Source organism: Hyphomicrobium sulfonivorans (assembly GCF_013306565.1).
Lineage (GTDB): Bacteria > Pseudomonadota > Alphaproteobacteria > Rhizobiales > Hyphomicrobiaceae > Hyphomicrobium_A > Hyphomicrobium_A sulfonivorans.
In genome coordinates this window covers 1-459,563 of sequence record NZ_PZPO01000001.1, presented here as the reverse complement: position 1 = coordinate 459,563, position 459,563 = coordinate 1, and the positions used below count along the sequence as shown (strand labels likewise).

402 protein-coding genes, 5 tRNA genes, 1 other RNA gene, 5 pseudogenes and 2 riboswitches (1 of these 415 running past the window's edge) are annotated in these 459,563 nt (G+C 61.1%); of the genes and pseudogenes, 246 read left to right on the top strand and 167 right to left on the bottom strand.

The genetic code is table 11. The features are described from left to right. From C6Y62_RS02070 to ku, 4 genes are all read right to left on the bottom strand, one after another. A protein-coding gene (locus C6Y62_RS02070) for a hypothetical protein (protein WP_173952594.1) crosses the window boundary here: on the bottom strand, positions 1-1,114 show its 5' portion. Its footprint begins 812 nt before the window's first position; the window shows 1,114 of its 1,926 coding nt (coding positions 1-1,114); it begins with the start codon at positions 1,112-1,114; the stop codon falls past the left edge of the window. Between the two features lie 314 nt (positions 1,115-1,428). Then, positions 1,429-3,033, bottom strand: coding sequence for an EAL domain-containing protein (locus C6Y62_RS02065; protein WP_173952593.1), 1,605 nt, complete (start codon positions 3,031-3,033; stop codon positions 1,429-1,431). Positions 3,034-3,332: 299 nt separating this feature from the next. Beyond that, entirely contained in the window at positions 3,333-3,707 is a 375-nt protein-coding gene (locus C6Y62_RS02060; protein WP_068460873.1) for a septal ring lytic transglycosylase RlpA family protein, read from the bottom strand. Positions 3,708-4,032: 325 nt separating this feature from the next. Next, positions 4,033-4,938: a non-homologous end joining protein Ku gene (gene ku / locus C6Y62_RS02055; protein ID WP_173952592.1), complete on the bottom strand. Its 906-nt coding sequence runs from the start codon at positions 4,936-4,938 to the stop codon at positions 4,033-4,035. Positions 4,939-5,034: 96 nt separating this feature from the next. Between ku and C6Y62_RS02050 the strand changes: the two genes are divergently transcribed. After that, positions 5,035-5,517 (top strand): GNAT family N-acetyltransferase, encoded by a 483-nt coding sequence (locus C6Y62_RS02050; RefSeq protein ID WP_173953049.1) that lies wholly within the window; start codon positions 5,035-5,037, stop codon positions 5,515-5,517. Between the two features lie 189 nt (positions 5,518-5,706). Continuing rightward, on the top strand, positions 5,707-5,979 hold the full coding sequence (locus C6Y62_RS02045) for a hypothetical protein (protein WP_068460868.1): 273 nt from the start codon (positions 5,707-5,709) through the stop codon (positions 5,977-5,979). A 140-nt stretch (positions 5,980-6,119) separates the two neighbouring features. Here C6Y62_RS02045 and C6Y62_RS02040 read toward each other — a convergent pair whose 3' ends face one another. From C6Y62_RS02040 to C6Y62_RS02025, 4 genes are all read right to left on the bottom strand, one after another. Next, the gene (locus C6Y62_RS02040) at positions 6,120-7,472 is read right to left on the bottom strand and encodes a flavin-containing monooxygenase (protein ID WP_173952591.1); all 1,353 of its coding nucleotides are present in this window, start codon (positions 7,470-7,472) and stop codon (positions 6,120-6,122) included. A gap of 186 nt (positions 7,473-7,658) precedes the next feature. Then, complete coding sequence (locus C6Y62_RS02035) at positions 7,659-8,786, bottom strand: site-specific DNA-methyltransferase (protein ID WP_276509934.1); 1,128 nt, start codon at positions 8,784-8,786, stop codon at positions 7,659-7,661. Positions 8,787-8,948: 162 nt separating this feature from the next. After that, positions 8,949-9,605 carry a ribonuclease HII gene (locus C6Y62_RS02030; protein WP_083509545.1) on the bottom strand — a complete coding sequence of 219 codons (657 nt, stop codon included), beginning with the start codon at positions 9,603-9,605 and terminating at the stop codon, positions 8,949-8,951. A gap of 68 nt (positions 9,606-9,673) precedes the next feature. Then, complete coding sequence (locus C6Y62_RS02025) at positions 9,674-10,789, bottom strand: PA0069 family radical SAM protein (RefSeq protein WP_173952590.1); 1,116 nt, start codon at positions 10,787-10,789, stop codon at positions 9,674-9,676. A 979-nt stretch (positions 10,790-11,768) separates the two neighbouring features. Between C6Y62_RS02025 and C6Y62_RS02020 the strand changes: the two genes are divergently transcribed. Then, positions 11,769-12,518, top strand: a complete 750-nt coding sequence (locus tag C6Y62_RS02020; protein WP_173952589.1) for a hypothetical protein — start codon at positions 11,769-11,771, stop codon at positions 12,516-12,518. A gap of 55 nt (positions 12,519-12,573) precedes the next feature. Here C6Y62_RS02020 and moaB read toward each other — a convergent pair whose 3' ends face one another. Together moaB and C6Y62_RS02010 are read right to left on the bottom strand one after the other, a co-directional pair. Beyond that, on the bottom strand, positions 12,574-13,116 hold the full coding sequence (gene moaB / locus C6Y62_RS02015) for a molybdenum cofactor biosynthesis protein B (protein ID WP_173952588.1): 543 nt from the start codon (positions 13,114-13,116) through the stop codon (positions 12,574-12,576). Between the two features lie 76 nt (positions 13,117-13,192). Beyond that, positions 13,193-14,128 (bottom strand): uracil-DNA glycosylase, encoded by a 936-nt coding sequence (locus C6Y62_RS02010; protein WP_173952587.1) that lies wholly within the window; start codon positions 14,126-14,128, stop codon positions 13,193-13,195. Between the two features lie 189 nt (positions 14,129-14,317). Here C6Y62_RS02010 and C6Y62_RS02005 point away from each other — a divergent pair, with 189 nt between their 5' ends. The 3 genes from C6Y62_RS02005 to C6Y62_RS01995 all read left to right on the top strand — a co-directional run bounded on the left by C6Y62_RS02005 (position 14,318) and on the right by C6Y62_RS01995 (position 19,158). Next, complete coding sequence (locus C6Y62_RS02005; RefSeq protein ID WP_173952586.1) at positions 14,318-15,997, top strand: electron transfer flavoprotein-ubiquinone oxidoreductase; 1,680 nt, start codon at positions 14,318-14,320, stop codon at positions 15,995-15,997. A gap of 279 nt (positions 15,998-16,276) precedes the next feature. Further along, the gene (locus C6Y62_RS02000; RefSeq protein ID WP_173952585.1) at positions 16,277-18,073 is read left to right on the top strand and encodes a tetratricopeptide repeat protein; all 1,797 of its coding nucleotides are present in this window, start codon (positions 16,277-16,279) and stop codon (positions 18,071-18,073) included. 221 nt (positions 18,074-18,294) lie between these two features. After that, entirely contained in the window at positions 18,295-19,158 is an 864-nt protein-coding gene (locus C6Y62_RS01995; protein WP_173952584.1) for a 4-(cytidine 5'-diphospho)-2-C-methyl-D-erythritol kinase, read from the top strand. Between the two features lie 58 nt (positions 19,159-19,216). On the opposite strand, the gene C6Y62_RS01990 is transcribed toward C6Y62_RS01995, so the two are convergent. Together C6Y62_RS01990 and C6Y62_RS01985 are read right to left on the bottom strand one after the other, a co-directional pair. Continuing rightward, positions 19,217-19,747 carry a hypothetical protein gene (locus C6Y62_RS01990; RefSeq protein WP_173952583.1) on the bottom strand — a complete coding sequence of 177 codons (531 nt, stop codon included), beginning with the start codon at positions 19,745-19,747 and terminating at the stop codon, positions 19,217-19,219. 92 nt (positions 19,748-19,839) lie between these two features. Further along, entirely contained in the window at positions 19,840-20,856 is a 1,017-nt protein-coding gene (locus C6Y62_RS01985) for a polyprenyl synthetase family protein (RefSeq protein WP_173952582.1), read from the bottom strand. A gap of 62 nt (positions 20,857-20,918) precedes the next feature. Here C6Y62_RS01985 and C6Y62_RS01980 point away from each other — a divergent pair, with 62 nt between their 5' ends. The 5 genes from C6Y62_RS01980 (at position 20,919) to C6Y62_RS01960 (ending at position 23,824) form a co-directional block, all read left to right on the top strand. Beyond that, positions 20,919-21,185 (top strand): putative signal transducing protein, encoded by a 267-nt coding sequence (locus tag C6Y62_RS01980; RefSeq protein WP_245281846.1) that lies wholly within the window; start codon positions 20,919-20,921, stop codon positions 21,183-21,185. Positions 21,186-21,318: 133 nt separating this feature from the next. Then, positions 21,319-22,158: a tRNA1(Val) (adenine(37)-N6)-methyltransferase gene (locus tag C6Y62_RS01975; RefSeq protein ID WP_173952581.1), complete on the top strand. Its 840-nt coding sequence runs from the start codon at positions 21,319-21,321 to the stop codon at positions 22,156-22,158. 246 nt (positions 22,159-22,404) lie between these two features. Further along, positions 22,405-23,247 (top strand): S49 family peptidase, encoded by an 843-nt coding sequence (locus C6Y62_RS01970; RefSeq protein WP_173952580.1) that lies wholly within the window; start codon positions 22,405-22,407, stop codon positions 23,245-23,247. A gap of 37 nt (positions 23,248-23,284) precedes the next feature. After that, the gene (locus C6Y62_RS01965) at positions 23,285-23,509 is read left to right on the top strand and encodes a hypothetical protein (RefSeq protein WP_173952579.1); all 225 of its coding nucleotides are present in this window, start codon (positions 23,285-23,287) and stop codon (positions 23,507-23,509) included. A 114-nt stretch (positions 23,510-23,623) separates the two neighbouring features. Further along, the gene (locus tag C6Y62_RS01960; RefSeq protein WP_068460841.1) at positions 23,624-23,824 is read left to right on the top strand and encodes a hypothetical protein; all 201 of its coding nucleotides are present in this window, start codon (positions 23,624-23,626) and stop codon (positions 23,822-23,824) included. 56 nt (positions 23,825-23,880) lie between these two features. Here the strand turns inward: C6Y62_RS01960 and sugE are convergent, their stop codons facing one another. From sugE to C6Y62_RS01945, 3 genes are all read right to left on the bottom strand, one after another. Further along, positions 23,881-24,201, bottom strand: coding sequence for a quaternary ammonium compound efflux SMR transporter SugE (gene sugE / locus C6Y62_RS01955; protein WP_173952578.1), 321 nt, complete (start codon positions 24,199-24,201; stop codon positions 23,881-23,883). Positions 24,202-24,401: 200 nt separating this feature from the next. After that, positions 24,402-24,986, bottom strand: a complete 585-nt coding sequence (locus C6Y62_RS01950) for a glyoxalase superfamily protein (RefSeq protein ID WP_173952577.1) — start codon at positions 24,984-24,986, stop codon at positions 24,402-24,404. 193 nt (positions 24,987-25,179) lie between these two features. Further along, positions 25,180-26,178, bottom strand: coding sequence for an MBL fold metallo-hydrolase (locus C6Y62_RS01945; RefSeq protein WP_173952576.1), 999 nt, complete (start codon positions 26,176-26,178; stop codon positions 25,180-25,182). Positions 26,179-26,307: 129 nt separating this feature from the next. On the opposite strand from C6Y62_RS01945, the gene C6Y62_RS01940 reads away from it, so the two are divergent. From C6Y62_RS01940 to C6Y62_RS01905, 8 genes are all read left to right on the top strand, one after another. Then, positions 26,308-27,096, top strand: coding sequence for a helix-turn-helix domain-containing protein (locus tag C6Y62_RS01940; protein WP_173952575.1), 789 nt, complete (start codon positions 26,308-26,310; stop codon positions 27,094-27,096). A 394-nt stretch (positions 27,097-27,490) separates the two neighbouring features. Then, positions 27,491-28,888, top strand: coding sequence for an autotransporter domain-containing protein (locus C6Y62_RS16700; protein WP_173952574.1), 1,398 nt, complete (start codon positions 27,491-27,493; stop codon positions 28,886-28,888). 159 nt (positions 28,889-29,047) lie between these two features. Beyond that, on the top strand, positions 29,048-29,707 hold the full coding sequence (locus tag C6Y62_RS01930; RefSeq protein WP_173952573.1) for a GNAT family N-acetyltransferase: 660 nt from the start codon (positions 29,048-29,050) through the stop codon (positions 29,705-29,707). Between the two features lie 71 nt (positions 29,708-29,778). Continuing rightward, positions 29,779-30,741 carry a glycine--tRNA ligase subunit alpha gene (locus C6Y62_RS01925; RefSeq protein WP_173952572.1) on the top strand — a complete coding sequence of 321 codons (963 nt, stop codon included), beginning with the start codon at positions 29,779-29,781 and terminating at the stop codon, positions 30,739-30,741. Further along, on the top strand, positions 30,738-30,971 hold the full coding sequence (locus C6Y62_RS01920) for a hypothetical protein (protein ID WP_068460830.1): 234 nt from the start codon (positions 30,738-30,740) through the stop codon (positions 30,969-30,971). Before C6Y62_RS01925 ends, C6Y62_RS01920 begins: the two co-directional genes overlap by 4 nt. Positions 30,972-31,006: 35 nt before the next feature. After that, on the top strand, positions 31,007-31,489 hold the full coding sequence (locus C6Y62_RS01915; RefSeq protein ID WP_173952571.1) for a hypothetical protein: 483 nt from the start codon (positions 31,007-31,009) through the stop codon (positions 31,487-31,489). Between the two features lie 135 nt (positions 31,490-31,624). Next, positions 31,625-33,865 (top strand): glycine--tRNA ligase subunit beta, encoded by a 2,241-nt coding sequence (glyS, locus tag C6Y62_RS01910; protein WP_173952570.1) that lies wholly within the window; start codon positions 31,625-31,627, stop codon positions 33,863-33,865. A 97-nt stretch (positions 33,866-33,962) separates the two neighbouring features. After that, positions 33,963-34,403: a gamma-glutamylcyclotransferase family protein gene (locus tag C6Y62_RS01905; protein WP_173952569.1), complete on the top strand. Its 441-nt coding sequence runs from the start codon at positions 33,963-33,965 to the stop codon at positions 34,401-34,403. A 409-nt stretch (positions 34,404-34,812) separates the two neighbouring features. Here C6Y62_RS01905 and C6Y62_RS01900 read toward each other — a convergent pair whose 3' ends face one another. Continuing rightward, positions 34,813-36,732 carry an ABC-F family ATP-binding cassette domain-containing protein gene (locus tag C6Y62_RS01900; protein WP_173952568.1) on the bottom strand — a complete coding sequence of 640 codons (1,920 nt, stop codon included), beginning with the start codon at positions 36,730-36,732 and terminating at the stop codon, positions 34,813-34,815. Between the two features lie 160 nt (positions 36,733-36,892). Then, on the bottom strand, positions 36,893-38,152 hold the full coding sequence (locus C6Y62_RS01895) for a DUF4339 domain-containing protein (RefSeq protein WP_173952567.1): 1,260 nt from the start codon (positions 38,150-38,152) through the stop codon (positions 36,893-36,895). A gap of 237 nt (positions 38,153-38,389) precedes the next feature. On the opposite strand from C6Y62_RS01895, the gene ndk reads away from it, so the two are divergent. Further along, positions 38,390-38,812 carry a nucleoside-diphosphate kinase gene (gene ndk / locus C6Y62_RS01890; RefSeq protein WP_068460818.1) on the top strand — a complete coding sequence of 141 codons (423 nt, stop codon included), beginning with the start codon at positions 38,390-38,392 and terminating at the stop codon, positions 38,810-38,812. Between the two features lie 286 nt (positions 38,813-39,098). After that, positions 39,099-39,635, top strand: coding sequence for a dihydrofolate reductase family protein (locus C6Y62_RS01885; RefSeq protein ID WP_068460817.1), 537 nt, complete (start codon positions 39,099-39,101; stop codon positions 39,633-39,635). 57 nt (positions 39,636-39,692) lie between these two features. Here the strand turns inward: C6Y62_RS01885 and C6Y62_RS01880 are convergent, their stop codons facing one another. After that, positions 39,693-40,049 carry a c-type cytochrome gene (locus tag C6Y62_RS01880; RefSeq protein ID WP_173952566.1) on the bottom strand — a complete coding sequence of 119 codons (357 nt, stop codon included), beginning with the start codon at positions 40,047-40,049 and terminating at the stop codon, positions 39,693-39,695. Positions 40,050-40,161: 112 nt separating this feature from the next. Here C6Y62_RS01880 and C6Y62_RS01875 point away from each other — a divergent pair, with 112 nt between their 5' ends. Further along, positions 40,162-40,740 carry a hypothetical protein gene (locus tag C6Y62_RS01875; RefSeq protein WP_173952565.1) on the top strand — a complete coding sequence of 193 codons (579 nt, stop codon included), beginning with the start codon at positions 40,162-40,164 and terminating at the stop codon, positions 40,738-40,740. A 230-nt stretch (positions 40,741-40,970) separates the two neighbouring features. On the opposite strand, the gene C6Y62_RS01870 is transcribed toward C6Y62_RS01875, so the two are convergent. The 4 genes from C6Y62_RS01870 to purM all read right to left on the bottom strand — a co-directional run bounded on the left by C6Y62_RS01870 (position 40,971) and on the right by purM (position 45,089). After that, entirely contained in the window at positions 40,971-42,368 is a 1,398-nt protein-coding gene (locus tag C6Y62_RS01870; RefSeq protein WP_173952564.1) for a cytochrome P450, read from the bottom strand. 230 nt (positions 42,369-42,598) lie between these two features. Then, complete coding sequence (gene purN / locus C6Y62_RS01865; protein ID WP_173952563.1) at positions 42,599-43,258, bottom strand: phosphoribosylglycinamide formyltransferase; 660 nt, start codon at positions 43,256-43,258, stop codon at positions 42,599-42,601. 66 nt (positions 43,259-43,324) lie between these two features. Continuing rightward, positions 43,325-43,639, bottom strand: coding sequence for a hypothetical protein (locus C6Y62_RS01860; RefSeq protein ID WP_173952562.1), 315 nt, complete (start codon positions 43,637-43,639; stop codon positions 43,325-43,327). Between the two features lie 325 nt (positions 43,640-43,964). Then, a complete protein-coding gene (gene purM / locus C6Y62_RS01855; protein ID WP_173952561.1) occupies positions 43,965-45,089 on the bottom strand; it encodes a phosphoribosylformylglycinamidine cyclo-ligase in 1,125 nt (374 codons plus the stop codon). A 138-nt stretch (positions 45,090-45,227) separates the two neighbouring features. Here purM and C6Y62_RS01850 point away from each other — a divergent pair, with 138 nt between their 5' ends. From C6Y62_RS01850 to C6Y62_RS01820, 7 genes are all read left to right on the top strand, one after another. After that, positions 45,228-46,376, top strand: a complete 1,149-nt coding sequence (locus tag C6Y62_RS01850) for a DUF2066 domain-containing protein (protein WP_173952560.1) — start codon at positions 45,228-45,230, stop codon at positions 46,374-46,376. 134 nt (positions 46,377-46,510) lie between these two features. Continuing rightward, on the top strand, positions 46,511-47,095 hold the full coding sequence (locus C6Y62_RS01845; protein ID WP_173952559.1) for a CDP-alcohol phosphatidyltransferase family protein: 585 nt from the start codon (positions 46,511-46,513) through the stop codon (positions 47,093-47,095). A gap of 112 nt (positions 47,096-47,207) precedes the next feature. After that, on the top strand, positions 47,208-48,347 hold the full coding sequence (locus C6Y62_RS01840) for an AI-2E family transporter (RefSeq protein WP_173952558.1): 1,140 nt from the start codon (positions 47,208-47,210) through the stop codon (positions 48,345-48,347). A gap of 22 nt (positions 48,348-48,369) precedes the next feature. Further along, positions 48,370-49,056, top strand: a complete 687-nt coding sequence (locus C6Y62_RS01835) for an HdaA/DnaA family protein (protein WP_068460766.1) — start codon at positions 48,370-48,372, stop codon at positions 49,054-49,056. An 87-nt stretch (positions 49,057-49,143) separates the two neighbouring features. After that, the gene (locus tag C6Y62_RS01830) at positions 49,144-51,336 is read left to right on the top strand and encodes an RNA degradosome polyphosphate kinase (RefSeq protein ID WP_173952557.1); all 2,193 of its coding nucleotides are present in this window, start codon (positions 49,144-49,146) and stop codon (positions 51,334-51,336) included. Positions 51,337-51,356: 20 nt separating this feature from the next. Continuing rightward, positions 51,357-52,892, top strand: a complete 1,536-nt coding sequence (locus tag C6Y62_RS01825; protein ID WP_246274227.1) for a Ppx/GppA phosphatase family protein — start codon at positions 51,357-51,359, stop codon at positions 52,890-52,892. A 206-nt stretch (positions 52,893-53,098) separates the two neighbouring features. Continuing rightward, entirely contained in the window at positions 53,099-54,010 is a 912-nt protein-coding gene (locus tag C6Y62_RS01820; protein WP_173952556.1) for a DnaJ C-terminal domain-containing protein, read from the top strand. A 296-nt stretch (positions 54,011-54,306) separates the two neighbouring features. Here C6Y62_RS01820 and rnd read toward each other — a convergent pair whose 3' ends face one another. Beyond that, positions 54,307-55,464, bottom strand: coding sequence for a ribonuclease D (gene rnd / locus C6Y62_RS01815; protein WP_420844144.1), 1,158 nt, complete (start codon positions 55,462-55,464; stop codon positions 54,307-54,309). A 116-nt stretch (positions 55,465-55,580) separates the two neighbouring features. On the opposite strand from rnd, the gene C6Y62_RS01810 reads away from it, so the two are divergent. The 4 genes from C6Y62_RS01810 to C6Y62_RS01795 all read left to right on the top strand — a co-directional run bounded on the left by C6Y62_RS01810 (position 55,581) and on the right by C6Y62_RS01795 (position 59,426). Then, positions 55,581-55,889 (top strand): hypothetical protein, encoded by a 309-nt coding sequence (locus tag C6Y62_RS01810; RefSeq protein WP_173952555.1) that lies wholly within the window; start codon positions 55,581-55,583, stop codon positions 55,887-55,889. A gap of 9 nt (positions 55,890-55,898) precedes the next feature. After that, positions 55,899-57,563, top strand: coding sequence for an OmpA family protein (locus C6Y62_RS01805; RefSeq protein WP_173952554.1), 1,665 nt, complete (start codon positions 55,899-55,901; stop codon positions 57,561-57,563). A 229-nt stretch (positions 57,564-57,792) separates the two neighbouring features. Then, entirely contained in the window at positions 57,793-58,896 is a 1,104-nt protein-coding gene (locus tag C6Y62_RS16695) for a TonB family protein (RefSeq protein WP_173952553.1), read from the top strand. 146 nt (positions 58,897-59,042) lie between these two features. Further along, positions 59,043-59,426, top strand: a complete 384-nt coding sequence (locus tag C6Y62_RS01795; RefSeq protein ID WP_173952552.1) for a DoxX family membrane protein — start codon at positions 59,043-59,045, stop codon at positions 59,424-59,426. Positions 59,427-59,491: 65 nt separating this feature from the next. Here the strand turns inward: C6Y62_RS01795 and C6Y62_RS01790 are convergent, their stop codons facing one another. Continuing rightward, a complete protein-coding gene (locus C6Y62_RS01790) occupies positions 59,492-59,950 on the bottom strand; it encodes a hypothetical protein (protein WP_173952551.1) in 459 nt (152 codons plus the stop codon). Between the two features lie 257 nt (positions 59,951-60,207). Between C6Y62_RS01790 and C6Y62_RS01785 the strand changes: the two genes are divergently transcribed. The 6 genes from C6Y62_RS01785 (at position 60,208) to C6Y62_RS01760 (ending at position 65,737) form a co-directional block, all read left to right on the top strand. Next, the gene (locus C6Y62_RS01785) at positions 60,208-60,570 is read left to right on the top strand and encodes a hypothetical protein (protein WP_157066647.1); all 363 of its coding nucleotides are present in this window, start codon (positions 60,208-60,210) and stop codon (positions 60,568-60,570) included. A gap of 295 nt (positions 60,571-60,865) precedes the next feature. Further along, the gene (locus C6Y62_RS01780; protein WP_173952550.1) at positions 60,866-61,981 is read left to right on the top strand and encodes a linear amide C-N hydrolase; all 1,116 of its coding nucleotides are present in this window, start codon (positions 60,866-60,868) and stop codon (positions 61,979-61,981) included. Positions 61,982-62,300: 319 nt separating this feature from the next. Further along, the gene (gene aspS / locus C6Y62_RS01775) at positions 62,301-64,106 is read left to right on the top strand and encodes an aspartate--tRNA ligase (protein ID WP_173953045.1); all 1,806 of its coding nucleotides are present in this window, start codon (positions 62,301-62,303) and stop codon (positions 64,104-64,106) included. A 43-nt stretch (positions 64,107-64,149) separates the two neighbouring features. Next, positions 64,150-64,779 carry an SIMPL domain-containing protein gene (locus C6Y62_RS01770; protein WP_173952549.1) on the top strand — a complete coding sequence of 210 codons (630 nt, stop codon included), beginning with the start codon at positions 64,150-64,152 and terminating at the stop codon, positions 64,777-64,779. A gap of 38 nt (positions 64,780-64,817) precedes the next feature. Further along, entirely contained in the window at positions 64,818-65,585 is a 768-nt protein-coding gene (locus C6Y62_RS01765; RefSeq protein ID WP_246274225.1) for a ceramidase domain-containing protein, read from the top strand. Between the two features lie 65 nt (positions 65,586-65,650). Beyond that, positions 65,651-65,737 (top strand) — tRNA-Leu (locus C6Y62_RS01760). 128 nt (positions 65,738-65,865) lie between these two features. Here C6Y62_RS01760 and C6Y62_RS01755 read toward each other — a convergent pair. Beyond that, positions 65,866-68,133: a TonB-dependent siderophore receptor gene (locus tag C6Y62_RS01755; RefSeq protein ID WP_173952548.1), complete on the bottom strand. Its 2,268-nt coding sequence runs from the start codon at positions 68,131-68,133 to the stop codon at positions 65,866-65,868. 386 nt (positions 68,134-68,519) lie between these two features. Between C6Y62_RS01755 and nhaA the strand changes: the two genes are divergently transcribed. From nhaA to C6Y62_RS01735, 4 genes are all read left to right on the top strand, one after another. Then, positions 68,520-69,905 (top strand): Na+/H+ antiporter NhaA, encoded by a 1,386-nt coding sequence (gene nhaA, locus C6Y62_RS01750; protein ID WP_173952547.1) that lies wholly within the window; start codon positions 68,520-68,522, stop codon positions 69,903-69,905. Positions 69,906-70,363: 458 nt separating this feature from the next. After that, positions 70,364-70,699 (top strand): hypothetical protein, encoded by a 336-nt coding sequence (locus tag C6Y62_RS01745; protein ID WP_068460736.1) that lies wholly within the window; start codon positions 70,364-70,366, stop codon positions 70,697-70,699. Between the two features lie 75 nt (positions 70,700-70,774). Next, positions 70,775-71,488 (top strand): Crp/Fnr family transcriptional regulator, encoded by a 714-nt coding sequence (locus C6Y62_RS01740; RefSeq protein WP_173952546.1) that lies wholly within the window; start codon positions 70,775-70,777, stop codon positions 71,486-71,488. Positions 71,489-71,761: 273 nt separating this feature from the next. Then, a complete protein-coding gene (locus C6Y62_RS01735) occupies positions 71,762-72,982 on the top strand; it encodes a cytochrome-c peroxidase (protein ID WP_198491318.1) in 1,221 nt (406 codons plus the stop codon). A gap of 61 nt (positions 72,983-73,043) precedes the next feature. Here C6Y62_RS01735 and C6Y62_RS01730 read toward each other — a convergent pair whose 3' ends face one another. Both C6Y62_RS01730 and C6Y62_RS01720 read right to left on the bottom strand, forming a co-directional pair. Beyond that, positions 73,044-74,504 (bottom strand): OprD family outer membrane porin, encoded by a 1,461-nt coding sequence (locus C6Y62_RS01730; RefSeq protein ID WP_210257967.1) that lies wholly within the window; start codon positions 74,502-74,504, stop codon positions 73,044-73,046. Positions 74,505-74,677: 173 nt separating this feature from the next. Further along, positions 74,678-75,826, bottom strand: a complete 1,149-nt coding sequence (locus C6Y62_RS01720; RefSeq protein WP_173952543.1) for a cupin domain-containing protein — start codon at positions 75,824-75,826, stop codon at positions 74,678-74,680. Between the two features lie 272 nt (positions 75,827-76,098). Here C6Y62_RS01720 and C6Y62_RS01715 point away from each other — a divergent pair, with 272 nt between their 5' ends. Both C6Y62_RS01715 and C6Y62_RS01710 read left to right on the top strand, forming a co-directional pair. Next, positions 76,099-77,022, top strand: coding sequence for an AEC family transporter (locus tag C6Y62_RS01715; protein WP_173952542.1), 924 nt, complete (start codon positions 76,099-76,101; stop codon positions 77,020-77,022). Between the two features lie 333 nt (positions 77,023-77,355). Then, the gene (locus C6Y62_RS01710; RefSeq protein WP_173952541.1) at positions 77,356-78,606 is read left to right on the top strand and encodes a DNA recombination protein RmuC; all 1,251 of its coding nucleotides are present in this window, start codon (positions 77,356-77,358) and stop codon (positions 78,604-78,606) included. A gap of 60 nt (positions 78,607-78,666) precedes the next feature. Here C6Y62_RS01710 and C6Y62_RS16285 read toward each other — a convergent pair whose 3' ends face one another. Next, entirely contained in the window at positions 78,667-79,311 is a 645-nt protein-coding gene (locus C6Y62_RS16285) for a phosphatase PAP2 family protein (RefSeq protein ID WP_173952540.1), read from the bottom strand. A gap of 140 nt (positions 79,312-79,451) precedes the next feature. Continuing rightward, positions 79,452-79,955 (bottom strand): CreA family protein, encoded by a 504-nt coding sequence (locus tag C6Y62_RS01700; RefSeq protein ID WP_173952539.1) that lies wholly within the window; start codon positions 79,953-79,955, stop codon positions 79,452-79,454. A gap of 152 nt (positions 79,956-80,107) precedes the next feature. On the opposite strand from C6Y62_RS01700, the gene C6Y62_RS01695 reads away from it, so the two are divergent. From C6Y62_RS01695 to C6Y62_RS01685, 3 genes are all read left to right on the top strand, one after another. Beyond that, on the top strand, positions 80,108-80,575 hold the full coding sequence (locus C6Y62_RS01695) for a hypothetical protein (protein WP_173952538.1): 468 nt from the start codon (positions 80,108-80,110) through the stop codon (positions 80,573-80,575). Between the two features lie 60 nt (positions 80,576-80,635). Beyond that, positions 80,636-81,097: a YcgN family cysteine cluster protein gene (locus C6Y62_RS01690; RefSeq protein ID WP_173953042.1), complete on the top strand. Its 462-nt coding sequence runs from the start codon at positions 80,636-80,638 to the stop codon at positions 81,095-81,097. Between the two features lie 158 nt (positions 81,098-81,255). Next, positions 81,256-83,094: an ABC-F family ATP-binding cassette domain-containing protein gene (locus C6Y62_RS01685; protein WP_173952537.1), complete on the top strand. Its 1,839-nt coding sequence runs from the start codon at positions 81,256-81,258 to the stop codon at positions 83,092-83,094. Positions 83,095-83,128: 34 nt separating this feature from the next. On the opposite strand, the gene C6Y62_RS01680 is transcribed toward C6Y62_RS01685, so the two are convergent. Further along, positions 83,129-84,385, bottom strand: coding sequence for a BaiN/RdsA family NAD(P)/FAD-dependent oxidoreductase (locus tag C6Y62_RS01680; protein ID WP_338074311.1), 1,257 nt, complete (start codon positions 84,383-84,385; stop codon positions 83,129-83,131). A 314-nt stretch (positions 84,386-84,699) separates the two neighbouring features. On the opposite strand from C6Y62_RS01680, the gene C6Y62_RS01675 reads away from it, so the two are divergent. After that, positions 84,700-85,311 carry a response regulator gene (locus C6Y62_RS01675; protein ID WP_173952536.1) on the top strand — a complete coding sequence of 204 codons (612 nt, stop codon included), beginning with the start codon at positions 84,700-84,702 and terminating at the stop codon, positions 85,309-85,311. 184 nt (positions 85,312-85,495) lie between these two features. Beyond that, positions 85,496-86,227, top strand: a complete 732-nt coding sequence (locus tag C6Y62_RS01670; protein WP_173952535.1) for a type 1 glutamine amidotransferase — start codon at positions 85,496-85,498, stop codon at positions 86,225-86,227. On the opposite strand, the gene C6Y62_RS01665 is transcribed toward C6Y62_RS01670, so the two are convergent. Together C6Y62_RS01665 and C6Y62_RS01660 are read right to left on the bottom strand one after the other, a co-directional pair. Beyond that, positions 86,224-87,423, bottom strand: coding sequence for an FAD-dependent monooxygenase (locus C6Y62_RS01665; RefSeq protein WP_173952534.1), 1,200 nt, complete (start codon positions 87,421-87,423; stop codon positions 86,224-86,226). The two genes, C6Y62_RS01670 and C6Y62_RS01665, sit on opposite strands and share 4 nt — an antisense overlap. A gap of 66 nt (positions 87,424-87,489) precedes the next feature. Continuing rightward, positions 87,490-87,741 (bottom strand): zinc-finger domain-containing protein, encoded by a 252-nt coding sequence (locus C6Y62_RS01660; protein WP_173952533.1) that lies wholly within the window; start codon positions 87,739-87,741, stop codon positions 87,490-87,492. Between the two features lie 58 nt (positions 87,742-87,799). Here C6Y62_RS01660 and C6Y62_RS01655 point away from each other — a divergent pair, with 58 nt between their 5' ends. Continuing rightward, positions 87,800-88,621 (top strand): alpha/beta fold hydrolase, encoded by an 822-nt coding sequence (locus tag C6Y62_RS01655; RefSeq protein WP_198491319.1) that lies wholly within the window; start codon positions 87,800-87,802, stop codon positions 88,619-88,621. A 454-nt stretch (positions 88,622-89,075) separates the two neighbouring features. Continuing rightward, positions 89,076-89,753, top strand: coding sequence for an extensin-like domain-containing protein (locus C6Y62_RS01650; protein ID WP_173952531.1), 678 nt, complete (start codon positions 89,076-89,078; stop codon positions 89,751-89,753). 408 nt (positions 89,754-90,161) lie between these two features. Here the strand turns inward: C6Y62_RS01650 and C6Y62_RS01645 are convergent, their stop codons facing one another. Next, positions 90,162-90,809: a hypothetical protein gene (locus C6Y62_RS01645; RefSeq protein ID WP_173952530.1), complete on the bottom strand. Its 648-nt coding sequence runs from the start codon at positions 90,807-90,809 to the stop codon at positions 90,162-90,164. Between the two features lie 37 nt (positions 90,810-90,846). Beyond that, complete coding sequence (locus tag C6Y62_RS01640; protein WP_173952529.1) at positions 90,847-91,041, bottom strand: hypothetical protein; 195 nt, start codon at positions 91,039-91,041, stop codon at positions 90,847-90,849. Positions 91,042-91,308: 267 nt separating this feature from the next. Between C6Y62_RS01640 and egtB the strand changes: the two genes are divergently transcribed. From egtB to C6Y62_RS01615, 5 genes are all read left to right on the top strand, one after another. Next, positions 91,309-92,625, top strand: coding sequence for an ergothioneine biosynthesis protein EgtB (gene egtB / locus C6Y62_RS01635; protein WP_173952528.1), 1,317 nt, complete (start codon positions 91,309-91,311; stop codon positions 92,623-92,625). Further along, the gene (gene egtD, locus C6Y62_RS01630) at positions 92,583-93,764 is read left to right on the top strand and encodes an L-histidine N(alpha)-methyltransferase (protein WP_338074472.1); all 1,182 of its coding nucleotides are present in this window, start codon (positions 92,583-92,585) and stop codon (positions 93,762-93,764) included. Before egtB ends, egtD begins: the two co-directional genes overlap by 43 nt. Before the next feature lie 40 nt (positions 93,765-93,804). After that, on the top strand, positions 93,805-94,446 hold the full coding sequence (locus C6Y62_RS01625; protein WP_068460789.1) for a TetR/AcrR family transcriptional regulator: 642 nt from the start codon (positions 93,805-93,807) through the stop codon (positions 94,444-94,446). Positions 94,447-94,620: 174 nt separating this feature from the next. Then, positions 94,621-94,920, top strand: a complete 300-nt coding sequence (locus tag C6Y62_RS01620) for a histone H1 (protein ID WP_173952527.1) — start codon at positions 94,621-94,623, stop codon at positions 94,918-94,920. Between the two features lie 664 nt (positions 94,921-95,584). Then, positions 95,585-96,019, top strand: coding sequence for a DUF2852 domain-containing protein (locus tag C6Y62_RS01615; RefSeq protein ID WP_173952526.1), 435 nt, complete (start codon positions 95,585-95,587; stop codon positions 96,017-96,019). A 113-nt stretch (positions 96,020-96,132) separates the two neighbouring features. Here C6Y62_RS01615 and C6Y62_RS01610 read toward each other — a convergent pair whose 3' ends face one another. Then, on the bottom strand, positions 96,133-99,780 hold the full coding sequence (locus C6Y62_RS01610; RefSeq protein WP_173952525.1) for a hydantoinase B/oxoprolinase family protein: 3,648 nt from the start codon (positions 99,778-99,780) through the stop codon (positions 96,133-96,135). A 182-nt stretch (positions 99,781-99,962) separates the two neighbouring features. On the opposite strand from C6Y62_RS01610, the gene C6Y62_RS01605 reads away from it, so the two are divergent. The 3 genes from C6Y62_RS01605 (at position 99,963) to C6Y62_RS01595 (ending at position 102,040) form a co-directional block, all read left to right on the top strand. Further along, positions 99,963-100,706, top strand: coding sequence for a J domain-containing protein (locus C6Y62_RS01605; protein ID WP_068460691.1), 744 nt, complete (start codon positions 99,963-99,965; stop codon positions 100,704-100,706). Further along, positions 100,696-101,466, top strand: coding sequence for an N-acetylmuramoyl-L-alanine amidase (locus tag C6Y62_RS01600; RefSeq protein WP_173952524.1), 771 nt, complete (start codon positions 100,696-100,698; stop codon positions 101,464-101,466). Before C6Y62_RS01605 ends, C6Y62_RS01600 begins: the two co-directional genes overlap by 11 nt. A gap of 310 nt (positions 101,467-101,776) precedes the next feature. Then, the gene (locus C6Y62_RS01595) at positions 101,777-102,040 is read left to right on the top strand and encodes a glycosyl hydrolase family 5 (RefSeq protein WP_173952523.1); all 264 of its coding nucleotides are present in this window, start codon (positions 101,777-101,779) and stop codon (positions 102,038-102,040) included. 157 nt (positions 102,041-102,197) lie between these two features. Here the strand turns inward: C6Y62_RS01595 and mntR are convergent, their stop codons facing one another. Next, positions 102,198-102,635 carry a manganese-binding transcriptional regulator MntR gene (gene mntR / locus C6Y62_RS01590; protein WP_173952522.1) on the bottom strand — a complete coding sequence of 146 codons (438 nt, stop codon included), beginning with the start codon at positions 102,633-102,635 and terminating at the stop codon, positions 102,198-102,200. Positions 102,636-102,796: 161 nt separating this feature from the next. On the opposite strand from mntR, the gene C6Y62_RS01585 reads away from it, so the two are divergent. Beyond that, a complete protein-coding gene (locus tag C6Y62_RS01585; protein WP_173952521.1) occupies positions 102,797-103,660 on the top strand; it encodes a transporter in 864 nt (287 codons plus the stop codon). 159 nt (positions 103,661-103,819) lie between these two features. On the opposite strand, the gene C6Y62_RS01580 is transcribed toward C6Y62_RS01585, so the two are convergent. The 3 genes from C6Y62_RS01580 to C6Y62_RS01570 all read right to left on the bottom strand — a co-directional run bounded on the left by C6Y62_RS01580 (position 103,820) and on the right by C6Y62_RS01570 (position 106,317). Beyond that, on the bottom strand, positions 103,820-105,385 hold the full coding sequence (locus C6Y62_RS01580; RefSeq protein ID WP_198491321.1) for a TerC family protein: 1,566 nt from the start codon (positions 105,383-105,385) through the stop codon (positions 103,820-103,822). Positions 105,386-105,726: 341 nt separating this feature from the next. Next, positions 105,727-105,802, bottom strand: a tRNA-Ala gene (locus tag C6Y62_RS01575). Between the two features lie 149 nt (positions 105,803-105,951). Continuing rightward, entirely contained in the window at positions 105,952-106,317 is a 366-nt protein-coding gene (locus C6Y62_RS01570) for a TIGR02300 family protein (protein ID WP_068460681.1), read from the bottom strand. 171 nt (positions 106,318-106,488) lie between these two features. Between C6Y62_RS01570 and aroA the strand changes: the two genes are divergently transcribed. The 12 genes from aroA (at position 106,489) to map (ending at position 119,444) form a co-directional block, all read left to right on the top strand. Further along, positions 106,489-107,838 (top strand): 3-phosphoshikimate 1-carboxyvinyltransferase, encoded by a 1,350-nt coding sequence (gene aroA / locus C6Y62_RS01565; RefSeq protein WP_173952520.1) that lies wholly within the window; start codon positions 106,489-106,491, stop codon positions 107,836-107,838. Beyond that, a complete protein-coding gene (gene cmk / locus C6Y62_RS01560) occupies positions 107,838-108,473 on the top strand; it encodes a (d)CMP kinase (protein WP_173952519.1) in 636 nt (211 codons plus the stop codon). Before aroA ends, cmk begins: the two co-directional genes overlap by 1 nt. A 182-nt stretch (positions 108,474-108,655) precedes the next feature. Continuing rightward, the gene (rpsA, locus tag C6Y62_RS01555; protein WP_068460676.1) at positions 108,656-110,389 is read left to right on the top strand and encodes a 30S ribosomal protein S1; all 1,734 of its coding nucleotides are present in this window, start codon (positions 108,656-108,658) and stop codon (positions 110,387-110,389) included. 198 nt (positions 110,390-110,587) lie between these two features. After that, complete coding sequence (gene sppA, locus C6Y62_RS01550; protein ID WP_068460673.1) at positions 110,588-111,550, top strand: signal peptide peptidase SppA; 963 nt, start codon at positions 110,588-110,590, stop codon at positions 111,548-111,550. A 27-nt stretch (positions 111,551-111,577) separates the two neighbouring features. Beyond that, positions 111,578-111,871, top strand: a complete 294-nt coding sequence (gene ihfB / locus C6Y62_RS01545) for an integration host factor subunit beta (RefSeq protein WP_068460785.1) — start codon at positions 111,578-111,580, stop codon at positions 111,869-111,871. 132 nt (positions 111,872-112,003) lie between these two features. Continuing rightward, on the top strand, positions 112,004-112,369 hold the full coding sequence (locus C6Y62_RS01540) for a hypothetical protein (RefSeq protein WP_068460783.1): 366 nt from the start codon (positions 112,004-112,006) through the stop codon (positions 112,367-112,369). Between the two features lie 444 nt (positions 112,370-112,813). After that, entirely contained in the window at positions 112,814-113,488 is a 675-nt protein-coding gene (locus C6Y62_RS01535) for a phosphoribosylanthranilate isomerase (protein WP_173952518.1), read from the top strand. Positions 113,489-113,546: 58 nt separating this feature from the next. Next, entirely contained in the window at positions 113,547-114,818 is a 1,272-nt protein-coding gene (gene trpB / locus C6Y62_RS01530) for a tryptophan synthase subunit beta (protein ID WP_173952517.1), read from the top strand. 79 nt (positions 114,819-114,897) lie between these two features. After that, on the top strand, positions 114,898-115,725 hold the full coding sequence (gene trpA, locus C6Y62_RS01525; protein ID WP_068460667.1) for a tryptophan synthase subunit alpha: 828 nt from the start codon (positions 114,898-114,900) through the stop codon (positions 115,723-115,725). Positions 115,726-115,911: 186 nt separating this feature from the next. Then, positions 115,912-116,982 (top strand): acetyl-CoA carboxylase, carboxyltransferase subunit beta, encoded by a 1,071-nt coding sequence (gene accD / locus C6Y62_RS01520; protein WP_068460665.1) that lies wholly within the window; start codon positions 115,912-115,914, stop codon positions 116,980-116,982. A 113-nt stretch (positions 116,983-117,095) separates the two neighbouring features. Then, a complete protein-coding gene (locus C6Y62_RS01515; RefSeq protein WP_173952516.1) occupies positions 117,096-118,439 on the top strand; it encodes a bifunctional folylpolyglutamate synthase/dihydrofolate synthase in 1,344 nt (447 codons plus the stop codon). A gap of 246 nt (positions 118,440-118,685) precedes the next feature. Then, positions 118,686-119,444, top strand: a complete 759-nt coding sequence (map, locus tag C6Y62_RS01510) for a type I methionyl aminopeptidase (RefSeq protein ID WP_173952515.1) — start codon at positions 118,686-118,688, stop codon at positions 119,442-119,444. Here map and C6Y62_RS01505 read toward each other — a convergent pair. Then, positions 119,441-120,178: an Abi-alpha family protein gene (locus C6Y62_RS01505; protein WP_173952514.1), complete on the bottom strand. Its 738-nt coding sequence runs from the start codon at positions 120,176-120,178 to the stop codon at positions 119,441-119,443. The genes map and C6Y62_RS01505 overlap by 4 nt on opposite strands. 20 nt (positions 120,179-120,198) lie before the next feature. Then, entirely contained in the window at positions 120,199-122,823 is a 2,625-nt protein-coding gene (locus tag C6Y62_RS01500) for an ATP-dependent helicase (protein ID WP_173952513.1), read from the bottom strand. Between the two features lie 394 nt (positions 122,824-123,217). Between C6Y62_RS01500 and C6Y62_RS01495 the strand changes: the two genes are divergently transcribed. Beyond that, positions 123,218-127,276: an AsmA family protein gene (locus C6Y62_RS01495; protein WP_173952512.1), complete on the top strand. Its 4,059-nt coding sequence runs from the start codon at positions 123,218-123,220 to the stop codon at positions 127,274-127,276. A gap of 77 nt (positions 127,277-127,353) precedes the next feature. Here C6Y62_RS01495 and C6Y62_RS16155 read toward each other — a convergent pair whose 3' ends face one another. Genes C6Y62_RS16155 through fumC form a run of 5 tightly spaced genes read right to left on the bottom strand, consistent with a single transcriptional unit; the run spans position 127,354 to position 130,014 of the window. After that, positions 127,354-127,677 carry a ribbon-helix-helix domain-containing protein gene (locus tag C6Y62_RS16155; RefSeq protein ID WP_338074312.1) on the bottom strand — a complete coding sequence of 108 codons (324 nt, stop codon included), beginning with the start codon at positions 127,675-127,677 and terminating at the stop codon, positions 127,354-127,356. Further along, positions 127,674-128,054 carry a DUF4169 family protein gene (locus C6Y62_RS01485; protein ID WP_338074313.1) on the bottom strand — a complete coding sequence of 127 codons (381 nt, stop codon included), beginning with the start codon at positions 128,052-128,054 and terminating at the stop codon, positions 127,674-127,676. Before C6Y62_RS01485 ends, C6Y62_RS16155 begins: the two co-directional genes overlap by 4 nt. Continuing rightward, entirely contained in the window at positions 127,945-128,256 is a 312-nt protein-coding gene (locus tag C6Y62_RS16800) for a CcdB family protein (RefSeq protein WP_173952510.1), read from the bottom strand. Before C6Y62_RS16800 ends, C6Y62_RS01485 begins: the two co-directional genes overlap by 110 nt. Next, positions 128,257-128,586 carry a type II toxin-antitoxin system CcdA family antitoxin gene (locus tag C6Y62_RS01475; RefSeq protein WP_173952509.1) on the bottom strand — a complete coding sequence of 110 codons (330 nt, stop codon included), beginning with the start codon at positions 128,584-128,586 and terminating at the stop codon, positions 128,257-128,259. It abuts the gene before it with no gap. A 24-nt stretch (positions 128,587-128,610) separates the two neighbouring features. After that, the gene (fumC, locus tag C6Y62_RS01470) at positions 128,611-130,014 is read right to left on the bottom strand and encodes a class II fumarate hydratase (protein ID WP_173952508.1); all 1,404 of its coding nucleotides are present in this window, start codon (positions 130,012-130,014) and stop codon (positions 128,611-128,613) included. A gap of 563 nt (positions 130,015-130,577) precedes the next feature. Between fumC and C6Y62_RS01465 the strand changes: the two genes are divergently transcribed. Then, positions 130,578-131,930, top strand: a complete 1,353-nt coding sequence (locus C6Y62_RS01465) for a UDP-glucose dehydrogenase family protein (RefSeq protein WP_068460647.1) — start codon at positions 130,578-130,580, stop codon at positions 131,928-131,930. Between the two features lie 1,419 nt (positions 131,931-133,349). Here the strand turns inward: C6Y62_RS01465 and C6Y62_RS01460 are convergent. The 4 genes from C6Y62_RS01460 to ssrA all read right to left on the bottom strand — a co-directional run bounded on the left by C6Y62_RS01460 (position 133,350) and on the right by ssrA (position 135,907). Then, the gene (locus tag C6Y62_RS01460) at positions 133,350-134,123 is read right to left on the bottom strand and encodes an RES family NAD+ phosphorylase (RefSeq protein WP_173952507.1); all 774 of its coding nucleotides are present in this window, start codon (positions 134,121-134,123) and stop codon (positions 133,350-133,352) included. Continuing rightward, on the bottom strand, positions 134,083-134,466 hold the full coding sequence (locus tag C6Y62_RS01455; RefSeq protein ID WP_173952506.1) for an antitoxin Xre-like helix-turn-helix domain-containing protein: 384 nt from the start codon (positions 134,464-134,466) through the stop codon (positions 134,083-134,085). Before C6Y62_RS01455 ends, C6Y62_RS01460 begins: the two co-directional genes overlap by 41 nt. A 253-nt stretch (positions 134,467-134,719) precedes the next feature. Then, complete coding sequence (locus tag C6Y62_RS01450) at positions 134,720-135,433, bottom strand: SspB family protein (RefSeq protein WP_173952505.1); 714 nt, start codon at positions 135,431-135,433, stop codon at positions 134,720-134,722. Positions 135,434-135,507: 74 nt separating this feature from the next. After that, positions 135,508-135,907, bottom strand: a transfer-messenger RNA (tmRNA) gene (gene ssrA, locus C6Y62_RS01445). A 232-nt stretch (positions 135,908-136,139) separates the two neighbouring features. On the opposite strand from ssrA, the gene C6Y62_RS01440 reads away from it, so the two are divergent. From C6Y62_RS01440 to pssA, 9 genes are all read left to right on the top strand, one after another. Continuing rightward, a complete protein-coding gene (locus tag C6Y62_RS01440) occupies positions 136,140-136,838 on the top strand; it encodes a CPBP family intramembrane glutamic endopeptidase (protein ID WP_157066643.1) in 699 nt (232 codons plus the stop codon). 79 nt (positions 136,839-136,917) lie between these two features. Next, the gene (locus C6Y62_RS01435) at positions 136,918-137,769 is read left to right on the top strand and encodes a thymidylate synthase (RefSeq protein ID WP_173952504.1); all 852 of its coding nucleotides are present in this window, start codon (positions 136,918-136,920) and stop codon (positions 137,767-137,769) included. Between the two features lie 15 nt (positions 137,770-137,784). Next, positions 137,785-138,294, top strand: coding sequence for a dihydrofolate reductase (locus C6Y62_RS01430; RefSeq protein WP_173952503.1), 510 nt, complete (start codon positions 137,785-137,787; stop codon positions 138,292-138,294). A 231-nt stretch (positions 138,295-138,525) separates the two neighbouring features. Beyond that, entirely contained in the window at positions 138,526-139,680 is a 1,155-nt protein-coding gene (gene hflK, locus C6Y62_RS01425) for an FtsH protease activity modulator HflK (RefSeq protein WP_173952502.1), read from the top strand. A gap of 2 nt (positions 139,681-139,682) precedes the next feature. Next, positions 139,683-140,570 (top strand): protease modulator HflC, encoded by an 888-nt coding sequence (gene hflC, locus C6Y62_RS01420; protein ID WP_173952501.1) that lies wholly within the window; start codon positions 139,683-139,685, stop codon positions 140,568-140,570. A 19-nt stretch (positions 140,571-140,589) separates the two neighbouring features. Further along, positions 140,590-140,775, top strand: a complete 186-nt coding sequence (locus tag C6Y62_RS01415; RefSeq protein ID WP_068460629.1) for a DUF2065 domain-containing protein — start codon at positions 140,590-140,592, stop codon at positions 140,773-140,775. A 448-nt stretch (positions 140,776-141,223) separates the two neighbouring features. Further along, positions 141,224-142,684 carry a Do family serine endopeptidase gene (locus C6Y62_RS01410; RefSeq protein ID WP_173953037.1) on the top strand — a complete coding sequence of 487 codons (1,461 nt, stop codon included), beginning with the start codon at positions 141,224-141,226 and terminating at the stop codon, positions 142,682-142,684. 87 nt (positions 142,685-142,771) lie between these two features. After that, entirely contained in the window at positions 142,772-143,485 is a 714-nt protein-coding gene (locus tag C6Y62_RS01405; RefSeq protein ID WP_173952500.1) for a phosphatidylserine decarboxylase, read from the top strand. A 92-nt stretch (positions 143,486-143,577) separates the two neighbouring features. After that, positions 143,578-144,465, top strand: coding sequence for a CDP-diacylglycerol--serine O-phosphatidyltransferase (gene pssA, locus C6Y62_RS01400; protein WP_420844143.1), 888 nt, complete (start codon positions 143,578-143,580; stop codon positions 144,463-144,465). Positions 144,466-144,506: 41 nt separating this feature from the next. Here the strand turns inward: pssA and C6Y62_RS01395 are convergent, their stop codons facing one another. The 4 genes from C6Y62_RS01395 to C6Y62_RS01380 form a co-directional block, all read right to left on the bottom strand. Beyond that, on the bottom strand, positions 144,507-146,675 hold the full coding sequence (locus C6Y62_RS01395; protein ID WP_173952499.1) for an ATP-binding protein: 2,169 nt from the start codon (positions 146,673-146,675) through the stop codon (positions 144,507-144,509). A gap of 47 nt (positions 146,676-146,722) precedes the next feature. Continuing rightward, positions 146,723-147,574 carry a sensor histidine kinase gene (locus C6Y62_RS01390; protein ID WP_173952498.1) on the bottom strand — a complete coding sequence of 284 codons (852 nt, stop codon included), beginning with the start codon at positions 147,572-147,574 and terminating at the stop codon, positions 146,723-146,725. A 215-nt stretch (positions 147,575-147,789) separates the two neighbouring features. Beyond that, positions 147,790-148,218 carry a hypothetical protein gene (locus C6Y62_RS01385; RefSeq protein WP_246274220.1) on the bottom strand — a complete coding sequence of 143 codons (429 nt, stop codon included), beginning with the start codon at positions 148,216-148,218 and terminating at the stop codon, positions 147,790-147,792. Positions 148,219-148,786: 568 nt separating this feature from the next. Further along, positions 148,787-149,155: a hypothetical protein gene (locus C6Y62_RS01380; RefSeq protein WP_068460617.1), complete on the bottom strand. Its 369-nt coding sequence runs from the start codon at positions 149,153-149,155 to the stop codon at positions 148,787-148,789. A gap of 225 nt (positions 149,156-149,380) precedes the next feature. Between C6Y62_RS01380 and C6Y62_RS01375 the strand changes: the two genes are divergently transcribed. From C6Y62_RS01375 to C6Y62_RS01365, 3 genes are all read left to right on the top strand, one after another. Then, positions 149,381-150,349: a 2-hydroxyacid dehydrogenase gene (locus C6Y62_RS01375; protein WP_173952497.1), complete on the top strand. Its 969-nt coding sequence runs from the start codon at positions 149,381-149,383 to the stop codon at positions 150,347-150,349. A 15-nt stretch (positions 150,350-150,364) separates the two neighbouring features. Then, positions 150,365-150,751 carry a VOC family protein gene (locus C6Y62_RS01370; protein WP_173952496.1) on the top strand — a complete coding sequence of 129 codons (387 nt, stop codon included), beginning with the start codon at positions 150,365-150,367 and terminating at the stop codon, positions 150,749-150,751. Positions 150,752-150,865: 114 nt separating this feature from the next. Next, positions 150,866-151,213, top strand: a complete 348-nt coding sequence (locus C6Y62_RS01365) for a DUF4389 domain-containing protein (RefSeq protein WP_068460612.1) — start codon at positions 150,866-150,868, stop codon at positions 151,211-151,213. 126 nt (positions 151,214-151,339) lie between these two features. Here C6Y62_RS01365 and C6Y62_RS01360 read toward each other — a convergent pair whose 3' ends face one another. Beyond that, entirely contained in the window at positions 151,340-152,197 is an 858-nt protein-coding gene (locus tag C6Y62_RS01360) for a DsbA family protein (protein WP_068460610.1), read from the bottom strand. 68 nt (positions 152,198-152,265) lie between these two features. Beyond that, positions 152,266-153,651 (bottom strand): M48 family metalloprotease, encoded by a 1,386-nt coding sequence (locus C6Y62_RS01355; RefSeq protein ID WP_068460607.1) that lies wholly within the window; start codon positions 153,649-153,651, stop codon positions 152,266-152,268. Between the two features lie 259 nt (positions 153,652-153,910). Here C6Y62_RS01355 and C6Y62_RS01350 point away from each other — a divergent pair, with 259 nt between their 5' ends. After that, complete coding sequence (locus C6Y62_RS01350; RefSeq protein ID WP_173952495.1) at positions 153,911-155,158, top strand: pyridoxal phosphate-dependent aminotransferase; 1,248 nt, start codon at positions 153,911-153,913, stop codon at positions 155,156-155,158. A gap of 114 nt (positions 155,159-155,272) precedes the next feature. After that, positions 155,273-155,989, top strand: a complete 717-nt coding sequence (locus C6Y62_RS01345; RefSeq protein WP_173952494.1) for a Spy/CpxP family protein refolding chaperone — start codon at positions 155,273-155,275, stop codon at positions 155,987-155,989. 391 nt (positions 155,990-156,380) lie between these two features. On the opposite strand, the gene C6Y62_RS01340 is transcribed toward C6Y62_RS01345, so the two are convergent. Next, positions 156,381-159,635 carry an Rne/Rng family ribonuclease gene (locus C6Y62_RS01340; RefSeq protein ID WP_173952493.1) on the bottom strand — a complete coding sequence of 1,085 codons (3,255 nt, stop codon included), beginning with the start codon at positions 159,633-159,635 and terminating at the stop codon, positions 156,381-156,383. Positions 159,636-160,566: 931 nt separating this feature from the next. On the opposite strand from C6Y62_RS01340, the gene C6Y62_RS01335 reads away from it, so the two are divergent. The 3 genes from C6Y62_RS01335 (at position 160,567) to prfB (ending at position 165,915) form a co-directional block, all read left to right on the top strand. Continuing rightward, positions 160,567-161,853 (top strand): N-acetylmuramoyl-L-alanine amidase, encoded by a 1,287-nt coding sequence (locus C6Y62_RS01335; RefSeq protein ID WP_173952492.1) that lies wholly within the window; start codon positions 160,567-160,569, stop codon positions 161,851-161,853. Between the two features lie 280 nt (positions 161,854-162,133). After that, positions 162,134-164,635 carry a penicillin-binding protein 1A gene (locus C6Y62_RS01330; RefSeq protein WP_245281844.1) on the top strand — a complete coding sequence of 834 codons (2,502 nt, stop codon included), beginning with the start codon at positions 162,134-162,136 and terminating at the stop codon, positions 164,633-164,635. A gap of 148 nt (positions 164,636-164,783) precedes the next feature. Further along, positions 164,784-165,915 (top strand): peptide chain release factor 2 gene (gene prfB / locus C6Y62_RS01325; protein WP_157066641.1). Its coding sequence is split into 2 segments (ribosomal slippage): positions 164,784-164,852 and positions 164,854-165,915, totalling 1,131 coding nucleotides; the frame shifts between segments, so codons are not numbered across the junction. Positions 165,916-166,078: 163 nt separating this feature from the next. On the opposite strand, the gene C6Y62_RS01320 is transcribed toward prfB, so the two are convergent. Continuing rightward, positions 166,079-166,291, bottom strand: a complete 213-nt coding sequence (locus tag C6Y62_RS01320; RefSeq protein ID WP_173952491.1) for a hypothetical protein — start codon at positions 166,289-166,291, stop codon at positions 166,079-166,081. 160 nt (positions 166,292-166,451) lie between these two features. On the opposite strand from C6Y62_RS01320, the gene C6Y62_RS01315 reads away from it, so the two are divergent. From C6Y62_RS01315 to C6Y62_RS01300, 4 genes are all read left to right on the top strand, one after another. Then, positions 166,452-167,390 carry an RsmD family RNA methyltransferase gene (locus C6Y62_RS01315; protein ID WP_173952490.1) on the top strand — a complete coding sequence of 313 codons (939 nt, stop codon included), beginning with the start codon at positions 166,452-166,454 and terminating at the stop codon, positions 167,388-167,390. Continuing rightward, on the top strand, positions 167,383-168,195 hold the full coding sequence (locus C6Y62_RS01310) for a TrmH family RNA methyltransferase (RefSeq protein ID WP_173952489.1): 813 nt from the start codon (positions 167,383-167,385) through the stop codon (positions 168,193-168,195). Before C6Y62_RS01315 ends, C6Y62_RS01310 begins: the two co-directional genes overlap by 8 nt. A 1-nt stretch (position 168,196) precedes the next feature. Further along, entirely contained in the window at positions 168,197-169,117 is a 921-nt protein-coding gene (locus tag C6Y62_RS01305; protein WP_173952488.1) for a 50S ribosomal protein L11 methyltransferase, read from the top strand. A 71-nt stretch (positions 169,118-169,188) separates the two neighbouring features. Then, the gene (locus C6Y62_RS01300) at positions 169,189-169,770 is read left to right on the top strand and encodes an NnrU family protein (RefSeq protein ID WP_173952487.1); all 582 of its coding nucleotides are present in this window, start codon (positions 169,189-169,191) and stop codon (positions 169,768-169,770) included. Between the two features lie 127 nt (positions 169,771-169,897). Here the strand turns inward: C6Y62_RS01300 and C6Y62_RS01295 are convergent, their stop codons facing one another. Then, positions 169,898-171,631: a L,D-transpeptidase family protein gene (locus tag C6Y62_RS01295; protein ID WP_173952486.1), complete on the bottom strand. Its 1,734-nt coding sequence runs from the start codon at positions 171,629-171,631 to the stop codon at positions 169,898-169,900. Between the two features lie 316 nt (positions 171,632-171,947). Between C6Y62_RS01295 and panB the strand changes: the two are divergent. From panB to C6Y62_RS01240, 11 genes and pseudogenes are all read left to right on the top strand, one after another. Further along, positions 171,948-172,760 (top strand): annotated as a pseudogene (panB, locus tag C6Y62_RS01290) (3-methyl-2-oxobutanoate hydroxymethyltransferase); the annotation flags it as partial. Positions 172,761-173,089: 329 nt separating this feature from the next. Beyond that, complete coding sequence (locus C6Y62_RS01285; protein WP_173952484.1) at positions 173,090-173,938, top strand: tetratricopeptide repeat protein; 849 nt, start codon at positions 173,090-173,092, stop codon at positions 173,936-173,938. Between the two features lie 76 nt (positions 173,939-174,014). After that, positions 174,015-175,340 carry an outer membrane protein assembly factor BamB family protein gene (locus tag C6Y62_RS01280; RefSeq protein ID WP_338074314.1) on the top strand — a complete coding sequence of 442 codons (1,326 nt, stop codon included), beginning with the start codon at positions 174,015-174,017 and terminating at the stop codon, positions 175,338-175,340. Between the two features lie 278 nt (positions 175,341-175,618). Beyond that, a complete protein-coding gene (gene der / locus C6Y62_RS01275) occupies positions 175,619-176,980 on the top strand; it encodes a ribosome biogenesis GTPase Der (protein ID WP_173952482.1) in 1,362 nt (453 codons plus the stop codon). A gap of 147 nt (positions 176,981-177,127) precedes the next feature. Beyond that, entirely contained in the window at positions 177,128-177,412 is a 285-nt protein-coding gene (locus C6Y62_RS01270; protein WP_173952481.1) for a hypothetical protein, read from the top strand. A 561-nt stretch (positions 177,413-177,973) separates the two neighbouring features. Continuing rightward, positions 177,974-178,456 (top strand): DNA polymerase III subunit chi, encoded by a 483-nt coding sequence (locus C6Y62_RS01265; RefSeq protein WP_068460575.1) that lies wholly within the window; start codon positions 177,974-177,976, stop codon positions 178,454-178,456. A gap of 282 nt (positions 178,457-178,738) precedes the next feature. After that, positions 178,739-179,608 carry a 23S rRNA (adenine(2030)-N(6))-methyltransferase RlmJ gene (locus C6Y62_RS01260; RefSeq protein ID WP_173952480.1) on the top strand — a complete coding sequence of 290 codons (870 nt, stop codon included), beginning with the start codon at positions 178,739-178,741 and terminating at the stop codon, positions 179,606-179,608. Between the two features lie 221 nt (positions 179,609-179,829). Further along, complete coding sequence (locus C6Y62_RS01255) at positions 179,830-180,042, top strand: cold-shock protein (RefSeq protein WP_068460571.1); 213 nt, start codon at positions 179,830-179,832, stop codon at positions 180,040-180,042. 167 nt (positions 180,043-180,209) lie between these two features. Continuing rightward, positions 180,210-180,509 carry a hypothetical protein gene (locus tag C6Y62_RS01250; protein ID WP_173952479.1) on the top strand — a complete coding sequence of 100 codons (300 nt, stop codon included), beginning with the start codon at positions 180,210-180,212 and terminating at the stop codon, positions 180,507-180,509. A 279-nt stretch (positions 180,510-180,788) separates the two neighbouring features. Further along, complete coding sequence (locus tag C6Y62_RS01245) at positions 180,789-181,121, top strand: hypothetical protein (RefSeq protein ID WP_068460567.1); 333 nt, start codon at positions 180,789-180,791, stop codon at positions 181,119-181,121. Positions 181,122-181,259: 138 nt separating this feature from the next. After that, positions 181,260-182,285 carry a prolipoprotein diacylglyceryl transferase gene (locus tag C6Y62_RS01240; RefSeq protein ID WP_173952478.1) on the top strand — a complete coding sequence of 342 codons (1,026 nt, stop codon included), beginning with the start codon at positions 181,260-181,262 and terminating at the stop codon, positions 182,283-182,285. A gap of 560 nt (positions 182,286-182,845) precedes the next feature. Here the strand turns inward: C6Y62_RS01240 and chpT are convergent. Next, on the bottom strand, positions 182,846-183,487 hold the full coding sequence (gene chpT, locus C6Y62_RS01235; protein WP_173952477.1) for a histidine phosphotransferase ChpT: 642 nt from the start codon (positions 183,485-183,487) through the stop codon (positions 182,846-182,848). Between the two features lie 307 nt (positions 183,488-183,794). Here chpT and cysQ point away from each other — a divergent pair, with 307 nt between their 5' ends. From cysQ to C6Y62_RS01220, 3 genes are all read left to right on the top strand, one after another. Continuing rightward, positions 183,795-184,622 carry a 3'(2'),5'-bisphosphate nucleotidase CysQ gene (gene cysQ, locus C6Y62_RS01230; RefSeq protein ID WP_068460561.1) on the top strand — a complete coding sequence of 276 codons (828 nt, stop codon included), beginning with the start codon at positions 183,795-183,797 and terminating at the stop codon, positions 184,620-184,622. A 157-nt stretch (positions 184,623-184,779) separates the two neighbouring features. Then, the gene (locus C6Y62_RS16690) at positions 184,780-185,733 is read left to right on the top strand and encodes an EipA family protein (protein WP_173952476.1); all 954 of its coding nucleotides are present in this window, start codon (positions 184,780-184,782) and stop codon (positions 185,731-185,733) included. A gap of 194 nt (positions 185,734-185,927) precedes the next feature. Beyond that, positions 185,928-187,415: a coiled-coil domain-containing protein gene (locus C6Y62_RS01220; protein WP_173952475.1), complete on the top strand. Its 1,488-nt coding sequence runs from the start codon at positions 185,928-185,930 to the stop codon at positions 187,413-187,415. Positions 187,416-187,764: 349 nt separating this feature from the next. Here C6Y62_RS01220 and C6Y62_RS01215 read toward each other — a convergent pair whose 3' ends face one another. Beyond that, positions 187,765-188,280: a bactofilin family protein gene (locus tag C6Y62_RS01215; protein ID WP_068460557.1), complete on the bottom strand. Its 516-nt coding sequence runs from the start codon at positions 188,278-188,280 to the stop codon at positions 187,765-187,767. A 464-nt stretch (positions 188,281-188,744) separates the two neighbouring features. On the opposite strand from C6Y62_RS01215, the gene C6Y62_RS01210 reads away from it, so the two are divergent. The 3 genes from C6Y62_RS01210 (at position 188,745) to C6Y62_RS01200 (ending at position 196,015) form a co-directional block, all read left to right on the top strand. Further along, positions 188,745-190,688 carry a metallophosphoesterase family protein gene (locus C6Y62_RS01210; RefSeq protein ID WP_173952474.1) on the top strand — a complete coding sequence of 648 codons (1,944 nt, stop codon included), beginning with the start codon at positions 188,745-188,747 and terminating at the stop codon, positions 190,686-190,688. Positions 190,689-190,754: 66 nt separating this feature from the next. Then, positions 190,755-192,578 (top strand): GMC family oxidoreductase N-terminal domain-containing protein, encoded by a 1,824-nt coding sequence (locus C6Y62_RS01205; RefSeq protein ID WP_173952473.1) that lies wholly within the window; start codon positions 190,755-190,757, stop codon positions 192,576-192,578. 2 nt (positions 192,579-192,580) lie between these two features. Then, positions 192,581-196,015: an alpha/beta fold hydrolase gene (locus C6Y62_RS01200; RefSeq protein WP_173952472.1), complete on the top strand. Its 3,435-nt coding sequence runs from the start codon at positions 192,581-192,583 to the stop codon at positions 196,013-196,015. A 195-nt stretch (positions 196,016-196,210) separates the two neighbouring features. Here C6Y62_RS01200 and C6Y62_RS01195 read toward each other — a convergent pair whose 3' ends face one another. The 7 genes from C6Y62_RS01195 to C6Y62_RS01165 form a co-directional block, all read right to left on the bottom strand. Beyond that, entirely contained in the window at positions 196,211-196,675 is a 465-nt protein-coding gene (locus tag C6Y62_RS01195) for an aminoacyl-tRNA deacylase (RefSeq protein ID WP_068460551.1), read from the bottom strand. Positions 196,676-196,988: 313 nt separating this feature from the next. Continuing rightward, a complete protein-coding gene (locus C6Y62_RS01190; RefSeq protein WP_068460549.1) occupies positions 196,989-197,195 on the bottom strand; it encodes a formate dehydrogenase subunit delta in 207 nt (68 codons plus the stop codon). A 22-nt stretch (positions 197,196-197,217) separates the two neighbouring features. Beyond that, positions 197,218-198,129, bottom strand: a complete 912-nt coding sequence (fdhD, locus tag C6Y62_RS01185) for a formate dehydrogenase accessory sulfurtransferase FdhD (RefSeq protein ID WP_246274218.1) — start codon at positions 198,127-198,129, stop codon at positions 197,218-197,220. 149 nt (positions 198,130-198,278) lie between these two features. Continuing rightward, positions 198,279-201,164 (bottom strand): formate dehydrogenase subunit alpha, encoded by a 2,886-nt coding sequence (fdhF, locus tag C6Y62_RS01180; protein ID WP_198491329.1) that lies wholly within the window; start codon positions 201,162-201,164, stop codon positions 198,279-198,281. Positions 201,165-201,205: 41 nt separating this feature from the next. Continuing rightward, complete coding sequence (locus C6Y62_RS01175) at positions 201,206-202,777, bottom strand: formate dehydrogenase beta subunit (RefSeq protein ID WP_173952470.1); 1,572 nt, start codon at positions 202,775-202,777, stop codon at positions 201,206-201,208. After that, positions 202,774-203,283, bottom strand: a complete 510-nt coding sequence (locus C6Y62_RS01170; RefSeq protein ID WP_173952469.1) for an NADH-quinone oxidoreductase subunit NuoE family protein — start codon at positions 203,281-203,283, stop codon at positions 202,774-202,776. Before C6Y62_RS01170 ends, C6Y62_RS01175 begins: the two co-directional genes overlap by 4 nt. 178 nt (positions 203,284-203,461) lie before the next feature. After that, positions 203,462-204,382 (bottom strand): LysR family transcriptional regulator, encoded by a 921-nt coding sequence (locus tag C6Y62_RS01165; protein WP_068460540.1) that lies wholly within the window; start codon positions 204,380-204,382, stop codon positions 203,462-203,464. 417 nt (positions 204,383-204,799) lie between these two features. On the opposite strand from C6Y62_RS01165, the gene C6Y62_RS01160 reads away from it, so the two are divergent. Next, positions 204,800-205,780 (top strand): hypothetical protein, encoded by a 981-nt coding sequence (locus tag C6Y62_RS01160; RefSeq protein ID WP_173952468.1) that lies wholly within the window; start codon positions 204,800-204,802, stop codon positions 205,778-205,780. A 224-nt stretch (positions 205,781-206,004) separates the two neighbouring features. Here C6Y62_RS01160 and C6Y62_RS01155 read toward each other — a convergent pair whose 3' ends face one another. The 3 genes from C6Y62_RS01155 to C6Y62_RS01145 form a co-directional block, all read right to left on the bottom strand. Continuing rightward, positions 206,005-206,670, bottom strand: coding sequence for a histidine phosphatase family protein (locus tag C6Y62_RS01155; protein WP_173952467.1), 666 nt, complete (start codon positions 206,668-206,670; stop codon positions 206,005-206,007). Between the two features lie 121 nt (positions 206,671-206,791). Further along, complete coding sequence (gene groL, locus C6Y62_RS01150) at positions 206,792-208,438, bottom strand: chaperonin GroEL (protein ID WP_173952466.1); 1,647 nt, start codon at positions 208,436-208,438, stop codon at positions 206,792-206,794. A 150-nt stretch (positions 208,439-208,588) separates the two neighbouring features. Continuing rightward, positions 208,589-208,876: a co-chaperone GroES gene (locus tag C6Y62_RS01145; protein WP_068461804.1), complete on the bottom strand. Its 288-nt coding sequence runs from the start codon at positions 208,874-208,876 to the stop codon at positions 208,589-208,591. Positions 208,877-209,149: 273 nt separating this feature from the next. Between C6Y62_RS01145 and C6Y62_RS01140 the strand changes: the two genes are divergently transcribed. Continuing rightward, complete coding sequence (locus C6Y62_RS01140; protein WP_173952465.1) at positions 209,150-210,301, top strand: FUSC family protein; 1,152 nt, start codon at positions 209,150-209,152, stop codon at positions 210,299-210,301. A gap of 93 nt (positions 210,302-210,394) precedes the next feature. Further along, entirely contained in the window at positions 210,395-211,405 is a 1,011-nt protein-coding gene (locus C6Y62_RS01135) for a GSU2403 family nucleotidyltransferase fold protein (RefSeq protein ID WP_173952464.1), read from the top strand. Between the two features lie 64 nt (positions 211,406-211,469). On the opposite strand, the gene C6Y62_RS01130 is transcribed toward C6Y62_RS01135, so the two are convergent. Continuing rightward, entirely contained in the window at positions 211,470-212,222 is a 753-nt protein-coding gene (locus C6Y62_RS01130) for an SDR family oxidoreductase (RefSeq protein ID WP_246274216.1), read from the bottom strand. A 556-nt stretch (positions 212,223-212,778) separates the two neighbouring features. Between C6Y62_RS01130 and C6Y62_RS01125 the strand changes: the two genes are divergently transcribed. From C6Y62_RS01125 to uvrC, 3 genes are all read left to right on the top strand, one after another. Further along, a complete protein-coding gene (locus C6Y62_RS01125; protein ID WP_173952463.1) occupies positions 212,779-214,746 on the top strand; it encodes an EAL domain-containing protein in 1,968 nt (655 codons plus the stop codon). A 355-nt stretch (positions 214,747-215,101) separates the two neighbouring features. Beyond that, positions 215,102-215,974 carry a TIGR01459 family HAD-type hydrolase gene (locus C6Y62_RS01120; protein ID WP_173952462.1) on the top strand — a complete coding sequence of 291 codons (873 nt, stop codon included), beginning with the start codon at positions 215,102-215,104 and terminating at the stop codon, positions 215,972-215,974. Between the two features lie 66 nt (positions 215,975-216,040). Then, positions 216,041-218,278, top strand: coding sequence for an excinuclease ABC subunit UvrC (gene uvrC / locus C6Y62_RS01115; protein ID WP_173952461.1), 2,238 nt, complete (start codon positions 216,041-216,043; stop codon positions 218,276-218,278). Between the two features lie 398 nt (positions 218,279-218,676). Here uvrC and C6Y62_RS01110 read toward each other — a convergent pair whose 3' ends face one another. Both C6Y62_RS01110 and C6Y62_RS01105 read right to left on the bottom strand, forming a co-directional pair. Further along, on the bottom strand, positions 218,677-218,925 hold the full coding sequence (locus tag C6Y62_RS01110) for a hypothetical protein (RefSeq protein ID WP_173952460.1): 249 nt from the start codon (positions 218,923-218,925) through the stop codon (positions 218,677-218,679). Positions 218,926-219,212: 287 nt separating this feature from the next. Beyond that, positions 219,213-219,452 (bottom strand): hypothetical protein, encoded by a 240-nt coding sequence (locus C6Y62_RS01105; RefSeq protein ID WP_173952459.1) that lies wholly within the window; start codon positions 219,450-219,452, stop codon positions 219,213-219,215. 67 nt (positions 219,453-219,519) lie between these two features. Here C6Y62_RS01105 and C6Y62_RS01100 point away from each other — a divergent pair, with 67 nt between their 5' ends. From C6Y62_RS01100 to C6Y62_RS01075, 6 genes are all read left to right on the top strand, one after another. Next, a complete protein-coding gene (locus C6Y62_RS01100; protein ID WP_173952458.1) occupies positions 219,520-220,773 on the top strand; it encodes an extensin-like domain-containing protein in 1,254 nt (417 codons plus the stop codon). A 110-nt stretch (positions 220,774-220,883) separates the two neighbouring features. After that, on the top strand, positions 220,884-221,447 hold the full coding sequence (pgsA, locus tag C6Y62_RS01095) for a CDP-diacylglycerol--glycerol-3-phosphate 3-phosphatidyltransferase (protein ID WP_083509865.1): 564 nt from the start codon (positions 220,884-220,886) through the stop codon (positions 221,445-221,447). A gap of 111 nt (positions 221,448-221,558) precedes the next feature. Then, the gene (moaD, locus tag C6Y62_RS01090; RefSeq protein WP_068464714.1) at positions 221,559-221,810 is read left to right on the top strand and encodes a molybdopterin converting factor subunit 1; all 252 of its coding nucleotides are present in this window, start codon (positions 221,559-221,561) and stop codon (positions 221,808-221,810) included. Positions 221,811-221,814: 4 nt separating this feature from the next. Next, a complete protein-coding gene (locus tag C6Y62_RS01085; protein WP_173952457.1) occupies positions 221,815-222,267 on the top strand; it encodes a molybdenum cofactor biosynthesis protein MoaE in 453 nt (150 codons plus the stop codon). 271 nt (positions 222,268-222,538) lie between these two features. Further along, positions 222,539-223,918 (top strand): N-acetylmuramoyl-L-alanine amidase, encoded by a 1,380-nt coding sequence (locus tag C6Y62_RS01080; protein ID WP_068464694.1) that lies wholly within the window; start codon positions 222,539-222,541, stop codon positions 223,916-223,918. An 820-nt stretch (positions 223,919-224,738) separates the two neighbouring features. After that, entirely contained in the window at positions 224,739-226,040 is a 1,302-nt protein-coding gene (locus tag C6Y62_RS01075; RefSeq protein WP_173952456.1) for a hypothetical protein, read from the top strand. 125 nt (positions 226,041-226,165) lie between these two features. Here the strand turns inward: C6Y62_RS01075 and rpoH are convergent, their stop codons facing one another. Continuing rightward, positions 226,166-227,062 carry an RNA polymerase sigma factor RpoH gene (gene rpoH, locus C6Y62_RS01070; RefSeq protein ID WP_068464685.1) on the bottom strand — a complete coding sequence of 299 codons (897 nt, stop codon included), beginning with the start codon at positions 227,060-227,062 and terminating at the stop codon, positions 226,166-226,168. 511 nt (positions 227,063-227,573) lie between these two features. Between rpoH and C6Y62_RS01065 the strand changes: the two genes are divergently transcribed. Together C6Y62_RS01065 and C6Y62_RS01060 are read left to right on the top strand one after the other, a co-directional pair. Then, on the top strand, positions 227,574-228,041 hold the full coding sequence (locus C6Y62_RS01065; RefSeq protein ID WP_173952455.1) for a hypothetical protein: 468 nt from the start codon (positions 227,574-227,576) through the stop codon (positions 228,039-228,041). Then, positions 228,019-228,792 (top strand): DUF3800 domain-containing protein, encoded by a 774-nt coding sequence (locus tag C6Y62_RS01060; RefSeq protein WP_173952454.1) that lies wholly within the window; start codon positions 228,019-228,021, stop codon positions 228,790-228,792. Before C6Y62_RS01065 ends, C6Y62_RS01060 begins: the two co-directional genes overlap by 23 nt. A 125-nt stretch (positions 228,793-228,917) precedes the next feature. On the opposite strand, the gene C6Y62_RS01055 is transcribed toward C6Y62_RS01060, so the two are convergent. Next, entirely contained in the window at positions 228,918-229,946 is a 1,029-nt protein-coding gene (locus C6Y62_RS01055) for an RluA family pseudouridine synthase (RefSeq protein ID WP_173952453.1), read from the bottom strand. Between the two features lie 49 nt (positions 229,947-229,995). Here C6Y62_RS01055 and C6Y62_RS01050 point away from each other — a divergent pair, with 49 nt between their 5' ends. From C6Y62_RS01050 to C6Y62_RS01020, 7 genes are all read left to right on the top strand, one after another. Beyond that, on the top strand, positions 229,996-230,595 hold the full coding sequence (locus C6Y62_RS01050) for a hypothetical protein (protein ID WP_173952452.1): 600 nt from the start codon (positions 229,996-229,998) through the stop codon (positions 230,593-230,595). A gap of 84 nt (positions 230,596-230,679) precedes the next feature. After that, positions 230,680-230,755: transfer RNA gene (locus tag C6Y62_RS01045), tRNA-Glu, on the top strand. Between the two features lie 98 nt (positions 230,756-230,853). After that, on the top strand, positions 230,854-232,179 hold the full coding sequence (locus tag C6Y62_RS01040) for a site-specific integrase (protein WP_173952451.1): 1,326 nt from the start codon (positions 230,854-230,856) through the stop codon (positions 232,177-232,179). 173 nt (positions 232,180-232,352) lie between these two features. Then, positions 232,353-233,345 carry a phenylacetaldoxime dehydratase family protein gene (locus C6Y62_RS01035; protein ID WP_246274214.1) on the top strand — a complete coding sequence of 331 codons (993 nt, stop codon included), beginning with the start codon at positions 232,353-232,355 and terminating at the stop codon, positions 233,343-233,345. Positions 233,346-233,433: 88 nt separating this feature from the next. Continuing rightward, on the top strand, positions 233,434-234,180 hold the full coding sequence (locus C6Y62_RS01030; protein ID WP_173952450.1) for an SDR family NAD(P)-dependent oxidoreductase: 747 nt from the start codon (positions 233,434-233,436) through the stop codon (positions 234,178-234,180). 243 nt (positions 234,181-234,423) lie between these two features. Further along, a complete protein-coding gene (locus C6Y62_RS01025) occupies positions 234,424-235,143 on the top strand; it encodes a Crp/Fnr family transcriptional regulator (RefSeq protein ID WP_173952449.1) in 720 nt (239 codons plus the stop codon). A gap of 82 nt (positions 235,144-235,225) precedes the next feature. Continuing rightward, positions 235,226-235,441 (top strand): hypothetical protein, encoded by a 216-nt coding sequence (locus C6Y62_RS01020; protein ID WP_173952448.1) that lies wholly within the window; start codon positions 235,226-235,228, stop codon positions 235,439-235,441. Between the two features lie 99 nt (positions 235,442-235,540). On the opposite strand, the gene C6Y62_RS01015 is transcribed toward C6Y62_RS01020, so the two are convergent. From C6Y62_RS01015 to C6Y62_RS00985, 7 genes are all read right to left on the bottom strand, one after another. Further along, positions 235,541-236,041 (bottom strand): YciE/YciF ferroxidase family protein, encoded by a 501-nt coding sequence (locus tag C6Y62_RS01015; RefSeq protein ID WP_173952447.1) that lies wholly within the window; start codon positions 236,039-236,041, stop codon positions 235,541-235,543. Positions 236,042-236,316: 275 nt separating this feature from the next. Then, positions 236,317-236,679: a PRC-barrel domain-containing protein gene (locus tag C6Y62_RS01010; RefSeq protein WP_173953031.1), complete on the bottom strand. Its 363-nt coding sequence runs from the start codon at positions 236,677-236,679 to the stop codon at positions 236,317-236,319. 198 nt (positions 236,680-236,877) lie between these two features. Further along, on the bottom strand, positions 236,878-237,996 hold the full coding sequence (locus C6Y62_RS01005; protein WP_173952446.1) for a helix-turn-helix transcriptional regulator: 1,119 nt from the start codon (positions 237,994-237,996) through the stop codon (positions 236,878-236,880). A gap of 297 nt (positions 237,997-238,293) precedes the next feature. Then, complete coding sequence (locus C6Y62_RS01000; RefSeq protein WP_173952445.1) at positions 238,294-238,752, bottom strand: hypothetical protein; 459 nt, start codon at positions 238,750-238,752, stop codon at positions 238,294-238,296. A gap of 37 nt (positions 238,753-238,789) precedes the next feature. After that, positions 238,790-239,347, bottom strand: a complete 558-nt coding sequence (locus tag C6Y62_RS00995; protein WP_173952444.1) for a DUF1523 family protein — start codon at positions 239,345-239,347, stop codon at positions 238,790-238,792. A 197-nt stretch (positions 239,348-239,544) separates the two neighbouring features. Continuing rightward, positions 239,545-245,637 carry a DUF11 domain-containing protein gene (locus tag C6Y62_RS00990; RefSeq protein WP_173952443.1) on the bottom strand — a complete coding sequence of 2,031 codons (6,093 nt, stop codon included), beginning with the start codon at positions 245,635-245,637 and terminating at the stop codon, positions 239,545-239,547. 605 nt (positions 245,638-246,242) lie between these two features. Continuing rightward, positions 246,243-246,542, bottom strand: coding sequence for a hypothetical protein (locus tag C6Y62_RS00985; RefSeq protein ID WP_173952442.1), 300 nt, complete (start codon positions 246,540-246,542; stop codon positions 246,243-246,245). Between the two features lie 460 nt (positions 246,543-247,002). Between C6Y62_RS00985 and C6Y62_RS00980 the strand changes: the two genes are divergently transcribed. The 3 genes from C6Y62_RS00980 to C6Y62_RS00965 all read left to right on the top strand — a co-directional run bounded on the left by C6Y62_RS00980 (position 247,003) and on the right by C6Y62_RS00965 (position 249,053). Continuing rightward, positions 247,003-247,359: a DUF6481 family protein gene (locus C6Y62_RS00980; RefSeq protein ID WP_068461519.1), complete on the top strand. Its 357-nt coding sequence runs from the start codon at positions 247,003-247,005 to the stop codon at positions 247,357-247,359. A gap of 328 nt (positions 247,360-247,687) precedes the next feature. Then, entirely contained in the window at positions 247,688-247,861 is a 174-nt protein-coding gene (locus C6Y62_RS00970; RefSeq protein WP_173952440.1) for a hypothetical protein, read from the top strand. Positions 247,862-247,979: 118 nt separating this feature from the next. Further along, the gene (locus tag C6Y62_RS00965; RefSeq protein ID WP_173952439.1) at positions 247,980-249,053 is read left to right on the top strand and encodes a patatin-like phospholipase family protein; all 1,074 of its coding nucleotides are present in this window, start codon (positions 247,980-247,982) and stop codon (positions 249,051-249,053) included. A 220-nt stretch (positions 249,054-249,273) separates the two neighbouring features. Here the strand turns inward: C6Y62_RS00965 and cueR are convergent. Then, positions 249,274-249,654 (bottom strand): annotated as a pseudogene (gene cueR, locus C6Y62_RS00960) (Cu(I)-responsive transcriptional regulator); the annotation flags it as partial. After that, positions 249,651-252,161 (bottom strand): heavy metal translocating P-type ATPase, encoded by a 2,511-nt coding sequence (locus tag C6Y62_RS00955; protein WP_338074315.1) that lies wholly within the window; start codon positions 252,159-252,161, stop codon positions 249,651-249,653. The gene C6Y62_RS00955 and the pseudogene cueR, both read right to left, overlap by 4 nt. A 158-nt stretch (positions 252,162-252,319) precedes the next feature. Here C6Y62_RS00955 and C6Y62_RS00950 point away from each other — a divergent pair, with 158 nt between their 5' ends. Beyond that, positions 252,320-252,514 carry a heavy-metal-associated domain-containing protein gene (locus tag C6Y62_RS00950; RefSeq protein ID WP_068461569.1) on the top strand — a complete coding sequence of 65 codons (195 nt, stop codon included), beginning with the start codon at positions 252,320-252,322 and terminating at the stop codon, positions 252,512-252,514. Between the two features lie 15 nt (positions 252,515-252,529). Then, positions 252,530-252,982 (top strand): CopM family metallochaperone, encoded by a 453-nt coding sequence (gene copM / locus C6Y62_RS00945; RefSeq protein WP_173952437.1) that lies wholly within the window; start codon positions 252,530-252,532, stop codon positions 252,980-252,982. A 100-nt stretch (positions 252,983-253,082) separates the two neighbouring features. Here the strand turns inward: copM and C6Y62_RS00940 are convergent, their stop codons facing one another. Beyond that, positions 253,083-253,607 (bottom strand): hypothetical protein, encoded by a 525-nt coding sequence (locus tag C6Y62_RS00940; protein WP_173952436.1) that lies wholly within the window; start codon positions 253,605-253,607, stop codon positions 253,083-253,085. A gap of 533 nt (positions 253,608-254,140) precedes the next feature. Here C6Y62_RS00940 and C6Y62_RS00935 point away from each other — a divergent pair. From C6Y62_RS00935 to C6Y62_RS00900, 8 genes are all read left to right on the top strand, one after another. Next, a complete protein-coding gene (locus C6Y62_RS00935; RefSeq protein WP_420844135.1) occupies positions 254,141-254,986 on the top strand; it encodes an ABC transporter ATP-binding protein in 846 nt (281 codons plus the stop codon). Further along, positions 254,986-255,882, top strand: a complete 897-nt coding sequence (locus C6Y62_RS00930; RefSeq protein WP_173952435.1) for a branched-chain amino acid ABC transporter permease — start codon at positions 254,986-254,988, stop codon at positions 255,880-255,882. The genes C6Y62_RS00935 and C6Y62_RS00930 overlap by 1 nt, the downstream gene beginning before the upstream one ends. A 3-nt stretch (positions 255,883-255,885) precedes the next feature. Further along, entirely contained in the window at positions 255,886-256,929 is a 1,044-nt protein-coding gene (locus C6Y62_RS00925; RefSeq protein WP_173952434.1) for a branched-chain amino acid ABC transporter permease, read from the top strand. 36 nt (positions 256,930-256,965) lie between these two features. Next, positions 256,966-258,336, top strand: coding sequence for an ABC transporter substrate-binding protein (locus C6Y62_RS00920; protein ID WP_173952433.1), 1,371 nt, complete (start codon positions 256,966-256,968; stop codon positions 258,334-258,336). Between the two features lie 64 nt (positions 258,337-258,400). Then, on the top strand, positions 258,401-259,213 hold the full coding sequence (locus C6Y62_RS00915; RefSeq protein WP_173952432.1) for an ABC transporter ATP-binding protein: 813 nt from the start codon (positions 258,401-258,403) through the stop codon (positions 259,211-259,213). A gap of 239 nt (positions 259,214-259,452) precedes the next feature. Next, a complete protein-coding gene (locus tag C6Y62_RS00910; protein WP_173952431.1) occupies positions 259,453-260,556 on the top strand; it encodes a hypothetical protein in 1,104 nt (367 codons plus the stop codon). Positions 260,557-260,566: 10 nt separating this feature from the next. Further along, positions 260,567-261,121, top strand: coding sequence for a carboxymuconolactone decarboxylase family protein (locus C6Y62_RS00905; protein WP_173952430.1), 555 nt, complete (start codon positions 260,567-260,569; stop codon positions 261,119-261,121). Then, positions 261,111-262,430, top strand: coding sequence for a hypothetical protein (locus C6Y62_RS00900; RefSeq protein ID WP_173952429.1), 1,320 nt, complete (start codon positions 261,111-261,113; stop codon positions 262,428-262,430). The genes C6Y62_RS00905 and C6Y62_RS00900 overlap by 11 nt, the downstream gene beginning before the upstream one ends. Positions 262,431-262,553: 123 nt before the next feature. Here C6Y62_RS00900 and C6Y62_RS00895 read toward each other — a convergent pair whose 3' ends face one another. From C6Y62_RS00895 to msuE, 3 genes are read right to left on the bottom strand one after another with little or no spacing between them, the layout of a single operon-like run. Beyond that, complete coding sequence (locus tag C6Y62_RS00895) at positions 262,554-263,810, bottom strand: SfnB family sulfur acquisition oxidoreductase (protein WP_173952428.1); 1,257 nt, start codon at positions 263,808-263,810, stop codon at positions 262,554-262,556. Positions 263,811-263,845: 35 nt separating this feature from the next. Continuing rightward, entirely contained in the window at positions 263,846-264,961 is a 1,116-nt protein-coding gene (gene sfnG, locus C6Y62_RS00890) for a dimethylsulfone monooxygenase SfnG (protein WP_173952427.1), read from the bottom strand. 30 nt (positions 264,962-264,991) lie between these two features. Next, positions 264,992-265,576: an FMN reductase gene (gene msuE / locus C6Y62_RS00885; protein ID WP_173952426.1), complete on the bottom strand. Its 585-nt coding sequence runs from the start codon at positions 265,574-265,576 to the stop codon at positions 264,992-264,994. Between the two features lie 535 nt (positions 265,577-266,111). Between msuE and C6Y62_RS00880 the strand changes: the two genes are divergently transcribed. From C6Y62_RS00880 to C6Y62_RS00855, 7 genes and pseudogenes are all read left to right on the top strand, one after another. Further along, positions 266,112-266,891, top strand: coding sequence for a cysteine hydrolase family protein (locus tag C6Y62_RS00880; protein ID WP_338074468.1), 780 nt, complete (start codon positions 266,112-266,114; stop codon positions 266,889-266,891). Between the two features lie 157 nt (positions 266,892-267,048). Continuing rightward, positions 267,049-268,008: an aliphatic sulfonate ABC transporter substrate-binding protein gene (locus tag C6Y62_RS00875; protein ID WP_338074471.1), complete on the top strand. Its 960-nt coding sequence runs from the start codon at positions 267,049-267,051 to the stop codon at positions 268,006-268,008. 2 nt (positions 268,009-268,010) lie between these two features. Next, positions 268,011-268,835, top strand: a complete 825-nt coding sequence (locus C6Y62_RS00870) for an ABC transporter permease (protein WP_173952424.1) — start codon at positions 268,011-268,013, stop codon at positions 268,833-268,835. A gap of 8 nt (positions 268,836-268,843) precedes the next feature. Next, positions 268,844-269,608, top strand: a complete 765-nt coding sequence (locus C6Y62_RS00865; RefSeq protein ID WP_173952423.1) for an ATP-binding cassette domain-containing protein — start codon at positions 268,844-268,846, stop codon at positions 269,606-269,608. A gap of 142 nt (positions 269,609-269,750) precedes the next feature. Beyond that, positions 269,751-269,927: pseudogene (locus tag C6Y62_RS16275) on the top strand (LysR family transcriptional regulator); the annotation flags it as partial. Positions 269,928-269,966: 39 nt separating this feature from the next. Further along, positions 269,967-270,695 (top strand): LysR substrate-binding domain-containing protein, encoded by a 729-nt coding sequence (locus C6Y62_RS00860; RefSeq protein WP_338074323.1) that lies wholly within the window; start codon positions 269,967-269,969, stop codon positions 270,693-270,695. A 184-nt stretch (positions 270,696-270,879) separates the two neighbouring features. Next, positions 270,880-272,217 (top strand): porin, encoded by a 1,338-nt coding sequence (locus C6Y62_RS00855; protein WP_476729751.1) that lies wholly within the window; start codon positions 270,880-270,882, stop codon positions 272,215-272,217. An 81-nt stretch (positions 272,218-272,298) separates the two neighbouring features. On the opposite strand, the gene C6Y62_RS00850 is transcribed toward C6Y62_RS00855, so the two are convergent. From C6Y62_RS00850 to ssuD, 3 genes are all read right to left on the bottom strand, one after another. Then, complete coding sequence (locus C6Y62_RS00850; RefSeq protein WP_173952420.1) at positions 272,299-273,153, bottom strand: amidohydrolase family protein; 855 nt, start codon at positions 273,151-273,153, stop codon at positions 272,299-272,301. Between the two features lie 88 nt (positions 273,154-273,241). Then, on the bottom strand, positions 273,242-274,687 hold the full coding sequence (locus C6Y62_RS00845) for an FAD/NAD(P)-binding protein (RefSeq protein ID WP_173952419.1): 1,446 nt from the start codon (positions 274,685-274,687) through the stop codon (positions 273,242-273,244). Beyond that, on the bottom strand, positions 274,684-275,871 hold the full coding sequence (ssuD, locus tag C6Y62_RS00840) for an FMNH2-dependent alkanesulfonate monooxygenase (RefSeq protein WP_173952418.1): 1,188 nt from the start codon (positions 275,869-275,871) through the stop codon (positions 274,684-274,686). Before ssuD ends, C6Y62_RS00845 begins: the two co-directional genes overlap by 4 nt. A gap of 1,460 nt (positions 275,872-277,331) precedes the next feature. Here ssuD and C6Y62_RS16795 point away from each other — a divergent pair. Continuing rightward, a complete protein-coding gene (locus tag C6Y62_RS16795) occupies positions 277,332-277,748 on the top strand; it encodes an autotransporter domain-containing protein (RefSeq protein WP_420844142.1) in 417 nt (138 codons plus the stop codon). Here C6Y62_RS16795 and C6Y62_RS16790 read toward each other — a convergent pair. Both C6Y62_RS16790 and C6Y62_RS00825 read right to left on the bottom strand, forming a co-directional pair. Continuing rightward, a pseudogene (locus tag C6Y62_RS16790) lies at positions 277,743-278,132 on the bottom strand (LLM class flavin-dependent oxidoreductase); the annotation flags it as partial. The gene C6Y62_RS16795 and the pseudogene C6Y62_RS16790 sit on opposite strands and share 6 nt — an antisense overlap. Next, positions 278,122-278,823 (bottom strand): class I SAM-dependent methyltransferase, encoded by a 702-nt coding sequence (locus tag C6Y62_RS00825; RefSeq protein ID WP_173952417.1) that lies wholly within the window; start codon positions 278,821-278,823, stop codon positions 278,122-278,124. The pseudogene C6Y62_RS16790 and the gene C6Y62_RS00825, both read right to left, overlap by 11 nt. A 169-nt stretch (positions 278,824-278,992) precedes the next feature. Beyond that, a riboswitch (cobalamin riboswitch) is annotated at positions 278,993-279,194 on the top strand. Between the two features lie 415 nt (positions 279,195-279,609). Between C6Y62_RS00825 and C6Y62_RS00820 the strand changes: the two genes are divergently transcribed. From C6Y62_RS00820 to C6Y62_RS00805, 4 genes are all read left to right on the top strand, one after another. Then, positions 279,610-281,916: a TonB-dependent receptor gene (locus C6Y62_RS00820; RefSeq protein ID WP_173952416.1), complete on the top strand. Its 2,307-nt coding sequence runs from the start codon at positions 279,610-279,612 to the stop codon at positions 281,914-281,916. A gap of 128 nt (positions 281,917-282,044) precedes the next feature. Then, complete coding sequence (locus tag C6Y62_RS00815; RefSeq protein WP_338074316.1) at positions 282,045-282,803, top strand: ABC transporter substrate-binding protein; 759 nt, start codon at positions 282,045-282,047, stop codon at positions 282,801-282,803. A 5-nt stretch (positions 282,804-282,808) separates the two neighbouring features. Continuing rightward, positions 282,809-283,792 carry a FecCD family ABC transporter permease gene (locus C6Y62_RS00810; protein WP_173952414.1) on the top strand — a complete coding sequence of 328 codons (984 nt, stop codon included), beginning with the start codon at positions 282,809-282,811 and terminating at the stop codon, positions 283,790-283,792. Beyond that, the gene (locus C6Y62_RS00805; RefSeq protein ID WP_173952413.1) at positions 283,786-284,547 is read left to right on the top strand and encodes an ABC transporter ATP-binding protein; all 762 of its coding nucleotides are present in this window, start codon (positions 283,786-283,788) and stop codon (positions 284,545-284,547) included. Before C6Y62_RS00810 ends, C6Y62_RS00805 begins: the two co-directional genes overlap by 7 nt. 353 nt (positions 284,548-284,900) lie before the next feature. Here the strand turns inward: C6Y62_RS00805 and C6Y62_RS00800 are convergent. Then, a tRNA-Leu gene (locus tag C6Y62_RS00800) sits at positions 284,901-284,987 on the bottom strand. A gap of 138 nt (positions 284,988-285,125) precedes the next feature. On the opposite strand from C6Y62_RS00800, the gene C6Y62_RS00795 reads away from it, so the two are divergent. Beyond that, positions 285,126-286,109, top strand: coding sequence for a complex I NDUFA9 subunit family protein (locus C6Y62_RS00795; RefSeq protein ID WP_173952412.1), 984 nt, complete (start codon positions 285,126-285,128; stop codon positions 286,107-286,109). Positions 286,110-286,260: 151 nt separating this feature from the next. Here the strand turns inward: C6Y62_RS00795 and C6Y62_RS00790 are convergent, their stop codons facing one another. Continuing rightward, positions 286,261-286,536 (bottom strand): BQ00720 family protein, encoded by a 276-nt coding sequence (locus C6Y62_RS00790; protein ID WP_068463631.1) that lies wholly within the window; start codon positions 286,534-286,536, stop codon positions 286,261-286,263. Between the two features lie 121 nt (positions 286,537-286,657). Continuing rightward, positions 286,658-287,086 (bottom strand): Hsp20 family protein, encoded by a 429-nt coding sequence (locus C6Y62_RS00785; RefSeq protein WP_068463633.1) that lies wholly within the window; start codon positions 287,084-287,086, stop codon positions 286,658-286,660. Positions 287,087-287,407: 321 nt separating this feature from the next. Here C6Y62_RS00785 and C6Y62_RS00780 point away from each other — a divergent pair, with 321 nt between their 5' ends. Together C6Y62_RS00780 and C6Y62_RS00775 are read left to right on the top strand one after the other, a co-directional pair. Next, a complete protein-coding gene (locus C6Y62_RS00780; protein WP_173952411.1) occupies positions 287,408-288,814 on the top strand; it encodes a M16 family metallopeptidase in 1,407 nt (468 codons plus the stop codon). A gap of 203 nt (positions 288,815-289,017) precedes the next feature. Further along, a complete protein-coding gene (locus tag C6Y62_RS00775) occupies positions 289,018-290,280 on the top strand; it encodes a M16 family metallopeptidase (RefSeq protein WP_245281948.1) in 1,263 nt (420 codons plus the stop codon). A gap of 112 nt (positions 290,281-290,392) precedes the next feature. Here C6Y62_RS00775 and ppa read toward each other — a convergent pair whose 3' ends face one another. Next, a complete protein-coding gene (gene ppa / locus C6Y62_RS00770; protein ID WP_173952410.1) occupies positions 290,393-290,932 on the bottom strand; it encodes an inorganic diphosphatase in 540 nt (179 codons plus the stop codon). Between the two features lie 323 nt (positions 290,933-291,255). Between ppa and mutL the strand changes: the two genes are divergently transcribed. Then, a complete protein-coding gene (gene mutL, locus C6Y62_RS00765; protein ID WP_173952409.1) occupies positions 291,256-293,118 on the top strand; it encodes a DNA mismatch repair endonuclease MutL in 1,863 nt (620 codons plus the stop codon). A 36-nt stretch (positions 293,119-293,154) separates the two neighbouring features. Here mutL and C6Y62_RS16265 read toward each other — a convergent pair whose 3' ends face one another. The 4 genes from C6Y62_RS16265 to adh form a co-directional block, all read right to left on the bottom strand. After that, positions 293,155-293,766, bottom strand: a complete 612-nt coding sequence (locus C6Y62_RS16265; protein WP_246274208.1) for a hypothetical protein — start codon at positions 293,764-293,766, stop codon at positions 293,155-293,157. A gap of 152 nt (positions 293,767-293,918) precedes the next feature. Further along, the gene (locus C6Y62_RS00755) at positions 293,919-294,326 is read right to left on the bottom strand and encodes a DUF779 domain-containing protein (protein ID WP_173952408.1); all 408 of its coding nucleotides are present in this window, start codon (positions 294,324-294,326) and stop codon (positions 293,919-293,921) included. A 144-nt stretch (positions 294,327-294,470) separates the two neighbouring features. Then, complete coding sequence (locus tag C6Y62_RS00750) at positions 294,471-295,073, bottom strand: cysteine hydrolase family protein (RefSeq protein WP_173952407.1); 603 nt, start codon at positions 295,071-295,073, stop codon at positions 294,471-294,473. Between the two features lie 120 nt (positions 295,074-295,193). Further along, a complete protein-coding gene (adh, locus tag C6Y62_RS00745; protein WP_420844141.1) occupies positions 295,194-296,726 on the bottom strand; it encodes an aldehyde dehydrogenase in 1,533 nt (510 codons plus the stop codon). Between the two features lie 265 nt (positions 296,727-296,991). Between adh and recR the strand changes: the two genes are divergently transcribed. The 4 genes from recR (at position 296,992) to C6Y62_RS00725 (ending at position 301,307) form a co-directional block, all read left to right on the top strand. Continuing rightward, on the top strand, positions 296,992-297,597 hold the full coding sequence (recR, locus tag C6Y62_RS00740; RefSeq protein ID WP_068463647.1) for a recombination mediator RecR: 606 nt from the start codon (positions 296,992-296,994) through the stop codon (positions 297,595-297,597). 251 nt (positions 297,598-297,848) lie between these two features. Continuing rightward, positions 297,849-299,762, top strand: a complete 1,914-nt coding sequence (locus tag C6Y62_RS00735; protein ID WP_198491323.1) for a polysaccharide biosynthesis protein — start codon at positions 297,849-297,851, stop codon at positions 299,760-299,762. An 18-nt stretch (positions 299,763-299,780) separates the two neighbouring features. Next, positions 299,781-300,917 carry a glycosyltransferase gene (locus C6Y62_RS00730; RefSeq protein WP_173952404.1) on the top strand — a complete coding sequence of 379 codons (1,137 nt, stop codon included), beginning with the start codon at positions 299,781-299,783 and terminating at the stop codon, positions 300,915-300,917. A gap of 129 nt (positions 300,918-301,046) precedes the next feature. Beyond that, a complete protein-coding gene (locus C6Y62_RS00725; protein WP_173952403.1) occupies positions 301,047-301,307 on the top strand; it encodes a hypothetical protein in 261 nt (86 codons plus the stop codon). A gap of 51 nt (positions 301,308-301,358) precedes the next feature. On the opposite strand, the gene C6Y62_RS00720 is transcribed toward C6Y62_RS00725, so the two are convergent. Both C6Y62_RS00720 and C6Y62_RS00715 read right to left on the bottom strand, forming a co-directional pair. After that, complete coding sequence (locus tag C6Y62_RS00720) at positions 301,359-303,548, bottom strand: sensor domain-containing phosphodiesterase (RefSeq protein ID WP_173952402.1); 2,190 nt, start codon at positions 303,546-303,548, stop codon at positions 301,359-301,361. 409 nt (positions 303,549-303,957) lie between these two features. Beyond that, positions 303,958-304,167 carry a DUF6494 family protein gene (locus C6Y62_RS00715; protein WP_173953024.1) on the bottom strand — a complete coding sequence of 70 codons (210 nt, stop codon included), beginning with the start codon at positions 304,165-304,167 and terminating at the stop codon, positions 303,958-303,960. Positions 304,168-304,395: 228 nt separating this feature from the next. Here C6Y62_RS00715 and C6Y62_RS00710 point away from each other — a divergent pair, with 228 nt between their 5' ends. The 4 genes from C6Y62_RS00710 to C6Y62_RS00695 all read left to right on the top strand — a co-directional run bounded on the left by C6Y62_RS00710 (position 304,396) and on the right by C6Y62_RS00695 (position 307,236). Continuing rightward, positions 304,396-304,836 carry a DUF2948 family protein gene (locus C6Y62_RS00710; protein ID WP_173952401.1) on the top strand — a complete coding sequence of 147 codons (441 nt, stop codon included), beginning with the start codon at positions 304,396-304,398 and terminating at the stop codon, positions 304,834-304,836. 51 nt (positions 304,837-304,887) lie between these two features. Then, the gene (gene hisD / locus C6Y62_RS00705; protein WP_173952400.1) at positions 304,888-306,213 is read left to right on the top strand and encodes a histidinol dehydrogenase; all 1,326 of its coding nucleotides are present in this window, start codon (positions 304,888-304,890) and stop codon (positions 306,211-306,213) included. Beyond that, entirely contained in the window at positions 306,210-306,707 is a 498-nt protein-coding gene (locus tag C6Y62_RS00700; protein WP_173952399.1) for a UPF0262 family protein, read from the top strand. Before hisD ends, C6Y62_RS00700 begins: the two co-directional genes overlap by 4 nt. A 73-nt stretch (positions 306,708-306,780) precedes the next feature. Then, positions 306,781-307,236 (top strand): arsenate-mycothiol transferase ArsC, encoded by a 456-nt coding sequence (locus tag C6Y62_RS00695; RefSeq protein WP_068463663.1) that lies wholly within the window; start codon positions 306,781-306,783, stop codon positions 307,234-307,236. Positions 307,237-307,417: 181 nt separating this feature from the next. Here the strand turns inward: C6Y62_RS00695 and C6Y62_RS00690 are convergent, their stop codons facing one another. After that, positions 307,418-308,695 (bottom strand): adenylate/guanylate cyclase domain-containing protein, encoded by a 1,278-nt coding sequence (locus tag C6Y62_RS00690; RefSeq protein ID WP_173952398.1) that lies wholly within the window; start codon positions 308,693-308,695, stop codon positions 307,418-307,420. Between the two features lie 2 nt (positions 308,696-308,697). After that, on the bottom strand, positions 308,698-309,396 hold the full coding sequence (locus C6Y62_RS00685; protein WP_173952397.1) for a Crp/Fnr family transcriptional regulator: 699 nt from the start codon (positions 309,394-309,396) through the stop codon (positions 308,698-308,700). 295 nt (positions 309,397-309,691) lie between these two features. Between C6Y62_RS00685 and C6Y62_RS00680 the strand changes: the two genes are divergently transcribed. Together C6Y62_RS00680 and C6Y62_RS00675 are read left to right on the top strand one after the other, a co-directional pair. Continuing rightward, on the top strand, positions 309,692-310,438 hold the full coding sequence (locus C6Y62_RS00680) for a Maf family nucleotide pyrophosphatase (protein ID WP_173952396.1): 747 nt from the start codon (positions 309,692-309,694) through the stop codon (positions 310,436-310,438). A gap of 35 nt (positions 310,439-310,473) precedes the next feature. After that, positions 310,474-310,719, top strand: a complete 246-nt coding sequence (locus C6Y62_RS00675) for a DNA gyrase inhibitor YacG (protein ID WP_173952395.1) — start codon at positions 310,474-310,476, stop codon at positions 310,717-310,719. Between the two features lie 171 nt (positions 310,720-310,890). On the opposite strand, the gene C6Y62_RS00670 is transcribed toward C6Y62_RS00675, so the two are convergent. Next, positions 310,891-310,966 (bottom strand) — tRNA-Phe (locus C6Y62_RS00670). A 451-nt stretch (positions 310,967-311,417) separates the two neighbouring features. Here C6Y62_RS00670 and C6Y62_RS00665 point away from each other — a divergent pair. From C6Y62_RS00665 to C6Y62_RS00655, 3 genes are read left to right on the top strand one after another with little or no spacing between them, the layout of a single operon-like run. After that, positions 311,418-311,678, top strand: a complete 261-nt coding sequence (locus C6Y62_RS00665) for a hypothetical protein (RefSeq protein WP_210257965.1) — start codon at positions 311,418-311,420, stop codon at positions 311,676-311,678. Further along, positions 311,675-313,303 (top strand): PepSY domain-containing protein, encoded by a 1,629-nt coding sequence (locus C6Y62_RS00660; protein WP_173952393.1) that lies wholly within the window; start codon positions 311,675-311,677, stop codon positions 313,301-313,303. The genes C6Y62_RS00665 and C6Y62_RS00660 overlap by 4 nt, the downstream gene beginning before the upstream one ends. Then, the gene (locus tag C6Y62_RS00655; RefSeq protein ID WP_173952392.1) at positions 313,300-313,623 is read left to right on the top strand and encodes a DUF3325 domain-containing protein; all 324 of its coding nucleotides are present in this window, start codon (positions 313,300-313,302) and stop codon (positions 313,621-313,623) included. The genes C6Y62_RS00660 and C6Y62_RS00655 overlap by 4 nt, the downstream gene beginning before the upstream one ends. Before the next feature lie 145 nt (positions 313,624-313,768). On the opposite strand, the gene C6Y62_RS00650 is transcribed toward C6Y62_RS00655, so the two are convergent. From C6Y62_RS00650 to C6Y62_RS00640, 3 genes are all read right to left on the bottom strand, one after another. Next, positions 313,769-316,135 carry a TonB-dependent receptor domain-containing protein gene (locus tag C6Y62_RS00650; protein ID WP_173952391.1) on the bottom strand — a complete coding sequence of 789 codons (2,367 nt, stop codon included), beginning with the start codon at positions 316,133-316,135 and terminating at the stop codon, positions 313,769-313,771. A 164-nt stretch (positions 316,136-316,299) separates the two neighbouring features. Next, positions 316,300-316,653 carry a YbaN family protein gene (locus C6Y62_RS00645; RefSeq protein ID WP_068463714.1) on the bottom strand — a complete coding sequence of 118 codons (354 nt, stop codon included), beginning with the start codon at positions 316,651-316,653 and terminating at the stop codon, positions 316,300-316,302. 12 nt (positions 316,654-316,665) lie between these two features. After that, complete coding sequence (locus tag C6Y62_RS00640; protein ID WP_173952390.1) at positions 316,666-317,874, bottom strand: FAD-dependent oxidoreductase; 1,209 nt, start codon at positions 317,872-317,874, stop codon at positions 316,666-316,668. A gap of 281 nt (positions 317,875-318,155) precedes the next feature. On the opposite strand from C6Y62_RS00640, the gene C6Y62_RS00635 reads away from it, so the two are divergent. Beyond that, entirely contained in the window at positions 318,156-318,389 is a 234-nt protein-coding gene (locus C6Y62_RS00635) for a hypothetical protein (protein ID WP_173952389.1), read from the top strand. 83 nt (positions 318,390-318,472) lie between these two features. Here the strand turns inward: C6Y62_RS00635 and C6Y62_RS00630 are convergent, their stop codons facing one another. Together C6Y62_RS00630 and C6Y62_RS00625 are read right to left on the bottom strand one after the other, a co-directional pair. Continuing rightward, a complete protein-coding gene (locus tag C6Y62_RS00630; protein WP_173952388.1) occupies positions 318,473-318,676 on the bottom strand; it encodes a hypothetical protein in 204 nt (67 codons plus the stop codon). Positions 318,677-318,875: 199 nt separating this feature from the next. Then, entirely contained in the window at positions 318,876-319,421 is a 546-nt protein-coding gene (locus tag C6Y62_RS00625; protein ID WP_173952387.1) for a Fur family transcriptional regulator, read from the bottom strand. Here C6Y62_RS00625 and zigA point away from each other — a divergent pair. The 7 genes from zigA to C6Y62_RS00590 all read left to right on the top strand — a co-directional run bounded on the left by zigA (position 319,420) and on the right by C6Y62_RS00590 (position 325,280). Continuing rightward, entirely contained in the window at positions 319,420-320,679 is a 1,260-nt protein-coding gene (gene zigA / locus C6Y62_RS00620; RefSeq protein ID WP_173952386.1) for a zinc metallochaperone GTPase ZigA, read from the top strand. The genes C6Y62_RS00625 and zigA overlap by 2 nt on opposite strands. Then, the gene (locus C6Y62_RS00615) at positions 320,676-321,353 is read left to right on the top strand and encodes a DUF1826 domain-containing protein (protein ID WP_173952385.1); all 678 of its coding nucleotides are present in this window, start codon (positions 320,676-320,678) and stop codon (positions 321,351-321,353) included. Before zigA ends, C6Y62_RS00615 begins: the two co-directional genes overlap by 4 nt. Positions 321,354-321,415: 62 nt before the next feature. After that, on the top strand, positions 321,416-322,042 hold the full coding sequence (folE, locus tag C6Y62_RS00610) for a GTP cyclohydrolase I FolE (protein ID WP_173952384.1): 627 nt from the start codon (positions 321,416-321,418) through the stop codon (positions 322,040-322,042). 199 nt (positions 322,043-322,241) lie between these two features. Beyond that, positions 322,242-323,300 carry a nicotinate-nucleotide--dimethylbenzimidazole phosphoribosyltransferase gene (gene cobT, locus C6Y62_RS00605; protein ID WP_173952383.1) on the top strand — a complete coding sequence of 353 codons (1,059 nt, stop codon included), beginning with the start codon at positions 322,242-322,244 and terminating at the stop codon, positions 323,298-323,300. After that, a complete protein-coding gene (locus tag C6Y62_RS00600; RefSeq protein ID WP_210257964.1) occupies positions 323,297-323,935 on the top strand; it encodes a histidine phosphatase family protein in 639 nt (212 codons plus the stop codon). The genes cobT and C6Y62_RS00600 overlap by 4 nt, the downstream gene beginning before the upstream one ends. Further along, entirely contained in the window at positions 323,932-324,669 is a 738-nt protein-coding gene (gene cobS, locus C6Y62_RS00595) for an adenosylcobinamide-GDP ribazoletransferase (protein ID WP_173952382.1), read from the top strand. The genes C6Y62_RS00600 and cobS overlap by 4 nt, the downstream gene beginning before the upstream one ends. A gap of 74 nt (positions 324,670-324,743) precedes the next feature. Continuing rightward, complete coding sequence (locus C6Y62_RS00590; protein ID WP_173952381.1) at positions 324,744-325,280, top strand: hypothetical protein; 537 nt, start codon at positions 324,744-324,746, stop codon at positions 325,278-325,280. 22 nt (positions 325,281-325,302) lie between these two features. Here the strand turns inward: C6Y62_RS00590 and cobU are convergent, their stop codons facing one another. Beyond that, positions 325,303-325,821: a bifunctional adenosylcobinamide kinase/adenosylcobinamide-phosphate guanylyltransferase gene (gene cobU, locus C6Y62_RS00585; protein ID WP_068463758.1), complete on the bottom strand. Its 519-nt coding sequence runs from the start codon at positions 325,819-325,821 to the stop codon at positions 325,303-325,305. A 126-nt stretch (positions 325,822-325,947) separates the two neighbouring features. Here cobU and bluB point away from each other — a divergent pair, with 126 nt between their 5' ends. Next, on the top strand, positions 325,948-326,604 hold the full coding sequence (gene bluB / locus C6Y62_RS00580) for a 5,6-dimethylbenzimidazole synthase (protein ID WP_173952380.1): 657 nt from the start codon (positions 325,948-325,950) through the stop codon (positions 326,602-326,604). Positions 326,605-326,646: 42 nt separating this feature from the next. Here the strand turns inward: bluB and C6Y62_RS00575 are convergent, their stop codons facing one another. The 8 genes from C6Y62_RS00575 to C6Y62_RS00540 all read right to left on the bottom strand — a co-directional run bounded on the left by C6Y62_RS00575 (position 326,647) and on the right by C6Y62_RS00540 (position 340,918). Continuing rightward, positions 326,647-329,811, bottom strand: a complete 3,165-nt coding sequence (locus C6Y62_RS00575) for an efflux RND transporter permease subunit (protein ID WP_173952379.1) — start codon at positions 329,809-329,811, stop codon at positions 326,647-326,649. Positions 329,812-329,816: 5 nt separating this feature from the next. Then, positions 329,817-331,142 (bottom strand): efflux RND transporter periplasmic adaptor subunit, encoded by a 1,326-nt coding sequence (locus C6Y62_RS00570; RefSeq protein WP_173952378.1) that lies wholly within the window; start codon positions 331,140-331,142, stop codon positions 329,817-329,819. 220 nt (positions 331,143-331,362) lie between these two features. Next, entirely contained in the window at positions 331,363-331,761 is a 399-nt protein-coding gene (locus C6Y62_RS00565) for a DoxX family protein (protein WP_068463769.1), read from the bottom strand. Positions 331,762-331,843: 82 nt separating this feature from the next. After that, complete coding sequence (locus C6Y62_RS00560; RefSeq protein ID WP_173952377.1) at positions 331,844-332,482, bottom strand: NrsF family protein; 639 nt, start codon at positions 332,480-332,482, stop codon at positions 331,844-331,846. After that, entirely contained in the window at positions 332,479-333,051 is a 573-nt protein-coding gene (locus tag C6Y62_RS00555; protein ID WP_210257963.1) for a sigma-70 family RNA polymerase sigma factor, read from the bottom strand. The genes C6Y62_RS00560 and C6Y62_RS00555 overlap by 4 nt, the downstream gene beginning before the upstream one ends. Positions 333,052-333,205: 154 nt before the next feature. Continuing rightward, positions 333,206-336,388 (bottom strand): efflux RND transporter permease subunit, encoded by a 3,183-nt coding sequence (locus C6Y62_RS00550; RefSeq protein WP_173952375.1) that lies wholly within the window; start codon positions 336,386-336,388, stop codon positions 333,206-333,208. A gap of 13 nt (positions 336,389-336,401) precedes the next feature. Then, entirely contained in the window at positions 336,402-339,536 is a 3,135-nt protein-coding gene (locus C6Y62_RS00545; RefSeq protein WP_173952374.1) for an efflux RND transporter permease subunit, read from the bottom strand. Continuing rightward, a complete protein-coding gene (locus tag C6Y62_RS00540; protein WP_338074317.1) occupies positions 339,533-340,918 on the bottom strand; it encodes an efflux RND transporter periplasmic adaptor subunit in 1,386 nt (461 codons plus the stop codon). Before C6Y62_RS00540 ends, C6Y62_RS00545 begins: the two co-directional genes overlap by 4 nt. 436 nt (positions 340,919-341,354) lie before the next feature. Here C6Y62_RS00540 and C6Y62_RS00535 point away from each other — a divergent pair, with 436 nt between their 5' ends. Then, positions 341,355-341,720, top strand: coding sequence for a hypothetical protein (locus tag C6Y62_RS00535; RefSeq protein WP_173952373.1), 366 nt, complete (start codon positions 341,355-341,357; stop codon positions 341,718-341,720). 209 nt (positions 341,721-341,929) lie between these two features. Beyond that, entirely contained in the window at positions 341,930-343,330 is a 1,401-nt protein-coding gene (locus C6Y62_RS00530) for a hypothetical protein (protein ID WP_173952372.1), read from the top strand. Between the two features lie 35 nt (positions 343,331-343,365). On the opposite strand, the gene C6Y62_RS00525 is transcribed toward C6Y62_RS00530, so the two are convergent. From C6Y62_RS00525 to C6Y62_RS00515, 3 genes are all read right to left on the bottom strand, one after another. Next, positions 343,366-344,655 carry a solute carrier family 23 protein gene (locus C6Y62_RS00525; protein WP_173952371.1) on the bottom strand — a complete coding sequence of 430 codons (1,290 nt, stop codon included), beginning with the start codon at positions 344,653-344,655 and terminating at the stop codon, positions 343,366-343,368. Between the two features lie 124 nt (positions 344,656-344,779). Then, the gene (locus C6Y62_RS00520) at positions 344,780-345,136 is read right to left on the bottom strand and encodes a hypothetical protein (protein WP_173952370.1); all 357 of its coding nucleotides are present in this window, start codon (positions 345,134-345,136) and stop codon (positions 344,780-344,782) included. A 223-nt stretch (positions 345,137-345,359) separates the two neighbouring features. After that, positions 345,360-346,610 (bottom strand): GGDEF domain-containing protein, encoded by a 1,251-nt coding sequence (locus C6Y62_RS00515; protein WP_173952369.1) that lies wholly within the window; start codon positions 346,608-346,610, stop codon positions 345,360-345,362. Between the two features lie 729 nt (positions 346,611-347,339). Here C6Y62_RS00515 and C6Y62_RS00510 point away from each other — a divergent pair. From C6Y62_RS00510 to C6Y62_RS00500, 3 genes and pseudogenes are all read left to right on the top strand, one after another. Continuing rightward, the gene (locus C6Y62_RS00510; protein ID WP_173952368.1) at positions 347,340-349,214 is read left to right on the top strand and encodes an autotransporter assembly complex protein TamA; all 1,875 of its coding nucleotides are present in this window, start codon (positions 347,340-347,342) and stop codon (positions 349,212-349,214) included. Further along, positions 349,214-353,671 (top strand): translocation/assembly module TamB domain-containing protein, encoded by a 4,458-nt coding sequence (locus tag C6Y62_RS00505; RefSeq protein WP_173952367.1) that lies wholly within the window; start codon positions 349,214-349,216, stop codon positions 353,669-353,671. Before C6Y62_RS00510 ends, C6Y62_RS00505 begins: the two co-directional genes overlap by 1 nt. Before the next feature lie 317 nt (positions 353,672-353,988). Further along, positions 353,989-355,701 (top strand): annotated as a pseudogene (locus tag C6Y62_RS00500) (DEAD/DEAH box helicase); the annotation flags it as partial. A gap of 910 nt (positions 355,702-356,611) precedes the next feature. On the opposite strand, the gene C6Y62_RS00495 reads toward C6Y62_RS00500, so the two are convergent. Beyond that, positions 356,612-357,652 carry an AI-2E family transporter gene (locus C6Y62_RS00495; protein WP_173952365.1) on the bottom strand — a complete coding sequence of 347 codons (1,041 nt, stop codon included), beginning with the start codon at positions 357,650-357,652 and terminating at the stop codon, positions 356,612-356,614. A 12-nt stretch (positions 357,653-357,664) separates the two neighbouring features. After that, entirely contained in the window at positions 357,665-359,443 is a 1,779-nt protein-coding gene (locus C6Y62_RS00490) for a metallophosphoesterase (RefSeq protein ID WP_173952364.1), read from the bottom strand. A gap of 175 nt (positions 359,444-359,618) precedes the next feature. After that, positions 359,619-359,811, top strand: a riboswitch (cobalamin riboswitch). A gap of 369 nt (positions 359,812-360,180) precedes the next feature. Here C6Y62_RS00490 and C6Y62_RS00485 point away from each other — a divergent pair. The 4 genes from C6Y62_RS00485 to C6Y62_RS00470 are packed head-to-tail and all read left to right on the top strand — an operon-like array spanning position 360,181 to position 363,700. After that, the gene (locus C6Y62_RS00485) at positions 360,181-361,017 is read left to right on the top strand and encodes an ABC transporter substrate-binding protein (RefSeq protein ID WP_173953021.1); all 837 of its coding nucleotides are present in this window, start codon (positions 360,181-360,183) and stop codon (positions 361,015-361,017) included. Beyond that, positions 361,014-362,003 carry a FecCD family ABC transporter permease gene (locus C6Y62_RS00480; protein WP_173952363.1) on the top strand — a complete coding sequence of 330 codons (990 nt, stop codon included), beginning with the start codon at positions 361,014-361,016 and terminating at the stop codon, positions 362,001-362,003. The genes C6Y62_RS00485 and C6Y62_RS00480 overlap by 4 nt, the downstream gene beginning before the upstream one ends. Further along, on the top strand, positions 362,000-362,773 hold the full coding sequence (locus C6Y62_RS00475) for an ABC transporter ATP-binding protein (RefSeq protein WP_173952362.1): 774 nt from the start codon (positions 362,000-362,002) through the stop codon (positions 362,771-362,773). Before C6Y62_RS00480 ends, C6Y62_RS00475 begins: the two co-directional genes overlap by 4 nt. Positions 362,774-362,806: 33 nt before the next feature. Continuing rightward, positions 362,807-363,700: a DUF1289 domain-containing protein gene (locus C6Y62_RS00470; RefSeq protein WP_173952361.1), complete on the top strand. Its 894-nt coding sequence runs from the start codon at positions 362,807-362,809 to the stop codon at positions 363,698-363,700. Between the two features lie 33 nt (positions 363,701-363,733). Here C6Y62_RS00470 and C6Y62_RS00465 read toward each other — a convergent pair whose 3' ends face one another. After that, on the bottom strand, positions 363,734-365,014 hold the full coding sequence (locus C6Y62_RS00465; RefSeq protein WP_173952360.1) for a serine hydrolase domain-containing protein: 1,281 nt from the start codon (positions 365,012-365,014) through the stop codon (positions 363,734-363,736). Between the two features lie 406 nt (positions 365,015-365,420). Here C6Y62_RS00465 and C6Y62_RS00460 point away from each other — a divergent pair, with 406 nt between their 5' ends. Continuing rightward, positions 365,421-366,998: a DUF6513 domain-containing protein gene (locus C6Y62_RS00460; protein ID WP_246274201.1), complete on the top strand. Its 1,578-nt coding sequence runs from the start codon at positions 365,421-365,423 to the stop codon at positions 366,996-366,998. A 386-nt stretch (positions 366,999-367,384) separates the two neighbouring features. Here C6Y62_RS00460 and idi read toward each other — a convergent pair whose 3' ends face one another. From idi to C6Y62_RS00440, 4 genes are all read right to left on the bottom strand, one after another. Next, positions 367,385-367,912, bottom strand: coding sequence for an isopentenyl-diphosphate Delta-isomerase (idi, locus tag C6Y62_RS00455; RefSeq protein WP_173952359.1), 528 nt, complete (start codon positions 367,910-367,912; stop codon positions 367,385-367,387). Beyond that, positions 367,912-369,330 carry an alkaline phosphatase family protein gene (locus C6Y62_RS00450; RefSeq protein ID WP_173952358.1) on the bottom strand — a complete coding sequence of 473 codons (1,419 nt, stop codon included), beginning with the start codon at positions 369,328-369,330 and terminating at the stop codon, positions 367,912-367,914. Before C6Y62_RS00450 ends, idi begins: the two co-directional genes overlap by 1 nt. A gap of 28 nt (positions 369,331-369,358) precedes the next feature. Then, complete coding sequence (locus C6Y62_RS00445) at positions 369,359-369,811, bottom strand: c-type cytochrome (RefSeq protein WP_068463833.1); 453 nt, start codon at positions 369,809-369,811, stop codon at positions 369,359-369,361. Positions 369,812-370,113: 302 nt separating this feature from the next. Beyond that, entirely contained in the window at positions 370,114-371,532 is a 1,419-nt protein-coding gene (locus tag C6Y62_RS00440; RefSeq protein ID WP_246274200.1) for a PQQ-dependent sugar dehydrogenase, read from the bottom strand. 502 nt (positions 371,533-372,034) lie between these two features. On the opposite strand from C6Y62_RS00440, the gene C6Y62_RS00430 reads away from it, so the two are divergent. The 6 genes from C6Y62_RS00430 (at position 372,035) to C6Y62_RS00405 (ending at position 378,050) form a co-directional block, all read left to right on the top strand. Further along, positions 372,035-373,249: a 3-dehydroquinate synthase gene (locus C6Y62_RS00430; RefSeq protein WP_338074318.1), complete on the top strand. Its 1,215-nt coding sequence runs from the start codon at positions 372,035-372,037 to the stop codon at positions 373,247-373,249. Beyond that, the gene (eboE, locus tag C6Y62_RS00425; RefSeq protein WP_246274199.1) at positions 373,222-374,451 is read left to right on the top strand and encodes a metabolite traffic protein EboE; all 1,230 of its coding nucleotides are present in this window, start codon (positions 373,222-373,224) and stop codon (positions 374,449-374,451) included. Before C6Y62_RS00430 ends, eboE begins: the two co-directional genes overlap by 28 nt. Further along, positions 374,424-375,296 (top strand): UbiA family prenyltransferase, encoded by an 873-nt coding sequence (locus C6Y62_RS00420; RefSeq protein WP_173952355.1) that lies wholly within the window; start codon positions 374,424-374,426, stop codon positions 375,294-375,296. Before eboE ends, C6Y62_RS00420 begins: the two co-directional genes overlap by 28 nt. A gap of 124 nt (positions 375,297-375,420) precedes the next feature. Then, positions 375,421-376,344, top strand: a complete 924-nt coding sequence (locus tag C6Y62_RS00415) for an EboA domain-containing protein (protein WP_173952354.1) — start codon at positions 375,421-375,423, stop codon at positions 376,342-376,344. 92 nt (positions 376,345-376,436) lie between these two features. Next, positions 376,437-377,327, top strand: a complete 891-nt coding sequence (locus C6Y62_RS00410) for a TatD family hydrolase (protein ID WP_173952353.1) — start codon at positions 376,437-376,439, stop codon at positions 377,325-377,327. A 207-nt stretch (positions 377,328-377,534) separates the two neighbouring features. Beyond that, positions 377,535-378,050, top strand: a complete 516-nt coding sequence (locus C6Y62_RS00405) for a DUF3617 domain-containing protein (RefSeq protein WP_068463851.1) — start codon at positions 377,535-377,537, stop codon at positions 378,048-378,050. A 106-nt stretch (positions 378,051-378,156) separates the two neighbouring features. Here C6Y62_RS00405 and C6Y62_RS00400 read toward each other — a convergent pair whose 3' ends face one another. Further along, entirely contained in the window at positions 378,157-378,804 is a 648-nt protein-coding gene (locus tag C6Y62_RS00400) for a response regulator transcription factor (protein ID WP_068463854.1), read from the bottom strand. A 204-nt stretch (positions 378,805-379,008) separates the two neighbouring features. Next, positions 379,009-379,545, bottom strand: a complete 537-nt coding sequence (locus tag C6Y62_RS00395) for a hypothetical protein (RefSeq protein ID WP_173952352.1) — start codon at positions 379,543-379,545, stop codon at positions 379,009-379,011. A gap of 396 nt (positions 379,546-379,941) precedes the next feature. Between C6Y62_RS00395 and C6Y62_RS00390 the strand changes: the two genes are divergently transcribed. The 13 genes from C6Y62_RS00390 (at position 379,942) to C6Y62_RS00330 (ending at position 391,949) form a co-directional block, all read left to right on the top strand. Beyond that, a complete protein-coding gene (locus C6Y62_RS00390; protein ID WP_083509814.1) occupies positions 379,942-381,831 on the top strand; it encodes a methanol/ethanol family PQQ-dependent dehydrogenase in 1,890 nt (629 codons plus the stop codon). A 199-nt stretch (positions 381,832-382,030) separates the two neighbouring features. Then, positions 382,031-382,933: a methanol oxidation system protein MoxJ gene (gene moxJ / locus C6Y62_RS00385; protein WP_173952351.1), complete on the top strand. Its 903-nt coding sequence runs from the start codon at positions 382,031-382,033 to the stop codon at positions 382,931-382,933. Continuing rightward, on the top strand, positions 382,930-383,514 hold the full coding sequence (gene moxG, locus C6Y62_RS00380; protein WP_068463863.1) for a cytochrome c(L), periplasmic: 585 nt from the start codon (positions 382,930-382,932) through the stop codon (positions 383,512-383,514). Before moxJ ends, moxG begins: the two co-directional genes overlap by 4 nt. Positions 383,515-383,601: 87 nt before the next feature. After that, a complete protein-coding gene (locus C6Y62_RS00375) occupies positions 383,602-383,889 on the top strand; it encodes a methanol dehydrogenase (protein WP_068463866.1) in 288 nt (95 codons plus the stop codon). A 160-nt stretch (positions 383,890-384,049) separates the two neighbouring features. Next, on the top strand, positions 384,050-385,099 hold the full coding sequence (locus C6Y62_RS00370; RefSeq protein ID WP_246274198.1) for an AAA family ATPase: 1,050 nt from the start codon (positions 384,050-384,052) through the stop codon (positions 385,097-385,099). Continuing rightward, positions 385,096-385,977: a DUF58 domain-containing protein gene (locus C6Y62_RS00365; protein WP_068463872.1), complete on the top strand. Its 882-nt coding sequence runs from the start codon at positions 385,096-385,098 to the stop codon at positions 385,975-385,977. The genes C6Y62_RS00370 and C6Y62_RS00365 overlap by 4 nt, the downstream gene beginning before the upstream one ends. After that, complete coding sequence (locus C6Y62_RS00360; RefSeq protein WP_173952350.1) at positions 385,974-386,897, top strand: nonribosomal peptide synthetase MxaA; 924 nt, start codon at positions 385,974-385,976, stop codon at positions 386,895-386,897. Before C6Y62_RS00365 ends, C6Y62_RS00360 begins: the two co-directional genes overlap by 4 nt. Next, positions 386,894-387,973 (top strand): vWA domain-containing protein, encoded by a 1,080-nt coding sequence (locus C6Y62_RS00355; protein WP_173952349.1) that lies wholly within the window; start codon positions 386,894-386,896, stop codon positions 387,971-387,973. Before C6Y62_RS00360 ends, C6Y62_RS00355 begins: the two co-directional genes overlap by 4 nt. A gap of 2 nt (positions 387,974-387,975) precedes the next feature. Further along, positions 387,976-388,566 (top strand): hypothetical protein, encoded by a 591-nt coding sequence (locus tag C6Y62_RS00350; RefSeq protein WP_068463879.1) that lies wholly within the window; start codon positions 387,976-387,978, stop codon positions 388,564-388,566. Continuing rightward, positions 388,563-389,543, top strand: a complete 981-nt coding sequence (locus C6Y62_RS00345; RefSeq protein WP_173952348.1) for a vWA domain-containing protein — start codon at positions 388,563-388,565, stop codon at positions 389,541-389,543. The genes C6Y62_RS00350 and C6Y62_RS00345 overlap by 4 nt, the downstream gene beginning before the upstream one ends. A gap of 25 nt (positions 389,544-389,568) precedes the next feature. Next, positions 389,569-390,096: an SRPBCC family protein gene (locus C6Y62_RS00340; protein ID WP_417999887.1), complete on the top strand. Its 528-nt coding sequence runs from the start codon at positions 389,569-389,571 to the stop codon at positions 390,094-390,096. A 9-nt stretch (positions 390,097-390,105) separates the two neighbouring features. Then, positions 390,106-391,116 carry a YVTN family beta-propeller repeat protein gene (locus C6Y62_RS00335; protein ID WP_173952347.1) on the top strand — a complete coding sequence of 337 codons (1,011 nt, stop codon included), beginning with the start codon at positions 390,106-390,108 and terminating at the stop codon, positions 391,114-391,116. Then, a complete protein-coding gene (locus C6Y62_RS00330) occupies positions 391,113-391,949 on the top strand; it encodes a VWA domain-containing protein (protein WP_173952346.1) in 837 nt (278 codons plus the stop codon). Before C6Y62_RS00335 ends, C6Y62_RS00330 begins: the two co-directional genes overlap by 4 nt. 278 nt (positions 391,950-392,227) lie before the next feature. Here C6Y62_RS00330 and C6Y62_RS00325 read toward each other — a convergent pair whose 3' ends face one another. The 8 genes from C6Y62_RS00325 to C6Y62_RS00290 form a co-directional block, all read right to left on the bottom strand. Continuing rightward, on the bottom strand, positions 392,228-392,848 hold the full coding sequence (locus C6Y62_RS00325) for a hypothetical protein (RefSeq protein WP_068463891.1): 621 nt from the start codon (positions 392,846-392,848) through the stop codon (positions 392,228-392,230). 223 nt (positions 392,849-393,071) lie between these two features. After that, complete coding sequence (locus C6Y62_RS00320; protein ID WP_068463894.1) at positions 393,072-393,854, bottom strand: sulfite exporter TauE/SafE family protein; 783 nt, start codon at positions 393,852-393,854, stop codon at positions 393,072-393,074. Further along, entirely contained in the window at positions 393,854-395,518 is a 1,665-nt protein-coding gene (locus C6Y62_RS00315; RefSeq protein WP_173952345.1) for a bifunctional protein tyrosine phosphatase family protein/NAD(P)/FAD-dependent oxidoreductase, read from the bottom strand. Before C6Y62_RS00315 ends, C6Y62_RS00320 begins: the two co-directional genes overlap by 1 nt. A gap of 33 nt (positions 395,519-395,551) precedes the next feature. Next, on the bottom strand, positions 395,552-396,442 hold the full coding sequence (locus tag C6Y62_RS00310) for an MBL fold metallo-hydrolase (protein ID WP_173952344.1): 891 nt from the start codon (positions 396,440-396,442) through the stop codon (positions 395,552-395,554). Positions 396,443-396,453: 11 nt separating this feature from the next. Further along, positions 396,454-396,894 (bottom strand): DUF6691 family protein, encoded by a 441-nt coding sequence (locus C6Y62_RS00305; RefSeq protein ID WP_173952343.1) that lies wholly within the window; start codon positions 396,892-396,894, stop codon positions 396,454-396,456. Positions 396,895-396,896: 2 nt separating this feature from the next. Then, entirely contained in the window at positions 396,897-397,337 is a 441-nt protein-coding gene (locus C6Y62_RS00300; protein ID WP_173952342.1) for a YeeE/YedE family protein, read from the bottom strand. Between the two features lie 42 nt (positions 397,338-397,379). Further along, a complete protein-coding gene (locus C6Y62_RS00295) occupies positions 397,380-397,586 on the bottom strand; it encodes a YgaP family membrane protein (protein WP_173952341.1) in 207 nt (68 codons plus the stop codon). A 99-nt stretch (positions 397,587-397,685) separates the two neighbouring features. After that, positions 397,686-398,351 (bottom strand): Crp/Fnr family transcriptional regulator, encoded by a 666-nt coding sequence (locus C6Y62_RS00290; protein ID WP_173952340.1) that lies wholly within the window; start codon positions 398,349-398,351, stop codon positions 397,686-397,688. 164 nt (positions 398,352-398,515) lie between these two features. On the opposite strand from C6Y62_RS00290, the gene C6Y62_RS00285 reads away from it, so the two are divergent. After that, positions 398,516-399,634: an alpha-hydroxy acid oxidase gene (locus tag C6Y62_RS00285; RefSeq protein ID WP_246274196.1), complete on the top strand. Its 1,119-nt coding sequence runs from the start codon at positions 398,516-398,518 to the stop codon at positions 399,632-399,634. 142 nt (positions 399,635-399,776) lie between these two features. Here C6Y62_RS00285 and C6Y62_RS00280 read toward each other — a convergent pair whose 3' ends face one another. From C6Y62_RS00280 to cbiB, 5 genes are all read right to left on the bottom strand, one after another. After that, a complete protein-coding gene (locus C6Y62_RS00280) occupies positions 399,777-400,586 on the bottom strand; it encodes a tetratricopeptide repeat protein (protein WP_173952339.1) in 810 nt (269 codons plus the stop codon). Positions 400,587-400,613: 27 nt separating this feature from the next. Further along, positions 400,614-401,297, bottom strand: a complete 684-nt coding sequence (locus C6Y62_RS00275) for a Fe2+-dependent dioxygenase (RefSeq protein ID WP_173952338.1) — start codon at positions 401,295-401,297, stop codon at positions 400,614-400,616. A gap of 118 nt (positions 401,298-401,415) precedes the next feature. Next, a complete protein-coding gene (locus tag C6Y62_RS00270; RefSeq protein WP_173952337.1) occupies positions 401,416-403,911 on the bottom strand; it encodes a TonB-dependent receptor in 2,496 nt (831 codons plus the stop codon). 397 nt (positions 403,912-404,308) lie between these two features. Next, a complete protein-coding gene (locus C6Y62_RS00265) occupies positions 404,309-404,992 on the bottom strand; it encodes an adenosylcobinamide amidohydrolase (RefSeq protein WP_173952336.1) in 684 nt (227 codons plus the stop codon). A 12-nt stretch (positions 404,993-405,004) separates the two neighbouring features. Further along, positions 405,005-405,976 carry an adenosylcobinamide-phosphate synthase CbiB gene (cbiB, locus tag C6Y62_RS00260; RefSeq protein ID WP_173952335.1) on the bottom strand — a complete coding sequence of 324 codons (972 nt, stop codon included), beginning with the start codon at positions 405,974-405,976 and terminating at the stop codon, positions 405,005-405,007. A 41-nt stretch (positions 405,977-406,017) separates the two neighbouring features. On the opposite strand from cbiB, the gene cobD reads away from it, so the two are divergent. Continuing rightward, positions 406,018-407,037 carry a threonine-phosphate decarboxylase CobD gene (gene cobD / locus C6Y62_RS00255; protein WP_173952334.1) on the top strand — a complete coding sequence of 340 codons (1,020 nt, stop codon included), beginning with the start codon at positions 406,018-406,020 and terminating at the stop codon, positions 407,035-407,037. A gap of 6 nt (positions 407,038-407,043) precedes the next feature. On the opposite strand, the gene C6Y62_RS00250 is transcribed toward cobD, so the two are convergent. The 4 genes from C6Y62_RS00250 to C6Y62_RS00235 form a co-directional block, all read right to left on the bottom strand. Beyond that, positions 407,044-407,307 (bottom strand): hypothetical protein, encoded by a 264-nt coding sequence (locus C6Y62_RS00250; protein ID WP_173952333.1) that lies wholly within the window; start codon positions 407,305-407,307, stop codon positions 407,044-407,046. A 56-nt stretch (positions 407,308-407,363) separates the two neighbouring features. Then, a complete protein-coding gene (gene hemN, locus C6Y62_RS00245; protein ID WP_173952332.1) occupies positions 407,364-408,698 on the bottom strand; it encodes an oxygen-independent coproporphyrinogen III oxidase in 1,335 nt (444 codons plus the stop codon). Between the two features lie 351 nt (positions 408,699-409,049). Then, positions 409,050-409,793: a sulfite exporter TauE/SafE family protein gene (locus C6Y62_RS00240; RefSeq protein WP_173952331.1), complete on the bottom strand. Its 744-nt coding sequence runs from the start codon at positions 409,791-409,793 to the stop codon at positions 409,050-409,052. Positions 409,794-409,817: 24 nt separating this feature from the next. Further along, positions 409,818-410,459 carry a hypothetical protein gene (locus tag C6Y62_RS00235; protein ID WP_173952330.1) on the bottom strand — a complete coding sequence of 214 codons (642 nt, stop codon included), beginning with the start codon at positions 410,457-410,459 and terminating at the stop codon, positions 409,818-409,820. 159 nt (positions 410,460-410,618) lie between these two features. On the opposite strand from C6Y62_RS00235, the gene C6Y62_RS00230 reads away from it, so the two are divergent. Further along, a complete protein-coding gene (locus C6Y62_RS00230) occupies positions 410,619-411,311 on the top strand; it encodes a helix-turn-helix domain-containing protein (protein WP_173952329.1) in 693 nt (230 codons plus the stop codon). A 103-nt stretch (positions 411,312-411,414) separates the two neighbouring features. Here C6Y62_RS00230 and pqqC read toward each other — a convergent pair whose 3' ends face one another. Continuing rightward, entirely contained in the window at positions 411,415-412,176 is a 762-nt protein-coding gene (pqqC, locus tag C6Y62_RS00225; RefSeq protein ID WP_173952328.1) for a pyrroloquinoline-quinone synthase PqqC, read from the bottom strand. Between the two features lie 219 nt (positions 412,177-412,395). Between pqqC and ccoN the strand changes: the two genes are divergently transcribed. Genes ccoN through ccoS form a run of 8 tightly spaced genes read left to right on the top strand, consistent with a single transcriptional unit; the run spans position 412,396 to position 420,338 of the window. Beyond that, complete coding sequence (ccoN, locus tag C6Y62_RS00220) at positions 412,396-414,060, top strand: cytochrome-c oxidase, cbb3-type subunit I (RefSeq protein WP_173952327.1); 1,665 nt, start codon at positions 412,396-412,398, stop codon at positions 414,058-414,060. 8 nt (positions 414,061-414,068) lie between these two features. Continuing rightward, positions 414,069-414,797 carry a cytochrome-c oxidase, cbb3-type subunit II gene (gene ccoO / locus C6Y62_RS00215; protein WP_068463950.1) on the top strand — a complete coding sequence of 243 codons (729 nt, stop codon included), beginning with the start codon at positions 414,069-414,071 and terminating at the stop codon, positions 414,795-414,797. Positions 414,798-414,807: 10 nt separating this feature from the next. After that, positions 414,808-414,981 (top strand): cbb3-type cytochrome oxidase subunit 3, encoded by a 174-nt coding sequence (locus tag C6Y62_RS00210; protein ID WP_083509819.1) that lies wholly within the window; start codon positions 414,808-414,810, stop codon positions 414,979-414,981. Beyond that, positions 414,981-415,853, top strand: coding sequence for a cytochrome-c oxidase, cbb3-type subunit III (gene ccoP / locus C6Y62_RS00205; RefSeq protein WP_173952326.1), 873 nt, complete (start codon positions 414,981-414,983; stop codon positions 415,851-415,853). The genes C6Y62_RS00210 and ccoP overlap by 1 nt, the downstream gene beginning before the upstream one ends. A 45-nt stretch (positions 415,854-415,898) precedes the next feature. Then, on the top strand, positions 415,899-417,344 hold the full coding sequence (ccoG, locus tag C6Y62_RS00200) for a cytochrome c oxidase accessory protein CcoG (RefSeq protein WP_173952325.1): 1,446 nt from the start codon (positions 415,899-415,901) through the stop codon (positions 417,342-417,344). Beyond that, entirely contained in the window at positions 417,341-417,859 is a 519-nt protein-coding gene (locus C6Y62_RS00195; RefSeq protein WP_173952324.1) for a FixH family protein, read from the top strand. Before ccoG ends, C6Y62_RS00195 begins: the two co-directional genes overlap by 4 nt. Beyond that, positions 417,844-420,126 carry a heavy metal translocating P-type ATPase gene (locus tag C6Y62_RS00190; RefSeq protein ID WP_246274194.1) on the top strand — a complete coding sequence of 761 codons (2,283 nt, stop codon included), beginning with the start codon at positions 417,844-417,846 and terminating at the stop codon, positions 420,124-420,126. The genes C6Y62_RS00195 and C6Y62_RS00190 overlap by 16 nt, the downstream gene beginning before the upstream one ends. After that, positions 420,123-420,338, top strand: a complete 216-nt coding sequence (ccoS, locus tag C6Y62_RS00185; protein ID WP_173952323.1) for a cbb3-type cytochrome oxidase assembly protein CcoS — start codon at positions 420,123-420,125, stop codon at positions 420,336-420,338. The genes C6Y62_RS00190 and ccoS overlap by 4 nt, the downstream gene beginning before the upstream one ends. A 39-nt stretch (positions 420,339-420,377) precedes the next feature. On the opposite strand, the gene C6Y62_RS00180 is transcribed toward ccoS, so the two are convergent. After that, positions 420,378-420,761, bottom strand: a complete 384-nt coding sequence (locus tag C6Y62_RS00180) for a hypothetical protein (protein WP_157066824.1) — start codon at positions 420,759-420,761, stop codon at positions 420,378-420,380. Between the two features lie 132 nt (positions 420,762-420,893). Here C6Y62_RS00180 and C6Y62_RS00175 point away from each other — a divergent pair, with 132 nt between their 5' ends. Both C6Y62_RS00175 and C6Y62_RS00170 read left to right on the top strand, forming a co-directional pair. Beyond that, on the top strand, positions 420,894-421,631 hold the full coding sequence (locus C6Y62_RS00175; RefSeq protein ID WP_068463968.1) for a response regulator: 738 nt from the start codon (positions 420,894-420,896) through the stop codon (positions 421,629-421,631). 319 nt (positions 421,632-421,950) lie between these two features. Next, positions 421,951-422,244 carry a hypothetical protein gene (locus C6Y62_RS00170; protein WP_173952322.1) on the top strand — a complete coding sequence of 98 codons (294 nt, stop codon included), beginning with the start codon at positions 421,951-421,953 and terminating at the stop codon, positions 422,242-422,244. 45 nt (positions 422,245-422,289) lie between these two features. On the opposite strand, the gene C6Y62_RS00165 is transcribed toward C6Y62_RS00170, so the two are convergent. Further along, entirely contained in the window at positions 422,290-423,954 is a 1,665-nt protein-coding gene (locus C6Y62_RS00165) for a PAS domain S-box protein (protein ID WP_173952321.1), read from the bottom strand. Between the two features lie 119 nt (positions 423,955-424,073). Then, positions 424,074-425,759 (bottom strand): sensor histidine kinase, encoded by a 1,686-nt coding sequence (locus C6Y62_RS00160; RefSeq protein WP_173952320.1) that lies wholly within the window; start codon positions 425,757-425,759, stop codon positions 424,074-424,076. Between the two features lie 52 nt (positions 425,760-425,811). On the opposite strand from C6Y62_RS00160, the gene C6Y62_RS00155 reads away from it, so the two are divergent. From C6Y62_RS00155 to C6Y62_RS00145, 3 genes are all read left to right on the top strand, one after another. Next, positions 425,812-426,036, top strand: a complete 225-nt coding sequence (locus tag C6Y62_RS00155) for a hypothetical protein (protein ID WP_173952319.1) — start codon at positions 425,812-425,814, stop codon at positions 426,034-426,036. A gap of 105 nt (positions 426,037-426,141) precedes the next feature. After that, on the top strand, positions 426,142-426,315 hold the full coding sequence (locus tag C6Y62_RS00150; RefSeq protein WP_083509821.1) for a DUF1328 domain-containing protein: 174 nt from the start codon (positions 426,142-426,144) through the stop codon (positions 426,313-426,315). A gap of 261 nt (positions 426,316-426,576) precedes the next feature. Beyond that, on the top strand, positions 426,577-427,395 hold the full coding sequence (locus C6Y62_RS00145) for a response regulator (RefSeq protein ID WP_173952318.1): 819 nt from the start codon (positions 426,577-426,579) through the stop codon (positions 427,393-427,395). 187 nt (positions 427,396-427,582) lie between these two features. On the opposite strand, the gene C6Y62_RS00140 is transcribed toward C6Y62_RS00145, so the two are convergent. From C6Y62_RS00140 to C6Y62_RS00130, 3 genes are all read right to left on the bottom strand, one after another. Next, positions 427,583-428,182 carry a sigma-70 family RNA polymerase sigma factor gene (locus C6Y62_RS00140; RefSeq protein ID WP_276509933.1) on the bottom strand — a complete coding sequence of 200 codons (600 nt, stop codon included), beginning with the start codon at positions 428,180-428,182 and terminating at the stop codon, positions 427,583-427,585. Next, complete coding sequence (locus C6Y62_RS16260; protein WP_246274192.1) at positions 428,179-428,616, bottom strand: NepR family anti-sigma factor; 438 nt, start codon at positions 428,614-428,616, stop codon at positions 428,179-428,181. The genes C6Y62_RS00140 and C6Y62_RS16260 overlap by 4 nt, the downstream gene beginning before the upstream one ends. 236 nt (positions 428,617-428,852) lie before the next feature. After that, on the bottom strand, positions 428,853-429,050 hold the full coding sequence (locus C6Y62_RS00130; protein WP_068463986.1) for a CsbD family protein: 198 nt from the start codon (positions 429,048-429,050) through the stop codon (positions 428,853-428,855). A 275-nt stretch (positions 429,051-429,325) separates the two neighbouring features. On the opposite strand from C6Y62_RS00130, the gene C6Y62_RS16585 reads away from it, so the two are divergent. Next, complete coding sequence (locus tag C6Y62_RS16585; RefSeq protein WP_276509932.1) at positions 429,326-429,454, top strand: hypothetical protein; 129 nt, start codon at positions 429,326-429,328, stop codon at positions 429,452-429,454. A 509-nt stretch (positions 429,455-429,963) separates the two neighbouring features. Here C6Y62_RS16585 and C6Y62_RS00125 read toward each other — a convergent pair. Further along, positions 429,964-430,629, bottom strand: coding sequence for a Crp/Fnr family transcriptional regulator (locus C6Y62_RS00125; protein WP_173952317.1), 666 nt, complete (start codon positions 430,627-430,629; stop codon positions 429,964-429,966). Positions 430,630-432,089: 1,460 nt separating this feature from the next. Between C6Y62_RS00125 and C6Y62_RS00120 the strand changes: the two genes are divergently transcribed. The 3 genes from C6Y62_RS00120 to rimO all read left to right on the top strand — a co-directional run bounded on the left by C6Y62_RS00120 (position 432,090) and on the right by rimO (position 436,603). Further along, positions 432,090-432,506 (top strand): Hsp20/alpha crystallin family protein, encoded by a 417-nt coding sequence (locus C6Y62_RS00120; RefSeq protein ID WP_068463999.1) that lies wholly within the window; start codon positions 432,090-432,092, stop codon positions 432,504-432,506. A 1-nt stretch (position 432,507) separates the two neighbouring features. Further along, positions 432,508-434,940 carry an endopeptidase La gene (gene lon, locus C6Y62_RS00115; protein WP_420844140.1) on the top strand — a complete coding sequence of 811 codons (2,433 nt, stop codon included), beginning with the start codon at positions 432,508-432,510 and terminating at the stop codon, positions 434,938-434,940. A gap of 307 nt (positions 434,941-435,247) precedes the next feature. Next, complete coding sequence (rimO, locus tag C6Y62_RS00110; RefSeq protein ID WP_173952315.1) at positions 435,248-436,603, top strand: 30S ribosomal protein S12 methylthiotransferase RimO; 1,356 nt, start codon at positions 435,248-435,250, stop codon at positions 436,601-436,603. 120 nt (positions 436,604-436,723) lie between these two features. Here the strand turns inward: rimO and C6Y62_RS00105 are convergent, their stop codons facing one another. From C6Y62_RS00105 to C6Y62_RS00085, 5 genes are all read right to left on the bottom strand, one after another. Then, the gene (locus tag C6Y62_RS00105; RefSeq protein ID WP_173952314.1) at positions 436,724-437,230 is read right to left on the bottom strand and encodes a hypothetical protein; all 507 of its coding nucleotides are present in this window, start codon (positions 437,228-437,230) and stop codon (positions 436,724-436,726) included. A gap of 372 nt (positions 437,231-437,602) precedes the next feature. Further along, positions 437,603-438,688: a chorismate synthase gene (aroC, locus tag C6Y62_RS00100; RefSeq protein ID WP_068464007.1), complete on the bottom strand. Its 1,086-nt coding sequence runs from the start codon at positions 438,686-438,688 to the stop codon at positions 437,603-437,605. Positions 438,689-439,365: 677 nt separating this feature from the next. Continuing rightward, entirely contained in the window at positions 439,366-439,953 is a 588-nt protein-coding gene (locus tag C6Y62_RS00095; protein ID WP_173952313.1) for a histidine phosphatase family protein, read from the bottom strand. A 27-nt stretch (positions 439,954-439,980) separates the two neighbouring features. After that, on the bottom strand, positions 439,981-440,832 hold the full coding sequence (gene fabI / locus C6Y62_RS00090; protein WP_068464013.1) for an enoyl-ACP reductase FabI: 852 nt from the start codon (positions 440,830-440,832) through the stop codon (positions 439,981-439,983). 167 nt (positions 440,833-440,999) lie between these two features. Beyond that, entirely contained in the window at positions 441,000-441,413 is a 414-nt protein-coding gene (locus tag C6Y62_RS00085) for a hypothetical protein (protein ID WP_157066828.1), read from the bottom strand. A 211-nt stretch (positions 441,414-441,624) separates the two neighbouring features. On the opposite strand from C6Y62_RS00085, the gene pdxH reads away from it, so the two are divergent. The 3 genes from pdxH (at position 441,625) to C6Y62_RS00070 (ending at position 444,277) form a co-directional block, all read left to right on the top strand. Further along, positions 441,625-442,278, top strand: a complete 654-nt coding sequence (gene pdxH / locus C6Y62_RS00080; protein WP_173952312.1) for a pyridoxamine 5'-phosphate oxidase — start codon at positions 441,625-441,627, stop codon at positions 442,276-442,278. A 166-nt stretch (positions 442,279-442,444) separates the two neighbouring features. Beyond that, a complete protein-coding gene (locus C6Y62_RS00075; RefSeq protein WP_173952311.1) occupies positions 442,445-443,203 on the top strand; it encodes an SDR family NAD(P)-dependent oxidoreductase in 759 nt (252 codons plus the stop codon). A 225-nt stretch (positions 443,204-443,428) separates the two neighbouring features. Further along, the gene (locus C6Y62_RS00070; protein ID WP_173952310.1) at positions 443,429-444,277 is read left to right on the top strand and encodes a DUF1499 domain-containing protein; all 849 of its coding nucleotides are present in this window, start codon (positions 443,429-443,431) and stop codon (positions 444,275-444,277) included. Here C6Y62_RS00070 and C6Y62_RS00065 read toward each other — a convergent pair. Both C6Y62_RS00065 and C6Y62_RS00060 read right to left on the bottom strand, forming a co-directional pair. Beyond that, positions 444,231-445,130: an MBL fold metallo-hydrolase gene (locus C6Y62_RS00065; protein ID WP_173952309.1), complete on the bottom strand. Its 900-nt coding sequence runs from the start codon at positions 445,128-445,130 to the stop codon at positions 444,231-444,233. The two genes, C6Y62_RS00070 and C6Y62_RS00065, sit on opposite strands and share 47 nt — an antisense overlap. Before the next feature lie 278 nt (positions 445,131-445,408). Continuing rightward, positions 445,409-446,287 carry a pirin family protein gene (locus C6Y62_RS00060; protein WP_068464027.1) on the bottom strand — a complete coding sequence of 293 codons (879 nt, stop codon included), beginning with the start codon at positions 446,285-446,287 and terminating at the stop codon, positions 445,409-445,411. 133 nt (positions 446,288-446,420) lie between these two features. Between C6Y62_RS00060 and C6Y62_RS00055 the strand changes: the two genes are divergently transcribed. The 3 genes from C6Y62_RS00055 to C6Y62_RS00045 all read left to right on the top strand — a co-directional run bounded on the left by C6Y62_RS00055 (position 446,421) and on the right by C6Y62_RS00045 (position 448,726). Further along, positions 446,421-447,347, top strand: coding sequence for a LysR substrate-binding domain-containing protein (locus C6Y62_RS00055; protein ID WP_173952308.1), 927 nt, complete (start codon positions 446,421-446,423; stop codon positions 447,345-447,347). A 162-nt stretch (positions 447,348-447,509) separates the two neighbouring features. After that, positions 447,510-448,310: a YggS family pyridoxal phosphate-dependent enzyme gene (locus C6Y62_RS00050; protein WP_173952307.1), complete on the top strand. Its 801-nt coding sequence runs from the start codon at positions 447,510-447,512 to the stop codon at positions 448,308-448,310. A gap of 68 nt (positions 448,311-448,378) precedes the next feature. Then, a complete protein-coding gene (locus C6Y62_RS00045) occupies positions 448,379-448,726 on the top strand; it encodes a hypothetical protein (protein ID WP_173952306.1) in 348 nt (115 codons plus the stop codon). 17 nt (positions 448,727-448,743) lie between these two features. Here the strand turns inward: C6Y62_RS00045 and C6Y62_RS00040 are convergent, their stop codons facing one another. Together C6Y62_RS00040 and C6Y62_RS00035 are read right to left on the bottom strand one after the other, a co-directional pair. Beyond that, positions 448,744-450,135 carry an ATP-binding protein gene (locus tag C6Y62_RS00040; protein ID WP_173952305.1) on the bottom strand — a complete coding sequence of 464 codons (1,392 nt, stop codon included), beginning with the start codon at positions 450,133-450,135 and terminating at the stop codon, positions 448,744-448,746. Then, entirely contained in the window at positions 450,135-450,806 is a 672-nt protein-coding gene (locus C6Y62_RS00035; protein ID WP_173952304.1) for a response regulator, read from the bottom strand. The genes C6Y62_RS00040 and C6Y62_RS00035 overlap by 1 nt, the downstream gene beginning before the upstream one ends. A 218-nt stretch (positions 450,807-451,024) precedes the next feature. Between C6Y62_RS00035 and C6Y62_RS00030 the strand changes: the two genes are divergently transcribed. The 6 genes from C6Y62_RS00030 to C6Y62_RS16575 form a co-directional block, all read left to right on the top strand. Next, a complete protein-coding gene (locus tag C6Y62_RS00030) occupies positions 451,025-452,125 on the top strand; it encodes an efflux RND transporter periplasmic adaptor subunit (RefSeq protein WP_173952303.1) in 1,101 nt (366 codons plus the stop codon). A gap of 9 nt (positions 452,126-452,134) precedes the next feature. Beyond that, positions 452,135-455,224 carry an efflux RND transporter permease subunit gene (locus C6Y62_RS00025; protein ID WP_173952302.1) on the top strand — a complete coding sequence of 1,030 codons (3,090 nt, stop codon included), beginning with the start codon at positions 452,135-452,137 and terminating at the stop codon, positions 455,222-455,224. Continuing rightward, a complete protein-coding gene (locus C6Y62_RS00020; RefSeq protein ID WP_173952301.1) occupies positions 455,221-456,465 on the top strand; it encodes a TolC family protein in 1,245 nt (414 codons plus the stop codon). Before C6Y62_RS00025 ends, C6Y62_RS00020 begins: the two co-directional genes overlap by 4 nt. A gap of 144 nt (positions 456,466-456,609) precedes the next feature. Then, on the top strand, positions 456,610-457,293 hold the full coding sequence (locus tag C6Y62_RS00015) for a response regulator (protein WP_173952300.1): 684 nt from the start codon (positions 456,610-456,612) through the stop codon (positions 457,291-457,293). 557 nt (positions 457,294-457,850) lie between these two features. Continuing rightward, positions 457,851-459,230, top strand: coding sequence for an autotransporter outer membrane beta-barrel domain-containing protein (locus tag C6Y62_RS16580; protein ID WP_173952299.1), 1,380 nt, complete (start codon positions 457,851-457,853; stop codon positions 459,228-459,230). Further along, the coding region (locus C6Y62_RS16575; RefSeq protein ID WP_338074319.1) for an autotransporter outer membrane beta-barrel domain-containing protein at positions 459,227-459,563 on the top strand (337 nt) is incomplete at its 3' end. The genes C6Y62_RS16580 and C6Y62_RS16575, both read left to right, overlap by 4 nt.

Sequence of the window (459,563 nt, the reverse complement as noted above, 5' to 3'; positions counted from 1 at the left end):
GCGCAATGGTTCCGTCCGGCTGGCCGTCTACTGCCAGGAACACACCCGCGCCGTCTTCGGTTTGCGGCACGCGCTTGGTGATGACGAGCAGATGTCCGTATGGGTCGGCGTAAACCGTGCCGGGACGCAGCGTGTCTTCCTTCAGGGGCACCGGATAGTAATCGGTGCGGTCGTCGGTGTTCGCTGTGCGGCCGGAGCCGGAATGAACGCCGTTGGCGACGGTTGTGCGCAGATAGTAGCCGAACGACGGTACCAGCCCCGGTGGACGCAGTGATTGCTTCACTTGCTCAGGCTTTTTCGGCGTCGATCCGGTGAACAGCGAGAAGAAGTCGGCTGCAGGCGGCGGAGTTTTCGGTGCGGGCGGCTCCGGCGGCGGTTCTTCGTTCTTGATGTTCCACCACGCGTGGCATTGCGGTGCCTTGCCGCCACCACCGCGATTGCATTTTGCATAGCCGAATGGCAGACCAAGCTTGAAAGCAAAGTAGGCGCGCAGGAAGTAGGGCAGGTCGGCGCAATCGGGGCGGATGAAAAGCTTCTGCTGGTCTTCGCGCAGGCCGAGATGGTCGAACAACACGTTGCGCTGGCGGTCGCGCAGCACGTCATGCAGCGCCTTCCACGACGGCTGCTCGTCGAGCGGCGCATCGAACAGCTTCTCGATCCAGGCGGAATAGAGGTTTTCGGTCGGACGATCCCATGCGGCGCGGATAGGCCAGACGCTGTCCTGTGTCTGGCGTGGTGACGCGCTGGCCTTGGCCCGCACGGTGATCGGATGAATGATGGTCGAACAGTCGCCCTCGACGTTGGTGCGCAGCAGCTTTGCTTTCCATTCGCCTGCCGCCGGAGCGGGGACCTCAGCAAACCAGACGTATGGCGGGCCACCGAGGCGTGCGTCGGATTTCGCGGCCACCTTGCCATTGGGGGCGATGAGCGACAGCTCGCCCTGCAGCGGCGCTTCAGTGGAGAACAGGACGCGGAGTGGAGCGCCTTTCCATGGCGCGTGCGGTGACGCCAGCACGGCGACGCCTACATCTTCGCAATGGCCGTTCGCAGTTTCCGCTGTCGCTGGGACAGCGGCTAGCAGAGTGGCGATTGCGAATGACAACGTCGCGATCACACTGGCCCTGCTCGGATTATGTGGAGCGGAGCGATAACGCGACCGTTGGCACCAAACCTGGAGCTGGCGCAAAGCCTGAATCTGGCACCGACCCTGAAACTTGAAAGCCATTTCAGCCTCCCCCGCAATCTTCCGATGGCTGTCCATCGGCCATAGTGGCGAAAGTTTGGCTGAAATAAAGGCGCAGCCTTGAGCTGAGGCGCGGAGCAGGTGGGTTATCCGCTTTAATCAAGCGTCAGTGCGGTGCGCCGTTCCTGAAATGGCTGATATGCGGGAAATGTGCTTGTCGGGTGCCGGTAGCTGGGGCGGAGCTGTCAGGCCGCCCGTGCTTTCCGTTTCCAGATTGGATTGTCGTCGGCCAGCAGCTTGCGCATGGCAGCGATGTTGACCGGCGGCGAGATGCCGTAACCCTGGACGAATTCAACCATTCCCGTTGAGCGCAGCAGTTCCAGCCTTGCCTGGGTTTCGACGCCTTCAACGATGATCGAGCGGTCGGAGAGCTTCACCATCTCGATCACCTGCACCAGCATGCGCCCCATGATGCTGTCGGGCGGTGACATGGCGAACGAGCGGTCAAGCTTCACGCCATCAACGGCAAGCCGCGCCACCCTTTCAATGCTGGAATAACCGGTGCCGAAGTCATCGATGTAGGTTCTTACACCGTGAGCGGAGAGTGCCTCGATAGTGGCCTGAGCCTTGTCGAAATCGATCTCGTGGAACTCGATCAGTTCGATGGCGAGGCAGAAACGGTCGGATTGCTCAAGAAACTTGCTGAAGATCTTCAATATGCGTTGGCAATCGAAGTCGCAGGCGAAAACGTTGAAGTTGATCTCCAGCACATCGTCGCTCAACGGCTCGCGCATGAGTTCGTCAAAGGCGCGGTCCGCGATCAGTTGCGTGAATTCTGCGGTGCGGCCTGATTTGGCAACGATGTCGATGAACTTCGCCGGGCTGACAAGCGTGTCATCGACGTCCTTCCAGCGGGCCAGAACTTCAATTGCGGTGATCTTGTCGGACTTCAGATCGATGATCGGCTGGTATAGAGCGGCGATCGTTTCAGCATTCAGGCAGCGCAGAAAGCGCGCTTCGAACGACCAGTAGTTACGCAGCCAGGAAAGAATATTGTTCGCCAGTATCCATGCGAACAGCGCCGTCAGGACCACGGTGGAAGCGAGAATGGTGATGGCGCTGTTGGCCCAACCGAACAGGTCTGCCTTCGAGGCCACGCAATGCAGTCCGTATTCGTCGCAGGTTTCGGACGACAGCGTACTCAGGCGGGCGTTCCAGGTCTGCGGTTTTGGATCTTTGAAGCCGGCGTAAAGACCCCGCTTGCCGGCCAGGTGCCAACTTTTATCTGCGGAGACAGCCACAAGTTCCGATTTCAGCCAGGGCAGATCCTGAGCCTTTTTCGCATAGGGTGGGATGGCTACGGCGTAGTTGCCGAGTTGAGCGATGCTTCCGATCGCGCCTGATAGCCCTATCGGTTCCAGGTTTCGTTGAATGCGCCAGCTTATATGGTTGGGGCCGGGAATAACGACATCGGTCTGTCCCAGGGAGATTGGCGGATTGAAAGCAATCTGGCTGGTTGAACACTGAACGCGCCCATCGGGCGCATAGAGGAATTCATTCAGGCCATCCGGCAGGAATGCAACGCGCAGCATTTGCATGCGGAATTGCTGCGAACACGGAATGCCGGTCACGTTGTCGTTCAGCAAACGCAATGTGCGTATCGCGTTTTGGTGCACCGCCGACGTGCGCTGTAACTCTTCCTGCTGCCGCTGGTGCATCAGGCTCGACACCTGCCACAGGATAAAACCATAACCGACCAGCAGCATGGCACCGAAGATGCCACACCACAGCAGAAAGCGGAGCAGTCGTTGATGGTGCCCGGAAACGAGGGCGCGTGCGATCGCAGACATGGCGGCTTGTTTTTGTTTGTTGCAGCGCAGCGGGTTGAGCCGTCATAGTGCCTGATAAACTGTGAATATTATGTATGGCTGTCAAAACTATTTCGCCGGTTGCGCAGGTAATCCAATTGTTCGTCGTCTGACCGCTAAAACATGCTTCAAAATGAAAACGCCCTCCGGCGGGGGAAGCCGAAGGGCGTTGCTCGGTCAAGGGCATCTGTCTCAGCAAATGCGCTGTGTCGGGTTGATGATCGCGATCACGGCCCGGGCATTTGCTGAAGGGCACGCGTTGCGCGCGGCCAGACAGAAGCTTAGTGGCGAACGCCGCGGCGTCCGTCGCCCTTCTTGACAACCGAGAGGTGGACCTTCTGCAGGCCCGAGAAGCCAAGCGCGTTAGCAGCGCCCTTGGAGAGATCGATGATGCGACCCTTGATGAACGGGCCACGGTCCACGATGGTCACGACCACGGAACGGCCGTTGCGGACATTCTTCACGCGCAGCTTGGTGCCAAACGGCAGGCTGCGGTGTGCAGCGACCATATCACCGGCGCTGTAGGAGCGACCGCTCGCGGTCACTTTCAGGTTGGAATAGTGTGATGCGATGCCGGTCTGCGCGTTGGCGTTCGAGGCCGGCAGCAGGGCGACGGCTGTAGCAATTGCAATCAATCCAGAAAATAGAGCTTGCATGGGACCTCCCGGGGTTGCTTCGACGGGAGGCTCTTTTGCATGAACAACTGGGCAGGGGAATGGTTGCGCCAATCAAAGAAATGCAACTTGCTGCAATATACTTTTCATTAAACCTCTAGTTGCCCGTATTACATGTAAGCTTTCAATTTTACGCGGTGATCAGCGGATGCGTTTTGTCGCGACGTATTAACTCTCTTGGCGAAGCAATTTTCGGCTTTCACCCGATTTGAGCACTGTTCCGACGCGCGTTTGAAGCTGCGCTTCGCGGGATCGAACACGGCGGATTGCTCCGTGCGATTGAATGCGATCCGAGCGCTGCAGAGGCTCAGGCTCGCTTTTTGGTCGTGCGTTTGGTGGTAGTCGATGCAGCACGCCGGGCCGGCGTCGATCGGGCCGATGTCTTGGCTTTCGGCGAACTTTCACCACCACCGCCGCGGCCTTTGGCAGAGCCGCCCTCGCCGATTGATTTGCGCAGCGCCGACATCAGATCGATGACCTTCGCGCTGCCAGGCGGCGGCTCCTCATGCGGGGCCACGATCTTCTGGCCTTTGAGCTTTTTGTTGATCAACTCACGCAGGGCCGCCGCGTAATGGTTTTCAAATTCCTTGGGTTTGAACGTGCCGGATTTACGGCCGATGAGTTCAATCGCCAGGTCGATCATTTCCTTGTCAGGCTTGATGTCGGGCACTTCGGCGAAAAACTGGGGCGCCTCTTTTAACTCATCTGCATAGCGCAGCATTTCCATCAGCAGCCCGTCTTCCAGCGCCGAGATAGCCACGAGCCATTCGCGCCCGCCGATGGTGAGCTGAGCCAGGCCGGTCTTTTCGGTCTTCCGCAGCGCATCTCGAATGACGACATAGCCTTCGGCGGCATGCTGATCAGCGGGGGCGATGTAATATGGCCGCTCAAAAAAGCGCGGGTCGATTTCTGAACTGTCGACGAATTTGACGAGGTCTATCGTCTTTTTGCTTTCAAGTTTTACGGCGTCGATCTCGTCCGGATCGAGCACGACGTAAGTATCCGCGTCGACCTCATAGCCTTTCACGATGTCGGCGTTCTGGATTTCGCCAACGCCCTGCACCGTCTTGGTGTAATTGACGCGCTTGCCGGAGGGCTTGTGGATTTGCCGGAACGAGATCTCGGATTTGCTCTCGACCGCGTTGTAAATTTCAACGGCTATCGACACCAGCGATAGCCGCAGGAAGCCCTTCCAATATGCACGCGCGGCCATCGTCTACTCCGCAAACTCAAGGTGGTGGCCTCCACCTTATGACGTCAATGATGAGAAAAAGGTTCCGTCCCGATCGATGCCGTGCAGCGCCCTGATCTGTTGATCCGCCCCTTCGTCGAAGGGGATGCGCCGGGGGCGTGGCGTGTTCTGGAGCCGATCATCCGCGCGGGCGAGACCTACGCGCTGCCTCGCGACATGCCGGAGCGGGAGGCTCTGGCCTATTGGACCGGCGCCGATCGTCGGACGTTCGTGGTCGAGAAGGACGGTGAGATCGTCGGCACCTATTATCTGCGCGCCAACCAGGCGGGCGGCGGCGCGCACGTGGCCAATTGCGGCTATGCAACCTCAGGGGCGCACCGAGGCCAGGGGATTGCGCGGAAAATGGCCGAGCATTCTTTGGATGCTGCCCGCGCCGGGGGCTTCAGGGCGGTTCAGTTCAATTTCGTCGTTGAGGCCAATGCGCCAGCCGTCCATCTCTGGCGTTCGCTGGGCATTCTGGAGGTTGGCCGGTTGCCGGAGGCGTTTCACCATCCGGCCGCGGGCTATGTCGATGCATTGGTGATGTTCCGGTGGCTTTAAATGCCGGCGGTTCTGCGGTGGCGGGCGTAGGCTCAGCCTGGAAAGCGCCAAATGCGACGGCCGATCCGATTCGCATTGATCGGCGGGCGTTGCATTGCAGTCACCCTTAGTTAAGCAAGGGTTGTTACTTTCCCAAAATGAGGCGCGGGGGGAGGTTGTGTTCCGTAGTCCTCTATTGCTGATACGAGGATGACCATGCGGATCACGTTCGCTCTCGCTCTGGCGGCATTCGCCGCTTTGGCCGTTTTCACGGTCCCCCAGTCGGATGCTCGCGCCGAATTTTACCGGACCCCGTCCGGTGAGGTGAAATGGCGCCGCCTGCCCCAGGATTACCAGGGCCCCTATTTCTTCTACTACAAGGGCTATGCTTATCCGTACTATCCGGGCCTCGCCTACCGCGAGCGTACCGGTGAGGTGCGCCCCTCGGATGCACCCTATCGTGAGCGCGTCCGTCGCCAGTAGGCTGCGCTACGCCTTAGCTGCATAGAATTATCGAGGCCGGTCCGTTTCGCGCGGGCCGGCTCTTGCTGTTCCAGGTTGGCGTCGCGTAAGGCGGCTGGCTGCGGTGAGCCCAGCCAATGGCTGCGAGTGGCCAGCAACGCCTATTGGTTCACGGCGACGGGGCCGTTTTCGTCCCCCACAAACTCATACAACGACGGATCGAACGGTGGCCGGGGCTTAGTCTCGGCGATTTTTTGCGCCTGCTTCTTGAACATCCAGAGCGTCCAGTTGGCCAGATGGATTTCGCGTCGTGCCGCGCCCGGATCGATCAGCGGCGTGGTCGGCAGGCGCATGCCCTGCTCCTTCAGGACGTAACCGATCGGCAGCTCGATCTCGTCTTGCATCTCGATCAGTTCGGCGAACAGCTTTGCGGCCGGCGCGACAAGGCTTCCGAAGCCGTTACGCGGCTGGGCCGCGCCGATGACGTAGAGGTTTTTGACCGCGTGGGAGAAGGCGCCGCCGTAAAGCTGCGGGACGTTATTTTCCATGGCGACCAGCCCCTTCGGCAGGAACGGGATGGAATTGTTGAAGCCGGTGGCGGCGACGACGAGATCATATTCGCCCACGCTGCCATCGGTGAAATGCACGCGCGTGCCGGAAAACCGCGCAATATCTGCGCGCGGGCGAATGCGGCCCTGGCGCAGATAGTTCAACACATCGGTGCCGAAAGCCGGGTGACGTTCGAACAGCTTGTGGTCGGGCTTCTGCAATCCGTAACGACGATAGTCGCCGATGAAGACAGAGATGAGCGCGCGCAGGATGATGCGCTGCATCAAGACCGGCAGGTTCCAGATCGGCAGATCGGTCAGCGGGCGCCCGAATGCGGTTTTGGGCAGGAACCAATAGCCCGAGCGCAGGCTCCAGTCGCATGAAGCGCCGACGCGAGCGGCTTCGCACGCAATATCGCAGCCGGAGTTGCCGCCGCCGATCGCCAGCACGCGTTGGCCCTGAAGCTGTTTGGGTTCGCGGTAATCAGCGGAATGGATGAACCCACCGGTGAAGCGGCCCGGGTAACGCGGCATGCGCCGATCCCAGTGGTGGCCGTTGCACACGACGATGCCGCGATAGGTGCGTTCCTCGCCGTCATCAAAACGTACCTGCCAGCTTTCGTCGGCGAGCGGCTGGGCGCGCACCACCTTGCGCTGCAATTCAATGTGTGGGCCGAGATCGCGATCGTGCGCAAAGTTTTCCAGATAGCGCAGAACCTGCGTGCTGCTGGGAAAATCCGGATAATGCGCCGGCATCGGATAGTGCGTGTACGCGGTCGATTTTTTTGATGAAACGATGTGTACGCCTTGATAGACGCCGTGGCGCCATAGGCCACCGACGCCGTCGCTGGCGTCAATCAGGTCGAAGGCAACGCCGCGCTGCTTCAGCGCATCCGCCATCGCCAGACCTACCGGGCCTGCACCGATGACAAGCAGGCGATCGGTTCTCAGCGAAATACGACGCATTCACCCGCCCCATTCATTCATAACGATATGAACAGAACTGGATTAGACCCGTGCAGCGCAGTCGTCTACTGCGGCGAGATTCAACTAACATCTCGGCAGTTGACAACATCCGGCAACTGCGGCCTGCGCTATGCGCCGGGAGGTCTGCCCCGGCGCAATTGTCGCAAGAATGGTACGTTTGCTGACTTACTCGGCAGCAACCAGGGTGGGAGTGCTGCTAAGCCCAAGCTGGCGCTTTGCTTCTTCGCGCAGAAGATCGATCGGCTTCAACTTGCCTTCCGCTTCGAAGTGCCAGTAAGTCCAGCCATTGCAAGCACTTTTGCCCTGCGCAATGGCGCCAAGACGGTGAATCGAGCCCTGATTGCCGCCCCAGGCGAGCGTGCCGTCGGCCTTCACCTCAGCCTTGATGCGCTTGCGCGAGTCGAGCAGCGTTGCGCCCGGCGTTAGCAGTTTCATTTCTACGATCTGACCAAAAGGCACGCGCGGTTCAGCGCGCTTGCTGCGCACCGTTTCCAGCGCGGTCAGAGGCAGAGGCGTGACGCGGGCAATGCGCTCTTCGGCGGCCTTGGCATAATCGGGGTCGCGCTCGATGCCGATGAAGCTGCGGCCAAGCTGCTTTGCCACCGCGCCGGTTGTGCCGGTGCCGAAGAACGGATCAAGCACCACGTCGCCCGGCTTGCTCGTTGCCAGCAGCACGCGCTGCAGCAGCGCCTCCGGCTTCTGCGTCGGGTGCGCCTTGCGGCCGCCGTCGTCCTTCAGCCGCTCCGGTCCGGAGCAGATGGGGATGAGCCAGTCGGAGCGCATCTGCAGGTCGTCGTTCAGCGCCTTCAGGCTTTCATAGTTGAATGTCGCGCGCGAACGCTGGTCGCGCGTGGCCCAGATGAGCGTCTCGTGCGCGTTGGTGAAGCGCTTGCCGCGGAAATTCGGCATCGGGTTCACCTTGCGCCAGATCACGTCGTTCTGAATCCAGAAGCCGAGATCCTGCAGGCTGACGCCGAGGCGGAAGATGTTGTGATAGGAGCCGATCACCCAGATTGCGCCGTCGGGCTTCAGCACGCGGCGGCACTCGGCCAGCCAGGCATTCGAGAAGCGATCGTAAACGGCGAAGCTGTCGAACTTGTCCCACTCGTTATCGACGCCATCGACGCGCGTATTGTTCGGGCGCATCAGATCGCTGGCGAGCTGCAGATTGTAGGGTGGGTCGGCGAAGACGAGGTCGACGGAAGCGTCGGGAAGCTTCTTCAGGGCAGCAATGCAATCACCGACGATGATGCGATTGGCCGAAGCGGCCTTGGACGAACGACGCATAACCATGAAACGCAACTCTCACGTAAGGGGAACAGCACACCCGGCAGCGGCCGGAACTGGCTGGATTCTAACTGTGGAAAGTTGCGCTTGGCCAGCAATTTATCTGTTGCCGATGCAGGCGAAATGGTGAAGGCGAGTCGGATCAAGCGCTTGGAGTCGTTTCGGAATCTATACAACTTCCTCGTCTTCCAGCAGGCCGAGCGCGAGTTGCACTGTGCGGAACGAGCGGCGGTGATGGATGGTGACGCCAAGACGCTTGATGGCATCCTGATGCTCGGCGGTGCCGTAGCCCTTGTGACGCTCGAAGCCGTAGCCCGGATGTTGTGACGCGAGCTGCACCATCAATCGATCGCGCGTGACCTTGGCGACGATCGAGGCAGCCGCAATCGACAGGCATCGCGCATCGCCCTTTACAACGGTGCGAGACTGGCAGTTGAGCGTCGGCGCGCGATTGCCGTCGATCACCGCAAGCTTTGGCCGTTGCGGAAGCTGCTTCACCGCCTGTGCCATCGCCCACATGGTGGCGTGCAGAATGTTGAGCTTGTCGATCTGCTCAACGGTGGCGATGCCAACGCCGACGATTGCAGTGGCGTGGATACGGCCATAGAGGAATTCGCGCGTATCGGGATCGAGCACCTTGGAATCGTTGATGCCGTCAGGGATGCGCTCGGGATCGAGAATTACCGCAGCGGCGACCACAGGCCCCGCCAGCGGACCACGTCCGGCCTCGTCAACCCCGGCCACCGGACCGCCATGTAATTGCAGCTCCGCAGCTTCCAGCTCGAAGGTCGGGCGCAGTTTTGGCTCGGCGGCAGTGTTCCCCATGGGGAGGGAAGTTCGGCCCACCAGCTTGCAGAGTCAAAGCACATCCGCTCATAGCCTGAGGAAAACACTCAGAATAGCGCCATTTGTTGCCCTTTGAGCACGGGGTGGCGAAACAGGTCAGTGCGCAGCTGCTTGCGTTCGGCATTAAGGCCGAGGCGTCGCACCGCCAGACGGAAGCGGGCCGCGATCTGATCGGCATAGGGGCCGGTGCCGCGCTGGCGGATGCTGAATTCGGCGGTGTAATCGCGGCCGCCGTGCATCGATTGCAGCAGATGCATGACCCGGTCGGCGCGGTTAGGGAATTCCGACGCCAGCCATTCGCGGAACAGCGTGCTGATTTCCAGCGGCAGCCGCAGCATGACGTATCCGGCCTGCGTTGCTCCGGCCTCGTGCGCGGCTTCCAGAATGCTTTCTATCTCCGGATCGGTGAGGCCGGGAATGATCGGCGCGACCATCACCGTTGTGGGAATACCTGCGGCAGCGAGCTGCTTCACGGCTTCCAGCCGCCGGCGCGGCGTCGGGGCGCGGGGCTCCATCGCGCGCGCAATCTTGGGATCGAGCGTCGTTATAGATAGCGCCGCCCGCGCCAGGCCGCGCTCCGCCATGCGGGCGAGGATATCGATGTCGCGCGTGATGAGCGCCGACTTGGTGACGATGCCGACCGGATGGTTGGTGCGCTCCAGCACTTCCAGCACCGAACGCATTATGCGCCGTTCGCGCTCGATCGGCTGATAGGGATCTGTGTTGGTGCCGATCGCCATGCAGGCGGGCTGATAGCGCGGGTTGGAGAGTTCTCGCTCGAGCAGTTGCGCTGCGTTGGTGCGCGCATAGAGCTTGGTTTCAAAATCGAGCCCGGCTGAATGGCCGAGATAGCAGTGGGTTGGCCGGGCGAAGCAATAGATGCAGCCGTGCTCGCAACCGCGATAGGGGTTGATGGAGCGATCGAATGAAATGTCCGGGCTGTCGTTGCGGGTGATGATGGTGCGCGCGGGATCGTCAAAAACGGTTGTCTTGAAGGCGTCCAGCTCCGCAAGGCCATCCCAGCCGTCATCAAACGTCTCGCGCCGTTCGGTTTCGAAGCGGCCGGTGTGATTGGACTGCGCGCCGCGTCCGCGCCTGCGTTCCTCATCAACGAGGCCACCGGGCGATGCTTCCGGCTTTGGCTGGCGGCGAAACTGTTGCACGCAAATGCTCCGAGTTCAGGCTGGACGGTGCCCTCTGCTGCCGCTGTATTGGGCGCAAACGGCCGCCACCCGGAAGGTATGGTAGCGACTCATACAAAGCAAGAACAAAAATGGAACAATTCGGATTGAGTTCGCGGCGGCGGTGAGCAAATTACGGGGCCGGGATGCCAGAGCCCTCGAATTAATGGCGGCGGTTGGATTTCGCTAACGAGCATAGCTGAATGGCAGGCCCGGATCGGCTGCTCGGCTTGGCCGCGGCTCCGCACCACTCCGTCGCAGGCCTAGCGGCGAAGCTCAGCCACGAAGAGATGAGTGGTGCGACCTACAGTAATCTGGCTGATCTGCAATTCGGAGGGCTCCGGTGAGAGCTGAAGCTGCGCCCCAATATCCGGGGCCAATGCGGCCATCTAAGCCAATCCAGCGTGCGGCGGTGCGTGTGCTTCTGACAATCGTAGCGGCTGCTTGATGCGGCTTCGCTTGGGCGCCACATATGCGCGCGATCACATTGCGTGCGCGGCTCGGTCGCGGAGCGTCGAGGCGCACGGCGCATGCCGCTGCTGACGTGCCCAGCGTGTGCCGGACGGACCGCGCGCATTGGCGGTTGAAATCCTTTGTTGGTCCTAATTTCGCCGCGAGATTTCGATGCTCTGATGGCGGATCAGCGCTTCGGGGTGAAGCGGCCAACATGCACAGCCGTCGCAAATCTTACGTTGCAGCGATGCCGCGCATGGAGTTCGCAAGGCGTCACCCGTGCGTTGTGGTGCTGTGTGATCGACGCCTGAATCTGATGCGCAGCGTCGAGATCGGTCGCTGCAAAGCTTAGAAGAATTTCAAGTAACGCAGCCGGATCGTGCTGCATGCAACGGCGTTAGTTACGTTTGTCGGTTTCCGGAATTGCGCGCGCTGGGTGGGCGGACAATTCTGGTTGACAGTGGTAGTGGTGCATCGCGTGTGAGTTTAGTGTCGAGGGGGAACGGTGATGGCGCAGACACAAGTGCAATTCACCTCCGTACAGGTTTTGCAGGCTGCGAAGCGTGCCGAAGCCGAGGGCAAGATGGACTATGCCCTCCAGTTCTATCGTCATCTTGTTGAGCAGCACGGCAACACGCCTGAAGCGCAGGAAGCGCGTGAAGGATTGTTTCGCATCGCTGAATGGCGTTGGGGCGAAGCGCGCGTTACGCATGGCCGCGACGGTGGCGGCGAAAGTGCAAGCGCTCAATCCGGTGACGCCGCGCCTGCAAGCGAACATGGACACAACCAGCGCAGCGAGCGCGCTCAGACGCCGCCTGCTCCGCCGCCGGTTCGTCAGCATGGGCACAATAATCGCGCCAATCCCGCTAACGACACATCTGCAGACTTTCGCTCTGAAGCTGCCGCCGCTACGTTGCCGCAGATTGTTTCGCGCCGCCGCAACGAGGCTGAGGGCGAGGTGGATTATTTTGAAGAGCGTTTCAGGCTTGCACGGATCGTTGCGCACACGCTGAGCGCTGTCGGCTGGATGATGATCGCCGCAGGCGTTGTAGGTTTTGTTGGCGGCGTAGCCGATCTCGTCGCTGAGCTTGCCATGCCGGCGCTATTGGGCCTGCCGATTGGCGTTCTTGTGGGTGTGCCCACGGCCGTGTTCGGGCTGTGCTTTGTCGTGGCTGGGCAGATTGCGGTGGCAATTTTCGATAGCACTAACGCTGCGCTTGAAACCGCAGCGATGGAGCGCGCGCCGAAGGGCTACTGAGCTACCGCCCCTTTAAGTGAGCCGGCAGGCGGGCTCGACCAAAAGCAGCAGCTTGTCAGCCCTTTCGCTCCGTCAGGCGGGGCTGGATGTCGGCCAGATTGCAGGGCTTGTGGCGGCTGTCGAGCTGCCATTTCAAAATTCCGTTCCAGGCATCCTTGCAGGCGCCAGGGGAGCCCGGCAGGCAGAAGATATAGGTGCCATTCGCCGTGCCGCCGCAGGCGCGGGACTGAATGGTCGAAGTGCCCACGCTCTGGAACGAGAGCATGTGGAACACCACCGAAAATCCTTCGATTTCCTTTTCGAACAGCGGCTTCACCGCGTCGGGGGTGATGTCGCGTCCGGTGAAGCCGGTGCCGCCGGTGGTCAGGATGACATCAACGGCCGGGTCGGCGATCCACGCTTCGACCTGAGCGCGAATAGCGGTGATGTCGTCGGTGACGATTTCGCGCCGGCCAAGGTGATGGCCTGCTTCCGTGATCAGAGCTTCCAGCGTGTCGCCGGAGCGGTCGGTTGACCGGTCCCGGGTGTCGGAAACAGTGAGCACCGCTATCCGCAACGGCCGGAAGGCAAGGCTTTCGTCGATTTTGGAAATGGACATTCGGCGGCATCCGATCTTGGGCGGCTGGATGTTGGTGGGCGTGGGACGCGCGATGGAGCTTGCGCTGGCCCGAGGTTCAGCTTTTCAACGCAGCTTTCACATTCAGCAAATCGCGCCAGGCCATGTTTTTTGCAGCCGGAGTGCGCAGCAGATAGGCTGGATGCAGTGTTGCCATGGATTTGTATTCCTGGCCGCTGACAGCGAACGGTCGCCACTTGCCGCGCAGGCGCATGATGCCGTCAGCAACATCAAACAGCTGCTTGGCTGCGGCGCCTCCGAGGGCGAGCACGATCCTGGGAGCCACGAGCGCAATCTGCTTTTCGAGGAACGGGCGGCAGGCAATGGCCTCTTGCGGTGTCGGTGTGCGGTTGCCCGGCGGGCGCCAATAGACGATGTTGGTGATGTGGACGTTTGTTTCGTCGACGTCGATGGCGGCCAGCATGCGGTCGAGCAACTGGCCTGCTCGGCCGACGAACGGCTTGCCGGCCAGATCTTCATCGCGGCCCGGCGCTTCACCGATGATCATCAGCGGCGCGCGCTCTGCTCCGCGATAGAAGCACAGGTTCTTGGCGGTCGCCTTTAATCCACAGCCGTCGAACGATGCGAGGGCGCTGCCCAGATCGGCCAGCGTGTTGATATTCGCAAGATCGACAAACGGAGCGACGTCAGCGGGTGCGGCTGCTGGGCGCACCGAGAACTGGCGCGCAGGCTGTGCCGGGGCGGCAGCTCCGGCATAGGGCGGGCGCTGCGGCACTCCGGTAGGCAACGGCCGCGCGGGTGCACCCGGCCCCCGGGCAGCAATGTTCCCTTGGGAAAAAGCCTGTGCGCCTTGAGGCGCTTGGCCAGCGTCGGCGAGCAGCCTAAATCCTTGTCCTGGGGCCTGTTCACCCCGCGCCAGCCAGTCGACAGTGGTGTCAGAAATTGCTGCGTCGACGCCCATGGCCGCATACCACGCAAGGATGCGTCCGGCGGCGCGCTGGGCCTCAATGTCGCGATTGCTGTCAGAGCTCATGGGGCTACCTTATCGCGGTGCAGCGTGCTCTCCTAGCGTTGTAGCTTTTCCCTCGCAGCCGCGTGTTGTGAAAATTGCGGCCCCGGGGCGCTTGACGCTGCGGGGCAGAGGGACCTACGACCACCTTAGAGACATTAGAAGTTTGCAGAAGTTTGCAGACGCTTGCCGCCACGCGAGGTGATACCGAATATGGCCGAGACCGCTCCCGAGCTGCCGCCCAGAGAAGGGATGGAATTCGACGTCGTTATCGTCGGAGCTGGTCCTGCCGGGCTCAGTGCCGCCATTCGACTGAAGCAGCTCGCCGCAGAGGCCGAAACCGAGCTGTCAGTGGTCGTGGTCGAGAAGGGTTCGGAGGTTGGCGCTCATATTCTTTCCGGCGCTGTGATCGATCCCAAGGGTATCAACCGCCTCATTCCGGACTGGAAGGAGAAGGGCGCACCGATCGATACTGAAGTGAAGGACGACCGCTTCTACTTCCTGACGGCGACCAAGTCGCTGCGGCTGCCCAACTTCTTGATGCCGCCGCTGATGAACAATCACGGCAATTATATCGTCAGCCTCGGCGCGCTGTGTGCATGGCTGGGCGAGCAGGCGACGGAGCTGGGCGTCGAGATCTATCCGGGCTTTGCGGCCAGCGAGGTTCTCTACGACGAGAACGGCGCCGTTGTCGGCATCGCGACCGGTGACATGGGCATCGGCCGCGACGGCCAGCCCACCGACAACTTCGTGCGCGGCATGGAACTGCGCGGCAAATACACGTTCTTTGCCGAGGGCGCCCGCGGCTCGCTGAGCAAGCAGCTGATTGAGCAGTTCAAGCTGACGGAAGGCCGTGAAGGCCAGAAATTCGGTATTGGCCTCAAGGAGTTGTGGCGGATCGCGCCGGAGAAGCACAAGCCCGGTCTGGTGCAGCACTCATTTGGCTGGCCGCTGGACAGCCGCACCGGCGGTGGCTCGTTCCTTTATCACTACGGCGACAACCTCGTTTCGGTCGGCTTCGTGCTGCACCTGAACTACGAAAATCCGTATCTTTCGCCGTACGAGGAGTTCCAGCGCTTCAAGACCCACCCCGCCATTCGCGACACCTTCGAGGGCGGCAAGCGCATGGGCTACGGCGCGCGCGCGCTGACCGAGGGTGGCTGGCAGTCGGTGCCGAAGCTCACATTCCCCGGTGGCGCGCTGCTCGGGTGCTCGGCTGGCTTCATGAATCTGCCGCGCATCAAGGGCAGCCACAACGCCATGCTTTCCGGTATGGCAGCGGCGGAAGCGGCGTTCGCCGCCATGGCCGAGGGCCGGCAGCAGGATGAGCTGACCGCTTATTCCGAAGCGGTTGAAAACGGAGATATCGCCAAGGATCTGAAGCCGGTACGCAACGTAAAGCCGCTGTGGTCGCGCTTTGGCACCTTCATTGGCTTCCCGTTCGCCGGCCTCGATATGTGGCTGAACACGCTGATCCCGGGCGGGCTGCGCTTCACGCTCAGCCACCGCAAGCCGGACTATGCAACGCTGAAGCGGGCTGAGAAGGCCAAGCCGATCGACTATCCCAAGCCCGACGGCGTGCTGACCTTCGACCGCCTGACGAACGTGTCGTTCTCGGGCACCAATCACGAGGAAGAGCAGCCGGTTCACCTCAAGCTGACCGATCCGGCCGTGCCAGTTTCTATTAACCTGCCGGAATTTGCCGAGCCGGCGCAGCGTTATTGCCCGGCTGGCGTCTATGAGATCGTGGTTGAAGCCGACGGCGAGCCGCGCTTCCAGATCAACGCGCAGAACTGCGTCCACTGCAAAACCTGCGATATCAAGGATCCGAGCCAAAACATCACCTGGGTGTGCCCGGAGGGTGGCGGAGGCCCGAACTACGCGGGTATGTGACGCCGCGTTGAGGCCCAGAAGCCAAGCAGTAAAACCTGCTTCGGCATATTTCGGCATTTGCCGGCCACAATTGAGTCGGCAAATGCCCCCGGTGCCATCGCAGGACCGCAATTCACCTCAACTGTGGAAGGCTGGCCCTAAACGCATGAGGGGTGTGGGCTTTTCCCGTAAGATTTGCAGATTCAACGTTACTCAAGCCCGGTGTCGCCAAATCATCGGGTTGTTTGCTAGTCTGTCATCTGCGGGAATCGGCCCACAGCCTCCAAAGGATGAGTTTGAATGCCGTCCAGCCTTCGCAAGCTGTTGCACGCCACGACCTTTGCCGGTTGTGCGTTTGTCGTAACCCTCAGCGCCGCGCAGGCCGCGACCGGGTTCTCTACGAAAGTCACTTCGCACTCGCTGCTGGGCAGCTATCTGGCCGCCAACATGGCCAGGAATGCCAACGAAACTTCCAATGCCGCGAGCTTTTATCAGAGCGCCCTGGCGCTCGATCCCAACAATCCTGTCCTGATCGAGCAGGCGTTCCAGATCGAGACCGCCGCAGGCAATTGGGAGCGTGCGGCGCCGCTGGCGCGCAAGCTGCTGGAGAAGGACGAAGACAATCGCATGGCCCATCTGCTGCTGGGCATCGATAGCTTCAAGCGCGGCGACTACAAGAAGGCCGATGTGTCGTTGCTCCGGGCCAGCGATGGGCCGATTGGTGAACTGACAAGCACGCTGGCGCGCGCATGGGCTGCTGCCGCCTCTGGCAATGAGCAGCGCGCCATCAAGCTGCTGTCGAAGCCGCGTCAGGCTGAGTGGGCGCAGTTCTATCTGAATTATCACAAGGCACTGATCGCCGATGTGCTTGGCGATACGAAAGAAGCTGCCACCGCCTACGAGCATTCAGTGCGCCAGGACGCGAGCACGCTGCGCATCGCATTGGCCTACGCCCGCCACGCTGCACACCACGGCGATGTGAAGCGCGCCAACGAGATCCTCGATACCTATGCCGATCGTGGCCAGCCGGAACCGCACATTCTGGTGCGTGAGCTGCGCGACGAACTGAAGAACGACAAGGCCAAGGTGCCGCTGATTGCGAGCACCGCCAACGAAGGCATGGCTGAGGTATTCTATGGTTTGGGTGAAGCGCTGACGAGCGAAGGCGGCGTCGGCATGGGCATTCTGTATTTGCAGCTTGCGCTCTATGCCGACCCCAACCACGCGTTTGCGCTTGCTGCACTGGCTAGCGCCTACGAGAACGCGCAGCGCTATCAGGACGCCATCGACGCCTACGATCGCATTCCGCAGAACACCGCGTTGCAGAGCGCTATCGATATCCGCAAGGCGTTCGATCTCAATTCGCTGGAGCGGCCAGACGAAGCCATTGCGATTCTTGAGAAGCTTTCCGCAAAGTATCCCGATGACCTCAAGCCGCTCGATGCGCTGGGCAGCATTCTGCGCGCGCGCAAACGTTACGATGAAGCCGCGGAAGTTTATACGCGCGCCATCAAGCTCATTCCCGAGCCGGACCGGCGCCACTGGAACATCTTCTATGCCCGCGGCACCTGCTACGAGCGCTTGAAGAAGTGGTCGCAGGCCGAAGTCGATCTCAAGAAGGCGCTCGAGCTTTATCCCGATCAGCCGCTGACGCTGAACTATCTCGGCTATAGCTGGATCGACCAGAACATGAACCTCAAGGAGGGCATGGATCTGATCGAGAAGGCCGTCGCGCTGAAGCCGGATGATGGCTACATCGTCGATAGTCTCGGCTGGGCGCATTACAAGCTGGGCAACTTCGCTGAGGCGGTACGCTTCCTTGAGCGCGCGGTTGAGCTGAAGCCGCAGGACCCGGTGCTCAATGATCATCTGGGCGATGCGCTTTGGCAGGTTGGCCGCGAGCGCGAGGCTCGCTTCCAGTGGGATCAGGCGCTGACGCTTGAGCCGGAGCCGGAAGAGATCGACAAGATCAAGAAGAAGCTGGCGGAAGGTATGCCCGCCAGCGTGCAGCTTGGTGTTGGTCAGCGCGAGACCAAAAAGAAGGACAGCGCTGACCCGCAGAAGCAGACCAAGCTCAGCCCGGGCATGGTGGAGTGATCCGGCGCGGTTGCGGGTTGTTGCGATCCCTCGTCACGCACTGAAATGCAAAGAGCCTCCGATCAGATCGGGGGCTCTTTGCATTTCGGCGTTCGCCGCCTATGCAGGCAGGCATCCGGCCGGTGGCTGGTTGTTAAAGGCCGATGGATGCAAGTTGCAAACAGAGGCTGCGAGCTGGCCTCAGCTTCGACAGCCACGGCGGCAACGATGGGTGATCCGACATGACCATCACGGAACGCGCTCGCGCCAAGATCAACCTGACGCTGCGGGTTCTGGGGCGCCGTGCGGATGGCTATCACACGCTGGAAAGCCTGATCGTGTTCGCCGACGTGGGCGATGACGTGCGCTTTCATTCGGGCGAACCGACAGCAGTGCGTATGCACGGGGCGTTTGCCGAAGCGATAGCGGGTGGCAACCTGATCGACACGACATTGGCGCGCCTTGCCGCTGCCGATCCGGGGCTGACGCTGGGCAGTGTTGAGGTTGAAAAGCTGTTGCCGATTGCGGCCGGCATCGGTGGCGGTTCGGCCGATGCCGCCGCGGTGCTGCGCGCGGTCCGGTGCGTCAATCCCGCGAGCGCGGCGCCTTGGGATGATATCGCCGCGTGCCTCGGTGCCGATGTCACCGTTTGTCTGGCAAACCGCTCTTCATTCGTGTGGGGTGTGGGCGAGCATATCGCTTCGGTGTCAGGCCTTCCGCTTTTGCACGCGGTGTTGGTGTGCCCGATGGGGGCTGCGCCAATGGGCAAGACGCGCGCGGTGTTCGCTCAGCTTTCGCTGCCGCCTTCCGGGCCGACTGTTGATCCCGCGCCGCTGCCGCCATTCGCCGATGTGGCGGAGCTGCTGGAATATATGCGTTCTGTCGGCAACGATCTGAATGCGCCAGCGCTTGCGGTGATGCCTGTGTGTGCTGAGGTTGAAGCCGCGCTCACTGCGGTGACAGGTTGTCTTTATGTGGCGCTGTCGGGCGCCGGGCCGACCAGCTTCGGCATATTCGCCGATGCAGATAGCGCACGGGCGGCTGCCGCGTCGCTGCAGGCGCAGCATCCCGAATGGTGGGTTGCGCCGGTGATATTGGGTGAGTGATCAGCGCTGCAGGATTGGTCAATGCCGCTCCCCGCCAGCTAAAACGTTTTTACTCCGATCAGCAGAAGAAGCAGTTGCGGCAGGCGGTGGCAGCTTCGTTGATCTGGCCGCTCATGATCTTGGAGTATTCGGTCAGCTTCGTTTTGAAGCGATCACAGATCGTTTTCTTGGCTTCTTCCTCGCCGTGCAGCGTTTGCCACTGCTTCAGGTATTCGCCCTTCTTGGAGCGGAACTTGGAGAATACCTTTTTCAGCGACGCCGCTTCGACACACGAGCCGACGGCGTTCAGGGCCCGCCGCTGCAGGTTCAGCTTGATGCCGCAAAATTCCTGCAAGGCATCGACGGTCGCGTATTCATCCACCAGCTTCCAGAGATTGGCCTGCTCCTTGGCGCTCATGTCGCCGATGCCAAGCTTGGCCAGCGTGAAAAGCGGCGTCTGAGCCGATGCAATCTGGCGCGGCGCCAGCAGCGCGCCGGGAGAAGACACCGCCTTGGCTGCGGCCGCGCCTGCCACTGCGAAGCAGATCAAGGCCAACAGCCAGCCGCCTGGTTTGAGCATGCGCGCAACGTGGTGCTGAAGCGACGACACAGCCATTTTCCTCACGAATTCTCCGAAAGCGGATCGACTCTAGGATGCCGCCGCAGGGTGAGCAATATCGGCCCGGCCGGTCGGATGATTTTTCAGTGCGAGCGATGCAGACAGAACGCGATGACTTCCTGCATGGCTGCTTTCTCCAGACGGTCGGAAAAAATGCCAAGAGCGTCATGCGCAATGGCGCCATAGGAACGGGCGCGCTCCATCGTGGCTTCCAGCGCCTTGTGCTGCTTCATCAGCCCGATGGCGTGCTCAAGGTCGCCGTCCTTGATCTGGCCTTCAGCTATGGTGCGCTTCCAGAACTGGCGCTCTTCCTCGTTGCCACGGCGGAACGACAGGATGACCGGCAGTGTGATCTTGCCTTCGCGGAAATCGTCGCCGGTTGACTTGCCCAGATTGGCGCTGTCGCCGGAATAGTCGAGCGCGTCGTCGACAAGCTGGAATGCAAGGCCAAGGTTGCGGCCATAGGCGCGCAGGGCCATCTGCTCGGCTACCGGGCGGCTCGAAATTGCAGCGCCCACTTCGGCGGCGGCTGAGAACAGAGCGGCCGTCTTGGCATTGATGATCGCGAGGTATTCGTCCTCGGTGGTGGCGGTGTTGTTGGCGGCGGCGAGCTGCATAACCTCGCCTTCAGCAATCACGGCGGCGGCGTTGGAGAGAATTTTCAGCACCGGCAGCGAGCCGACATCGACCAGCATGCGGAAAGCCTGGCCGAGCAGGAAATCGCCCACCAGCACGCTGGCCTGATTGCCCCACAGCATGCGCGCGGTCTTCTTGCCCCGGCGCAGGCCGCTTTCATCGACGACATCGTCGTGCAGCAACGTGGCCGTGTGCATGAACTCGATAGCACTCGCAACGCGAACATGCCCGGCACCGTCGTAGTCGCAGAGCTTGCAGGCAGCCAGCGCCAGCATCGGCCGCAGCCGCTTGCCACCGGAATCGATGAGATGGTGGGCCAGCTCAGGTATCAGCTCGACGTCTGAAACCTGTTTGTCCAGAATGATGCGGTTGATGGCCTCCATGTCGCTGGCCACCAGGTCGAACAGCGGTTGCAAGCTGGCCGGTGGGGTGCGAGCGGCATCGAGGGGAATGATCTGTGCCAAGGGCCTGTTTCCGAGCAGGTTTTATTGCAGTTGGTATAGCGTCTGGCAGCCCGCAAGCACACATGAAGTTTGCCGCAAGGCGCAGTTGGTTTTATCTTACCCCAATGCGCGATCTCGTGGCGACTAACGACCCCATACTTTTGAGTTACCTGTTGGCGATATTACGCGAAGCCGGCATTGATGCCTTTGTTTTTGACCGCAACATGAGCTCCGTCCAGGGCAGCCTTGGCGCAGTTACGCAGCGGGTTTCGGTCCCCGAGGACCACTGGGAAGCAGCAAAAAGGCTGCTGATCGAGGCGGATCTCGGCCAATGGATACTCGAAACCTGACGTAACGCCTTGGCCGGCGGGGGTGTGGGAAACTTGGCGCAGGGCGGCCGGTTGCCCATTTCGGCGTGACAATACGCATCAATGGCTGGCGGGCGCGGCCTGGCGGCGAATAGCGGGTTTCGAGGATCGCGGGATGGCAATTGAAGTCAGCGATGGCGAAGCGGCGTCTCGCCTGAGCGGGGCGGCAGATGCTCCGGAGTTCGACCGGGATCTGACCGACGACGCTTTTCTCGGCGGCGCGCTCAACCTCCTGCAAATGCGCTCTGGCTACCGGGCCGGACTGGACGCGGTGATGCTAGCGGCGGGGGTTGCGCCTGCGGGCGACGGTGCGTTGCGCGTTCTGGATGTCGGCGCCGGTGTTGGCACGGCCGGGCTGTGTGTGGCGCGGCGTCTGCCCATGGCGGAAGTCGCGTTGCTGGAGCGCGAGCCTGAACTCGCTGAACTGGCTGCGCGCAATATCGAACGCAATGATTTGGGGCGGCGGGTTCGTGCCATGGCCGGATCGGTGGGGGCAGCGGTGGCGGACCTGCGCGCGCTCGGCCTTCAGGACGAGAGCTTTTCGCATGTCATTGCCAACCCGCCCTATTACGACGTCAGCGCTGGCACCCTCGCTCCCGACAGGCTTAAAGCCGGGGCGCATGCCATGGACGGCGACGGATTGGAGCGTTGGGCGCGTTTTATGGCTCGGATGGCGCGTCCATTGGGGGTCGCTCTTGTGGTGCACCGGGCGGATGCGCTGCCGCAGTTGTTGCAGGCGTTTGGGCAGCGTTTCGGCGCGCTCACGCTCCTGCCGCTGCATCCGCGAGAGGGCGAACCGGCCAGTCGGGTGCTGATGCGCGGCGTGAAGGGCAGCCGCGCGCCGCTGCGCATATTGCCGGGCTTTGTCCTGCATGGAGAGGGAAACGCATTTACGCCTGAAGCTCAGGAAATACTCCGCAACGGCGGCCCTCTGTTGCCGCTGATGGGGAAGTGATCGGCCAACCGGGAGCGACTGCCTTGCGTGTCGCGCAGCGCGCATGCTGGAGCTGCAACTCAAATTCGATAACGGTTCTTTCGGTGCGCGCGCCTCAGAGTGCTTCCGGAAAAGTGGGAACCGGTTTTCCGACAAGAAGCACGGCACAACAGACATCTAGAAGCCTTTCCGTGATTCAACGAAATGCTGAAAGATTCTAGATCTTTGCGCGCACCCAGTTTCAAACATGCCAGGAGGCAGCAAGGGATGTGGTTTCTTCGCCAGAATACAGTTGTTCCGGTGCTGCGGTTTTCAGGCCCAATCGGAATGGCGACACCGCTGCGTCCGGGGCTATCCATCGGCACGGCGGCATCGGCGATTGAAAAGGCGTTCGAGCTGTCGAAGTGCCCCGCGGTTGCGATTGTCATCAATTCGCCGGGCGGCTCGGCGGTGCAGTCGAGCCTGATCTTCAAGCGCATCCGCCAGCTCGCCGACGAGAAGAAGAAAACCGTCTACGTGTTCTGCGAAGATGCGGCCGCGTCAGGTGGCTATTATCTCGCTGTTGCGGGCGATGAGATCTATGCCGACGCGTCATCCATCGTCGGTTCTATCGGCGTGATTTCGGCCGGCTTCGGTTTCGAAAAGGCGATTGAGAAACTCGGCATCGAGCGGCGCGTATATACCGCTGGCGAGATGAAGGACACGCTTGATCCGTTCCTGCCCGAGCGCGCGCAGGATGTGGCGCGCATCAAGGCGCTGCAGCAGGATGTGCACGATGCTTTCATTGGCGTGGTGAAGCAGCGCCGCGCCGGCAAGTTAAAGGCGGAGGATGGCGAGCTGTTCACCGGAGCGTTCTGGTCGGGGCAGAAGGCCGTTGACCTTGGGCTCATCGACGGCATTGCCGACGTTCGTTCAAAGATGCGTGAGCTTTACGGTGAAAAGGTTCGATTGAAACCAGTTCCGCTGGATCGTGGTGGTCTTTTGTCAAGGCTGCGGCGATCTCCCGCTGCCACAGGTTACGGGGAATTAACTGGCGGGCGGTTTGCTTTTGCCGACGATATAATTTCCGCCATTGAGGCTCGCGGCTTGTGGGCGCGCTTCGGCCTCTAGGTGGACGTCCGATCGCTCTGTTGAGGGAGTTCAGCCAATGCCGCATTTGATCGCTGTTGTGCTCATTGGCGCCGGTATCGTGGCTGGCGTTAAATGGATTGCGCGTGAAGTCGCTCGCGCCACCGGAGTCGATGCTTCGCAGGAAGAAATGGTGAGTAATGATCCGCTCGCCACCGTTCCGAAGGATCTTGGTGCGCTGGTATGGGATGCCGACGCCGGCGTTTATCGCCCTGCGGTCCGTCGCACCGGTCCATTCGCCTGAGCTGCGCGCGCGCTATGCGCTTAACGTTGCTTAACACTGTCGCCGTACATTCATCTGCGCGCAGACTTGTCGGCTGCGCGCGCTGCTGCAGTCTAAAGCTTCGCGAGGTTTTCAATGGCTGATGTCGATCCTGATGTGCTGGCCGATATCGACGGCCGCATTGCCATCATCCGCGATAACCTGCGTGAGCTGGTGGAGCAGGCCGCAGGATATTCCGGCGCCGCGAATGAAGAGCTGACGGCCGACCGCATTTCCGATCAGCAGGCCAAGCTTGATGCGCTGCTTGCCGAGCGAGACCGTCTGACCGCAGGTTAAGGCGGCCAGTTCGGCCGTCGCACGTCGCATCGCGTTTGCGATCTGCGCGCTCAGCTTTATGCGTTGGATGAATACTTCATCAGCACGATGCCACTGACGATAAGACCGGCGGCCAGCATGCGCATGGCGCTGGCGTCCTCGCCCAGCACGACAATGCCGACGATGAACGCACCTACCGCGCCGATGCCGGTCCAGACCGTATAGGCTGTGCCAAGCGGCAGCAGGCGCATGGCGTATGCCAGCAAGGCAAACGACGCGAACATTGCAATAAAGGTGATGATTGACGGCGTAAGCCGGGTGAAGCCGTCCGACTGCTTCATGAAGAAGGCCCAGACGACCTCCAGTACGCCGGCGATGAAAAGCGAAATCCAGGCCATGATCGGCCCTCCTCTTTTGAGAGCCGGGCCGTCCCGACGTGGAAACCCGTAAACGCTTGTTTGCGGGGCGAGGACGTTGCCTCACGCATAAATCTAGCGCGGTTGTCGGGCGGGTCAATCGGGCGCCAACGCGCAGCGGCCAGATGTCTCCAGCCGCTGCGCCGTTGCATGGTAATCGCAGGGTTAAGCGCGCGGCAGCATCAGGCGCGTGGATCGTCCGGGCTGTTAGGCTCGCTGAAACGCAGCCTGTTGCCGAACGGGTCGGACACTTGCATCATTTGCGCGTCCCATACCGCCTCTTCGAGCCCCGGCCGATAGTATTTGTAGTTCTTGCCGAGCAGCTCCTGATGATAGGCGGCGATGCCGCGCATCCAGATGAACACGGTTGAACCGGGGCTGGCGTCGCCGTGATGCTCGGAAAGATGCAGCTTTATGCCAGCACGCGAGACTTGCGCGTAGAGCGGGAAGTTGTCGCCGAACCGGTGCTCCCAATCGATCATGAAGCCGAGAAAATCGACATAGAACTCCATCGCCTTCTCGACCGAGAAGATGCGCAGGATTGGGATTGTCGAGCTGAACCGTATTGTGCTTGCGGACGCAGCGGTGACGGAAGCTGTGTGCTCCGCCGCTGCAATCTTAGCCGCCAGCACGTTCCAGTCCGGCAAGCCGAACTGTCTGGCGACGATCTCCAGGCATTCGCTGTGGGTTAGGTCGGCGGTCTGGCGATCTGCCATCGCATCGCGCAGAGCGCGCGCCATGGCTTTGGCGTCCATGAAAGTACGCATCGTTGATCCTTTCGCGTTGCGTGCGAACGGAAGCGATCAGCGCCTGCATTGCCGATCCGTTCGCAGCAAAAGCCGAATGGATCATTGCCGTATCTCGATGCTTTCACCGTACCCTTGCGGGTGCAGGCGGCAGGCTGCATCGGCCCACCGCCAGCTAATCCAACGCATAGGTGCTCGTCAATCGCCCGCGCGATCAAGGCGTGTTGAGCTGATAGGTATGCGCCAACCAGCGGTAGCCGCCAGCCGGATCGCGAACAACATATCCAACCGACGGGAACGGCATGTGATAACCGGCGACGGCGATTTTCTCCGTCGCGGCCATGTCGAACACGCGCTTGCGTGTCTTGGCTGCCTGTTCGCGATCGGCGTCGAACACGCAGTGCCAGTCCGGGCGAGCGAGGGATGCCACCTGATGGTGCGCACAGTCGCCCCACAGCAGCAGGCGATTGCCGTTGCTCTCGATATGGAAGGCCAGATGGCCCGGCGTGTGGCCATAGGCTTCGATAGCGCGAACGCCGGCAACAACATCATCGCCGGGCTTGATGAAGCTGATGCGCTCGGCCAGCGGAACGACGTTGGAGCGGAACACGGCGGCCATCGTTTCTGCATCGCCGGAGTGCTTTCCGGCCGGTGCCCAGAAATCATATTCGGTTGCCGACATGACGTAACGCGCGTTCGGGAACGCCGGTTTGCCGTTTTCCAGCAGGCCGCCGACATGGTCGGAATGGCCGTGCGTGAGGACAACCACGTCGATCTGTTCGGGCTTGTATCCGGCCGCCGCCAGATTGTTCGCCATCCAGCCGCCGTTGGGCCGCGCCACGAAGCCGTTGCCGCCATTGCCGGCGTCGAACAGCACCAGTTCCTTGCCGGTGTTGAGCAGCGTTGGCGTGAAACCGGGCTGATACTTGTTGGGCGGCAGCAGATTGTCGCCCATCAGCTTGGCGACCTCATCAGCGGTCGCGTTGCCGCCGATCAGCGGAAACGGTCCGTCGATGAAGATGTCGCTGTCGGCCAGCGTGGTGAATTCGAACGCGCCGAGCTTGAAGCGGGCCCAGTCGGGCTTGCGCAGTCCGAGGTGCGGGGCAGCGGCATGGGCGGCGCTGGAGAGCAGGCCGCCCAGCGGCATGGCGCCAGCAACCAGCGGCAGCGCGCAGGCGCCCGCCCCGGTCAGCAAGCCCCTTCGGCTGACCATTCCGGAATTTTCTTTATTATCAATCGTTGCCACGCTGTTCGTCCTCTGCAACCTTGCGGGTGTTTGGGCCGCACAATAGGAAAGGCGGGCAGTTTGCGCTTGAACAAACGTGCTGCGGAGCAATGGCCGATGGATCGTGTTTCAAAGGGGCTGGGGAGCAATTCGGCCGGTGTCCGTGTGGGTCGTTCCGATGCGTTGTGGCATGTCGATGATGGCTGGGCGATGTTCGCCGGTCCGCTCAATCGCAATGCGCCGCACGTGCACTCGACAGCGGTTTATCTGGCGGGTCTTTACGGCACCTTCCGGCTGCGCATTGGTGGCGGTGAATGGTTCTCCTGCCGCAGCGCCGTCATCCGCCCCGGCACCATTTACGAGTTCGATGTCGGCGGCGATCCGCTGGGCGTGATGTATCTGGAGCCCAATCTCGCCGGGCCTGATGCGCTGGCCGCTTTCAGCAAAACGGGCCACGAAATCGGTGGCGCGCTTGTCGGTCGGATCGACCATTCGATCATGCGCCCGTGCTTTGAGGCACGGCGAACTACACCGGAAGTGGCCTCCAGCGTCAGTGATCTGGTTCGGCATGCCGAGGGGCGGGCCTATCGCCGGATGGATGATCGGATCGTCCGCGCTGTCGCCGCATTGCAGTTCGATCTCGCGGCCGCGCCTTCAGTCTCGATAGCGGCTGCGGCTGCCGGGATTTCAGCCACGCGGTTCCAGCATCTCTTTACCCGCGAAGTGGGGGTTCCATTCCGGCGTTACCGGCAATGGCAACGACTGCGCATGGCGATCCGCTCCGCTGCGGCTGGCGCGAGCTTAACCGATGCCGCCCACACCGCAGGCTTTGCCGATCAGGCGCATTTTTCGCGGGTGTTCAAGGCAACGTTCGGTGCGCCACCCTCGCGAGGGGGCTCTAGCTGATACAGGACTGTGTGTAACTTGTGCGCAACACGTGCATAACCTGTGCGGAGCAATTCGTTTGAAAACGGATGTTCAGGTGCCGCGAATCAATTGATTAACGAATCCTTAACAGGGCCGATCGCTGATTTCGTGTGCTGACCGCGAAGGCTTTGTCGATAGACAAAAGCTTTTTTGAGGTCATTTCATGCACTGCATTTCCGGGAGCCGCCGGGCTCCGCTTGTGATAGCGGCTTTGGCCGCCGTCTTTGCCGCCAGTTTCACACCGGCCGCGCATGCAGCCCCTCCGTCTAACGGGGGCTGTGCTGACGTCAATTCTGGCCTCTTCAACCTGAACGCTTACACGCCTGGCGGTTCAGGAATTCTTGCTACGATTGCGGGGTTTCAGGTCGGCGATGTGATCACTTTCAGCGTCTCCGGCTTGCCGGGGAGTAGCTTTGAACTCATCAATGGCGCCTTGAACACGGTGTTGCTGTCCAGTCAGCTCACGCCTGGCCCGGCAACCGTCAACTACACCGTCACTGGCGCAAACGACGACACCACACTCAACACCTACATGCTCGTTCAAGCGATTCCGTATGAGATCACGATCGCGGCAACCTGCGTGGGATCGCCTTCACCGCCCGGTCCGAGCGGATCGAATCCCGCTTCCGCACTGGTGACAGGATTTCTGTCTTCGCGCATCAACGGCACCCTGATGAGTGCCCCGACTGGTGCCAGCATCATGAACCGCGGCGTGCAGTCTGGCCCGATTGGCGGCGGGACTACGAACGTCGCGTCTGTTCCTGGCTTTGCGCCGCCGATGGCGCTGGGCGCCGGAGCGGGATCGAACGCTGCAATCGGACGTGGTGCCAGCCGCTTTGACGATGCCGACGAAAGCACGCTCGGCAGCAGGAACGTCCAGTTCCGCAATTCGCTGTCGCAGATGCGGCGTGATGCAAGCGCGGCGCAGATGGAAAAGCACCGCATGGCGCTCGGTGCCGGTGATGGTGGCGCGCTGCCGCTGGCCTATGAAACAGCTTCGCCGTGGGACATCTGGGTCGAGGGCCGTTACTCCGCTTTCGACGATGATACCGCCAACTTCAACCGCAGCGGTCATGTCGGTCTGCTCTATGTCGGCGGCGACTATCGCGTGACCGAGAACATGATCGTCGGTGTGCTGGCGCAGTTCGACTGGGCGAAGGACGATATCGGTGCTTTGCAGTCGAAGATCGACGGCAACGGCTGGATGATCGGTCCTTACATGTCGGCACGTGTGCACCAGAACATCTATCTCGATGTCCGTGCCGCCTGGGGTCGTTCATCGAACGACCTTGCTCTGGCCGGTGCCACCGGCGCGTTCGACACCTCGCGCTGGCTAGTTCAGGGCACGCTGGCGGGTAACTGGGAATATGACGCCTGGCGCATCACGCCATCGGCCGATCTGGCCTACGCCTCTGAAAACGCCGATGGCTTCACGGACTCAACGGGCACGTTCATTGCGGGCCAGAAGGTGTCGCTGGGGCGGCTGCAGTTCGGCCCTGAGATCGGCTATCGTATCCGTAAGACCGCCGACGCCTTCATCGAGCCGTTCGCCGCCATCAAGGGCGTGTGGGACTTCGACTATACGCGGGCTGCATTCGTCAACGGCGTTGTTGTCGGCCCGGGCGAGTTCTGGGGACGCTTGCAGGGCGGTCTCAATGTCGTGACGGCCGGCGGCGTTTACGTGCGCGGCATGGCGTCGTGGGATGGCATGGGCGCTGGCGACTACAACGGCTACACGCTGCAGGGCACGGTCAACGTGCCGCTGAACTGACCGAGCCGAGATTTGGGATGCTGGATGCGCGGGTTCCGGAAGGGCCCGCGCATTTTGCTTTCCCGTGCCTTCCGACGCGCGGCCATTTCGCCCGTGGGATAGCCCGCGAAGTGTTCCTATATCAGCGGCAACGCTTTTGAATTTTCGTCAGGTTCCGCCGTGTCGCCCACGTTCACCGTTCTCACATCAGGCAACGATCCGCGCTTCGATGCCGCCATGCGCATCTACCGCGAGGCCATCGACCCGTCAGAGCAGAAGCCGGAGGAGCGTCTGCGGACGCTGGTGAGCAATAGTCGTTACAGCTTTCTGATCGCGGAAATCGCTGGTGAAGTCGTCGGTTTCGCCAGCGTTTACATCCCGCCGACGCGTGAGTTCTGGCTGTTGGAATATCTGGCCGTTGATGCGGGGCTACGTTCGTCCGGGCTTGGGTCGAAGCTGTTCGCGACGACAATTGCGTTTGCCGACGAGCGCACGGGCGATGCCCCTGGCATCCTCGAAGTGGAGAAGCCCGGTGCGGGTATCGGCGCTGATGATCCGATGCTGCGTCGGCTCGCGTTCTACAATCGCACCGGCTGCCGCCTGATGACCGGGCTCGACTACATTTTGCCGCCGCAGCAGGGGGAAATACCGCCGCCGATGCTGCTCTTGGTCCACGGCGCGCCGCAACTGGCCACCGTTGAACGATCTGCTCTGCACCGCTGGCTGATCGCCATTTATGGCGATGTCTATGAACTGCCGCCCGAGGATGCTCGCATAGCACGGATGCTGGCGGCGCTGCCGGAGCGGGTTCCGCTTGTTGGCTTGGCGGCATTACTTTAGTCGCGCTCGGTCCAGGCGTGACAGCGCGCCCGTGGTGCGTATAGTGCGGCCAACTCAGCCAGGGCCACATCATGCCGAACAGCCAGTCTACCCCTGCCGTCGATAGCGCGCCCGGCCTTCCGGTTGCGCCGCTGCATCCGGCTAACTCCTTTCAAGATCTGATTTTTGCGCTCCAGCGTTTCTGGGCGGAGCAGGGATGCGTGATCCTGCAGCCGTACGACATGGAAGTAGGCGCGGGCACGTTCCATCCGGCCACCACACTGCGCACGCTCGGTCCCAAGCCGTGGAACGCCTGCTATGTGCAGCCCTCGCGCCGCCCCAAGGATGGCCGCTACGGCGAGAACCCCAATCGCTTGCAGCACTATTATCAGTTGCAGGCGATCATGAAGCCGGCGCCCGACAACATCCAGGAACTCTACCTTGAGAGCCTGCGTCGCATCGGGCTGGTGCCGGAACTGCACGACATCCGTTTCGTCGAGGACGACTGGGAAAGCCCGACGCTGGGTGCCTGGGGGCTCGGCTGGGAGGTCTGGTGCGACGGCATGGAGGTGACACAGTTCACCTATTTCCAGCAGGTCGGCGGATTTGACTGCGAAGTAGTCGCTGCTGAAATCACCTATGGTCTGGAGCGGCTTGCCATGTACGTGCAGGGCGTTGACCGCGTGTTCGACCTCTCCTTCAACGGTCGCACCGATGCGCGCGCGCTGTCCTATGGCGATGTGTTCCTGCAAGCGGAGCAGGAATTTTCGCGCTTCAATTTCGAGCACGCCGACACCGCGCTGCTCTTGCAGCACTTCAACGACGCCGAGCGCGAGTGCAAGTCATTGCTGCAAAAGGGCGAGACGCCCGAGGGGCGGCATCTGATGGCGCTGCCGGCCTATGATCAGTGCATCAAGGCCTCGCACGTTTTCAATCTGCTGGATGCACGCGGGGTTATTTCCGTCACCGAACGGCAGAGCTATATTCTTCGCGTTCGCGAGCTGGCGAAGGCCTGCTGCGCGGCATGGCTCAAGACCGCTGGAGGTGGTGCATGATCCCGTCGGCTGTACTCGGTGCTCTCATTCTGGGTGTGCCCGCGACACTGATTGCTTACTGGGCGCTTTATCGGCAGCCGCGTGGGATTTTCTGGTTTGCCTTCGCGCTCATTCTGGTTGGGCTCGGCTATCTAGGTGGCACGGGCGCGCTGTCGGACATCGCCAATACGGTGGCAGGTGAGACCGGGTTGGCCGTGGCGCCGGGCGAGCCTTCCATCATCGAGCCTTAGATCCCGACGCGCGCAACTGGCGGGTGGAGCCTCCGATGACGCTGGTGCCCTATGCTGGATCGAGCGCTCCGGCGAGCGCTTCAGTCGCGGAGCTCCGGCCGCGTCCGAAATCGTATGTTTCCCGTATCTGGCGGCATGGCCCGAATGACGGCGTGCCGCTGTTCCGGATCGATGCTGCGATTGATCCGGCGACGATAGAGGATCGCGCGCTCAGCGCTGCGCTCGCGCCATTCGCCGCGCAACTGCAGGATCTGTCGATCTATGTACTGCACGCCGAGGAAGTGAAACCGTTGGCGCCGTGGGCCGTCGGGCGTCTGGATGTGGACGAAAAGAGCGCCCACGTCTTTCTGCACGACTACCTTGCCGCTCCCAACGGTATGCTGATGCTCAATCTGTTTCAGGCTCCGGGCGCTGTCGCCGATATTGTCATGGGGGTTGCGCCTATGGTGGTCGAGCCGCGACGCATCCATTTTGCCATCACCGATTACGACATCGGCATACGGGCCTCGATCGGCTGACAGCGGCCGGTGGCGAAATGTAAGCTTCAACAGCGGGCCTGGCCTGACGCATGTGCCCATGCGGGATGACAGCACTGCGCCGATCACGTATGAGTGCGGCAAGCCATTTACCGCCAAAAATATCCGGAAAAACCAATGTCTGAGCTGCTGCTTGAGCTGTTCTGTGAAGAGATCCCCGCCCGCTTGCAGGTTCGCGCGGCGGATGATCTGCGCCGGCTCGTGGTCGATGGCCTGAAGGCGCGCGGTCTGGATGTGGGCGCGGCGCGCAGCTACGTGACGCCCCGTCGGATGACACTTGTCATCGCCGACGTGCCGGAGATGTCGCCGGCCATTTCCGATGAGCGCAAGGGGCCGCGCGTCGATGCACCGGAAAAGGCGCTGCAAGGCTTTCTGAAGGCGGCCGGGTTGGCGTCTGTCGATGAAGCGGAAGTCGTCAAGGACGAGAAAAAGGGCGACTACTATGTCGCGCGCATCGAGAAGCCTGGCCGTCCGGCGGCTGAGATCATCGCCGAGGCGCTGCGCGAAACGATCCTGAATTTCCCGTGGCCCAAGGCCATGCGCTTCAACGCCAAACTGGCCGGCGGTGGCGAGCTGCGCTGGATCCGTCCGCTGCACTCCGTCGTACTGCTGCTCGACGGCGCAGTGGTTCCGTTCGAGATCGCAGGCATTGCAAGCGGCAACGTCACGCGCGGCCATCGCTTCATGGGTGGCGAGCCGTTCACGGTCACGGGCTTTGACGATTACGTCGCCAAGCTGCGCGACCGTAAGGTCATCCTTGATTTCGCCGAGCGCGTTGCTGTCATCAACGAAGGTGCCAATGCTCTCGCCAAGGATGCAAAGCTGTCGCTGGTCGAGGATGAAGGGCTAGCCGCGGAGAATGCGGGCCTGACCGAGTGGCCGACGGTGCTGATGGGCACGTTCGACAAGTCGTTTCTAGATGTGCCGGCCGAGTGTCTGACCAGTGCCATGCGCATGCATCAGAAATGCTTCTCGCTGCGTCATGGCAAGAAGCTCGCCAACCGTTTTCTGCTGGTGACGAACCTTGAGGCCGAGGATGGTGGCAAGGTCATCGTCGCGGGTAATGAGAAGGTGATCGCCGCGCGCCTTTCGGATGCGAAGTTCTTCTGGGAGACCGATCTCAAGAAGACGCTGGACGACATGCGCGACGAGCTGAAGGGCATCACCTTCCACGAAAAGCTCGGCACGCAGTTCGAGCGCACTGAGCGCATCAAGGAGCTGGCCGACACCATAGCCGAGGAGCAGGAGCTGTGCGAGGCGGCGTTGGCGCTGCGCGCGGGCGAGCTTTCGAAGGCCGATCTTGTCTCCGGCATGGTGGGTGAGTTCCCCGAATTGCAGGGCCTGATGGGGCGCTATTACGCTGAAGCGGAGCGCATGAATCCTGAGATCGCGCGCGCCATCGAGCTGCATTACAAGCCGAAGGGGCCGACGGATTCTGTGCCGCTGGAAAGCGAGGGCGATGGCGCCGCTGTTGCCGTGGCGCTGGCCGACAAGCTCGACATGCTGGTCGGTTTCTGGACCATCGGTGAAAAGCCGACCGGTTCGGGCGATCCCTATCAGCTTCGCCGCGCGGCGCTGGGCGTGATCCGGCTCGTGCTTGAGAACGATCTGCGCTTGCCGCTGTTGCGCTACACGGTGCCTGCGCTTGCGTTCATGCATGGCAACATCGGCGGACGTAACGCTTCGAAGGAACGCGCCGACATTCAGGAACAGTTGCTTGCTTCGCCGGTGTCGATCGCCACCAAGCTGCAGGTGGTCAGCGAGTTGGGACAGATGAATGCGCCATCGCAGAGCGTTGTCGAGCAGATCGTTTATGAGGCGCACACAAAGGCCGTCGACCTTCTCAGCTTCTTCGCCGACCGGCTGAAAGTTTATCTGCGCGACAAGGGTGCGCGGCACGATCTTATCGACGCGATCTTCTCGCTGCCGGGGCAGGATGATCTGGCGCTGATCGTGAAGCGTGTCGAGGCGTTGAGCGAACTGCTGGCGACGGACGACGGTGTCAATCTGCTGGCGGGCGTCAAGCGCGCGCAGAACATTCTCTCCATCGAGGAGAAGAAGGACAAGACCAGCCACGCGGGCGACTATGACGCTGCGTTGCTGCAGGCGGATGAAGAGAAGGTGCTCGCTGCAGCCATCGACAAGGTGAAGGACGACACCGCGGCGGCACTTGGTGTTGAGAATTTCGCCGGAGCGATGCGTGCACTGGCGGAGCTGCGGGCGCCGGTCGATGCGTTCTTCGACAAGGTGACAGTGAACGCCGACGATCCGGCGCTGCGCCAGAACCGGCTGCATCTGCTGTCGCAGATCCGCGCTGCAACTCTGAACGTCGCCGACTTCAGCAAGATTGGTTCTTGATTTGCTGCGCCTTGCGACTCCGCTACGCGGAGCCGGCCGGCAGACGCGAGAACGTGCGCTGACGAAACGCTAACCGGGTTGTGTTAGACCGGAGCGCATGAGCGCACCCGATACCCGCTATCTGTTTGTCTATGGCACGCTAATGAGTGGCGCACGCACGCGCCTCGGAGCGGCTGAACGTCTGCGTCTCGCCGAGCAGTCCGACAGCCTCGGTCCCGCATCGCTACCGCACGCGAAACTCTATGATCTTGGCCGCTATCCCGGCATCGATTGCACCGGCGGACTGGATGACATCGTGCATGGCGAAGCGGTATTGCTCGCCGACGCTGCAGCAACATTCGCTTGGCTCGATGTCTATGAAGACTGCGCGCCCGTAGGCCAAAGCTCGGAGACAAGCGCCGCGGTGTACGAGCGCGTTGTGCAGCAGGTTCGGCTTGCCGGTGGCGAGACGTTCGATGCGTGGGTTTATGTGTTGTGTCGTGTGCCGAAAGATGCGCGCCGCATCGACAGTGGGCGCTGGAACGACGGCACCGCCTGAGCAGACAGCGCACGCAAGAGCGCAATCATGCAACGTGCAAACTGCATCGCGCTCAGCATCAAATTGAAATGTGATGTATGTTGAGAGCTGGCTCGCGACCCTGCTTGGCCCTCACCTCGCAGGCACAGTTCCCGCTAAAGACTGTGGCGGCCAGCTCCCAGACACCTGTTCATACACCGGCCACGCTTCGACCACTATTAGGGCAGTCGAAAACAATTTTAATGTGCATATCGCGTCGATTTAAGTTGATGCGCAATCGCTGCGTGATTGCAGGGCTTTAGCAGGAACTATGCATTGCACATCGTTTTTTGTGTGCAGCGCGAAGCAAAATAAATTTCTTGCATCAGTTCTAAGCTTGCGCATCGCGCACATTAGATGCGTGCGCAGCGTGATGCAGAACGTGCATCACTCATGCTTCCGCTTCGTCTTCTGCTGCTGCGCTTGCTGTTTCGTAAGCTTCACTCGCAAGCAGCCATTCTTCTTCCGCTTCCGCGAGACGCTTCGCGCACAAGCCGCGCTCAATCGATGCATTCTGTGCAGCTTGCGGATCGCGCGTATAGATTTCCGTGTCTTCGAGCAGCTTGTCGAGGCGCGCTATATCCGCACTTATCTTGTCAACTTTTCGTTCCGCAACCTGCATCGCCTTTTTCAACGGAGCCAATGCTGCGCGTCGATCAGCTGCTGCGCGGCGTTGATCTGCGCGCGCGGCGCGTGGTGCTTCCGTCTTTGCGATTGCAGCGGCTTTCGCGCGCACACTTGCACCGCGTTCTGCGAGCAGATCAGCGCGATAGGAATCCATATCGCCGTCATAGGATTTGACCGTGCCACCGCGCACGATCCAAAGCCGGTCGGCGCACGCTTCAATCAGATGGCGATCATGGCTGATGAGGATCACCGCGCCTTCAAACTCTGCCAGCGCCTGCACCAACGCCTGCCGACTGTCGATGTCGAGATGGTTCGTCGGCTCGTCGAGTATGAGAAGATGCGGCGCATGAAACGCAGCAAGCGCCAGCAGCAGACGCGCCTTCTCGCCGCCGGAAAGGTTATCGCATTTGGTATCGGCCTTGTCGGCCGAGAACCCATAGGTGCCGAGGCGCGTGCGGCGCTGCGCTTCGGTCGCGTCGGGCATCAGATCGTGGATGTGGTCGTAAGGCGATTTGCCGGATGCAAGCTCGTCAAGCTGATGCTGTGCGAAGTAGCCCACGTCGACTTTCTTGGCGCCGGCCACGTTGCCCGTCAGCGGCGCCAGTTTGCCGGCGATGAGCTTTGCAAACGTCGATTTGCCGTTGCCGTTCTGGCCTAGCAGCGCGATGCGGTCATCCTGATCGATACGCAGGTTCAGGCCGGTCAGCACCGGAGTGTCGGGCGCGTATCCGATCGAGACATTTTCAAATCGCATCAGCGGTGATGCCAGCGCCTTCTGCGGGTTGGGCAAGTGGAATGGGCTCACCCGGTCATCGAGTTGCGCGGCGATCGGTTTCATCTTGGCCAGCGCCTTGACGCGGCTCTGTGCCTGCTTGGCCTTGGTGGCCTTGGCCTTGAAGCGATCGATAAACGCCTGGATGCGTCGGCGCTCGTCGTCCTGCTTTTTCTTCAGCTTCAGTTCGAGCTGTTGCTTCTCGCGCCGTGTGTCCTCGAAATCGTCATAGCCACCGGAATAGAAAACCAGCCTGCCGCGGTCGAGATGCAGGATCGCCGTTACTGCCCGATTGAGCAGGTCGCGATCGTGACTGACGATGATGACCGTGTGCGGATAGCTGCGCAGATAGTTCTCAAGCCACAGTGCGCCTTCGAGATCGAGGTAGTTCGTCGGCTCGTCGAGCAGCAGTATTTCCGGTTCGAGAAACAGTACTGCCGCCAACGCAACACGCATGCGCCAGCCGCCAGACAGCGATCCGCATGGGCGCTGCCGTGCATCCTCATCGAAGCCGAGGCCGGAAAGAATTTGTGCCGCGCGGGCGGGCGCCGAATGGGCGTTGATGTCGGCCAGGCGTTCGTGAATCTCGCCGATGCGGTGCGGGTCGGTTGCCGTTTCGGCTTCGGCCAGCAGTTGCGCGCGTTCGGTATCGGCGGCCAGAACCCAGTCGACAATGGATTCCTTGCCGCCAGGCGCTTCCTGCGCGACATGGCCGATCCGGGCCGTGCGCGGCATTGTGATCGTGCCCATGTCCGGAGCAAGTTCGCCGGAGAGGATCTTCAGCAGTGTGGTTTTGCCCGCACCGTTGCGGCCGACCAGGCCAACCTTGTGGCCGGTGGGAATGGCGGCGGTTGCGCCCTCGAATATCGGGCGTCCCTCGATGCGATAGCTCAGGTCATTGATGTGCAGCATGACGTCAGCACATAGCTGCTTGCAGGCACGCTGTCACCGGCCGCGATGGTGGGCCCGCGAGGGGGGGGCATTTCAACTTCCCCTCAAAGCCAACGGGCAGGCCGCGTTTTGCAGCCTGCCCGATACTTGCATCGTTAAGCTTGAACCGACGGGACGTCGATCAGCCGGAAACCACGGGCTTCAGGGTTTCGACCAGCAGCCGTTCCTGAACTGCCGCGTCGGGCACGGACAGATGCGCCAGGAACCAGTCCTGCACCATCTGGCAGACCCGCTGCGGCGGCTCCTTGCCCAGCAGCGAAGGATTGGAGAACACCTGCAGGTCGTTGGGCTGCCAGCCCAGCTTGGTCAGCTCCTGCACCAGCACGTCGTAGTCTTCCTTGACGGCCTTGTCGTGCGCGGTCGGCGAGCGGCGGCCATCGGCAATCGCCTCGAAGATGGAGGCAACCTGCGCCTGCACCGGCGCGCCCGCCTCCGGCGACTGCAACACTTCCAGCACTGCAGCCGATGTTTCACCCTGCGATATGAAGCTGTAGCAGGCGTCCATGCTCTTTTCGGACAGTGCCTTCAGGTTCTGCAGGAATGCCGTTGCAACCTGCTTCAGATGCGGCGTGCTTGAGGCCAGAGCATCGTTGGCGTGTTCGCGACGCAACGCCACCAGCGATTCAGCGAAGAACTGATCGATCTCGGCTTCGGTCTTGTTCTCGGCCTTCAGATTGGCGGCTTCATTGAGCTTCTGCGCATACCAGTCAGGGAACTCGCGCTTCACGACAACCCAGGCGGCCAACTGTCCGATTTTTGCGTCGAGTTCCTGCGCGCTGGCGTTCAGCTCAGCAGCGGGTGCTGCGTTCTGGGCCGACAGCGGAGTGTCTGGAGTTGAGGCGTCCGGTGCGTGGACTGTTGGAACTTCGCCATCTGCGGAAGAGATGCTGTCCTGCAGTGAGCTGACGGCGCCGCTATGCCAGAAGTACCAGCCACCGCCGCCGAGCAGCGCAATCAAGGTCAGCGCGCCGACGATGCGGCGCAGATTGGAGCCGCGTCCTTCGTCGAAGCCATCCGTTGTCCGGATGCGTTCAGGGTCGAACGATGGCTGGCTGTCGCCACCATAGGATTCGCCCATGCCGCCCTGGTGGCCACCAGCGCCGCCGTAGTTCTGCGCATGCTGAGATGGACCCGATTCGGGCCAGCGTGCAGCCGGGGCAGCAGGCGCGGCCGGTGGAGGTGGCGGCGCCGCATCGGGCTGCGGAAATGGAAACACTGCCGGCGCTGGTCGCCAGTCGGCAAACCCTGCGCGCCAGATAAGATCGGTGGGCTTCAGGTGTCCCTGCGCCACGAAGGTGCGCATCTCCGCATCGGAGAGAGGACCGTGCTGTTTGCCCTCACGGGCGATATACCACTGAATATCAGCCTGCTGGCCAGTCATATAGAGGTCTCATGTCGTTGTAGGGCGACGAACCGGAATTGGGATGGCATAGCCGTAAGACTGGCCGTTTTGCGTGGCGCCAATGTGGTTCTCCGTGCCGTCACTCGTCAATTGGCCGCACTATCGCATGTGTAGATAGTCCACCGTACGCACTTGTTTTCTTGCTGCGCCTACGTTGCCCCGCTATGAAGGCGCGGAAATCCATACAATTCCTATCCGAGATTCAGAGATCTAGGTATGACCATCGAGAGAACTTTCTCCATTATCAAACCGGATGCAACCGCACGCAACCTCACCGGCGCAATCAATACCCTGATTGAGAACGCTGGCCTGCGTATTGTTGCACAGAAGCGCGTGCGCTGGACCAAGACCCAGGCCCGCGAATTCTATGCCGAGCACAAGGCGCGTCCTTTTTTCGCTGAGCTTGTCGAGACCATGACGTCCGGTCCGATCGTTGTTCAGGTGCTTGAGGGCGAAGATGCGATCGCGAGCTATCGTGCTCTGATGGGCGCGACTGACCCGGCAGAAGCAAAGCGCGGCACGCTGCGCAAGCGTTTCGCTGAATCCAAGGGCCAGAACTCGGTTCACGGTTCGGACAGCGCCGCTTCGGCCAAGCGCGAAATTGCGCTGAACTTCACGACCAAGGAAATCGTGGGCTGATCTTCCAGTCCACCTGAGCGCCGCCCTTAACCGGGCGTGCGCTTTCGGTGGTGAGCCGTGTCCAGAACCCGCTCACCACATCTAAAGAATGCGCTCTTCCAGAGCCGCTCGCCCCAAATACTCCCACCTCCCTCACTCTGCATCGCCAACCCTGCGGACATGCGCCCCCGGCGTAGTGCCGGCTGCTGGGCGATGGCGTTCACCATTTTCGCGCGCCGTAGCGGCCGGGTTCGGGCATACTGTCCGACGGTTTCTACTTGCGGGGCTGGGACTGGGGGGCGAGGGGATGTCGCGCGTCAGGCTTTATGTTGCCACCAGCATCGATGGCTTCATCGCTGATCGCGACGGCAGCGTGGACTGGCTCGCGCCCTTTGATGCCCGCCAATACGGCTACGGCAATTTCATTTCGCAGATTGGCGCGCTCATCATGGGGCGGCGCACCTTTGACGCTATCGACGCACTTGGCGATGGATGGCCGTATGCGGGCAAGCATGTCTTCGTACTGTCGTCCACATCGCCCGGAGATGTTCCGAACGGCGTCGCCATCGTGCCGCGCGGGCTGGAGGCTGCGCTCGAACGGGCGCGCCACGCGGTTTTGAGCACGTCTCATAAGGATATCTGGATCGTCGGCGGAGCCGTTACGGCGCAATCGGCGCTTGAAGCAGGTGTCGTCGATCTGATCGAAGTGTTTCTGGTGCCGGTGCTGCTGGGCTCGGGATTGAACCTGCTCAACGATTTGCGCGCCCACCAGAACCTTACGCTGGAAGGTGCTGAGACCTATCCCGATGGCGTGGTGCGGCTGCAGTATTTGGTTCAGCGCTAGTGGATGCCCGGCTGCCGAGGCCGGGATGGGAGGCTGCAGGCCAGCGTTTGGGGATCCTTAGCGCCGGTTCTTGAGCGACATGATGTAGGCCGCGACGTTGTTCACCTCCTCGCGCGAGAGGTTGGTGTTCGGCATCGGCGGATGCGGAATGAGGATGGCGCCAACAACAGTATCGGCGGTCTGCCCGGGGCGATTGGCGATGGTCTGAAACGCCGGAATGTCCGCTGATACAGTGGAGTTCGGCGGGTTCGGCATCACGATGTGGCAACCGACGCAGAGCTTCTCAGCGACCTGACGGCCTGCTTTGACGTTGGGCGGCATCTGGGCAGAGGCCGGCGCAAGCGAGGCGGCTGCGATAACGGATGCGGTTGCGAGCATCAGACAGATCGAACGGCTGGATGGCATCAGCGGCATCGGCGGTCTCCATGGCACCCGCAGAGTAGAACCGATAAAAAGTATACCGACTTTGCGCGTGGTCAACGGCGTGCAATTTTTCAAACAGCGCATTTGCGGATGAGATCTGGCGGTGGAGCAGCTTTATAAAAATTATTGGGCCGATGAGACGTGCCTTAGTTCAGCACTGCAGGTGATGGGCCTTTCCGCGTTGATTTTCGCCGCTGTGCTGGGCCTGCTCGGGGTGCTGAGCTGGCTCATGGTGCGGCGTCAGACGGAGGCGGAGCGGCGTGCAACGGTGCGCGTGCTGCAGCTGGTGGCGGCTGGAACGATACCATTGCTACTGGCGGCTGCCGCCTACGCCACCTTCTTCACCACGTCGCTACGCAGCATCCATATCGCGGATGGTGGCTTCATTGTCCGCATGTGCCAGGGGCCGCGTGAAGTGGCGCTGGATCTTGCTTCGATCGATGTCACGGGCATCGATTACCGCTGGCGCCGGGCGGGCGGCAAAAGCAATGAACCGGTCGATGAGATGGTGATCTCGCGCATCGGTGGCGAGCCAATTGTGATGCCGCTGTCGACCGATCCGCAGGCGCTGAACTTTCCGTTGCTGAAGAAGGCCGTGCCGCACCGGGTTATTGCGCAGTGGATCGCGGAGCGCCGCAAGCGCGGATGGAACATCCCGCCCGAACTCGCCGCAATCGAATAGAAGCTGGTTCCCACGCGCTCGGCCGCCTGCGCCTTGCGGCCAGCTCCGCGCAGCGGAGTCGCAAGGCGCCACAAAAAAGCTCGGCGGCCGGCTCCCTGAAAGGGCGCCCCGGGACGCAACCAAGAAACTTCTCGCGTCTGGCGGCCGGCTGCTCGTAAGAGCAGTCGCCAGACGCAACTAAAACTGCTCGGCGGCCGGCTCCCCGAAAGGGGAGTCGCCGAGCAGAATTATCAAGACAATTCTCTGATCTTGAAGTGCAGGCCGCCCTTTGGCGTCAGCGTCACGGTGGCGTTGATGCCAGCGGGATCGGAGCCAACGTATTCCGGACGGAAGCGGCGCAGCAACAGCGAAAGCGCCAGCGTGTTCTCGACCTGGCTCATGGCGCCGCCGATGCACGAACGCTTGCCACCGCCAAACGGCAGGTAGGAATACTTGACCTGCTTCTTGGCGGCACCCGCCATCCAGCGTTCGGGGCGGAACTCTTCCGGGGCTTCCCAGAAGCGCGGATTGTGATGCGCGCCATAGGAGAAGATGACGACGCGGTCGCCGGGACGAATAGCCTTGCCAGCGATCTCGTCGTGCTCGGTGGCAACGCGGATGAGGCCCCAGACCGGCGGATAGAGACGCATCGTCTCCTGAATGATGGCGCGGGTGTAGGCCAGCGCCGAATAATCGGCGGCGGTCGGCTCGCGATCACCATAGACGGCTTCGCCTTCCTTGCGGATGCGCTCGGCAGCTTCGGGATTGCGGGCAGTTTCATACAGCGCCCAGGCCAGCGTCAGTGCGGTCGTCTCGGTGCCGGCCCACAGATACTGCTTGATCTCGTCAATCGCCTGCTGCTGGTCGAACTCCGGCATGTTGGGATCGGCAACGGCTGCTTCGATCATCTTCAGCAGCGTGCGCTCACGTTCCTCACGCGGGTTGGCGGCCATGACGAGCGGGGGAACCGAAGCCCATGCTTCCATGGCCTTCGCGGGATCTTCCTCCGAGACCTCAAAGAGCTCACCGGCCTGCTTCTTGAGGCGGATCTCCTTGTGGTTCATCACGTCGGTGTAGGTCTTCACGCACTTGAAAACGAAGTGCGGATTGAACGGCATGTCGCGATCGAACAGCGCCTTGCAGATCATGTCGGCGGCCAGCGTCCAGGTCTGCTCGACCATCTCGACGCTTTCGCCCGACTTCGCGATGTCGGACCAGATGTCCATCTTGGTGCGGATCGCGGCCAGGAAGTACGGGATGTATTCGGCGAACATATCCGGGTGGAACGCCGGCTGTTGCGGCATCCGGATCTTCTGCCAGAGCGCGCCGTCGTTGGTGATCATCGACTTGCCGAAGATCGGCTTCAGGCCGTCGAAATACTTAATGTAGGAATCGGCCTTGTTGACGAGCACATATTTAAAGTGCTCCGGCTCGGACAGCAGCACGATGCGCTGATTGGCAAGATTGATAGGAATGACCGGGCCGTAGCGTTCCGCCATCTCCATCAGAAGATGCATCGGGTTATCGCGCTTGCCTTTCAGCAGCGGCGATAGCTGGAACCAGATGCTGGATTCATCGCCTAGCCCCTGAGCGTGGGCTGGCGCTTCCACTTCCGAAGTTGGCGTGGGCTGTTTTGCCGTCGCGGTCATGACGTCTCTCCCGGCGAGAAGGCCGTTGGAAAAGCACTTCTAAGCCTAATCGGGCCAACGGGTTGTAAACTGGGCGCGAGACTAGCCCGCGTATGCTTCTGTCCGGCCAAGCCAGACAGCCCCCTTAAGCCGCAGAATGAGTACCACCCGTTAATCGCAAGTGTCCATGCGACCACGCGTTTCCGCTTCATTTTGGCGCCCGGCCGCTGATCCGCGGCAACGGTTGGCACCTAATCAAGCGGCGGCCAGAACAATGGATCGGCCGGGTTAACTAAGCCTTGATCCGCCTCAACCCGCTCGCCGGAAATGACTGCGCCGCCCGAAGCGAACAGTTTGAGGGCGTGCGGGTAGAGCCGATGCTCAGCAGCTAACACCCTGGCAGCCAAAGATTCTTCCGTATCGCCATCCAGCACCGGCACCGCTGCCTGGGCAACGATCGGCCCAGAGTCCAGCTCCGGTCGAACAACGTGCACAGTGCATCCTGCAACCTTCACCCCGACCGCCAATGCGCGGGCATGTGTATCCAGTCCCTTGAACGAAGGTAGAAGGGAAGGATGGATATTCAACATGGCGTCGCGCCAGCTTTCCACGAAGCCAGCCGTCATTTTGCGCATGAAGCCGGCGCAGACAACGAGCTCAACGCCCGCCCCGCGTAACGCAGCGTCCAACTCGGCCTCGAAGGCTTCGCGGCTGGGAAACAGCTTGTGATCGATGGCGATGGCGGGAATGCCCTCGGCGCGCGCGCGGTCCAGCCCCGCCGCATCCGGCCGGTTGGAAACCACGCAAGCGATCTCAACCGGATAGTCAGGGAGGCGAGCAGCCTCGATCAGCGACACCATATTGGAGCCGCGGCCCGAGATAAGAATGCCTATGCGTTTTTTCGCTGCCATGATTTGGGGTGATCCGCGCGCCGTTGCTGCTGCCTGTGCCTGCAATACATAGGCGCTTCCTTCGCTTCAATGGCTGTCGAGATTGAAAGAGCGGGCTGAAGCTGTCGCCAACGTGAAGGTTAGTTTGTGGCGGTTCATCTCAAAGCGCGTTAAGCTTTTCAGCGTCGATAATAACAACGCCGCAGATCGTCTGCTCCGCAGCGCGCTTTGCCGGGAAGCTGGAGGCCACCAATGTCCGGATGCTCTCATCCCCATCATGCCAACCATTCTCACCAGCATGGACCTCAATGCGGTCACACGGCGGTTCGCCATGGCGACCATGTCGACTATCTGCACGATGGTCATCTGCATCACCCGCATGGCGACCACGTCGATGAGCATGTGATTGAGGTGTCAGAGAAGAACCCGAGCGCCTGCACGCCTGCGCACAAGTGCACCGGGCATGAGCCGGGCCACGTTCACGGTCCCGGATGCGGCCATGAAGCCGTGCCCCACGGTGACCACGTGGATTATCTGGTGGACGGCCATCTGCATCACCCGCACGGTGACCATTGCGATGACCATGGACCGATTGAATTGGTTTCAGCCGGAGAGCGGTAAGCGCCGATAAGCGTTTGCCGGTCCGTCGAATACAAAAGCGGCGCCTGACGTTTCCGTCGGCGCCGTTTTTTATTGCCTGCGAACGTGGCTCGAAGGCAGCGTCTTCTTAATAGGTCAGCGCGCCGGTGTACTGGACGGCCCAGGCGTTGCCGCGCCCCTTGGCTTCCGAACGCTCGCCGCCCGGCGGTATAACTTCGCCGATGCGGGTTGGGTGTTCGCCAGCAGCTTCGAGCGCAGCCGTCACCGCATCAGCATCCGCCGCCGCGACGACAATCACCATGCCGACGCCGCAGTTGAAGGTTTTCAGCATCTCGGCGTCGTCGAGGCGGCCAATATTCGCCATCCAGCCAAATACGGGGGGCACGGAAATGGCGCTGAGGTCGATGCGGGCAGCGACGTTTTCCGGCAGCACGCGGGGTACGTTTTCAGACAGGCCACCGCCGGTAATGTGCGACAGCGCCTTGATCGCACCGTCCTTGGCGCCGCCGGTCGCGCGGATGGCAGCCAGCAGCGGCTTCACATAAATGCGGGTCGGCGCCAGCAAAGCTTCGGCCAATGTCTTGCCCGGAGCGAACGGCGCGGGTGCTTCCCACGAAAGGCCGCTTTCCTTCACCAGGCGGCGCACCAGCGAATAGCCGTTGGAGTGCACGCCCGAGGAACTCAGGCCGATCAGCACGTCGCCCACGGCGATATCGCCACGCGGCAGGATCTGCCCACGCTCGGCCGCGCCGACCGAGAAGCCGGCCAGATCGTAGTCGCCGGGCTGATACATCCCAGGCATCTCGGCGGTTTCGCCGCCGATCAGGGCGCAGCCAGCCTGCTTGCAGCCGTCGGCGATGCCGCCGACGACCGCTTCGGCGGTGTCGACCTCAAGCTTCCCGCAGGCGAAATAATCAAGGAAAAACAGTGGTTCAGCGCCCTGCACGATCAGGTCGTTGACGCACATGGCGACGAGGTCGATGCCGATGGTGCTGTGCAGCCCGGTATCGATGGCGATTTTGAGCTTGGTGCCCACGCCATCGGTGGCTGACACCAGCACGGGATCGTTGAACCCCGCGCCCTTGAGATCGAATAGACCACCGAACCCGCCAAGATCACTATACGCGCCCGCACGCCGGGTTGCGCGGGCCAAAGGCTTGATCCGCTCAACGAGGCGATTTCCCGCGTCGATGTCGACGCCGGCGTCGCGATAGGTGATGGCCGGGTTGCGTTCGCGATCAGGCTCTGTCATTTGACCTTGGAACCCAACTTCTGCCTGTTTGAATGAAAAAGATGGCGCGTCCCTAGCAGCTTATGCAGGTGATGGGCAACTCGCGGTTTCACCGCGCCCTGGACAAAACCCGGGGAATCCGGGGGTAGGAGAATGCGCGTGCGGCTGTTTGGACGGGAATTTTCAGGTTTTCTGGGGCGCTGCCTCGCCGTTACGGCCGCGCTGGTCATGGTTGCCGGAGCGGCCTCCGCAGCCAATGACGGGGTTTTCACCATCGGCAATTATCCCGTCGATGCAACGGCCGAAAACGCTGTAACCGCTAAACAAAAGGCTATGGCGGACGGGCAGGAGGCAGCGCTGAAATCGCTGCTTAAGCGTCTGGTGTCCGTCAACGATTATGGCCGCCTCAAGCGTCTCTCGGGGCTAAAGGCTTCGGATTTTCTCGAGGGCGTTTCGGTCCGGTCGGAGCGCAACTCCAGAACCCGCTATATCGCCAGCCTCGATTTTTCCTTCCGTCCCGAAAGCGTGCGCTCGGTGCTGCAGCAGGAAGGCATCCCCTTCGTCGAGGATCAGGCGCGGGAAATCATCGTGGTCCCGGTGGTGCGCAAGCCGGATGGCTCGCTTGAAAAGGGCACTGCCGCCAAGGTGTGGTCGGACACCTGGAAAAGCCTTGATCTTGAACATTCGCTGACGCCGTTCTCCGTGCAACCGCTTAAGGAGGCGATCCCCGCCGATGCGGTGACGCGCGCAGCCGAAGGCGGCAGCGGCGCGGAGCGGGTGCTGGCGGGCGAATATGGTTCTCCCTACGTCGTGCTCGCTATCGCCGAGCCGGATCAGACCGCGAAGAAGCTGGGCGTGACGCTCGCCGGCATCGATGCCGTCGGCGACATCAGCCTGAAGCGCAGCTACAAGGTTTTCGACGGCGACATGGCCTACTCGCTGGAGCTGGCGGCGGTCATCGGGCTGGGCGTGCTGGAAGGCCGCTGGAAGGCGCGCAAACTGCCTGCTCGCGGTGGTGGCAGCTCGGTCTATGCAGCGCCGGCCTACGCCACCACGTCGTCCGGCATGGGCACGCCGGTGGCGCTGCGGGCGCAATACGGCAGCCTTGGCGAATGGACCGAGATGCGGCGCCAGCTGCTCAGCCTGCCGGGTGTTGAAAACCTGCAGATCGAGGCCGAGTCGGCACGCGGAGCTGATCTCAGCATGAGTTATCCGGGGGGAGCGGAGGCTCTGTCCAGCGCGCTCTATGGCCGGGGTCTCATGCTGGAAAGCGGTGGAAACCGGCTGATTTTGCGCTCGGGCAATTAGCCGTTATTGAATGACGCCCGCCCCAGGCGCACGCTTGGGCACGGCCCAGCTTTTCTTCGGGCTGGTGCAGCAGATCCGTGCCAGATCAAATACGGCATGACAGAAAATGGCCGTCGCCCGAAACGCGGCGCCGGATGGGAACACGCTTGGACCGCGCTTTAAACCTCCCCAACCTGATTACGCTGATGCGGGTGATCCTCGTGCCGGTGGTCTTCTGGTTGCTGATTACCGACGAAACCCAGATCGCTTTCATGCTGTTCATCGTTGCCGGTGTATCCGACGCGGTAGACGGCTATCTGGCCAAAACCTTTGGCTGGCAGACCGAGCTTGGCGCCTATCTCGATCCGTTGGCCGACAAGCTTTTGATTGTCAGTATTTTTCTGGCGCTGGGCGTCGATGGCAAGCTGCCGCTCTGGCTGGTGGTTGCGGTGGTCTCACGCGATATTCTCATCATCATGGCGGTGATGCTGTCGTGGGTGCTTAGCAATCCCGTGCGCATCAAGCCGCTGGTCGTATCCAAGGCCAACACCGTGGCACAGATCGTGCTGGCGGCCACCGTGCTGGCCGACGAAGGGTTCGGGCTGGGGCTTGGCTGGGCGCGGTTCGCGCTGATCTGGATAACCGGTGCGCTAACCGTCGCGTCGCTGGCTGCCTACCTGCACAGTTGGCTGCAACATATGTCCGGCCACGATATTTCAGGTCAGGACAGCAGCGCCTGAACCGTTCTTGAGCGTTTTGACTGGTCGCATTTTCTTGCGACGAACCGGTGCCCACTTCGTCGGAAAATGCTCTAGCATGGCGGACCATTGATGCAGCCGGGGGGCTTGAAGCATGCGCGTCGAACGTCAGGTGTTGTTCTGGCTCGCTGCGGCCATCGTTCTGATACTGCTGATCGCGCTGTTGCGCGGCGTCATCCTGCCGTTCGTTGCTGGCATCGTGATCGCCTACTTTCTCAATCCGCTGGCGGATCGGCTCACCCAGTGGGGGCTGCCGCGTGGAATAGCAGCAACGCTGATCGTCGCCGCCTTTGCCTGCGTGCTTGTCGCCGCCATCATCTTTCTGGTGCCGCTGCTGGTCAGCCAGGCGCAGCAGTTTGCGGCGGCGTTGCCCGATGAGATTCGCCGCCTGCGCGCCCTGATCGAAACCTGGGCGCGGGAGCAGCTTGGCTCCAGCTATCCGGAATTCGAGGCCGGCATGGATCGCTCCGCGCAGGCGCTGACGGAAAACATGTCCAGCTTTGCGGGCTACATCGCGTCGTCGCTGTGGAGCCAGGGCCGGGCGCTGTTCGATTTCCTCTCGCTGCTGCTGGTGACGCCGCTGGTGGTTTTCTATGTGCTGATCGACTGGCATCCGATGCTGGCAAAGCTCGATTCCTGGCTGCCGCGCGCCCATGCGTCCACCATTCGCAAGCTCGCCAGTGAAGTGAACGGGGCCGTTTCCGCTTTCATTCGCGGCCAAGGCACCGTTTGTCTCGTGCTGGCGGTCTATTATGCGGTGGCGCTGGCCGGCATGGGGCTGCGCTACGGTTTGCTGGTTGGTCTCGTCACCGGTCTGATGAGCTTTGTGCCGTTCGTCGGCTGGGCGCTGGGCCTCATCACCGCGACAACGATCGCGTTCGTGCAGTTCTGGCCGGAGACGGTGCCGATCCTCACCGTGGTGGCGATCTTCGGTTTCGCCCAGGTGCTGGATGCCGGGTTTCTGGGGCCGAAGATCGTTGGCTCCAAGATTGGCCTGCATCCGGTCTGGCTGATCTTCTCGCTGTTTGTGTTCAGCTATCTGTTTGGCTTCGTTGGTGTGTTGGTCGCGGTGCCAATCGCCGCAGCGACGGGTGTGCTGGTGCGTTTTGCGCTGCAGCTTTACCTCGCCAGCCCTGTGTATAGCGGGGTTGATTCCCCGGCCCCACTTGCGGGCAGCGGCGCTATCCCGGCATCTGCACAACAAGCTTCTGTGTCGAAAACAGTTTCGCCGTAATCATCCGCAATCACACGCCGGTATGAACGCCTATCCAAGTCAGCTCGTATTCGATCTTTCGCACCGGCAGGCGCTGGGCGCGGAGGATTTTCTTGTCAGTCGCTCCAACGAGGCTGCGGTCGAAACCATCGATCGCTGGCCCGACTGGCCGCATCCAGCTTCACTGGTTGTTGGGCCGGAGGGGGCGGGAAAAAGCCATCTCGCCAACGTGTGGCGGCTGCGTTCGGGCGCATCTGTCATCGCTGCGGCGGAACTGCACGATGACGCCGTAGCGGCGCTGCCGGACGGCGGAGCAATCGTCGTTGAGGACATCGATCGCGGCATTGCGGATGAAAAGGCATTTTTCCATCTGCTCAATCGCGCTCGCGAAAGCAAACTGGCGGTGCTGATCACGTCGCGGAAAGCGCCGGGCGAGCTGGAATTCAGCGTGCCGGATCTCAGGTCGCGCCTGCGCGCGCTGCCGATGGCTGAGCTGCAACCGCCGGATGAAGCGCTACTGAAGGCTGTGCTTGTAAAGCTGTTCTCCGATCGCCAACTCAACGTCGAGCCGCCGGTTATTGATTACCTGAGCGTTCGGATGGAGCGATCCATGGCTGCGGCAAATGCGATTGTTGCTGCCGTTGATCGTCTGGCGCTTGCGAAGCACCGTAAGGTTACCAGGCCCCTGGCAGCCGAGGTGCTGGTCGGTTTCGGCGAAAGCCATGAGTAATTTCGTTTCCGTTTCGAAGCGTTTCCAGCGTGTCACATTTGTGACGTAGGGTGTCGTGCGGCGGGTGCGCGACGGAGAAGGACTGATATGGCGAGCGCGAGAAACAGGGTGCGCGAGAAGGCTGTTGCAGAGGAACAGACGGATATGTCGCCGCCGGTGGGACCGGATCGGTTCTATAATCGCGAATTGTCGTGGCTGCAGTTCAATCGCCGCGTTTTGGAAGAAGCGCGCAACGAGAACCATCCGTTGCTGGAGCGGCTCCGCTTCCTGTCGATTTCGGCATCGAACCTCGATGAATTTTACATGGTGCGCGTCGCCGGCATTTACGGCCAGGTAGCCGCGCGCGTGCAGACCCTTTCACAGGATGGCGCCACGCCCGGGCAGCAGCTTCGCGCGATCAATCGCTTTGTGGCCGGCCTGGTCGAAGAGAAGCAGGCCATCTGGCGCACGCTCAAGGATGAGATGGCGGCTGCTGGCATCCATATATTGGGCGGGAGCGATCTTACCGCTGCCGACAAGACGTGGCTGCAGCGCCTGTTCCTGACGCATATCTTCCCCATCCTGACGCCGATAGCGGCCGATCCTGCGCATCCGTTTCCGTTCATCCTCAACAAGGGCCTCACCATCGCCGTTGAGATGCAGCGCGAGAGCGATCAGAAGGCGATGAACGGCCTCATCCCCATTCCGGGCCAGCTCGAGCGTTTCATCAGGCTCAGCGCGCAAAGCTCCGATGAAAAGGAACAGCGCTTCATCCGGCTGGAAACGGTGATCGGCCTCTTTATATCGGAGCTGTTCCCCGGTTTTCAGATCAACGCGCATGGCGCTTTCCGCGTGCTGCGCGACAGCGACATCGAAATCCAGGAAGAGGCTGAAGATCTCGTCCGGTCATATGAAACGGCGCTGAAGAAGCGTCGTCGCGGCCATGTGATCCGGCTTGAGCTTGAAGCGGCGATGCCGAACCGGCTGAAGAAGTTCGTCATCGAAGAGCTTGAGGTGGGCGAAGACTCCGTCTTCATCAAGGATGGTGTGCTGGCGCTGGCCGATACATCGCAGCTGATCAACAACGACCGGCCCGATCTGCTTTTCAAGCCGTTCAACGGGCGCTTCCCTGAGCGCATCCGCGAATTCAGCGGCGACTGTTTTGCAGCGATCCGCAAGAAGGATCTGGTGGTTCATCACCCGTATGAATCCTTCGACGTGGTGGTGAAGTTCCTGCGTCAGGCTGTGGCCGATCCCAATGTGATGGCGATCAAGTGGACGCTGTATCGCACCTCGCGTGACAGCCCGATCGTGCAGGCGCTGAAAGAGGCCGTTGAAGCGGGCAAGTCCGTCACCGCTGTCGTCGAGCTCAAGGCGCGTTTCGATGAAGCTGCCAACATTCGCTGGGCGCGCGATCTGGAAAACGCCGGCGTGCATGTCGTCTATGGCTTCATCGAGCTGAAGACGCACGCCAAGCTCGGCATGGTCGTGCGCCGTGAAGGCAGCGAGCTGACCAGCTACTGCCATATCGGCACCGGCAACTATCATCCGCAGACCGCGCGCGTTTACACCGACCTGTCGCTGTTCACGACCGATCCGGCGATCGCCCGCGATGTGACGCGCATCATGAATTTCGTCACCGGCTACGGCGAGCCTGCCGAGCTGGAGGCGATGGCGGCCAGCCCGCATGGCATCCGCCAGCGAATCGTTGCGCACATCCGCGAGGAGATGGAGCACGTGAAGGCGGGTCGCCCCGGCGCCATCTGGATGAAGATGAACGCCCTTGTGGATGGCCCGATCATCGAGGCGCTTTACGAGGCCAGCCAGGCAGGCGTCCAGATTGACCTAATCGTGCGCGGCGTGTGCTGCCTGAAGCCCGGAATTCCTGGCTTTTCGGAAAATATTCGCGTGAAGAGCATCGTCGGGCGCTTCCTGGAACACGCCCGAATTTACTGTTTTGGACGCGGTCGGGGGTTGCCATCCCCGAAGGCCGCCGTCTACATCAGCTCTGCCGACATGATGCCAAGGAATCTCGACCGCCGGGTTGAGGCCATGGTGCCGATCATGAATCCAACCGTGCACGAACAGGTGCTCGATCAGATCATGGTTGCCAACCTCAAGGACAACCAGCAGAGCTGGAGCATAAAGCCGGATGGTTCGTCAGAGCGGATCGGCCCGGCCAAGGGAGAAGAGCCCTTTAACGCGCATCAGTACTTCCTCACCAACCCGTCGTTGTCGGGAAGAGGACAGGCGCTAAAGGAAAACTTCCCTCCCCGCTTTAGTCTGCTCAGCAAAGACTGACGTCTGGAGCAGGTGCAGCTTTGACGAGCTTGGAGCGCCTTTTTGGCACAAATCGCCGTGCTCGCGAGACCGAGCCGGTCGGTGTCGTCGACATCGGATCGAACTCGGTTCGGCTCGTCGTCTATGAGGGTGCGGTGCGCTCTCCCACGCCGGTATGCAACGAAAAGGTGCTATGCGGCCTGGGCCGTTCGATCGCCTCGACCGGCCGTCTCGGAACCGAGGCCGTCGAGCGCACGATTGCGGCGCTCGGTCGGTTCCGCGCCATTGCTCGCTTGCTGGGCGTCAAGCACCTGCACGCCTTCGCCACCGCCGCGGTGCGTGAGGCTGAAGACGGCAAAGACTTCATCACACGGGCCGAAAAAACACTCGGCACATCCATTGAAGTGATCTCCGGCGAGCGTGAGGCTCGGCTGGTGGCGCAAGGTATCATCATGGGGTTCACCAACCCCGATGGTATTGCCGGCGACCTCGGCGGCGGTAGCCTCGAGCTGATCGATATCTCGGCTGAAGAGCTCAAACACGCGTCCACGCTGCCGATTGGTGGCTTGCGGCTGATCGATGCGACCGGCAACAAGATCGAGAAAGCCCAGCCGCTGATCGATGCCGCAATCGCCGAGGTTCCGTGGCTGGCGGTTGGTGCGGGCCGTACCTTCTTCCCCGTGGGCGGAAGCTGGCGCGCCATTGCCCGCCTGCACATGGAGCAGACGCGTTATCCGCTGCACGTCACGCACGGCTATTCCATCCCCACTGCCGAAGCGATCGCGTTCTGTGAGTTTCTGCGCAAAACCAAAAAGCTGACTGGTCTGGCCGGTTTCAGCCTGCTGCCGAAGATCCGGCGGGAAGTGTTGCCGTTCGCAGCGTTTGCCCTGGAGCGGCTGCTGCGCACGCTTAATCCCAGCGAAGTGATGTTTTCTGCCTTCGGCGTGCGCGAAGGCCTGATTTATTCGCTGCTGCCAGCACATGAGCGCCAGCTCGATCCGCTGCTGTCGTTCTGCGCCGAATACGCCGGGCTGCGCTCGCGTTCGGTGGAGCAGGCGTGGGAGCTGTGCAAGTGGACCGATCCGCTGTTCGATCCGCCCGGTCCCAAGGAAACGCCGGAGGAGCGACGCCTGCGCTATGCCGCGTGCCTGATCTCGGACATCGCCTGGCGCGAGCATCCCGATTATCGCGGCGAGCAAAGCCTCAATCTGCTTGCGCACGCCGGCCTCTCGGGCATCGATCATCAGGGCCGCGTATTCATGGCGCTGGCGATTTTCTTCCGCCATGTCGGCGCCAGCCAGGAACACGCTGCCGATCTGTCGGAGCGGCTCAAGGCGCTGGCCAGCAAGCGCTCATTGAAGCGTGCGCGCATCGTGGCGGCGGCGATCCGCACCGCCCATACGCTGTCGATTGGCACGCCGGGCGTTATAGATAAGACATCGCTGGCCTATGAGGGCGACAAGCTGGTGCTAACGATTCCGAAATCCTATGCCGCTCTTGATGGCGAGCGGCTGCGGCGGCGATTTGAGATTCTGGCCCAGCTCGTTGAGAAACAGCCCGAAATCCGCTTAAAGTGACGCGGCGGCCTGATCGGGGTGCTATCTGGAGCCCGGGTTCGGGGGCCAGATCGGGCTTGCGGGCTCGCCCGGGCGGCAATTCTCCGCACGCAAAGACGGCGCTTTGAAGTGGGCAACGCTTGCCTGCGGCCTGCCGCCGCCATATTTCCTGCTAAACTTTAGCACCCGGCCCGATGGGGCCGCGATTGGGGACAGGACGCTCGCGAATGGCCGATGATCCTTATGTCACCCTGGGCGTATCCAAGGGCGCCTCGGACGATGAGGTCAGGCGCGCTTTCCGCAAGCTCGCCAAAGAGCTGCATCCTGATATTTCCAAAGGCACCGAAGAGCGCTTCAAGCAGGTAACCTCCGCCTACGAAATTCTGGGCGATCCAGAAAAGCGCAAGGCCTTCGACCGCGGCGAGATCAACGCCCGCGGCGAACCTCGCCATTCAGGCTATCGCCAGTATGCTCGCGGTGCGCGCGCCAACGCCGGTGCAGGCGCTGGCCCCAATGGCGGCTTTGATGAGTTTGGCTTCAGCGACATCTTCTCCGATTTCTTCTCTTCCGGTGCCGCTCGCGGCGGTGCGCGATCCTCGAACTTTTCCGCCCGTGGGCAGGACGTTCGCTACACGCTGGAAGTCGATTTTCTTGAAGCGGCCCTGGGCGCCACCAAGCGCGTGACGTTGCCCGGCGGTGGCACGCTGGATCTCACCGTGCCAGCTGGCGTGGGCGATCTGCAGGTGCTGCGCCTGAAGGGCAAAGGCCAGCGTGGCGTCGGTGCGGGCGAGTCGGGCGATGCGCTGGTGGAAGTTCGCGTGCGTCCGCATCCGTTTTTCCGCCGCGAAGGTGAAGACATCATGCTCGAAGTGCCCATCGGCATCGATGAGGCGGTTCTGGGCGCGAAGGTTGAGGTGCCGACGATCAGCGGCCGGGTACAGATCACCGTTCCCAAGGGCACCAGTTCGGGCCGCGTGTTCCGCCTGCGCGGCAAGGGCATCAAGCCATCGGGTAAGCAGGAAGCTGGCGATCAACTCGTGACGGTGCGCATCGTGCTGCCGGAAAAGATCGACGACACGCTGGCCTATTTCTTTTCGGAATGGCGCCAGAAGAACAGTTACGATCCCGGCCGCAAGTGATTGCATTGCCCTACGCGCTCGGCGGCCGGCTCCCGGAACGGGAGTCGCCGAGCGCAGGTAAAGTCCACTCGGCGGCCGGCTCCCGGAACGGGAGTCGCCGGGCGCAGGTAAAGGCCACTCGGCGGCCGGCTCCCGGAACGGGAGTCGCCGGGTGCAGGTAAAAAGCCGCTCAACGACCGGTGGCTCTATTTTCCCAAACGTGCGTCGGGATGGCGTTGAAAAGATGCATGCGTCTGCGCGCTATCGCACGCGGCAAGCCTCTTGTGCCCGAGCCGTCGCCAGCCTAGCGTTGCTGATTACTGTGCTGCTTTGCCGGTTGCGATCGGCACCACTTCGCTGCCGGACAGCGTGAGAGCAATCTCGCCGCGCTTCAGGCGCAGCGCATCTTCGCCGAACAGACGGCGGCGCCAGCCTTTCAGCGCCGGAATATCCGGTTCGGCTTCAACCGCGATGCGCTCCAGATCTTCCGAACCGGCGATCATCTTCGGGGCCACGCGATGGCGTGCGGCCGATGCCTTCAGCAGTACACGGAGAAGTTCGATCAGTGCCGTCGACTCGGCTGAAAGCTGAGTTCCGCGATTGACCGGCGGCACACTTTTGACGTCCCGAGCCAGACCAAGCTTCACCGCCTCGATAATCTCCCGCGCGCGCGACGAGCGCGAGAAGCCCTCGCTCAGCGTGCGCAGATGGCTGAGCTGCTCTGAAGTGGTCGGTGCCTGATTGGCAATGTCGTAAAGTGCTTCATCGCGCAGGATGCGCGAGCGCGGCACGTCCTGCGCCTGCGCCAGCCGTTCCCGCCAGGCAGCAAGTTCCATCAGGACCGCAAGCGCCTTGCGGTTCTTGACGCGCAGCTTCAGCCGCTGCCACGCCTCGTCCGGATTGGAGGCATAGGTGCGCGGATCCGTCAGGATGCCCATCTCTTCGCTGAGCCAGTCCGACCGGCCGGCCTTGTCAATGTCAGCCTTCAGATGCCGATAAACGTCGCGCAGGTGCGTGACGTCACCCAGTGCATATTCAAGCTGGCGGTCGGAAAGCGGACGGCGGCTCCAGTCGGTGAAGCGCGATGACTTGTCGATGTCCGCGCCGGTCACATTCTTGACGAGGTTAACGTAGGAGACGCTTTCGCCGAAACCGCAGACCATCGCCGCCACTTGCGTGTCAAACACGGGGCGCGGCACCAGGCCGGCGCGGGCGTACACGATTTCGATGTCCTGGCGGGCAGCGTGGAAGACCTTGGTCACCCGCTCATCGCCCATCAGCCCCCAGAACGGAGCGAGGTCGATACCCGGTGCCATGGGATCGATAATCATTGCCTCGTCAGGCGAGGCGATCTGGATCAGGCAAAGCTGCGGCCAGAAGGTCGATTCCCGCAAAAATTCCGTGTCGACAGTCACGAAATCGCTGGCTGAAAGGCGCCCTACGGCTTGGCTGAGTTCTTCGGAGGCGGTGACAATGCGCATGAGGCGCGCGGTATAGCGCATTCGATGGAATTTGTCGCGGGGGTTGCGACCGCAAAATAGCGCCCCTATGGCCGCACCGACCCGTTCGGGTTGGCTGGCATCATAGCTTGGTGCGAACGCCGGCGATGCTGCGGTTGCGAATTGTCATTGATCCATCTGGCGAAAATTCGGCTTCGGCTGATGTGCAACTTCAAAAGCTTGGCCGCAAAAACGCTTTCACCTTTTTTGGACGTCAAGCGGCCGAGCCGGCGATCATCGCTGCAAGAAAAGCGCTTCGATCAGCGGCAGAAACGCACAAATGTGCCGTTTTGATCCGCGAATTGGTCTCAACTTATCCCTTTATTGTCCTGAATTTTAAGCAAAATATCTTCAATTTGATCGGGTCTTTTAGCGCGCCTTCAGCCGCTCCCAGCTTTTGAGGCCCCGTCATGCGTATGCGCACTTTTCTGCCGTTGTTAATGGCTCCTCTCGCCTGGCCTGGTGCCGCTGCCGCCGAAACCGGTGTCTGCGCCAATGCCGCTGACCGTATTGGTTGCCTGATGGCGTCAGTGGACGCCGCATTCGAGCGGCATGTCCGTCCGGCAAAATCCAACAGCTCGATTTCGGTCGCGATGGCCCGCCAGGCCCGCGATCTGGCATTGAGCACCAGCTACTGCTCTGCTGAAACCGCTACCGCCTCGACGCCGCTGTGCGATCTGACGCGTGCGGACAGTTTCGCTGCGTATCAGGAAGTCCTGGCGAATGACACCGTAGCGCGGGCCGACAAGATCCGCGCGCTCGATGCTTCGCGCACAGCCGAACAGATCGCCATCATCGCTTCGTCCGCGATCGAATATCAGCCGCAGCTGGAAACGGCTCATCGGGTGTGGATCAAGGATGCGCTTGTTGCTGCCGCCAAGGAGCGCGTTCGTCGCTTCGCCATGCAGCAGAACGAACTGACCAAGCTGTCGATGGCGCGCATTGATGCGGAGCTTGATCGCCAGCGTGAAGCACGCATGTCGCCGTGCAATGTCAGCAACGACACGCGCCAGCGCTGCGTCGAGCAGTATCAGCACAATCACATGGAACAGCGGGTTGCTGCGCTTGATGTAGCAACAGGATCCGTTGTCGGTCTGCATCCGGCAAAAGCGCATCGCGACATCACTGCAGTGCTGGAGCAGTGCCGCACGGCTGGCTATTCCAGCTCGGGCTGCAATCTGAACGGCGCTGACATTGCCTATTATGCGACGCGCGCCACGCACGCTGCGTCGATCGTCGAGGTCTGCCGGACCGCCGGTTACTCTGCTTCCGGTTGCCGTTTCGATGCAGCCGATCAGAACTTCGTCGTCGCCGGCGTGCTGGCAGCGGATCGCGCACACATCGCATCAGGATCGCGTAATTCGGTTACCGTGATCGCAAGCTTTGATCCGTGCCGCACGGTGGGCTACTCGCAGTTTAATTGCCGCGTCGAACCTCGCGCTCAGCATCTGATTGCGGAGGTCAACACCAACGCCAACAGCGCCCGCGAAATTGCACGCGGTGCTTACATGCTACCGCCGTCGAATACGCCGTCGATTGAGACCGGTGCCATCTCCGTGCCGCAGCTGCAGTCGCCGCCGGCTTTTATCGAGCCCAACAATGGCCTGCGCGAAATCTCTGATGATGGTTGCGATCTGTCGGGCAAGCCATTCGGACCACTGCATTTCGCTCGCGGTGTTGCGATCGATCCCCAGATGCATGACGAATTGGATCGCCTTGCCGCCTTGGCCAAGTCCTGCCCCGGCATGCGCATTGAGATCCATGGTTTTTCGGATCGGACCGGAGCTTCGGCAGCGGTTCAGACTTCGCAGGCTCGCGCTCAGTCCGTTGCCGACTATCTGATCGATAAGGGGCTTGCGCCTAGCCGTCTGGCTGCCGTTGGCCGCAGCACCGGCGCCAAGCACAACGCCGTCTGGCATCACCGTGGCCAGAGCATCCGGCTCGCCGATGACCGCCGTGTCGAGTTTGTGATTCGCGATCCGTCGATGGATGAAGTTGCCCGCCGGATCATGTGGGAGCTGGCCGATCTGCTCGACCCCACCTACATTCCGCCGATGGCCGGCCTCAGCCCGTGATCCGGGCGATTGAGGCAAGCTGAAGGCAACACGAATTGGAAGGCCCCCGTTTGTGGGGGCCTTTTTGCGTTGGAGCCCCGAAACTTGGTATCGGACATCCATGCGACCTGCGCGCTGTTGAAAATGGCTGGATCGCATGGACAACTAGCTCGCCGGGCGTCAAATCATGGGCGTGGCGGATACAAATGGGCAACCCGGGACAGGCGGGCAAATGCACGCTGGAGAGACCGTGCAGGAAACGCCCGGCATAACAGTGCCGGAGCGAGATCGCGCGCCTTTGCTGCATCCGCAACGGGAGCGGGCGTTCTGGCTTGGGCTGTTTGTGGCGCTGATGGCCCATTCGGCGTTGATGCTGGCGCTGACCTCTGCCGCTGAACACGAACAGCGCCGGGTTGGCGTTGACGGTGGCGCTGAGGATTCCATCGCGGTTGAGATCGTCGATGCCGCAACGCTGCGCGATAGCATGGAGCCGCCCGCGCCTCCCTCTCCGCCGCCGGCAATGCAACCGCAACAACCGATGGCACAGCCGGCGCAACAGCCGCAGCAGGCCGAGCCACCTGCTCCCCAGGAGGAGCAGCAGACGGCGATGGCCGAGCCCGAGCCGCCTCAGCCGCCGCCGCCGCAGACCGAAGTTTCCGATCCGGTTGTTGAACCGCCGCCCGCGCCTGAGCCGCCGGCAGAGCAACAGCAGAACACGCAGGCTTTGAAGCCGGCGCTCGATGCTGCGCCGCCCGATCCTGTCGAGAAGGCGTTGGAGGATGCTCCGGCGCTGGCGGAAGCGGCCGAAGCTGAGAAGGCCGAGGAAGCAAAAGAGGCGCCGGAAGAAGCCAAGAAGGAAGAAGTCAAGCCAGCCGAGAAACCAAAGGAAGCGCCCAAGGCGGAAGCGAAGCCGCCCGAGGTGAAGAAGGAAGCGCAGAAGCAGAAACCGCCGACGAAGCAGCAGCCCAAGAAGCGCAGCCAGCGCACGGCTGCGCTTGATCTCAGCATGCCTTCGGAAATGGGAGAGAGTTCATCGGATGCCGGCGGCGCGTCTTCGATGGTGCAACGGCCGCCGGGGATCACCCGTTCGGGCGAAAACGATGCATTTGCGCTCGATGTCATCCGTGCGTTGCGGCGTTCAATGCCACCGGCGACGGCGCGCGGGCGCGTTACGGTTCGTATTGTGCTGTCCGAGAACGGCTCGCGCGCAGACGTGAAGGTGGTGAACAGCGGCGGCAACCCGGACATGGACTTCAACATCGTGTTCGCGGCGCGTCAGACTGCCTATCCGTTCCCGCCGAAAAATTCGACCGTTGCCGATCGCACCTTCACGGTGACGTACATCTATCGCTGATCCCACAAATTGTTGCTGTGAGCGTGCCAATCGATTGCAGATGGCTGCATCTTTAAACGTTGGTCATGCTTGATGGTGATGATGTCGAACGTGCGCTGAGCCTGGATTTGCTCGCATGTGCACGGGACAACGATTGAGGCCGCTAAATGGATTATTCGCTGCAAAACATGCTGGTTGCGCTGGGGCAGCTTTTGCTTGGTGGCCTGTTTGTTTTCACCGGGCTCAATAATTTTGGCCCACTCGGCGACAGGGCTGCGGCAGGCTTGAAAGCGCGTGGGATCCCGTCACCGCGTGAAGTGCTGAAGGTAGCGAGCGCATTCGAGGTGGTTGCTGGCGCGTGCCTTATGCTGGGCGCGATGGTCGCCCCCGCTGCGCTGGCTCTGGCGCTCTACACGGTGGTGGCGTCGTATGTGCTGTCGAACTTCTGGCAGCAGCCATTGGGCGAAACGCGTGAAGTCATGCATCGCACATTTATCGCCAACATTGCGATTGTTGGCGGATTGCTGCTGGCCGCTGCGCAGGCATTGTGATGCTGCGGCGGTGACGCATCGAGGGCCGATCCGTCACGTATAGCGGGCTGCGTCGAGAGGGTGCATCACAGCGCCGGGATCTGTGCCGGCCGATTGAGCTCGTCGGCCCAGATAAACAGCCCGAAATAGATAACGAGCGCGGCAAACCACAGCCCTGTCACCCAATACACGCGATGCTGCATCTTGCGGGCATGATCGCCGTAGCGGCCCTGTTCGATGGCTTTGCCAAGCGACAAACCGGTTGCAAATCCGGACAGCGAGCCAACGATTGGCGGAGTTAGCGCCTGCTGTCCCATCAGCCGGCGGCCGCCCTCAGTTTTTTTGATGTTGCGGTGATACCAGACGCTGAGCGCTATCATCGGCAGGATCAATATTGCCATGCCTATGGTTAGCAGTATGGCGTGGGCGGTGGGGTCTCTCAGCAATTCGGCGAGAACGTGCAAAGACATTTCCTCGAATAAATAGGCGAAAAGAAAAATCGGCAGCGGCGAGAATATCGCAAGCTGTGGCCGGCGAAAGGCCATTCATTCCGGTTCGATCCGGCATTGAACGGCCGGTTTGACCGCTATTGTGGGCGCCAAATTCCGTATTTTGTGCAACAGGTTGCCCCGGGGCAGTCAATTTGCCCAAACGACATCTCTGGATGGTTGCGGTATTCATTTTGGGCACAGGGTGATGCAATTCTGCGGGAAAGGCCGTTGCAGCCCTTGTTCGGCTGTACGGTTCAATTCACGATAAAGGCAGGCGCTTGACTATGGCGGCCGTAGCCTTGGGGGCGGCGATGAAAACTTTTCGAGCGACGGCGCTCACGGATACTGCAGTTTCGGAAGATCGACGCCGGGTTGAGTTTTCCTTCCGCGATGCGGACGGTCAGGAATATGCGATCAGCCTGCCAACGGCGATTGCAGCAAACTTGGTTCCCGTGCTGGAAACTCTGACGTCGGCCCATCCGCAGGCGGGCGAACTGACCCGGCTTCCGCGGACGTTTGCTGTCGGTCACGCCAGCGGTGAACGTCTGGTTCTACTCCGCTTCGATGACGAAGCTCCGTATGCCATCGAGATGGAAATGGCCGAAGCGCTTGCCGAGCAGCTCCAGGAACAGAGCGAAGAAGTCAGCGATATCGCGCGCCCGGCGCTACACTGATCCGATCAAGTTAGCATCGCACGCTCGCGCGACGGCAATCGCTGCGCTGAGCAATGCAAGTATTTGCCAACAGGCCTGCGCCGCGTCACGGCGTGCGTGACAATTGCAGTTGAGGCCATGGCAGCCGAGCCTTGATGCTCGGCGCCGTTCTCCTGCATCGCCACCATAAATTAACGCCCCAGTGGGACGACTAGTGCAACGCCGTCGCGCGCCTTTGCGCGTGCCGCGAAACGCTGAGCCGTTTTCCTTGCGAAGCTGAGAGCGGCTCCAGCCATCTGCTTTGAAGGGGAAGACGATGTGCACGTCGCTGATCTATCGCGATACAGCCGGCCGGGTTTATTTCGGACGCACGCTCGAGCTCACGATGAACCTGCCGTATCGGGTGGTGTTCTTTCCAGTCGGCTTTGAAAACACGTCTCAGATCAAAGGCGAGACGCCGCTGACCTACACCGCCAAGCACGCATTTTTCGCCATCACGATGCCGGTGGTGTTGCCTGCTCCGGGTGCCCGCCCCACGGCCTCGGAACTGAAGCCTCTGGAAGGTCTGAACGACAAGGGGCTAACCTTCAGCCTGCTGTCGTATCCGAATGCCAGCGGCAAGCAGCCGCCAGCACCGGCCAGTAAGGGCGTGCTTTCCGCGATCGATCTGGGCAGCTGGGCGCTGGGTCAGTTCGCAACCGTTGCTGAGGTGAAGGCGGCGCTGCAAAGCCAGCCGGTGATGCTGGAGGCGCTGCCAATCCTCGGTGGTGCCGTCGCGCCGTTCCACTATGTGGTGCACGATGCCACCGGAGCTTCGCTGGTGATCGAGTTCCACAACGGTGAAATGCACCTCTATGACAATCCGGTTGGCGTAATGACCAACGGGCCGGAATTCAGTTGGCACCTGACCAATCTCGACAACTATACCTACCTCAGCAACGTCGACCGTTCGGTGTCGTCGTTCGGCGGTTTGAAGGTGATGCAACCCGACAGCGGCATCGCGACGGAAGGGCTGCCGGCCTCCAACACGTCGGTGGGTCGTTTCGTGCGCGCGGTTTATTATGCCCAGTTCGCCGAGAAGGCAGCGTCGCCGGATCATGCGGTGACGACGCTGGGGCACATCATGAACAATTTCGACCGCCCGCGCGGCATCACCATCGATTATCCCGAAAGCGGCGGCGCGCAAATGGAAGTGCCGGGGCTGGATGACCGCAGCGGTCAGGCTTACGCGACCGAGTTTTCATGCTGGACCAGTCTGGCCGACCTCGACCGCCGGCTGATGTTCCTGCGCGACTATCGCAGCCTGAATTACGCGCGGCTGGATCTGGCGGCGTTTGCCGGTGTGCGCGAGCCCAGGGTGATGTTGCTGGACGGGCTGACGGGGGCGGCGCTGGAGGGCACGCCAGTGTTAATGAACAGCCGCGCTGCGTGAACGGCGCGGCGGCCGGTATGCGCGCGCCAGCGCCTTACGACCCATAGCGCGCATACCGTTGGGGGCGATGGCCGCTGAAACAGCGCCCCCATCGGCAATTATCTACGGAGTTCACCGGCGCAGCCGGTAACGCGCCCCGTTGCCAGTTGACAACCCAGGGGGGGCATGCGCTTTTCCCGGCAAAATCGAAGCAGCAAGCGCTTTGCGAAGCCCCGCAGTCGGGGTGCTGGAGATGCACGATTGTCCGCCACTTGCCGGCAATCGGGCGCAACTCCGACAGTCTGGGCGCTGGACGACGACGGGACCGAAAATGGCTGAACTGCACCGCTATCGCTCGCACACCTGCGGGGCCTTGCGCGCCGCCGACATTGGCAACAACGTGCGCCTTTCGGGCTGGGTGCACCGCGTGCGCGATCACGGCGGTGTGCTGTTTATCGATCTGCGCGACCATTATGGCATCACGCAGGTTGTGGCCGATCCTGATAGCCCCGCGTTCAAGAATGCCGAGGCTGTGCGTTCCGAATGGGTGATCCGCATCGACGGCACTGTGCGCAAGCGCCCGGATGGCACGACGAACGCCGATCTGCCAACGGGCGAGATCGAGCTGTTTGCCACCGAGATCGAAGTGCTGTCGCAGGCAAAGGAACTGCCGGTGCCAGTGTTCGGCGAGCCGGACTATCCGGAAGACCTGCGCCTTCAATATCGCTTCCTTGATCTCCGCCGCGAGACGCTGCACCGGAACATCATGCAGCGCATGGCGATCATCGCATCCATTCGCAAGCGCATGACGGAAGGTGGCTTCTTCGAGTTCTCGACGCCGATCCTGACTGCTTCTTCGCCGGAAGGCGCGCGCGACTTCCTGGTGCCTTCGCGCATCCATGCCGGCAAGTTCTACGCGCTGCCGCAGGCACCGCAGCAGTACAAGCAGCTGCTGATGGTGTCGGGCTTCGACCGCTACTTCCAGATCGCGCCGTGCTTCCGCGATGAAGATCCGCGCGCTGATCGCCTGCCGGGCGAGTTCTATCAGCTCGACGTCGAGATGAGCTTCGTCACGCAGGACGACGTGTTCAACAAGATGGAACCCGTCATCACCGGCGTGTTCGAGGAATTCGCGGCCATCACCGGCAGCGAGAAGTCCGTCACCAACGGCTGGCCGCGCATCCCTTACAGCGAAGCCATCGCCAAGTACGGCAGCGACAAGCCCGACCTGCGTAACCCGATCGAGATGCAGGATGTGACGGAGCTCTTCCGTGGCTCCGGCTTCAAGATTTTCGCCGGCATGATCGACAAGGATCCGAAGGTGCGCGTGTGGGCCATTCCCGCACCGGGCGGCGGATCGCGCGCATTCTGCGACCGCATGAACTCGTGGGCGCAGGGCGAAGGCCAGCCGGGCCTCGCCTACATCTTCTTCCGCGAGGGTGAGGCGGCCGGCCCGGTCGGCAAGAACCTCGGTCCGGAACGCGCGGACGCAATCCGCGAGCAGATGGGCCTGAAGGAAGGCGATGCTGTATTCTTCACAGCGGGCAACCCGGCGCGGTTCCATCGCTTCGCGGGCGATGCACGCACGCGCATCGGCGAAGAGCTGAAGCTGATCGACGAGAGCAAGTTCGCGCTCGCCTGGATTGTCGACTTCCCATTCTATGAGTGGAACGACGACGACAAGAAAATCGACTTCTCGCACAATCCGTTCTCGATGCCGCAGGGCGGGCTTGAGGCGCTTGAAGGCGCTGCCAGCGATGATGAGCGCCTGAACATCAAGGCGTATCAGTACGACATCGTCTGCAACGGCTTTGAGATTGCGTCCGGCTCGATCCGTAATCATCGCCCTGACACGATGGTGAAGGCGTTCGAGATCACCGGCCTGACGCAGGCCGATGTCGAGGCGCGCTTCGGAGGTCTTTATCGCGCGTTCCAGTATGGCGCGCCGCCCCACGGCGGCATGGCAGCGGGCATCGACCGCATCGTGATGCTGCTCGTCGGCGCCAAGAATCTGCGCGAGATCTCGCTGTTCCCGATGAACCAGCAGGCCAACGATCTGCTGATGGGTGCGCCGTCGGACGTCGCGCCGAAGCAGCTTCGCGAACTGCATATCCGTGTGGTTGCGCCGGAGAAGCAACAAAGCTAAAGGTAGAGCGCGCGCGAGGCTCTGAGTGTGAGGCCCGGTGGTAATGCATACGGGCCTTCTCTCCATCCAGGGCACTGCGATTGTTCGGGTTGAGCCGGACCTTGCCTTGATAAGGCTTGCGGTTTCGCGCACGGCGCCCGCACTGGCGGATGCATTTTCACGTGTGCGCACCGCCGCGCAGAACGTCCGCGCATTTTTGATCGCGTCGGGCAATGGCGAAATCCGATCGTCCCGCATCGCGCTGCATCAGAGTGGTATCCGGCCTCCGCCCTACGCGATGGAGGGCGGGTACGTGGCCACCGTCAATTTCTCGTGCGTGGTCATCGACCTTGAGGCGGTCGAGAGCGTGCTGACGGGCGTTGTGTCGTCCGGCGCCAACCGCCTTACAGCGATCGAGTTTCTCACATCTAACCTGCAGGCCGCGCGCATCGAGGCGCGCAGACGTGCCGTGCTGGTCGCCCAAGAAAAAGCAAACTTCTATTGCGAGGCTCTTGGCGCCCGATTGGGCGAGGTGGTCAACATCAGCGAGGGCGACTTTGATGCCTCGCCGCGGCAGTCAGAGCATGGCCAGTCGACAGCGGCTGCAGCCGACAGCGACGAAAAGCTTGGAACGTTCTCGCCCAGTAGCATACCTGTCGGGGCAACGGTAAACCTGCAGTTCAGGCTTCTCTAAAACAAGCGCTCCGTCTTCAGGTGTCAGCCGATGGAGCCATGGCCCACGGGTGCGCGATGGACTGGCAGCAGAAAATCTTCCGCTATTGCGAGCGCGGCGGCGATGCCGGTTTCTGGGCTGAACCGCTCAACGCGATTTCCAATGGCGCTTTCACGATTGCGGCGGTCATCGCTGCGGTGCTGCTGTTGCGCCGGCCGGTGGGTGAACGTGGCGGCATAGCGGAATGGCTGCTGATTGCGCTCACGTTTATCATCGGCGTCGGCAGTTTCCTGTTCCATACCTATGCAACGCTGTGGGCGGCGCGCGCTGATACAATCCCGATCGGCATCTTCATGTTTGCCTATGTGGCGTATGCGTTGCGACGCTATCTGGCGCTGCATTGGATTTTTGTTCTGCTGGGATTGGGGCTGTTCTGGTTGAGCCTCCAGTTCGCGGGCAGCATTCAGTGCCGTGCCGGATTGTTTGCCGTTACAGGCAATGCGCGCCACTGCCTCAACGGCACGATGACCTATGCACCCGCGCTGGTTGCCATGATCGTGATCGGCGCGTTTGCCGCGTTTCGCCGCCAAGGCGCGGCGCCATATCTGTTCGCGGCCGCCGGTGTGTTTTTCATCTCGATGCTGTTCCGCACCGTGGATTGGGAAACGTGTTCGCGCTCGATCGTCGCCGGTCGCACGCTGGGCACGCATTTCCTGTGGCACGTGTTTAACGGGTTGGCGCTGTTCATCCTGCTGCTGGCTGCGATCCGGCACGGGCAGGTGCGGCCTAAGGCCAATGGCGGTGTGTCGGACAGCGGTTCGCGTTAGCTGTGGCAAAAACATGCCGATGACCGATTGCGTGCAAGGCTTACTCGGCCCATAAACAGCCGATTGCGGGCGTGGCGGAACGGTAGACGCCAGAGACTTAAAATCTCTTGTCCTTCATGGACGTGCCGGTTCGAGTCCGGCCGCCCGCACCACTCTTTTTGGCGCGCAGCCGCCATACCATCTCTGCGCGCTGTGGTTCGGTTCGCAACGGGTGTCGGTTCAGGCGGGCGCTGGCTGGAACACGCTCTGCGCATTCTGCTCCAGCCAGCATGCATCATCCTCACCAGTTCGTTGTGATCTTCGCCACCGCGCGCCGGGGCTCGCCGTAAAAGCCGCGCACATCCGGATAGGGCAGATAAACAGTGTCGAAAATGTTCGTCACGTTGATCGACAATTCACTGCGCTCATCCAGCTTGAAGCCGAGCCGGCCATCGACAACCGCATAAGCGGGTTGCGAGACGGTTGCCGGGTAAGGGCTTGCGAACGACGTTGAGCTTTCGCTGTACGCACGAACACCCAACCCCAACGAGGTGCCGGCAAGCATGCCATCGGCGAACGTGTAGTTGGACCAGAACTTGAACGTGTGTTTGGGGAAGAACGAATTGAAGCGGGTGCCCACTTCCGCCGGTTGGCCGGCGACGAAGGTTGTGTCGGTGTAAGTGTAACCGCCGGTGAATTCCCAACCCGGCAACGGCCGAGCAGCCAGTTCCATGTCGACGCCTTCCGACAACACCTCGCCCGCAGCAATGTAATAGCCAGAGTTCAGCGGATCACGGAGCGCGCGACCGGTATCGCTGGCGCGGAACAGCGCGAGGCTTGGCAGCAGGCGCCCATCGAACAGCGAGCCCTTCACGCCAACTTCGTATTGCTCACCGACGATCGGCGGTAGCGTAGCGTCGGATGCGTCCGTGGTTGTGATCGATTGCGGTCGGAAAATATCCGCGTAGCTCGCATAGACGGCCCAGTCGCGCGTAACGTCGACAACCACGCCGCCATAGGGCGTGAACACGTTGTCTTCGTCATAGAGCACAGTGGTGACGCCGGTGGCGCTGGCGCGGGATTGCGATTTGTAATTGCTCAGTCGGGCGCCCGCGTGGAGGTGCAGCCACGACATGATCTCAAAGCGCCCCTGTGCGTAAAGCCCTTGCTGCGTAACGTCAGATATTGTCGATGCAGCCTTGCTCAGCTCCACATAGGGCACATCCGGATTGCCCGCAGGCCAAAGTCCGACCGATGGCGCATTGCGTATCCACCGTTCGTGGCCGAAATCCTCGAAGTTCGCGCCGGCAACGATCTCGTGTTTGCGGCCAAGAAAGTTCAGGCGGCCTTTCACGTGCATGTCGCCGGTCCAATGTTCGCCTTCAAACCATGTGGCGCGGTTCAGCAGCGCCGACGTGCCGGTCTGATGAAAGTTTGGGTGCGGGTTGTGGAACGCGAAGCGCTTGTGGTCGTCATAGTCGCGATGCGATAAATTGACGTTCAACGACCAGTCTTCGTTGAAGCGATGCGCAAGCTCGGCTATCAGTTCGTTGCGCCGATAGTTGAACTCGCTCCAGCCTGCGCCGAGGAACATTTTGCGCGGCGTGTAGCTGTTGGTGCCGCGGATATGCATGGCGCCGAAGTATGGGTTCACCGTGCTCTGCTGTGACAGCACGCTCACGGTTAGTGTCGTCTGGTCGGTAAGGTCGAACGCCAGACTGCCGAAGCCCAGCAGCTTTTCGGTGCCTGCGTAGTCGACGAAGGAGTCGCGGGTTTCGGCCTGCACGACGAAGCGCCCGCGCACGGCCCCGGACGCAAGCAAGGGCGTCGATACGTCGATCAGGCCGCGAAACGCGTCCCACTGCCCCGCCGAAATCTCAGTTTTGACCTGACGCTGAGCCAGTGGCGCTTTGCGGACCAGATTTATCGAACCGCCGAGCTGCCCTTGACCCTGCGTCAGGCCATCGGGGCCGCGAATGATCTCGACGCGATCGTAGATCGCGGTGTCGAACCCGGATCCGTAGTAAGTCGTATCGAGCGGCACGCCGTTTTCGGACACGGACATGAGAAAGCCGCGTGCATAGAAGAACGGTCCGTCGTTCAGGTCGCCCTGATTGCGTACATAAACGCCCGGAGCACGCGTGGCGGCCTCTTCCACGGTCGTCACATTTTCATCGTCCAGCCGTTTGCGCGTCAGCACTGAAATGGAACGCGGCGTTTCCTTGACCGGCAGAGCCAGCTTGCCGCCGATGGTGCTGACGGTTGGAATATAACTGCCGCTGTTTTCCGTTGCCGCGGCATCCAAATTGACGCTGTCGGTTGCCTGCAACACCGTTGCAGCAGGTGGCGGCGGAGCAGCACCGACGCTGCCGGATTTCGCCTGCTTGGGTTTTGGCTTCGCCTTGGGCTTTTTCTTTTTTGCGCCGTCGACGACGAGTGCATCGAGCTCCGTTGTCGGCTCGCTGCTGGCGGCGTTTCCGCCGGATTCTTGCGCGGCCGCCCATTGCGGCAACACCACCGATGTGGCCAGCACGCACGCAATCGTGCCCAGAGATACGCGAGCAAACATACACAACTCCACTTTACGCAACCGCTTACGCGCCTCGACCGGCGCCAACGCCCCACAATCTGGATGTTATAACATCCAGATTGGGTCGGTTAACATCGACCGTCGCTGTCGCGCAATCCGTGCTGCTGTCATCGCAACTGTTCTTCGTCACGCTGTATCGTTGCGGCAACGGTCAGGCTGGGGCGCAGGAGGTGCGGGGGCATGCAGGACAATCGGCGTAGCGAGGTGCAGCGCGGCCGTGCTTGCACGCACTCATCAATCGCTGCGCGTCGCGCTGAGTTGTCATGCTGGCGTCGCTGTGTATAACGGCGCCTAGGGTGTCACGCTGCACAGTGCGGTGGGCAGGAATGCGATGGTCGGGCCGCCACGCGGAGCACGCGCACCCGATGCAGCAACAGTCCCATTCTGACCGCCAGCCATCCGCAATCCGTGAAATTCCGCGCGCACAGTTATTGGCTCAGCGGGCATTCGATCGTCTCGAACGCTTTCTCCATATCGAAGCTGTTAGCGGCGTTGTGTTGCTGATTGCGGCCACGGTCGCGCTGATCTGGGCGAACTCGCAGTTCGCCGAAAGCTACCACCACCTTTGGCATATGCCGCTGTCGTTCGGGCTGGGCGAGTTCGTATTCTCTCGCTCGCTTCACTTCTGGATCAACGACGGGCTGATGACCGTGTTCTTCCTTGTGGTCGGCATGGAAATCCGGCGCGAGATTCATGAAGGCGCGCTGAGCAAGTTCGATCAGGCAATTCTGCCGGTGGTTGCGGCAGCGGGCGGTGTGATTGTGCCGGCGTTGATCTATCTGGCTTTCAACGCTGATCCTCTGCGCGCGCACGGGTGGGCGGTGCCAACCGCGACGGACATCGCATTCGCGGTCGGTGTGCTGGCGCTATTGGGCCGCTCCATTCCGTCGAACGTGCGCGTCTTTCTGCTGGCGCTCGCCATCATCGATGACGTCATCGCGGTGCTCATCATCGCGTTCTTTTATTCCGGCGGTCTGGACATCACCGGCTTCTGGGTCGCGGGCGGCGGCATTTTGATGGTGCTGGCATTGCAGCGGATCGGCATCGGCGCGGCTTACGCCTATGTGTTGCCCGGCGCGATCATCTGGACGGGGCTGTTGATGACGGGCGCGCACCCGACGCTGGCGGGTGTGGTGCTGGGGCTGATGACGCCTGTGCTGGCCGCGCCATCGCGTGAAAGTCCGGTCGAGGTCATGGCGCGCATTGCAGGCCAGTTGCGCGATGGCGGTGCCGATAGTGTGAAAGACGCGCATGGTTTGCAGCGGCCTTTGCGGCAGATCCGGCTGGCGCGGCGTGATCTGTTGCCGCCCGTTGTGCGCGTGCAGATGGCGCTGCACCCCTGGGTCGCGTTCGGCATCATGCCGTTGTTTGCCCTTGCCAATGCTGGCGTCACGCTGGGTGGCGTCGATCTCAATGCCAACGGTGCCGCAGCGGTGATGCTTGGCGTCGCGATTGCGTTGGTATTGGGCAAGCCGCTGGGTGTGGTCAGCGCTACCTGGGTGATGGTGCGCATGGGCTGGGCGAAGCTGCCGCCGGGCGTAACCTGGGGTTCTTTGGTGCTGATCGGCCTTCTGGCAGGCATCGGTTTCACGATGTCGATCTTCATTGCGATGCTTGCCTTCGCCGACGAGAACCTGCTGGCAGCGGCCAAGCTTGGCGTGCTGCTTGGGTCGGTTATTGCCGCCGTTCTCGGGCTTGCGTTTGGTGCGGTGATCATCCGTCGTCGACGGCATAATCCGCAGTCGAGCTGAGCCATGCTTTGACGGTGTCCTATCGCGTTGCGGTGGCGAGTACCCGCATCGCACGGCTAAGCGGAGCGCGCGTCGATGCGTTGGCGCGCGCATTGTGATTCCCTGCCAGATGCTGGGCCAGGTGGCGCGTGTTGAACTTGAGGCGGCCGATTTTACATATCGCTTAGGCAGTCGAGATCGACGCGCAACCTGAGCGCAGAATTGTCAGGGAAAGCAGCTGGAATTTAGAGCCAGTAAAATTGCTGCGTGTGCACACATCAAAGGGCCAGGCAATCCGCACTCCATCGCTTGAAAATGCTGCGCTGCACGCGTTCTGGGAGGCCGTTTTTCCTAATAATTCCCGGCAATTGGCTCTGCGGCCATCTGTCTTGATCGACGGAGCTTAATTGACGTCATTGGCATCGGCTGCGTAGCATGGCCAAATGCGGTCCATGAGGTACAAAAGCGCAGTCTGTCTGATGCTCGCCGCCCTTTACGGGCTAGCGATGATGACGCTGCCGCTTGCGCACGTGCCTATGAAGCCGACGCCGGACCTAACGGCGTTCGCGCTGCCGGATGGCACAGTTCCGCACCTATGCGCCAAGGCGTCGATCAACGGCTCAGCCGAAGTCAAAAGCGCAATCTGCGAAGCTTGCCTGCTCGGTCCAGCCATTTGCCCGTTGCCGGAATTTGCGCTGGTTGTTCCCGACTTCCTGTTGCCTGTGCGGCTCTCGTTCGCACTCAAGGTTCCTGAACTACCATCTCGGTTTGAAGCACCTGCTCAGCCGCGCGGACCACCGCTCAACCTCGCCTAATCGAAACATCATCCAACGGAAGACACCGGCCTTTCCTGCGTGGACGGCTGGGCAAGATTTGGCGAGATCTTATCAATGACGAAAATGGACACTGCTGCGCGGATCATGTCCGCGCGCGCTGGCGATGCTGGCCATATGCCTCACCGCACGGCAACTGTGCTTAACCCCGCTGCGCTGCGAGGCCTTGGCGACAAGGCAACAACCGTTGTCTACTCCAAGGGGCGCAAGGTTTTCGAGCAGGGGCAACCGGCAGACGTCGTCTATAAGGTTGTTTCCGGTGCGGTTGTTCTTTCCGCGCAGAACGATGTCGGCCATCGGCAGGCGATGGAAGTGGCCGGCGCCGGCTCGTTCCTGGGCTTCTCCTCCGCCGAGACATATCAATCGTCTGCGGAGGCAATCTCGCGGACGATGCTCATGCGCATCAGCCGCGATGCCATAGAGCAGTCACCGGCGCTGCAGCGCATGATTGGCGACGCTCTCACCAGCAAACTTGAAAAGCTGCAGCGGGAGGCCAGTGCACGCCTGCGCACCAATGCGGCTGGAGCGCTGGCTGGCTTCATCCTTTCGTTGCCCAAGGCCGATGGCAATGGCGATTCCGGTGAGCTGCGGATCGTGCCCGCGCAGCAGGATATCGCCTGCTGTCTGGGACTGGCGGCGGCGACTGTGGGCCGGGTGCTGCGGCGGCTACGGACTGCTGGCGCGATCATGCCGTTGAGCAAAGATCGCATCGCTATTCTCGACCGCGACCTGATGGAGAAGATCTGCGTGGGTGAAGCGGCTGGCTTTTAAGCCGCCCGAGCATCGCCCCCGAAAGTAGAGCAAAAGCAGCCCGGTCTCATCGTTGTGCCGGGCTGCTTTTTTTGCACCTGCGTACAGGATGAAAGCGGCTGGTCGCGCCGCGAATATGTAAGGAAGATGTAAAGGAAGGGGGGAGGCCAAACGGCATCCTGCCGCCATATGCTGCCCGGCTGTGGGATCCGTCTCGGATGGCCGGCGAGATGTGTTGCTTACATCGTCATGGCTACCGGACAGGATCGCAATTCCTGCAAGTCTGGTGACGATATGAAAGCTGAAACGGTCGCGCGTGGGGGCGCGGAACAAAACAACTGGAAACGGAGGATTGGCGTCATCATCCTGCCGGCGCTGGCGGTGCTGACCGCGCCGCTTTTCCTCAACGTTCCCACGTCTGCCAGCCAGAACGTGCAGCTGAAGCCGATTGAACAGCTTGGCGCCCGCCTGTTCTTCGATACGAACCTGTCAAAGAATCGCACGCAGTCCTGCGCGACCTGCCACAATCCGGAATACGCATTCACCGATCCGCGTGAATCAGCTGCCGGGCGCGCCGTATCGATGGGCGACGAAGCGGGTGCGATGGGCGATCGCAATACGCCGACGCTCATGTATTCGCATATGACGCCGCCGCTGACGAAGCACGAGAACGGCAAGATTACGGGCGGACTGTTCTGGGATGGTCGAGCCGACAATCTGCAGGAGCAGGCCAAGGGGCCGATGCTCAATCCGCTTGAGATGAACATGCCGGACGGCGCATCCGTGGCGGAGCGTATCCGCGAGAACGCCGACTATGCCGTGCTGTTCAAGCAGCTCTTCGGTGATGATGTTTTCTCAGATCCCGAGAAGGTGTTTGACGCCGCTGCTCAGGCGCTGGCGGCATATCAAAGCACGGCAGAATTTTCGCCGTTCGATTCAAAGTACGATCGCGTCCTGCGCGGCGAGGAGAAGTTCACGTCGCTGGAGGACTTTGGCCGTCAGGTGTTTCTGACATGGAACTGTCAGCTGTGCCATCGGCCGATACGCAGCGGTGGCGATCTCTCGACCGAGCTGTTCACGAGCTTCGAGTATCACAACATCGGCTTGCCGGTGAACCCGAAGGCGCGTGAATTGAGCGGCAAGGGCAGCGACTATGTCGACACCGGATTGAACAGCGGCACGCACGTTGCCGATCCGGCGCAGGCCGGAAAATTCAAGGTGGCGACGCTGCGCAACGTGGCTGTAACCGGGCCTTACATGCACAACGGTGTCTTCGACAAGCTGCGTACATCGATCGAGTTTTACAACAAGTACACCAGCTTGCAGCCAGCGGCCCAGATCAACCCGGAAACGGGCAAGCCTTGGGGCGATGCTGAGGTGCCGGAGAACCTTTCCACGTTCCAGCTCAAGACCGGACTGGCACTGAGCGACTATCGCATCAAGGCGCTGGAAGCGTTTCTCAGAACGCTGACGGACAAGCGCTACGAGCATCTGATGCCGGAGATGGGACAGTAGGTCAGTGTGTGATGTTAATCCCGGCGTGCGAGCTGCATAGCTGGCGCGCCGGGGCTCCCGATCAGAGGGTGGGCAGCAGATAAGTCAGCGCGCCGTGAAACTGCTGCTGGCGGCGCTCGCCCGGCCGGTTCTCGGGGAACTGCACATCCGAATATATGAACATCAGGTGCGTGTCGGCGAATGGGCCAGACTTCGGCAGGTACTCAAGCTTGATGTCGAGTTCTCGTTGATCGGAACGCGGTGCTCCGGTTGCCGGATCGATTATCCCGTACGCATTGCCGTACAGAACGGCAAACTTCAGCCCATCGGCGACAAGTTCCGAAAAGTCATATGAGATGCCGCCGACAATCGCTGTTTGGCCAGCTTCGTTGAAGTGCATCTGGTCCATGTTGGTATAGGCAGGAAAGCTGCCGAACGGGTTGACCAGATCGTCGCTCTTACCGTTGTTTGAGAACGCAACATAGCCGGTTGCGTTGGCGTAGCTTGCTGCGGCCCGCGCGGAAATCTGTGATGCAGAGAAATCACCGCCGCGCATCAGCCTGGAGCCGACCGATTGCTGGTTGGTGTAATTCACGCTGAGGCGGAAATCGACCTCATGAATGATCGTCGGTAGAAGCCAGTCGGCCTCAGCAAATGCGGTGTTGAGTACGTCTGGAATGAGATAGTTGAAGCCGCCGATGGTTAGACCATCGACGGGTGTCAGCTTGAGTCCGCCGAACAGCATGCCTCGGTCTTCGTGGATGCCAAGTTCGTTCGAGAACGAAACGAAATAGCTGGAATCGCGCGCCTTGAATCCCCACAGATAGCCGCCGCCATAATCAAGCCAGCTCGACTTATCGCGCTGCCGTGTGAGTACGACGCCTTCAACCGTGTTCGGGATCATGCGCGTGTCATACGGGTTGACATATGGCGTCTTCAAAAGCTGTCGACCGGTTGTGAGCTCCTGTCCCAGAAATCGCATTCTGGCGTTGGCAACCGAGAGCGCACTGACTTCCGCCTGTTGCTCAGTCAGCAGCAGTGTGCCGCCTTCGCCGGAAGGCGCGTAGAGCGGCTGCGAAGTAGCGCCAACAATCTCAAATTGCAGGAAGTCGCGATAGAAGCCGGTTCGCAGCGACACCGCGCCGCCGCCGGCCCATGCCTGCTGGCGTGACAGGTTCGCATTGTCCTGCCGCAAGTAATGGGTGCGCGCGTAAAGGTCGACCACCATGTCGCGGAAGAACGGGTCGGAATATTGCAACCGCTGTTTCAGGTTCTGCATCAGCACCGGATGTGAATGACTGTCGTCATCTGCATCGCCACCGGTGCCGCGTGGATTTTGATGTGGTCCGCCGGGAAGTGCAGCCTGCGGCTCGAACGATCTTTGCGATGGGCTGTAAAGATCGCGTGCGCTTGACGGAATCCGCTGCGCGGAGTCGTCTTCATCGGCAAGCAAAGGGGAGGTTGCCAGGTGGAGCGCAACCGACGCCAGAAGCAATGTCCTGATGCGAAGAGCAGCGCTGTTCGAACTGGATAGCGACTGCATCGTGCCCGTCACCTCGAATCAGATTGCGATTCACAATACTTCGGCGGTACCAAACCATCCAAAATTCGGCAACGACTGGTTGCAGAAGGGCGCGCGGCAACGGGAGCGGATGAAACAAAAATGGCGATGCCAATGTGGCACCGCCATTCCACTGTCGTTTGCAGGCTGAATGACTACTTCACGACCGGCTGATACGAGCGGCGCAACGCACCCATCACTTTCTCGTTCAGGTTCAGCGTGCCCTTGACCATCTCCGGCGGTGTAAGCGCCATCCACTGGTTCAGTGAGATGTCGCGGTAATCCCTTGAGTTGAACACGTTGATGACCTGCAACGGCTCAGTGCCCGTATTCTCGATGTAGTGGCCAAGTGTTTTCGGAACACATCCGACATCGCCAGCCTGGAAATCGAAAGTGCGTGCGTTTGACGTTGCATCGAACACCGTCATGCGCCCCTTGCCCTTGGTGTAATACTGCAGCTCGTCGGCGTCAGGATGCCAATGAATTTCACGCAGCGCACCGGGTTCAAGGTCGATGATCAACGCGGCAAGCGTCGTTTCAGGGAAGTGTCGCGCGTCAATAATCTTGGTCGAGCCACCGTCAAACTTTGTCGCTGGCACCTTTGAGGCGTGGAACACATAGGGCTGGGGTGCTGGCACTTCGGTCAATTGCTTGCGCACGACGTCAAGCGGCGGCGGCACCGGCAACGGGAAGATGTACTTCTGGTGCTTCGGCAAACTGTCGAAGTCTGCTTCGGGCAGCCCGAAGTTTTTGGATACAACCTCGCGCGGCATGTGGGCCAGAAACTCGGTGATCAGCAGCGTCTGGTTTTCAGAAAACTGGGCGTCGTCAAACACCAGAACAAACTCGGTGCCTTCTTCCAGCCCCTGAATGGAGTGCGGTACGCCGGAGGGAATGAGCCACACGTCGCCGGGTTCGAGGTCGTCCACATACGCGTGCCGATCTGCATCGACTACGGTAAGACGCGCCTTTCCAGCCGTGATGTAGGCCCACTCGGCTTCCTTGTGCCAATGCAGTTCGCGAACCACGCCAGGCCCAAGCCGCATGTTGACGATAGCCATGGACGTGAGAGCAGGCAGTTCGCGCGCTGTGATTTCGCGGGCCCATCCGCCTTCTTCAAGACGGTTATGCGCGAACGCGAACGGAAAATGCATGTTGGGAAGCGAGCCGGAATCCGTTGGCGGCGGAGCAAATAGATCCGGTGCCATTAGCTCAAGCTCAACGTTGCGCGGGCCTGCTATTGTAGCACCACGCTTGCCCTCGATCGGCTCCGGCGGACTTGTGTTTGGAACGCGCTCTTGCATAAATGAAAGCTCCTGAACAGATAACTGAATAACGCCCCCAGCTTTGCTTGCTGAGTACATCCCGACGAATAATTTGCCTCGGGATAATGTCTGTTCAGCTCTAACGGTCGCGTGAATTTCGCCATTTCAATTTAGAGCTTCTATTTCGCGCATGTTGCGCCTCAAGGTTATGCCTCACTCAGGATAACCCGTTCACCACGTTGACGTTGGGGAATGTTGCAGCCGTAATTGGAACGTTGTGGTGCTGCGGGCTGAAACAGGACGGGTGCGGAATGACTGCGATTATCCAGGATATTGCATCAATATTTTTCGTTCTGGCGTTGGGGTATTTTTCGGGCAAGCGCAATTCGTTCTCTCAGGTTCAGGCGGCGGGTTTCAATCACCTGGTGCTGAACTATGCGTTGCCGGCAACGCTGTTTGTGTCGATCGCCAATTCAACGCGTGAGGAGCTGTTCTCAGACACGCGATCGTTGCTGGTATCAACGGTCGTTCTGGTCGGCTGGTATGTCATCTCGTTTCTGGTGGCGATGTTCGGGTTCAGGCACAATAAGCAGGAATCGGGCATCGCGGGCTTGAGTGCCGCCGCGCCAACGGTTGGATTTCTGGGCATGGCGGTGTTGTCGCCATTATTCGGCGGGCAGGCTGCGCTCAGCGTTGCGATCGTGGCGCTGGTGGTGAACGTACTGCAGGTGCCGCTGGCCGTTTTCTTTGTCGCGCCGGGCGGAACCAATCCGGTCAGCTCGCTGATCAACGCCTTGAAGCAGCCTGTGGTGCTGGCTCCTTTGATCGCCGTGATCATCGTGGCGTTGGGTCTGCGTTTTCCGCCACTGGCCGATCCACCGCTCGAATTGATCGGACATGCAACGTCGGGCGTTGCAGTGTTTGCCGCCGGCTTGGTTTTGTCCGCGCACAAGTTCCATCTCAATCTGGAAGTGATCTGGAACACGATTGTGAAGCTGGTTTTTGTGCCGGCCTGCATGTTGGGCGGTGCGATGTGGCTCGGCATTTCCGGCATCAAGCTTGAGGAACTTGTGCTGCTGGCAACGCTGCCGCCCGCGTTTACCGGCATCGTGCTGGCTGGCCGATATCAAACGTATGTCGGCCTTGCCTCGTCTACGCTGATTGTCACGTCGTTCATGTTCGCGATCGCCGCGCCGGCATGGATTGCACTGGTGCGCTATCTCGCGGCCAACTGACGATTTCACACTGCCGCTGCGGCTCGAAGGCAATTTGCTTTCGGGCCGCGTTGCATTTTATCGGCGCTGTCGGTGTGCGTGATGCAGAAATTGCCCCGGACCAGAGGTCCGGGGCTCGGCTGCCAAGGGGAGGGCGCCCATCGGCAAACCGGGATGAAGCCGCGGGGGGATCGGCTTCGTCATCCAATAACGTCGCTCACTGATGAGCGTTCCAATTTTAGGGTGACGTGTGCGCCCGTGCCCAGTTTGGGGAGGGGCAATCGCTTTTTTGGCAAATGGGCCGTTTAATCGGCTGCCCGAATTTGCTCCAGCGAATCAGGTATTTGCTGGCCAATGCTCGAAAGACTGCAAAGCATCGATATCAATGAGGTTCGGCAGGCGCTGGAAAACGCCCTGGCCGATGTGCCGCAGGTTGCATTTTATGCAATTGGCGGCGCGATCGCATTTGGCGCGCTGGTGCTGCTGCTGCGCGCCATGGAACGCAGCAATCGGGCTAGAACCGACGCGGCTCATGCCGCCTCGCAGGAAGCCGCCCAGGTGGAGTTTGCCGAACTGAAGGGCCGCCTGTCCGCGATAGCCGAATTCACCGCGCAGCAAAACGCGGAGCAGGTGCGCGCTTTGAACGATCGGCTGGATGGCATGGCCCGCCATCTGGCACAAACGCTGGATGTGACTTCGGCGCGGCTGGGTGACAACCTCAACGAAGCCGGGCGCCGTACATCTGAAAGTCTTTCAACCCTGAACGAGCGTCTGGCGCTTATCGATCAGGCGAACCGCAGTCTTGCCGACCTATCAAGCGAGGTCGTGTCGCTGCAAAGCGTGCTAGCGAACAAGCAGGCGCGTGGTGCGTTCGGTCAGATGCGCATGGAAACGATCGTGCGTGATGCGCTGCCGGCCCGCGCCTACGATTTCCAGCCCACGCTTTCCAACGGCAAGCGTCCCGATTGCGTCATCCGGTTGCCGAATGCCGAAGCGCTGGTGGTCGATTCAAAATTTCCGCTGGAGGGGTTTGAGGCGTTGCGCGTGGCGCAATCGGCCGAGCAGAAGCGCCGGGCCTATGCCGCCATTCGCGAGGCAGTGGGGCGGCACATCGCGGCGATTTCCGAGAAGTATCTGATCCCGGGCGAGACGCAGGAAACTGCCCTGATGTTCGTGCCATCGGAATCCATCTGCGCCGAGCTGTTCGAAAAGTTTCCCGATCTCGTGCAGGGGGCGCATCGCGCGCGCATCATGATTGTTGCGCCGAACACGCTGATGCTGGCGGTGCAGACCGTGCAGGCGCTGCTGAAGGACGCCAAGATGCGTGACCACGCCGATGTCATCCAGCGTGAGGTTGGCCTGTTGCTGACGGATGTGGGGCAACTGGTGGAGCGGGTGTCGGATCTGGAGCGGCACTTCACGCTGTCACGCAAGTCTCTCGACAAGGTGACTGCGGCAACGTCGAAAATTCTTGGACGTCGGGAGCGGCTGTCATCGCTCGATCTGGAGGCGATGGAGGGCAGCGGCGGCAACGGCGCGGCGATGCCGGAGTTACAGACGGCGACGGTTGTGTCGGCAGCGGATACCTCGACAGGTAATCATTGAATGCCTCGGCGCACCGGCGACCTGACGGACGGGCGCGTGTAAATTAGCCGACAGCGATGTTCAAGCCGGACGCATGCCATCGGCGTTGCGCGGGCCGAATGTCATCAGCAGCGCAAGAGCCAGCACAAAGCCGCCGATCACGTCGGTGGGGTAATGGACGCCCTGATAGATCCGCGCCAGACCGATGCCTGCAATCAACGCGATGAATGGCGTCAGCGCCACCGCGCGCATCCAGGCATCGGGCATTCGCGCCGTGACGAGCATGCCGATGAAGCCGAAGAAACACGCAGCCATCAGCGCATGACCGCTGGGAAAGCTAAAGCTCTCGGGGGCCTCACCGAACACCGGAACGGGCCGCGCCCGCGCCATCAGGTACTTTACGAACAGGTTAGCGAGAAACGCAGCGCCCATCAGCAACGCCAGATTGATCGCCAGCAGCCTGTGACTGAGCAGCAGCAACGCCACCGCGATGACGGCCGCCATGCCGTAGATCACCGGCGCCGATCCGATGTTGTTGAGCGTGTTAGCCAGCTCCGTCAGCCCCGGCGTTGCCCAGCTCTGCACAGCAAGCAGACCGGCGCGGTCGAACTCTTCCGTCAAGCCGATGAAAATGGCGACGGCCAGCACGAAGAAAATGTTGAACCCCATGCGCGCGCCGGCAAGTGCGCTGCGTTTCGTAAGTGGCTGCTGCTTGATTTGCGTCACTTCGCTTCCCCGCACACGGTGCCGATGCCCTCTGAACACGTCTATGCACCATCGATCAGCGTGCGCATAGACATTGCCGTCGAGGCAGTAAAAATGCGGGCGACGAGAAAAGCGATGTACCTATCCAAGTTGGTGCAGCGTTATTCCTTGATCCAGTCGCTGCACTTCACCGGCTCGGTGGCACCCCACGGGCTGATCGGAACTGCGGCGGTGGCGCTTTCCGGACTGCCCTCGATCGGGCGATCGGTGTAGGCGAGATAGACCAGCACGTTGCGCTTGGCATCGCAGCCGCGCACGATCTGCATGCGCTTGAATATCAGCGAGCGGCGCTGGCTGAAGGCTTCATCGCCCTGCTTCAGTTTACCCGCGAACTTGATTGGCCCGACCTGCTGACACGCCAGAGACGCCTTCGGCAGCTCCTCGGCCAGCCCCAGCCATCCACTCCAGCCGCCCTTTTCCGGCACGGTGAAGTAGCAGGTGACGCCTTCGACATCGGGATCGTCGATGGCGTAGGTCGCCAGCTTGTGGTCGGGCGAGAAGAACTGCCAGACGGTTGTTTTCTTGAAAATGAGGTCCGGATCCTTCGCCAGAGCAGCCACCGCCGAGAGCGTTACAAGACCGAGGCAGAGGGCAAGCGCGCGCATTCCGATATTCTCCCGATTGACGCCGACGGATCGGCGATTGCAGATGGCGATAGCGGCGGCGGGCTGCAATGGTCGGTGGTTCACCCGAGGCCGGCCACAGTAGCGGGCGGTTTTCTCCGTAAACGGCTTCCCGGCAATTCTGGAGAACGCAATTGGCACGGCAACCGATCAGCGTCGCGGCGAAAGTTTTTGCGGTGGTCTGCGGGCTAGGGCCGCCCATCGGTGGCCTGGTCGGCTTGGTGCTGTTGGAGAGCTTCCGGTGGTCGACGAATTTTTACGACGGCTCGCGAACCGCCATGGACGTGCTGAACACCGCTTTTGGCTGGCTGCAGATTTCATACTTTATCGGGGCTGTTCCGGCGGCGATCTGTGGGTTGGCGCTGGCGGCTTGGGTCGCGTGGGGGCGGCCGATCACGGTATCGGCCTGCTTGGCGGCGTCGCTGATCTATCCGGCGGTACTGGCACTGACGGCTTTTTTTGCAAGGGATTCGATGGGAAGGAGCGTGGTGTTCTTCCATGCTGCCATCGTGGGCGGCTTTTCGCTTGCGGCCGCGCTTGGGTGCTATCTGTTGCTGCGCGCCTTCGGTCTCGTACGCATCACCAATGCCGCAGGTGGGTGACGGCGCGGTGGGATGTGCTAAAAGCCCGCCATGAGCACGCCCCGCAAAACGCGCAAATCGATGCAAAATCAAGAGGCTCCCGGATACCGTCCGTTCTGGGAGGTGAAGAACCTTGATGAGATGTCGCGCGGTGAATGGGAGATGCTGTGCGACCGGTGCGGGCTGTGCTGCCTGCTGAAGGTCGAGGACGAAGATACCGGCGATATTTATCTCACCCGCCTTGCCTGCAAGCTGCTGGATACGCAGAGCTGCTCCTGCAAGGATTATGAGAACCGCAAGAAGAAGGTGCCGGACTGCATCCGCATCACGCCGGATATGATCGACGCACTGCCGTGGCTGCCATACTCGTGTGCCTACCGCGCATTGGCTGAGGGCCGCCCGCTGGAATGGTGGCACCCGCTGGTTTCCGGCGATCCGGAAACGGTGCACAGCGCAGGTATATCGGGGCAGGGCTGGATCCGCAGCGAGAAGGGCGTGAAGGAGACTGACATCGCCCGCTACATAATTGGCCAGGCAACTTGATTTTTTCTCGCACCGGCGACTCCCCTCCGGGGAGCCGGCCGCCGGTGCGAACCGAAGAAGCGTGATCGTGCGCCGGCTTCTGTGCTATGGCGCCCGCATGGGCGGCGCTTTCAGGCTGCCGATCAGCCGTTCCCTCATCAGCGAGACGAAATCAAAAAATGGCGCCACCGCTTCTGCAGCTCAGCGACATCGCGCTTACCTTCGGCGGCCATCCGCTGCTCGATGGTGTCGAGCTTTCCGTTTCGGCCGGAGAGCGCGTGTGTCTTGTCGGGCGTAACGGCTCGGGCAAATCCACGCTGCTGAAGATCGTCGCGGGGCTGGTCGAGCCGGACCGTGGCGAACGCTTCATCCAGCCCGGCGCGGTTATCCGCTATCTGCCGCAGGAGCCGGATTTCGCCGGCCATGCGACGACGCTCTCCTATGTCGAGGCCGGTCTGACTGCCAGCGATGATGCCCATCAGGCGCGCTATCTGCTGCAGCAGCTGGGCATGACCGGAGAAGAAGACCCCACGAACCTTTCCGGTGGCGAAGCGCGCCGTGTGGCCTTGGCGCGGGTGCTGGCGCCACAGCCCGATATCCTGCTGCTAGACGAGCCCACCAATCACCTCGACATGCCAACCATCGAATGGCTGGAGGGGACGCTCGCCGGTCAGCGCGGTGCGCTGGTGATCATCAGCCATGACCGACGGTTTCTGGAGTCGCTCTCGCGCGCAACGCTGTGGCTGGATCGCGGACAGGCGCGTCGTGTCGAGGTGGGCTTCAAGGATTTCGAGGCCTGGCGCGATCAGCAGCTTGCTGAGGAAGAGGTGCAGCAACACAAGCTCGACCGCAAGATCGTGCGTGAGGAGCACTGGGTTCGTTACGGCGTAACAGCGCGCCGCAAGCGCAACGTGCGCCGCATGGCCGAACTGGCGGGGTTGCGCCAGCAGCGCAGTGACCATCGCCGGGCGACAGGTAAGGCTGTTATCGAGGCAGCGGAGGCTGACAAATCCGGTGCGCTTGTGTTCGAGGTCAAGAACATCGCCAAGCACTATGGCGATCGCCCGATCGTTGACGGCTTTTCGGCCCGCATCATGCGCGGAGATCGCATCGGCATTGTCGGCCCCAACGGCTCGGGCAAGACAACGCTGGTCAACATGCTGATTGGCGAGCTGGCGCCGGACAGCGGCGAGGTGCGCATCGGTGCCGGCATCGAGATGGCATCGCTGGAGCAGGATCGCGACAGTCTCGATCCGAACTGGACACTGGCCGAAGCGCTGACGCGCGGCCGTGGCGATCAGGTGTCGGTCGGCGGCAAGACGAAGCACGTCGTGAGCTACATGAAGGACTTTCTGTTTCAGCCGGAGCAGGCGCGCACCCCGCTGCGTGTGCTATCCGGCGGTGAGCGTGGACGCCTCATGCTGGCGCGCGCGCTGGCCAAGCCGTCCAACGTGCTTGTGCTTGACGAGCCGACCAACGATCTCGATCTGGAAACGCTCGACGTTCTGGAAGAGATGCTGGCGGATTATTCCGGCACCGTCGTTCTCATCAGCCATGATCGCGACTTTCTCGATCGCGTCGTGCATTCGGTGATCGTGCCGGAAGGTAACGGCCGCTGGAGCGAGTATGAGGGCGGTTATTCCGACATGCTGGGGCAGCGCGGCAGCGATCTCTCCGGCCGGGCGACAGGTAAATCAAAGGCTGCGAAAAACGCTGGCGGATCAGAGGCGGCGGCGGAGAAAGCCGCTAAGCAGGCCGCGTCCGCTCCGGCGTCGAAACGCAAGTTGAGCTTCAAGGAAAAGCATGCGCTCGAAACGCTGCCGAAGCAGATGGCCGCGCTGCAGACCGAAGCGAAGCAACTCGGCGCGGCGCTAGCCGATCCGAAACTCTACACACGCGATCCCAATGCGTTTGCCGAAAAGTCAGCCCGTCTGGCGGCGGTTGAGGCAGAGCTTTCAAGCGCTGAAGATCAGTGGCTTGAGCTGGAAATGCTGCGTGAGGAAATCGAGGGCGGCTGATCGGGTGATCGAGCGGCCTTTCGCCGATGTCACTTTATGTTGCGCGTTGCGACGTTGGGTTTGCATTGCGCTGTTGCAGCCAATCTAATGCGCCGTGCGCGGCCCATGCTCCGGTTGCGAAGCACGCTTGCAGCAGATAGCCGCCGGTCGGCGCTTCCCAGTCCAGCATCTCACCGGCGATGAATACACCCGGTTTGCGCTTCAGCATTAGGTGCGCGTCGACCTCGCCCCACTTCACGCCGCCCGCACTTGAAATGGCAGTTGCGAGCGGTGCTACACCGGTAAGACGCAGCGGCAGTTGCTTGATGAGTTCAGCCAGCTCTTGCGCGTCGAGTTCGGACAACGGCCGGGATGCGCATTCATGCAGCAGCGAAATTTCCACCGGTGAAAGTGCTGCGGCTTTGCGCAGAAACGTCGCCAGTGATTGCTTGCCGCGCGGCTTGGCGAGACGTGCAGCCAGATCATCCATTGTAATGTCCGGCCTGAGATCGAGCCATAGCAGCGCCGAACCCTTCGCCAGGATGTGATGGCGGATGTCGGTGGACAGCGCATAGATCGCGCCGCCTTCAATGCCCCGCGCGGTTATCAGCGCTTCGCCGCGCACCGTTTCAGCGTTGAACGTTACCGCGATGCGTTTCAGCGGTTTTCCTTCGCAGCGGGATTTGAAAACATCCGACCATTCAGCCAGAAATCCGCAGTTCGCAGGCAATAGCGGCGCCACTTCGGTTCCAGTGTTTTCGAGCGGAGCGATCCAGTCGCCGGTCGAGCCGAGACGCGGCCAGCTTGCCCCGCCAAGCGCGAGTATGGTGGCGTCTGCCTTGATGGCTTGCGGCCCTGACGGCCCTTCCATCAGCAGCGCGCCGTCATCATCCCAGCCGCGCCAGTTGTGGCGCATGTGGAACGAAACGCCGGCCGCTGTCAGGCGCGCGATCCATGCCCGCAACAGTGGTGAAGCCTTCATTACTTGCGGAAAAACGCGGCCGCTGGAGCCGACAAATGTTTGTTGGCCGAGCTCCTCGCACCAGCGTCGTACCGCGTCCGGCGGCAGAGCGTCGATCATCGGTCGGAGCTGTTCCTCGCTGGCGCCGTAGCGGGTCAGGAAGCGGGACAGGTCTTCACTGTGCGTCAGGTTCAGGCCGCCGCGGCCCGCCATCAGAAACTTCCGTGCCGGCGAGGGCATGCGGTCATATACAGCAACACGCGCCCCGCCGGCGGCCAGCACTTCCGCTGCCATCAATCCAGCCGGGCCGCCACCGATAACGACTGCAGTGCCGATGCTACCTGTCTGCACGATGTTTCCTAAAACGTTGGGGTGTTTCAATCACACCTAACCTAATAGCTATGTCTTTGGAATGCTGAAGGGAAAATCCGGCCGCGTCGAAGGTGCCATGGTGCGGCATGGCATCTGTGCCGTATTAAGCGCGGAACGACTTTCTCTGTCGTTTTGGAATTGCTTCCTCTGCACCGGTCACGGCTTCCCTAGGCGGCGGCAGCGCCGCACGATAAGTTGGGCAATGAAGGCATCAGATCCGGCGTGATGTCTGGTGGCTCCAGCGAAGCCATAATTTCACTTGGCGCGGATCACCACGCTCGGGGCCCCTCGGTATGAAGATTCTGCTTGTCGACGATCATATCGTGGTGCGAGAGGGCATCCGCAGGCTGCTTGCCGACCTCGGCGAAATGGAGTTGCACGAGGCTTCGTCCGGAGAAGAGGCGTTGGCGTCGTTTCGCACGTTGGCGCCTGATCTGATCGTCCTGGATCTGAACCTTGCCGGCATCGGCGGCCTTGAACTTCTGCGTCGCCTTATGACCGAGGACGACAAGGCACGGGTGGTGGTGTTCTCCATGCACGCCGAGCCGTTGTACGCGGCACGGGCATTACGTCTCGGGGCACGGGGCTACGTAAGCAAAAGTGCGGGGGCGGATGAGCTTATCACCGCCGTGATGCGCGTGGGCGAAGGGGGACGCTACGTCGAACGCGAAATCGCGAGCGCACTGGCCTTCACGCAGCTTTCTGCGGAAGATCCTCTGCAGCAATTGACCATGCGCGAGATTGAAATCCTGCGGCTCCTGGGCGAGGGCAACAGCCTCGCAGAGATCGCGCAGACTATTGGAATAGCGTACAAAACCGTAGCCAACACCTGTTCCATTATTAAGAACAAACTCGGGGTCGGCCGCACTGCGGATCTCATCCGGGTATCTATGGAAATGAAGTAGCCGAGCTCCCACATCCATTGGGTGGGTTTAGTTTGGCTCGACATTCGCGCTTGGCGCGATTGATGCGACACATATCAGCGGCGCTGCGGCTTTTTCCCTCGGAAAGCATTTCGGCGCTTGCAATTCGTCAGCATGCACCATATCCGTTGCGCAAAAATCAGAAAAATGGATCGACACGCACGCAATGCCCCGCGTTATTATTTTTCAGCATTCGCCTAGCTGTAGTGCGGGTACCATCGCGGGTCACCTGAAGGCCGACGGGGCCGAGCCCACCATCATAAAATTTTATGCAGGCGATCAGATCCCGGATCTGGATCAATTCAATATTATGATCGTCCTGGGCGGCACTATGGATGTGTGGGAAGAGGACGCTTACCCCTGGTTGCGAGCTGAGAAAGCAGCAATCCGCCGTTGGGTAAAAGACTTGGATCGCCCGTATTTTGGCGTCTGTCTTGGGCATCAGTTGTTGGCAGATAGTTTGGGTGGTGAGGTTGGCCCCGCGACTGCGTGCGAATTCGATCTGGCGGAAATATCGTTGTCCGATGAGGGGATGTGCCATCGCCTGTTTGAAGGGGTGGAGCCGCTGTTTCGCGGTGTTCAATGGCACTGCGCAGAAGTCAAACGCCTGCCCGATGGTGCGACCTGTCTTGCTTCCAGCCCGCAATGCCGCGTGGCGGCCATGAGCTACGGATCGGCAGCCTTCGGGCTGCAGTATCACATCGAAGCGAGCGAGCAATCGATCCGTGAATGGGCAGACTCGGATGCAAGTCGAGCTGCATTAGCGCGGCAATATCCGCCTAACTACGCCGTTGGCGTACAGCGCCGCGTTTCTGAGTCTTTTGCCGACATTCTGAAAAACTCGCGGCGCATCTACGACAACTTCATGCATGTCGCCATTGAGCAGATGCAGGACTAGGTCGCTCGCCAGCCGTAAAGCCAATCGTATTGCCGCATCAAATGTTGCGGCGGGGCAATGCGCAGCACAGCGTTCCGTGCCAGCGCAACTGCGCCGTCGAGATGATAGATGCGGCCATTGCGCTGCGACGCTGCCACGACGCGAGCAACACGGGCGCGGCGCTTGCTGGCATAATCCGCCAGCAGCCCGCCAGTTGTTTTCTGCTTTGACCCGAGCGTTGCGGCCAGAACTGCTGCGTCTTCCAGCGCCATAACTCCGCCCTGAGCAAAGAACGGTAGCATCGGATGGGCTGCATCTCCGGCCAGTGCGACGTTGCCGATTGCGAGTTGAGCGGGCACCGGCAGCGTGCGCAAAGTCCAGCGCTTCCAGTCGTGTGTCTGCATGATCAGCTTACGCAGCGCGGGGGCGGATGCGCTCAGCGCCTGCTCTATTTCACCGACCGGAACCGGCTCGTTCCAGCTGTCGCTCAGGTGCGTGTCGTCCAGCACCACCACCATTGCCAGTTCCTGGCCTCCGGAAACCGGATAATGCACGACGTGCGCATCGGGCAGCAGCCAGATCGTTACAATCTGCCGCCGCAACTGTTCGGGTGCAGCGGCGATGGGGATGACGCTGCGCGCGGCGCTCTTGCCGTACGGCGTTGGTTGTGCGGCATCGAACAGCGAGGTGCGTACGGTCGAGCCGATGCCATCCGCTGCAATGAGGGCGAAGCCGCTTGCGCTTCTGCCGGCGGTCGTTGCGACGCTCACGCCTGCATCGTCGGAGGTGATCGAAGCAGCGGTATCGCCCAGCGTGATGGTAATGCGCGGTTCGGCTTCAGCCGCAGCCAGCAGAGCTGAGTGCAGGTCGCGTCGGTGCGCAGTCCAATAGGGTGCGCCGTGCCGTTGCGCGATCCAGTCTCCGAGTGGCAATAGAGCAAGCTGCGCACCGGAGCGCCCGTCGCGCACGCTCAGCGCTTCCGGAGTGCCAACCAATGGCTGCAGCCGTTCCGCTACGCCAAGCTGCTGCAGAATGCGCGTCCCGTTGGGGCCGATCTGAATGCCGGCGCCTTCCTCGCTGTAGTTGGCGCGCTTTTCCAGGATGTGCGAGGCGATGCCCTGTCGGGCAAATGCAAGCGCGCTCGCCAGCCCGGCGATGCCGCCACCGAGAATAAGCGCCGGCGCATTCGCAATGGGGCTGGCGGCTGGATCAGTCATGACTCGATCAGGCACAGCGTGGCAGGGCTAGCCGGTGGTGGTGCCACCAGATGCAGGGCCGGCGTATCAGGCAGCTTCTTCAACAGGCGAGGTCAGGCAACCCGGTGGGTCCGTCTCATCGGCGGCCAGGCGCGGATCGTACAGATAGAGGGTTGAGCAGTAGGGGCACAGGATCTGCCCGTCGCTGCCCATGTCGAGAAAGACATGGGGGTGATCGAACGGCGGCCGCGCGCCCATGCAGTTCAACTCGCGCACACCGACGAAAATTTTCTCAACGCCATCGTCGTTGGCGAGATGGGGAACGAGACTCGAAGCCATCGAATTACCCTGCATTATCTGATCCGTATGGGCGGACCATAGCCGCATGGAAAGTCAAATGATAGGGGTACGGCGGTCGCGTTTTAAGCAACGCCCACCGTCCGTGGAAAGGATCGCTCCCGTGCGCACGTTCAGCTCCGACGGCACCGAGATTGCCTTTCTTGATCAAGGGGAAGGCGAGCCGGTTCTGCTGATTCACGGGTTCGCATCGAACATAGTCACCAACTGGATCGACACTGGCTGGGTCAGGACGCTGACCGAGGCCGGATACCGCGTCATTGCCTATGACAATCGCGGGCACGGCCGCAGCGAGAAGCTCTATCGGCTGGAAGATTACGGCGCCCCGCTCATGGCGGAGGACGCGTGCAGGCTGCTGGATCACCTGGGCATCGAGCGCGCCCATGTGCTCGGCTATTCGATGGGCGCGCGCATCTCGGCGTTTCTCGGGTTGGCGCATCCTGATCGCGTGCGCAGCTTGGTGTTCGGCGGGCTGGGTATCAACATGGTGCGCGGATTGGCTGGCACGGCGCCGATCGCCCATGCGCTGGAAGCCGCCAGCATTGATGACGTGACCAACCCCACCGCGCGGACATTCCGTTCGTTCGCCGAACAGACCGGAAGCGATCTCAAGGCGTTGGCTGTCTGTATCCGTTCAGCACGCGCGCCTCTGACGGCGGATGCGGTAGCAACGCTGAAGCGTCCGGTGTTGGTCGTTGTCGGGGACCGCGACGTGATCGGCGGCTCAGCGGATGAATTGGCGGCGCTGATCCCTGGGGCTCAGGCCGTAACGCTCGCAAATCGCGATCACATGAAGGCTGTGGGCGATCGCAAATTCAAAGCGGCGGTGCTGGATTTCTTCGCCGCCGTGGACGCGGGCTGACAAACGGGGCGCGGCTGTTGGCAGCAGGCGCTGCCCTCGCGGGGGCCTTAAGAAACACTGCCTCTGAAATACGAGGCCCCGGCCAATCGGCGCTTACATCCCAAAAGACAAACGCGGGGTTGTCAGGGACATAGCAGCCGACCAAAAAGCCGGGGCCAAGACGCAATACACACTCGAACGCAGCACATACGCACAACGAACTGGCCGCCGCCGAGGGTCTGGAAGCTCCAGACAATCCAGTCATATCAAGATCGTGGCGTGCGGTCTTGTGCTTCCATTGCGATCGCGACATTTGTGCTGTGGAAAACTCTGCTGTGTGGTTGTTTTGCGCGTCGATATCTGGGTTGCGCCGTTTTTGAGTCGCACTGCCGCCGGATTGGCCTGCTCATCTTCGTCCCGGGAAAGATGGCACGTTTACAGTCCATTAGGGTTACTGCGGTTAGCGTCTCGCATCATGCCATCTGTCCGTATCTGCGTCCTCTTTGGCATTATTAGCCTCCCGTGGCTGCTCAGCGGCTGCGGCGGCAGTGCCACACAATCTTTCATCGCCAAGGACGAGCCGTGGCGCTCGTCAGAAGAGCGCGCCTGCCTTGCGGCCGGCGTCGTGCGCGAAAGCCCTTATATCAAGACCAAGCTTTCGCTCGGCGGCCCAGGTGCCTGCGGTGCGGAGCAGCCCTTCGAGCTGGCGGCCGTGCGTAATGGCAATGTGACGCTGAAGCCGGTAGCATATCTGAGATGCCCGATGATCCCGCAGGTGAACCTGTGGGTCCGGGAGGTGATCGAGCCCGCGGCATTGCGCTATTACAACTCGCCGCTGACGGAGCTGCGCATCGCCGGCTCCTATTCCTGTCGCCCGATCAATCACGCGTTCGGAGCGGTGCTGTCCGAGCACGGCCACGCCAACGCGCTGGATGTTTCCGGATTTGTGCTGGCGAACGGCAAGACGGTTTCGGTGAAAAAAGGCTGGCGCGGCGACAAGCGCGATCAGGCTTTTCTGCGCGAGGTGCGTGCCGGGGCCTGCCATCATTTCACGACGGTGCTCAGCCCCAACTATGATCGCAACCATCACGACCACTTCCATGTCGATCTGGCGCGGCGCGGCAAGGACGGTTTGCGGACTGTCTGCAAGTAGCTGCGGCCTAGAGCCTGTCAGCGTTTCGTTGAACCGCGGACAGCTCTGGCTCGTGCTTCTTGGCGGAAAACCGGTTCTCACTTTTCTGGAAGCACGCTCTAGTCGTCGTCCTCATCGCAGGCGACGGGGAACTCAGCGCTTGGATCCAGACATACAAGGTCCGGCTGCAACCGGCTGGCGCTGGGCGGCGAGGGATGCCGGGCTGCAAGAGCGGTGTGCGCGATAACAATCCATCCGAAGACGATCAGGCATAAGGGGGCGCGGTGCATGGGCGATATCCCGACAGCAAGCCGCAATTATACTGCGCCGAAGGCCGCGCGAAAATACCGACCGGCTTGGAGCGTCGATCATTGCCATTGCGCGGCGCCGTGATCGCACTGACGCACTGAGTTTTAGGTGTTCAGTCGCTTACTGCTGATCGCGCTCAGCGAATGATGGCGTGTCGCCATCTTCGGCCTTGGCCGACATCTGCTCGCGCTTGGCGGCGAAATAGTCCTGCGCGGCATCCATATCCATCGCAGCCATCTCGCGCACCGCACGCTCACGCAACGCGCGCATGGCTTCAACATCCATATCGTCGATGTTGATGTGCTGGGCATACTGCATGGCGATCAGGCCGGGGCCATCATCGGCGGGAGTATAACGGAACACGTTGAACTCCATCACCTCGCTGCCTTCAGCCCAGGTAAGGAAATCGATGATGGCTTCCTTTTCGTTGCTGACGTCGATGGCGTAGTTGGCGTCGGGATTTGTTTCCTTCACCACCTTGCCCACGGCCTCAACTGCAGCCGTGGGGTCAGTGCCCATCTGCGGATAGGCATAGAAAGCAAACAGCTTCGACCAGTTCTCGACGGTTTCACCCTTGAGGGTGAATTCAGCCAGAGCATTACCCATCGAGCCATCAGGCAGCGCTGCCTGATCTTCGAAGTTTAGCGTGAAGCGCTGTCCATCGAATTCCACCGCGAGAGGATCAGCCGCTTTCGGATCGGCATAGACCATGCCGCTGAGCGACATGGTGGAGACCACGGCAGCTAGGACGATTGGCAGAACGCGCATCGGTGCTTGACCTTAGTTATGTAGCGAAAATGACCGGTTAAAAATCACGGATGTCGCGTTCGGAAACGATACGGTCGAAAGGCTCGTCATCGTGGCGCACCCGATAGAGCTGCGCTCCTTCTTTGAGCTGGAGGAGCTGCTCAATCCGATACGAGGCATCAGCGACCATAAGGCCGATTTCAAGGCCCGTCAGCTGCACGATAGCACCCACTTCCAGCTCACGATCCGCCATCGCCTGAACTCCTTAGCTTCCGGCCGCAACAATAAGCAGCGCCGGCAACAGCGCTATCTAACCTCTGCAGCCTGAAGGATGCGTGATGCCGTTGTCTAAAAATCGAAGGATCGAAATATTTCGACGTTCCGCCGTGACTTGGTGGTTCGTCTATCAAGTGCGTCGATGAAATCGGAGTAATGGAGAAACCGATGCCTCTGCAAATCGTTAGGGCTTTTAAGCATCGAATTTAGTCGGTGCACCCGCTGAGATAAATTCGAGGTTTCCGTGCTTTCTTCTGCTGTCGACCGTTCCGCCGCTACCGTCGCCGAAGAACTTTCTGACCGTTTGCGCCTGTTGCACAGGCTCAAATCAAGCCGGCGACTGTCGCAACTGCTAGCGGCGCCGCTGAGCGATGAAGATCAGGTCGTGCAGCCCATGGACGACGCTAGCCCGACGAAGTGGCATCTGGCGCACACGACGTGGTTCTACGAGACATTTCTGCTGAAGCCGCATTTGCCAGATTATCGCGAATACTCGCCGGATTTCGCTTACTGCTTCAACTCGTATTACGAGAGTCACGGCAAGCGTCAGGCGCGCAGCCAGCGTGGCCTGCTGACGCGACCGTCAGTGGATGAGGTGCGCGGCTATCGTGCCCACGTCGATGCGGCGCTGGAGCAAATGTTCGTCAGCGGTTTTATCAATGATGGCTTGGATGGGCTGGCCGCTATCGTTGAGCTTGGCATCAACCACGAGCAACAGCATCAGGAGTTGCTGTTGACGGATATACTCAGCCTTTTCGACGCCCAGCCATTACATCCGGCATATCGTACGCCAGCGCCGTATCGCGATCAGCCCCGTCGTGACGGGGACGCGACTTTCATTGAATTTCCCGGCGGTATTTTTCCCGTCGGGTTTTCCGGAACCGGCTTCTGCTACGACAACGAAGAGCCGCGTCACGATGCGCTTCTGCAACCCTTTCGCCTTGCGCACCGTTGCGTGACAAATGCCGAATGGTTGGCATTCATGGACGACGGCGGCTATCGCGATCCGCTGCTGTGGCTGGCGGACGGATGGAGCGCGATCAACGCCAACGGATGGGATGCGCCCGGATATTGGCATCAGCGCGATGGCGTTTGGCATCAGATGACACTTGAAGGTCTGGTGCCGGTGAATCTGGCGGCTCCGGTTGCGCACGTTAGTTATTACGAAGCCAATGCCTTCGCCAACTGGGCTGGCAAGCGGCTTCCGACCGAGTTCGAGTGGGAGATTGCAAGCACAGGGATAGCCGCGGCGGGCAACGACCTCGGCACCGGGCTCATGCGGCCCCAACCTGCTGCTGACGGATCTGATGGCGAACTCACCCAGATGTTTGGCGATGTGTGGGAGTGGACGTCGAGCGCGTATCTTCCCTATCCGGGCTATCGCGCCGCGCCGGGTGCACTGGGCGAATACAACGGCAAGTTCATGGTCAGTCAGAACGTGCTGCGCGGCGGCTCCTGCGTGACGCCGCCGGGTCACATCCGCCGGACATACCGGAACTTCTTTTATCCGCATCAGAGATGGCAGTTCAGCGGGGTTCGTTTGGCGGAGGACGCGGCATGAGCGAAGTAAGTAAGAAATCAGCAGCAAGACGCGCCCCGGATTTCAACCGAGACAGGTCGGCACCGTCATTACCCGAGCAGAGTTTTTTTGGCGCGTGGTTCACCTCGGAGCGCGACAGGGCAGGACGGAGCAGTCGCAGCGGATCGCGCTCAGCTTTTTGCGGTTCCATGGAGCAAAGTGCACGACCTCACGGCCGAGCTGACCCTGCTGCCATCGGTTCCGACTTTTCCGAGGCGTTGATTGCCGGACTTTCAGCGCCGCAAAAATCTATTCCGAGCCGATTTTTATATGATGCGGCGGGCAGTGCTCTGTTCGAGAAGATAACGACGCTGCCGGAATACTATCCGACCCGCACCGAGACAGATATTTTACGGCATCAGGCGGAGGAGATCGCGGCCATCGTTCCCGCAGGCGCGGTGCTGGTTGAGTTTGGTTCAGGCTCCAGCACCAAGACCGAACTTCTGTTGGAACGCATGGATAAGTTGCACGCCTACGTTCCAATAGACATCAGCTCCGCTGCCTTGCGGGATGCAAAGGCGCGCATCGCGGAGCGGTTTCCCGAGTTGCTCGTGATGCCGATCGAGGCTGATTTCGCGCAACCGATAGTCATGCCGCCGGAATTTTCTGCAAGGCCGCTGTTTGGCTTCTTTCCTGGCTCGACGATTGGGAACTTGCGTCCAGTCGATGCTGTTGCGCTGCTGGCCAGCATGCGCCGGACATTAGGTCCGGACGCGCACCTGATTATCGGAGCCGATCTGAAGAAGAATGTCCGCCGGCTCCTTGCCGCCTATGACGACGCGGATGGTGTTACGGCTGCTTTCAATCTCAATCTGCTGGTGCGTGCCAATCGCGAGCGGGGCGCCAATTTCAAGCTCGATCAGTTCAAGCATTCGGCCACCTACGATATGCGCAACGGCAGGATCGATATGCATCTCGTCAGTCTGCGGGAGCAGTGGGTGGACGTCGGCGGGCATCGCTTCCATTTCGATGCCGGCGAGCAGATTCACACCGAGCATTCGCATAAGTACGAGATCGAAGGCTTCCATACGCTTGTCAGTGAGGCAGGCTGGCGACCGCAGGTGGTGTGGACCGATGCCGAGCGCCTGTTCAGTGTTCATGTGCTGATTGCGGACGTGTGAAAGATAGCCGTCGCCTTGCGAATTGGGCTACAAGCGCGTCATGGCATGGCAAAAGGGCGGCCCCGGCGCGCGGCGCGGATACCATCACGGGAATCTGCGTGAAGCATTGATCGCCGCGGCACTTGAATTGATCTCCAAGAAAGGGCCGGCGGGCTTCACGTTCGCCGATGCCGCGCGTGCGGCCGGCGTCAGCCCCGCAGCACCCTACCGCCATTACCGCGATCGCGATGCACTGCTGGCCGACATCGCTCGCCGTGGCTTCGATGCATTTGCGGATGCGCTGGCGAAAGCCTGGAATGACGGCAAACCCACGCCCAGAGCAGCCTTTGAGCGTGTCGGGCGGGCGTATCTGGACTTTGCAGCCAAGGAGCCGGCGCAGTTTTCCGCGATGTTCGAATCCGGTTTGCCTATGGGCGATCATCCGGAGGTGCGAGAGGCGGGCGAGCGCGCGTTCGCCGTGTTGCGTCAGGCTTGCGATGCATTGGCTGCAACGTTGCCGCCTGCCAAGCGGCCGCCGTCGCTGATGATGGCGCTGCACATCTGGTCGCTCAGTCACGGCATCGCTGCGCTGTTCAGTCGTGGCGATGCTGCGCGTCGTCCGATACCGATGTCGGCGGAAGATCTTCTTGAAGCTGCTGTGCTGATCTATCTCGATGGTCTCGGCGTCACGTCGGACAAGTAGTGCGTTGCGCGTTGTTCGAGTGCGCATTCATCGTGCGTTGCGTGTGTTGTGCGCGATGAGTTTGCGCACAGCATGCAAACGCTTAATGCATAGCTGTTGAAACCGATGTATACGTGAGGCGGCATCGCGCGCGAGTAGTGGTGCGCATGTAGTTAGCAAAGACGGGTTTCAATCATGGCAGCGAACGAGAAGACCTCACCGGCAGTTGCGCGTATTGCAGCGAAGGGCATCAAGGCTCCCGGTACTCTCACACACAGCGAGATCAAGAAGCTTGCGGCTTCAGCTCTCACGCAGGCAGCGGATGCTCCGAAGAAAGAGCCGGCCAAGAAGAAGGCCGTGCGCAAGGTTGCTTCCAAGCCGATCAAGGCCAAGCCTGTGAAGGCGAAGGCAGTGGCAGCAAAGACGACTGCTACGGCGAAGAAGGGTGCAGCCAAGAAGGCTGTGAAGAAGCGCGTCCCGGCAAAGAAGCGCTGACGCGCCGAGACGAATGTTCAGCGTTCGTCGTGCGGTACTGATCCGGTTACCGCGATCTCATGCATCCGACGGGCGAGATTAGCCCTCACGACGTTTCTCCCGTCGGTCGCATGGCGCAGCTAGGGTGATCATCCTAAGTCACGAGCGCTGAGCCACGAGCCGGATGGGTGTCGCCGCCGCAAGTTGGGAAGGCGTCGCGGCTGGCAAGTGTGGTCGCCAGTCCTCGCAGGACTTCAGTGCGGCCACGGCCTAGTTCGGCAGAAAATTGCTGCCAGCGTTTCAATGCGCGCGCGCTGTTGAAGTGTCGACGCCCGCTCAGACGTGCGATCCGCCATTCGCGCCGCGTCACGGTCGGGCATGAATGCGCATTGATGCGGTGCGCATCGACTTTATTTCGCGAAAATTCCACCTACATCTTAGCTGAGTGCGGATCGCCCTTCGCCGTTCTGCGCGTGCAGAGCTGCGGTTAATCGGATGCGGGCAGCCCGCGTGGCTGCATGTGTGGCGCTGCAATCAACTGTGCGGCGTGTCCGCGCAGCCCTACTAGCGCGTGAAAAGTCTGTGCGATCAGCGTTCGGATTTTCCCGGTCCACCTCTTGACGGCTGCCGATCAGAATGCCACGTATGTAAATGTGATAAACATTCACATACGGAGTGACCTGCTATGAATGGGCTTGTTGCGACGCTCGACGACTACGGCAAACCGGCATGGATTGGGGCCATGGTTGTGGGCTTCATCGTGTTCTGGCCCGTGGGTCTCGCAATTCTCGCCTACCTATACTGGAGTGGACGCATGGGATGTGGTGGACGGATGAGCGGCTTCGGCCGTTGGCGGCGTGGCACCGGCGATCGCTGGGACCGCACTGTTGAGCGCTGGGGCCAGGAGCTGCGCGGCGCCCCTTCGAGCGGCAATGCCGCGTTCGATGAGTATCGCGAGGAAACGATCCGCCGGCTGCAGGACGAGCAGCGCGAGTTTCAGGAGTTTCTGGAGCGGCTGCGCAAGGCGAAGGACAAGGCCGAGTTCGATCAGTTCATGTCCGAACGGCGCGCGCGCCCCGCTTCCGGTGCTACGGGTGAAGGCCCGGTCGCAACCGCCTGACGTAATCGTTCATCGCGCCTTCTGCGCTCACGAGCAAACATTGAAGCCAGGGCATGTGCCCTGGCTTTTTGTTTTGGCACCACGCACCGCGCAGTGCGTGGGTTGCTCCGTCGTCATGGCGTGCCGAAACCACCGCCAGTCGGCGTAGAAATGATGATGGCCTCGCCCGGCTCCAGCACGGTTTCCGCGCAACCGCCGATGTCTTCCATGCTGCCATCGTCGCGACGCACCGCGTTGCTGCCACGCGCTCCCGCTGCGCCACCATCAAGTCCGAACGGGTGCACTTTGCGATAGCCGGAAAGGATGGCGCAATGCATCCGCTCCAGAAATCGAATAACGCGCCGGGTGCCATCGCCGCTGTGCCATCGACCTTTGCCGCCTGACCCGCGCCGGATGGAAAACTCCTCCAGCAGCACGGGATAGCGCAGCTCCAGAATTTCCGGATCGGTCAGCCGCGTGTTGGTCATGTGGACGTGCACCGCGGCCGCACCGTCGAAGCCTGGTCCGGCAGGGGCACCCGAGCAGAGCGTCTCATAATACTGCACGCGGTCGTTACCAAAGGTCAGATTATTCATTGTCCCTTGCGATGAGCCGAGTGCGTTCAGCGCGCCGAACAGCGCATTGGTTACGATCTGGCTGGTCTCGACGTTGCCCGCGACGACTGCAGCGGGATAGATCGGCCTCAGCATCGAGCCTTCGGGAATGATAATCTTGATCGGCTTCAAGCATCCCGCGTTCATCGGTATTGGTTCGTCCACCATCACGCGGAAGGTGTAAAGCACAGCCGCGCGCGTCACCGGTTCAGGCGCGTTGAAGTTGTTGGGCTGCTGCGCGCTGGTGCCGGTGAAGTCCACCGTGGCGCTGCGGCTTTCGCGGTCGACGGTTATGCGCACTTCCACCGCTGTTCCCTGATCGGTATCGACGCGGAAGTGGCCATCGTCCAGCTTCGCGAGCAGTCGGCGCACCGCTTCTTCGGCGTTGTCCTGCACATGGCGCATGTAGGCGCTCACGACATCCAGACCGAAGTGCTTCACCATCCGCCGCAGTTCCGCCTCGCCCTTGGCATTGGCGGCGATCTGAGCCTTCAGGTCGGCGATGTTTTTGTCCGGTCTGCGCGCGGGATATTTGCCGCCGGATAGCAGTGCGCGCGTTTCATCCTCCAGGAACCGCCCGCGATCGACCAGATGGAAGTTGTCGATCAGCACGCCCTCTTCTTGGATGGTGGTGGCACGCGGCGTCATCGATCCCGGTGTCAGTCCGCCAATATCCTCATGGTGACCGCGACTGGCGACGTAGAACACCACACGCGTGCCGGCCTCATCGAACACCGGCGTGATGACGGTAATGTCGGGCAGATGCGTGCCGCCATTATAAGGCGCGTTGAGCATGTAGGCATCGCCGGGGCGCATCTCGCCGGAGCGCGCGCGGATGATGGTTTCAACCGAGCGATCCATCGACCCCAGATGCACCGGCAGATGCGGTGCGTTGGCCACCAGTGCGCCATTGGCGTCAAACACCGCGCACGAGAAATCCAGCCGCTCCTTGATGTTCACCGACTGGGCGGTGTTTCGCAGCGCTTCGCCCATCTGCTCGGCAATCGCCATGAACAGATTGTTGAACACTTCAAGCAGGATCGGATCAGCCTTGTCGCTCAGCATTTCGCGGTTGCGTGGCTCGATGCGCGTCAACACGATGTCGTTATCGCCGCTGATCCACAGGCTCCAGCCCGCCTCTACAACCACGGTCTGGTTCGGCTCGATTACCAGCGCCGGGCCATCAATCGTATGTCCGGGAGCCAGATCACCGCGCATGTAAACCGGCGCATCGTGCCACTGCGTGCGCGAATAAAAGCGCGTTGTCTCGCGGGGCTGGGGCACGCGGCGATCGGTTCCCGGCTTCAAGTTAGCGTCATTGGAAACTGATGGCGCAACCGCCATTGTTTCATCGGTGCCGGTTGCGGCCACTTCGATCGCCGCAACGAAAATCGGCTTCTCGGGCGATACGAATCCGAAGCGCTGGCGGTGCAGGGCTTCGAAATCGCGGAGCATGAAGCCGGGCTCGGAAAGCTGAACGGCCAGCGCAGTATCGGTGCCCTGATAGCGCAGATGGACAAAGCTATCGATGGCTATGGCGTCGTGCTCGACACCTTCATCGAGCAGTTCTTCGGTTGCCGCGCTGCCGAGTTCGTAGGCGAGATTTTCCAGCCGATGCATGGTCTCGCTGTTGAGCGGCGCCTCAATTGACTGCTCGCGGCTTGCCCGCTGCGGTGCCAGACCCATGCCGTATGCGGAAAGCAGGCCGGATAGCGGATGGATCAGCACCGTATCGATGCCGAGCGTGTCCGCGATCAGACATGCATGTTGCCCGCCCGCCGATCCGAAACAGTTGAGCGCGTATTCCGTCACATCGTAGCCGCGCTCCACCGAGATCTTCTTGATCGCGTTGGCCATGTTCTCGACCGCTATGCGGATAGCGCCGTCGGCAATTTCTTCGGCGCTGCAGCCATCGCCAACCTCGCGCGCCAGTTCGCTGAAGGCTGCGCGCACCGCGTCCGTTGCAAGCGGCTGGTCGCTGTCGGGGCCGAAGATGGCGGGGAAGAACTGCGGGTTGAGCTTGCCCAACATCACGTTGGCGTCCGTGACGGTCAGCGGACCGCCGCGCCGATAGCACTTGGGGCCGGGATTGGCGCCGGCGCTTTCGGGACCGACGCGAAAGCGCATGCCATCAAACGAGATGATCGATCCGCCGCCTGCCGCCACCGTATGCACGCGTAGCATCGGCACCGAAAGACGCACGCCCGCGATCTGGGTTTCGAATGTGCGCTCATAGTCACCGGCAAAGTGCGCGACGTCCGTAGACGTGCCGCCCATGTCAAAGCCGATAAGTTTTTCGAAGTTCGCGCGCCGTCCGGTTTCCGCCATGCCAACGACGCCGCCAGCGGGGCCGGACAGAATGGCGTCGCGGCCGCGAAATGTTTCCGCAGCCTTCAGTCCGCCGGAAGAGGCCATGAACAAAACGCGCGGAGCTTCGTTAAGCGCGCCGGAATTTCCGCCCGTGAGCGCGCCTGCAACGCGATCAACGTAACGTCGCAGAACCGGCGAAAGATAAGCGTCCGCCACCGTCGTGTCGCCGCGCGGAACAATCTTGATGAGCGGCGCAATTTCGTGACTGACGGAAACCTGGCCGAACCCAAGTTCACGCGCCAGCTTGGCGGCCTGCTGTTCGTGCTCGGGATGCGCATAGGCATGCATGAGCACGATGGCGACAGAGTCGATGCCGTCAGCCCTCGCTTGCGACAGCGAGTGCAGTAGCGCTTCAGCGTCCAGCGGACGTTCGACCGTGCCATCGGCCCGCACGCGCTCGTCGGCTTCGATAACGCGAGTATAGAGCATCTCCGGCTTTACGATCTGGCGGGCGAAAATGTCGGGCCGCGCCTGCGTGCCGATTTCAAGCTGGTCGGCCAGACCGCGCGTGATCACCAGCACAGTCGCATCGCCTTTGCGTTCCAGCAGCGCGTTGGTCGCCACAGTGGTGCCCATCTTCACCGCGCCGATGCGCTGGGTGGGCAGAGGAGCACCGGGCGTGACGTCAAGAAAGCGCCGGATCGCTTCAAGCGCGGCGTCTTCGTAAGCTTCCGGGTTCTCGGACAGCAACTTCAGCGCCTTAAGGTTGCCATCAGGTGAGCGGGCGACCACGTCCGTGAATGTACCACCACGGTCGATGAAGAAATGCCACTTGCCGCCGCCTATTTGCCCCGCCATGCGCCTTCCATCCGGTTGTGTTCCTGTCTGAGCTATCGACCGCGCAGGGGTGCGTCAACCGTGCACGTTCACGGGGCTTTGACCACGTAAACTTCCGCTAAATGCCGCACGTTCACCTTAGCTGCCGCTGCGAAGACATCGGCGTGCTTCAAGTGGCGTGCGAATGCCGATAAGGAAATGCCATGCCTTGGAAAGCGATATCGCACGCGATTGGTTTTGACACGGGCCGCACCTCGGTGCTGGACGCCATCGGCGCGTGGTGGGAACGGCTGCGCCGCGAGCTGGCCGCGCACCGCACGCCGGGTTATCGCACCGTTGCATTCACGATCGCGGTGACCACGCTGGCCGCGAAGATGGCGAAGGCGGATGGCGTTGCTCTGCCGATTGAGGAGCGCGCGTTTGAGCGGGTGTTCGACATCCCCAAGGGCGAAGAGGAAAACTTCCGCCGTCTGTATGATCTCGCCGCTCAAGACATCGCCGGGTTTGAAGTGTACGCCAGCAAGATCGCGTCGCTGCTGGCTGACGAGCCGGAGATGCTGAATGCGCTGCTTGAGTGCCTGTTCCATGTGGCGGCGGCGGACGGCATCCTGCATCCCGATGAAGATCTGTTTCTACGGATCGTGGCTGATAAGTTCGGCCTCAGCCGGGCGGAGTTTCTTTCCATTCGCGCCGGGTTCATCAATGACCCGTGCAGCCCGTATCAGATCCTGGGCGTGATGCCTTCGTTGTCCGATGAAGATCTCAAGCTGCGCCACCGTGAGTTGGTGCGCGAGCATCACCCTGACAAGCTGGCGATGACGGGCGTGCCGCCGGAATTGCGTTGCGCCGCCACGCGCCGGCTGGCCGCCATCAATGCCGCGTATGATCAGATCAAGGCTGAACGGGCGACGGAGCGGCAGAGGTTGGGTCGACTGAATGAAGCTTGAGGCGAAACTTGAGCCGGATTCCGCTTTGGTGCACGCGGTGCATGCATCGCCCAATTTTGAGGAGCGCCGCAACGGCTGGCCGCCGAGCATGGTCATCCTGCACTACACGGGCATGACTTCCGCGGAGGGCGCAATCGACTGGCTGGCCAATCCTGAGAGCGGCGTATCGTGTCATTACGTCGTCGATGAAGCCGGCATCATTACACAGATGGTGGCAGAGCATGCCCGCGCCTGGCACGCGGGGGCGTCCCGCTGGTACGGCGAATGCGATGTCAATTCGATGTCCATCGGCATCGAGATCCAGAACCCCGGCCACGAACGCGGCTATCCTGATTTTCCACCACCGCAGATGCATGCAGTGGCGGCGCTGTGCCGGGATATCAGCAGCCGCAATCGCATTGTGCCGCAGCGTTTCCTGGGCCATTCCGACATCGCCCCCGGCCGCAAGATTGATCCGGGCGAGAAGTTCGACTGGGCGTATCTGGCGCGCGGTGGCGTTGGCCACTGGGTGACGCCGTCGCTGGATTTAAGTGCGCCGTGCAGCGGTGACGAAGCTGCAATGCTGGCAGAAGCGTTGGAGCTGCTGCGTGCGTATGGCTATGGCATCGACAATCCGGGCCGTGAGGATTGGCCGAAAGTGTTGATCCGCTCTTTCCAGATGCACTTCCGCCCCGCGCGCGCCGATGGACTGATCGATGCGGGCACTCTCGACACGTTGCGCCGCCTCGTTGACGCGCTACCTGAACCGGTCATCGCCTGACGCTCGTCGCCACTGATCGCCTATAAATTGATTTCAGATTCCACCGTTCGCTGAATGTTAGCGGGCCGCGTCAGCAAGGGCACGCGAATCGGCTAGGGATGTCCCATCCTAGGTTGCATATATTCTTTGGGGCGGTTCCGAGCACTGGTCGCCGCGCGGCACCAATCCACCAGCGTGGGTTAGGCATCGTTTACCCGGGTGCATTATTGAAACGGTATGCCGCTCAGCGCGTTCTCAGGTGGGAAGCGATGTGCGCGCCGGGTGCGATGCGCCATCGCGCCGTTGGAAATGAAATCAGGAGAAGTAGTCTATGCAGCGTTCCCTCACGCTCGCAGCCGCAGCTGTTATCGGTCTCGTTTCGGCCGGCACGGTGGCAACCGCCGCCGACTTCGGACGCGCGCCGCCGCCGGAATACTATGCGCAGGCCCCGGAATATTACGCGCCGGCTCCCGCTGAATACGTAGTGGTGCCGCAGATCAGCCCGCGCTGCATGCGCTGGACCAACCGTTGCGATCGTCGCTGGGGCATGGGCTCGCCGCGCTTTGCCCGCTGCATGTGGCGCCACGGCTGTTGATATCTCTGTTCCGGCAGGATCAACGCAACGGGCGATCGCGATGGGAGCCAACTAGGCCCTCATTTTGCGATCGCCCGTTGTTTTTTTAGACGTCGCTCGCATTGCCGATCGCAACGCTGCGCTTGTATCAAGCGCGCTCGGCGGCAGTCGCTTTCGGTCAGCCTGACTTGCGCAGAAATTTGCGGAACGCTTCCAGCGTCGGCTCGCTCACATGGTGCTCGATGCCCTCGGAGTCGGCTTCGGCGGTATCGGCATCGACCCCCAATGCGAGCAGGAAATCACGCACGGTGTGATGCCGCTCGCGGGACGTCTCAGCCAGCGTACGGCCTTTTTCCGTAAGAAATATCGAACGGTAGGGCTGACTGGTCACCAGTCCGTCGCGCTGCAGGCGCTGGATGGTGTTGTTCACCGTCGCTTTTGTGACGCCTAGCCGCTCGGATAAATCCACGACCCTTGCCTCGCCGGTCTCTTCGATCAGATCCGCGACGAGCTCAACGTAATCCTCCGCGACCTCCGTCTGATGCGCATCGCGCACGCGTCTGAATTGCTCAGCGCGGCGCTGGGCATCGCGCGCCCGGCCCCTGGCGGTGTCCATCTCGTCTCCCATCCGCTGCCCTCGACGCGGATCCTACCTCAAGCCTCCGTTGACATCAAAGTTAGTCGCGGCTAACTAAAAGTTAGTAGAAGCTAAATTTGTACCGTGTGGCCAACTAAGTCAGCCAAAATTTAGGCTGAATCAACGGGGGACGAGCGACGATGAGAAAAGCTGTGTTCTGTTTTGTTGTTGCATTGGGAAGCGCGGGTATCAGTGAGGGAGCCGCCGCTGACGACAAAAGCGGCTACAACCTTTTCAACCCGACGCCGACGCGTTTGATGCGTGACATGACAACCGATCGGCCGGACATGACGGAAACCCCGTTCACGGTCGATGCCGGTCACGTCCAGATCGAAACCACCCTTTTTGGATTCGGCCGCTCGCATGCCGATGAGACCGGTGGTGAGATGGATACCTACGAGTTTTTCAACGCCAACGTGCGCATCGGCCTCTCGAATAGCACGGAGATAAACTTCGTCTGGCAGCCGCACGGCAAAACCCATTATCGGCAGCCGGGCCTTGCAACCGAGCGCGCATCCGGCGTTGGCGGCTTCGATATTCGCGGCAAGGTCAATCTGTGGGGCAACGACAACGCTGCGGAAATCGGATCGGCGCTCGCTCTGTTGCCGTACATCACACTGCCGACCAACGATAACAACGGCATCAGCCCGAAGCACGTTGAGGGCGGCCTCATCGTTCCGCTGGCTATCGAGCTGCCGAACAATTTCGGTCTCGGCATCAACGGCGGCGTATCCTGGGTGCGCGGAGACATCAGCGGCAAATACGAAGCCGGCTATGTCACCACTGCTGCGCTGGCGTATGAATGGACCGAGAAGTTCGGCACCTACTACGAGATCGCGGCGAGCTTCGGCGCTTTGGCGCCCGGCGGCACGGCGCTCGTGCTCGCCACCGGTCTCACGTATGCGATAAACGGCAATCTGCAGCTCGATGCCGGCATAAACGTCGGCGTCACGGATACGGCGGATCGTTTCAATCCATTTATCGGTTTATCGCAGCGCTTCTGAAACGTCAGTCGCGTTGCGGCCAACAGCTGCACACGGATTGCATCCGTCAACGGTCTGGGCATTCTCAATCGACGGTAAATTTGGCCATCGGAGCGTGCAGTAACGCGGATTAAGCGGCTGGCTGAAGCGGCTTGAACGGGTAGACGTTTGCCAGCCCGCTTAAGAAGGTTCGCGGATGGCAAGCACCGAGCCGATCCGGTGCCCTTCCAGCTCCAGAACTTCAAAGCGCCAGCCTTCCCAGTTGAAGCTTTCGCCCACCTCCGGAATGGTGCCGACCTTCGCCAGCACGAAGCCGCCAAGCGTGGTGTAGTCCTCCGCCTCCGCCTGCATGCCAATCACGTCCAGCGTGCGCTCGGCGTCATCGATGGAAAGACGGCCGTCGAGCACCCAGGCACCATCGGCGCGCTGGCGGGCCTTGAGCGCGTCATTGCCAACGGTGTCCGGCAGGCCGCCGGCAATCATCGCCAGAATGTCGGTCGGCGTGACGATGCCTTCGAAGGTGCCGTATTCGTCGACCAGGATCGCCATGTGCACGGGCGAGGTCTTGAAGTGCTCCAGCAGCTTCAGCACCGGCATGTCTTCCGACACATAGACCGGTTCCTTCGTCACGGCGGCGATATCGAAGGCGGCAGGGTCCTTCGCCACCTGCAACAGCAGATCCTTCGAATGCACGACACCGACGATGGTGTCGACATCCTCACGGCAGACCGGAAATTTCGAGCGGTCGCTCTGCTTGATCTCGGCGAGGATGGTGTCAGGGCTGTCGTTTGCGTCCAGCCAGACAACATCGACGCGGGGCACCATGATGGATCGCACCGGCCGTTGCGCGACGGTGAGCACGCGTTCGATCATCACGCGCTCTTCCGAGCTGAACACCGTCTCGTCGCCAGCCGTGGAAATGATGGCAGCAACTTCTTCCGATGCCTGCGGGTCGCCGCCGCCGCGTAGAATGCGCACCACAGCCTGCGCAGTGCGCACGCGCAGGTCGGTCGTCGTTACGCGTTTCACGACGTTGCGGCGGCCAACCTGATTGGCGGCCTCGATGAGGATCGAGAAGCCAATCGCGGCGTAGAGATAACCCTTCGGAATGTGAATGCCGAAGCCTTCGACGATCAGGCTGAAGCCGATCATCAGCAGGAAGCCGAGGCAGAGGATCACCACGGTGGGGTGACGATTGACGAAGCGCGTCAGCGGACCGCTGGCTAGCATCATCACGCCAATGGCGATCGTCACCGCGATCACCATAACGGCGATCTCGTTGACCATGCCGACGGCGGTGATGACGCTGTCGATCGAGAACACCGCGTCGAGCACGACGATCTGTGCGATGACGTGCCAGAAAATGGCGTACTGGCCGGTGCTGACCTTCTCGGCGTGGCCGCCCTCAAGCCGCTCGTGCAGCTCCATCGTGCCTTTGAACAGCAGGAACGTGCCGCCGAGTATCAGGATGATGTCGCGCCAGGATATTTCAGCGCCGAGCACGGTGAACAGCGGATAGGTGAGCGTGACGATCCACGCGACCGACCCTAGCAGGGCGAGGCGCATCACCAGTGCCAGCGACAGGCCGATAATGCGCGCGCGTTCGCGCTGCTCGGGCGGCAGCTTATCGGCCAGGATGGCGATGAAGACGAGGTTATCTATTCCAAGGATGATTTCGAGCAGTACGAGCGTAGCAAGGCCTGCCCAGGCGGCAGGGTCGAGCATCCATTCGAAAAACACATCCATTCGACGGCCTCAGGGTGCCGCCGCCTTCTGATCAATTCGGGGAGGTGATTCCTGAACGCTCAGCAGCTCAATGTCGAGAAATTCTTTGAGGTGGCGCCCGGCGGATGGGGCGGGGCGATGCTGCAATAGCCGGCAGCTATTCACCTTGAGCGCGAGTGGTGCTCCTGCCGAGCGCCTTGAGGCGCGTGAGCGAAAAGAGCTGGTGCAGTAAAGTTGAAGTTGTCCTTAGCCCAAAGGGCTCAGGGAGCAAGGCGACCCGGCGCTTAGCGCCGCCCAAGCGGAGTGCCTTGAGGCGCGTGAGCTACGCTGGGTTGGTGTGGCGGCTGTGCGCAAGGAAAAAATGGTGGAGCCAAGCGGGATCGAACCGCTGACCTCTTGCATGCCATGCAAGCGCTCTCCCAGCTGAGCTATGGCCCCTTACCTTGGGAAGAACGGGAAAGAGTGTTTCCCGTTCGAGGGCGCTTCTCTAGGGCCTCTGTGCGAAACTTGCAAGAGACTATTTGGCGCCGTGTGGGTATCGCGTGAATTTGCGGCGAATCCAGTGTGATTTCGCCGCAAAGGAGCCCTCAGGACTCCTCTTCGCCGTCGACTGCGGCGCCGATAATGCCGGAAACGTCGCCGCCGTCTTCCTCTTCTTCTTCAAGGAAGGTCTCGTCAGCCACGTCATCGACTGCCTCATCGGCGTCGTCGGTATCGACATCCGCCAGTTCGTCGTCGGCATCGGCCTCAGTATCAGCCTCAAACTCGGCCTTCTTCACTTTGCGCTTCTCCTCCGGAACAACGGACGAGATGGGCACCGAAGAATGGGCGATCAGATACTTGGAACCGCAGATCGGGCAGACAATCGGGCTGCGATTGAGGTCGTAAAAGCGGGCGCTACAGTCGCCATTTTGGCAGGTGCGCTTGGTCCCGCGTTCTTTATTGGTCGCCATTGGAGCCAACCTTTGTGTGGGGGGATTTTTTCGCGGCATGCCACAGCCCTCCCCGGTTGTCAAAAGCAATCCGAGCTTGGCGGGCGGATGGCGTTGACACAAAGGCCGGCGGGCGGCTCTATCGCGGCGAGCTAACGTGCTTTTTCACCCCTTTCCGGAGCGCCGCCCGCTGTGACATCCCACGCCTCTTTAACGCCGCGTCCACTTACCGCGCATGTCGCTGGCCCCCTTAAGGGCTTGGTCAAGGTGCCGGGCGACAAGTCGATCTCCCATCGCGCGCTTATGTTCGGGGCACTGGCCCGAGGTGTCACGCGCATCCGTGGCCTGCTGGAATCGGAGGATGTGATCAACACCGCCAAGGCGCTGCAGGCGCTGGGCGCGCCGGTCGAGCAGGTGGGCGATGAGTGGCACGTCACCGGGCGCGGCATCGGTGGTCTCAGCCAGCCTGAAGGCCCGCTGGATTTCGGCAACTCTGGCACCGGCGCGCGGTTGATGCTGGGCATCATCGCCGGCAATGCCGTCACTGTGCAGATGGTGGGCGATCCGTCGCTCAGCAGCCGGCCGATGGGGCGGGTGCTGAAGCCGCTGGCGCAGATGGGCCTTGAGGTGGATGACGGTCGCGATCGCCTGCCGCTGACCGCGCACGGATCGGCGGAGCTGGTGCCGATTGAATACGTGCTGCCGGTGCCATCAGCGCAGGTGAAAAGCGCCGTGCTGCTGGCCGGTCTGCACACTGCCGGTGCAACGACGGTGGTGGAGAGCGAACCGACGCGCGATCACACCGAGCGCATGCTGGGTTATTTCGGTGCCGCGCCGGAAATCACCGACAAGGATGGCAAGCGTTACATCACGGTGCAGGGCGAGCCAGACCTTGCCGCGCGAGATCTCAGCGTGCCGGTTGACCCCAGTTCTGCCGCGTTTCTGGCCGCTGCGGCTGCGATCGTTCCGGGCTCTGACATCACGATCGAAGGATTGCTGATGAACCCCACACGCATCGGTTTCTATGAAACGCTGCGCGAAATGGGGGCTGATGTCACCTTCAGCAATCACCGCGATGAATGCGGCGAGGACGTCGCCGACATGCGCGTTCGTCATGCGCCGCTGCAGGGCATCAACGTGCCGGGCGAGCGTGCGCCGAGCATGATCGATGAGTATCCGATTCTGGCCGTTGTGGCGGCGTTCGCGGATGGCCGGACGGTGATGGAAGGGCTGGGCGAACTGAAGGTGAAGGAAAGCGATCGGCTGGCCGCGACCGTAGCGGGGCTGGTGGTCAACGGTGTCGATGCCGTGGCTGATGGCGATACGCTAATCGTTACAGGTGGTGACGGCGTGAAGGGCGGCGGCACCGTCAAAACTCATCTCGATCACCGCATGGCGATGGCATTTCTCACCATGGGCCTGGCCAGCCGCGAGCCGGTGACGGTCGACGACACAACGATGGTTGCCACAAGCTTTCCCGCTTTCATGCCGCTGATGCGCGGACTGGGTGCACGCTTTTCCGGCGAAGGGGCAGAGGCCTGATGATCATCGCCATTGATGGCCCGGCTGCGTCGGGCAAGGGGACGCTGGCGCGCCGTATCGCTGCCCATTGGGTGCTGCCATGCCTCGATACCGGGCTCTTATACCGGGCGGTGGCACGGGACGTGGTGGCGGCTTCATTCCGGCCTGCTGACCCGTGGGCAGCGCTTGCGGCGGCCCGGGGGCTCGATCTTGCAGGGCTTTCCGACCCTGATCTGCGCACGCCTGCGGCCGGCGATCTGGCGTCGATCGTGGCGCGCATCCCTCAGGTTCGCGCCGCATTGCTCTCCTATCAGCGCAATTTTGCCGCCCAGCCGGGTGGCGCGGTGCTGGATGGGCGGGACATCGGTACGGTGGTCTGTCCGGAAGCCGACGTTAAGATTTACGTAACCGCCTCCGCCGAGGTGCGGGCCGACCGGCGGCTTCGCGAATGTCTGGCGCGCGGCGAAAATGTCAGCTTTGAACATATCCTGGCGGATATTCTGCGCCGGGATGAGCGGGATTCGTCGCGGGATAATGCGCCAATGCGTCCGGCGCACGACGCCGACTTGCTCGATACTTCAGACTTAGATATAGAGGCGGCATTCGACGCCGCTGTCGGATTGATCAAGAGGAAGATCGGCCAGCAGGGTGCCTGAAACAGGCATCCAATTCTAAGCTGGCAGGGCATTGGCCCATCACAGCGGACCGGAAATCAAAAACAGCACCGGCAGGAGAACTGTCCGCTCGCGCACCGCGCGGGGGAGTTCTTTGGCCGTTTCGTCATCCGCGAGATGCATCGCCTGCGTCTCAACAGAATTTTATCAGGAGCCCTAAACGTATGTCCGAAGCCGTTTCCAAAGACCTCAACCCAACGCACGACGAGTTCGCGGCGCTGCTGGCTGAAAGCCTCGCGAAGGAAGATCTGTTTGAAGGCAGCGTCGTCAAGGGACGCATCGTTGGCATCGAGAAGGATCTCGCAGTCATCGACGTCGGCCTGAAGACCGAAGGCCGCGTGGCGCTGCGCGAGTTCTCGGTTGGCGGCAAGCCCGAGCTGAAGATCGGCGATGAGGTCGAGGTTTACCTGGAGCGCGTCGAGAATGCGCTCGGTGAAGCTGTCCTGTCGCGCGACAAGGCTCGCCGCGAGGAAAGCTGGACCCGCCTTGAGAAGCAGTTCGAGAAGAACGAGAAGGTTACGGGCGTCATCTTCAACAAGGTCAAGGGTGGCTTCACAGTCGACCTCGACGGCGCCGTTGCGTTCCTTCCGGGCTCGCAGGTCGACATCCGTCCGGTGCGCGACATCGGCCCGCTGATGCATCAGCCGCAGTCCTTCCAGATCCTGAAGATGGACCGCCGTCGCGGCAACATCGTCGTTTCGCGCCGCTCGGTGCTCGAAGAGACGCGTGCCGAACAGCGCGCCGACATCGTGGCCCGTCTGGAAGAAGGCCAGGTCATCGACGGTCTGGTCAAGAACATCACCGACTACGGTGCGTTCATCGACCTGGGCGGCATCGACGGCCTGCTGCACGTCACCGACATGGCATGGCGCCGTGTGAACCACCCGTCCGAGATCCTCAACGTTGGCGACACGGTGAAGGTGCAGATCATCCGCATCAACCCGGAAACGCAGCGTATCTCGCTGGGCATGAAGCAGCTGCAGGCTGATCCGTGGCTGGCCATCGAAGCCAAGTATCCGGTTGGCGCACGCGTCAACGGCACGGTGACGAACATCGCTGATTACGGTGCGTTCGTTGAGCTGGAGCCGGGCGTTGAAGGCCTGATCCACGTCTCGGAAATGAGCTGGACCAAGAAGAACATCCACCCAGGCAAGATCGTTTCGACGAGCCAGCAGGTGGACGTGCAGGTGCTTGAGGTCGACGCCAACAAGCGCCGTATCTCGCTTGGCCTGAAGCAGACCCAGGACAATCCGTGGGAAACCTTCCTGGCTGCCCATCCGAAGGGTTCGGAAGTTGAAGGCCCGATCCGCAACATCACCGAGTTCGGCCTGTTCATCGGCCTCGACGGTGGCGTTGACGGCATGGTCCATCTGTCCGACCTCGACTGGGCCAAGCCCGGCGATGAAGTCATCAAGGACTACAAAAAGGGCGACACCGTTAAGGCCATCGTGCTTGACGTTGACAGCCAGAAGGAGCGCATCTCGCTTGGCATCAAGCAGCTCGGCGGCGATCCGGTTGACGAGGTCTCCAAGTACAAGAAGGGCGACACCGTCACCTGTGAAGTTGTCGCTGTGCAGGAGAACGGCATCGAGGTGAAGACCGCCGATGGCGAACTGACCGCGTTCATCAAGCGCTCTGACCTGTCGCGTGACCGCTCCGAGCAGCGCCCTGAGCGCTTCAACGTTGGCGACAAGATCGACGCCTTCGTCACCAGCGCTGATAAGGCTGCACGCCGTCTGTCGCTGTCGATCAAGGCGCTCGAAATCGCTGAAGAGAAGCAGGCTGTGGCTCAGTACGGTTCGTCCGACTCGGGCGCTTCGCTGGGCGACATCTTCAAGGCTGCGATCCGCAAGCGTGAAGAGTCGGAAGAGGGCGACGAGGAAGAGACCAAGGAGTAATCCTTCTGTCTCTGGACCAGGAGAGGCGCCGCCGGCGCCTTTCAATGGCTCGCTACAACTCTTAATTTCGGTGCGGCGGGGGCTCAGGCTCCCGCCGTACTCGTATTTTGGCAAGGCTTATCGCGCGGATAGCTTGTCCGCGCCGTGATCCTTGCATAACGTCCCCGGCGAACAGCCAGAATGTATGCGGAGACCACTATGACGGCAGAGATCGACACAGTGCTGGACCGGCGCCGGATGCGCCGCCGTCTCACCCTGTGGCGGACGTTGGCAGTGGTGGGGCTGGTAGCGGCGCTGTTTGCATTCGTGGCGCGGAACGATCAGCTGGGACAGTTCGGGCCCAAGCAGATCGCGCGGATCGATATCTCGGGTACGATCACCGAGGATCGCGATCAGTTGAAGCTGCTGAAGCGTATCGCCGATTCCGACAACGCGGCGGCGCTGCTGGTTTATGTGAACAGCCCGGGCGGTACGACCACCGGCGGCGAAGCGTTGTTCGAGGCGCTGCGCGAGGTGGCCAAGAAAAAGCCCGTGGTGGCGCAGTTCGGCACCGTGGCCGCTTCGGCGGGTTATATCGTCGGGCTTGGGGCGGACCATATCGTCACCCGTGCCAATACCATCACCGGCTCGGTTGGCGTGCTGATCCAGTGGCCGGAAGTCAGCCAGATGCTCGACAAGATTGGTGTGAAGTACAACGAGATCAAAAGCGGTGACCTGAAGGCGGTGCCGTCGCCCTTCGAACCGCTGAATGCCGAGGGCGAGAAGGTTACGCGCTCCATGATCGACGAGGGCTTCCACTGGTTCCTCGGCCTGGTGGAGCAGCGCCGGGGCATCAAACCTCAGGATATTCCGGGGCTTACCCAGGGCCGCGTGTTCACCGGCCGCGAGGCGGTACAACTTAAGCTTGCGGATTCCATCGGCGGTGAGGACGAGGCTGTGGCCTGGCTGCGGGCCAACCATAATCTCGCCGAAGACGTGAAAGTCGTTGATTGGAAAACGCAAACCGCATCCGGGCTGGGGCTGTTCAGCTCGCTTGGCGTGGCCGCAGCGAGCTTTTTCAACCACACCTCTTTAGGCCAAATGCTGGCCCAGGACCGCTCCATGGCCGCACTTGGTCTTGACGGGCTGATCTCGGTTTGGCACCCTTCAGAAAAGCAATAAATTCATATGTTTGCGGCGGGGCGTACGATGATAAAGTCGGAATTGATCCATAAGATTGCCAGCACCAATCCTCATCTTTACCACCGGGACGTCGAGCGCATCGTGAAGGTTGTGTTCGACGAAATCGTCGAAGCGCTGTCGCGTGGCGACCGGGTGGAACTACGCGGCTTTGGCGCCTTCACCGTGAAGCATCGCGCGGCGCGTCAGGGCCGTAATCCGCGCACCGGCAAATCGGTGAACGTTGCCGAAAAATTCGTGCCGTTCTTCAAGACCGGTAAAGAGCTGCGCGATAGGCTGAACGACGGCAAGGAAAGCCACTAGAGCGCGGCTGGCTTGTTTCCATCACGTTCGCGCCCTAGCTTTTTATAATCCGGACCGACAATGCCTGCTGCCTTTGGCATCCGCCTGAGTTGAAGCGGCTTTGAGGTTCATCGCTTTTGCGAGGCTGTGCACGTGCTGAGACGGATTGTCTGGCTGCTCATTGCATTCCCTGTCGGCGTGTTTCTGGTCACGCTGGCCGTGGTCAATCGTCATCAGGTTCAGCTTGTGCTGGATCCGTTCAATCCTGAGACGCCGGTGGTGGCATTGTCGATGCCGTTCTACGCGTTTCTGTTTATCTCGCTGCTGCTGGGTGTTCTGCTCGGTGGAACGGCGACGTGGCTCAGCCAGTCGCGATGGCGCCGCGATGCCCGCGTGAAGGGGCGCGACGCTGCGCGTTGGCACGCTGAGGCCGATCGCCTGTCGCGCGAGCGCGATGCCGCAACGCAGGCCGCCAAAGCTTCGAGTTCGCGGCCGCGTCTGGCTGCTGCCGGCAATTAATTCGCTGCTGAATCTGGATGACCGGTTAGCCATCAGCGGCGCGCAGCAAAGCGTGACGCCGAGCGCTTCTGATCCAATCGCACGCTGAAGCACGACAGAGTTGGCTGAGTGCGCAGAGTGGCGTGCTGGCGAGGCTTCTCGGGCGTGGTGTGCCAGACAGTCGGCGCTGACGTTCCGGCATCAGCATACTGAGCCAGCACCGTTCGCGCAGGTTCGCGATTGGACCAGCGACCACGCCGCTGCAAGCCTCATCGGGCCATGTTTCAGTGCATGTCGGCGGTTTCGGCTTGTAGGAATTGCCGCCTTGTCCGCTTGCGCCTGTATGGCACCATGTACAAAGTGGCCCCGACATAATCGGCATGGACGCGTGCGGCGCGTTGGTTCGATTTGATGCGGCAGGCGCAGCGGCACTACCGCAAACAGTTGGTCCGGTGAAGTTGAGCGATGACGACTGAAGTCAAAATCTGCGGCATCAATTCTGCTGAAGCGATGCAGTCGACGCTCGATGCCGGCGCTGACTATGTCGGGCTGGTGTTTTTCGAGCGCAGCCCGCGCAATGTCGATCTGGCGACGGCACGCGCGCTTGCCGATATGGCGCGTGATCGGCTGCAGGTGATCGCGCTGGTCGTTGATGCCGATGATGCGTTGCTTGAGGCCATCGCGCGTGAAGTGGCACCGCATCTCATTCAGCTGCACGGCAAGGAAACCCCGAAGCGTGCCAACGATGTGCGCCGGCAATTCGGCATTCCGGTGATGAAGGCGGTGAGTGTCGCCGGGCCGGACGATGTGCGCGGCGCGCTGGCCTATGATGGTTTCGTCGATCGCCTGTTGTTCGATGCCAAGCCACGCGCCGATGAACCCGGCGCGTTGCCCGGCGGCAATGGCGTGGCCTTCGACTGGGAGGCTCTGGCCGCCGTCGAACGCGATGCCAATGATCTGCTGGCAGATTGCATTCTGGCGGGTGGATTAACGCCTGAAAACGTCGCTGAAGCGGTGCGTTTGACCGGCGTGCGGGCAGTCGATGTTTCCTCGGGCGTCGAAAGCAGCCCCGGCGTGAAAGACGCTGAACGCATCCGCCGCTTTATTAGCGCGGCAAAGACGGCTAATCAGACCCCCTGAAGGTCCGGATGCTGCCGGGACGATTGGCGGCCGATGGGATGACCACAAAGGATTGAGAATGTCGACGGCGACAGATCAGGCGCAGGGCGCCAAGCTCAACACATATCGCGGCGGCCCCGACGAGCGCGGCCACTTCGGCATTTTTGGCGGCCGGTTTGTTGCTGAAACCCTGATGCCGCTGATCCTCGATCTGGAGAAGGCTTACAACGACGCCAAGGCTGATCCGGCATTCCATGCCGAGCTATCGCATCTCAACGCGCACTATTCCGGTCGCCCAAGCCCTCTTTATTACGCCGAGCGCCTGACCGAGCATCTGCGCGGTGTCGCGGCTGCAAACGGCGGCGATGGCGGCGCGAAAATCTATTTCAAGCGCGATGAGCTGAACCACACCGGCAGCCACAAGATCAATAACTGCCTTGGCCAGATTTTGCTGGCAAAGCGCATGGGCAAGACGCGCATCATCGCCGAGACCGGCGCAGGGCAGCACGGCGTTGCGGTCGCCACCGTGTGCGCGCGCTTTGGTTTGCCGTGCGAGATCTTCATGGGCGCAACGGACGTCGAGCGGCAGAAGCCGAACGTCGCGCGCATGCATATGCTGAAGGCGAAGATCAATCCCGTCACCAGCGGCGCCGGCACGCTGAAAGACGCGATGAATGAAGCGCTGCGCGACTGGGTGACCAACGTCGACAACACGTATTACATCATCGGCACTGCGGCGGGTCCGCATCCGTACCCGGAGCTGGTGCGCGATTTTCAGTCGATCATCGGCAAGGAAGTGCGCGAGCAGATGCAAGCGGCCGAGGGCCGTTTGCCTGACACGCTGGTGGCGTGCATCGGCGGCGGTTCCAACGCGATCGGCTTGTTCCATCCGTTCCTCGATGACGACAGCGTCAAGATTTATGGCGTTGAAGCGGGCGGTCACGGCATCGAGGTTGAGAACGGCCACGCTGCATCGATGACGGGCGGAACGCCGGGCGTTCTGCACGGCAACCGCACGTTCCTGCTGCAGGATAGCGAAGGCCAGATTCTGGAAGGCCATTCGATTTCGGCTGGTCTCGATTATCCGGGCGTCGGACCGGAGCACGCCTGGCTGAAGGATACCGGGCGCGTCAATTATGTGCCCGCGACCGACAGCGAGGCGCTGCAGGCGTTCCAGCTCTGCGCGCAGCTTGAAGGCATCATTCCGGCGCTGGAGCCTTCGCACGCGTTGGCGTTCGTGACCAAGCTTGCTCCGACATTGCCGAAGGACAATCTGCTGGTCATGAACATGTGCGGACGCGGCGACAAGGACGTGTTTGCGGTTGCCGGTTATCTCGGCATTGACATCTGATGAAGGGGAACGGGCGCCGGGCATCGGCTCCGCGGGTTGGCTTCACCATCTCGCCGCTGCTGCCAACGTCCGCTGAGGCATGAGCACACAAACGCGCATCGACCGTCGTTTCGCTGAACTGAAACGTGAGGGCCGTCCCGGTCTCGTCACCTTCATCACGGCAGGCGATCCGGATCTTGAAACCTCCAAGCAGATCCTGTTCGGCCTGCCCGCTGCGGGTGCCGACGTGATCGAGCTTGGCATGCCGTTCTCCGATCCGATGGCGGACGGTCCGGCCATTCAGGCATCGTCGCTGCGCGCGCTGACGGCCGGGCAGAAGATGCGCGACACGCTGGATATGGTCGCCGAGTTCCGCAAGCAGGATCAGGATACGCCGATCGTTCTGATGGGTTATTACAACCCGATCTATGTCTATCCGAACGACAAATTCCTGGTCGAAGCCAGGGAAGCGGGCGTCGATGGCCTGATCGTTGTCGACCTGCCGCCGGAGACGGACGACGAGCTTTGCATCCCGGCGGCGGAGGCCGGGCTCAATTTCATCCGGCTGGTGACGCCCACCACCGATGAAAAGCGTCTGCCCAAGGTGCTGCAGAACACCTCAGGCTTTCTGTATTATGTCTCGATTACCGGCATCACGGGCACCGCGGCACCGGACGTTAACAAAGTTCACAAGCGCATTGAGCTGATTAAGCAATCGACGGCTCTTCCCGTGGCGGTCGGTTTCGGCGTAAAAAGTGCGGAGCAGGCCAAGGCGCTCGGCGCGGTGGCAGATGCGGTTGTGGTCGGTTCAGCCCTTGTTGGGGCTATCGCCCAAAACCTGAATGAAGATGGCACCTCCACTAGCAAGACGGTGCCTGCTGTTTTAGATTTGGTGGGCTCCCTGGCGGCTGCGCTTAGGGCAGTCTGAGCATATCAAAGGCACGTCGGGGTAATTAGGTTGAAGCGGCTGTTAACCGCTCCAATTGCCGCAGTGCGGCATGGCGCTGAAAAACGCCATATAAGCGGGGCTATCGGTCCGATGGGGGGCCGGGTTCCGAGCCTGAGGAGGCAGCAATTGCCGACCGGTCCGGCCAAGCGTTGAGAGGCCAAGAGCGTGAACTGGATCAATAACGTTGTCCGGCCGAAGATCCGCAGCTTCCTGACGACGAAGCGCGACGTGCCCGACAATCTCTGGATCAAATGCCCCGAGTCCGGGCAGATGGTCTTTTACAAAGACCTGGAGGCAAATCAGTTTGTCGTTCCGGGGTCGAACCATCACATGCGCATGGCATCCGACCTGCGCCTGCAACTGCTGTTTGATGACGGCAGATTTGAGCAGGTGCCGGTGCCGACCGTGGCTGTCGATCCGCTGAAATTCCGCGATGGCAAGAAGCGCTATACGGAACGTCTGCGTGATGCGAAGGCCGATACAAACCTTGAGGACGCCGTTCTCATCGGCGAAGGCAAGCTCGACGGTCTGACCACCGTCGCCGCTGCGCAGGACTTCCGCTTCATGGCGGGTTCGCTTGGCATGGCGGCCGGTGAAGGCGTGATTGCCGGCATGACGCGCGCACTCGAGAAGAACGCGCCGTTCATCCTGTTCGCGGCCTCCGGCGGTGCGCGCATGCAGGAAGGCATCCTGTCGCTGATGCAGATGCCGCGCACCACCATTGCCGTGCAGCGCCTGCGCGAAGCCAAGCTGCCCTACATCGTCGTGCTGACCGACCCGACCACCGGCGGCGTGACCGCATCTTACGCTATGCTGGGCGATGTCCACATCGCGGAGCCGGGCGCGCTGATCTGCTTTGCCGGTCCGCGTGTCATTCAGCAGACCATCCGCGAGCAGTTGCCGGAAGGCTTCCAGCGCGCGGAGTACCTGCTGGCGCACGGCATGATCGATATGGTTGTGCACCGTCATCAGATGCGGGAAACGCTGAGCCGGCTTTGCCATGTGCTGATGGGTATTGAGCCGGCGAAGCATGTCGACAAGACGCGGCTGAATGGCAAGAGCCACACGAACGGCAGCGGCAGCGCGATCGAGGCCCACACCGGAACGACGGTTGAGCCTGAGATTCTGGAGCCAGAGCAGCGTTTCGATCCTGCCCGGATCGAGCACCGTGATCCGAGCGTTGCTGACGCCGAGGCGGTTACATCGCGCCCATCACCAACCGACAGGCAGCATTGATGCTTTGCCTGCATCCGCAGCCGGTTTTGCGGTCTGGCTTGCTAAAGCCGGGCCGCACAGGCCTGCGGATGTTGCCGTCGTTTCAAGATCAAAGTTAGCGGCGGGAGAGCCGTATGCCCACGAGCGCAAAGCTCCTCGCCGAACTGAAGCTATTGCATCCGCTGCTGATCGATCTTTCGCTCGGCCGCGTTGAGCGCCTGCTGGCAAAGCTCGGCAATCCGCACCACCGTCTGCCGCCGGTTGTCCACGTCGCGGGCACCAACGGCAAAGGTTCCGTCACCGCATACCTGAAGGCGATACTGGAAGCGGCCGGTGCGCGCGTTCACGTTTATACCTCGCCGCATCTGGTGCGGTTCCACGAGCGTATTGCGCTTGCCGGTCCCGATGGCCGTGCTGCGCCGATCGGCGAGGAGCAACTCGTCGATGTGCTGACGCGCGCGCAGGCGTTGAACGGCGCCGACGACGTTACGCAGTTCGAGATCACCACCGCGGCGGCGTTCCTCGCGTTCGCCGAAAATCCGGCCGACGTGCTGCTGCTCGAAGTTGGCCTTGGCGGCCGGCTCGATGCAACGAACGTGGTCGAGAAGCCGGTGCTCGACGTCATCATGCCGATCTCGCTCGATCACTCCGACAAGCTCGGCTCAACGCTGGCGCAGATCACCGGCGAGAAGGCCGGCATTCTGCGGCCGGGTGTTCCCGCCGTCATCTCGCAGCAGGAGCCTGTTGCGGAAGATGTGATCCGCGCCGTGGCGCTGCGTCAGGGCGCGCCGCTGTCGGTGTGGGGCGAGCATTTCGACGCTTACGAACAGCGTGGCCGTCTGGTGGTGCAGCTTGAAGATCTGCTGCTCGATCTGCCGCTTCCGGCCCTGGTCGGCAGCCATCAGATCACCAACGCTGGCACTGCTGTCGCAGCGGCTCTGCGTCTTGCCGAAGCGCTGCCGCATCTTGGCATCGGCGAGCAGGCGATTGAGCAGGGCCTGCTGAACGTGCGCTGGCCGGCCCGCATGCAACGTCTCGATGCCGGGCCGCTGCCATCGATGCTGGGAGCCCACGCTGAACTCTGGCTCGACGGCGGACACAATCCCGCGGCAGGCCGCGCGCTGGCGCAAACGCTGGCTGACCTGGAAGAGCGCTCACCCAAGCCGCTGCATCTCGTCGTTGGCATGATGGGCCTGAAGGACGCGGCCAATTTCCTGGCGCCGTTCCGTGGGCTCGCGGCCCATGTTGTGACGGTGCCGATCCCGGGCGCGCATGAGGCGACGTTCACGCCGGAAGCGCTGGCCGAAGTTGCGCGCGAGGTTGGTCTGCGAGCTGAAAGCGCGACTGACGTCATTACAGCGCTGAAGCGCACGGATGCCGAAGCGCTGGGCCAGAAACGCATTCTCATTTGCGGTTCGCTTTATCTCGCGGGCCATGTGCTCGGTCTGCAGGAAGGCGTCGAGCCGCAGAGTAATTAGCTTTACGTGACACAAGCTGAGAGAAGCATTGATTGCGGCTGCTGACTCGCCTGCTGATGTCCGGCGCACGCGCCGGGCGCCGTTGGCGCCTTGCCGCTTCGCGGCGGTTTATATTTTAGTTGTGTTTGGCGTCTCCGCTGCGCGGAGCCGGCCGCCAGGCACGTGAGACGCGCACGGATGCCTGGTGCTGGCGCTCCGCTGCTGCACACGAACTCACCTCAGACAGACAGAACAGCAGGACACCGTATGACGATTGCAGGCGAGGAAGAACTTGAGCGCCTGAAGGAGATCGGTCGCATCGTTGCCAACACGCTGGCGGCTATGGGCGCCGCCATCGAGCCCGGCATGACGACGGCGGAACTGGACGACATCGGCCGCCGCCTGCTGGAGCTGGAGGGCGCGCAGTCCGCGCCGGAGCTTTGCTACGGCTTTCCGGGTGCGACCTGCATCAGCGTCAACGAAGAGATCGCGCACGGCATTCCGGGTGAGCGTATAATTGCTGCCGGTGATCTGGTGAACATCGACGTTTCCGCGGAGAAAAACGGCCTGTTCGCTGACACCGGCGCATCGTTCGCGGTGCCGCCGGTGTCAAAGGCAATTGACCGCCTGTGCCGTGATGGCCGCCGCGCTATGTGGACCGGCATTCGTCAGGTCGGCGCCGATAAACCGCTGAGCGGCATCGGCAACGCCATCGGCGAGTTCGCGCGTCGCAACCGCTATACGCTCATCCGTAATCTCGCCAGCCACGGCGTCGGGCGCTCGCTGCACGAGGAGCCGGGGGAAATCGCAACCTGGCCCGACAAATCAGAACGGCGCATCATCAACGAAGGGCTTGTGTTCACGGTCGAGCCGTTCCTGTCGATGGGCGGAGAACTAGCTGAAGACGGTGGACTGGGCGGCGATGAGTGGACGCTTTTCAGCAGTCCGCGTGCGCCCACCGTGCAGTACGAGCACACCATCGTCGCAACGCGCAACGGCGCGCTTGTGGTAACGATGCCGGGTTAGCCCTCATTGACGGACTTTGACGGCTTAAAGCCATCCGGCGGGATACAGGCTGAAGCAAACAGACGACCAAAGTCCGTGAGCATCATAGTGCTAAATCGCCGGATGCCGGTTTGCTTTTCACCTGCCATAATTAGCTCTTGCTTGTTTACAGGCCAAATTACAAGGCTGAGAGATTCCAAGTGGGCATAATAAAGGTCCAACTGCGAAGGCAATTGCAGTTCGTCGATAGGGAGTTCGCTACTTTCGAATTTCCTATTTTCGAAGCGATTCTCCACAAGATCCAAAATGTCGACAACGTTGAAGCTCTTGTCACGCAAGCGATAGATCATCCAGGCTTCATCGCGACTGAGCTGAGAAATGATGGTCGGGAAGGATGGGTGAACCTGTACGACTTCAGATTTATCTACTGACTTCGTGAGAATTTCTTCAAACATAGTCCAGAGTTCGCTCTCATCTGGAAGGTAGCGCATTCGTTCGAGTGCTGGTCCGACAACTTCTGGTGGTGCTTCAATTCTGCGCTCGTCAGGAACGCGTTTGCGGATGCGTTCAAGCATCGGCTCCAATCGATCTTGTAAAGCGCCTAGAACTTGAATTGGTGCCAGCAATAAGCGGAGCGTTTTCCCAACGTCACCGCCAAGCTTCCCAAGTTCTTTTGCTGGAGCAGAAACAGCGTCGGCGTAAAATTTATCGATCGTTTCTTTCGGAATAATTTTGCCTATCTGGTCTATATCCATTCCGAACCTCTATCCCTTGCTCAGGCGCGGTCGACGAAGGTGTCCACAACGCGCTTGCGCTCCCCACTGTCGAACTCGATGGTCAGCTTGTTGCCGTCGACATCGGTAACGGTGCCGAGGCCGAACTTCTGATGCAACACCCGCTCACCGCGTCGATAGCTGGAGCTGTCGCTCGACGATGCAATCAGCTCGCCCTCGATCATCAGCGGCCCGCGCTTGCGGCGTTGATCGGATGGGCTCCACTTGCGCTTCACCGATGATGACGAGGACGCAGAACTCTGATCGCGGGTGTGCTGCTGTGCGCGCTGCCAGCCGGGTGTGCCGTAGTGACCTTCAAACGGCTGCGTCTGCACGTCGTCAAAACGGCTCTGCCCGTAGCTCGATCGGCCGAACGTGCCGCCGAAGTTCTGATAGGCGCCGCCGAACGGCTTCTTGGTTTCGATGATCTCGACATGATCTTCGGGCAGTTCGTCGACGAAGCGCGACGGCAGCGCCGATTGATAGAGCCCGCGTGTGCGGCGGTTCTGCGCAAAGGAGATCTTGGCGAGACGCTTGGCGCGCGTGATGCCAACGTAGGCAAGGCGGCGTTCTTCTTCGAGGCCGGATTGACCGGTTTCATCCAGCGCGCGCTGATGCGGAAACAGCCCCTCCTCCCAGCCGGGAAGATAGACGTTGTCGAACTCCAGCCCCTTGGCGGCATGCAGCGTCATGACGGAGACGCGGTCGCCATCGCCGGCCTGCTCGGTGTCCATCACCAGCGTGATGTGCTCCAGAAAACCTTCCAGCGTTTCGAACTCGTGCATGAAGCGCACGAGCTCCTTCAGGTTTTCCAGTCGCGTTTGTGCCTGCGGGCTTTTATCCGCCTGCCACATCGCGGTGTAGCCGGATTCATCCAAGATCAGCTCGGCCAGCTCGGTGTGCTTGATGTGACCGAGGCGCGAACGCCAGCGATCGAAACTGCGGATCAGATCCGACAGCGCTTTGCGCGCCTTGCCGCCCAACTCTTCCGTTTCGACGATCATCTTCGCCGCCTGGTACATCGGAATGCCGCGTGCGCGCGCCAGCTCGTGTACCCGCTTCACCGATGTGTCGCCGAGCCCGCGCTTGGGCACATTGACGATGCGCTCGAATTTCAGATCGTTCGTCGGGTTGGCCGTAACTTCCAGATACGCAATCGCGTCCTTGATTTCCTGTCGCTCATAGAAGCGCGGACCGCCGATGACGCGATACGGCAGACCCATGCTGATGAAGCGGTCTTCGAATGCGCGCATCTGGAACGAGGCGCGTACGAGAATTGCAACCTCGTTGAGTTTCTGGCCGTTCTTGTGCATGCGCTCGATGTCGTCACCGATCGAGCGGGCCTCTTCCTCGTCGTCCCACACCGCCGAGACAGCAACCTTGTTGCCGTCTTCGCCATCGGTGAACAGCGTCTTGCCCAGGCGGTCGCGGTTGCTGGCGATGAGGCCGGATGCAGCGCCCAGAATGTGCCCGGTCGAGCGATAGTTGCGCTCCAGCCGGATGACGTGAGCGCCGGGGAAATCCTTGTCGAAGCGCAGGATGTTGTCCACTTCCGCGCCGCGCCAGCCGTAGATCGACTGGTCGTCGTCGCCGACACAGCAGACGTTGGGCGAGCCCTTCGCCAACAGCCGCAGCCACAGATACTGCGCGACGTTGGTGTCCTGATATTCATCGACCAGCAGATAGCGGAAGCGGCGCTGGTAATCGGCCAGCACATCCGGATGTTCCATGAACAGGCGCAGATTTTCGAGCAGCAGATCGCCGAAATCGCAGGCGTTCAGCTCCTTCAGGCGCTGCTGATAGGCGGCATAAAGCTCAACGCCCTTGCCGGCCGCAAAATTGTAGGCTTCGCCCGCAGGCACCTTGTCAGGCGTCAGGCCGCGGTTCTTCCAGCCGTCGATCACGCCGGCAAGCTGGCGCGCGGGCCAGCGGTCCTTGTCCAGCCTTGCAGCTTCGATCACCTGCTTCATCAGGCGAAGCTGGTCATCCGGATCCAGAATGGTGAAGCTGGATTTGAGCCCGACCAGTTCGGCATGGCGGCGCAGGATCTTCACGCCGATGGAGTGGAACGTGCCGAGCCACGGCATGCCTTCCACCGCGCCACCAACAAGGCTGCCGATGCGCTCCTTCATTTCGCGCGCGGCCTTGTTGGTGAAGGTGACGGCGAGAACCTGACTGGGATAGGCGCGGCCGGTTGCCAGAATGTGAGCGATGCGCGTTGTCAGCACGCGCGTTTTGCCGGTGCCTGCACCCGCAAGAACCAGCACCGGACCGTCGAGGTGTTCAACGGCTTCGCGCTGCTCGGGATTGAGCCCCTGGAGATAGGGTGTCTGCTCCGCACGCGGTGACGCAGAGCCTTGCAGCGCACGGGCGGAAAGCGACAGCCGTTTGCCGCCATCACCGGGCGCGTCCGCCTGCTGCGACGGTGCATGATCCGGCTCTGGCTGCTGTTGCCGAGGAGACTGCGCGCTACGCGGCGCTGCGGGCAGATCGAACGGCGGCTCATCGTCATCGGCTGCAGAAGCTGCGCCGGTTGCTGTGGCCCCGCGCGGCGGCAGATCAAACGGGAGCTCGTCCGCGCCATCCACGGCAGCCGCGTTCGCGAAATGTTTTCCTGTGTGCGCCATGCTTCCGAACTATATCACCCGGCTTGGTGCGGCAACGCCTGTGCGCCCTTCGCCCACACCTGATGTGGGGAGCGGGCACTGCGACGATAAGGTTGTGGGAAATTTGGCCGCTGCCCACGCCCGCCCGATTGCATCAAATCCGTGCAAACGCCGGCACTTTCCATTGGTGAGCGGTGCCGTTTTCCACCAAAGCGGGGCCAGACACAGACATGCCATGCCGAATAGGCTAGACTATGTCTCAACCGCAGCCGGTGGCCTCCGTGAGACCTGCGCACGAAATGTCATTGGCGAGATATTGAACCCTGGCCTCTCTGCCTGGTAGCCGCCGCCACCAGGATGTTTTTGCGTTGTCTGTAGGGACGGTCGAATGCCTATCGGGATTCTGAACGGCTAGATGAGCAACGGGCTTCTTTATATCGCGGGGCTGATCTCGCTTGCCCTCGCGGCGCTGTTTGCCGTTCCCTATTTCGTGGACTGGAATGGCTATCGCGGTGTCTTCGAAGAGGAGGCAACGCGCATCCTCGGCCGCGAGGTGCGTGTCGGCGGCAACGTCAATGTTCGCCTGTTGCCGCAGCCCTATGTCAGCTTTGAGAAGCTGCGCATCGCCGATCCCACTGGCGCAACGGGGGAGCCGCTGTTCCGGGCGGAAAGCTTCACCATGCGGCTTTCGGTGCCGCCGCTGCTGAAGGGCATCATTGAAGCCAACGAAGTGGTGCTGGAGAAGCCGGAGCTGCGGCTTGCGGTGGATGCGGAAGGCGCAGGCAACTGGCGCGACTTCAGCATCGCCCCGGGATCTTTGCCGTTCGTGCCGGCCGGCGTGTCGTTGCAGTCGGTGATGGTCAATGACGGCAGCGTTGCGTTGTTCGGGCCGCGCGGCATCAACTTCGCGGATCTCACCGGCATCAATGGCGAGCTGAAAGCAGATTCGTTTTCAGGTCCGTTCGGGTTCAAGGGCACAACGCATTGGCGCGAAGGTACGCGCGAGGTGCGCCTCGTAACCGGCGCGACAGAGGCTGATGGCAGCCTGCGCTTCAAGGCGACGGTGCGTGACGAAGGTGATCACCTGAGTTCGTATTCCGTTGATGGTCGGATTGACGACATCAAAAACGTGCCGCGGATCAGTGGCGATCTGACGGCAAAGCTGGCGCTTGCATCGGGTGCGCTCGCGCAGGCGAACCGTGCGGGCGCGGCGTCGGGCAACAAAAAGCTGCCGCCTGTCATCGATTTTCGCGCCAAGATTGACGGCAATGCGACCGGCATGCGTGTCGACGATATCGCCATGACGTTCGAAAACGTTGGCCAGCCGCAGCTCATTTCCGGCGCCGCCACCGCGCGCTGGGAAGAGGCTCTCAGCGTCGATATGGGGCTGACGTCGCGCTGGCTCGATCTCGATCTGCTGGCGATGACTGAAGACGGCGCCGACAATCCGATTGCTACGGCGCGCAATTTCATCGGCGCCGTGATGGCTGCGTTGCCGAAGAATGCCGACAGCAAGGTGACGCTGGATCTCGATCAGGCAAACCTCGGCGGCGAGCCTGTCAGCGGCACACGGCTGGAACTGGCCCGTACGGACGGCGTGCTGCATCTGGATCGCCTGCGTGCCGGCCTTCCGGGCGGGACACGGCTTGCGCTCGATGGAGCGGTTGCGGAGCAGGCCAGTGGCCAGTCGTTCCGTGGCGACGTGACGTTGCATGGCACCAGTCTGGCGCGCTTCCTCGATTGGTCGGCGAAGGGCCGAGCGCTGGCTGAGGCGCTGCGCAACGACGGAGCGTTCTCGCTGCAGGGCCAGCTTGCCATGAGCGATGGCGGTATTCGCCTCACCGAAGCCGGTGTCGAAGTTGCTGGGCGTCCGCTGACGGGAGAGTTCCATTTGCTGCGTGGCGAACGTCCGCGTGTGCAACTGGTGCTGGAAGGCGCGGAAGTGGACGCGGGCCAGTTCTGGCAGGCGGGTATCGGCGCATTCAAGCGCGTGGTCAGTCGTAACGGAACTGATGCTGCAGCCGCGCCGGGATCGGAGAAATTTGCCTGGTTCGATCCGCAGACGATGGACTTCGACGTGCGTCTGCGTGCTGGCCAGTTTCTCGCCGGCGAGCAGAAGCTGCGCAACGTGTCGTTGGACGTTGGCGTTGACGGCGGAAAACTCGCCATCCGCACATGCCGGTTCGACACCGCCGATGGATTGAAGTTCGATCTTGAGGGCGACGTTCGGGATGCCGCTTCGACGCCTCAGGGTGCGTTGCGCTGGGCAATGAAGGTGCCCTCAGCGGCCGCCTATTCGACGCTGGTTTCGCTGCTGGATCCGCCGCAGGAGTTGCGCGATCAGGCGGCGATTTTCTCGACGCTGGCGCCGATGAGTGTCGCTGGCAGCATTGGCCTTGGCGCACGCAATTCCGGTTCGGCTGACATCACCGCCGATGGCGCGGTGCAGGGTTCCGGACGCCTGATCGCTACTGCTCTGCTGGATGGCGGTCTGGGTAACTGGCGCGCGGCTCCCGCCGATATCACGCTGACCATCAACTCCAGTCCCGACGTCGCGCGTATTCTGGCCAGCCTTGGCGCGCGCGATCAGGCGCAGCTGCCCGCATCGGCGACGCCGAAGACCGGTGAGGTGTTCATCAAGGCCGTCGGTGTTCCGGCGCAGGCCATGGCGGTTTCCGCGTTGGCGCAGGGGCCGCAGCTGTTCCTGGGTTATGACGGTCGCGCCGTGCTGCCCGCCGCTAGCGGTAGCACCCTTGATGGCGAATTGCGGTTGTCTGCTCGCGGACTGGGCGAGGTGATGTCCGTCGCAGGGCTCGGCGGCGGAGTTACGCTCAGCGAAACGCCCGTAGTCGGTACGGTGCGGGTGAAGTCGGCAAGTCACGCCACGGAGCTTGATCTGCACGATCTGCGTGTGGGGGACAGTAAAGTCAGCGGAACGCTGGCGCTTGCGTATCCAAGCGAAGGCCCGGCCATCGTCACCGGCGAACTGGATGTCGATGCTGCAACCGTTCCCGGGCTTCTCGCTCTGGTGACGGACCATAAGACGATAACGGTTGATGGCGCGGATACTGCCGAGCCTCTGACTGCGGGGCGGTCAATCTGGCCCGAACGCGCGTTCGATTTTTCCGCGCTCGATGGTGTCGAAGGCAAGCTTGGCGTCGACTTCGGATCGCTGTCGGTGATTGAAGGAATGGCGATTGCCAAGGCGCGCGTGGAAATTGCGCTGACGCCGGGCAAGGTTGAGGTGAGCAAGCTGGAAGGCCGCTTGCTTGGCGGTGAGCTGACATCGCGCGTAGTGCTGGAGAAAGCCGCAGGCGGCGCTGCGCTCGACGCTGTGGTGAACGTCAGCGATATGCGCGTTCGCAAGACTGACAATGCCGAGATGGCTGAGCAGCAGGCCAGCCTTGCGCTTGATATCAAGGCGCGCGCTTCGACGCCGGGCACGATGGTGTCGGTGGCAACGGGTGCGGGTGAGCTTCGGCTTGGCAATCTGTTGATGCGCGTGCCCACACCGCAGGCTGTCGTCAGCACTGCGCGGGCGGCGCTGACGGGCGAGGCTGGTGCCAGCGGCGAGGAGCTGGCTGAAGCGCTCCGTACGGCGTTCACATCGCGTGAGGTCATGGTCGGCCAGCGCATCATTCCGATCGAAATCGGCGATGGCGCCGCGAAGTTGGCTTCATTTACGCTCGATTCCGATGCCGGCTCGACCAAGGTTGATACGACTGTCGATCTCGCATCGATGATGTTCGACAGCTCCTGGCTGGTGCAGTCAGCGCCGAATGCGCTGTCGGGTCAGCCGGCAGAGCCCGCTGCCTCCGCTGACAGCGACGCAGATGCTGGCGATGATAACGCCGGTCAGCCATTGGCAGCTCCGGCGCCAACGCCAGCGGCGCGCGTTGCAACCCTGCCGCCGATCAGCGTTGTCTACACCGGTCGCTTGCCGGATGCGTGGACGCCTTCGACGCGTATTGCCCATGAACCGCTGGAGCGTGAGCTTGCGATCCGCAAGCTTGAACTCGACGCCGATCAGCTTGAGCGTCTGCATCAGGCCGACGCTGAGCGTGTGAAGCGTCAGGACGAGCGTCGCCGTGCACGCGAGGCGGATGAAGACGAGGCCGCTCCGGTTCCATTGCCGTCACCGGCTCCAGCGCCGACTGCCGCGCCGCTTGGGTTTGACCGCAGCGGAGCAACGTCCGCCAACGGTGCGGCGCCGGCCTTGCCGCCTTCCAGTGCCAGCGCGTTGGGCGTTGTTGTCCCGCAGGTGCCTGGGCAGGAAATCGTTACGTTCGGCGCATCGCCTATCGATCCTGCGGTTGTCGCGCCGACGGAAGCGGGCAGCATTCCCCAACAGCCGGCTGCTACAACCACATCGTCATCTGCTGGTAGCAACGGTAACGGACGTCCACGGCGTCCGGCGGCGCAGAAGCAGATCGGCCCTGCGGAGCAAATCCTGCGCAACCTTCAGAACTGGTAAGCGGAGGCGCGGGTGGCACGATGCGGCCCCCGCGCGTTTTCCATTGCCCAGCGGCAATCCGGATTGACGGCAAACGGTCAATTGCTGCGCGGCAAGGCTCGGCTGCGATAGTATTCCAGCACCCAGATGCGCACCGCGCTCGAAAGGCCAGCTTCGCCGCGGGTGGCGTCGATGCTCGCGACTAGGCCTGCGAGCGTACTCGCTTGCTCCGCCGCGATTTCCTGCAATGCGGTCCAGAAAGCTGCTTCCAGTGAAATGGAGGTGCGGTGTCCCTTGATGGAGAATGAGCGCTTCACCGGGCGCGTCGGAGCCGCAGCGGTTGAAGGTTCCGCGTCTGTATCGCGAGCGTCATCGTGCGCGCGAGTTTCGTCATCGGCGGATGTCGCGGGCGCGTCGATCACTGGCTCGGCCCGTTGGCAGGATCCTCATCGGGCGTCGGCTCTTGGGGCGCAGGAGCATCGCGCTCGGGGCTGTCGCCGGTGCTCGCGCTACGCTCCAGCAGCAGGCCATTCAGCTTGTGGGCTTCCAACGCATTCGCAGCGTCCGTCGCCTGACGTTCCGCCTTGGTGCGGCCGAAAGCGATGCGGTTTTCCTCTGCGCGAGCCTCTGCCTCGCGCCGGTTCTTCGCTTTGCGCGCGCGACGTAGGTTGATGATCTCAGCAGCCATGTCAGAACCCGAGAAAAAGCATGTCGAGCGCTGCGATGATGTCGTCCCGATGGCGTTCGAGATTTCCGCTTCGGTGCCGAAGATGATGGCGACCGATCGCGCTAAGCTCATTGGTCGACAGTACGAGGTGACGTGCACCGACCTTCAAGTGTGGAAAAAGCTTGGATGTAGCAGGCAGTCTGTCTGGCAGCACCAGCGGAGCCACGATGACGGTCGTTTCAGTTATCGTCAATGACGACTGCAGAACCAAAACAAGTGGCGCGTGTTTTGCCGAATTCTTACTGGGGTTACGGAACACATCAAACTGGCGCATCTACCACGTCCGGAATTCCTCGGACCAAAGACCGTCCTTCCGGATGTGATCGTCATATGCATCCAGGGCTTCTTTATTAGCCTTGCGCCAATTGTCTTCGCGCTGCCCCTTTAGCTGTTCTCTCAGCGCATGTTCAAGCAGGGTCGATAGGTTAGTCCCCGCCTCTTTGGCCTCGGCCAGCAGCTTGGCGTCGATCGATAGGTTGACGGCCTTCTTGCGCCGTTTGACAGCTTCCTGCATGGCCTGTCCTCGCACAGCATTATTCATGCGCATAATGCCTGCGCAGGCGAATGCGGTCAAACGGGTACCGAGGGGCTGGAACTCGTTCACGCACCAGCCCCGTCCCCGCAGATATCAATCCGGCGCCAGCATCTTGCGCGGATCGACGATCTCGTCGAATTCGGCGTCGGTCACGTAGCCACCGCCGACCGCTTCCTCGCGCAACGTGGTGCCGTTCTTGTGGGCGGTCTTGGCGATCTTGGCCGCCGCGTCGTAACCGATCTTGGGCGCCAGCGCGGTGACCAACATCAGCGAGCGGTCGAGACCGGCCTTGATGTTATCGACACGCGGCTCAATGCCGACGACACAGTTTTCGGTGAACGAAACCGCTGCGTCTGCCATCAGCCGCACCGACTGCAGGAAATTATAGGCCATCACCGGATTGAATACGTTCAGTTCGAAATGGCCCTGGCTGCCTGCGAACGTGATGGCAGCATTGTTGCCGAAGATCTGTACACAAACCTGCGTCATCGCCTCGCACTGCGTCGGGTTAACCTTGCCCGGCATGATCGACGAACCCGGCTCGTTCTCCGGCAGCGACAGCTCGCCAAGGCCGGAGCGCGGGCCCGAGCCAAGGAAGCGGATGTCGTTGGCGATCTTGAACAGCGATGCGGCCAGCGTATTGATCGCGCCGTGGCTCATCACCATGGCGTCGTGCGCGGCCAGTGCTTCAAACTTGTTCGGCGCCGACGTGAACGGCAGCTGGGTGATGGCAGCGACGCGTTCAGCCACCTTTTCCGCAAAGCCCTTCGGCGCGTTGAGGCCGGTGCCGACAGCGGTGCCGCCCTGCGCCAGCTCCATCAATGATGGCAGCGTCTGCTCAACACGCTTGATGCCGTTTTCCACCTGCTGGGTGTAGCCGGAGAACTCCTGACCCAGCGTCAGCGGCGTTGCATCCTGCGTATGGGTGCGGCCGATCTTGACGATGTCTTTCCAGGCATGGGCCTTGTCGTTGAGGGCGTTGCGCAGCTGCTGCAGCGCCGGCAGCAGGCGGTGCACGATTTCCTCGGCGCACGCGATGTGCATGGCTGTCGGGAACGTATCGTTCGACGACTGGCTCATGTTCACATGATCGTTCGGATGCACCGGCTTCTTCGAGCCCTTCTCGCCGCCCATCATCTCGATGGCGCGGTTCGAAATCACCTCGTTCGCGTTCATGTTCGACTGCGTGCCCGAACCGGTCTGCCAGACCACAAGCGGGAAATGATCGTCGAGCTTGCCCTCGATCACTTCCTGTGCCGCCTTTACGACAGCATCGCCGATGGTCTGATCGAGGCGGCCAAGCGCCATGTTGGTTTCCGCAGCGGCGCGCTTGACGATGCCCAGAGCACGCACGATCGGCAGCGGCTGCTTCTCCCAGCCGATCTTGAAGTTGCCCAGCGAGCGCTGTGCCTGTGCGCCCCAATAACGGTCAGCGGCAACTTCGATGGGGCCGAAGGTGTCGGTTTCGGTGCGGGTCTTGTTGTCTTGCGTGCTCATGCGAGGGCCCCAATTGCGGAAAAATCTGAGGCATGCCGCTTATCACAGCAGCAGCTATTTCACCAAGTTGGCCGCTTGGGTGACACCTGCGCCGCCGCCTCGGCGATAAAATCTCAGGATAAACGTTCTGGCTCAATGCGAAGGCAGCGAATGTCTCTTCATGCGGCAGTCACAACCGGGGCATACAGGCACAAGGCGCACCGCTGTTACCAACGCTCCGGGCTTTGAGATGCGGCGGGTGCTGCGGATCGCGTCCAGCGGGCCCGGGCGCAATCGCGACGTCAGGCCGCATCGATGCGCAATCTTCGCCGGTTGGCGCAGGGACACGTTGGACAATGGCACAGCGGGCGGAATGGGATTAGTTAACTGGCGGTCGTCGGCAAAGGCGCTGCAGACCGAGTCTGCAACGCCATTCGTGCGTTGGGCGATGCGTTGGAATGTGAGCGACAGCCGGTGTGCCTGATGGGCTGCGTTGAGTCTAATATTCGGGTGATCTTGTTCAAGCGAAGGGAGGCGAGGGGAGTTTGGCCAATCACGGGCCAGCGGACCTCGCGGTGGGATAGATGAACATTTGCATGATCGGCGCCGGCTACGTTGGGCTTGTGTCCGCGGCCTGTTTTTCCGAATTCGGCTGGAACGTGACCTGCGTCGACAAGGACCCGCAGCGGCTTGAAGAGTTGAACGCCGGCAAGTCGCCGATCTATGAGCCCGGGCTCGATGATCTTCTGCAGCGGAACATGCAGGCGGGACGTCTGCGCTTTACCAATGAGCTGGGTCCGGCAGCAAAGGCAGCCGATGTTATCCTGCTCGCCGTCGGCACGCCGATGCGCCGTGGCGATGGCTACGCCGATCTCTCATATGTGTATGCGGCGGTGGAAGAGCTCGCGCCGCACATTGAGGGCTTCACCGTTATCGTCACCAAGTCCACGGTACCGGTGGGCACCAGTCGCGAGATCGAAGAGCGCTTGCGTGCGGCGCGTCCCGATGCCGAGTTTGCCGTTTGCTCCAACCCGGAATTTCTGCGCGAAGGTTCGGCCATCGGCGATTTCATGCATCCCGACCGCGTGCTGGTGGGCGTCGATGACGACCGCGGCCGCGCCGTGATGAACCGCCTTTATAAGCCACTGGCGCTGCGCAATGCGCCGGTGATGTTCGTCGGGCGCGAGTCGGCGGAGCTGGCGAAGTATGCCGCCAATGCCTTCCTGGCGATGAAGATCAGCTTCATTAACGAAATCGCCGATCTGTGCGAGGTCGTGGGCGCTGGCGTGCAGGAAGTTGCCTCCGCCATCGGTAAGGATCGCCGCATCGGCGACAAGTTCCTGCATCCGGGGCCGGGCTACGGCGGTTCGTGCTTCCCAAAGGATGTGTCGGCGCTGATCCGCACCGCGCGGGAGAACAAGTCGCCCGTCAGCATCATCGAGCAGGTGCAGCGCGTGAATGACGAGCGCAAGATCGCCATGGCGCACCGCATCGAGGCGGCGGCGGGCGGTTCGGTGCGTGGGCTAACCGTTGGGCTGCTGGGCGTCACCTTCAAGCCGAACACCGATGATATGCGCGACGCGCCAAGCCTCACCATCGTGCCGATGCTGCAGGAGCGGGGCGCAACGGTGCGGGTGGTTGATCCGCAGGGTCGCAAGCAGGCCGATCCGCTGTTGCCCGGCGTGATCTGGTGCGACAGCGCGCTGGAGGCGGCTGAAGGTGCCGACGTGCTGGTGACGGTGACCGAGTGGAACGAGTTCCGCGGGCTTGATCTCGCGGCGGCCAAGGCCCGGATGCGGGGCGACGTGCTGGTTGACCTGCGCAACGTGTTCTCGGCTGAGCTCGCCCATGCCGCGGGCCTGCGTTACACGGCGGTGGGCCGCAAGCCGGATGAGAGCGATCTGGCTCCGGCGCGTGCGGCGCTGCGCGCGGTTTGATGCGTTAAGGCCGTGACGGCTGCAAAAATTCAGGCCGCGCCCCGGATAGGGTCGCGGCCTTTTTTATTGGCTGATGGCACTGATTTCTGTGCCGGATCGGAGTGCCGGATTGGGCGTTCTGCGTTGCTGCAGGTCAGCGCCGCACCCTGCATGAAATGGGCTTTCGCGCTGTAGAAGCAGGGCGCCTCCCCCGCGACAGGCGGCCCAGCATCCGTGCCGCAATAGACTGACGGCGCCTGCTCCGACGGGATGAAACGGCACGATTAACACCAGCCGGTGCGGCGTAGCGCGGTGTTTTCTGGTCGGCTTCCGAGCGACGCGCATCCGTGATCAACGGGGCCAGCGCCTGGCGCTTGATCTGGAAAGAGATGGTAAAGCGGCGCGCCTGTTGAAGGCGGCTGTGGGCTCTGCGCTGGGGGCCGGAGCGAACATGGCCGCGCTGAAGATGGCACCGACGAAAGCGTCGAAGCTGCAGCGTCGGCGTTGAACGCAGACCGCACGGTTCAGGTTTGTTAGCAGTGCGGCCGTTTCGTTGCGTCGCGTTGGAGTGACGATAACGAACGGTTGCTCGCCTGCGTGCTTGACGTCGTCTTGCCATTGAGAGCGCGCGTGCAAATGGTGGTTCAGCTGTTTGGGGCATACGGTGCCTCATCTCACTGCTGATGTTGTAGCGGGAATTTTTTTGTTCGTCGATGTTTGCGTGCGTGAACGGTGCATCAATCGTGCGCAACTGTTCTGAGATGCACGTCTCGATGCTTGCTACGCATGACGTGATACGTTGCTGACGGCGTCGTTGATCGCGTTCTGCGCTACGCATCGGTGATGTGCGAGGCGGCGTGCATCGCAGTGTTGCGTGCAGCATCACGCACTTCGAAACACGCGCCGCAGCACCCCGCGCGATCACGCATCATTACGGCGCAATACTTCGCCAGCGCACACATCGATGTCCGGTTTTGCAGTGAAATAGGGCGTTTGCAGCACTTGTCGGCCGTGGATGAGCGCAGCGCGTCGCGTCGAGACGCCGATCGATAAAATTGTTCGGGTGCTGGCACGTCTCGCTCATGAATAGGGGTGTGCCGGTCCAGTTCACGGGACGTGCACATGGATGCAGCGCGCTTCGGTCCGTGCATATCGATATGCGCAATGGCGTCACCATGCAGATAATTCCCGCGCCCAAGTATCCGTCGCGGCCACGCCGCTCGTGTTCCTGAACGAACGACGCAACGGAATACGCGCTGCATCCGCAGGCGGCATTCAGCTTCGGATGAGTGTCGTGCGGCTCGCCGCAAAGCTGGGGACGATCGCCCGCATGCGGCGACACTCACGGTTAATGCGGCTCGATGTAGCGAGGCTGCTGGTCACGCAGGCGGGCGGAAATTGCGGTGTGGCGCAATGTGGATCGGTCGCAGCAGGGCGCCGTTAAGCGTCACGCACCCAGTTCAGCGCCGCGATGCGAGGATCGGCGGCGAATGTATCGCGCGGAAACTCAAGCGCTCCGACGGGAGCTTCGCACAGCGCCAGCACGCCGTGGGCGCTGAACCGCATGCGCCATGTCTCTTGATCGACAGGGGCCGACTTGGCGAACGCTGCACAGTTTAGAATGGCCACGTTGCAGCCCTTGTTAGGGTCGCGTGCGGAGAGGTAGCGGATGGCCTCAGCTCCGGCCGTGCGGGCTGCGTCGGCAAATGCCTGACAGCCGGTGTAGTCGGTCAGATCGGTCCAGACGTGGAAATCGGACACCAGCGGCGGCCGTGATAAATCCAGCAGCCGGTCGGATGCGACCTCGACACCGAACGCGGTGTATTCCGATGGATTGAGCGGCCAGGGTGTATCCGGGGATTCTGCAAAGAACAGGAGGCGATGAAACGCCAGTTCGGCAACCGCCGTCGACGACGTTTCGGCGGCGTAGAAGACGCCCGGTGTACGTCCCGCCCGTCGGAAGTGCGATCCTTTCGGGTAGACGGCGTCGTAGCGAAATGGTGTGGCCAATAGAAAATCGAGGTGCCTGCATTCCGGCGGGATGACCGGTTTGGTCTTCTCGATCAGTTCTTCAAGCAGGTATTGCTCGGCCAGCGTGTCAGTGAGCTTGAGTGTAGACACCTTGTGCTGAGCTTCGACGAGACGCCAGCAAGCCTTGTCATAGCGCTGGAACTCAGTTGATAGCGCGACGTGCGTCCAGGTAGGCGATGACATCGAAGAGGCCACTCACGGTTTGCATCTTTTCAACGGGGCGCGCATCGAGAGCCAGATTGGGGTTAGCGATCCATTTCGCAGCAACGGCATTGTCGCCACCGACAATCGCATCCAGCGACCGGAACAATCGGACGAACAGCACGCCGAGTTCGAAAGCTTTGCTTTGTGGCTCGAGGGCGAACTTGCCTCGCTTCATGCGCGATACAGTTGCCTCACTGACGCCGATGACGCCAGCCACGGTGCGAGCCGAAAGCCCTAGCTGATCCGCCGCGCGAACAACCGCCTTGGTGACCACAGGGCCAGCTTCAGGTTTCGCGATGGCAATCTGAGATCGGGCAGGCATATCACTCTCCGTTCCAGAGAAAGAATATGCGACATATCTTTCCATGGAAAGAGCTGTGAGAGCGATTCTTCTGGTGACCGAGGACGCGCACCCCGCATCGCCCCGACCTGGGACGGCCGGGCAGACAGGGCAGGCGTCGGCCGCCGGTTGCGTCGGTGCAACCGGATTGCTGAGACGCAAAGGTAAAGAGAATGAGCCGGGAGAGGGGGAAGCGAGGGGAAACGGGAAAAAGGCGCCGTTCAGCGCCTTCCCATTATTTCTTGCGGAAGGCGTCGAGGCTGACGATCTGAGCGCCGCTGCCGTTGCCGGTTGAAGCGGCGGCAGGCGTGTCAGCCGTCTTGCTCTCATCATCCTTGATGGAGACCGATTCAAACATCGGCGCGCCCTTCAGTTCCGGCTGCGAAGATGTGGTCGCAGCAGGTGTCGGCTGATCGATGCCGCCAGGAGCGTCGGATTTGGAACCGGAGCCAGACTTGCGTGGCACCCGAGGTTTCTTGGGAGCTGTTGAGCGCAAGGTAGCAGTCCGGCCGCCATTGGCCCGCTCGTCGGGATTGCCCGCCAGACGGGGCGTGAAGGCGTCGTCCTGGTCGAGCTCAGGCTCGCCGCCATCGGGGCCATCGAACTGCATGCCATAGCGCACGCTCGGGTCGAAGAAGACGCGAATGGCGCTGAAGGGCACAACAAGCCGCTCGGGAATGCCGTCGAAGGTCAGCTTCACCTCAAAGCCCGCGTCGGAGACCAGCAGATCCCAGAAGCGATGCTGAAGTACGATTGTCATCTCCGCGGGGTATTTGTCCCGCAGCCGTTTCGACAGCACGACGCCTGAGGCGGTGGTGTCGAAGGAGATATAGAAATGATGATCACCCGGCAGACCGTTTTTGGCCGCCTGGGCAAGGACCGTCCGCACGACGCCACGCATGGCGTCCTGGGTTAAGGTCTCGTAGTCGATCGTTGGCTCAGCCGCCATCGGTCTCGCTGTCAGTCCCCGGCTAACGCACCCCCGGCCGTATCCTATAAAGGCTGGCACGGCGCGAGTTATTGAATGGAGGGCTTCTGTTGCCCGGTGCCCTCCGGACCGCGCCTTACCCGGCTAAGGGCAAGGACTTAGTTTAGGCATTTCGCGCCGCATTACGCAGCGAGAGCAGCCTCAGCATAGTTGTCATTTGCAACTATTCTGAACGGCCCGATAACGGCGGAACCATGCCGAGCAAAAGCTAAGCCCTTTACACCTTCGTCGATCCTAGTTCGCCCCCATGGTTCCCTGCCGATAGCGGCCATTTTCCCCTGCGGGAGACGGTCGCACAGTGCGGCAGGGAGAAATTGGTGGAGGCGCCGGGTACCGCCCCCGGGTCCGAACGGCTTATTTCGACCGCGTTTATCGCCATAGCTGGACGAATCCAGCATTGTGAATATAGAGCCAGACGCGCCAGAAAAAAAGCCTGCTTCATCCGCGCAGTCTGCGGATATGACAACGCTGTATCTTCGCAAGCAATTGGTAAGCATGCGGGCGCCGATCAAAGGCCGGACAACGGGCCGAAAACGGCACGTGATCTTCATAGTTTCGACCGGGGGACGGGAAGCTGACAGTTCCATCTGAAAACACCGATCCGCCTGCGCATGCCGCTGCATCGGGCCCAGCCTACGTTCCGCGCACCGGATGGCCGGCATGGTCGGTGTTGCCGGCAGCCGGCGTCATCTTTGGCATCGCTGCGGTGTTTGCTGGGATGGTTTACGTCGTCGCCGATCAGGTGTTCGGCGCGGGAACCGGCCACTTTGGTTCACCGGAATTCGCGCTGGCTCTGCAGCTGATATTGCTGCAGGTCGGCGTTATCGTGCTGACGATTGTCGCCGCCGGCTTCTTCGGCTCCGATCGATGGGAGGTGCTGGCACTGCGTAAGCCGCGCGGCGGCTGGCGCGTGATGTGGCTGGCGCTCATTCCGATGTTCGCGGTCACCGGCATCTGGACCGCGCTGATCCTGTGGCTGGCGCCGGACGTGCTGATCGGCGATCTGCGCATCTTCAAGGAGTTGCTGGAGAGCGACGCGGCGCTGCTGGCGTTTATCGCCATCGCTATTGGCGCCCCGCTCTCTGAGGAACTGATGTTCCGCGGCTTCCTTTATTCCGGTCTGGCGAAATCTCAGCTCGGTCTGATCGGCACCGGTATTCTCACCGCACTGCTGTGGACGGCGCTGCATTTCGGCTATTCGGTCTTCGGGCTCATCGAGGTGCTGGTGATCGGCTTCTATTTCTCGTGGCTGCTGGTGCGCACGGGCAGCGCGTGGGTCACGATTTTCTGCCATGCCGTCTATAACGGAGTGATCGCGGTGGCTCTCTATTTCGTCACGCTGCCGCCAGCGGTTCAGGCCGGATGAGACCAAATACCCGTGCATGGGTCTGCGGGAGGGCAGCGCAGTGACTGCGTTGCTCCGGAATCGACCTATATAAAAGCCGATGCAACAATATCTCGATCTCATGCGCCGGGTGCGCGACCACGGCGTGCGCAAGGATGACCGCACCGGCACGGGCACGCTTTCCGTGTTCGGCCACCAGATGCGTTTCGACCTCGCCGACGGCTTCCCGCTGGTGACGACGAAGAAGCTGCACGTGCGCTCCATCATCCATGAGCTGATCTGGTTCCTTCGGGGCGATAGAGACATTCGCTATCTACGCGATAACAAGGTTCATATCTGGGATGAGTGGGTGCGGGAGGAATGGTCTTATTTCCCTGAAGACCCAATGCTGGGACCTGAGCAAAAAGTTGGACCTTTCGAGGGGTTGGGCCCCCTCTATGGCGCTCAATGGCGCTCATGGCAGGGTCCTGACGGACAAGTAATTGATCAGATTTCTGACGCGATCCGAACATTGAAATCGGACCCCGATAGTCGAAGAATAATTGTTACTGCTTGGAATCCGGCAGAGCTCGATAAAATGGCGCTGGCGCCGTGCCACTGCCTGTTCCAGTTCTATGTCGCGGACGGCAAGCTCTCGTGTCAGCTTTACCAGCGCTCGGCCGACATCTTCCTCGGCGTGCCATTCAACATCGCCTCATACGCGTTGCTGACGATGATGATGGCGCAGGTGACGGGTCTGAAGCCGGGTGAGTTCGTGCACACCTTCGGTGATGCGCACCTTTATCTGAACCATCTGGAGCAGACGGAGCAGCAGCTTTCGCGCGCGCCGCGTCCGTTGCCGCAGATGAAGCTGAACCCAGATGTGAAATCGATCTTTGATTTCGAATTTTCGGATTTCGAACTGACGGGCTATGACCCGCATCCGCACATCAAGGGCGATGTGGCGGTATAGGAGTTTGCGCGCGGCATGGTTGTTTCAATCGTAGTGGCAATCGCTGAAAACGGCATCATTGGCCGCGATGGCACGCTGCCATGGCGCATTTCTTCGGATCTGAAAACGTTTCGTCGATTGACGATGGGCAAACCGCTCATCATGGGGCGGCGCACATTTCAATCGCTGAAGAAGCCGCTGGATGGGCGCGATAACATCGTGCTGTCGACCGATGCGGATTATCGTCCTGAGGGTGCGATCATGGCTGCGGATTTTGAAACCGCGCTGGCCATCGGCCGGGAATGTGCCGCGCGCCGTGGCGTCGACGAGATTGCCTCTATCGGCGGTACAGCCGTTTTCGCCGCCGCGCTGCCGATTGCCGACCGGATCTACCGCACCGATGTCCATGGCGCGCCAACGGGCGATGCTTATTTTCCGGCTACGGACTGGACGGGGTGGACCGAGAGCGCCCGTGAGGATCTGCCGGCGGGACCCAACGATGATTTTACCGCCACGCTGGTTGTTCTTGAACGGCGCCATTCTTGAGCGGCGTCAAGTTAATCGGTCGTCTTAATATTGAAACTATTGTCGTGAAATTCAGCTTGAACGACTGACCAGGGGCCCCAAATCTATTCGGCGCGTTTGCGATCCGGGGAAACCCTGTCATATAAGCGAGCACCCCCTGGCTTCCCGCGCAATCCCGGAAGCTTTCACCGGTGCCGGCTGGGCAATTCGGCCTGCGGCGCAGCGTTAAAGAATCGAAGGACACTTCTATATATGCCCTGGAATAATCAGAGTGGCGGCAGCGGCGGTGGCGGCGGCTGGAAAAGCGGCGGCGGTGGCGGCGGCAACGGTGGCAATGGCGGCGGTCCGTGGGGCCGTGGTCCGTCCGGTGGCGGCGATGGCCAACCCGATCTCGAAGAAATGATTAAGCGTGGCCAGGACAAGGTTAAACAGGTCATGCATGGCGGCGGCGTTCCCGGTCCGCTGCTGTTCCTCATCGCGGCGATAACCTGCGCCGTCATCGGCTGGCAGGCGTTCACGTTCCGCGTCAATCCGGATGAACTCGGCATCCAGATGCGCTTCGGCAAGTTCATCGAGAAGTATCCGCCGGGCCTGCACTTCCGTCTGCCTTACCCGATCGATGAAATCTATCTGCCGAAGGTGACGCGTCAGAACATCATCGAAATCGGCGTACGCTCCTCCGGCCGGGTTGCCACGGGTGATGAGCGCGCTGAAAGCCTGATGCTGACGGGTGACGAAAACATCGTCGATATCAGCTTCGTGGTTTACTGGCGCATCCGCGACGCCGAAAAGTATCTGTTCAACATCCAGCATCCTGACACCACGGTGAAGGAAGTGGCTGAGAGCGCAATGCGCGAGGTTGTTGGCCAGTCCAAGATTCAGCCGATCCTGACGCAGGAACGCCAGAAGACCGAAGAGGCCGTGCAAGCGCTGATGCAGCGCATGCTGGACAGCTACGGCGCCGGCATCCAGGTGGATCAGGTGCAGTTGCAGAAGGTCGATCCGCCGGCTGAAGTCATCGACGCTTTCCGTGACGTTCAGGCTGCACGCGCCGATCAGGAGCGTCTGCAGAACGAGGCTTACTCCTACTTCAATAAGGTGGTGCCGGAGGCTCGCGGTCAGGCTGATCGCATCCTGCAGGGTGCTGAGGGTTACAAGCAGCAGGTGGTGAACGACGCCACCGGTCAGACTTCGCGCTTCACGCAGGTCTATGATCAGTACAAGAACGCGCCGGAAGTTACCCGTCGCCGTATGTTCCTGGAGACGATGGAAAGAGTGCTGGGCGGAACCGACAAGATCATTCTCGATAGCAAGGGTGCGGGAGCGGGTGTGGTGCCCTATCTGCCGCTCGACAGCTTGCAGAATCGAACCCCCAAAAGCGATGAATCCAACGAGGGAGGCAACTGATCATGCGCGCGTTCCTCGCCATTATCGTCATCGCCCTCGGCCTGGCGGCCGTCGGCATCTACACCTCAGCGTTTATCGTGCACCAGAACGAGCAGGCACTTGTGCTGCGCTTCGGTGAGCATAAGCGCGTCGTTACCCAGCCTGGCCTGAACTGGAAGCTGCCGCTGATCGACACCGTTGAAGTGTTCGACAAGCGCATCCTGGATCTGGACAGCCAGCCGCAGGAAGTGACCGCGTCGGACCAGAAGCGTCTCGTGGTGGATAGCTTTGCTCGCTATCGCATCGTCGATCCGCTGAAGTTCTACCAGACGCTGCGGTATCAGGAGGCTGTACGATCGCGCCTCGGCCCGATCGTTGAATCGGCTCTGCGGCGTGTGCTTGGCGGCGCAACCTTCCAGGATGTTGTTCGCGACAAGCGCGAAGAGCTGATGAAGCGCATCGCGCAGCAGGTGAACAAGGAGGGCGCCGACTTCGGTCTTGAAGTGGTTGACGTTCGCATCAAGCGGGCCGACCTGCCGAAGCAGAACTCCAACTCGGTGTTCGACCGCATGCGCGCTGAGCGCCAGCGGGAAGCTGCCGAGTTCCGCGCTCAGGGTACCGCTGAAGCAAACCGCATCCGCGCTACCGCCGACCGTGAGGCAACCGTGATCCGTGCCGAAGCCAGCCGTAAGGGCGAGGAAATTCGCGGTGCCGGTGACGCCGAGCGTAACCAGATTTATGCCGAGGCCTACAGCAAGGATCAGGAATTCTTTGAATTCTATCGCTCCATGCAGGCTTACGAGCAGGGTCTGAAGTCGTCGGATACGCGGCTGCTGATCTCGCCCGACAGCGAGTTCTTCAAGTACTTCGCTGATCCGCACGGCAAGAAGCCGACAGCCGCTGGCCAGTAATTAGGGCCAGTAGCTGGGCATGAGCGACCTTGTTGTCGGACTAGGACTGGTGTTGGTGATCGAGGGCCTCCTGTGGGCCCTCGTTCCCGATCTGGCCAACCGCATGCTCGAGGCTGTGGCGTCGCTTCCGCAGTCTACAGTGAAGACGGCGGGCTGGTGTTCAGTGCTCGGCGGGTTGGCCTTGGTATGGTTGATCCGCGGCTGACCGGCCGAAGCGTTTGCTAAGGCTGGGTGCGAAGTTTGCTCAATTGACTGCGCGCACGGCTCCGCGTCTTGTCCGCAGGTCTCGTTGACAGCCGGTCAGGCTTGCCATCCACTTGCCGCGACTGTTCCGTATTACTCTCGATGCAAGTGCTTCGCACCGGTTGAGGTTAGCGTTCTGGATTAAGGTGCGACCGGGCTTAGTCCGGTGCCGCGTGGCGGGACGAAAGAGTTTATCGATTGTGCTCAATCCGCCGCTTGCGCGGGCTACGGTGGCAAGTAAAAGGCCAATGAATCGGCCGGCACGGGACCGACGCCGGCGGGAGGCAGAGAGCATGAACCAGTTGGCGGTGCTTGGTCGTTGGTCGCTTGCAGCGCGGAGCGGACGCGAGCGGTTATTTGGCGGGCTGCCAGGGATGTTCGGTTCGCCCCGGCGGCGATCGCCGAGCGAGATGCCATGCCGCAAGGTTGGCGCGTTCACTTTCTTTGCCCTCACGCTGATCGCAAGCGGCGCTCTGTGCAGCGGATCGGCTGGCGCGCAGCAGCGTGGCCCGCAATCGGTCGCGCCGGTTGCCGAGCAGTTGATCGAGGCGGTGGTGAACATTTCCACCAGTCAGGCGATCAAAGGCCCTCAGGGGCTGCCGCTCCCAAGCGTGCCGAAGGGTTCCCCCTATCACGAATATTTTGATGAGTTCTTCGACAACCGCAACGGCCGCTCGGCTCAGGACCGCATGGTCTCCTCGCTTGGCAGCGGCTTCATTGTCGATGGCAAGGAAGGCATCATCGTCACTAATAACCATGTGATCGATGGCGCTGAGGAAATTCAGGTCAATCTGCACGATGGCTCGAAGCTGAAGGCCGAGCTGCTGGGCCGCGATACCAAGACCGACATCGCGGTGCTGAAAGTGAAGCCGAAGGCGCCGCTAAAGGCGGTGAAGTTCGGTTCGTCGGCCGCCATTCGCGTCGGTGACTGGGTGATGGCTATCGGCAATCCGTTCGGCCTCGGCGGCAGCGTCACGCTTGGCATCATTTCGGCCAAGGCGCGCAACATCAACTCCGGCCCGTACGACGACTATCTGCAAACCGACGCCTCTATCAACAAGGGCAACTCGGGCGGACCGCTGTTCAACATGGATGGCGAGGTCATCGGCGTGAATACGGCGATCATCTCGCCGACTGGCGGCTCTATCGGTATCGGCTTTGCGGTACCCGCTGACACAGTCGTGCCGGTGGTGCAGCAAATCACGCAATTTCGCGAAGTGCGTCGCGGCTGGCTGGGCGTGAAGATCCAGTCCGTATCCGAAGACATCGCCGCGTCGCTGAAAATTCCTGACAACGTCGGCGCTGTCATTGCGGCGCTGACACCGGGCGGCCCCGCAGAGGCTGCTGGCCTGATGCCGGGCGATGTCATCCTGCGTTTCGACAACGAGCAGGTGGCCGGCATGCGCAGCTTGCCGAAGCTGGTGGCACGTACGCCGATCGACAGGACTGTGCCGGTGGAAGTGCTGCGCAACGGCGAGCGCAAGATCCTGCAGGTCACTGTTGGTCGTCTGGCTGATGAATCCGATGCCGCTGCGCCAGCTGCCAATGGAGAAGGTGGCGCGGCGACTGCGGAAACAGAGCTGTTGGGAATGAAGCTTGCCGAGCTGACGGACGAGCTGCGCAAGAAGTTCGAGCTGGATGCGGATATCACTGGAGCGGTGGTTACCGCCGTTGACCCGAAGAGTTCTGTTCCCGGCGGCATTCGACCTGGCGACGTGATCGTTCAGGCTGCCAACGAGCCGGTTCGCAGCCCCAAGGATGTCGTGCGGCGGGTGCAGACCATCAAGAAAAAGGGCAACCGCTCAACCATCATGCTTGAGCTGGAAGATGCCAACGGTGCGCACCGTTTTGTGTCGGTGCCACTGGAATAGCCGTCGCCACAATAGCGTCAGGCAAAAGATTAACTCAGCGACCGTAGGGCGTACGCCGGTCGGCAAATGCATAGCTAGGAGCAGTTCGTGTCCAACAGACATGGTCTTATCGACACCATCATAGACAGCCTCGCGCCGGTGAACCGCGACGGTTACAAGTTCATCGCGATTGCGGCCGGTCTGGCGCTGGTGTTTTTCATGATCTGGGAGCCGCTGGGCTGGCTGTTCGTGATCGCCGCGCTCTACGTCGCCTATTTCTTCCGCGACCCTGATCGTGTCACACCGTTGCGCGAGGGCTTGATCATCGCGCCAGCTGACGGCCGCATCGCCGCCATCGAGACGGTGACGCCGCCGATCGAAATGGGGCTTGGCCCGGAGCCGCGCGTGCGTATCTCCACCTTCCTCAGCGTGCTCAACGTTCACATCACGCGCTCGCCGGTATCAGGCCGCATCGCCCGTTCGATCTATGTGCCGGGTGCATTTTTGAATGCGGCACTCGATAAGGCGAGCGAGGAAAACGAACGCCGCGTGATGATCATTCAGAAGCCGGATGGCGTTGAGATCGGTGTGGTTCAGATTGCAGGTCTGGTCGCGCGTCGCATCGTGCCGTTCACCCATGAGGGTGACAACGTAGCGGCGGGTGAGCGGCTGGGTCTGATCCGCTTTGGCTCGCGCGTGGATGTCTATCTGCCGCCGGGATACCATGCACTGGTTGCGATCGGGCAGACTGCAGTCGCGGGTGAGACGATCCTGGCTGATCTGCAGTCGGCTGAGCCCGAGCGCGTTGCACGTCGGAACTGATAAATATGCGTGCGGCAGATCCTGATCATTCCGGATCGGCCGCACGCAGCATAATTTCTCAGCAGGATGCGCGGTAGGAGGCGTTGTTGGGCATAGATCCGATCATTCCCCGGCTGGAGCGTGAAACACGCCGCCGCCGCCGCGCGTCGATGTTCCGGCAGCAGCGGGTGCCGGTGCGCATGCTGGTGCCAAACTTCTTCACGCTGCTGGGGCTTTGTGCGGGCCTGACCTCTATTCGCATGTCGATTGAGGGTCGCTACGAGCTGGCGCTGGGTCTGATCGTATTCGCCGCGCTGCTGGATGGCATCGATGGCCGCGTCGCGCGCCTGTTGAAGGCCTCGTCGCGTTTCGGCGCCGAGCTGGATAGCCTCGCCGATTTCGTGAACTTCGGTGTGGCGCCCGCCTTTCTGATTTTCACGTGGGGCTTGGGCGATCTTAAAAGTCTGGGCTGGATCTGCGTGATGATCTTCGCGCTGGCTTCCGCGCTCAGACTGGCGCGCTTCAACGTGGCGATAGATGACGACAAGCCGAAATGGCAGACAGCCTACTTCTCCGGCATGCCTACGCCCGCTGCCGCCATTGTGGTGCTGCTGCCGGTTTACATCGAGCACCTTGGCTTCGGAGAGATCCGCTCATCGCCGTATGTGCTGGACGTGGTGCTCGTCTATACGCTGACTATCGCCTTCATGATGGTGTCGACCATCCCGACATTCTCCGGCAAGCTGCTGGGCGAGCGTATTTCGCGCGAGTATGTGCTGCCGCTGTTTATTCTGGCGGTCGGCGTGGTGGCGCTGCTGGTCACGTATCCATTCGGAACTCTGACCGGTGCCAGCATCATCTATCTGTTGACCGTCCCGCTGAGCTGGCGGCGCTTCCGTCAGACGCTTGCCACAGCGCCTGCCGAGCCGGCTGATGCGCAGCCCGTGCCGCCGCATCGCATCGTGTCTATGCGCCAGGGCGATCCGCAGAAGCACGGCTGATAGACACAGCTCGCTGCAAATTCTGCGCGGCCGTCGGCGCGTCAGCGCTGCTGCCGCTGAATCAACCGCTCGCGCAACGATTTCAGCGTGGAGGGCTGTTCGCGTTGCTCGTCGGCTGGTGGCGCATTTTCCTGCGCGTCGGCTGGCGGTGTATTTTCCTTGCGCTGAGCAAACCCGGAGCGCGGTGCGGCAGCGGCCTGCTGGGCAAGTGTTGATAGCCGTGACGGCGCGTAGGCGGGCTGCCCGGCTAGTGGCGTGTCTCCGCCGGATGCGCGCGCGGCTTCAGCGGGCGCAGTGCGGGTGGGCGGAGCATCGCTCGACGGTGGTCGCCGCAACGATGGCTCCGGCGCAGCCGGCGACTGGAATTGTGCCGTTGCATCGGCGGAAGGCATCGTGGCCTCGGCCGGAGGCACGGCTGCGCGCGGCTGACGATAGGGATCACTTACACGCGGCGCAGCAGCGGCAGGCGATGGAGCGGGCGCGCTTGCAGCGCTGCTGAACGAGCCGGCATCCTCATCGGCCTCGTCATCGTCCGGCGTATATTCTTCAGCACTGAAGCTGGCCGATCCGGTGATATCGCCAACTGCGCTGATGTCGGATGACCGCCACCGCTCGACCACGTTTTCGAGGAAGCCATCGTCGCCAACCGATCGCTGCCAATGCTCGGTGAAGCGCGCCGTTGTCGAACGCGGCAGGCAGCCGACGGGAAGTTCGTCGAACTTGATGCGCACTGGCAGCGCAACGCCGTCACCGAATGCCAGAGCTTCGCGCTGGCCAAGCGACGGCAGGAATTCCAGCAGGCCCGAGCCGGTATCGCTGATGGCGGACGTCACGATCTCCTGGTCGCGGTCGTTCGACATGCGCAGCGCGAACACGGTGTTGCACTGGGAGAGAATGGTCGGATCAACCTCGGCCGGACGCTGCGAAACGATGCACAGCGAGACACCGTACTTGCGGCCTTCCTTGGCGATCTTGGCGATGGCGCGCTTGCACGGCTCAAAGCCCATGTGATCGGCGGCGGGCACGTAGCGATGCGCCTCTTCGCAAACAATGTTGAGCGGCACCTTGCCTTCGCTCCAGTGCGCAAAGTCGAAGGTCATGCGGGCAAGAACCGACACGACGACGTTGATGATTTCGGTCGGCAGGCCGGTCAGCTCGACGATGGTGATCGGCTTGTTGTTGACCGGCACGCGGAAGATGCGCGACAGCACCTGCGTCATGCCATCATAAACCGTCAGCGAGCCGAACATGAAGGCATAGCGCGCATCCTGTGAGATGGAGTCGATGCGCAGCTTCAACTGGCGATAGGGCGACAGATCCTTTTTGTTTTCGAGTTTGCCCATGCGCTCGTCGATCAGACCGGTAAGGTCTGAGATGCGGTAGGGCACAGGCGTGTCGACGGTGAAGCGCACCTGTTCCGGCACGCCAGCACGGCGCAGCGCTTCGCGTGAGCGGCCGGCGCTGTAGCGCGCCTTCGCAATCGGGATCAGCTCCTGCAGGATCTCGATTTCGGCCTTGCGAGACTGATCGGAAATCAGGACCTCGACGACTTCCTCGAAGTTGAGGAGCCAGAACGGAAGTTGCATGTTGCGCGGGCTGATAACCTCGGCCCATTCGGCAAACGCCGTCGCATATTCATTGTGCGGATCGAGCAGCACGATGTGCGCGGCCGGGTTGCGCTCAAGGATGGAGCGCAGGATCAACGCGGTTGTGCAAGATTTGCCAGTGCCGGTCGTGCCCAGAATTGCGAAGTGCTTGCCGAGCAGGTCATCGACGCGGATCATCGCGGGGATGGTGCTATCCTGGCGGATGCAACCGATGCGCACCGAGCGGTCGGGATCGCCGCAGAAGGCCGCGCTCAGTTCCGCCTTGGATGCAACGCGCACACGGTTACCAAGCGAAGGATAGGCCGTGACGCCGCGCGCGAAGATGGTGGCATTGCCTTCCTGATCGCGCCACAGTTCGCCGACAAGGCCGAGTTCTGCGATCCAGATTTCTGCTTCGTCCTCGCGCGTCGCCGGCACAGGAACGCTGAGCGCCGATACGATGGCAAGCACCACAGTGTTGGGCGTGTCGATGGCCAGCAGCGTGCCCATGTCGGGGCGGTCACGGAAGTTGACCACGCCGCCCGGCTGGCTGTCGAGCAGCACGATCGCCTTCGAGCCGGTAACCGACACGATGCGGCCGATTGATTTGTCAGCTGTGGGCATGCTTCGGCCCTCGCCTGGCGTGGCAAGCTGCATTGTTGCTGCGTCGCTCATGCTGCGCTTTCCCCGCGTCCCATGTCGGCAATCGGCAGCATCACTTTCACAGTGGTGCCGACGCCCTTTGTGCTTTCAATTTTGAGATCGCCACCGTGCAGCTTCACGAGCGCGCGGGCGATCGGCAGTCCAAGTCCGGTGCCTTCGCGCCAGCGGTTGTGGCTTGCTTCCACCTGCCCGAACGGGGTGAGCGCCACTGCGATTTCATCCTCGGTCATGCCGACGCCGGTGTCGTTGACGCTGACAATGGCAAATGGACCGCTGGCTGCAGTTGAGACTGTTACGGTGCCGCCGCTGGTGGTGAATTTCAGCGCGTTGGATATGAGGTTGGTGAACACCTGACGCAGGCGCACGCTGTCGCCCAGTACCGATGGCAGATCGCGGTCGATGTTTTCTCTCAGCGCTACGCCGGCATTCTCTGCGATGAGGCGCAAAGATGCGGCCGAAACGTGCAGAACTTCGCCGACATCGATGTCGCGCAGATCAATCGAAAACTTGCCGCTCTGGATCTTCGAGATGTCGAGGATGTTGTTGATGACGGCCAGCAGATGGTCGGCAGCGTCATGGATAAGCGCGCCATAGTCGGCGATATCGGCGTCGGAAAGCCGACGCTCGTTGTGTTCCGACATAAGCTTCGAGAAGCCAATGATGGCATTGAGCGGCGTGCGCAGCTCGTGGCTCATGTTGGCGATGAATTCGGATTTGACCTTGCTGGCAAGCTCGGCTTCAACACGCGCCGAGCGTTCAGCAACACGGGCGCGATGACGAAGGATCGCATCGCCGAGCAGCGACGCGTACTCGTTCATCAACGACGTATTTTTCTGCTTACCGATTGGACCCGTGAACATTGCCGCATTTGCCGCTGGTTAAGTTCGCACCCTACTGGGCGAGATAATAACGAGCGGTAAACCGACGTCTGGTCCTGGAACGAATAAAACATTTCGTGCCGTCTCGGCGCGGCACGGTCGGCGCGGCCTCTGACACGAGGCAATAGCCGATGCGAAGGGAAGGGCGGCCGTTTTTCCAGCCGCCCAAGTTTGTTCCGTCAGGTGCGTCCAGCCGCTTACTTTGAAATATCGACCTTGGTAAGCGAGCGGACCTTCAGACCTGCCAGGCAGGCGTTGACCGGGCCTTCGGCCGTGCGGCAGTCCAGGACGTCGTTGACGAGGAAGCTGCCGATGCCGTTGCAGTCTGTGCCTTCAAGGTCGAACAGCTTCACCGTGCGCTTGTCGGCGCGGACGGGGGCCAGATCCAGCGCCAGACGGCGGCCGATGACGCCATCGGTCTGGAACAGCACCAGATCGAGCTTGTAGGTGTCGAAGCTGGTGGACGTCGGGTTCGAGACGACGATATAGGCGCGGCAGCCCTTCTCGGATTTCTCAAGCTTGTTCAGTTCCAGCGTGATGTCTTCAGCGGCAGCGCTGTGCGCAGTTGCGAGGGCGCCGAGAAAGCTGAGGGCCGCAGCGGCGGCGAGGGCAGTTGAGAATTTCATATCACTCACAGGAGGCAACCGCGTTCATCGGTTTGCTTAGCTTGGGCTTCCTGCGGGCTGTAAGGAGCATTCCTGATTTTGCCCATTGAAAGCCGGATGATGGATCGCGGCCGGCAGCCGCGGAGACGGAATTGCAGTTCGCTTGTTGCGGCTGTTGTTACATGGCGTCGGTGCTCGGCATGGTCGTCAGTCCTCCCCCACAACGGTAGTCGGCGCTTGGCCGGTCCGCCGTTTCTCCTGCGATTATCGTTAAGTGCGCCGCCGGCCTGATGCAGGCTGTGAAGCGCCCTTTTTGGGCAGGTAACACCGTCAGTATGAGGCCTGTCAAACTCCGAAGACTGCTGAACAACCCCCGAGGCGGCATGAAGCCGTGATCCGCGAATTATTCCCTGTCCTGATGTGCTTCGGACACAGCCACGCTGCTGCATTGGGAGGAGTCCCGTGAGCCACGCGCAATTGCATTGCAGCGCAGCGAACGCAGGTGCCGCTCGCGTGCCTGCACAACGGCTTTGGATATTGCGCGCGCGGTCGGGGCGGATGTCAGCGGACAGACCGACGGATGAGGGAGCTACATCTGTGTGACGTAGGCGCGGCCTTCAATAACGTCGTAGCGGCAGATCGGCGTAGCGCGGTCATCCAGGGTCAGTACCACATGCGGATGGCGGAAGCGGGCCGGCCAGTGCTCGCTGTCGAGCTGCCAGATGTGGACATCGACATCCGTGCGTCCGATGACCAGATCCACCGATGCGGGCTGGGTCCATAATGGCATTGCGCTCGCGGATAATACTTCCGGCGGTGCGCTCTGGCAGGCAGCGATGGCGCGGTCACGATAGGCCTGCAGCAGCGCTTCTTCAGCGCCATCCCGATACAGGCGATCCTGCGCCCATAATTTCGCAACTGCGAGAACGGCCAGTACGGCGACGACGACTTTCAGCATTGGCGGGTGACCTTCACCCGTGGGGCGATCCGTACCGCCCGCACGCGCAGGTGCGGCATTTGCTGCATTCGCAGCATTTGCAGATTGGAGACCGGCAGAGTTTCACTATGCATGGTGAACAAAGCGTTGCTGTAGGGCATCGCCGCGCTTGTCAGAGCGGCCCCATTGCGGCATGGATCGCGCCAGCAACGATGCACTCATACCTTAGGGGGAGAACCCGTTCCCATGAGCAAGAAGAAAATCCTGATCACCTGGCCCCTGCCGCCCGCAGCCATGGAGCGCGCCCGCGCCACCTACGATGTGATCGCCCATGGCGATGATCCTAAGATCACCATCGAGGAGATGCTGGAGACCGCGAAGTCTGTCGACGCGATTCTTCTGACCCTGAACGAGAAGTGTCCCAAGGCGGTGATCGATCAGATCCCCGAGAACATCAAGTGCATCTCCACGTTCTCGATCGGCTTTGACCATATCGATCTGGAAGCTTGCAAGGCGCGCGGCATCAAGGTCGGCAACGCTCCACATGGCGTAACAGTCGCCACCGCTGAAATCGCCATGCTGCTGCTGCTGGGCGCGGCCCGCCGTGCATCGGAAGGCGAGCGCATGATCCGCACGCGTTCGTGGCCGGGCTGGCAGCCGCTGCAACTCGTCGGTCAGCGCCTCGACAACAAGAAGCTCGGCATCTACGGCTTCGGCAAGATCGGCCAGGCGCTGGCGCAGCGCGCGCGTGGCTTCGACATGGAAATCCATTACTTCGACATCTACCGCGCCAAGCCCGAGGTCGAGGCGAAGTACAACGCCGTCTATCACGACAGCCTCGACAGCCTGCTGAGCGTTTCGGAGTTCTTCTCCATCAACGCACCGTCGACGCCCGAGACGCGTTACTTCTTCAACAAGGACGTAATCGAGAAGCTGCCGCAGGGTGCCATCGTGGTGAACACCGCGCGCGGCGATCTGGTGAATGACGAAGACATGATCGCGGCGCTGAAGTCTGGCCGTCTGGCCTATGCCGGCCTCGACGTGTTCGCGGGCGAGCCGAAGATCAACGAGGGCTACTACGACCTGCCCAACACATTCCTGTTCCCGCATCTGGGTTCGGCCGCTATCGAAGCGCGCAACCAGATGGGCTTTGAAGCGCTCGACAACATCGACGCTTTCTTCGCCGGCAAGGACATGCCGTTCAAGCTGGCCTGATAAGGTTCAGAAGCGATGGCCCAGCTCAGCCGGATCATCCTTTATGTTCAAGACGTCGAGCGCCTCTCGGTATTTTACCGGGAGGCGTTTGGCTTCTTGCTGGGCCAGCACATCGAAGGCGAATGGGCGGTGCTGCAGGCGGGGCCGTGCGAGATCGGACTGCTAAAGGCCGGGGCCGGATATGTCGCTCCGCCGGGCGGTTGGCGCGGCGACAACAACAACGCCAAGCTCGTGTTCTCAGTCAGTGAGCCGATTGATGTCATGCGGGCGCGGCTGGTGGCGCTTGGTGTCGACATGGGCCCGGTCAAATCCTATCCGGGATTGACGGGGCCGCTGTGCGATGGCCGCGACCCGGAAGGGAACGTATTCCAGCTCATGGAAATTGTATCGGCGGGGAACTGATTTCCGGCCATTCGGTGGGTCGGCTAAGAAAACAGTAAGCACGCGGAGGGATGCTCGGGGCGCGTTGCGGGATCTGCAATGCAGTTGGGATCGATGCGATGAGGAGCACACCCGATGACCCAGATCGATCATTCGACTACGCAGCGCACCGACGCGCAGCGTTCAAGCTTCACGAACGGCACGACCTGGATGCGCGGCCTCTATATGGTTGTGCTGGCGCTTGGTTTTGGCGTCGGCCAGACGCTGCTGTCGCTGACGGCAATCGCGCAGTTTCTGTTTCTGCTGTTTTCCGGTGCGCCCAACGCGCAGCTTACGCGCTTCGGTGAAACGCTGGCCTTTTGGCTTGGCGACACGGCCAAGTTTCTGACCTGCGCGTCGGAGGAAAAACCGTTCCCGTGGGCCGCATGGCCAACGGCATCGCGAGCGCTGGTGGCGGAACGCGATAAGCCGACAGAGTTTTGATCACGCGCTCGGCGGCCGGCTCCCCGGAGGGGAGTCGCCGAGCGCCAAACAAAAACGAGCGCCAAAAAAATGGCCGGGATGGAAGCTCCACCCCGGCCTTTTATGTAAGTCATTATCCCGCAGCGATCAGCAGTAAGAGCAGCCTTCCTTGCGCAGCTCGCCGACATGGGCCGTAAGCTGTTCGAAAAGGTCGCCCGGAGCGCCCGGAATAGCGCGATCGCCAACCAGGAAGTGCGGTGTGCCGTTGACGCCCAGCTTCTTCGCCAGCTCTTCAGCCTTGGCGAGCTCAGCCAGCACTTCCGGCGAGTTCATGTCCTTCTTCAGCTTGTCGATGTCGAGGCCAAGCTTGGTGGCGAGCTGCAGCGCTGTAGCCTCGTTCAGCACGCCCTTGGCGTTCAGCATAGCCTGATGCAGTTCCCAGTATTTGCCCTGCTGGCCAGCAGCGAGTGCCACGCGGGAAGCTTCTTCCGAGCCCTTGGAAAGGATCGGCAGCTCTTTGAATACGACCCGCACCTTGGGGTCGGATTCAACCAGCTTGACGATGTCGCCCAAGCCGCGCTTGCAGTAGCCGCAGTTGTAATCGAAGAACTCGACCACGGTGATGTCGCCATCGGGATTGCCGGCGATGTCAGCCTTGGGATCGCGGTAGATGTCGCGCGCGTTCTCGGAGATGACCGACTTGAGACGAGCGGCCTGCTCCTTCTCCATCTTGGTTTCCAGCGCGGTCTGCACCTCAAGGAAAATCTCCGGGTGCGTGACCAGATAGTTCTTCACGATCGCTTCGATGTCACTGCGCTGCTGCGCCGAGAATGAACCCGATGCGGCTGCGGCTGGCGCGTCGGCCTGGGCGTTGGCGGCTGGCGATGACACCAGCGACTGACCGAGCAGAACCAGGCCGGCCAGTGCGGCTACGGCAGGAATGGCCAGCCAGGCTGCTGGCCTGTCAGCAAGCACACGCAGCAGCGGCGGACGGGGATTTGACATGCAGAATAGCCTTTCAAGGGATGTCGCAGCGCTAAAGCTAGATGGCAACGCAGAGCGCAGGCGAGCGATCAGGTTTGTGGTTTGTAGTTAATGATGTCGTCGTTCTTCAGCCACTCCGGCGTGCCCTGACGCAGCTTGGTCTGGGCGCGCTTGGCGAACAGTTGAGCCTGCTTGAGGTTGCCCTCGAGAAAGTAGGCCTGCGCGATCATGGCGTCGGCCTCAGGGCGTCGGCCCATCTTGTAATAGCTGTTGGCGAGCAGACGATAGGCACGCGGGTTCTCATCTTCGATAAGCGATTTGCGCAGCAGCGTAATGGATTCATTGACACCCTGTTCGCCCTGCGTCTCCTGCAATGCGCCAGCAAGCTGAACGCGGATCAGGCTGGCATTGGGGGCGAGCTTCAGAGCCTGACGCAGCGGCGCAATAGCATCGCTTGTACGGCCGGACCGCATCAGCAGATCGCCCTTCACCTCCCAGAAATAGGGATAGTCAGGCCGGGTTGCCAGTAGCCCATCCACTTGAGCCATCGCGGCATCCAGCGCCCCCGGTCCGCCCTGGAAGAAGCGGGCCAGCGCGCGCGCATAGCGTGCGGGCAGCGAATTGTCCGTGGCGGGATAGCGGTTGAACACCGTCTGCGGCTTTTCCAGATAGCCGGAGAGCTTGGCGCGCATCAGGTCGTGGCGCAGTTGCAGTTCGGCGCTGTCCTTGTTGCCGTAGTGGGGGCTGGTCTCGACCAGTTTGCGCAACCGCGCGAGACGATCAGTAGAAAGGGGATGGCTGCGCGCAAACGCTTCCTTCTGCGCGTCGGAGATATACTCCTGCGCGGCGAAGCGCTCGAACGTCGTCAGCATACCGCGGCCGGACTGCCGGGTTGCGTTCAGCAGCGTCAGGCCGGCCTGATCGGCAGCGGATTCCTGTTGCCGCCGTTCGGCCAGCAACGAACGCATGATCACTTCATTGCCGCCGAACATCACGCCCTGACCGGCGCCACCGAGGCTGTCAGAACCGGAAACACCGCCAGCCACCATCAGGCCAATGCCGAGAATTTGCGCCAGCAGCGCGCGGGTCTGGTCCTTGGCGATGCGCGCGCGCAAAGCAGCCATGTGGCCGCCGGTGATGTGGCCGGTTTCGTGCGCGATCACGCCGATCACTTCATTCGGCGTGTTGGCCTGCATCAGCGTGCCGGTGTGCACGAACACGTTCTTGCCATCGAGCACGAAAGCGTTGAACGCATCGCTCTGCACGATGCGCATGCGGATGCGACCGGCGCCGAAGCCCGCAGCCTTGAACAGCGGCTGCGCATAGTCGTTCAGCACGTTCTCGATTTCGGTGTCGCGGATGAGCGGCACGCCCTGAGCGGACGCATCCTGCGGGAGGCTTGCCACCAAGGCGCAGCAGAAAAGCCCGAAGAAGGCGGCGAACCGCGACCACTTTGTCTTGGTGATTGACAGCATCGTCGGCAGAACCCAGCTCTCCTGACAGGGAATTTACGGTCGGCTGCGAGCCTAGTAGTGGCCCTGAACGGCGTCAACGTAAGGCATGGATGGGGACGGTGCCACGGCCTATAAACCGCTTGTGTGACCGGATCTAAATACAGCCGTCCGGCACCCGCATTGCGCCGCGATGCGCATTCTGGATGGTCCGGTGGGCGGTTTTGGGGCGATGCGGATAAAACCCGAATATGCCCAATGACATCTGCGTGATGGAAAATCTATGACAGATCAACAGGTGAACCGACTGGCGGCGGCTTCCGCGGCTCTGGCAACCGCAACCGCAGACGCAGCGGGGCAGATTGCATCGCTGCGCAGTGATGTCCCCAGCTTTATCGTCATGGACGTCATGCGGGCGGCGCTGGAAGCTGAAAACGCCGGCCGGCACATCATCCACATGGAGGTGGGGCAGCCCGGCACACCCGCACCGCGCGTAGCGCGCGACGTCGCCGCCCGTTCGCTGCAGAATGATACGCTTGGCTACACAATGGCGTTGGGCAACGACGCATTGCGCGCCCGCATCGCGCGCCATTACGCAGACCAGCATGGCCTCAACGTTGCGCCCGAGCGCATAGCCGTCACGGCAGGATCGTCCGCAGCATTCGTGCTGACGTTTCTGTCGCTGTTCGATGCTGGCGATACTGTAGCGCTGCCGTCGCCGGGCTACCCTTGCTATCGGCACATCCTGTCGGCGCTGGGGCAGCGATCGGTGCTGCTTGAAACCGGGCCTTCAAATGACTGGATGCCTGATCCTGACGACGTGCTGCGTGCCATCAAGCGCGACGGCATCAAGGGGCTGCTGATCGCTAGCCCGGCCAATCCAACCGGCACGATGATTTCGCGGGAGCGGCTGTGCGCGCTGACTGATGTCTGTCAGCAGCACGGCGTGCGCTTCATCTCCGATGAGATCTATCACGGCCTGACGTACACACGCCCCGCCGACACCGCGCTTGCGTGCAGCGACGACACCATCGTCATCAATAGTTTCTCGAAGTATTTTTCGATGACGGGCTGGCGCATCGGCTGGATGGTTGTGCCGCAACGATTGATCCGCGCGGTCGAGCGCCTGACACAGAACCTTTACATTTCGCCGCCGTCGATCGCGCAGGCCGCCGCGCTCGGTGCATTCGATGCGCGCGAAGAGCTTGAAGCCAATCGCGACGTGTACGCTGCCAATCGCGAGCTGTTGCTGGCGGAGCTACCGAAAGCAGGCTTCACGCAGTTCGCCCCGGCGGATGGCGCATTTTATCTTTATTGTAACGTTGGCTCGTTTCTGCGTGACGCCGGCCCTCTGGATGCGGCGGCATTGGCGCGCACTCTGCTTGATGAAGCTGGCGTGGCCTTAACGCCGGGTAACGATTTCGATGCCCAGCGTGGCGGCCAGTTCCTGCGATTTTCCTATGCGGGGACCACCGCCGACATGGCGGAAGCGGCGCGTCGCCTGCAGGTGTGGGCGGGCGACAGAGCGTAGAATTCTTTCAAACTTTTTCGTCGGCGCGCGACGGATTGGAGATGCGACTGCGTTCTAAGGTTCAACAGCGGCAATCCCCCGGCTGCTGGTGAAAACGGATCAGGAGCAGAATCCATGAATAAACTGTCACGCGCGCTTGCCGTAACGCTGATGGCCGCGACTATCCCGGCCACCATCGTACTGGCACAGCAGCCGCCGGCTGATGGCCCAGCGGTTGAGCGCAGCGACAAGCATCGCGGCCCTTCGCCGGAAGTAATGGCCCGTTTGCTTGATGGAGACATCGCCAAGGCCAAGACTGCGCTGAACCTGACGCCGGAGCAGGAAAAGCTCTGGGCGCCGCTGGAAGAGCAGATCCGCGCCCGTGCTGCCGATCGCAAGCAGCAGCGCGACGAGTGGAAAAAGAAGTTTGAAGAGCGCCGCGCCGAGCGCAAGGAAGCCAAGGAAAAGGGCGAGAAGCGTGAGCGTCCAGACCTGCTTGAGCGCGTTGAGAAGCGCAGCGAAGGCATGACGAAGATGGCCGAGCGTATGACCAAGAGCGCGGCCAGCTCCAAGGAATTCGCAGCGACGCTGAAGCCGCTTTATGAATCGTTCAGCGATGAACAGAAGGAAGTGGCCGATCACGTCCTTGCACGCTTCACCGCCGGCCCGCATCACGCGGGCAAGCACCACGGCAAGAAGATGTGTGACAAGGGCAAGCGCGGTCACCACGGCAAGCACGGTGATCACGGCCCGCGTCATGGCGGCCCCGGCCCGCACGGTGGCCATGGACCTCAGCATGCCGATGCTGGCCCGGATGCCCCTGACGCTCCTGAAGCACCGGATGCAGACTGACCCTAACCATCGTCGCTTCCCTCGATGATTGAGAGTGCTTCCGGAAAAGTGGTAACCGGTTTTCCGACAAGCACGACACAACAAACACCTGGAGCCGCTGAAAGGCTCCAGGTCCGCAAAAGCGCGAGGCGTAACCTCTGGATGCCAGACATACAAAGTCGCCGATGCGCTCCTCTTATTACTTCGCGTTCCCCTCGACTCTTCCCCTCCCGTTAGCTTCCAGCGGATCGGACTTGCGTCCTTCCCCCCGCGTTAAATCCGCAGTCCGCTACGAAGAACAAAAAGGCCGGAGCATTTCTGCTCTGGCCTTTTTGTTTTTATGCGATGGGCGCTTTTCGGCGAGGTAACGCCCGGCGCAATTGTGCGCGCCGAGCTTTCGCGCCGTGTGCCGTCATTCGCCGCCGAGCTTGCGCTGCCACCAGCCCTTGCGTGCAGGGGCTGTGGGTGCGGCTTCCTCGGTGACGACTTCGACATCGCTCGACTGGCTGATCACGACACGCTCAAGACGCGGCTCGCCAGTGACATTGGATCGACGCGGCGATGCAGCCGGCTCGACCACCGCTTCAGCAGCGGGCGCAGAGGCGTGTTCGACATCGGCCGCGCCATTGCTGACGGTGGCAAGAGCCGGGGCACGTTCTGTGTCGCTATTGGCAGCGGCAGATTCGCTGTCGCTGGCAGCGTCCTTATCGGCATCGGCATCGGCCTCAGCCTCAGCGGCAGCTTTAGCGGCGGAGCGGGAAGCCCGTGAACGGCGCGGAGCCGGCGTGCTTTCCTTCTCTTCAGTCGCGTTGTCAGCCTCAGCTGCAGCCGTTGGCGTGGCTGCGTCAGACGATGGCTCGACGCTGCGATCAGCTTCAGCAGATGAAGCCGCGCTCTCGACAGTTGCTTCACTGTGCTGCGCGGGAGCAGCCTCAGCTACGACATCGGCTGCACGCTCGCTGACGCGCTCCGATGCGGTTTCGACACCGGCAACGTCGGCATGGTCATGCCGGTGGCCGGCGTCATCACCGTTGTCGCCAACGTAATCAGAGCCGTCGCCGACAGTCGTGTAATAGTCGGGCTGATCCGCGCTCACCGCGTAATCTTGCGGCCCATGATCGTCCGAAGCCTCGCCCTCAACGCGCTGAGCGTTGCGCTCACGACCACGCCGACCGCCCCTCCGGCCACGGCGCCGCCGACGGCCTCCCGAACGCTCGGAGCCGCCTTCGCCGTCGCCATTGCTGGCGTGCGCTTCGTCGTGATGTTCCGCGCTATCGCCGCCTTCCGACGCATATGCATCTTCCAGTCCGTCGAATTCCTGCGGAGCGTCGTCATGCTCATGCTCGGCGTTGTAATCGCCATTGTCGCTGGCGCTGTCGGCGGCATAGCCATTGCCGTTCTCGCGCTCGCCACGGCGTCCACCGCGACGGCGACGACGGCGGCGACGCGAGCCGCCCTCTTCCGACGAACCGTTGCGGTCGTGCTCACGCTCGCTATGGCTGTGGCTGTGACCTTGCGACGACTGGCTGTGGCTGTGCCCGTTCGCCTCGCGGCCTTCATAGACGCCGCCTTCGTCTTCGCTTTCGAAGCCGGTTTCCATGTTGACGACATTGCGTTCAGCACGGCGCGGCGCCTGCACCGGAGCGGCACCCTTTTCGATCGTGAAGTTGGCGCCGGCCAGCTTGTCAGAGCCCGTCACCATGATCGGCAGGCCCAGACGGGCTTCCATGTCGATGATGAATGGACGCTTGTTGTTGAGAATATAGAGCGCGACGCTGGGGGTGGTGGTCGCGATCAGTGAGGTGCGAGCCCCGGCCATGATCGCGTCTTCAAGCCCGCGCAGAACCGCCAGCGCAACGCTTTCGGTGGAGCGGATGATGCCGGTGCCCTGGCAGTGTGGGCACTGCGAGGTCGAGCCTTCCAGCACGCCGGTGCGCAACCGCTGGCGCGACATTTCCATCAGGCCGAAGTGGCTGATGTGGCCAACCTGAATGCGGGCACGGTCGAAGCGCAGCGCTTCCTTCAACCGGCGTTCGACCGCACGGTTGTTGCGCTTCTCCTCCATGTCGATGAAGTCGATGACGATGAGGCCCGCGAGATCGCGCAGCTTGAGCTGACGGGCAATCTCGTCGGCGGCCTCAAGGTTGGTGTGATAGGCGGTTTCCTCGATCGAGAATTCGCGCGTTGCCTTGCCGGAGTTGACGTCGATGGCCACCAGCGCTTCGGTCTGGTTGATGACCAGATAGCCGCCGGAGCGCAGCGTCACATATGGGCTGAACATCGCGTTGAGCTGACGCTCGATCTGGAAGCGCGTGAACAGCGGTTCCGGCTCCTGATACAGCGTCACGTTCTTGGCATGGCTCGGCATGAGCATGCGCATGAAGTCCTTGGCCTCGTGGTGGGCTTCATCGCCAGCCACGACGACTTCATCGATGTCCTTATTATAGAGATCGCGGATCGAGCGCTTGATGAGGTCGCCTTCCTCGTAGACGAGGTCGGGAGCCTGGCTCTCCAGCGTCAGGTCGCGCACGCTCTCCCACAGGCGCAGCAGGTATTCGAAGTCGCGCTTGATCTCCTGCTTGGTGCGCGCAGCACCGGCAGTGCGGATGATCAGGCCCATGCCTTCCGGCACTTCCAGCTCGGCAGCAATGGCCTTCAGGCGCTTTCTATCCTGCGGCTGGGTGATCTTGCGCGAGATGCCACCACCGCGGGCGGTGTTGGGCATCAGTACGGTGTAACGGCCAGCCAGCGACAGGTAGGTGGTGAGAGCAGCGCCCTTGTTGCCGCGCTCTTCCTTGACGACCTGCACCAGAATGACCTGGCGGCGCTTGATGACTTCCTGGATCTTGTAGCTGCGGGGACGGCGACGCGGGCGCGAGACCAGTTCTTCCAGCGCGTCTTCGCCGGTGGCGACGTGCTCAACCTCAGCGGCGGCGCTATCCTTGCCACTGCGCACGGCGACGGCGGTGCTGTCACCGGCATCGGTGGCGGCTGCGTCACCGGCGGAGGCATCAACCGGTTCTGCGGCAGGCACGTTGGAAAGCACCGAAAAGTCGACATCGACGTAGGTGTTTTCGTTGGCGGCCGAGGAGGTGTTGTCGCCGACGTTTTCAGTCAGGCGATCATCGGCGGTAACGGCCTCAGCCACCGTATAGCTGGCGCGCGGCGCATCGGACCCATCCGCGTCGGCGGCATGGTCGGCGTCGTCATCGTCGGAGTCGTCACCGGCGTGGGGCTCGATATCGATAATATCGACCACCTCGTCGCCATCATCGTGCGAGGCGTCGTCGTCATCGCTGTCATCTGCTCCGGAAGCAGCCTGACGGCGGGCCAGAGCTTCGGCGTGCGCGTCGACAGCCGCTTCCTCAGCAGCTTCCGCGGCGGCTTCTTCATCGAGAAGCGCCTGACGGTCGGCCATGGGGATCTGATAGTAATCCGGATGGATTTCGTTGAAGGCCAGGAAGCCGTGGCGATTACCGCCATATTCCACGAATGCCGCCTGCAGCGACGGCTCAACCCGGGTTACCTTTGCCAGATAGATGTTGCCACGCAGCAGCTTGCGGGCTGCGGATTCGAAGTCGAACTCCTCTACCCGGCCGTTCCGGAGCACCACGACCCGGGTCTCCTCCGGATGCGTGGCATCAATAAGCATCTTGTTGTTGGACATGCTGGGGGTTCCTTGGCGCGCGGGCTGGCCCCTCTGCCGCTTGCAGCCTCAATCCGCTGACTACGAATTGGGTGACGGACGGAGCGGCGCCAATCTGAGGCGCGCTTGATTTTGTTGGTTAGATGAAAAGTTGGGGATGGAGGCGCAGCACACAGCCGTCCGCAGCCGGACAGCGCCGGACGTTCTCCGCGGCGCCGACGGTAGCGCGCAGGAGCCTGCAGTTGGCTGGTACCGAAGTTCAGCATTGCGAAAAAATCTTTCACCATCGAACACGGAAGCGAGCGGTCACGCTGCCGCTGTAAGTTCCCCCATGTCGGAAGGGGTGGCCGGGCGGTACGCCGCCTGCTCCTCTCGCCAGCCTTTCACTGGCGATGTGGCGGAGCGCACGGGCGATGATTGCCGCGGAATCAGGCAGTTTACGTCACGCCGGGCGCAAGCTCGGCCCTGTTGGGCAAAGGCTCCATGATCAAAAAGACCCGGAGCGCAAGCATGCGGGCGCGGGAGCGAACCACTGATCCTAAGCTGCAGAGGCTCCGTCCCATGCGGAGAACGGCGAACCGGCGCGAACGAATTGAGCGGTTGCCCGTCCGACTCGTTCTTGCGGCGCACAAATGTCCAAGCAAGAGCGCCACTGCATCAACGACGTTGAAAGTACGGGTTCGCCGGTAGGCTTGCAAGCGTGTTATAAGTCACGGCGCGCGAGCTTTTCGACCAACCTCATGCAATTTGTAGGAAAATCGGAAAACGTTTGGTTAAAATGATTGCGCAGGGGGCCGCTGACCGGCGGGGGAGGATGCAGCAGCATCTGCAACATAATCATTGGGTTTTGCCGAGGGCGCGGTGGCATCGCGACCTTGAAACCCGCGCTGCGGCCGCTCCTGAACCTTTTTTCCGATTTCGAGGCGCATCCCTCTATGTAACGCGGCTGGTTTTGGCGGCTGTTGTTGTGCTCGCGTTGAATTTAACGGCGAGCCCTGATGCCGATGCCCAGACCGCCAGTGTCCACCGGAAGACCAAGGCCGCGCAGGCCAAGCATGCGGATCTGACCGGGGACCGCAAACAGACGACATTCCGGCTCGGCCTTTCAAACGGCGTGCGGGCCGAGATCTTTACGCTCGCCGATCCTTATCGCGTCGTCGTCGACCTCCCCGAGGTTGCGTTCCATCTGCCTGAAGGTTCAGGCGAAAAGGGCCACGGCCTGATTTCCGCATTCCGGTATGGACTGGTGTCGGAGGGCAAGGCGCGCATCGTCATGGATGCGAATGGCCCGGTTGTCATCAAGCACGCGGCGATGACCCCGAAGGATGGTCAGGCGGTTGAGCTGATCATTGAACTGGTCCCAACTTCGGCGCACGCCTTCGGGGCCGGAACGGGTGCGGGTGCTCAGGCACAGCCGTCACCTTCACCCACACCACCCGTGCCGCAGCGGGAAGTTGCCAAGAGTGCCTCTCCGCCATCGCCGGGATCGGCGGGCGTTGAGAGTGAGCGCGCCCCCAAGGTGACGCGTGCCAAGCCGCTGGTTGTGATCGATGCTGGCCACGGTGGCATCGATCCGGGGACGACAAGCGCCGGCAACGTAAAAGAAAAAACGGTTGTTCTGGCGGTTGCGCTCGCGCTCCGGTCGCAGCTTGCCTCCAGCGGCCGCTACGATGTGCGCATGACGCGCAAAACGGATGTGTTCGTTCCGCTCGATCGTCGGGTGCAGATGTCACGCGAACTGGACGCCGACCTCTTTATATCTCTCCACGCCGATGCCATCGCCCAGAAGGGGCTGGCAAAAAATGTTCGCGGCGCAACGGTTTACACCCTTTCTGAGGATGCCTCGGACGAGGAGGCGCGCCGCATGGCCGAGAAGGAAAACAACTCGGACGCCGTTGCCGGTTTGCAGACGTCAGCGTTTGAGGGCGAAGGGGATGTCCGCAACATTCTGATTGATCTGCTCAAGCGCGAGACTTCCAACTTCTCGGCCGATTTCTCAAACATCCTGGTGAAGCGCATGGGCCAAAGCATCTCGCTTTCCTCCCGTCCGCAGCGCTCGGCCGCATTCAAGGTGCTGCGTCAGGCAGATACACCGTCCGTTCTGGTTGAGCTCGGTTACATGAGCAACCCGAAGGACGAGGAGCTTTTGCAGTCGGCGGCGTGGCAGCGTCGTGTTGCCGCCTCGATTGGTTCGGCCGTTGATGCGTATTTCTCCCGACGTACGGCTACGGCGCGTTGAACCGTCTCAGCGTTATCTATTCTCCGCAGGGCGACGACTTGATGCCACATTCCGTGCTAATGTGCCTTGATCGCAGCGTTCGCCCTCCCGTGTCGAGGTCGCGCAGCAAACAAGCCAGACCCGCCGCCCCTGCACGGATCAACGGACCTAGAGGTTGATGCGCGAGCCGCCCCTATACCCGGACGAACCTATCTATCCGCCCGTCCAATCACCTCGTCGCAGGCAGCAACAGCCGCCGCCTCCGCGTCAGCAGCGTCCGCGTAAGCGGCGCAAGAGCCTGCTGCTGCGTTTTCTGGGCTTCGCATTCGCTGCCGGTGTGGTGGTGTTCCTCTGCGCCGCCGCTGGCGCTGGATACATCCTCTGGAAGACGTCGCAGGATCTGCCCGATTACGAAAGCCTGGCGAAGTACGAACCGCCGGTGATGACGCGTATCCACGCCAACAACGGCTCGCTCATTGCCGAGTACGCCCGCGAGCGGCGCATCTTCGTGCCGATCAACACCATTCCCAAGCGCGTCATCGCGGCGTTCCTGTCCGCTGAAGACAAGCGCTTCTACGAGCACAACGGCATCGACATTCAGGGCATCGGCCGCGCCGTGTTCAAAATCGTCGAGGCCAAGATGAGCGGCAGCGACCGGCGCGCCGAAGGTGGCTCCACGATCACGCAGCAGGTGGCGAAGAACTTCCTGTTGAGTTCGGAACGCTCGATGGAGCGCAAGCTCAAGGAAGCGATCCTCGCTGTCCGCATCGAGAGCGCCTATTCGAAGGACAAGATCCTCGAACTCTATCTCAACGAGATCTATTTCGGCATCGGTGCGTATGGCATCGCGGCAGCCAGCCTCAGCTACTTCAACAAGGAGCTGCACGACCTTTCCATCTCCGAGGTCGCGTATCTTGCAGCGTTGCCGAAGGGCCCGAACAACTATCATCCGTTCCGGCGCGAGAAGCAGGCTTTGATCCGGCGCGACTGGATCATCGGCCAGATGATGGAAAACGGCTATATCACCGCTGAAGAAGCGGCGGAGGAAAAGGCCAAGCCACTCGGCGTCAACCTGCGCCAGACCGGCCCGCACATTTTCGCGGCTGACTTCTTCGCCGAGGAAGTGCGCCGCACGCTGCTGTCGCAGTTCGGTGAAGACAAGCTCTACGGCGGCGGGCTTTCAGTTCGCACCACGCTCGATCCCAGTCTGCAGCAGTTCGCACGCAACGCGCTTGTCGATGGCCTGGTCGCGTTTGACCGCACCACCGGCTGGCGAGGGCCTGTCGAGCAGCTGGACATCAACGGCGATTGGGGCAAAGCGCTGGACGACGTGAAGACCCCGACGGGGCTGCTGCCCTGGCGCCTCGGTGTGGTTCTCAAGATTGAAGGTGGCAAGGCTGTTGTCGGCTTGCGTCCGGAGAAGCAGCAGGACGGATCGCTGGTCGGCAAGCGTGAAGCCGTCGAGCTGACCTTCGAAGAAGTGAAGTGGGCCCGGTCCGCCAAGACGAGAACTGCGCCGAAGACGATCAATGACGTCGTTGCGCTGGGCGATGTGATTTACGTTGCGCCGAAGAACCCTGAAAATCTGGCCGGCGTCTGGACGTTGATGCAGATCCCTCAGGTGGGTGGCGGCATCATCGCGCTCGATCCCAACACCGGCCGCGTGCTCGCCGATGTGGGCGGCTTCTCATTCTCGATCAGCCAGTTCGACCGCGCCATTCAGGCACGTCGTCAGCCCGGTTCTGTGTTCAAGCCATTCGTCTATGCGGCCGCGCTGGACAATGGCTACAAGCCGACGTCGATCATTCTCGATGCGCCGATCGAAATTGAGCAGGGGCCGGGGCAGGACATCTGGCGTCCGGAGAACTACGAGAAATCCCACTCAGCCGGTCCGTCGACGCTACGCTTCGGCATCGAGAAATCGCGCAACCAGATGACGGTGCGTCTGGCGCAGGATCTCGGCATGCCGCTCATCACCGATTACGCCAAGCGGTTCGGCATCTATGACGATCTGCTGCCGGTGCTGTCGATGTCGCTGGGTGCGGGTGAAACCACGCTGCTGCGCCTTGCCACCGCCTATTGTTCGATCGCCAATGGCGGCCATCAGGTGCGCCCCACGCTGATCGATCGCATTCAGGATCGCTGGGGACGCACGGTGTGGCGCCACGATCGGCGCGTCTGTGAGGGCTGCAACTCGGAAGCCTGGAACGGACAGGAAGAGCCGGAGATCTTTGACGACCGGCCGCAGATCATTGATCCGCACACCGCCTATCAGATGACTTCCATTCTCGAAGGCGTCATTCAGCGCGGCACAGCTCAGTCGCTGAAGAAACTGGACCGTCCGCTGGCGGGCAAGACCGGCACCACCAACGAAGAAAAAGACGCCTGGTTCGTCGGCTATTCGCCCGATCTCGTGGTCGGCGTTTTCATCGGTTACGATACGCCAAGGCCGATGGGCAAGGGCAACACCGGCGGCAAGCTGGCGGCGCCCGTATTCGCCGATTTCATCAAGGCCGCACTGGCTGACAAGCCGGCCGCTCCGTTCCGTGTTCCGCCGGGCATCCGGCTGGCGCGCGTCAACCTGCAGACCGGCCTGCGCGCGGGTGCGGAAGATCCCAACAGCTTCATGGAAGCCTTCAAGCCCGACGAAGAGCCGGACGACGCCTATTCCGTCATCGGTTTTTCCGATCAGGGCGGTGGTGGTGCTGGCTATAACCAGACCGGCGGCATCGAAGAGGAATATTACGAGCCCGCGCCGCGTCGGCGTGCGCCCACGTTCGGCTCCGGCGGCGGTCTTTGGTAAAATTGCGTCATGCCGGGCAGTCTGCGCGCAACGAATGATCGCTATGGCCAATTGGCCCGCGCAGTATCGTCCGCGTTTACAGTCTCGTTAGCGGCGACTATATCAAGCCGCACATCCTGAAATCGCACCCATCCCCCGGAGGGCAACTATGCGTGCCGAAGCGCAAAAGCTCGTCGATTCCATCAAGGAGGCTCTTGGCCTTCTGAGGAGGCATCTTTGACTGGGATACTGCCCCGCTACGCCTAGCCGAATTGAACAAGCGCGCCGAAGATCCAAGCATCTGGAACGACCCGAAGTTGGCGCAGAAGATCATGCGCCAGCGCCAGCAGCTTGAGCGTTCGATCGCGATTTATCAGGACATCGAGCGTGGTCTCGACGACGGCGTGACGCTGATCGAACTTGGCGAAGCCGAGGACGATGACGCGACGGTGGCCGAAGGCGAAGCCTCGCTCAAGAAGCTGGCCGCCGATGCCGAGCGGCGCAGCATCGAAGCGCTGTTGTCTGGCGAAGCCGACGGCAACGATAGCTATATCGAAGTGCATGCCGGCGCCGGCGGCACGGAGAGCCAGGACTGGGCCTCCATGCTGGCGCGCATGTATATGCGGTGGGCGGAACAGCGCGGCTACAAGGTTTCAACGCTGGAAGAGAGCCCCGGCGAAGAAGCTGGCATCAAATCCGTGACGATGGAAATCAAGGGCCAGGATGCCTATGGCTGGCTGAAGACGGAATCGGGCGTGCACCGCCTGGTGCGTATATCGCCTTACGATTCCAACGCGCGCCGTCACACCAGCTTCGCGTCGGTGTGGGTGTATCCGGTGGTCGATGACGACATCGACATACAGATCAACGAAAGCGATTGCCGGGTCGATACCTATCGCTCATCGGGTGCCGGTGGTCAGCACGTCAACACCACGGACTCAGCCGTCCGCATCACCCACATTCCGACCGGCATCGCAGTTGCCAGTCAGCAGGAGCGGTCGCAGATCAAGAACCGGGCGATTGCCTGGGGAATGCTGAAGGCGCGCCTTTACGAGCTGGAACTGAAGAAGCGCGAGGACAAGGCCAACGCTGAGGCGGCTTCAAAGACCGAGATCGGCTGGGGCCACCAGATCCGCTCGTATGTTCTGCAGCCCTATCAGCTGGTGAAGGATCTGCGCACCGGCTCGCAGAGCACCGATCCCGATGCGGTTCTCGATGGCGACATCGACCAGTTCATCGAAAGTGCGCTGGCACAGCGGATCAAGGGCGGCGGTCCGGTCGACGTTGCCGACCTCGACTAAGCTTCGCTTTTTTGCACCGGCGGACTCCCTGCGGGGAGCCGGCCGCCAGTGCTGATTGGGGGCTCCGCAAAGCGGAGTCGCCGAGCGCAACAAACAAAGCAAAGCGGCGCGCAGAGGTTCAAAAGCCTCTCGCACCGCGCTTTAAGCTTGCAACTTTTCGGGCTTACTCCGCGGCCGTCATGAAGCGTTCGACGGTGACAGCGAAGTGTCCGCACCAGTCGCGCGAATCAACGCGCGGCCAGACTGCGGGCTCGCCCGCATCCGCCTGAGCCATGGGCGGATTGAACCGGCACAGGCCGGAATCGCGGTTTTTTTGTCTCGTCATCTTGCCTTGCGTGTCGAAAAACTGGCAATTGCCGCATGCGCACGTTGTCATGGGATACCTCCATGCTGCTTACGCAGATTGAAGTGCAGCGGTGCTAGAACGCTGCACGTTAGAGCGATCCAGCATGCTGCGTTCCCACCTGAAGCGGAACATCCGTGTGCGGTTAATAGTGGTTTAGCCTAACGCGGTGCCAAGGAAGCCGACAGCAACTATGAAAACTTCGCACGAACCATCCGAGCTCCGGCATCTTGATCTCATCGAAACGGCAGGCTTTGGCGGCTATTCGCTGATCGACAGCGGTGCGGGGCGCAAGCTGGAGCGGTTTGGTTCGGTGGTGGTTGATCGCCCTGAACCGCAGGCATTGTGGACGCCGCGCGCGCCGGAAAGCCGTTGGCGTAGCGCCAATGCCGTGTTTGCCGGTGATGACGATGAAGACAAAGGACGCTGGCGCATCGACAAGCCGGTGCCGGAAAGCTGGCCGGTGCAGGTCGGTACGGCGACGATGATTTGCCGTCTGGCCAGTTTCCGCCACATGGGGCTTTTCCCCGAGCAAATGCCGCACTGGGAATGGATGCTGGAACGCATCGAGGAGCGCAAGCGCGCGGCGGGTGATGAGCCGGTGCGTGTGCTGAACCTGTTTGCCTACACCGGCGCGGCGTCTCTTATCGCAGCGGCAGCGGGCGCACACGTCACCCATGTCGACGCGTCGAAGAAGGCCATCAGTTGGGCCAAGGAAAATCAGTCTGCGTCGAAGCTCGGCGCGGCGCCGATCCGCTGGATACTGGATGATGCGGCGAAGTTCGTTGCGCGTGAAGTACGGCGCGGCAAAACCTATGACATCATTCTCGTCGATCCGCCGAAGTTTGGGCGTGGGCCTGAAGGCGAGGTGTGGGATCTGTTCACCAGCCTGCCGCCGCTGATGCGCGACTGCGCGGCGCTGCTGGCGCCCGCTGCCTCGCTGGTGCTGACAGTTTACGCCATCCGCGCGTCAACGATTGCGTTCGACCAGCTCTGCCGCGAAGTGCTGGCTGGACGCGGCGGTGCCTTCCAGACGGGCGAGCTTGCAATCCGCGAAGAGGGCGGTGCACCGGATGCGCGAGCGGTGCCGGCGTCGCTGTTCACACGCTGGACTGGCGCTGCCAATGCTTGAACCCAAACCCATTACCAGCCTGCAGAACGATCGCATCAAGGCCATCCGCGCGCTGGAGATGCGTAAGTCGCGCAAGGAAACCGGGCTGTTCGTGGCCGAAGGCACATCGCTGCTGATCACGGCGCGCGACAACGGCTTCACACCGCAGACGCTGGTGTTTCGTTCCGGCAGCGCGGGGTCGGGTGTTGCCAAGGGACTGGTTGCGTGGGCGCTGGCATCCGGCGTCGAGTGCCTTGAAGTTTCGGAAGCGGTGCTCGGCAAGCTGTCCTCGAAGGACAATCCGCAGAACATGCTCAGCGTGTTCCAGCAGCGCTGGCAGCCTCTTCCGAACGCAGTGAAGGTTTCTGATGGCGAAGTGTGGTTGGCGCTGGAAGAAGTGCGCGATCCCGGTAACCTCGGCACCATCATCCGCACCGCAGATGCCGTTGGCGCAGCGGGCATCATGCTGATCGGCAATTGCTGCGATCCCTATTCGCACGAATGCGTGCGCGCGACGATGGGATCGGTGTTTGCTGTGCCGCTGGTGCGCACCGAACGTGCTGCCTTCATCGATTGGCTCGGCGGCTGGCGTGGCGACATCGTCGGCACGCATCTGGAAGGCGCGGAGGATTTCCGCACCGTTTCCTATCGCGCACCGGTTCTGCTGACGATGGGAAGCGAAGGCCCCGGCCTGTCACCGCAGTTGACCGCAGCCTGCACACGCCTCGTCAAAATTCCGATGGCGGGGCAACTCGACTCTCTCAACCTCGCCGTTGCAACCGCCCTCGTTCTATATCAGATCCGCGGCCCCAACCTGAGCCTTTGACATGCGCATTGAATATCACCGTACGCTGATCGCGGACCGTCCGCGCAATGAAGCGTTCCAGAAGGCGCTGGCATCCGTAATCCGCAAGGGCGAAACGACTGTCGCGGACATCGGCACTGGAACCGGCCTGCTGGCGCTGATGGCAGCCAAACTCGGCGCGCGCGATGTCTATCTTTACGAGGTTGCCGAAGTCGGCGCGGTGGCGGAAGCACTGATCGAGGCCAACGGCGCGCAGAACTGTCATCTCATTCCGTGCCATTCCACCGAGATGGTAGATCCACCGCAGGTCGATGTGATCGTCTCGGAAACGCTCGGCAACTACGCGTTGGAAGAGCACATCATCGAGACGCTGGCGGACGCAAAGGCGCGCTTTCTGAAGCCGGGCGGGGTCATGATCCCGCAGCGCATCGTGCAGTACGTCGCGCCGGTGATCGCGCCGCGCATCCAGAACGAGTTCGCTGTGTGGGATGAGACCGGCTTCGATATGTCGATCGCCCGCACCATGAGCCTCAACAACATCTATGTGCGTACGCTGAAGCCGGATGAGCTGCTGGCGGCGCAGGTCTGGGATACCGTCGAGCTTGGCTCCGACGCCGATGGCGCGCGCGCCGGTGAGGTGAGCTGGCAGCTTGCCGACGACGCAACCGTTTATGGCTTCGTCGTCTGGTGGGATGTGGAGCTGGTGCCGGGCATCACGCTTTCAACCGCCCCGGATGCGCCGCCGACGCATTGGGAGCAGCTCTATTTTCCGCTGCTGTCACCGATTGCGGCCAAGAGCGGTGATACGATCCACGCCGTCCTGCAGTCCCATACCTCCCATGAGGAGGGAACGCATGTTGCGTGGGCGGCAATGCATGTCGACGCGAATGGAAAAGAGGTTGCACAGCAATCGCTGAACCTCGACAACGGTTATCTGCCGTAAGTGCAACCCGGCCCGCGGTGCCACGACGTGCGGGGCGGTGTTGATGGAATGAATTCCTGGGGAGGGGTCTCATGCTGGTGATGGTGATCGGGCTGCTGGTGTTTTTCACAGCCCATCTTGTGCCGCTGAATGTAGATCTGAAGAACGGGTTGATCACGCGCTTCGGTAAGCGCGGTTATCATATCGCCTTCGGTCTAATGTCGCTGATCGGTTTGGCGCTGATCGTATTGGGCTTCCACAAGCTGCAGCTCCATCCGGGCAAGAACCCCGTGCTGTGGGATCCGCCGGTTTGGACGCGTCACATCGCACTGGCGCTGATGCTGCCGGCCATGATTGCATTTGTGGCGGCGTTTTTCCGTTCGCACATCAGCGCCGCGCTGAAGCAGCCGCTGCTGGTTGCAATCAAGGCCTGGGCGCTGGCGCATCTTATCGCGAATGGCGATCTGGCCTCGCTGGTGCTGTTCGGCAGCTTCCTGGCCTTCGCAGTCTATGAGCGGATCATCATCAAGCGCCGTAAGCTTACCGGCGTTTTCAGCGGCAGCACCGGACCGTGGAGCAACGACATTCTTGTGGTGGTGATCGGCACGGCGCTCTATGCGGTCATCCTGCTTTATCTGCATCAGATGGTGATCGGCGTCTCGCCGCTGTCGTGAAATTCCATCTGCCCGCTGCCTGCTGGGCTCGCCTGCTAAAAAACGCCGGATGGGGTCACCCATCCGGCGTTTTCATTTGTGCGGTTCAGCTGTATCGGCCACAGTCGTTGTGCGGACGATCCGGCTATCAGTAATAGCGATAGAACGAGCTATCAGCGCGGCTGCGCCACGGTTCTACGACAAACTCCGTACGTTCGCTCGTCTCGCGGCTCAGCGGGAAGTCGGAGATGATAAACGAGGAACCCGGCTTCATCAGCTCAGCCAGCTTCACGCTGACGTCGTGCGGGATCTCAATGCGCTCCAGCGCGTGCGCGGGATCGGTATCGTAGCCGGCGCTGCGAACATACTCTTCGTCAAGATGACGGCGCTTCTTGCGGGTTGAGTAGGCCGGCGTTGACGAGTTCGGACTCATCGTCACCGCGTTCCAGCGCAAGTTGCGATCGCCTTCGGTGAAGTGCGTGGCTGTCAAGACGTGCGTGCCAAGCGGCTGGCCTTCGTCGGCGATCGTGATTGGCGTGTCGATCACTTCGACGAAGCCAAGCTTGGCTGTCAGACGGCCCGTCTTTGCGCTGATGAATACCGACACCGGCATGTCCTTGCGCTGTTCCAGGGCGTCTGCGCCAGCCAGCGCCTTGCGGGCGTCGGCCACAACCGTTTCGGCTTGCTTGGCGTCGTCGGCAGCAATCTTGCGTGCCTTCTCAAGTGCCGCTGCGTCGGCGATGGCCTGCTTCGTCTTAGCCGCCTGTTCCGTTGCTGCCTTCTTGGCGGCTGCTGCCGCGTTGACGGCATCAACCATCTTCTTTTCTTCGGCAAGCTCGTTGGCAGACTGCTTCTCCAGCGCTTCTGCATCCAGTTTGCTGGGGTCAATCTTCGCCAGTCGGGCGGTCAGGGCCTTGAAGCTCTTGGTTTCCTTGGCAGCGGTGGCGGCTGTGGTGCCCACAACCTTGGCTAGGCGCGCATCTTCGGCGCGCGCTGTCTTGATGGCCTCTTTCCCGTCCTGCACAGCCTTAGCGGCAGCGGCAACCTGCTCGTCGGCGGCAGCCTTGGCGTTCTCGGCTTCCATCACGCCCTTGGCGAGGCGGTCACGCTCATTTGAACGGAACGAAGCGGCCATGCCCCGCGTCAGGGTCTGCGAAGCGGTGGCCGCGTTGGCCCGGCTGATCAACAGATCGGAAACGCCGCCGGCTGAAGCCGTCTGCATCGCGTTGCCCGCAGCGTCGTGGGCCACTTCGGCCGGCAGCGGATTGATGAGATCGGGGCTGTTGAACTGCACCGGGGTCAGGTCGTCATTGCTGACGATAACCCGTGCGCCAACCTCAGTGATGTCGAACAGGTTGCGCGCGAAGCTGTACGGCAGTCGGATGCAGCCGTGCGACGCCGGATAGCCCGGCAGTTCGCCCGCGTGGAAAGCGATGCCCGAATTGGTCAGGCGCTGCATGAATGGCATCGGCGCGCCATTGTACAGGTTCGAGAAGTGACGCGGCTTCTTCTCAAGAATTGAGAATACGCCGGTGGGCGTCGGATTGGAGCTTTTACCGCTCGAAATCGGCGATCTGGCGATCTGCTTGCCGTCGTCATAGACGGTCAGCGTCTGGCGGTTCAGCGATACCACGATCACCAGCGGGCCGCTGGGCTTGGGCAGCGCGGCCGTGGGCTTCTCGTTGGTGGGCTCAACGTACTGCCGTGGCGCCCGGCGTACCCGGCGCGGCTGTTTTTGCTGCTGCCAGGGCTGGGCATTGCTCCAGCCGCCCCAGGGATAAAACTGCGCTTCAGCGCGCTCTGGCGTAGCGGCAACGATAAGGCCGCCGACGACGAATGCGGTGGCGGTCGAAAGGCGCAGCCCGCGGGGCCAAACGCTCATGCTGGAAATGGCTAACGTGTGCAAGGGAACCCCCAATGCAGAAATTTGACGTTACTGTCGAATGGTGCCCCAATTTGATGATCTTAAGACTAAGGTTCCGTTAGCAAGCTTATGAATTAGAAGTTTTTTCAAATAACAATCTAAGGCAAACAAGCCCAACCGGCTTGGAAACGGGCCAGATCGACACCAGATGGGCCAGCCTGGTGGTTAAAAGCCGGGTTTGGAGTTGAAGACGGCGAGGCGGGAGTGGTTAGCGACTTGAGCCATCGTCCCTAAATTCAAAGACGGCGATCCTTAAAGGGTGTATTCTCGATAGATGTCCGTACACAGCACCACAAAGCGCCTGCTGGCGCCTGACATTGCAGCGATGAAGCGCCGGGGCGATCCGATCGTCGCCCTCACGGCCTATCACGCGCATACCGCGGCCATCGCCGACAAGCACTGCGATTTCCTGCTTGTTGGTGACAGTCTCGGCATGGTGATGCATGGCTTCGAAACCACTGTGCCGGTGTCGCTCGAGCTGATGATCATGCACGGTCGTGCAGTGGTCCGTGGTGCCCGTCATGCGCTGGTCGTTATCGACATGCCGTTCGGCTCCTATGAGGAAAGCCCGGCGGTGGCGTTCCGTAATTCCGCGCGCGTCATGAAGGAAACCGACTGCGGCGCGGTGAAGATCGAGGGCGGCAAGAGCATGGCGCCGACGATCCGTTATCTCGTCGAGCGCGGCATCCCCGTCATGGCGCACATCGGCCTTACCCCTCAGTCCGTGAATGTGATTGGCGGCTTCAAGGCCCAGGGGCGCACCAAAGAGGAATGGGTCTCGATCGAGGAGGACGCCCGTCAGGTGGCTGAAGCCGGTGCATTTGCCATCGTGCTGGAAGCCATCACCGAGCCGCTGGCCGAGCGGATCACCGCTTCCGTTCCGGTGCCGACCATCGGCATTGGCGCTTCACCCGCGTGCGATGGCCAGATTCTCGTCATGGAAGATATGCTGGGGCTCAGCCCCCGGGTGCCACGTTTCGTCAAGAAGTTCGGCAAGGTGGCCGAGGTGATCGAGGACGCAATCCGCGATTACGCCCACGATGTGCGCACCCGCGCCTTCCCGACGCCGGAACACACCTATTCCATGATCGACGGAACTCCCTCCAAGACCCGGCGCGCGACCACCAAGGATAGCGGAGCAACCGCTGACACTGGCACGCGTACTGCGGATGAGGTCACCGGCGCTGATAGCGGTGGTGGGCTCAAGCGGATGGAGGGCGGGCGTCGGACGACGTCCAAAAGGATTAAAACCCCTTAGCGGAGCTTCCGCAGCGGCCTTGGCGCGCAACTTGATCGGTGTAAGTGCCGACAATGACTTGCGCGGGGGGCTTCGTGGGGTATGTATGCGCCTGTCGACGGCCTTTTTGAGCCGCCCGACGATGAACGTGCCAGATTGCAAGGCTGAAAGAGCGAGCGATGTCACAGCAGGACGATGGTCTCTTCCGCGAGGTCGAAGAGGAATTGAGGCGGGAACGCCTCGAAAAGATCTGGAAGGACTACGGCACCTTTTTCATCGCCGGTGCTGTGGCGATCGTGCTGGGCGTGCTGGGCTACAAGTATTGGGAAAGCCAGCGCATATCGGCGGCCTATGATTCCGGCGCCCGCTATGAAGCCGCGCTGCGCCAGATGGCCGACAAGAAAGACGTCGAGGCTCAGCAGGACTTCGACAAGCTGGCGACCGATGGATCGGGTGGTTATCGCGCACTGGCGCTGCTGCAACTCGCCGGAGCGCAGTATCGCGACGGCAAGCGCGCCGATGCTCTGAAAACATTTGAGCGCCTCGCTACTGACGGTCAGGCTGATTCGGTTCTGCGCGGTTTCGCGACGCTGCAGGCTGCTGGTCTGCGGTTAAATGATGCCGATTTCGCCGAGCTGGAAAACCGCCTCACTCCGCTCATGGCAGAGGGGGCGCCGTGGCGTTACAGCGCCCGTGAGCTGCTGGGCCTGGCGGCATTCCGCGCCGGTAAGTTCACCGACGCCCGTGCGCTGCTGACGCCTCTGTTTGTTGAGCAGGAAGTGCCGGAGAGCATCGCTACCCGGGCGCAGATCATCATGGCTGAGATCGCAGCTGGCGAATTGGCTGCCAGCGGCAAGAAGGCTGACACGGCTGAGCCGGCCGCTCCGGCAGCTGGTGAAAAGGCCGCCGACGAGGCCAAGCCTGCGGCAGTGGCACCGGCTGCGGAAAATGCTGATCAGTCTTCGGCTGCCACGCCAACGCCATCAGAGGGTGCAACATCGCCATCAGAACCGGCCAAAAAAGACTGAGCTGAAGGCCAAGCGGGGGCACATGAGGGACTGGCTACACCGGAGCTGTTGGGCGGGAGCAGGGATTTGCTCCATCGTGCTGCTCTCCGGCTGTGCGGGCGATGGCCCCTCGCTGCCCAAGCTGGGCGACCTCAATCCGTTTGCTGAAAAGCAGGTGCCTCTTCCCGGCCGGCGCGTTCCGGTCATGGCGCCCAAGGGGCCCGAGACGACCGAACTGGCCGATGCCTTCACGCCGATCACGCTGCCGGCGCCGCGTATCAACGACAATTGGAGCCAGCCCGGCGGCGAGCCCAGCAACGCGCCGGGTAATCTTGCCTTCAACGGCGGTACCAATACCGCCTGGACAGCGAATGCGGGCACAGGGTCCAGCGGTTCCGGCCGCCTCACCGCGCGCCCGATCATCTATGGCGGCAACATTTACGCGCTCGATGCCGAAGGCAACGTCAGCGCATTCTCCACTTCCGGCTCGTCTCTGTGGCGCACCTCTCTGAAGCCGAAGCGCGAAAGCGGTGGCGGTAGCTGGTTCTCGCTCGGACTTGGCGGTGGCTCAGATGGCGGCGGCTTCGGCGGCGGCCTGGCGATCGACAACGGCCGGCTTTATGCGGCCAGCGGCTTCGGCAACGTAGTCGCGCTCGACCCGCAAACCGGCAAAGCCATTTGGGAAAAGCAGCTTGAGGCGCCTATCCGCTCCTCACCGACAGCGGTTGGCGACCGGGTCTATGTCATTGCCCTTGATGGACGGTTCTTCTGTCTGGCCGGTGCTGACGGCGGTGAACTCTGGTCGGTGCGCGGTCTGCCGCAGCAGGCCAGCTTGATCAACAATGCCAGCCCTGCCGTCGACGGCAACGTGGTGGTGGTCCCTTATCCATCGGGCGACCTGCTGGCGCTCAGCATTTCGGACGGCACGTCGCTGTGGTCGGAGAATCTGGCCCGCACGCGCACGACCTCGCAGATCGCATCCATGAGCGACGCGGCACGCCCTGCCATCGATGGTGGGATCGTGTTCGCCGTCGGACATGCCGGCCGTATGGTCGCTACCCACGCCGATAGCGGCGAGCGCCTGTGGACCGCAAATATCCCGAGCATTCAGACGCCGTGGGTTGCGGGCGGCAGCGTGTTCGTCGTCGATACTCAGGGTCAGTTGATGGGCCTGTCGCGCAACGACGGCAAGACGCAGTGGACCGTGAAGCTGCCCGGCAACGGGCCGTGGGCGGGGCCGACGCTGGCCGGCGGAACGCTGTGGCTCACCTCTGCCGGTGGCGCGCTGGTGGGTGTTGAGGCAACGACCGGCCGCATCGTGACCCAGAAGGAGCTCGGCCAGCCGGTGTTTATCGCGCCGGTCGTGGCCCAGGGCCGCATGTACGTGCTGACCGACAAGGCCAATCTGCTGGCGATCAACTGATCGGCGCGAAAGCGCGACGCCTCCAAACCCTGCGGCACTGGCTGATGCAACTGATGCGGCTGCGCACGTCCCATGCATAGCGCCGTATGTCGTCTGCGTTCCCCTCGCAAGCCTGCGCCGCTCCCCTCGCTCCAGCACCGGCGCTGACGGCCGATCTGAGGCTTAACGTATCTGAACGGGCGGTCCGGCTATGCTGATGGCAGCGAATACGCCATAAGCACGGGAGCATGCGCGCCCGCGCAGCCCTTCAATCAAACCTTCGGCCGGCCGAGTTCCCCATGTCGTCACAACCCGTCATCGCCATTATCGGCCGCCCCAACGTTGGCAAGTCGACCCTGTTCAATCGCCTGACCGGCACACGCTCGGCGCTGGTGTCCGACATGCCAGGCCTCACGCGCGACCGGCGCGAGGAACAGGCCGACATCGGCGGTCACCCCGTCCGGCTGGTCGATACCGCCGGTCTGGAAGAGGCCAAGCGCGGCTCGATTGCCGAACGTATGCGCCAGCAGAGCGAAGCGGCATTGATGGCAGCCGATCTGGTGCTGTTCGTCATCGACTCTCGCGATGGCATCACGCCGGATGACAAGTCGTTCGCCCGCGTCGTGCGCAATTCAGGCCGTCCCGTCATCCTCGTCGCCAACAAGTGTGAGGGCCGCGCCGGCGAAGACGGTTTTTACGCTGCCTTCGAACTTGGCTTCGGTGAGCCTGTCGCGATCTCCGCCGAGCATGGCGAGGGCCTTGGCGATCTGATGGTCGAGATGCTGTCGGCGCTGGGCCTCAAGGAAGACCGCGAGAATGCGGCCGAGCCGCTGCCCGCAACTGAACGGCCGATCCGCGTCGCTATCGTTGGGCGGCCGAATGCAGGCAAGTCTACGTTGGTCAACGCGATACTGGGCGAAGAGCGCATGATCACCGGGCCTGAGCCCGGGCTGACGCGCGACTCCGTTCCCAGCGATGTCGAATGGCACGGTCGCCGGGTGCGCCTGTTCGATACCGCAGGATTGCGGCGCAAGGCGAAGATCACCGAAACGGCCGAGAAGCTGAGTGCATCGGATGCCATCCGCGCCATTCGTTTCGCCGAGGTGGTTGTTCTGCTGGTCGATGCTGAGCGCCCGTTCGAACATCAGGATCTGACGATCGGCGATCGTATCGCTGAGGAAGGACGCGCGCTTGTCGTCGCGGTCAACAAGTGGGATCTGGTTGAAGACAAGCAGCAGGCGCTGAAGGCGCTGCGCGAAACGCTCAACGATCGCCTTGCGCAGGTGCCGGGCGTTACGCTGGTGACGCTGTCGGCGTTGAGCGGCAAGGGTGTCGAGCGACTGTCCGCTGCGGTGCTTGAAGCCTACGACACCTGGAACCGTCGCGTGTCGACAGCGGATCTCAATCGTTGGCTGGAAGAAGCTCTGGCGCGCCATTCGCCGCCAGCGGTTAGTGGGCGGCGCATCAAGATCCGTTACATCACGCAGCCTTCGACGCGACCGCCAACCTTCGTTGCGTTTTGTACGCGCCCGGAGGAAATGCCCAAATCGTATTTGCGCTATCTCACCAACAGCTTGCGTCAGGCGTTCAAGCTTCCCGGCGTTCCGGTGCGGCTCAATCTGCGCAAGGGTGAAAATCCCTATGCTAAGCATAAGCGCTGAGAGCACTTTTTTGAGCCAGCGTGCTGTGCTGTTACTGGCCTAACGGCAGGGCCTGCGTTAACTTTGATTCGCGTGGCTGTGGCGGGGACGAAAGCAGGCGCGCGGGCAGTGAGCCCGGGACAAACTCAAAAACGAGAACAGGGACCAATGTACAGGAGCTCACACAGCCGGGTGCGCCCGGTTTTCTGCGCGGTCGTTGCGTGCGCGGCGGCAGTCTTCGGTGTAGCGTTCGCCACTCCGGCTGATGCGTATACGGCGAAGGTCAACTCCGCTTGCGAGCGCGACTACTATCGCCTGTGCGCTGCCTACTCCATCGGCACGCCGGAACTGCGCAGCTGCATGACGTCGAAGCGCAAGTCACTGTCGCCGCGTTGCGTGCGCGCGCTGGTTGATGCCGGCATGGTGCCGCGCCGCTATCTGGCCAAGAAGTAATGCGGCCGCCGCGTCACGCGCGGCTCGGGGCGCAATCCGCTCCGCAATCTGACAGCAATAACAAGGTGCGCGCCCTGCAAGTTTGTCGGGCGCGCCGGATCGCTAAGCGATCAGCACCAGCGCACCGACCACGCCAGATCACAGCAGGCAATGCGTTAGCGCCTGCAGCCAGGCGGCGCGTCTTCCTCAGGACATGGATTGAGCCGGTTTGAATGAGCCGGTCTGTGTGAGCGGGTGTGAATATTCAGCGGACGGGAGCGGCAGCGAACCCGAAGATGCTGCCTAGCTCACCGTCCACACGGACGACAGCCGCACGTCTGGCGCCGTTCCGGACTTTCATAAGTAGGAAAGAGGGTTAGAAGGTGCAAGGGTAATTTGCCTTTGCAGCGCAGCAACTCTGCTGTGCGCTCTCGTCAGAGATGCGATCATGAACACGATGTCATGTCGGTTGCGTTTGACGTGCATGCCGTGATGCGTTTTCGTCCCGCTGGTGCCCCGTTAGTGCAATGGACATGACGCTAAGCGGAACGTCGGCATCGGCTTGGGCGTGAGGTTTTCAAGATGACCGATCAGGCAGCAGCGGACAAAGCGCCGGCAACGGAAGTGCTGTTCTATCATCTGGAGCAGCAGCCGCTTGAGAAGGTGCTGCCGGTGCTGGTCGAGAAGACGCTGGAACGTGGCTGGCGCGCTGTCGTGCAGGCCGGGTCGGCGGAACGGCTGGCGGTTATCGATCAGGCGTTGTGGACGTTTCGCGACGACAGTTTTGTTCCGCACGGCACCGCGAAGGATGGCCATGCCGCCGACCAGCCGGTCTATCTCACCACCACGGGCGAAACGCCGAACGGAGCAGGCGTGCGTTTTCTGGTCGATGGCGCCGAGGCCGAGGCGTTTTCCGGCTTTGTGCGCATCGTCTATATGTTCGATGGCAACGACAGCGACGCGGTGCAGATTGCGCGCGGCCAATGGAAAGCGGCCAAGGGTGCAGGATGTCCCGTCACCTATTGGCAGCAGAGCAGCGGCGGCAAGTGGGAACGCAAGGCGTGAGGCCCTTTGCTCGGGCTTCTTTTTCCTTGGCGCCAGCGACTCCGCTTCGCGGAGCCGGCCATGGTTGTTTGTCGCGCTCGGGGACTCTCCTTCGGAGAGCCGGCCGCCGAGCGCAGACTGTTGCGCACCTCTCGCCACCGCGCACTATCATCGCGATAACTGTCGGGATCTGCCCCAGCCTCATTATGCTCCCGGGCGCAGAAGAATGCAGATGGGCATGTCCGCGACAGTCAGAGCCTAATTGCCTTGACAGTCTGCGCGGGCACGCCGAAGCGTGAGCCCATGAATTATCGCCACGCCTACCATGCCGGAAACTTTGCCGATGTGATCAAGCACGCAGTGCTGTCGCTCGTGCTCGAATACATGAAACAGAAGCCAGCGCCGTTTCGCGTTATCGATACGCACGCGGGCATCGGGCTTTACGACCTCACCGCCATCGAGGCGCACAAAACCGGTGAGTGGCGCGACGGCATTGGCCGTCTGATGCGCGCTGACCTGACGCCGGAAAACCGCGCGGTTCTGGCGCCGTATCTGGATTGCGTGCGCGCCCTCAATCCGCAGGGCGAGATGCTGCGCTATCCGGGCAGCCCCATCATCGCCAGCGATCTTATCCGCCGTGAGGATCGCCTGATCCTGAACGAGCTCCATCCTGAGGATCGGCTCACGCTTGAGGATCTGTTCGCCCGCGATCGGCAGGTGAAGGTCATGGGGCTGGATGCGTGGACAGCCGTCAAGTCGCTGTTGCCGCCGCCGGAACGGCGGGCCGTTGTGCTGGTCGATCCGTCGTTCGAAGTGCCGGGCGAGCTGGATCGACTGATCAAGGCATTGCAGCAGGGGCTACGTCGCTTTGCGGCGGGCACGTTCCTGCTCTGGTACCCAATCAAGGAGCGGCGTCCGGTGGATGAATTCCGCCGACGCATTACCGAGCTGGAGCTGCCCAGAGCCGTCGCGCTTGAGGTGATGATCCGCGACGGCGCCGATGAAACACGCTTGAACGGTGCCGGCCTCGTCATCGTCAATGCGCCGTTCACTCTCGGCGGAATCCTGCAGAGTTTAATGCCGGAGCTGGTGAAAATTCTGGCGCAGGGCGCCGGAGCGCACTTCAATTATGACGATCTCGGTAACGATCGCGTTAGGGTGCGACAAAAATAACCACCAAAGCTTGCCTACCCCATAAATTTCACTGATACTTCGCGCGCTTGGGGCACAGTCGTCCCCGCGGAATCGGAAGTTAGCATTGAGATCGTGGCGCGCATGTCGATCTACCCGCGCTTATTTTCCCCGCATTGCGAATGGTTACCCGAGCATTTCATGGCGCGGACCCTGATGGGCCGCGCTTTTTTATTTCACGATTACACGCAGGAGATTTCGCGATGCGTCAGAGCGGCACTGTGAAATTCTATAATGCCCAGAAGGGCTATGGCTTCATTACTCCCGATGACGGCGGGAAAGATGTATTTGTCCATGTGACGGCAGTAGAACGCGCTGGTATTCCAAATCTCGACGAAGGCGCGCGCATCTCGTTTGAAACCGAGCCCGACAAGCGCGGCAAGGGCCCCAAGGCCGTAAATCTCCAATATTCCTGACGCTGACTTATCCGGCATCCTCTGGCGCTTCAGGCCTTTGGAGCGTCACCGTATGGCAACGGATCCCCGACCAATCTCGATTGGGCGCGCGCTGGCCATGGGCAAGGGCGCGCGCCTGAGGCAATCTCCGCCAACCTGATGTTGTAGGTGATGATGGAGAACTGACGATGCGCAAGTTGTCCTTTGGGGCCGCGCTGGCTCTTGCCGTTTTGTGCGCCGGATTTTCCGGTGACGCGGAAGCGAAATGCTTCAAGAAATCAGCGTCCGGGACCGCTACGACCGTCGACGGCGCCAAGTTTCAGGTCAAGGAAGCAATCCTGCAGTCGTTCGACTGGGGTGTTTGGGCAGCCTTCATGGCAAGCGGCGCGACGCCGGGCTATCGCGTCAGCACGCCCGCTTACAAGTGTTCGCCGGGTGGCATGGGCTACAACTGCCGGGGCACTTCCACCATCTGCAAAACAAGCTGACGAAAAGGGTCCCGTATCAAAATGGTACGGGATTTTTTCTTTCGTTAACGAATCGGTCGCCGAATCAAGGTCATGATATCGATGGCCCATGCCGTGCCATGGCCACTTTCGACGCTGTCGGAGGCGGATCGTGCGGCAGCGAAGGGCTAGCAAGCGTGGTTGTCGGGTGACACGTTCGCCAAAAAAGCCGTCCCAGGTCGGGAATTGCGCGCTGGCGGAGTGTTTTCGGCTATCTTGAGGCCCACATTGGGGTGGTTAGAACGATAAGGACTTAAAATCATGAGCCTTTCTCGCATCTGCGTGGGGGTCTGCGCTGCCGCCGGCTTCCTGATGCTGGCCACTCTGTCGGGTGCCGGTGAGTACGTCGCTCCGGGTGCCCATGCTGGCGAATACTCGAAGTCAAAGAAGAGCGCGCGCCGTGCTCCCCGTAGCCGCGCATACGCTGTCGAGCGTAGCTCTACGCCGGAAGAAATCGCCCGTTATTTCGCGCTTTACGGCGGTTACATCGATCCGTCGATCAACAAGCAGACGCCGGGCGGTCCGTTCGATAGCGGCTTCTTTTTCGACTCCGGAATCGGCCCCAATGGTGGCAATTCACCATACATGAACTGATGCAGTGCACAGCATGTACTGCACTGCAATTGTCCTTACACATGTTTGCTGGGGCGTCGCCTAGTAAGGGGTTGCGGCCCCCGGTATAACGCTTTGTAATTTCGGGACAGGTTTCTGCGCCTACGGGGGACAAATTCAATGCATGCTAAGCCTAAACTCGCCTTAGCTACGGTGTTCCTTGGCACCGTTGCAGCACTCGCGACGCCGGCTAACGCCGCCTGCAAAAAATTTGGCTTCACTGTCAACGACTACGGCAAGGTGGGGCCGACCAACGACGCCAAGAACTTACTCGACAAGCACATCTCCGAATGGGCTTCCCAGAATGGCGTGACCAACTATTCGACGGGCAAGAAGAGCGTCAGCTGTGAGCTCTTCATCGACGTCATTCTGTTCGATGAATACACCTGCACCGCCAGCGCCACCGTTTGCTGGGGCGGCGATGCCGGCAAGGTCGGTCAGCAGTCCGCTACCGGCGAAGAGGGTGGCGATCATCCCGGCACGCCGGTGCGCAAAGCTGAAGCGATTGGCGAGCAAGCTCCCCAGACCGCAGCCGCAATTGCCGGCACTCCAACCGACCATGACGCTTCGGCCGATGAAGCTGTCCAGGCCGACGCTGCCGGACAGCAGGATGAGCCTGCGCCATCCGAGACCTACGCTGACGCTGCGCCAGAAAGTGCAGCCGATGCATCCCAAGCCCACGCCGCTGCCGACGTGATTGTGAGCGAGCCCGAGCAGCCGCCGGCGGAAGCTGCTGCGGTTGGGGGGCAGCCTCTGGATGATGTTGCTCCCGCAGTAGCCCAGCAGTTGGTGCAGCCGGCAGTTGCCACCGCTACGGCCATCGCTGTTCCGGAAGTGCCCGTAGCAGCTGCGGTCGAAACTGGCGCCTTGCAGAGCGGTGCTGGCCTTGTCAATGCCCCGTCCGTTCCTGCTGCAGCGCCGGCTTCCGCCGTGCCTTCGGCTGAGGATCGCGCTGCCGCCGCATCGGCCGCTGCCGCTGCTGCTGCCGCCGCTGAACGTGCTGCCCAGGCTGCCGAAACCGCTGCCAATGCGGCCAAGGCAGCTGCTGCCGCTGCGGTTGCGGCCAGCACAGCCAGCCAGAAGCACGGTCATGCTTCCGCCTCCGTGCCGCCTCTTGATCAGGCTGCCGATGCAGGAGCTCAGTGAGCTAGCGCGTTACGGTGAGGGTCATCACCGGTCGTATGGCTGAGCTGAACACCTCTGATTTCAAACGCCCGCCTTCGACTGAGGGTGGGCGTTTTTTATTTGGGGCTACGCTGCATCGCGCGGCTAGTTTGACTGTATTGGGGCGAAGGCCGCGACAGCGTTTTGCCATGCTTGATTGAATGGCCGTCGTCGCCTCCCACCAACAGGCACCAGCAGCCTACGCAAGTTTCAACCTGCGAGCAGACGTACGCAGATTTGTGGCCGTGCCATCACCAAACGTGGATGCACAAACGAAAGCTGACGCAGTTCCGACATCCGTCGGGCTTGCTAGAAGGGTCGCATGTGTCCGCGCATGCTGACCTGTCGTCTCATTAACGACGCTCGTCAGACGCACACAGGGCCGCTCGCGCGGCGCCAGCCGCTACTGCACAAGAAAAAGCCGCCCCGAGAGTGAGGGCGGCTTTCATGATCTCGATCCGCGTCGGGCGAACTAAAAAGCGTCTGCAACGACGGGTCACAGCATCCAGTTCGGTATTAATCCGCCTGTCGGCGCGTCACCGTCAGGTCGATTTCGCCGACAACAGAATGTCGTCGCCGTCCTGCAGAATGGCCAGCAGCATGTCGGCCGCAGCCGCCAGTCGCCACGTGTAATAGGGCTGGATCGTCATCGCATCGAGCGGCGGCGCGTTTTCGCCAGCGATGAATTCCGTCAGGTGCAGCGGAGCGCGTGCGTTGGTGCCCTTGCAGCGGAGCAGGAAGTTCGGCTTCTCCATCGTGCCAGCCATCTGCACGTCGATCTCGCCGCCGCGCGGCAGAGCGGTGATGGCGCTGGCGACAAGGTTCAGCAGCAGCTTGGCCTTGTCCTTGGGCATGTGGCCGGGCGTCACCTTCCACACCAGCGTGTGCTTGCCCTTGCCAACGAAGCCGCGTGAAATCTGTTCGCAGGTGCCGAGGTCGATGATCGCGCCTGCTGAGCCCGCGGCGCCGAAGGCGAACCGGCAGAACTGGAGCCGTGCTGAGGCCTGTTCAGTGACGTTTCGAATGACGTCCAGCGCGTAATTCTTGGCTTCCTGATCGTCATCCTCATCGAGGATCTCAAGGCCATTATAGATGGCGCCCACAGGGCCGATGACGTCGTGGCAGATTTTGCTGGAGATGAGTGCAGCGAGTTCAAGGTCGGTCGGATTGGCGCGCTCGCCCATCAATGCCCCCTAAGTGAAAATTCGCGGTTCCGCATGACACAGCGGTTACAGCTGTCCAAAGTGCACGGCCGTTGGGCGAACGAAGGGCGATTTCGCATCCGCGAGCACAGCCTGAGGGTACAACCAGCAGGTATTGGCCGCTTGCGAAGTGTTCTTGCCTTCTGTTACACGCGCCGCAACGTCATGCAAACGTATGCCCGGTTATGCTGTTACTCCTGTCCACGAAGCAGCAGTGGCATCCATCCCGCATCCCGACCGCAACCCAACGGCGCGGAGCCGGACAAGCGAATCAAGGTACGAGCGGTTCATGAAGCTAGAGGAATACCGCGGCTTGGTCGAGGCATTGCTGCCCGCCGTTCTCGCCGCCGGACGTATTGAAATGTCTCACTTCAAGTCCGGCGTCGAAGTTGAGACCAAGGCCGACAGAACGCCGGTTACAGTTGCCGACCAGGAAGCTGAAAAGGTGCTCATCGAGGCTCTGCGTCAGGTGGCGCCGGGCATCCCGGTGATTGCCGAGGAGGAGGTTGCGGCCGGGCGGGTGCCTGAGACTGGCAGCACGTTCTTTCTGGTCGATCCGTTGGATGGCACACGCGCTTTCATCAGCGGCAGCCCCGAGTTCACGGTCAACATCGGGCTCGTTGTCGATCATCGTCCGGTGTTTGGCATCATCTATGCGCCGGCAAGTTCGGAGCTGTTTGCAACGCTCACTCCGCATGAAGCTTTCGAAGCGCACATCAAGCCCGACGACAGCAACGCGACGCTTGCGTCCTGCAGCCTGACGCGGCTTGCAACGCGTGAGCCCGATCGTGCTGCGCTGGTGGCGTTCGCCAGCCGCTCGCACGCTGCGCAGAATACGGATGAATTTCTGCAGCAGTTGCCGATCACCGAAAAGAAGCGCGCAAGCTCGTCGCTGAAGTTCTGTCTCATCGCGCGCGGCGAGGCGGATCTCTATGCGCGCCTTGGCCGAACCAGTGAGTGGGATACGGCGGCGGGGCAGGCGATACTCAACGCTGCGGGCGGCTGTGTCACCACGCTCGATGGCGAACCGCTCTCCTATGGAAAGAGCGCTGAGGGTTATGCCAATCCGCACTTCATCGCGTGGGGGCGCGAGCCTTTGCTGTCGGTGCCGCAATAAGGTCACGCTACAGCGCGCTGTGGCCACACTTTTGCGAACTTTCCGTTGCACGAGTTTGTTCTGTGATACGCGCGCTTATCAGCGCGGCCAGAACGAACAACTGCCGCTGTGGACGCCGCCCAGGCTGGCGAGAACCCGGCGCAAACAACGGATGATCATGGTGCTGCTAACGGGCGCTCGCCACTTTTCCATCAGCTTGCCTGCCAAAGTTCAGGCCGCGTTCGTAACGCTTTTGCTGCTGACGATCGTTGCGGTTTTCGCCGGCGCGCCGTCCGCCTTTGCGCAGTCCGGAGGGGGCTATGGCGCCTATTCAGGGGGACGCACCGGCAACGACGCCTATGTCCCACCGGCAGATGAAGCTTATGTCCCGCCGCAGGACGGCTATGATCCGCCTCCTGGCGGCGCTGCCGGGCAGGCGCCCTATCGTCCCGGCGGCGCTTATTCCGAGGATGACGGCTATCGGCGCTATGATGGCGAGCCAGGTGGCGCCCGTCGCGGTGGGCCGCCACCAGGTCCTCCCCCACCGGCCTATGGCGATACCGATCCGGGCGGCTATGGCGAACCCTATCACGCGCCCGGCGGCTCCTATGATCCGCCCCCGCGCCACGCCGATGGCGGCCCGAGAGATGGCGGCTATTCGCAGGATGAGATCGTTGAGGCTGGCGGCCGCTTTTTCGGCTCGGTCACCAAAGGGCTCGCCAGCGTGATCGAGCACGCCTTCCGTAAATCCGGCCGGCCCAACGGCTATATTCTCGGCACCGATGGCGGTGGCGCATTCATTGCCGGCCTGCGCTATGGCGAGGGCACGCTCTACACCAAGGATGCGGGCACGCACCGGGTATATTGGCAAGGTCCGTCAATCGGTTACGACTTCGGCGGTGAAGGGTCCAAGACCATGGTGCTGGTTTACAACCTGCAGCATCCCGATCAGATCTACGAGCGCTATGCTGGCGTGCAGGGCTCGGCCTATGTCGTTGGCGGCGTGGGCATCCAGTACCAGACGCATGGCAATGTAACCTTGGCGCCGATCCGTTCTGGAATCGGCCTGCGACTAGGTGCCAATGTTGGATATTTGAAGTATACCCGCTCTCCGACGTGGAATCCGTTCTGAGTCGCCGTGCGACCACCGGCCGGCTTCCTGATGGCGCTGGGCGGGGGATGTGGAGCTATGTTGGCTTTGGCAATGAAGCCGTTGCTAAGCTGGCGGGCTCATCGGATAATCCGCGGATGTGATTTGATGGCCGGCAACGGGACCGGCAGCGAGGGGCGTGCGTTGCCTAGCTACGCGCAATCGAGGGCGCAGGCGTGATCACGATCGAGATGGTCATGCTCGCAGCGTTGGGCTTCCTCACGGCGGCGCTGCTGGCGCTGTTCGTCGCTCCGCTTTATCGCAAGCGGGTCGCCCGGCTCACCACCCGCGCGCTCAAGGCGTCCATGCCTGTCACCGAGGCGGAGATCCGGGCCGACAAGGATCGGCTGCGGGCTGAATTCGCCATTCGCATTCATAAGCTCGAGAAAAAGGTGGAAGAGGCCGCCGATGCCTCAGCCCGCCAGATGGTCGAGCTGAACCGGCGCGACGCCATCATCAGCGAGCTTGAAGGCGACGTGGCCGATCAGAGCACGGCGCTGGAAGAACACGAAAACGCGCGCCGGGTTCTCGAACAGACAATCCTGGATCGTCTGCCCAAGGTTGAAAGCCGGTTATCGGAAGCCCGCAAGCTGCTGTTCCAGCGCGATCGCGAGATCGTCACGCTGACCCAGTCCAGCGACAAGCAGGCCCGCGCCCTTGAAGAAGCAACCCAGATCAACGCCCAGCAGTCCGATGAGGTCCATCGCCTCAAGGCTGCGTTGAGCACCCGCGCGGCCCGTAGCCGCGAAGGCTTTGCCGACCCGCGTTATGATGGCGAAGTGGCCCTGCGTACCGAGATTGAAGCTCTGCGTGCCAAGGCGCGGGAGCAGGCGGCGCTAGTGGCGAAGCTGCAATCGCAGCTTGCCAAGGCCGAGGCGGCTGCGGTTAACGGCGCTGGTGCCGAAACCAAGCCCGGTAGCATTACGCTTTCGGCCGATCCTGTACGTCCGGCCAAGGTCATCGGCCGCAATGGTTCAATGTCGATGCGCTCCGCTGAGGAGATTCCCGTCGACAAGCTCGACAATCAGGCGCAGGCCGAGTTCCGCCGCCTGAAGTCGATCAATCAGGATCAGGCGGCCGAGATTTCGCGTCTCAAGGCGGCGCTCGTCACCTATGAGGCCAGCGATCAGGACGACCGTGGCGTCAAGGAAAGCAAGATCGCCATGAAGGCGCGGCTTTCGGCGGTTTCGGCGTTGACCGACGAGCAGGCTACCACCATTCAGGCGCTGCGGGCCGAGGTTGCTTCCAGCAATGAGAAGCTCGCCCGCCAGGCGGCCTACTTCATGGAAGAGATGCGCCGTCTGGGTTCGGTGCCGACCACCAAATCGCGCGGCGCTGAAAGCGCTGAGGCGCTGAAGCGTCCGCTGGCGGAGCGGATCAACGATCCCCGCGTCGCCCGGCTCGTCCGTGCGGCGGGCGAGGCGGACGCCGGTGCTGAGGCTTCCGCTGCTCAGCCTCCCGCCATGCCGTCCGGTGCCGACGGCGAGGGTGCCGCTGCGGAGCCGCGCCGTGTTGGCGGCTTCCTGAAGGCGCTTGACGCGGCTGCGCTTGAGGCTCCTATCGAGCATGTGTCAGACGCCATTGGCGATGACAGCGACATCCAGCGTCCGCGCAAGGCACGGCTGCTCGATCGCATCACCGGCCTCGACAAGAACTCCGCCTGACCAGACCATGATCGCTTCGGACCCTATCGTCCGAAGCGTGAATCATCGGTCTAAAAAAGCTTCCATGATCGCTTCGGACTTGCTGCTCTGACGGCGGCCTGCGCGGGGCCGCGCACACCAATCAGCGCTGGCGGCCGGCTCCGCGCAGCGGATTCGCCAGTGCGAAAAGGTAATCATGCACCGGCGGCCGGCTCCCCGGAGGGGAGTCGCCGGTGCGAAAAGAGAGCTATTGTCGCCGGTGTGAAAAAAGGGCGCCGCATTCCCATGCAGCACCCTTAGATGTCTTGCAGCACTGCGCTGGCGAGGCAGGTCGCAGGCGATGCGTCCCGCGCGCCGCTCGCCCCGCGTATCAGCCGTTGTGGGCGGCGAAGGTGGCGGCATCCGGCGCAGGCTGCCATTCGCTGGCGTCCTTGGCCTTGCGCACGCGGCCGTCGAACTGCGCGCCTTCCGCGATCATCAGGTTCTTCTGGGTGATGTCGCCATTGATGCGCGCGGTGGCATAGAGGGCCACCGTTTCGCCGCGCAACTGGCCGTGAATCTCGCCGTGGATCGAAAGATTGCGCGCCACCAGCGTGCCAGTGACCTTGCCGGTCTCGCTGACGGTGATGTCGTCGCCATGTACGTCACCGGCAATCTCGCCTGAGATAACAAGCGCGCTCTTGCAGATGAGCGTGATCTTCTGGCCGACGATGGCCAGATCGGGGCCGATGACGGAGGCGTTCTTGGCAGGGGACATCATGGGATTTGCCGGAGCCACTTCGCGGATGCCTGCGGATGGCGGTGTGGCGATGCCAGCCGAAGGGGTGATTGGTGTGCCCGGCGCATTTACCGGCTTCTGATCTGGGTTAAATCCGCGGCCGAACACAACGTACCTCCTATGGCGGGGCGCATGGGACCATGCGCGCGGAACATGCTCTGATGCCCTTGGCATGTCGAGAAATCTATCGGGGCTCATGGTTGCCAGTGAGGCCATACAGCGGTTTGGATAGATTTAACGTTAATCCGTTTCGTCATCCGTCGCCGCGCATCCGGTTGATGTCCGGGGCTCGCTCCGCACGTCGTCGTCATACCGACAGCAGTCGCTGACAGGCGAACAGTTTCAACAGCGGATCGGGTGAAGTGATGCCGTACGCTCGGGGGCGACCGTTCAGGAATGGCGTGCCAGGCCCGTGCAAAAAATCTGCCCTGAGATCGTGATGCAACACTGGCCGCCATGGCGTTGCCGCCATTGTAGACTCCTCTCCGCACCCAACCTAGACTCGTTCCAATGGGGGCGTGCCGGGGTGCCGTTCTAAAAATAATATCGTGGCGTTGAAGGGGGAGTTCGGCATGGCCGGCGGCTCGGGGGAAATTGATATCAAAGCACTGCCGAAGATGGTGCGTTGGTACAGTCCTGCGCATCTTGTCAGCACCGGCTGGCGTTCGGTCGTGTCGGAGATATTCGGTCAGTACGCTGACCAGCGCATCATGCAGGCAACCATCGACGGCTTCGCGCCGGAGGTGATGAAGTCTGTCATCAGCCGCTACGACTACGCCGATCTGCGTCAGCTCAGTGACGGCAACTCGGTGTGGTTCGACTATGTGGCCGACCTTGGCGATGGGTTCGATTCCACCTACGCCGTCGCGTCTCTCATCAGTGCGCCGCAACTGACGCTGGAGGGCGCGGGCACGTTGCCGGCACCGAAGCTGCTCATCATGGGCGGCGACCAGGTTTATCCATTCCCAACCCGTCAGGCCTATCGCGAGCGCTTTGCGATGCCATATGCCACCGCGCTGCCGCCCGCTGCCGATGGTGGCTGGCGCCGCAAGCTGTTCGTGCTGCCGGGCAATCACGACTGGTACGACGGTCTCAGCTCGTTCGATCACATGTTCTGTAAGGCGCGGTTTGGCCACGCCAGCGAGAACCGCATCGGCGGCTGGCTCTGTCCGCAGCACCGCAGCTATTTCGCGATCCGTCTGCCGCACAACTGGTGGATCTGGGGCGCTGACATCCAGCTTGCCCAGTATCTCGACGCCGGCCAGATCCTCTATTTCGAAAGCGTCGCCGAGGAAATGAAGCGCCACCCGACCGAGGCGCCCAAGGTCATCCTCTGCACGCCGGAGCCGAGCTGGAACTACGACCGCGACGAGAGCCTGCAGGGCGAAGACAACCTCGCCACCATCACCAAGATCGCCACCGATGCCGGCGCGCGCATTCCGGCCGTGCTCTCGGGCGATCTACATCACTACAGCCGCTACCATTCCGCAGAAACGGGCACCAGCTTCTTCACGGCCGGCGGTGGCGGCGCGTACTTTTCGCCGACGCATTATCTGAAAGACAAGCGTACCATCACCACCGCCACCGGTGAATCGATCGAACTCGATCTGCGCTGCAAGATGAAGGACGGCGAGCGCACGGAGGAGCCTTCATGCTGGCCCTCTCGCGGCACCTGCCGCCGCCTCAGCATGTCGACGCTCGGCTTTCCGTTCCGCAACTATGGCTACTCAGTCGCGCTCGGTTTCATCTACTGGGTGATCATCTGGATGTTCTCGACCACGCCGTACGGCGGCAAGACGGTGGGCGAGACACTGCTTTACGATCCCGACTTCCACTGGTGGCCCGGCATCTTCCTGCTGGCACCGCTGGCGGCGGCAACCAACGTCGTGCTGGGCATATGGTGCCTCGGACTATGGGTGGTGCTGTATTTGTATGCCGACAATGAGTGGGGCGGCAAGGCAAAGGCCGCGCTGGGCACGCTGCACTGGCTGGCGCACATCGCGATGATGATCGCGCTTTACTATGCCGTGTCCTACTTCTCGTTCTGGATGGTGGAGACGGCGTGGCCGCAGGCACGTGAAGTGCTGCAGAATCTTGATCTGCGTACTTCGCCCGATGTCCGCGAACTGTTGCGCACGATCGTCATCTTCCCGCTGACGATGATCTTCCTCGGCGGTATCGCGGCGGGTTTCGTGTGGGGCGCCTACCTGACAATCTGCTGTTTCATGGGGCTGCATTGCGATCAGGCGTTTGCCTCTATGGCGATCCCTGACTTCAAAAATTTCCTGCGTATCAAGGTCGAGCCGAACAAGGTCACGATCTACCCGATCGGGTTGCGGCACGCGCCCCGGCGCTGGGCGTGGAAGCACGCCAAGGATCGCGGCCTGGGCGATTCCAGCGGGCCGTCGATCGTGACGTCGCGGCCGATGCGTCCGGAGCTGATCGAGAGCCCGATCGAGATACGTGTCGGTGATTTGAAGCGACCGCGTCCACGTGGGTCATCGTCTGGCGTTTGATTTGTTTGTTCCGTGCGGGTGCCGCCAATAGGTTCCGCGCTGCCGATCTGGGGAGAGTAAAGGCGTATGCAGGCGCGGCTTTCGATGCCCGCTTCCAGGCTCAGGGCCCACTACGATGTTGTCGTGGTCGGCTCCGGGTACGGCGGAGGCGTTGCCGCGTCGCGTCTGGCGCGCTGCGGTCGCAAGGTCGCCGTGCTGGAGCGGGGCCGCGAGTTTCTGCCCGGCGATTTCCCCGATGGCGTCGCGGCCGCCAGTGCCGAAACGCAGCTCACCGGTACGCACGGCAGGATCGGCTCGCCGCTGGCGCTGTTTGATGTGCGTGTCGGCAAGGATGTCGATGTGCTGATGGGCTGCGGGCTGGGCGGCACGTCGCTCATCAACGCCAATGTCTGCCTGATGCCCGATGCGCGCGTGTTTCAGGACGAAGCTTGGCCGGTGCCGCTGCGCACTGATCGCCTGCTGGCGGAAGGCTTCGTGCGTGCGCGTCATATGCTGCGGCCTGAACCGTCGGCGAAGACGCAGAGCTATCAGAAGGTGGCGGCGCTGGATCTGGCGGCGCAGGCGTTTGACCGCAACGTGAAGCCCATTCCGCTGCACGTCGCCTTCAAGTCAGGCCCCAATGCTGCGGGTGTCGAGCAGCCAGCATGCACGGATTGCGGCGATTGCTGTGGCGGCTGCAATGTCGGAGCCAAAACGACAACCGCCTGCACCTACATCGCCGATGCGGCTGCGTTCGGCGCGGAGGTTTTTACCGGCATTCAGGTGTTGTCGCTGGCGAAGGACGAGCGCGACGGCTGGCGCGTTCTGGCGATGCCGACTGAGGCCGATGCTGCGCGCGGCCAGCAGTATTCCGTCACCGCCGACGTGGTGGTGCTGGCTGCCGGAACGCTGGGCTCGACGGAAATCCTGCTTCGCTCACAGCAGCTGCACGGGCTGGCTGTTTCGCCATGGCTGGGGCACCGCTTCACGTCCAACGGTGATGCGATCGCGTTTTCCTACAACAACGACATTCCGGTAAATGGCATCGGTGTCGGCCATCCGGCGAAGGTGCAGGCAGCTCCGGTTGGTCAGGCGGTAAACGCACTGATCGACATGCGCGATACGGCGGATGTGCGTGACGGCATCGCGATTTGCGAATGCGCGCTGCCCAGCTCGTTCGCGGCCGCATTGCCCGCCATGCTGGCGCCGACAGCAGCAATCTTTGGCGAGCGTGAGAAGCGCACGTCGCCGGTGCAACTGGATGGGTTACAGAACACCGTCGCCAGTCTCGTCAAAGGCGCTTACAGCGGCGCTGTCCACAGCTCGCAGACATTTCTGGCCGTCGGTCACGACGCGGGCGATGGCGTCATGCGCCTCGACGATGATCGCCTCACGATAGAATGGGACGGCGCCCTAAATCAGCCCGCGTTCCAGAATATCGATCAGGCCTTGCGACACGCCAGCTACGCCACCGGTGGCACCTATATCCGCAATCCGGTGTCGCAGAAGGCGCTGGGTGGCAACCCGATGACGGTGCATCCGCTCGGCGGCTGTGTGATGGGCGAGAGTTCCGCAACCGGTGTCGTCAATCACAAGGGGCAGGTGTTCGACGCCAGCGTTGAAGCCAATCCCGGTGCGATCCATCGCGGACTTTATGTCTGCGATGGCGCGGTCATTCCGTGCCCGCTGGGCATACATCCCTTGCTGACGATCACGGCGCTGGCCGAGCGTGCGATGATTTTGATGGCAGAAGAATACGGTTGGGAAATGCGCGAAGAAAGCGCACCGACGCAGGTGCCATCGCCAGATGCGGCGACGGTTGCATCGGTGGCTATCCCCGCGCCTTCCCCTCAGCGTTCCTGGTTTGCGCGCTGGCTTAGACGTGCGCCGCAACCGGCCAATGGAGAATAATAATGCGGCGCCTCTCGAAATCGGTTGCTGATCTGAAGTTGCGTTATGACGTCGTCGTTGTCGGCTCCGGTTATGGCGGCGGCGTTGCGGCTTCGCGCATGGCGCGTGCTGGCAAGCGCGTTGCTGTGCTGGAACGCGGGCAGGAGTTTGCCATCGGCGATTTCCCCGATCGCATGATCGAAGCGCAGGAGCAGTTTCAGGTCTCGCGCGAAGGTCAGCGCGTGTCCGGTTCGCCCTCGGCGCTGTATGATCTGCGGCTCGGCAAGGACATTCACGTGTTCGTCGGCTGCGGCCTTGGCGGTGGTTCACTGGTCAACGCCAACGTCTCGCTGCCGCCCGATCCGCGTGTGTGGGATGATCCCGTCTGGCCGCCGGAGCTGGCGCAGGATCAGACGCGGCAGGAGGGCTTTGCGCGCGCGATGGATGTGCTGCGTCCGGTGCCGTATGAAGGTCCGCGTCTCGACAAGCTGCACGCTCTCGGCATCAGCGGCAACGCGTTCCATCGTGACATCACGCGCCCGCCCATCAACGTCACGCTCAAGAAACAGGTGAATTACGCGGGCGTTGAGCAGCCTGCGTGTACGCTGTGCGGTGACTGCTGCTCGGGCTGCAACGTTGGCGCTAAAAACACCGTGCAGGTGACATACATCGCCGACGCGTTTCAGCACGGCGCGGAAATCTTCACTGAAATGCGCGTGACGCATGTGCTGCCGGAGCGCGGCCGCTGGCGCATTTTCTTTGAAGCACTCGGCCATGACCGCGAAAAATTTGCCGCCGCCGACCAGTCGATCACCGCCGATGTTGTTGTGCTCGGAGCGGGCACACTGGGATCGACGGAAATCCTACTGCGCTCGCGTCAGGAGGGGCTTGCGGTTTCCGAGCAGCTTGGCGAACGCTTCACCGGCAACGGTGATGTGCTGGCCTTCGCCTACAACAACGACGTGCGCATTAACGGCATCGGCGTGGGGGATCCGCCGGTGGCCGATACCGGCCCGGTTGGTCCGTGCATTTCCGGCATGATCGACCTGCGCAACACCGACAAGCTTGAAGACGGTATGGTCATCGAGGAAGGCTCGATACCGTCAGCGCTGGCGCCCATTCTGCCCGCGCTGCTCACCATTGGCGGCGACAAGCTGGGCGAGGATACCGATCGTGGCGTCGTCGACTTTCTGGCGGAGCGCAAACGCCGTCGCGAAAGCCTGCTGTTCGGTGCCTATCAGGGCGCGGTCAACAACACGCAAACTTATCTCGTCATGAGTCACGATGACGGCAAGGGCCGCATCGCGCTTGAAAACGGGCGGTTGAAACTGGTCTGGCCCAAGGTGGCGCAACAGTCGATTTTCGAGAAGGTGGATCGCACGTTGCGCCGCGCCACGCTGGCGACGGGCGGCAACTACATCCGCAATCCGCTCACTGAAACCATTCTCGGCAACAACCTCATCACCGTGCATCCGCTCGGCGGTTGTGCGATGGGCCATGACCGCGCCAGCGGCGTCGTCAACCACAAGTGCCAGGTGTTCGATGCGCGGCCCGATGCGCCCGCCAACGCGGTGCACGCTGGCCTCTACGTTTGCGATGGTTCGGTCATCCCGCGGCCGCTCGGCGTCAATCCGCTGCTGACGATCACGGCGCTGTCCGAGCGCGCGATGATCCATCTGGCGCAGGATCGCGGCTGGGACTTCTCCGATGCGCAGCGTCACGATCTGCCATTGCTGGTTGCCGCTCCGCAGGGCCGCGAAACGACACGCCCGGCGGGCGTAGAGTTCACCGAGCGCATGGCGGGCTTCGTTTCGCAGGCCGTTGCACTGCCGTATGAAACGGCGGCGCGGCGCGGCAAGGAAGAAGGCCATCCGTGCAATTTCACTCTCACGGTCATCATCGACGATGTTGACCGCTTCGTCGCCGATCCGCAACGTTCTGGCCGTATCGTCGGCACGGTGGAATGCTCGGCGCTTTCGCCTGAGCCGCTCGAAATCTTCGACGGCAAGTTCAATCTGATGCGCGTCGATGAAGCTGCGGTCGAAACCAAACGTTTCGACTATCGCTTCTCGCTCGCCGCGCGCGATGGCTCCGAATATTATTTCGATGGCCACAAGGTCGTGCGCTCCGATGCAACGCTCGATCTATGGCGCGATACAACCCGTCTCAACATTGACATTGCGCGCGGTGGTCAGGGTCAATTCGGCCCGCTGGCACGCGGCATGCTGGAGATCGCACCGTCCGATTTCTACGTGCAGATGCAGACGCTGCGCGGAACGGGCGGCGCCAACACCGCCGATCGCATGCGCGCAGTCGGCAAGTTTGGACGCTTCTTCAGTCGCGAGCTGTTCGACACCTACGGCGGCGTGCTGGCACGCACCGGCCGCTATGATGCGCTCAACCCGCGCAAGAAACGCACCCTGCGCGTACCCGAACCGGAAGTGCATCTGGTGCGTACGGAAGACGGCAAAACGCTGAAGCTCACGCGTTATCGCGGCGGCGCCAAAGGCCCGGTGGTGCTGATGCATGGTCTGGGCGTCTCCAGCCTCATCTTCTCCATCGACACCATCGAGACCAACCTGCTCGAATATCTCGTGGCGGAGGGCTACGACTGCTGGCTGCTCGACTATCGCGCCAGTGTTGACCTGCCGTATGCGCAGGAGCTGTGGAGCGCTGATGATGTGGCGATCCGCGACTATCCGGCGGCGCTGGCCAAGGTGCGCGGCATCACGCGTGCGCCGACAGTGCAGGTCATCGCCCATTGCTTCGGCGCCACCACCTTCACGATGTCGATGCTTGCGGGTCTTGAGGGCGTGCGCTCAGCCGTGATTTCGCAGATCTCTACCGACTACGTGGTGCCGTTCTTCCCGCAGCGTATGCTGGCTTACCTGCGCGCGCCGGAGCTGTTCGAAGCCATCGGCATCGACGTTGTGAACGCACGGGCCACCACCGCCGATCCGCTGCGCGAGCGCGTGCTGGACAAAGTTCTGCAGGCGATCGTGCCGGTGCCCCGTTCCGAGCGCACGCGCGAAGCCACCAGCAATCGCATCACGGCGCTGTACGGCAGGCTTTACAACCTTGCGCAGTTGAATGACGCGACGATCACGTCAGGGCTGGCGGAGATGTTCGGCGAAGCGAACATCGAGGCGTTCCGGCACCTCGCGCTGCTGACGCGCGAAGGCAAGCTGCTGGATGCTGAAGGTCGCGATGTTTATCTGCCGCATCTTGAGCGCATGGCGTTGCCGATCCTGTTCGTGCATGGCGGCGACAACGCCTGCTTCCGGCCGGAAAGCACCGCACGCACAATTGATCGCTTGGCGGCGGTCAACGGCCGTCAGCTTTACGACCGCCATGTCATTCCGGGATACGGACACATCGACTGCATCTTCGGCAAAAACGCATCGCACGATGTCTATCCGCTGATTGCCGCACATCTCGACAAGACGGCTGACATCTAGGTATGCGCGATTACGCGCTGGCGGCCGGCTGTGCGGAGCGCAGTCCCGAGCGCAGGTAAGAAATCGCTCGGCGGCCGCGCCTTGCGGCTGGCTCCCCGCAGGGGAGTCGCAAGGCGCCAGAAAAGGAGTCGCCAGCGCAATCAAAAGCTGCTCCGCTCGGCGGCCGGCTCCCCGAAGGAGAGTCGCCGAGCGCAATCAAAAAGCAATACGCGCGCGCGTGGCATCTTTCATCAGATCGCGAAACGCTTCGCCCGAGATACGCACCAGACTGCGGTGGTCGCCACCTTCGAGATAGATATTCGGCTGATCGTCGAAGCTTTCATCAAGGAACGCATCGACGGCGTAGGGCTCGGCCAACGGTGGCACAGCACCCAGATCGCAGTCGGGGAACAGCTCGATAATCTCATCCTCGTTGGCGAGCGCCACCGGGCACCGCAGCATGTTCTCGATCACGTCGAGGCGTACGCGCGCCGTCGCGGGCACGATTGCCAGAATGTAACCGCCCTCACGTGTCAGCACGACAGCCTTGGCGATCCTCTCGCCGGGAACGTGGCTGGCGCGCGCGGTATCGACCGCGCAGTGCGTGCGCTTGTGGCGCTGAACCTCGTAGGGAATGTGGCGGTCGTCGAGGTATTCCTGCAGCGTCAATGCAATGCCCATGGCAGTCCTCTCCCAACTCAGCAGCGCGCAGCCCGCAACACTCTTCGAAGGCATACGTCTGTGCGCTGATGATAGGCAGGACTCGCTGCGCTGCAAAGTTAATCGCAGCGAGAAGCGCGCGTTGCCTAATCAAGGCTTGCGCGCGGGCGAACAGTTTTCGGCTTGTTCAGCCGGGATGCTGAGAATGCGGACGGAACAGCAGGCGCATCTGCTCGATGTACAGAGGCATCCCTACCTGCCCCTGCCATCAACGGCGCGTGCGCGCGTTGCCTCCCGGTCGGCTGACCTGAGCCGAGAGCCGCCATCAGCCCGCTTATTTCTTGTCGCTGAGCGCCGCCGTGACGAGCGGCGAGAGACCTTCCGCGCCGCCATCGATGTAATCGTAGATCTGCTTGCGCATCCGCGGCTCCCAGAAGCTGTGGATGTGGCCGTGAATACCCTTCAGGGCTTCGGCGCGCGTATAGGGTTCGTAGAAGGCCGCGATCTGGTTGGCCATGCGGATCATGTCGCGGTTTTCCATAGCGATAGAGCTTTCCGGTCGTTCAGGAGTTGAGAATTACAACGCGCTCACCGGCGGGTGAGGCGACGAAAAGGTTTGCCTTGCGGGCAATTTCCAGTGCCAGAGCCGTGGGCGCCGAAACGGTAACAAGCGCACCAATGCCGTAGGTGGCCGACTTCTGCACCAGCTCGAAACTGCAACGGCTCGTCATCAGCACAAAGCCGCTCGTCAGCTCGATGTTCGCATCGGCCATCGCGCCGATCAGCTTGTCCAGCGCGTTGTGCCTGCCGACATCCTCGCGCACCAGCATGATCTCGCCATCCAGCGTAACCCAGGCTGCGCCATGCACAGTGCGGTTGAAGCGGTTCATCGTTTGCCGCCGGGGCAGTTCGCGCGCCGCCTTCAGTATTGCTGCCGCCGAAGGCCGTACGGTATGCGGCACCGGCTTGGTCACGCGCACCACATCGGCGATGTTCTCGACCCCGCACAGCCCGCAGCCCGAGCGCCCTTCAATCGAGCGGCGCGGCATGCGCGCTTCCGCCAGTGCTTCCTCGTCGATGGCGATATCGACAGCGAAGCCATTCTCGACCGGCATCACCAGCACGCCGAGAATATCGGAGCGACGCTCGACTATGCCTTCCGCCAGCACGAAGCCGATGCCGAAGTCGGTCAGATTGGCCGGCGTCGCCATCATCACCGTGTAGGGCTCGGTGTTGATCTGCACGGCGACGGCCACTTCCTCGGGAAGCTGCCACACCAGCGGTTCAGCGTTGCCTGCCGCATCGACCGCTATGGCCTCCAGCGGAACGGAGCACATATCATCCACCGCACCCAGCTGCTGCCCGGCAGGGCGTCCCTGTCCGGCGGCATCCGGTTCATCAGCCCGTGGCGCATCGGTCTTGAGATTATCGGCCATTGCAGCGGCCATTTTTGTCATCGGCTGCGCAGTAGTCATCGGCGTGAGGCTCCGCGTGGCAATCGACAGAACGGCCACCTGCTACGGCTGACCGACGCCGATCCTCGCAGAAAAGCAAGGCGCGTGAGCTTTTGAAAATTTCAAACACTCACGCGCCCGCCGTTTCTCTCTTCGAATGTCTGCCGCGCCTATTCGGCGGCGACAAGCGGCTTCTCGATGCGCTTGTTCTCGCGCTCGCGTACTTCCCACTCGTCCTGCCAGTCGGAAGGACGGTTCGACGGCGTCACCTGCACCGCTGTCACCTTGTACTCGGGGCAGTTGGTTGCCCAGTCCGAGTTCTCGGTGGTGATGACGTTGGCGCCGTTCATCGGGAAGTGGAATGTGGTGTGCACCACGCCCGGCGGTACGCGATCGGAGATCTTGGCGCGCATGGTGGTCCCGCCCATACGGCTGGTCAGCGAAATCATCATGCCCTCGCGGATGCCGCGCATTTCGGCGTCGGACGCATGGATTTCCAGGATGTCCTCGTCATACCAGACGACGTTCTCGGTGCGCCGCGTCTGCGCGCCGACGTTGTACTGGCTGAGGATGCGGCCCGTGGTGAGGATGAGCGGGAAGTTGCGGTTCGAGCGCTCGGAGGTCGGAACGAACTCCGTCAGCATGAACCGGCCCTTGCCGCGCGTGAATTCCTCGATGTGCATGATCGGGGTGCCGTCCGGCGCCTCGTCGTTGCACGGCCACTGGATGCTGCCCACTTCGTCCAGACGCTTGAACGAGATGTGCTGGAACGTCGGCGTCAGCGCGGAGATTTCATCCATGATGGCCGATGCCGACGTGTACATCATCGGATAGCCCATGGCGGTCGCCAGACGACCCACGATTTCCCACTCGGCCATGCCCTGCTTCTCACGCATCACCGGACGCACGCGGTTCACGCGGCGCTCGGCGTTGGTGAAGGTGCCGTCCTTCTCAAGGAAGGAGGTGCCCGGCAGGAACACGTGGGCGTAAGCGGCCGTCTCGTTCAGGAACAGGTCCTGCACGACGCAGATCTCCAGCGATTCCATCGCGTGGGTGACGTGGTTCGTGTTCGGGTCAGACTGAACGATGTCCTCGCCATGCACGAACAGGCCCTTGAAGGTGCCGCTCGAAGCGCTATCGAACATGTTCGGAATGCGCAGGCCCGGCTCGCCGGAGAGCTTCACGCCCCACTGCTTTTCGAACAGGTGACGCGTAGCTTCGTCCGACACGTGACGATAGCCGGGGAACTCGTGCGGGAACGAGCCCATGTCGCACGAACCCTGCACGTTGTTCTGGCCGCGCAGCGGGTTCACGCCCACGCCGTCGCGTCCGATGTTGCCGGTGGCCATAGCGAGGTTGGCAATCGCCATAACGGTGGTCGAGCCCTGGCTGTGCTCGGTAACACCAAGACCGTAGTAGATGGCGCCGTTGCCACCGGTTGCGAACAGGCGGGCAGCGGCGCGGATGTCGGCAGCCGGAACGTTGGTCAGCGCTTCCGTTGCTTCAGGCGAGTGCTTCTCGTCGGAAATGAACTTCTCCCAACGGGCGAAGTCTTCCTTGTCGCAGCGCGAGTTGATGAAGCTGCGGTCCACCAGACCTTCCGTCACGACAACGTGGCTCAGCGCGTTCAGCACGGCGACGTTGGTCGAGGGACGGAGCTGCAGATGGTAGTCGGCCGTTACGTGCGGGCTCTTCACCAGGTCGATGCGGCGCGGATCGACGACGATCAGCTTGGCGCCTTCACGCAGGCGCTTCTTCATGCGCGAGCCGAACACCGGATGCGCATCGGTCGGGTTAGCGCCGACGACCAGGATCACGTCGGAATGGTCGACGCTCTTGAAGTCCTGCGTGCCGGCGCTTTCACCGAACGTCTGCTTCAGGCCATAGCCGGTCGGCGAGTGGCACACGCGGGCGCAGGTATCGACGTTGTTGTTGCCGAACGCGGCGCGGATCATGCGCTGCACGGCATAGACTTCCTCGTTGGTCGTACGCGAGGAGGTGATGCCGCCGATGGAGTCCTTGCCGTACTTCGCCTGTGTCGCCTTGAAGCGGTCGGCGGCGTACTGGATGGCCTCATCCCAGGAAACTTCGCGCCACGGATCGGTGATCTTCTCACGGATCATCGGGCTCAGGATGCGCTCTTTGTGGGTCGCGTAACCGAACGCGAAGCGGCCCTTCACGCACGAATGGCCCTCGTTGGCGCCACCGTCCTTGTAGGGGACCATGCGGACAACGCGCTCGCCCTGCATCTCGGTCTTGAACGAGCAGCCGACGCCGCAATAGGCGCAGGTGGTGACGATCGAGTGCTCCGGCTGGCCATGATCCACCACCGACTTTTCAATCAGCGTGGCGGTGGGGCAGGCCTGCACGCAGGCGCCGCACGAGACGCATTCGGAGGCGAGGAAGTCCTCATCCATGCCGGCTGCAACGTGCGAAGCGAAGCCGCGACCGTCGATGGTCAGCGCGAACGTGCCCTGCACTTCTTCGCAGGCGCGTACGCAGCGCGAGCAGACGATGCACTTGGCGGGCTCGAACTGGAAGTACGGGTTTGATGTGTCCTTCGGCTGCCACATCTCGTTCTGCTCGCCGTTCTTGCGGGCGAACACGTGATTGGCGCCGTCGTAACCGTAGCGGACTTCGCGCAGGCCGACTTCACCGGCCATGTCCTGCAGTTCGCAGTCGCCGTTGGCGGCGCAGGTGAGGCAGTCCAGCGGGTGGTCGGAGATGTAAAGCTCCATCACGCCCTTGCGGATCTTGGCCAGGCGGTCGTTCTGCGTCGTCACCTTGATGCCGGCAGCAACCGGCGTGGTGCACGATGCCGGCGTGCCGCGGCGGCCTTCGATCTCGACCAGACAGAGACGGCACGAGCCATACGGATCGAGGCTGTCGGTGGCGCACAGCTTCGGCACCATGATGCCAAGCTCCGCCGCCGCGCGCATGATGGACGTGCCGTCCGGCACCGTCACTTCACGGCCGTCGATCTCCAGCGTCACCATTCTGTTGTCGACCGCGTGGGCGGCCTTGGTGCCGAAGTCTTTTTCTTTGATTAGCGTCAGTGGCTGGGTTTCGCTCGTCATGGCGTTGCCTCGCATCTCATTCATTCTGCCGCCGCGGCCTGAACAGGGCGGTGGAAATCCTCGGGGAAGTGACGCAGTGCGCTCATTACGGGCATCGGCGTCAGCCCTCCCATGGCGCACAGAGAGCCGTCGGTCATCGTCTCGCAGAGATCGGTCAGGATCTCGATATTACGTTCACGCTCGATACCGCCGATGATGCGGTCCATCGTTTCAACGCCACGCGTCGAGCCGATCCGGCACGGCGTGCACTTGCCGCACGATTCGATGGTGCAGAATTCCATCGCAAAGCGCGCCATCGCAGCCATGTCGACGGTGTCGTCGAACACCACGATGCCGCCGTGGCCGACAAGCGCATCGACCTTGGTGAACTCTTCGTAGTCCATCGGCGTGTCGAGCAGATGTTCCGGCAGGTATGCTCCGAGCGGACCACCGAACTGCACAGCGCGGATCGGACGGCCCGAAAGCGTGCCGGCGCCATAGCCTTCGATCAACTCGCGTGCCGTAACGCCGAACGCCTTCTCGACCAGGCCACCCTGCTTGATGTTGCCCGCAAGCTGGAACGCCAGCGTGCCGCGCGAACGGCCCATGCCGAAGTCGCGATAATAGTCTGCGCCCTTGTCGAGGATGATCGGCACCGAGCCAAGGCTCAGCACGTTGTTGATCACTGTCGGCTTGCCGAACAGGCCTTCGATTGCGGGGAGCGGCGGCTTGTAACGCACCAGACCGCGACGGCCCTCGATGCTTTCCAGCATCGACGTTTCCTCACCGCAGACATAGGCGCCGGCGCCCATGCGCACTTCCAGATCGAAGTGATACGGCGAGCCCTGAATGTTGCGGCCGAGCCAGTTGGCGCGGTTGGCGATGCGGATTGCTTCGCGCAGCGTATCAACGGCGTGCGGATATTCGGAGCGGACGTAGATGTAACCCTTGGTGGCACCCACGGCGATGCCTGCGATCGTCATGCCTTCAATGAGGCAGAACGGATCGCCTTCCATCAGCATGCGGTCGGCAAAGGTGCCGCTGTCGCCTTCGTCGGCGTTGCAGCAGATGTACTTCTGCGCGTTGTGCGTATCGTGGACGGTCTTCCACTTGATGCCGGTCGGGAAGGCCGCGCCGCCGCGACCGCGCAGGCCGGACTTGGTCACCTGATCGACGATGTCGATCGGCTCCATCGCCATCGCCTTGGTCAGGCCGACATAGCCGTCGTACTTGCGATAGTCCTCAATCGACAGCGGATCGATGAGGCCGACGCGCGCGAACGTCAGACGTTCCTGATTCTTGAAATAGGGGATCTCTGCGGTCAGGCCGTGGCACAGCCTGTGCGCCTTGCCCTCAAGGAAGCCGGTGCCGAACAGATCTTCAACGTCGGAAGTCTTCACCGGGCCATAGGCGATGCGGCCTTCCGGCGTCTCAACTTCCACAAGCGGCTCAAGCCAGAGCATGCCGCGCGAGCCGTTGCGGACAATCTCAACCTTGTCGCCGCGCTTCTTGGCTTCGGCAGCGATGGCGCGCGCTACGGAATCGGCGCCCATCGAGAGGGCCGCGGCGTCGCGCGGAACGTAAACTCGGATTGCGGTGCGAGCCTTGGTCATGCGGTAGCTCCCCGATCGATATCGGCGATAATGTCATCGAAGCGTTCTTTATCAACACAGCCATAGAGATCGCCGTCGATCATCATGGCGGGAGAAAGCGCGCAGTTGCCGAGGCAGTAGACTGCCTCAAGATTGAATTTGCCGTCGGCAGTCGTCTCGCCGAACTTCACGCGCAGCTTGTCCTGGGCGTGGCGGCAGAGTTCCTGCGTGTGCATGGCCTGGCAGGCTTCAGCGCGGCAGATCTTGATAGTGTGCTGGCCACCCGGTGTCCGGCGGAACTCATGGTAGAACGTCAGCACGCCATAGATCTCCGCCCGCGAGCGGTTAAGGATATCGGCGATAACCGTCAGCGTTTCTTCCGGAACATAACCAAGGTCATGCTGGAGATCGTGGAAGATTTCGAGCAGCGCATCCGGGCGATTGTCATGTGCTGCGCAAATAGTACGCGCGAGCTCGTCGCTGCCAGCGGGGGCAACATTCTTGACATTTAAAGTAGACTTAGTCATTCAATCGCCTTCGCGGCTCTCGTTTCGTTAAACCGAGTTGTCTCAACTTGATGTCGCGCAATCAAATCGGTCGTTTCGATGCGTCAATCGAGATCATCAATGGTGCGGCGCAATATCGCGCTTTAACCACTGATGCAATGGCATTTTCACCACAAGGCCCGATCGCGGCGTGCCACGATCAGCTGTTGAAGCCAGTTTCCATCTCGCCAAGCGTCAGCTTGGTTGCGGTTTCCCGCAGGGCATCGATGAGCGGGGATAACGGATCGCGGTCCGCCACCACCAGGCCGACGCTGTGCTCCACCGTTGGTTCGACGAGCGGGATAGCTTTCACGCCCGACGTATTGCCCAACACTTCTAATATATATAGCGGCATTATACTTGCCAGACCCATCAGCCTGACATTCGCACACAGGTTGATGACGGAATTTGTCTCAAGCCTCGGATTTACCTGGCAATTCGCCCGCTCAAATGCCCGGTCGATAATACGGCGGTTCTGCATGTTACTTGTGAGCAAACACAGCGGCTGCTGTGCCGCCTCCTGCCAGGTAACGGCCTCTCGCCCGGCAAGTGGATGATTTTCCGGCACAAACAGGCAGTAGCGCTCAGTGTAGAGCGGCGTCGCCAGCATTTTCTCGATGGGTTCATTGTCGAGATAAGTAATTCCTACATCGACCGAATAATCGGCGATCCCACGCAAGATTTCCTCAGAACTCTGCGACAGCACGATGAACTCGATGCCGGGGTGTATCTCGCCGATCTTCTGCGTCAGCCTTGGCACCAGCGGCAGCGCCGATGGAATGCCGCCCAGCACCAACCGGCCCGAGAGACCGCGGTCCAGCCCCTTGAGCTGGTTGATCTCCTCCTGCATCGACTGCCAGTTCTTGAGGATCACCTGCGCCCACTTGAGCACGCGCTCGCCTTCGGGCGTAAGTCCCTGATAACGCTGGCCGCGTTCGACTATCGGCACTTCAAGCTCAAGTTCAAGCTGGCGGATGCGGCCTGAAAGCGTTGGCTGGGTGACGTTGCATGCGGTGGCCGCGCGCGTGAAATGCTTTTCACGGGCGAGCGCTGCCAGATACTGCAGCTGCCGGATATCCATTTTTACCCCCTCCCCAGCGGAGATACGATCTGCGTTGGCGTTGTGTACCGATCGGTCCACAAATCCGAACGCTTGTCCATCATTTTAGTCTTCAGCGCGTTAACGGCAAAAAGCATTTCCGTGAGCAACCCACGATTGCGGATTTGAGACGTTCGGTAACGTCATGTTATTGCCTTTGGGTGATTTAATATTGCCACCCTGGTCAAGCCCGGGGTTGTGCCCCGGTCGAATGCGGCTCGTAAACCGCGATCTCCATTCGGCGCAGACGCTAAGGTGCGCGCGCCAACGGCGGCACGATATTTGCGGGCGACCCCCAGGGTGTGGGGACGCGCAGCGTTGCCCAGTTCAACTTGTTTCTGGGTGGCTCCAGGGTGGAGCGCCCGTGCAACCGGTCCTGGCGGCCGGGGGGTGTAGCGTATGAATGCACACGCGAAAAAGTGCCGGGCCGCGTGCGGTCGTGGTCTCGCCGCTGTCATGGCGATTGGGTTTGCTGTGTCCGCCGCCGATGCGATGGAAGCGCAGACGCCAACGCAAGATGGACACCATGCCGCCAGCTCGCTGCCTTCGTTTCTGGATGTCGACCGCCTGCCGGATCTGCAGCAAGCCTGGCGCAACCGTTTCAATGCTGCTCCGGCCGCTGACTCCGTGATCCCTTCGCAGCCTGCCGGCAATGCGGTTGCTGCTTCCACGTCCGCTTCCAGTTCGTCGCGTTCGCGCGCCGAGGAACTCAGCCACCGCTTCGCGTTCGACGGGGATGCCGATCCGCAGCCAACCGCAACGCCGCCTGCCGCCGCATCCGGCTATGTAACGCAGCAGGCCGTTCCAGCTGCACCCGCTGCGACGGCTGCGATTGATCAGGCCGCTACTCCAGCTGGCCCGGCGGCTGTTCAGCATGTGCTGTCGCCGATTGATCTTGAACCGATCGAAGAGCCCGTGACCTCTGCCATCGCGGCGGATGCCGATGGGGCCGACGCCGAGAGCGACCCGATTGCGCGCGTGCTGGATGACGCAGCGCCTCAGTCTTCCGTTGCCGTTGCGCCTGTGATGCCAGCTTCACCGGTCACCACCGAAGCAGCGCCGTTAAAGCGCGCCGTGAATATTGAACGTCCGGTGCGCAAGGTGCTGCCGGAAACGGCGCAAAAGACGCGCGTGTTGGACAAGAAGACCGATGCTGACGATGCCGCGAAGGTGGCCGTGCAGAAGCGTGGTGAGAAGCGTGTGCCCGCTCCTCCGGCCGTTGCGGCACGCAAAGCACCGGCAGCGCCCAAGCAGTTTGCCACGTCGAAGCCGTCCGGGCCGCTGTACTATTTCAACAACAGCAGCTCCAGCAGCGCGACAGCGCCAGATCGTCATGTCCTGATGCCCAGCGAGATCAGATCGCGCGGCTGGGGCGACTAAGCTCGGCCGCGTCGCGCTAGCGGCGTCCGGTGCTGATGCGGAAGCTCACTAGGATCTCGACCTGCGTCGGGAAGACGTTGAGAGCACGCGCGGGCCGCACGCACCAATCAGCGCTGGCGGCCGGCTCTCCGAAGGAGAGTCGCCAGCGCAACAAACAATCACGGCCAGCTCCGCGCAGCGGAGTCGCCAGTGCGAAACATATACGGCTTGCTGGCGAAGAATTGCTACGCGCTCGGCGGCCGGCTCCGCGCAGCGGAGTCGCCGAGCGCAAAAAAAGACTCATCGCCAAGCGATATAACTGCGCGATTGCGCCAGTAATCGTCCTGCCGCAGATGGGTGACGCTGCCGCTCGGCACCGTGAAATTGACGAAGCCCGCGGCTTCCAACGGCATGCCGATCCACGCAGCGACGACGAATGTCAGCGCAAATCCGTGCGTGACAATGACCTGCAACTCGGCCGGGCGCGCGATGATGCCGTCCATGGCGCGATAGATCCGCGTGGCGAATTCGCGTCGCGTCTCCGCGCCTGCAATGTCATAGCGATGATCCAGCCGGTTGTCGTCCGGAGCAGGCGTTAGCCGTTCATCCAGCCATCGTTGCGGTTTGCCCTCGGCTTCGCCGTAGCTGATCTCGCGTAGGTCGGGCATCGCCAGCGGCTCGCAGGATGCAAATGCATCCGCGATTGCCTGGGCCGTCTGCGTCGCGCGCATCAGATCGGATGTGAAGATTTCCGGCTGTGCTGCATCGCCTGCAACAGCCCGCAAATGCGCTGCAATGCGTTGCGCATCGGCGCTGCCCTTCTCGGTCAGCGGTGTGTCATGCCAGCCGCCCACCAGCCCATCGACGTGGTGCTGCGATTGCGTGTGCGTGACGACGAAGATGTCTTTCATGGCTCAGGCTGAAGTTTGCCTCAGTGCAAGTAAGTTGTGGCGCGCGGCGCAAACAAAATGGCCGCCCGCAGATGTCTGCGAGCGGCCAACCTGTTTCGGCTTTTGACCGGAACGGAAATGATTACATCATTCCCATGCCGCCCATTCCGCCCATGCCGCCGCCGTGGTCATGGCTGTGGCCGTCGTCCTTCTTCGGCGCTTCGCCGATGGCTGCTTCGGTGGTGATGAGCAGGCCAGCGATCGAAGCTGCGTCCTGCAGAGCCACGCGAACAACCTTGGCCGGATCGATGATGCCTTCTTCGATCATGTCGCAGTATTCGTCGGTCTGCGCGTTGTAGCCGAACGCCGAGCCCTTGCCTTCCAGCACCTTGCCGACAACGATCGAACCTTCAACGCCAGCGTTGTTGGCGATCTGGCGGATCGGAGCCTGCAGCGCGCGCTTGACGATAGCAACGCCAGCTTCCTGGTCTGCGTTATCGCCCTTCACGTCGAGAGCGTTGCCAGCCTTCAGCAGCATCACGCCGCCGCCCGGAACAACACCCTCTTCAACAGCTGCGCGGGTTGCATTGAGCGCGTCGTCGACGCGATCCTTGCGCTCCTTGACTTCGATCTCGGTCGCACCGCCAACGCGGATGACAGCAACGCCACCGGCGAGCTTGGCCAGACGCTCCTGCAGCTTCTCGCGGTCGTAGTCAGACGAGGTCTCTTCGATCTGAGCCTTGATCTGGCCAACGCGGGCTTCGATGTCTTTCTTCTTGCCCGAGCCGTCAACGATCGTCGTGTCTTCCTTCGTGATCGAAACGCGCTTAGCGCGGCCGAGCATGTCCAGCGTCACGTTCTCAAGCTTGATGCCGAGGTCCTCCGAAACGGTCTGGCCGCCGGTGAGGATTGCGATATCTTCCAGCATGGCCTTGCGGCGATCGCCGAAGCCCGGAGCCTTCACAGCAGCAACCTTCAGGCCGCCGCGCAGCTTGTTGACGACGAGGGTTGCGAGCGCTTCGCCTTCAACTTCCTCGGCGATGATGAGCAGCGGACGACCCGACTGCACAACAGCTTCGAGAACAGGCAGAAGCTGCTGCAGGTTCGAAAGCTTCTTCTCGTGAATGAGGATGTAGGGGTCCTCAAGCTCAACGGTCATTTTCTCGGCGTTGGTGACGAAGTACGGCGAGAGGTAGCCGCGGTCGAACTGCATGCCTTCGACGACTTCCAGCTCGGTGTCGAGGCTCTTGGCCTCTTCAACGGTGATGACGCCTTCGTTGCCAACCTTCTGCATGGCCTCGGCGATCATGTCGCCGATTTCCTTCTCGCCGTTTGCCGAGATGGTGCCAACCTGAGCGATCTCGCCCGAGTTCTTCACCTTCTTGGAGCGCTTGGCGATTTCTTCGACGACCTGAGCAACGGCCTTGTCGATACCGCGACGCAGATCCATCGGGTTCATGCCGGCAGCAACGGCCTTCAGGCCCTCGCGCACGATGGCCTGAGCCAGAACGGTTGCGGTGGTGGTGCCGTCACCGGCCAGATCGTTGGTCTTCTGGGCAACTTCGCGCACCATCTGCGCGCCCATGTTCTCGAACTTGTCCTCAAGCTCGATTTCCTTGGCCACCGAAACGCCGTCCTTGGTGGTGCGCGGAGCGCCGAACGACTTCTCGATCACGACGTTGCGGCCCTTCGGACCAAGCGTCACCTTCACAGCGTTGGCGAGGATGTCGACACCGCGCAGCAGGCGCTCGCGGGCGTCGGCAGAAAAACGTACTTCTTTAGCTGCCATGTGGAGAATTCCTTGAGATTACGCCGGCTCTTCCGGTGAAAAAGCATTGGCGTCGAGGGAGGAAACTGGATCGGATGGAAGATCGCTTGGCCGGCGCTGTTGCAAACTGTGCCCAATGGCTGGACCGGTTCGCAGGCGCCCGCCGTCAGATCACTCCAGCACGCCCATCACGTCGCTTTCCTTCATGATCAGCAGCTCCTGGCCGTCGATCTTGACTTCGGTGCCGCTCCACTTGCCGAACAGAACCTTGTCGCCCTTCTTCAGGTCGATCGGAACCAGCTTGCCGCTCTCGTCGCGCGTGCCGGGGCCAACGGCGACGACTTCACCCTGCTGGGGCTTCTCGGTGGCGGTGTCGGGGATGATGATGCCACCGAGAGTCTTGGTCTCGCTGTCTACGCGCTTGACGACGACGCGGTCGTGCAGAGGACGGAACTTCATGGGAAATATCGCTCCAAATAGCGGAATTGGCGGTGTGTGACCCTGCCGTTGCGAGGGTAAGCCATGCGGCCTTGCTAGCACTGTCTAGCATAGAGTGCCAGCGCGGGCCGGTGATAAGCGCGGGTGAGGGGACTGTCAAGAATGGCCGGGTAAGTTCAACTGGTCTCGGGGCATTCCGGGCCGGGCCGCTCTACCGCTCAGGCTGTCCAATATCGGCAAGCGAACCAACGGGCCGTTAATTTTCGTGGTAATTTTCAATCTGGAGGCGTTTGCGTGCCCGATACCCCCACCGCTGGCGCCGTTGGCGAGGCAACCTGGCCCCGCGTCAGGCAGGCCATCCAGACCACAATCGCAGCGTGCCTCTCCTATGTGGTGACGGATGCCTTCGGACTGCCCCAGGGGTTCTGGGCGGTCATGACGGCCATCCTCGTTACACAGGCAAATGTAGGCGCATCTTTGGCGTTCGCAATGCAGCGCCTTGGCGGCAGTTTGCTGGGTGTGTTGGTGGGCGGTGCCGTGGCGGTCGCGCTGGCGGATGCGCACGAGCTTCGATTTGCGGGGTTGGCAGTCACGGTTCTGGTACTGGCCTTCTTTGCGGCCCAGCGTCCGGCGCTACGCATTGCCTGCGTCACGGCGGCCATTGTCATCCTGGGTGACCCGAGTGTCTCGACGCCCGTCGCGTCGGCAATCAACCGCATGCTTGAGGTCTCGATCGGCAGCGTGATCGCCATCGCGACAACACTCTTTGTATTCCCGTCGCGGGCGGGTAGTGCGTATGCGCAACACGTTAGCCGTTCTATTGCGCCGCTATTCCAGCTGCTGGATCGCACGCTCGACGCGGCACTGGGCACGGCTCCCCTCAGCACCGATGAGGCGGCAGCCTTCGGCGAGCGCATCCGCAAGGGGTTCGCTTCCGGTAATGCGCTGGCAAAGGAGGCGCGGCTTGAGGTTGCCGGGCACATCGCCGATTCGCCCGATCCGGAATCGATCCAGCGTGCGCTCCGTCGCCTGTGGCACACAGAGATCATGCTGCTGCGCGCCGTGCAGCAGCCGCTGCCGTCGCTTGCCGTTGAGCTTCTTTCGCCGGACATCGCCGCGCTCAAAACGGGCCTTGATAGTCTGGCCGTACAGCTCGCAGGCAATGGCGGACACTACACGCCGCCGGATCTTTCGGATGTCGAGGTTGCGCTGGCGGAGATCGAGCACAAGCTGGAGCACATGCGGGCTAGCGGTCAGTTCCGCGCCATGACGATGGACGAGGTGATCCGGTTGATGGCGTTTGATTTCGCGCTGGGGCAGTTGCGCCTCAACCTGCGCGATATGGCAGACCGATCCGCCGAACTCGATGCCCTGGCGGGCACAACGCTACCGTTTCTCCGCCCGTTCACGCATATGTGGCATCAACTCGCGAGCAAGATAGCGTGAAATATTATCAATCAGGCGCAGTGCATTGATTCAAAAGGTATTATCACACAAATATTGCCCATCGCGGGTGCGTGTGATAAATGCTTATATATCATGGTATTACCTGTGGAACTCCCAGAGCTCTCTCTTGAGCAGCGACGTCAACTGATTGACGTCCAGCAACGCTTCGAAAGCTGGCGAGCGGCGGAACGAGCCTTTGAGGAGAGCAACAAGGGCTCCATGACTTGGAAGCGTGTGGGTGGGCGCCAATACCTTTATCGGATTGTTGATCGCTACACTCACAAGTCGCTTGGTCCGAGAACTGCTGAGACCGAGCAGTTGAAGCAGGACTACATGACGTCGCGTACGGCCAACCGCAGTCGTATTACTAAATTGCGTAAGGCACTGGAGAAGTCAGCGCCGATAAATCGCGCAATGGGATTGGCTCGCGTTCCGCGCGCAGCGGCCAAAATTTTGCGGGCGCTGGATCAAGCGCGTCTGCTGGGTGATGGGCTGTTTGTTGTCGGGACGCACGCGTTGTACGCCTACGAGGCGCGAAGCGGATTGGTGTTTCAGCCGGAATTACTCGCGACCACGGATATTGATTTTCTGGCCGACGTGCGATCTCGCCTTGTGCTGGCCATCGAAGATAAAAAGCGCACCGGTATTCTCGCCGCTCTTCTCAAGGCCGATCCCAGTTTTACAGTACAGGGCGATTTGTTTCGCGCCGTCAACGATGAAGGTTATTTCGTAGATATCATCCGGCCGATGGCAAAAAATGAGATGATGACGGCGGAATATGATCTTGGCGGTATCGTTCCCGCAGGCATTGATGGTCTGCAATGGCTGGTGAGCAGCCCTCGATTTGAAGCTTCAGCCATCGCAGAAGACGGAATGCCGGTTTGGATGAGCTGTATTGATCCCAGGGCTTTCGCGCTTCACAAGCGCTGGGTTTCTCTGCAGACGAGCAGAGAGCCCTTGAAGCGCCGCCGCGACGCAGCTCAGGCGATAGCTGTTGCGAAGGCGGCCTCACTTCTGGGATTGCAGTTTGATGCAAAAGAACTGAGCGCATTACCCGCCAAGATTTTTGAAGGGGCGGATGCCCTGTTGGCCGGCAAAATCTGAATGTGGGCTTGAGGCAGTGGCGGCAGTACCTTTCGAACCGCCGCCACGCGGTAGTTCAAAACGATCAGCAGCCGCGGCGGGCCATTCCGGCGGCGTCGAACACCTGCCCCGTCAGCGAACGCGCTGGCTTGGTGGCGAGGTAGAGCGCCAGCGCCGCGATATCCGGTTCGCTGGTCGGCGGAGTGAATTCATCCACCACAGTCGTCGTCGGAGCCACCGCGTTGACGCGGATGCCCTGCGGTGCCCACTGCTGCGCTTCGCCCCGGGTGACGGCTGCGAGCGCCTGGCGAGCGATGCCCGCCATAGCGGCCTGCGCATAGGTGCGCGGCGCCGGCAGCTTCAGCACGTTCAGCACCATGCCCTCGTTGAGGGTCAGCCGCATGCGATTGGCAACGATGCGTGTCACGTGCACGGGCATGGTCAGCTTTTCGGCCACGAGGTCTTCAACGTCGGCCATGTCGCTGTGCGCCGTCATCTCATCTTCGGAAATGTCGACGAGATTGATCACCACGTCGAGGCTGCCATAGGCCTGCACTGCGGTCTGGGCGAAGCGGACGGCGCTTTCGGTGTCGCGACAGGCGTCGGTGAATAGCTTCACCTCGCTGGCCCGCTCGGCCAGCACCGTGGTGATGGCGTCCATCTCGGGTGAAATGGCATCGGCATGCACCACCAACCGGGCGCGATGGTCGGCAAACTTGCGGGCGATATCGACCCCGCACGTGGGTGACAGACCGGTGATCAGCGCGCGAACGCCGGCAAGTTCTCCGTAATAGGATGCACTGGAATCGCGACCCATCACCGTCATAAGCATGAGCATTCCCTCTTAATTTGATACGCCGGGACTTGTTTGGGAACGGCCCGACACGACAGATACCACGTCGATTCGGCTAACGAGTTCTAAACGACACCGGGAATCCGGTCGGCCTTGGGCGGGTATGCGGCATGACTGGGGCGCGTGATGGCAATCCCTAGGCGGGCCCCAGGCGGGTCAGAAAACGTCTGAAAAAACAGCGGTTGCTGTGGATTGCCAGCCTTTGCCTTTTTTCGCTTTCTTCCGATTTCTCTGTTTCGGCCTCTACAACAGACGATCTGCGGCGCAGCGGCTGAATGGTCGCCGCGGGGGTACGCCTGAAGCACCCTTGAAATAATCAGGGTAGAGATCGATTTTTCCACAGGGCGTGGGAAATCTCCACAAGGTGGGGGTTTCGGGTCACGCTGTTGCAGATGAATCCGCACCTGTTGCCAGAAAGCTGGTGAAAGCGTCGGCGCCGGGATTGCGCCGCGCAGGCGCCGACGAAAAGCTCAAGCAAGACAACGAATCGGTAGGGGGCGCGTCATTCCAAATGGCGAGCATCGATAATAGCGAGGGTAGAATGCCGAAACAAAGCGGCTTGGCCCGTGTCATCGTGATGGGAGCCATCGCGCTGATCTCAGCGGCATTTTTCGTCGGCACCTATCTGCAGTTCCGCTGGCCGTTCTGGACGGCGGCGGGTGCAACTGCGGCCCTGTGCACGGTGCTAATTCTGTTCGATGCGCTGCGTCGGCGCTTCGAGAATGAGCAGGTTCTGTTTGAGGCCGTGACGCAGCTTGAAGATGAGGTTGACCGTCTGCGTGAAGCGCCGACGCCGCCTCCCGCTGCTCGCGCAGGTTTCGGCGGTGCTGCCGACCGTCTGCCGGGGATGCGTGCCAGCAGCAGCAGCGCAGCGCCTGCATCGCCGTTTGACGAGCGCTCGCCTGCGATGCCGCCGCCGATCCCCTCGCTGGGCACCGACGCCAAGGTGCTGGGTAAGGGCAAGGTGATGACGCCCGATGAGCTGTTTGCCGCCGGCAATGCCAAGCCTGCTCTGAAGGCCACCGCAGCCGGCAAGATTCCGGTTGCTGGTGCCAAGCCTGCCGCCAACGCAGCGCCCACCAAGCCGTTCTCGCCGCTGCCGCCGCCCAAGCCGTTGCCGGTGGCAGAGCAGCAGAAGGAACTGCCTCTCGGCCAGGATCTGCCGCGCGTTCTCAACCGCGATGCCGGCCCCGCCGCACCGCCAGTTCCTTCCCGCGAGCCTAGCCTGATGTCGGAGCGTCCCGGTGCTCCGCACGGCGCCGAACATGCCGGCGCGCTGTCGGCCAAACTCGAAAGCAAGGCGGCACCGAAGCTTCCACCTGCGAAGCCAGCGGCCAAGGATGCGGCTGCCAAGCCGACTGCACCGCCGCTGCCGAAGTTCAAGCTGGACGCCGCTGCGCCGTCGCTGCCGGATTGGTCTGTCGCGCCGCCGCCACCGGCTGCCGCCGTCGCTTCGCGTCCGTTCAGCTCCAGCAGCAAGCCGTCGCTGCCTGAACTGCAGCGCGCTGAGCCGCCGACGTTGTCTTCCGACCGTGATGCCGATCTCGACGAAGTGCATGGCATGATCAAGCGCCTCGCCGAAGAGGTCGACATCAGCCTGGAGCCGACGCTCGATGGTCTGCCGCCGCAGCGTCAGGAAAGCGTGCTGCGCGCCTCGCTCAATGCGTTGCAGACGACCGCAAACGCAATGCGTGCGTCGAAAAAGAAGGATGGCGGCGCTGCTCCGCCACCGATCACGCCATCGCACACGCGTATCGCTTCGCTCGCCGACGCAGTAACGGCGGGACGCATCGATGTCGCCATCGCGCCTGTTGTAGGCATCGCCGATCGCCGCGTGCACTATCACGAGGTGCTGGCCCGTCCGTGCGATGAACGCGGTGTGCCGCTTTCCGCATCCACCCGTGAGCCTCAGCTTGCGGTTGCCGGATTGCTGCCGTTGCTGGATAGCGCGCGTCTGCGCCGTGCAGCGGATGTCGCCCGCGCCTTCGCAGACAAGGGCCGGGAGCCGACGTTGTTCGTTCCCATCACGGCGGTGTCGTTGGCGAACGATGGCTTCCTTGACGAACTGGCCGATGCCTATCAGGAGCGCGCGAGCCTCGCCAACGAGGTCGTCCTCACGTTTGCGCAGGCCGATGTCCGCACGTTCGGTGACGCAGAGTGGAGCGCGCTTACCGATATGCGTGACCTCGGCTTCCGTTTCGGCATTGAGGCTGTGACCGATTTCGACGGCGAGTTCGCCGGGCTTGAAGGGGTGGGCTTCGGCTTTGTGAAGGTCGATGCAGTCACGCTGATCGCCGGGCTCGATGTTCCGAGCGGTTCCATGCCCGCCAGCGAAGTGTGCACCACGCTGGCCAGCTATGGTCTGACGTTGATCGTCAATGGCGTCGACAATGAAGCCCTGCGCGGCAAGGTTGCTGCCAGCGGCGTCGTTCTCGGCCAGGGCTCGTTGTTCGGTGAGCCGAAAACTGTTGCTGGTGTCGGTTACGCAGCGCGTACTGCCGCAGCCTGATTGGGTTGCTCGGCGGAGGGCGGATCAAACCGTTCGTTACGCCAGATCTGATACAAAGCGCTCCACGGCTGTTGCGGCCTGGGGCGCTTTGTCGTTTCAGTGCCAGACAGCCCTCGCTTCCCCTGGCGACCGAGTTGCTCTAGACCATGATCGTTTCGGACCCTATCAGTCCGAAGCGTGAATCATCGGTCTCACCAAAGGGTTAGAGCCGCATCGCGCTTCAAAGAAGAGCGATCGCGCTCTAGAGCCTTCCTGTGTTTCTTTGCATCGCCGAACGGCTCCAGTTTTTTGTTTTGTCGTGCTTCTCGTGGGAAAGCCGGTTCCCACTTTTCCGGAAGCACTTTAGTGAAGCGCCATGTCAAACACGCCCGCTGAAAATCCGCCCGCCATTCCGCTGCTCACCTCTATCGCGCCGGTTGCCGCCGGAACGGGTGCGTGGCTCGTTGATATCTGGGGCGTGATGCACAACGGCGTCGTGCCGTTTTTCGATGCATGCAAGGCCTGTCAGTCCTTCCGCGACAGTGGCGGCATTGTCGTGCTGGTTTCCAATTCGCCGCGCCCGAATGACAGCGTCGCGGCTCAGCTCGATGCCATCGGCGTACCGCGAACGTGCTGGGATGCCATCGTCACTTCCGGCGATGTCGCGCGCACGTTGATTGCGCAGTATCGCGGCCGGCCGGTGCTGCACATCGGACCGCAGCGCGATTTGCCGACGCTGGCCGGGCTCGATCTTCAGCTTGTCGATGCCGCTGCCGCCGAGGCTATCGTTTGCACGGGCCTTTATGACGATGAAACCGAAACACCCGCCGACTATGCGGAATTGCTTGCGGGCTGCCACAGCCGTGGCCTCACCATGGTGTGCGCCAACCCCGATCTGCGGGTGGAGCGCGGCGGCCGCATGATCTATTGCGCCGGTGCCGTTGCACGCGCTTATGAGGACATCGGCGGCCGTGTTGATTACGCCGGCAAGCCATACCTGCCGATTTACGATCTCACCTTCGCAACGCTTGAAAAGCTTAAGCCCGGCAGCTCCGATCGCGCCGCACTTCTCGCCATTGGTGATGGCATCGGCACCGACATTGCTGGCGCGGCCAACGCGGGCGTCCGGGCGGTATTCATCGCGTCGGGTGTCCATGTCGAAGGTGCCCTCGACGAGGCAGCGATTGTCCGTCTGTTCCCGGCCGGAGCGGGGCGACCTGTGGCGGCGATGGCAAAGCTGGCGCCATAGCCATAACATCAGGCAAAGCAGCAGCTGCCGCTTGACTGCGCGCGCTGCCAGCCCGATCTATCGACGATGCCGGACAAGGAAAAACACGAGGGTCTGCCGCAGCGCGATGCGGTGAAGGATCAGCAGTCGGAACGGCCGGAAACGGCTGATGTGCTGGCGGCTGCGCGTGAGCCTTTGCCTTCTTCGGCGCCTTCCTTGCCGTCTGCTGCTTCATCGGTGTCGGCGCAAACCGCTGATGCCGAATTGGTGCCCGAGCCCAACTCAGCCCTGCCTGCCGCCGCCGGCGATGCGGCTGGTGCTGCTGCCACCGATGCGCCGCCGACTGTGACCGGCCCGGAAGTCATCCAGCGCTATCTCAAGCTGCTGCCCGCAGCGCCCGGCGTCTACCGCATGCTGGATGCGGAAGGCAATGTGATATACGTCGGCAAGGCGCGCAGTCTCAAGGCCCGCGTGTCGAATTATACGCGGCTCGGCGGACACACCAATCGCATCGCACGCATGATCGCCACCACCGCCAGCATGGAATTTGTTTCCGTGCGGACGGAAGCGGAAGCGCTGCTGCTTGAAGCCAATCTCATCAAGCGTTTTCGCCCGCGCTTCAATGTGCTGATGCGCGATGACAAGTCGTTTCCGTACATTCTGATTGCCCGCGACACACCCGCGCCGCAAATTCTGAAGCATCGCGGCGCACGCAATCGCAAGGGTGATTATTTCGGACCGTTCGCGTCGGCTGGCGCCGTCAGCCGCACCATCAACATGCTTGAGCGCGCGTTCCTGCTTCGCTCGTGTTCCGATAGTGTTTATGAAAGCCGGACGCGTCCGTGCCTTCTGCATCAGATCAAGCGCTGTGCCGCGCCCTGCACCGGTGAGATCAGCCTTGATGAATATGGCCATCTTGTCGACGAGGCGGTGCGTTTTCTGCGCGGCGAAAGCCAGAACGTGCGCCGCATGTATCAAAGCCTGATGGAGGAAGCGGCGGCGTGTCTCGAATATGAGCGCGCGGCCCGTTATCGCGACCGGCTGTCGGCGCTGGCGCACGTCACCGCCGATCAATCCATCAACCCGGAAGGCATCGAGGAAGCGGACGTGTTCGCCGCCGCGCAAGAAGGCGGCCAGACTTGCATCGAGGTGTTTTTCTTCCGCACCGGGCAGAACTGGGGCAATCGCGCCTATTTCCCCAAGGCTGATCGCGCACTGTCGGTCGAGGAGGTGCTCGATAGTTTCATCGCGCAGTTCTACGACGACAAGCCCGTGCCGCGTCTCATATTGCTGTCGCATGATGTGCCAAGCCGCGATCTGCTCGCTGAGGCGCTGTGCATCAAGTCCGAGCGCAGAACTGAAATTCAGGTGCCGCAGCGTGGCACCAAGCTCGGCATTGTCGATCACGCGCTCGCCAACGCGCGCGAGGCGCTGGGCCGCAAGCTGGCTGAGAGTTCGTCGCAACGGCGACTGCTGGAGGGCGTGGCGGAGCGGTTCGGATTGCCGGAAACGCCGCGCCGTATTGAGGTGTACGACAACAGCCATATTCAGGGCACCAATGCTGTCGGAGCCATGATCGTTGCGGGGCCGGACGGCTTCGTGAAAGGCCAGTACCGCAAGTTCAACATTAAGTCGCAGACCATCACGCCGGGCGATGATTACGGCATGATGCGCGAGGTGTTGACGCGCCGCTTCAAACGCCTTGTTGCGTCTGAAAACAAGGAAGCCAGAAAGGCAGACGCCGGGCTGGCGGAAAATGTCGAGGCGGCAGAGCTTGCAGGCATGATCGCCGCCGATAACGCATCGGCGGCAGCAATGGACAGCGAGATGCCGGAAACCAATGCATCGGAAGACGATGTATTTCCCGATCGGCCGGATCTGGTGTTGATCGACGGCGGTGCTGGGCAGCTCAGCGTTGCACGTGAGGTGATGTCAGAGCTCGGCCTCAACGATATTCAGCTCATCGGCGTCGCCAAGGGGCCGGATCGCGATGCAGGGCGCGAGCATTTTCATTTCCCGTTCCGCGAGCGGTCGATCATGTTGGAGCCGCGCGATCCGGTTTTGTATTTCGTGCAGCGCCTGCGCGATGAAGCGCACCGCTTCGCCATCGGTTCGCATCGCACCCGCCGCTCAATGGCGATAACGGCAAGCCCGCTGGATGAGATCGAGGGCATCGGTCCGCGTCGTCGTCGGGCGCTGATGAGCCATTTCGGCTCGGCGAAGGCTGTGTCGCGCGCGGGCGTCGAGGATCTGAAAGCGGTTGAGGGAATTTCAGCGGAAATGGCGCGGCGGATCTACGATCATTTTCACGAGCGCCGCAGCTAATTCGGGTCCGGTTGCAGCCGGCGCCGCTGATGTAATTTGATTGCCACCGGAGCAATCATCCTGCGACGCAAGCCACGCAAATCCTGGCCCTCAGCGCAGCAATATTTGATATGAGCCCAGCAGATTGCGCTGGGTCCTCAAACGCAGGGCGATCCGGGGCACAGCCCAAACGATCACGTCACGCCCAAAGCCTACCGCCTCAGGCGCCAAACGCTTCACGCTACAATACTGCGGCTCGGTGATCGGCCAACCAATTGAGCCCGGCTGCATTTTTCAAAAACGGAACGGCTTCTGAGGCCGATCCGTTTTGGAAAAACATCACTTAGCCGCTGCCCCATAGGCAACAGCCTCAATCATTTAGACGGTATTTTGCACCCGCGCCGACGGGCGCATCACCCTTAGTAGGGCGAAGTAGTCGCTGGCTGCTCGGTCACCGCCGATGCTGCCTTCGGGGCAACGATGTCGGCGATCCAATAGGCCCACAGCACGTAGAACACTGCGAAAAACAGCGCCGTCAGTACCGACGCGGCAAAGCGATTGCCGAGCGCGATGATGTTGCCAACGATGGCGGCGAGAAATGCGATGCCGGCATAAGTAGCGACTGTGATCCAGTCGACGGTAGCCAGATCAAACGGCAAGTCAGGCATGACAATGCCTCCCCCTTCTTTGCTCGCATTTGCGAGCGTTGAATTGTGCGCGTGCGCCGGGAGTTTCGGTCAACGGCCCCATGGATGCAAGGGCGCTATCAGTCGAAGTGCACGGCGGGTGCTGCGCAACGGCGTTTTATCCGAGCGGTGTGACGGTTGAATTGCGGCGGGAAAAATGTATGCAACCCATCGCGTTCAGATGCATCGCGTGGGCTGTGCGCGTCCGTTGGCAAATATCGTCGGGCCAGCTGCGCGCGCGGGATCTGAAACCCATTGAACGGTGGATTTCACTGACGTTCCAAGCCGGTTGATGGATTTGTATCGTCTCTAAATTGGCGTTCAATCGCATTTTTGCCGCGCTTGCGCCCGATGCTGGACAATGGGGAACAACGCCTTGGCGCGCTTTCAGGAAAACCGGAAACCGTCTGTTGGGCGCTTAATTCACGCGATGGGGCCATGACGAGCGGCATTTCGGCCGACAGAACATTGACGCGATTGTCCTCGTGGATGTCCGCAGCGGCTTTCACTGGCTTCGTTGCGCTTGCCCACCTGCCGCCCCGCCCCGCGAATCCTCCACCGCCGCCAGATGCCGGGATGCCGCTTGATCAGCGTGAGCAGACTGCTGCTGCCACAGTATCGGTGCAGGATCAGGCGCTGCCCACGCCGTTGCGCCGGGCGGAGGGAGCAGCAGCGCCGTTGCCGGATCGGGCGCCCGATGACGCGCCCCCGCACGCGAGTGCAGCGCAGCAGGGAAATCCACCACAGCAGGCAGCGATTGACGCCAACGGAGCCGGCCAGGCCGTCCCTGGCGTGCCGCAAGCCGCTGCAACTCCACCATCGCCGTCACCGCCCGCCAGATCTGAAACCCGCGCGCCCGAAACCCGCGAGTTGATGCCGATCGTAAAAGCGGCGCCGCCTCCGGATGAATGGACGCCCGAACAGCTCGCTACCGAGCTGCGCACCTGCCTGCAGATTCTGGCGCCGGCAGCGGCTGAGATCGAGCTGGCCGAACCGATGAAAAGCGGCGCCTGCGGCACCCCCGCGCCGCTGGCACTGCGCCGCCTCGGCGGCTCGCGCGGGGTGGAGTTCTCGCCCCCGCCCACCATGAACTGCCGCCTGGCTGCGTCGCTGAACGACTGGATCGAGAAGGTGCTGCAACCCTCGGCCGAAAAGGTGCTCGGCACGCGCGTCAAACGCATCATCGGCGCTTCGTATTCGTGCCGCAATGTCTATAACAACCCGAAGCTTACGCTCAGCGAGCACGCCACCGGTAACGCCATCGACATCTCCGCCTTCGTCACCGCTGATGGCCGTACGGTTAAGGTGCTGTCAGGCTGGGGCCCGACGGATCGGGATATCGTGGCGGCTCAGAAAAAGGCCGAGGCGGGAAAAGCGGAGGCCCACAAGGCGGTGGCCGTTGCCGGGGCGACGGGCAGTTCGAAAGGCACGGCGAAGGTGCCGCCGCTGAGCGCCGAGGCGGCTGAGGCCAAATCGGCCCCCAAGTCTTCCGGCAACCTGCAGAAAACCGAATACCGTCGCGAGACCGGCAAGGCGCCCCAGGAAAAGCCGGATTCCGGTTCTCAAAAAGATGCGGCGTCACCGAATAGCGGGGCTGACGCCAAGGCCGCGCCGACACCGGCTGAAAAGGCTGGTTCAACCTCCAAGGATGTCCACGTCGCTATCCCGAAGCCGGCCACCACAAAAGAATCCATGTTCCTCAAGCGCTTGCATGAGGGCTCATGCGGTCTTTTTACCACCGTGCTGGGACCGGAGGCGAACGAAGCCCATCGCGATCATTTTCATCTGGATATCAAAATCCGCCGTTCCAAAACGCCGATATGTCGCTAGTCTAGTGCTTTGCGCGCGGGGCGATGGTTCGCCGCCCATCCGCGCCATTGACGGACCCGCGTTGTGATGGTGTACCAAGGCCGATGGTACAAGCTGCTGCACCCCGATCCATGCACCTGAGCCTGCCGAACGTACTCACCTACGTTCGCATCCTGGCCGTGCCCGCACTCGTCGCCTGCCTCTTCTTCCTGAAGGGCGATACTGCGCGCTGGTCGGCGTTCGCGCTCTTTGTCTTCGCCGGCATAACCGACTGGCTCGATGGCTATCTGGCCCGCATCTGGGAACAGCAATCGACCCTTGGTCGGATGCTCGACCCGATCGCCGACAAGCTGCTCGTCGGCGCAGTGTTGATGATGCTCGTGCACGATGGCACGATCGGCGGCTGGTCGATCTGGGCCGCCGTCATCATCCTGTGCCGTGAAATTCTGGTGTCCGGCCTGCGCGAGTTCCTGGCCGAGCTGAACGTGAAAATTCATGTCACGCAGCTCGCCAAATGGAAAACCACCATGCAGATGATCGCGCTGGGCGTGCTGCTCGCGGGCCCGGCGGCCGAAAAGATCGTGCCCGGCATCATGACCGGCGGCATCGTTATCCTTTGGATCGCGGCGCTACTGACATTGTGGACCGGCTATGACTATCTAAAGGCTGGTGTCGTGCACGCGATGGAGCGCTAACGCGCTTTTGGTTTCCGGCGCGGTGCGCAGCAATGCAAGGCGCCACGCATCCGGCCTGCAAGGCTAATCAGAACAGCAAGCGAGTGAGATATGACCGCTGCTCCGCGCAATGTGCGGCTTCTCTATTTTGCCTGGGTACGCGAGAAAATCGGCCGCGACGCGGAGACTGTTGAGCTGCCGTCGGACGTCGTCACGGTGTCAGATCTGGTCGATTGGCTGGAGCAGCGCGGTCCGGAATACGGTGAAGCTTTTGCACGCCGCAACGTCGTTCGCGCGGCCGTTGATCGCACGCATGTGAAGCCTTCTGCGCCGCTCGGCGCAGCGCGCGAGGTTGCGTTCTTTCCGCCCGTAACCGGAGGCTGATCGCGTGGCGGTTTGTGTCCAGACCGACGATTTCGATGTCGCTGCCGAAACGGAAAAGCTGATCGGCGCGCGCACCGATATCGGCGCTGTCGTCACGTTCACCGGCCGCGTGCGTGAAGGCGTGGGTGACAAGCGCATCACGTCGATGACGCTCGAACATTATCCGGACATGACAGAAGCAGAGATGTTGCGCATCGAGGCTGAAGCGCACGCGCGCTGGCCGCTGCAGGCAACCACGCTGATCCATCGTGTTGGTGAACTGCGCCCCGGCGAGCAGATCGTGCTGGTCATTGCCGCGTCAGCGCATCGTCAGGCGGCATTCGAGGCCGCCGCATTCCTGATGGACTTCCTGAAAACCCGCGCGCCGTTCTGGAAAAAAGAGACGCTGCTAAATGGCGACAGCGCATGGGTCGATGCGCGCGAAGTCGACAACAGCGCTGCCGAGCGCTGGAGTTAATCCGGCCCTCTAAATTTGCACTCGCATTGATTTGGTGAGGCGCAGGCGGCGCGATTTGCGTTGCCGCACTCGCAACTGCGCGTGCACTTCAAAACGCAGTAATTTCTGCGAATCGATGCTGCTAACTACGCATCCGTTAGGGAAATATTAAGGCTTAATATGCGATAACCCTAACAATGCCTGAAGGAGGACCGCAAAAGGCCATCTTTTCAGGCAACCTTGACCGTCCCACCACTTGGAATTTGTATCGCGTAGACGGGGGTCTGACGTCATGGTTCACAGAAATGCGTGGCGCTTGCGCCGCGGCATGTTCTGCATGTGTGCCTTGCTCTGCGCGCAATCTCCGCTGCAGGCGCAAGGACTGCTGGATGGTGCCCAGAAACTGTTGCAGAGCGCGGACAGCCTCTTCACTGGTTCATCAAACGCATCTGCTGCCACTTCGGTTGCAAGCGCTCCGGAGCAGCGCACGCGCTTTGTCGTCGGTTTGCCAAAGCAGACCGAGTTCGAAGTGTTTTCGCTCAACAATCCGAACCGCGTTGTCGTGCAGGTAAAGGAGACGTCGTTGCGTCTTCCTGCGCAGCCGGCTGAAGGTCCGGTTGGCCTCATCAAGTCGTTTCAGGCCGGGCTTTCGGGCGCGGAGCACTCCCGCATCATCATTTACGTGACGCAGCCCGTCATTGTTTCCAGCGCGCGGATTGAAAAGCCGGCTGCGGGCAAGGATCAGCATCTCGTTGTCGAGATCGCTTCCTTTACGCCCATCACCGCCAGCATTCCGCAGCCTGAGGAAGATGCAGTTGGGCCAATCGCAGCGACACAGGTCGCAGCGACGCGTCCAAGCATTCCGCCGCCAACCTATGCGCTGGGTGCATCCGGTTTGCAGCCGCCATTGCCGCGTCCCGCAGTGCCGCCGGATGTCCGCGCGGAGCGCGCGTTCAAACCGGTTATTGTCATCGATCCCGGCCATGGCGGTCACGATTCCGGTGCCATGAAAAATGGCGCGGTGGAAAAGGAAATCACGCTCGCGTTCAGCAAGCTGCTGGCCAAGAAACTTGAAGCTACCGGCCGCTACAAGGTGCTGCTGACACGCGACAAAGATGTGTTCATTCCGCTGGGCGATCGCGTTGCCTTCGGCGAGAAGCACAACGCCAATCTGTTCATCGCGGTGCATTGCGATTACGCCAGCACCAATGCCAGCGGCGCCACCATCTACTCGCTGCGCGATTCCGTTGCGAACAGTCTGCGTCGCTCCACCCGGGGTGAAGTAGCGGGCGATGTTCTATCGGATGACGAGATCGAACAGGTGAAGCAGGTCGGCTCCAAGAAAGATGTCGGCATGGTGCAGAACATCCTGGCCGATCTTGCTGGCCGCGAAGTTGATGCAACCCGCGATCGCACCAGCGTCTTTGCCCGCACCGTCATTGAAAATATGGGCAGCAGCACCACCATGCGTAACAAGCCGGATCAGCAGGCATCGTTCCGGGTGCTGAAGACCGCACAGTTTCCGTCGGTGCTGATCGAACTCGCTTACGTCACCAACAAGGAAGATGCCAGGAAGCTCAAGTCTTCCGAATGGCGCAACAAGGTCTCGGACTCAATCAAGTCCGCCGTCGACAATTACTTTTCGAACCAGCTTGCCCAGCTTCCGATGTGAGCCTCGTCTCGGTCACATCGCCTGTCTGAGCTTTCCGTTTGGGAGCGTCACAAAAGAAAGGCCGGTCCATTGGACCGGCCTTCAATCTTTGTGGCCGAGTGTCGGATCGCACATCCTTCTCGGCTAGAGCCCCATTAAGTCCTACTTGGAGGGCGCATCTGTTGCTTGCGCCAGAGCAGCCTCCATAGCCAGTCCTGTTCAAGCCGAAGCGGGTGAGCGACGCGCGTACAAGAAGATACGGTGCGTGGATTCTTCGCGAGGTGAAGACGCTTCAGCATTAGCCACTCCATCTTCCAGTAAGTGCGGCAGCTCCATGCACCTGTCACGCTGAACGAAATCCACTGCGCGCACCGATGCGATCTGTCGTAAGGACAGCATGTCGCCGTTGCCGCAATGGATGTGACGGTGATGGAGATGTCGCTTTGCGGACAGGGGCCTGCGGAGGCCCACATATCGACCGGCGAACACTCCCTGGGGCGGCCCTGTCCATGCCCGCCACGTGTTCAACCGACCGGCAGCGCCAGTCTGAAGACTGATCTTGCACACAGAGTCTAGGGGCAATGGGCCCTCCATCTCTGACGCGCACGCGAAATCAAACGCTGCCTGAACTGCAACCCGATGCAATCGAGCTGCGAGAGGAGCCTCTCAACCATTAACAGTATGTGATTCGTTTGCAGAAACGAGTACACGGCCGTGCAATTTAATGTTGCATGCGCGCGGATATCGCGAATGCACAAAAAAGGAGGCTCTATGGCCGTTTGATGGCCTTTTTCTGGGCCATACTCAGCCACCGACGAATCGCCCCAACCGCGAGGATCTAATGCTCCGGATCTATCACACAGCCCTTGCTCTTTTCATTTTGGCGACACCCGCAGCCGCCTGCGTTGAATCCGCAGGTCAGGCGAATGGCGCCTATCAGATCGGAACAGCGGGGTGGGGCGAAGCCGACGCGCAATTCAAGACCGAAGGCACCGACGCTATTTTCACGCCGCAGGTCGGTACGCAGACCGCGCGCTGGAATGCTGGGCTGGAAACGAAAAGCGTCGATGCCTGCGCAACAATCGCGATGCCATCATCCACGGGTGACGCTTCGCGCAGCTATGCCGGCCTGCTGTTCTGGGCCACCGACAAAGACAACTTCTATCAGGCGGTGATTTCGCCCAACGGCATGTTCACCGTCGCGCGCAAGATCGCCGGCCGCATCGTTCCCACGCCGCCAGTGAACTGGGGACAGGTTTCGACGCTGAAGCTCGGCCCGAACGAGAAGAACACGCTGCGCGTCGCCACCGACGGCGAGACCGTTGCTGTCAGCATCAACGGCACCGTCGTTGCGCGCTTCAGGGGGCAGGCGCCGGAAGGCATGAGCCACGTCGGGCTCGTTGCTTCGTCCGCGCCGACCGGTGTCGACACGTGGCGGATCTCCGATTTCAAGGTTGCCGACCCGCAGGCTCAGGTCAGCGCGAACGCTGCTGCTGACCAGCAAGCGCAATCGTCAGGCGCGCATGATCATCTGATTACAGGCGCCATCGCTTCCGCTCCCGTTGCGCCCGGCTGCGGAACAGGCAAGGTGCTGTTCGACGAGCCCTTCACCGTGCACGATCCCAACTGGGGCGAAAAGGACGATCAGTTCAGCATCGGCGACGGCAAGGCAACGTTCACCCCGCCGTCGGGTCTGCCGGCGCTGCGCTGGAACCGCGTGTTCGTGTTCGGTGATATCGACACGTGCGTGAACTTCGAGCTGGCCAATAACACCGCAAACGCCACCACCAGCTATGCCGGGCTCGTGTTCTGGGCCGAAGACAGCCGCAATTATTTCCAGGCCGTGCTTGCGCCTAACGGCTACTTCACGGTGGCCCGTATCGCCGACGGCAAGGCCGTTGCCAAGCGTCCGGTGCCGTGGACCAAAGTTGCCGCCGCCAACGCAGGCTCGAAAAAAACTAACACGATGCGCCTGAAGATTGTCGGTAACGCAGTGACGGTCGAGATCAACGGCAAGCCCGCAGGCAGCTTCAAAACTGAAGCACCGCGTTGGCCAAGTCACATCGGCCTTCTCGCCGCTTCGGCTGAAAGCAAGGAAGGCGACACGTGGATGGTCAGTGATCTGCGCGTCACCGCGCCGTAAGGGCATCGCTACCCACATCGCGCGCGCCTGACGCGCCCACCAAAACCCAATAAAAAGAGCGCGGCTTCATCGGCCGCGCTCTTTTGCTTTTCAGGTTCAGCTTCGTCTGCTCGCTGCCGAGCCGATCAATGCATCGCAGCTTCAGCCTGTGCCGCTTCCACCTTGGCCGCGGCCGACTGCACTGCCTTCTGCACCTTCTCGAACGCGCGCACTTCGATCTGACGGATACGCTCGCGCGAGACGCCGAACTCGCTCGAAAGATCTTCCAGCGTTGCGGGCTGATCCGAAAGACGGCGCGCTTCGAAGATGCGCCGTTCGCGATCGTTCAGTGTTGAGAGCGCACTGGTCAGATAATTCTTGCGCTGATCCAGTTCCTGCTCTTCACCCAGAACGTCTTCCTGCGTTGGCGCATCATCCGCCAGCCAGTCCTGCCACTCGCCGGCTTCGCTGTCGGCGCGCACGGGTGCATTCAGCGATGAATCGCCGCCAAGGCGCCGGTTCATCGACACGACATCCGCCTCCGTCACGCCGAAGCGCGTGGCTATCGTCTTCACATGGTCGGGGTGCAGATCGCCGTCGTCCAGGGCCTGAAGCTGGCTCTTGGCGCGGCGCAGGTTGAAGAACAGCTTCTTCTGCGCGGCGGTCGTGCCCATCTTCACAAGGCTCCACGAACGCAGGATGTACTCCTGGATCGAGGCGCGGATCCACCACATGGCATAGGTTGCCAGGCGGAAGCCCTTGTCCGGGTCAAACCGCTTCACCGCCTGCATCAGGCCGACGTTGCCTTCGGAAATAACCTCGCCGATCGGCAGGCCATAACCGCGATAGCCCATGGCGATGCGCGCCACCAGCCGGAGGTGCGAGGTGACGAGCTTTTCCGCTGCATCCTGGTCGGCATGTTCCTGCCAGCGTTTAGCCAGCATGAATTCTTCGCCCGGTTCCAGCATTGGAAACTTGCGAATCTCTTCCAGATAACGTGTGAGGCCCAACGAGCCCTGTGCGATAGTCGGAAGTCTAGCCATAACCTCTACCAGCCGCCCAATGCCCCGGGCGGTCCCTCTTTCAATCCTTTGCGGGTAGCCGTTTGAGGGTACTGAATACCTTTAGTGGCAAATCCCTCTTACATAACGGGAGAAGCCGCGATTTCCGTCGCGCCGTTCCCGCCGTGCCCGCTCTGCTACCTATACGCAGCCCAACGCTATATTGTTGCACTGGGCCCATCTCACAAGCGCAGGGAAGGGCCGATTTCAGGGCCTCCGCCGGCACTTTTGGCGAAATGCGCCGAAGTGTTGCCGCTATGGTACTAATCGGTAACATAGCCTAAAAGGCCCGGCCTGTCGGGTCGAATTATGAACGGACCTAACCCCGGCTTTTCAGCGGCAGGCGGATTTGCCGAAATCTCGTACCACCAGCTGACTGGCTGGGTCTGTAGAAGCCTCTACACCCATCTTCGCCCGTCAGTATGTCCGACCAAGTACTGGCGGTCAGGCAGTAAGTCCCGAGCTGGCTTAGTGCCTAAAAAGGAAAAAGTCTGTGCGTCGAGAAGAACTTATCGCATTGATGGAAGGGGCATTCAGACGAAACAGTCCGGTCCTGCCTTCCTCGCTTATGCTCTCCCCGTCCAACTTACCGGAGGTGGAAGAAATTGCTGCGGAACTTGAAAAGCATAGTGACCTCGACGATTGTTTCGTTGAGAAGTTTCACAGCGCTTTGCCATTCTTCTCCGAGCAAGGAATGGCGATGATATTGCCGGAATTTATAATCTATGCCCTGAAGCATCCAGATTCAGAAGTAGAAGATCAAGTCGTCTCCGCGCTATCGTGGCTTTCTGAGGATGATGCATTTCTAACTCGTTTAACACGAGAACAAGTTCTAATCCTTGCCGATGTTTCTACGTTGTTTTCCAGTGACTATCCTCTTGGAACAAACTACCAGAAGAAATTAGCGGAATTTTTTCAATCGATCGCTGGGGGAAAAGGTGACTCGGTTTGTCTACGTTGACGAGGCGGGCATTTCAAATCCGGCCCACGAACCGTTCATAGTGGTCGCTGGCGTAATCGTTCACGCCGACAAGCAGTTGAACGAATTGGAGCAGAGGCTCCAACGTTTAGTTGAGAGACACATCCCAGCAGACCTTCGCGATGGATTTGTGTTTCATGCTACTGAGCTGTTCAACGGTGGCGGGAAAGTTTTTTGTCGTGCTGATGAGCGTTGGCAGTTGGCCAAACGGCTAGAGATTGCGCACGAGCTGGCCTCAATTCCAGCGAAGATGAAGCTACCGCTTGCCTTTGGCATCGTGCAGCGAGCACACTGGCCGCTGACATTTGATGCGGCTGGTATGTCAGGCAAAGAGCGTGCAGTAGGTCAGCATGTGACGGCGTTCATGACTTGCGCGATGCAAGTCGAGATGTGGATGAGAGTGAACACTTCGAACGAAGTCACGATGTTAATCGTGGAGGACAATGAGCAGGCCCGTAAGATCATTAAAGACACGCAAAACCAGCATCGCCTCACAAGCGCAGTTGATGGATTTGGCCCGGAAGAGCGGAAATATTTCCCGTTCAAAAAGATAAAATCCAGCCCTCTGTTTGAACAGAAGCGGGACTCACCAGCTCTTCAGATTGCGGATTTCTGCGCCTACGTTATGAAGCGGCGCGCTATGAACGACACTAGGTACGGCGATTTAATTTCTTTATTGCGGCCGCTTTACGCGGTTCATCAGCTGCCCGAGCCGGACCGGCCGAAAACGTAAAAGCCTCGCAAAGGCGCCACGGATTCGAACCCCCGTCCTCCCCTTTACGAAAAGGGCGCTCTATCCAACTGAGCTGGATCAGCTAATGCCCACGTAACCGCCTTCAAGACGGCAGCGCGCTTTCCCTAGTCCGTCCTGTCCCGCTCGAGCGCGTCCAGCAGGCGCTGCAAGTCCTCCGGTGGTTCGCTCTCGAACATCAGCGCCTCGCCGGAAACGGGGTGCTCGAAGCCCAGCTCGGCGGCGTGCAGCGCCTGCCGATCCAGAGCCGCAAGCGCCTCCTGCGCCTCCTCGCCCAGCCGTGCGGCCTTGGCCTTGAAACCGCTGCCATAGACAATGTCGCCCAGCACCGGATGCCCGACATGCGCCAGGTGGACGCGAATCTGATGCGTGCGGCCAGTTTCCAGCATCACCCGGAGCAGCGTCACCGGCCCGGCCTGCGTGGCGAAGGTGTGCACGCGCTCATAGTGGGTCACGGCGTGGCGGCCGGATTCGCCGCGCACCACGGCAATCTTGGTGCGGTTGCTCTGGCTGCGGCCCAGCCGCGCCTCGATGGTATCGCGCGGGCGTAGTGGCGTGCCCCACACCAGCGCCAGATAGGCGCGATGCATGCGGCCATCCTCGCCGTGGGCAGCGAACTGATCCGCCAGCCCCTGATGCGCCTGATCATGCTTGGCGACCACCAGCAAGCCCGATGTCCCCTTGTCGAGCCGGTGCACGATGCCAGGGCGCCGCACGCCGCCGATGCCGCTGAGGCTTTCACCGCAATGGGCGATCAGGGCGTTGACCAGCGTGCCGTCGGCATGGCCGGGAGCTGGATGCACAACCATGTCGCCGGGCTTGTCGATGACGATGACGTCATCGTCTTCATAGACGACGTCGAGGTCCAGCTTTTCGCCCTGCGGTTCGGCCGGAGCCGGGGGCGGCAGCGTTACGGTGAAGGTGTCGCCTGCCTTGACCCGATAGGAGCCGTCAGCCGCGCCAGTATTGTCGCCGGGGCCGGTGACGTTGCCGCTGCGGATCAAAGCCTGTATGCGGGCACGGCTGAGCGTTGCGATGCGCTGGGCCAGCAGCTTGTCGAGGCGGATGCCTTCTTCCTCCTCAGCAACTGCGAATTGCTGGGAATTTGCGCTTTGTGATTCCTCGACAGTGGACATAGCCTTGCGTACTGGCCTCCGGATGGCCTCCGCGATGCGGGAGGACGAGATGTCAACGACTGATACAACCGCTGCGCCAGCGTCGGCGGCGGCCGCTCCGGGATTAAGCCCGGAGGAAGCACGCCTGCAGCGCACTATGAAAATCGTGGTCGTGGCGCTGGGGGTTCTGCTTTTTGCCGGCCTTGCAGCTATTGCCGGACGCATCATCTATCTCGCGTCAGCGCGCGACGCGCAACCGTCTGTCGTGGCAGTGCAGCCGCCAGCGCCCCGACTTGCGCTTCCGCCCGGAGCAGGGGCAGCATCCGATATGCCTTCCGGAGCAGGCGCCGGTGCCTCCGCCGGTGACGCGGCAACCGCTCCTGGGGGCGCGGCTTACTCCGCTCATCCCGGGGCTGCGTCGGCTGGTGCGTCCACGGGGCATCCCGCCGATCCCTCTGGCGCCGCCCCCTCGGCTTCTCACGCTTCCTTCCCGCCCGCCACGGTTGCCCCTTTGAGCCTGCCGGCGGGTGCGGTTATCCGTTCCGTTTCCATTTCGGGTGACCGTCTGGCGGTGCATTTCGAAGGCGCGGGCGCTGAAGGCATTGCCGTTTATGATCTGGCGTCTGGACGGCCGTTGACGGTTGTTGACGTAACGCGCGCGCCCGATTGACGCGATGGCGCACGGTCGTCACAAATCTTGAAAGAAACGGCTTGCTTGTTGGGGGCTTAGTCCCATATAGGTTCGCTCAGCGCTGTCCCGTTCGTCTAGTGGCCCAGGACACCAGCCTCTCACGTTGGGAACAGGGGTTCGAGTCCCCTACGGGGCGCCACGGCTTTTCTAAGCCGTTGATACGTCGTAAGCATCAGACATCATTGATATTTCAGCCGCACCACTGTCACACAGAGGTGCCACGCAATGGTGTTGCTTATGGCTCGTCCGACGAAGCGCTCCGGCTCGTCTAATCACCAGTTCAGAAAGCGTGTCCCCGCCGACGTGCTGCTAGCCGCTCGCGGTAAGCGCATTGCGTTTGCGCTGCCGAAGGCACGTGCGGGTGACGAGTGCATCTACGTATCGGCGACGTTCGGCGCTGAGGTGCTGGTCTCGTTGCGAACAGAAGATAACGCGCTCGCCAAGCTGCGCCACACTGCTGCTGCAACTCAGTTTGAACGCGCCATCGCAGCTTTTCGCGAAGGGCCTCGTGCGCTCACCAACAAGGACCACGTCAAGCTCGCTGGTATCCTCTATCGCGACCTTGCCAGCGGCTTTGAGGATGAGCCCGTCAGCGCGGCATGGTGGGAGATCGTCGCCGATGTGGCGCAGCGCGTTCTGACACCGGCTCCCGGTCCGTCGTTGATGATCGAAGCCTATCCCGGCGAAGCTCAATTGTTCGAGCTTGAGCGCTACGTCGGCCCGTTTCTTGACGCCATCCTCATTCGCGAAGGTGTCATCCCAACGGGCGAGGATCGTCCGAAACTGCTACGGGCGTTTGCCAAGGCTCTTATCGACGCGGCGAACAAGCTCAAGCGGAATGCTGATGGCGACTATGCGCCCGACGATGCTGTGGCCGCTCGCTATCCTCAGTGGGACGGCATCGGCACCAAGGCGCTGCCTAAACCATCGACACTCACGTTTGAGGATTTGCTCACGCGCTGGAAGGCTGAGGACACTCGTTCCGCTAGCTCTATAGGAGCGTTCAGCAAAGCCGTTGCGGACTTCACCGCCCACCTCAAGCACAGCGATCCGCGTCTCGTCGTAAAGTCGGACGTGGTCCACTGGGCAATGGCGCTGCGTGAGCGTTCACTCAGCCCAAAGACGATCAACGACACCTATCTCGCCGCCATCCGTGCCCTCTACAATCTTGCACTGCGTAGCGACCTCGTGACGATCAACCCGGTTGAGGGCTATCGCATTCCGAGCAAGCGCCGCGCTGGCGAAAAGATGCTGGCCTATGATGACAACGAAGTGGCCACCATCCTTGCGTTGGCTGACAAAGAAACGTCTGCCGCGTTGCGCTGGGTGCCGTGGCTGCTGGCGCTGACCGGAGCCCGTGTCGGTGAGATCGCGCAGCTATGGGCCCGCCGCGTCGTTGAGAAGGATGGCATCACCGTTCTGCGCTTCACCCCTGCCGAAGACGGTGGCTCGCTCAAGAACGACAGTTCGGAACGCGACGTGCCGGTCCACCCTGAACTTGTTGCTCGTGGCTTCCTCACGTTCGTGAAGACGCTGAAGCGCCAGACGATGGCCGCGAGATGAGCAGGCATTATGCCTGCCGTACGCAGGTGCCATGCCCTTGCCGGCTACTCCCCAAATAATCACGCTTCCCTCCGTGCTCACGCACCAAAACAGAAAGCAAATGGGAGGAACGCATGACTTTGGACTCTTCAATTCCGGAGCACCTTAGATGCCCGCGCACGCGTCATCGTCGGATGACGGATACCTGGAAACCGCCGTATCCGGCATTTTCCGCGAAAGTTGACCCGACCGTCGAGCAGATGGTTATGGCTTACCTCGGTGTTCAGTCGAAAGACGAAGCCAGTAACGGCAAAGCATGCGCTGCCTTTCAGACAATCCGCGACAGCCTGAAGCTTCCCGATGGTCCTGCCCGGCATGATCTTGTTCAATTCGTCGACGCGCTCGGCTGTCTCAACCTCATCGTCGTGGCCTATTGGAAGGCCCCGGAGACGTACGCCAAATGGAATACGAGCTCTGAGATTGCCGGATGGTGGGCATCGGACGATCGGCTAAATGACGGCGTTGGCTATTTCCGAGAGATCTTCAGCCCGCGCATGGAGCAGTTCGAGACGATCTTCACCCACGACTACGGTCCCTTCGAGGGCGTGAGCGTTCTGTTCGGGAACATGAGCGAGCCGATCTTCGAGCATGGATACTGGGGATCGATGCGCGATCGTTTGCCGATCTCACAGAATGACACGATAGAACCGTCCGGCAGCCTGACTGTTGTGCAGGGGCAGCCCGCAGCAGGCGGCCGCGTGATCATCAGTGGGCATCAGAATCTTACGCTTATACGCTCAGGCGAAGATTGGCGCCGGACCGAAGGTGAGGAGCGCAGAACCTGGTACGAAGAAATTGAGCCTGTTCTGCACCAGGGTATGGATTTCCTCCGTGATGATGGACTTGAGGTTGGCTGCTACTCCAACCGCTATTGCCATCACATCGATGAAAACGGCAACCCGGAGGAGCGTGGGTTTGGTGTCAGTTTCTGGAATTCCCTGGCTGCACTAGAGCACTGGGGCGAATCCCATCCGACGCATCTGCAGATCTTCGTGACCTTCATGCGCAACGTGAAGAAGTTCAAAGAGCTGACGCTCTATCATGAAGTCTCCGTGTTCGACGCATCCAATCAGTATTTTGAATACATCAACTGTCATCCAAAGACAGGGCTGCTACGCGCTGTGTAGCCGACATCGGTGCGGCAGCTGCGCCGGTTGCCGCACCCCAATATCGCCCGTTGCGCTGAGCAACATTCGATTGGCTTAGAGAGATATCATGGGCACAGAGACAAAAGTTGCGGCCATCACCGGTGCGAGCAGCGGCATCGGCCGCGCCATCGCCGAACGATTTTTAGAAAACGGATATCGACTGGCTCTTATGGCGCGCTCAGAGGAGGGACTGCTCGAGATCAAACGAAAATCGCCGGAAAATGTGATCGTTGTTCCTGGTGACGTAACCAAGGCGGAAAGCCTCGACCGGATGATAGAGGAAACGATCAAGGCCTATGGAGCGGTCGACGTTGTCATTCCGAATGCCGGTGCTGCGAAGGTTGTGCCGTTTACGGAAAGCGGGCCTGATGCGATAGCAGAGCAGTTCAACTTGAACTTTGTAGCGGCGACTGAAACCGTCAGAAAATTCCTGCCGCATATCGCCCCTCAGGGCAGCGTAATATTCATCACCACTTTTCTGACCACAGTCGGCTTCCCAGGGCTTGCGATCTACAATTCGAGCAAGGCTGCACTTAAGTCGTTCGCGCAGACGCTGGCTGTCGAACTTGCGCCGCAAGGCATTCGCGTGAATAGCATCGCCCCCGGCCCAATCGGAACACCGCTGTGGGGCAAAGTCGGCTTGCCTGCCGATGTGCTGGCGAGCGTCGCGGAAGCGGTGAATGCCCGTCTTATGCCGGGAAGATTTGGCGAACCTGCTGACATTGCCGATACGGCTCTGTTCTTGGCGTCGCCCGGTGCCAAAAATATTTATGGTCAGGAGATTGTTGTCGACGGCGGCTATACGATCGGCTGAGGCATAGCCCTTTCGCCGCGCAATGCTCAGACGCTGGGTGTCTTCGCAATTTTATCCCATCGTTATCGTCTAGCGGAATGGAAGGCGGCCTGATCACCACGATCGGCCGCCTTCATCACAATGAGTGCTAGCTTGGGATAGGCACCCAAGATAGGTCGCTTTCATTGCCGGATCGGTGCCGGAATTTCCGACTGTGAATGAACCGTTCGGCGAACTCTCGGCAGGTTTCCGCGTTGAGGCCGGATGAGGAAAAGCAAGGATCGCCCCCCGATAGAGAACAGTCTGCTGGCTGCTATTCCGGCGCGAGAATTAGAAACGCTGGCCCGCAAGCTGACGCCTGTTCCGCTCGACTACAAGACCATTCTGATCGATGATGAAGACCCGCTCGATTACGTCTATTTTCCCTCATCAGGCATAATATCGGTGTTGGCCGTATACGCCGACGGCAACACCGCCGAGCTCGCAACCATCGGGCGAGAAGGCAACAGCGGTTTTCAGGAGATGCTCGGCGCCCGCAGTTCTGATGTACGGCTGCTGGTTCAGATCGCTGGAACGGCCATGCGGTTACGGCGCGCGGATTTCAAGAAGGCACTTATTGAGCTGCCCGGCTTTCAAGCCATGATGAACCTGCACCTGCATACGTTTTTACATCAGGTCATGATTTCGGGGGCCTGCAACGCCACCCACTCGGTTTCCAAGCGCCTCGCCAGATGGCTGCTGACCATGGCCGATCGCACCAATGAGGATACTTTGAATATTACCCACGACCTGATCGCCGAAATGCTCGGCATCTATCGCCCCACCGCCTCCAAAGCGCTGGCCACTCTCCAAAAGCAGGGTTTTGTTAGCGTTATGCGCGGACGCATCGTCATCCTTAATCGGCCAGCCCTCGTCGCCTACACGTGCGAGTGCTACCGCCTCATCCGCATGAAGACCGAACGCAATCTTCCTTCGTCAAAGTAATCTAGAATACCGACAGCGACGCCCGTAGCCACTACTGCTTGCAACTTAGGTATGCAAGGATACGTAGATGCGCGCACGGCGGTTGATCGAAGACAGCGCCTTGACCTCTGAACGTTTGAGCGAAATTTTCAAAACGTTCGATGAGGTCTGGTCTGAAGTCGCGTCCAGGTTTTCCGGCGCGGAAGATGACGCACGCACGCGGCTTGCTCAGGCAATTCTGACGGCCGCAAAAGAGCACGGCGATGATCTGCAAAAGTTGAAGGCGGAAGCGCTGCACATTTTTCACGGCTGTCGGTAAGCTGTCGTTCGTGCCCTCGGATTGAAGTTCTGCGGGTGGAAAACGGGCTCTGCGCGTGGCGGGCGCAGAGCCCCTCAATCGCTTGCTCACAGATTCAGGTCAGGCGGCCCGCTCCATCGCGTGCTCGTTGACAGCGCCTTCCGCAATCTTTGTCAGCAGCGCATCTGCTTTGATTTCTTCCTGCAGATTCTGATCGAGCAACTTCACCGCATCTGGCATGCCGAGCATTTCGGCCCAACACTTCAGAGTGCCATAGCGCGCAATCTCGTAGTGTTCGACAGCCTGAGCCGATGAAATGAGCCCTGCGTCCTGTGCCGGCTGGCCCTTGAATTCTTCCAACACTTCCTCACCCTCGGCGATGATGCCCTCAATCGCTTCGCAGGTCTTGCCTTGGGCCCGCTTGCCGCAGATCTCGAATACTTTCTGCAGTCGCTCGACCTGACGCTCGGTCTCGGCGCAATGGTCGTTGAATGCCTTCTTCAGTTCGGCTGTTTCGGCGCCACGCGCCATCTTGGGCAGCGCCTTAAGAATTTTTCGCTCGGCGTAATAGATGTCTTTCAGGGTTTCATAAAACAGGCGATCCAGCGCTTTTTCCTTCATGCTCGTTACTCCGTAGGGTTTGGCTATCAAACGCATCTCGCGCCTATGGCGTCATGCTTCTGTGCCCGACCGTTAGTGATGATCGGTCCCCAAAGGCGCATAGACTGATGTTCGTCCGTGTTCGCTAAACTCGTCGCGCTCCAACCGGTTGCGGCAACGAACGGAATAATTTGAGTCTGCTCCGTCATGGCCGAAGCTTTCGCGTGTTCAACACAGGAAGGCAGCAGGCTTCGCGAAGAAGCCTGCCAACCGTTTTAGACGCGGGGCTGGAATCTTTAATCCCAATACGTCGATGCGCCGTAGTGTTGATGCGTCTGGCTTTCCCAGGATCGATCCGACCATGCATCGTCAGAAAAATCGGGCGCGTCGCGAAGCTGCGCTTCGGTGATGCCGGTGCGATAACCGTCAAGGGTCGGGTCGTAGCGCAACGCGGACCATGGAATTGGATAATGGCTATGCGCCAACCCCAAGAATCCGCCGAAGCTCATCACCGCATAAGCTACGCGGCCAGACAGTTTGTCGATCAGCAGATGATCAACCTCACCGATGTTTTTGTTATCGGCGCCATATACGACAGTGCCCTGAACATCTTCGCTAGAAATGAGTCGATGATCGGGATGCGCGGTTGCTCTTGCCATTGGTTCGTCTCCCTTTAGTTTCGAGTTTACAACCGCATTCACGGTGAAAATGTTCCCCCGATGGCTAAATGATAGCGTGCGCAACCGGTCCAGCGGCGGCAGCGCAAGTGCTATTTCTTATGTAGCGAATAACGCCAGCGCCCTGATTGGCACGCCAGCATGTATGGCGTTCCATCGCACTCGCGCTCGCGTCTGTGGTCAGGGACCGGCGCTGAGCATCAGCCGGATGAGATCGGTTTGCCGGTGCGTTCCGGTCTTTGCCATGAGGTGGTTGAGGTGCGTCTTGACGGTCGACTTGGAAACGCCGAGTCGATCCGCGATGTCCGAGATCGTTCCAGCCTCCAGCACCGCTGCGAGAACTCGAAGCTCACTCGGCGTCAAACCGTAGTGCAGCGCGGCCGTCTCCAGCGGCGTCCGTGTCGCGAAAGTTGTCCCCCTGATAAACAACGCTGCAACTGCTTCGCCCGCGTCAGGCGTCCGCCGGGCTTCCGAGACGATGGACAGCACATTCGCCAGGTAGTGGCGCCCCTCCGCGTCGGTCAGGGGGATGTCGATGCCTTTTAGTCCGAGAGCCGCATCGCCGCGCGCTGCCGCCGCGAGAGCCGCACGCAAATGCTTGTCCGCCCCCTGGCTCACGACGCCAACAACGCCACGGCGTGTGATCAGGATCTGCTTGGATTTAAGCATGTCCTCGGCCGCCTGATTGGCGAACACGATCCTTCCATTCGCTGCAACGAACACCACAGCAGCCGGCACCTGCTCCAGCGCCGCTCGCAGCATTCCATGGGCCGACTTCGCGTTCTGCACGACCTTGCCGATAGACACGGCCCGACGAATGTGCGGAGCAATAAGAGCGCATCGCTGCCGTGCTGCAACGTCGACGATGCCATCTTCCTTGCTGCGACGGATGGAAAAGAACGCAGTGCTTGTTGCGGTGCGCTCGAGATTTACGCCTATAACATCGATCAATCCCTGCGGCTCGACCCATTCCTTGAAAAAGCGCGTCTGGCGAAATTCATCGTGCGAAATCAGATCTTCCGCCGCCACTGCTCGGCCTACCTCGACGAACGCCAACGCCGGAAAGAATGGATTGAGGCCCGCGTACTTCTCGAAATAGAGCTGTTCGTAGACGGGATCGCATCCCCAAGAGTGGAACGTGATTGCTTGGTTGGTCGCGGCGTCCTGCCAGAAAAGATTGGCGGCCGTTCCCTTTACGAAAACAGTGGCTTTCTCCAGCGCATGCGCCCAGCGATCTTGATCCACTGCCGCATCATAGAGGCTCTCGACGGTTGACGAGAGCGCTTCAGTTTCGCTCAAGGAATACCTGCTCCAAATGCGCCTTCATACTCGAACGACGATAAAATATAGCGGCGGAACGTTGTGCTTGGGCTCGAATAGACGACGTCGTTTGTGAAGTCGGTTCGATTCTAATGGCGGCGTTGCGACGTCGCAATGCATTGGGCGAACCGCAGTTCGCTGGTTATGTTCCGTGAACGTTGTTTGTTTTATCTAGTTGCAACATTGTTCGAGGCACAGTGCGCGTGCCTATAAATGCAATCGCATGGATTGCTGACCCCGCCGCCCGTTCACAAGCCGTGCTGCGCTAGAGGCTCGTCACGGGGTCGTAGCCTTGGGCAATCGCGCATCGATCAAACTGTAGATGCGCTTGGCAGCGTTCGTGTTGTCGGCAATGCCGGAGATCACAAGCGTGATCAGATCATCTCCTCTCCGGATCAGGATCATCGGCCCGACCGTTGTGGCCTGGTCGCCGAGGCCGGCCAAGTGCCCCATGGCAGGTCCGAGTTCCGATTCCATGATGCCGGCACCTTTCATGCCTGCATCGCCATCGCCCCAGTTCAGTTGCACCTCGGCATAGGGTGCGCCGAGTTCGCCGCCAGAGGTTTCATAGGTGCACTTGGTCTGCCCGCCGCGATCGTCGGCCACGGCGTCAACCGCGCTGCCCAGAACGGTGCTCATGTCGGCGGCGGAAACGAGTTCGCAAGCCGTCGGTGCTGCAAATGCGCGGCCGCTGACAAGGCCGGTAACAATCATGACAGCGAGAACAATACGCATGGAGAAAACCTCACCGATGACGGCATGAGCCAGGGTCTCATTCCTCCGGCGGGCGCGACCTGGTCAACCAGAAGCAACCGTAGAAGTACGTGAGCCAAAGGACGATGGAGACACCGTAGAAGCCGATCGTGCGCAGCGACCAGAACGGCCACGAGCCGGCCGGGCCGATGGCGATCACGTTCGGATACCAGCTGAAGAGCGTCGAACGCCACCGGTTCCACATGACAGTCATTTCGGTCTGACGCGTGTCGGCGGTCTTGGCGTCATTGAAAATGCGCTCGCTGTTTCGCTTCAGCCACCACCAGGAATCTTCGTTGGTCATCTCCATTCCGCGGTCGGACCGATTGCGCATGTAGATATATTGCACGTCGGTCGTGGTGCCGCGGGCATCGGGATCGCTGCGCCGAACTTCGGTTCCGGTGATGATGCCCGTGGTCCAAGTCGGACGCGCGTACTCCCATGCAAACCAGAGCGGAACACCGACAAGGAGCGCGGTAAAGGCAACGATGTGATTGTCCCTGCGCCACAGGATGAATGCGAGCAAAAGAACGGCGATAAGGACGACAAAACCAATCGACAGCCAAGCCTGAAGCACGGATCAAAACCCCATCGCGAGTGGTGCGGACCGGATGATATTCGCATGGCCGACCAGTTGATGAGAAGGGAAATGGCAGCAGTGGCCACGTACCGCAAGGCTGAATTTTGCGGACCCTTACAACGGAGCTGAGCAAAGCCATCGTATCATTGAGCCGCGCGGAGATTGCTGCGCGCGGCTCAATGATTTGCGGTGGATCACCTCACGATAATCTTGTCGCTGTCGTTCTTGGGAGGTCCAGGGTTGGGAATATAGCGGCACCGCCCGCCTAGGAATTTCGATGGTGGGACGCAGTAGCAATTGGGCGGCGTCCCGCGGCTACCACCGGTGCATCTGGCCTTCTTCGGCTCCTCTGCCTTGGAAGGCGTCGGCGTGGGCTCTGCGTTGGGCACGCATTGCCCCGAGCGCGACAAGTGTGTGCCGGGCGGGCACTTGATCGTCGGCTTCACACACGTGCCATTCTGAAAGCGAGTTCCGGGCGGGCAACAGTTCGGTGGCGTGCCGGTCATGCCCATCGGACAGCCGGGTTTGGTGCCACTTGAACCGCCGCCGTCTTTTCCAGCGTCATCAGGCTTGTCAGGACGGCATGCACCGCGGCGGAAGTGTGTTCCACGCGGACAGCAGTTCGGCCAGTTGCCGATCGGTCGTGCGCCTTCGCAGACCGGCAGCTTGATGCCGCTTGCGCCACCATCCGGCTTGCCGTCATCAGGTTTGTCGGGACGGCAGGCGCCACGGCGGAAGTGCGTACCGCGTGGACAGCAGTTCGGCCAGTTGCCGATCGGTCGTGCGCCTTCGCAGACCGGCAGCTTGACGCCGCTTGCACCACCGTCCGGCTTGCCGTCATCAGGCTTGTCGGGACGGCAGGCGCCACGGCGGAAGTGTGTGCCGCGCGGACAGCAGTTCGGCCAGTTGCCGATCGGGCGTGCGCCGTCGCAAACCGTCGGCGGGAGAATGACGCCGCTTGCGCCACCGTCGTTTTTACCGGTGTTGTCCTTGTCGGGACGGCAGGCGCCGCGCTCGAAGTGCGTACCGCGCGGGCAGCAGTTCGGGAACACGCCAATGGGGCGCGCGCCCTTGCACACGGGTGGAGGCGTTGGATCGCGCGTGATGCAATTGCGGCCGTTCCACGTTGTGCCAGAAGGACAGGCGCAAAGGCCGTCGTCCGTCAGTATCATTCCGCCCTTGCATTCTGGCTTGGTTGGTTCGGCTTTTTCAGGCGATCTCACCGTCACGCATGACGATGACGGTTGGCCAGCATCCCGTGCCGAGGCCTTCCCACCGGCGACGAACGCGCAATTCGTGAACGTGTCGGCGCTGCGCGGAACACGCGCTGTGATGCTGAATTTGCGCGACGCCCCGGCCGGGACCGTGAAGTCGTCATTGGTCCTGCAGTTGAACGGGATGGCCTGCGGCTGCTGTGTGCACGGCAGTGACGGAGCAGTCGACACGATAGGCATGGAATCGATGCCGGACAGGCCATCGGTGAGCGTCACTGCGCCTTTGTGCTCAGCCCGTCCCGTATTGGTCAGCGTGAGATTGAAGGCGCATTCGCTTCCCGGTGCGCAGGTGGCTGGGCCCGTCTTGTCGATCTTGAGGCTGAACGGCTGATCGGGCGGGGCGAGCTGCACGCTGTGGCAAGCCGGCTCGGATGCAGCACCTGACGTATCAGTGCTACCCACCGTCGCGCAGTTGGAGAACGCTGTCGCGTTTGCGTCCGCAGGCAGCCGCACGATCATGACGTATTTATTGTGCTCGCCGGGTGTCAGATTCATGTGGCCCGTGCATGTAAACGGGACATGCGTCGGTGCGGGCGTGCACGGGAATGGATCGGCGCCAGCTGCCGGAGTGATGGATACGATCTGCGCCGACGATAGTCCCGACAGTTTATCCGTCACGGTCACGGGATCATCGTGGACGATCTGCTCGTCGTTGAAAATGTCGAGTTCGAAGCGGCATTGGCTACCGGGCTGACATGACTGGTCGCCGGTTTTTGTAACCTTCACCTTGAACGGATCGAGCTTCTGCGAGGCGCAGCTCTTGATCGGGCCCATGTTGGGCGGCGCGTCAACAAGCTCCGCGCAGTTCTTGAGAATGTTGCTGTCTTTCCAGCTCTTTCCGGGCTTTACGGAAATTCCAAGCTCGATGAACTTGCCAGGGGCTAAGGGGACGAATGTGCCCGGTTTGAGCGGGTTGGGTGCGCCTGGGATGGTGCAGTCGATAGAGGCGGCGCCAATGCCGCCCGCCCCAGCCTTCGTGCAGTTCCATCCCACGTTGCCGCCCGGCCCCTCCTGGAGGAGTTCCGGCGCGCCGAGTGAGATGGTGTCGTTTATTTTGATAGGCCCGACGAAATCGCTCTTCCCGGTGTTTGTGACCCGGATGATGAAGAGGCATTCCCCCTTCAGCTCGCAGTGGTCCACGCCTTGTTTCGACGTGCCGAAGTTGCGCTTCTCGATGGCGAGATTGGGTCCTGCAGCTCGCTGGCCCGACATCGCGGTGCAGACTGCCGGCACCTTGCCGGCGATCTGGTCTCGAGGCAGCACGCAGTTCTCGCCGGTGAATTCCATGAGACCGACCGTCGTCGTCAGGTCGAATGTCGTCGAAACCCCGGGCGGCAGGTCAGAGTTGATATCGCACCAGATGTTTCCTGGCTTGTTGCATGAGACCTTGGCCACCGAGGCGACCATAGTCGCGGAGACAACTTCGGCCTTGATATCCGTGAGGCCGAAGTCGTTCTTTATGTTTCTGGGGAAGTCGACGATCTTGATCGGCCCCTTGATCGTCTGATTGCCAACGTTCGTGGCCGTGATGCGGAACGTGCAGGTGGGATCGCAAACGCCGTCGACGCGCTCCTTCCTCAGAACGAGCTTGGGGCCCTCAAGAAGATTGACGGAGACGCACGACTTCGCCGCCGCGCCAACAACGCTGGCGCAGTTCTGCATCACCTTGGCGCCGGTCGGCTTACTGAAGACGGTGCGTAGTCTCAGCGTCGCCGTCCCCTGTGGGCCGATGATCATCGCCGGAATACTGGTGCAGGTGGAATTGCCGCCCGGCGTGCACGTCCAGGTCTGGTTGGGAACGAGAACGGCCTCGGGCGCGGCCTTGCCGTCGAGCGTCAGTTCCTCGTTGACGACGACCGGGCCGTTGAACGGGGCATCGCCTTCGTTCTTGATCGCGATGGTGAAGTTACAGCCCCCAAGGTCGGAGCATTCGGCGGGGCCCGTCTTGGTGATGGTGAGCTTCGGCTGTCCTCCGGCTGGGTTCGGCTCCGGTTCAAGCGGGAGCGTGGCGCACGATGCAGCCGCAGCACCCTTCAACGTGGCGCAGTTCTTCACTTCCTTCACGGCGCCAATGCCGGGGCCGAGATCGAACATGAGGCTCAACGGCGGTGCGGCGCCATTGGCCGCGATCTTCAGTTTCGCCGCGCACTTGAAGCCTTGTCCGTTCTTGGCGCAGGACCATGGCGCGGCCGGCGCTGGCGTGATCGCCGTTGCTCCGAAGATGGCGCCATCGCCGGTGATGAAATCGTCGAACTCAACGTCGCCGTCGAAGTCGTTGGCCGATGTGTTCTTGATCGCGAACATGAACGTGCAGGCCTTCTTGGCCTGGCAGGCGACGCCGGTTTTCAGCAGGGCGAGCTGTCCGGCCTTTGATGGCTCGGGCTGCTCGTCCACAACGGGTGGGGGAAGCGTCGGCTCGTTCGTTGGCGTGCCCTGATCGTCGGGCGTGTTGGAATTCCACGCGATGCACGACGTGTTATCGTCGGGATTGGCGTCCTCCGTGGTTACTCCGTTTGATGCAACCACTTCCGCCGCATCCGTGCCGGCAGCGGCTTGCGCGGTGTTGTTCGCTGGATTGACGTCAGCAATGTTCTGCGACGCGACGCTTGCCGTGGCTGTGATGGGAGTTGCCGGCTCGGCCGGGAAGGTACCACTGACCTCAAAACGCATTTGCCGCTTCGGCGGCAGGCCGACAGACGTGCTGAAGAATGTGGTGCTGCCCTCGCTGCTGGTCGCAACGCCAGCGCTGCTTCCCATGCCGACGTTCGGAATCGATGTCGTCACCGAGAACGAGGCACCGCTCGGAGCAGTGCCAGGGTTGGAGATGGTTACGATCCATTTACAGTCGCGCAGGTCACCCCGCTGCCTGCACTTGGGCTCGCCCGTTATGGCAATGGCGCGGTCGAGCCCATTCGTAGTGCTCGCAGGCAGATCGGGCAGCGGTGTCTGGGTTTCCGCCCCCTTGAAATCCGGTCTTGCGGGTTCGCCGCCCTTGCCGGGCTTCACGGTAATGCAGTTTTCGACCGTGAGGCCGCCGGGCGGCACGGCAAAGGTTGCCTTGATCTGATTGCTGAAGTTCTGCGGGCCAGGCGGGATCGTCGTCGCCCCGAAGGTGTTCGGCTCTGTCGTGAATCCCGTTGCCGTCTTGTTGGCTGAAAAGCCGATATCGAACGATTGCGGTGCAACCGAAAAGCGGTCCTCGAAGATCACGTCGTTGGCAACGAACGGCACTTGCGACGTGTTGGCGAGGTTGATGAGGTATTCGCACTCAGCCTTGTCAGCCGCGACCAGTTTGCAGGTCTGGGTTTTGGTGGGTGCAAGGTTTGCAGCGTTAGGGTCCGTCGTGCCGCCGCCGCCCTCAACGGGTGGGAAGGTCTCGCCGCCTGCGCCGCCGTCATCGACGGGTGGGAATGTTCCGCCACCTCCGGCGATGCCACCTCCGGCGATGCCGCCTTCTGCAACCGGAGGGAATGCGCCACCGCCCTCGACGGGTGGTCCGCCCTCCGCGATGGGTGGAAACCCAGCGTCGACGCCACAGAGCAACACCGCCGCGACGTTGCCGACATGACCGCGAATGGTAGGTTCGTCCTGCCCGGTGCTGTAATCGATGAACGCGCTTTGCGTCGGTGGCACGTTCGCCGGGCGCACCAACTCCAAGGCGTTGAACTGTACGCCGCTGGCGATACCTGCAAGCGTGTCGCCGGTGGCCGCCACGGTGGCGGAGCAGGTGTTGAGGTCAAGAAAGCCGTCGGGTTTGTAGCCGTATTGCAGGCTGACGCCGCCGCTGCCTGCATTGCTGTCATCGGCGGTGCCGATGGCGTAGATAGCGGGATCCTTGCTCCACAGTCCGGGTGTGCTTGGATCGTCCGGTGTCTCCGGCACATATCGCAGCACCTGCGCGCCGGGTTCGGTGAAGCCGCCGTAATCATAGGGGTTCTGAACGGGGCTGCGTTGCGCGAGCAACATCTGGCCGGTGGCGTCAAAGGCGATGCTGGTGACGGGAAACGGCTTGGCCGCATTGAGCGCAACCTCAAGCCTCGGGTCGCTGAGGAAAGCGCCGCCGCTGAGGCCGATCGACCATATCTCAGGGCCTTCAGCGACGGCGTAATAGAGGCGACCGTCGTGCACGGCCAGTGCATCGATGCGACGCGCGGTCTGGGTGAAGCCCCACGTTGTGGGATCGTCGGCCTTGAACGCGTCGCTCATGATTTCAAGGCGCTTGCCATCGTCTGACACCGCTTCCTTGCCAGCCGCGCGCAGTCCGGTAACGCCGTGGTCGTATTGTCCGAGATCGGCGGCGTTGTATTCAAGGCTGAAGCGATGGATCAGGCCGGTGTCGAGGTCAGACGCGTAGAGCGTGCGTGTTTTGGAATCGTACGCCAATCCGCCGATGCCTGGTCCCGTATTGGGGATGCCGGAAAAAGCGGTGTCGGCTAACAACGAGACAGCCCCAGTTGCGCCGTCGATCTTGTAGATAGCTCCAGGGCTATTGCTGGATAGGCTGCCGAACTGTCCCTCCATGAAGGTCGCGTCGGGCGTGCCAGCCTTCAAACGGTTCGGGTGTCCGTCGGCGGCGCGGCCTGCGCCAACGATGCGCAAGCCGAAGGCGGACGTTGCTGCCGCAAAGATGCGCGGCGGCCCGCCGTTGTCGCTCGGATCGATTGCCAGCGCGAAGACCTGGCCGATGTCCTTGGCTGGCACGGCCAATCGCAATGGCGCATTGACCAGCTGGCCCGCAAGAGCGCCGCTCAGGCTCGATGCATCGAAGATGCGCAAGGATGGCGCGCTTACGTCGATGAAGGTTCGATCCAGGGGATCAACACCTGGAGGCAGCTTATCGCTGGCCAGCACCGTGCCCGAGAAGCCGGTGACGGCAACATCGCCTGCCCTTATCGCGGCAGTGGGCTGAGCAGCGTCCACGGTTTCGGCGGGGGAGCTTTCACTCATCACGAGAGTTGAAAATGCGACTACGATCGCGGCTCCAACGGGAGCAATCCATCGGAACACGTGCATTCCACCCCTCCGCCAGACATGGCATCTCACTGTCTGCGATCTTCTCAGGTTTGCAGGCGTGATGCCTCAACCGTTCGGATGAGGTGCAGGGGAGTCTGAAAAATTAGAACGGGTACCATGCGGCGGGAAAATGCATGGTGTTTAATCACGAAATATCAGTCATGTGATGAAAGTTGCGCGGCGTGGTTGTGCTTGGGGCGAGCCGGGTTTGGCGTGAATCCACGGCTCCGCCAGGACGGCTTCAACGACGAAATTTTGCCGCGGCAAGCGACGTTCCAACGTCGGTTTCAGTTCGCAGTGAACAACATCGGCGGTCAGGGTGATCTCACGCGGCGCAACGGCATTCGCGTCGTCGATGCGAGTGACAGCAGGACATAGGCGTTTTCAAACAGAACGCTTTCCTAGCGCGGCGTCCTTGAAACCCAGCTTTACGCTGCCGAGTAATAGATGAGGTCGAGAGCATTGCAGACGACGTGAAGCGTAATAGGTGGCCGGTGGGACGATTAACAAGATCACCGGCCCGTATCACGTCGCTTCAGGTTCTGAAAAAATGCCATCATGCGGCACGGCGAGCGCCGGTGCAGTCCGATCAAAGTTAGCCTAGTTCAGAAGCATAGCCAGGGGCCCAAGCAGGTCGCGGGCGTTCCGCCCTTGCAGGCCATCTGCGAGGAATGACACTCGATCATTGCCGAGCCTGATTTGCAGGTGGTCTTCACTGGCCCCTTTCCTACAAGCCCTCGCCCGGCGATCGTATTCTTGAGGGCGTTTGTGGAGAACAGCACCGCCAAATCGTGGGTGACGTTATCGCCACTGGCTGCGACCCGGGTGCAATCGGCCGCCTGAGCCATCGCCGAAAGTGCGCACACCATAACCGCGGCCACGAAACCTGACTTGAAGACCTGCATCGCACCCCCCCGTAAGAACAAATCTGCTCGGACGCTAGTCGAGTGCTTGGCGGTTGCCAAGTAACGGACTGTTGCCTGAACAGATGTTTTCCGCAACGCGATTGAGCCCATCCGCGCCGAGAAGATCGATATCTGGTCCTCTGACGGCGTGCCCCGACGACCGGATATCGCCGCCGGCGTTTTTGTGTCGGCAAGCTTCTTCTCTGTGCGCAGAGCACGTAGGCGGCGCGCAACGCGTCAAAGCACAGCCTGAGGTTCTGCCCTTCGCCACCCCAAGCTCATGACGCGACGCCTATCGCAAGCCGTACCGGGTGTCCTAGTCCCGAGATGGATAAGGGAAGGGTGACATCTGACGCATTTCGCGAGGTGGCGCGTTCCGTGCTAAGCAGTCGCCAGCTGTTTCCCCAAGATGGAAGCGCCGTGTTCGGGGCAGCAAACTGAACCAAATGACTGGAGCAAGATGAAAGCCTTCAAGAACCCGAATTTCAACGACCGGCAGGCCACATCCGAAGCCGCCAAAAGCGCCACGTTGGCCCGATTCCGCGCACGAGCAGAAGATCCGGCAGTCGCAGAACAAAGGGCGGCGCGTGCCCTGGCGGCGGCGGAACGGCAGAGGCTAGCCGCCGAGCGGGCAGAGGCACGCCGTGTCGAACAGGAGCGGCAAGCTGCACAAGTTGCGGCCGACGAACTGGCCGCGCGCCTAGAGAACGAAGCGCGCCTGGCGCGGGAAATCGACGAGCAGGTTGAGCTTGAGGCGCAGCGCAAGAAGGATCGCGACGCCCGCTACGCCGCCCGTAAGGCTCGCAAGGCGGGCTAAGCCCGCACAGTTTTGGAATGCGGAGGCCGGGCGATCATCGGTTGCCCGGCCTCGCCGTTTCCACAGACCCTTGTAGGGTCATACAAGTACTGAGACATCGCTCAGTTGCTGCTTCAGCTTCTTGTTGGCTTCGCCAAATCCGCTAAGGGCGATTGGTACGCGAACGTCTTGCCTCTGGAGGTTCTGGAACGAGACGGTCACGGTGACCCGTCACGATTGCAAGAACGGCGCTCTTAAGCGCGCTAAGCCTCGCACTCGCTGTTTCGGTGACCGACGCATTTGCGCAAGCGCAGAACTCGACCTGCGGCGTTTCAAGCGGGGTTGCGCAATGCTGCAAAGACGGGTGTCAATCGCCGGGCCGATCTGCTTCGCCTTGCCATCACTGTCGATCCGCCGATTGGCGGAGGCGATCGCTGATCGCTACGGCATAACGCCGTTTACTGAAGGTGTTTTTGATGCATCATTTTGTATCTTGGCGGCTGCGGTCGGCGGTGTTTTTTAGCCGTTGACGCCGTGTAGGTTTAGCACACGGCAGATGGAAATTTTGTTCGATCCAACACACGGCATTTTTACCGAGGAGAGGTAACTGTTGGCGCCACAGCGGTGATGGGAAGCGCGCCATGGATCGTAGACATTTTCTTAACCTGGCGGGACCGGCACTCGCCACCGTCGCATATTCTCCAGCCATGGCCGCTTCGGATGGGGCTCCCTCGCTGGAAAAGCTGTCGGCGGAGCTGGATCAGAGTCTGTTTGCTGCCGATGGGCTGGCCATTCCCATTCCCGATCAGCCGACGATTTCGCCGCTGGCCAAAGGTCTGGACCGCGCGCTCGTGCTTGGCGGCGGCGGCACGTATTATCTGGCTTGGTACTGCGGCTTCTTCCATGGCCTGTTCGATGAGGGCATCGACGCGCCGCAGCTTGCTGACATGATTGTCGGCACGTCTGCCGGATCCTATGCGGGATCATCACTCGCCAGCGGCCATTTTCAGCGCCTGCGGACAGAGTTCGAATTTTTCGGACACTTCCCTGGCCTGTTCGCTCGCTTGGCGCCGGTAAGCGATCCGAACGTCAGTCAGCAGCGCGCGCAAAAGATCAATGCTGCCGCGAAAGATGGCTCTATCGCTACGCGTCAGGTTATTGGCCATGCTGCGCTGGCATCCGACAATAAGGTCAATGGTGAAGGCGTTGAGCGGCTGGCGGCATTTCTCACCGGCGACAGCAAAAGCGCGTGGACCTCTGAGAAGATCCATACAACTGCCGTCGATTGTTACACCGGCGAGCGTGTGGTCGTCTCGAAGGCGTCCGCCGACAAGAATGGCATCCCGTTGGCGCATGGCGCGGCGGCCAGTTGCTCGCTGCCCGGCATCATCGGGCCGACGCTGCTGGGTCAGCGCTTCTGCATGGACGGCGGAATGTGTTCAAACGCCGCGCACGTTGATCTCGTCGCCGGTGTGAAGCGCGCGCTGATAATTACGCTCAACGATGGTCTGCAGCCGCCGTTTCTAACTGGGATACCGCATCCGATTGCGCAGAACATTGCGCAGATCGAAGCGGTGGGAACAAAGACGATGTGGATCAAGGCTGATCCGCCCAACGTCAATCTGATGGACCCGAAGGAAGTTTCAGCCGGTCTGCAGGCTGGATATGATCGCGCGAAGAAGGAAGCCCCCGCGATCAAAGAGTTTTGGGTTTGATTGAAGAGTGGCAACGGATTCGTTGTGGATGAATCCACCCGCGCTGCCACGCAGAAAAGACGTGCCGTAGTTATTTAGCGGGCTTACGTTTGGCACGCGGCTTCAAAGTTGATGGTGTGGCGTGGCAGCAAGCGGATTGTTGCGCGCCGCGCTCGGCGTGCCGGTTAAGTTTTCCTTTTCCCGGCGTGCTGTTTCCCGCTGATTTTGGACTAGGAGGCGCCTGAAGATTGGCGAGGATCGGGCAATCGGGACGGTCGTCGCCTGAACAGCCGTCGATCAGCACCTGCAGCGTGCCGGCCATCTCTTCAAGCTCATCGATCCGCTGGCGTAGTTCGGCGATGTGGGCCTTGGCGATCTTCTTTACGTCGGCGCTGCGGCGCGAGGTGTCACGCCACAGGCCCAGCAGCTCGTTGATTTCTGTCACAGCAAAGCCGAGGTCGCGTGCGCGCCGAATGAACCGCAGCATGTGCACGTCTGAAGGCGTATAGTCGCGGTAGCCCGACTCCGTTCGGGTTGCTTTGGGTATCAGGCCGGTTTCCTCGTAGTAGCGGATCATCTTGGCGGAAACGCCTGACGCCTTTGCGGCTTCGCCGATGTTCACGATGCACCACCTTTGGCGGCGTTCACCACGCCATCGTTGAATTTGAACGCGCGCAGCCGCAGGGCGTTGCCGAGTACGAACACGCTGGACAGTGCCATGGCGCCAGCGGCCAACACGGGCGACATCAAAATCCCCCAACCGGGGTACAGCACGCCAGAGGCAACCGGGATCAGCGCTGTATTGTACGCGAAGGCCCAGAACAGATTCTGGCGGATGTTGCGCAGCGTGGCGCGCGAAATGGCAATCGCCGTGGGGACGCCCGTAAGGTTGCCGGACATCAGCACCACGTCGGCCGCTTCGATCGCGATATCGGTTCCGTTGCCGACGGCCAATCCAACATCGGCTTCGGCTAGTGCAGGCGCGTCATTGATGCCGTCACCAACAAATGCAAGGCTGCCGTAAGCGGCCTTGAGCCTGCGCGCTGCTTCGACTTTGCCATCCGGCAGAACTTCGGCGATGACGTCGTCGATGCCAAGCTGGCGTGCGATGGCTTCCGCCGTCGCGCGGTTGTCGCCGGTGATCATCGCGACTTTCAGGCCCTGCTTGTGAAGTGCTGCGATGGCGGCGGGCGTTGTTTCCTTGATTGGATCGGCGACGGCGATGATGGCCGCGAGCTTGCCGCCGATGGCCGCATAGAGCGGCGATTTTCCTTCACTGCCAAGTTTGCCGGCAATGGCGGAGTGGGCGGTGACGTCCAGACCAAGATCGCGCATGTAGCGATCGGCGCCGATGTCGACGCTTGCGCCGTTTACTTCAGCATGAACACCAACGCCGGTGACGGCTTCAAACGACCGCACAGCAGGAAGCGCAATGCCTTCGCTTTCGGCTGCTGTTACGATGGCGCGGGCAATTGGGTGCTCCGACTTCGCTTCGACGGCAGCGACGGTGCCAAGCACATGCGTGCGGTCGAAACCCGGCATGATGAAGAGATCCGTCAGGGCCGGTCGGCCTTCGGTGAGCGTACCGGTCTTGTCGAAGGCCACAACCTTTGCATCCTTCAGGAGTTGCAGCGCTTCGCCCTTGCGGAACAGCACGCCGAGTTCCGCTGCACGACCGGTTCCGACCATGATCGAGGTGGGTGTGGCTAAGCCCATCGCGCATGGGCAGGCAACAATCAGCACGGCGACTGCATTGACGAGAGCGAACGTCAGTGCCGGCGATGGCCCGTAAAAGAACCAGACCACGAACGTGATTGCAGCGGCAAGCATGACGGCGGGCACGAACCACATCGTCACTTTATCGACGAGTGCCTGGATGGGAAGTTTCGAGCCCTGCGCCTGCTCCACCATGCGGATGATCTGCGCCAGCATGGTCGCGCCGCCGACGGCGGTCGCCTTGAAAGCAAGCGCTCCCTGCTGATTGACGGTGCCGCCGACAAGTGTTGCGCCCGATGCTTTGGCAACTGGAATGGGTTCGCCGGTGATCATCGATTCATCGACGTAGCTTTCACCGTCGGTGACTTCGCCATCGACAGGGATGCGTTGGCCCGGCCGCACCTCGATGATGTCGCCGGTGACGACGTCGTCGATGGGAATCTCGACGAACGAACTGCCGCGCTGCACACGTGCGGTCTTCGCCTGCAGTTTCACCAGGCGTTTGATAGCTTCGGATGTGCGGCCCTTGGCGCGGACTTCCAGATAACGGCCGAGCAGGATCAGCGTGACAATGACGGCAGCCGCCTCATAGTAGACGTTGACGGTGCCAGCCGGCAGCAGGCGTGGAGCGAACGTCGCCACAACAGAGTATGAGTATGCGGCCAGCGTGCCGACCGAGACCAGCGAGTTCATGTCCGGCGCGCGGCGGATGAGCGCCGGAATGCCCTTCTCGTAAAATCGTCTGCCCGGGATCGCCAGCACCAACGTCGTCAGCGCAAACTGCAGATACCAGCTGGCCTGCATGCCGATGGTGTCGGCAATCAGATGGTGAACGCCGGGGATCATGTGCGATCCCATTTCAAGCACGAACACCGGCAGCGTCAGCAGAGCGGCGATAATGAGATCGCGCTTTAGTTCGACACGCTCGGCTTCTTTTCGCTCGGCGGCTTCGTCGTCCTCGGCGCCACTGTTGCCGCCGATCTGACGCGCGGTATATCCGGCCGATGCCACGGCATCGATCAGCGCTGTGATATCAGCGGTGCCGCGCACGCTGGCGCGCTCGGTTGCAAGGTTGACCGCAGCATCGGTAACACCCGGCACGGCCTTGAGAGCTTTCTCGACGCGTCCTACGCAGGACGCGCACGTCATGCCTTCGATGGCAAGCTCAACCCTATTCGCTGGCACGTCATAGCCGGCGGCCTGCACAGCCTGCACGAGTTCATTGCGATTGACCGCACCGCTGGTGCGCAGGTCGGCCCGTTCGGTCGCGAGATTGACGCTCACAGCGCTGACGCCATCGACCTTGCCCAAGGCCTTCTCGACGCGTGCGACGCAGGAGGCGCATGTCATGCCCTCAATCGGCAGGCTGATGCTGTCTTCTTTGACCTTCGGTGGATTTTGACTGGCGTTCACGCGGTGCCTCCACGGAATTCATGCACTCATTATGGGGCTTCCTAAAGGTTCCCACGATGGGAAGGTCAAGAAATTATTTCTTAGAATTGGACTTGACCTTCCAACGGTTGGAAGCCCCACAAGTTTTGGTATCGACTACAATGATTGGAGCATTTGAAATGCAGATCCAGATCGCCAACATGACCTGCGGCTCCTGTGCCAAGCACGTCACACAGGCCATCAAAGCCGTCGATGCTGATGCCAAGGTGCTGATTGACGTGCCTTCGCGGCGTGCAACGGTCGAGACCACCGCGACGGAGCAGGCTGTCACCGGTGCCCTTGCGGCTGACGGCTATGACGCGCGCATTATCTGAACAAAAGAGATGCCCATGAAAAAATTCTCCCTGGCTTTTGTTGTCGCTGCTGTCATCGCCGCAGGAAGCCTTGCTTACGCCCAATCGGGCGATGCACAGCATGCGACTGACCATGACCACGCTGACCATGACCACGCCGGCCACGGTCACTATGCGGCGCATCGCGCAGGTACTGTTCCCGACAATGTCGTGATCCGAGCCTATCAGGCTGCCAACGACCGGATGCATACCGACATGGCGATCGAGTTCACTGGCGACGCGGACACCGACTTCATGCGCGGCATGATTCCCCATCACCAGGGCGCGATCGATATGGCGCGCGTGGTGCTGCAGCATGGCAACGATGCGGAGGTTCGCAAGCTGGCTGAGGCCGTTATTGCCGCGCAGGAAGCCGAGATTGCGTTTATGAAAAAATGGCTGGCGGATAACGCCAATACCATAGCGGCAACCGGTGCTGAGAAGCGCTAGTCGCTACGCAGACGAGCGATCAACCACAGCAGATAGAGCACCGTGGTTGACACGCCGTAATGATGGACTGGTTGCAGGCTATCCAGGTGCAGCCACGCAACTAGCCGCGGTTGTCCTTTTTCGCCTGAGCCACCTGGGTGGCCTTCGACACTGAGCCAATCTGACTGCCGGGAATGATGTTCCGGCGTCGCCTGTTGGGAATTGGCTGCATGCCGTCGCTTCGTGTCCGATCCGAAGCGGCGGGATTGGTGAAGTTTGCCTGTCGGCGGGCGGCAAGCGCGCGGCGTGCTGCGTCGACGTTGGCTTCACGTGCAGCCAGTGCACGTTGGCGCGCAAGCTCGCGATTGACACGTTTCAGCGCGGCGGACAGCGCTTGCTTGCGTTTCAACGGATGCTCGGTGTTGCCGGGGAACGATCCACCGCGTGCCTCGGCCTTGCCGCGCAACTCCCGCTGGCGCTGGCGTACCAGGGTACGCACCTTGCCTTTCTCAGCTCGTATCTGCTTCTGCAGATCGCGAAGTGCCTTGGCGTCGATATCGTAAATCTCGGGGTGGTGAGATTTGCCGACTAGTTCAAGCTGGTCGCCGGTCAAAATGCTGCGTTCGGTTGCACGTGATTGGGACATCCAAAAGCTCTCCTGTATTCCTCGTCGGATCTTATCGGTGCGTCGGATCACTTGCGGTAGCATTGCCCGCGCATGCTTTTCGAAGTCTGACTGAGTGAACAATAAATGGCGCTATTGTTTGGCGGTGAATTTCAGATGGCCCCACAACAGAACGAAACGGCCGGGTCGGATGCGGGCTAAGTGCACGTAACGTGCATAGATAATCAGGAATTGATATTTGACCCCAGACCGCAGCGCCTCATATTTGGCGGCGGTGGTAAGGAACGCTGAGCGTCACTTACTGGCCGAATAGCCCGCCCCTAAGCGCTTGCGAGAAGTCTGACGATGGAACGATGTCTACATTCCGGCGGGGGCGAGGATGATCGTCACGGTCAGGAAGATCGTCTGACTTCAGACGTGTGATTGACCGGCCGCCATAACCAAAAGCTGAAGATACGAAGCTGATGCAAGTCATCGCTGCTGTGTGCAGCGAGCGGCGGAGCTTTGTCCGTGGACGAAGCTTATGAATATTCAAAGGGGGATGTGTGGGACTTGTGTCGACTAATGTCGCTGAATGGGGCGGAGCGAAAAGTGCGGCGCGCTCCCGACAGATCCTGACCTTACGCGGGGTCACACTGTCGTTTGGCGGCGTCACCGCAATATCAGACATCGATCTGGACGTCGCCGAAGGTGAAATTCGCGCAATTATCGGCCCCAATGGTGCCGGCAAAAGTTCGCTCATCAACGTGATCAGCGGCGTCTACCGACCCGATCGCGGTACGATTGCAATCGGCGATACGGTTTTCGCTGACGTTCCAGGCAGCCGTGTTGCGCGGCTTGGAATCGCGCGGACCTATCAGAATATCGCTCTGTTTAAAGGGTTGACGGTTCTTGAAAACGTTGAGACCGGGCGAGCTGCTACGGTTTCGTCGACATTCATTGAGCAGGTAATCGGCATTGGCCGCGCGCGCCGTGAAGAGGCGGACACGCGGGCGCGCTCTGAAGCGGTGATCGACGCGCTGCACCTGACGTCAGTACGCGATCGTCTTGTCGGCACGCTGCCCTATGGCGTGCAGAAGCGCGTCGAGCTGGCCAGGGCGCTGGTGTCCGAGCCGCGCCTGCTGCTGCTGGATGAACCGATGGCGGGAATGACGGCCGGTGAGAAGCAGGAAATGGCGGGATTTGTGTTGGCCGCCCGCGACCGATCCAACGCCAGCATCGTGCTTATCGAACATGACATCGGCGTGGTGATGGGGCTGTCCGATCGCATCGCGGTGCTCGATTACGGCCGCAAGATTGCAGACGGCACGCCGGATGCCGTGCGCGCGGATCAACGGGTTATCGACGCCTATCTCGGTGTCGCCCACGACGACGACATTATCGAGGAAAGCCACGTCTGATGGAAAGTTTCGACTTCCCCTTTTTCATTGAAGTGCTGGTGGGCGGACTGCTGTCCGGCATCATGTACTCACTGGTCGCGATCGGCTTCGTGCTGATCTACAAGACATCCGGCGTCCTGAACTTTGCGCAGGGTGCACTGCTTCTGTTTGCGGCGCTGACGTTTGTGAGCTTGCTGGAACGCGGCGTTCCGTTCTGGATTACGTTCGCGGTGACGCTGGCGATCATGGCCGTCATCGGCATCCTGATTGAACGTACGGTTCTGCGCCCGCTGGTCAACAAACCGCCGATCACGCTGTTTGTCGCTACGCTCGGCCTTGCCTATGTGCTTGAAGGCGGCGCGCAGTTGCTGTGGGGCACGCAGGTACACGGGCTCGATCTTGGCATCGACGATGTGCCGTATGTTGTCGGCGGTGTCTTTATCAGCACGTTCGATCTGTTCGCCGCAGCAGTAGCAGCCAGCATCGTTCTGCTGCTGACCATCGTGTTTCGATATACGCGCATCGGCCTGGCGTTCCGGGCTGTCGCGGATGATCAATTCGCTGCTCTCGCTATCGGCCTGAAGCTCCCAGTTATCTGGGCGGCGGTGTGGATCGCTGCTGGGTTCGTAGCCCTTGTCGCTGGTCTGCTGTGGGGCGCGCGTCTGGGAGTTCAGTTCTCGCTGTCGCTCGTCGTGCTGAAGGCATTGCCGGTGCTGGTGCTCGGCGGCTTTGACTCAATTCTCGGTGCGATTGTTGGCGGCCTGCTGATCGGCGCCAGTGAGAAGCTCGCGGAAGTCTATCTGGGACCGTTCTTCGGCGGCGGTATCGAGTCCTGGTTCGCCTATGTCTTCGCGCTCGCCATCCTGCTCATTCGTCCGTCCGGCCTGTTCGGCCAGCGCCTTGTGGAAAGGACCTGAGCCATGACAACAGCCTCCATTCCGTTGCCGCGCCCCGTTTCCGCTATTGGCCGCGTGCCAACCTGGCTGCTGCCGCTTGCTGTGATCGTGTTTGCGTATGCCGGCATCCCGCTGTTCGCGTCGGACTACCTTTATGACGCAATTCTGGCACCGTTCCTGGCGCTCAGTCTTGCGGCGGTTGGCCTGAACATCCTCACCGGTTACGCGGGGCAGGTGTCGCTTGGCTCGGCCGCGTTCATGGCCGTGGGCGCCTATGCGGCTTACAACTTCAACCTGCGGGTTGAAGGGCTGCCGTTGCTGGCCAGCATCGTGTTTGCCGGCCTTATCGCCTCGGCCGTTGGTGTCGTGTTCGGTCTGCCGAGCCTGCGTCTCAAGGGCTTTTACCTGGCGGTCTCGACACTGGCGGCGCAGTTTTTCGTGCAATGGACGCTGACCAAGTTCAGCTGGTTTTCGAACTACAACCCGTCCGGTGTTATCGATGCCCCCGCGCTCGGATACGTGTTTGAGGGGCCGCACGGTCGCTACCTGTTCTCACTTAGCGTCGTTGTTGCGCTGACGGTGTTCGCAGCGCGGCTGGTGAAGACGCAGACCGGGCGCAACTTCATCGCTGTGCGTGACAATGAGACGGCGGCAAAAATCAGCGGCGTTCCGGTTCTGCATACGAAGCTGCTGGCGTTCGCTATCTCGTCATTCATCATCGGTGTTGCTGGCGTGCTGTGGGCGTTCGCTTACCTGCGCACCGTTGAGCCGCACGGCTTCAACCTCGACCGCTCGTTCCAGATTCTGTTCATCATCATCATCGGCGGCCTTGCAACCATTCGGGGCGCGTTCCTTGGCGCCGCGCTCATCGTGGTGCTGCCGTTGGTGCTGTCGCGGGCTGGCACGTTTCTGTTCGGCAGCTACTTCGACTCCGGCGTGCTTGACATGAGCCAGCGGATCCTAGTGGGCGCACTCATCATAGTTTTCCTCATTGCGGAGCCGGATGGCCTGGCAGCGCTCGGTAACCGCATAGCGCGGCGACTTCGACTGAGGTCGCCAACAAACTGAACTCGACGTTTTCTCATTCAACGAAGGAGTACTATCATGAAACACTACGGGGCCAAGACCTTGTTGAAGGGCGCGGTGCTTTCCGCCGTCGCCGCCGGATCATTCGCCACAGCAGCAATCGCTGATGAACAGTTCTTCCCGCTGCAAAGCTATCGCGTTGGCCCATATGCGGCTGGTGGCACGGGGTTCTTTGGCGGAACGATCGATTACTTCAACCTCATCAACACGCGCGACGGTGGCGTTAACGGCGTGAAGCTCACCTGGGAAGAGGGTGAGACGCAGTATGAGGTTGAGCGTGGTGTTGAGGTCTATGAGCGCCTGAAGGGGCGGCCGAACATTGCCGCCTGGAATCCGCTGTCGGTAGGCATTGCGTATGCGATGATCGACCGTATCACGCAGGATCGCGTACCGCTTATCACCGTCAACCACGGCCGCACCGATTCCACCGATGGTCGCGTGTTCCCTTATGTGTTCCCGCTGCTGCTCAATCCGTACAGCGAGACTTCGGGCATCATCAATTACATTGCTTCGAAGGAAGGCGGCGAGGAGAAGCTGAAGGGCAAGAAGATCGTCGTGCTGTATCACGGCTCGCCCTACGGCAAGGAGACGATACCGATCTATGAGCTTCTGAAAGAGAAGTTCGGCTACGAAGTGCAGCAGATCGAAGTGCCGCATCCGGGCAACGAGCAGCAGGCGCAGTGGCTGGCCATTCGTCGCTACAAGCCGGATTATGTTGTGCTGCGCGGCTGGGGCGTGATGAACCCGGTGGCAATCAAGACGGCACAGAAGACCGGCTTCCCGGTTGATCGCATAATCGGCAACGTCTGGTCGAATTCGGAAGAGGATGTAATCCCGGCAGGCGATGCTGCGATCGGTTACACCGCGATCACGACGCAGGCTTCAGGTGCGGATTATCCTGTGCTGCAGGAAATCGTCAAAACCGTTTACGACGGCGGTAAAGGCAACCTCGAAGACAAGAAGCGCATCGGTAGCGTCTACCATAACCTTGGCATCGTGAATGGCATCCTGAACGTGGAAGCCGTCCGCATCGCACAGAAGCGCTTCGGCAATCGCACCCTGACGGGCGACGAAGTGCGGTGGGGCTTTGAGCATCTTCAGCTTGACCCCAAGCGTGTCGAGGAACTGGGCGCTAAGGGCCTGTTCCACTCCATCAATGTCACGTGGGACAATCACGAGGGCGACGGCCTGGTGACGTTCCAGCAGTGGGACGGCAAGAAGTGGAACGTTGTTTCCGACTGGATTGCGCCCGACTGGAAGCTGCTGCGTCCGATCATCGAGAAGTCAGCGGAAGCATACGCCAAGGAGAAGGGCATCAAGATCCGCACCAGTGAAGACGCGGACAAGGTGACCGAACTTCAGGGCACGGCTTCAAGCGCCAAGAACTGAACCGTTACAACGCGCGCCACCATTCCGGTTCGGAGTGGTGGCGTTCTCACCATTGGAGGATCCGATGTCTGAGCGCTCCGATCTGTTGGTCGTGAATAATCTGGCTGCCGTGTACAACCATGCCGTCTCGGCCTTGCATGGCGTGAGTTTGCGGGTTTCGCGCGGCGAGGTGCGAGCCATTCTCGGTGCTAACGGCGCAGGCAAATCTACGACGCTGAAGGCAATATCGAATGTGCTGTCGGCTGTGCGCGGGCAGATCACCGCTGGCTCAATCGCGTTTGATGGCCTTGACGTCGCGAAGACGAAACCAAGCGATCTCATTCGCGCAGGGCTGGTGCCTGTGCTGGAAGGGCGCCACGTTTTCAAGTCGCTGACCGTTGAGGAAAACCTCAATACCGGCGGGCTCGGACGCGGTTCTTCGCGCGCTGAGATCGCATCCGACCTCGAACGTGTTTACACGCTTTTTCCATCGCTGACGCGCAAGCGGAAAATTGCTGCGGGCCTGACATCCGGCGGTGAGCAGCAGATGGTTGCGGTTGGCCGTGCGTTGATGGCCCGGCCGCGGCTTTTAGTGCTGGATGAGCCGTCGATGGGATTGGCGCCGATCGTGGTGCAGAGCATCTTCGATACGCTGCGCAAGTTGAACCGCGAAGAAGGTTTGACCATACTTCTCGCGGAGCAGAACGCTGCTATTGCGTTGCGCTATGCGTCAAGCGCGGCCGTGCTTGAAAACGGAGCAACGGTGCTTGAGGGCCCCGCCGATGAGCTGCGTAACCGCGCCGACGTGCGCGAGTTCTACCTTGGCTCAAGTATCAAGCGACCCGATGCAGTGCAGGCGCGCACGCCGATCAGCGCGACGGTCGTTGCAGCCGAATAACTGGCAATTATCGGGCCAGCGTGAATATTCAAATGAGAACTACTTATTTGTGTTCAAGCTGGCCGGTTAATAGCATCGAATTGTGAGAGTGGTACGCGCCGCAGCTGGTGCGATCCCACGCTGCACCATCATCGGCCGTTGCTCTCACACCTTATCCCGTTATCACCCGCAACCGTTCACAGGCTGCGCGACCTTCGCGTGCGCCATGCGGCTGCGCGCGCAAAGAGGAATGACCACGCATGTCGCAACAGACCGCCTACCAGGGGATTCATTTGACCGGCAGCTTGCCGTTCAAGAACGCCGACGAGGTGTTCGACTATATCGGCAGTGAACTCGGCCCATGGGTTGCGCGCGTACCGGATGGCGAAACAGGTGAGCGCCGTAACTGGGTGCTGACACAGACTGCGCATTTCTTTGAAAATCCGTTTCTGGAAGTGCTGCCGGAATCGCCGGAAATTGGCCGTAAGCTTGCAAGGATCAAGCCCGGTGTGCGCGCCGAGGATGTAGCGTTCCCGCCGTTTCAGTATCCGGATTTTGCAACCGAGTCGTATCCGCTGTTCAAGAAGGCCAAGGAAGAAGGCCGGCTTGCACCGAACGCGAAGTTCCAGATTTCTCTGCCGACGCCATTCAACGCGGTGTCCTATTTCGTCGTGCTTGAAGATCAGGCTCGCGTGCTGGCCGCGTACAACGTGCAGGCCAAGGCGGCGACGGAAGAAATTCTGCGTCGCTTCCCGCACGATGAGCTAGCGATCCAGTGGGATCTGCCGACCGAGCTGGTGACGGTGCAGGGCTGGTTCCCCAATCCACTGGCGAATCTTGATTCCGTATTTTCAACCATCGCCGAGGTAACGAGCTGGGTGCCGGCCGACGTCGATGTTGGCTATCATCTCTGCTATGGCGATTCCAAGTTCGGCGCCTCGCCGTTTATGGGCAATCCGGAGCAGTGCCCGATTCACAGCCATAAAGATCACGGCCGTAACATCCTGCCGCAGGATATCGGCACGGTTGTTGCGTTCAGCAACAAGCTGGCGGAGCGCATTCGTCGGCCGATCAACTTCATTCAGGCCGCTACCATGCGCGATTGGGATCAGCCGCAGCATTGGGACGCACTTTCGAAGTTGAATCTGGCGCCGGAAACGGAATTCTATCTCGGGCTTGTTCATGCCAGCGACGGACTGGCTTCTGCACAGCGCCGGTGGAATTATGTCGCCAATCACCTGAAGTCGTTTGGTGTGTCGACTGAATGCGGTCTTGGACGACACTCCCAGGAAGAGCTTGCCGCTGTGACGGAAATCTTCAAAGGATTGGGTGCTGGCACGGAAAGCCGGCAGGCTGCGGAGTAACGGGAACGGAATGGCCTATATCAGTCAATTGACCTATGGCGAAACGCCTCCTGAGAATCAGGAGGCGTTTCGCCATGAGCAAGCCGTGCGTGGCAAGCCGTCCAATATGAAGGCGACGTTATTGCACTCGGTGCCCGCACATGCCGCTTACATGCAGTGGTATCCGCTGTGGGATGAGGTGAAGAAGCTGTTGGGGCTGCGCGGTGCTGTGCTTTATGCGCACGCGATCTCCACCACCAACAATTGCCTGCTGTGCTCCACCTATTTCCGCAAGGCGCTGACCGATCTTGGCACCTCGCCGGATAAGTTTGAGGTGAGCGCGGAGGAAGAGCCAATTGTTGCGTTGGGCTATGCCGCTGCAAATCACGCTCAGCCGGTCGATCCGAAGCTATGGGCGCAGTTAAAGGAGCGCTTCAGTGAGCGCGACCTTGTCAACCTGGTTGCCTTCGCGGGATTGATGGTGGCGACAAATCTGTTCAACAGTCTGGTGCAGGTTGAGGTTGACGACGTGCTGACGCCGTATGTTCAGAGGGCACAGGTAGCCGAGACAGCCGATGTCGAATAGAAAACGCGCAGGCCGCAAGGCAAAAACCGCGTCAGCAACACCGGAAGCGCTGCAACTGCTGCAGCGCTTTCCGCTTCTTGATGCGCTGTTCGGTCGGCGTTCGCGGCGCTTCGGTGCGGGCATGGAGATTCCCGATGGCCCGTTCAAATACCGGTCAGAACGGGCAGCGGAGCCGATCGGCGAATTTGAGCGCACGCTGCTGATTGCAATCGGAGCAGGCATTTCGGGATGGAATTTCGGCTTCCCACACGCTGCGAACGGCCCCGGTGAAACCGGTTGCGACTATCCGGTACGATCAGTGGGACGCACTTATCCCAGCGGCGCGGCGGTATATGGTTCTGAGCTGCTGGTGACGGACGACAGCGGAACTTACATCACCAAGTTTCGTGATCTCGACGCTGGCGCTATTCAATCGGTCCGCTCACCGGAGGAATTGGTCGAGCAGCTCGGCAAGCATATTGTGCGGCTTGGCGATAAGCGCGTGCAGTTGCCCGCTGAATTTCCGCATATCGGCACGCACAATCAGTGGGCGGCCAACAAGCCGGGCAGCACGCTGTTCGTGCCGGTTGCCGATCAGGTGGAAACGCTGCTCAACCTGCTATGGATCTACGCAGGCGAGGGCTCCCCTGTTCTGGATGAACGCGGCGCCAAGCTCGGGCGTCCTGCGGGCCTGTTGAAAAAGGGCACGCTGCGTGCTGAGCGCGCAGTGCCACTTGCAACCATTGAGGCCGTGGCGCTGAAGCACAGCACGGCCGAGCTCAGCATCGCTGCCTATAATGTGCAGCTTGGCTTGCAAGCGATTGGTCTCGGCGGATGGCTGTATACGGGCATCAATGGCCCCAGCCTGCTCGGTGCCTACGCGGAGCAGGATATTCCGGGATTCGGTTTCCGCTTCAGCGGTAAGGGTTCGCCGGACAAGCTGATACCGGTTGGTCTCGATGGCGCGTTCGAGCCGCTGATTCCGCCCTATGTGCCATCAATGACCGAGGCGGCGAGAAGGTTTCTGGATCGCAAGTTTGGCCGCGATGGTGTGTTCGGGCCCACGCGTCCGACGCCCTATGCCCATGAGGCTGAGGTGAAGCGCGTGCTGTCGTCCCCCGACCCCGATAAGGTTGAATACTTCATCGATCTTGTTGCGGAGATTTACGATCGCTACGGCCGCTTTCCGACCGAAGTCGCGCCCGTGGGTGTCAGCATTTACACGCAGGCCCAGCATATCGACACGGCCTTTTACGACCGCTTCTACAAGCCGGGCGCGTATCTGGAAACGCATCGTACGCACGATGCACTCTGGCACGGTGACGAATAGGCGGGTGGCGATTGGAAGCGCCGCGCTGCGCTAGCCGTTTGCATTGGGCACTGAGCTAGAACAGGAAAGGCCCGGAACACGTTCTGTGCTCCGGGCCTTTTCTTTTGCTTATCGCGTTGGATGTCAGCTCCAGGCATGCAGCGGCGGCTTTACGTCGTTGAGGAAGTAGTTGCCGAGAATGGCGTACTTCCAGCGCACCGGATCGTGCAGCGTGTGCGTGCGCGCGTTGCGCCAGTGACGATCTAGGTTGTGCTCAGCCAGTGTGGAGCGCGCGCCGGCCAGTTCGAACAGCTTGTTGCTGGCCGCAATTGCGATTTCCGTGCTGAACACCTTTGCTTCAGCAACTGCGATTTGCGCTTCAGCCACGGTCTCCGCGGTCGGGTTAGCTACAGCGCGGTCGACGGCAAGCCCGGCGCGATCCTGCAACGCTTCCGACGCATGAAGCCGCAGCTTCAGATCGCCGATGGCCTGGATCGTATAGGGATCCTGGCTGGCGCTATCGAGGCCGCTATCCACCCACGCGCGCGCTTTGGTGCGTACAAAGGCAATCGTGTCGTCGATGGCGGCTTGGGCGATACCGTTATCAACGCCAACCTGGATGATCTGGAAGATTGCACCGTCGGCGGTTGGCTTTTCATAGCCTTTGTATCCGGGCACCAGATGCGTCTTGGGCACCTTCACGCCATCGAGCAGCACCGTACCGCTGAGCGTGGTGCGCTGGCCGAAGGCTGACCAATCGTCGATCACCGTCAGGCCCGGTGCATCACGTTCGGCGATTGCATACCAGGCGCGGCCCTGATCATCGACCGCCACGATTGGCACCAGATGGGCCAGTACGGCGCCGGTCGAATAAAACTTGCGCCCGGTTACGATGACGTGATCGCCATGATCGGTGAATTTGGTCTCGAAGTCGGCAGCACGCTTGGAGCCGAACTCGGAGAACGCGTTGCCAAAGCGGACGCCGCTCAGTGCCAGATCGAACAGAAGCTTCTGCTGCGCCTCGTCGGACACCGTGCGAATGGCGGCGATGACGCCCAGATGGTTCTGCGAAATCTGGCCGATGGATGGGTCGGCAGCCGATATGATCTGCACGACCTTTGTAAGCGTCGCGTAGGACACTTCCGGGCCGCCGAACTTTTTCGGCACGTTGATCGACCACAGCCCGCTCTGGGAAAACGCGTTCAGTTCCTCGATCGGCCACTCGCGATTGCGGTCGCGTCGCGATGCACCGCCGACGAACTGCGCCGCCAGGCGATGTGCGACCTCGATGGCTTCTGCGTCACTGCGAATGATGTGCGCCGGCTGTGATGGCTTTGGCTGACCCGGCACGTGTTCGGGGGCCGCGGCCTCGGGCTTGGGGTGGGCAAGGGTGAGTGTCATTCATAAACTCCTGGCAAGATACCGATGGCGTCCGTCTATTCAGCAGCCTGTGCGTACGGCCGCTCGGCTTCGAGCTTGCGCACCAGTGGAATGATGTTTTTGCCGAAGAATTCGACCTCTTCCTGGAAGTGCAGGAAGCCCAGCAGGATCAGGTCTGCGCCGCTGTCCTTCAGGTCCAGAATGCGTTCAGCGATTTGTTGCGGCGTGCCGATGAGATTGGATCGGAAGCCGTCGTTGTACTGGACGAGATCGTTGAACGTTGACTTGGCCCAGTTGCCCTGACCTTCAGGCGAAGCCGCGCCGGCATTCTTCACCTCATGGCCGAACGCTCGAACAGCTTCGGGGTTGGCGTGTTCGATGATTTCAGCCAGCACGTTCTGTGCTTCGGCCTCAGTGTTGCGCGCGATGGCAAAGGCGTTGACACCAACCTTCACTGAGCGGCCATGCTCGGCAGCTTTGGTGCGGATGTCAGAGACCTGCTTGGCAATTTCATCCGGTGTGTTGCCGTTGGTGAAATACCAATCGGATACGCGCGCGGCCATATCGCGCGCTGCGCGGGAAGAGCCACCCTGGAAGATCTCAGGCAACGGATGCGGCTTGGGTTTCAGCGAATAGTTGTTGTAGCGGTAGAAGTCGCCGCGGAAGGTGAAGCTATCTTCGGTCCAGATGCCGCGCAACGCACGGATGAACTCTTCCGAACGGCGATAGCGTTCATCGTGATCGAGCCAGTGCTCGCCGATGGCGGCAAACTCGCCGCGGAACCAACCGCTCACAATGTTCACCGCAATGCGCGGCCCGTACAGCACATTGATGCTGGCAATCTGCTTGGCCGCAAGTGTCGGATTCCACGGTCCTGGCAGCAGCGCGGCAATGACTGTCAGGCGTTCGGTCTGGCTCAGAATCGCTTGGCTGAACGAAACCGGCTCATGCTGGAATTCAGCACCGTAGCCTGCGGTGAAGCGAATTTGACTGAGTGCATAGTCGAAGCCGTTCTGTTCAGCGATTTGCGCCAGCTTGACGTTGTAGTTGATGTCCCAGCTTGTACGCTGAGGAATGTTGCTAATAACGAGACCGCCGGAAACATTCGGCACCCAGTAGGCGAATTTGATCGGTTCGCGAGCGGTCAGAGAAGCTGAGTTTGAACTGGTCATCCGTGAGCTCCAGAAAGGATGTGCTATGCGTCAGGCGATTGCCGCCAAAGGCGCTTCGTAAGAGCCGTTGGCCTGATTGGTACGGCGCTTGAGATACGTCGATGCTTCGACGCCAACGCGGGCAATGCGCTCTTCGATGTCGGGATTGGAAATGGCGTAGTTCGAGAAATCCGATTCAACCGCATACACGGTTGTTGGCAACGACAGCGCCTGAAGGAAGCCAAACAGCGGCCGTAGCTGATGGTCGATCATGAGGCCGTGCAGCGGCGAACCGCCAGTGGCCGTCAACACAACGGGCTTGTTGGAAAATTGCCGGTGATCGACCAGATCGAACAGATGCTTCAAGGCTCCGGTATAGGACGCGCGGTAAACCGGTGTGCCAACGACAAGCAGATCGGCCTGCTCAACACGTTGCACAAATGCCTTGCCGGTAACGCTCAGATCCTTTGGCGAGCGCGATTGAAATAGCGCTGGCGCGGCGTCGGACAGTTCTATGAACGACGAAGTGTAGCCTGTTTCACGCTCGATGGCGGCAAGCACCGCCTTAACAAGAACGGAAGTGCGTGACGGATCGGACAGGCTGCCGGAGATGCCGACAATTGTTGGCTTGGTCATGGTGATTGCCCTCAATGGGATTGCGTCGGCGACGTGCGCCGTGAACTGGTCAACGCGGATTTTTGAAACGCGGTTAGGCGAAACGTTGGTCGCATCGACACCGACATTGGCGGATGTCGGAGCGTTCAAAAACCGGGCGCGGAATTTTGTTGTCTATCGTCATGCGTGTTTCGCGTTCGATGCAAAAGGCCTCGTGGCGGGGCCTCGGGGCCGTGTCCTTGGTGGACTAACATCGGCGCGAGGATGGTGAGAAATATGAACTTGGCATTTTGATATTCGCCAGAGGAATAACGGCGATGGAGTGCGTTTGGCCGATAAGCTTATGGCCCATTTTTTGTGCGTTTATATGAGTTTTTGATTGTTAGGGAACCGCGACACGCATGTTAGCCCAAGCTCGGATGACCCCGCGCAGAGCGATGCTGTAAAGGCTGTTGATCTGCGGTGGCATCCGTCCGCTGAATGCGCACGCGCGATAATTCGTATAACGAGGAACAATATGGGCAATACATCAACCGCCACCACGAGAAGAGAGTTCGTGGGATCAGTCGCAGGCACAGTCGCCGCTGTTGCGGCCACGGCGGCTACGGTGGGCAGCACCGCACACGCGTCGGACGACAAGGCGAAGCTGGGCGGCATTCACGCAATCCCCGAGCTGGCGCCGCAGTGGCAGACGCTCGATCTCGCTAAGATCGTAAAATATCCGGCGGCCTTCCTGTCGGTCAGCCAGAACAATAGCCTCTATCGTCCGGACGGCGCGCAGGCCGCCGAAAAGCAGTGGGAGCGTGGCAGCCTTGCGGCAACGGTAAAGGCAGCCAAGGCAGCCCGCGCCGCTGGCAACTTCAAGACGTTCGCGTGGATCGGATATGAAGTGTTCCGCGAGAGCTATCCGCAGAGCGAATTCGACCAGGCGCAGTATGCGTCGTGGATCAAGGGCAAGGAAGATTGGCCGGCTGAGAAAAAGAAGGCCGACAATGACCTCGTTGATGACCTGCGCGCGCTGGTAGAGCCGGGCGATCTGGAGTTCAACGAGTTTGCGCTGCAGACGGCGTTTGTTGGCACTCCGTTGCCGCTCGATCTGGCACGAAAGCAGATCAAGACCATCATCATTACCGGTATTCATCTCGACTGGTGCGTCGAGGGTAATGCTCGCGCTGCGCGCGACAACGGCTTCCTGCCCATCATCATCGGCGACGCGACAGCTGCGAATAATCCGGAAGAAGAAGCTGCTGCATTCCGGCGCATCAACAACTTCTTCGCGCCGGTGATCTCTGCTGACACGTTCGTCAAGCTGCTTGGCGAGCCCAGCCGCACTTAACATGCGGTTCCGTGACGGCGGTTTGCTCCCGTGTGCCGCCGTCACGGCGCTCTATATTCACCCAATGAATTTGCTTAGTGGAATTAAACGGCATCCATGGCGAGATCGATTTGTTACGGTCAGATCGATTGGTATCAACATGGGAAAGCCACTGCGCATCATGTTTCAACGGAGCATGCATTTCATCGCTGCCACGCTGTTCGCAGTGATGGCGTCGACCACCCACGTGGTGGCCGACAAGCCGAGCACCCTCAATATCGATTGGGCGACCTATAATCCGCTCTCCGTCGTTCTGAAGGCTAACGGCTACCTGGAGCAGGCGCTGGCCGATAGCGGCATACGCGTGCGCTGGGTTCAGTCTGCGGGTTCCAACAAAGCACTGGAGTTTTTGAATGCGGAAGCGCTGGATTTCGGCTCGACGGCTGGATCGGCAGCGTTGCTGGCTAGCGTCAACGGCAATCCGATAAAGATCGTTTCGGTTTATTCGCGGCCGGAGTGGACGGCGCTGGTAACGCGCAAGGATACCGCAATTCACAGCCCTGCGGATCTGCGCGGCAAGCGCATTGCAGTCACGCGCGGCACCGATGCCTATGTGTTCCTGATCCGCGCGCTGGAGGAATCGGGCCTCACAGAGAAAGACGTGAAGCCGGTTCTGTTGCAGCATGCGGATGGCAAACTGGCGCTGCTGCGCGGCGATGTTGATGCCTGGGCCGGGCTCGATCCGATGATGGCAGCGGCAGAACTCGAGGCCGGCGCCGAACTGTTCCATCGCAATCTTGAGGCAAACACTTGGGGCACGCTGTGCGTGCGGACAGAATTTGCAAAAAAACACCCGGATCTGGTCGCCAAGGTTTTGCAGGCCTATGAGCAGGCGCGCGTGTTTGCTGTTGAACATCCCGATCAGCTGACCGCGCTGCTCGCCAAATCCATGCGATTGCCGCCGGAAATTGTGCAGCGCCAGTTGCAGCGCACGGATCTTGATCGATTTGCGCTGGGCGCATCACAGCGCGCAACCATCTCGGCTGCAGGACTGGCGTTGCAGCGTAGTGGCATCATAAAGCCCGACGTCAATGTCGATGCGGCAGTCGATGCGCTGATTGATCCGAGTTTTCATTGAGCATGAGTGACGCTGTTGGGCATTCACCGGCGTTGATCGCTGGACAACGTGCTGCGCCGCGGGTTTCGCTACGTGGCATTGTGGTTCCGCTGCTGTTGCCGCTGGCGCTGGCGCTCATCTGGGAGGGCGCCGTCACCGGCGGCTTCGCGGAAGGGCGGCTTATGCCGGCACCTTCTACAATTCTTGCAACGCTCGGTGAGTTGGCGAGGTCCGGCGAGCTGGAGGTACACGTTCTGGCTACCACCAGCCGTGTCGCGGTGGGTTTCCTGTTGGGCAGCATCGCGGGTGTGCTGGTTGGCGCAATCACAGGGCATTTCGCGCTGAGCCGGCGTGTGCTCGATCCAACGCTGCAAGCGTTGCGCGCTATTCCTTCGATAGCATGGGTGCCGCTGTTCATCCTGTGGCTTGGGATTTTTGAAGCTTCGAAGATCGCGCTGATCGCAGTCGGCGTGTTCTTTCCGGTCTATCTTGGCGTGATGGGAGCCATCGCTTCGGTCGATCGCAAGCTGGTCGAAGTTGGCAGGATATTTCGGCTCAACAGCTTGCAGCTTGTCAGCCGAATACTGCTGCCGGCGGTGTTGCCGGCCACGGTCGTGTCACTACGCGGTGGTCTGGGGCTCGGCTGGATGTTCGTCGTGGCCGCGGAGTTCATGGGCGCGGCCGAGGGCCTTGGCTATCTGCTTATCGATGGGCAACAGACGGGGCGGCCGGATCTGATCATCGCGGCAATCGTTGTGTTCGCCCTGTTGGGCAAAGCATCGGATGCACTTCTGGCGACTGTCGCACGACCGTTCCTGCGTTGGCAGGATAGCTATCAGACAAATTGAGGTGCGACGTGCTTCATATCGGACACGTTTCGAAGGCGTTTGCACGGGGTGGCCCCGTGTTGGCCGACGTCGACTTGACGGTTGAAAGCGGCGAGTCTGTTGCGATCGTGGGGGCATCGGGCTGCGGCAAAAGCACTTTGCTGCGGATTATCGCCGGCCTCGAAGCGCCATCAGGCGGCACGGTCACCGTCGCAGGGGAAACGATACAGGCGCCGCATCCGGCGGTCGGCATGATCTTTCAAGAGCCGCGGCTGTTGCCATGGCTGACGGTGGCGGAGAACATCGCGTTTGGCATCGCGGCGCTGCCGGCCTCTGAACGGACGGCGCGTGTGCATGAAGCACTCGATCTGATCGGTCTGGTGGAGCATGCAAGCAAATGGCCGCGGGAGCTTTCGGGCGGACAGAGCCAACGCGTCGCAATTGCACGCGCATTGGTGGCCAGACCGTCGGTGATCCTGCTCGATGAACCGTTTTCTGCGCTGGACGCTATAACACGCGCGGATCTGCAACGGCATATGCGTGCACTGAGCCAGCGTATGGGACTCACTTTGGTGATCGTTACGCACGATCTCGAAGAAGCACTCATCCTGGGCGATCGAGTAGCGATTATGCAGCCAAATCCAGGGCGCATAGCAAAAATTGTTTCCGTGCAAGACGACGGGAACACAGACGCAGTGCGGCGTGAACTGGCATCGTCGTTCATACATCTCAACGGAGCGCGCAACGCCGCAATATTGGAGGGCGCCCACATTCAATATGCCCACACGTCATAACGTATTCGGAAAATGCAATTTCGGGGATGCGCGCCGACACCCCTATACAGGATATGCGCTGACGGCGGACAATCGGCGGATTTGATCCATCTGCGGGGCAGTTGATGGGAAACAGCGTTCCCAGAGATGGTCTGAGGCGGGAATGAACCTTAAACAGCTCCGACTTGTGCGAGAGATTGTTCGCTCGAACTTTCACGTTACCGAAGCGGCATCGGCGCAGTTCACATCGCAGTCTGGCGTGAGCAAACACGTAAAAGATCTGGAAGACGAACTCGGCGTTGCCATTTTTGAACGGCGCGGAAAGCGGCTGCTGGGTCTGACCGACCCCGGCGCGGAGGTCTTGAAATGCATCGATCGGGTGTTGCTGGAGATCGGCAATATCCGCAACGTAGCGAGCACGTTCTCTAACGGGCAAAGCGGTACGCTGAAAATCGCAGCAACGCATACCCAGAGCCGTTACGCCTTGCCGAAGTATCTCTCCGAATTTCGCAGTCGGTATGACGACGTCGAGATTGTGCTGCTCCAGGCGCATCCCAGAGAAGTGCCTACGCTGCTGCTGAGCGGCGAATGCGACATAGGCTTCGCAACCGACACGCTCGACGACGTGCCGGACCTGCTTGCGTTTCCGTTTTATTCCTGGGAGCACGAAGTTATCGTGCCCGAGGGGCACCCGCTGCAGGGACGTGAAAATGTGACGCTGCAAGAGGTCGCGCAGTGTCCCCTTGTGACATACGATCAGGGGCTGACGGGACGAAAACAGATCGATCGTGCGTTTGAGAAGCTGGCGCTGAAACCGCGCATTGCGATGGCGGCGATCGATTCCGATGTCATCAAAACCTATGTCGGGCTTGGACTAGGCGTCGGCATTATCGCCGGCATGGCATACGACGCCGATAATGACAGCGGCTTGAGCAAGGTATCGCTGAAAACGCGGATCGACTCATCTCAGACGTGTTTTGCTTTGCGCCGCGGGCGATTCCGTAAAGATTATGTCTATCGCTTTATCGAGATGTGTGCTCCGGCAGTTACAAAAGAAGTAATTCTGCAGGCGGAAGCGCTGCGCGACGAGATTGATGGGACCATATAACTGCGTGAAATAGCTGTAAAACTACATCGGATACAGCTTCTCCCTCCTCCCTGAATATAGAAAGTAGAAACGCTTATTTTACTCCTCCATGCCTTCGGCCGAAGGGTGCTGAGTGGCCTGGGGGCATCCAGTGGATAACGTGTCAATCGCGTCCATTGCATCTGTAGTCCCAGCCCACTGAAGCATGTGGTCGAGCTCGGCTCGGCCGTCGCATTGGGGGACGAGAATGAAGTGGTATTGGCCGGGAGCTGCTTTCTCGGCGGCGCTTGTGGGCGTTATGGTCAGCGCTAGCCCCGTCGCAGCTGCTGACTTAGGCGGCAATTGCTGCGCGGATCTGGAAGAACGCATCGCCGATTTGGAAAGCAGCGTTGCACAAAAGGGAAATCGACGGCTTTCGCTCAAGATATCCGGATGGGTGAGCGAGCAGGTGATGTATTGGGACGACGGCGTTGAGTCGAATGTCTATGTGCAGAGCCTGGGTACGGCCTTCGCAAGTAACTTCAACTTCACCGGTAAGGCGCAGATCACCAAGGATCTCTCTGCCGGTTACGTGTTGCACGTTGAAGCTATCACCAGCGACACCTACACAACCAGCCAGGATAGGCCCAATGGCCCTGGCGTATTCTCGGGCGCTCCGAACTCACTTCAGGTGCTTTATTCGTACTGGTTCCTGCAGAGCGAACAGTACGGCCGCGTTAGCGTTGGTCAGCTTTCGCCGGCGGATGATAGTGCGGTCGTCGCGCTTGATTCATCCGGCACATTGCCTGCTGCTTACTGGGTTGCCTACGACGTGTTCGGCTTCAAGGTGCGCGGTAACTTTGCGGCGAATGACTCATTGATCTGGGGCAATGCCGGATCGTGCCGCGGCTACGGTGGTGGACCGGGCGATTGCAACGGCGTGCCGCTCAATATCGTCCGTTACGATACGCCGACGCTGCACGGCTTCTCCGCCTCCGCATCGTGGGGCGACGATGACAACGCCGCCGTTGCTGGCCGATACATCAATACCCACGGCGACTTCACTCTGAAGGGCGTCGTTACGTACTCGGAAACGACGAACTCCGCCAAGGGTGCACCGCCGCAGGGCAACCTGAAGTACGTTCAGGCCAGCATCTATACGCAGCACAATCCATCGGGCTGGTTTGCCCAGGGTGTTTGGGCGCGTCTGGATCAGAGCCCGAATCCGCAGGACAATCCTGTCACCAATACCTGGTACTTCAAGAGCGGCGTGCGTCTTGGTCTGACGTCGATCGGCAAGACGATACCTTATGGCGAAGTGCTCAAGTCGTACGATGGCGCGTTGCTCATCAATGACGGTGGCACGCCGTTGAACCCGGCTGATGATACAGCACGAGTCCTCAAGGGCTCCGAGACCACCTTCTGGGGCTTCGGTGTCGTACAGGAGATCGACGCAGCTGCAATGTCCGTATGGCTGCGCTATCGCGACCATGATGTCGATCTGCCCGGCATCGAGACGAAGGGTCTGTCGACCGTCGTGTTCGGCGCGTTCATCAACTTCTGACGCGAGTTGATCCGGTAGAAGCAAAAAGGGCCTGAAGAAAAACGCTTCAGGCCCTTTTTGCTGGACGTGTGTTTGGAAATTTCAGTCGGCAAGTGACAGCAGGCGATAGGCATTTTCAAACAGAACGCTTTCGAGCACAGCGTCTTTGAAGCCCAGCTGCTGATAGTCGCGAACAGACTGGCCGATGGCCCGGAACGGAAACGACGATCCGAATGCAAGTTGATCGCGCAGGAAGCCGTTAGCAGCTTCAACGTACAGGTTTCCACCCGGCAGGAAGATGTACATGTCGGGCACGATGGTGACATTGGCGTAGCGGAATGCGACGCCGATGATTTCGTTCACATACGGCCAGAAGCCATGGTGCACGACGATTTGCAGCCTGGGGAATGCGCGCGCAACCCGTGCAACAGCTGCCGGATCGTTGAATTTGAGATCAGGGGTCGTCGGTCCCGACATCAGAAATGCCGGCACGTCCCAATCCTGCAGCGCATCGTATATTGGGAAATACTGCGGGTCGTCGAAATGCAGTGCAGGAGCTCCAAATCCGGGTTCCAGATTTATCGCGCGCAGCCCAAGCGTCTTGATGGCGCGCTCCGCCTCGGCGATGGCCGCGTCACTCCCCAACCGCTGCGGATCGACCGAGCCGGCGCCGACAAGCTCGGCATGTGGTGAGGTGATCTTGGCGATTTCGTCGTTTGTGTTTTGAATGGCCGGGGTGTCGCGCCCGATGACGACTGACCGCCAGATACCGGCATCGCGCACCTCATCCAGATAGCCCTGAAGCGTATGTGCGCGCGCGAAGTGCTCATCGTCGAGCGAGCCCACCCGTCTGTTCAGCCACTTGGCCGTTTCAAACTCTGGCGTGCCCCGTCGCGCACCGTAGAAGTCGTGCAAAAACGACGGCCGCGACCGGATATCGATAATCTTCTGAGACATCGTCCGTCCTGCTGTTGCTAATGGGATGTGTAGTCGGTGGGCAGGCGGCTATATCGGCAAGTGCCTGCGCTTCAGGATCGTGCAGCACTCACTGAGCGCTGACGAGCTTGTCGTCTTGAGGCGCACTGAAGCGCGCAAGTGCGGCTGCCACTTCGCCCGCGATCAGCTCCGCATAGGTCGTTACCTGCGGAAGCCCCATCAGTTCGCCAAATTCGGCGCGGGCCAGCGGACCGGCAATGAACAGATCGCTATGCGATGCTCCGGCAGAGGTGCGTGCATGTCCTTGCCGGTCGCAGGCGATGCCAAGACCGAGCGCGTCGGCGGTGATCAATCCTTGGCGAGCAAGGGAGGCAAGATGCGGCTGCGTTGCCAGTATCGCGTCGTGCGCCGGGCCAGTGGTGAGGATGACGTGATCGGCATTGATCGTTTCGAGAACCGATTCTGCGCGCGGGCGCACCTTGATCTCAAGTCTGTCAGGAAATGCCTTCGCGCCAACAAGTGAGGCAGCCTTCAGTGTCAGCGTGCCATCAGCCTGACGGCGATCCAGCAAGGCTTTAAGCTGTGGCGCGATGCGAAAGCGATGCACATCCCAGAACGGCCGTAGACGATGGACGATGCGCTTGCGCTCGGAGATGGATAGCTTGGGCCAGAACGTCCACGCCTGTGCGCGTACAGCATCAATAACGGGCTGCCAGGGAATATTGTTGCGCTTTGCACGGGAGATGGTTTCGCGCACAGAGCGCAGCAGCGCGCGCGCAGATGTCGCCGAGCCGGTGAAATCGCCAAAGGGTTCATGCGGCGCGGATGCATGCCCGCGCGATGCGAGCCCACGGCGTGAGAACGCATATATCGGCCCGCGGTGGCCGCGCTGATCCAGCGAGGCGACCACGTCGGCCATTGTCAGGCCGGTGCCGACGATAACGACGCGCGCCGTTGGCGCGATGGCATCTATCGCGCCGGGCAATGTTGCGTCGGTTATTAAACGCGCATCGTCATCGACGCCTTCACGCAATTCCCTTGGAATGCCGGGCGGCGGATGCGTCGTCGCCAGTACGACAACGTCAGCATGATGCGACGTCCCGTCATCGGTGGTGATGCGCCAGCGATGCGGCGAAGCGCGGGCAATATCGACGACGGCGGCGCGAATGTGATCGATGCGGCCGGCATCCAGATGCGGTTGCAGGTGTGCGGACACATAGCGCCCGAACAACGCGCGGCGAATGTATTGATGCCCATCGGGTGCAAGCGCATCGGCATCGTCAGCGGTGGCATCGTTGGCCGCGATCCAGTTGATGAAATGCTTTTCATCACTGGGCAGCAGGCTCATTTTAGAGGCCGGAACATTGATGCGATGCGCAGGGTCGGTCGTGCCGTAGGCAAGACCGCGGCCAATCTCCGGGCGTGGCTCAAATACGGCTATATTCGCGGGCACGGCGCTGTTTGCCAGGTGATAGGCGATTGCAGCGCCGGTCAGACCGCCGCCAACGATCGCCACCGATGGCTTATGCAGCCTGTCGTCTGTGAGCGTCCTCATCCGGCGGAAACTGCTGAGATGCTGGAGCGGTTGTTGGCGCTGTCCGTTGCGGCAAGAGCTTCGCCAAACGGTCCCATGTTTACGACCTGCGAAGTCGACCGCGCGCCGTGCGCAAGCGGCAGCTTCGGCAGCAGCAGTTCAGCGACGCGGTAGGCTTCCTCAAGGTGGGGGTAGCCCGACAGGATGAAGCTATCGATGCCGAGACGACGGTATTCATCAATGCGTTCTGCAACGGTGTCCGGATCACCGACCAACGCAGTTCCAGCGCCACCGCGCACAAGTCCAACACCGGCCCACAGATTGGGGCTGACTTCCAGCTTGTCACGCCGGCCGCCGTGCAGCCGCGTCATGCGGTTCTGGCCGACCGAGTCCATGCGCGCAAAAACCTTCTGCGCGGCGTCGATTGCGTCATCATCCAGATGTTCGATGAGCTTGTCGGCGGCGCGCCAGGCTTCTTCGTTGGTTTCGCGCACGATCACGTGCAGTCGGATGCCGAACGTGATGCGGCGTCCCTGCGCTTCAGCGGCGGCCTTCACGCCGGCGATTTTTGCAGCGACATCGGCAGGCGGCTCACCCCACGTCAGATACTTGTCGATGGATTTGGCAGCAACGTCGTGCGCGGCATCCGATGAGCCACCGAAATACAGCGGCGGATAGGGCGACTGAACGGGAGGATACGTCAGGCGTGCATCTTCAACCTGCACAAACTGGCCGTTGTAGTTGACGGATTCGCCCGATAGCACGGCGCGATATACATCAAGAAATTCGCGCGTGAGCGTGTAGCGCTCCTTATGATCGACAAACAATCCATCGCCGCGGTTCTCCACCGGATCGCCGCCGGTCACCACGTTGACGAGCAGACGCCCATTGGAGACGCGATCAAGCGTAGCCGTCATGCGCGCAGCAACGGTCGGCGATTGCAGTCCCGGCCGCACAGCGACCAGCAGCTTGAGCTGCTTGGTGAGCGGCGCCAGTGCCGACGCAATGATCCAGCTGTCTTCGCAGGCTCTACCGGTCGGTAGCAGGGCGCCATAATAACCAAGCGTATCGGCAGCCTGCGCAACCTGAGTGAGGTACGGCAGATCCGCCTGTCGCGATCCGACGCTGGAACCCAGATAGCGGTTGTCGCCGAACGTGGGAATGAACCAGAGGACGTTGATCTTGTCGGGGATGTTAGCCGTCATGGTGCTTGGTCCGCTTGAGCTTTGTCACTGCGCAGGCGTGCGGACAGCCGGAATGGCGCGCCGGCAATGGGGGGGGCGATCTGGTTAGAAATTCGTCCGCATCGGTAAAGCAGCTAACACCTGAGTTGTGCGGCCGCTAAATAAGAACTTGATATGTCTATATGCGCGCCGATGATAACGAGGCGCGGCACCCGAGCTGAGCGTAGGGGCTGCCTCGGCGGCATCCAGAGCTGGGTCCGCATGGTAGCGCCGTGACCTGCCCACGGCTTGAAAGCGAACATTCGCGACATGCAGGGGCAGGGACGTGTCGCGACTATGGTTGACGTAGCGGTGCAGTAGAGGTCCGTCGCCACGGGATACGCAGGTTACGACAGCCGCACCCAAGCCCGGAAATCCGAAATATAGTAGACAGTTTTAACTTCCCAAAATCAGGCGCGCCACGCGCTGCTCTTTGCTTTAAAAAATTCGCTTAATAGCCATAGCATAAACATTTAATGGCAAGCGATATAGCAATATTAAAAAAACATAGACGACATCTGCGAATCATCATTAGCACTGAAAATAGGTGGATCTATTTCCAGTCGAAATAGAAAATTATTTGTCAAAAGATTTTTCGGTTGTTTTTGGCCGTGCCCCGATCTGGATTGCTGCGCCCAATTTCAGGGATATTTTCTTCCGGCGAACGCCGACAGTAGCGATGAAACGGGCGGTCTTGTGCCCACTATCCTGCAAATATCGCCCCGTCCAACATGCGCAGGAGTAACCCCACTTCGATACTCAATTGTCACCGAATTTTATTCATCAAGGGGGATCAGCGATGCGACTATTTTTTTCTCTTCGCAGCTGGAGCCACAATCTTCTATTCCTAATAGTGGCGTTGCATTTGACGACTGCGCTTTGGTCTAGCAACGCCTTTGGCGCCTGCGCTCCAGGAACCACGTATTGTGTCACCAGCGCGAGCGATACAGGTAACGCCGGGGCATCCGGATCTTTCAGTTGGGCCATTGCGCAGGCCAACGGCAACCCCGGCAGCACGATTGGCTTCGACAACGCAGTCTTTGTTGGCCCCAATCCGACGCTGACTCTCAGCGGGACAAGCGCGCAGACCCCGCGCGTTAGCAGGTGCCACGGGAGGCGGGCCGGCCGGCGGTGTCAACGGCTCGGACGGAGGCAACTACTCCGGCGGCGGCGGCGGCAATCGCAACATCGATACCTTCGGTGGAGATGGCGGTTGGGGCGGCGGCGCAGCTGGGCCAGGCGATACGACGACGCCCCGGGGAGGAGACGGTGGCTTCGGCGGCGGCGCAGGCGGGGGGGGGTCGGCCGCTTGGCTAATGGAACGGTGACGGCGCCACCAGCGCAGCCGGGTTTCGGTGGCGGCACAACGGGCCAGAGTTTCATTGGCGGCGGCGCGGGGTTTGGGGGCTAGGTGTTCGTCGAAAGCGGGCCAGAATTCCTTCATGGCGTATTCATGGGGCGCCTACTGGACCCACTACACGCCGGAGAACGCTTATGTCGACGCGCTATTGTTGGGCTCGTGGTACGATATTGATGCCAAGTCAAACCGCATGGACAAGCTGAAAACCGATGGCGGTGCGTTCGGTGCATCGCTCGAAGGTGGCTATCCGGTTTACACTGGGCTGGGTGGCTTCAGCATCGAACCGCAGGCGCAGCTCGCCTATCAGACTGTCAATCTCAACAACGGATCCGATGTTTGGCGCGCAGGTGCACTTCGACAACGTCAACTCGCTCGTTGGACGTGTGGGCGTTCGTTTCGCGCAGGACTTCGGCGCACCGACCTGGCTGACCGGAGCCCCGTCCACCTTCACCGCATGGATACGTCCGAACTTCTGGTAGCTGGCTTTCAGCGCCAGTAGCGCGCGCTCGAAACGATGCCGCGTTGATGCAACGTCGATGTTCAGTTTCTCGAATGTTGCAGGGTCGGTCCCCCTGCCGAAACCGGCATCGAAGCGGCCGCCGCTGTGCCATTGAAGCTGCTCTATCTGTTCAGCGAGTAGCAGCGGATCGTGCAGCGGCAACACCAGCACGGACGTGCCGACCCGCAGCCTTTGCGTGCAGGCGAATATCGATGCGGCCAGCAGCAGCGGCGACGGATAGGGCTGCGGCGGCGTCTGGAAATGAAACTCGTTGAACCAGATGCCATCGAAGCCAAGTTGATCGATTTCCTGCATCAGGGCGAGGAAGTCGGCATGCGAAACACGATCCGGCTCGCGGCCGATGCCGGCGATATCAATCCGCATCGAATTCAGTGCTCTCACTTGCGCCAGACCAATCGATCAGCGCAACTTCACAGGCTGTCCGATCGCCGCGGTCAACGAAATACCTGCGGTCGCGAAACTGGATTTCAAGCTCTCCCAGGACATCGCATAGCGCATCCGCACGCTCGCGTTCGTACGTGTCGCCTTGCGCGTGGACGACTAGAGGATTGGCATGCGGAGGTCCGACGGTTTGCACCAGAATAACGCGGTGGCGCGCGCAGGCCGTCATCTTCAACAGTGCGGTTGCGATGTCCGCCACCCTGTATAGCGCGTTGGCGGAAAAGACGTGGTCGACCACCGGAGCGGCGCAGTCCTCCCATTTGGCGGCAATCAATTGCGGCAGCCGTTGCGCGTCGTTATCCGGCCACCGGCGTACAAACTCCGTCCGCATCGCTGCCGATGGCTCGATGCCAATGATCCTTGCAACGCAACCGGCGAGCCGCCGCGTGAAAGCGCCGGTGCCGGGGCCTATTTCCAGCAGGCTATCGCTGGGACACAATAGGGCGCTCGCATCCGCCACCACGTCGGTTGCAAGGCGCGCGAGCGGGCTGCGCTCGTCGTAGTGCGGCGCGTAATCCTGCCAGAACGCTTCTTCCTGAAAGTCGTCGCTCTGGCGCGGATTTACATGCGTCGATTGCTCGAACGCTAACGCCCAGAACGCGGATGGGCTCATTGCTAAACGATTTTGCGGCTGCATATCGAAAAAGATTTGGGAAGACGACAAAGAGCGCGCAGGCTGCGGGTTATGCCGAAGGTCGTCAAGGTTGTTGCCTGCTTGCCCCACTTGGAAACATTTCAAGGTGATGTCGATCGCACGCGTTGACTCGTACTGCGATCGTACAGTTCTATGCCCAGGCTCAGGTTCTGCGGACGCGCTCCGCAGGTAGGGAATGCGGTGCGTCGATGCAAGTCGTCTATGCCGCAGCTGCCCCCGCAACTGTAAGCGGCAAGCTGTTTGCTTAAACCACTGGCGATTTCGCCGGGAAGGTGCAAACAGCGCGATTAGCCGCGAGCCAGGAGACCTGCCTGAGCATGGTCGTTCATTGATTGCGCGGGTGGCGCAGTTGATACGAATGCGTAGTAGCGACCGAACCTAGTTTGTTTGGAACGTTCGGGAACGCTCACGCCAGGCCACCTTTTCTCTGTTTCTGCAGTGTTTGAGTGAATGCCGTTGTTACGGCAGTTTCGAACGTTCCAAAGTGTTTGGAGCGTTGATGTGCGTACGCAAGGCTCGCAAGAGCATTCGATCATCATCCAGCTGCGATTGTCGCAGCTGAAGTGCAGGGCTGGCCGCATCGGTGCAATCCGCGCGGCTGCCTGTAGCGATGGTCAATGCGCCGGCCCGTCGCCCGCATCCAACGCCTTTTCCTCAGCATCAGCTTCGCAATGCCCGCGCCCGTAAGGCGCAGCTCTAGCGTTCCTGCGATCGAATTCGTGCGTTTTAGTTTGGAGTACCAGTATGAAACCGTCGAGAGTATCCCCGTATCTTGTTGCTCTCACCGCGCTGATCGTTCCAAGCCACACACTTTCCGCTCAAGAGCTTGCCGCCGCTGATGGTGAGGCGGCAATCGTTCTGCCCGGACTGGAAGTTGAGGCTGACGAGAAGACCGCGCAGAAAAAGAAAGCGCCGCAGCAGAAATCGACCAAGAAGCCAAATCCGAGCCGTCAGAGCGGGCAGGCGGCATCGGCCGTTGCATCCGACCAGTATGTCGTAACGCCGGGTGGACGCCGGGAAGCGCGCGGCAAGGTGCCCGCGACTGTGCAGGTCATCGATCGCGACGTTATCGAACGCTCTACGTCGCAATCGGTCACCGAATTGCTACGTGAGAACGCGGTTGGATTCTTCAGTGAATGGACGCCGGGTCAAACGTCTATCAACGTCCGCGGCGCTGCCAGCGATGGCCAGGGCAAGGATTTCCGCAGTCAGGTTCTCGTGCTGATCAATGGGCATCGCTCCGGCACCGCCAATTTGTCGAAGCTGTCCCTTGCCGATGTTGCGCGCATCGAAATCGTACGCGGCCCGGCATCGGTGGTTTATGGCAGCGGCAATCTTGGCGGTGTCATCAACATCATCATGAAAACCGGCCGTTCAGCGTCCGGAACCTTCGTTGAAGGCAGCATCGGTTCTTGGGATCTGCGACAAGGCAAGGTGCAGACCGGTGGCGTCGAGAAGAACGTCGACTACTATGTCGGCGCATCGGTCGGTGCACGCGGCGACTACCACAGCGGTCGCGGTGGCTCGACGATGGAGAACACCGACTGGGATCGGCGCGGTGCAACGGCCTCGCTTGGTTATCAGATCAATGACAATCACAGGCTTGAGTTCAACGCCCGTACAGACGGCATCTATGACGCTGGCTTCCGCGGTTCGGCCGCCAACTACTTCGCGCGCGAGGATCGCTACAACCAATCCGCCGACGCCAGCTACTACGGTCGTACGTCGGACGGAGTATTTAACTGGTTCGCACAGGCCTACGTCGTCAATGACGTTGACAACTTCAAATGGGCATCGCCGATCAGTGCAGGCACAGCGCTGGATCATAATCGCCGCGAACTGGACATTGCCGGCGTTCGTGTTCAGCCGCGCGTGAAGCCATGGGAAGGCAACGAGCTGCTTGTCGGCTGGGACTTCGAACATAGCACGGTGCGCTCTACCCGCTTGCGGATCGCCGCGCCGGGCAGGGTTTTGAATCCGCTGCAGGTGCCGCCGCAGGACAACAATCAGACCGATCAGTTCAACGGCTTCTATTTCGAGGATTCGCAATCGTTCTTTGGCGACGTGCTCAATGTGCGCGGAGGCATGCGCTACACGCAGGGCACGACAACGTTTGACTGGACGCCGCATTATCAGAACCAGAACAACAAGTCGCAGGAGTATGAAGCGCTCACGTACTCATTCGGCGGTACGCTGGCGGTGATGGATGGTGTTGTGCTTCGCTCGGGTATTGCCACTGGCTTCCGCGCGCCGACGGCGACAGAGCTGGCCGCGCAAACCACCAACCTCGATGGCTCACGAGCCTTCGGCAATCCGAACCTCGAACCGGAAACCAGCAGGCAGATCGAGTTCGGTGCGAATGTAAATGGCTGGCTCGGCACGCTGGACGTTGCAGTGTTTCAAAACGTCATCTCCGATCGTATCGGAACGCTTACCCGCGGATCGGGTCCCAACAGAATCTCCGATTATGTGAACAATGCCGGCGATATCGAAGTGCAGGGTATCGAAGTCGGTTTCGACATGAATATGTTGCGCCTGCTGCGGCCCAGGCCGCAGAGCAGCAACTGGCGCTGGAATCTGTTCTCCAACAGCTACTACAATTTCGAGATGACGGATCGCGGTGCGCCAGCTTCGGCCAACACCGACAAGGCGCAGCGCATGTATCAATACGAAGCTTCGATCGGCACGCGTTTCGGTCAGGCGGGGCCGGATGTGCGCGACTGGTCATTCCAGGTCGTCGGCTTGCTGCGTGGTCCGATGTGGTATGATACCGAAGAAAGCTTCCGCGCTGGCGGGGAACCGTCGACTTCATACCGGCATCGCAAGAGCCCATTCTGGGTCTGGAACACGCGCGGCGACATTGAGATCACGGAAAACGTAAAGCTGTTTGCCGGCGTGAATAATCTGTTCAATGTAAATGAGCATCCGATTTTCATCCTCACCGATACGCCCTCGTGCGCTGGCCTGGCCAATATGGCCAGTCAGAACGGCGGCTGCGGCACGTCGATGATGGGACGCGAGTTTGTGGCCGGTTTGCAGTGGCGCTGGTAAGAGGCATTGTTGCGGCCGCGATGTTTGTTGCGGCCGCAGTCGTCCCAAGTGCGCTGCGAGCCGAAGCCGTTACGGTAACGGATGCGCTCGGTCGCAGCGTCACGATCCCTGCTCCTCCGCAGCGGATCGTGACCATTTTCTCTTCCAACACTGAACTGGTGTGCGCCATCGGCCTTGCCGATCGGATCGTTGGCATCGACGCCATGACGCGCTATCCGGAGGAGATCGCGTCGAGACGTCATGTTGGTGGACGGCTCGGCTTTTCAGTCGACCGTGTGGTTGAGCAAAACCCAGATCTCGTCATCGTCACGCCGGCGCGTCAGGCCGCGAACCAGCTTGTTGAGCCCATGCGCAGGCTCGGCGTTCCGGTCGTCGTGCTCACGTCGCGCAACATGGCGGAAGTGATAGGCAACATCCGTCTCATCGGTCGCGCCACTGGACGGGCTGCAGAGGGAGAAGCGGTTGCGCAAGGGCTTGAAAAGCGCATTGCCGACGTTCGTGCCGGAGCGGAGCACATGCGGCGTCCGCGTGTTGTCATGATTACGGGCAAGCTGGGTAACGGTCTGCTTCTCGTGGCGCGGCCGAACACTTACACAGGCGATGCGCTGGGCATCGCCGGGACAGAGCCGGCGCTTGTCGGCATGCGTACGCTGGCGCAGGTGTCGCCGGAAGCCATCCTTGCTGCCAATCCCGACCTGCTATTGTACGCTGGCAAGCAGGAAGATCTGGATGACCTCATATCGCGACCGGGATGGCGCGAGATGGAAGCCATCAAGCGCGGGCGCACGTGGACTGTTTCGCGCGCTGAGTGGCTGATACCCGGCCCACGCACACTTGATGGTGTCGAACGGCTGGCAGGACAATTACGCAACCTGAGGGGCGACTGACGGGCATGGTGCGATACTGGTGCACACTCGCGTTGCTGCTGATCGGTGCGGTGTTGTTCGGCGCGTGTGCCGGTCACACATGGGTAACTCCCGCCGATGTCCTGAACGCAGCGATGGGCGACACGTCAATGCAGGCCATGCTGTTGCGGGAATGGCGTTTGCCACGGGTGGTGGCCGCGTTGCTGGTTGGCGCGTTGCTCGGTTTGGGCGGCGCCATTTTTCAGGGCGTGTTTCGCAATCCGTTGGCTGAGCCCTATCTGCTTGGTTCAGCGGGCGGCGCCGCTCTTGGTGCCACCATTGCGCTGCTGGTTCCGCTAAGCCTTTCGCAGGCGTTCGCGCTGCCGTTGTTCGCCTTTCTCGGTGCCTGGGGCGCCACGCTGCTTGTCATCGGCGTTGCCCGCACTGCCGGTGCGCTGGATGTGCCCACGCTGCTGCTGTCGGGCGTTGCCATTTCCGCAGTGCTTGGCGCGCTGCGATCCTTTCTCATGCTGGCGTTGTCGGATGAAACCGTCAGCCTGCAGGTTGTGCTTAGCTGGGTGCTGGGCGGCATGCAGACGCCGACGTGGGGCGGTGTTGGCATTCTCGCAGCGCTCACGCTTGTTTCGCTGTTCGCATGCATTGCGCTGGCGCCAGGGCTGGACCGGCTGGGGCTGGGCGAAACGATGGCCACCGCATACGGAATGGACGTGCATCGTTTCGTGATGCTCGCGGTCCTGGTCGCGGCGGCGACGGTGGCCATTTCCGTTTCGGTCGGTGGTCTGGTCGGTTTCGTCGGTCTTGCCGCGCCGCATATCGCGCGCTGGCATCTGGGGCCGCTGCACCGTGTTGTCATTCCCGCGTCGGCGGCGATCGGCGCAATACTGGTAACCGTAGCCGACGCAATCGCGCGCTCCGCGCTGCCGCCGGCAGAAATTCCGCTCGGTCTTGTCACGGCGGTGGCGGGTGGCCCGTTCTTTCTGCTGTTGCTTGCGCGGAGCCGCAAATGGTGACCCTCAAGGCGCAGGAAATTGTTGTTCGGCTGCAGGCGCGTACGCTGCTGCATGGCGCATCATTCACTGCCTGCAGTGGCGAATCCATCGCGATTATCGGGCCGAACGGAGCAGGCAAATCCACGCTTTTGAAATCTCTCGCCGGACTGCTACGCCCGGCGAGCGGCTCGACCACGTACGACGACGCGCCGATTTCCTCTATGACGGCGGCAGGCCGGGCCAGTGTCATCGGCTATGTTCCGCAACATTTCAATCCGCATTGGGATATCCAAGTCACGGATCTGATGCAGATCTCTCTCGAACGATCGCGTGCATCGGTGCAGCGTGGAACGCTCGATGCCGCTCTGCGTACGCACGACATTGAACCATTGCGCGACCGCTGGTGGTCGACGCTATCAGGCGGTGAGCGCAATCGCGTGTTGCTGGCGATGGTGCTGGCGACGGCGCCGCCGGTGTTGCTCGCCGACGAGCCGGCGGCAAATCTCGATCCGCGGTGCAGGCTTGAGATGGTAGAGCGCCTCAGCGCTTACGGCCGTACTGCGCTTTCCATTGTCGTGATGCACGACATTGATCTCGCGTTCCGATATTTCGATCGTATCCTGCTGCTGAACGACGGCCGGATCGTCGCTGACGGAGCCACGGCGGAAGTGTACGATGCGCCCATCCTTGAGGATGTGTTCGGCGTCAGCTTCATTCGCTCACAGCATGAAAACGTGAAGACAATCCACCCGGGGAATGTCGCACCGACACGATGACATAAAGGCTCTCGTTGCCTGCCCTGACCAGCCATCGGCAAACCGCAGTGGCCGTCGCTCGGTTACGACGATGTGTTGGTCGTAGCCAATCCTGAGTAATTGCTGAGGGCCAATCGGGCTTTGCGGCCTATGAAGAGCGGCTTGAAATTGTGATCGTCCAGCCGGGTGTCCCGAGAGCGCGGAACCCACGCCACCGCCTGCTGTTCAGGACGTACAGCGGGAGAGGGCGCGCTGGCGTCGCCTCGATTTGGAAAATAAAGCTGGATAATGCCGGGCGGGCGTGTCCTCGACAGCCGTGGCCAAGCACGGACATTTCTGCCCATACATCTCAATAGCTTAATGTATGATGAGAGTGGTGCCCAGGAGAGGACTCGAACCTCCACGCCCTTGCGAGCGCCAGCACCTGAAGCTGGTGCGTCTACCAATTCCGCCACCTGGGCACTGGAGTGGTGAGTTAGAGGGGGTCGCGGCACTTGTCAATCGATCGTGTGAGGCTTGTGCGCGACCTTTCAACACCCGTGCCCTTTTCTGCAATCCGCGCTATGGCGTAACGCGGCACCGAACACACGGAGAAGACAATGGCAGAGCGGCTTGACGACCAGGGTTTGGCGGTTGTTTTCGGCGGTTCGGGGTTTGTAGGCCGCTATGCGGTGACAGCGCTGGCCAAGCAGGGCTGGCGGGTTCGCGCGGCGGTCCGCCGTCCCGATCTGGCGGGCTTCCTGCAGACGGGCGGATTTGTGGGCCAGATCGCCCCTGTGCAAGCCAATGTCCGTTATCCAGAATCGGTGGCTCGCGCGCTTGCAGGCGCCAAGGTGGCCGTGAACGCGGTTGGCATTCTGGCCAGCGGCGGCAAGCAGACCTTCAGGGCGGTGCACGTGGAAGGGCCGCGCGCCATTGCCCGGGCGGCGAAGGCCGCTGGCGTGCGCCATTTCGTGCACATCTCGGCGATCGGCGCCGATATCAATTCCTCGTCGCAATATGCCCGCACCAAGGCTGAGGGCGAGGCTGCGGTGCTGGAAGAGTTTCCCGAGGCCATCATCATCCGCCCATCGGTGATTTTTGGGCCGGAGGACCAGTTCTTCAATCGCTTTGCAGCCATGGCGCGTATGTCGCCGCTGTTGCCGCTGATCGGAGGTGGGCGCACGCGCTTCCAGCCGGTGTTCGTGGGTGACATCGCTACGGCGATCACGGCCGCTGCGGCAGGCGCAGGCAAGCCCGGAACCGTCTATGAGGCCGGTGGCCCGGATGAGCTGTCGTTCGAGGAAATCCTGGAGCTGACGCAGGAATGGACCGGCCGCGAACGGGGCTTTCTGCGTCTTCCGTTCTGGCTGGCAAAAGTGCAGGCCGCGCTGACCTGGCCACTGCCTAACGCGTTGCGCCCGATCACGCTGGATCAGGTGAAGCTGCTGCAACACGACAACGTGGTGAGCGCAGCGGCTAAGGACGAGGGGCGGACACTGACGGCGCTGGGCGTGCCGACGCCCACCGGTGTCGCCGCTATCGTGCCGAGCTATCTGGAGCGCTTCCGCGCCCGTGGGCAGTTTGCCAGCTACCGCACCTGAGGCTGGCAGCTGATCTGGCCGCGAGCGCCAGAAAAAAGGCAGCACAAGCGGCAGCCTGAACTCCCAAACAAAAAGAGCTCCGGATTTCTCCGGAGCTCCAACAGTCCCGAACTGTCCACCGGCGCCGATCAGCGCGCCGGAAAAACACTCATTAGTGCACGCTCGCGATCTCCAGATCGTCGTCGAACGCATGCCCGATTGCGGCCTGCCGGGTGTCGGTCAGGGCAAGCGGTGTACCGTCGGCGCCATGCAGTGAGAACAGGTTGATGCCCTGGGGCAGACCGTCGACGGCCGGAAACATGCGCGTCGCCTCGTCGAACGTCAGCGTCTTGATGTATGCAACAGCACCATCACCCAGGATAGCAAACTCGTCGTCGGTCATGACATGACGCGGATAGTAATAGGTGGTCTTGTCGGCTTCGGTCATGACGCTACTCCTTCTGCATGCCGGAGCTGTGCATTCCGCTTCGCAGCGGACGGCCAGACATCCCGGCCCCGACCCCACTGCGAAATTGCGGCAGGGCTAATCGGTAAAACGTAGTGGCCCACTATTTTCTGTCGGTAATGTTGATAGTCCGAACCTGGCGTTCGGGTTCCAGCCGTTTCAGGTCTATGGCCAAAAGCCCGTCCGAAAGGTCAGCAGACTCTACCTCGATTCCATCGGCCAGCACGAACGTGCGGGTAAACTGTCTCGCTGCGATCCCACGGTAGAGATACTCGCGTGCTTTGTCGTCCGACTGCTTGCCGCGGACGGTGAGCTGGCTGTCGGACAGGGTAATCTCAAGCTGATCGCGGCTGAACCCGGCCACTGCGAGCGTGATGCGCAGGATGTCGGCGTCGCCATCCGGGCCCTGAATGCGCTCAACGTTGTAGGGAGGGTAGCCGTCGGCCGAGCCCTTGGTTGCCCGATCGATCAGGCGGTCGATCTCTTCAAAGCCCAGGAGAAAGGGGCTGGAGAGCAGCGAAATCCGTGACATTACGGGTCCTTCCTCAAGCGACCTCGACCAATATTCCGCAAGAGCCTTAACCCTGGCCTCCAACGCACCAGCCCCGCCCAGGCGGCAACCGGATGTCAATGATATGGGTGAGCTGAGATAGGCGTTCAAGCGGCATATCCCTCGTGGCTTGCGGTTGGCCGAGATGCATCAGATGAACGCGTTGTCATTTGACAACGGTGTGGCTAGCCAGATGATTGCGTGGCATTCGCCGTCCTGTTCAAATCGACCGCGAATACCGCTCTTCACAGTTGGCCATTGGCCTTAGTTCCTTGCTTTTGGGTCCTAATCGGGGATCAATCGATGCACATGCCCGGCGTCAGCCGTTCCATCTTCACTCTGGTGGTTTTTCTCATGCTCGCTCTCGCACCACAGACCGCTTCGGCAGCACCGCGTGCCAGCGCGTTCAAGCTCTCCAACGGTATGGAAGTGATCGTCATTCCGGATCATCGTGCGCCGGTCGTAACGCATATGGTCTGGTACAAGGTCGGTTCCGCCGATGAGCCCAAAGGCACTTCGGGCATCGCGCATTTTCTTGAGCATCTGATGTTCAAGTCCACCGACAAGATCGCAGTGGGTGATTTTTCGAAAATCATCTCGCGGCTGGGTGGCGAAGACAACGCCTTCACCGGGCAGGATCTGACTGCTTATCATCAGCGCATCGCAAAGGAGCGCCTGGGCACGCTGATGGAGATGGAAGCGGATCGCATGGTGAACCTGCGTCTCACCGATGATGAGGTGGCGACGGAGCGTCAGGTCATCATCGAGGAGCGCCGTTCGCGCATCGACAACAACCCCGCAGCCCGTCTCGACGAGCAGATGAGTGCAGCGCTGTATCTTGCGCATCCGTATGGCATTCCGGTCATCGGCTGGGCGCACGAGATGGCGGAGCTTTCGCGCGAGGATGCGCTCAAATTCTACAAGCGCTACTACGCCCCCAACAATGCCATCCTTGTGGTGTCGGGCGACGTGACGCCGGAGGAAGTGAAGAAGCTCGCCGAGGAGACCTACGGCAAGATTCCCGCGAACCCCGACGTCGACACGCGCAACCGTCCGCAGGATCCGCCCCACGCCGTGCCGCGTCGCCTGACGCTGAAGGATCCGCGCGCCGGTAACGCGTCGTTCCACCGCTATTACATGGTGCCAAGCTACGTGACCGGAAAGCCGGGCGAAGCTGAAGCACTTGAAGTGCTGATGAAGATCGTTGGCGATGGCGCCACCAGCCGGCTGTATCGCTCGCTGGTTGTCGACAAGAAGGTGGCGGCTACCGCGCGTGGCGGCTACTCGGGCAGCTCGCTCGATTCCGGCACCATTTCGCTTTACGCCGTTGCCGGCAACGAGGATCTGAAGACGGTTGAAGATGCTGTCGATGCAGTGCTCGACGATGTGCGCAAGAATGGCGTCACCGAGCTTGAGCTGCAGCGTGCGAAGAAATCGCTGACGGCCGACTTCATCTATCAGAGCGACAATCAGGCCACTCTGGCCCGGCGTTACGGTTGGTCGGCGACGATCGGCCGGACGGTTGCCGATGTCGAAGGTTGGCCGGATGCGTTGGCCAAGGTTACGGCTGACGACGTCAAGAAGGCCGCAGCAACTTATCTCGATGCGAAAAACTCCGTCACCGGATGGTTGCTGCCGGAGGCTGAGGATGACGGCAAGGGGGCAGGTGGCAGCAGCACCGAGCAGCCCGCCGTCCATACGCGCTCTTGATCCTGGAGGAGCAGCGTATGCATCAGATGAGTATGCCGAGGGCCTGTGATATGCACGCGAGTGGTCGTCCGTTGTCGATGTTGTCGTTCTGCAGTAATGGCGTCCGTGCGGCGGTCCGCCAGATCAGTGGCAGCGCCACCGTTTTGTCTGCCGCCGCTTTTGCCCTTCTATTTTTTGCCAGCACGAGCTTGCCAGCTAACGCCATGAAGATTCAGACAGTAAAAAGCCCGGGTGGAATTGAAGCCTGGCTGGTTGAAGAGCACGCAGTGCCGATGATGGCGATGCGGTTCGCATTCGATGGCGGCAGCGCGCAGGATCCTGACGGGCAGGAGGGCGTCGCGAACTTCCTTTCGGCCATGCTGGATGAAGGCGCGGGCGATCTGAAGTCGAGCGAGTTTCAGGATCGCATGGAAGATCTCTCCATGCGGATGAACTTCGAAGATGCCAAGGATGCTTTCTACGGCAACTTCGAGACGCTGAGCGAATATCGTCCTGAAGCAACCGAGATGCTGAAGCTGGCTCTGACCAAGCCGCGCTTCGATGCTGATGCGGTGGAACGCATCAAGCAGCAGTTGATGGCGTCGCTTGCGTATGCCGCGCGTGACCCCAACCGCGTTGCGCAGAACGAATGGTATGCGACTGCATTCAAGGGCCACCCTTATGCGCGCCCGGCCAGCGGAACTGAAACGAGCCTCGGCAAGATTACCGGCGCCGAGCTTGAAGCCTATCGCAAGCGCGTGTTTGCGAAGGACAACCTGAAGGTCGTTGCTGTCGGTGACATCACGCCGGAACAGCTCGGCAAGATGCTGGACGACGTGTTCGGCGATCTGCCTGACAAGGCCGAGCTGGCACCTGTTTCGATCACTGATCCTGTCGCCGGTGCCCAGCAGAACGTGGTCGACATGAACGTGCCGCAGTCGGTGGCCGTGTTCGGTATGGGTGCCATGCCGCGCCGCGATCCGGACTTCATCCCGGCGTTCGTGCTCAACCAGATCCTCGGCGGCGGCGGCTTTGCCTCCAAGCTGATGGAAGAGGTGCGCGAGAAGCGCGGTCTGGCCTATTCCGTCTACACCTACGTGTATCCGTTCCGGCATGCCTCAGTGTTTTCCGGCGGGGTTGCAACGCGCAACGACATGATGGGCAAGTCGCTGGATATCATTCGTCAGGAACTGCAGAAGATGGCCGATGGCGATCTGAAGCAGGAAGATCTCGACAACGCCAAGAGCTATCTGACCGGCGCTTATCCGCTGCGTTTCGACACCAACGCGAAGATCGCCACGCAGCTTCTGGGCCTGCGCATGGACGACTTCGATCCCAGCTATATCGAGAAGCGTAATGCGCTGATCGAAGCTGTGACGCTGGATGATCTGAAGCGCGTGGCCAAGCGAATGCTCAACACCGATAATCTCATTGTGACGATCGTCGGTAAGCCGGAGCTTGAGCAGCCCAAGGCGAAGGGCGGTTAGTTCCGCAACCGCGCTTGCTACGCAGACGAAATCAGGAAACGCCAAAATAAAAAAGGGGCTGGTCAGAATGACCGGCCCCTTTTGCGTTTCAGGTAGCATTCGGCGAACAGGATCAGTCGTGCTTGCTGTTCTTGGCGCGCTCGATCGCTTCGGCGATATACCGGCGCGCTTCTGAAGAGTCGCCCCAGTGGTCGATCTTGACCCACTTGCCGGGCTCCAGATCCTTGTAGTGCGCAAAGAAGTGCTCGATCTGCTGCATGGAGATATGCGGCAGGTCGGTGTAGTTGGCGACCTTGTCGTAGCGCATGGTCAGGCGGCTGCTGGGCACGGCGATGATCTTCTCGTCGCCACCGCCTTCATCCTGCATCACAAGCACACCGACGGGGCGGCAGTTGATCACCGCGCCGGGAACGATCGCGCGGGTGTTGCAGACCAGAACGTCGATCGGGTCGCCATCGGACGACAGCGTGTGCGGGACGAAACCGTAGTTCCCCGGATAGCGCATCGGCGTGTAGAGGAAGCGGTCAACAACCAGCGTTCCCGATGCTTTATCGAGTTCGTACTTGATGGGCTCGCCGCCCACCGGCACTTCGACGATGACGTTGATGTCGAGGGGAGGATTAAGACCGATCGGGATGGCGTCGAGGCGCATGTAATCTCCACATAGTTTCATGGCCGCCGGTGCGGCCCGGCCGAAGAGATGGACGAAGCCGACGCGAATGAATAGCCGTATGCTCGTCGCAGTTGGCTGAAAACGCCGGATTTTTCCGCTTCTATCCTTCATCTTTCGTAGCATTCGACAGCTTGTCGCAGCCGGCGCGCCATTTGCCATGTGGGGATTGGCGCTCTGTGCAACTCAAGGCCGCTGACAGAATCGGGCATATCATCGGCGCTGAACGACAGCTTGCAGCCCTGCGGCTGCGAAACTAGATGGCGTGAACCGCCGCTGCGGACACGACGACAGGGAACAGGAAAATGGCGATCCGGCAGCTTTCGCCGCACACGATCAATCGCATTGCCGCCGGTGAGGTGATCGAGCGGCCGGCGAGCGTTGTGAAGGAGCTGGTCGAGAACGCGCTCGATGCGGGCGCCGACGAGATCGATGTCGTCACTGCGTCCGGTGGCCTGTCGCTGATCCGCGTGACCGACACCGGTTGCGGGATGCCGCCCGACGATCTGCAGCTTGCCGTCGAGCGTCACGCCACATCGAAGCTTTCCGAGGAAGACCTGTTCGCGATCAGCACGCTGGGCTTCCGTGGCGAGGCGTTGCCCTCGATTGGCTCGATCGCACATCTCACCATCGTGTCGCGCGCCCGCGACGCTGCGGATGCCTTTGCGCTCGATGTCGATCGCGGCGTGAAGGGCAAGGTGCGTCCAGCGGCAGCCAATGCCGGTACCTGCATCGAGGTGCGCGATTTGTTTTCAACGGTGCCGGCGCGGCTCAAGTTCATGAAGTCGGAGCGGGCCGAAAACATGGCCGTCAGCGAGGTGGTGAAGCGCCTTGCGATGGCGCATCCCGGCGTTGGCTTCACGCTGACGATGGGTGAGCGCTCGAACCTGCGCCTGCCGCGTGAGCCTGCGGGGCCGGATGGTCTGCTGCAACGGCTTGGCCGCATCATGGGGCGCGCGTTCATGGATGATGCGGTGCGCGTCAGTGGTGTCCGCGAGAACGTGAGCATCAATGGTTACGCCGGTGTGCCGACGCTGCACCGGCCGGATGCCGCGCAACAGTTTCTGTTCGTCAACGGCCGTCCGGTGCGCGACAAGCTGCTGATCGGAGCGGTGCGCGCGGCCTATGGCGATCTGATCCCGCGTGGCCGTCAACCGCTGCTGGCGCTGTTTCTTGAACTGCCGCCCGATGAGGTGGATGTGAATGTGCATCCAGCAAAAACGGAAGTACGCTTCCGTGATGCCGGAGCCGTCCGTTCGCTGATCGTCAATGCGCTGGCGGCGGCGTTACACCGCGAAGGCCATCGCGCGTCGGCGGCGAATGGTGCGGCGGCGCTGCATGAGCTGCATGCCAACGCGAATGCGAACGTCAATGCGGTGCAGGCTGACGCCATCGGCGCGCCGATGCAGTTTTCTCAGTCATACGCGCGCGATTACGGCCAGTCTGCGCGCCCCGTTTATCCCGCACGCAGCCCTTATGCCCCAACGCCGGGCATGGCGGAGGCAATGCAGGCGCCGCTCGACATCATGGACGGCCCGAGCGCCGATGCACGCGCATTTACCGCGCCGGGAGCGGAGGAAACGCAGGATCGACCGCTGGGGGCAGCACGCGCGCAATTGCATGAGAACTACATCGTTGCCCAAACGCGCGACGGCGTCGTCATCGTCGATCAGCACGCCGCTCACGAACGCCTTGTGTATGAGCGGCTGAAAACAATGCTGCGCGAGGGCGGCGTTGCGCGTCAGGGGCTGCTGGTGCCGGTGGTTGTCGACCTTGATGACGATGAAGCCGTTGCGGTGGCGGAAAAGGCGGCGGAGCTGGAAGAACTGGGCCTGGTGCTGGAAGGCTTCGGTCCCGGTGCTGTTGTCGTGCGAGAGGTGCCGGTGCTGTTGGGCGATGGCGACGTCGCGGCGGTTGTGCGCGACCTTGCGGCCGACATCGTGCGCGAGGGCACAAGTACGGCGCTGAAGGATCGGCTGCTGGCGGTGTGCGCCACCATCGCCTGTCACGGCAGCGTGCGTTCGGGTCGGCGCCTCACGCCGCAGGAAATGAACGCGCTGCTGCGCGATATGGAGGCGACGCCGTACTCCGGGCAGTGCAACCACGGCCGCCCGACCTATGTGGAGCTGAAGCTCGCCGACATCGAAAAGCTCTTCGGTCGCCGTTAGCTGAGCCAAGTTGGTTGGGCCGGCGCGGAGCTAACGTCAGCCCTTCTTCAGGATCAGCACCAGGCCGCGTAGGGAGCTGTTGAAAAACTGGATCTCGACGATCTGGCGGTCGTTGACGACGATGACATCCATGTTGGCGCTCAAGCCATCGCCGGCAACCTTGATGCGGAAGCCGCGCTCCGTCACTTCGCCGGCCATGTCACCGCGCATGTTATACATCAGCTCTTCCCAGGTGCCGGTGACCTTGCCTTTCCGGGCGACAACGCTGCTCTTGATCTCGACCTTGCCGCCGGCCGAGGCGCAGCGAATGTTCTGGCGCAGCTCGTCGCCGGCATCGTTCACGAAATAGGTGGCGCGGCACTTCACCAATTCTGGCTTGCCGTCCTTGATGCCGATGCGGCCGTCGCCGACCCAGCGTCCGGGCAGGGCCTTGAACGGTGCCTCCTTGGCAATCGGAGCAGGTGGCGTTGAGGGGGGCGCGGCCTCTTCGACGGCGCTGGCACCGTCATCATCCCCGTCCCCGTCCTCATCGTCGAATTCGATGACGAAGTCGTTTTCAACGGGGCTGGCGGGCGCAGCTTCACCGTGCACCGACTGCGCGATTGCGAGGCCGAACAAAAGGCTGAAAGCGAGTAGAGCGAGCTTCATGCAGTTTTCCGTAGCGTCGGCGGCATGCGGCGGCGATGCCGAACCGGAATCCATTACGGAATGTCGGGGTGATCGCAGTGATTTCCTAGTGCGGGATAGCCACAGGCGAGCCTAAAGGCAGCGGTGTGCCACCGCCAGCGGACCGGGGCCGATCAGGCTAGCCCGGCCTCAGCCACCGCGTTCGGGCCGCGTGGTGGTTCGCCCATCCGCTCCAGTTCGTCGTATTCGGCTTCGGTATAGACGCGCGAACGGGTGAGGAAACGCAGCCCTTCCGGCGCTTCGAGCGAGAAGCCGGAGCCGCGTCCGGGCACCGCGTCGATGATGAGGTGCGTGTGCTGCCAGTATTCGAACTGTGGGCCGGAGATATAAACCGGGCAACCGGCGATGGAGCCGAGAAACACATCGCGTTCGCCGATGCGGAATTCGCCGCGCGGATAGCACATGGGCGCGCTGCCATCGCAGCAGCCACCCGACTGATGGAACATCAGGGGGCCGTGCACGGCGACCAGCTTGTGTATCAGCTCTTCCGCTGCCGGGGTGAGCGAAACGCGATCGACCATTCCTGCCTCCTCATTGAAGGGAACTGGAGCATGCGCCCTAGGGAAACATGCTCCAGTCCGTCGTACCAGACCTTGCCAGTCCGGTAATCGTCATCCGGCCTGTTGGGAGCGGAAGGCCGGAATTCTGCAATCAACAATTCGCGATCAGTCCGGCACCGCCTCCGACGACGGCACGACGATGGCGAACATGTCGGTCAGCGCGGTCAGCGCACCGGTGTGCACGGCATCGGCCGACAGTGTTCCGCCCAGCGGATTTGCGAGCGCACGCGTTGCGGTGGCGTTGCCGACAACCGTGGGGCGATAGCCATGGTTGAAGGCGGCGCGCGCGGTTGAGTTCACACAGACGTGGGTCATGAAGCCTGCGAGCACAAGATCGGTGACGCCGAGTTTTTTCAGTTCGGCGTCGAGGTTGGTCTGCTCGAATGAGCTTGGATAGCTCTTGGTGATGACGGTTTCGCCTTCGATCGGTGCAACGACATCGGCGATGGCGCCAATATGATCGCGTACATCGTAAGGCGAGCCTGGGCCTGCATCGTGCTGAATGTGGATGACCGGTGCTCCGGCATCACGGGCCCGCTGCAGCAGCTTTGCGCATTCCTTCAGCGCCGGCTCGACACCTTCAAGCTGCATGATCCCTTCGCGGTAGGTGTTCTGGCAGTCGATGAGCACCAGCGCGGATTTGGACAGCGGTTCGGGCGTCGATGGCATGGCCAGCAGCGAACGCAGTGTCGGACGGGCTTCAGTCATGGGCTGTTCCTCTTGTAAAAACAGCGCGGCTTTGGGGGCCGCGCTGTAAGTAGTTTTAGTTGCGGTTCACTTCGGCGCCGACGGCCGGCTCCCCGCAGGGGAGTCGCCGGCGCCACTCAATCAAAAGAAGCCAAGAGCCTTCGGGCTGAAGCTTTGCAGGATGTTCTTGGTCTGCTGGTAATGGTCGAGCATCATCTTGTGGTTCTCGCGACCGATGCCGGACTGCTTGTAACCGCCGAACGCCGCGTGTGCGGGATAGAGGTGGTAGCAGTTCGTCCAGACGCGGCCGGCCTTGATGCCACGGCCCATGCGATAGCAGGTGTTGGCTTCACGCGACCACACGCCGGCACCGAGGCCGTAGAGCGTGTCGTTGGCGATGGCCAGCGCTTCGGCTTCATCCTTGAACTTCGTGACCGACAGCACCGGTCCGAAGATTTCTTCTTGGAAGATGCGCATCTTGTTGTGGCCTTCCAGAACGGTCGGCTCAACGTAGAAGCCGTTCTCCAGGCCGTTGTGCACGCCGCGATGGCCGCCTGTGAGAACCTTTGCGCCCTCTTCCTTGCCGATGTTGATGTAGGAGAGGATCTTCTCCATCTGGTCCGACGAAGCCTGCGCACCGATCATGGTGTTCGGATCGAGCGGGTTGCCCTGCGCGATCTTCTTCACGCGCTCGATGGCACGCTCCATGAAGGCGTCGTAGATGCTTTCCTGAACCAGCGCACGCGACGGACAGGTGCAGACTTCGCCCTGGTTGAGCGCGAACATGGTGAAGCCTTCGAGCGCCTTGTCGAAGAAGGCGTCGTCTTCGTTGAATACGTCAGCGAAGAACACGTTCGGAGATTTGCCGCCCAGTTCCAGCGTGACCGGAATGATGTTCTCTGAGGCATACTGCATGATGAGGCGGCCGGTGGTCGTCTCACCCGTGAAGGCGATCTTGGCGATGCGCGGGTTCTGCGCCAGCGGCTTGCCGGCTTCGACGCCGAAACCGTTGACGATGTTGAGCACGCCCGGCGGCAGCAGATCGCCGATCAGCTCGGCCAGCACCATGATGGAGAACGGGGTCTGCTCGGCGGGCTTCAGCACCACGCAGTTGCCGGCGGCGAGAGCGGGAGCCAGCTTCCACACGGCCATCAGGATGGGGAAGTTCCACGGAATGATCTGGCCGACGACGCCCAGCGGCTCATGATAGTGGAAGGCAACGGTGGTTTCGTCGAGCTGGGAAAGGCCACCTTCCTGAGCGCGGATGCAGCCTGCAAAATAGCGGAAGTGATCGACGGCCAGCGGCAGGTCGGCTGCCATCGTCTCGCGGATCGGTTTGCCGTTGTCGATGGTCTCGACGGTGGCCAGCGCATTGAGGTTGGCTTCCATGCGGTCCGCAATCCGGTTGAGGATCAGGGCGCGCTGGGCCGGCGAGGTCTTGCCCCACGTTTCAGCGGCGGCATGGGCGGCGTCGAGCGCCTTCTCGATGTCCTCGGAGGTGGAGCGGGCGATCTCGCACACCAGCTCACCAGTGATGGGGGTGCGGTTCTCGAAGTAGCGGCCCTGCGTAGGCGGAACCCACTCGCCACCGATATAGTTGTCGTAGCGGCTGCGGACTTTGAGGGTAGCCCCGACGCGGGCGAGGGCCGTCGAAGGTGTTTCTGGCTTCACGATAAGCTGCATTGTGTCCTCCCGGGGATCGAGGGTTAAAAACCCCTAGTTATGCGTGGCGACAGATTAGCCCAGTCACTTTACGCGCCAAAGGTACCGGCGCATTGGAAATTAGTGCATAAGCAGCACCTGCAGCATTTGATCTGCATCGTGCCCGCTTTGACCGACGTATCGTGCATCGTCGTTTCACGACCTGCCAAACACGCAAGCCGAGAGGCGCTTGGCTCAGCCGCCCGCCTCCTTCAAAAAAAACTGCTAAGCGCTTTTCATGACACGCAAAGTTTCCGGTCCAGAAATTGAACGTATCGTGCGCCTGCTCGGCCGCTTGCCCGGGCTTGGGCCACGGTCGGCACGAAAAGCTGCGCTGGCGCTCATAAAACGCCGTAACGAATTGCTTGTTCCGCTAACGGAAGCGTTATCGGATGCGGTTGAAAAAATTGTGGAATGCCCCGATTGCGGGAACCTCGATACCGTTGTGCCGTGCAGCATCTGCCAGGACGTCCGGCGCGATCGCTCGCTGATTGTGGTGGTTGAGGAGATTGGCGACCTCTGGGCCCTGGAACGCGCCGGGGTTGTGAGCGGGCTTTATCATGTGCTCGGTGGACACCTGTCGCCGCTGGACGGCATTGGTCCTGAGAAGCTGAATATCGCGCGCCTGATCGAGCGGGCGGCGACCGGAGAGGTGCAGGAGATCGTCCTGGCGCTCAATGCCACGGTCGAAGGGCAATCCACCGCCCACTACCTGACGGAGCAACTGGCGCCGACCGGAATTGTGGTTTCCCGGCTGGCGCAGGGTGTGCCCGTGGGTGGGGAGCTCGATTATCTGGACGAGGGGACACTCGCTGCGGCGATAAAGTCACGCCGCCGCATGTAATCGATTCCGTCAAAAAAACGGTGACATTAGGTGGAATTCTGGGGAAGAGCTGGCGGATGTCGGCCCGGTGTCTGGTAGGTTCGGGGCCGTTTCCCAGAATTTGCAGTCTTTCTTACCGCCCCTGATGAGTTTGCAAGCGGCCATTTACAGGTTTTCGCTTTATGAGCACCAACGGTTCTCAGCGCCCTAAATCTTTGCAAGAGTGGCAGACGCTTCTACTGCAGCTTCCGCGCCTCAATAAGCGGCTGATCTTGGTTGGGTTGGATCTGGCGCTGCTTATTCTTGCGCTGTGGATCGCTCTCTCTATCCGTTACAACACCATATACATTCCGCCGGATTTTGCCGTCGCACTGATCCTGCTCAGCGGGCCGCTTATTACCGTTGCGACGTTTGCGATCTCGGAGCTCTATCGTCTCGTCACGCGCTATCTCGGTTATCGGGGTCACACCCGCATCATCGGCTGCATCTGGCTTTCGGTGTTGATCTGGTCGCTGGTGGCATTCATGGCTGGCCAACCCGCCGCCCCGCCGCGCTCGGTTCTGTTTGGGTATGGAATTCTGGCCACGCTGTTCATCACCGGCAGCCGCGAAATGATCTCCATGCTGCTGGAAAGCGCGGGCGTGCGCCTTTCAGAGCTGCCAGCGGATGTGGAGCGCACGCCGGTCATCATTTTCGGCGCTGGACAGCTTGGCGTCCAGTTGCTTGAGACGTTGCGCCGGGGCAATGCGCGCGAGGCCGTTGCTTTCGTCGACACCGAGCCGTCTGTCTGGAGGCAGTATGTTGCCGGCGTGAAGGTGCACGATGCCCGGCGTCTGCCGAGTCTGATCGAACGCTATCACGTCAAGGAAGTGCTGGTCGCTCTGCCCAATGATCGGCGGCATGAGCGCAAGCTCATATTGAAGGATCTGCAACAGCAGCCCGTTCAGGTGCTGACGCTTCCCGACGTTGAGGATGTTACTTCAGGCCGGGTCAGCGTTGCCGACCTGCGTCGTCTCGAGGTGAACGATCTGCTTGGACGCGACCGGGTGCCGCCCGATGCCAAGCTTCTCATGCGCAAGACGCAGGGCAAGTCGATCCTTGTGACCGGTGCGGGTGGCTCGATCGGATCGGAGCTCGTGCGCCAGCTTCTCAAGCACCGCCCGCGTCGGATCGTGCTTTTTGAGCTGTCGGAAATAGCGCTGTATCGGATCAACGATGAAGTCGCGGAAGTGGTGCGGGGCATGCAGCCCGACGAGCCACGCCCGGAAATCGTAGGCGTTCTGGGTTCGGTATGTGACGCTACGAAAGTCCGCGAGGCATTGGTCGATTACGATGTCGAAGTGATCTACCACGCGGCTGCCTACAAGCATGTGCCGATCGTGGAACAGAACCCGATCGCGGGTCTGCAGAACAATACCTTCGGCACGGCAGCTCTCGTTGAGCAGGCGCAGGCGGCGGGTGTTGAACTGTTCGTTCTGATCTCCACCGACAAGGCTGTGCGGCCCACCAACGTCATGGGCGCAAGCAAACGCATGGCCGAGCTGGTGCTGCAGGCAGCAGCAGCTAAGGGCGGACCAACGGTGTTTACGATGGTGCGCTTCGGCAATGTGCTGGATAGCTCGGGCTCGGTGGTTCAGAAGTTCCGCCGACAAATAAAAGCTGGCGGCCCGGTGACGGTAACGCACCCGGACATCATCCGGTATTTCATGTCCATTCCGGAGGCCGCCGAACTCGTTATTCAGGCGGGAGCGATGGCGGAAGGCGGCGAGGTGTTTGTGCTCGACATGGGCGAGCCCGTCAGGATCGATGACATGGCCCGCCTGATGGTTCGGCTGTCGGGCTTCGATGTGAAGGACGCGGAAAAGCCCGATGGTGACATCGCCATCATGTATACTGGCCTGCGTCCGGGCGAAAAGCTCTATGAAGAGCTTCTGATCGGCGACAACACCAGCCAGACCGAGCATCCGCGCATCTGGCGCTCCGATGAGCCATTCTTAAGCGAAGATGATTTGCGGCGGCAGTTGTCTCAGTTGTCAGCGGCGCTTGAAACACGTGATCTCAATGCGCTCCATGCCATCCTGCTGCGCAATGTCGAAGGCTATCATCCGGAGAACGCAGTCTCGACGCTTCCCGTCGATGATGAGCGCCCGCGTGATTGGCCGGCGCCGTCGCGTACACTCCACTAATCATTGAAGGCTGCGTCAGTGGTTGAGGCTGTCAGCAAGCGCATTGCTTTTGTGTGTCCGGGCCTAGGCGCCATTCAGAATTTCCGCACGCTGCTGGCGGAGCTGGTAGCGAGGGGACATCGCGCATTCGTTCTGTCGCCGGAGCTGCAAAAGGCAGAGGCCGACGAGCTTGCGAAGCTGGGTGTCGAGCACGCAGTTATCGGTGCCGAGGACAGCGGATGGAAGCTGCTGTCCGACTGGAAGGCCGTCGGCGCAATCCGGCAGCAACTGACGCGCTGGGGGGCCGATGTCGCCGTCGCCAGCGGCGGCCGAACCATGATCTATGGCGCACTGGCTGCAAAGCGGGCGCACATTGCGCGCGCGGTTGTCATTGTCGGTGCCCTGCCTGAGCATCGTTTCACCGGAACACTCGCTGAAAACGAAATGCCCGCATGGCGATATGGGCAGGCGTTGCGCAGTGCGGATGTCGCGCTGTTTCACAACGGCGAGGATATTGCGCTGCTGAAGCGGCTTGGCATCGTTCCCGAAGGGCTGCCCGTTTCCCTGACAGCGGGCGCCGATGTGGATCTGGAGACGTATCCGGTGAAGCCGCTGCCGCCGATCACTCAGGGCATCGGTTTTCTCATGGTTGCCGGTCTCGATGTGCGTCGAGGGGTGGAGGACTATTGCGCTGCGGCTTCGTTGTTGCGTCAGCGCTCGCCCAACGCGCGTTTTCTTCTGGCCGCCCTGCCGGACGATGATGCGGATGCACAGACCGTTGATCCCGCGCTGCTGGCGTCTTCCCGGGAAATCGAGTTTTTGGGTGTCCTTGATGATCGTGCCGAGGCCGATCTGCTGGAGCAGGCACACGTCTTCGTTTACCCGGCGCGATTGGCTGGCATGCCGCAACCGGTGTTGAATGCCCTGGCCACCGGTCGGCCGATTATCACCAGCGCTGTCCCCGGTTGCCGCGAAGCCGTTGATGATCAGGTGAACGGCAGGCTTGTTCCCGCGCGCGATGTTGAAGCGCTGGCCGAAGCGATGGGAAATTTCCTGCGCCGTCCGGATCGCATTCCTGCAATGGCTCTGGCAAGTCGCGCCAAGGCTGAGCAACTGGCTTCGTTAACGGATGTCCGCTTCACGGTGATGGAAGCGCTGGCGCTGGATGATACCTGAAGCCGTCCGTCGCCAGCTTGCCCCATCGATGTCACGTCGGGAACAGCCGTAAGGGAAGTTTCGATCCACTGTGCCTTCGTATATCACGCCGCGCAAAAGTTGAGCGGCCCATACGATGGAGCCTTGATTATGGATCGCCGCATTTTTTCAGCAGCTTTTGTTGCGGTGGCGCTGATTGCCGGAGCGACAACCCAGGCTGACGCCCGGGGCGCGAAAGATTTCTACACGCACGACTATAAATTCGATCGTCCCATGCGCGGTTATGAGGGACAGGCGGGGAACTATTATTGCTCCTATCAGCGTCTGCCAAATCGCGTGTGCAGTGTTGATCGCAGCGGCAACGAACGATGCAAGATCAAGGGCTGGACGTTGCGGCAGCATTGCTACTGATCTCGGCCGCCGGAGCACGCGATGATGCGGTGGCCATCGGCGATGCTCCGGTTACGCAACGGTGCGGGCGTCGCCTCGACAGAGGTAGTTGGCAAGAGCGGTGGCGGGGAGTGGCTCGGCATAAAGGTAGCCTTGCCCTTCCGTGCAGCCCAGCATGCGCAGCGTTTTCGCCTGCTCCTCTGTTTCGATGCCTTCGGCGGTGACGTTGAGCTTAAAGCAGCGGCCCAGATAAATGATCGCCTGCACGATCGCAGCGTCTTCTTCGTCGGCGCATACGTCGCGCACAAACGAACGGTCGATCTTGAGTCGCGAAACCGGAAAACGCTTCAAGAGATTTAGCGAAGCAAAGCCAGTGCCGTAGTCGTCGAAGGCGATGCTTATGCCGCGAGACAGCATTTCGCGGAGAGGGACAACAATCGCATGCTCTCCGCGCAGCATGATGTTTTCGGTAATTTCCAGTTCCAAAGCCTCAGGAGGCAGCTTGTAAGTGAGCAGCGCGTCTTCCACACGGTACATCAGATCGCCGGCATCGAACTGAGCGCCGAACAGGTTTACCGCGACGCGGAAATTGGGATGGAGGGTGCGCAACAAAGCTGCCTGCTTGCAGGCGGTGCGCAGAACCCAATTGCCCACATCCGCAGCGAGCGGGCCCTTTTCAAGTTGACTTAGAAATGCGCCAGGGGCCAGCAGGCCGCGCGTCGGGTGACGCCAGCGCAGCAGCGCTTCGGCGCCAATGATCGAGGCGTCGTTGAGAGTCACTTGCGGCTGATAGAAAAGTTCGAACTGGGAAGCGGCCAATGCCTGGCGCAGTTCACTTTCAATGGTGCGCCGCGCGATGACCACCTGACGCATTTCGGGTTTGAAGAACTCATATCCGCGCCGTCGGGTCGCCTTTGCGCGTTCCAGCGCGAGATTGGCATTGGCTGTGAGTTCCTCTGCATCGGTGCCATCGTCCGGACAGCGCGCGATGCCGATGTTGACGCCGAGATAGACGATCTCAGCGTCGACCAGAAACGGTATGTCGAACAGGCTGAGAAGATCTTCAGCTTTGCTCGAAGCTTCTGAGGCGGAAAGATCGGGCCAGTAAACGGCGAACTCATCGGCACCGAAGCGGGAGACTTTGGCCTTGGCGCCGGTGAGCGTCGCAAGACGCGCTGCGGCCTGGGTCAAAAGCTGGTCTCCGGCAGCGTGGCCCAGCGAGTCGTTGATGTCCTTGAAGCCAGAGAGATCCAGTTGGAAAAGGGCTCCGGTGCCATTGGCTGTAAGCTGTCGCAGGGCTGTGAGGAAGCGGCAGCGATTGGGCAGGCCAGTCAGCGGATCGAGTTCGGCGCGCGCATAAAGCCTGTGCTCGCCCTGTCGGGCAATGCTGATGTCGCGCAATACCGCGCCAAAGCCTGCGTCGTGATCGCGCGTCACGGACAGCGTCATTTCAAGCTCCAGCTCTGTGCCGTCGCGATGCCGTACGATGAAGCCCGCCCGCGGTGCAGACGGATCGGCGGCGGTTTTACGAACGGCACGGCCTAGCTTCGCGGACTGCGCACGCCTCAATCGATCGGGAAAAACAAAGCTGACAGGTTGGCCCAGAACTTCATGGGCGGCATAGCCCATCATCGTTTCAGCGGATTTGTTCCAGAACGTGATCGCGCCGAGTGCATCCGCGCACACGATGGCATTGGGCGATGTCGAGGCGATGCGTTCGAACCGCAGGTTGCCGTCATCGCTCGCAGCATGCACGCGGCGCATCTCCAGCCGCTCCATGACCAATGCGGCGACGTCCTCGAGTGCTTTGCGGTCCTTGGTGCAGAATCTCGACCAGGGCTTGGTATCGAACACGCATATCGCGCCGATCTTGTGTCCCGACGGAGCAACGAGCGGAACGCCGGCGTAAAATCGGATGCTTGGGCTTTTGCGGACGACCACGGATCCCGCCAGATGTGGCTCTGCGGCGGTGTCGGGCACACAGAACAATGCGTCCTGTGCGTTTGTGTAGGTGCAAATGCTCTCGTGTCGCGGCAGATCGCCAAGCTCGACGCCATGCTGCGATTTGATATGCACGCGATCGCGGCCGACGATAAACAGCGCGGCCATCGGCACCCGGCACACGCGGGCAGCAAGCTTTACGATGCGGTCAATGTCTGGATCGGGTGGACTGCCGATGATGCGGTATTCTTCAAGTGCGCGGATGCGATCAGCTTCGCGGAGCGCAGCACTGGTGAAACGGCCTTCGCTGGGACCAAGCATAAAGCCTCACTTGATTTCCGCGATCACCCGCTAAAATAGGGCGCTGAAACTTCACGACATATGAAAATCAAGATTCGATTTTGCAGGCATCGGTTAGGCATTTACTGACCAAGGCGCGGCAGGGCGCCTCGGAGCGGGTTCTGAAACCCGCGCCAGCACTGCCTTTTGGGCCGAGATAGACCGGTTCGGAGCGGAAATGCCGCTTAGGCCGGAATCTGCATGTTCTTACAAATATTATGCTTTGGTCCTGGAAGGTGGAATGGTTTTACCTCCGCGCTACGGCGTGCATTTGCGTCAGCGGCGCGCTTGACGCCATGCGCGGACTGGGATCGTTGGGCCGCCCGCGCAGGCCGGTAGGCGCCACTGCCGTTGTCGACAGCAGAGTTGTCTAAAGCGTCAGTGAAACACGTTATCTGAGGTCGATGTCGTCTTCGATCACGTGCCTCAGACCAGTTCCCTCGGCAGTCAGCACCATCCGCACCTTCAATTTGCCGCTATCGGCGAACTGAGCGCCGTGCTGCTCTCCGTCCCGCACCAGAGCTTCGATTTCGCGCTGTGAGGTGATCCCCACCTGCTTCAGAAACCGGCGCAGGGAGAGATTAAAGCGGTCTTCGTCCAGCGATTTGTTATCGGTTTTCATTGCATCACCTTGTGTCTGGGCCATGCTGAAGTGGCGCACGGCACGGGAATGGGCGCTGCTACAAGTTACGGTATGGCCCCGATGCGGCCGATGGGCGCTTGGCCAATGTGGTCGGGCCAGTTGTGTTGCACCGCTAGGGCTGCGAAGCTATCAACGTTTGAGGGCCTGTGGCCATACCTTTGGGCCAAATGGCTGGGATGCCGGCATATGAAAGACTTGAAGCTGATCGCCCTTGATCCGGAGGATTTGCGGGTTCTCTCCTGCCATCTGCAGGATGCGATCATTCGCGTCGGCGATATGGCCTATCTCAGCCGCGAGATGCGCTTTGCCGCTATCACCAATCGTTTCGATTGGGAGGGTGCGGTCCAGACGGAGCAGGCCGAGGGCCAGCGCCGTCGCTCGGGGTTGCGATTTGAGCGCGTAAAGGCTGCGCGCGTTCTGGGGTTTGACCTGCAGAACAAAGACGCGGTGCTGGAACTGCTGGCCCTGACCTTCGACCCCGCCGAGGAACCATCCGGTTCCATAACGCTGCATTTTGCCGGTGGGGCTGCAGTTCAGCTTCAGGTCGAATGCATTGAGGCCGAGCTGCGTGATCTGGGTGCTGTCTGGCGTGCCCAATCCAAACCGGTCCACACAATCGACGAATAAATCTGGTCAGATCACACTTATTCAGGAGACGGCCGCAGGGCCGATTACGACATGCCCAAGCGGCTGAACACGCGTGACCCACAGTTTGATGCAGCTTTCGCTCAGTTCCTCGGCGAGAAGCGGGAATCGTCGGCGGATGTAGGCGCGGCGGTGGCATCCATCATTGATGACGTGCGCACCCGTGGCGACGCGGCCCTGATCGATCTTTCCAAGAAATATGATCACGTCGATCTCGAGGCGTTGGGGCTGCGGGTCACGGCCGAGGAAATGCGCCGCGCGCGTGAAGCGTGCAGCGCTGAGACGCTGGAAGCGCTGGAGTTTGCAACGGCCCGTATCGCCGAGCATCATCAGCGCCAGCTGCCGACCAATGAGCGCTACACGGACGAGCGTGGCGCCGAGCTTGGCTGGCGCTGGACGGCGGTCGAGTCGGTTGGCCTCTATGTGCCGGGCGGGCTTGCCTCATACCCCAGCTCGGTGCTGATGAATGTCATTCCGGCCAAGGTGGCCGGTGTGCCGCGCATCGTGATGGTCGTGCCCGCGCCGCGCGGTGAGATCAATCCGCTGGTGCTGGCCGCTGCCGAGATGGCCGGCATTGAAGAGGTTTATCGCGTTGGTGGCGCGCAGGCCGTGGCAGCGCTTGCCTATGGCACCGAAACGATCGCGCCGGTTGCAAAGATCGTCGGCCCCGGCAACGCCTATGTGGCTGCTGCCAAGCGTCAGGTGTTCGGTGCCGTTGGCATCGACAGCATCGCCGGCCCCTCCGAGGTGCTGGTGATTGCCGACCGCCACAACAATCCCGAGTGGATCGCCGCCGACCTGCTGGCGCAGGCTGAGCACGACACCGCAGCGCAATCCATCCTGATGACGGACGATGCCGAATTTGGCCGTGCCGTGGAGGCCGCCGTGCTGCATCAGCTTCAGACGCTGCCGCGCGGGAACATCGCCGGCGAAAGCTGGAACGTGTTCGGCGCCATCATCGAGCTTCAGTCTCTGGATGAAGCACCAGCGCTTGCGGACCGGATTGCGGCTGAGCATCTCGAAATCGCTACGCAGGATGCCGAGGCTCTAGGCGAGCGCATCCGCAATGCCGGTGCGCTGTTCCTGGGCGCCTATACGCCGGAGATGATCGGCGACTATGTCGCCGGGCCGAACCACGTGCTGCCAACCTCGCGCACGGCGCGCTTTTCGTCTGGCCTCGGCGTGCTGGACTTCATGAAGCGTACCTCGATCCTCAAGCTCGATCGCAACGCGCTGGCCGAGCTTGCGCCCGCAGCCATGGCGCTCGCCCGCGCAGAAGGGCTGGAGGCGCATCGCTCATCCGCCGAGATCCGCCTGCAATCGGAGCAGCAACCCATGCCAGAGCGTGCATCATCATGACGACCGAGGTCGAGAGCCAGGATCTTCCCCGCGCGCGGCTGGTGGCGATCACGCTGGATGAAAAATCCATCGCGACCAGCAACTCAAATATTGAGCATGAGCGAGAGGTCGCGATTTTCGACATTCTTGAGGGCAACTCGTTTGCCCTCGAAGGTCGCGATGAGGGTCCATACAAACTCAATCTCGCCTTGATGGACGATCGGCTGGTTTTCGTCGTCAGCAGTGAGGGGGATGAAGTTCTCATCACCCACATGCTTTCGCTGACACCGCTGAAGCGCATTATGAAGGATTATTTCCTGGTGTGCGAAAGCTATTACGAGGCGATCCGCACAGCGCCGCCATCGCGCATCCAGGCCATCGACATGGGACGACGCGGCCTGCACGACGAGGGCAGCCGCACGCTGCTGGAGCGGCTGGCGGGCAAGATCACCGTCGACATAGACACGGCCCGAAGGCTGTTCACGCTTATCTGCGCGTTGCACTGGAAGGGTTAGCGCCATGTCTCGCGACTTCGCGAGCAGCGGCGGCACTGCCGGACTTACGGTTTCTCAAACCGGGGCGCCGGATATGGAAGCCGGACCATTGCCCGGTGCCGTGCTCTTCGCCTGTACGACAAACGCGGTTCGATCCGTCATGGCGTCAGCAATCCTGCGCCATCTGGCGGGTAATCGTGTTTATGTCGCGTCGGCGGGCGTGCGTGCCGGCGAAGTCGATCCGTTCGTCACCGCTGTCATGGATGAGATCGGCATCGATGTTTCAGGGCATACACCGCACACGCTGCGCGAGCTGAATGACACCTCGTTCGATCTGATCGTTTCGCTGTCGCCGGAAGCTCACCATCAGGCGCTGGAGCTCACGCGCACGATGGCCGTCGACGTTGAATACTGGCCGACGATCGATGCCACGGTGATGGTGGGGCACGGCACGCGTGAGCAGACGCTGATGGATTATCGCGCGGTGCGGGATGGCCTTTTTGAGCGCATCAAACAGCGCTTCGGCTTTGGCGGCGGCCCAACCGTTTAGATTGTTTGTTTGAGCAATGCGGAAGTTGGCGTACCTGCGTCGGGATGACGATGCGAGGAAGCAAACGTCCGCACGTGCCGACTTTTTCATTCCTATCAAGCTGGCACCGGTTTAGCCCTACGCGCACGGCGGCCGGCTCCCCGAAGGGGAGTCGCCGTGCGCCATCAAAAGCTGACACGGTTTAGATGGGATGCTTGGCAGGTGGAAGCGTTTCGCCAAGCAAAAACCACGCTTCCTGCGTGCCCAGCCCTTTGATCTCCATCGGCCTGCAGGCTTCATATTGGAAAGCGTTGCCGAGTAGTTCGTGCGTGCGCGGACAAATGAGTATGCGCCCCGTTTGCGAGCGAGCCTCAAGGCGGTTGGCGAGGTTCACCGGATCGCCCCAGACATCGTAGCTGAATTTACGCTTGCCGATGACGCCTGCTGTAACCGGACCCGACGCGATGCCGATGCGGATGCCGATCGCGAAGTCGCTTGCAGCGTTGTGGCGTTCTATGGCGGCCAGCATATCGTGCGCCATGCGCGCCAGCTTTACGGTGTGACCGTCGCTCTGCACCGGCAACCCTGAGGCGACCATATAAGCGTCGCCGATGGTCTTGATTTTCTCGACGCCGTGCTGCGTCGCGAGGCTGTCAAACTCGGTCACGATGCGGCTTAGCAGATCGACAGTGGCGGCAGCGCCGAGACGGCGCGCAATGCCGACAAAGCCCGAGATGTCAGCGAACAGCACCGATCCGCATTCATAATTGTCGGCAATCAACGTGTTGGGATCGGCTTTCAGCCGCTCGACGATGACATCGGGCAAAACATTATGCAGCACGGCGTCGGTTTCGGCCTTCGCCTGCTCCGCCAGATGAAACGCGTAGTAGACCGATGCCGCGATAAGGCTGACCGTTGTGATGGCAGCTTGCGCGTAATTCGCGTCGATCACCGAGCGTTCCGTTGCAGTCAGGTCGGTTGGCGCGGGGAACCGGAACCAGGCAAACAGATGCAGCGCCAGCCCGGCAATCACCACCAATGCGATCAGGCGTATTCGCTGCAGACCGAATATGACGAACGGAGCAGCGGCGGCGATGATGTATTGCAGGCTGGCACCGCCTTCGCGGCTGAAGAACTGCGTGAACGCCAGCAGCGCCGCATATTCCGCGCCGACCAGAAGCAGGCCGCCGGATATTTCGCTGATGCGGTGTGCCAACGGCACCATCAGCACCGCGGCGGCCAGCATGACGTTGACCCACACCATCGGTGCATGCGCTTGATAGTCGGACAGTGCCTGCTGTGCAGCATAGATCAGCGTCGTGGTAGCTATGAGATAGCACATCACGTTGAGGATCTTCAGCCGTCGGCGGACATCGGGCGGATATCCCGCGGTGCCCGCAGCCGCTAACGTGCGGCCCAGCTCGCGCACCTTTCGCGTCGCGGTGCAGATGTGTTGTCGCGCGCCAAGCCGTTCGAACATTCTCATGCGGTCCCGGCGATGTCCTCAAGTTCGCTGATGCTGCAAGTGATGCGCGTCCCATTGCGAACGATTGCGCCGCTTGCTTCCAGCAGCGCAAGGGCAGCATTCACCTTTGGGCGGCTGGCGCCGACAAGCAGTGCAAGTTCGCTTTGTGACATGCTGATGTCGATGGTGATCTGCGCGTCGGTGTCGTCCGGCGCCGCTGCCTTGGCGGTGGCCAGAAAGAAGCGCGCAAGCCGCCCCTCGATGGGATAGAGCGCAATGGCTTCAAGCTGCTGATCAGCGTCGCGGATGCGGCCGCACAGAAACCGGATCACGGCTTCGGCCACGCGCGGATGCGTTTCAAGCAGGCGTTTGAAAGCTGGTTTGGAAAGGCATAGCACGCTCACCGCATCAACCGCTGTCGCATCGGCGGTGCGCAGGCCGCCATCCAGCATCGCGATCTCGCCGAATACGGCTCCGGTGCTGGCATGGGCAAACGAAAGCTCGCGGCCTTCGGGGCTGAGTATCGAGATCCGCACGCGGCCCGATACAACCAGATACATCTCGGTGCCCGGATCGCCGCGCCCGAAGATGGTTTGTCCGACATTAAAACTGATGGCGCGCATCTCGCCGGCAATGGTGTGCCGGATGGCCTCATCCATGGGGCCGAAAAGCGGCGTTTGGGCGAGAAATTCGGTGATAGCACTTCTGGAAAGCATGTTCCGAGGCAATCCCGTTTGAAAAAATATGGCGGTTTGTGGCGATGGTATTGCAGCGCGGTAACGTATCACCATGAAACTGTGGCAGCATCCCAATTTGCCCGCACGTGACGTGCAAAAGGTGAAGCCCCTTGCTTTTCGGCCTATGCCTTTGCAATGTCGTTGAGCTTTGTAAAAGCACTCCGGCCGTTGTGACCAGGCCGGGTTGGGGTTTTGCCTGCATGGCGGTGATCCGCCCCGTGCGATGGCGGACCGCCACGGGTTCTTATGTTTTCCTCTCAAGGTGACGCCTGCGATGTCTGCCAAGGCCGCATTTCTGAGCGCGCTCAGCCGAACCGATCATCCGCGCCGCGATACGCTGCGGCGGGAGCTGGCGCGGGAACGGAGCGCCAATAAGTCTGATGAGGCCGCGCGTCCCCGGCTGGTGCTTGCCAGCGCCAGTCCGCGCCGTCTCATGCTGCTGTCGCAGGTCGGGATCGAGCCGGATGCGCTGCGGCCCTCGTCAATCGATGAGTCGGCGCGCCGAACCGAGATGCCACGCGGCTACGCAGCCCGCATTGCCCGCGCCAAGGCGGAAACCGCCCGCGATCAGATCGCCAACGACAAGGACATCGCCTCGGCCTATGTCCTGGCAGCTGACACCGTAGTGGCGGTGGGGCGGCGCATTCTGATGAAGCCATCAAACATCGAGGAAGCAGCAAATTGTCTGCAGCTTCTCTCCGGCCGCGCCCATCGGGTACTGACCAGTGTCTGCCTGATCACGCCGGACGATCGTATGAAGCAGAAGATCGTCGACACGCGGGTGCGCTTCAAACATCTCACGCGCGAAGAGATCGAAGCCTATATCGCCTCGCGAGAGTGGCGCGATAAGGCCGGTGGCTATGCAATTCAGGGGCTGGCCGGTTCGTTCGTCCAGAAAATCGTCGGTTCCTATTCCAGCGTTGTTGGGCTGCCGCTGACCGAAGTGGTGCAGATGCTGGCCGCCGAAGGGTTCCCGATCCATTTCGCCTGGGTGCGTGCGGCGGAACTCGATCCCACCTGACCGCGTACCTTTTTTGTCAGGAGTTTTGAGAAGCTATGGCTGATCAGGAAACAGGCTCTAAACCAGCCTCCGGCCGCCGGTGCCCGATTTGCGCCGAGCCCACCGACACCGCATATCGCCCGTTCTGCTCCCGCCGTTGCCGCGATGTCGACCTGGGCCGCTGGCTGGGCGGCGGCTACGTGATCGCTGGCGGTCAGCAGGATGCCGACGAAGACGGCGACGAAGACCTGGAGCGCGCCCTGCGCCCTTCTATCGGCGGCCCCGAAAGCGATCAGGAGTGATCCGGTAGCGCGCGCCGCCGATAGCTAAGCGTCATGCCCCGGAATGGGCTGGGGCGAGGCGGCGACAGTGAGCCATGGCTAGCCGGACCCAAAAAATGTCACGCCAAGGCCAGAGCGGGATGGAATGGTGCATCCGCTCTCGAATTGTCTGGATCTAAAGGCTTGATTAAATGGTGCCCAGGGCCGGAATCGAACCAGCGACACCGTGATTTTCAGTCACGTGCTCTACCAACTGAGCTACCTGGGCATTGCATCGGGGGGCAAGAGCCAGCACCGAAGTTCGGCCCTTATAGTGATGACATTGGCGGATGTCTAGCGCGTCGTACGACTAATCCGAGACAGTTCGGTCACCTTTCCCACAGAGGACATGGAACCGTCCGCCAAACCGGCCTGCCTATCTGCAAAATGCGCGGAAAATAGCTGAAAATGCCAAAAACGCCCGCGCGGGCAGCCCGACATCAGCGACCGCTTATCGCAGATGCTTCCGGGGTGGTGCCGCGGCTTACTCACAGCGCGGTGGGCACGCGATGATGGCGATGCGGCGCTGCGGCGGTTATGCCTGCGGGGATGCTTCGGGTGGCGGTCCGTGCGCCCGTCTGGCACGATGCCCCCAACTGGCAGGATGGCTGGGGGATAATGATGGGGGCAGGCCAGTAATGGTTACGGGGCCGAACACGGCTGATCGTGCGGATCGCGGCGTGGCTATCGCTATGCGGGCGGTGCTCGCAATCGCCGGTGGATATGCGGTGACGTGGGTGCTGGCCTATTGGCTGGCGAAGATCATACCGCTTGCGGATTCAGAAGCCGTCATCGTCACATCGCTGCTGGGCTTGCTGGTTTATCCGGTGCTGATGGTGTGGGCGTTTGCGTGTCCGCGCACGACAAGAGTGTTCGTGACGTTCGCAGTTGTCTGCGCCGCTGGCTTTCTTCCCATCGTTAGCGGGGGCGCGCTGTGGTGAGCAACGATCAAGGTGCCGGCGTTGCTGCGGCAGCGTCTGCAGAGCAATCGAAACCCTTCAACGCCACCGCCTCGCTGACGCGCCTGCATACGTGGTTTGGGCTGACAGCCGGCTGGCTGCTGTTTGTGATTTTCTTCACCGGCAGCCTCACTGTGTTTGCGCCGGAAATCACGCTTTGGATGCAGCCCGAAGTCAGCGTACCAAGCCACTCCGAACTGGGCGCAACACCACGAACGCTGCAAACCGCTGAAGCATTCTGGGCGGATAAGGGGCAATCCGATGCGCGTGCCATGGTGCGCTTTCCCGATACCCGCAATCCGGATCTGCGCATTTCATTCGGCGGCCGGGGAGACATCAAAACCTATGCGATGGATCCGCTCACAGGTGTGCAGTTTGAACCGCGCGACACGATGGGCGCGCAGTTTTTCCGGGCGCTGCATTACCGTCTGAACATCGATAGGCGCAGCAATGAAATCGGCTTCTGGATCGTTGGGCTCGCCACTGCCATGATGCTGGCAGTCTTGATCAGCGGCGTCATCATTCACAAGCGCATTTTCCGCGAGCTGTTTGTGTTCAGGTCGCGATCGGCGTATCCGCGCGCATGGCTGGATGGGCACACGGCGTTAGGTGTCTTCGCGCTTCCGTTCCTGTTCGTCATCGGCTTCACCGGGCTGGCCTACTTCTACTTCCTGTATATGCCCGCGGGCGTGTCGGCGCTGTTCGATGGCGATCAGGCGGCATTTCGGCAGTCGATGTCGCAATCGGCGCAGGGGGGCGGTGGCGGCAAGCGCGAAGCCGGTGCAATGCTGCCGCTCAGCACCTTCGTTGAGAAAGCAGAAGCCGCGATGCCGCGCAGCGAGATGGCCAGCATCCGCATAACGCCATCGAAAGGCGGCGCGAGTGTCGTCGAGGTGCGCGGCTCGCGCGATGTTGGCATCGTGCGCGATGCAGGCCGCGTTGCGTTCGATGGCGCCAGCGGAGACATCGTGCAGCCACTGGCGGCGCCATTGCCCGCGGAGCGGCTCCAGTCATTTGTGGTCGGGCTGCATCTGGCCTGGTTCGGCGGTTACGCCATGCATTGGCTATATTTTGTGCTTGGCCTCGTTGGCGCGGGAACGATGGCGACCGGTCTGGTTATGTTCACCGTCAAGCGCTCAGCGCGCATTGATCGCGCGTCGCGGGCGGACAGGCTGTGGTGGCTGGCGGTGGGACGCATCAATGTTGCTGTCATCGCGGGGCTTGCGCTGGCGTCAATTTCCTATCTCTGGGCCAACCGGGTGCTTGCTGTCGGGCTGGAAGAGCGGGCGATGTTTGAGATCCGCATCTTCTTTGTTGTCTGGGTGGCGGCGCTTCTGCATGCCTATCTGCGGGGTGCTGCGATGGCGTGGCGCGAGCAACTCGGACTGGCAGCTCTGATGGCCTGTTCTCTGCCCGTGCTGAACTGGATGACGATGCGGCAATGGGCTGGCACCTATGCAGCCGATGGTGACTGGCAGCGGTTCAGCGTCGAGCTGGTGGTGGTTGCAATGGGTGTTGGCGCAGCCGCAGCCGCGATCAAGCTGGGCAACATATCGGCGGCAGCCGAGAGTACTTTTCAGCGCCGGAACGTGGAGGCGCTGACATGATCGCTGCAGCATTTTGCTTGGCCTATTGCGGGCTCTCCGGACTGGCGGCATCGCAGACGCATCGCAAACGCGACATTCCGCACGTGGTCGCCACAAGAATTCCGTCCTGGCTGCTGCGCATCTTCGGAACGCTGGCGCTGCTGGCGTCACTGTGGGTCTGCCTTTCCATCTGGCCAATTGATGAAGGCATTGTGGCCTGGATTCTGGTGGCTGCCACGTCGGGCATCGCCGTGGTTGGCGTGCTGTCGTTGGCGCCCGGCGGCTTCTGGTGGTTCTTGTCGCTTGCAGCTATCGCGGGTGGCGCTGCGTTGGGGCTCTAACTGAGCGTGATTTATTCGCACGCGTGAGCCGGCTCTCTGGGCGCTGTCCCTTCGTCGGCGTTTTGAAAAGCAAAAGCCCCGCTGCGGTTTCAATCCGCAGCGGGGCTTTTCGTTTATATGCTGCCCGGCTTGTTAGCTGGCGTAATTACCAGCCCAGCGACAGGCGGCTGTAGAACACCGACGGCGAAGGTTCGCGGCTGGTGGTGAGCGCCGTGATGGCACCGGCACCGTTGCGGGTCGTGACCGTGCGGATATCGTCGGCCCGCAGCAGGTTGCTGGCGGTGACGCTCAGCACAACATTTTCTTCGAGCGAGATGCGCGCCGATGCATCGAGGCGATCCAGAGCCGAGAAGCTCGTGTGCTGATAGTTGCCGTTGGTCTGCAGAATATCCTGATCGTAGGCGTAGGTGCGATTATAGCCGAGGCCGAATGTCGTGGCCCACATCGGCACGTAATAGTCGACGCCGATGTTGGTCAACAGACCGGGCTGGTTGGCGAAGCGCCGGGTTTGTCCGGTGACGCTGTCGGTAAGCTCCGACTTCATCGCCGTTGCGTTGCCCCAAAGCGTCAGATCGGTGAGGCCAATAAATGCCATGGGCAGCCGCGCTTCCAATTCGGCGCCGTAGAGGTGTCCATCGCCGGCGTTACGGGGAGTTTGCATCCAGCGATTGGTCGTTGCGTCGAATTCGACTGCGTTTTCGATCTTGTCCTCAAATGAGCGCGCGAAGAAGTTTGCCGCCAGCAAGCCGTTGCGCCCAAAAAAGTAATAGTCCGTGCCGACGTCCAGACCCCAGATCTTTTCGGGCGTAGTGTCGGGGTTGCCGCGCTTATCCGGCGAAACAAAAGTTCCGTCTTCAAGAACAACAGTTGGCGTCAATTCGCTGAGATCGGGGCGGCGCAGTGTGCGTGCGATGCCGAGACGGAAGTCGAGGTTTTCCGCAGCGGAAAGACGATAGCTCAGCGATGGATTGAAGTCCGTTGCGGAAACATCGTTTTGGAGACGCTGATCGTTGATGGTCTCGGTAATGCTGTGTTCCATGCGCAGGCCGACCGTCAGGAGGTCGTTGCCGAACAGCGAGAAGCTGTCGCTGATGTACGCGTGATAAATATCCTCGGTCACCTGATAGGTGCGCTCTGGCACCGCAGCAGGCACGAAGCCGATGATTGCGTTTTCGTCGTGCATACGCTGCGCCCAGCCAACGCCGGCTTCAACTGTGTGCTGGCCAATGCGCGACTTGATTGCGCTGCCGGCAGCGATGCGTTCAACGTCGATCGGGACGAAGCGCGGCGGTTGCACTGTCGGTCCGCTTTTTATCGTGCCGTTGCTGTTGAATTCGGTCCGAACGGTATGGCGTGAGGTGTCTTCACGGCCGCGCTGGTATTCGAAATAGGTTCGCGCGTTGGTGGCATTGCCGAAATCATGCAGCCATTCGGTGGCGACGCCATAAGCTTCGCGGATACGCTCACGCGATTCCTTGGTGTCGCGGTCAACGTACTTCTGATTTTTGTCTAGGCGGTAGGCGTTCTGTTCACGCTGCTCGGTTGTCTTCATATAGCTCGGCGCGACGATGATCGTATTGGCCGGATTGATGTCCCATTCGAAGCGCGACAGGAAGGTATATTCGTCGAACTTGCGGTGCTGGGGCGAGAACTGTCCGCGGTCCGGTGTGGTACCGTTGGTGCTGTATGAAAGCTCGCTGGAGCTTTCCTGCACCAGACGACGCTGATAACCGCCAGCAATAAAATAGCGTACCGCACCAGCTTCGCCGCCCTGCCAGGCGTTGATCTCGCCCGGAGAGCCGTTGTTGGGCATGCGTCCGGCGCCGAGGGTCAGCTGACCGCCCGATGGACCGAATGAGCGGCGCGTGATGATGTTCACCGTGCCGGCGGCGCCCTGGGATTCCATGTTGGCCAGCGGCGTACGCGTAATTTCGATGCGCTCGATAAACGAAGCGGGAATGCGGTCCACTTCCATGTTGCGGCTGGTGTCGCCGTCAAGTAGTGGGCGGCCGTCGAGCAGCACCTGCGTGTAGGCCTTGTCGATACCGCGCAGTTTGATGTCGCGCGATCTGTTCACGCCTGGGAACGTCACGCCGGGCAAGCGCCGCATTACATCGCCGATGCTGAGATGGCTGTACTGCTGCAGTTGCGCGCCTTCCATGATCATGACGCCGTTAGGCGCCTGAGCACGGGCCGTGGCTGCGTTTTCAGCGGCGGCGTTGACCGCGTTGCCCGAAGCGGTGACAGAGCCCGCATCAGACGGCGGCAGTGGCGATGCACCGCTGGCCGTGATGGGCGCCACCGGTGGCGGAGCGGCAACAGTGCTGGGTGCGGAGACCTGGGTTTTCGGCTTCTTTTTAGCTGCCGATTTCTTGGGGGTTTTGGATTGTGGCGAAGTCGTTACTTCGACCGGCGGTAGCGGAACTTCCGCATCCTGCGCCCACGCAAAAGACCCTGCATTCGCCGCAACCACAACGGCTGCAGCGCACACTGTACGCCAAAGTACGCTCACTACTACAACTCCCGCTACGCAAACGCGGTGAAAGTTGCATGCATAAGGCGGTGGTCACAATAATGTTTACTGTTGTGGTAATGAAAATGCAGCGCTGTACGACATTATTGCAACATGCAGCTGTATCGGAAGGCGATGGATGGCTGAGTGCAGGGTCAGGAGGATCAGGAGGGTCTGGAAAAAACGTAGATCAGGCCCGTTGCCATCAGCAGCGCAACTGCGAGTGCGGGCAACAGGGTGGGCTCACTGCCGATAAAGAAAACGACATAGCCGAACGCGCAGCCCGCTAGTGCCATGATCTTGGCGCGCCACGGTATTGCGCCGCGCGCGCGCCAGTCGCGCAGCAGCGGGCCGAAGGTTGGGTTGTTGAGGAGCCACGCTTCGAGTCGCGGCGATGACCTGGCAAAGCATGCCGCCGCGACGATAAGAAAAGGGGTTGTCGGCAGCACCGGCAGCACCGCACCGATGAAGCCGAGCGCGACGAAGAACATTCCAAGCAATAGATAAAGCGTGCGCAAGCGGGTGCCTGATCAGGTTTTGATGTGTTCGGGGCGGAAGCCTAGACCGATCAGCCGTCCGGTCAAATGCGGCAACAGGCGGGAGCGACCGATTGCGCGCAGAAACGCCGGTGGACCGGTGCTTTTGCTCTCATCGCCGGGTTTGCGCCGGCTGCGCATCATCAGTTGCACTTTTTGCGTTGCCTTGGTTGGAAAGTCGCGGCGCTTCTGCACTGCGCGAAGATCTGCATCGGTCAGCGCGCCGGTGCGCAGCGGGACAGCGAGGATATTGGCGGCGGCGATGGCATCCTGAATGGCGAGATTTACGCCGACACCGCCAACCGGCGACATTGCGTGTGCCGCATCGCCTATGCACAGCAGGCCCGGTATCCACCAGGTCTTCAATCGGTCCATGCGCACGTTCAAAAGGTGCACCTGATCCCAGCTCGCAATCTCCTCGAAGCGATCGGCGGGCAGCGGAGCGACGGCGGCGAGCTTGGCACGCAACGCAGGCAGACCGGCGGCCTGCGTATCCGCAAAGCCGCCTTTGCGGATGACATAGCCGCACTGCCAGAATTGCCCGCGATCAATCAGGATCAAACCCTGGTTGGGGCCGCCGTGGCTCATGCCCTTGGCTGGATCGTCTTCCCGACGCGAAACCTGCATCCACAGCACGTCGACAGATGCGCCAAGGTCTTCCACTTCCAGTCCCGCTTCCCGGCGCACGGATGAGTTGCGCCCATCGGCGCCGATCACCAGATCCGCAGAGATCGTTTCGTCATCGCCGTTTGTATTGATGATGCGCACGCCGGTAACGCGACCGGCGCTGCGGTCGAGCCCGCTGACCTTCACGCCCATCCGCAGATCGAAGTTGGGGAATGCGCGCGCCTTGTCGGCGAGGAAGCTGAGAAAATCCCATTGCGGCATGAAGGCTATGAATTTGCAGCGTGTGGGCAGACGCGAGAAATCGGCGATGGTCGCCTGCTGGCCGTTGATCTCTGCGTGCAGTTTCACAGCCTGCTGATGTGGCAGCTTTAGAAACTCATCGAGAAAGCCGAGTTCGTGCATCACTTCCAGCGTCGATGGATGGATAGTGTCGCCGCGGAAATCGCGCAGGAAATCGGCGTGCTTCTCGATGACGGTTACGCGGACACCGGCGCGCGCGAGCAGAAAGCCAAGCATCAGACCGGCCGGCCCCGCGCCTACAACACAGCATGATTGGCCCGTGGTGGGTCCGGTCATTGGTCCGCGTTCCCTTAATGTTCGGTTGAGCGGCAACGCCATAGGTTTACGCCGCATGATAGTCGCCAGGATTTGTCCGCGCTCAAGCGGATTGCCCCATGCAGATGAGCCTGAGATCGCTCCGTTTTGCAATCCGTGTCGCCGAAACATGCACCGTACGTCCGCCACATTTTAGATGTTATAACATCCCAAATATTTGCGGTGCTTTGATTGAGGCGCGCAGGCGCGCGGCTTCAGGGCTGTCAGGCGCAAACGGACGCTATCGGCAAGGAGATAGAGCAATGAAAACCAGAGGCACATTGATCGGTGCGGCAGCGCTTGTCGGATGGGTGAGCATGCCCGCCGTTGCGTTCGAGGCGCCGAAGACTGTGCAAACGCAGGTGGCGGATATGGCGGTGTCACTGAAGAGTGCGCCATCGCCCGCGGCATCTACGGGATGTGAGCATGGCGCTGATGAGAAGCATCCCGCTTCGTGCGCATGCGCGCGCTGTGTGGCACCCGCTGCAAGCGAATGATCGTGTGACCGGCGTTTTTTTGGTGGCTTGCGGCGCTTGATGCTTGGCGCCGACAGGTTCCACACTGCTGTGAATTGAGCGAATTAGATTTCGGCGTTGGCCTGCTTGAACCAAGCCAGCACGCGCTGGCGATGCGCATCACCCCAAACCTCGACAAACTTGCGCGTTTGGTCAGACGTCTGATCCGACAGCACGCGAATGCGTTCAGCTATGTAGGGCGCGGTTAGCGGGATGCCGCACTGGACTTCGATGCAGCGCCGCCAGTCGGCATAGGTTGCAAGCTTCATGGGAGTGTTCCCTTTGTAAAGTCGGCTGCCGAGGGGTTGCCCGGCAGCCGGTGCCGTTTGCGGACGCGGGTTTTCCGCAGCGGGCGCATGGCCCATCGCTCCCCCTTCTGCATGTCAGTCTCAACCCAGAGACATGCGCGGCGAGCCAATCCGTGTGCTTCCGCCAACGCGCACATTTGTGCGTGCGAGGTAGAACCGATCAGTTTTCCTGCCGGTTCTGGCAGGCGTGGCACGTGCCGTGTAGTTCAATCGTGACCGTTTCGAGCGCGAACGATTTCGCCTGACAGGATTGGTCCAGAAGCGATCCAAGCCCGCACGCGGAAAACTCGTTCACGACGCCACAGCGGTCGCAAATTGCGAATGCCGGCCTATCGCAGCAATGATTGTGACGGCACGAAACGTAGGCATTGAGCGATTGCAGTTTGTGGACATGCCGCTCACGGATCAGCCGATCGAGGGCGCGGTAAACCGTTGCCGGTGCCATCTCCCTGTCGGTGCGGATGGATGCGATGATCTCATAGGCGCTGATCGGCCTTTGCGCTTTGCGCAGCGCCTCCAGCACGCGCTCGGCATGGGTAGCATTCGATGTTCGGTGCGCTGGCTTTTTCATGGCGACTGACAACCGGCGATTGCTGACTAAGGCGATGGTGACCACATAACTGCTGACGGCCGACAACTTTGTTCGGTGAACCACTTGACGGATGTTATAACATCCGCATCTATGGTGCGCAAGGAGGCCATCCATGGACAACAAACTAACTTCTTTTCTGGCGCAATCCGGCGCCAAGACGGACCGCCGTCTGCCGGTGACGGTGCTTTCCGGATTTCTGGGAGCGGGCAAGACCACGCTGCTCAATCATGTGCTGAACAATCGCGAAGGCCGCAAAGTCGCAGTGATTGTTAACGACATGAGCGAAGTGAACATCGACGCCGATCTGGTTTCGAAGGGCGGCGCAAATCTGTCGCGCACCGAAGAAACGCTGGTGGAGATGTCGAACGGCTGCATCTGCTGCACGCTGCGCGATGATCTTCTGCAGGAGGTCGAGCGGCTGGCGAAGGATGGCCGCTACGATTACCTGCTGATTGAATCGACCGGCATCGCCGAGCCGCTTCCCGTCGCTGCGACGTTTGAATTTCGCGATGAGGATGGCCGCAGCCTGCAGGATGTTGCGCGTCTCGACACCATGGTGACGGTTGTCGACGCGGCAAATCTGCTGCGCGATTATTCTTCGCAGGATTTCCTGAAAGATCGCGGCGAGGTTGCGGGCGAGGAGGATGAGCGTTCGCTGGTAGGGCTGCTGGTCGAGCAGATCGAATTTGCCGATGTCGTCGTGCTCAACAAGACGGACGTTGCCGCGCCGGAGCAGGTGGCAATGGCGCGGTCGATCATCCGCGCGCTTAACGCCGACGCGCGCATCATCGAGACCAACCACGGCAGAATTGCGCTCTCGGAAATACTTGATACCGGCCTGTTTTCGTTCGATGCCGCGCATCAGCATCCAACCTGGTTCAAGGAGCTGAACGGCTTCAAGGATCATCAGCCGGAAACCGAAGAATACGGCATTTCTAGCTTTGTTTATCGCGCGCGTGGGCCGTTCGAGCCGACGAAGCTGCATGCGTTCCTGAACAAGTCGTGGCCGGGTGTGGTGCGCGCGAAGGGCTTTTTCTGGCTTGCGTCGCGTCCCGCATTCGTCGGGGAGATGTCGCAGGCGGGTCCGCTCGTGCGCACTGAGGCCATGGGCTACTGGTGGGCCGCTGTGCCGCGCAAGAACTGGCCGGAGGATGACGATCTGGTGCAGCGCATCCGCAAGGGCTGGCACGAGCAATGGGGTGACCGGCGCCAGGAGTTGGTCTTCATCGGCACCGGTGAGATGGACCGCGAACGCATTACAGCTGAGTTGGATGCGTGTCTGTTGGATATGCCGTCCGATCAGGTTGTCGACACGGGCGCGTGGTCGCGTCTGCCCGATCCGTTTCCAAGCTGGGGGCGGGAAGCAGCGTGACGATTGAACCGCTATACAAGCGTTACCGCGTTGACGGTGAAGATGACGCGCCGCTCGAAGGGGTGCTCAGTTCTGAGCTTCCGAGCGTCTTGCGGCGTTGGCGTGAGCCGCACTGCCGGCTTGCGCTCTGGCGTCGGCGTTTCTCATCCGAGATCGAGGCGCGCTTTGCGCGTCTCTATCTGGAGGACGTGCCATCGCTGCGTCTGATGGCATCGCCAGCCGACGCGGGGCGCCGGATATCGCAGGTGCTAGAGCGCTGCGACGCGCTCGATCCGGTTTTGGCAGCGCTGCTCATCCACGATGCTTCTTATCTCGTGACGCTGTTCGCCAATGCTACAGCTTCGCCCGAGGTGGAGCTGCGACTAGAGGTGGTAACGGATGATGCATGCCGGAAGTTTCACACTGACGTTACGCTGGCGCGGCTGGTGACCACCTATGTTGGCGCGGGCACGCAGTGGGTGCCGCCTAATTATGCCGAGCAGGCGCTGGCGCAACAGGATAGCTATCAAGGCCCGGTTTTCTCGATGCCGCAATTTGGCGTCGGTCTGTTCGCTGGCAAAGAGCTGCCCGGCAACGCGCTTCTGCATCGCTCGCCGCGTATAAGCGCCAGCGGCAGTTCGCGCCTGTTTCTCTGCATCAATCGACCGTTCTCGGCGCGGCCGCACCTGCATTGAACAACCTGTTTCCGGTGGCGCAGCTTGAAAATACGCCAACGGAGCAATGGAGATCAGAAACCATGGATGCTGTTGTCGAGGATCTGGTGAAGCGGCAGTTGCGGCCAAGGCCGAGCAGGGAAGCCGCTGAGGCGGCCGTGCGCACGCTGATCGAATGGGCGGGGGATGACCCTGATCGCGAGGGGCTGGTCGACACACCGGCGCGTGTCGCGCGCGCATATGAGGAGTTTTTCGCCGGATACGCGGAAGATCCGGTCGAGATCCTGCGCACGACGTTTGAGGAAACCGCCGGCTACGACGAGATCGTGATGCTGCGCGATATCCGGCTTGAGTCGCACTGCGAGCATCACATCGTGCCGATCATCGGCCGCGCGCATATTGCCTACTATCCCTCGCAACGCGTTGTTGGCATTTCAAAGCTCGCGCGGCTGGCGGAAATCTACGCCAAACGGTTGCAAATTCAGGAGGTGCTGACGGCGCAGATCGCCGACGCGATGGAAACGGTTCTGAAACCCAAGGGTGTGGCAATCCTGATCGAAGCGTCACACCAGTGCATGACCACGCGGGGCATCAAGAAGCCCGGCGTTGTGACCATCACCAGCCGTATGACCGGATGCTTCCGGCGGGAACCGGAAACCCGGGCGGAGTTCTATCGTCTGGTGGCTGGGCGGCCGCTCGATCCGGTTTAGAGCGGTGCCGCAGATTGCTGCGGCCGAACATTCTTGCTTGCCATTGTGCTGCTTTGCCAAAGCCGGATTATCGCCTGACATGCTCGATAGCCATGGGCCCATGAAGCCCTGAGGCGCATGGGCGTCTTGACGCGCAAGCGCCAGCGACCATTGTGCACCCTCGCGGATCATCGCGAAGACCGACAGGAGCACAACGGGCGTGGGCGCAAGCTGGATCAGGACGACGTGTCCGAAGCCGTCAGAGGATCATCGTGCAGCGGCGGAGCAACGGCAGGGTCAACTGACCAAGCCGCCGGGTTCGCTTGGCGCGCTTGAGCTTCTTGCGGTGCGTCTGGCCGCGTTGCAGGCGACTGAGCGCCCGAGCGGGCAGCGCGCGCCTATCATTCTGTTCGCGGGCGATCATGGCATCACCGCGCAGGGCGTTTCAGCGTATCCTTCCGATGTCACCGTGCAGATGCTGCACAATTTCGCCAACGGCGGCGCTGCTGTTTCGGTGCTGGCGCGCGAACTGAACGTGCCGCTTGCGGTGGTCGATGTCGGCACGCTCGGCGAAGCTGACATTGCCGGTGTCACCAGCGACAAGCCACGGCACGGCACGCGTGATTTCTCGCGTGAGGCGGCGATGACGGATGCAGAGCTCGCGTTTGCGTTCGATGCCGGCAAGCGCGCGGTGGAACGGGCAACGGTTGCGGGCGCTGATCTCGTCGTTCTGGGCGAAATGGGCATAGGCAACACAACGTCGGCGGCTGCGATTGCTGCGGCGCTGCTGGCGTGCCGCGCGCAGGATGTCGTCGGCGCCGGCACCGGTCTCGACAACGACGGCATCCGCCACAAGGCGCAGGTGATCGATGCGGGGTTAAGCCTGCACGGATTGGATCGCGGCGAGGTTTCACCGGTCGAGGTGCTGCGTTGTGTCGGCGGGCTGGAGATCGCAGCGCTTGCGGGTGCGATGATCGCCGCCGCGCAGCGGCGCCTTCCAGTGCTCGTCGACGGTTTCATCGTCACGGCTGCGGCGCTGGCGGCCTGTCGCATCAATCCGGATTGCGCGCCGTGGCTGATTTATTCGCATCGCTCGGCCGAGCGTGGGCATCGACTGGTGCTCGATGCGTTGGCGGCTGAGCCCATTCTCGATCTCAAGTTGCGCCTGGGTGAAGGATCAGGCGCGGGGCTGGCGTTGCCGGTGTTGCGGCTCGCGTGTGCGCTTCACAATCAGATGGCAACGTTCGAGGAAGCGAGCGTTTCAGGTCCGGTGCCATGAGCCAAGCTGCGGCATCGGTGCTGATCGATCTGATCCGTCACGGCGAGACAGTAACGCCGGGGCGACTGATCGGCCGCAGCGATCCGCCGCTTTCCGATTTAGGGCGGGCGCAGCTCAAGCGCCAGACGCACGGCCGCAACTGGGACGCGATCGTTTCATCACCGCGTTTGCGTACGCTTGAACCGGCGCGGCTGATCGGTGCAGACCGAAAACTCAGCGTGCGCATCGATGACGATTGGCGCGAACTGGATTTCGGCGCGTGGGACGGGCGCACGCTGGAGGAACTGCGGACTGATTCCGCAACGGCAGCGGCGGTGACGGCATTCTACAGTTTCCCTGATGCACCCGCCGCGCCGGGTGGTGAAAGCTGGCATATGCTGGAAGCGAGGGTAGCGGCGGCGTTGCGGCGCTTGCTTGATCCGGCGGCCGCCGGACCATCGCCATCGCCATCGGCAACCGTGTTGGTCGTCACCCACGCCGGGCCTATCCGCGCGGCGCTGTCGGTGGTGTGCGCCATTCCGTTCGCCAACCTGTGGACATTCCGGATCGAACCGGGAACGCGCATTACGCTGAGGGTTGGCCGCGATGCGCAAGCTGGTCTATGGGGAGAGATCGTTGAGGTCGTCCAGCCATGAACATCAAGGCGCACATCCGGTCGTTTTCCCATGCGCTGCAGTTCCTGACACGGCTGCCCGCGCCGCCGGTTGATGTTTTCGACCCCGCTGATCTTTCCCGCTCCGCGCTGTGGTTTCCTGCCGTTGGCGCCATTGTCGGTGCAATCGTCGCCGCCGCAGTCATGGTGGGCGGACTGGCCTCGCCCTGGATCGGTGCGCTGCTTGGCCTGGTGGCGTGGGTGTGGGTAACCGGCGCGCTGCATCTCGATGGCCTTGGCGATGTCACCGACGCGCTTTCAGGATCGCACCGCTCGCCTGAAAAGCTGCTGCAGATTATGCGCGATCCGCATCTTGGCGCGTTCGGCGCGATTGCCATCGGGCTGCAGCTCATCGCCAAGCTGGTGCTGCTGGCGGAAGTGGCTACGCAGGCCGGCTTTATGCCGCTGATACTGATTGCTGCCTGGGCGCGGTTGGGCGCGCCGGTGTGGAGCCTTGCCGTGCCGCCGCTGGCAACGGGATCAGGCGAGCGCTTCGCATGGCAGATCGACCCGCGCTTGATCGCAGCCGAAGCTGCCGTGCTGACACTGATAACGGTGTGGTTTGCGCCGGTGTTGCTAGCAGCACTGCTTATCATTCCGGCCATCGCACTTTACTGGCGCTGGCGGCTTGGCGGGATTACGGGGGATTGCCTCGGCGCCAGCATTGAGGTGAGCGAGACGTTGTTGCTGCTTCTCCTGGCGGTGTGGATCGCATAGTTTGCTGCACGGAATATCTGTCGCGCCCGCATGGCATCGAGGGGCGCGAAATAGAAATTTGGGGGATTTCTGAGATGTCGGAAGCCATCGTCAAACGTATGATGTGGTTTTTATTTCTTGTCGCGGCGAGCATCGTCGCGACGACGGTATTCGCCTGCGCATTTCCATTCGCGGCGGTTGCAGCGCTGGCTGCGCTCGATACCGAATATGAGGATGGGGCGTGGCTGGTTGGCGCCTCATGGCTGGCCAATCAGGCCTATGGCTTCGGCGTGCTCGGCTATCCGCTTGAGCTGCAGGCGTTCGGCTGGGGACTGTTCATGGGCGCCGGTGCGATTGCGGGCTACTATGCGGCGCGCGCGATTGTGTTGGCACTGAAGCCCTACGGCATGATCGCGATGCTTGCTGCTGCTCTCCCGGTGGCATTCCTCGTCTATCAGGCAGGCATCTATGCTGGCACGTTGGTGCTTACGCACGGCGAAGGCGCGTTCCTTTACGATGTCGTGCAGTATGTGGCGACTGTAGAGGTTATCGCGTTCGCGGTGCTGCTGGTTGTGCACCGGATTGCCTTTGCAGCGGGTTTTGTGACGCCGAACGCGATCGAGCGCGCATAACGGTCGGCTCAGTAAACGCCCGTTACTTCAGCATTAGCGGCAGGCCGGCCGCAACGAAAACAACGCGGTCGGCCGCCGCTGCCATGCGCTGGTTCAAGCGCCCCTGCGCGTCTCTGAAGGCGCGGCCGAGCGCGGTTTCCGGCACCAGCCCCATGCCCACCTCGTTCGACACCGCAACGATTGGCGCGCGATGGTTGCCGCGCGCAATCGCAGCGATCAGGCGCTCAGTCTCCGCATCGATATCGCGCTCGGCGAACATCATATTGCTGAGCCACAGGGTGAGGCAGTCGATCAGTGTCGGGCCGGCAAGCGTCGGAATAGTTTCCGCGAGCGTCAGCGGCGCGTCCAGCGTCTGCCACTGTTCATCGCGGCGGTCGCGGTGGTGGGCGATGCGCTGGCGCATTTCCTCGTCCAGCGCCTCAGCGGTGGCAATATAGGTCCACGGCGCGGGCAGGCGCTTTATCAGCTCTTCAGCATAACGGCTTTTGCCGGAGCGGGCGCCGCCCAGAACAAGGGTAAAGCGTGGCGTTTCATCAGTCACGGGCGGGGGTCCGATCTGCCGCAGAGGTTTTAGCGGCTTTCTTATCGGCCTCCGTTTGTCCCGCGGCAAGGGTAGGATAGAACGGCGGCAGGAGCAGCGTGGCAGCAGGAGCCTCAGAGAAGCGAGATGACCGGCGACAGGCGACACAATCCGCCTCAGTTCGATGACGCGTTCCGCGCGCGTTTGCGCGAGCTCGTGTTCTGGCGCCGCGATGTGCGCCGGTTCCGTTCTGAGCCGGTTGATGGTGCGCAGCTGAGCGAACTGATCGCGCTGGCCTCCCGTGCGCCGTCGGTGGGCTACAGTCAGCCGTGGCGGTTCGTTCTGGTGGAATGTCCTAAGCGCCGCGCGCAGGTGCGGGCCTCGTTTGAACGCGCGAACGCGGACGCGCTTGCCTCCTATGGCGAAGACCGTCGCGGGCTTTATGCGCGCCTCAAGCTTGAAGGGCTCGACGTCGCGCCGGTGCATCTGGCGGTTTTCGCCGATGAAGCGACGGCTGCGGGAGCCGGACTTGGCAGCCGCACGATGCCGGAGACGATGCGTTATTCGGTGGTCGGCGCCGTGCAGACGCTGTGGCTGGCGGCGCGCGCGCACGGACTGGGTATTGGCTGGATCTCGATCCTGGAGCCCGATGTCGTTTCGGCGGCGCTGGATGTGCCGGCCACGTGGAGGCTGGTTGCGTATCTGTGCATCGGCTGGCCAGCAGAGGAGCACCTCGATCCGGAACTGGAGCGCAGCGGATGGCAGGACCGCGTTGACGTGTCCGGGTTGATCGTCAAGCGCTGACGGTGATTGCGCGCGTTGATATGCAACCTCACTCAGTTAACTTCACTCAGCGGGCGCGTGCGACGCTTCCGGTTCGGATTTCGCGCGGCGCATCGAGAACCGGCGCACCACTACGTAGAACACCGGCGTAAACACCAGCCCGAACAGCGTGACGCCGATCATGCCCCAGAACACGCCGGTGCCGAGCGCGATGCGCATTTCAGCGCCTGCGCCGGTGGCGATATAGAGGGGTACGACGCCGAGTGTGAACGCCAGTGACGTCATCAGGATCGGACGCAGACGCAAGCGGCTGGCTTCAACAGCGGCCGTTACGAGATCACGCCCCTGATCTTCCAGCTGGCGCGCAAATTCGACGATGAGAATGGCGTTCTTGGCTGCCAGACCGAGCAGCACGATGAAGCCGATCTGCGTCAGGATGTTGATGTCCTGTCCGTGCAGGCGCACGCCGAACAGCGCGCTGAGCAGACACATCGGCACAATGAGAATGATGGCCAGCGGCAGCGACCAGCTTTCAAACTGTGCCGCAAGCGCAAGGAACACGAACACCACTGACAGCACGAAGATGTAGTAACCGGTGCCTCCGACCTTGACCTCCTGATAGGAAAGGTCGGTCCACTCGTAGGTGATGCCCTCGGGCAGTTCCTGTTTGGCCAGCTCCGCCATCATCGCCAGACCCTGGCCGCTGGAAATGCCGGGCTTCAGCGCGCCGTTCACTTCCACGGTTGGGAACAGGTTATAGCGCGGCACGCGATCGGGCCCGGAGATGTTGCGGAACGTGATCAGATTGCCGAGCGGCACCATCTGTCCCATCTCGTTGCGCACGCGGATGCGGCTGACGTTCTGCGGATCGGTGCGGAAATCGGCATCCGCCTGCGCGGTCACGCGGAACGTGCGTCCGAACATGTTGAAGTCGTTGACGTAGGCCGAGCCGAGATAAACGCGCAGGGCTTCGAAGATGGCTTCCAGCGGAACCTTCAACATCTGCGCCTTGTCGCGATCAACGTCGACGTAAAGCTGCGGTGTGCCGCTGGAATAGCTGGTGAAGACGTTGGAAATTCCAGGCAGCTTGTTGGCTTCGGCGATGAAATCGTCGGCAACCGCCTGGAACTCGGCCGGTGTCATGTTGGCGCGGTTCTGCAGGCGCATGGAGAAGCCGGTCTGGCCGCCCATGCCGCGCACCGGCGGCGGAACGAACACGGACGTTTTGGATTCTTCGATGACATCCAGTCGGCTGCGGATGTCATCGACGACGACATCAATGTCGAGGCCGCGCTTGGCCCGTTCGCGCGCATCCTCGACGATGGCGAAGATGGTGCCCGAATTGCTGGCGTTCGATCCGGTTGATCCCGCCCGTCCGGTGTATGCGGAGGTATGCGCGACGCCCGGAACTTCGAGAACGATTTTGTTCGCGCGCTGGATCACCTCATCGGTGCGCGGCAGCGATGCACCCTGCGGCAGCTGGATCGAAACGATGATGATGCCGCGGTCCATCTTCGGGATGAAGCCGGTGGGCGTGTGAAACAGCATCCAGCCGGCGATGCCCAGCAACACGGCGTAGACCATCAGCATCAATGGCGAAATGCCGATGATGAAGCGGACGAACACGCCGTAGATTTCCGACAGTTTGTCGAAGATGTAATTGAAGGCCCGGAAGAACGCGTGCACCGGCCACATGAGCAGGCTTTTCTTCTCGTGGCTGGCGTGCGGTTTCAGCAGCAAAGCGCACAGCGCCGGGCTGAGCGTCAACGAGTTGAAAGCCGATATGACGGTGGCGGTTGCGACGGTAACGGCGAACTGCTGATAAAACTGTCCCGTGATGCCGGCGACGAACGCGGTCGGCACGAACACGGCGGTGAGCACCAGCGCAATGGCGACGAGGGCGGTGCCCACTTCATCCATCGTCACGCGGGCGGCTTCGATGGGTGAAAGCCCTTCGGCCAGTTTGCGTTCTACGTTCTCGACCACAACGATAGCGTCATCGACGACGATGCCGACGGCCAGCACAAGGCCGAACAGCGTCAGCATGTTGATAGAGAATCCCAACCCCTGCATCACCGCAAAGGTGCCGATCAGCGAGACGGGGATGGCGACGAGCGGGATGATCGTGGCGCGCCATGTCTGCAGGAACAGCAGCACCACGATGATAACGAGCAGCACCGCCTCGGCGATGGTGATGTAAAGCTCGTCGATGGATTCTTCGATGAACTCGGTCGGATTATAGACGATCCGATATTCCAGCCCCTTGGGGAAGCGCTCGGCAAGTCGCGCCATCTCGGCCTTGACGGCGTTGGTGGTTTCGATGGCGTTGGAGCCCGGTTGCTGGGTGACGATCAGCACCATCGCGGGGTGTTCGTCCTGATAGCCGTAGGTGGTGTAATTGAGCGCGCCAAGTTCAACGCGGCCGACGTCCTTCACACGCACCACGCGGCCATCTTCGCCGGTTTTCAGTACGATATTTTCGAATTCGCTGGGCTCAAGCAGCCGGCCCTTAAGCTGCAGCGAAACCTGAAAGGCTCCGACATCACCCTGCGGTGGCTGGCCAAGCGCGCCACCGGCGACCTGCACATTTTGCGAGCGCAGAGCAGTGAGCACTTCCTCGGCCGTCATGCCACGCAGCGCGATGCGCTCGGGATCAAGCCAGATGCGCATTGAATACTGGCGATCACCGAACAGTGTGACGTTGCCAACGCCCTTGATGCGCGCCAGCTCGTTCTGCACGTTCAGCAGCGCATAATTTGAGACGTAGACGGAATCGTAGGTGTTGTCGGGCGACAGCATGTGCACGACCAACAACAGATCCGGTGAGCGCTTCTCAACCGTCACGCCGTTGCGGCGCACTTCTTCCGGCAACCGGGGTTCTGCCGATGCGACGCGGTTCTGCACCAGCACCTGCGCCTTGTCGACGTCAGTGCCGATATCGAACGTAACGCTCAGCGACATGGTGCCGTCGTCGGTCGACTGCGAGTACATGTAGATCATGTCCTCGACGCCGTTGATCTCCTGCTCGACGACGGAGGCAACCGTATCGGCTACGGTGACAGCGTTGGCACCGGGATACGTCGTGGTGACGGACACTGTGGGTGGCACAATTTCAGGAAACTGTGCAACCGGCAGTGTCAGGTAAGCGATCGAGCCGACGATGACGATGATGAGCGACAGAACGGTGGCGAAGATCGGCCGGTCGATGAAGAAGCGGGAGAAGCGCATGGGGCTTACCGCCTTACCGGAGCGGGCGGTATGTTAGCGGGCGCGCCGCCAGCTTTCGGATCTGCATTGGAGACGGTGAGAGGTGTGCGGCGCGGATTGATCTTCATGCCCGGACGAACACGCTGCTCACCGCGCAGGATAACCCAGTCCTCCGGCTCCAGCCCTTTGCGGATCACACGCAATCCGTTGTCCATCGGGCCAAGCTCGACGGTGCGCCGCACGGGGATATCGTCGTCGCCGACCACATAAACAAAACGGTTGGCCTGATCGGTGCCGATCGCTTCATCCGGCAGCAGCAGCGCGGTGTATTCCGGCGAGCCCTGCACACGCACGCGGGCGAACATGCCGGGCGAAAAGAAGCGATCCGGATTGGCAATGACAGCGCGGGCGCGCAGCGTGCCGGTGCCCTGATCGAGACGGTTTTCCAGGAAGTCCAGTTTCGCGGTGTGCGGGAAGCCTTCTTCGTCCGGCAGTTCGAGCCCGACGGTTGCGCCCACGATGCCCTGAGTGCCTTTGCCCTGCGACTGGGACATCCGCTGATATTTCAGCGCATCGTTCTCGCTGATGTCGAAATAGATATAGATGGGGTCCTGCTTCACCAGAGTCGTCAACAGCGTCGAAGCCGATTCCGATCCGCCACCGCTGACGAAATTGCCCGGCGTCACATACGTGCGGCTGATGCGACCCGCGATGGGCGCGGTGATGCGCGTGAAGCTGAGTTCCAGTTCGGCCGCCTTCACGCGCGCGTCGCCAATCTTCACCAGCGCTTCAGCGTCACGCAGCAGGTTCTCGCGGTCGTCGAATGCCTTCTTTGAGATATGCTCACGCTTGAGCAGCGGCAGGCCGCGGTCGACATCCAGCTTGGCGTTGTTGACGCTTACCTTGGCCTGATTGAGCTGCGCCTTGGCTTGATCCAGTGCACGTTCGAACGGCCGCGGATCGATCGTGAACAGCAGGTCGCCCGCGTTCACTTCCTGTCCGTCCTTGAAGTTGACTTCGGTCAAGTAGCCGGACACGCGGGCGCGAACATCCACGCTTTCAACCGCGTCGAAGCGGCCGGTGAATTCATCCCACTCGATGATCTTGCGCGATGCGGGTTGAGCGACGGTCAGCGTCGGGGCTTTCTGGCCGGCTGCTGCAGATTTCTGCGCAGGCGACGCCGCGCTACTGCTGCCGGCGAAATAGTCTTGAAGCGATTTATTGGCGGTTTCGACCTGTGTTCGCAGGTCATCAATGCCCGCGCCAACGGTGCGTCCGCGCACGGGGCCGTATGCGACGACGGCAGCTGCGGCGGCCAGAAGGACGATCAGGATGAGGTAGCTGGGACGCATTACAACTCACAGATCATGCTGAACCGGCGTGCACCGGAACCGGTCATCCGGCAGATATTACTCGCAAAAAGTAAATCCACTGCCGACAGGCCGTTACGGCAATCTTTCATAACGCCTCGGATTGAAGCTTTTGTGCGCTTTTCCTCCGCTGTGCCATCCCGACAGCAACAGGGGCGGACCCGGCGTAAACCTGAGCCCGCCCATGTAACGTAGCTAGCGGTTACTTTCCGTCGCGCGCACCGTCGACGCTGAATGCGCCGGGGCCAGCGGCCACGAGATAAAGGAAGACGAAGCAGAACAGGATGGCGGCATCACCACCATTGTGCACCGGATAAATGCTATTCGGCGCATGGGCGATCCAATATGCGAACGCCATCAGACCGCTGAGTACAAACGCGACCGGGCGCGTGAAAAGACCAATAAGAAGAAGAAATCCACCAAAGGTCTCAAGTGCGCCAGCAAACCACGTGAGCTGGAACAGCTCCGGCTGGCCACGCGTGGCTTCAGGGAAATTGAACAGCTTCTGCGTGCCATGCATCATGAAAAGCCATGCTGCAACAATGCGAAGCAAGCCGAGCAGGCGTGGCGCCCACACGGTTTCGAGTTCTGTTTTAGTCATTCCCATGCGCTCCTGTTCTTCATTTTTGATTTGAACAAGGTAGCGTTGTCTTATGTCGCGCTCAACAAATGTGCGCACGGTATTACCAGCGCAAAAGTCGCGATCCGATCAGGGCGCCCACGGCCGCCACGAGAAGAGCTGAAAGAATATACCAGGTCGCCAGAAACAGCGGGCTGTCGTCGCGGCAGTACATTGCATAATAGCTGGCCGCGATGCCGGTGGCAGCAAGCCCCGCAACAGCGCCGGCAAAGGCTGGCCGCGTGGGCGCGCCTTTTTTTATCGCCATGAGGAGCACCGACAGGGGCGCGAGCGCAAGAAACGGTATCGTCACGATGCAGCCGTGCGAGTTCATGCCGACCATGGTGCTAAGCCATTGTTCGGCAGGCAGCGCGATCAGCTCCAGAATGATTCCAACAATCAAAATCGCCGGTGCAGCAGCCAGAAGCAGCAGCGGTCCTTTTTGTGTCTGCTCCGGGCGCATGAGCAAAGTCGCTACAGCCAGAGCGGAGAGAAACAGAGATAGCGTAAAGGCCCATTTGAACAGGAAGCGCGGATCGGTCAGCGCCGATGCCATGTCTCCGCGCACCGGCAGCCAGGCAAAGAACACCGCTCCGGTCACCAGGGCAGCCAGCGCGGCGGCGATCCATACAATGCGATGGACCGGGGATGGTGGCACCGCCGTGTCAGCGACCAGCGCATTGATCAGTTCGTCAGTCTTCATGTGCGGTCGTCTTCCCGGTGCAGTGCGCCAAGCGCTTTCAATCCGCGATGTAGGGTGACACGCACTGCAACTTCTTTCATTTGCAACCTTTCGGCCACTTCCTTGATCGACTGCCCATCGATGCTGATGGCTTGCACCACGTCGCGCTGGCGGCCGGGCAGACCGTTGACCAGACGCTGCGCGTCCTGACGATCCAGCTCGCTGCTATCCTCTTCGACGGCCAGCGTTCCGATGATGGCGTCTATCGGAACCTGAATGCGTCTACCCCGGCGGCGCAGCGCATCGATCAGCTTGTGGCGCGCTATCGCACGTACCCATGGCCCCAGGGGCTGCTCCGGGTCCCACGTATTGCGCTTCAGATGCAGCGCAAGCAACGTTTCCTGCAGCACATCCTCGACATCATTTAACGGCGCGCCCGCATGGGCGAAACCGCGCCGGATAGCGGAACGTAAACTTTGCGATAACGCATGTAGCACGGCGCGATAGGCAGCATCATCACCTGCGAGAGCCGCTCGCATCTGGGCAGCCCATTCTTCCTCTCGCAACGTCTGAACCACAAAGCGCCCCATAGGCTGTTCGCGGCCCGGTCATGGTTCGTTACAGCACCGCGGCGAGACAGCTAACGGGGCACGAAAGACGGGCTTTTATCTTGCGTAGCAGGCCGGGCGGGGGGCAGCAATCCATAATGGTTCTAAGGTGGGCCCGGAGTTCCTGCGCCGATGCTCAGGTAGCAGCAGGCGCTGCGGCTTCAGGGCCAGTAGCTGCACCATCATCACGCGGCAACCCAGCATCCGCCGACGACGGAATTTCATCCAGCTTTGCAGGCGCTGCGCCGCCAAGCTTGCGGTGCACGCGGTCAAGCATCAGGTAGATAACCGGCGTCGTGTACAGCGTGAGGAACTGCGAAACGAACAGACCGCCGATGATGGTGATGCCGAGCGGACGGCGAATTTCCGAACCCGGTCCTTCGGCGAACGCCAGCGGTATGGCGCCGAGCAGTGCGGCCAGCGTTGTCATCAGGATGGGACGGAACCGGGCAAGGCACGCTTCATAGATCGCGGCGGCAGGCTTCATGCCGCGCTCGCGCTCACCATCGAGCGCGAAGTCGACCATCATGATTCCGTTTTTTTTGACGATGCCGATCAGCAGAATGACGCCGATGAGCGCCGTCATCGAAAGTTCCATCTTCGCGAGATAAAGTGCCAGCAGCGCGCCAAGCCCCGCCGATGGCAACGTCGAGATGATGGTGATGGGATGTGCCAGGCTCTCGTAAAGCACGCCCAGCACAATGTAGACGGCGATCAGCGCCGCCAGAATGAGAAACAATTGCTGCGTTGACTGCGCAGCGAATGCAGCCGCATCGCCAGCCATCTCACCACGCAGATTTGACGGCGTGTGCAGATCCGCCATTGCCTGCTCGATGTCGTTCAGCGCCTGCTCCATCGTGAAGCCGGGGGCGATGTCGAAACTGATGGTGATGGCGGGGAACGGCCCCTGATGATTGATACGCAGCGGAGCGGTGGTTTTCTCCATGCGGATGAGGCTGGTCAACGGAACCTGCGAATTGCCATCGGCGCTGGGCACGAAAATATGCTGCAGGTCGGATGGATCGCGCTGCAGGCGGGGATCGACCTCAAGAATGACGCGATACTGGTTGCGCTGGGCATAGATGGTAGAAATCTGCCGCTGGGCAAACGCGTTGTTCATGGTGCTGTCGATGTCGGAAATGCGCACGCCCATGCGCGCAGCGGCCTCGCGATCGATCTTGACGTCGAGTTGCAATCCGCCTGCCTGCCGGTCGTCGGAAACATCGATGATGCTGGGGATGGTGCGCATGCGCGCCTGTACCTTGGGCGCCCATTCGTTCAGTTCATCGATGTCTGGGTCCCACAGCGTGTATTGATATTGCGAATTGCCCTGCCGTGCGCCGACGCGAATATCGCGCGACGGAAACATGCGCACCTCCGCGCCCTTGATATGCGAGAACTTGCCCCGCATGCGCTGCACGACCTGCGCAGTAGAAACGCCGCCGCGCTCCTCCAGCGGCTTGAGATCGATGAACATGCGGCCGGTGGTGCTGCCGCCGGGGCCGGGTCCGGAGCCGCCAAGCGACGAGCCGACGTTGTTGACCGCTGGATCGGCGAGCACCACGTCCAGCGCCTGCATCTGCAATTTAAGCATGGCCTCGTAGGAGACATCCGCCGATGCTTCGACCGATCCCATGATGAGACCGGTGTCGTCCTCGGGGAACATGCCCTTCGGGATCTGCACATAGAGATGCGCGGTCAGCAGGATCACGCACAGCAGCGAGAACAGCGTGACAATCTGGTGTCGCAGGGCGACGCGCAGCGTGCGGGCATAGAGCCCGACCATCCAGTCGAGCGCTGCTTCGACGATACGGTCGAAGCGGTTGCGAATGCCTTCGTTGCTGTGCTTGATGAAGTGGGCGCAGATCATCGGCGTTACCGACAACGACACCACAACCGAGACCGCAATCGCGACGACGAGCGTTACTGAGAACTCGCGCAGCATGCGGCCCATAACGCCGCCCATGAACAGCACCGGAATGAACGCGGCGATGAGCGACACGCTGATCGATATGACGGTGAAGCCGATCTGGCGCGCACCCAGAAGGGCAGCGCGCATCGGCTCCATGCCCTTTTCGAGATTGCGAAACACGTTCTCGATCATGACGATGGCGTCATCGACAACGAAGCCGACTGCGATAACGAATGCCATCAACGTGAGGTTGTTCACCGAGTAGCCGAGCGTCCACATGACGGCGCATGTGCCAGCCAGTGACAAAGGCACCGTGATGCCGGCCGCGATTGTTGGTGTGATGCGGCGCAGGAAAACGAACACGACGACCATCACCAGCGCGATGGACAGCACCAGCGTAAACTGCATGTCATGTACGCTGGCGCGGATCGTCATGGTGCGGTCGGTCACGATATGCAGATCGATGCCCGCAGGCATCCAGCGCTCAAGATTAGGCAGCATCGCCTTCACGCCATCGACCGTTTCCAGCACATTGGCGTCCGGCTGCTTGCGTATGATGAGCAGCACAGCCGGCTTGCGGTCGTGCAGGGCGATTGACCGCGAATTGAGCGTGCCGTGTTCCACCTTGGCGACATTGGACAGCCGCACTACGTTGCCGTCGCTCGTTTTCAGGACAAGCGCGCCGTAGTCGTCGGGGTCGAGAAGTTGCGTGTTGGTCTCGACCGTCAACGCGCTCTTGTCGCCGTCGATCACGCCAACCGGCTCTAGCGCATTGGCTGCCGTAATCGCGTTGCGCACCTGATCCATGCTGACGCCGACACCGGCCAGCAGGGTAGGGTTCACGCGCACGCGAATTGCAGGCTGCTCCGCGCCGCTGACATCCACCTGCGCAACGCCCGGAACCTGCGAGATGCGCTGCGCAACGATGGTGTCGGCGGTGTCATAGACCTCGCTGGGCGACATCGTGTCGGAGGTTAGCGCCAGGATCAGCACCGGCGACGCTGAGGGATTGTATTTGCGGAACGTCGGCACCTGCGGCAGGTCGCCGGGCAGATCCGCCGCGGCTGCGTTCAGCGCGGCCTGCACATCGCGGGCGGCGCCATCAACGTCGCGGCTGAGATCGAACTGCACCAGAATGCTGGCGGAGCCCTGCGAGCTGGAAGATGTGAGTTCGGTGACACCCGCAATCTCGCCGAGGCGACGCTCGATGGGCGCGGCGATGGTGGCCGCCATCGTCTGCGGATCAGCGCCGGGGCTGCTGGCCTGCACGCGAATGGTCGGAAAATCCACCGCAGGCAGGCTGGCGACGGGCAGATCGTAATAGGCGGTGGCGCCGAGCAGGAACAGGCCGATCGCCATCAGCGCGGTGCCGATCGGACGTTTGATGAACGGAGCGGAGAAATTCATGGCACTCGCTCCGCTATTCCGCTGCGGCAGGGTTGCTGGCCGCATTTGCTGCCGGCGTTGCGTTTGCAGCTGCGGGCGAGCCACCGGTCAGCCTTGCCTTGAGCCGTTCCATCGCCAGATAGATCACCGGCGTTGTGTAGAGCGTCAGTAATTGGCTGAGGATCAGGCCGCCCACAATGGTGATGCCGAGCGGATTGCGCAGCTCCGAGCCAACGCCGCCCTCAAGCGCAAGCGGCAGCGCACCGAACAGAGCGGCCAGCGTGGTCATGATGATGGGGCGGAAGCGCAGCAGCGCTGCCTCGACGATGGAGTCGCGCGGATTGAGGCCACGCTCGCGTTCGGCGTCGAGGGCGAAGTCGATCATCATGATCGCGTTCTTCTTCACGATGCCCATCAGCAGCACGATGCCGATCAACGCCACCAGCGACAGATCGAGTCCTGCGAGCATCAGCGCCAGCAACGCTCCAATGCCGGCCGATGGCAGCGTGGTGAGAATTGTGAACGGGTGGATGAGGCTTTCATACAGAATGCCGAGCACGATGTAGATGGTGACGATGGCGGCAAGGATGAGCCACGGCTGGCTCTGCAACGATGCCGCGAACTCGCTGGCGTCACCGAAGAAGTTACCGGTGACCGACGACGGCATGCCGATGGCGGCCTCAGCTTGGGCAACGATCTCGACCGCGTCGCTCAGCGCAGCGCCGGGCACAAGGTTGAAGCTGATGGTCTCGGCCGGGAACTGATCCAGATGGCTGACCGCCAGCGGCGCCGTCGTGTGCGTGATCTTGGCGACGGAGGTAAGGGGCACCTGCGCGCCGTTGCTGGACGGCACATAGAGGCGGTTGAGACGCGATGGATCGGTGCGGAACTGCGGCATCGCCTCCAGCACGACACGATACTGGTTCGCCTGCGCGTAGATGGTGGAAACCTGGCGCTGGCCGAATGAATCGTTCAACGCGTCGGCTACTGCCTGCACCGTGACGCCAAGGCGCCCCGCAACCTCGCGATCAACATCGATGCGGATGCGCGCGCCTTCGCTCATCGTTTCGAGGTTCACATCGCTGAGCATCGGCGAACGGGCCAACTCAGCGGCAAGCTTCTGCGTCCAATCCTTCACCTCGTCGATGTCGGTGCTGACTAGCGTATATTGATATTGCGCGCGGCTGGTGCGGGTGGCGATCTGCACGTCCTGCACCGGCTGGAAGTACACCCTGACGCCTGGAATGGACGCAACCGCCCGCTGCAGACGCTCGACAATGCCGGCCGCAAGCACCTCGCGTTGAGCGCGCGGAATGAGCGTGATTTTCAGATGCGCGATGTTCGGCGTCGGATTGAGCTGGCCAACACCGACGACAGCAACAACGCCAGCGACGGTCGGGTCCTGGCTGACAAGCTTGGCCACCTCCGATTGCAGGCGGCTGAGTTCGGTGAACGACACCTGCGGTTCGGCTTCCAGCGTGGCGGTGATGAGGCCGGTGTCCTGCGCCGGCAGGAAGCCCTTCGGCATCGCCACGTACATCCACACCGTGATCACCAGCGTCAATGCAGTCACCATCAGCGTCGCCGTCTGGTGGCGCAGCACAACCTCAAGGCTGCGGCGATAGCCTTCGATGATGCCATCGAAGATCCAGTTGAAGCCCCGGCTCAAAACGTTGCCGCGCTGCTCCGGCTCGTGCTTCAGCAACTTGGCCGCCATCATCGGCGTAAGCGTCAGCGAGACAACGGCCGACACCGTCACGGCGATGGTGAGCGTGAGCGCAAACTCGCGGAACATGCGGCCGACAAGACCGGTCATGAACAGCAGCGGGATGAACACGGCAATCAGCGACACCGTCAGCGAGATAACGGTGAAGCCGATTTCGCGCGCGCCATCGAGCGCGGCACGCAGCGGCTTCTGGCCCTTCTCGATATGACGGACGATGTTCTCGATCATCACGATGGCGTCGTCGACAACGAAGCCGGTGCCGATGGTCAGCGCCATCAGCGAAAGGTTGTCGAGGGAGAAGCCGAAGAAATACATCACCGCGAACGTGGCGATGAGAGAGACGGGCAGCGCCACGCCGGCAATGATTGTTGCCCGGCCGGAGCGCAGGAACACCAGCACCACCATGACGATCAGCGCCACCGACAACACCAGCGTGAACTGCACGTCGTGGATCGACGCGCGGATCGTATCGGTGCGGTCATGCACCAGCGTCAGCTTCACGCTTGTCGGCAGCGCGCGCTCGATACGCGGCAGCTCTTCGGTCAGGCGCTCGACGGTTTCGATGACGTTGGCGCCGGGCTGGCGCTGCACATCGATGATGACAGCGGGCGAATTCTGATACCAGCCACCGACGCGGGCGTTTTCCAGCCCCTCGGTAACGTCGGCAACATCCTTCAGGCGAACCGGCGCGCCGTTGCGATAGGCGATGACCACGTCGCGATAGGCAGCCGCCGATGCGATCTGGTCGTTGGCGGCGATGGAATAGCTTTGATGCGTGCCGTCGAGCGAGCCCTTGGGGCCGGAAACGTTCGAGCTGGTTATGGCGCTGTTGACGTCGGAAATGCTGAGGCCATACGCGGCGAGGCGCGAAATATCGGCCTGGATGCGCACGGCAGGGCGAATGCCACCCTCGACCGAGACATGGCCGACACCGCTGACGGTGGAGAGGCGCTGCGCGATCAGCGTATCGGCCAGATCGCTCAGCTCGCGCATGGATACGATGTCAGACGTGAGCGCCAGCGTGACGATGGCGCTGTCGGCCGGGTTGACCTTCGCGTATGTCGGCGGATACGGCAGGTTGCGCGGCAGCGTCGAACCGGCGGCATTGATGGCCGCCTGCACATCCTGTGAAGCGGCGTCGATATCGCGGCCCAGGTTGAACTGCAGCGTGATCTTGCTGAGCCCGAACGAACTCGTCGATGTCATCGTCGCGAGATCGGGAATGCGGCCGAACTCGCGCTCCAGCGACGCCGTGACGAGCGTAGACATTGTCTGCGGATTGGCGCCGGGAAGCTGCGTCGTCACCTGGATGGTGGGGAAATCAACCTGCGGCAGCGATGAAACCGGTAGCCAGAAATAACCCAGCCATCCGCCCAGGATCATGGCGAAGGCGAGGAGAGAGGTGGCGACCGGCCTCAGGATGAATGGGGCCGATACGCTCATGGCGCGTTACCGGAGGCGGAGCCTTCGACGTTGGCGCGTTTGCCTGCACCGGGTGCGCCCTTGCCGGAAGCATCGCCGTCGCGCATGCGGCGGCCTTCGCCGTTGCCACGGTTGGCGCGCTGCACAGGAGCAGCCGCTGCCGCAGGAGCAAGCCCGTTGATAGATGCAGTGTCGCCGGGCGCACCACGGCGCGTGGAGGCTTGCGAAGGCCCTTCACGGCCGGCACCGGAGGTTGCAGGCGGCGGAGCAGCGTCACCGGGGGCATCGACGCGGACATCGGCGCCATCCTTCAGGCGCGAGAAGCCGGTGGTGACGACCTTATCGGCGGCGGCAACGCCGCTGGCGATCACCGAAAGGTTTTCGTCCTGCTGCGTGATCGTCACGTTGCGTAGCCGAGCCTTGTTCTCAGCATCGACGACATAGACGAACGCGCCTTCCGGTCCGCGCTGGATTGCGGCGGTCGGCACAACGACAACCTGATCGAGCGTATCAACCAGCAGACGCACGTTGACAAACTGCCCCGGCCAGAGCTGCAGATCCTTGTTATTGAAGTCGGCCTTCAGGCGGATGGTGCCGGTGTTCTGGTCCACCTGATTGTCGACAACCTGCAACTCGCCAGTATCGAGCACGCCCTTGCTGTCGGTCTCCAGCGCTTCCACCTTCAGCGCGCGCTTGGCGGAGGCCCGGTTGATCGACGGCAGATCCTGCTGCGGCAGCGTGAAGACAACCGAGATCGGCTGCACTTCGGTGATGACGACGATGCCGGCATCGGAGGCGCGCACCAGATTGCCAACGTCAACCATACGCATGCCGGTGCGCCCCGAAATCGGCGCCACAACGCTGGCATAATTCAGATAGGCGCGTGCGCTTTCGATCGCGGCGTCGTCCTGCTTGATCTGCGCTTCGAGCTGCGCCACCAGCGCGCGCTGGGTGTCTACCGTCTTAGCGGCGATGACATTGGATGAAAGCTTGGTGTAGCGCTCCAGATCCAGCTTGGCGTTGGCAAGCTGGCTTTCATCGAGCGCCTTCTTGGCCAGCGCCTGATCGAGCTGGGCCTGATAGGTGACAGGGTCGATCTGCACGAGCAGATCCCCGGCCTTCACCTCCTGGCCTTCCTTGAAATCGACCGAAAGGATCTGACCGTCGACCTGCGGGCGCACAGTTACCGTGTTGCGGCCCCGCGCCGTGCCCACACCATCCAGCCAGACCGGAATGTTGGCCAGTTTTGCATCCGCAACCACGACCGGCACCGGACCGGCCATGCGGGCGCCACGGAAGCCGCCGCGCTGGGGCGTGTTGCTGCCCTGCGTGTAGTAGATCGCGGCGGCGGTGATGCCGGCAATGGCGAGGATCGCAAACAATGATTTGAAGAATTTTCTCACTGGCGTTCCTGTCCCAAAACCTGCCCCTGACCAGAGACTGCAAAGCGGCAACACTGCGGCGTCGATGATGAAAACGGTCGGTAGGGCTAAAACCGTCGCTGCAATCGCCCCGGTGCTACAACCTTTTTGTAACAGAACCAGCGATTGCAGCCTTGGATAGAATGTTGGCGGCGGCACAATTGGCGCGTGACACTCAGCTCACACGTTTGGGTGGATCGCCTGCGGCTTGAAGTGCCAGTGGCCTGCGATTGTGGGGCGGGGCTTTTGCCAATAGACAGGGCGCTCTTTAACTCCGCCCGCGCGGGGCTCATCCATCGGACCTGCGAGGCGGTCATACCCTGGCCCAGGAGCTGCGATGATACTTCCTGATATAGGGGTTGGGGCCCGCAGCGATCATTTATTCTCACAGCATGTAGAGCGTTGAATTATCAAAGTTATGCGGAAAAATTCTGATGTAAAATGGCGTCCTGCGCGCGCTCGCGGCGGTGCGGTTCGGCGTTGGCTGGGTCCGATGGTGCTGGTCGCCACAGCGGTTCTGAGCATCTGGTGGCTTCGGCCGGCCATCTGGCCGACCGCTGAAGCCGTGCAGCATATGCCAGCACAGCCCAAGCCCAAGGCGCTGGCTAGCGATGCAACCGGCATGCAGGAGACCGGCATGCAGGAGAATGTTCCCGAGCCACGCCCGGCGCGACAGATCCGCAGATCGGAGAGCAGGCGCGACGCCGGCCAGCAAGAATATGGCTACGCCAGTCCGCCGCCGAGGCATCAGCCGCCGCCCCGGCGTGGTGCGGCAGACTATTGATTTTTAGTCAGATATTTTTGCCGGTCACCATAGTTATGGAGTGAACGCTGTCTGCAAATTGCCCGGCAATCGGGGGCGTTTGGCACGTCACCGTCGCCACGTGAGAAATACTTTCCCCAGCTAATTTGCTTGAAAAGCAAGTTTGGATAGGCGCGCTAATCAAATCTCATATTCACTGATCGGATGATCCTCCATCTGACAGGTGAGGCATGCTTCGACTGATTTTTGCGGCGCTTATTTTAGCACTGTCGCAGCCAGCATTGGCTGATGCTTTTGCTGACTATCGAGCTATCCAGATTGCCTTAGCATCGGCTAACGTTACCGATGAAACAGTGGCGACGGCGCGCAAGCTTTTTCCAGACCAAATTGTTTTTGCTGAGAAATTAGAATCTGCCGCGCGTTCAGAGAGCGATTACTTCATCGCGAAGCGGCAAACGGCGCAGGCTGCATATCGTGATTTCATTTTGTTGCCAGCAAATAAAGACGTGTTGCATGGCTTTATCGCCCACCAGCTTGCATATTTAGAAAGACATTCACTGGCGGGGCACCCGCGGCCGGGAATGTCTCTGGCGTGGGCATGGGCAACTTTAAGTGAAGCGGCTGTGATCGGTTATGAAGCGACCGGCGAGCAACGGTTCATCGATCAGGCGCTTCGGATATTCCGAGTTTCTTACGGAAACACCGACGATGTGCGGAGCATAACGGAAGATTTTAATCGGGTAAATGTGCGCGGATGGAGTTTTGACCACTATGGAAAAACGGGTCGCGAGCACACTTTTGCCGGTCGTATAATCGCGCCAATGTTGCGATTGGCCATCGCTGCTAAGGGGAAAAATGTTCCCGATGAGATGGCGCGAGAAATTCAGCGGCATGCGGCCGATGGCGTCGAGATGTTGCAGTCACATCTTCAGTTTCAAATCGTGGATGGAGACAAGCGCTACTTCAAATATATTTTCACGGGTGAGCAGGACGCATTCAATCATATTGCCTCCTATACTCTGGCGGCCAGTTATGCGTATGAGCTGACCGGAAATAAAGAGTTTCGTGATATCTGTGATGGTTTTTTGAACTACCTCTTTAGTCATGTCGAGGTCGGCGAGAACGGTGCCTATGCTTGGGATTATCAGATCAACGATAATCCGAAAAAGCGACATCGTTCCGAGCTTTGGAAAGAAGCAATCACAATTTCTGCAATCGCGTATATGAATGAGCGTGGAATAGAGGTTGCTCGTCAGCATAAAAAAGGACTTGTTCGCGGCTTCACGACATATATCGCGCGAACCAATCGTACTGTTCACGTCAAAATGGGCGCTGAGCCTTCTCCGCTTACGGCTTTCAACTTGATGAAGACCGATTACATCCACGTCCAGTTGTTCATGAATTACATGCCGCTTGATCAGTGGGCTCCGGAGGTCAGGGAAATCATACTTGATACGGTCGCATCGCGGTCGGATTTGTTCCCGGAAGGCCTGCTCTCAGGTTTCTTTTCGGCACCCGCGTATGCCCATATGTTGCGATATGAGGCAGGGGCAACGGTCTCAAATACGGTGCAAAAGATATTGGATGTTTCAGGCGACGTTTGGGGCAGCATCAAAGCTATCGGCAGGTGAACACCGCTTGGAGTGCAATTGCGGGCAGCTAATCCCTATAACAGCGCAAAGCGAAGCACGAAGAGCACAGAGAGCACCAACACAGCCGCTGGCAGTTCGCGCCAGCGGCCCGCCAGCAGCTTCATGCCCGCATAGGCGATGAAGCCAAACGCCAGTCCGTCTGCTATGGAAAATGTCAGCGGCATCGAGATGATGGTGATTGCTGCCGGCACCGCTTCGGTAACGTCGTCGAAGTCGATATCGCGCGCCGCCGAAGCCATCAGGCAGCCGACCAATACCAGCGCGGGGGCGGTAGCAAATACCGGGATGGAACCCGCCAGCGGCGCTATAAACAGGGTGAGCAGAAACAGCACCGCGACTGTGATTGCGGTGAGCCCTGTGCGCCCGCCCGCATTCACGCCTGCTGCGCTTTCGATGTAGCTGGTAGTGGTGGATGTGCCGAGCGCGGCTCCAGCCATCACCGAGGTGGAATCGGCGGTCAACGCCCGTTCAAGGTTGGGAATGCTGCCGTCGGGCCGGGTCATGCCTGCGGCCCGCGTGATGCCCAGCAGCGTGCCGGTGTTGTCGAACAGCACGACGAAAAACAGCGTGAGAATGACGCTCGCCATTGCGATGTCGAACAGCGCGCCGAGGTCCATCTGCAGGAATACCGGTGCGATGGCAGGCGGCATGGCTACGATGCCGGAAAATTCTGCCATCCCCAGTATCAGGGCCGCCGCGTAGGCCGCGAGAATGCCGATGAGAATGGCGCCGTGCATGCGTCGCGCCGTCAGTGCCGCCATCAGGATGAAGGCAGCGGCCGCGATGCCAACGGCAGGTGTTTTGACGTCTCCGAGTTTCACAAATGTTGCGGCGTCGGGCGCAATAAGGCCCGCGTTCTGCAGCCCGATGAAGGCAAGAAAGAAGCCGATGCCGGTGGCGATTGCCAGCTTCAGTGATGGCGAGATGCTGTCGATGATCCATTGCCGCAGCGGTGTTACGCTGACGACGAAAAACAGCGCGCCGGAGGCGAATACGGCGGCCAGTGCGCTCTGCCATGGCAGTCCCATGCCCTGCACGAGCGTGTAGGTGAAATAGGCATTGAGCCCCATGCCGGGCGCAATAGCGATCGGGTAATTGGCGAGCAGGCCCATGGCCGCGGAGCCAAACGCGGCTGCAAGACACGTCGCGACAAACACAGCGCCTTTGTCCATCCCGGCGTCGGCCAGCACGGATGGATTGACGAAGGCGATATAGACCATCGTCAGGTAGGTCGTGAGGCCCGCCAGAAGCTCGGTGCGAATGCTGGTACCGTTCTCTGCGAGCTTGAACATCGCTTGTTCCACTGCCGGTTGTTGTCAACGCATTCTAGCAGTCGAATGCATGCTCCGCGTGCGCAGATGGATACAAAAAAGCGGATGGTCGCTGCAACCATCCGCTCTGTCGATGTCGCGATTTTAAGATCGCAGATCAGTTCTGGCTCGGTGTCGGACCGGTGAAGAAATCGCGCGGCATGCCCGGCTGCTGAGCCTGGGCCTGCGCCTGAAGCTGCGCCTTTGCCTGCGCGCTGGCTTTCGCCTGCGCCGCAGCGCGCTTCTGCTTGGTTATGGCCGCGGTCGCGCGGCGGCGGGCATCGTCAATGGCCTTCTGTTCCTCAGGGTCAGGCTTGCGCTTTACGCAATAGTGCGTGGTGGTTCGCAGCGATGCCTTCTTTCGCAGGTCGTCGGCCACCTGCGTGCAGATTTCCATGGAAGGGAATTTCTGGGTGATTGTCCGTTTCGGCCCAGCGTTCAGCGACATGACGATAAACAGCGTCGCAGCATCCATTGTTCGTTCCCTCGTATGGCGAGAATACCAGCTGCAGGCGGGCCCAGCTCCAATTGGTGTGGGACGCGGCAGCTAACGGTGCGATTGGTTGGGCAGAACATAGTCGCCAACCGGGGGGGTGACCCTGCGTCTTTCCAGCGCCCGCGTCAGCACAGCGCGCCTTGACGGCACCCGCTGTGAACAAGCTGTGGACAACTTTAATGTGGTCATTCCTGCCGGCCGATCACGCTGCGGAGCCCCGGAAACGCCGCGTCGATTGCGCGGTAAGCGGGTGCTGTTCTTCAAGCCAGCGCGAGTCGAGTGCCGCTTCATCCTGGCTGAGTATGCCGGCGCATTCCACGCGGTTGCGGCCGGCCTGCTTGGCAGCATAAAGCGCTCCGTCGGCGCGGTGAAAAAGTGCGCTGAGATCGTAGTCGGTGCCGATATGTGATGCCACGCCGATGCTGACGGTGCTGCCCACGGGGATGCCGCCGATGAAAGCGCCGGAGTTCGCAAACGCTACGCGCACGCGTTCAGCCTCGGCCTGTGCGACCTCAATCGGGGTGTTCGGCAGGATGGCGGCGAATTCCTCACCGCCGAGCCGTCCCACGATGGTGTCTTCATCGAGGGTGCTGACGAGCGTCCGGGCAAAGTACTGCAGAACGTTGTCGCCCACGCGGTGACCGTAGTTGTCGTTGATGCGCTTGAAGTGGTCGAGATCGAGGATCATCACCGACGTGGCGGTCGCGGTCTTTTTGCGACGCACCGCCTGCCGCAGCCGGTTGGCGGCTTCAAACAGCGCGCGGCGATTGGGCAGCCCGGTCAAAGCATCTGTGCGCGCGAATGTATGCTGGCGCCGTTCCTGCTGTTCCTGGGCGATGAACAGGATAACGAAAGCTAGCGCGATGCGGGTCAGCATTGCCAGCAGAAGCGCCGCCGGAAACCACGCGCTGGTCTCGCCGCCGCCCGTTGCAAGAATAGGCAGCGACACCGTCAGCGGCAGCCATATGAGGTAGCTCGCCGCCGTGAAGCACAGCAGCAGCATGGCCACCCAGCGGCTGCTGGAAGGATCCTGGCCGGGGCGGGCAAATTCCGATGCGGTCAGCAGAAGCAGGGCCGCGATGGTGGCGGACGTCAGGATGAGCCGCTGATCGAACGAGATGACGAACAGCGCGGCTATCATGACATATGCAACCGGCCATGCGGCCACCAGCAGCGCGTTGAATGTGCGTCCGTTGAATTCGCGGACAGCCATCCACATGATTGCGGTGCCCATGATGATCAACGCCTGGGCGAACGCGACGAGGGCAGGCAGCTTCATCGCCGCGCCGCAAGCAGCCATGCCGAGGCCAATTCCCAGCACCAGCTGCGACAGGCCCCACCATCCGATGAGCGCGCTGTTGCGATCGTGCCACCAGATGGCGAGCAAGATCGCACCGATCATGAACGTCGCCGCGCACGACACGATTGAGATGGTCTGCAAGTCGAGCTGCATGGGTTCCCTGCAAATGACCCGTCATGGGCCTTGAGGGATATTGTCAGTGGACGCCATTGATGGCGTATCTAGAAATTCGATGAAATTGGAAGCATCAATAATTAAGGCAGAGGTTGCTCTCAATCAGCCGGCTCAGAAATTCAGGAAACGCCTGTGTTTGTTGCGTTTTTTTGCATCTGTCTAGCTGGGGCCGCGCGTAGAATGCGGCAGGCAAAGTGCCGTCAGAGTGAACAGAAAGGCGTCGTCGGCGCGCGTTGAGGCGTCTCCATTCAGCTCGCATTCATGCGCGGTTCATCGGCCATTCATGCGGTGTTCATCCGCCATTCATCGGCGCGGCAAAGCACCGCACGGCGTGCCTCCGTTGCGGAAAAATTCCAGCGGCGAATTTCCGCAGATCGGAGCGCTCGAACTTCAGCTGAGGAGAGTCCGCATCTGTCTTCTCAGCAGCGGAGCCAGAATATCCGGGGCTGTCAAAACCTGGCATGCTGAGGCCCGTATGCACTTGTTTTCGGTGGCTAAGTTTTCCAAAGTTGCCCTGTTAAGATTCGTTTGGAATTGCGCTGCAACTTGGCACGTGGGTGATATTTGGTGCTGCTACCGGCACCTGTTTGGGGCGGTTTAGGCCAACCTGTTGATCATCCGGCATAATTTGCGCGCGTTTCCGCCCCGGAAGTTGAGCAAGACACAGGCCGCGCATTGCCATGTGCCCGAAAGATAGCCGCCGGGCTGATGTTGAGTGCCGCTGTGGTGCTCGCGCAACCCGAAGCGGCAATGGCCCTGGAGCTGTTCGGCGTCTCCATTCTCGGAGACGACGCCGCGCCGTCCGGTGCATTCCCCTATGCGGTTTCGCTGCAGGTTGAAGGCCAGGCTGGCCAGGACGAGGCGCTGGCAAAGGCGCTGACGCCTGCCTCCATTCTGATCGAACAGTCCAAGCAGGGCGCGTCGGACGCGCTCGCTTTGGTGGCGCGGGCCCGCACCGATGTGGAGCGCATCGTCGCCGCGCTGTATGCCGAAGCCCGCTACGGCGGCGATGTGCAGATCACCATAGGCGGAGTTCCGCTGGCAGCCATCAAACCGGAAGAGCTGGAGCAACGCGCGGAAGGCGCGCCGCCGGTTGAGGTGGCGATCAACATTCGCCCCGGTCCGGTGTTCCTGTTTGGTAGCGTGCGGATCGAACACAATCCGCCGACCGAAGCAGCGCCAGCGCTCGATCCGCAGAGCTTCGGTCTGGTTCAGGGTGAGCCCGCCAAGTCGGCGCTCATCGTCGCTGCTTCCGACCGGATCGTCGAGGCATGGCGCTCAAGCGGTTATCCCTTCGCGCAGATCACCGACAAGGACATCGAGGCCGACCACGCGCGTCATGTGGTTGATGTTCGGCTGATGGTCGCGCCGGGCGATCCGGCGGTTTACGGCTGGGTCAATGTAACGGGTTCGGTCGATCTGGATTCCCGCCGCATCGCCGAGCAAACCGCGATCCGCCCCGGCGAGCGTTTCAGCCCGCGCCAGTTGAAGCAGAGCCGCGAGCGGTTGCGCAAATTCGAAAGCATCGAATCGGTGCGCGTGATCGAGGGCGATCAGGTTGATGATACCGGCGGCATCCCGATCACCGTCGAAGTCATCGAGCGTAAGGCGCGCTTTTTCGGCGCTACCGTTTCCGCTTCCACCGTCGACGGCGCCGAGGTGCAGGCCTATTGGGGCCATCGCAACCTCTTTGGCGAAGGCGAGAAGCTGCGCGTCGATGCCACCGTTTCGCAAATCGGCGCCGATGGCTTCGAGCGGCTGCAGTTTGATGTTGGCGCCACTTTCTCCAAACCCGGTGTGCTGGATATCGACACCGATTTCTTCAGTGAGATCCGGCTCGTGCGCGAGCGGCCTGAAAGCTATGAAAGCCTTTCCGGCAATGTGCGTTTCGGCCTCGCGCATCGCTTCGACAGCGTGCTTTCGGGATCGATGGCTTTTGCAGCGACGCAATCGCGGATCGAAGACGCTTTCGGCACCACCAATTACACGCTGCTGAGCCTGCCCGGCGATCTGCTTTATGACAGCCGCAACGATCGTTTCGATCCGAGCAGCGGCATCAATGCCATCTTCCGGTTTGCTCCCGTGGTTGAGCTTGCTTCGGGTGCTACATTCGGCGCCAGTGAGCTCTCGTTCGCCAGCTATCGTTCGCTCGATACGGAAGGGCGCGCCATCCTCGCCGGCCGCTTCGTCATCGGCAGCGATTTCGGTGCATCGCTTGCCGATGTTCCGGCAACATACCGCTTCTTCGCCGGTGGCGGCGGATCGGTGCGCGGCTACGAATATCGCAGTCTCGGCCCGACATTCAACGGGCAGGTGGTTGGTGGTCTGTCGATGGTCGGCGGTTCAGCGGAATTGCGCTGGCGCATCATGGACTCGCTGGGGCTGGTGCCGTTCGTTGACGTTGCGGTGGTCTCGCCGGACAGTTTCCCCACATTCAACGAGCCCGTTTATGTCGGTGCAGGCATAGGCCTGCGATACTACACATCCTTCGGGCCGCTGCGGCTCGATTTTGCCATACCGACAACGCATACCGAAGGACAGCCGAAGTTCGGCGTCTATGTCGGTCTGGGTCAGTCGTTCTGATGCCGCTGAAAGGCAAATATCTCGCTCGCGGGGCCCTTGCTGTTGCTGTCGTCGCACTCGCGGTGATGGCGCTGTCGTCGCTCGCCCTGATGACGACGGCGGGGCAGGCGATAGCGCTGCGCCTTGCGTCGTATTTTGCTTCCGGCGATGGCCGCACGGTAGCAATCGGGCAGCTGCAGGGCTCACTGTTTTCCGAAGGACGGATTGCGGAAGTTGTTGTCGGCGACAGCAACGGCGATTGGCTGTTCGTGCGCGATATCCGGTTTTCGTGGTCGCCGATGCGCCTTCTCGCCGGCGAGCTTGATATCGCCTATATCACCGTCGCGCATGTAGATGTGTTGCGTGCACCGGAAGCGCAGCCGGCCGACACGACGGCCGCACCGCCTGCTTCCGATGGCAGCGGCAGCCTGCCGCTTGTCGCCATCGCCGCGCGCCGGCTCGAAATTTCCAAGGTGTCGCTGGCTGAACCGTTGCTCGGGTTGGCGGCGGAGCTTTCCATCGCTGCCCGCGCTGAATTGAAGGACCGCAGCAACGCGCTTTCCCTCGCGCTTGAGATCCAGCGTCTGGATGGTCCGGGCGGCAGCCTGACGCTCAGCGGCGATTACAACGCAGCCAGCAGTGCGTTGCGGGTGCAGGCAACGGCGTCCGAGCCTGCAAACGGTCTGATCGCCACCGCGCTCGATCTGCCGGAAAAGCCCGCGCTCGATTTCAAGCTCAATGGTGACGGCCCGATCGACGCCTGGCGTGCGCAGTGGTCGATGGCGGCGGCGCAGCAGCCGTTTCTGGCGGGTGGAGCGCGCGTTGATCGCAGCGGAGCAGGGCACAGCTTCGCGCTCCAGTCCGAGGGATACCTGCAGCAGCTTGTGCCCGGTACGCTGGCTGGTGTGTTAGCTGGCAAGACAACGCTGAGCGCGGCGGGCACGGTGAGTGGCGAGCACGTGATCGGCCTGCAAAAGCTTGCGATCGCCAGTGACGTGCTGCGCGTTTCCGCGACCGGCGGCGTCGATCCTGCCGCTCCATACTTTTATGGCGACGTCATCGCGCAACTTGCGCCGTCGGCATCCGAAGCGGACGCGTCGGCAGCTGACGACAACGACGCCGGCGCGCCTTCGCAAGATGCATCAACGCAGCACGAGAAGGGCGTTCCGATCAAGCTTGGCACCGGCGAAGTCATCACGCTCGGCGCGGTTGATCTGCGTGTCTCGATCCCGGACCGCAAGGCTGCGCGACAGATTGATATGCTGTTTGATGCCCGTTCGATTGCAGGTCCGTTCGGCAGCGTCGCGAGCGTTGCCCTTTCCGCTTCAGGACAGCAGGCCGCACCGACTGGCGCCAGCGCGTTCGATGTAACTGCGGGCAAGTTGCAGGTTGTTGCCGATGGACTCGCGCCGAGCGATCCCGCTTTGGCCAAGGCGCTGGGCCCGAAAGTTGAGCTGACGGCAGCTAACGTAGAACACCGTCAGGGCACATTCGCGGTCAACGGCGCGCGTATGATCGCTGCCGCAGTCTCCGCAACTGCCGATATTACCGGCACGCTGGAGACGATCGCGGCCAAGGCAAAAATCCAGCTCGCCGATTTGGGTCATCTGTCTGGATATGTCGGCGGCAGCGCATCCGGCCGCGCGGCTTTCAACGTCACCGCAAATGTATCGCGTTCCGATGGAGCAGTGAGCGCTTCTCTCGCTGGAAATGCCGCCGATGTCTCACTCGGCACGTCTGCACTGGACGGCCTGCTCGGTGGCGCAACGCAACTGGAAGCCAAAATTGCCGCCGATGCCAACGGCAGGCTGACGCTGCAAACGCTGGCGGTCGCGGGGCAAAATCTTGCCGTCAACGCCAGTGGCGATGGTCTTGATCAGCTTGGCGCCGACGCTGCCACGCCATCGAGCCGCCGCGGTCTGTTCAACCGCAACGGGCTCAAGCTCAACGCAGAAGCGCGCATCAAGGATCTGGCCCGCGTCAGTCCGGAGCTGGCCGGTGCGCTGCGCGTCACTGCCAACCTTGGCGGCAGCGCCAGCGATCTGACAACGGACGTAAACGTCAGCGCTGAAAACCTGCGGCTGCGCGGCAAGCCTGTGCGCGGTGCCGCGATTGCGTTTGCGGGCAGCGGTCCCCTCACGGCGCATGCGGGCGATTTGAAAATCAGCGGCGATCTCGATGGTACAGCGATTGCCGGTGCAGGTCGTGTTGGTCAGAACGCGGCAGGCGATGTGTTCGCGGATAAGCTGCTGCTGTCGCTCGGAACGCTGCGCGTAGCGGCGGATGTGCGCGTGCCGCAGGCGGGGCGCGCTACTGGCCAGATCGATCTGGATGCGCCACAGCTGGGCGTGTTGTCGTCGCTCGTTGGCCAGCGGCTGTCGGGTTCGGCAAGCGCGCAGGTTGTCATGTCGGCGTCGGGCGAACCTGCGATTTCCATCCGCGCCAATGCCCCTGCCGTCAATGCAGGCACCACCAAACTCAGCAAGCTCAACGCCAACATCGATGTGCTGGATTACATCGACGCGTTGCGCTTTTCCGGTGTCGCAACGGTGGCTGCGATTGATGCTGGCGGCACACGCATCAGCGGCCTGCGCTTCGAAGCCAAGGACAGCGCGGGCGCATCGTCGTTCCGCGTCGGTGCTGCAATCGATGGCGATGGCCGTCTCGATGTCGCGGGCAAGCTCGCGCAGGATGGCGAAGCAAGCATCCTGACGCTGTCGGAGCTGAAGGCCAGATTGTCCGGCATCGCCACCGCGCTTGATGGTCCGGCAAAGATTGTTGCCCGCAACGGCGATGTAAATATCGAACGCCTGATCCTGAAAGCTGACAGTGGGCGGATTGAGGTTTCCGGGCGGGTCAGCGGCGAAACGCTGGACATCAAGGCCGATGTGAAGCGCCTGCCCGCCAGCTTGGCGAATGCGTTCGACGATACCTTGGGCCTTGAAGGCGTCATCGACGGCAGTGCTGTCGTGCGCGGCGCTGCCAGCATGCCGAACGCCGATGCGAAATTCAAATGGACGGGGGCTGCCGCCGCCGCAACGCGAGCGCAGTTTCTGCCGCCGCTGGGCGTTGATCTCACCGCAACGATGAAAGAAGGCACCGCGCGGGCCGATGTTGAGGCTAGCGGTGCACAGGGCCTCAAGCTGAAGGCGACGGGCGAATACAACATCAAGGCCGAGCGGATCAATCGCGCCCACCTTGATGGCGTTGTTCCGCTGGCGCTCGGCAACGCGGCATTGGCGGATCGCGACACGCGTCTAAGCGGCACCCTGCGCATCAAGGCCGATGCGTCCGGCCCCGCCAAAGCGCCGGAGGTTGCTGGCCAAGCGGTTCTGGATGGCGTGCAGGTGAACGACCCGGCCAGCGGATTGAAGCTTGTAAATGTGCAGGGCCGCGCCAACTTCACCCGCACCGGGCTGACGATCGATCGCATCACGGCCAATGGCGACAAGGGCGGCACGCTGGCGCTTTCAGGCCGCGTGATGATGATCGAGAACGCCGATCCGGCCATCAATGTGAAGCTCGATATTGACGGTCTGAAGTTTGATGATCGCCAGATGATGTCGGGCGAAGTTGACGGCAGGCTGAACGTCGACGGCACGCTGGCGGCATTGCAGGCTGGCGGTCTGGTCGAGATCAAGCGTCTCGACATCATCGTGCCAAGCCAGATGCCGCATTCGGTTTCGTCTCTGGATCTGAAGCATGTGAACGCGCAGCCGGATTCCTATGCCGGGCGCCTGAAGCCCAAAGTTGCTGAGCGCAACAGCTCGCCCATGGCCATCCGCATCGATCTGGGTGTTGAAGCCGCGAACCGCATATTCGTGCGCGGCCGCGGACTTGATGTGCAACTTGGCGGATCTCTGCGCATCACGGGCACCGCCGACCGGCCAGCCGCCAAGGGCGGGTTTTCGACCGAGCGCGGAACGCTCGATATTCTCGGTCGCCAGCTTGCGTTCAAGCACGGGCGTCTGATCTTCACCGGCGATCTTGAGCCAAGCCTCGACATGGAGGCAGTTGCCGAGGCCGACGGCGCGACGATCTCCGTGTTCGTCAGCGGTCCCGCTTCCGCGCCGAAGTTCCGCTTCTCTTCCAGTCCGGCGTTGCCGGAGGATGAAGTCGTTGCGCGTTTGCTGTTCAACAAGTCGCTGGCGAAACTGTCGCCGATGCAGCTTGCCAGCCTTGCGGGCGAAATCGACAAGATCGGCGGCCTTTCCAGCGGGCCGAGCACCTTCGATCAGGTCAAGGGTGCGCTGGGTGTCGATGTGCTGGATGTCACCACGGGCGCCAACAATTCGCCGGAGGTTTCGGCCGGCAAATATGTCGATGAGAACACCTACGTGGGCGTCCGCCAGGGCAGCAGCGCCAGTTCCAGCCGCGTGATAATCGATCACGATCTGACGAAAAACCTGAAAGCCCGGGGCGAACTGGGCGCCGACGGGAACAGCAAGATCGGTGTCGGCGTCGAGTGGGATTACTGACGCGGGCCGCCCGCCACGTCGCTCAGCCGACTTCCCAAAACCCGTAAGAATGTCGGAAAATCATTTGTTTTCATGGCGGTATGCGGAAAGAATTTGCCTGCAATGCTGTCCGGTGGGGGCATTCAGCCCCGGATTTCGCAAATTCACGGCCCGCGACGGCTTTTCGCAGCCCCCGGCGCGGATCAACAAGCTGCTGGTGGGAAAGCACGAAACCGGCTAGGCATCTGAAATCACAAGATCCTTGGCAGTGTGCGATGGCAACCCCGAAACCTTGAGGCGCCGTCGGTCCTCTGCATTTGAAAAAAGCACATCCCTGAATGAATTTTTCTTCTGCCCATCCAGCGCTAGGGCGAGCACTCGCCACGCGCGGCTATGAGACCCCAACTGCGGTTCAGCTTGCGGTGCTCGAAGCCGACAAGGCATCGCGCGATCTTCTGGTGTCGGCTCAGACCGGCTCCGGCAAGACTGTCGCCTTCGGCCTTGCGATTGCGCCCACCCTGCTGGGTGAAGGCGAAACGCTGCCTCCAGCTGGCGCCCCGATGGCGTTGATCATCGCGCCCACGCGCGAACTGGCGATGCAGGTGCAGCGCGAGCTCGACTGGCTCTACAAGGATGCCGGCGCAAAGGTCGTCACCTGCGTCGGTGGCATGGATGTGCGCACCGAAGCGCGTCAGTTGAATTTTGGCGCGCATATCGTTGTCGGCACGCCGGGCCGTCTGCGCGACCATCTTGAACGGGGCCGCCTTGATCTGAGCAAGCTGTCGGCGGTGGTGCTGGACGAAGCCGATGAGATGCTCGATCTCGGTTTCCGTGAAGATCTGGAATACATCCTCGACGACACACCCGCTGAGCGCCAGACGTTGCTGTTCTCGGCAACCATGCCGCGCGAGATTGAAACGCTGGCCGGCCAGTATCAGCGCGATGCTGTGCGCATTCAGACCGTAAACAAAAATGAGCAGCACGCTGATATCGAGTATCAGGCGATGCGTGTCGCTCCGCACGATGTTGAGCATGCGGTTGTGAATGTGCTGCGCTTCCATGAAGCGCGCGCTGCCATCGTATTCTGTGCCACGCGCGAATCCGTAAAGCGTCTGCACGCGCGCCTTAACGAGCGCGGATTTTCTGCCGTCGCTCTGTCCGGTGAACTGACGCAGGGCGAGCGCACCAATGCGCTGCAGTCACTGCGCGCCGGTCATGCGCGCGTGCTTGTTGCCACTGACGTTGCTGCGCGTGGGCTTGATCTGCCGGATCTGGCGTTGGTCATTCACGCTGAACTGCCGAACGACGCTGAAACGCTGTTGCACCGCTCCGGCCGCACCGGTCGCGCAGGCAACAAGGGTCTGTGCGCCATCATCGTGCCGTTCAACCGCCGCCGCAAAGCCGAAGGCTTGCTAGGCGCGGCGAAGCTGAAAGTTACGTGGACGCCGGCGCCGACCGCCGATGAAATCCGCGCGCGGGATCAGCAGCGCTTTCTTGGCGCTTCGATGTTCACTGACCCCGCTACCGAAGATGACACCAAGCTGGCGCAGGAGCTGCAACAGCAGCATTCCGCCGAAGAGATCGCGATGGCGCTGGTGCGTTATCATCGCGCGCAGCTGCCCGCGCCGGAAGATCTGGCCGAGGATACCGGCCCGCCGCCGCGCCGCACAGATCGTGATCGCGCGCCGCGCGGTGAGTGGCAGCGCCGCGATGGAAATTCGGATGGGTTCCGCCGTGAACGGCCGGAAGGTGCCGGTGAACGTCGGAGCCCGCGTCCGGTGCATGACGATGGCCGGCCGATGACCTGGTTCCGCATCAACATCGGTCGCGAGCGCAATGCCGATCCGCGCTGGCTGCTGCCGTTGCTGTGCCGCGCTGGTGGTGTGACGAAAGCCGAGATCGGCGCGATCCGCATTTTCGATCGCGACACACGTTTCCAGATCGTTTCCGACGCTGCGGATCGTTTCTCTGAAACCGCGCAGACGTTGCCGAGCAACGAAGGGCGCATTTCGCTGGCGAATGACGGCGCCCCCGCCGGAGCAGGTGCCGGAGAGGCAAAGCCTGAACGCGCGCGTCCGCATCGCAAGTGGGATCGCGACGACAAGCGTGAGCCCCGTGAGCGCCGCTCCGATGCGCGCGCTGATCGTCCGCAAGCGCATCATGACGCCGGTGCAGCCGAGCAGCACGCCGACCGTGACGCGCATACGCATCGTGAAGGCGAGCCAGCAGAAGCAAAGGCACCGGCGCAGGACGCTGTTCAGACGGAGCGCCACAGCGAAAGAAGCTCTGATCGTCCCGCACGCCGCGACGGTGGCAAAGAACGCTCCGACCGTGATCGCGGGCCGCGTCCGGACTGGAAGAAGCGCGACGGCAACACGGGCGGTCATCGGGCTGATCGCCGTGATGGCGGTAAACCTTCGCGCCACGAAGGTGATCGCGGTCCACGCCCGGACTGGAAGAAGCGCGATGGCGACGCAGGCGGTCATCGGGCTGATCGTCGTGACGGCGGTAAACCTTCGCGCCACGAAGGTGATCGCGGACCGCGCCCGGACTGGAAGAAGCGTGACGGCGACGCAGGCGGTCATCGGGCCGATCGCCGTGACGGTGAAACGGGACGGCAGGATGGCGAACGTCCGCATCGCGAGGGCGCGAAGCCAAGAACGAACTGGAGCGACAAGAAGGGTGCAAAGGCCGGCGGTGCTCGCGGTGGCCAGCAGCCGCTGCGTCGCGGCGGTTCGAAGCCCCCGGCCAAGGGCGGCAAGCGTTTCGGTGATGATGCAAAGTCCGGTGGCCGTTCCGGCAAGCCGTTCAAGGCCGGTGACAAGCCCGCCGGTCCCAAGCCGCGCTCGGGCCGCATCCTGTACGATGCCTGATAACAGCACCGCCTCGCATTTTTCGCGCGGCGGCACTTACGTCGCGAGCGAACGGCGTTGCTGCAAACAGCCGGCGCGGTAGTCCGCGTCAGGCAGCCTGCGCATCATCCCGTTTCGGGCTGCCTGACATTAACTCCGCCATCCATGCGGTGTTGGGAAATTGCTTCAGCACTGTCAGGATCGCGATGGCAACCGGCACGCCGATGAAAGCGCCGGTGATGCCCCACAGCAGCGCACCGAAAAACACCGCGAAAATCACCAGAAACGGTGAGATGGAAAGTGCGCTGCCGGATAGGCGCGGTTCCAGATAACTGCCGATGAGAAACTGCACCACCGAGGAACTGGCTAGGATGAGCGCCGCCGCTTCCCACGATTGAAACTGCACGACGGCAAACGCTGCTGGCAGCACGGTGGCGATGAACGGGCCGATAAACGGAATGAAGTTCAGCGCGAACGCCAGCACGCCCCAGGCCAGCGCCAGATCGATGCCGAGAAGCCAGCACAGCAACGCCACCAGCAAACCGGTTAGCACGCTGGCGGCTGTGCGGATGGCAGCGTAGCGGCGAAACTTTTCAGCGATGAGGCCCGTGGTGTGCAGCACACGATTTGCCGTTTCGGGCTGGCAGGCTGAGACAACTTTTGCTTTCAGGTCGCGCACCTCCAGCAGCCCAAGCATCAGAAACACCAGCACCAGCGCGGAAAATCCGGTCAGCCCACTAAGCATCGTCGCGATTTGCTGCGTCCGCCTGACAAGCCACGAAACGTGAAACTGCTCGACAAAGATACCGTTGAGATAGATGCCAAACCCTTCAAGCCATTGCGTCAGCTCGCCGTAAGCCTGCTGAAGCTGCGCCGCGTTAAGCGCGATCCAGCGCCCGACCTGTCCGACGCCCCAGACGCTCAGCAGCAGCAACGCGCCGATTGCAATGATGGTTAGCAGAAGCGAAATGGCCAGCGCTGCCAGTTGCGGCATGCGCGCTTCAAGCCACCGCTGCACCGGCCAGACAACGGCGATGCCAAACAGCGCCAGCGCCATCGGCGCAAAAACCGAGCGCGCAAAATAGGCCAGCGCAATCGTGAGCACCGCCGCGCAGATGACAAGCGCGGTTCTGCCGTTGTCCGTCACCATGGTGTCCCCCGGTTAGCTGTGCTGCACGCTTTCCAGGCGTGGCGTGATGGTCGTGCTGTCGCGATCACCCGCGACGTCGATGCGCTGCGGCGTCAGCAGCTGCAACCGGCCAGTATCGTCAATCGTCAGGGAGTGAATGTAAAAATAGGTCGTGCCATCGTTTCTGGATTCCATTACTGGCGACGGCGCTGAAACGATTTTGATGCCGCCGCATTCGCCGATCCAGTCGATGTGGCGATGGCCGTGCATCAGTATGATGCGATCGGCGTAGGGTTGCAGTCGGCGTAAAAACCAGTTGCCGTTGATCAGCGTGGTGCCGATGCGTTCAGCCAGCACCTTTGCCTTGCGTGGATATTCGATGGGGTGATGGTGGAGGGCGATGAGCCAGCCCGCATCGGGATACTGCGCCAACACCTGTTCCATCGCCGTGAACTGTTCGACAGAAATAAGCCCAAGCGCGTTGGTGAACGAGAAATGCGCGTCGGCATTGCTGTTCAGCAGAATAACGCCGAGCCCGTTTGGTGTTTCGGGTGGCCGCACCATCGGGAACACATCGGCCCACAGATCCGACGCAAGCGTTGAAAACACCGGCCGACCGGTGTCGGCAAACGCTTTTATGTCGTCGGCATGCGGTGCTAGCGTTGCCGCCAGTGTTCTGTCGGCGGTCTGCTGCTTGCGATCGACCGTATGAACGCGCTGCCCCTGCAGCGCATCCATCGCCGAGAGGGTACGGATCTTGCGCAGGCGACTGTTCGGCCCGATTGAAAGATCGAGGCGCGCCGGATTTGATCGGTCTACGATATTTATGTCATGATTGCCGGGCAGCACCAGCGTGCGTTCTGCTAAGGCCGGATGCTCCGCCAGTGCGTCGAGAAATTCCGCCCATTCGCCTGATCTTCCAGCGTCTGTCGCATCGCCGGTTATCAGCAGGCAATCCAGTGGATCATCGGCGTGAATGGCTTCAAGCTGCGTCAGTAGGCGGCGAAAACGGTCATCGCCCTGCGGTCCACCGCGACCGCATTCGATGCGGAAGCCATAGGGCTCACCAACGGTGTGGATGTCCGAAAGGTGCGCGATGCGCCACGCACGGCCGCCGTTAGCTGCATCGGCGAAGCGCTGCAAATCGCGCGGTGGTGGCATTGTGGCGTCGGCGATGCCCCAGGCGAACGCGGCGACGGCAAGATAGGCACATATAACCGCAACGGTGTTCGCAATTGCAGCCCACATCAGATGCAGCGGCGCGGCCAGATCGCTGAGCTGGCCGATCCACCGTGTTGACGGCCATACGGCGAGGAAAACGGCGAGCGCGGCGAGCGAGATGACCAGCCCGGAAGCGGCTGCGGCCCAGGCACGGATGCGTTCGCGGTTGCGCGGACTTGCGTCGTCGGAGAGAAATTTCTCGGCAACGTGCCGCATAACCTCTCGGCATACGATATAAACGGGTTCGATCACCAGCGCGTTCAGCGACCAGAAGCTGCTTTCGGCCAGCCGCAGCAGCCGTCTTCCAAACAGCCAGCCAAGCGTGATGATGATGGCGAGGATCGCAAGCGGCACGATGCCAAGTGCGGGCGTCAACCTGCCGGCAAGTTTTCCGAGCCACGCCGACGCGATGAGCGGCGTCACGCCGATGATGACGGCAGGCACGATGAACAAAGCGAGCCAGGCGACAACCAGCTTGGCGAAGCTGATCTCGCCCAGCATGTTGCCCGCCATCATCAGCAGGGAATTCGATTTGGTGCTGGAGGCATCATCCTCGATGTCGCCACCGCGCGGGTCGACCAGTGGCTTCATGGGATCCGTCCCGGCTTGTTCACAGCGGTGCACTGTGGGCGATGGATGCTTGCGGGATGGTAAATCGGCGGTCGTGGTGCTCGCTCAGGGACTGTGATCGCCAGCGGGATAGCGCATGCAACACTAGGGCGGCAGCAGGGGCTATTTGTCCATTGACATCAGGCCGCCAATACGACGCAGATAGGGCCGTGACGGTGCATGGGAACGCGGTGGGGCAGTGATCTGTCAAATCCGCGGCTGCGCCCGCAACTGTGAGCGGCAAGCGTCTTGCCTTGATTGCCACTGGCGCCGGATTTGGTTGCTGGGAAGGCTGGCAGGATCGCGTTGGAGCCGTGAGCCAGGAAACCTGCCGTCACAGGTCGCCCATTCTGCGTGCGGGCTGCACGGAGAAACGGAATCCCGGAGTGGCGAGCGATGTGCAACCGAAGGGGAGCAACGTCAGGTTTGCCGTTTGCGGTGTCCGTTTTATCGACACGCATGCAACGGACGGAGTGAACGCATTGCAGGTGCGCGGCGCGCCGGCAGTTCTGCTCCGTGCATGCCGGATCTGTTCGGGACATTTGGTTGGTCCCACGATCTAAGCGTAAGCCGAACCCGACCGGTGCTCCCTGCATTCTGTTGCAACGGATTTTGACGCTTGCGTTGCCAATCCGTTGCCGGACTAATTGATGCTGTGAGGTAGCGGTCTCTTTATGTGGGATGTGCTTCGAGCCGAAACACTGTTTTTGCGCATGGGCATGCGGCTATTGGCTGTCGCGGCTGTTATGGGCTTGTGCGCTGGCCATGCCATGGCGGTTCCCAAGCGTGTTGTGTCCATGAATTTGTGCACGGACCAGCTCGCCATGCTGATGGCGGATGAAGGCCAGCTTGTTTCCGTTTCACACCTTGCCAGCGATCCGGCCAGTTCGGTGATGGTTACGCAGGCGCAGCGTTACGCTGTGAACCATGGGCTGGCCGAAGAGATCTTCGTGATGGCGCCCGATATGATTTTTGCCGGCACCTATACGAGCCGTGCCAGCGTCGCGATGTTGAAGCGTCTGGGGTTTCGCGTCGAGCAGTTCGAGCCCGCCAGTTCATTCGAGGACATCGAAAAAAACATGCAGCGCATGGGCGAACTGCTGGGGCGGCCGCAACGGGCAAAAGAACTTATCGCTGAATTTCATCGGCGGATCGCTGAGGCGCGGGGCGGCGAAGCATTGAAGCGTCCGCTCAGTGCGCTGCATTATGCTAACAGTTATACGTCCGGTGCCGGTACGCTCGCGGCCGAGGTGGTTGATGCCGCCGGGCTGCGCAATCTTGGCTCCGAGCTTGGGCTTACCGGCACTTCGCGGCTGCCGCTGGAAACAATCATCATCTCAAACCCGGATATCATCGCCGGTGAACGGCTGGCCGGTGAAGCGCCCGCTCTCGCCTATGAGACATTCCAGCATCCGGCGTTGAAAGCCATTCTGGGCGGTGAACCGATGACCGGTGTTGCGGACAAGTACTGGGTGTGCGGCGGGCCGTTCACGGCTGAAGCCGTCGCCATTCTCAACGCGGCGCGCCGCAAAGTGGTGGGACAGGCGCATCCATGAAGTTCGGTTTGCTTGTGGGGCTGCTGGTCGGCCTCGTCGCGGTGTTGTTTTGCGTGTCGCTTGGTGTCGGTCCGGCCGGGCTCGATCCCGTCACAGCGTTTCTCGGCCTGATCGGCATAGGCAATCGAGCCGCTGAACTGGTGATGCAGGAAATCCGGCTGCCGCGTGCATTGCTGGCAATTCTGGTCGGTGCCACGTTGGGCTTATCGGGTGCGGTATTGCAGGGCTATCTGCGCAATCCGCTGGCCGATCCCGGCGTGCTGGGCATTGGCGCATCGGCTTCGTTGGGCGCGGTGCTGGCCATCTATACCGGGCTTGCGGCGCTGTTTCCTCTCGCGCTTCCGCTCGCGGCGATCGGTGGCGCGCTGATCGCGGTTAGCGCGTTGCTGTTGCTGGCGGGACGCCATGCGACGCCGCTGATGCTCATCCTTGCGGGTATAGCAATCAGCTCGCTGGCAACGGCGTTCACGTCATTGGCGTTGAACCTTTCGCCCAATCCGTTTGCGGCGCTTGAAATCGTGTTCTGGATGCTTGGGTCGCTGACCGATCGCTCGATGCTGCATGTCTGGTTGTCGGCGCCTTTCATCGTGCTCGGCTGTGTGCTGCTGTTTTCGCTTGGCCGTTCATTGGATGCGCTGTCATTAGGTCCGGACGTAGCGGCCAGCATGGGCATCCGGCCTGACCGTGTGCGGCTGGTCGCTGTGCTGGGCACAACCAGCGCAGTGGGCGCTGCCACCGCGGTTTCAGGCACCATCGGTTTCGTCGGGCTGGTGGTGCCGCATCTGTTGCGGCCGCTGGTTGGTTCGCAACCGAGCCGCCTGTTGCCGGTCAGTGCGCTCGGCGGTGCCGCAGCGGTGCAGGCCGCTGACATCGCCGTGCGGGTCATTGCGCCCGGACGCGATCTGAAGCTTGGCGTCCTGACCGCTATAGTCGGCGCGCCGTTCTTTTTATGGCTCATCCTTGAGCAGCGCCGGAGGCTGGTATGACGAGCCTCAATGTCGAGAACCTGCATGTTTCGCTGGGCGGTCGTGAGATCGTGCAGGGCGTGTCGTTTGCCGCCAGCGGTGGCGAGTTCATCGGTCTGATCGGCCCCAACGGTTCAGGCAAAACAACGCTGCTGCGGGCGCTGCTGGGCCTGATTCCGTCCACCGGCAGCATCAGCCTGAACAACGTCGATCTGCGCACGATGGCGGCGAAGCACCGCGCGCTGAATATGAGCTACGTGGCGCAGGAGCGCGATGCCACCTGGCCGCTATCGGTGGAAACCGTCGTTTCGCTTGGGCGTACACCGCACATCGCGCCGATGCAGCAGCTCAAAGCCGTAGACCGCGACGCGGTGGAGACGGCCATGCGTGAAGCAGATGTCGCCGCCATGCGCGAGCGGCCGATCACCGAGCTTTCCGGCGGCGAGCGCTCCCGCGTGCTGATCGCCCGTGCGCTGGCGCAGGCCAGTTCCGTCATGCTCGCCGATGAACCCACGTCAGCGCTTGATCCGGCCCATCAAATTCGCGTCACCGAGATCTTTTCGGGGCTGGCCGCCAATGGGCGACTTGTGCTTATGACATGCCACGATCTTTCGCTGGCCGCGCGCTTCTGTACGCGGCTGCTGCTGCTCAGCAATGGCAGACTGGAAGCGGACGGTCCTGCGCGCCAGGTTCTCACCGCTGAGAATTTGCAGCGTGTCTATGGCGTGCAGGCATTTTTCGGTGAGGATGAAGACAAGCTGGTTGTGGTGCCAAGAAGGGCGATCGGCTGAACTGTCTGCCTGAAGATATCTGGGGAAACTAAAATGAACTTAGCCGCCAGACGCCAACGGCATTCGCCATGCATCGGCGTTTGCAAGCTCGATGAAGCTTCTGGTCTGTGTCTGGGCTGCGCGCGCACCGGCGATGAGATTGGCGCGTGGGCGGGCATGGGCGAAGCTGCGCGCGACGCCATATGGCAGCAACTGCCCGAGCGCTTCAAGGCGCTGGCCGTGCGCGTGCGCCTGCTGCCGTCGACAAGCGATGAAATTCAGGCCTGGGTTGCGAAAACCATCGAGCAGCGCCAGGGCACATGGGTTGTGGGCCCGCCTGGCGCCGTGGCGGAGTTTCCATGCCGGCCCGATCGCGACATCGCCGTTACGATCGACGAAGACGGCGTTACCGCCCGCGCGCCCGATGCAATCTTCCGGCTGAACGCTTCCGACAAGTTGCGCGCCTTCGCGTTCGACGATGATGGCCCCACCGTGCTTGGCTTTCCGCAGGTGCGCGCCACTCTGTCGAAAGTTTCGACGGTGACATCGCTCGGCGCTGACTACGATGCGGTCGATGTCGATCACCGCAGCGAAACGCTGTTTGATCTGGGTGTCGATCGCCGTTTCAGTCGTTTCTGCGTGCGCACTGGCAACGCTGAACTGGCAGCGAAGCTGCGTGGTTTCATCGGTCAGCCGTGGTCCGCCATGATGGCGGGCGTGGGAATGGATATCATTCAGCACAGCCCCGCCCGCGTGGTTGAAACGGCGCAGGCCCGCATTGAGGTTTTTGCGCCTATTCCCCCGCCCGACGGCAAAGCACCAGATGGTGCGCACACGCATTTTCTGCCGCAGTTCCTGGCCACGGGCGAGGAAATACCATCGACGCTGGAACTGCCTTCCTATGCCGCGCCAGTGGCGATCTTCTATCCGGCCAAGCCACCGGCGTAATCCCATCCACCTCGCGCGCTGCTGCACGCCGCATCACCGGCCGGTTAGATAGGGCGGCGGGCCGGGCGGCTCTGCAAATTGCACTGAGCGAAAGAACAGTGCCGGACGCGGCTCGCTGGGTTGCGCGACAACCAGCGGCAAATGTCGCTTTGCGATACGAACGATAGCCTCGGAAAGCTTTTCCAGCTCGCGCATGCCATCGGCGTTCGTCAGCAAGGTTACGCTGATCCAGTGTCCCTTGACTGGGTTCTGTACAATCGCATTGGAGGCTGTGTAGCCAGGCACAAACCCTGTGTGGGTAAACCAGTCCCATCCGGCATCGTGATCGATGAACCAGCCCATGCCATAATACCTCGCGAGGGTGACACGCGCGGCGTTGGAAAACATCAACTGGCGGTTGGCAGGCGTAACCGCAGTGCCGCGCATAATGGCCCGGTTCCATTTGAACAGATCCGTCGCGGAGCTGGCCATGTCGGCTGCGCCTTGCAACCAGGCGGACTGCACAAATGCCGGACGGCGCATGTGTGAAGGTGTGTTGCCCCATGAGGGTGTTGCAACACGCGCGGCGCGATATGATTTTGGGTCGCCAATAAAGCCTGTGTCGTCCAGTGCAAGAGGCGTCAACAGCATGGAACGGACGAACGGCATGAAGCCGCGCGCGTTGGCGTCAGGCGATCTGCAACTCACCGTTTCGATGATTTGCGACAACACAAAGTAGTTGAAGTTGTCGTAAGCGAAGACCTTGGGGCGTGCGCTCGGGCGCAGGTCCTTCAGCGCTGAAATCAATTCTCCGGAGCTGATGCGGCCCCAGGGGTCAGACCCCGGTGGTGGTCGATTGAGCAGACTGGGAAGGCCGGATGTCATTGTCAGCAGGCGCCGGATCGTAACGGGTGAACCGATTTCGGGCGCGCTCCAGTTTTCGAAGCCTGGCAGAACGGCATCGACAGTCGACGCCAGAGAAAGCGGCGTGAGGGAGCGCGGCGAAACGGGGGCCTTATCTATTAGGTTCAGCATTGCCGCAGCGGTGAACTGCTTCGACAATGATCCGATATGATAGACGGTGCGTTCCGTAGCGATCTGGCCCGGTCGCGCTTCGCCATAACCGCGCGCGAATACAAGCTCGCCATTGATGCCGATAGCAACACTGAGCGCAGCGCGGCGAGGCTGCTTGCCGCCCTTGCGCCATTTGTCGATCAGGGTATCGAATTGAGCGGTGTCGTAGGCGCTCCACTCACCCGCCCACGCATGGCGCGCGCTCGGCAATGAAATCATCAGCGCCGTGATCCAGACCAGCGATAGAGAGTATCTCAGCATCGCAGAATCCTATTCGACGTTTAATTGTTACTGCCCGCAATGAAGAGAGGGAATGCACTTCGCCGTGATCGTCTTGCCGTGATCGTCCATGGGCGTAACGCCGACGCGCTGGCTCCCGCAGAGGTTCAAAAATCGGGTTGTGTTGGCTGGTGTGTTCCCGCAAATGAGGCCGATGGCAGCTAAAGCTCCGGTCCGCGACGTCGGTTCAATTTCGGCGCCGGCTTTCAGCGGCTATAGTTGCCAGTGGCCACAACGCTGCCCTGATGATTTGCGCGGCTTTCGAAGCATTTTTCTGCCGAATGTGCGTAGGGTTGCGGTAATGAGCAAATTGTTCGCAACCTCTGCTTCACAATTCTATGCAGGCGGGGCCCTTGCGGTCGCCCCCTGGTATTGAGACATTCGGCCCATGACAGAGCGCGTCGTATTGGTCACCGGTTCGCTGGCGGAACCACGGGTGAAAAGAATGGCGAACGAGATCGGTGGTGAAACCATCGAGCCCGTCGTCGCGAACGTGGGCGTCAAGGTGGCTGCACTGATGACCACCGATATCGTCGAGCGGCGCCTCAAGCTGCCGGATCGCGTCGATCGCGTGATCATGCCGGGGCGCTTCCGTGGCGATCTTGAGCGGTTGTCGGATTTTTTCGGCACGCGATTTGAGCGCGGGCCGGATGAGATCGCGGACTTGCCCGAGTATCTGGGGCAGGCGCGGCAGAAGGTGGATCTGTCCCAGCACAACATGACGATCTTTGCCGAGATCGTCGACGCAACCACGATGTCGGTCGATCAGATCATTGAGCGCTCGCGCAAACTGCGGGGAGAGGGCGCGGACGTAATCGATCTTGGCTGTCTGCCCGACAGTCCGTTTCCGCATCTGGAAGAAACCATCGCTGCGCTGCATGCCGATGGCGCGCGCGTCAGTGTCGACAGTTTCAATTCCGAGGAGCTATCGCGCGCGACGCGTGCGGGCGCCGACTTCCTGCTTAGCCTGTCGGAAAAAAACATTTCAATCGTCGATGAAGGCCCGGCAGCGCCGGTGCTGGTGTCATCGGGCGCGGCCGATATGGCGTCGCTCGATCGCGTCATCGACATCATGATCGCCAAGGGGCGGCCTTACTATGCCGATCCGATCCTCGACCCGATCCATTACGGCTTCGCCGCTTCGATAGCGCGCTATTACGATCTGAGGATGCGTCGTCCGGATATTCCCATCCTGATGGGCATCGGCAACCTGACGGAACTCACGGACGCTGACACCACCGGCATCAATGCGCTGCTGATGGGCATTTGTTCCGAGCTGAACATCACCGCGGTGCTGGCGGTTCAGGTCAGCCCGCACTGCCGCACCGCGATCAAGGAATTCGACTATGCGCGGCGCGAATACTACGCGGCCAAGCAGGCGAACGCGCTGCCACAGGGGTTTGGCGGTGGTCTGATGGCTCTGCGCGACCGCAAAGGCTTTGCATCGACGCCGGAGGAAATCGAGTTTCTGGCCAGCCAGATCCGTGATCCGAACTATCGCATCGAGGTCGCTGAGGACGGCATTCACATCTACAACCGCAACGGACATGCCGTCGGGCAGGATCCGTTTGAGCTGTTTCCGCACATCGATACGCGGGCGGATGCGGGCCACGCATTCTATCTGGGCGTCGAAACCGCGCGTGCCGAGATCGCGCAAAAGCTCGGAAAGCGATATGCCCAGGACGAACCGCTGGAGTTCGGTATCGTTGCAGGCACCAAGGGCTCGGCCGACGATGCGCACGCGATGAAGTTCAAGGAGGCCGGCAGCACGTTCGGCAAGAAGGACGACGCGCCCGCCGCTGCTGCTGCGGCAGGGTCAGACGCAAAGCCTGAAACCGCGGATGCCAAGTCGGCTGCTGCGACTAAAGCTGAAGCGCTCGATGCCGGAAGCGTTGCGGCAGAAGTCGGCACAAAGGCGGCCAACACCAAGACAGCCGACACCAAGACAGCCGACACCGCTGAATAGCTGCGGGGCCTGTTCCCGCCGAGGTCATTTCACCTGAGCGCCACCGCATCGGCGGCCAGCGTTCCGTTCACCAGACCGCGCGCGCTAGCGGCGAGCTGACCAGAGGGCAGGCGCCAGCGCAAATATAGCACTACGTTCTCCCGACGTCGGCCGGGGGGCCACTGATTTGGTAGAAGGCGCGCGCCGCCGAGAAGCACGCACGCACTTTCACCCGATCCGGTGTTGAAGCTGGCGTAGATCCCGATCGTTTTCGGGATGCCGGCGTGTAGAGGTAAGGGAATTCCGCGCCTTGCGGCCGGCTCCCCAAAGGGGAGTCGCAAGGCGCAACAAAAGTAGCTCGGCGGCCGGCGCCCCGGCGGGGTGTCGCCGGTGCAAAAGAGAAAATCCTAAGCAGCGAACCAGTCGGTATCCTGCCGATCCAGGTAGACGCGGAACCAGGCGGTGAAACGCTCTGGCTGATCGCGCGCTTCGACCCGCGTTTCGTTCAGCGCCTTCCAGGCGTAATCGGAAACCTCGGACGGATCGGCGGCAACCGCGCCGTGCCAGTGGCCGACAAACAGATGCACCACTTCATGTTCGATGAGGCCGTTGCCAACATCGGCGCGATAGGTCAGCGCATGCAGCGGCACCAGCGGACAATCGATGCCCATTTCCTCGATCAGCCGGCGGCGCGCTGCGTCGATAGTTGCCTCACCTGGGCGCGGATGCCCGCAGCACGCGTTGGTCCACAGCCCGCCTGAGTGATATTTCTCCGGCGCCCGTTGCTGCAGCAGCATGCGCCCGTTGCCGTCATGGATCAGCACTGAAAACGCGCGATGCAGTTTGCCTTCTACGTGCGCTTCAATCTTGCGCTCGGTGCCCAGCGGCTGGTCGTCGGGATCGACGAGAATGACGTGTTCCAGCTCGTCGATCATCACGTCGCGTGCCCCGGCGACGACGATGCGCCATCACCCGTCTGCGGCCCGAAAATATGGTCGAGCATGATCTGCTTCACGGCGGTCGCCTCGCATGTGCCTTCAGGCAGAAGCTCCGCCCGCGACGACATGATGACCGGGCTGCGCGCTTCCGGCGTGTCGGCGCGCCCATGCGAGCCGCGCACCAGCGATGCATCCAGCGGTATCACGTCAAGCAATGATCTGAAGCCAAGCTTACGTTTCAACAGACGCCACCCCACTGCAAGTTTCGGCGCTTTGATTGCCGGATCGAGAAACAATTCGACCGGATCGTAGCCCGGCTTGCGGTGAATCTCCACGCAGCGGGCAAAATCCGGCGCGCGCGTGTCATCCAGCCAGTAATAATAGGTGAACCACGCATCGGGTTCGCTGATGACGACGAGTTCGCCCGAGCGCTCATGCGCCAGCCCGTTGGCGCGCTTTTCTTCCTCGCCCCAGACTTCGGCAACGCCATCCAGCTTCAGCAGCAGCGCGCGCACCTCATCAATGTACGCAGGATCGCTCACGTACACATGCGCCACCTGATGATCGGCAACCGCAAACGCCCGCGACTGTGGCGGGTCAAGCAACTCGCCGCCCTGTTCAACGCGCACGCTGAGCAGCCCCGCTTCGCGCAGCGCGCGATTGATGTGCACCGGCTTGCTGACCGGCACGATGCCGTATTCCGACAGGATGATCACATCGCGGCCCGACGCAGCGGCTGCATCGATCAGGCTGCCCGCTACCGCATCGATCTCAGCCAGATCCTTGGCGATCGACGGATCTTCCGGCCCGACGCGCTGCAGGCAATAGTCGAGATGGGGCAGATAAACGAGCGTCAGTGTCGGATCGCTTTGCTGCATCACATGCAGCGAGGCATCCGCAATCCAGCGCGACGATGCAACGGTTGTCGCTGGCCCCCAGAACGAGAACAGCGGGAACGGCCCGAGCTTTTCCGTCAGCTCATCGCGAAGCCGCGAAGGCTGCGCGTAGCAATCCGGCAGCTTGCGGCCATCGGCCTTGTAGATCGGGCGCGGCGTGACGGCGATGTCCGCGTCCGACGCCATATTGTACCACCAGAACATGTTGGCGCAGGTGAACGCGGGATCGAGCCGTTTGCCGGCATCCCACACGCGCTCGCCGCTCAACAGGCGGTTGGATTGGCGCCAGAGCCAGATTTCGTAAAGGTCGCGGAAGAACCAGCCGTTGGCCACCGCGCCATGGCCGCCGGGCGGCAGTCCGGTGAGGAACGTAGCCTGCGCGGAGCAGGTCACGGCGGGCGTCACCGTACGCAAGGGGCGCATAGCGCCCGCTTGCGCGAACCGTTTCAGGTTGGGTGTGTGATCGCCAATGAGTTCCGGCGTGAGGCCGACGATATTGAGAACGAGGAGAGACTGCATCACTGACGATTGTTTCGGCTAAGCCGGCTCACTTCTTGAGCGTATTGATAAAGGCGATGATCTTCAGCATCTGGTCCTGCGTCATGCCACGCTTGGCGAACGGACGCATGGCACCGGCAGCACCGGAGTGAATGATCTCGAACATGCCAACGTCTGTGTTGGCGCGCGGATTGACAACCATGTCGTCGTTCAGCGCAGGGCCCATGCCGCCTGAACCGTCAGGCTTATGACAGACCTGACAGTTGGCGTTGTAGAGCTTTTGTCCGGCGGCGATTTCTTCGGCGTTGCCGTTGTAGGGGTTTTCGCCTGTTTCATGGAATTTCTTCACAGCGTCGGTGAACTCTTCCCCCTTGATCGGATCGAGGTCGATCGGGGAATCGTCGAGCGCGCTTTTGAACTCCACTGCAACTGCAGGAACAGTGGCAGCGAACGCAAACGCAACAAACGCGGCAGCTGAGAGATGGCGAAATTTGACCGGCATGGAGGCGGAACTTTCCTAAAGTGCGCCCGGTATCGGTGCACGTTCAAGGCAGAGTGCGTCCCAGGAGATTTTGAAGGCAAAAGCCTGGAAGAGCACGCTTCACAGTGCAGCCGCGGAATAGGTGGCACCCGTTTTCCGAACAGAAGCACAATTGAATAAAACCACTGCCGATTGTCACGAAATCATTCAGTGGCCTTGAAGGTCAGATGTGGGGGCAGGGCCCAGACTCTACAAGCATAGCTTTTCTACAAGCGTCAGCTTTTCAAGCACTGGGCCCTGCCACCGAAGCGATCGGCTAGCGATTACTTCTTCGTCTTGGCGACTTCGGCGCCGGCAGGCACCTTGTCAGCAGCAACTACTTTCCACAGAGCGCCCGGCGGGTTAGCCAGCGGGCCCTTGTCGTCCGTGTAGAAGCAGTCGCAGTTTACGGCGAGAACAGTTCCGTCCTCGTCGATGTTACCGGAGGTGAACTGCAGCGAGGTCTGCAGCATTTCCTGGATCTGCCACTTCTTGCCGTCCCAGCCGGTGCCGAACACGCGGCCCGAGCACCAGTCGCCCGTCAGGTACACGCCAGTCATGCCAGCATAGTTGGCGACGCCAAGACCCTGAACGGAGCAGCCCCAGCCTTCCTTCAGCTTCTCTGCGCCCGGATATGGCTCCTGGTGCGGATATTCTGCGACGGGCAGCGTGCCAACGATCGGGCACTTGTCGTCAGGACCCAACGCGGGGTGACAGTGCGTGCCCATGTTGAACTTCCAGCCGTAGTTCTGGCCACCCTTGCTGTCTGCAGGCTGCCAGTTGATCTCTTCCCAGTGGTTCTGACCAACTTCAGCGATGAACAGCGCGCCCGTCTTCTTATCGAAGTCGAGCGAGTAGGGGTTGCGCAGACCGTAGGCCCAGATCTCCGGGCGTGCGCCCATGTGGATCTTGGAGAAGCCTTCTTCGGTGATGCCGAACAGGGCCATCATGCGGTCCTGATAGGCCTTCGCGAATGGGTTGGTCGGCGGAATGGTGTAGGCGACATCGTCAGGCGTGTTGATGTCGATGCGAAGGATCTTGCCCCACAGCACCTTGGTGTCCTGACCGGCGTTGAGGGGGTCGCCCTCCCAGCCAGCGTCACCCTTGCCGATGTAGAGATAGCCATCGGGACCGAACGCAATGCCACCGCCGTAGTGGTTGTAGTACGGCTGCGGGATGTTCATGATCACTTTGACCGACTTGTTGGCCTGTTCGACCGTCACTTCGTCGGGGCTGTTGGGATCAACCGTGTAGCGGGCGATGATGTGCGCGCCGTTGAACGGCAAGGACGAATAGCTCACGAAGAAGTAGCCATTTTCCTTGAAGTTCGGGTGGAACGCCACTGACCACAGGCCCTGCTCAACGAAGCCCGTCTGGACTTCCGAGCCGAGCGGCGTGTTCTTGGTCAGGTCGAGGAACGGAGCTTCAAGAGTTTTGCCGTCCTTGACAACTTTGATCTTGCCGACGCGTTCGACGACGAAGATACGACCCGAGCCGTCAAATGCCGAAGCGACACCAACAGGATCGTTGAAACCGTCGGCGACCTTGACGAGGGCGATCTTCGGATTACCTGGAAGTTGTCCAGGCGGCCGTGCGACCTGCGATGGCTCTGTCGGCACAGTCTGGGCGACCGCAGCGGTCGTTCCCAGTGCTCCAACGAGGGCCATGCCCATCGAAGCGGCATGCAGCAACCGCATTCTCATAGAGCGTTCTCCCATTTCATAAGTCTCTGAAAGTCGCCCTGCGATCGGATGTCTTCGATCTGTCGCGTAGCGACCATTTTTCACGTTGCGAACGAAATCACATGCAATTACTCAGCTAACCGAGTGTTTGTTGTGCACCTCGCCACGCAAGCCGAACGCTAGTGAATGAATGTCACTGCGGCAATGGACCCCCTCCCAAAATGCACAAATTGACCTCGTTTTGGCAAACGAGGTAACCGGTTTTGCTGTTTATTCCTTCGATTTTTTCCAAACATTGAAACAGGTCAGCGCCGGTGCGGTGGCTGCGCGAGAAAAGTTGAAGCAAAACCGTTGCTTGCCCCTGGCAAACCGCGCATGATTAAAGCGGCTGCTTCCATCTTTGTGCTGCGCAGACATCCGAATGCTGGCGCTGTCCAAGATGCGATAAGTAAAGCCAGCCCGTTTGTTTATGGGTCAAGAATACCACTGCAAATGCAGGGTGTTGGAAGGGGAAGCGGCGAAAGTGGTTTCATCGGTCAGCGATGCACTAGCGAAAATCGAATGCACCGGCGAAGAACGGGCGTTCGTCCAGCGCTTCACGGTGCCATACGAGTTTCCGGTCTATTTTACGCGGGATCTGTTTTCGGAAGGAAATCAGGTCCTTGCTGAATCCATCGAACGGTCCGGTTCCGGTTCGCGGCGGCGCACAATATTTTTCATCGACGAAGGCCTCTTGCGCGAGATGCCCGATCTCAAGCGCCGCATAACGGCCTACGCGGCGGCGCATGCCGACACGATGGAAATGGTTGGGCCGCCGGAGCTGGTTCCGGGCGGTGAGCAATGCAAGAACGATCCGGCGCTGGTTGAGCGCCTGCAGCAACTGCTGGTGAACCACAAGATGGATCGCCACGGCTATGTGATCGGTATCGGCGGCGGGGCATTGCTGGATCTGATCGGCTATGTGGCTGCAACAACCCATCGCGGCATCCGGCACATTCGCGTTCCCACCACGGTTCTGGCGCAGAACGATTCCGGCGTCGGCGTGAAGAATGGTGTCAATGCGTTCGGCTTCAAGAATATGCTGGGCACGTTTGTGCCGCCTGCTGCCGTCATCAACGATTCAGCCTTCATCGATGTATTGCCAGGCCGCGATAAGCGCGCTGGCATGGCTGAAGCGGTGAAGGTGGCGTTGATCCGTGACGGCGCATTCTTCAATTGGCTTGAAGAAAAGGCCGAGGCGCTGGCGCTGTTCGCTTCTGAACCGCTGGACCGGTTGATCCGCCATTGCGCGCTGCTGCACATGCGGCAAATTTCGGGTGGTGGCGATCCGTTCGAGCGCGGCAGCGGCCGACCGCTGGATTTCGGCCATTGGTCGGCGCACAAGCTGGAAGCGCTGTCCCACTACGATCTCCGCCACGGCGAGGCGGTTGCCATCGGCGTTGCCATCGATACGCGTTATTCCGTGCTGGCTGGTCTGATGCCGCCGGGCGGTGACGAGCGCGTCCGTGCGCTGCTGGAGCGGCTGGGCTTCAACCTGTGGCATCCGTCCTGCGATATGCGCAACGCGGCGGGCAAGCGTCTGCTGTTGGCCGGACTGGAAGAGTTCCGCGAGCATCTGGGCGGTCAGCTCACCATCACCTTGCTGACCGATCTCGGCATCAGCGTGGACGTGCATGAAATGGACCACGCGCTGATCGATGAAGCGATCGAATGGCTGCGTCCGCAGGATGGTCATTGATGCGGCTGTCGCTGCCCGGTACGCCGCACCTCACCTACTGCACCAACATCCATGCCGGTGAGACCTGGGAAGAAATTTTTGCCGCGCTCCGACGCAATTTGCCGGCGGTCAAGCAGCAGGTTTCTCCCGATGCGCCGATGGGCGTCGGCTTGCGGCTTTCGGCAGCCGCGGTCGACGATCTGGCCGATCCAGAACGGGTGCGGGAATTAAAGGCGTTTCTGGACGCTGAAGGCTTCTACGTCTTTACCGTCAACGCGTTTCCGTATGGCACCTTCCACGCCACCCGCGTGAAGGAGCAGGTCTATGAGCCCGACTGGCGCACGCAGGAGCGTCTGCGCTTCACCGATGCGGCGGCGTACATTCTAAGCGTGCTGCTGCCCGAGGGTATGGCTGGCAGCATCAGCACCGTGCCGGGTGGCTTCAAGCCAGCCATCGCAACCGAACCCGATATCGCAGCGATCGTCGATAACCTGGTCGCGTGCGCCGCGCAGCTCTATGCGCTGAGCGAAGCTTCAGGCAAACACATCAGCCTTGCGCTTGAGCCCGAGCCGCACTGCTTCCTTGAAACAACCGATGAAGCGATCGCGTTCTTCAACGGTCGGGTGTTTGCGCCTGATGCCGTGAAAGCTTTCGCGCGCGCGGCTAACATCGACGATCCCGCTGTGGCTGAGCAGCGCTTGCGCCAGCATCTGGGTGTCTGTTTTGATGTCTGCCATGCCGCCGTCGAGTTCGAAGATCCCGTCGCCAGCATGGCCCGCCTCAGCGAAGCCGGCATCGCGGTGCCGAAAATCCAGCTCAGCGCGGCGTTGCGCGTTCCCGCACCTGACGCTGAGGCGGCGCGGCTCCTACTGGCATTCGACGACGGCGTCTATCTGCATCAGACCGTGGCCCAGCGGGATGGCGAGCTAACCCGTTATCTCGATCTGCCCGAGGCAATCGCTGCGCTCGATGGCGGCGCGCAAGCCACCGAATGGCGCGTACATTGCCATGTGCCGTTGTTCTGGCAAGCGCCTGGCGTGCTGCAATCCACCCACGCGCCGCTGATCGATCTGCTCGCGGCATGCAGGCAAAGCGCGCTCGCGCCTCACCTCGAAGTTGAAACCTACACCTGGGATGTGCTGCCCGCCGATCTGCGGGCCAGCGACATCAGCAACGATATCGCGCGGGAGCTGCAATGGGTTCGCTCGCAACTGGGCGCATAGGCCCGTGGCGCACAGCGCTGCTGCTGGGCCGCGTTTCCAACCTGCCAACGGTGTGGAGCAACGTGATCGCCGCCAGTGCTCTGGCCGGCGGCGGCGCACTGCTTTCCACGGCCGTCACCGCATTGGCAATTTCGCTGATGTACGTCGGCGGCATGTATCTCAACGATGCCTTTGATCGCGAGATCGATGCGCGTGAGCGCCCCGAGCGGCCAATCCCTTCCGGCAGTATCGCACCGGAACTGGTGTTTGCGGTCGGTGCCGCGCTTCTCGTCATCGGCATCGTGCTGCTGGCATTTGAGCGCGAGGAGGCGGGCCTTGCCGGCCTCGCTCTGGGCGGCGCCATCATCCTTTACAACTGGCACCACAAGGGCAATCCGGTTGCGCCGTTCGTTATGGGCCTATGCCGCGCGCTGGTTTATGTCGCCGCTGGGCTGGTGGTGTTTCCGGACGTGCAGTTCGATGTGCTCGTTCCGGCGGCCGCGTTGCTGGCTTACGTTGCCGGACTCACGTTCACTGCCCGGCTGGAAAACGTTGATCGTGTTACGAGCCTGTGGCCGCTTTCGCTGCTGGCCGCCCCTGTTATCGTTGCGGCCGTCTCCGGAGCATTCTCCCCGCTCTCATTGCTGATCTATGTCATGCTGGCGGCGGTTGGCTGGCGTGTCGCAACGCTTTTGCGGCGCCGCGCTGCGGGTGACGTATCGCAGGCGGTTGCATTGCTTATTGCAGCTATTTCCCTCGTTGATGCACTGTTCGCGACGACGACGGGCGTGCATTATGCGGCGATCGCATGTCTCCTTTGTTTCGGGCTCACGCTGGTTCTGCAACGGTTCGTACCCGCGACCTAGACCAGTGTAACTTCGGACCTTACATCCGAAGAGATGCAACATCGGTCTGATGCAAGGCGGCAGGCGCATCGCGATTGCGGAATATGTGGTCGCTCCGGAACACGTGAGCGGGGGAAGCTGAACGATGCAGGATGGATCTGAAACCGCAACCCGCATGGGATTGCTGCGCGGATGGCTGGCCGCGCGCGTCAGTTCGGAAGCGCTCCAGTGGCTGGATGATCAGGCCGAGAAAATCGCAGCCGCCCCCGATCAGCGCGTGCTCACCATGGCGATTGGACTGGCGCCGCGTAAGGTCGGTAAAGCGCCGCTTGATCTGACAGCACAGGAATTGGCCGCCGCAGCAGCGGTGCGGCCGGGCTTCAATGCGCGCGACTGGTCGACCGATCAGGCGGCCCGCGTTTTCCTGCTTCTGGCCAGTGCTGCTTCGTCGGCGGGCGAAGAAGGCTTCGCTGCGCGGCTTGATCGGCTATTCCGCTCCGGTGAAATCGGTGAGCAGCTCGCGTTGCTGCGCGGCCTGCCGCTGTATCCGCGCGCAGAAGCAAATCTTGCCACGGCCGGTGAAGGCATCCGCTCCGCCGTGCAGCCAATCTTCGAAGCCGTTGCGCACAACAGCCCATATCCGGCCGAGCAGTTCAGTGAGGCGATGTGGAATCAGATGGTTGTGAAGACGCTCTTCATCAACAGCACGCTGGTTCCGGTCGTGAAGCTGGACGAACGCCGCAACGCTGATCTGGCGCGCATGCTGGTCGATTATGCGCACGAGCGCTGGGCGGCGGGCCGCGTTGTCAGTCCCGAGCTGTGGCGTTGTGTTGGGCCGTTTGCCGGCAATCGCTATCTGGACGATCTGGCCAGGGTGTTCCGTTCGGCGGATCGGGACGAGCACCGCGCGGGTGCGCTGGCTTTGTCTGAATGCGCGACGCCGGAAGCACTTGCACTGCTCGATGCTGATGGGCCGCTGGCCGCATCGATCCGCGCTGGCGAATTGACCTGGGATCGGCTGTATGATGCCGGCATCGCCAAGCTATCCGACCATCCCAGTCTGCCCTGAAGCGGATAATATCACAAACAGCATGTGTCGGCGCTGCACATCTGATACGATGTTCGTCGAGCAGGCATGAAAAGAACAGGACGGAATTTCCGATGCCCTTTATCGATCCGCATGCGCACATGATCTCGCGCACCACCGATGACTATGAGGCGATGGCCGCTGCGGGCATCGTGGCTGTGATCGAACCGGCTTTCTGGATCGGGCAGGCGCGCACCAACGTCGGCAGCTATCGCGATTATCTCTCGCACATTCTTGGCTTTGAGCGCTTTCGAGCCAGTCAGTTCGGCATCCAGCATTACTGCTGCATCGGCCTCAATTCGAAGGAAGCCAACAACGAGGCGCTGGCCGAAGACGTGATGGAAATTCTGCCGGAGTTCGCCACCAAGGAAGGTGTCGTCGCCATCGGCGAGATCGGTTTCGACGAGCAAACCGCGCTTGAGGAAAAGTATTTCCGCCTGCAGCTCGATCTGGCGCGCGAGCTTGACCTTCCGGTCATGGTCCACACGCCGCACCGCGACAAGAAAAAGGGCGCATCACGCTCGATGGACATCATCATCGAGCACAATCTCGCGCCCAACCGGGTTGTGATCGATCACGTCAACGAGGAGACCGTGCGCGAAGTGACGGAGCGTGGCTTCTGGGCCGGTTTCTCCATCTACCCGCATTCGAAAATGACCGCGCCGCGTATGCTGGAAATCGTCCGCCAGTACGGCGCCGATCAGCTGATCGTCGATTCCGCGTGTGACTGGGGCATCTCCGATCCGCTGTCGGTTCCGAAGACGGCCGAGCTGCTGGCTGCGGCGGGCGTATCGGCTGACGACGTGCGCAAGGTTACCTATGGCAACGCGCTGGCCGCGTATGGCCAGAGCGGCCAGATGAACGAGCAGGATTGGGCCAGCACGGCCGTCGATCAGCGCTCGCGTTACGATGGAAATACAATTCTGCGCGGCGGGCAGGATCCGCGCGTGGAAGAGAAAAGCTGACCGTCGGGAAGGTATCGGACCAGCGGGCTGTGGGGAACGGTGCGCCCGCTTCCCCGTTGTGCGCTGCAATAGCTGGCGATGCCGCGCGCATTACGGGAAAATAATCCAATATATCGGGGAGATAGATATTATCGGATTGGGCCACTTGCTCCACTCCGCTCGGTGGGCGATTGAGCTAGGTTCTCAACCCATTGGGAGGAAATGCGAATGCGCGTAAAAACAACAATCTGCGCCGCCGTTATGTTTGGGCTGGCGCTGCCTGTCGCTGGAATTGCCACCGCTGAAGATCAGAAGCCGGCTGCGGAGGCGACCGAGAAGACAGATAAGGTAGAGCTAAGCCAGGCAGACATTCCGAAGCGTAAGCCGGGACACTGGCGCATCACGACGGTTGCCGCCAACCTTGGCAAGACCACCATCGATACCTGTATTGGTCCCGATGACAGTATCGCCATGCCGGCTGATAACGGCGACTGCGGCGAGCCGAAGGTCGAGAAGGCCGGTACGGAAACCATCGTCACCATCGTCTGCAAGCGGCCGTATGCCAAGCAGACCATGAGCACCGTCTTCGGTGGCGATTTCAACAAGCGCTACCGCGCCATCATGAAGATGACGTTCGATCCGCCGGATGGATTCCAGACCATGGGCGTGACGCTCGATGGTGAATATATCGGCCCGGATTGCCCGCCCGAGACCAAGCAAGACAAGAAAGACGAAAAGAAGTGATGCAGGTTTTCTGATCCGCATCTTCTGGCGATATACATGACAAAAGCCCTCGATTGCCTAAGCGATCGAGGGCTTTTTTGTTCTTCAGTGACACTCAAAACAGCGATTATAGCGTCGAGCGCCCAGGCATGTTCGGCAGGTGCTGAATGGCGATGCGCATCAGCTCCGGCAGCGTGCGCACACCCAGCTTGGCCTTAAGTTGGGCGCAGGTGTTCACCACCGTTTTGTAGCTGACGTGCAGCTCTTCTGCGATCGAGATGTAAGGCTTGCCCTCGGCAATCAGCGACAGCGTCTGCAGTTCACGCAGCGTCATGCGGCTGAGCGGGTTGCGATCGCCGCGCGCTTCCATGAACGCGATCTGCGAGGCGAGGTCGTGGCTGAGATAGGGCTGGCCGTCACGCACCCGGCGGAACGCCTTGGAGAACTCCTCCGGGGAGGTGTCCTTCAGTACGTAGCCATTGGCTCCGACCTCCAGCGCGCGGCTGACGATCATGCGGTCGGAGTGCATGCTGAGAACGAGTATAGCGGTTCGCTCGTCGTGGACACGCAGGCGGCGGATAAAGGAGAGGCCCCCTAGCGCGCCCGACTGCATGGAAAGATCAACGATAATAAGGTCAGGCTGCTTTTGCCGATAAAGACGAAATCCTTCGGAGAGAGTGGCAGCGACGAAAATCTCGTCAACTCCCGCATCCTCGAGAAGCCGACGGCAGCCTTGAGCGACAATCGGATGGTCGTCTATGACCAGAACCTTCATTCAACAGCGTCTTTCTGCGATGAAATATTGTAACAGTTAATCCCTATGTGAGGTGGGAAGGGCGATTGCAAGGGAATTATTGGCAACAGGTTGGGTGCCAGCCGGCAATTGGCAAGAGGGGCGCCACATCGCGTTGCGGGTCTCTTGCCACGACTTAACGGATAGCAAGAATTCCCGCCCGCTGTCAGTAACCTGTCATGAACCTTACGGATTTTGCTGCCGCAGCGTGACAATAGCCTTGTCCCGGTCCAGCCCTTCCATGCGCAAATTGTAATATTGCTGCGTCAACGATGAGAAACTCTCAACCGACCGGCCTGAAAGCTGAACTTCGCACAGCGTATCAATAATTTCCGGCGCGCGCTCGGCGATTTTCTTCTCCTGAAGCATGCCTTCAAGCTGCACGGCCCGGTTGGCAATCATGCGCGGGTGATCGCGAAAGCGCTTTGACGCGATATCCAGCTTTTCCCGCATCTTAGTGACTGCCGGATCGTACAGATCGAGATCATGCCCGACTTCACGACTAGCAAGCCACTGTTCCGCGGGGGTCGGATCGATTTGTCTGAGCCAAGTCAGATTATAAAACGTGGGTTTTTCCGTTGCGACCGGCGTTGGCGGCGCCGATGCCTCCGGCGTTGGCTCTTCTCCACAGCCAGTCAGTACGAAAGCTAGGGCTGCAATCAATGTGCAAGCGCAGCATGATGGCAATCGTAGCGGCGGCATTAAGTGCTTAGTGAGAGCCATATTGGGTTCACCTGTTTGGAAGTTCTATCGGGCGTTTTTCCCGGTCCACTAAAGTGTTGGGTAGTTCCGGTGCGACACTTCGGTATCCTAGCGCGGCTTTGCGGCGCAGCGCGACGGCATGACTTGCATACACGTTGCCACTCTTGCCATGAGACTCTTGGAAGTTGACCTAAAGACGCGACAACATGTGCGTTCTAGCTTTCCTCACGGCCGAGACAGGATTCCGCAAGGAACCTTACTCAGCTCGTGCAGCTCAGACGAGTAACTGCGACTGATCACTGCACCTCTAAAGAAGGCGGAGACGACTTCATTGCTCATACAAAACGTATGAGCGGGGTCATCTGTATCCTTAAGGAACCGCCTTTGTCCTGGGAGCGAAAACGCGAGGGTTTGTTGATGAAAGCACACCTCAAGTCAGGCTTGCTGGCGTCCGCATCGATTGCGGCGTTGGTAGGCTTCGTTACTGGCGCTAGCGCCAACGACAAGCTCATTGAGCTGTCGAATAGTGACGAAGCCTGGGTTATGACCGGTAAGAACTACGACTCTAACAACTACAGCCCGCTGAAGCAGATCAATAAAAGCAACGTAAAGAATCTGCGGGTTGCTTGGTCGTTCTCGACCGGTCTTCTTCACGGTCACGAAGGTACACCGCGCGTCGTTGACGGCGTGATGTACATTAACTCTTCCTTCCCGAACAACGTCTATGCTCTGGACCTGAACAATCCGGGCAAGATCAAGTGGCAGCACAAGCCGAAGCAGGATCCTGCTGCGCGCTCGGTTGCTTGCTGCGACCTCGTCAACCGTGGTCTGGCCTACTGGCCGGGCGATGGTAAGACCCCTTCCCTCATCATCAACAACCAGCTTGACGGCCACGTTGTTGCTCTGAACGCTGAGACGGGCGAAGAGTTCTGGAAGCTCGAAAACTCTGACATCAAGGTCGGTTCGACGCTGACGATCGCTCCTTACGTTGTTAAGGACCTCGTGATCATCGGTTCGTCGGGCGCTGAGCTCGGTGTTCGCGGTTACGCAACCGCTTACGACGTTAAGACGGGTGCCCAGGTGTGGCGTAAGTATGCCACGGGTCCGGATGACGAAGTTGGTATCGGCGACAAGTTCAACGAAGCCAACCCGCATTACGGCCAGAAGGGTCTCGGAACGTCGACCTGGGAAGGCGATGCCTGGCGCATCGGCGGCGGCACGAACTGGGGCTGGTACGCATTCGATCCCGAAGAGAACCTGATCTATTACGGATCGGGCAACCCCTCTCCGTGGAACGAGACGATGCGTCCGGGCGACAACAAGTGGACCATGACCATCATGGCTCGCGACGTTGACACCGGTGAGCTTCGCTTCGGCTACCAGAAGACGCCGCACGACGAGTGGGACTACGCGGGCGTGAACGTTATCATGCTCTCCACTCAGAAGGACAAGTCGGGCAAGGTCCGCAAGCTGCTGACCCATCCTGACCGTAACGGTATCGTATACACCCTCGATCGTACCAACGGTGACCTGATCTCCGCTGACAAGATCGACGACACCGTCAACGTCTGGACGCACGTCGACCTGAAGACCGGTATCCCGGTCCGCGATCCTGAGTACGGCACCCGTATGGACCACAAGGCAACGAACGTTTGCCCGTCGGCCATGGGTTACCACGATCAGGCTCACGACTCTTACGATCCGAACCGCCAGCTGTTCTACATGGCGATCAACCACATCTGCATGGACTGGGAACCGTTCATGCTGCCGTATCGTGCCGGCCAGTTCTTCGTCGGTGCTACGCTGTGGATGTACCCGGGTCCGAAGGGTGACCGTCAGAACTACCTCGGCCTTGGTCAGGTGAAGGCATACAACGCCATCACCGGCGACTATAAGTGGGAAGTGATGGAACGCTTCGCCGCTTGGGGTGGTACGCTGGCTACCGGTGGCGACCTGGTGTTCTACGGAACGCTGGATGGCTACCTGAAGGCTCGCGACAGCGACACCGGTGAGCTTCTCTGGAAGTTCAAGATGCCGTCGGGCGCTATTGGCTACCCGATGACCTACCTGCACAAGGGCACCCAGTACGTCGCCATTTACTACGGCGTTGGTGGTTGGCCGGGTGTTGGTCTGGTGTTCGACCTCAACGATCCGACTGCTGGTCTCGGTGCCGTGGGTGCGTTCAAGCATCTCGCCAACTGGACCCAGATGGGTGGTGGTCTTCTTGTCTTCTCGCTTGACGGCAAGAGCCCCTACTCTGAGGACGTGATGCTCGACGAGTATCCGCCGCAGCTGCCGAAGCTCTGATGAGGAGCAGGGTGTTCCCGCTGGGTTGCTGAGCAACCTGGCGGGGGCTCCCGCCCCACAGCGCCGATCCGTACACTCCTCCAACGGTTAGGATGCTGTCTCCGCATCATCGCCAAAGTGGCGATTAGTGTCGGGCGTAGACCACTCAAGATAAGCTCGGCGCCGGAGCAGATCTGCTTCATGAAAGCATAGCGTCAATATGAGCAAGACATCAAAATTCCATCAGTCGGCCTTCGCGTTTTTGTCGGTTGCCGTGATGGCAGGAAGCTTCACCGCTCTGTCGGCAACGGCAGAAGAAGCTAAGAAAGCAACTCCGCCAGATCCGTCTGTTCTCCGCATTTGCGCTTCCGAAGTTGAGAAGCCCTACTCAATGCGTGACGGCAATGGCTTTGAGAATAAAATCGGCAAGGTTCTTGCCGAAGCAATGGGCAAGCGCGCCAGGTTTGTATGGACGGATAAGCCGGCAATTTATCTCGTTCGGGATCAGCTCGACAAAAACAACTGTGATGTCGTGATTGGCCTCGATACGGGCGATGAGCGGGTGCTGACCTCCAATCCCTATTATCGCGCGCCCTACGTGTTCGTAATGCGTTCGGACTCTCCGCTCGACATTACGAGCTGGGATAGCCCGGACATTCTCAAGGCATCGAAGATCGGTATGTCTCAGGACAGTCCAGCTCAGGTGATGCTTGAGAAACTTGGTCTGTTCAATTCGAACTTCAACTACATGAAGTCGCTGGTCGGCTTCAAGAGCAAGCGTAACCAGTACATTCGTGTCGATCCGCAGCGCTATGTCGATGACGTTGCCTCCGGAAAGGCCGATTTTGCGGTGGTGTTTTCTCCTGAAGTCGCACGTTACGTCAAGGATCGCGGCAATGCGTTGAAGCTCGTTGTAGTTCCCGACAACGCCACGCGCAGTGATGGACAGCATCTGCCTTTCCACTTCGATCAATCGATTGCAGTGCGGAAGGATGACAAGCAGCTGCTGGCTGAGGTCAATGCTGCGCTAGAAAAAGCGAAACCTGAAATCGAGAGCATCCTGAAGGAAGAAGGCATTCCCCTGGACGAGCTCGCGAAGACCCCAGAGGGACGTCAAGGATGAATAAACTCACGAAGATAGTGCTTGTTGGTCTGTCAATGGTGGTTCTGCCGGCAGCAGCGATGGCATTGGACCCCTTCCGTAACACGATTACGGGCGAAGTTCTGGACTTGAACATTGCCCCGAAGGATGATCCTGAGCCGCCTGCGGTCAAGCAGTTCCTTGAAACGGGTGTAAATCCGTACAACGAGAAGGCTGAGTGCTTGCCGTTGGGCAACTTCCTCTACCTATCGTCATGCTCCGGCTGTCACGGGCACGTCGCTGAAGGTAAGGTTGGACCTGGCCTTAACGATGCGTACTGGACCTATCCGAAGAACCGGACCGACAAAGGCCTCTTCGAGACGATCTATGGTGGTGCTCAGGGCATGATGGGCCCGCACAGCGATAAGTCGATCAACGAGATCCTGAACATCATGGCTTGGATCCGGCATCTGTATGCAGAGGATCCGAAGAAGGCCCGTTGGTTGACACCTGAGCAGCGTGAAGTGTTCAAGCCCTATGTCGAAGACAAGAGCGTGGAACATGGCACCGCTGAACTGGCGCAGGCTGTACCGGCAGATCAGTGCGGAACGATGCGCCATTAAAAGAATGTTCGCTTCCGGTGGGCGCGAGCAAGAAGGCGGGCAATACCGCCAAACTAAGACGTTAAGGAAAGCCAGGAGGAAATTGTCATGACGAAGACTGTGTTCATCGCTACGGCCGTTGCTGCGCTCGTCGCCGCTTCGTCCGCTTTCGCCTACGACGGCACCAAGTGCAAGGCGCCGGGCAACTGCTGGGAGCCGAAGCCGGGCTATCCCGAGAAGATTGCTGGCTCCAAGTACGATCCGAAGCATGATCCGGCCGAGCTTGCCAAGCAGGGCAACTCGATCAAGGACATGGAAGCTCGTAACGCGAAGCGCACTGCGCACTTCGTCAAGAGCGGCGAGTGGATCTACGACGTGGAAGACATCCCGAACTAATTTTCGGTACTGGGTGGCTCCTCGGAGCAGTACACGACTATTGCTGCTTCCTCCCGAGGACACTGGGGGTGCGGGTATCCGCACCCCTCCACCTTGTCTGAGGTTTGGTTTCCATTTCACGTGCTGACGTATGTCGGCCCCGGCGCACAGGAGTGCTACCTTGTCCCGCGAAGGTTTGCAGGCGGTCAAGGCTTCCGAAGGAATCGACCTTTCATCGTGGCGCCAGCACGCGATCGATTTCGAAACGGAGCTTGGTAAGGTCGTTATCGGCCAGCAGCGCAATATTCATCTGTTGACCATAGCCATTTTCGCTCGCGGCCATGTGCTGCTTGAGGGCGATGTTGGCGTCGGCAAAACCACATTGCTCCGCGCTGCTTCGCGCGGTCTGGGTGGTGCTTACGAACGTGTCGAAGGCACGATCGATCTTATGCCCGCTGACATGGTGTATCACACCTACATCGGCGAAGATGGCCGTCCGCGCGTCGAGCCGGGCCCTGTCATTCGCTATGGCAGCGAGTTGACAGTCTTCTTCTTCAACGAAATCAACCGCGCCCGTCCGCAGGTGCATTCGCTGCTGCTGCGCCTGATGGCTGAGCGCTCGATTGCGGCGTTCAACAGGGAGTATCACTTCCCGTACCTCTTGGTGTTTGCCGACCGCAACCGCATCGAGCGGGAAGAAACATTTGAGCTGCCGGCCGCCGCCCGCGACCGCTTCCTGATGGAAATCAACATTTCCACGCCGACTGATCCTGATGTCCGGCGTCAGCTTGCATTCGATCCGCGTTTCCACGACGGAGATAAGCTGATCGAAAGCGTGCGTGAGTCCATTCTTGATCACCGGGCGTTGCCACAAGTAGCTGCAGCGATTCAGGAAAGTGTTACGGCCAGCGAAGATCTGCAGCGTTACACGCTCGATCTTTGGCAGGCAATTCGCAATCCTGCCGCAGCGGGTATTGAAATCCCCGACGTCGATATGGACCGCCTTGTTTCCGGTGGCGCCAGTCCGCGCGGAATGAGCTACCTGCTCCGTGCAGCGCGCGTTGCGGCTTTCCTCGATAATCGGACGATGGTTGTTCCTGAGGATCTGCGCGCGGTGTTCTTCGAGACCATGGCGCACCGCATCTTCTTCGATCCGATCTATGAACTGCGGCGTGAGCCAATCGTTCGTGAACTGGTTCGCCAGCTGTTCGAAAGGGTGCCGGCGCCATGATCGATCCGCGCCGGCCTGAAGACGATGCGCCGCCGCCGGATCTTCCTTATCAGTTGGCCTGGCGCAGCTCGGAGGTCCGAGCCGGTGCCCATCGCGGTAAGCGTGAAGGAGCCGGGGGCTTCTTTCGCGATGTGGCGCCATTGCTGCGCAGTCCGGATCCGAGACGGCTCGATCTGCGTGTCAGTGCGCGCGATCCGTTCGAGGGACTGCATGTCCGCCGCTTTGAGCAAAAGGCGACGGTCACAGTCTATGCACTTGTTGACGTGTCAGCGTCGATGGGTTTTCGGGGCGCCTCGGACAAGATGCGTATCGCAGCCGATCTTTGCGCGGCGCTGGCCTCGGCGGTGCGCCGGGCAGGGGATGCATTCGGCCTGATAGGCTGCGACGCAGAAGTTCAAAAGGAACTCACGTTTCTCGCCACCCGCGCGCGCGGCAGCGAGGTTGAGATGCTCCGGAGGTTGCGGAACTTCACACCCCGCGGTGCTGGCACCGGTGGGATGGTCGATGCCGCTGCGCTGGTTGGCGGTGGTCGAAAGGTGATATTTCTCATCTCAGATTTTTATATGCCGCGCCCGGAGATTGAGGCAATCTTTGGGGCACTTGCCCGGCACGATATAATTCCTATCGTGCTGTCTGACACTGCGGAACTTGAAAGGCTACCTCGGTGGGGGCTTCTGTCGCTCACCGATTTAGAGGTTGGCCGGCGGCGTCTCGTCGTCATGCGCCCGCGCTTGTGGGAGGCATGGCAAAGGAGGAGCGGACGCCGCCGAGCCGATCTAAAATCGATCGCGGGCCGATATGGCCGCACGCCCTTCGTGGTGGAAGATCGTATCGATTGGGAACGACTAAGCGGGTATCTCGCGGGCGGTGTGGCATGATGCGAGTGATATTCCTCAGCTTGGTTGCGGTGTTCGTGGCGTCGGCTCCGGTATCAGCTGAGCCGTCTCTGGCGCTGAAGGATCCGCGCTCGTTTGGCTACTTCCTCGGCGATACGCTGACGCGCGAGGTGATCCTGCGCGTTGATGCCGGCGAGACGCTGGAAATGGCGTCGGTTCCGCTGGCCGGCCCTGTCAATTACTGGCTGGAACTCAACGACGTAAAGCTGGATACCGAATCCAGCGGCGGCGGTTCTACGACCTACCGACTGGTGTTGAACTACCAGACGTTCTACACGCCGCTCGATCCGCGCAAGCTCACCATTCCAGGTTTCGCGCTGAAGGTTGCCGGCGCTTCGGGAACTGGTGAGGTGACTGTTCCGGGCTTCGAGTTCATCAGTTCACCCATCCGCCAGCTGTTTGCGTCGAGCAGCCAGAGCAGCGGAAGCTCAGTTGCCCTGCAGCCCGACGTGGTGCCGTATCCGTTGACCACGGGGCGCGAGCGCACGGCGATGCTGGTTTCCGGTTTGATCGCGCTCGGTTCGCTGATTGCGCTGGCCTGGCATCAGGCGTGGTGGCCGTTCCACAAGCGTGCTGCCCGGCCATTCACCGACACGGCGCGTTACCTGCGTTCGAACGCCGGCAAGCTGCAGGACGCCAGCGGTTATCGTACGGCGCTGTTGCGGCTTCATCGCGCATTCGATCTTAGAGCCGGGCGCCGCGTGCTGGCCGATGATGTCGATGGCTTCCTAGCTGATCATCCGGAGTTCAAGCCCTACGCGGCGGAAGTCGAAGCCATGTTCGCTTCGTCGCGGCAGACGTTCTTCGGCAACAATGTTGATGGCGCCAGCAAGCAGTTGCCGCTGTCGGCACTGACGGATCTTAGCTCCAAGCTGGCGGTGGCGGAACGGAGCGCGGGATGAACCTTGCGCTCACATATCCATGGGTACTCGCGTTAATTCCGCTCGCGTTGTTGCCGCTGGCCTTCGCGATACAGCGCCGCCAGGGGTATCCGTCGCTTGCGGGCGTGGAGCCGGACGGCCTGTCGCGCGCGGTTGATATCGGCCTGCACCTGCTTGGCGCGCTGGCTATCCTTTCGCTGTTGGCAGCAATCGGCGGACTGCATCTCAAGGGGCAGACGGTCGAACGCGTCGGCGAAGGCTCGCACGTTGTGCTGTTGCTCGACCGCTCCAGCAGCATGGACGAAACCTTCGCGGGCAAGCAGGCAACGGAAACGGAAGCCTCGAAGTCCTCGGTTGCACGCGAGCTCATGCGTGAGTTCATCAACCGGCGTGATCACGATCGCTTCGGTGTGGCCGCGTTCTCGACCATGGCGATGCCGGTGCTGCCGATCACCAGCCACAAGGATGCTGTGCTGGGCGCCGTTGACGCGATCACGCGTCCTGGTCTTGCTTACACCAACGTGGGGCAAGGGCTCGCACTGGCACTTTCCATGCATGAGGCCGATCCGACGGCTGCATCGCGGGCCATCCTGCTGGTTTCGGACGGCGCCGCTGTGATCGATCGCCGTGTTCAGGAACGTCTGCGCGAGCAGATCGCAAAGCGTCCGGTGAACCTCTATTGGCTGTATTTGCGCACGGCGGGAGCGCCGGGCATTTTCGATCCGCCCCGCGAGGGCGTGCCGGATACGCCGCAAGCAATGCCTGAGCGGCATCTCAATCTGTTCTTCCAGAGCCTGAAGGTGCCTTACCGGGCGTTCGAGGCCGAAAACCCCGAAGCGATTGCCGACGCAATCGAAGAGATCGACAAGCTGGAGCGCAATCCGATCCGTTATCAGGAGCGCATTCCGGAAATTGATCTTTCGGATCTGGCCTACGGCATTGCTGCCGCGACGCTGTTGCTGCTGCTGCTGGCCAAGCTGGCTGAAGTCCGTCTTGAGACCGGCGGTGCCCTGACGCGCAGCGGCGCAGGTGGCACGGTCGCTGCTACCCGGCAAGCGACGGATAACGAGACGAAACGCTTGAAGGAGGCGGCGTAGACATGACGAAAGCCCTACGTGGCCTGTTGCAAACGCTCGGCGGCATGAAGACTGCCGTGCTGGGCACCGTGCTTGCCATCAGCGCCGCTGTTCTGGCGCTGTCGAGCTGGATGTACGTCGACAAGCAGATGATCAACGCCGACATCGCCGCTCTGCGCTCCGGCAAGGATCTGGCTGTCGATGCTGCTGAAGCTCCGCCGGCACTGCTGGAAGCGCGCGCGTCGTTCCTTCTCAAGCGCAGCCATTTCGATGATGCTCAGCAGTATCTGGATCAGGCTGCATTGCGGGCAGAACCGGCCGGCTATGCGCGGATGCTCTACAACATGGCAAACTCGCGGATGCGCGTTGCCATCAGGTCGATCGAGCAGGGCAACTTCGACAAGGCTATTCCTCTCGTTCAGCTAGCAAAAGCTGAGTATCGCAGCGCGCTGCGTATCGATCCGGAAGACTGGGACGCCAAGCACAATCTGGACGTTGCGATGCGTCTGGTGCGCGATCTTCCGCAGGCCGTTCCGGAGGACAAGGACGACCCGCTGGAAACGCCGGAAAAGCTCTGGTCTGATCTTCCCGGCACGCCGCAGGGCCTGCCATGAGACTGCCCGCTCTCAAAGATCCGCGGACGTGGCTTGCGGCCGGTGCGCTGCTGCTGACGCTGCTGGCCATTTTCGTGCCGCGCATCATGCTGCAGCGCGAGGCCTATGATGTGATGTTCGTCGTCGACATCACCACCAGCATGAACACGCGCGACGTGAAGCTTGCGGGCGAACCGGCAAGCCGTCTCGACGTGGCCAAGGCGTCAATCCAGGATACGCTGGCGCAGCTTCCGTGCGGTTCGAAAGCGGGGCTGGGCGTTTTTACCGAGCGGCGCACGTTCGTGCTCTATGAGCCGGTTGAAGTGTGCGCAAACTTCTCGGCGCTGCACGATTCAATTCCGCACATTCACTGGCGCATGGGTTGGCAGGGCGACAGCTTCGTTTCCAAGGGCCTTTTCAGCGCGCTGAGCATCGCTCACAGCGATAAGGCCGATCTGATCTTTATCACTGACGGCCATGAGTTGCCGCCGCTGCCGTATAGCGGGCTTGAGCCCTATGAAGGCAAGCCCGGCGATGTGGGTGGGCTTGTGGTTGGCATCGGCAGCCACACCAGTTCGCGCCTGCTGAAGTACGATGCCGATGGTCGTGAGATCGGCGTTTATTCCATGCAGGATATTCCGCAGGAAAACCGTTCAGGTCCGCCGCCGCCGGATGCTGAATCCCGGCCGGGCTATCACCCGAAGTGGGCACCGTTCGGCAACGCCATAGTTAACAACAAAGAACATCTTGCGATCGTGCGAGAAGAGTATCTCAAAAAGCTTGCAGGCGTTACTGGCCTGACTTACGCCTATCTTGGCGATGATCGCAGTTTGGCGAATGAGTTCATCAAAGCGGCCCATGCCCGTTCTCTGGAACGTTCGGTCGATGTGAGCATCATTCCCGGCAGCTTGGCACTTGCGCTCCTCACTCTGCTTTATGGAATTGCAGCGGTGAGTGCGTTCAGGGCGCCAATTCGTTCTGTACACAACACAACTTGAACCCACAGGAGACTATATGAGTTTGTTGCGCTCTCTCATGCCCGCCCTTGTTGCCCTTCTGGTTGCCTCGCCTGTATGGGCCCACGGCCCAACCCCGCAGAAGGTTGAGGAAAGCATAGAGATTGCAGCGCCTCCAGACGCAGTATGGTCGGTCGTGAAGGACTTCGGCGGCATCGCTAACTGGAATCCGGCTCTGACCAAGAGCGAAGGCAAGGGTGGTGTCGATTCCGGCGCAACCCGCACCATCACGCTCAAGAACGGCGGTGAGCTCGAAGAAGGTCTCGACTACTACAGCGATACGGAAATGACCTACCTTTACCGCCTCAACCGCGAGAAGGTCGATGTGCTTCCGGTCAGCTCGTACACGTCTGAGATCACCGTGAAGCCCGGCGCAGATGGTGGCAGCACCGTCAAGTGGATGGGCCGTTTCTATCGCGCCGACACCGGCAACGAGCCCGCGCCTGACCGCAATGACGCTGCGGCCATCAAGGCAATGAAGGACTACATCACCGAAGGCCTGAACGGCCTGAAGGCCAAGGTCGAAGCGAAGTAAGTAGACAGCATGAAGAAGATCCAGCGCCTGATTTATGGGCTGATGGCATTGCTCTTTGCGGTGCCGGTATTCGCGGCTAACGATCAGGTGCTGGTCTTCGTTGTCAATCAGGACGCGGCGACGGTCAGCGTCGTCGATGCTGGTTCTGACGAAGTCGTCGCCAGCATTCCGGTGGCGTTTGCACCGGCTGGAATAGCGGTTGATCCGACCGGATCAGCGCTCTACGTCACCCACCCCGAGCGATCCGAAATTTCGGTGATCGATGCGGCAGCACGCAAGGTCGTGCGCTCGATCAAGCTCGACGGCACTCCGTTCGGCATCACCGTCAGCCGCGATGGCACGCTTTTCGTCAGCGACTGGAATGCGAATACCGTGACCGCCGTGAACCCGGCTGATGGCCAGGTGCTGCGCCGCGCGCCGGTGGGGCATTCACCTGCCGGTATCGTTGCGAGCCCGGGCGGATCGCTGGTGTTCGTTGCTAATCGCGAAGGTAATTCGCTCAGCATTCTGAATACGACGACGCTCGCCGTCGTCGCGACTATCCCGGTTGGGAAGGCGCCATTCGCCCTGACCGCGTCGCCAGACGGCCAGCGTGTTTACGTCGCCAATGTGCAGAGCGCGAACGTTTCCGTGGTCAGCATCAAAACGCTGCGGACTGAGGCCACTATCCCTACCGGGCCGATGCCATATGGGCTTGCCACCAGCCGCAACGGCGAGAAAGTGTTGATCGCAAGCCAGGGTGCGGGCTCGGTTAGCATCATTGACGCCGAGACGCTGAAATCCGTTGCGACCGGCAAGGTTGGTCGCTTCCCGGAGGGCGTTGCGATATTGCCCGACGACCGGAAAGCCTACGTTGCAAACTGGTTCTCCGGCGATGTGTCGGTACTGGATATGTCCACCGGCAAGGAAGTGAAACGCATCACGACGGGCGGCGGCGCTCGGGCGCTGGCGGTGGTTCCTCAGGTTGGCCGGGTCGGCGACGGCGCGACACCTGATGCAAGTGGCGGTGCCCAGCCGTGACAGCTGATCGGGGCGAACCTTTCGAACAGATTGTTGGCTCGTCTTCTCAGAGCGTTACGCATTTCCCTTCGCTTCAGCGCTACCGATCGGTCGGTCGTCGCATAGGGGTGACATCCGCGGCCCGGGTTGCGGTCGCTCTTGGTGCGCTAGCTGCGTTTTCCGGTGGTTTGCAGGCGCAGCAGCCCTGCACCGAAGACGTGATGATTGTCTTTGATGCATCGCGCTCGATGGCGGCATCCTCCGGCGAAAAATCCGGCCTCCGCCGCATTGATGCCGTGCGCGGAGCTCTGGCCCATGTGCTGCCACAGGTCTCCAAGCGTCGGCACATCGGGCTGATCACCTACGGCCCTGGCCGGCGTGATGCCTGTAGCAACATTTCGCTGGAACTGCGCCCCTCGGAAGATGCTGCCGACAAAATCATGGCGCGCATCGACCGGCTGCAACCGGACGGGAAAACGCCGCTGACCACGTCGGTGCGGCGGGCGGCCGAGGTGCTCGATTTCCGCAACAGGCCGGTGACGATCGTGCTGCTGACGGATGGCGAGGAAACGTGCGGCGGTTCTCCGTGCGCACTGGCGCAGGCGCTGCGTGATGAGGGCGCGCAGACGACCGTTCACGTCATCAGCTATCAGATTGCGAGTGCGATCGGCCCCGGCGGCAGTTTTGAATCCCGCTGTCTGGCCGATGAGACCGGTGGCATCTATGCCGCGACCGATACGGCCGAGCAGGTGATCGACGCGCTGCAAACAACGCTGGCTTGCCCGATGGTGAGCGATGTGACGCCGGAGCTGCTGAACAACGAAGCTCTCAACAGCAGCACCGTGCATCGCTGACCCGCAAGCCGATCTGGCCCGGCGCCATAGCTTCAAATCGGCCGCCAGCCGTCCCCGGAGTGTTTTCTGCGCTCCGCGTGTTTCGGACACTCCGAGAATCTTGGCAACCGATCTGCAATCGACGGCGTCGGCGGACCGGATAAAGCCGCCCTCCTTGCCCGCCTAACAAAAAAGGCCCGCGTGGCGGGTGCCGCGCGAGCCTCGTCATCTTCATTGAGCTTGGCCGGGTTGAGCGAGCGTTTGAACGCGTGCTCAACTTCAACTCAGGCGCAATCGCATCAGGGTGCGTCTGAAACCTTCGGCGGTTCAATCTTCAGGCCGTCGCGAAGCTCAAACTTGCCGTCGAACAGCAGCTTGTCCGGCTCCTTCTCGGAGGTCACAATGTTACGCACCGGAATGCCGAGATCCTTATCGACATAGACCGTCTGCACGTTGGCTTCCCCCGGAGCCTGAGCACCTTCCTTGGCAGCCAGCTTGGCTTTGAAGCCCTTGTAGGTCTTGCCCTCGAACTCGACATCGCCGAGGCATTCGTAGGCCTGAACGTCCTTGGGCGGCTCGGCGACGGTTTCCTTCATCTGCTTGGCGATGGAGCTGGCGAAATTCGGCGGCATCTCGGCCCAGCCGGTATTCTCCTGCTTGCTCCAGGCCTTATCGCCGACGAGGATCATCTCCATGTTGCCGGGGCCCTTTTCCATGGACACGGTCTGGTGCATGCGATCAGGGAGCACGTAGTCGTTGCTCATCGTCAGGCTGCCCTGCGCATTGGTGATCTTGGTCTGCATCCGGAACGCGGAGGACTCGCGGAGTTTGGCGAAAGCGTCGTTTACCTCTTTGGTGCAGTCAGCGGCGGCGGCCGTCGCGCCGACGAGAAGGGTTACAACGGCAAGCGTAGTGCGCATATTTTTCAAGCTCTTATTTGGTTTTGTGTTTCTGGACTGGGGTCGACGCTGGCACATATTGTCTCGGCAGGTCGTGGCAATAAGACCGGAAATGGTGGCAAAGATGGGTCACGGTGAATGCAGCTTAAGGTAGGTTTTATTGCCGTTAACCACGCGCGGTAGTATCGACGTGCAATCCGCAGTTTTCGCCGCTCGCGCATTGAAATGCCATGCGATCGCACCGTTACGTCCCGCTGAGACCGCGCCACACGACATAGGCACCGACTCCAGCGACGAACATCGCGAACATAGTAGCCAGAAGTTGCTTTTTTGAGGCTAAGGCGCGCGCAGCAAATTGACCAAAAATCCCACCGACTATGCCGCCGCCGATGAAAAACGCCACCAGCTCCCAGTCGATAAGTCCGGACACGGCATAATTGCCCGCGGTTGTCAGGCCGAATGCAAACACCGAAACCAGCGACGATCCGATGGCGAAGATGAGCGGCATGCCGGTGGCGGCCATGATGGCTGGCACAATGAGGAAGCCGCCGCCGATGCCAAAGAAGCCTGCAAGAACGCCGACGCCGCTGCCATAGGCCAGTAGCCAGGGCATCAGTTTGGGCGCGGAACCGGACGTGAGGCGAACGCTGATATCGCCCTCGGTATTGCGGTTCCAGAACATGAAGGCCGCTATCGCGATCATCAGCGCGCCAAATAACGTCAGCAGCTTCTGGCCATCGAACTGCTTGCCAAGTGTTGAACCGATAGCGGCGCCAACGACACCGGCGGTGGCGAATACCAGCGCGCATGGCCATTTCACATGGCCGGAACGCGCATGGCCGATAAGATTTGCCAGCGCGCTGACAGCCACCGCAACAGCGCTGGTGCCAATTGCAACATGCGGTGAGGGCACACCAACCACGTAAACCAGCAGGGGGACGGCGAGCACGGATCCGCCACCGCCCACCAACCCCAGCACAAAGCCAACGAGCACGCCGGAAGCGGTCGCCAGCAGGTCTTGCAGCATCAGGCAAAGTCTTTCGGTTTAGCCAGCCACTCGCGGCCCTTCAGCATCGCGCGCCAGTAGATCGGCGGCAGCAGCCGCGCCTTGAGCAGCCACGCAGTGCGCGAGGGCTTCATGCCGTCGATGACGAAGCGCGGGAATGTGGGCGTGACCTTGCCGCCGTAGCAGAACTCGGCCAGCACGATCTTGCCGCGCTCGACGGTGAGTGGACACGAACCATAGCCATCATAGGCGCGAACTATCGTGAGACGACCTTTGTCACAAAGGATGTTCTCTGCCACGACGGGCGCCTGCTTGCGGGCCGCCGCCGCAGTTTTTGCATTCGGCGTGCAGGCGGCGTCACCCAATCCGTAGATGTTCGCAAAGCGCTTGTGACGCAGCGTGGCGTGATCGACATCGATCCATCCGGCGCTATCGGCCAGCGGACTGGCGCGAATGAAATCCGGTGCAAGCTGCGGCGGGCAGACGTGGATCATGTCGAACGATGTTTCGACCGTTTCCGTTGCACCATCGGGGCCGGTTTTCTTGAACCAGGCCCGTTGTGCGGGACCATCGATGGCAATGAGATTGTGATTGAACTTGAGCTGCGCGTTGTAGCGCTCGACGTAGTTCATCAGTGCAGGGACATATTCGGGCACGCCGAACAGCACACCGCCCGCATTGTAAAAGCTGACGTCGATGTCCTTAAGGTGTCCCGTGCGCAGCCAGTGGTCGGCAGAGAGATACATCGCTTTCTGCGGCGCGCCGGCGCATTTGATCGGCATCGGCGGCTGAGTGAAAATGGCTTTGCCGGATTTCAGATTGCGCACCAGCTCCCACGTGTAGGGCGCCAGATCGTAGCGGTAATTGGATGTCACGCCGTTGTGGCCGAGAGTTTCGCTGAGACCCTCGACACCGTTCCAGTTCAGCTTGATACCGGGGCAGACGATGAGGTGGTTGTAACGGATCGCGCGGCAGCCCTCGAGCAGAACGCTGTTGGTTTCGGGCGAGAAGCTGGCGACAGCAGCTTTGATCCAGGTGACGCGCCCCGGCAGCACTGAGGCCATCGATTTCGCAGTCGACTCGGCGCTGAAAATTCCGCCGCCGACCATCGTCCAGCCGGGCTGATAGTAATGGGTTTCGGCCGGATCGATGACGGCGATGTCGAGGTCCGGAGCACGGCGCAGAAGGCTTGCTGCAACCGCAGTGCCCGCCGCGCCGCCGCCGACGATAACGATATCGTGGCTGGCGACGGGCTTATCCGTTGCGGCCGCACCGTCCTTGGCCACGCGCTGCATCACGCCGGTGACATCGTATCCGGCCAATCGGGCGCGGTTGACGATGTCATCGGCGGGACGCTTGCCAGCTTCGGTCATCGCCCAGAGGATGGTGGAGCGGGTGCCGCTGCGGCAGTAGGCGAGCACCGGCTTGGGGAGTTCGGTCAGGGCCGCTGCGAACGCGGTGGCATCGGCGTCGCTCACCTGGCCAGCGGTGATCGGCACATAGCGAGCCTGAAGCCCGGCGGCAGCCGCGGCAGCGGCAATTTCGGCAAACGAAGGCTGATCGGCGCCTTCGCCGTCGGGCCGGTTGCAAATGATCGACCGGAAGCCGTCGGCCGCCAGATCCGTCATCTCGGCGGGGCTGATCTGCCCCGCGACCGACAGTTCCCCAGTTAGCTCCTTGGCCATGGCGTGCTTCCTCCTCTGCTATGTTGGAGGACCTTATAGCTCATTGATCGGCACCTTGAGATGCCGTTTGCCGGATTCATCGGGCTCGGGCAGATTTCCGCCGCGGATGTTGACCTGGATCGACGGGATGATGAGCTTCGGCAGCTCCAGCGTGCTGTCCCGGGCCTCCCGCATGGCGACGAACTCATCCTCGGTAACGCTGTCGCGGACGTGGATGTTGTGCTCGCGCTCCTCGCCGACCGTGGTCTCCCATTTGATCTCGCGGCCGCCGGGCGCATAGTCGTGACACATGAACAGACGCATCTGCGGCGGCAGTTCGAGCACCCGTTTGATGGACCGGAACAATGTGCGGGCATCCCCACCGGGGAAGTCGGCGCGGGCGGTGCCGCCATCGGGCATGAACAGCGTGTCGCCCACGAAGGCGGCGTCACCGATCACATGCGTCATGCATGCGGGCGTATGGCCTGGCGTCAGCATGGCGAACGCGGTCATCGAGCCGATCTGATACGTATCGCCATCGTTGAACAGCCGATCGAACTGGCTGCCGTCGCGCTGGAACTCGGTGCCTTCGTTGAAGATCTTGCCGAACACCTGCTGCACGATCTTGATATTCTCGCCGATGCCCAGCTTGCCGCCGACCTTGCTCTGGATATACGGCGCCGCTGAAAGGTGATCGGCGTGGGCGTGCGTCTCGATCAGCCACTCGACCTTGAGATCGTTCTTTTTGACGAAGTCGATGATCTCGTCCGCGGACTCATAGGCGATGCGTCCGGCGGCGTAGTCGATGTCCATGACGCTGTCGATGATGGCGCACGCGTTCGAATGCGGATCTTTCACCACATAGCTGATGGTGTTGGTTGGTTCATCGAAGAACGCAGTGATCTGCGGCTTCACGCTGAGATCGACGGTGTGGGGAATGCTCATGGTGACCTCCACTAAATTTTTGTCTGCGGAGCAGATGGGGAAGATGGCCGTTCGAGTGTGCGGGCCAGAAACATGCCGGCCAGCATGGCGCCAACGAAGATGAAGGCCGATGTCGATCCGGTTGCCAGTGCCGCCACTGCTGGACCCGGACAGAAGCCGATGAGGCCCCAGCCGATGCCAAACACTGCCGCGCCTCCTACAAGCCGAATGTCGATGGCCTTAGCTGTCGGCAGTTGGAACGCGTCAGCGAACAGCGGCCTGGAATTACGAAACGCCAGCCGATAGCCGATTGCCGTCGTTACAATGGCGGCGGCCATCGTGAAGGCGAGGCTGGGGTCCCAGGTGCCGGCTAGATCGAGGAAGTTCTGCACTTTGGCGGGATTGATCAGTCCAGAGACGACAAGCCCCAGGCTGAACAGAAGTCCTGCAACAAATGAAAAGATGATCTGCATCTTCAGCCTCCGATCACGTGGCGGGCGATGAACACGGTTGCGACAGCGGTTGCCATGAACACGAGCGTCGCAACGATTGAGCGCGGCGAAAGGCGGGCGATGCCGCAGACGCCGTGACCGCTGGTGCAACCGCCACCGCGCACGGCGCCAAAGCCGACCAGCAATCCGGCTGCGATCAGCAACGGCACGCTGCTGGAAACTGAAATGCCAATGCCGTGACCAGTTGCGAAGCTGTAGATTAGCGGTGTTGCGACCAGCCCCGCGATGAATGCGATGCGCGCGATAAACGCGTCATCGGCGTAAGGCGGCAGCAAGCGCGATACGAATCCGCTGATGCCGGCGACGCGCCCCGTGGTGGCCATCAGCAGTACGGCCGACAGGCCAATGAGAACGCCGCCAATTGTTGCGGCGAGCGCGCTGTTGGCTGCGAGTATCTGATCCATCTGGGCGTCCTTTGGCCAGCTGCGACTGCGAGCGAAGTTCGATCAGGATTTGGGGCCTGCGCATCGCTGTCCGCAAGTGCTGACGCCGGTAATGCTATAGGCGGGGCAAACGCGAGCCAGCCCGGTGAGCAGCGGAATGAAGCCGACAAGGCCCCACAGCGTTTGCGGGCCGAGGAACACAAGCGAAAGCAACACCAGCCCCAGAGTAATTCTCAGGGCTCGGTCCCAGTTTCCAATGTTCATGATCATGGCCGCATCTCCAGTCTGTTGGATACTGGATAGCTGGCTGGGCGCCGGACCGTATGTGACCAAGTCACAGGGTTTGCCCCGCAGTGTCGAAACCGGGCGCTACGGCGCTGTGGCAAGCTGGCGCAGTGCTTCGGGCTGCGTGATGTCGATGACACCGCGGGCGGTAGTGATCCAGCCGCGGCGCTGAAATTCGTTGAGCTGGCGGCTGATCACTTCGCGCGCGGTGCCAAGCTCGGCGGCAAGCTGCTGGTGCGTCAGCTCGATGTGGCCAGCGGTGTTGGCGCGCTCCAGCAGTCGCTGGGCCAGCCGCACATCGATGCGCGCAAACGCGACCTCCTCAATGACACGGAACAGGTCGGTGACGCGACGGCTGAAGGCGGTGAAAACGAAGCGGCGGAACTCTGGCGAGCGCGCGATAATGTCGTCAAACGTTGCGCGCGGAATGGCGACGGCGGCAACATCGGTCTCGGCCAATGCTTCAGCCTGATAGTCATCATAGCCCATCAGGCACGCGGTCGTCAGCGCGCAGCTATCGCCGGCTGAAACGCGATACAGCACAATCTCGCGGCCGGTGTCGGAAACCTGCTGCACGCGCACGGTTCCGCGCAACATCAGAATGAATGCGTCCGGCGCGTGTCCCGGTCCGAATATTCGCGTGCCGGCGGGAAGCTGCACAACGCGACTGCTGGCGATGAGGGCAGAAAGAATGTCGTCGGGAAGGCTGTGCAACCCTGGAAAATGAGACACCCAATCTTCAGAATGCATGGTTGCTGCCGATGTTTAGAGCCAATGGATCGCTTCACAAAATAGGGTGCGGGCGATTGTCTGTCAGCCCATATGCAGCGTGCTTGCGCACTGACTATTGACTGGCGCTGCGGTGGTTGTGATGCCAAATATGCGTCGCGCATTGCTGACATGAGACACATCGCTTGACCGACACATTGCCCACATTGGCGGATATTCCGAACGGAATTGTCAGCCTCAGTGACTACGAGCGCTTCGCGGGCGAGACGCTCGACACCAACGCATGGGCGTATTTTTCCGGCGCATCGGCGGATGAAATAACCGCCCGCTGGAACAGGCAAGCGTTTGACCGTGTCGGGTTGGAATCGCGCGTGCTCCGCCATGGCAAGGGTGGGCACACACGCGTAGAGCTGTTTGGAAAGACATTCGAGCATCCGATTCTGGTTGCGCCGGTTGCGCACCAGATGCTGGCGCATCCCGATGGCGAGCAAGCAACAGCGGTTGCTGCAGCGGCGCTGGACGCGGGGTTTGTTGTCAGCACGCTGGCGAGCATGCGGCTGGAGGATATTGCCGTTGCCGCCGGTCCGCGCATCTGGTTTCAGCTTTACATGCAACCGGATCGAGCGGCGACGCTGGATCTGGTGCGGCGCGCGGAGACTGCCGGATATGAAGCCATCGTGGTTACGGTTGATGCGCCGGTCAGCGGTGCGCGCAACCGCGAGCAGCGGGCCGGTTTTCGTCTGCCGGACGGAATGAGCGCGGTCAATCTCGCCGACTATGCGCAGCATGTGCCCTCTGCCGCTCTGCAGAGCGTGGTTTTCGAGCACTTCCTGCCGATCGCGGCGGTGTGGAGCGACATCGAATGGCTGGCGGCGAACACATCGCTTCCCGTCATACTCAAAGGTATTCTGAACGCTGACGATGCCGAACGTGCGCTGGAGCATGGCGCGGCGGGGCTGATCGTTTCCAATCACGGTGGGCGTACGCTGGATACGCTGCCGCCGACATTCACCGTGCTGCCGCGCATCGTCGACCGCGTTGCGGGCCGCGCGCCCGTTCTGGTGGATGGCGGCATTCGGCGGGGCACGGATGTGTTGAAGTGCATCGCGTGCGGGGCGTCAGCGGTGATGGTGGGGCGCCCGATCGTGTACGGGCTCGCGGTTGCAGGCGTACGCGGCGTGGCGCATGTGCTGCGTATCTTGCGCGATGAGCTTGAACTGGCGATGGCGCTGACTGGCTGCCGGACGCTGAGCGACGCGGGGCGGGATCTGTTGGTGACCGACCCGCTGCAACTCAAGCTGTAGCCACGGCGTCAGCGCGCTGCCCGGCGTTTACGATGCAGGCTCGGCAGAATTTCGCAGGCCACCTGCATGCGTGTCATTCTTGTGGGTGATAGCAGCGCGCCGAATGAGTGCGCGCTGAAACGCCGAAAAAACGTCTTCGGATTTATGCTGCGGGATGACGCGCCAATGTTTCGGCGCGGAGCAATGCCTCACGCGCGACGTCGCGCAGGTTCGCGTCCGGATGGTTGGCCAGCATTTCTCCGACCTCGCGGCAGAACTGCGGCGGAGCAGCAGCGAACGACACGCGCAGCCATTGGGCGGCGGTTTCGGTTTGTCCCATGCGGGCAAGAAAACGCGCCAGATTATATTGCCCGCGGAAGCAGCCGCCTTCCGCAGCGCGCTGATACCAACGGGCAGCGGCGCGCAACCGCACCCGTCCGCGCCAGCCATCCTCGCGGTACTGGCCGATCATGTTCATGGCCTTGATGTTGCCCAGCCGCGCGGCGCGCACGAACAGCGCCAATGCGCCTTCCGCGTCCTGCGTTACGCCTGCGCCCTGAAGCATCAGTGAAGCAAGGTTGAACATGGCCCAGGCATGACCCTGTTCGATCGCGAGACGATACCAGCGGGCGGCTTCAGCGCGATCGATTGCAACGCCCCAGCCGCATTCGTAACAGCGCCCGACCATGTTCAGCGCGTCGGCGCGGCCGGAAGCGGCAGAGCGTGAAAACCAATGATAGGCGGCGGCATAATCCTGCGGCTTGTCCTGGCCGGAAAGATACATGTGGCCGAGCAGAAACTGCGCGAAGGGCGAGCCCTGCTGCGCGAGTTCTTCCGTCGTGAGTGTATCGGGGCCTGTTTGCTGCTGCTGAGCGGCGGCGGCCGCATTGTCGTCATCGGCGTAAATGCTGACATACAGCGGGCGATATTTTTGCGGGGCGCCGACTTCGGTGTGGAACGCTATCTCACGCATGACGGAACTCGCTTTACGCTTTGCTGCTTACACTTCGGCCCAGGCGCGGATGAGGTTGTGATAGTGCCCAGTGATGCTGACGACGGCGGGATCGTCGTCGGGCATTTGCGCGCGGATGCGCATGATCGATTGATCGAGATCGAACAGCATGTGTCGCTGCCAGTCATCTTTCACCATCGACTGCGACCAGAAAAACGACGCCCAGCGGCTGCCGCGGGTCACCGGCGTGACGGAATGCAGGCTGGTGGCGGGATAGACGACCATGTGGCCGGCGGGCAGCTTCACGGTGTGGGTGCCGTATGTGTCGTGCACGACGAGTTCGCCGCCGTCGTAATCTTCCGGTGGCGTGAGGAACAGCGTTGAGGATACGTCGGTGCGCAGGCGCTCGCCGGTTCCGGGCAGAGCGCGGATCGAACCGTCAACGTGTGCTCCGAAGGTCATGCCTTCATCGTAGCGGTTGAACATCGGCGGCAGCACGCGCAGCGGCAGCACGGCCGACATGAACTTGGGATTTTTGCCGAGCGCGCCGAGCACGATCTGCCCCAACTGCTGCGCTTCAGGTGAATTGATCGGAACTTGCAGATTGTTTTTGACCTTCACCGCCTGATCGCCGGCGGTGACGCGACCATCGACCCAATTGGTGCTCTCAAGCACGCTGCGGATGTGCGCCACTTCGTCGGCTGAGAGAACATCGGGGATGGTCACGAGCATTTTGGGGGCTCCGAGAAAAGCAAGAATGCCGGGACGGGGGCCCGGCAGTCTCGTCGTGGGGAGTAGGCCACCGACCGCAGGCGGGAGGTCCTGCGGTCGGTGTTGGTGTCGTTTGGGATTAGTACTTGTAGCTGGCCGACAGCCAGTAGGTACGCGGCGGAGCCACGTAACCCCAGTTGCCATTCCAGTTGACTGAGGTGAGATATGTCTCGTCGAAGACGTTATCGACGTTGAGGCTCAGCTCAATGTTCTCGGTGATGTCGTACGACGCCATCAGGTTGACGATGAAGTGGCCGGGCAGCTTGCCGTAGCGTCCATTCTTGATGATACGCAGGGCATCATCTGGACGACCGATGTAGGAGTCGCTGACGTACTGGAAGCCACCGCCGAGTGTTAGTTCCTTGGTGACGTCATAGGTAGTCCAGAACGTTGCCGTCACGTTTGGAGTGAAGGCGAGTTCGTCGCCATCGGTGCGCAGTGCAGTACCGTAGTCGCCTGTTCCGTTGCCACCATTGCGGCGTACGCCATCGAGGTAGGCACTATGCTTGCGCTCGCTTTCCATGACGAGCAGGCCACCATACACTTTCCAGTGCTCGGTGAGGTTACCGGCAATACCAAGCTCGATACCTTGCACGACCTGCTCGCCGTAGCCACGGAAGATATTGGCTCCGGCTGGGTCACCTGCTGCAAGATCGGCACCGACGATCGGAGACTTGTGCTTTTCGGTACGGAACAGCGCAGCGGTGGTGGACAGACGGCCGTTGAAGAAGTCCCATTTCGCGCCGATTTCGTAGTTGTGGAACTCGGCGGGATCTGCGCCGGCAACGAAGCCGGGGAACGCATTGCCACCATCGCGCGAGATGTCCGGGTTGGACATCAGCGAACCGTGCGGCAGATGTGAAATCCCGTACGAGGCATAGAGACTGGCGTTCTCAACCGGCTTGTAAACAACACCGATTTTGCCGCCGACCGTCGTTTCGGTCTGAGTATACAATCCGCCTGGAACGCCCTGACCGTTGATCTTCAAATCGTAGTGCTCGACACGGATGCCACCGACGACTTGCCACTGCCGTGTCAAATCGATCGTGTCATAGGCATAGACAGCAGCGGTATCGATACCGATATCAGCGGTCTGGTTGCTAGCGCGGCGGGCAAACGATTCTTCGCGCGAGAACTCTACGCCGGTGGAGATCGTGTGTCGGAACTGACCCGTGTAGAACCGCGCGGCCAGATTTGTCTGGTTGGTCAGCGTTTCGTTATTGCGGTCGTAGGTGAACAGACCCATGCCGCCCTGCAGACCGCTGTTCTGGTTTGCCGCCGTGAAGGTCGTCGCGTGCGTGGAGAGTGCGGCCTGACGGTCAACCTGGTTCCAGCGAGTCTGGTTGGAGATCGTCACGCCGGGAGCTAGATCATGCTCGAACCGAGCGATAAACGTATCTGCTACGGTGTCATCGAAGTCCGTGTGGCGACCGAAGAACGTATCGCGGGACAACGATCCGCCCCCGTTCGGACGGGGACCAGCGCCACCGATGCCGACCGAGTCTACAGGGTTTCCGCCCGCACCGAACGTCAGCCCTTCCGCACGGCGATTAAGACGGACGCCAGCGTCCGGCAGGTCGTTGCGCTCATAGTGCTCGTAAGCAAAAATAGCGCGCGTCTGCGTTCCGAGACCGAAGGCCAATGACGGGGCCGCGCCCCACGCGTTAGCTTCGGCGACATCGCGGCCGGCGACACCACCATCCTGAATGAAGAGGTTCAGGCGGCCCGCAACAGTTCCGGAGCTCTGATTAACATCGAATGTTGCGCGGCGGCGTGCTTCGGATTTGGTGTCATCGAAGCCGATGCCGACCGTTGCCTCTACGAAATCCTCAAGCTTCGGCGTCTTGGTGACGATGTTGACATAGCCGCCTGCAGAGCCGCGTCCGTTATCGGCTGCCGGGCCCTTGAATACTTCGACCTGCTCGATGTTGAACGTGTCGCGCGTGTAGACACCGTTGTCGCGTGCACCGTCATTGAAAACATTGCCGGTCGAATTGAAGCCGCGGATCGCGAACTGAAGACCGGCAGTATTAAACCCGTTCTCGCCGGCGTCGATGGTGATGCCTGGCGTGTTCTTCAGCGTTTCGATCAGGTTGGTGCTCTTGCGCTCCTGAATGATCGCGGTGGGAATGACGTTGACCGTCTGAGGCGTGTTGAGCAGCGGACCGGTGGCCTTGGCCGACGTCGAATACTGGGCGTTGTACACGCCCGGAGCGACCGGAGCAGCGAGACCCGGCAGCGGATCGGCCTGCTGCGTCGGCGGAGTGTACTGCGGAGCTACCGGGGCAGGCGAGACCTGCGTGGAAGCAGCCTTCTTCGGTGCAGCTTTCTTCTTCGCGGCGGCCTTTTTCTTGGCGGCGCCTTCAACGCTCAAGGTAGGGAGAGGAACAGGCTCGGCGGCTTCCTGAGCCGTGGCAGCGGCAGGAGCACCAATTACGCTGGCTGCGCCGATAAGCAGTTGAGATTTAAATGAAAGGCGCCGATTGCTCTTTGCAGCGTCGCCACTAGTCTCGGATTCTGCTGGGCTCGAATTATCAAGCGCCCAAACGGACTCCCACTCATTATGAGTACGCATTACCCCACCCCTTACGCAATACAAACACTCAAGGTTGCGCGTCAGAAAACTCGACTGCAGCAATCTTGATTAGGTAAGGAGCAAAACCTGACTGAATAAGTCAAGCATATGAGAGTCAACATTCCAGACTGTTTTGGGAGCTGGTGTTTATCAGCCACGCTAGACGTCTTCTGGTCGAAGCGCCCGCTTGCAAAGTGCGAGCCGGTTGATCGTATCAGCGATGCCGGTAAAGCGTTGAGTACACAGCGCTATTCGACAACGGCACGGGCAGATGGGATGTATCCGTAACTGGCTAACAATTGCAGTTGCGAGTGCCGGATGCGATGTGGCGTCAAACTATTTGTGCCGGCTGGAATGATTCAAAACTTGTCGGGAAATGAATACGTTGAAGGCCAGATCAGCTAGCGCGCATCGCTGCGTTCAGTTCAGCACAATCGGTTTTCCAATCGTCGATCGCTGCGACGGTTGCGTGATAGGCGGCAGCGCCGATGGCTTCGCCAATCGCGGTGTGCTTGCCCGCGTAGGGCTGCGCTGGCCCGCCAATGGGTGAGGCAATCGCGATGCAGTCGGTGCCGGTGCCGGTGATGTGTTTTCCGCCGCGATAGAGACCGGCCTCCAGAATTGCCGTTGTCCGCGCTTCGGTGGCGATGGAAAGCGCTTCCAGCATGCCCCCCTCCGTCAACGGCACGGACAGGTGCACCAGCGTGTTGATGGTGCCCGCAAACGGTGGCGGCATGTGCAGGCGTGTGCCCACACGCTCGCTGTTCGAGAGGCCGGCGGTAGTCAGGCAGTTGGCATGCACGTTTTCGACCGGTGCGTGATGGTGGTGATGGCGGCGGATGTCGCGTGAGGTGACGAGCACGACGGCGTCGTCAAGGCCAGAGTCGCTTACTCGTTTACCGATGACTTCAAAGGGGTCGGCGTCGGCCGGCAGGTCGGCGTTGCGGACTTCCAGCCATGCGATGCGGTTCGCGACGACCATGCCGGGGCGCAGCATCGACCAACTCAGGACGCGCTGCGGTTGCGCGAACGTGGCGGTTAGGAATGGCGGTGCGAGTGTGATCGAGAAGGGGTTGTCCATTGGCGGCAGATATCAGGTCGTGAGCAGTAGCGCGAGCGCGGCGACGGTTAGGAATTGCAGCAGGCACACGGTGCGATACAGCCGCAAGGCACGGCGTATGTCGGCGCTTGTGGCTTCAGGGCGACCGTCGCCCATCCAATGACCGGCCACTGTCTCGTTGCCATAGATGCGTGGACCGGCCAGACGCAAATCGAGCGCGCCGGCAAAGGCGGCTTCGGGCCAGCCGGCGTTGGGTGACCCGTGATGACGCGCGTCGCGGCGCACGGCGCGCACCGCATCGCGTGCATGGCAGCCCGGAAGAACGGCCGCAGCGAGGATTATGAACATTGCAGCCAGACGGGATGCCGGCAGGTTAACGAGATCATCGAGGCGCGCGGATGCCCAACCGTATGCCAGGTAACGTTCGCTGCGGTGGCCGACCATGCTGTCACCGGTGTTGATTGCCTTGTAAAGAGCTGCGCCCGGCAGCCCACCGATCAGCAGCCAGAAGAGCGGCGCGACGACACCATCGGAGTAATTTTCGGCCAGGCTTTCTATCGCAGCGCGGCTGACGCCGGCTTCGTCGAGGGCATCTGTGCGCCGTCCGACGATCTGCGCTACGGCATGGCGGCCGCCATCCAGACCGCCCGACTGCAACGCGTTGGCAACGGCATTGACGTGCTCATGAAGGCTACGCTGGGCGATCAGCGTGCTGGCGATGACGCCGGTGCATATGATGTCCCACGGGCGCGGCAGCAGCAGTCCGAGCGCAACGACGATAGCGATGGTTACCGCAGCGGTGGCGGCCAATGTGACGCCAAGGGCTAACACGCCGTTGCGGCGGCGGTGTGCGAAGGAAAGCCGCGGATCGTTCCAGCGGGCCTCGCACCATGCTATCAGTCCGCCGATCCAGCTCACCGGATGGCCGATGCGGGCGAATACCCATGCGGGGTAGCCGCATGCCACATCCAGCGCCATGGCAATGAGGGTTGTGAAGGGATACATGGGAATGCAGTCCAGGCGCTTGATCGGGGTTTTGTGCTAGCATGACGGCGCCTCGCTTAGAACCGCTTCCCCATGGCGGCGACATTGACGCAGCGCGCGCGCGCTATCCCGACGCGCCTGAGCCTTGGGTCGATCTGTCGACCGGCATCAATCCGCATGCGTATCCGGTGCCTGAGGTGACGTCGGGTGCATGGCGCCAGCTGCCGCAATCTGTCGCTGAGCATGATTTGCTGCTGGCTGCCCGCCGCCGTTACGGTGTTACGGCCGATGTGAACATCGTTGCCGCCCCGGGCAGTCAGGCGCTCATTCAGATCGTGCCACGATTGATCGACGCTTCAGAGGTGGCGATCGTCGGCCCGACCTACGGCGAGCATGCTGCATCGTGGCAGCGGTGCGGGCATCGGGTGCGGGAAGTCGCCAGCATCGCGGAGATTGGGGCGGCGCGGGTGGTTATCGTCGTCAATCCGGACAACCCTACAGGGCGCATTTTCTCGGCTGATGAATTGAGCGATCTGGCCGACAACCTTGCTGCGCGGGATGGGCTGCTGGTGGTCGATGAGGCGTTCGCAGATTTTGCGCCGGGTGATGCCAGTCTTGCTTCGCGCCTGCCAGCATCGGTGGTGATACTGCGTTCGTTCGGCAAGGCCTATGGCCTGGCGGGTGCGCGGATGGGATTTGCCATCGCGCATGAGCGCTGGTGTTCCCCATTGCGCGCTGAAGTTGGTCCATGGGCTGTTGCTGGTCCTGCTCTGGAGATCGGCACAGCTGCGCTGAGTGATGACGTATGGCTTGCCGCCATGGCAAAGACGCTGGATGCGGACTGCCGTCGACTTGATCAGTTGTTGCAGGATGCGGGTTTGGCGGTCGTTGGCGGTACGCAGCTGTTCCGTTTGGCAGAGTGCGCGCGTGCTCCGGCATTAGCTGACGCCTTGGCGTGCGCGGGTATTCTCGTCCGCAGCTTTCCCTATAACTGCAATTGGCTGCGGTTCGGGTTGCCCGGCGATGACGCTCAATGGCGACGGCTTGAAACGACGCTGCGGAATTTTCAATCCAGCGTCTGACATCTGTTATGTAGCGCGGCGAAGCGCCAGCAGCTTCGCGCCAAGCTTTGCGCCGAGGTAACCGCCCACGGATGCGCCTGCAATCAGTATGGCAAGCGATACGGCGGAATCATCAAGGCCTAGCCAGACGGTGAGGAAGTACGCGGCGATGGAGCCGATGAGGCCGCCGAGCGCGCCGGTAAATATTGCGACGATGCCACCGGTAGCAAAGCCGATCATCACGGCAATGAATATGCCCGGATAAAGCGATGGCCAGAAGTGGTCATCCATTGCGCCTGTTTCCCCCGATCAAGAGCATGCGACTGCGCTATGCGGCGTGCAGATTGTTACACGCCGGGCGCGTGGCGTGCGCCGCTGTCGAAATAGGAATCGAAGCAGGCCGCAATGGAACGCACAAACGGACGCCCGCGATCGGTGACGCGGAACGCATCGCCATCAGGTTCCATCAAGCGATCCTGATCCGCTTCCAGCAATGCCTGCGCCTCTTCGATCAGCTCGTTGCACGCAGTGCCGAAGCGGGAGCGCAGCTCGCTGGCCGGGAAAGTCAGATCACACATCAGGCGCTCGATGACGAATGCGCGCATTTTATCGGCGTTAGAAAGCGTAAATCCGCGCGCGGTTGCCAGTTCGCCAGCCAAGATTTTGCGGGCATACTCGCCCGCTGCCGGCGTGTTCTGCACGTAGCCTTGTGGAAGCCGTCCGATTGCGGAAGCGCCAAAGCCTATCAGCGCGTCGGCGACGTCAGTTGTGTAGCCCTGAAAATTCCGCGCCAGCATACCGCGCGCCATCGGATCTTCGGGCAGCGCGTAATGGTCCAGGCCGATACGCACATAGCCAGCCTTGGCCAGTGTGCGCGAAATGCGGCTGGCCTGCGCGAAGCGCTCGATCACATCGGGCAGCGCTTTCTCATCGATCATGGTCTGATGCTTGAGGCGGCTGGGCAGATGAGCGTAGCCGAACGCGGCGACACGCGATGGCCGCAACTCCAGCACCTGCTCGATTGTTTTCTGTACGCCGTCGCGGGTCTGGTGAGGCAACCCGTAGACGACATCAATGTTGATGTTGTCGATGCCGTGGGCGCGGAATTCCTCGGCCGCAAATTGCGTCTCGGCAAACGACTGATGGCGGTTGATCGCCGTTTGAACCTTGGTGTCGAAATCCTGCACGCCAAGCGAAACACGCGTTACGCCAGCTCTGGCGAATGCTGCGACGCGTTCGGCGTCCAATCCACGAGGATCGATCTCAACGGCGAACTCGGCCGTGTCGAGAATTTCGAAATGCTCGCGCTGGGTCGCCGCAAGCAAGGCAATATCATCGGCGGAAAGTATGTTGGGAGATCCGCCACCCCAGTGGATGTGATTGACCCGGTGCGAGGCCTGCATGCGCTGCGACACGCCCGCAATCTCGCTGTGCAGCGCGGTCAGATAATCGCTTATCGGCTCATAGCGCTGCACGGCCTTGGTGCAGCAGCCGCAATACCAGCACAACGAACTGCAGTAGGGGATGTGCAGATATAGCGAGATCAACGATCCGGGGTTCAGGGCGCTGAGCCAGCGATCATATTGGGAAGCGCCCACGTCCGCGGAAAAATTCGGCGCTGTCGGATAGCTGGTGTAGCGCGGAACGGGAGCGGAATATCGCTTCACGACTCCTGGGTTCATAGGGCCATCTATCGCGTTATCTGTTGCAGCAATGGCCGGGAAGCTACTGCAGCGCCTTGCGGCGGCACTTGATGGCGATCAATGGTTGTCGATCTGTCGCGCTTGAGTGCTTCCGGAAAAGTGGGAACCGGTTTTCCGATGAGAAGCACGGCGGAGAAACAGTGCTTCCGGAAAAGTGGGAACCGGTTTTCCGATGAGAAGCACGGCGGAGAAACAGTGCTTCCGGAAAAGTGGGAACCGGTTTTCCGATGAGAAGCACGACAAAACAAACATCCAGAGCCGATCCGCGATGCAACGGAACGCCTGAAAGGCTTTGAGGAGGCGGCTACGCGCGCCTCCGACGGTATGGCCTTAGACTTTTGGCGAAGAAGGCGCGGCGGAATGGGTGGAAGTCGTGGTGCCGGGGAAGCAGAAGTAGGGCGATTGCGGATGCGCCAGCAGTACGGTCGCCGCGCCGAATACCGCAACGGCCAGTCCGGCGGCGATGCGGGTGCCGCGATTGCGCTTGATCTGCGCCAGTTGGCGGAAGCCGAAGGTTGAGGCCAGCAATCCCGGCAGCGTGCCGACTCCAAAGGCCGCCATGGTGAGCGCGCCGCCGCTGAACGATCCGGTCAGCATGGCGGTAAACAGCGCGGCGTAAACCATCGCGCAGGGCATCATTCCCCACGCCAGGCCCGATGCGAGCGGAACAAACGTCTGGCCGGAGCCGCGCGATTGCAACCGAGCCACTGAATCTGACAGCGAGGTCAGTCCGCGGTCGATGATGGTTATCGAGGGCACCAGCCCGGCGGTTGAGAGGCCAATCCAGATCAGTGAAGAAGCGGCTGCCCATTGCAGCAGTTGGAAAGCGGCATCACGGTCCAGCCACGAGATCGCGGGCGTGCCGACGAGCCCCACGATGGCGCCGGCAATTGAATACGAGCAGATGCGTCCGGCGTGGTTGAGCGCGAACACAAAGCGCGGATCGGCGCCGCCCGCCCGTTCCTGTGCCAACATCAGGCTGCACGAAATCGCCCCGCACATGCCGGCGCAGTGCAGCGTACTGGCAAGTCCGAGGGCCAGACCGTTGAGGATGATCAACAGGGCGGCGTCCATTCATGCTCCCTGGAACGCGCGAAATCAGTGCAGACGCAAGCCGGCTGACGGGCCACCCGTAAGCTCCTGATGCGCTACCCGCTCAGCTAATAGCATATTGAGCGGGAAGCAGGGCTGCGGCCGGGTGGCCAGCCATAATGTACACAGGGCCTGTTCCGCTGGCGTCAGGGTGCCTAAAGGCGGGACGTCAAGTTGTGCGCTGAGCCGGAAATGGGCCTGGCGCGCCTTTAGTGCGGCGCACAATTGCTGTCGCATGCCGCTGAGGTCGCCCTGTTCCGGCGACTTTGACAGCCCGAGCAGGCGCAGCAGGGCGTTGCCAGCCGTGGCGTGATGGTGCGCCAATTCGGGGTAGTTGGCCCTCAGGCGCGTTATTGCAGGCAGCACTGCGCTATCTTGGCGTGCTTCGGCGATGGGGAAAATCACCTCCGATTGCAGGCTGCAATGACACTGCCAGCTCGGCACCAGCGTTCGGGTGAGCAAATGGATCATGGCCCGCCCGCCTCCGGCAGCAGGCAGCAAATGATCGATGGCCGCCTCCAGCGCGTGGTTAATCTCCCGCTGAAGACGTGCGTCGGCTTCTATGAGCTCGCATATGTCGGGCAGCTTATCCATGGGCCTGAGGGTATCGTGCCGGCCGGGCTGCGCATTGATCAGGATCATCTGCATCCGGGCAGTGCCGTTCCCGGATTTGGGCGGCCAGTGCGTTCAGGCGCGCGCCGGCCCGCCTGTTACACACTCTTACAATTCGTCACGTGTTCGGCATACCTGCGGAGCTTGAGGTGGCTAAACCGTCATTGAGAAAGATCAAAGACGGAGAACAAGCATATGTTCGCGGCGCAGCTCGACCTGACCTCTGCATCCGCCACCGGAATGCACAATCGCCATGGCGATGGTTCTTCCGTCGCCGAGCAGCGTCTGCCCAGTGCAACCGTGCGGCGCCTGATCGCCAAAGAACATGTGTTCTGCGAGGGAGACGACCGCGAGCAGGTGTTTCAGGTCGAGGAAGGCGTCATTGCCGTTTACAAGACGCTGCCCGATGGCCGCCGCCAGATCATCGACTTTGCTTACCCCGGCGATCTTATCGGTCTTGGTGTTCTTGATGAGCACGTGCTGAGCGCGCAGGCGACCGTGCCCTCCAAGGTGAAGTGTCTTTCCGCCGCCGCGCTGGAGCGCATCGCCGAGAGCGACGCCCGTCTCGCACTGAAGCTGTACAAGTCTGTGTGTCACGAGCTGGCGGCAACGCGTAGCCTGCTGATCACGGTTGGTCAGCGCAGTGCGATTGAACGGGTCTGCGCATTTCTTGTCGCTCTGCATCGTCGCACAGCCGAAGCAGAAAGCGCGACGGTCGATCTGGCCATGCGCCGGAGCGATATCGCCGATCTGCTCGGACTGACGATTGAAACGGTCAGCCGAACTTTGACGAAGCTGCGCACGATGGGTGTCATCGAGATTGCGCAGGGTGGTACGCGTGTACAACTTTGCGATCTCGCACGGCTGACGGATCTGGCAAACGAATAATCCGCGTCGCGGGTGGCCCGAGCCGCTGCCGGCCGTTTCAGTTTCTGACGACACATGAAAAGGGCGCCTCGCGGCGCCCTTCGGTATTTCAGGACTGACGCCTTCAGGCGTTTGGCCGGAACGCGCCGGGCGGGATCAGACCCGGTTCGACATAAGCATTATGCAGTGCATCGAGCTGAGCCCACAGCACGTTGCACTTGAAGCGCACGGCGTTGATGCAGGCCTCCTGCTCTTCGCGGGTGCGCGCGTTGGCCTTGATATATTCAAGCGCAAAATCGGCGTCGCGCGGTGCCTGCGTAAGCCGACGCTTGAAATAGGCCATCACCTCGTCGTTCACGAACGGATAGTTTTCCAGCATTCCTGCGATGCGTTCGCGGTGGATGGCTGGTGCGAACAGCTCGGTGAGCGATGAAGCCACAGCAACCGTCAGAGGCTGTTCGACGACAAAACGCACATAGCCCTCAACGGCAAAGCGCGTCGCGGGCAACGCGCCCTCCATGCTGATCACGTAGTCGCGATCCAGGCCGAGGGCGTCCGTCAGCACCAGCCAGCGCTCAATGCCGCCGTGCTCATCGTCGATGCCGTCATGATCCATGATGCGGTGGATCCATTCGCGGCGCAACGCGCGATCGAGCGTTCTGCTCATCAATGCAGCGTCTTTGCGCGGCACGGCGGACTGATAGCAATAACGGTTCAGCGCCCACGCCTGCACCTGTCCCTTCGATAGTTTGCCGCCGTGCAGCAACTTATGAAACGGGTGTTTGTCGTGATAGCGCTCGGCACCGACCGCGCGAATAGCAGCTTCAAATTCCGCCGCGCCAAGCAGCGCGTCTGCAGCCGTCACCCCTCGAACGATCTCATTCATGACGTTCCTCCACATGACTTTTTGTGAAGGGAGCATGAGCGCTGGCACGTCGAGGTATTTTGATTAGCGTCAAAAGGCGCATCACATGTCGGTGCGCCTGTTGTGAACGCGACAAAATGTGATGGCGATATGTGCGTGTCGGATTGATCTCCGTCAAAGGGTGACGCGCGCTTGCGACCTTATCGTGCAGTTCCTGGGGAAGGACGAAGGGTTCCAATAATGAAGGCAGCCAGCGAAGAGATGATCGCTCTTTCGGGAGCCACGGCGACGATCGCCGCGGGTCTCGGAATATTAGTCGGGGGCATACTGGCGTTGTTTGGCCAGGATGAAGTCATTCGACTGCACGGCTTGATATTCCTCGCGGCCAGCGCCGCCGCTGGCTTCTACGTGATGACACATCCGCGTGTCGGTGGGCCGGACGAGCAGGCGCACTATATGGATGGCCCGATCAAGGTGGCCACCATTGCCGCCGTCATCTGGGGCATCGTGGGATTTCTCGTCGGCGACCTTATCGCCTGGCAGCTCGCATTCCCTGATCTCAATTTCGATCTGCCGTGGACCAACTTCGGCCGCATGCGCCCTGTGCACACTTCGGCGGTTATCTTCGCCTTCGGTGGCAACGCGCTGATCGCGACCTCGCTGTATGTGGTGCAGCGCACTAGCCGCGAGCGCATCTTTGGCTACTGGCTGCCATGGTTCGTGGTCTGGGGCTATCAGCTCTTCATCGTGCTGGCGGCGTCGGGCTATGTGCTGGGCGTAACCGAGGGCCGCGAATACGCAGAGCCGGAATGGTACGTCGATATCTGGCTGACGATCGTCTGGGTGGCGTATCTCGCGATCTTCCTGGGTACGCTGTGGAAGCGCCGCGAGTCGCACATCTATGTTGCGAACTGGTTCTATCTCGCCTTCATCGTGACGATTGCGATGCTGCACATCGTCAACAACCTGTCGATCCCGGTTTCGTTCCTGGGCTCCAAGAGCTACTCGCTGTTCTCGGGCGTGCAGGATGCGATGACGCAATGGTGGTACGGCCACAATGCGGTCGGCTTCTTCCTGACCGCCGGCTTCCTCGGCATCATGTACTACTTCATTCCGAAGCGCGTTGAGCGGCCGGTGTATTCATATCGCCTGTCGATCGTTCACTTCTGGTCGCTCATCTTCCTCTACATCTGGGCCGGTCCGCACCATCTGCATTACACCGCGCTGCCGGACTGGGCGCAGACGCTGGGCATGACGTTCTCGATCATTCTCTGGATGCCGTCGTGGGGCGGCATGATCAACGGCCTGATGACTCTGTCGGGCGCATGGGACCGGCTGCGTACCGACCCGGTCGTGCGTCTGCTTGTTGTGTCGGTGGCGTTTTATGGCATGTCGACGTTTGAAGGACCGCTGATGTCCATCAAGTCGGTCAACTCGCTGTCGCATTACACCGACTGGACCATCGGCCACGTACACTCCGGCGCGCTGGGCTGGGTCGGCATGGTGTCGTTCGGCGCCATCTACTGCCTCGTGCCGTGGTTGTGGAAGCGTCGCGGCCTCTATTCGCTGCGGCTTGTGGAATGGCACTTCTGGACCGCCACAATCGGCATCGTGCTCTACATCACGTCGATGTGGGTGTCGGGCATCACGCAGGGTCTGATGTGGCGTGCCTACGACAGCCTCGGCTTCCTCAAGTACTCGTTCGTTGAAAGCGTTGCGGTGATGCACTGGCCTTACATCATCCGCGCCACCGGCGGCCTGCTGTTCGTGATTGGCAGCATCCTGATGGCCATCAACGTCTGGCGGACGATCCGCGGCGAGGAATCTTCCGACATCGCTGAACAACCCGCATCGGCGGCTGCGCCTGAATTGCGCCATGCCATCGCAGCAACACCGGCGGAGTGAGAAAAACAATGAAGCACGACATTTTCGAAAAACGCCCGATGGTGCTGCTGATCGGTATCCTCATGGTGGTATCGATCGGCGGGTTGGTGGAAATAGCGCCGCTGTTCTTCCTGTCCTCGACGATCGAAAAAGTGCAGGGCATGCGGCCATACTCGCCGCTGGAGCTGGCGGGGCGCGACATCTACATCCGCGAGGGTTGCTATAACTGCCACTCGCAGATGATCCGCTCGCTGCGCGACGAGGTGGAGCGTTACGGCCACTACAGCCTTGCCGCCGAGAGTATGTACGATCACCCGTTCCAGTGGGGCTCGAAGCGTACGGGGCCGGACCTTGCGCGTGTCGGCGGCAAGTATTCCGACGCATGGCATGTCGACCACATGCGCCGCCCGCGCGATGTGGTGCCGGAGTCGGTGATGCCGGGTTATCCGTTCCTGGAAAAGCGCAAGCTTGACTATTCCGACATGGACAAGCGGCTGCAGGCGCTGCGTATCGCCGGCGTGCCCTACACGGATGAAATGATTGCATCCGCGAAGGCAGACGTGGTGGCGCAGGTTTCGCCTGACACGGATGAATCCAAGGCGTTGCTTGAACGATATCCTAAAGCGCAGGTGCGTAAATTCGATGGCGCTGGAGGAGATCAGCCGAGCGAGCTCGATGCGATGATCGCCTATCTGCAGATGCTTGGGACGCTGGTCGATTTCACCAAATTCGACGCAGCCGGTCCGAACCTTCGGTGAGGCCAGACCAATGGATTATCAGTCCGCGACAGTCATATCGCAGATCATAGCACTGGTGCTCTTTGTCGGATTGTTCCTGACCATCATCGTCTACGTGTTCTGGCCGGGAAATAAAAAGAAGTTTGATGAGGCAGCACAGGTGCCTCTCGACGACAAAGACGACGAACCGGAGGGGAAGGCCTGATGGCTGAGAAAGAAATTGACAGCGTCACCGGCGTCGAAACGACCGGGCACGTCTGGGACGGCGATCTGAAGGAACTGAACAAGCCGCTGCCGAAGTGGTGGCTGTACACGATCTACGCCACCATCGTCTGGGCGATTGGCTACTGGATACTCTATCCGGCGTGGCCGTTGCCGGACGGCGGATACACCAAGGGCATCTGGGACTACAGCCAGCGCGCCGTGGTTACGCAGGAGGTTGCCGACGCGAAAGCGGCGCAGGCCACCTACTTCAAGAAAATTGAAGAGACGCAGCTCGAAGACATCCTGAAAAATGAAGAGCTGTTGCCCTTCGTCATGGCTGGCGGTGCGGCTGTGTTCGGCGACAACTGCGGTCCGTGCCATGGCAAGGGTGGCGCTGGCTCGGTTGGTTATCCGAACCTTAACGACGACGACTGGCTGTGGGGCGGCACGCTGGAGGCGATTGAATATTCGATCACCAATGGCATCCGCTCCGGACATCCGGAAGCTCGCGACATGGCGATGCCGCGTTTCGGGCTCGATGGTCTGCTGAAGCCGCAGGAAATCGCTGACACGGCACAGTATGTTCTGTCGTTGTCGGGCGGCGCAACGGATGAGGCTGCAGCAGGGCGCGGCAAACAATTATTCGCTGACAACTGTGTTGCGTGCCATGGCGAAGACGGCAAGGGCAATCCGGCTGTCGGTGCGCCAAATCTCGCCGATAGCATCTGGCTTTATGGCTCACGCCTAGCAGATGTCGAGCGGTCCATCGTGACAGGTCGCGGCGGCGTTATGCCCAGTTGGGGTGGTCGTCTCGACCCCGTTACGATCAAAATGCTAACCGCTTATGTGCACTCTCTGGGGGGTGGACAATAAGTTGGAGACGCGTGTCCCTAGCCATCCAAGACGCGCAGGAATGCCATGAATCAGACGACTGAAGCGACCGTCGGGCAACGACCGATGGAGGCTTACATCGGGCGCAAGAAAATCTATCCAAAGCTTGCGCACGGCTTTTACCGCAAAGTGAAGTGGGCGGTGCTGGTCGTCACGCTGGGCATCTACTATTTGCTGCCCTGGTTGCGGTGGGATCGTGGACCGAACCTGCCGGACCAGGCATTCCTGCTGGACTTCGCCAATCAGCGGCTGTTCTTCGGCCCAATCGAAATCTGGGCGCAGGAACTGTACTACATCACCGGCATTCTCATCCTCTCGGCATTGGGGCTGTTCCTTGTGACAGCTGTCGCCGGGCGGATGTGGTGCGGTTACACGTGTCCGCAGACAGTGTGGACGGATCTGATGATCCTGGTCGAGCGCTTCTGGCAGGGCGACCGTAACGCGCGCATGCGGCTCGACAACGGTCGGTGGACGTTCGAGAAAATCTGGAAGAAGGCAGGCACGCACATTTCGTGGCTGCTGATCTCGGTCGCGACCGGCGGTGCGCTTGTCTTCTATTTTCGCGATGCGCCAACCTTGTTGGTTGAGCTCTTTACCGGCGAGGCGCCCGCGGTCGCCTATGCGTTCCTGGCGATATTCACCGGCACGACCTATCTGCTGGGCGGCATCGCGCGCGAGCAGGTCTGCATCTATATGTGTCCGTGGCCGCGCATTCAGGCGGCAATGTTCGACCGTGAATCGTTGCTCGTCACCTACCGGGATTATCGTGGTGAGCCGCGCGCGCCGCACAAGAAGGGGCAGCCGTGGGATGGACGTGGCGACTGCGTCGACTGCAAGGCGTGCGTCACCGTTTGTCCGATGGGCATTGATATCCGCGATGGCTCACAGCTTGAGTGCATACAGTGTGCGCTGTGCATCGATGCCTGCAACGACATCATGAAGCGTGTCGGTCGTCCGCAGGGTCTCATCGCCTACGACACCTTCGAGAACGTCGAAGCGCCGGTGCATCTCGCTCACCCAAAGGTGAAGCTGTTCCGTCCGCGCATCGTGCTTTACTCGCTCATGATGCTTCTCGTTACGGGCATTATGGCTGCGGCGTGGATGAATCGTTCTTCCACAGATGTAACCGTTCAGCAGGACCGCAACCCGATGTTCGTCAAGCTGTCGGATGGCAGCCTGCGCAATGGCTTCACCGTCAAGCTACTCAACAAGGAGCATCACGGGCGTGGCTTCCAGCTTGGCATCGCCGGGCTTGAGGGTGCGAAGTTGACGGTGGTAGGCTTTGACGATCCGACGTCAACCATCAAGGTTGCGTCCGATAATCTGCGTGCACTGAAGGTGCTTGTTACGGTGCCGGTGGCCATGCGCGACAAGTTGAAGGGCGCCGCCACACCGTTCCAGTTGATCGTCACCTGTGCCGAGAATGGCGACGTTACACATCACGATCTCAACTTCCGGGGACCCGACCAATGAGTGAGACCGCTGCACCTGCCTTGCCGCGTGGGCGCCGATTGCAGGGCCGCCACGTGTTCATGATCCTCGTCGGATTTTTCGCCACCATCGTGGTTGTCGACGGCTTCATGATCTATCAGGCCGTTACGACGTTTGGCGGCCTCGAAACCAACGACGCCTATCGCAAAGGCCTGCATTACAACGACCGCATCGAGCGTCAGGTTGCTCAATCGGCCAACGGCTGGAGCGATACTGTCAGTGTCGTCGGAACGCCTGCGAAATTGCGCGTTGTGCTGCATGGCCGCGACAATGAGACCGTCGCCGGGCAGGCCCTGAGGGCCCGGGTTGGGCGGCCAGCCACGAACCGTTATGATATGAACCTGGAACTGGTTGAAACAGCCCCGGGCTTGTACGAGGCCCCGCTGGGTGATGAGATGGCCGGTGGGGCGTGGATTGTTGACGTCAGCGCGTTCAATGCGAGCACGGATAACGACCCGGCCTATCAGGCGCGGAGCAGGATATGGATAGGGCAGTAACCCTTCCTTTGCCCGGCGGCATGCCGGGCGGCGGAGCATCGACACGCGGCGGCAATTCGCCGGAGGAAGATCGCGGGCCCCGTACGATTCTTCTCATCGTAGAGAATATGGTGTGTGGCGCCTGCATGGGCACCATCGAGCGCGCATTGCGCAAGGTGCCTGGCGTTGAGGCCGCCCGTGCAAGCCTTTCCACCCGTCGCGTTTCGGTCACCTATGACGAAGACACGACCGAGCCTCTGCAACTGATCGAAGCGCTCGATCAGGAAGGTTATCGCGCTGCTGAGTCCGTTGGCAGCGCCGATGAGGCTGCCAATGCCCGCGCCGACGATCTTTTGCGTCGCCTTGGTGTTGCCGGCTTTGCGCAAGCGAACGTCATGCTGCTGTCGGTTGCGGTCTGGGCTGGCATCGCCACCGACATGGATGCTTCGGCCAAGAGCCTGTTTCACTGGCTATCCGGTTTGATCGCGATGCCGGCGATTGCATATTCGGGCCAGCCGTTTTTCCAATCCGCCCTCGCGGCAATCAAGGCGCGCCGCCTGAACATGGATGTGCCGATCTCGCTCGGCATCATCCTTGCCACGGCGATGAGCGTCTATCAGTCCTATCGCGGCACGGAGCAGGTTTATTTTGACGCCGCCATCACACTTACGTTCTTCCTGCTGATCGGCCGCTATCTCGACGAATACATGCGCGTGCGCGCACGGGGCGCGGCGGAGAACCTTATTGGCCTGAAGGCGATGGCGGCGAATGTCATCGGCGAGAACGGCGCGGTGCGCCGCGTGCAGGCGCGTGAACTGACGCCGGGCATGCGGGTGCAGGTGGCGACCGGCGAACGCATCCCGGTCGATGGCCGCATCGTCAGCGGTTCAACTGAAATCGACACCAGTCTCATTACCGGCGAATCCGTGCCCCGCGCAGCGTCGGGCGGTGAAGCCGTGCACGCCGGAACGGTCAATCTGGGTGGCGTCATCATCGTTGAGGCCACCGCTACCGACGAAAACACGCTGCTGGCTGAAATCGCCCGTATGGTGCAGGCCGCCGAGCAAGGCCGTGGCCGTTATGTGCGACTTGCGGACAGGGCAGCGCGCCAGTATGCGCCAGCGGTGCATCTGCTCGGCGCGTTGACGCTTATTGGCTGGATGATCGCGGGCGCTGGTTTCGAACGTTCGCTGACGTACGCCATCGCCGTGCTCATCATCACGTGTCCGTGCGCGCTGGCGTTGGCGGTTCCGGCCGTGCAGGTTGCGGCGGCCAGCCGTCTGTTCGCCAAGGGTGTGATCGTCAAGGCGCCGGATGGGCTGGAGCGATTGTCGGAAGTCGACACGATCGTGTTCGATAAAACCGGCACGCTGACGCGGGGTGAGCCGTCGCTCTCCAATGCCGACCAGATCGACGATCCCACGTTGGCTGCAGCCACATCACTCGCAGTGGCGAGCAGACATCCCTATTCGCGCGCGGTCGTGCGCACGGCGCGTGAACGTGGATTGTCCTTCGCCGCCGCAGAAGGAACGGTCGAAGAGCCGGGCAGCGGATTGCGTTGCGAAGCTCCGGATGGAGCTGAGCTGCGCCTCGGATCAGCCGCCTGGGTCGGCGTTGAAGGCTCCGATGGCGCGCAGGCACCATCGTCGTCGCTGTGGTTCCGCGATGGCAGCGCGCCGCCGGTTGCATTCCGCTTCCAGGACGAGTTGCGCTCCGATGCGGCAGCGCTGGTCGGTGATTTGCGCAAGGCGGGCTTCAAGGTCTGTCTGCTGTCGGGCGATCGCGAAGAGGCCGTGCGCGACGCGGCCGCTGCATGTGGCATTGATGACTGGTCCGCTGAGGTTCGCCCGGCTGGAAAAATTGAGCGTCTCAAACAGCTCAAGGCTGAAGGTCATCAGGTTCTTATGGTCGGCGACGGCCTCAACGATGCGCCGGCGTTGGCCGAGGCGCACGCTTCGCTGTCACCATCGACGGCGGCGGATGTCAGTCAGATCGCGTCGGATGCTGTCTTCCAGGGCGAAGCGCTGGAGCCGGTTGCCGAGGCATTGAAGGTTGCGCGGTCGTCGCAGCGGATGGCGATCGAGAATTTCGGAATTTCGCTGGCCTATAACGCTGTGTTCGTACCGCTGGCGGTTGCCGGCTACGTGACGCCGTTGCTGGCGGCGGTGGCGATGTCGCTGTCGTCAATCGCGGTCACGGCGAATGCCCTGCGGCTGCGGAGCCGTCGTCTCACGCTCACCTCAGAAGCGACGCCGATGTGGACGCTGGACGGGAGCTCGACAAAATGACGGCGCTTGCCTGGTTGATACCCTGCGCACTGGTGCTTGGCGGTTTGGGGTTGGTGGCGTTTCTATGGTCGCTGCGCAGTGGCCAGTTCGACGATCTTGAAGGTGCGGGCTGGCGCGGCATCGAGGATCATGCAGGGCCGGATGTTTCCGGACCGGAGCGCCAACAGGCTGCGCCCGCTTCAAAGCAGGACGATGCGCTCAAGGCCGACTAGATCTGCGTGGTGTGACCGTCGTCGATGACTTGGTGGCTTTCAGTCGCTGCGGATGCCATCATGGGTCAGCAGCAGATCGCACTTGCAGTCCAGCATCTCGCGCGAGATGTCGAGCCGCTGCTCCGGGTTCTGGACATTAACAACCACAAGCGCTGCACCGGACTGCAGATGGCGCGAAATCTGCTCCGACAATCGCCCGCAACTGAGCCCGGGCAGACTTGTAACCGGCCCGTTCGAAGTTGGCTCCGCTGCTGACACGACATCGACATCCCGGCTCGCGCAGCGGCGTAGTCGCTCGGCGACGCTGGCGGCAGCAGCGGGCTGGAAGAATACGCCGACGACAAAGCTGGGCCGAGCACTGTCGACGCCCTTGCAGACGTTGCAACAGGTCTTGTCCGTGCCGTGTGATGTAGATTGTGCCACCGGACTGCGCCTTCGTCTGGTTCGGTCAAACGGCGCTAAAGTAGCCTGTGGCAACCGCCAGGATTTGACCCGATTGTGCGCTTGTGTGACAGCATGTAACAGAGGCGACCGCTTTTTCTGAATGTGCCGTCCATGTCCATGCAAGACGACCAACAAACAATACTGATAGTTGACGACGAGCCGCAGGTGCGTGAGCTGCTGCGGACGGGGCTGGAAGCTGAAGGATTTCATGTGCTTGAGGCGGCTGACAGCCGGCAGGCGATGGAGCAGGTGGGCCGCCAGAACGTCAGCCTGATAACGCTCGACCTGAAGCTTGGCGGCGAAGACGGCCTGAAGTTCGCGCGTGAATTGCGCATGGCGAGAAATACTCCGATCATCATGATCACCGGCAAGGGCGATGCGATCGATCGTATCGTCGGGCTGGAGCTGGGCGCCGACGACTACATCCCCAAGCCGTTTCTGATGCGCGAAGTTGTTGCCCGCATCAGGGCGGTTCTGCGCCGTTACGTCAGCAGCGCGACGCATGCGTCAGCGGGTGCGGACAGCGCCGACGAGCGCTTCGCATTCGATGGCTGGACGGTGGATATTGCGCGGCGGGAGGTGCATGATCCCGCCGGCGAGAGGCGCGATCTCACAACCGCCGAGTTCAATTTGCTGGCTGTATTTCTGCACAAGCCGGGGCGTGTGCTTTCTCGCGATGATTTGATGGATCTGCTCAAGGGCCATGAGTGGACGCCGATGGACCGCTCGATCGATGCGCTCGTCGCGCGCCTGCGCAAGAAGCTTGAGCCTGAGAGCGAGCGGCCAATGCTGGTGAAGACGGTGCGCGGCGTTGGCTATGTTTTCGCCGGCAGCGTCAAGCGACTTTAGCCTAGAGTGCGCCAGTGCTTCCGGGAAAGTGGGCACCGGTTTTCCGATAAGAAGCACGGGTTAAGAGAGTGCTTCCGGAAAAGTGGGCACCGGTTTTCCGACAAGGAGCACGACAAAACATAAACCTGGAGCCGTTCCGCGATGCAATGAAACGCGAGACGGCTCTAGAGCGCGCGATCCGATCGAATCCGGATCGCACGCTGCAGTCTTTATTGATTGGTCGCATTTTCTTGCGACGAACCGTGTGCACTTCGTCGGAAAATGCTCTGGCCCATTTTGCGCAGCGTCACCTCGGCTGTGCTGTTGAAGGTAAAACATCATGACGCGGCAAGGCCCGATCATCGTCACGCTGAAAATTCTACTCGTGCTCGCGGGCAGCGCTCTCATGGGCCTGCTGCTGCTGATGACCATCGGCTTTATCGTTGGCGCCCCTGACAAGCCAACCGCTGATCGCATCCGCGAAGAATGCACCTCGCGCTTTGCCAGCGAAGGCGGTGATGCGGTGGAATCCTGTGCGGCCGAACTTATGGCCCGTGCGGCTGATGACGAACGCCAGCGTATGCTTGATGAAGCCTATCGAGCCGCGCAGAAGCCCAGGCAATCGGCTGAGTAGCGCGACGCGCCGTTCGCTCCGAGCCACCCGGCGCAAGCTTAAGGATCAAGGATCGGCGCGGTGCAGGGCGTCGTATAGCGCCGTAGCAAGCTGAGCGCGTTTGTAGGGCTTGCGCAGGATCGGACCGCTGCCGGCTTCCCACGGTGCATGGCGTGCTTCTTCGGCAGCGTAGCCGGTGGTCAGCACAACCTTTATGTGCGGCGTGTGCTCGCGCACCCAGCTCGCAACATCGTATCCCGACATACCACCCGCCATCACAATGTCGCTCAACACCAGATCGACGTGTTCGCCTGATCTCAACAGGCTGATGGCGGCCGGCCCACTTTCGGCTTCCAGCGCGACATATCCCAAACCTTCGACGCGCTGCATCGTAACTTCGCGCACGTCGGCGTTGTCTTCGACAACCAGGATGATCTCGCTGGCCTCCGACATAGGCACCGCTTCTGCGGATTGGAGCGCTACGGAGCTTTTTTCCGCGTCGGCACGCGGCAAATAAAGGCGCACAGTGGTGCCGCGTCCCGGCGTGCTTTCGATTGCAGCATGCCCGTCCGATTGCTGCGCAAAACCATAGACGGTGCTGAGGCCGAGGCCGGTTCCCCGTCCGGGTTCCTTGGTGGTGAAAAACGGCTCGAACGCGCGCTCGATAATATCCGGCGGCATGCCGTCGCCGCTATCGGAGACCGAGAGCATTACGAACTGGCGCCCGCCACCGTCGAATGGCAATTCGCTGCCTTCGACGTTGCGCGTTTCAATAAGCAACTCGCCACCAGTCGGCATCGCGTCACGGGCGTTGATAGCGAGATTGAGAATTGCGTTCTCGACCTCGCTTGGATCGACCTTGGTGGTCCAGAGCTTGCCGGCCAGCATGGTGCTCAGCGTGATCGGCTCGCCTATGGAGCGCTTCAGGATTTCCATCAAGCCCAGAACGAGCTCGTTGAGATCCAGGACCTGCGGTGACAGTGATCGCCGACGCGCGAAGGTCAGCAGCCGCTTTGTAAGTGCCGCGCCCATGTCCGCTGCGTCGCCGGCGCGTTTGAGCAATGTTTTCGAGTTGGGCTCAAGGGAGTTGGAGCCAAGCAGTTCAAGGTTGCCGGAGATGATGGTCAGCAGGTTGTTGAAGTCATGCGCCACGCCGCCGGTTAGCTGGCCGAAGGCTTCCATGCGCTGGGCCTGAATCAGCGCGGCATGGGCCTCTTCGCGCCGTTTGATTTCCGCTTCAAGCGCTCGGGTGCGCTCGGCAACGCGTTCTTCCAGTTGCGAGTTGGCGCGCGCCAGCTCGGCTTGAGCCCGCTTGCGTTCCGTCACATCGCGCACCACCACCATGAAGACGCGCTGACCGTCGATTTCCTGTTTGGCGATGGAGGCTTCGGCGGGAAATTCGCTGCCGTCCTTGCGTCGCGCGAAAATCTCCTGCCGCTCTCCCATGCGGCGCGCAGCCACGCGGGAGGCAGAAAACACCGCCACGTGTTCCTTGTGCAGCGGCCGAAAGCGATCCGGAATGAGATTATCGAGCGGTTGGCCGATGATCTCGTCCTTGGTGTAGCCAAACATCGCCGCAGCGCCGTCGTTGAACAGCATGATGCGCATCTGCTCATTCAGCGAAATGATGGCATCGGCAGCAATCGCCAGAATCGTGGAGATCTGCTGTTCGGCGATTTGCAGTTCAGTCTTTTGATCGCTTGGAACTGGTTTGTCGGTCTGTTCTGGCATCGATGGCGGCTGCAAATGGATGGCTTGCCGCGATTGAAGGCCAAGTCGAATTATTAGGCAAGGCCGCTGTTGCGCAAGCCGCTGCGGTTCTTGGGAACAGGAAGTGCGCCGCAGGACAGTTAAAGATCGACTGACGCTTGCACGGGTGCACTGCTGCGCCGCCAGTTGGCCGCCATAAATTCCGGCGGAATGGCAATCGACCAGCGCACACCTTCGGGCGGAAATTCGTAAGCGACGTGGGCATTGAGCGCCTGTCCGACGACCTTTTCGATCACGACGTGGCCAAAACCCTTAACCGTTGCCGGTATCACGCGCGGGCCGCCCGTTTCGCTCCAGTTCAATATCAGCCGCATCACGCCTTCTGCGTCCGGCTCGAAGTGCCAATCCATGCGCACCTTGCCGGACGATGTGGAAAGCGCGCCGTATTTTGCAGCGTTGGTGGCGAGTTCGTGCAGCGCCAGCCCAAGGTTCTGCGCTGCGGTTGCATTGACGAAAACCATCGGTCCATCGCACTCCAGTGCGTCCGATGTATTGCCGATGAAGGGTTGCAGCACTGCGCGGATCAGTTCTTCCAGCGATGCGCCCGTCCAATCCTCGGCGACAAGCAGGTCGTGCGATGCAGAAAGGCTCTGCAGGCGTTGAATGAGCTGCGACTGCAGTACTTCTACGTCCGAGCTGGTACGAGCTGTCTGTCGCACCATCGCGACGATAACCGCCAGCAGGTTTTTGGTGCGGTGGGAAAGCTCGCGCATCACTGTGCGCAGATGCTTTTCGGCGCGACGCCGCTCGGTCACGTCGCGAAACACGGCGGAGAATCCGAAGATGTGGCCATCGGGTCGGCGCATCGGAGCGACGTTGATGGCGACGTCAAGCATCGAGCCATCCTTGCGCTTGCGGATGGTGTCACGCATGACGTGCTGGCCGGCACGCAGGTGAATATATTTCTCGTCGAATTCAGACTGGGCGTCGTCGGGAAAGAGCAGGCGCTCCGATTGCCCGATTACTTCGTCGGCCGCATAGCCGAACATTGCCTCGGCGCCAGGATTCCAGGATTGGATGATCCCGTCGTGCGACATCGAGATAATGCCGTCGGCTGAGGTGGCGACGATCGTTGCGAGCTGCGCGTTCTTCTCCGCTTCCTCCAGGTGCTCGGTGATGTCGGTGTTGGTGCCGAACCAGCGTATGACGGTGCCTTTGTCATCGCGAATAGGCATCGCGCGAGAAAGAAACCAGCGATAGACACCGTCGCGGCCTTTTAGAGGGAATGTGTCCTCCCACACCTCACCGGTTGTGAGGCAGCGGTTGATTTTCTCCATCACGCGTTCGACGTGATCGGGGTGCTGACGCAGCGGCCAGCCCCATTCCCGGGCCTCCTCAAAAGGCAGGCCGGTGTAATCAAACCAGCGCTTATTATACCAGAAAATGCCGCCTTTATGGTCGGCCATCCAGGCGAATGCTGCGATGTTATCGGCCAGCGTCCGAAAGCGGGATTCGCTCTCGCGCTGGGCGCGTTCCGCATAAACCCAGGGTGTGGTGTCTGCGACGATCGCCAGCACGCCGCTGGGCACGCCGTCGTCGCCGAGAATTGGACTGTAGTCCAGGTTGGTCCAGACATCCTGCGGTGTTTCGTGCAGCCGCAAGGTGAAGTGCTTGTCGCGGAATGAGAGCGACTCGCCCGCCAGAACATTTTCGATGACGCGTTGATTGAAGTCCGCAGTTTCGGGCCAACCAACAAGCACAGGCTGACCGAGCAGACTGGGATGCCGCGAGCCAACAAAACTGGCATAGCCGTCATTATAGATCATCGTACCTTCCGGTCCCCAGAGGACCAGCATAGGCACGGGCGAAGCGGTTATGATGTCGACTGTAACCTTCAACGCAGTAGGCCAATTTTCAATTGGACCTACAGGTGTTGTGCTCCAGTCGAACTGGCGAATGTGGGTGCTCATCATCCGGCGGGCAATAGACGGCATTGCGGTGCCTGTGCTCAACTTGTTATCCGGGCTTCAGTTCCCGGCAATTCCTGCAAAACGCGTTTTTATTTCGATGTTACCGGTGTCCGTCTATCGCCCCGCGATTTGAAGCGACGAGCTAACCCATACACCTTGACTGCCTCTAGTAACTGGAACCCGGTGTCGCCGCGAGGTGTTTTGCTGGTGCAGTATTTTTGCGTAGCAAGAGGATGTCATGGGTAACTTGCTCTATTGGGCGGTCGTATTTCTGGTGGTTGCCATCGTCGCGGCATTTTTGGGTTTCGGCGGAATAGCTGGTGCTGCAACTGAAGGAGCGCGTCTGCTATTCTGGATCGCAATTATTTTGCTGGCTCTCGCCGTAGTAGGTGGCATGCTCCGCCGAGGCTGACAGTGAGAGAGGCCGGTGGCGAGACACTCCGTCGGATCGACTTGTGGTTGCGCAACGCCCTGTCCAGCCAACCGTAATTAAGCGGTTAGATGGTAGGGTGTTGAGGCAGCCTACTGCCTTATTAGAAGGTAAAGCCTTCCTATAGGTCAAAGAACATTCGAAACACCGACGGAACTTTTCACGCAACTGAGCGTTTCGAAACCGTTTTGCTGTCTGGGTGCTGATCCGGCACCGGAACGCAAATTGTGTAAAGGGGAGAGCATGTCGATTTCTGATATTATCGCGGCGCAATTGCCTTATCTACGGCGGTTTGCGCGCGTCCTCTCGGGCAGCCAGGAAAGCGGTGACGCCTACGTAGTGGCAATGCTTGAGGCAATCGCCGCAGAGCCTACGGTATTTCCTGACCAGCTGGAGCCTCGGGTTGCGACCTATCAAGCGTTCCTTGATGTTTGGAATTCAGTAGAGCTTAATCATACCAAGGAAGAAGGCACTTCCGAGCGACTGGCCGCGGCCGATCGCAAGCTGGAAGCGATCACTCCCAGGGCGCGTCAGGCGTTTCTGCTGATGGCGGTTGAGGAATTCTCTACCGCCGATACAGCCGCAGTCCTGCGAACCGACGAGGCCGAGGTCAAAGCGCTTGTCGATCAAGCGGCATCCGAAATCGCCGAGCAGGTGGCCACAAACGTCCTCATCATCGAGGACGAGCCGATGATTGCACTGGATCTGGCCGATCTGGTTTCGGGCCTGGGCCATGGCCATGATGTCAGCGACACTGCGCGCACGCACAAGGAAGCGGTGGCTGCGTTCCAGAAGCACAAGCCGGGTCTGGTGCTGGCTGATATTCAGCTGGCAGACGGCAGCTCCGGCCTGGAGGCTGTCAACGAAATCCTTGAGACCTTCGACGTGCCGGTCATCTTCATCACGGCATATCCGGAACGTCTTCTCACGGGCAGCAGGCCTGAGCCGACCTTTCTGATCAATAAGCCGTTCCGCACCGAGACGGTGCAGGCGGTTATCAGCCAGGCACTGTTCTTTGACTACAAGGCGCGCAGTCCCAACGCTGAGGGTGCATCGGTATGAATGCTGTCGATCAGAGTGACAAGCGGAGCGCTGTAGCGACCGCTCTCGATTGAATTCAACAGAGACGAAGCGAACCAAACGAAGGCGGGGAGACCCGCCATTTTCGTTTGGGCGCGCGCGTTGATTGAATATGATGATTGAAGGGAGCAAGCCCGAAGGGTGGCGCCAAGGCGCGGGGCTTCAGCTACTAAACCGCCCGCGCGCGTCGAGAGCTGCCTGCCGGCGTTGTTGGAGTGAGCGGCGGCCTGTCGGTATCGGCACTTTGGTTGGCTTTGTCACTCGCGGCCGGTGTCTGTGACATCAGTTCGTTGAGACGCGTGCGCGCACGGTTCACCCGGCTTTTCACAGTGCCAACGGCACAGCCCGCAACCGCAGCGGCATCCTCATAGGAAAAGCCTTCCGCGCCGACAAGAATGAGAGCTTCGCGCTGGTCAGCCGGCAGCTTGGTCAGGGCGTTGTTGAGATCCAGAAGATCGAGATGACCCTGTTGCTCCGGCGGAGCTGACAACTTCGCGGCGTGATAGCCTTCGCTATCGGCAATTTCACGCTTGGTCTTGCGCAGCTCCGAAAAATAGGCGTTGCGCAGAATGGTGAAGAGCCAGGCCTTGAGGTTTGTGCCCTCTTCAAATGAATCGAGATGGTTCCACGCCTTGACCAGTGCTTCCTGCACAAGATCGTCGGCGCGGTCGCGATTGCCACACAACGAGATCGCAAACGCGCGCATATTTGGAATAGCGGCGATCAGATCGTTATGAAGCGGGGTGTCGGTCTGTGCGGAATGGCTCAACGGCTTTCCTTTCCGCTTCGCTGTTTCGCATTGCTGGTAGCTGAGGGCGACGGATCGCGCCGTTCAAGCTTCTTCACAAGATCTGTGATGCTGTCGGGAAGTGGTGTGCTGAGCAGCTCGCCGTAAGCGGCCCTCAGTTGCCGCCCCAGAATCTCGGGCAGTACATCCTGGTCGCGAACCCGTTGATGCGCGGATGTCGAATTGGGATCACCGGTTGCCGGGGAGGGATGCTCATCCTGCCCGCGCTCATGCCCGTTATCGTGACCGACTGCCATTGAACTGGAAATATCCTGCGTGGTGTCGCTGTCGGACGAAGTGGCAGAGGCCTGCACTTCGGGAGACTGCTCCAGAGGCGCGGATGCTGCCGTAGTGCGAACGCTCTCACTCTGGGGTGGAGCGCCTTTGCCCCAGCCGGCATTTTTTTCTTCAGACATTAAATCATGGCCCTCCCGTGCATTCCCCCTTCAGGCATTGTCGATCCGACCTTGAATTGGCCCCGTGTGCCGTATGATAGGCTTGGGCATATGGCATACAACGTTCTGTGAGCCACGGGCGTTCCCAATTGGTCCATCTGTGTACAACAATATTTAAGCACGGAAGACGGGAGCTCGCAGCCCATAAGCTGCGAACTCCCGTCAGATGATCTGGATCAATAATCCGATGTCGCTGGTCACCAGCGGCTCATCGCCTGATCGACCTGCTTTTTCACATCGTCTTTGGTGATGCCGTACCGCTCTTGAATCATGCCTTCAAGCTGCTCGCGGTTACCATTGATCTGGGCAATCTCATCGTCTGTGAGCTTGCCCCACTGTTCCTTCACCTTGCCACGAAACTGCTTCCAGTTTCCGCTGACGCGATCCCAGTTCATGTTGCACTCCTTGAAGCTCTGTACGGTGAGTACACGGCAAAAACTGAGTTACGGCGGTAAAAGTTCCGCGTGAAGTATCGGTGATATGAAACGTGATCCGACATGACTTGGCGCTGCGCGCAGCCGATAGCCTGTTGTCGCGACGGGACGGAGGAACTTTAGGTTGATGGCGGTGTTGGATTTTTAACAGCCAAGGGAATTTTACAGGAACGTGGAAGGTGGAACTGGTTAGACATCAACTCATGATTTCAATCGGCAGAAAATTTCGTGATGCCATGAAGAGCACGTGTGCCGATCCGCTTTCGCCATCGATTGCGCATGCGCTCGACAAAGTCCGTCAGTTGGAAAAATCCATGCGTTCCGGTGAAAACGGCGCTGAAACCGTAGCCGACGGCGAAACTTAGGCGCCGTTTTAGCTCCGGAAGAGCATAGCGCCCTGATAAGTGCTGATCTCAATTCCCCCTTTTACTGAACAACATTTGGCCGATATTGGAGATAATCTGCGCCTGGGGACCAAACGAAGTTGGCGTACATGCCGGTGCATACCATGGCATGGCCGCCTGCGACGTGTATGGGAGAGGGTGATGGGCGCGATCATGATCCGCTGTCCGAAGACGGACGAGCTTATTCCAGTGGGTATAGATACTGATCAGGACAGTTTCGCAGTTTTACCTGATGTTGTTGCTGCCCCGGTGCAGTGTCCAGCGTGCGGGGGGACGCACACCTGGTCGAAGCGCGATGCGATCTTAGAGACAACAATGCGCATCCGCCCGATAAAGCGACGCCTGTAGCGCGTCGCTGACCGGAACAATCAAGTTTTCAATGCAACGCATGGCGAGTCCGCGGCTATAGCGGACACATGGCTTCAGCCAGAGCTCTCGATTGCTTTCAGCTTCGGCAAAGCCGTCCGGCTTCAGCGTGCGTCGGCAAACTGCTCCAACGCATCTAGGTCGAGAATGCGAAGCCCCTGCGGGGTTTCCGTTATCATGCCACGCGTTTTCAGATCAGAAAGCACGCGCGCCAGCGAGGCGATGTTCATACCAAGCTGATCGGCGACTGCGCCGGAACTGACCTCGTCGGGAATGAGGTTTGCGTCGCGGCCTTCGCGTACGCCCATGTAAGACAGCGCCGCCAGGAAAGAAGCAACCCGCCGCGCAGGCGCATCCTGCGTGCTTTGCACAGCGCGCATCCGGATGAAGTCAAACTCTCGATCGACGGCGGACGCGTATCGAACGGCAAGCTGAGCGTCGTCTGCCATCAGCTGTTCGAGTTCAGCCGGATCGATCTGGCTGACAATCGTGCGCGCAGCAGCCTGGGCGGTGCTGATATGCGTATCCATGTGCCCAAAGCCGATGATGTCGCCCGGAAAGGCGAATTCGATCACGTCATGGCGGCCATCGGCCCAGCGAATGTAGTGGCATAGCGCACCGCGCTCGACGCGGTAGAGCATGCTCCGGGCGTCTCCTGCATGGAACAGAGTTTCTCCGCGCGCCAATCGGCGGACACGTGCCTTTTGCTGATCCGCCGAGAAGGCGGACCGGGCAATCGGATCAATCTGTGGAACGGAGTACGCAAGCATGGCTACGCAACTTTTTCTGGATGGCTTTGCAGAATTCTGGGAATTGGGGCCCCAATTGCGGCAAACAAGTGGAAACCCTGAAATCTCAATTCGGTAGCGCTATTTCTTCCTTAAAACGAACCGGACAGATGGATTGTTCCCTGAGCTGAAAGGCCGATTTCAGGTCGTTAATGCCTTTACGATTGCGGTAACCATTTTGTTTCGCCTCCATCGCTGCGGCCTTTTCGATCAGCCGCCGGAACCTTGCTGAACATGCACGCATTCCTTCAGCGGAGGACTTTTACCATGAGGAATACTGACAAAACGCTCACGCCCACCGAAGCAAGTCAGGGCTCACCGCGCCGGCTTAACTTGCGTGTGCTGGTGCAGTCGCTGTTGCTGGCTGTTGTCGCGGCCGCAGGGCTGTACACAATTTTCTATGCTGGCAATACGAGTATGAGCACGCCAGATCCCGCTCCGTTAAATGAGACGGCGCCTGGTCCCTAACTGCAGCGGCTAAGCCATGCAGCCGTTCGTCTGTCCTGAGAAGGTCAGAGGGAGCGCTGAATACAAAAATGGGGGCAGCCCAAGTGGCGCCCCCAATTTAGCTATCGGTATTCGCGCTGAGGGATCATTCCATCCCGCTGCTGCGCCATGTCGACGTGGATTTGCACTTGCGGCAGATCCGTTCCCCCGCCCATGAACTGGGGAAGGACTCGCGGCAAAGCAGGCATTTCCTCGTCTTTTGCTCAGTATGTCGGCGTGCCTCACGGTCAGCCTCGAAGCTGTCCAAGCAGGTGTCGCCATGATCATGGCTGTCGGCGTGAGTGCGGTAATGTTCCTTGAAATTTGTCAACTCGACCTCGACCACAGTTGCCAATTCGCGTTCTAGTTTTTAACTGGCGAACGCCCCGGACCCGCCGTTACCCTCGGCATTTCCAGCAAAAAGATTGATATTTTCTGGATGTCTACCGTAGGCGGCACACGCGCTGTGTGCACCTTAGGAGCGCATATCGGCACTATTGCATGATATTTCAAGGGTATTTCGATTGTTGTGCGTCGAAAAACCCGATCTTGGCCGCCAAATGAAGCCATCTTAAGCATTTATATCGCTAAAACATTAATTCATCAATTTAAACCAAACGTCTCCAGAAATACATGACTATTTTTGTATAGAAAAATTGTGATGGAATGCAGCCGTGTTTTGGTTGCCGGATGGAATTTCTGGCCAGCGTCCGCGCCCATCGGGGCAAGCTTTAGAGCGCAGCGCGGATTGTGCGGGCGGCGCGATGGAACGGGATCGATCGACGGCCAACGATCAGGCCCGATGTCCCGTGCAAATAGCCCACATGTGAAGTCTGAGAAGTTTCCGGTCTCACTGTAGCAATCCATTAATTGACGACTATCTTTCTTGACCGTGTGCCGGCGCCTCGTCGGTGGCTCATTCCTCGCCGGTGACCTCGTCAACGAAAGCACTGTCCATGAAAGACGATCCAACACGTGTGATGTGGTCTCAGGCCTGCGAGATGCTTGCGCGGGCCGAACGTATGCACAGGCAGTTCTTTCAACCGGTGCGCGTCTATGCGCGCCAGCCGGTTTGGGAGCCGCCTGTTGATGTGTTCGAGGACGAGCGCGGTGTGCTGGTGGTCGTCGCCTTGCCGGGCGTGAAGCCAGAGCAGGTTGAAGCTGCGATCGACGGTAACGATCTAATTGTTATTGGCGTGCGCACACCGCCGGCGGAGTTCCGCACGGCCGAGATACATCGGCTGGAGTTGCCGCAGGGTCGTTTCGAACGCCGTCTTCGGTTGCCTGCTGGGCGTTATGCCGATGTACGCCGCAGTTTTGCCGATGGTTGCTTGCTGGTGCTGTTATCGAAAGTGGGGCCGGGCCGTGACTGAGATGAAAATGGACGCTCCGAATACCAATACGAATAACGCGGGCTCCGATAGTGGTGGCCGGGCGCTGCCGTCGCATTTGCCTGCGCTGCCGGCGGACGCGATCGCAATAATTCCCGTTCGCGAAATGACGCTGTTCCCCGGCGTTGTGTTGCCGGTTGCCGTCGGGCGCCCCGGTTCGATCGCGGCTGCGCAGTATGGCGTGCGCGAGCAGCGCCAGGTCGGCATTCTCATGCAGCGCGACGGCGAAGCCGCTGTACCGCAGCCGATCGATCTGCATCGCATCGGCACCGTGGCTAACATCGTGCGTTACGTGACGGCGCCGGATGGCTCGCATCATCTTGTCGTGCAGGGCGATGAGCGTTTCCAGATTGAGGAATTTCTGAACGGCTGGCCGTTTCTGGTCGCGCGGGTAAAGCGGATCGCGGACCCGCAGGAAACGAACGCACAAATTCAGGCGCGGTTCTTGAACCTGCAGCGGCAGGCCGTCGAAGCGCTGGAGCTTCTGCCCCAGGCGCCGCAGGAGATGTTGATTGCGGTGCAGGGCGTGCGCGAGCCCGGTGCGCTGGCCGATATGGCGGCCGCGTATATGGATCTCAGCGCGTCGGAGAAGCAGGAGATCTTAGAAACGGTCGATGTGTCGGCGCGCATGGAGAAAGTCTCCGCGCTGCTCGCCCATCGCATCGAAGTGCTGCGGCTGTCGCATGAGATTGGCCGCCAGACCAAAGCCGCACTGGATGATCGCCAGCGCGAAGTGCTGTTGCGCGAGCAGATGGCTGCGATCCAGCGCCAACTTGGCGAAGGCGAGCAGGGCAAGGCGCAGGATATTGCGGACCTGTCCGAAGCCATCACCAGGGCAGAAATGCCCAAGGAGGTGGAGGACGCTGCGCGCAAGGAACTGCGCCGGCTGGAGCGGATGCAGGAAGCGTCGCCCGATTATGGCATGACGCGTACCTATCTCGACTGGTTGATCGAGCTGCCGTGGAAGCTGCCGGAAGAAACGCCGATCGATATCAAGGAGGCGCGGCGCATTCTCGATGAGGACCATTACGGCCTCGACAAGATCAAGCGGCGCATCGTCGAGTTTCTCGCTGTGCGCAAGCTGGCGCCGGAGGGCAAGGCGCCGATCCTGTGCTTCGTCGGTCCGCCCGGCGTGGGCAAGACTTCGCTTGGCCAATCCATTGCGCGCGCCATGAATCGCAAGTTTGTGCGCGTCAGTCTTGGCGGCGTACATGACGAAGCGGAGATCCGCGGGCACCGCCGCACGTACATCGGCGCGCTGCCGGGCAACATTATTCAGGCGATCCGCAAGGCGGGTGAGCGCAACTGCGTGATGATGCTGGACGAGATCGACAAGCTGGGCTCGGGCGTGCAGGGCGATCCGCGCGCAGCGATGCTTGAAGTGCTTGACCCGGAGCAGAACTCGACGTTCCGCGACAATTACCTCGCGGTGCCGTTCGATCTGTCGCGCGTTGTGTTTATCGCCACGGCGAACGTGCTCGACCAGATTCCGGGGCCATTGCGCGACCGCATGGAGGTGATCAATCTTTCCGGCTATTCGGCGGAGGAGAAGTTCAATATCGCAAAGCGATATCTGGTTGCGCGGCAGCTCAAGGCGAATGGCCTAAAGCCCGAGCAGGTTGAGCTGACCGACGATGCGCTGCTGCAGATCATCAACCTCTATACCCGCGAAGCGGGCGTGCGAAACCTTGAGCGCGAAATCGGCAAGGTTTTGCGCAATGCCGCCGTGCGGGTTGCGGAAGGTGAGGCTGGTACCATCGGCATCGGTGCTGCAGACCTGCATGCCATTCTGGGTGCGCCGGTGTTCGAAAGTGAAGTGGCGATGCGCACGTCTGTGCCAGGCGTGGCAACCGGACTGGCGTGGACGCCGGTGGGTGGCGATATTCTGTTCATCGAAGCCACGCGCACGCCGGGCAATGGCAGGTTGATCCTCACCGGTCAGCTCGGCGAAGTGATGCGCGAAAGCGTGCAGGCGGCGCTGTCGATCGTGAAGAACCGCGCGGCCCAGCTTGGCGTCGACGAAAAGCTGTTCGAACGCAGCGACATCCACGTTCACGTTCCGGCCGGTGCCATTCCGAAGGATGGTCCATCGGCGGGTGTTGCGATGTTTCTGGCGCTCACATCGCTGATGACCAACCGGCCGGTGCGCTCCGATACGGCGATGACGGGCGAGATCAGCCTGCGCGGCCTGGTGCTGCCGGTGGGCGGCATCAAGGAGAAACTGGCGGCGGCGGCGCGTGCGGGCATCAAGCGCGTGATGCTGCCGGCGCGCAACCGCAAGGACATCGAGGATCTGTCCGAGGAAACGCGCAAGCAGCTTGAGTTGATCTGGCTGGAAAAGGTGGAGGATGCGATGGCGGCGGCGTTGGAGGACGGAGCCGGGGCGGAAGCGCGCTCGGAAGTAACCGTCGATTAACCGCTCGCCCGCGTTTCCGTAGCAATACCGGGAGTGCCGCCATTTGCGGCGGGGCTCCCGGAGGGGCGAAGTTAGCCGTTGGCTAGATCAGGGCGAAAACGATTGAGGCCACCAGTCCGAAGGAAAGGAAAAGTCCGGCCAGTGATAACAGTCGGTCGGCGGTCATGGCTGTTGTTCCAATGTCGGCTCACTACAACCTAGCGGTGCGGCCGAACGTTCCGGAACGAACAAGAAATGCTTTCTATTCCTGCCAAGCGCATAAAGAGCGCTCTCGCGCGCCCGTTCAGGCCGTGCTAGAGCCCCGGCCATGACAATATCGCTCGACAAAAACCCGCCGGCTGAACAGAAGCGCGGCCATGTGCCAACCGTTGGCTTCGTTTCGCTCGGCTGCCCGAAGGCGCTGGTCGATTCCGAGCGCATCCTGACCAAGCTGCGCGCGGAGGGCTATCGCGTTGCGCCGGATTATGCGGGCGCCGACGTGGTGGTGGTGAACACGTGTGGGTTTCTGGATTCCGCCAAGCAGGAAAGCCTGGACGCCATTGGCGAGGCGATGGCCGAGAACGGCCGCGTCATCGTCACCGGCTGCTTCGGCGTTGAGGAAGGCCGCATCCGCGAAGCCCATCCCGGCGTGCTGGCGATCACCGGACCGCATCAGTACGAGCAGGTTGTCGAAGCGGTGCATGCCGCCGCGCCGCCGAAGCACGATCCGTTCATCGATCTGGTGCCAGCAGAAGGCCTGCGCCTGACGCCGCGCCACTATGCGTATCTGAAGATTTCCGAAGGCTGCAACAACCGCTGCACCTTCTGCATCATTCCGCAGTTGCGCGGTGACCTGAAAAGCCGGCCGTCAAACCACGTGATGACCGAAGCTGAGCGGCTGGTGAAGGCTGGCGTGAAAGAGCTGCTGGTGATCTCTCAGGACACCAGCGCTTACGGCCTCGATCTCAAGTATGCCGAAAGCCCGTGGAAGGGGCAGCCGCTGCCGGCGCGCTTCCTGCCGCTGTGCGAGGCGCTGGGCGAGTTGGGCGCATGGGTGCGCCTGCATTACGTCTATCCCTATCCGCACGTCGATACCGTCATTCCGCTGATGGCTGAGGGCAAGCTGCTGCCTTATCTCGACATCCCGTTCCAGCATGCTTCGCCGGCGGTGCTGAAAGCGATGCGTCGTCCTGGCAATCAGGAGAAGACGCTGGAGCGCATTCGCCGCTGGCGCGACGTGTGTCCCGATCTTGCCATTCGCTCCACATTCATCGTCGGCTTCCCCGGCGAGACGGATGAAGATTTTGAGCTGCTGCTCGACTGGATGCGTGAAGCCGAATTGGCGCGCGTCGGCTGCTTCCGCTACGAGCCGGTTGATGGCGCGCCCGCCAACAATCTGGAAGGCGCGGTGCCGCAGGAAGTGAAGGACGAGCGCTGGCATCGCTTCATGGAGACGGCGAAGGAAGTCAGCGAGAAGCGGCTGGCGAAGATTGTCGGCCGCGAGATCGACGTTATCGTCGACGAGGTCGATGATGAAGGCGCGCTGGCCCGCTCCAAGTGGGATGCGCCGGAAATCGATGGCAGTGTGTTCCTGAACGGCGTCACGGATGTGAAGCCCGGCGAGATCGTGTCGGTGCGCGTGACGCAGGCCGACGACTACGATCTGTGGGCCGAGAGGGTTTAGCAGCGGCCTGTGCGGTTGCCCGAGTGCGCTCTGATTGTACCAATGATGTGCGCACGTCGCGGCCCGTGGTAGGCCGCGCAGTGTGGAGCACATTCCATGCGCCGGCCGGGCTTTCTTAGCTCAGCTCGCCAGCCGTGCGGCCACCACAAGCACGCCAGCACCGGCCGCGATGATGGCGCACAGTAGCCACGCGCGCGCATTCAGCGAGCGCTCGATGCGCTGGGCGTAGGCGCGGAAAGTGTCGAACTCCGCCAGCTTGCGGCTGATCGCTTCGAAGCTGGTGTAGGCGTGGTAGTCGCCACGGGGCGACGTGTATTCGATGCGGTCCAGCCGCGCCTTCAGATCGCGGCACTTGCGCAGGACTTCATCGAGCTTGCTTTCACGACTGCGCTGCTCGCCCATGCGGAAATTGCGATAATGCCGTTCGTCCTCGGTCGCTTTCTGCAGATCGGCGACAGCACCGGCAAGCTGAGACATGTCACGCGATAGCAGCCGCAACGTCGCCTGCATCTGCTCCATCTTCACCGCGGTGTCGGCCACGAAGCTGTCGCGCGCTATGAGGGGAACCGAGGGCGCGACGTCGTAACGTATTTCCGGCGAGCTGCGCTCGATGACGGCTTTGCTCAAAAGCGAAATCTGTCGACGTCCGTCGAGTCTCAACACAGTGTCACGCCTCCCACGCGTCAACCAGCCAAGTCCGGTGCTTGTCCTGAAAACAGGCAAGCGCTCTCGTTCGCGCGGGGCATGCAGAACGCAAGCGCATGCTCTCGCAGCCGAGAGCGGCGCGTTGCCGGGCCATGCCAGCCGCAACGTCAGTGTTGGGATTTCTCTTGAGCTTCAGTTTCTTGACGATAACGCAGCGACCAAACTTTGGCTAGCCTCGCGTGTGACATTTTGTCGATAAACACTGCAAATTTTCGCATCGTTACGCGGCGTGCGCGCGTGCATGCACACGCCGACAGCGTACGAATTATGCGCGCTTGTGCAGAGCGGATGATGTCAGCCGATCTGTGCGCGGTGACGCAGAAAATGATCGGCAAGCACGATCGCCATCATCGCTTCGCCGATGGGCACGGCGCGAATGCCGACGCACGGATCGTGACGTCCCTTCGTCATCACGTCGGCTTCCTCGCCGTTGATGTCGATGGTTTTGCGCTGCGTGAGAATGGATGACGTCGGCTTCACCGCGAACCGGCACACGACCGGCTGGCCAGTTGAGATGCCGCCCAAAACACCGCCGGCGTGGTTGGAAAGAAAACACGGCTCGCCATCATGGCCGATGCGGATCTCGTCGGCGTTTTCTTCGCCGGTCAGTTCCGCGGCTGCCATGCCGGCGCCGATCTCGACGGCCTTCACCGCGTTGATGCTCATCATCGCCGAAGCGATGTCCTGATCCAACTTGCCATAGAGCGGCGCGCCCCAGCCGGCTGGAACGCCTTCGGCGACTACTTCAATCACCGCGCCGATGGATGAGCCGGATTTGCGGATGCCATCGAGATAGTCGGCCCACTTCACGGCGGTTGCGGCGTCGGGACAGAAAAACGGATTGGCGTCGACGGCGTCCCAATCCCACAGCGAGCGGTCGACCTTGATATCGCCGACCTGCACCAGCGCGCCACGGATACGCACGCCCGGAATGATCTTGCGCGCAACCGCGCCAGCGGCGACCCGCGCTGCGGTTTCGCGTGCCGATGAGCGACCGCCGCCGCGATAGTCGCGGATGCCGTATTTTTTGAAGTAGGCGTAATCGGCGTGGCCGGGCCGGAACTTGCTGGCGATGTCGCCGTAGTCCTTCGAGCGCTGATCGACGTTGCGGATCATCAGTGAGATCGGCGTGCCGGTCGTCACCTGACGACCTTCGCCATCGCTGAACACGCCGGAAAGAATCTCGACCTCATCGGGCTCCTTGCGCTGGGTGGTGAAGCGCGACTGGCCCGGGCGGCGCTTATCCAGGAACTGCTGGATCTCGGCTGGCTCAAGCGGAATTCCCGGTGGACAACCGTCCACAACGCAGCCGAGGGCGGGACCGTGGCTCTCGCCCCAGGTCGTGACACGAAACAAATGGCCGAAAGTGTTGTGTGACATCGCCTGTAGCCGCGTTGAGGAATCAAAAGGGGCTGTGTGTGCAACATTTGGCCCCGTGGCAGTTGTGCCAGTCTTAGGAGCGCAAGCGAGGCCTCGCAAGTGCGCTGGGTGGCAAAGACCGTGACAGACGAGCGCGACGCAGTTTAAGTGGGGGGGTATCGCGTCGTGCTTCGCGATTGATCGCATTGAAGCAGCAGCCCGGTCGCATCTCGCCTCGGCGAAAAGCGGCTACCTGCATGGGCCACCTCCGGGTGGTGAAACCTTCGGTCATCACAAGGCTTGCCTTGGACTTCTGGTTTCTTTTGCTGTTTCAGGATCAACGGCGCCACAAGCGTCGGGTTGCGTAGCGCAAACTGCGTAAAAGCGTTCAGGGCCTCCGAGAGGAACGGACTGCCCGAAACACTGCTCTATGGCGGCCTGAGCAACCGTCACCGAGCGGTGTCATTCACCAAACGGGAAAGAGCCGAGGCAGCCGCTGCTTCGGCTCTTTCTTTTTTTGGGGGTGTCCGGCGACTCCGCTGCGCGGAGCCGGCCGCCGGACACGGGAAGGTATCGGGGCGCCAGCCGCGCTTGCCGCCGCGCCTGAAGTGTGTGGGAGGCGTTCTGCTGAGCCAACTTTATCGGGCTTGGCGGCCGGCTCCGCGAAGCGGAGTCGCCAAGCCCAACAAAAAGCCCCTCTAAATCCACTCCATGCCGTCGCGGCGCAGAATGAGAATGCGATCTTGCGGAACGGGAAGGTCGGGGATGGCCAGCGGCTCCAGGGCATAGAGATGCCCGCGCAGCACCCGGCTGATGCCGCCGTGGGCCACAACCACGCAATCGCCGTCTATGCCGTCCAGCCAGCCGACGGCGCGCTGGGTGAGGTCGGCGTAACTCTCGCCGCCTTCCGGTCGCCAGTTGAACGTGTCGAGGTTGCGTGCTGCGAGCCCATCGGGATCGACCTGGGGCAGCTCCGCCGCCAGCGTGCCCTGCCAGGCGCCGTAATTGATCTCTTTCAGGCGTGGATCGAGGCTGTAGCCTTCAGCGGGCAGCTCCATGGCCGATCGCACGATCTCCATGGTTTCCCGCGCCCGCTGCAGCGGGCTGGCGATGAAGGGGAGCGCGCCGGTTTCAGGGGCCAGCGCACGCAACGTCTCGCCGTTGCGCCGGGCCTGACCGCGGCCCTTGTCGTTCAGGGGCACGTCGGCCTGCCCCTGATAGCGCGACTGGGCGTTCCAGTCGGTCTCGCCGTGGCGGATGAAATAGATCGTAACCCCGGCGCGCATCACTAAAAGCTGCTCTTCTGCGGGCGTTTAGCTCTCGTCGGACTTGGCGACCGTGATGTCCGGGGCGTCCTCGTTCTTCATGCCCTGAACGTGATAGCCGCTGTCGACGTGCAGCACTTCACCCGTAACGCCGCCGGAGAGATCCGAAAGCAGGTAAAGTGCCGAGCCGCCCACATCTTCAATGCTCACTGTCCGGCGCAGGGGAGAGTTGTACTCATTCCAGCGCAGGATGTAGCGGAAGTCGGCGATGCCGGAAGCGGCCAGCGTCTTGATCGGGCCAGCCGAGATGGCGTTGACGCGAATGCCGGTCTTGCCCAGATCGGCCGCCAGATAGCGCACACTCGCCTCCAGCGCGGCCTTGGCCACACCCATCACGTTGTAGTGAGGCATGACCTTCTCGGCGCCGTAATAGGTGAGGGTCAGCATCGAGCCGCCGTCGGACATCAGCTTCTCGGCCCGGGCCGCGAGGGCCGTAAACGAGTAGCAGGAGATCAGCATCGTCTGGCTGAAATTTTTCTCGGTGGTATCGACGTAGCGGCCGTCCAGCTCAGCCTTGTCCGAGAAGGCGATGGCATGGACGAAAAAGTCGAGTTTGCCCCAGACGCGCTCCAGCTCAGCGAACACGGCATCCATCGATGCGGCGTCGCTGACGTCACACGGCAGCACGACTTTCGAGCCAAGTTCCTTGGCCAGCGGCTCCACACGCTTTTTCAGCGCGTCGCCCTGGTAGGTAAAGGCAAGCTCAGCACCCTGGTCAGCAGCGGCGCGGGCAATGCCCCAGGCAATTGAACGGTTGTTGGCAAGGCCCATGATAAGGCCGCGTTTGCCAGCCAACAGGTTGCCCTTCGCAACCCCTGCGCTCGGCATAGGCTCCGTCATGGGTCTCTCTCTATAGTTCCTGGTTATCGCCCGGTCAGTTCGGCGCGCATCCTACACAAATGAAACGGTGGGTCCAGATGGGCGCTTGCCCGCAGGTAAAAAGTCAAAGGCCGGCTCGGGGCCGGCCTTTGCGCTGATCGCCATGCGGGAAGGGGGTTACCGCCGGGTCAGCCGTCCAATTGCCAACGGCCGCTAGGCAACCGGCAGGCGATGCCTTCCTGGCGCTTCGATGTCGGGCCGTTGGTCATTAAAACTATGAGATGTCTACAAATCTTGCCGCTGCTGTCCTTGAATGATGCCGTCGGCTGGACAAGGCCGGAGAGCTTTCCGTGCCAGCGGCGCCAGACATAAGTCTTGCCGTCGCCCACCTCGGTGAGCGCATATTGGATACGTTCCAGTGCGGCGATTTCGTCCTTTTCATCCAGTTGATAGCGCGCGCCGGGCACACTGATTTCGGTCTGGGACAGGATCGAAATGCCGGGTGTCTCAGGCAAAGCAGCCGCCGGAGCCGGTGCGGCGCTTCCTTCGCGGGTGACCGATGTTTCCCACTGCTCGCTGCCGAAGGCCGTGGCGGGAGCCATCAGTATCGCTGCAAACAAAACCATGCCGGTGGTGACAACGGCGGTAAGCGTTACTACAGAGGGGTGCTGACTCATGACGCTCACTTGAATCTAACCTACGCAACTGCCGCGCGAAGACTGGCGCGACCTGTGACAACTATGCTCCGGCTTGGTTAAATTCGACTGAACGCGTGTCTCGACCGAGAAAAACTTCTTGCATTGAGGTTCTGACGTGAGTGATTCGCTCCCCGCAGCCGAGACGGTAGTAGAGCCCGGCGATTTCGTTGCCGCCGATGAACCCTTTGCCCTGTTCGGTGATTGGCTGCGGGAGGCGACCAAGCACGAGCCGGAAGACCCCAACGCAATGGCGTTGGCCACGGTCGATAGCCAGGGCCATCCCAACGTGCGCATGGTGTTGTTGAAGGCCGTCGATCCGATCGGGCACCCTGATCGTGGCTTCGTGTTCTTCACCAACTACGAGAGCGCCAAGGGGCAGGAGCTGCAGGCCAACCCGCACGCGGCGATCGATTTTTACTGGAAAAGCCTGCGTCGGCAGGTGCGTGTGCGCGGCCCGGTGACGAAGACGACGGCTGAGGAAGCCGACGAATATTTCGCGACCCGGCACCGCACATCGCAGATTGGCGCCTGGGCATCGAAGCAGTCACGGCCGCTGGAAAGCCGCTTTGCGCTGGAAAAGGCCGTAGCTGGCGAGGCCGCCCGGTATCTGCTCGGCGAGGTGCCCCGCCCGCCGCACTGGTCCGGCTTCCGCATCACACCTGTGCAGATCGAGTTCTGGCATGCGCGGATATCGCGGCTGCACGAGCGCGTGGTGTTCACGCGGCCAGCGCCCGGTGCGGAGTGGTCGAAAACCCGCCTGTATCCTTGAGCCTGCCTTTACCCGTGAGACTGTACTGACTTTGAGATCGCGTCAGTGTCGGATGCGGCGCGCAACGGCATGGCAACCATGCTCCGTGCGGCCGTGGCTTGACCCGGTCACAATCTACGGTCAAATCCGCTGACGTCATATGTGGCGGCTGCGGGAAAGAGGTGGCATGCCGACGAACGAAAAGCGCAGGCGGAAAATACTGGTCGTGACCGGCGCCTCGCGCGGAATCGGGCACGCTACCGTGCAGCGTTTTGCGGCGTCGGGCTGGCGCGTCATCAGCTGTTCGCGCCATGCTTTCCCGGAAAAATGCCCTTGGGAGATGGGGCGTGAAAACCATCTGCAGGTTGATCTTGCCGATCCGCAGGATACCGAGCGCGCCATCGAGGATTTGCGCGCGCGCCTTGCAGATGAAGGCGGCTATCTGGATGCGCTGGTCAACAACGCGGGCATCAGCCCCAAGGCACCGGGTGGCCAGCGTCTGGGGGCACGGGACACCTCAAACGAGATCTGGCGTGAGGTGTTTCAGGTGAATTTCTTCGCGCCGATCATGCTGGCGCGTGGGCTTTTCGGCGAACTGGCGAAAGCAGGCGGAGCAGTGGTGAATGTCACCTCGATTGCCGGCACGCGCGTGCATCCGTTTGCCGGATCGGCCTATGCAACATCAAAGGCGGCGCTGGCAGCGCTGACGCGCGAGATGGCGGCCGATTTCGGTCGCGAGGGTGTTCGCGTCAATTCCATCTCTCCGGGCGAGATTGACACCGCCATTCTTTCGCCGGGCACGGGCAAGATCGTGGAGGAGCAAATTCCGATGCATCGGCTCGGTTCGCCGGAGGAAGTGGCGCGCGCGATTTATTTCCTGTGCAGTGAACAGTCGAGCTATGTCCACGGGGCGGAGCTGCACATCAACGGCGGCCAGCACGTTTGAGGTGCCGCGCGTGGAAGTCCACTTTGCTGTGGGCGCATCGCTGCATCCTGGCTGATTCTCGACTAAAGTGGCCTGCCTTGCACTCTGGGGAAACGCCGACGCCGAAGTGCGTTAGCAACTAACTGATGGCTGACCTCGCATGACCTCCGCCGCGCCTGCACCTCTTTCAGCCGCTGAAGCATCACGCCCGGCAGTGGCCACCGCGTTTTGCCCACGGTGCCGCGCATGAGATCGTCGCCCTCCGCGCCTTCCTTCTTCGGTCGCTGGACCAGCCGCATCGCGGTGTTCTCGGCCGTATTGCTGTTCACGGCTGCATTCCTGCACCGCATTTTTTCACTGCCCACGCCCATCGCCTTCAATCTTGCGGCGGTTGCGTTTCTCGGCGCCGGACTGGCGATCGCTTTTGCGGTGCTGGCAATCATCGGCATCTGGCGCACCGGACGCGCGGGAACGTCGCGCGCCGTGTTCGCCATTCTTGTCAGCCTGGCCCTGATGCTTTGGCCGCTAATCTTTCTGCCGAAATATGATGGCCTGCCGAGCATCTACGACGTAACGACCGACACCGTTGATCCGCCGCCGTTCATTGAGATCGCCAAGTTGCGCGCACCCGATGCAAACTCTGTAGCGTACGTGGGCGAATCCTTCGCGCGCAAGCAGGCTGCGACCTATCCGGACATTCGGCCGATTGAAATCGACAGGCCTGCCGACGAAGTTTTCGAGCTTGTTATTGCAGCCTTGCGGCGGCTGAAGCTGCCGATCATCCATCAGCAGCCGCCTGATGACTCCGTTGAGCGCCCAGGCTTCATTGAAGTGGCGGATCGCACGTTAATTCTGGGGCTGCAAGAAGACATCGCCATCCGAGTCTCAGGCACGGAAAAGCACGCCCGCGTTGATGTCCGCTCAGCCTGGCGTTACGGCAAGCACGATCTCGGTTTTAACGCCGCGCGGGTTCGCGTGCTGCTGAAGGAAATCGTTGTGGCAATGGAATCGTCCGTTCCGGCCGGACGCGAAGAGAAGGCCGAAGAACCTAAAGAGGACGAACCTCGCAATCGGCGATCGAAGAACCGTCGCTGACGGTGATGAGTTCGCGCTCGGCCAGATGATCGATGTGCGCGCGCAGCGACATCATCGCCGCGCCCATCACCGCTGGATCGAGATCGCGATAGATGATCGGCAGCAGTGCGCGCGCGCTTGATGCGCCTTTCCGGATAGCTTCGAGAATAGCCTGCTCGCGCCACTTGCGATGCAGCAGATAGGCTTTCACCGCGCGCTTGGGCTCCTCGATGCGCCCACCATGGCCGGGTAAAAGCAGTGCATCGTCGCGTGCCAGCAGCCGCTCCAGAGAACGCAGATAATCGGACATGCGCCCTTCGGGCGGAGCGATAACCGAAGTGTTCCACGCCATTACGTGGTCGCCGGAAAAAACGATCGGCTGATTTTCCATCGCAAGGCAGAGGTGGTCCGGCGCATGGCCCGGCGTATGCAGCGCAGTTAATGCCCAGTCTTCGCCAGCGATGCGGTCGTTATCGGCAACGTGCACATCCGCCACGAAATCGTGTCCGACAAACTCCGCATGGGGATCGCCACCTTGCTCGGGTGTCAGGTTCGCGCGCCGAAATGCAAACGTGCGTGCGCCGGTTGCCGCCACGAGGGCGTCGATACCGTCGGTGTGGTCGCGGTGGGCGTGGGTTATTATGATGTGTGTGATCGGGCGACCATTCGCTGCCGCAAGGATCGCATCACGATGCACCGCGCTTTCCGGACCTGGATCAATGACGGCGAGGCTGCGGGTTCCGACCAGATAGGTATTGGTGCCCTTGAACGTCAGCGGTCCGGCATTGGGCGCCACAAGCCGCGCGATCCCATCCGCCATAACGGTGGGGACGCCGTAGCTGAAGTGCATGTCGGTTTTGAAGTTCAGGGCCATACAACGAACCGGTCTTGCTGGAAACGGGCCGCCGGGCAATGCCTGTGCGGCGAGCGGGAGTGTAGCCCGCAGCGAGGCCGAGGTCATGACAGATGGGAAGCGGTTTGCCCAGCGGCTGAGGCGCGCACGGTTGCAAGTGCCGCGCCTTTCGCATGCCTTGGCTGGCCGCGCGCCGGCAATTGCAGCGGCACGGGGCTCCTTCTGGGAACTGGACGCGGCGGGGAATATGCGGCGCGAGGATGGTGCTCCGGATTTTCATCCGGAGCACCGCAGTTGCGTCAGGCGTGCTCGACAGCAGCGATGCCGCCGAACTTGCCGTTCTGGAAATCAAGCATCGCCTGCTTGATCTCGCCCACGGTGTTCATCACGAACGGACCCTGGGCGACGACGGGCTCGTTGATGGGCTCGCCGCTCAGCACCAGCAGCTTGGCATCGCCATTGGCTTCGATGGTGATGCTGCCGCCTTCCGAAGCGAACACGACGGTCTGCGCGTCGCGTACAACTTCTTCACCGTTGATCTCGACGGTGCCCGAAAGCACGACCACCGTCAGAGTGTGGCCTTCCGGCAGATCGAGTGTCGCTGTCTTGTTCCTGTTCAGACGCACGTCCCAGATGTTGATGGGCGTAAACGTCCGCGCAGGACCGTTGGCAGCGTCAATGTTGCCGGCGATGACGCGAACCCGCCCCGTACCGTTGGGCAGTTCCACGACCGGGATGTCGGACGCGAGCAGCGTCTGATAGCCGGGGGCCGCGGACTTATCCTTCGCGGGCAGGTTCACCCAGAGCTGCGCCATCTCGAATGCGCCGCCCTTGCGGGCAAATGCATCGGAATGGAATTCCTCGTGGACGATGCCGTTGGCGGCCGTCATCCACTGCACGTCCCCCGGTCCGATGACGCCGCCGGCACCGGTTGAATCGCGGTGCTCAACTTCGCCGTCGTACACGATGGTCACCGTCTCGAACCCCTTGTGCGGATGGGCGCCGACGCCGCGGCGCTGCGTGGTGGGGCTGAAAACGGCCGGGCCGGCGTAATCCATCATGATGAACGGGCTGACGTGCTGGCCCTGATCGCGGTGGGAGACCACGGTGCGGACCGGAAAGCCGTCGCCGACCCAGTGCTGACGCGGGGCGCTGTAGATGCCGAGAATCTTTCTCATGGCATTTCTCCTGCTGGTGATTGGTGGGGGATGCCAGTGGGCATCTCCGTTGGCTCAATACCTATTGCCGGGACGAAATGTTCGTTAGTAGCCATATATTGACTACACCGTCCCAAATATAGGACGATTGGGCATGAAGCAGGATCTCAACGACCTCTACTATTTCGCGTCGGTGGTGGAGCATGGTGGGTTTGCCGCCGCCAGCCGGGCGCTGGGTATCCCTAAGTCGAAGTTGAGCCGCCGGGTCCAGGAGCTGGAGGAGCGGCTCGGCGTGCGCCTGTTGCAGCGCTCAACGCGCAAGCTCGCGGTCACGGAGCTGGGGCAGGCGTATTACCGGCACTGCGTGGCGATGCTGGTCGAGGCTGAGGCGGCGCAGGACGTGATCGACCGGTCGCGCTCCGAACCGCAGGGTGTCATCCGGGTCAGCGCGCCGCCGGCGTTGGTCTGTTTTGAAGTGGGCGCGATGATCGCGCGTTACATGGCGAAGTTTCCGCGCGTTTACGTCGATCTGGTTTCGACGTCCCGCCGTGTTGATGTGATCGGCGAGGGCTTTGATGTTGCGTTGCGTGTGCGCTTCCCGCCACTGGAGCAGAGCGACCTCGTGATGCGCACGCTGAGCGAAAGTCCGCAGCGCATGGTTGCCAGCCCGGAGCTCATCAAGGGAATGGCGTTGCCGCTGGTGCCGGCCGATCTTGCGGCGCTGCCCAGTCTCGATCTGGCGCCAGCAGTAGCCAAGCACGTCTGGGAGCTGGTGGGGCCGGATGGCGCGGCGGTGCGGATCACGCATCAGCCTCGGCTGATCACCGACGACATGGCGCAACTGCTGGCGGCGGCCATTGCCGGAGTGGGCGTCGTGAAGCTGCCATCGATGGTGGCCGATGAGCACATAGCGTCCGGTGCGCTGGTCAACGTCACGCCGGGCTGGACACCGCCCGGTGGCATAGTGCACGCGGTGTTTCCGTCCCGTCGCGGGCTGCTGCCGTCTGTACGCGGATTTATCGATTTTCTTGCCGCAGAGTACAGCGCGCTTAACCTGATCGACGCTTCGCGTCATCAGTAGGTCGCCCGTTTTTCTGCGCGCTGAGAACGGATCGTTTATGCACTTTAGCTGTGTGCGGCGTTTTAAGGGACTACCTCGCGCGCAAATGCGTCCTACATGGTGTGCACACCACGCGCGCTCACAAGTGACGCGCGAACCGGCTGGCACAGGAATGGACGCAGAATGACGACGAGCCACAGAGCCGATTTATCGGCTGCCGATATTGCGCGTTTCGGCGCTGAGCCTGCTACGTCGTTCGCTGCCAATCTGCAGACAGTAAGATCCCGCATCGCCGCAGCGTGTCTTCGCAGCGGGCGGTCGCCGGATGATGTGCGGTTGCTGCCGGTAACCAAGACTGTGCCGGCGCCGGTTCTGCGCTACGCCTTCGCAGCGGGAATCCGCGATTTCGGTGAAAACAAATTGCAGGAGGCGCGCGATAAAAACGCAGCTCTTGCCGATCTCGATATCCGCTGGAGCATCATCGGGCATCTTCAGACCAACAAGGTGAAGTATCTGGTGCGCTTCGCATCGGAATTCCATGCGCTCGATAGCTTCCGGCTGGCGGAGGAACTGAACCGACGTCTTGAAGCGCAGGAGCGCGATCTTGATGTGTTCGTGCAGGTCAACACATCGGGCGAGCCGAGCAAGTATGGGTTGCAACCGGCGGACGTCATTCCGTTCGTCGAACGCCTGGCCGAATTTCCCCGCCTGAAACCGCAGGGACTGATGACGCTCGCGATATTCAGTGCCGATGTCGAGCGCGTTCGGACTTGCTTCCGATTGCTGCGTGACCTGCGGGATCGCGCTGTGGCGGTTCACCCGGCATTGACTCAGCTCTCGATGGGCATGTCCGGCGACTTCGAGATCGCGATCGAGGAAGGTGCGAATGTCGTGCGCGTCGGTCAGGCCATTTTCGGAGCACGACCGACGAGCGATGCACACTATTGGCCCGGACTGATCGCACCCGAACCCGACCAGCAGTAGACAATAGAGCGGTGCGCAGAGCGCACGCTGTAGTTGCCTCTTGTCAGCTGGTGGTTCAGAAGGGCCTGGTGGCGCCAAACTTCCGCAGTGGCTCGGATACCGATATGTGGGGTGGCGACATCACCAACCTGTCGAAGTTCGATTTCGACTTCGGCAAGGTCGACGTAGCCAATGGCGTCTCATATCGCGCTGAAGACACGCGCGGCAGCCGCAACAGCGAAGCGCTTGATATTGTCGGGGCGCGCGATGCCGTACGCCATGAGGTCGCTGACTTTACCAAGGTGGCCTACACGCCGCTGGACTGGTTCACCCTCGGTTCAAGAGTAAAAACGCCGCGATGGCTCTTTCGAGGTCATCGCGGCGGTGGCGTTGAAATGCCCAACAAGCTATGCGCGACGTCAGTTTTGGTCGCGTGAGTTTGGTCCGCCAGGATTTACGATGTGAGTTCGTTGTCAGCCGATGCGGTTCTGTTGTCGTCGAGCGCTACCAGACGCAGTGTGAATTGCGCGCCGCCACCGTTGCGGCTGTCAACAGTTACCGAGCCTTGATGAATCTCGGCAATGCGTTTGACGATGGACAGGCCCAGTCCAGCGCCGCCGGTTCGATAGGGATCGCGGACGCCAAAGCGCTGAAAGATTGTATCGCGCTGGGAGACCGGTACCCCATCACCTCGATCAAGTACGGTGACCGTAGCGTCCGAGCCGACAATCAGTTCAACGGTAGAGCCGGCCGGCGTATGCCTAAGTGCGTTTTCAGAAAGGTTGCGCACGGCGCGGCGCAGAAGTTCTGCGTTGCCGCGAACCCATACCGGCGCGCCGGAAGCTTCGAGAGCAACGCTTTTGTCCTGCGCCAGCGCCAGCGGGGCAATGTGGGCAGCAACGTCGGCGCACACCTCATAAAGATCGGCGCGGTCGCTGGCATGCACAAGAATGTTGTCGGATTCGGCAAGATCGAGCAGCTGCCCGATCACGCGGCTCATGACATCGACATCGCGGAACAGTTCATCAGTCGGCAGCAGGTCGGCGCGGGTTTCAAGGCGCGCGCGCAACACGGCCAGTGGTGTGCGCAACTCGTGGGCGGTATCGGCAATGAACTCGCGCTGATGCGCAAAGCCCTTCTCGATCCGATCAAGCGCCTGATTGATGCTGGTGACCAGCGGCAGAATTTCGTTTGGAACATCGTGGACCGGCAGTCGAACTTCCAGCCGGTTGGGCGAAATGCGCGCGGCCTTGGTTGAGACACGCAGCAAGGGCTGCATCGAGTTTCGAACGATGAGAATATCGGCGGTCGCCAACAGCAACAGTACTGGAATGGCGGTCCATCCAACACGCTGCAGAAACTCCGCTACCACGTCATCCAGCACCACATCCCGGTGGTGAAGATCCTCACCAACCTGAACCCACAGACTTTCGTCGCCAATGTTTTTGAGGATGCTGACGCCGGCAATTTCCTTGTCACCTATCTTCGCGACCTGATAGCCGCTGGGAATGGTGTCGGATGAAACGAAAAGCCCTTGTGCGTAGGGTGTGGGAGACAGCAGCGGCGCGCCCTGTTCATCCAACACTGCGTAGGCATAACGCCCATAGTCGTCGGAGAATATCGCTTTGAGGTTACGAGGCAATTCGAGGTCTAGTTTGCCGTCGGAATTACGGCGCAGGTTGGAGGCCAGCCATTCGGCCTGATCGCGCATCGCCTGTTCATGAATCGTATGCACGGCCACGTTCATGAAATAAAACAGCACCAGCGGAATGATGGTGGCCGTTATAAGGATAGTGATGACATGCAGGGAAGTCATCCGTGCCGTGAGCGAACGGAAAGTCGGCACTAATCGGTTTCCTTCATCACATAGCCAACGCCGCGCATGGTTGCGATTTTTACGCTCGCGCCAGCTGCCGCAAGCTGTTTGCGCAATCGGTGCACGTAAACCTCGGCGGCATTTGAAGTCACTTCACCCAAACCAAAGAGATGGTCTTCCACGGCCTTCCTGGAGACGACATTGCCCTTGCGCCGCATGAGAAGCTCAAGCACCGTGGTCTCCCGCACGGAGAGAAGCACCGGGTGACCGTCAACGATTGCCTGTCGTGATTGCGTATCAAAGGTCAGGTCGCCAAGCTGGAGTTGCGCGCCAAGCAGATTACCTGGCCGACGCAGTAAGGCTTCAATGCGCGCGATCAGTTCGGCGAATGCGAACGGCTTGACCAGGTAATCGTCAGCGCCTGCGCGCAGCCCCGCCACCCTGTCATCGACGCCATCACGCGCGGTAAGGATGAGCACAGGCGTCGGATTGCCGGCCTGCCGCAATGTGGCGAGAACGCTCGAACCATCTTGATCGGGCAGACCGAGATCCAGAATGATGGCCGCGTAACGGTTGGCTGTCGCAGCCGCCAGTGCCTGGTCGGCGCGGGTGACGGAATCGGTGGCAAACCCGGCTGCGCGCAGACCGCTGGAAATGAGCTCGGAGAGTTGCTCGTTATCTTCGACGATCAGTAGCCGCATCGCATCTGGATATCCTGTATCGGGGCCGGTTAAAGCGCGCCGGGAAACAAAACACAACCGAAGGCCGCTGTAATTTTCGCGTAAGGGTTTTGGCCCCCGGCGCGCATGGTGGCGCTTTGGCCGCTGCTGGCGCGAGGTTTTGCGCGTTGTAAGTATTTTGTCAGGTCCACGTCTGATCGTGTGCCCGTCGCCGATAGTTGGTCGGGAGGGGGGACGTGATGAATTTGATGCGGATGTGCGCCATTGCACTGGTGGGAACCGCCGCGTGCGGCTTGCTCGCGGGGTGCACTGAAGCTGATAGCAGAACTGCGCCCAATACCTCCGAACGGCCTCCGGTGCTGCAGACCCGTGACGCGCTGACGATCGAATCCGTCGCGGCACGCGCTGGAGAGTTGGGTGACTCTATTCCTGCGCGCGTTGCGTTCCGGCCGCAGGCGCTGGCTTCGGTGAGTGTCCCCGTGCAGGCGCGGGTCGTCACTGTGCACGTCAGTCCCGGTGATGTGGTGTCGGAAGATGCACCGCTGATGACACTCAAAGGCGCAGAAGTTGCCGCGACGCGAGCAGCGCTTGCGCAGGCTGCCGCCCGGTCGGCTGCGGCTGACGATATGCTGGCCCGGCAAACCGAGATGCTGAAGCGGGGAGTAGGGCTTGAGGTCGAAAGGTTTGGCGCCGAGATCGCTGCGCGTGAGGCGGTAGCAGAACTCGACCGGGCGCAAAGGGCTGCCGATCAGCTTGGGGATGGCCCGAACGATCAGTTTACGCTGCGGGCGCCAACCAGCGGTGTGGTGACCGAGGTGCGCGCAAGAATCGGCGCTATGGCCTCGCCGGATGGCGAAGCGCTGGTTGATATCGGCAACCCTGACAAGCTGTTTGTCATCGCGGATGTGGCAGAGCACGAGCTGGCGGCCATAACGGTGGGCCAGCCGGCGAAAGTCGCAATACGATCCATCGGCGCCACATACGACGCGGTCGTCGAGCGGATCGGGCGCACGGTCGACGCGGATCAGCGTCGTGTGCCGGTTTATATCGGTCTTAATGGCACAACCAAGCCTTTGTCGCCGGGCATGCTTGTGGATGTGCGTTTGCAAACCGACGCAACTGCGCACCTTTCGCTTCCGGTGGAGGCGGTGCTTATCAAGGACGGTGATCGATACATCGTTTATGTCGAAAACGAAAGCGGTGTGCTTCAGCCCAGATCGATAACCATAGGGGCTTCGCGCAATGGTCGCGTGGCTGTCACCGATGGTCTGCGCTCCGGCGAAAAGGTTGTCGTCAAAGGCGCTCTGCTGCTTGATAGCAGCTCTGAGCAGCTGCTCTGACGTTCTGCCATGTTTGAACGTATCATTGATCAGTGCGTAAAGGGTCGCGTTACGATTGTGATCCTGGCGGCACTCGTTGCGTTGTTCGGCATTCATGCCTATCGCAACACGTCGATTGAAGCATATCCCGACGTCACCAACGCGCAGGTGCAGGTCATCACCCAGATGCCTGGCTATGCGGCCGAGGAGATCGAGCGGCAGGTAACGGTGCCATTGGAGCGGGCCCTCAACGGCACGCCTGGCATGACGTTGATGCGCAGTGAGAACCTGTTCGGGTTGTCGATTGTGACATTGGTTTTTGAGGACGGCGCCGATCCGTTTCTCAGTCGCATTATTGTGGCGCAGCGCATGTCGGGGGCTGATTTGCCCGACGGCATCACGCCGGCACTGGCGCCGGATGCGACCCCGCTCGGCAAGATTTATCGCTTCCGATTGCTTAGCCCCGTGCACGATCTTTACCAGCTCCGTTCGGAGATGGAGTGGACCGTGACGCGTGTGCTGCGGCAGGTACACGGCGTTGCCGACGTCGTGCCGTTCGGTGGATTCCTGAAAGAGATCCACGTTGAAGCCGATCCCGCCAAGCTGTACGCGGCCGGTCTTTCCGTCAGCGATCTTGAGGATGCGATCAGCAAGGCGAACATCAATGTCGGTGGTGGCTTTCTGCAGCAGGGCGATCAGGATCTTACGATACGCGGGCTTGGCAACCTGAAGACTGCGGAGGATCTGAAGAACGTTCCGCTGCGTGCGAAGGACAACACTGCGCTTACGCTGGGTGATGTTGCCATTATCAAGCAGGCGGCCGCGCCGCGCCGTGGATCAGTGGCGTGGAATGACCAGCAGGAGGTTGTCGAAGGCCTGGTGTTGATGCGCCGTGGTGAAAACCCGTCGGTTGTGCTGGAAGGCATCCACAAACAGGTCGAAGCCCTCAATGCAAGCATTCTGCCGCGCGGCATGTATGTCGACGTTGCGCTCGACCGCAGCGTCCTGGTCGATCACACACTGTCGACGGTACATGACAACCTGCTGCATGGGTTCTTTCTTATTGCCGGCGTGGTGTGGCTGTTTCTGCGCAGCGTAAAGGGCGCCGCAATTGTTTCGGTGGTGATCCCGCTGTCGCTGCTGGTGGCGTTTATCGGCCTTTCCGCGGCGGGTATGCCAGCCAACCTGATATCCATGGGCGCGATTGATTTCGGCATTCTCGTCGATGGCGCTGTGGTGCTGGTCGAGAATGTCATGCATGCGATCCATAAGCATCGGCCACAGAAGCGGCGCGACATTCTGCAGTTGATCGTGAAAAGCGCCGTCGAGGTCGGGCAGCCAACATTCTACGCAATGCTGATTATTATCGCTGCATTGCTGCCGATCTTCACGCTGGAATCGGTTGAGGGCCGTCTGTTTCGGCCGCTGGCACAAACATATGCATTCGCATTGACCGGCGCGCTGGTGTTTTCGCTGACGCTGGTGCCAGCGCTATGCGCCTTCGCGTTCCGTTCTTCGGCTGGCATTCCGCAAGAACCGGGGTGGATGGTTCGGCTGCGCAACGGCTATCGCGCTGCCTTAGCCGGACTGCTGAAAAGCCGCGCCGTTGTTGCCGTGTTCGCGCTGGCGTTGCTTGTCGCTGGCGGCCTCGCTGCGCAGCGGCTGGGCACGGAATTCCTACCGGAACTCGACGAGGGCGATATCGGCATCTTCATTGAGATGCCCGCCAGCATATCGATGAGCAAAAGCCAGTCGATTCTGGCCGACATCCATCAGCGCGTCACGGCTGTTCCCGAGGTTCACGACATCCACAGCGAGCACGGGCGCCCTGAAGACGGCACCGACAACGAAAGCGTCAACATGGTGAAATCTGTTGTGCGTTTGAAGCCGGAATCCGAATGGCGTTCGGGCATGGTGAAGCCGCAGGTCATTGCGGAATTGCGCTCTGCTCTGGCGCCGGTTCTTGGGGTGCGTTTCAATTTTACGCAGCCGATCAAGGACAGCGTGGAAGAGGCAGTCGCCGGTGTGCGCGGTAAAGTGGTTCTGAAACTGTTCGGCGAAAATCTGCAGTTAATGCGCAGCACATTGCTGGAAGCACGGGCGGCGATCGAGGATGTGCCCGGGGTCACCGAGCTTGATCTGTATCGTGACGCATTCATTCCGCAACTGCAGATAACGCTGGATCGGCAAGCGCTGGCGCGCGCCGGTGTGGCAATGGAAGATGCAACTCGAACCATCGAGACAGCGCTTGCCGGCCGCGTCGCGACGCAACTTTGGGAGGGGGAGCGGCCGGTGCCGGTACGGTTGATTTTCCCGAACTCAAACCGCAGCGACGTAGAGAAGATTTCTGGCCTCGCCATTACAACACCGCAGGGCGGGCGCGTGCCGTTGCGCGAACTTGCTGACATTACGGTCGCCAACGGTGCGGCCTCCATCGTTCGCGAGGGCAACGTTCGCTTTCTGGCGCTGAAGTTCAACGTCGAAGGCCGCGACATGGGCTCGGTGGTCAAGGATGCGATGGCAAAGGTCGCGACAAACGTCACGGCGCCGAGCGGACATTACTTCGTATGGGGTGGTGAGTTTGAAAACCAGACGCGCGCGACCGAGCGGTTGAAGACGGTCGTGCCCATCGCGCTGCTGCTGGTGTTTGGTCTGCTGTACGCGGCCATGCGCAGCTGGCTGTGTGCAACAGTTGTCATTGTGATGATGCCGTTTGCGATGACGGGCGGTGTGTTCCTGTTGCTGCTTACAGGGGTGAACCTGTCGGTCAGCGCTGCGGTTGGGTTCATCGCGCTGCTGGGCCAGGTTTCGCTGATGGGCGTGCTCGTGCTGTCGGCGATAGAGGCGCTGCGAGAGGAAGGTCACGACACACGCAGCGCTGTTCTGAATGGCGCGGTCGACCGTATGCGCCAGGTGTTGATGGCATCGGTGCTGGCTCTGCTGGGTCTGCTGCCGATGGCGGTTTCCACCGGCGTTGGCAGCGAGACGCAGCGCCCATTTGCACTTGTTATCGTGGGCGGAATGTTGACGACGCTTCCTGTGTCGCTGTTCGTGCTGCCGGTCCTTTACAGTTTGGTGGCGCGGGAAAAAATCAGAAAAAGCTCGGAGGTGCCGGCATGAGGCTGCTTTCCATCATGGCCGCACTGCTGGCATTCGCAGCTCCGGCCCTGACGCAATCGCTGCCAGAAAAGATCATTTTCGATGACGTGATCGACTTCGCGTTTCAGTCCAATCCGCGCACGGAGCTTGACTGGCAGGATGTTGCCGTCGCGCGGGCGGACCGTACTTCAGCGGGCGCGTGGCCTAATCCGACGGTAACGTACGGTGGCGCGTATCAGACGGGGCCACTGACCAACTTCGAAGGCCACAAAGCGCATGAGGTGGGTGTGGAGTTTCCGTTGCTGATCGGCGGTCAGCGCCGCGCGCGCATTGAAGCTGCCGAGCAGGGGCTCCGCGCCACAGAGGCCCGTGTCAAAGCGGCAGCGACCGAGCGGGCTGTAGAGGCGGGCGCCGCTTACATCGAGCTGCTTGTTGCGCAGGAAAAGCTGCGACTGCTTGAGGAACGCCAAAAAGAAATCGTGCGCCTGCGCAAGCTTGTCGAAGGCCGTCGATCGTCTGGCATGGCGAGTGATTACGATCTTGAGCGCATAGAGGTGGAGGGCGCAATCTGGCTTTCTGACGTGGGCGAGGCGAAGGCAGACCTTGCGGGTAAGCGGGCTCGGCTTGCGGCGATATTCGGCGTCGAGAACTGGAGACCGCGCGGAGCGGGAAAGTTGCGCCCCTGGCGCCTCAGCGCGTTGAGTGGATATGACGATTATATCGTCGAGCATCCGACCGTAACGGCCGCCCGCCGCGACGTTAGTCATGCGCAGGCTTCGCTGGAGACAGCGCGCCGGGAACGGTTTCCGGAGGTGTCTGTGAACACCGGGCGGTTCTGGACTGAAAGCCCCTATGGTTCCACCACGAATATCGGTGTTTCGCTTGAAATACCAATTTTTGATCGCCGCGAAGGAGCGGTTGAAAAGGCAGAAGCCGAAGTGCGCACGGCGTATCTGAAGCTGCGCGTTGCCAACGCCGAGGTGCATGCGGATCTGGTCAAGTATGCTTCGCAGGTCCGCGAACGAGGTGCAGCTTTTGAAAACTTCCGCGCGAATGTGAATCCGCGTCTGGCCAAGCTGAAGCGCATGTCGGAGGATGCTTACAAGCTCTCAGGCGGCACCATCGCCGATTTGCTGGATGCCACCCGCACCCGGGTGGAAAGCACGGTAAGCGGCGTTGAGCTGACGGGTAGCCTTATGGAGGCGCAGTTGCGGTTTCAAGCTGCGCGGGGCGACATTGCAGCGCTTTTGACGGAGCCGTGACGTGGTGCGTCAGGTAAGCTGTGATCAAGACAAGATGCAATAGAAACGACGCGCATCGGCCTCTTGTCTGCAAGGTGCGCGCCGAACCGGCGGCACCTGGCTCGCTGTGCTGGTTTCGATGCTATGTCGCGAAAGGCATCCGTAATGCGCGTTCTGGTGGTTGAGGACAACAGCGAACTGGCGGGTCTCCTCGCCTCCGGCTTGCGGCAAGCGGGGTATGAGGCTGACATTCTCGGGTCGATTGCTGAGACAGAGCTGGCGCTTGAAACCGTCGACTATGCGGCGTTGATACTTGATCTCGGATTGCCCGATGGCAATGGCGTAGATCTGCTGAAGGCGCTGCGGATGTCGCACAACGCGCTTCCCGTACTGGTGCTGACAGCTCGAAGCGGCGTTGAGGACAAGGTCAAAGGTTTCAAGAGCGGCGCTGATGATTACCTGACCAAACCATTTGCATTCCATGAACTCGTCGCACGTCTTGAAGCACTGTTGCGGCGTCCGGGAGAGCTGCATCGGCGTGCGCTCAAGCTGGGAAATGTAGAATACAACGCCGAGACGCGCGAGCTGGCCGTAGCCGGCGAAAATAGAGGCATTGCCGGGCGCGAAAGCGTTGTGCTGGAGCTGTTGTTGCGGCGTGCCGGCAGCGTGGTATCCAAGCAGCTCATTGAAGACGAGATCTATGCACTCGCCGGAGCTGTCGGCTCAAACGCCGTTGAGGTTTACGTCCATCGGTTGCGTAAAACGCTCGCCGATGCGGGTGCTGACGTTTCAATAAAAACCGTGCGCGGACTGGGTTATCTGATTGGTCAGTGGGACAAGCGTTCTTGAAATGGTCAGAGCATGTGCTGGCGCCATTCATCAGGAAACCCGCCATCGAGTAGCCGCTCGCAGCAGTGCGTGCAGACCTAATCATTTAGACGACGTTGTTTAGCGATATGATGTTCATCCGTCAGTGTGCCGCGCTTAATCTGCGACGGTAATGAGCACATCTAGGCCCGTCCCCGCGAGCAGCAATGGCTGCGCGATGCGAATCACCGATGCTGGTCTGTGTTCAGATCAGTTGGAGCTCGCTCCATGTCGCGCGATGACGTTCGCTTTTCGAGTCATCTTCATACCGTGCCCAGCTAGCGCGTCAGGCCTGCGTTGCCGCGATTCGCTGCGCTACGCTTCAAATTTTCAGCGGCATCGCCGCAACCAGTTTTTCGAGAGGGACGGTCATGACGTTGTCATGCCATGCGCATCGCTGCGCGTTTTCAATCATCGCGATGATTGCTGTGATGCAGACATGAGGTGTTCAGGCGCAGCAAGTCGAAGCTGGAGCAGGGCAGAATCTGACCGCCAGCGGCATCTTGAGAACGACCGGGGATCGATTCGCGAACAGCACGATGTGGGCGCACGACGGCGGCACGATCGTAACCACAGGACCGGTCACAGCAACAACAAGTGGCGCCTATGCATACGGCGCCTATGCGGCATCCGGTGGTAGCATCACCATTGATCAGGCCGGCTCCACGATCAGCGCTTCACATGACGATGGGTCAGCTGTCGTCGCAACGGGAACGGGCTCACGTATTGAATTGCGCAACGGAATAGGCATCACGGCCGTTAACGGTGCGCCTTTTAGTAGTGGCTATGGATTCCCGGCTACGAATTCAGCATATATATCCGCCGACGGATGTTCTGTGACCAACACCAGAAGCGACGGCGCTAGGGCTGCAGGCAATTCGATCATCGAACTGAGTAACGGAGCAATCACGATCGAAAACGGCAGCGGTAATATCGGACTGGGCGGGGACGGGCAGATCAACGCCAATGCGGTCGTGGTGAATGTCAGCGGACCTGGTGCATATGGCGTTAGCGCCGACGGGATCGTGAATCTCACAAACGGAACGCAAATCATCACTACGGGTGTTGGATTCGGTGTCACCACATTTGGCGGGCAGATCAACGTCGATGCCAGCACAATCAGAACCGCGGCCGGAACTGGTGTGTATTCACAGTTCTCGGGGCAAGTCACGCTGGCGAACGAAAGCCAAGTCATTACAACTGGCGCCAATACATACGGTATCGATACATATGATCGGAATACCATTGAAATTTTAAGCGGATCATCCGTCACAACGACCGGAGCCAACTCGGCGATTGCACGGCTGGGTGAGCGCACAACTATTGCGGTCGTCGACAGCGCCCTCCAAGCATCAGGGGCTGGTTCGGCTGGCATTGTGACCGACGGTAGCATTCTCACCGAGTTCAGCATGACCAACAGCACGTTGCAGACTGCCAGTGGGCCCGCGTTGAGCGTCACTCCCGGTGCACTCAACGCGACCGTCAATAACTCGACCATTACCAGCGGAACTGAGCTATTGAACGTTGGTCCCACCGGCGTCCTGAACATAGATGCGACGAATTCGACGGTCACGGGTGTGGCGACGACGGCCAGTGGCGGCACTGCCGAACTCAATCTGGTGGGCTCGTCGGTGTGGAACATCACGGGCAATTCCAGTCTAACTCATCTGGCAACTCAGATCGGCAGTGTTGCGCAGTTTACCCCGCCCCCATCTGCAGCAGGCCCCTACAAGACTTTGACGGTGACGAACTACTTCGGTCTCCGCGGCACGGTCGGCATCAACACGCATCTTGGCAGCGACGGTTCGCCGTCTGACCGGATGATCATCGATGGTGGCGCGGGCATTGGATCGGCTTTCTATCCGTCAACAACGTCGGCGGCGCCGGTGCACCTACCACAGATGACGGCATCCTCGTGATCGATACCGTCAACGGCGGCACAACGATGCCGGGGCTGTTTGGACTCGCAGCGCCGGTCATTGCAGGCCCGTATGAATACTCGCTCTATAAAGGCGGCGAGAACGGTGCCAACCCGCAGAACTGGTATCTGCGCTCTGATCTCGATTGCGAACTCGATCCTAACGTTGCGGAATGCGGTGGCGGCGGCGGTAGTGGCGACGATATCCCCGACTATCGTCCAGAAACCTCGCTCTACGCCGCCGTTCCGGCGATGACGCTGCTGTATGGCCGCCTGATGCTCGATACGCTGCATGAGCGGCGCGGCACTGCCGTCAGCTCATATGCGGAAGGTG

Bases quoted from the DNA above. Each gene is read 5' to 3' on its own strand.
- ccoP (WP_173952326.1), top strand. From the start codon at position 414,981: ATGGCTGAGAAAGAAATTGACAGCGTCACCGGCGTCGAAACGACCGGG.
- hflK (WP_173952502.1), top strand. From the start codon at position 138,526: ATGCCCTGGAATAATCAGAGTGGCGGCAGCGGCGGTGGCGGCGGCTGG.
- C6Y62_RS00445 (WP_068463833.1), bottom strand. From the start codon at position 369,811: ATGCCGGTCAAATTTCGCCATCTCTCAGCTGCCGCGTTTGTTGCGTTT.
- copM (WP_173952437.1), top strand. From the start codon at position 252,530: ATGAAAAAATTCTCCCTGGCTTTTGTTGTCGCTGCTGTCATCGCCGCA.
- C6Y62_RS02035 (WP_276509934.1), bottom strand. From the start codon at position 8,786: ATGGTTATGCGTCGTTCGTCCAAGGCCGCTTCGGCCAATCGCATCATC.
- C6Y62_RS01110 (WP_173952460.1), bottom strand. From the start codon at position 218,925: ATGCCTGACTTGCCGTTTGATCTGGCTACCGTCGACTGGATCACAGTC.
- rpoH (WP_068464685.1), bottom strand. From the start codon at position 227,062: ATGGCTAGACTTCCGACTATCGCACAGGGCTCGTTGGGCCTCACACGT.
- C6Y62_RS00870 (WP_173952424.1), top strand. From the start codon at position 268,011: ATGAGTGACGCTGTTGGGCATTCACCGGCGTTGATCGCTGGACAACGT.
- C6Y62_RS01340 (WP_173952493.1), bottom strand. From the start codon at position 159,635: ATGTCCAACAACAAGATGCTTATTGATGCCACGCATCCGGAGGAGACC.
- C6Y62_RS01435 (WP_173952504.1), top strand. From the start codon at position 136,918: ATGCAACAATATCTCGATCTCATGCGCCGGGTGCGCGACCACGGCGTG.
- C6Y62_RS02030 (WP_083509545.1), bottom strand. From the start codon at position 9,605: ATGGGGAACACTGCCGCCGAGCCAAAACTGCGCCCGACCTTCGAGCTG.
- C6Y62_RS01430 (WP_173952503.1), top strand. From the start codon at position 137,785: ATGGTTGTTTCAATCGTAGTGGCAATCGCTGAAAACGGCATCATTGGC.
- C6Y62_RS00485 (WP_173953021.1), top strand. From the start codon at position 360,181: ATGCGGCTATTGGCTGTCGCGGCTGTTATGGGCTTGTGCGCTGGCCAT.
- C6Y62_RS00530 (WP_173952372.1), top strand. From the start codon at position 341,930: ATGCTTCGACTGATTTTTGCGGCGCTTATTTTAGCACTGTCGCAGCCA.
- C6Y62_RS00930 (WP_173952435.1), top strand. From the start codon at position 254,986: ATGGAAAGTTTCGACTTCCCCTTTTTCATTGAAGTGCTGGTGGGCGGA.
- C6Y62_RS01660 (WP_173952533.1), bottom strand. From the start codon at position 87,741: ATGGCTTCGAGTCTCGTTCCCCATCTCGCCAACGACGATGGCGTTGAG.
- C6Y62_RS00940 (WP_173952436.1), bottom strand. From the start codon at position 253,607: ATGTCCCAATCACGTGCAACCGAACGCAGCATTTTGACCGGCGACCAG.
- sfnG (WP_173952427.1), bottom strand. From the start codon at position 264,961: ATGACCAGTTCAAACTCAGCTTCTCTGACCGCTCGCGAACCGATCAAA.
- C6Y62_RS01120 (WP_173952462.1), top strand. From the start codon at position 215,102: ATGTCAAACACGCCCGCTGAAAATCCGCCCGCCATTCCGCTGCTCACC.
- C6Y62_RS01920 (WP_068460830.1), top strand. From the start codon at position 30,738: ATGATCCCGTCGGCTGTACTCGGTGCTCTCATTCTGGGTGTGCCCGCG.
- C6Y62_RS00375 (WP_068463866.1), top strand. From the start codon at position 383,602: ATGACGAAGACTGTGTTCATCGCTACGGCCGTTGCTGCGCTCGTCGCC.
- folE (WP_173952384.1), top strand. From the start codon at position 321,416: ATGGATGCTGTTGTCGAGGATCTGGTGAAGCGGCAGTTGCGGCCAAGG.
- mntR (WP_173952522.1), bottom strand. From the start codon at position 102,635: ATGGACACCGCCAGGGGCCGGGCGCGCGATGCCCAGCGCCGCGCTGAG.
- C6Y62_RS00315 (WP_173952345.1), bottom strand. From the start codon at position 395,518: ATGGCCAAGGAGCTAACTGGGGAACTGTCGGTCGCGGGGCAGATCAGC.
- ssuD (WP_173952418.1), bottom strand. From the start codon at position 275,871: ATGACGGCTAACATCCCCGACAAGATCAACGTCCTCTGGTTCATTCCC.
- C6Y62_RS00055 (WP_173952308.1), top strand. From the start codon at position 446,421: ATGAAGCAGGATCTCAACGACCTCTACTATTTCGCGTCGGTGGTGGAG.
- C6Y62_RS00415 (WP_173952354.1), top strand. From the start codon at position 375,421: ATGCAGGATGGATCTGAAACCGCAACCCGCATGGGATTGCTGCGCGGA.
- C6Y62_RS16795 (WP_420844142.1), top strand. From the start codon at position 277,332: ATGGCGTATTCATGGGGCGCCTACTGGACCCACTACACGCCGGAGAAC.
- C6Y62_RS00365 (WP_068463872.1), top strand. From the start codon at position 385,096: ATGATCGATCCGCGCCGGCCTGAAGACGATGCGCCGCCGCCGGATCTT.
- ku (WP_173952592.1), bottom strand. From the start codon at position 4,938: ATGGCCGCGCGTGCATATTGGAAGGGCTTCCTGCGGCTATCGCTGGTG.
- C6Y62_RS00625 (WP_173952387.1), bottom strand. From the start codon at position 319,421: ATGGATGGCCTCCTTGCGCACCATAGATGCGGATGTTATAACATCCGT.
- C6Y62_RS00725 (WP_173952403.1), top strand. From the start codon at position 301,047: ATGGATCGCCGCATTTTTTCAGCAGCTTTTGTTGCGGTGGCGCTGATT.
- C6Y62_RS01650 (WP_173952531.1), top strand. From the start codon at position 89,076: ATGCCATCTGTCCGTATCTGCGTCCTCTTTGGCATTATTAGCCTCCCG.
- C6Y62_RS01600 (WP_173952524.1), top strand. From the start codon at position 100,696: ATGAAGCTTGAGGCGAAACTTGAGCCGGATTCCGCTTTGGTGCACGCG.
- eboE (WP_246274199.1), top strand. From the start codon at position 373,222: ATGGCTGCGTCCGCAGGATGGTCATTGATGCGGCTGTCGCTGCCCGGT.
- C6Y62_RS01755 (WP_173952548.1), bottom strand. From the start codon at position 68,133: ATGTTTGCTCGCGTATCTCTGGGCACGATTGCGTGCGTGCTGGCCACA.
- C6Y62_RS00465 (WP_173952360.1), bottom strand. From the start codon at position 365,014: ATGCTGAGATACTCTCTATCGCTGGTCTGGATCACGGCGCTGATGATT.
- C6Y62_RS01375 (WP_173952497.1), top strand. From the start codon at position 149,381: ATGAGCAAGAAGAAAATCCTGATCACCTGGCCCCTGCCGCCCGCAGCC.
- der (WP_173952482.1), top strand. From the start codon at position 175,619: ATGTCGTCACAACCCGTCATCGCCATTATCGGCCGCCCCAACGTTGGC.
- C6Y62_RS00025 (WP_173952302.1), top strand. From the start codon at position 452,135: ATGTTTGAACGTATCATTGATCAGTGCGTAAAGGGTCGCGTTACGATT.
- C6Y62_RS01740 (WP_173952546.1), top strand. From the start codon at position 70,775: ATGACGAAAATGGACACTGCTGCGCGGATCATGTCCGCGCGCGCTGGC.
- ccoO (WP_068463950.1), top strand. From the start codon at position 414,069: ATGAAGCACGACATTTTCGAAAAACGCCCGATGGTGCTGCTGATCGGT.
- C6Y62_RS00150 (WP_083509821.1), top strand. From the start codon at position 426,142: ATGGGTAACTTGCTCTATTGGGCGGTCGTATTTCTGGTGGTTGCCATC.
- C6Y62_RS01995 (WP_173952584.1), top strand. From the start codon at position 18,295: ATGACCATCACGGAACGCGCTCGCGCCAAGATCAACCTGACGCTGCGG.
- cobD (WP_173952334.1), top strand. From the start codon at position 406,018: ATGACGGCGCCTCGCTTAGAACCGCTTCCCCATGGCGGCGACATTGAC.
- ccoN (WP_173952327.1), top strand. From the start codon at position 412,396: ATGAAGGCAGCCAGCGAAGAGATGATCGCTCTTTCGGGAGCCACGGCG.
- msuE (WP_173952426.1), bottom strand. From the start codon at position 265,576: ATGACCAAGCCAACAATTGTCGGCATCTCCGGCAGCCTGTCCGATCCG.
- C6Y62_RS01080 (WP_068464694.1), top strand. From the start codon at position 222,539: ATGGTTCACAGAAATGCGTGGCGCTTGCGCCGCGGCATGTTCTGCATG.
- C6Y62_RS01010 (WP_173953031.1), bottom strand. From the start codon at position 236,679: ATGGCAAGAGCAACCGCGCATCCCGATCATCGACTCATTTCTAGCGAA.
- C6Y62_RS01360 (WP_068460610.1), bottom strand. From the start codon at position 152,197: ATGTCAAATCCCCGTCCGCCGCTGCTGCGTGTGCTTGCTGACAGGCCA.
- C6Y62_RS00190 (WP_246274194.1), top strand. From the start codon at position 417,844: ATGGATAGGGCAGTAACCCTTCCTTTGCCCGGCGGCATGCCGGGCGGC.
- C6Y62_RS01975 (WP_173952581.1), top strand. From the start codon at position 21,319: ATGGCAATTGAAGTCAGCGATGGCGAAGCGGCGTCTCGCCTGAGCGGG.
- moaB (WP_173952588.1), bottom strand. From the start codon at position 13,116: ATGTCCATTTCCAAAATCGACGAAAGCCTTGCCTTCCGGCCGTTGCGG.
- C6Y62_RS00320 (WP_068463894.1), bottom strand. From the start codon at position 393,854: ATGCTGCAAGACCTGCTGGCGACCGCTTCCGGCGTGCTCGTTGGCTTT.
- C6Y62_RS00070 (WP_173952310.1), top strand. From the start codon at position 443,429: ATGAGATCGTCGCCCTCCGCGCCTTCCTTCTTCGGTCGCTGGACCAGC.
- C6Y62_RS00510 (WP_173952368.1), top strand. From the start codon at position 347,340: ATGTTGAGTGCCGCTGTGGTGCTCGCGCAACCCGAAGCGGCAATGGCC.
- C6Y62_RS16265 (WP_246274208.1), bottom strand. From the start codon at position 293,766: ATGAAGCTCGCTCTACTCGCTTTCAGCCTTTTGTTCGGCCTCGCAATC.
- C6Y62_RS01485 (WP_338074313.1), bottom strand. From the start codon at position 128,054: ATGAGCTTAGCGCGATCGGTCGCCATCATCTTCGGCACCGAAGCGGAA.
- idi (WP_173952359.1), bottom strand. From the start codon at position 367,912: ATGATCGACGAGCTGGAACACGTCATTCTCGTCGATCCCGACGACCAG.
- C6Y62_RS01715 (WP_173952542.1), top strand. From the start codon at position 76,099: ATGACTGCGATTATCCAGGATATTGCATCAATATTTTTCGTTCTGGCG.
- C6Y62_RS01645 (WP_173952530.1), bottom strand. From the start codon at position 90,809: ATGCGCGTTCTGCCAATCGTCCTAGCTGCCGTGGTCTCCACCATGTCG.
- C6Y62_RS00825 (WP_173952417.1), bottom strand. From the start codon at position 278,823: ATGAGCCCATCCGCGTTCTGGGCGTTAGCGTTCGAGCAATCGACGCAT.
- C6Y62_RS01970 (WP_173952580.1), top strand. From the start codon at position 22,405: ATGTGGTTTCTTCGCCAGAATACAGTTGTTCCGGTGCTGCGGTTTTCA.
- C6Y62_RS01690 (WP_173953042.1), top strand. From the start codon at position 80,636: ATGCAAAATCAAGAGGCTCCCGGATACCGTCCGTTCTGGGAGGTGAAG.
- C6Y62_RS00630 (WP_173952388.1), bottom strand. From the start codon at position 318,676: ATGAAGCTTGCAACCTATGCCGACTGGCGGCGCTGCATCGAAGTCCAG.
- C6Y62_RS00075 (WP_173952311.1), top strand. From the start codon at position 442,445: ATGCCGACGAACGAAAAGCGCAGGCGGAAAATACTGGTCGTGACCGGC.
- C6Y62_RS01675 (WP_173952536.1), top strand. From the start codon at position 84,700: ATGAAGATTCTGCTTGTCGACGATCATATCGTGGTGCGAGAGGGCATC.
- C6Y62_RS16585 (WP_276509932.1), top strand. From the start codon at position 429,326: ATGAAGAGCACGTGTGCCGATCCGCTTTCGCCATCGATTGCGCATGCG.
- C6Y62_RS00325 (WP_068463891.1), bottom strand. From the start codon at position 392,848: ATGCGCACTACGCTTGCCGTTGTAACCCTTCTCGTCGGCGCGACGGCC.
- bluB (WP_173952380.1), top strand. From the start codon at position 325,948: ATGACCGGCGACAGGCGACACAATCCGCCTCAGTTCGATGACGCGTTC.
- C6Y62_RS00290 (WP_173952340.1), bottom strand. From the start codon at position 398,351: ATGCATTCTGAAGATTGGGTGTCTCATTTTCCAGGGTTGCACAGCCTT.
- C6Y62_RS01200 (WP_173952472.1), top strand. From the start codon at position 192,581: ATGCGGCGCCTCTCGAAATCGGTTGCTGATCTGAAGTTGCGTTATGAC.
- C6Y62_RS00175 (WP_068463968.1), top strand. From the start codon at position 420,894: ATGTCCATGCAAGACGACCAACAAACAATACTGATAGTTGACGACGAG.
- C6Y62_RS00590 (WP_173952381.1), top strand. From the start codon at position 324,744: ATGTCGGAAGCCATCGTCAAACGTATGATGTGGTTTTTATTTCTTGTC.
- C6Y62_RS01785 (WP_157066647.1), top strand. From the start codon at position 60,208: ATGAAAACTTTTCGAGCGACGGCGCTCACGGATACTGCAGTTTCGGAA.
- C6Y62_RS00095 (WP_173952313.1), bottom strand. From the start codon at position 439,953: ATGCGCGCCGGGGTTACGATCTATTTCATCCGCCACGGCGAGACCGAC.
- C6Y62_RS01640 (WP_173952529.1), bottom strand. From the start codon at position 91,041: ATGGCGGATCGTGAGCTGGAAGTGGGTGCTATCGTGCAGCTGACGGGC.
- C6Y62_RS00335 (WP_173952347.1), top strand. From the start codon at position 390,106: ATGAAGAAGATCCAGCGCCTGATTTATGGGCTGATGGCATTGCTCTTT.
- C6Y62_RS00855 (WP_476729751.1), top strand. From the start codon at position 270,880: ATGTGGTCGAGCTCGGCTCGGCCGTCGCATTGGGGGACGAGAATGAAG.
- C6Y62_RS00675 (WP_173952395.1), top strand. From the start codon at position 310,474: ATGGCTGATCAGGAAACAGGCTCTAAACCAGCCTCCGGCCGCCGGTGC.
- rpsA (WP_068460676.1), top strand. From the start codon at position 108,656: ATGTCCGAAGCCGTTTCCAAAGACCTCAACCCAACGCACGACGAGTTC.
- C6Y62_RS00490 (WP_173952364.1), bottom strand. From the start codon at position 359,443: ATGAAGCCACTGGTCGACCCGCGCGGTGGCGACATCGAGGATGATGCC.
- C6Y62_RS01980 (WP_245281846.1), top strand. From the start codon at position 20,919: ATGAAGTTTGCCGCAAGGCGCAGTTGGTTTTATCTTACCCCAATGCGC.
- C6Y62_RS01830 (WP_173952557.1), top strand. From the start codon at position 49,144: ATGGCGAGCGCGAGAAACAGGGTGCGCGAGAAGGCTGTTGCAGAGGAA.
- C6Y62_RS01500 (WP_173952513.1), bottom strand. From the start codon at position 122,823: ATGGCGCACACAGGAAAACATTTCGCGAACGCGGCTGCCGTGGATGGC.
- C6Y62_RS00060 (WP_068464027.1), bottom strand. From the start codon at position 446,287: ATGAGAAAGATTCTCGGCATCTACAGCGCCCCGCGTCAGCACTGGGTC.
- C6Y62_RS00270 (WP_173952337.1), bottom strand. From the start codon at position 403,911: ATGCGTACTCATAATGAGTGGGAGTCCGTTTGGGCGCTTGATAATTCG.
- C6Y62_RS00900 (WP_173952429.1), top strand. From the start codon at position 261,111: ATGTCGAATAGAAAACGCGCAGGCCGCAAGGCAAAAACCGCGTCAGCA.
- chpT (WP_173952477.1), bottom strand. From the start codon at position 183,487: ATGGGCGAGCGCGCCAATCCGACCGACCTTGAACTCGCTGCACTCATC.
- C6Y62_RS00515 (WP_173952369.1), bottom strand. From the start codon at position 346,610: ATGCAGCTCGACTTGCAGACCATCTCAATCGTGTCGTGCGCGGCGACG.
- C6Y62_RS01125 (WP_173952463.1), top strand. From the start codon at position 212,779: ATGCCGAAACAAAGCGGCTTGGCCCGTGTCATCGTGATGGGAGCCATC.
- C6Y62_RS01350 (WP_173952495.1), top strand. From the start codon at position 153,911: ATGACAGATCAACAGGTGAACCGACTGGCGGCGGCTTCCGCGGCTCTG.
- C6Y62_RS01130 (WP_246274216.1), bottom strand. From the start codon at position 212,222: ATGCTCATGCTTATGACGGTGATGGGTCGCGATTCCAGTGCATCCTAT.
- C6Y62_RS00790 (WP_068463631.1), bottom strand. From the start codon at position 286,536: ATGACCGAAGCCGACAAGACCACCTATTACTATCCGCGTCATGTCATG.
- C6Y62_RS01040 (WP_173952451.1), top strand. From the start codon at position 230,854: ATGGCTCGTCCGACGAAGCGCTCCGGCTCGTCTAATCACCAGTTCAGA.
- C6Y62_RS01585 (WP_173952521.1), top strand. From the start codon at position 102,797: ATGAGAAAAGCTGTGTTCTGTTTTGTTGTTGCATTGGGAAGCGCGGGT.
- C6Y62_RS00310 (WP_173952344.1), bottom strand. From the start codon at position 396,442: ATGAGCATTCCCCACACCGTCGATCTCAGCGTGAAGCCGCAGATCACT.
- sugE (WP_173952578.1), bottom strand. From the start codon at position 24,201: ATGGCCTGGATTTCGCTTTTCATCGCCGGCGTACTGGAGGTCGTCTGG.
- C6Y62_RS01790 (WP_173952551.1), bottom strand. From the start codon at position 59,950: ATGGCCTTTCGCCGGCCACAGCTTGCGATATTCTCGCCGCTGCCGATT.
- C6Y62_RS01285 (WP_173952484.1), top strand. From the start codon at position 173,090: ATGTCACAGCAGGACGATGGTCTCTTCCGCGAGGTCGAAGAGGAATTG.
- C6Y62_RS00925 (WP_173952434.1), top strand. From the start codon at position 255,886: ATGACAACAGCCTCCATTCCGTTGCCGCGCCCCGTTTCCGCTATTGGC.
- C6Y62_RS01835 (WP_068460766.1), top strand. From the start codon at position 48,370: ATGAACGCCTATCCAAGTCAGCTCGTATTCGATCTTTCGCACCGGCAG.
- pgsA (WP_083509865.1), top strand. From the start codon at position 220,884: ATGCACCTGAGCCTGCCGAACGTACTCACCTACGTTCGCATCCTGGCC.
- C6Y62_RS00550 (WP_173952375.1), bottom strand. From the start codon at position 336,388: ATGAATTTCTCCGCTCCGTTCATCAAACGTCCGATCGGCACCGCGCTG.
- C6Y62_RS01245 (WP_068460567.1), top strand. From the start codon at position 180,789: ATGAGCCTTTCTCGCATCTGCGTGGGGGTCTGCGCTGCCGCCGGCTTC.
- C6Y62_RS01570 (WP_068460681.1), bottom strand. From the start codon at position 106,317: ATGGCGACCAATAAAGAACGCGGGACCAAGCGCACCTGCCAAAATGGC.
- cobS (WP_173952382.1), top strand. From the start codon at position 323,932: ATGAACATCAAGGCGCACATCCGGTCGTTTTCCCATGCGCTGCAGTTC.
- C6Y62_RS01100 (WP_173952458.1), top strand. From the start codon at position 219,520: ATGCCGCTTGATCAGCGTGAGCAGACTGCTGCTGCCACAGTATCGGTG.
- C6Y62_RS01950 (WP_173952577.1), bottom strand. From the start codon at position 24,986: ATGCGTACTTTCATGGACGCCAAAGCCATGGCGCGCGCTCTGCGCGAT.
- C6Y62_RS01000 (WP_173952445.1), bottom strand. From the start codon at position 238,752: ATGCGTATTGTTCTCGCTGTCATGATTGTTACCGGCCTTGTCAGCGGC.
- C6Y62_RS01915 (WP_173952571.1), top strand. From the start codon at position 31,007: ATGACGCTGGTGCCCTATGCTGGATCGAGCGCTCCGGCGAGCGCTTCA.
- C6Y62_RS00905 (WP_173952430.1), top strand. From the start codon at position 260,567: ATGGCCTATATCAGTCAATTGACCTATGGCGAAACGCCTCCTGAGAAT.
- C6Y62_RS00345 (WP_173952348.1), top strand. From the start codon at position 388,563: ATGAGACTGCCCGCTCTCAAAGATCCGCGGACGTGGCTTGCGGCCGGT.
- C6Y62_RS00480 (WP_173952363.1), top strand. From the start codon at position 361,014: ATGAAGTTCGGTTTGCTTGTGGGGCTGCTGGTCGGCCTCGTCGCGGTG.
- C6Y62_RS00990 (WP_173952443.1), bottom strand. From the start codon at position 245,637: ATGCACGTGTTCCGATGGATTGCTCCCGTTGGAGCCGCGATCGTAGTC.
- C6Y62_RS00600 (WP_210257964.1), top strand. From the start codon at position 323,297: ATGAGCCAAGCTGCGGCATCGGTGCTGATCGATCTGATCCGTCACGGC.
- C6Y62_RS00950 (WP_068461569.1), top strand. From the start codon at position 252,320: ATGCAGATCCAGATCGCCAACATGACCTGCGGCTCCTGTGCCAAGCAC.
- C6Y62_RS00895 (WP_173952428.1), bottom strand. From the start codon at position 263,810: ATGACACTCACCCTTGCCCACCCCAAGCCCGAGGCCGCGGCCCCCGAA.
- C6Y62_RS01455 (WP_173952506.1), bottom strand. From the start codon at position 134,466: ATGCCTGCCCGATCTCAGATTGCCATCGCGAAACCTGAAGCTGGCCCT.
- C6Y62_RS01265 (WP_068460575.1), top strand. From the start codon at position 177,974: ATGACCGATCAGGCAGCAGCGGACAAAGCGCCGGCAACGGAAGTGCTG.
- purM (WP_173952561.1), bottom strand. From the start codon at position 45,089: ATGACAGAGCCTGATCGCGAACGCAACCCGGCCATCACCTATCGCGAC.
- C6Y62_RS00030 (WP_173952303.1), top strand. From the start codon at position 451,025: ATGAATTTGATGCGGATGTGCGCCATTGCACTGGTGGGAACCGCCGCG.
- purN (WP_173952563.1), bottom strand. From the start codon at position 43,258: ATGGCAGCGAAAAAACGCATAGGCATTCTTATCTCGGGCCGCGGCTCC.
- C6Y62_RS00685 (WP_173952397.1), bottom strand. From the start codon at position 309,396: ATGCTTTCCAGAAGTGCTATCACCGAATTTCTCGCCCAAACGCCGCTT.
- C6Y62_RS01685 (WP_173952537.1), top strand. From the start codon at position 81,256: ATGGCGCCACCGCTTCTGCAGCTCAGCGACATCGCGCTTACCTTCGGC.
- C6Y62_RS00360 (WP_173952350.1), top strand. From the start codon at position 385,974: ATGATGCGAGTGATATTCCTCAGCTTGGTTGCGGTGTTCGTGGCGTCG.
- C6Y62_RS01300 (WP_173952487.1), top strand. From the start codon at position 169,189: ATGCTGGTGATGGTGATCGGGCTGCTGGTGTTTTTCACAGCCCATCTT.
- C6Y62_RS01885 (WP_068460817.1), top strand. From the start codon at position 39,099: ATGTCGCGCGTCAGGCTTTATGTTGCCACCAGCATCGATGGCTTCATC.
- hisD (WP_173952400.1), top strand. From the start codon at position 304,888: ATGCCCAAGCGGCTGAACACGCGTGACCCACAGTTTGATGCAGCTTTC.
- C6Y62_RS00780 (WP_173952411.1), top strand. From the start codon at position 287,408: ATGCACATGCCCGGCGTCAGCCGTTCCATCTTCACTCTGGTGGTTTTT.
- C6Y62_RS01390 (WP_173952498.1), bottom strand. From the start codon at position 147,574: ATGTTCACGGGTCCAATCGGTAAGCAGAAAAATACGTCGTTGATGAAC.
- C6Y62_RS01535 (WP_173952518.1), top strand. From the start codon at position 112,814: ATGACGACTGAAGTCAAAATCTGCGGCATCAATTCTGCTGAAGCGATG.
- C6Y62_RS01900 (WP_173952568.1), bottom strand. From the start codon at position 36,732: ATGCTGCACATCAATGACCTGAGCTATCGCATCGAGGGACGCCCGATA.
- C6Y62_RS00050 (WP_173952307.1), top strand. From the start codon at position 447,510: ATGACGACGAGCCACAGAGCCGATTTATCGGCTGCCGATATTGCGCGT.
- C6Y62_RS01735 (WP_198491318.1), top strand. From the start codon at position 71,762: ATGAAAGCTGAAACGGTCGCGCGTGGGGGCGCGGAACAAAACAACTGG.
- C6Y62_RS01055 (WP_173952453.1), bottom strand. From the start codon at position 229,946: ATGTCCACTGTCGAGGAATCACAAAGCGCAAATTCCCAGCAATTCGCA.
- C6Y62_RS00165 (WP_173952321.1), bottom strand. From the start codon at position 423,954: ATGCCAGAACAGACCGACAAACCAGTTCCAAGCGATCAAAAGACTGAA.
- C6Y62_RS01305 (WP_173952488.1), top strand. From the start codon at position 168,197: ATGCGCATTGAATATCACCGTACGCTGATCGCGGACCGTCCGCGCAAT.
- C6Y62_RS00845 (WP_173952419.1), bottom strand. From the start codon at position 274,687: ATGAGGACGCTCACAGACGACAGGCTGCATAAGCCATCGGTGGCGATC.
- C6Y62_RS01160 (WP_173952468.1), top strand. From the start codon at position 204,800: ATGAATGCACACGCGAAAAAGTGCCGGGCCGCGTGCGGTCGTGGTCTC.
- ccoS (WP_173952323.1), top strand. From the start codon at position 420,123: ATGACGGCGCTTGCCTGGTTGATACCCTGCGCACTGGTGCTTGGCGGT.
- C6Y62_RS00680 (WP_173952396.1), top strand. From the start codon at position 309,692: ATGTCTGCCAAGGCCGCATTTCTGAGCGCGCTCAGCCGAACCGATCAT.
- C6Y62_RS00295 (WP_173952341.1), bottom strand. From the start codon at position 397,586: ATGATCATGAACATTGGAAACTGGGACCGAGCCCTGAGAATTACTCTG.
- C6Y62_RS00915 (WP_173952432.1), top strand. From the start codon at position 258,401: ATGTCTGAGCGCTCCGATCTGTTGGTCGTGAATAATCTGGCTGCCGTG.
- C6Y62_RS01395 (WP_173952499.1), bottom strand. From the start codon at position 146,675: ATGCCCACAGCTGACAAATCAATCGGCCGCATCGTGTCGGTTACCGGC.
- C6Y62_RS00920 (WP_173952433.1), top strand. From the start codon at position 256,966: ATGAAACACTACGGGGCCAAGACCTTGTTGAAGGGCGCGGTGCTTTCC.
- C6Y62_RS16260 (WP_246274192.1), bottom strand. From the start codon at position 428,616: ATGTCTGAAGAAAAAAATGCCGGCTGGGGCAAAGGCGCTCCACCCCAG.
- C6Y62_RS01610 (WP_173952525.1), bottom strand. From the start codon at position 99,780: ATGGCGGGGCAAATAGGCGGCGGCAAGTGGCATTTCTTCATCGACCGT.
- C6Y62_RS01310 (WP_173952489.1), top strand. From the start codon at position 167,383: ATGCTTGAACCCAAACCCATTACCAGCCTGCAGAACGATCGCATCAAG.
- nhaA (WP_173952547.1), top strand. From the start codon at position 68,520: ATGCAGCAACAGTCCCATTCTGACCGCCAGCCATCCGCAATCCGTGAA.
- C6Y62_RS00750 (WP_173952407.1), bottom strand. From the start codon at position 295,073: ATGACTGAAGCCCGTCCGACACTGCGTTCGCTGCTGGCCATGCCATCG.
- C6Y62_RS00970 (WP_173952440.1), top strand. From the start codon at position 247,688: ATGCTGCAAAGACGGGTGTCAATCGCCGGGCCGATCTGCTTCGCCTTG.
- C6Y62_RS00145 (WP_173952318.1), top strand. From the start codon at position 426,577: ATGTCGATTTCTGATATTATCGCGGCGCAATTGCCTTATCTACGGCGG.
- C6Y62_RS01720 (WP_173952543.1), bottom strand. From the start codon at position 75,826: ATGCAAGAGCGCGTTCCAAACACAAGTCCGCCGGAGCCGATCGAGGGC.
- C6Y62_RS01365 (WP_068460612.1), top strand. From the start codon at position 150,866: ATGACCCAGATCGATCATTCGACTACGCAGCGCACCGACGCGCAGCGT.
- ccoG (WP_173952325.1), top strand. From the start codon at position 415,899: ATGAATCAGACGACTGAAGCGACCGTCGGGCAACGACCGATGGAGGCT.
- C6Y62_RS00460 (WP_246274201.1), top strand. From the start codon at position 365,421: ATGACAGAGCGCGTCGTATTGGTCACCGGTTCGCTGGCGGAACCACGG.
- C6Y62_RS01895 (WP_173952567.1), bottom strand. From the start codon at position 38,152: ATGACTGGCCAGCAGGCTGATATTCAGTGGTATATCGCCCGTGAGGGC.
- C6Y62_RS16580 (WP_173952299.1), top strand. From the start codon at position 457,851: ATGTGGGCGCACGACGGCGGCACGATCGTAACCACAGGACCGGTCACA.
- lon (WP_420844140.1), top strand. From the start codon at position 432,508: ATGAAAATGGACGCTCCGAATACCAATACGAATAACGCGGGCTCCGAT.
- C6Y62_RS00120 (WP_068463999.1), top strand. From the start codon at position 432,090: ATGAAAGACGATCCAACACGTGTGATGTGGTCTCAGGCCTGCGAGATG.
- C6Y62_RS00850 (WP_173952420.1), bottom strand. From the start codon at position 273,153: ATGTCTCAGAAGATTATCGATATCCGGTCGCGGCCGTCGTTTTTGCAC.
- C6Y62_RS00275 (WP_173952338.1), bottom strand. From the start codon at position 401,297: ATGCTCGTGACCATCCCCGATGTTCTCTCAGCCGACGAAGTGGCGCAC.
- C6Y62_RS00235 (WP_173952330.1), bottom strand. From the start codon at position 410,459: ATGCAGATGATCCTGATCAATGCGCAGCCCGGCCGGCACGATACCCTC.
- C6Y62_RS00690 (WP_173952398.1), bottom strand. From the start codon at position 308,695: ATGTTCGAACGGCTTGGCGCGCGACAACACATCTGCACCGCGACGCGA.
- C6Y62_RS00170 (WP_173952322.1), top strand. From the start codon at position 421,951: ATGACGCGGCAAGGCCCGATCATCGTCACGCTGAAAATTCTACTCGTG.
- C6Y62_RS01320 (WP_173952491.1), bottom strand. From the start codon at position 166,291: ATGACAACGTGCGCATGCGGCAATTGCCAGTTTTTCGACACGCAAGGC.
- ppa (WP_173952410.1), bottom strand. From the start codon at position 290,932: ATGCGCCTCGACGCCATCCCGATCGGTCTTAATCCTCCCCTCGACATC.
- C6Y62_RS00035 (WP_173952304.1), bottom strand. From the start codon at position 450,806: ATGCGGCTACTGATCGTCGAAGATAACGAGCAACTCTCCGAGCTCATT.
- C6Y62_RS01205 (WP_173952473.1), top strand. From the start codon at position 190,755: ATGCAGGCGCGGCTTTCGATGCCCGCTTCCAGGCTCAGGGCCCACTAC.
- C6Y62_RS01515 (WP_173952516.1), top strand. From the start codon at position 117,096: ATGCCCACGAGCGCAAAGCTCCTCGCCGAACTGAAGCTATTGCATCCG.
- C6Y62_RS01945 (WP_173952576.1), bottom strand. From the start codon at position 26,178: ATGGTCAGCCGAAGGGGCTTGCTGACCGGGGCGGGCGCCTGCGCGCTG.
- C6Y62_RS01380 (WP_068460617.1), bottom strand. From the start codon at position 149,155: ATGCTGAAAGTCGTCGTCGCCGTACTGGCCGTTCTCGCAGTTGCGAAA.
- C6Y62_RS00210 (WP_083509819.1), top strand. From the start codon at position 414,808: ATGGATTATCAGTCCGCGACAGTCATATCGCAGATCATAGCACTGGTG.
- C6Y62_RS00160 (WP_173952320.1), bottom strand. From the start codon at position 425,759: ATGATCTATAATGACGGCTATGCCAGTTTTGTTGGCTCGCGGCATCCC.
- C6Y62_RS00635 (WP_173952389.1), top strand. From the start codon at position 318,156: ATGAAAACCAGAGGCACATTGATCGGTGCGGCAGCGCTTGTCGGATGG.
- C6Y62_RS01135 (WP_173952464.1), top strand. From the start codon at position 210,395: ATGGTATTACCTGTGGAACTCCCAGAGCTCTCTCTTGAGCAGCGACGT.
- pqqC (WP_173952328.1), bottom strand. From the start codon at position 412,176: ATGAATGAGATCGTTCGAGGGGTGACGGCTGCAGACGCGCTGCTTGGC.
- C6Y62_RS00720 (WP_173952402.1), bottom strand. From the start codon at position 303,548: ATGCTTGGTCCCAGCGAAGGCCGTTTCACCAGTGCTGCGCTCCGCGAA.
- C6Y62_RS01315 (WP_173952490.1), top strand. From the start codon at position 166,452: ATGAAAACTTCGCACGAACCATCCGAGCTCCGGCATCTTGATCTCATC.
- C6Y62_RS01195 (WP_068460551.1), bottom strand. From the start codon at position 196,675: ATGGGCATTGCATTGACGCTGCAGGAATACCTCGACGACCGCCACATT.
- C6Y62_RS01495 (WP_173952512.1), top strand. From the start codon at position 123,218: ATGAGCAACGGGCTTCTTTATATCGCGGGGCTGATCTCGCTTGCCCTC.
- C6Y62_RS01260 (WP_173952480.1), top strand. From the start codon at position 178,739: ATGAATTATCGCCACGCCTACCATGCCGGAAACTTTGCCGATGTGATC.
- C6Y62_RS01250 (WP_173952479.1), top strand. From the start codon at position 180,210: ATGCGCAAGTTGTCCTTTGGGGCCGCGCTGGCTCTTGCCGTTTTGTGC.
- C6Y62_RS00640 (WP_173952390.1), bottom strand. From the start codon at position 317,874: ATGACCGGACCCACCACGGGCCAATCATGCTGTGTTGTAGGCGCGGGG.
- fumC (WP_173952508.1), bottom strand. From the start codon at position 130,014: ATGAGCACGCAAGACAACAAGACCCGCACCGAAACCGACACCTTCGGC.
- C6Y62_RS00755 (WP_173952408.1), bottom strand. From the start codon at position 294,326: ATGGTCGATCGCGTTTCGCTCACCCCGGCAGCGGAAGAGCTGATACAC.
- C6Y62_RS00440 (WP_246274200.1), bottom strand. From the start codon at position 371,532: ATGAGAATGCGGTTGCTGCATGCCGCTTCGATGGGCATGGCCCTCGTT.
- C6Y62_RS01795 (WP_173952552.1), top strand. From the start codon at position 59,043: ATGGATTATTCGCTGCAAAACATGCTGGTTGCGCTGGGGCAGCTTTTG.
- C6Y62_RS01820 (WP_173952556.1), top strand. From the start codon at position 53,099: ATGGCCGATGATCCTTATGTCACCCTGGGCGTATCCAAGGGCGCCTCG.
- C6Y62_RS00535 (WP_173952373.1), top strand. From the start codon at position 341,355: ATGCGGAAAAATTCTGATGTAAAATGGCGTCCTGCGCGCGCTCGCGGC.
- C6Y62_RS00785 (WP_068463633.1), bottom strand. From the start codon at position 287,086: ATGTCACGGATTTCGCTGCTCTCCAGCCCCTTTCTCCTGGGCTTTGAA.
- C6Y62_RS01385 (WP_246274220.1), bottom strand. From the start codon at position 148,218: ATGAAATTCTCAACTGCCCTCGCCGCCGCTGCGGCCCTCAGCTTTCTC.
- C6Y62_RS02020 (WP_173952589.1), top strand. From the start codon at position 11,769: ATGGCGCAGACACAAGTGCAATTCACCTCCGTACAGGTTTTGCAGGCT.
- C6Y62_RS00560 (WP_173952377.1), bottom strand. From the start codon at position 332,482: ATGAAGACTGACGAACTGATCAATGCGCTGGTCGCTGACACGGCGGTG.
- C6Y62_RS02045 (WP_068460868.1), top strand. From the start codon at position 5,707: ATGACCATGCGGATCACGTTCGCTCTCGCTCTGGCGGCATTCGCCGCT.
- C6Y62_RS00400 (WP_068463854.1), bottom strand. From the start codon at position 378,804: ATGAAGGTTCTGGTCATAGACGACCATCCGATTGTCGCTCAAGGCTGC.
- C6Y62_RS00065 (WP_173952309.1), bottom strand. From the start codon at position 445,130: ATGGCCCTGAACTTCAAAACCGACATGCACTTCAGCTACGGCGTCCCC.
- C6Y62_RS00570 (WP_173952378.1), bottom strand. From the start codon at position 331,142: ATGCGTCCCAGCTACCTCATCCTGATCGTCCTTCTGGCCGCCGCAGCT.
- C6Y62_RS01700 (WP_173952539.1), bottom strand. From the start codon at position 79,955: ATGCGCGCGCTTGCCCTCTGCCTCGGTCTTGTAACGCTCTCGGCGGTG.
- C6Y62_RS00300 (WP_173952342.1), bottom strand. From the start codon at position 397,337: ATGGATCAGATACTCGCAGCCAACAGCGCGCTCGCCGCAACAATTGGC.
- map (WP_173952515.1), top strand. From the start codon at position 118,686: ATGACGATTGCAGGCGAGGAAGAACTTGAGCGCCTGAAGGAGATCGGT.
- C6Y62_RS01595 (WP_173952523.1), top strand. From the start codon at position 101,777: ATGCAGCGTTCCCTCACGCTCGCAGCCGCAGCTGTTATCGGTCTCGTT.
- C6Y62_RS01355 (WP_068460607.1), bottom strand. From the start codon at position 153,651: ATGCTGTCAATCACCAAGACAAAGTGGTCGCGGTTCGCCGCCTTCTTC.
- C6Y62_RS00700 (WP_173952399.1), top strand. From the start codon at position 306,210: ATGACGACCGAGGTCGAGAGCCAGGATCTTCCCCGCGCGCGGCTGGTG.
- C6Y62_RS01015 (WP_173952447.1), bottom strand. From the start codon at position 236,041: ATGAAGGAAAAAGCGCTGGATCGCCTGTTTTATGAAACCCTGAAAGAC.
- C6Y62_RS00305 (WP_173952343.1), bottom strand. From the start codon at position 396,894: ATGCAGATCATCTTTTCATTTGTTGCAGGACTTCTGTTCAGCCTGGGG.
- C6Y62_RS00280 (WP_173952339.1), bottom strand. From the start codon at position 400,586: ATGCGTGAGATAGCGTTCCACACCGAAGTCGGCGCCCCGCAAAAATAT.
- C6Y62_RS01965 (WP_173952579.1), top strand. From the start codon at position 23,285: ATGCCGCATTTGATCGCTGTTGTGCTCATTGGCGCCGGTATCGTGGCT.
- C6Y62_RS01770 (WP_173952549.1), top strand. From the start codon at position 64,150: ATGCATACGGGCCTTCTCTCCATCCAGGGCACTGCGATTGTTCGGGTT.
- uvrC (WP_173952461.1), top strand. From the start codon at position 216,041: ATGCCGGACAAGGAAAAACACGAGGGTCTGCCGCAGCGCGATGCGGTG.
- C6Y62_RS00985 (WP_173952442.1), bottom strand. From the start codon at position 246,542: ATGCAGGTCTTCAAGTCAGGTTTCGTGGCCGCGGTTATGGTGTGCGCA.
- C6Y62_RS00545 (WP_173952374.1), bottom strand. From the start codon at position 339,536: ATGAGCGTATCGGCCCCATTCATCCTGAGGCCGGTCGCCACCTCTCTC.
- C6Y62_RS00470 (WP_173952361.1), top strand. From the start codon at position 362,807: ATGAACTTAGCCGCCAGACGCCAACGGCATTCGCCATGCATCGGCGTT.
- C6Y62_RS00355 (WP_173952349.1), top strand. From the start codon at position 386,894: ATGAACCTTGCGCTCACATATCCATGGGTACTCGCGTTAATTCCGCTC.
- C6Y62_RS00390 (WP_083509814.1), top strand. From the start codon at position 379,942: ATGAAAGCACACCTCAAGTCAGGCTTGCTGGCGTCCGCATCGATTGCG.
- C6Y62_RS01165 (WP_068460540.1), bottom strand. From the start codon at position 204,382: ATGGATATCCGGCAGCTGCAGTATCTGGCAGCGCTCGCCCGTGAAAAG.
- C6Y62_RS01625 (WP_068460789.1), top strand. From the start codon at position 93,805: ATGGCATGGCAAAAGGGCGGCCCCGGCGCGCGGCGCGGATACCATCAC.
- zigA (WP_173952386.1), top strand. From the start codon at position 319,420: ATGGACAACAAACTAACTTCTTTTCTGGCGCAATCCGGCGCCAAGACG.
- C6Y62_RS01655 (WP_198491319.1), top strand. From the start codon at position 87,800: ATGATAGGGGTACGGCGGTCGCGTTTTAAGCAACGCCCACCGTCCGTG.
- C6Y62_RS01620 (WP_173952527.1), top strand. From the start codon at position 94,621: ATGGCAGCGAACGAGAAGACCTCACCGGCAGTTGCGCGTATTGCAGCG.
- C6Y62_RS01710 (WP_173952541.1), top strand. From the start codon at position 77,356: ATGCTCGAAAGACTGCAAAGCATCGATATCAATGAGGTTCGGCAGGCG.
- C6Y62_RS01605 (WP_068460691.1), top strand. From the start codon at position 99,963: ATGCCTTGGAAAGCGATATCGCACGCGATTGGTTTTGACACGGGCCGC.
- fabI (WP_068464013.1), bottom strand. From the start codon at position 440,832: ATGACGGAGCCTATGCCGAGCGCAGGGGTTGCGAAGGGCAACCTGTTG.
- C6Y62_RS01240 (WP_173952478.1), top strand. From the start codon at position 181,260: ATGCATGCTAAGCCTAAACTCGCCTTAGCTACGGTGTTCCTTGGCACC.
- C6Y62_RS01410 (WP_173953037.1), top strand. From the start codon at position 141,224: ATGCCATGCCGCAAGGTTGGCGCGTTCACTTTCTTTGCCCTCACGCTG.
- C6Y62_RS01925 (WP_173952572.1), top strand. From the start codon at position 29,779: ATGCCGAACAGCCAGTCTACCCCTGCCGTCGATAGCGCGCCCGGCCTT.
- C6Y62_RS01155 (WP_173952467.1), bottom strand. From the start codon at position 206,670: ATGAAAGACATCTTCGTCGTCACGCACACGCAATCGCAGCACCACGTC.
- C6Y62_RS00015 (WP_173952300.1), top strand. From the start codon at position 456,610: ATGCGCGTTCTGGTGGTTGAGGACAACAGCGAACTGGCGGGTCTCCTC.
- C6Y62_RS00405 (WP_068463851.1), top strand. From the start codon at position 377,535: ATGCGCGTAAAAACAACAATCTGCGCCGCCGTTATGTTTGGGCTGGCG.
- C6Y62_RS00655 (WP_173952392.1), top strand. From the start codon at position 313,300: ATGATCGCTGCAGCATTTTGCTTGGCCTATTGCGGGCTCTCCGGACTG.
- C6Y62_RS02065 (WP_173952593.1), bottom strand. From the start codon at position 3,033: ATGTCTGCGATCGCACGCGCCCTCGTTTCCGGGCACCATCAACGACTG.
- C6Y62_RS01870 (WP_173952564.1), bottom strand. From the start codon at position 42,368: ATGACCGCGACGGCAAAACAGCCCACGCCAACTTCGGAAGTGGAAGCG.
- C6Y62_RS00520 (WP_173952370.1), bottom strand. From the start codon at position 345,136: ATGGATGCTGCGACGCTGTTTATCGTCATGTCGCTGAACGCTGGGCCG.
- C6Y62_RS01050 (WP_173952452.1), top strand. From the start codon at position 229,996: ATGTCAACGACTGATACAACCGCTGCGCCAGCGTCGGCGGCGGCCGCT.
- C6Y62_RS01075 (WP_173952456.1), top strand. From the start codon at position 224,739: ATGCTCCGGATCTATCACACAGCCCTTGCTCTTTTCATTTTGGCGACA.
- ihfB (WP_068460785.1), top strand. From the start codon at position 111,578: ATGATAAAGTCGGAATTGATCCATAAGATTGCCAGCACCAATCCTCAT.
- C6Y62_RS00130 (WP_068463986.1), bottom strand. From the start codon at position 429,050: ATGAACTGGGATCGCGTCAGCGGAAACTGGAAGCAGTTTCGTGGCAAG.
- C6Y62_RS01905 (WP_173952569.1), top strand. From the start codon at position 33,963: ATGAGCGCACCCGATACCCGCTATCTGTTTGTCTATGGCACGCTAATG.
- C6Y62_RS01765 (WP_246274225.1), top strand. From the start codon at position 64,818: ATGGCCCACGGGTGCGCGATGGACTGGCAGCAGAAAATCTTCCGCTAT.
- C6Y62_RS00910 (WP_173952431.1), top strand. From the start codon at position 259,453: ATGTCGCAACAGACCGCCTACCAGGGGATTCATTTGACCGGCAGCTTG.
- C6Y62_RS00350 (WP_068463879.1), top strand. From the start codon at position 387,976: ATGACGAAAGCCCTACGTGGCCTGTTGCAAACGCTCGGCGGCATGAAG.
- hemN (WP_173952332.1), bottom strand. From the start codon at position 408,698: ATGAACCCAGGAGTCGTGAAGCGATATTCCGCTCCCGTTCCGCGCTAC.
- C6Y62_RS01860 (WP_173952562.1), bottom strand. From the start codon at position 43,639: ATGCTCATCGACGTGGTCGCCATGCGGGTGATGCAGATGACCATCGTG.
- rimO (WP_173952315.1), top strand. From the start codon at position 435,248: ATGACAATATCGCTCGACAAAAACCCGCCGGCTGAACAGAAGCGCGGC.
- C6Y62_RS01190 (WP_068460549.1), bottom strand. From the start codon at position 197,195: ATGGAAAACCGCGACATGATCCGCATGGCCAACCAGATCGCGGCCTTC.
- C6Y62_RS00775 (WP_245281948.1), top strand. From the start codon at position 289,018: ATGAAGATTCAGACAGTAAAAAGCCCGGGTGGAATTGAAGCCTGGCTG.
- C6Y62_RS00410 (WP_173952353.1), top strand. From the start codon at position 376,437: ATGCCCTTTATCGATCCGCATGCGCACATGATCTCGCGCACCACCGAT.
- C6Y62_RS00505 (WP_173952367.1), top strand. From the start codon at position 349,214: ATGCCGCTGAAAGGCAAATATCTCGCTCGCGGGGCCCTTGCTGTTGCT.
- C6Y62_RS01450 (WP_173952505.1), bottom strand. From the start codon at position 135,433: ATGGCGGCTGAGCCAACGATCGACTACGAGACCTTAACCCAGGACGCC.
- C6Y62_RS02040 (WP_173952591.1), bottom strand. From the start codon at position 7,472: ATGCGTCGTATTTCGCTGAGAACCGATCGCCTGCTTGTCATCGGTGCA.
- C6Y62_RS01580 (WP_198491321.1), bottom strand. From the start codon at position 105,385: ATGGATGTGTTTTTCGAATGGATGCTCGACCCTGCCGCCTGGGCAGGC.
- C6Y62_RS00810 (WP_173952414.1), top strand. From the start codon at position 282,809: ATGGTGCGATACTGGTGCACACTCGCGTTGCTGCTGATCGGTGCGGTG.
- C6Y62_RS01465 (WP_068460647.1), top strand. From the start codon at position 130,578: ATGAACATTTGCATGATCGGCGCCGGCTACGTTGGGCTTGTGTCCGCG.
- C6Y62_RS01370 (WP_173952496.1), top strand. From the start codon at position 150,365: ATGGCCCAGCTCAGCCGGATCATCCTTTATGTTCAAGACGTCGAGCGC.
- C6Y62_RS01615 (WP_173952526.1), top strand. From the start codon at position 95,585: ATGAATGGGCTTGTTGCGACGCTCGACGACTACGGCAAACCGGCATGG.
- C6Y62_RS01255 (WP_068460571.1), top strand. From the start codon at position 179,830: ATGCGTCAGAGCGGCACTGTGAAATTCTATAATGCCCAGAAGGGCTAT.
- C6Y62_RS01805 (WP_173952554.1), top strand. From the start codon at position 55,899: ATGCGTATGCGCACTTTTCTGCCGTTGTTAATGGCTCCTCTCGCCTGG.
- C6Y62_RS00575 (WP_173952379.1), bottom strand. From the start codon at position 329,811: ATGCGCTTCTCCCGCTTCTTCATCGACCGGCCGATCTTCGCCACCGTT.
- C6Y62_RS00555 (WP_210257963.1), bottom strand. From the start codon at position 333,051: ATGGGGCGCTTTGTGGTTCAGACGTTGCGAGAGGAAGAATGGGCTGCC.
- C6Y62_RS00420 (WP_173952355.1), top strand. From the start codon at position 374,424: ATGGGTTCGCTCGCAACTGGGCGCATAGGCCCGTGGCGCACAGCGCTG.
- C6Y62_RS00495 (WP_173952365.1), bottom strand. From the start codon at position 357,652: ATGGTGACGGACAACGGCAGAACCGCGCTTGTCATCTGCGCGGCGGTG.
- ndk (WP_068460818.1), top strand. From the start codon at position 38,390: ATGACCATCGAGAGAACTTTCTCCATTATCAAACCGGATGCAACCGCA.
- C6Y62_RS00020 (WP_173952301.1), top strand. From the start codon at position 455,221: ATGAGGCTGCTTTCCATCATGGCCGCACTGCTGGCATTCGCAGCTCCG.
- C6Y62_RS02005 (WP_173952586.1), top strand. From the start codon at position 14,318: ATGGCCGAGACCGCTCCCGAGCTGCCGCCCAGAGAAGGGATGGAATTC.
- C6Y62_RS01505 (WP_173952514.1), bottom strand. From the start codon at position 120,178: ATGGATATAGACCAGATAGGCAAAATTATTCCGAAAGAAACGATCGAT.
- fdhD (WP_246274218.1), bottom strand. From the start codon at position 198,129: ATGACTACTGCGCAGCCGATGACAAAAATGGCCGCTGCAATGGCCGAT.
- C6Y62_RS00695 (WP_068463663.1), top strand. From the start codon at position 306,781: ATGGAAGCCGGACCATTGCCCGGTGCCGTGCTCTTCGCCTGTACGACA.
- C6Y62_RS01960 (WP_068460841.1), top strand. From the start codon at position 23,624: ATGGCTGATGTCGATCCTGATGTGCTGGCCGATATCGACGGCCGCATT.
- C6Y62_RS01415 (WP_068460629.1), top strand. From the start codon at position 140,590: ATGAGCGACCTTGTTGTCGGACTAGGACTGGTGTTGGTGATCGAGGGC.
- aroC (WP_068464007.1), bottom strand. From the start codon at position 438,688: ATGTCACACAACACTTTCGGCCATTTGTTTCGTGTCACGACCTGGGGC.
- C6Y62_RS00475 (WP_173952362.1), top strand. From the start codon at position 362,000: ATGACGAGCCTCAATGTCGAGAACCTGCATGTTTCGCTGGGCGGTCGT.
- C6Y62_RS01780 (WP_173952550.1), top strand. From the start codon at position 60,866: ATGTGCACGTCGCTGATCTATCGCGATACAGCCGGCCGGGTTTATTTC.
- C6Y62_RS00155 (WP_173952319.1), top strand. From the start codon at position 425,812: ATGTCGACTGTAACCTTCAACGCAGTAGGCCAATTTTCAATTGGACCT.
- C6Y62_RS00820 (WP_173952416.1), top strand. From the start codon at position 279,610: ATGAAACCGTCGAGAGTATCCCCGTATCTTGTTGCTCTCACCGCGCTG.
- trpA (WP_068460667.1), top strand. From the start codon at position 114,898: ATGAGCACACAAACGCGCATCGACCGTCGTTTCGCTGAACTGAAACGT.
- C6Y62_RS01940 (WP_173952575.1), top strand. From the start codon at position 26,308: ATGGATCGTGTTTCAAAGGGGCTGGGGAGCAATTCGGCCGGTGTCCGT.
- glyS (WP_173952570.1), top strand. From the start codon at position 31,625: ATGTCTGAGCTGCTGCTTGAGCTGTTCTGTGAAGAGATCCCCGCCCGC.
- moxG (WP_068463863.1), top strand. From the start codon at position 382,930: ATGAATAAACTCACGAAGATAGTGCTTGTTGGTCTGTCAATGGTGGTT.
- C6Y62_RS00450 (WP_173952358.1), bottom strand. From the start codon at position 369,330: ATGCAGTCTCTCCTCGTTCTCAATATCGTCGGCCTCACGCCGGAACTC.
- C6Y62_RS01345 (WP_173952494.1), top strand. From the start codon at position 155,273: ATGAATAAACTGTCACGCGCGCTTGCCGTAACGCTGATGGCCGCGACT.
- C6Y62_RS01665 (WP_173952534.1), bottom strand. From the start codon at position 87,423: ATGACTGATCCAGCCGCCAGCCCCATTGCGAATGCGCCGGCGCTTATT.
- C6Y62_RS00795 (WP_173952412.1), top strand. From the start codon at position 285,126: ATGGCAGAGCGGCTTGACGACCAGGGTTTGGCGGTTGTTTTCGGCGGT.
- C6Y62_RS00085 (WP_157066828.1), bottom strand. From the start codon at position 441,413: ATGGCTCCCGCCACGGCCTTCGGCAGCGAGCAGTGGGAAACATCGGTC.
- C6Y62_RS01840 (WP_173952558.1), top strand. From the start codon at position 47,208: ATGCGCGTCGAACGTCAGGTGTTGTTCTGGCTCGCTGCGGCCATCGTT.
- sppA (WP_068460673.1), top strand. From the start codon at position 110,588: ATGACGGCAGAGATCGACACAGTGCTGGACCGGCGCCGGATGCGCCGC.
- C6Y62_RS00805 (WP_173952413.1), top strand. From the start codon at position 283,786: ATGGTGACCCTCAAGGCGCAGGAAATTGTTGTTCGGCTGCAGGCGCGT.
- C6Y62_RS01145 (WP_068461804.1), bottom strand. From the start codon at position 208,876: ATGAAGTTCCGTCCTCTGCACGACCGCGTCGTCGTCAAGCGCGTAGAC.
- hflC (WP_173952501.1), top strand. From the start codon at position 139,683: ATGCGCGCGTTCCTCGCCATTATCGTCATCGCCCTCGGCCTGGCGGCC.
- C6Y62_RS02000 (WP_173952585.1), top strand. From the start codon at position 16,277: ATGCCGTCCAGCCTTCGCAAGCTGTTGCACGCCACGACCTTTGCCGGT.
- C6Y62_RS00265 (WP_173952336.1), bottom strand. From the start codon at position 404,992: ATGGACAACCCCTTCTCGATCACACTCGCACCGCCATTCCTAACCGCC.
- moxJ (WP_173952351.1), top strand. From the start codon at position 382,031: ATGAGCAAGACATCAAAATTCCATCAGTCGGCCTTCGCGTTTTTGTCG.
- C6Y62_RS00230 (WP_173952329.1), top strand. From the start codon at position 410,619: ATGTTCGCGGCGCAGCTCGACCTGACCTCTGCATCCGCCACCGGAATG.
- C6Y62_RS01295 (WP_173952486.1), bottom strand. From the start codon at position 171,631: ATGAGCGTTTGGCCCCGCGGGCTGCGCCTTTCGACCGCCACCGCATTC.
- C6Y62_RS00965 (WP_173952439.1), top strand. From the start codon at position 247,980: ATGGATCGTAGACATTTTCTTAACCTGGCGGGACCGGCACTCGCCACC.
- C6Y62_RS00565 (WP_068463769.1), bottom strand. From the start codon at position 331,761: ATGACTAAAACAGAACTCGAAACCGTGTGGGCGCCACGCCTGCTCGGC.
- C6Y62_RS00125 (WP_173952317.1), bottom strand. From the start codon at position 430,629: ATGCTTGCGTACTCCGTTCCACAGATTGATCCGATTGCCCGGTCCGCC.
- C6Y62_RS00240 (WP_173952331.1), bottom strand. From the start codon at position 409,793: ATGGACGCCGCCCTGTTGATCATCCTCAACGGTCTGGCCCTCGGACTT.
- C6Y62_RS00195 (WP_173952324.1), top strand. From the start codon at position 417,341: ATGAGTGAGACCGCTGCACCTGCCTTGCCGCGTGGGCGCCGATTGCAG.
- mutL (WP_173952409.1), top strand. From the start codon at position 291,256: ATGGCGATCCGGCAGCTTTCGCCGCACACGATCAATCGCATTGCCGCC.
- C6Y62_RS00710 (WP_173952401.1), top strand. From the start codon at position 304,396: ATGAAAGACTTGAAGCTGATCGCCCTTGATCCGGAGGATTTGCGGGTT.
- C6Y62_RS01175 (WP_173952470.1), bottom strand. From the start codon at position 202,777: ATGACCAAGGCTCGCACCGCAATCCGAGTTTACGTTCCGCGCGACGCC.
- C6Y62_RS01270 (WP_173952481.1), top strand. From the start codon at position 177,128: ATGTACAGGAGCTCACACAGCCGGGTGCGCCCGGTTTTCTGCGCGGTC.
- C6Y62_RS01880 (WP_173952566.1), bottom strand. From the start codon at position 40,049: ATGCCGCTGATGCCATCCAGCCGTTCGATCTGTCTGATGCTCGCAACC.
- C6Y62_RS01845 (WP_173952559.1), top strand. From the start codon at position 46,511: ATGGGAACACGCTTGGACCGCGCTTTAAACCTCCCCAACCTGATTACG.
- cbiB (WP_173952335.1), bottom strand. From the start codon at position 405,976: ATGTATCCCTTCACAACCCTCATTGCCATGGCGCTGGATGTGGCATGC.
- cysQ (WP_068460561.1), top strand. From the start codon at position 183,795: ATGAAGCTAGAGGAATACCGCGGCTTGGTCGAGGCATTGCTGCCCGCC.
- C6Y62_RS16690 (WP_173952476.1), top strand. From the start codon at position 184,780: ATGGTGCTGCTAACGGGCGCTCGCCACTTTTCCATCAGCTTGCCTGCC.
- C6Y62_RS01460 (WP_173952507.1), bottom strand. From the start codon at position 134,123: ATGTCATCGCCTACCTGGACGCACGTCGCGCTATCAACTGAGTTCCAG.
- cmk (WP_173952519.1), top strand. From the start codon at position 107,838: ATGATCATCGCCATTGATGGCCCGGCTGCGTCGGGCAAGGGGACGCTG.
- groL (WP_173952466.1), bottom strand. From the start codon at position 208,438: ATGGCAGCTAAAGAAGTACGTTTTTCTGCCGACGCCCGCGAGCGCCTG.
- C6Y62_RS01170 (WP_173952469.1), bottom strand. From the start codon at position 203,283: ATGACTAAGTCTACTTTAAATGTCAAGAATGTTGCCCCCGCTGGCAGC.
- C6Y62_RS16800 (WP_173952510.1), bottom strand. From the start codon at position 128,256: ATGCGCCAGTTTGATGTGTTCCGTAACCCCAGTAAGAATTCGGCAAAA.
- C6Y62_RS01730 (WP_210257967.1), bottom strand. From the start codon at position 74,504: ATGCAGTCGCTATCCAGTTCGAACAGCGCTGCTCTTCGCATCAGGACA.
- C6Y62_RS00980 (WP_068461519.1), top strand. From the start codon at position 247,003: ATGAAAGCCTTCAAGAACCCGAATTTCAACGACCGGCAGGCCACATCC.
- C6Y62_RS02060 (WP_068460873.1), bottom strand. From the start codon at position 3,707: ATGCAAGCTCTATTTTCTGGATTGATTGCAATTGCTACAGCCGTCGCC.
- C6Y62_RS01670 (WP_173952535.1), top strand. From the start codon at position 85,496: ATGCCCCGCGTTATTATTTTTCAGCATTCGCCTAGCTGTAGTGCGGGT.
- C6Y62_RS02010 (WP_173952587.1), bottom strand. From the start codon at position 14,128: ATGAGCTCTGACAGCAATCGCGACATTGAGGCCCAGCGCGCCGCCGGA.
- recR (WP_068463647.1), top strand. From the start codon at position 296,992: ATGACACGCAAAGTTTCCGGTCCAGAAATTGAACGTATCGTGCGCCTG.
- C6Y62_RS00250 (WP_173952333.1), bottom strand. From the start codon at position 407,307: ATGGATGACCACTTCTGGCCATCGCTTTATCCGGGCATATTCATTGCC.
- egtD (WP_338074472.1), top strand. From the start codon at position 92,583: ATGGCAGTTCAGCGGGGTTCGTTTGGCGGAGGACGCGGCATGAGCGAA.
- C6Y62_RS01030 (WP_173952450.1), top strand. From the start codon at position 233,434: ATGGGCACAGAGACAAAAGTTGCGGCCATCACCGGTGCGAGCAGCGGC.
- C6Y62_RS00395 (WP_173952352.1), bottom strand. From the start codon at position 379,545: ATGGCTCTCACTAAGCACTTAATGCCGCCGCTACGATTGCCATCATGC.
- trpB (WP_173952517.1), top strand. From the start codon at position 113,547: ATGTCGACGGCGACAGATCAGGCGCAGGGCGCCAAGCTCAACACATAT.
- C6Y62_RS01025 (WP_173952449.1), top strand. From the start codon at position 234,424: ATGAGGAAAAGCAAGGATCGCCCCCCGATAGAGAACAGTCTGCTGGCT.
- C6Y62_RS01210 (WP_173952474.1), top strand. From the start codon at position 188,745: ATGGCCGGCGGCTCGGGGGAAATTGATATCAAAGCACTGCCGAAGATG.
- C6Y62_RS01745 (WP_068460736.1), top strand. From the start codon at position 70,364: ATGCTCGCCGCCCTTTACGGGCTAGCGATGATGACGCTGCCGCTTGCG.
- C6Y62_RS01035 (WP_246274214.1), top strand. From the start codon at position 232,353: ATGACGGATACCTGGAAACCGCCGTATCCGGCATTTTCCGCGAAAGTT.